At 56.6% G+C, this 411,518-nt stretch carries 372 protein-coding genes, 6 tRNA genes, 1 other RNA gene, 2 pseudogenes, 1 riboswitch and 1 other annotated feature (1 of these 383 running past the window's edge); of the genes and pseudogenes, 216 read left to right on the top strand and 165 right to left on the bottom strand.

Features of this window, described 5'->3' with window-relative positions; translation table 11 throughout:
* Positions 1-152 precede the first annotated feature (152 nt).
* The gene (gene smrB / locus B4M48_RS12665; RefSeq protein WP_039379153.1) at positions 153-701 is read right to left on the bottom strand and encodes an endonuclease SmrB; all 549 of its coding nucleotides are present in this window, start codon (positions 699-701) and stop codon (positions 153-155) included.
* Between the two features lie 154 nt (positions 702-855).
* Here smrB and prmB point away from each other — a divergent pair, with 154 nt between their 5' ends.
* From prmB to B4M48_RS12635, 6 genes are all read left to right on the top strand, one after another.
* On the top strand, positions 856-1,788 hold the full coding sequence (gene prmB, locus B4M48_RS12660; RefSeq protein ID WP_039379152.1) for a 50S ribosomal protein L3 N(5)-glutamine methyltransferase: 933 nt from the start codon (positions 856-858) through the stop codon (positions 1,786-1,788).
* Between the two features lie 46 nt (positions 1,789-1,834).
* Entirely contained in the window at positions 1,835-2,920 is a 1,086-nt protein-coding gene (aroC, locus tag B4M48_RS12655) for a chorismate synthase (protein WP_039379151.1), read from the top strand.
* An 8-nt stretch (positions 2,921-2,928) separates the two neighbouring features.
* Positions 2,929-3,753: a penicillin-insensitive murein endopeptidase gene (mepA, locus tag B4M48_RS12650; protein WP_250341232.1), complete on the top strand. Its 825-nt coding sequence runs from the start codon at positions 2,929-2,931 to the stop codon at positions 3,751-3,753.
* A 70-nt stretch (positions 3,754-3,823) separates the two neighbouring features.
* Positions 3,824-4,621 (top strand): sulfite exporter TauE/SafE family protein, encoded by a 798-nt coding sequence (locus B4M48_RS12645; protein ID WP_039379149.1) that lies wholly within the window; start codon positions 3,824-3,826, stop codon positions 4,619-4,621.
* 64 nt (positions 4,622-4,685) lie between these two features.
* Entirely contained in the window at positions 4,686-5,231 is a 546-nt protein-coding gene (locus B4M48_RS12640) for an elongation factor P hydroxylase (protein WP_071668096.1), read from the top strand.
* Between the two features lie 30 nt (positions 5,232-5,261).
* Entirely contained in the window at positions 5,262-5,543 is a 282-nt protein-coding gene (locus B4M48_RS12635; protein WP_039379145.1) for a YfcL family protein, read from the top strand.
* Between the two features lie 28 nt (positions 5,544-5,571).
* On the opposite strand, the gene mnmC is transcribed toward B4M48_RS12635, so the two are convergent.
* Positions 5,572-7,584 (bottom strand): bifunctional tRNA (5-methylaminomethyl-2-thiouridine)(34)-methyltransferase MnmD/FAD-dependent 5-carboxymethylaminomethyl-2-thiouridine(34) oxidoreductase MnmC, encoded by a 2,013-nt coding sequence (gene mnmC / locus B4M48_RS12630; protein WP_250341176.1) that lies wholly within the window; start codon positions 7,582-7,584, stop codon positions 5,572-5,574.
* A 156-nt stretch (positions 7,585-7,740) separates the two neighbouring features.
* Between mnmC and fabB the strand changes: the two genes are divergently transcribed.
* Together fabB and B4M48_RS12620 are read left to right on the top strand one after the other, a co-directional pair.
* On the top strand, positions 7,741-8,961 hold the full coding sequence (gene fabB / locus B4M48_RS12625; protein WP_071668065.1) for a beta-ketoacyl-ACP synthase I: 1,221 nt from the start codon (positions 7,741-7,743) through the stop codon (positions 8,959-8,961).
* Between the two features lie 175 nt (positions 8,962-9,136).
* Positions 9,137-10,309, top strand: a complete 1,173-nt coding sequence (locus tag B4M48_RS12620; RefSeq protein ID WP_039379142.1) for an arabinose transporter — start codon at positions 9,137-9,139, stop codon at positions 10,307-10,309.
* On the opposite strand, the gene B4M48_RS12615 is transcribed toward B4M48_RS12620, so the two are convergent.
* Entirely contained in the window at positions 10,272-11,708 is a 1,437-nt protein-coding gene (locus B4M48_RS12615) for a PLP-dependent aminotransferase family protein (RefSeq protein ID WP_288656843.1), read from the bottom strand. The two genes, B4M48_RS12620 and B4M48_RS12615, sit on opposite strands and share 38 nt — an antisense overlap.
* A gap of 86 nt (positions 11,709-11,794) precedes the next feature.
* Here B4M48_RS12615 and B4M48_RS12610 point away from each other — a divergent pair, with 86 nt between their 5' ends.
* Complete coding sequence (locus tag B4M48_RS12610; RefSeq protein WP_039379137.1) at positions 11,795-12,238, top strand: rhodanese-like domain-containing protein; 444 nt, start codon at positions 11,795-11,797, stop codon at positions 12,236-12,238.
* 1 nt (position 12,239) lies between these two features.
* On the opposite strand, the gene flk is transcribed toward B4M48_RS12610, so the two are convergent.
* From flk to B4M48_RS12590, 4 genes are all read right to left on the bottom strand, one after another.
* Positions 12,240-13,271, bottom strand: coding sequence for a flagella biosynthesis regulator Flk (gene flk, locus B4M48_RS12605; protein WP_108569494.1), 1,032 nt, complete (start codon positions 13,269-13,271; stop codon positions 12,240-12,242).
* Between the two features lie 119 nt (positions 13,272-13,390).
* Positions 13,391-14,899 carry a tripartite tricarboxylate transporter permease gene (locus B4M48_RS12600; protein ID WP_039379132.1) on the bottom strand — a complete coding sequence of 503 codons (1,509 nt, stop codon included), beginning with the start codon at positions 14,897-14,899 and terminating at the stop codon, positions 13,391-13,393.
* A 12-nt stretch (positions 14,900-14,911) separates the two neighbouring features.
* Entirely contained in the window at positions 14,912-15,343 is a 432-nt protein-coding gene (locus B4M48_RS12595) for a tripartite tricarboxylate transporter TctB family protein (protein ID WP_039379131.1), read from the bottom strand.
* A gap of 11 nt (positions 15,344-15,354) precedes the next feature.
* Positions 15,355-16,332 (bottom strand): Bug family tripartite tricarboxylate transporter substrate binding protein, encoded by a 978-nt coding sequence (locus B4M48_RS12590; protein ID WP_039379130.1) that lies wholly within the window; start codon positions 16,330-16,332, stop codon positions 15,355-15,357.
* A gap of 120 nt (positions 16,333-16,452) precedes the next feature.
* Between B4M48_RS12590 and tctD the strand changes: the two genes are divergently transcribed.
* Together tctD and B4M48_RS12580 are read left to right on the top strand one after the other, a co-directional pair.
* Complete coding sequence (gene tctD, locus B4M48_RS12585; protein ID WP_039379127.1) at positions 16,453-17,124, top strand: transcriptional regulator TctD; 672 nt, start codon at positions 16,453-16,455, stop codon at positions 17,122-17,124.
* The gene (locus tag B4M48_RS12580) at positions 17,115-18,491 is read left to right on the top strand and encodes a sensor histidine kinase (RefSeq protein WP_039379125.1); all 1,377 of its coding nucleotides are present in this window, start codon (positions 17,115-17,117) and stop codon (positions 18,489-18,491) included. Before tctD ends, B4M48_RS12580 begins: the two co-directional genes overlap by 10 nt.
* Here B4M48_RS12580 and B4M48_RS12575 read toward each other — a convergent pair.
* Positions 18,478-19,368: a DMT family transporter gene (locus B4M48_RS12575; protein ID WP_039379123.1), complete on the bottom strand. Its 891-nt coding sequence runs from the start codon at positions 19,366-19,368 to the stop codon at positions 18,478-18,480. The genes B4M48_RS12580 and B4M48_RS12575 overlap by 14 nt on opposite strands.
* 93 nt (positions 19,369-19,461) lie before the next feature.
* Here B4M48_RS12575 and B4M48_RS12570 point away from each other — a divergent pair, with 93 nt between their 5' ends.
* From B4M48_RS12570 to hisP, 15 genes are all read left to right on the top strand, one after another.
* The gene (locus B4M48_RS12570) at positions 19,462-20,235 is read left to right on the top strand and encodes an AraC family transcriptional regulator (RefSeq protein ID WP_039379122.1); all 774 of its coding nucleotides are present in this window, start codon (positions 19,462-19,464) and stop codon (positions 20,233-20,235) included.
* 57 nt (positions 20,236-20,292) lie between these two features.
* Positions 20,293-21,444 (top strand): 4-phosphoerythronate dehydrogenase PdxB, encoded by a 1,152-nt coding sequence (gene pdxB / locus B4M48_RS12565; RefSeq protein WP_039379120.1) that lies wholly within the window; start codon positions 20,293-20,295, stop codon positions 21,442-21,444.
* Between the two features lie 92 nt (positions 21,445-21,536).
* The gene (locus B4M48_RS12560; RefSeq protein ID WP_065648816.1) at positions 21,537-22,547 is read left to right on the top strand and encodes an aspartate-semialdehyde dehydrogenase; all 1,011 of its coding nucleotides are present in this window, start codon (positions 21,537-21,539) and stop codon (positions 22,545-22,547) included.
* On the top strand, positions 22,547-23,353 hold the full coding sequence (gene truA, locus B4M48_RS12555) for a tRNA pseudouridine(38-40) synthase TruA (protein WP_039379116.1): 807 nt from the start codon (positions 22,547-22,549) through the stop codon (positions 23,351-23,353). The genes B4M48_RS12560 and truA overlap by 1 nt, the downstream gene beginning before the upstream one ends.
* Positions 23,354-23,387: 34 nt before the next feature.
* On the top strand, positions 23,388-24,050 hold the full coding sequence (locus B4M48_RS12550) for a DedA family protein (protein ID WP_039379114.1): 663 nt from the start codon (positions 23,388-23,390) through the stop codon (positions 24,048-24,050).
* A 132-nt stretch (positions 24,051-24,182) separates the two neighbouring features.
* Positions 24,183-25,091 (top strand): acetyl-CoA carboxylase, carboxyltransferase subunit beta, encoded by a 909-nt coding sequence (accD, locus tag B4M48_RS12545; RefSeq protein ID WP_039379111.1) that lies wholly within the window; start codon positions 24,183-24,185, stop codon positions 25,089-25,091.
* A gap of 171 nt (positions 25,092-25,262) precedes the next feature.
* A complete protein-coding gene (gene folC, locus B4M48_RS12540; RefSeq protein WP_039379108.1) occupies positions 25,263-26,531 on the top strand; it encodes a bifunctional tetrahydrofolate synthase/dihydrofolate synthase in 1,269 nt (422 codons plus the stop codon).
* Positions 26,521-27,282 carry a cell division protein DedD gene (gene dedD / locus B4M48_RS12535; protein ID WP_039379106.1) on the top strand — a complete coding sequence of 254 codons (762 nt, stop codon included), beginning with the start codon at positions 26,521-26,523 and terminating at the stop codon, positions 27,280-27,282. The genes folC and dedD overlap by 11 nt, the downstream gene beginning before the upstream one ends.
* Positions 27,283-27,531: 249 nt before the next feature.
* Positions 27,532-28,017, top strand: coding sequence for a colicin V production protein (cvpA, locus tag B4M48_RS12530; protein WP_039379104.1), 486 nt, complete (start codon positions 27,532-27,534; stop codon positions 28,015-28,017).
* A gap of 36 nt (positions 28,018-28,053) precedes the next feature.
* Entirely contained in the window at positions 28,054-29,571 is a 1,518-nt protein-coding gene (purF, locus tag B4M48_RS12525; RefSeq protein ID WP_039379102.1) for an amidophosphoribosyltransferase, read from the top strand.
* Positions 29,572-29,707: 136 nt separating this feature from the next.
* The gene (locus tag B4M48_RS12520) at positions 29,708-30,277 is read left to right on the top strand and encodes a UbiX family flavin prenyltransferase (RefSeq protein ID WP_039379099.1); all 570 of its coding nucleotides are present in this window, start codon (positions 29,708-29,710) and stop codon (positions 30,275-30,277) included.
* Between the two features lie 274 nt (positions 30,278-30,551).
* Positions 30,552-31,334 (top strand): lysine/arginine/ornithine ABC transporter substrate-binding protein ArgT, encoded by a 783-nt coding sequence (gene argT, locus B4M48_RS12515; RefSeq protein WP_039379096.1) that lies wholly within the window; start codon positions 30,552-30,554, stop codon positions 31,332-31,334.
* Between the two features lie 196 nt (positions 31,335-31,530).
* Positions 31,531-32,217: a histidine ABC transporter permease HisQ gene (locus B4M48_RS12510; protein ID WP_039379095.1), complete on the top strand. Its 687-nt coding sequence runs from the start codon at positions 31,531-31,533 to the stop codon at positions 32,215-32,217.
* Positions 32,214-32,930, top strand: coding sequence for an ABC transporter permease (locus B4M48_RS12505; RefSeq protein ID WP_039379094.1), 717 nt, complete (start codon positions 32,214-32,216; stop codon positions 32,928-32,930). The genes B4M48_RS12510 and B4M48_RS12505 overlap by 4 nt, the downstream gene beginning before the upstream one ends.
* An 8-nt stretch (positions 32,931-32,938) precedes the next feature.
* On the top strand, positions 32,939-33,712 hold the full coding sequence (hisP, locus tag B4M48_RS12500; RefSeq protein ID WP_039379092.1) for a histidine ABC transporter ATP-binding protein HisP: 774 nt from the start codon (positions 32,939-32,941) through the stop codon (positions 33,710-33,712).
* Between the two features lie 103 nt (positions 33,713-33,815).
* Here hisP and B4M48_RS12495 read toward each other — a convergent pair whose 3' ends face one another.
* Entirely contained in the window at positions 33,816-34,763 is a 948-nt protein-coding gene (locus B4M48_RS12495; RefSeq protein ID WP_039379090.1) for a sugar-binding transcriptional regulator, read from the bottom strand.
* Positions 34,764-34,959: 196 nt separating this feature from the next.
* Here B4M48_RS12495 and dalD point away from each other — a divergent pair, with 196 nt between their 5' ends.
* The 4 genes and pseudogenes from dalD to B4M48_RS12475 all read left to right on the top strand — a co-directional run.
* Positions 34,960-36,354: a D-arabinitol 4-dehydrogenase gene (gene dalD, locus B4M48_RS12490; protein ID WP_039385574.1), complete on the top strand. Its 1,395-nt coding sequence runs from the start codon at positions 34,960-34,962 to the stop codon at positions 36,352-36,354.
* A 10-nt stretch (positions 36,355-36,364) separates the two neighbouring features.
* Positions 36,365-37,834: a xylulokinase gene (gene xylB / locus B4M48_RS12485; protein WP_071668061.1), complete on the top strand. Its 1,470-nt coding sequence runs from the start codon at positions 36,365-36,367 to the stop codon at positions 37,832-37,834.
* Positions 37,835-37,861: 27 nt separating this feature from the next.
* Complete coding sequence (locus B4M48_RS12480) at positions 37,862-39,142, top strand: MFS transporter (protein WP_288656835.1); 1,281 nt, start codon at positions 37,862-37,864, stop codon at positions 39,140-39,142.
* Between the two features lie 235 nt (positions 39,143-39,377).
* Positions 39,378-39,611: pseudogene (locus tag B4M48_RS12475) on the top strand (SDR family oxidoreductase); the annotation flags it as partial.
* 13 nt (positions 39,612-39,624) lie between these two features.
* On the opposite strand, the gene B4M48_RS12470 reads toward B4M48_RS12475, so the two are convergent.
* Positions 39,625-40,536 carry a TIGR01777 family oxidoreductase gene (locus tag B4M48_RS12470; protein WP_039379083.1) on the bottom strand — a complete coding sequence of 304 codons (912 nt, stop codon included), beginning with the start codon at positions 40,534-40,536 and terminating at the stop codon, positions 39,625-39,627.
* 328 nt (positions 40,537-40,864) lie between these two features.
* On the opposite strand from B4M48_RS12470, the gene yfcD reads away from it, so the two are divergent.
* Positions 40,865-41,410, top strand: coding sequence for an NUDIX hydrolase YfcD (gene yfcD, locus B4M48_RS12465; protein WP_039379079.1), 546 nt, complete (start codon positions 40,865-40,867; stop codon positions 41,408-41,410).
* Positions 41,411-41,488: 78 nt separating this feature from the next.
* Here the strand turns inward: yfcD and pta are convergent, their stop codons facing one another.
* Both pta and ackA read right to left on the bottom strand, forming a co-directional pair.
* A complete protein-coding gene (gene pta / locus B4M48_RS12460; RefSeq protein ID WP_288656832.1) occupies positions 41,489-43,633 on the bottom strand; it encodes a phosphate acetyltransferase in 2,145 nt (714 codons plus the stop codon).
* Positions 43,634-43,704: 71 nt separating this feature from the next.
* Complete coding sequence (gene ackA, locus B4M48_RS12455) at positions 43,705-44,907, bottom strand: acetate kinase (protein ID WP_039379064.1); 1,203 nt, start codon at positions 44,905-44,907, stop codon at positions 43,705-43,707.
* Between the two features lie 79 nt (positions 44,908-44,986).
* Here ackA and B4M48_RS12450 point away from each other — a divergent pair, with 79 nt between their 5' ends.
* Genes B4M48_RS12450 through B4M48_RS12440 form a run of 3 tightly spaced genes read left to right on the top strand, consistent with a single transcriptional unit; the run spans position 44,987 to position 46,386 of the window.
* On the top strand, positions 44,987-45,256 hold the full coding sequence (locus B4M48_RS12450; RefSeq protein ID WP_139239657.1) for a hypothetical protein: 270 nt from the start codon (positions 44,987-44,989) through the stop codon (positions 45,254-45,256).
* On the top strand, positions 45,246-45,698 hold the full coding sequence (gene yfbV, locus B4M48_RS12445) for a terminus macrodomain insulation protein YfbV (protein WP_039379043.1): 453 nt from the start codon (positions 45,246-45,248) through the stop codon (positions 45,696-45,698). Before B4M48_RS12450 ends, yfbV begins: the two co-directional genes overlap by 11 nt.
* A 28-nt stretch (positions 45,699-45,726) precedes the next feature.
* Positions 45,727-46,386 carry a sugar phosphatase gene (locus tag B4M48_RS12440; RefSeq protein WP_071668057.1) on the top strand — a complete coding sequence of 220 codons (660 nt, stop codon included), beginning with the start codon at positions 45,727-45,729 and terminating at the stop codon, positions 46,384-46,386.
* 15 nt (positions 46,387-46,401) lie between these two features.
* Here B4M48_RS12440 and yfbR read toward each other — a convergent pair whose 3' ends face one another.
* Positions 46,402-47,001 (bottom strand): 5'-deoxynucleotidase, encoded by a 600-nt coding sequence (yfbR, locus tag B4M48_RS12435; protein WP_288656827.1) that lies wholly within the window; start codon positions 46,999-47,001, stop codon positions 46,402-46,404.
* A 120-nt stretch (positions 47,002-47,121) separates the two neighbouring features.
* Entirely contained in the window at positions 47,122-48,339 is a 1,218-nt protein-coding gene (locus tag B4M48_RS12430; protein WP_039379037.1) for a pyridoxal phosphate-dependent aminotransferase, read from the bottom strand.
* Positions 48,340-49,299: 960 nt separating this feature from the next.
* Here B4M48_RS12430 and lrhA point away from each other — a divergent pair.
* From lrhA to B4M48_RS12355, 15 genes are all read left to right on the top strand, one after another.
* Positions 49,300-50,223, top strand: a complete 924-nt coding sequence (gene lrhA / locus B4M48_RS12425; protein ID WP_039379035.1) for a transcriptional regulator LrhA — start codon at positions 49,300-49,302, stop codon at positions 50,221-50,223.
* Positions 50,224-50,870: 647 nt separating this feature from the next.
* A complete protein-coding gene (locus tag B4M48_RS12420; RefSeq protein ID WP_039379033.1) occupies positions 50,871-51,314 on the top strand; it encodes an NADH-quinone oxidoreductase subunit A in 444 nt (147 codons plus the stop codon).
* A gap of 15 nt (positions 51,315-51,329) precedes the next feature.
* Positions 51,330-52,007, top strand: coding sequence for a NuoB/complex I 20 kDa subunit family protein (locus B4M48_RS12415; protein ID WP_039379030.1), 678 nt, complete (start codon positions 51,330-51,332; stop codon positions 52,005-52,007).
* Positions 52,008-52,123: 116 nt separating this feature from the next.
* Entirely contained in the window at positions 52,124-53,923 is a 1,800-nt protein-coding gene (gene nuoC / locus B4M48_RS12410) for an NADH-quinone oxidoreductase subunit C/D (RefSeq protein WP_039379028.1), read from the top strand.
* Between the two features lie 2 nt (positions 53,924-53,925).
* Positions 53,926-54,441, top strand: coding sequence for an NADH-quinone oxidoreductase subunit NuoE (gene nuoE, locus B4M48_RS12405; RefSeq protein WP_039379025.1), 516 nt, complete (start codon positions 53,926-53,928; stop codon positions 54,439-54,441).
* The gene (nuoF, locus tag B4M48_RS12400) at positions 54,441-55,781 is read left to right on the top strand and encodes an NADH-quinone oxidoreductase subunit NuoF (protein WP_039385572.1); all 1,341 of its coding nucleotides are present in this window, start codon (positions 54,441-54,443) and stop codon (positions 55,779-55,781) included. The genes nuoE and nuoF overlap by 1 nt, the downstream gene beginning before the upstream one ends.
* A 112-nt stretch (positions 55,782-55,893) precedes the next feature.
* Positions 55,894-58,617: an NADH-quinone oxidoreductase subunit NuoG gene (gene nuoG / locus B4M48_RS12395; protein WP_071668056.1), complete on the top strand. Its 2,724-nt coding sequence runs from the start codon at positions 55,894-55,896 to the stop codon at positions 58,615-58,617.
* A complete protein-coding gene (nuoH, locus tag B4M48_RS12390) occupies positions 58,614-59,591 on the top strand; it encodes an NADH-quinone oxidoreductase subunit NuoH (protein WP_039385568.1) in 978 nt (325 codons plus the stop codon). The genes nuoG and nuoH overlap by 4 nt, the downstream gene beginning before the upstream one ends.
* Positions 59,592-59,602: 11 nt before the next feature.
* Positions 59,603-60,145 (top strand): NADH-quinone oxidoreductase subunit NuoI, encoded by a 543-nt coding sequence (gene nuoI, locus B4M48_RS12385; protein WP_039385566.1) that lies wholly within the window; start codon positions 59,603-59,605, stop codon positions 60,143-60,145.
* 10 nt (positions 60,146-60,155) lie between these two features.
* Positions 60,156-60,707 (top strand): NADH-quinone oxidoreductase subunit J, encoded by a 552-nt coding sequence (nuoJ, locus tag B4M48_RS12380; protein ID WP_039385563.1) that lies wholly within the window; start codon positions 60,156-60,158, stop codon positions 60,705-60,707.
* Positions 60,704-61,006 carry an NADH-quinone oxidoreductase subunit NuoK gene (gene nuoK / locus B4M48_RS12375; RefSeq protein WP_013509877.1) on the top strand — a complete coding sequence of 101 codons (303 nt, stop codon included), beginning with the start codon at positions 60,704-60,706 and terminating at the stop codon, positions 61,004-61,006. Before nuoJ ends, nuoK begins: the two co-directional genes overlap by 4 nt.
* Positions 61,003-62,838 (top strand): NADH-quinone oxidoreductase subunit L, encoded by a 1,836-nt coding sequence (gene nuoL, locus B4M48_RS12370; RefSeq protein WP_039385555.1) that lies wholly within the window; start codon positions 61,003-61,005, stop codon positions 62,836-62,838. The genes nuoK and nuoL overlap by 4 nt, the downstream gene beginning before the upstream one ends.
* Before the next feature lie 224 nt (positions 62,839-63,062).
* A complete protein-coding gene (nuoM, locus tag B4M48_RS12365; RefSeq protein ID WP_039385553.1) occupies positions 63,063-64,583 on the top strand; it encodes an NADH-quinone oxidoreductase subunit M in 1,521 nt (506 codons plus the stop codon).
* Positions 64,584-64,589: 6 nt separating this feature from the next.
* Positions 64,590-66,047 (top strand): NADH-quinone oxidoreductase subunit NuoN, encoded by a 1,458-nt coding sequence (nuoN, locus tag B4M48_RS12360; protein WP_288656823.1) that lies wholly within the window; start codon positions 64,590-64,592, stop codon positions 66,045-66,047.
* Between the two features lie 135 nt (positions 66,048-66,182).
* On the top strand, positions 66,183-66,635 hold the full coding sequence (locus tag B4M48_RS12355; RefSeq protein WP_039385547.1) for a GNAT family N-acetyltransferase: 453 nt from the start codon (positions 66,183-66,185) through the stop codon (positions 66,633-66,635).
* Positions 66,636-66,664: 29 nt separating this feature from the next.
* Here the strand turns inward: B4M48_RS12355 and B4M48_RS12350 are convergent, their stop codons facing one another.
* Positions 66,665-68,323 (bottom strand): glucan biosynthesis protein D, encoded by a 1,659-nt coding sequence (locus tag B4M48_RS12350; RefSeq protein ID WP_039385544.1) that lies wholly within the window; start codon positions 68,321-68,323, stop codon positions 66,665-66,667.
* A 288-nt stretch (positions 68,324-68,611) separates the two neighbouring features.
* Between B4M48_RS12350 and elaB the strand changes: the two genes are divergently transcribed.
* Positions 68,612-68,932, top strand: a complete 321-nt coding sequence (gene elaB, locus B4M48_RS12345; protein ID WP_039385541.1) for a stress response protein ElaB — start codon at positions 68,612-68,614, stop codon at positions 68,930-68,932.
* Between the two features lie 153 nt (positions 68,933-69,085).
* A complete protein-coding gene (locus B4M48_RS12340) occupies positions 69,086-70,282 on the top strand; it encodes a nicotinamide mononucleotide deamidase-related protein YfaY (protein WP_039385538.1) in 1,197 nt (398 codons plus the stop codon).
* A 395-nt stretch (positions 70,283-70,677) separates the two neighbouring features.
* Here B4M48_RS12340 and yfaE read toward each other — a convergent pair whose 3' ends face one another.
* From yfaE to ubiG, 4 genes are all read right to left on the bottom strand, one after another.
* Positions 70,678-70,938, bottom strand: coding sequence for a class I ribonucleotide reductase maintenance protein YfaE (gene yfaE / locus B4M48_RS12335; RefSeq protein WP_039385536.1), 261 nt, complete (start codon positions 70,936-70,938; stop codon positions 70,678-70,680).
* A 2-nt stretch (positions 70,939-70,940) separates the two neighbouring features.
* Positions 70,941-72,071: a class Ia ribonucleoside-diphosphate reductase subunit beta gene (gene nrdB / locus B4M48_RS12330; RefSeq protein WP_039385534.1), complete on the bottom strand. Its 1,131-nt coding sequence runs from the start codon at positions 72,069-72,071 to the stop codon at positions 70,941-70,943.
* A gap of 63 nt (positions 72,072-72,134) precedes the next feature.
* A complete protein-coding gene (gene nrdA, locus B4M48_RS12325) occupies positions 72,135-74,420 on the bottom strand; it encodes a class 1a ribonucleoside-diphosphate reductase subunit alpha (RefSeq protein ID WP_039385532.1) in 2,286 nt (761 codons plus the stop codon).
* A gap of 405 nt (positions 74,421-74,825) precedes the next feature.
* Positions 74,826-75,572 carry a bifunctional 2-polyprenyl-6-hydroxyphenol methylase/3-demethylubiquinol 3-O-methyltransferase UbiG gene (gene ubiG / locus B4M48_RS12320; protein WP_039385530.1) on the bottom strand — a complete coding sequence of 249 codons (747 nt, stop codon included), beginning with the start codon at positions 75,570-75,572 and terminating at the stop codon, positions 74,826-74,828.
* A 176-nt stretch (positions 75,573-75,748) separates the two neighbouring features.
* On the opposite strand from ubiG, the gene gyrA reads away from it, so the two are divergent.
* Positions 75,749-78,388 carry a DNA topoisomerase (ATP-hydrolyzing) subunit A gene (gene gyrA / locus B4M48_RS12315; protein WP_039385529.1) on the top strand — a complete coding sequence of 880 codons (2,640 nt, stop codon included), beginning with the start codon at positions 75,749-75,751 and terminating at the stop codon, positions 78,386-78,388.
* A 166-nt stretch (positions 78,389-78,554) separates the two neighbouring features.
* The gene (gene rcsC / locus B4M48_RS12310; RefSeq protein ID WP_283340992.1) at positions 78,555-81,407 is read left to right on the top strand and encodes a two-component system sensor histidine kinase RcsC; all 2,853 of its coding nucleotides are present in this window, start codon (positions 78,555-78,557) and stop codon (positions 81,405-81,407) included.
* 46 nt (positions 81,408-81,453) lie between these two features.
* Here the strand turns inward: rcsC and rcsB are convergent, their stop codons facing one another.
* The 3 genes from rcsB to B4M48_RS12295 are packed head-to-tail and all read right to left on the bottom strand — an operon-like array spanning position 81,454 to position 85,937.
* Positions 81,454-82,104 carry a response regulator transcription factor RcsB gene (gene rcsB, locus B4M48_RS12305; RefSeq protein WP_033750421.1) on the bottom strand — a complete coding sequence of 217 codons (651 nt, stop codon included), beginning with the start codon at positions 82,102-82,104 and terminating at the stop codon, positions 81,454-81,456.
* Between the two features lies 1 nt (position 82,105).
* Positions 82,106-84,760 carry a phosphotransferase RcsD gene (gene rcsD / locus B4M48_RS12300; protein ID WP_094111128.1) on the bottom strand — a complete coding sequence of 885 codons (2,655 nt, stop codon included), beginning with the start codon at positions 84,758-84,760 and terminating at the stop codon, positions 82,106-82,108.
* A 22-nt stretch (positions 84,761-84,782) separates the two neighbouring features.
* A complete protein-coding gene (locus B4M48_RS12295; RefSeq protein ID WP_039385523.1) occupies positions 84,783-85,937 on the bottom strand; it encodes an MFS transporter in 1,155 nt (384 codons plus the stop codon).
* A gap of 561 nt (positions 85,938-86,498) precedes the next feature.
* On the opposite strand from B4M48_RS12295, the gene B4M48_RS12290 reads away from it, so the two are divergent.
* The 4 genes from B4M48_RS12290 to ompC all read left to right on the top strand — a co-directional run bounded on the left by B4M48_RS12290 (position 86,499) and on the right by ompC (position 93,143).
* Complete coding sequence (locus B4M48_RS12290) at positions 86,499-88,274, top strand: Ig-like domain-containing protein (protein ID WP_250341192.1); 1,776 nt, start codon at positions 86,499-86,501, stop codon at positions 88,272-88,274.
* A 52-nt stretch (positions 88,275-88,326) separates the two neighbouring features.
* Positions 88,327-90,459: a type I secretion system permease/ATPase gene (locus B4M48_RS12285; RefSeq protein WP_108569514.1), complete on the top strand. Its 2,133-nt coding sequence runs from the start codon at positions 88,327-88,329 to the stop codon at positions 90,457-90,459.
* Positions 90,446-91,591 (top strand): HlyD family efflux transporter periplasmic adaptor subunit, encoded by a 1,146-nt coding sequence (locus B4M48_RS12280; RefSeq protein WP_071668050.1) that lies wholly within the window; start codon positions 90,446-90,448, stop codon positions 91,589-91,591. Before B4M48_RS12285 ends, B4M48_RS12280 begins: the two co-directional genes overlap by 14 nt.
* Before the next feature lie 448 nt (positions 91,592-92,039).
* Positions 92,040-93,143 carry a porin OmpC gene (ompC, locus tag B4M48_RS12275; RefSeq protein ID WP_039385507.1) on the top strand — a complete coding sequence of 368 codons (1,104 nt, stop codon included), beginning with the start codon at positions 92,040-92,042 and terminating at the stop codon, positions 93,141-93,143.
* 91 nt (positions 93,144-93,234) lie between these two features.
* Here ompC and B4M48_RS12270 read toward each other — a convergent pair whose 3' ends face one another.
* Entirely contained in the window at positions 93,235-93,396 is a 162-nt protein-coding gene (locus B4M48_RS12270) for a hypothetical protein (RefSeq protein WP_166714014.1), read from the bottom strand.
* 399 nt (positions 93,397-93,795) lie between these two features.
* On the opposite strand from B4M48_RS12270, the gene apbE reads away from it, so the two are divergent.
* The 3 genes from apbE (at position 93,796) to B4M48_RS12250 (ending at position 97,220) form a co-directional block, all read left to right on the top strand.
* The gene (gene apbE / locus B4M48_RS12260) at positions 93,796-94,827 is read left to right on the top strand and encodes an FAD:protein FMN transferase ApbE (RefSeq protein ID WP_288656817.1); all 1,032 of its coding nucleotides are present in this window, start codon (positions 93,796-93,798) and stop codon (positions 94,825-94,827) included.
* Between the two features lie 12 nt (positions 94,828-94,839).
* Complete coding sequence (gene alkB, locus B4M48_RS12255; RefSeq protein WP_286877136.1) at positions 94,840-95,481, top strand: DNA oxidative demethylase AlkB; 642 nt, start codon at positions 94,840-94,842, stop codon at positions 95,479-95,481.
* Positions 95,482-95,567: 86 nt separating this feature from the next.
* Entirely contained in the window at positions 95,568-97,220 is a 1,653-nt protein-coding gene (locus B4M48_RS12250) for a multidrug ABC transporter permease/ATP-binding protein (protein ID WP_288656815.1), read from the top strand.
* A 70-nt stretch (positions 97,221-97,290) separates the two neighbouring features.
* On the opposite strand, the gene B4M48_RS12245 is transcribed toward B4M48_RS12250, so the two are convergent.
* The 4 genes from B4M48_RS12245 to B4M48_RS12230 form a co-directional block, all read right to left on the bottom strand.
* Positions 97,291-97,494 carry a hypothetical protein gene (locus B4M48_RS12245; protein ID WP_039385513.1) on the bottom strand — a complete coding sequence of 68 codons (204 nt, stop codon included), beginning with the start codon at positions 97,492-97,494 and terminating at the stop codon, positions 97,291-97,293.
* Positions 97,495-97,742: 248 nt separating this feature from the next.
* A tRNA-Pro gene (locus tag B4M48_RS12240) sits at positions 97,743-97,819 on the bottom strand.
* A gap of 72 nt (positions 97,820-97,891) precedes the next feature.
* Complete coding sequence (gene yejM / locus B4M48_RS12235) at positions 97,892-99,643, bottom strand: LPS biosynthesis-modulating metalloenzyme YejM (protein WP_071668047.1); 1,752 nt, start codon at positions 99,641-99,643, stop codon at positions 97,892-97,894.
* 22 nt (positions 99,644-99,665) lie between these two features.
* Positions 99,666-99,893 carry a YejL family protein gene (locus B4M48_RS12230; protein WP_039385503.1) on the bottom strand — a complete coding sequence of 76 codons (228 nt, stop codon included), beginning with the start codon at positions 99,891-99,893 and terminating at the stop codon, positions 99,666-99,668.
* Between the two features lie 158 nt (positions 99,894-100,051).
* Here B4M48_RS12230 and yejK point away from each other — a divergent pair, with 158 nt between their 5' ends.
* Positions 100,052-101,056 (top strand): nucleoid-associated protein YejK, encoded by a 1,005-nt coding sequence (gene yejK, locus B4M48_RS12225; RefSeq protein WP_039385500.1) that lies wholly within the window; start codon positions 100,052-100,054, stop codon positions 101,054-101,056.
* 56 nt (positions 101,057-101,112) lie between these two features.
* On the opposite strand, the gene rplY is transcribed toward yejK, so the two are convergent.
* Positions 101,113-101,397, bottom strand: coding sequence for a 50S ribosomal protein L25 (gene rplY / locus B4M48_RS12220; RefSeq protein WP_039386023.1), 285 nt, complete (start codon positions 101,395-101,397; stop codon positions 101,113-101,115).
* Between the two features lie 130 nt (positions 101,398-101,527).
* Positions 101,528-103,282, bottom strand: a complete 1,755-nt coding sequence (locus tag B4M48_RS12215) for a DEAD/DEAH box helicase (protein WP_108569606.1) — start codon at positions 103,280-103,282, stop codon at positions 101,528-101,530.
* Positions 103,283-103,474: 192 nt separating this feature from the next.
* On the opposite strand from B4M48_RS12215, the gene rsuA reads away from it, so the two are divergent.
* The 3 genes from rsuA to B4M48_RS12200 all read left to right on the top strand — a co-directional run bounded on the left by rsuA (position 103,475) and on the right by B4M48_RS12200 (position 106,151).
* Positions 103,475-104,197 (top strand): 16S rRNA pseudouridine(516) synthase RsuA, encoded by a 723-nt coding sequence (gene rsuA / locus B4M48_RS12210; protein WP_039385498.1) that lies wholly within the window; start codon positions 103,475-103,477, stop codon positions 104,195-104,197.
* Positions 104,198-104,208: 11 nt separating this feature from the next.
* Positions 104,209-105,402, top strand: a complete 1,194-nt coding sequence (locus B4M48_RS12205) for a Bcr/CflA family multidrug efflux MFS transporter (protein WP_039385496.1) — start codon at positions 104,209-104,211, stop codon at positions 105,400-105,402.
* 422 nt (positions 105,403-105,824) lie between these two features.
* Positions 105,825-106,151, top strand: a complete 327-nt coding sequence (locus B4M48_RS12200) for a hypothetical protein (RefSeq protein WP_071668046.1) — start codon at positions 105,825-105,827, stop codon at positions 106,149-106,151.
* Between the two features lie 10 nt (positions 106,152-106,161).
* Here the strand turns inward: B4M48_RS12200 and yejF are convergent, their stop codons facing one another.
* The 9 genes from yejF to yeiP form a co-directional block, all read right to left on the bottom strand.
* Positions 106,162-107,742 carry a microcin C ABC transporter ATP-binding protein YejF gene (yejF, locus tag B4M48_RS12195; protein WP_104085216.1) on the bottom strand — a complete coding sequence of 527 codons (1,581 nt, stop codon included), beginning with the start codon at positions 107,740-107,742 and terminating at the stop codon, positions 106,162-106,164.
* Entirely contained in the window at positions 107,743-108,765 is a 1,023-nt protein-coding gene (locus tag B4M48_RS12190; RefSeq protein ID WP_250341199.1) for an ABC transporter permease, read from the bottom strand.
* Positions 108,765-109,850 carry a microcin C ABC transporter permease YejB gene (locus B4M48_RS12185; RefSeq protein WP_071668043.1) on the bottom strand — a complete coding sequence of 362 codons (1,086 nt, stop codon included), beginning with the start codon at positions 109,848-109,850 and terminating at the stop codon, positions 108,765-108,767. The genes B4M48_RS12190 and B4M48_RS12185 overlap by 1 nt, the downstream gene beginning before the upstream one ends.
* Before the next feature lie 10 nt (positions 109,851-109,860).
* Positions 109,861-111,663 carry an extracellular solute-binding protein gene (locus B4M48_RS12180; protein ID WP_071668042.1) on the bottom strand — a complete coding sequence of 601 codons (1,803 nt, stop codon included), beginning with the start codon at positions 111,661-111,663 and terminating at the stop codon, positions 109,861-109,863.
* Between the two features lie 62 nt (positions 111,664-111,725).
* The gene (locus B4M48_RS12175; protein WP_071668041.1) at positions 111,726-113,291 is read right to left on the bottom strand and encodes a cyclic di-GMP phosphodiesterase; all 1,566 of its coding nucleotides are present in this window, start codon (positions 113,289-113,291) and stop codon (positions 111,726-111,728) included.
* A 208-nt stretch (positions 113,292-113,499) separates the two neighbouring features.
* Positions 113,500-114,075, bottom strand: coding sequence for a bifunctional murein DD-endopeptidase/murein LD-carboxypeptidase (gene mepS, locus B4M48_RS12170; protein WP_071668040.1), 576 nt, complete (start codon positions 114,073-114,075; stop codon positions 113,500-113,502).
* 515 nt (positions 114,076-114,590) lie between these two features.
* On the bottom strand, positions 114,591-115,298 hold the full coding sequence (locus B4M48_RS12165; RefSeq protein WP_071668039.1) for a phosphatase PAP2 family protein: 708 nt from the start codon (positions 115,296-115,298) through the stop codon (positions 114,591-114,593).
* Between the two features lie 46 nt (positions 115,299-115,344).
* Positions 115,345-116,319 (bottom strand): CobW family GTP-binding protein, encoded by a 975-nt coding sequence (locus B4M48_RS12160; protein WP_071668038.1) that lies wholly within the window; start codon positions 116,317-116,319, stop codon positions 115,345-115,347.
* Positions 116,320-116,440: 121 nt separating this feature from the next.
* Positions 116,441-117,013, bottom strand: coding sequence for an elongation factor P-like protein YeiP (yeiP, locus tag B4M48_RS12155; RefSeq protein WP_065648868.1), 573 nt, complete (start codon positions 117,011-117,013; stop codon positions 116,441-116,443).
* Positions 117,014-117,163: 150 nt separating this feature from the next.
* Here yeiP and B4M48_RS12150 point away from each other — a divergent pair, with 150 nt between their 5' ends.
* From B4M48_RS12150 to fruA, 4 genes are all read left to right on the top strand, one after another.
* The gene (locus tag B4M48_RS12150) at positions 117,164-117,418 is read left to right on the top strand and encodes a YkgJ family cysteine cluster protein (protein ID WP_071668037.1); all 255 of its coding nucleotides are present in this window, start codon (positions 117,164-117,166) and stop codon (positions 117,416-117,418) included.
* Between the two features lie 274 nt (positions 117,419-117,692).
* A complete protein-coding gene (gene fruB, locus B4M48_RS12145; protein WP_094111138.1) occupies positions 117,693-118,823 on the top strand; it encodes a fused PTS fructose transporter subunit IIA/HPr protein in 1,131 nt (376 codons plus the stop codon).
* Entirely contained in the window at positions 118,820-119,758 is a 939-nt protein-coding gene (fruK, locus tag B4M48_RS12140; RefSeq protein ID WP_039385473.1) for a 1-phosphofructokinase, read from the top strand. The genes fruB and fruK overlap by 4 nt, the downstream gene beginning before the upstream one ends.
* 19 nt (positions 119,759-119,777) lie before the next feature.
* Positions 119,778-121,481 carry a PTS fructose transporter subunit IIBC gene (gene fruA, locus B4M48_RS12135; RefSeq protein ID WP_071668035.1) on the top strand — a complete coding sequence of 568 codons (1,704 nt, stop codon included), beginning with the start codon at positions 119,778-119,780 and terminating at the stop codon, positions 121,479-121,481.
* Between the two features lie 49 nt (positions 121,482-121,530).
* On the opposite strand, the gene nfo is transcribed toward fruA, so the two are convergent.
* Both nfo and B4M48_RS12125 read right to left on the bottom strand, forming a co-directional pair.
* Complete coding sequence (gene nfo / locus B4M48_RS12130; RefSeq protein WP_071668034.1) at positions 121,531-122,379, bottom strand: deoxyribonuclease IV; 849 nt, start codon at positions 122,377-122,379, stop codon at positions 121,531-121,533.
* Between the two features lie 56 nt (positions 122,380-122,435).
* On the bottom strand, positions 122,436-123,476 hold the full coding sequence (locus tag B4M48_RS12125) for a YeiH family putative sulfate export transporter (protein ID WP_071668033.1): 1,041 nt from the start codon (positions 123,474-123,476) through the stop codon (positions 122,436-122,438).
* Between the two features lie 103 nt (positions 123,477-123,579).
* On the opposite strand from B4M48_RS12125, the gene B4M48_RS12120 reads away from it, so the two are divergent.
* The 5 genes from B4M48_RS12120 to B4M48_RS12100 all read left to right on the top strand — a co-directional run bounded on the left by B4M48_RS12120 (position 123,580) and on the right by B4M48_RS12100 (position 128,621).
* Entirely contained in the window at positions 123,580-123,957 is a 378-nt protein-coding gene (locus tag B4M48_RS12120) for a YkvA family protein (RefSeq protein ID WP_039385465.1), read from the top strand.
* A gap of 9 nt (positions 123,958-123,966) precedes the next feature.
* The gene (yieE, locus tag B4M48_RS12115) at positions 123,967-124,833 is read left to right on the top strand and encodes a DNA-binding transcriptional regulator YeiE (protein WP_071668032.1); all 867 of its coding nucleotides are present in this window, start codon (positions 123,967-123,969) and stop codon (positions 124,831-124,833) included.
* A gap of 132 nt (positions 124,834-124,965) precedes the next feature.
* Positions 124,966-126,432, top strand: coding sequence for an amino acid permease (locus B4M48_RS12110; protein ID WP_071668031.1), 1,467 nt, complete (start codon positions 124,966-124,968; stop codon positions 126,430-126,432).
* 321 nt (positions 126,433-126,753) lie between these two features.
* Positions 126,754-127,833, top strand: coding sequence for a FecCD family ABC transporter permease (locus B4M48_RS12105; protein ID WP_039385458.1), 1,080 nt, complete (start codon positions 126,754-126,756; stop codon positions 127,831-127,833).
* Entirely contained in the window at positions 127,833-128,621 is a 789-nt protein-coding gene (locus tag B4M48_RS12100; RefSeq protein WP_039385456.1) for an ABC transporter ATP-binding protein, read from the top strand. Before B4M48_RS12105 ends, B4M48_RS12100 begins: the two co-directional genes overlap by 1 nt.
* A gap of 237 nt (positions 128,622-128,858) precedes the next feature.
* On the opposite strand, the gene B4M48_RS12095 is transcribed toward B4M48_RS12100, so the two are convergent.
* Positions 128,859-129,329, bottom strand: a complete 471-nt coding sequence (locus B4M48_RS12095) for a hypothetical protein (RefSeq protein WP_039385454.1) — start codon at positions 129,327-129,329, stop codon at positions 128,859-128,861.
* A 95-nt stretch (positions 129,330-129,424) separates the two neighbouring features.
* Between B4M48_RS12095 and B4M48_RS12090 the strand changes: the two genes are divergently transcribed.
* The 5 genes from B4M48_RS12090 (at position 129,425) to B4M48_RS12070 (ending at position 135,844) form a co-directional block, all read left to right on the top strand.
* On the top strand, positions 129,425-130,270 hold the full coding sequence (locus B4M48_RS12090; RefSeq protein ID WP_039385452.1) for a hypothetical protein: 846 nt from the start codon (positions 129,425-129,427) through the stop codon (positions 130,268-130,270).
* Positions 130,271-131,025: 755 nt separating this feature from the next.
* The gene (locus B4M48_RS12085) at positions 131,026-131,547 is read left to right on the top strand and encodes a fimbrial protein (protein ID WP_039385450.1); all 522 of its coding nucleotides are present in this window, start codon (positions 131,026-131,028) and stop codon (positions 131,545-131,547) included.
* Positions 131,548-131,590: 43 nt separating this feature from the next.
* Positions 131,591-132,259 (top strand): fimbrial biogenesis chaperone, encoded by a 669-nt coding sequence (locus B4M48_RS12080; RefSeq protein WP_039385448.1) that lies wholly within the window; start codon positions 131,591-131,593, stop codon positions 132,257-132,259.
* A 92-nt stretch (positions 132,260-132,351) separates the two neighbouring features.
* On the top strand, positions 132,352-134,826 hold the full coding sequence (locus B4M48_RS12075; RefSeq protein ID WP_288656811.1) for a fimbria/pilus outer membrane usher protein: 2,475 nt from the start codon (positions 132,352-132,354) through the stop codon (positions 134,824-134,826).
* 10 nt (positions 134,827-134,836) lie between these two features.
* Positions 134,837-135,844 carry a fimbrial protein gene (locus B4M48_RS12070; protein WP_039385445.1) on the top strand — a complete coding sequence of 336 codons (1,008 nt, stop codon included), beginning with the start codon at positions 134,837-134,839 and terminating at the stop codon, positions 135,842-135,844.
* 108 nt (positions 135,845-135,952) lie between these two features.
* Here B4M48_RS12070 and fghA read toward each other — a convergent pair whose 3' ends face one another.
* From fghA to ptrR, 3 genes are read right to left on the bottom strand one after another with little or no spacing between them, the layout of a single operon-like run.
* Positions 135,953-136,795, bottom strand: a complete 843-nt coding sequence (gene fghA, locus B4M48_RS12065) for an S-formylglutathione hydrolase (RefSeq protein ID WP_104085208.1) — start codon at positions 136,793-136,795, stop codon at positions 135,953-135,955.
* An 11-nt stretch (positions 136,796-136,806) separates the two neighbouring features.
* On the bottom strand, positions 136,807-137,931 hold the full coding sequence (locus B4M48_RS12060) for an S-(hydroxymethyl)glutathione dehydrogenase/class III alcohol dehydrogenase (protein ID WP_039385441.1): 1,125 nt from the start codon (positions 137,929-137,931) through the stop codon (positions 136,807-136,809).
* A gap of 49 nt (positions 137,932-137,980) precedes the next feature.
* Positions 137,981-138,907, bottom strand: coding sequence for a putrescine utilization regulator PtrR (gene ptrR / locus B4M48_RS12055; protein ID WP_039385440.1), 927 nt, complete (start codon positions 138,905-138,907; stop codon positions 137,981-137,983).
* 305 nt (positions 138,908-139,212) lie between these two features.
* Between ptrR and folE the strand changes: the two genes are divergently transcribed.
* The 6 genes from folE (at position 139,213) to mglC (ending at position 146,190) form a co-directional block, all read left to right on the top strand.
* Complete coding sequence (gene folE / locus B4M48_RS12050; protein ID WP_039385439.1) at positions 139,213-139,878, top strand: GTP cyclohydrolase I FolE; 666 nt, start codon at positions 139,213-139,215, stop codon at positions 139,876-139,878.
* Between the two features lie 47 nt (positions 139,879-139,925).
* Positions 139,926-141,086, top strand: coding sequence for a DUF418 domain-containing protein YeiB (gene yeiB / locus B4M48_RS12045; RefSeq protein ID WP_071668026.1), 1,161 nt, complete (start codon positions 139,926-139,928; stop codon positions 141,084-141,086).
* A 141-nt stretch (positions 141,087-141,227) separates the two neighbouring features.
* The gene (gene galS, locus B4M48_RS12040; RefSeq protein ID WP_039385437.1) at positions 141,228-142,268 is read left to right on the top strand and encodes an HTH-type transcriptional regulator GalS; all 1,041 of its coding nucleotides are present in this window, start codon (positions 141,228-141,230) and stop codon (positions 142,266-142,268) included.
* 307 nt (positions 142,269-142,575) lie between these two features.
* Positions 142,576-143,571: a galactose/glucose ABC transporter substrate-binding protein MglB gene (gene mglB, locus B4M48_RS12035; protein WP_071668025.1), complete on the top strand. Its 996-nt coding sequence runs from the start codon at positions 142,576-142,578 to the stop codon at positions 143,569-143,571.
* A 69-nt stretch (positions 143,572-143,640) separates the two neighbouring features.
* Positions 143,641-145,161 (top strand): galactose/methyl galactoside ABC transporter ATP-binding protein MglA, encoded by a 1,521-nt coding sequence (gene mglA, locus B4M48_RS12030; RefSeq protein WP_071668024.1) that lies wholly within the window; start codon positions 143,641-143,643, stop codon positions 145,159-145,161.
* Between the two features lie 18 nt (positions 145,162-145,179).
* Positions 145,180-146,190: a galactose/methyl galactoside ABC transporter permease MglC gene (gene mglC, locus B4M48_RS12025; RefSeq protein ID WP_039385433.1), complete on the top strand. Its 1,011-nt coding sequence runs from the start codon at positions 145,180-145,182 to the stop codon at positions 146,188-146,190.
* A gap of 67 nt (positions 146,191-146,257) precedes the next feature.
* On the opposite strand, the gene sanA is transcribed toward mglC, so the two are convergent.
* From sanA to metG, 7 genes are all read right to left on the bottom strand, one after another.
* On the bottom strand, positions 146,258-146,977 hold the full coding sequence (sanA, locus tag B4M48_RS12020) for an outer membrane permeability protein SanA (RefSeq protein WP_094111868.1): 720 nt from the start codon (positions 146,975-146,977) through the stop codon (positions 146,258-146,260).
* Positions 146,978-147,108: 131 nt separating this feature from the next.
* Entirely contained in the window at positions 147,109-148,806 is a 1,698-nt protein-coding gene (locus tag B4M48_RS12015; RefSeq protein WP_039385428.1) for an NAD-dependent malic enzyme, read from the bottom strand.
* Between the two features lie 157 nt (positions 148,807-148,963).
* Positions 148,964-149,860 carry a cytidine deaminase gene (gene cdd / locus B4M48_RS12010; protein ID WP_039386013.1) on the bottom strand — a complete coding sequence of 299 codons (897 nt, stop codon included), beginning with the start codon at positions 149,858-149,860 and terminating at the stop codon, positions 148,964-148,966.
* A 124-nt stretch (positions 149,861-149,984) separates the two neighbouring features.
* A complete protein-coding gene (locus B4M48_RS12005; protein ID WP_039385427.1) occupies positions 149,985-150,677 on the bottom strand; it encodes a CidB/LrgB family autolysis modulator in 693 nt (230 codons plus the stop codon).
* Positions 150,670-151,056, bottom strand: coding sequence for a CidA/LrgA family protein (locus B4M48_RS12000; RefSeq protein ID WP_250341203.1), 387 nt, complete (start codon positions 151,054-151,056; stop codon positions 150,670-150,672). The genes B4M48_RS12005 and B4M48_RS12000 overlap by 8 nt, the downstream gene beginning before the upstream one ends.
* 142 nt (positions 151,057-151,198) lie before the next feature.
* Complete coding sequence (locus B4M48_RS11995; RefSeq protein ID WP_250341204.1) at positions 151,199-154,300, bottom strand: autotransporter outer membrane beta-barrel domain-containing protein; 3,102 nt, start codon at positions 154,298-154,300, stop codon at positions 151,199-151,201.
* Positions 154,301-154,776: 476 nt separating this feature from the next.
* Positions 154,777-156,810, bottom strand: coding sequence for a methionine--tRNA ligase (metG, locus tag B4M48_RS11990; protein WP_071668020.1), 2,034 nt, complete (start codon positions 156,808-156,810; stop codon positions 154,777-154,779).
* Positions 156,811-156,972: 162 nt separating this feature from the next.
* Here metG and apbC point away from each other — a divergent pair, with 162 nt between their 5' ends.
* On the top strand, positions 156,973-158,085 hold the full coding sequence (apbC, locus tag B4M48_RS11985) for an iron-sulfur cluster carrier protein ApbC (RefSeq protein ID WP_071668019.1): 1,113 nt from the start codon (positions 156,973-156,975) through the stop codon (positions 158,083-158,085).
* Between the two features lies 1 nt (position 158,086).
* On the opposite strand, the gene B4M48_RS11980 is transcribed toward apbC, so the two are convergent.
* Positions 158,087-158,533 (bottom strand): GNAT family N-acetyltransferase, encoded by a 447-nt coding sequence (locus tag B4M48_RS11980; RefSeq protein ID WP_039386010.1) that lies wholly within the window; start codon positions 158,531-158,533, stop codon positions 158,087-158,089.
* 261 nt (positions 158,534-158,794) lie between these two features.
* On the opposite strand from B4M48_RS11980, the gene ahpC reads away from it, so the two are divergent.
* Both ahpC and ahpF read left to right on the top strand, forming a co-directional pair.
* The gene (gene ahpC / locus B4M48_RS11975) at positions 158,795-159,358 is read left to right on the top strand and encodes an alkyl hydroperoxide reductase subunit C (protein WP_039385421.1); all 564 of its coding nucleotides are present in this window, start codon (positions 158,795-158,797) and stop codon (positions 159,356-159,358) included.
* Between the two features lie 71 nt (positions 159,359-159,429).
* The gene (ahpF, locus tag B4M48_RS11970; RefSeq protein WP_071668018.1) at positions 159,430-160,998 is read left to right on the top strand and encodes an alkyl hydroperoxide reductase subunit F; all 1,569 of its coding nucleotides are present in this window, start codon (positions 159,430-159,432) and stop codon (positions 160,996-160,998) included.
* A 57-nt stretch (positions 160,999-161,055) separates the two neighbouring features.
* Here the strand turns inward: ahpF and B4M48_RS11965 are convergent, their stop codons facing one another.
* Positions 161,056-161,259: a hypothetical protein gene (locus B4M48_RS11965; RefSeq protein WP_104085202.1), complete on the bottom strand. Its 204-nt coding sequence runs from the start codon at positions 161,257-161,259 to the stop codon at positions 161,056-161,058.
* Positions 161,260-161,449: 190 nt separating this feature from the next.
* A riboswitch (TPP riboswitch) is annotated at positions 161,450-161,546 on the top strand.
* Between the two features lie 69 nt (positions 161,547-161,615).
* Here B4M48_RS11965 and thiD point away from each other — a divergent pair.
* The gene (gene thiD, locus B4M48_RS11960) at positions 161,616-162,416 is read left to right on the top strand and encodes a bifunctional hydroxymethylpyrimidine kinase/phosphomethylpyrimidine kinase (RefSeq protein ID WP_039386007.1); all 801 of its coding nucleotides are present in this window, start codon (positions 161,616-161,618) and stop codon (positions 162,414-162,416) included.
* Between the two features lie 58 nt (positions 162,417-162,474).
* Here the strand turns inward: thiD and B4M48_RS11955 are convergent.
* Positions 162,475-162,550 (bottom strand) — tRNA-Asn (locus B4M48_RS11955).
* A gap of 264 nt (positions 162,551-162,814) precedes the next feature.
* Between B4M48_RS11955 and B4M48_RS11950 the strand changes: the two genes are divergently transcribed.
* Positions 162,815-163,936 (top strand): Gfo/Idh/MocA family protein, encoded by a 1,122-nt coding sequence (locus tag B4M48_RS11950; protein ID WP_039385417.1) that lies wholly within the window; start codon positions 162,815-162,817, stop codon positions 163,934-163,936.
* Positions 163,937-164,009: 73 nt separating this feature from the next.
* Here B4M48_RS11950 and yegS read toward each other — a convergent pair whose 3' ends face one another.
* The 8 genes from yegS to B4M48_RS11910 all read right to left on the bottom strand — a co-directional run bounded on the left by yegS (position 164,010) and on the right by B4M48_RS11910 (position 177,676).
* Positions 164,010-164,909, bottom strand: coding sequence for a lipid kinase YegS (yegS, locus tag B4M48_RS11945; protein ID WP_039385416.1), 900 nt, complete (start codon positions 164,907-164,909; stop codon positions 164,010-164,012).
* Between the two features lie 228 nt (positions 164,910-165,137).
* On the bottom strand, positions 165,138-166,508 hold the full coding sequence (gene yegQ / locus B4M48_RS11940) for a tRNA 5-hydroxyuridine modification protein YegQ (RefSeq protein ID WP_039385414.1): 1,371 nt from the start codon (positions 166,506-166,508) through the stop codon (positions 165,138-165,140).
* Between the two features lie 136 nt (positions 166,509-166,644).
* Complete coding sequence (gene baeR / locus B4M48_RS11935; protein WP_039385412.1) at positions 166,645-167,352, bottom strand: two-component system response regulator BaeR; 708 nt, start codon at positions 167,350-167,352, stop codon at positions 166,645-166,647.
* A 9-nt stretch (positions 167,353-167,361) separates the two neighbouring features.
* Complete coding sequence (gene baeS, locus B4M48_RS11930; RefSeq protein WP_039385410.1) at positions 167,362-168,744, bottom strand: two-component system sensor histidine kinase BaeS; 1,383 nt, start codon at positions 168,742-168,744, stop codon at positions 167,362-167,364.
* Positions 168,744-170,141, bottom strand: coding sequence for a multidrug transporter subunit MdtD (mdtD, locus tag B4M48_RS11925; RefSeq protein ID WP_288656803.1), 1,398 nt, complete (start codon positions 170,139-170,141; stop codon positions 168,744-168,746). The genes baeS and mdtD overlap by 1 nt, the downstream gene beginning before the upstream one ends.
* Positions 170,142-170,274: 133 nt before the next feature.
* Positions 170,275-173,352: a multidrug efflux RND transporter permease subunit MdtC gene (gene mdtC, locus B4M48_RS11920; RefSeq protein WP_039385407.1), complete on the bottom strand. Its 3,078-nt coding sequence runs from the start codon at positions 173,350-173,352 to the stop codon at positions 170,275-170,277.
* Positions 173,349-176,471 (bottom strand): MdtB/MuxB family multidrug efflux RND transporter permease subunit, encoded by a 3,123-nt coding sequence (locus B4M48_RS11915; RefSeq protein ID WP_250341207.1) that lies wholly within the window; start codon positions 176,469-176,471, stop codon positions 173,349-173,351. The genes mdtC and B4M48_RS11915 overlap by 4 nt, the downstream gene beginning before the upstream one ends.
* Positions 176,471-177,676 carry an MdtA/MuxA family multidrug efflux RND transporter periplasmic adaptor subunit gene (locus tag B4M48_RS11910; RefSeq protein WP_288656800.1) on the bottom strand — a complete coding sequence of 402 codons (1,206 nt, stop codon included), beginning with the start codon at positions 177,674-177,676 and terminating at the stop codon, positions 176,471-176,473. Before B4M48_RS11910 ends, B4M48_RS11915 begins: the two co-directional genes overlap by 1 nt.
* Before the next feature lie 245 nt (positions 177,677-177,921).
* On the opposite strand from B4M48_RS11910, the gene B4M48_RS11905 reads away from it, so the two are divergent.
* Complete coding sequence (locus B4M48_RS11905; protein ID WP_039385402.1) at positions 177,922-178,884, top strand: aldo/keto reductase; 963 nt, start codon at positions 177,922-177,924, stop codon at positions 178,882-178,884.
* Between the two features lie 213 nt (positions 178,885-179,097).
* Complete coding sequence (locus B4M48_RS11900; RefSeq protein WP_071668012.1) at positions 179,098-180,432, top strand: carbohydrate porin; 1,335 nt, start codon at positions 179,098-179,100, stop codon at positions 180,430-180,432.
* A gap of 43 nt (positions 180,433-180,475) precedes the next feature.
* On the opposite strand, the gene yegD is transcribed toward B4M48_RS11900, so the two are convergent.
* From yegD to B4M48_RS11885, 3 genes are all read right to left on the bottom strand, one after another.
* On the bottom strand, positions 180,476-181,828 hold the full coding sequence (gene yegD, locus B4M48_RS11895; RefSeq protein WP_071668011.1) for a molecular chaperone: 1,353 nt from the start codon (positions 181,826-181,828) through the stop codon (positions 180,476-180,478).
* A 71-nt stretch (positions 181,829-181,899) separates the two neighbouring features.
* Positions 181,900-184,464, bottom strand: coding sequence for a diguanylate cyclase (locus tag B4M48_RS11890; RefSeq protein WP_288656796.1), 2,565 nt, complete (start codon positions 184,462-184,464; stop codon positions 181,900-181,902).
* 118 nt (positions 184,465-184,582) lie between these two features.
* A complete protein-coding gene (locus B4M48_RS11885; protein ID WP_039385398.1) occupies positions 184,583-185,194 on the bottom strand; it encodes a phosphatase PAP2 family protein in 612 nt (203 codons plus the stop codon).
* Between the two features lie 233 nt (positions 185,195-185,427).
* Between B4M48_RS11885 and udk the strand changes: the two genes are divergently transcribed.
* The 3 genes from udk to asmA all read left to right on the top strand — a co-directional run bounded on the left by udk (position 185,428) and on the right by asmA (position 188,590).
* Complete coding sequence (gene udk, locus B4M48_RS11880) at positions 185,428-186,066, top strand: uridine kinase (RefSeq protein WP_039385396.1); 639 nt, start codon at positions 185,428-185,430, stop codon at positions 186,064-186,066.
* An 86-nt stretch (positions 186,067-186,152) separates the two neighbouring features.
* Positions 186,153-186,734 carry a dCTP deaminase gene (gene dcd / locus B4M48_RS11875; protein ID WP_039385394.1) on the top strand — a complete coding sequence of 194 codons (582 nt, stop codon included), beginning with the start codon at positions 186,153-186,155 and terminating at the stop codon, positions 186,732-186,734.
* 59 nt (positions 186,735-186,793) lie between these two features.
* Positions 186,794-188,590: an outer membrane assembly protein AsmA gene (gene asmA, locus B4M48_RS11870; protein WP_039385392.1), complete on the top strand. Its 1,797-nt coding sequence runs from the start codon at positions 186,794-186,796 to the stop codon at positions 188,588-188,590.
* Positions 188,591-188,693: 103 nt separating this feature from the next.
* On the opposite strand, the gene B4M48_RS11865 is transcribed toward asmA, so the two are convergent.
* Complete coding sequence (locus tag B4M48_RS11865) at positions 188,694-190,262, bottom strand: TerC family protein (RefSeq protein ID WP_288656794.1); 1,569 nt, start codon at positions 190,260-190,262, stop codon at positions 188,694-188,696.
* Positions 190,263-191,045: 783 nt separating this feature from the next.
* Here B4M48_RS11865 and wbaP point away from each other — a divergent pair.
* The 28 genes from wbaP (at position 191,046) to wzzB (ending at position 223,747) form a co-directional block, all read left to right on the top strand.
* A complete protein-coding gene (gene wbaP / locus B4M48_RS11860) occupies positions 191,046-192,479 on the top strand; it encodes an undecaprenyl-phosphate galactose phosphotransferase WbaP (protein ID WP_039385388.1) in 1,434 nt (477 codons plus the stop codon).
* A 299-nt stretch (positions 192,480-192,778) separates the two neighbouring features.
* Positions 192,779-193,909, top strand: a complete 1,131-nt coding sequence (locus B4M48_RS11855) for a polysaccharide export protein (protein ID WP_175540437.1) — start codon at positions 192,779-192,781, stop codon at positions 193,907-193,909.
* A gap of 9 nt (positions 193,910-193,918) precedes the next feature.
* A complete protein-coding gene (locus B4M48_RS11850; RefSeq protein WP_039385385.1) occupies positions 193,919-194,353 on the top strand; it encodes a protein-tyrosine-phosphatase in 435 nt (144 codons plus the stop codon).
* Between the two features lie 12 nt (positions 194,354-194,365).
* Positions 194,366-196,543 (top strand): tyrosine-protein kinase Wzc, encoded by a 2,178-nt coding sequence (gene wzc / locus B4M48_RS11845; protein ID WP_039385383.1) that lies wholly within the window; start codon positions 194,366-194,368, stop codon positions 196,541-196,543.
* Positions 196,544-196,819: 276 nt separating this feature from the next.
* Positions 196,820-197,737: a glycosyltransferase family 2 protein gene (locus B4M48_RS11840; protein WP_039385381.1), complete on the top strand. Its 918-nt coding sequence runs from the start codon at positions 196,820-196,822 to the stop codon at positions 197,735-197,737.
* Positions 197,738-197,802: 65 nt separating this feature from the next.
* A complete protein-coding gene (locus B4M48_RS11835; RefSeq protein WP_283340838.1) occupies positions 197,803-198,555 on the top strand; it encodes a glycosyltransferase family 2 protein in 753 nt (250 codons plus the stop codon).
* A gap of 75 nt (positions 198,556-198,630) precedes the next feature.
* On the top strand, positions 198,631-199,665 hold the full coding sequence (locus B4M48_RS11830; RefSeq protein WP_250341212.1) for a glycosyltransferase: 1,035 nt from the start codon (positions 198,631-198,633) through the stop codon (positions 199,663-199,665).
* Between the two features lie 58 nt (positions 199,666-199,723).
* Positions 199,724-201,934, top strand: a complete 2,211-nt coding sequence (locus tag B4M48_RS11825; RefSeq protein WP_039385376.1) for a phage tailspike protein — start codon at positions 199,724-199,726, stop codon at positions 201,932-201,934.
* A 188-nt stretch (positions 201,935-202,122) separates the two neighbouring features.
* Complete coding sequence (locus B4M48_RS11820; protein ID WP_288656982.1) at positions 202,123-202,407, top strand: hypothetical protein; 285 nt, start codon at positions 202,123-202,125, stop codon at positions 202,405-202,407.
* A 3-nt stretch (positions 202,408-202,410) separates the two neighbouring features.
* Positions 202,411-203,634 carry a glycosyltransferase gene (locus B4M48_RS11815; RefSeq protein WP_071668004.1) on the top strand — a complete coding sequence of 408 codons (1,224 nt, stop codon included), beginning with the start codon at positions 202,411-202,413 and terminating at the stop codon, positions 203,632-203,634.
* 380 nt (positions 203,635-204,014) lie between these two features.
* A complete protein-coding gene (gene galF / locus B4M48_RS11810; protein WP_071668003.1) occupies positions 204,015-204,911 on the top strand; it encodes a UTP--glucose-1-phosphate uridylyltransferase GalF in 897 nt (298 codons plus the stop codon).
* A gap of 44 nt (positions 204,912-204,955) precedes the next feature.
* On the top strand, positions 204,956-205,972 hold the full coding sequence (galE, locus tag B4M48_RS11805) for a UDP-glucose 4-epimerase GalE (protein ID WP_283340836.1): 1,017 nt from the start codon (positions 204,956-204,958) through the stop codon (positions 205,970-205,972).
* Positions 205,973-206,411: 439 nt separating this feature from the next.
* A complete protein-coding gene (locus B4M48_RS11800; protein WP_288656788.1) occupies positions 206,412-207,647 on the top strand; it encodes a lipopolysaccharide biosynthesis protein in 1,236 nt (411 codons plus the stop codon).
* Positions 207,648-207,708: 61 nt separating this feature from the next.
* Entirely contained in the window at positions 207,709-208,869 is a 1,161-nt protein-coding gene (gene pseC / locus B4M48_RS11795; RefSeq protein WP_288656785.1) for a UDP-4-amino-4,6-dideoxy-N-acetyl-beta-L-altrosamine transaminase, read from the top strand.
* A complete protein-coding gene (gene pseF / locus B4M48_RS11790; RefSeq protein WP_283340833.1) occupies positions 208,866-209,552 on the top strand; it encodes a pseudaminic acid cytidylyltransferase in 687 nt (228 codons plus the stop codon). The genes pseC and pseF overlap by 4 nt, the downstream gene beginning before the upstream one ends.
* 4 nt (positions 209,553-209,556) lie before the next feature.
* Entirely contained in the window at positions 209,557-210,654 is a 1,098-nt protein-coding gene (gene pseG / locus B4M48_RS11785) for a UDP-2,4-diacetamido-2,4,6-trideoxy-beta-L-altropyranose hydrolase (RefSeq protein WP_283340832.1), read from the top strand.
* The gene (gene pseH, locus B4M48_RS11780) at positions 210,651-211,175 is read left to right on the top strand and encodes a UDP-4-amino-4,6-dideoxy-N-acetyl-beta-L-altrosamine N-acetyltransferase (RefSeq protein ID WP_283340831.1); all 525 of its coding nucleotides are present in this window, start codon (positions 210,651-210,653) and stop codon (positions 211,173-211,175) included. Before pseG ends, pseH begins: the two co-directional genes overlap by 4 nt.
* Before the next feature lies 1 nt (position 211,176).
* Positions 211,177-212,241 carry a pseudaminic acid synthase gene (gene pseI, locus B4M48_RS11775; RefSeq protein ID WP_283340830.1) on the top strand — a complete coding sequence of 355 codons (1,065 nt, stop codon included), beginning with the start codon at positions 211,177-211,179 and terminating at the stop codon, positions 212,239-212,241.
* On the top strand, positions 212,238-213,704 hold the full coding sequence (locus B4M48_RS11770) for a hypothetical protein (protein WP_288656780.1): 1,467 nt from the start codon (positions 212,238-212,240) through the stop codon (positions 213,702-213,704). The genes pseI and B4M48_RS11770 overlap by 4 nt, the downstream gene beginning before the upstream one ends.
* A complete protein-coding gene (locus tag B4M48_RS11765) occupies positions 213,695-215,044 on the top strand; it encodes a hypothetical protein (protein ID WP_288656778.1) in 1,350 nt (449 codons plus the stop codon). Before B4M48_RS11770 ends, B4M48_RS11765 begins: the two co-directional genes overlap by 10 nt.
* Positions 215,031-216,158 carry a glycosyltransferase gene (locus tag B4M48_RS11760; RefSeq protein WP_288656776.1) on the top strand — a complete coding sequence of 376 codons (1,128 nt, stop codon included), beginning with the start codon at positions 215,031-215,033 and terminating at the stop codon, positions 216,156-216,158. Before B4M48_RS11765 ends, B4M48_RS11760 begins: the two co-directional genes overlap by 14 nt.
* Before the next feature lie 13 nt (positions 216,159-216,171).
* Positions 216,172-217,215: a polysaccharide biosynthesis protein gene (locus B4M48_RS11755; protein ID WP_283340826.1), complete on the top strand. Its 1,044-nt coding sequence runs from the start codon at positions 216,172-216,174 to the stop codon at positions 217,213-217,215.
* A 3-nt stretch (positions 217,216-217,218) separates the two neighbouring features.
* The gene (wbjC, locus tag B4M48_RS11750) at positions 217,219-218,346 is read left to right on the top strand and encodes a UDP-2-acetamido-2,6-beta-L-arabino-hexul-4-ose reductase (RefSeq protein ID WP_288656773.1); all 1,128 of its coding nucleotides are present in this window, start codon (positions 217,219-217,221) and stop codon (positions 218,344-218,346) included.
* 8 nt (positions 218,347-218,354) lie between these two features.
* The gene (gene wecB / locus B4M48_RS11745) at positions 218,355-219,485 is read left to right on the top strand and encodes a non-hydrolyzing UDP-N-acetylglucosamine 2-epimerase (protein WP_283340824.1); all 1,131 of its coding nucleotides are present in this window, start codon (positions 218,355-218,357) and stop codon (positions 219,483-219,485) included.
* The gene (locus tag B4M48_RS11740; RefSeq protein WP_288656771.1) at positions 219,485-220,699 is read left to right on the top strand and encodes a glycosyltransferase family 4 protein; all 1,215 of its coding nucleotides are present in this window, start codon (positions 219,485-219,487) and stop codon (positions 220,697-220,699) included. The genes wecB and B4M48_RS11740 overlap by 1 nt, the downstream gene beginning before the upstream one ends.
* The gene (locus B4M48_RS11735) at positions 220,686-221,099 is read left to right on the top strand and encodes a WbuC family cupin fold metalloprotein (protein WP_283340822.1); all 414 of its coding nucleotides are present in this window, start codon (positions 220,686-220,688) and stop codon (positions 221,097-221,099) included. The genes B4M48_RS11740 and B4M48_RS11735 overlap by 14 nt, the downstream gene beginning before the upstream one ends.
* Before the next feature lie 162 nt (positions 221,100-221,261).
* Positions 221,262-222,671 carry an NADP-dependent phosphogluconate dehydrogenase gene (gene gndA, locus B4M48_RS11730; RefSeq protein ID WP_039385340.1) on the top strand — a complete coding sequence of 470 codons (1,410 nt, stop codon included), beginning with the start codon at positions 221,262-221,264 and terminating at the stop codon, positions 222,669-222,671.
* Positions 222,672-222,739: 68 nt separating this feature from the next.
* Positions 222,740-223,747: an LPS O-antigen chain length determinant protein WzzB gene (wzzB, locus tag B4M48_RS11725; RefSeq protein ID WP_283340821.1), complete on the top strand. Its 1,008-nt coding sequence runs from the start codon at positions 222,740-222,742 to the stop codon at positions 223,745-223,747.
* Between the two features lie 39 nt (positions 223,748-223,786).
* Here the strand turns inward: wzzB and B4M48_RS11720 are convergent, their stop codons facing one another.
* From B4M48_RS11720 to hisL, 14 genes are all read right to left on the bottom strand, one after another.
* The gene (locus B4M48_RS11720) at positions 223,787-224,902 is read right to left on the bottom strand and encodes a succinylglutamate desuccinylase/aspartoacylase family protein (protein WP_039385336.1); all 1,116 of its coding nucleotides are present in this window, start codon (positions 224,900-224,902) and stop codon (positions 223,787-223,789) included.
* Positions 224,903-225,013: 111 nt separating this feature from the next.
* A complete protein-coding gene (locus tag B4M48_RS11715) occupies positions 225,014-225,811 on the bottom strand; it encodes an ABC transporter substrate-binding protein (protein WP_039385333.1) in 798 nt (265 codons plus the stop codon).
* Between the two features lie 64 nt (positions 225,812-225,875).
* Positions 225,876-226,352, bottom strand: coding sequence for a YbaK/prolyl-tRNA synthetase associated domain-containing protein (locus B4M48_RS11710; protein ID WP_288656766.1), 477 nt, complete (start codon positions 226,350-226,352; stop codon positions 225,876-225,878).
* Entirely contained in the window at positions 226,339-226,674 is a 336-nt protein-coding gene (locus B4M48_RS11705) for a helix-turn-helix domain-containing protein (protein WP_039385326.1), read from the bottom strand. The genes B4M48_RS11710 and B4M48_RS11705 overlap by 14 nt, the downstream gene beginning before the upstream one ends.
* Positions 226,671-227,987, bottom strand: coding sequence for a type II toxin-antitoxin system HipA family toxin (locus B4M48_RS11700; protein ID WP_039385322.1), 1,317 nt, complete (start codon positions 227,985-227,987; stop codon positions 226,671-226,673). Before B4M48_RS11700 ends, B4M48_RS11705 begins: the two co-directional genes overlap by 4 nt.
* Positions 227,988-228,105: 118 nt before the next feature.
* Positions 228,106-228,717, bottom strand: coding sequence for a bifunctional phosphoribosyl-AMP cyclohydrolase/phosphoribosyl-ATP diphosphatase HisIE (gene hisIE, locus B4M48_RS11695; protein ID WP_071667989.1), 612 nt, complete (start codon positions 228,715-228,717; stop codon positions 228,106-228,108).
* Complete coding sequence (gene hisF, locus B4M48_RS11690) at positions 228,711-229,487, bottom strand: imidazole glycerol phosphate synthase subunit HisF (RefSeq protein ID WP_039385316.1); 777 nt, start codon at positions 229,485-229,487, stop codon at positions 228,711-228,713. Before hisF ends, hisIE begins: the two co-directional genes overlap by 7 nt.
* Positions 229,469-230,206 carry a 1-(5-phosphoribosyl)-5-[(5-phosphoribosylamino)methylideneamino]imidazole-4-carboxamide isomerase gene (gene hisA / locus B4M48_RS11685; RefSeq protein WP_039385314.1) on the bottom strand — a complete coding sequence of 246 codons (738 nt, stop codon included), beginning with the start codon at positions 230,204-230,206 and terminating at the stop codon, positions 229,469-229,471. Before hisA ends, hisF begins: the two co-directional genes overlap by 19 nt.
* Positions 230,206-230,796, bottom strand: coding sequence for an imidazole glycerol phosphate synthase subunit HisH (gene hisH / locus B4M48_RS11680; RefSeq protein ID WP_039385312.1), 591 nt, complete (start codon positions 230,794-230,796; stop codon positions 230,206-230,208). Before hisH ends, hisA begins: the two co-directional genes overlap by 1 nt.
* A complete protein-coding gene (gene hisB / locus B4M48_RS11675) occupies positions 230,796-231,863 on the bottom strand; it encodes a bifunctional histidinol-phosphatase/imidazoleglycerol-phosphate dehydratase HisB (protein WP_039385309.1) in 1,068 nt (355 codons plus the stop codon). Before hisB ends, hisH begins: the two co-directional genes overlap by 1 nt.
* Positions 231,860-232,936 (bottom strand): histidinol-phosphate transaminase, encoded by a 1,077-nt coding sequence (gene hisC, locus B4M48_RS11670; protein ID WP_288656762.1) that lies wholly within the window; start codon positions 232,934-232,936, stop codon positions 231,860-231,862. Before hisC ends, hisB begins: the two co-directional genes overlap by 4 nt.
* The gene (gene hisD, locus B4M48_RS11665) at positions 232,933-234,240 is read right to left on the bottom strand and encodes a histidinol dehydrogenase (RefSeq protein WP_288656760.1); all 1,308 of its coding nucleotides are present in this window, start codon (positions 234,238-234,240) and stop codon (positions 232,933-232,935) included. Before hisD ends, hisC begins: the two co-directional genes overlap by 4 nt.
* A 3-nt stretch (positions 234,241-234,243) precedes the next feature.
* On the bottom strand, positions 234,244-235,143 hold the full coding sequence (gene hisG / locus B4M48_RS11660) for an ATP phosphoribosyltransferase (protein WP_039385304.1): 900 nt from the start codon (positions 235,141-235,143) through the stop codon (positions 234,244-234,246).
* Positions 235,144-235,197: 54 nt separating this feature from the next.
* Positions 235,198-235,319, bottom strand: a sequence feature (His leader region).
* Entirely contained in the window at positions 235,295-235,342 is a 48-nt protein-coding gene (gene hisL, locus B4M48_RS11655; protein ID WP_100396937.1) for a his operon leader peptide, read from the bottom strand. Its footprint overlaps the feature before it by 25 nt.
* 181 nt (positions 235,343-235,523) lie before the next feature.
* Between hisL and B4M48_RS11650 the strand changes: the two genes are divergently transcribed.
* The gene (locus B4M48_RS11650; protein ID WP_039385302.1) at positions 235,524-236,351 is read left to right on the top strand and encodes an SDR family oxidoreductase; all 828 of its coding nucleotides are present in this window, start codon (positions 235,524-235,526) and stop codon (positions 236,349-236,351) included.
* A 33-nt stretch (positions 236,352-236,384) separates the two neighbouring features.
* Here B4M48_RS11650 and B4M48_RS11645 read toward each other — a convergent pair whose 3' ends face one another.
* The gene (locus B4M48_RS11645) at positions 236,385-237,662 is read right to left on the bottom strand and encodes an NAD(P)/FAD-dependent oxidoreductase (protein WP_039385296.1); all 1,278 of its coding nucleotides are present in this window, start codon (positions 237,660-237,662) and stop codon (positions 236,385-236,387) included.
* Between the two features lie 10 nt (positions 237,663-237,672).
* Positions 237,673-238,434: a gamma-glutamyl-gamma-aminobutyrate hydrolase gene (gene puuD / locus B4M48_RS11640; protein ID WP_071668093.1), complete on the bottom strand. Its 762-nt coding sequence runs from the start codon at positions 238,432-238,434 to the stop codon at positions 237,673-237,675.
* A 209-nt stretch (positions 238,435-238,643) separates the two neighbouring features.
* On the opposite strand from puuD, the gene B4M48_RS11635 reads away from it, so the two are divergent.
* Positions 238,644-240,059, top strand: a complete 1,416-nt coding sequence (locus B4M48_RS11635; protein ID WP_039385294.1) for a glutamine synthetase family protein — start codon at positions 238,644-238,646, stop codon at positions 240,057-240,059.
* A gap of 370 nt (positions 240,060-240,429) precedes the next feature.
* On the top strand, positions 240,430-241,788 hold the full coding sequence (locus tag B4M48_RS11630; RefSeq protein ID WP_039385292.1) for an APC family permease: 1,359 nt from the start codon (positions 240,430-240,432) through the stop codon (positions 241,786-241,788).
* Positions 241,789-241,834: 46 nt separating this feature from the next.
* On the opposite strand, the gene ygbI is transcribed toward B4M48_RS11630, so the two are convergent.
* The gene (ygbI, locus tag B4M48_RS11625; RefSeq protein WP_288656756.1) at positions 241,835-242,602 is read right to left on the bottom strand and encodes a DNA-binding transcriptional repressor YgbI; all 768 of its coding nucleotides are present in this window, start codon (positions 242,600-242,602) and stop codon (positions 241,835-241,837) included.
* A gap of 224 nt (positions 242,603-242,826) precedes the next feature.
* Here ygbI and ltnD point away from each other — a divergent pair, with 224 nt between their 5' ends.
* Genes ltnD through B4M48_RS11600 form a run of 5 tightly spaced genes read left to right on the top strand, consistent with a single transcriptional unit; the run spans position 242,827 to position 247,812 of the window.
* Positions 242,827-243,738, top strand: coding sequence for an L-threonate dehydrogenase (ltnD, locus tag B4M48_RS11620; RefSeq protein ID WP_288656755.1), 912 nt, complete (start codon positions 242,827-242,829; stop codon positions 243,736-243,738).
* On the top strand, positions 243,738-245,000 hold the full coding sequence (otnK, locus tag B4M48_RS11615; protein ID WP_288656752.1) for a 3-oxo-tetronate kinase: 1,263 nt from the start codon (positions 243,738-243,740) through the stop codon (positions 244,998-245,000). Before ltnD ends, otnK begins: the two co-directional genes overlap by 1 nt.
* On the top strand, positions 244,993-245,619 hold the full coding sequence (locus B4M48_RS11610) for an aldolase (RefSeq protein WP_071667980.1): 627 nt from the start codon (positions 244,993-244,995) through the stop codon (positions 245,617-245,619). Before otnK ends, B4M48_RS11610 begins: the two co-directional genes overlap by 8 nt.
* On the top strand, positions 245,619-246,401 hold the full coding sequence (gene otnI, locus B4M48_RS11605; RefSeq protein ID WP_071667979.1) for a 2-oxo-tetronate isomerase: 783 nt from the start codon (positions 245,619-245,621) through the stop codon (positions 246,399-246,401). Before B4M48_RS11610 ends, otnI begins: the two co-directional genes overlap by 1 nt.
* Before the next feature lie 58 nt (positions 246,402-246,459).
* Positions 246,460-247,812, top strand: a complete 1,353-nt coding sequence (locus B4M48_RS11600; protein WP_071667978.1) for a GntP family transporter — start codon at positions 246,460-246,462, stop codon at positions 247,810-247,812.
* 46 nt (positions 247,813-247,858) lie between these two features.
* On the opposite strand, the gene sbcB is transcribed toward B4M48_RS11600, so the two are convergent.
* Positions 247,859-249,280 carry an exodeoxyribonuclease I gene (sbcB, locus tag B4M48_RS11595; protein WP_288656748.1) on the bottom strand — a complete coding sequence of 474 codons (1,422 nt, stop codon included), beginning with the start codon at positions 249,278-249,280 and terminating at the stop codon, positions 247,859-247,861.
* 195 nt (positions 249,281-249,475) lie between these two features.
* Between sbcB and dacD the strand changes: the two genes are divergently transcribed.
* The 3 genes from dacD to B4M48_RS11580 all read left to right on the top strand — a co-directional run bounded on the left by dacD (position 249,476) and on the right by B4M48_RS11580 (position 252,370).
* The gene (gene dacD / locus B4M48_RS11590; RefSeq protein WP_071667977.1) at positions 249,476-250,645 is read left to right on the top strand and encodes a serine-type D-Ala-D-Ala carboxypeptidase DacD; all 1,170 of its coding nucleotides are present in this window, start codon (positions 249,476-249,478) and stop codon (positions 250,643-250,645) included.
* Between the two features lie 174 nt (positions 250,646-250,819).
* Positions 250,820-251,878, top strand: a complete 1,059-nt coding sequence (locus B4M48_RS11585) for an FUSC family protein (protein ID WP_039385281.1) — start codon at positions 250,820-250,822, stop codon at positions 251,876-251,878.
* A gap of 171 nt (positions 251,879-252,049) precedes the next feature.
* Positions 252,050-252,370: a DUF496 family protein gene (locus B4M48_RS11580; RefSeq protein ID WP_039385998.1), complete on the top strand. Its 321-nt coding sequence runs from the start codon at positions 252,050-252,052 to the stop codon at positions 252,368-252,370.
* Between the two features lie 36 nt (positions 252,371-252,406).
* Here B4M48_RS11580 and B4M48_RS11575 read toward each other — a convergent pair whose 3' ends face one another.
* Positions 252,407-253,474, bottom strand: coding sequence for a LacI family DNA-binding transcriptional regulator (locus B4M48_RS11575; RefSeq protein WP_039385279.1), 1,068 nt, complete (start codon positions 253,472-253,474; stop codon positions 252,407-252,409).
* Positions 253,475-253,542: 68 nt separating this feature from the next.
* Positions 253,543-254,328, bottom strand: a complete 786-nt coding sequence (locus B4M48_RS11570) for a phosphate/phosphite/phosphonate ABC transporter substrate-binding protein (protein ID WP_039385276.1) — start codon at positions 254,326-254,328, stop codon at positions 253,543-253,545.
* Between the two features lie 216 nt (positions 254,329-254,544).
* Here B4M48_RS11570 and B4M48_RS11565 point away from each other — a divergent pair, with 216 nt between their 5' ends.
* Positions 254,545-255,567: an LLM class flavin-dependent oxidoreductase gene (locus B4M48_RS11565; RefSeq protein ID WP_039385272.1), complete on the top strand. Its 1,023-nt coding sequence runs from the start codon at positions 254,545-254,547 to the stop codon at positions 255,565-255,567.
* A gap of 90 nt (positions 255,568-255,657) precedes the next feature.
* Here the strand turns inward: B4M48_RS11565 and B4M48_RS11560 are convergent, their stop codons facing one another.
* The 3 genes from B4M48_RS11560 to B4M48_RS11550 are packed head-to-tail and all read right to left on the bottom strand — an operon-like array spanning position 255,658 to position 258,608.
* Positions 255,658-256,485, bottom strand: coding sequence for a glycosyltransferase family 8 protein (locus tag B4M48_RS11560; protein ID WP_039385271.1), 828 nt, complete (start codon positions 256,483-256,485; stop codon positions 255,658-255,660).
* Between the two features lie 20 nt (positions 256,486-256,505).
* Positions 256,506-257,888, bottom strand: coding sequence for a D-arabinono-1,4-lactone oxidase (locus B4M48_RS11555; protein ID WP_094112142.1), 1,383 nt, complete (start codon positions 257,886-257,888; stop codon positions 256,506-256,508).
* A gap of 60 nt (positions 257,889-257,948) precedes the next feature.
* On the bottom strand, positions 257,949-258,608 hold the full coding sequence (locus tag B4M48_RS11550) for a TetR family transcriptional regulator (protein WP_113655213.1): 660 nt from the start codon (positions 258,606-258,608) through the stop codon (positions 257,949-257,951).
* A gap of 182 nt (positions 258,609-258,790) precedes the next feature.
* Between B4M48_RS11550 and B4M48_RS11545 the strand changes: the two genes are divergently transcribed.
* Positions 258,791-259,666, top strand: a complete 876-nt coding sequence (locus B4M48_RS11545; protein WP_071667974.1) for a hypothetical protein — start codon at positions 258,791-258,793, stop codon at positions 259,664-259,666.
* Positions 259,667-259,790: 124 nt separating this feature from the next.
* Here the strand turns inward: B4M48_RS11545 and B4M48_RS11540 are convergent.
* Positions 259,791-259,866, bottom strand: a tRNA-Asn gene (locus B4M48_RS11540).
* A gap of 518 nt (positions 259,867-260,384) precedes the next feature.
* On the opposite strand from B4M48_RS11540, the gene B4M48_RS11535 reads away from it, so the two are divergent.
* The 7 genes from B4M48_RS11535 (at position 260,385) to B4M48_RS11505 (ending at position 268,994) form a co-directional block, all read left to right on the top strand.
* A complete protein-coding gene (locus B4M48_RS11535; RefSeq protein WP_039385265.1) occupies positions 260,385-261,308 on the top strand; it encodes a sugar ABC transporter substrate-binding protein in 924 nt (307 codons plus the stop codon).
* Between the two features lie 33 nt (positions 261,309-261,341).
* On the top strand, positions 261,342-262,826 hold the full coding sequence (locus B4M48_RS11530) for a sugar ABC transporter ATP-binding protein (RefSeq protein WP_039385263.1): 1,485 nt from the start codon (positions 261,342-261,344) through the stop codon (positions 262,824-262,826).
* Between the two features lie 14 nt (positions 262,827-262,840).
* Entirely contained in the window at positions 262,841-263,872 is a 1,032-nt protein-coding gene (locus tag B4M48_RS11525) for an ABC transporter permease (protein ID WP_288656744.1), read from the top strand.
* A gap of 341 nt (positions 263,873-264,213) precedes the next feature.
* The gene (nac, locus tag B4M48_RS11520; RefSeq protein ID WP_039385258.1) at positions 264,214-265,131 is read left to right on the top strand and encodes a nitrogen assimilation transcriptional regulator NAC; all 918 of its coding nucleotides are present in this window, start codon (positions 264,214-264,216) and stop codon (positions 265,129-265,131) included.
* Between the two features lie 123 nt (positions 265,132-265,254).
* Positions 265,255-266,214 carry an HTH-type transcriptional regulator Cbl gene (gene cbl, locus B4M48_RS11515; RefSeq protein WP_039385255.1) on the top strand — a complete coding sequence of 320 codons (960 nt, stop codon included), beginning with the start codon at positions 265,255-265,257 and terminating at the stop codon, positions 266,212-266,214.
* A gap of 60 nt (positions 266,215-266,274) precedes the next feature.
* Positions 266,275-267,108, top strand: a complete 834-nt coding sequence (locus tag B4M48_RS11510; RefSeq protein WP_071667973.1) for a GNAT family N-acetyltransferase — start codon at positions 266,275-266,277, stop codon at positions 267,106-267,108.
* A gap of 104 nt (positions 267,109-267,212) precedes the next feature.
* Entirely contained in the window at positions 267,213-268,994 is a 1,782-nt protein-coding gene (locus tag B4M48_RS11505) for a thiamine pyrophosphate-requiring protein (RefSeq protein WP_039385251.1), read from the top strand.
* A gap of 131 nt (positions 268,995-269,125) precedes the next feature.
* On the opposite strand, the gene B4M48_RS11500 is transcribed toward B4M48_RS11505, so the two are convergent.
* Positions 269,126-271,279, bottom strand: a complete 2,154-nt coding sequence (locus tag B4M48_RS11500; protein WP_414692677.1) for a putative bifunctional diguanylate cyclase/phosphodiesterase — start codon at positions 271,277-271,279, stop codon at positions 269,126-269,128.
* Positions 271,280-271,561: 282 nt separating this feature from the next.
* Between B4M48_RS11500 and B4M48_RS11495 the strand changes: the two genes are divergently transcribed.
* Entirely contained in the window at positions 271,562-272,134 is a 573-nt protein-coding gene (locus tag B4M48_RS11495; RefSeq protein ID WP_039385249.1) for a phosphonate C-P lyase system protein PhnH, read from the top strand.
* A 10-nt stretch (positions 272,135-272,144) separates the two neighbouring features.
* Here B4M48_RS11495 and B4M48_RS11490 read toward each other — a convergent pair whose 3' ends face one another.
* The gene (locus tag B4M48_RS11490; RefSeq protein ID WP_288656737.1) at positions 272,145-274,727 is read right to left on the bottom strand and encodes an ATP-binding protein; all 2,583 of its coding nucleotides are present in this window, start codon (positions 274,725-274,727) and stop codon (positions 272,145-272,147) included.
* 145 nt (positions 274,728-274,872) lie between these two features.
* Here B4M48_RS11490 and B4M48_RS11485 point away from each other — a divergent pair, with 145 nt between their 5' ends.
* From B4M48_RS11485 to B4M48_RS11465, 5 genes are all read left to right on the top strand, one after another.
* Positions 274,873-276,375 carry a sugar ABC transporter ATP-binding protein gene (locus B4M48_RS11485; RefSeq protein ID WP_039385247.1) on the top strand — a complete coding sequence of 501 codons (1,503 nt, stop codon included), beginning with the start codon at positions 274,873-274,875 and terminating at the stop codon, positions 276,373-276,375.
* A 10-nt stretch (positions 276,376-276,385) separates the two neighbouring features.
* Positions 276,386-277,369, top strand: a complete 984-nt coding sequence (locus B4M48_RS11480; RefSeq protein WP_039385246.1) for an ABC transporter permease subunit — start codon at positions 276,386-276,388, stop codon at positions 277,367-277,369.
* A 72-nt stretch (positions 277,370-277,441) separates the two neighbouring features.
* Positions 277,442-278,380, top strand: a complete 939-nt coding sequence (locus B4M48_RS11475; protein ID WP_288656735.1) for an ABC transporter substrate-binding protein — start codon at positions 277,442-277,444, stop codon at positions 278,378-278,380.
* Positions 278,381-278,495: 115 nt separating this feature from the next.
* On the top strand, positions 278,496-279,356 hold the full coding sequence (locus B4M48_RS11470; RefSeq protein ID WP_039385243.1) for a ketose 1,6-bisphosphate aldolase: 861 nt from the start codon (positions 278,496-278,498) through the stop codon (positions 279,354-279,356).
* Between the two features lies 1 nt (position 279,357).
* Positions 279,358-280,404 carry a carbohydrate kinase family protein gene (locus B4M48_RS11465; protein ID WP_288656733.1) on the top strand — a complete coding sequence of 349 codons (1,047 nt, stop codon included), beginning with the start codon at positions 279,358-279,360 and terminating at the stop codon, positions 280,402-280,404.
* Here the strand turns inward: B4M48_RS11465 and B4M48_RS11460 are convergent.
* Positions 280,347-281,087 (bottom strand): winged helix-turn-helix domain-containing protein, encoded by a 741-nt coding sequence (locus B4M48_RS11460; RefSeq protein WP_288656730.1) that lies wholly within the window; start codon positions 281,085-281,087, stop codon positions 280,347-280,349. The genes B4M48_RS11465 and B4M48_RS11460 overlap by 58 nt on opposite strands.
* 405 nt (positions 281,088-281,492) lie before the next feature.
* Here B4M48_RS11460 and B4M48_RS11455 point away from each other — a divergent pair, with 405 nt between their 5' ends.
* Positions 281,493-282,791: an NCS2 family permease gene (locus B4M48_RS11455; protein ID WP_224144707.1), complete on the top strand. Its 1,299-nt coding sequence runs from the start codon at positions 281,493-281,495 to the stop codon at positions 282,789-282,791.
* Between the two features lie 54 nt (positions 282,792-282,845).
* Here B4M48_RS11455 and B4M48_RS11450 read toward each other — a convergent pair whose 3' ends face one another.
* Positions 282,846-284,300, bottom strand: coding sequence for an AMP nucleosidase (locus B4M48_RS11450; protein ID WP_039385239.1), 1,455 nt, complete (start codon positions 284,298-284,300; stop codon positions 282,846-282,848).
* 272 nt (positions 284,301-284,572) lie between these two features.
* On the opposite strand from B4M48_RS11450, the gene B4M48_RS11445 reads away from it, so the two are divergent.
* Positions 284,573-285,994, top strand: coding sequence for an EmmdR/YeeO family multidrug/toxin efflux MATE transporter (locus B4M48_RS11445; RefSeq protein WP_039385236.1), 1,422 nt, complete (start codon positions 284,573-284,575; stop codon positions 285,992-285,994).
* Here the strand turns inward: B4M48_RS11445 and B4M48_RS11440 are convergent.
* The 9 genes from B4M48_RS11440 to glyA all read right to left on the bottom strand — a co-directional run bounded on the left by B4M48_RS11440 (position 285,983) and on the right by glyA (position 298,054).
* Positions 285,983-286,741 carry a 3'-5' exonuclease gene (locus B4M48_RS11440; protein ID WP_039385234.1) on the bottom strand — a complete coding sequence of 253 codons (759 nt, stop codon included), beginning with the start codon at positions 286,739-286,741 and terminating at the stop codon, positions 285,983-285,985. The two genes, B4M48_RS11445 and B4M48_RS11440, sit on opposite strands and share 12 nt — an antisense overlap.
* Positions 286,742-286,748: 7 nt before the next feature.
* On the bottom strand, positions 286,749-288,626 hold the full coding sequence (locus B4M48_RS11435; RefSeq protein WP_039385232.1) for a DUF294 nucleotidyltransferase-like domain-containing protein: 1,878 nt from the start codon (positions 288,624-288,626) through the stop codon (positions 286,749-286,751).
* Between the two features lie 64 nt (positions 288,627-288,690).
* Positions 288,691-290,349 (bottom strand): BCCT family transporter, encoded by a 1,659-nt coding sequence (locus B4M48_RS11430; RefSeq protein WP_039385230.1) that lies wholly within the window; start codon positions 290,347-290,349, stop codon positions 288,691-288,693.
* Positions 290,350-290,530: 181 nt separating this feature from the next.
* A complete protein-coding gene (gene purU, locus B4M48_RS11425; protein ID WP_039385228.1) occupies positions 290,531-291,391 on the bottom strand; it encodes a formyltetrahydrofolate deformylase in 861 nt (286 codons plus the stop codon).
* Between the two features lie 62 nt (positions 291,392-291,453).
* Positions 291,454-292,125 carry a sarcosine oxidase subunit gamma gene (locus tag B4M48_RS11420; RefSeq protein WP_082032665.1) on the bottom strand — a complete coding sequence of 224 codons (672 nt, stop codon included), beginning with the start codon at positions 292,123-292,125 and terminating at the stop codon, positions 291,454-291,456.
* Complete coding sequence (locus B4M48_RS11415; protein ID WP_288656726.1) at positions 292,118-295,138, bottom strand: sarcosine oxidase subunit alpha; 3,021 nt, start codon at positions 295,136-295,138, stop codon at positions 292,118-292,120. Before B4M48_RS11415 ends, B4M48_RS11420 begins: the two co-directional genes overlap by 8 nt.
* A gap of 12 nt (positions 295,139-295,150) precedes the next feature.
* Positions 295,151-295,438: a sarcosine oxidase subunit delta gene (locus B4M48_RS11410; protein ID WP_071667969.1), complete on the bottom strand. Its 288-nt coding sequence runs from the start codon at positions 295,436-295,438 to the stop codon at positions 295,151-295,153.
* Between the two features lie 11 nt (positions 295,439-295,449).
* Entirely contained in the window at positions 295,450-296,703 is a 1,254-nt protein-coding gene (locus B4M48_RS11405) for a sarcosine oxidase subunit beta family protein (protein ID WP_039385222.1), read from the bottom strand.
* Between the two features lie 85 nt (positions 296,704-296,788).
* Positions 296,789-298,054, bottom strand: coding sequence for a serine hydroxymethyltransferase (glyA, locus tag B4M48_RS11400; RefSeq protein WP_288656723.1), 1,266 nt, complete (start codon positions 298,052-298,054; stop codon positions 296,789-296,791).
* Between the two features lie 308 nt (positions 298,055-298,362).
* Between glyA and B4M48_RS11395 the strand changes: the two genes are divergently transcribed.
* The 8 genes from B4M48_RS11395 (at position 298,363) to B4M48_RS11360 (ending at position 309,200) form a co-directional block, all read left to right on the top strand.
* Positions 298,363-299,739 (top strand): L-serine ammonia-lyase, encoded by a 1,377-nt coding sequence (locus B4M48_RS11395; protein ID WP_039385216.1) that lies wholly within the window; start codon positions 298,363-298,365, stop codon positions 299,737-299,739.
* A 335-nt stretch (positions 299,740-300,074) separates the two neighbouring features.
* A complete protein-coding gene (locus tag B4M48_RS11390; protein ID WP_039385214.1) occupies positions 300,075-301,223 on the top strand; it encodes a GlxA family transcriptional regulator in 1,149 nt (382 codons plus the stop codon).
* A gap of 214 nt (positions 301,224-301,437) precedes the next feature.
* Positions 301,438-302,415 (top strand): dipeptidase, encoded by a 978-nt coding sequence (locus B4M48_RS11385; RefSeq protein WP_039385212.1) that lies wholly within the window; start codon positions 301,438-301,440, stop codon positions 302,413-302,415.
* Between the two features lie 37 nt (positions 302,416-302,452).
* The gene (locus B4M48_RS11380) at positions 302,453-302,980 is read left to right on the top strand and encodes a DUF5943 domain-containing protein (RefSeq protein ID WP_039385210.1); all 528 of its coding nucleotides are present in this window, start codon (positions 302,453-302,455) and stop codon (positions 302,978-302,980) included.
* A 91-nt stretch (positions 302,981-303,071) separates the two neighbouring features.
* Complete coding sequence (gene dgcA, locus B4M48_RS11375; RefSeq protein ID WP_071667967.1) at positions 303,072-305,135, top strand: dimethylglycine demethylation protein DgcA; 2,064 nt, start codon at positions 303,072-303,074, stop codon at positions 305,133-305,135.
* An 87-nt stretch (positions 305,136-305,222) separates the two neighbouring features.
* Positions 305,223-307,181, top strand: coding sequence for a (Fe-S)-binding protein (locus B4M48_RS11370; RefSeq protein WP_039385205.1), 1,959 nt, complete (start codon positions 305,223-305,225; stop codon positions 307,179-307,181).
* Entirely contained in the window at positions 307,181-308,419 is a 1,239-nt protein-coding gene (locus B4M48_RS11365; protein ID WP_039385201.1) for an electron transfer flavoprotein subunit alpha/FixB family protein, read from the top strand. The genes B4M48_RS11370 and B4M48_RS11365 overlap by 1 nt, the downstream gene beginning before the upstream one ends.
* Positions 308,409-309,200 (top strand): electron transfer flavoprotein subunit beta, encoded by a 792-nt coding sequence (locus B4M48_RS11360; RefSeq protein WP_039385198.1) that lies wholly within the window; start codon positions 308,409-308,411, stop codon positions 309,198-309,200. Before B4M48_RS11365 ends, B4M48_RS11360 begins: the two co-directional genes overlap by 11 nt.
* Positions 309,201-309,268: 68 nt before the next feature.
* Here the strand turns inward: B4M48_RS11360 and B4M48_RS11355 are convergent, their stop codons facing one another.
* The gene (locus B4M48_RS11355) at positions 309,269-310,534 is read right to left on the bottom strand and encodes an aromatic ring-hydroxylating oxygenase subunit alpha (protein ID WP_039385196.1); all 1,266 of its coding nucleotides are present in this window, start codon (positions 310,532-310,534) and stop codon (positions 309,269-309,271) included.
* Positions 310,535-310,893: 359 nt separating this feature from the next.
* Here B4M48_RS11355 and B4M48_RS11350 point away from each other — a divergent pair, with 359 nt between their 5' ends.
* On the top strand, positions 310,894-312,021 hold the full coding sequence (locus B4M48_RS11350) for a hybrid-cluster NAD(P)-dependent oxidoreductase (RefSeq protein ID WP_276524728.1): 1,128 nt from the start codon (positions 310,894-310,896) through the stop codon (positions 312,019-312,021).
* Positions 312,022-312,083: 62 nt separating this feature from the next.
* Here the strand turns inward: B4M48_RS11350 and B4M48_RS11345 are convergent.
* A tRNA-Asn gene (locus tag B4M48_RS11345) sits at positions 312,084-312,159 on the bottom strand.
* 274 nt (positions 312,160-312,433) lie between these two features.
* On the opposite strand from B4M48_RS11345, the gene B4M48_RS11340 reads away from it, so the two are divergent.
* Positions 312,434-313,291 carry a glucose 1-dehydrogenase gene (locus B4M48_RS11340; RefSeq protein WP_071667965.1) on the top strand — a complete coding sequence of 286 codons (858 nt, stop codon included), beginning with the start codon at positions 312,434-312,436 and terminating at the stop codon, positions 313,289-313,291.
* A 58-nt stretch (positions 313,292-313,349) separates the two neighbouring features.
* Here B4M48_RS11340 and B4M48_RS11335 read toward each other — a convergent pair.
* From B4M48_RS11335 to B4M48_RS11325, 3 genes are all read right to left on the bottom strand, one after another.
* Positions 313,350-313,425, bottom strand: a tRNA-Asn gene (locus B4M48_RS11335).
* A 103-nt stretch (positions 313,426-313,528) separates the two neighbouring features.
* Positions 313,529-314,305, bottom strand: coding sequence for a DgsA anti-repressor MtfA (mtfA, locus tag B4M48_RS11330; RefSeq protein WP_039385190.1), 777 nt, complete (start codon positions 314,303-314,305; stop codon positions 313,529-313,531).
* A gap of 184 nt (positions 314,306-314,489) precedes the next feature.
* Positions 314,490-315,179 (bottom strand): hypothetical protein, encoded by a 690-nt coding sequence (locus tag B4M48_RS11325; protein WP_071667964.1) that lies wholly within the window; start codon positions 315,177-315,179, stop codon positions 314,490-314,492.
* 584 nt (positions 315,180-315,763) lie between these two features.
* On the opposite strand from B4M48_RS11325, the gene B4M48_RS11320 reads away from it, so the two are divergent.
* Together B4M48_RS11320 and B4M48_RS11315 are read left to right on the top strand one after the other, a co-directional pair.
* Entirely contained in the window at positions 315,764-316,468 is a 705-nt protein-coding gene (locus tag B4M48_RS11320; protein ID WP_039385186.1) for a phosphohydrolase, read from the top strand.
* Between the two features lie 72 nt (positions 316,469-316,540).
* Positions 316,541-316,795 carry a hypothetical protein gene (locus tag B4M48_RS11315; RefSeq protein ID WP_039385185.1) on the top strand — a complete coding sequence of 85 codons (255 nt, stop codon included), beginning with the start codon at positions 316,541-316,543 and terminating at the stop codon, positions 316,793-316,795.
* Positions 316,796-316,841: 46 nt separating this feature from the next.
* On the opposite strand, the gene dcm is transcribed toward B4M48_RS11315, so the two are convergent.
* Positions 316,842-318,254: a DNA (cytosine-5-)-methyltransferase gene (gene dcm, locus B4M48_RS11310; RefSeq protein ID WP_286876741.1), complete on the bottom strand. Its 1,413-nt coding sequence runs from the start codon at positions 318,252-318,254 to the stop codon at positions 316,842-316,844.
* 165 nt (positions 318,255-318,419) lie between these two features.
* Between dcm and B4M48_RS11305 the strand changes: the two genes are divergently transcribed.
* The 5 genes from B4M48_RS11305 (at position 318,420) to B4M48_RS11285 (ending at position 320,748) form a co-directional block, all read left to right on the top strand.
* Complete coding sequence (locus tag B4M48_RS11305) at positions 318,420-318,896, top strand: very short patch repair endonuclease (RefSeq protein WP_039385180.1); 477 nt, start codon at positions 318,420-318,422, stop codon at positions 318,894-318,896.
* A gap of 70 nt (positions 318,897-318,966) precedes the next feature.
* Positions 318,967-319,233 carry a hypothetical protein gene (locus B4M48_RS11300; RefSeq protein ID WP_039385177.1) on the top strand — a complete coding sequence of 89 codons (267 nt, stop codon included), beginning with the start codon at positions 318,967-318,969 and terminating at the stop codon, positions 319,231-319,233.
* 20 nt (positions 319,234-319,253) lie between these two features.
* Positions 319,254-320,165 carry a DUF808 domain-containing protein gene (locus tag B4M48_RS11295; RefSeq protein ID WP_039385175.1) on the top strand — a complete coding sequence of 304 codons (912 nt, stop codon included), beginning with the start codon at positions 319,254-319,256 and terminating at the stop codon, positions 320,163-320,165.
* Between the two features lie 91 nt (positions 320,166-320,256).
* The gene (locus B4M48_RS11290; protein WP_255402073.1) at positions 320,257-320,391 is read left to right on the top strand and encodes a hypothetical protein; all 135 of its coding nucleotides are present in this window, start codon (positions 320,257-320,259) and stop codon (positions 320,389-320,391) included.
* 177 nt (positions 320,392-320,568) lie between these two features.
* A complete protein-coding gene (locus B4M48_RS11285; RefSeq protein ID WP_039385173.1) occupies positions 320,569-320,748 on the top strand; it encodes a YodC family protein in 180 nt (59 codons plus the stop codon).
* A 35-nt stretch (positions 320,749-320,783) separates the two neighbouring features.
* On the opposite strand, the gene B4M48_RS11280 is transcribed toward B4M48_RS11285, so the two are convergent.
* From B4M48_RS11280 to B4M48_RS11270, 3 genes are all read right to left on the bottom strand, one after another.
* Complete coding sequence (locus tag B4M48_RS11280; protein WP_039385170.1) at positions 320,784-322,004, bottom strand: glycosyl transferase; 1,221 nt, start codon at positions 322,002-322,004, stop codon at positions 320,784-320,786.
* A gap of 15 nt (positions 322,005-322,019) precedes the next feature.
* Positions 322,020-322,820, bottom strand: coding sequence for a mannosyl-3-phosphoglycerate phosphatase-related protein (locus tag B4M48_RS11275; protein ID WP_039385168.1), 801 nt, complete (start codon positions 322,818-322,820; stop codon positions 322,020-322,022).
* Positions 322,821-323,172: 352 nt separating this feature from the next.
* Entirely contained in the window at positions 323,173-323,349 is a 177-nt protein-coding gene (locus tag B4M48_RS11270; protein ID WP_158086433.1) for a hypothetical protein, read from the bottom strand.
* 310 nt (positions 323,350-323,659) lie between these two features.
* On the opposite strand from B4M48_RS11270, the gene B4M48_RS11265 reads away from it, so the two are divergent.
* Together B4M48_RS11265 and dsrB are read left to right on the top strand one after the other, a co-directional pair.
* On the top strand, positions 323,660-323,818 hold the full coding sequence (locus tag B4M48_RS11265) for a YqaE/Pmp3 family membrane protein (RefSeq protein WP_039385165.1): 159 nt from the start codon (positions 323,660-323,662) through the stop codon (positions 323,816-323,818).
* Positions 323,819-323,883: 65 nt separating this feature from the next.
* A complete protein-coding gene (dsrB, locus tag B4M48_RS11260; RefSeq protein ID WP_039385162.1) occupies positions 323,884-324,078 on the top strand; it encodes a protein DsrB in 195 nt (64 codons plus the stop codon).
* Positions 324,079-324,127: 49 nt separating this feature from the next.
* Here dsrB and B4M48_RS11255 read toward each other — a convergent pair whose 3' ends face one another.
* The 15 genes from B4M48_RS11255 to fliF all read right to left on the bottom strand — a co-directional run bounded on the left by B4M48_RS11255 (position 324,128) and on the right by fliF (position 338,007).
* Positions 324,128-325,834 carry a methyl-accepting chemotaxis protein gene (locus B4M48_RS11255; RefSeq protein ID WP_288656712.1) on the bottom strand — a complete coding sequence of 569 codons (1,707 nt, stop codon included), beginning with the start codon at positions 325,832-325,834 and terminating at the stop codon, positions 324,128-324,130.
* A 161-nt stretch (positions 325,835-325,995) separates the two neighbouring features.
* Complete coding sequence (gene rcsA / locus B4M48_RS11250; protein ID WP_039385157.1) at positions 325,996-326,631, bottom strand: transcriptional regulator RcsA; 636 nt, start codon at positions 326,629-326,631, stop codon at positions 325,996-325,998.
* Positions 326,632-327,259: 628 nt separating this feature from the next.
* The gene (gene fliR, locus B4M48_RS11245) at positions 327,260-328,048 is read right to left on the bottom strand and encodes a flagellar biosynthetic protein FliR (protein WP_071667960.1); all 789 of its coding nucleotides are present in this window, start codon (positions 328,046-328,048) and stop codon (positions 327,260-327,262) included.
* Positions 328,048-328,317, bottom strand: coding sequence for a flagellar biosynthesis protein FliQ (fliQ, locus tag B4M48_RS11240; RefSeq protein ID WP_039385151.1), 270 nt, complete (start codon positions 328,315-328,317; stop codon positions 328,048-328,050). Before fliQ ends, fliR begins: the two co-directional genes overlap by 1 nt.
* Before the next feature lie 34 nt (positions 328,318-328,351).
* Positions 328,352-329,086 carry a flagellar type III secretion system pore protein FliP gene (gene fliP, locus B4M48_RS11235; RefSeq protein WP_039385989.1) on the bottom strand — a complete coding sequence of 245 codons (735 nt, stop codon included), beginning with the start codon at positions 329,084-329,086 and terminating at the stop codon, positions 328,352-328,354.
* A 2-nt stretch (positions 329,087-329,088) separates the two neighbouring features.
* On the bottom strand, positions 329,089-329,481 hold the full coding sequence (gene fliO / locus B4M48_RS11230) for a flagellar biosynthetic protein FliO (RefSeq protein WP_039385149.1): 393 nt from the start codon (positions 329,479-329,481) through the stop codon (positions 329,089-329,091).
* Positions 329,482-329,483: 2 nt separating this feature from the next.
* Complete coding sequence (gene fliN / locus B4M48_RS11225) at positions 329,484-329,894, bottom strand: flagellar motor switch protein FliN (protein ID WP_039385146.1); 411 nt, start codon at positions 329,892-329,894, stop codon at positions 329,484-329,486.
* Positions 329,887-330,894: a flagellar motor switch protein FliM gene (gene fliM / locus B4M48_RS11220; RefSeq protein WP_039385143.1), complete on the bottom strand. Its 1,008-nt coding sequence runs from the start codon at positions 330,892-330,894 to the stop codon at positions 329,887-329,889. Before fliM ends, fliN begins: the two co-directional genes overlap by 8 nt.
* Positions 330,895-330,898: 4 nt before the next feature.
* Entirely contained in the window at positions 330,899-331,384 is a 486-nt protein-coding gene (gene fliL, locus B4M48_RS11215) for a flagellar basal body-associated protein FliL (RefSeq protein WP_039385141.1), read from the bottom strand.
* A gap of 129 nt (positions 331,385-331,513) precedes the next feature.
* Positions 331,514-332,788 carry a flagellar hook-length control protein FliK gene (locus B4M48_RS11210; protein ID WP_288656711.1) on the bottom strand — a complete coding sequence of 425 codons (1,275 nt, stop codon included), beginning with the start codon at positions 332,786-332,788 and terminating at the stop codon, positions 331,514-331,516.
* The gene (gene fliJ / locus B4M48_RS11205) at positions 332,785-333,228 is read right to left on the bottom strand and encodes a flagellar export protein FliJ (protein WP_039385135.1); all 444 of its coding nucleotides are present in this window, start codon (positions 333,226-333,228) and stop codon (positions 332,785-332,787) included. Before fliJ ends, B4M48_RS11210 begins: the two co-directional genes overlap by 4 nt.
* A gap of 25 nt (positions 333,229-333,253) precedes the next feature.
* On the bottom strand, positions 333,254-334,609 hold the full coding sequence (gene fliI, locus B4M48_RS11200) for a flagellar protein export ATPase FliI (protein ID WP_039385131.1): 1,356 nt from the start codon (positions 334,607-334,609) through the stop codon (positions 333,254-333,256).
* Positions 334,609-335,313 carry a flagellar assembly protein FliH gene (gene fliH, locus B4M48_RS11195; protein ID WP_039385128.1) on the bottom strand — a complete coding sequence of 235 codons (705 nt, stop codon included), beginning with the start codon at positions 335,311-335,313 and terminating at the stop codon, positions 334,609-334,611. The genes fliI and fliH overlap by 1 nt, the downstream gene beginning before the upstream one ends.
* Positions 335,306-336,298, bottom strand: coding sequence for a flagellar motor switch protein FliG (gene fliG / locus B4M48_RS11190; RefSeq protein ID WP_039385125.1), 993 nt, complete (start codon positions 336,296-336,298; stop codon positions 335,306-335,308). The genes fliH and fliG overlap by 8 nt, the downstream gene beginning before the upstream one ends.
* A complete protein-coding gene (fliF, locus tag B4M48_RS11185) occupies positions 336,295-338,007 on the bottom strand; it encodes a flagellar basal-body MS-ring/collar protein FliF (protein WP_283340801.1) in 1,713 nt (570 codons plus the stop codon). The genes fliG and fliF overlap by 4 nt, the downstream gene beginning before the upstream one ends.
* Before the next feature lie 338 nt (positions 338,008-338,345).
* Here fliF and fliE point away from each other — a divergent pair, with 338 nt between their 5' ends.
* Positions 338,346-338,657, top strand: coding sequence for a flagellar hook-basal body complex protein FliE (gene fliE, locus B4M48_RS11180; RefSeq protein ID WP_039385118.1), 312 nt, complete (start codon positions 338,346-338,348; stop codon positions 338,655-338,657).
* A gap of 577 nt (positions 338,658-339,234) precedes the next feature.
* Here fliE and B4M48_RS11175 read toward each other — a convergent pair.
* Entirely contained in the window at positions 339,235-339,561 is a 327-nt protein-coding gene (locus B4M48_RS11175; protein ID WP_039385116.1) for a four-helix bundle copper-binding protein, read from the bottom strand.
* A gap of 283 nt (positions 339,562-339,844) precedes the next feature.
* On the opposite strand from B4M48_RS11175, the gene umuD reads away from it, so the two are divergent.
* Together umuD and umuC are read left to right on the top strand one after the other, a co-directional pair.
* On the top strand, positions 339,845-340,267 hold the full coding sequence (gene umuD, locus B4M48_RS11170; protein WP_071668089.1) for a translesion error-prone DNA polymerase V autoproteolytic subunit: 423 nt from the start codon (positions 339,845-339,847) through the stop codon (positions 340,265-340,267).
* Positions 340,268-341,530 carry a translesion error-prone DNA polymerase V subunit UmuC gene (umuC, locus tag B4M48_RS11165; protein ID WP_288656707.1) on the top strand — a complete coding sequence of 421 codons (1,263 nt, stop codon included), beginning with the start codon at positions 340,268-340,270 and terminating at the stop codon, positions 341,528-341,530. It abuts the gene before it with no gap.
* Positions 341,531-341,560: 30 nt separating this feature from the next.
* On the opposite strand, the gene B4M48_RS11160 is transcribed toward umuC, so the two are convergent.
* Positions 341,561-341,818: a biofilm development regulator YmgB/AriR family protein gene (locus B4M48_RS11160; protein WP_065649031.1), complete on the bottom strand. Its 258-nt coding sequence runs from the start codon at positions 341,816-341,818 to the stop codon at positions 341,561-341,563.
* A 394-nt stretch (positions 341,819-342,212) separates the two neighbouring features.
* Here B4M48_RS11160 and B4M48_RS11155 point away from each other — a divergent pair, with 394 nt between their 5' ends.
* On the top strand, positions 342,213-342,524 hold the full coding sequence (locus B4M48_RS11155; protein WP_039385086.1) for a hypothetical protein: 312 nt from the start codon (positions 342,213-342,215) through the stop codon (positions 342,522-342,524).
* Positions 342,525-342,572: 48 nt separating this feature from the next.
* Here the strand turns inward: B4M48_RS11155 and B4M48_RS11150 are convergent, their stop codons facing one another.
* The 3 genes from B4M48_RS11150 to B4M48_RS11140 all read right to left on the bottom strand — a co-directional run bounded on the left by B4M48_RS11150 (position 342,573) and on the right by B4M48_RS11140 (position 343,611).
* A complete protein-coding gene (locus B4M48_RS11150; protein ID WP_039385083.1) occupies positions 342,573-342,965 on the bottom strand; it encodes a YgiW/YdeI family stress tolerance OB fold protein in 393 nt (130 codons plus the stop codon).
* Between the two features lie 211 nt (positions 342,966-343,176).
* Complete coding sequence (locus B4M48_RS11145; RefSeq protein ID WP_158448521.1) at positions 343,177-343,350, bottom strand: hypothetical protein; 174 nt, start codon at positions 343,348-343,350, stop codon at positions 343,177-343,179.
* Between the two features lie 84 nt (positions 343,351-343,434).
* Positions 343,435-343,611, bottom strand: coding sequence for a hypothetical protein (locus B4M48_RS11140; RefSeq protein WP_158086436.1), 177 nt, complete (start codon positions 343,609-343,611; stop codon positions 343,435-343,437).
* A 978-nt stretch (positions 343,612-344,589) separates the two neighbouring features.
* Between B4M48_RS11140 and B4M48_RS11135 the strand changes: the two genes are divergently transcribed.
* Positions 344,590-344,778 (top strand): hypothetical protein, encoded by a 189-nt coding sequence (locus B4M48_RS11135; protein ID WP_039385080.1) that lies wholly within the window; start codon positions 344,590-344,592, stop codon positions 344,776-344,778.
* A 31-nt stretch (positions 344,779-344,809) separates the two neighbouring features.
* On the opposite strand, the gene B4M48_RS11130 is transcribed toward B4M48_RS11135, so the two are convergent.
* Complete coding sequence (locus B4M48_RS11130; protein WP_250340890.1) at positions 344,810-346,021, bottom strand: diguanylate phosphodiesterase; 1,212 nt, start codon at positions 346,019-346,021, stop codon at positions 344,810-344,812.
* Positions 346,022-346,263: 242 nt separating this feature from the next.
* Here B4M48_RS11130 and B4M48_RS11125 point away from each other — a divergent pair, with 242 nt between their 5' ends.
* Entirely contained in the window at positions 346,264-346,509 is a 246-nt protein-coding gene (locus B4M48_RS11125; protein WP_288656704.1) for a hypothetical protein, read from the top strand.
* Positions 346,510-346,527: 18 nt separating this feature from the next.
* Here the strand turns inward: B4M48_RS11125 and B4M48_RS11120 are convergent, their stop codons facing one another.
* Entirely contained in the window at positions 346,528-347,190 is a 663-nt protein-coding gene (locus B4M48_RS11120) for a helix-turn-helix domain-containing protein (RefSeq protein ID WP_288656701.1), read from the bottom strand.
* Between the two features lie 140 nt (positions 347,191-347,330).
* Here B4M48_RS11120 and B4M48_RS11115 point away from each other — a divergent pair, with 140 nt between their 5' ends.
* From B4M48_RS11115 to B4M48_RS11100, 4 genes are all read left to right on the top strand, one after another.
* Positions 347,331-347,720, top strand: coding sequence for a hypothetical protein (locus tag B4M48_RS11115; RefSeq protein ID WP_039385067.1), 390 nt, complete (start codon positions 347,331-347,333; stop codon positions 347,718-347,720).
* Positions 347,701-347,991 carry a hypothetical protein gene (locus tag B4M48_RS11110; protein ID WP_052246503.1) on the top strand — a complete coding sequence of 97 codons (291 nt, stop codon included), beginning with the start codon at positions 347,701-347,703 and terminating at the stop codon, positions 347,989-347,991. Before B4M48_RS11115 ends, B4M48_RS11110 begins: the two co-directional genes overlap by 20 nt.
* Before the next feature lie 88 nt (positions 347,992-348,079).
* The gene (locus tag B4M48_RS11105) at positions 348,080-348,484 is read left to right on the top strand and encodes a hypothetical protein (protein WP_288656699.1); all 405 of its coding nucleotides are present in this window, start codon (positions 348,080-348,082) and stop codon (positions 348,482-348,484) included.
* Between the two features lie 145 nt (positions 348,485-348,629).
* Positions 348,630-348,896, top strand: a complete 267-nt coding sequence (locus B4M48_RS11100) for a hypothetical protein (protein ID WP_039385065.1) — start codon at positions 348,630-348,632, stop codon at positions 348,894-348,896.
* A gap of 19 nt (positions 348,897-348,915) precedes the next feature.
* On the opposite strand, the gene B4M48_RS11095 is transcribed toward B4M48_RS11100, so the two are convergent.
* Together B4M48_RS11095 and B4M48_RS11090 are read right to left on the bottom strand one after the other, a co-directional pair.
* Positions 348,916-349,155, bottom strand: coding sequence for a DinI-like family protein (locus tag B4M48_RS11095; RefSeq protein WP_039385064.1), 240 nt, complete (start codon positions 349,153-349,155; stop codon positions 348,916-348,918).
* A gap of 306 nt (positions 349,156-349,461) precedes the next feature.
* On the bottom strand, positions 349,462-349,785 hold the full coding sequence (locus tag B4M48_RS11090; protein WP_039385062.1) for a DUF6388 family protein: 324 nt from the start codon (positions 349,783-349,785) through the stop codon (positions 349,462-349,464).
* 147 nt (positions 349,786-349,932) lie between these two features.
* On the opposite strand from B4M48_RS11090, the gene yedD reads away from it, so the two are divergent.
* A complete protein-coding gene (gene yedD, locus B4M48_RS11085; RefSeq protein WP_283340798.1) occupies positions 349,933-350,400 on the top strand; it encodes a lipoprotein YedD in 468 nt (155 codons plus the stop codon).
* A gap of 40 nt (positions 350,401-350,440) precedes the next feature.
* Here yedD and fliT read toward each other — a convergent pair whose 3' ends face one another.
* From fliT to fliD, 3 genes are read right to left on the bottom strand one after another with little or no spacing between them, the layout of a single operon-like run.
* Positions 350,441-350,794 carry a flagella biosynthesis regulatory protein FliT gene (gene fliT / locus B4M48_RS11080; RefSeq protein ID WP_071667947.1) on the bottom strand — a complete coding sequence of 118 codons (354 nt, stop codon included), beginning with the start codon at positions 350,792-350,794 and terminating at the stop codon, positions 350,441-350,443.
* 24 nt (positions 350,795-350,818) lie between these two features.
* A complete protein-coding gene (fliS, locus tag B4M48_RS11075) occupies positions 350,819-351,199 on the bottom strand; it encodes a flagellar export chaperone FliS (protein ID WP_283340797.1) in 381 nt (126 codons plus the stop codon).
* A gap of 9 nt (positions 351,200-351,208) precedes the next feature.
* Complete coding sequence (gene fliD / locus B4M48_RS11070) at positions 351,209-352,630, bottom strand: flagellar filament capping protein FliD (protein WP_283340796.1); 1,422 nt, start codon at positions 352,628-352,630, stop codon at positions 351,209-351,211.
* 336 nt (positions 352,631-352,966) lie between these two features.
* Here fliD and B4M48_RS11065 point away from each other — a divergent pair, with 336 nt between their 5' ends.
* From B4M48_RS11065 to B4M48_RS11025, 9 genes are all read left to right on the top strand, one after another.
* On the top strand, positions 352,967-354,226 hold the full coding sequence (locus B4M48_RS11065) for a FliC/FljB family flagellin (protein ID WP_288656695.1): 1,260 nt from the start codon (positions 352,967-352,969) through the stop codon (positions 354,224-354,226).
* 152 nt (positions 354,227-354,378) lie between these two features.
* Positions 354,379-355,350, top strand: a complete 972-nt coding sequence (locus B4M48_RS11060) for an HNH endonuclease signature motif containing protein (protein ID WP_288656693.1) — start codon at positions 354,379-354,381, stop codon at positions 355,348-355,350.
* Positions 355,351-355,490: 140 nt separating this feature from the next.
* Entirely contained in the window at positions 355,491-356,213 is a 723-nt protein-coding gene (locus B4M48_RS11055; protein ID WP_039385048.1) for an RNA polymerase sigma factor FliA, read from the top strand.
* A 48-nt stretch (positions 356,214-356,261) separates the two neighbouring features.
* The gene (fliZ, locus tag B4M48_RS11050; RefSeq protein WP_039385047.1) at positions 356,262-356,765 is read left to right on the top strand and encodes a flagella biosynthesis regulatory protein FliZ; all 504 of its coding nucleotides are present in this window, start codon (positions 356,262-356,264) and stop codon (positions 356,763-356,765) included.
* 129 nt (positions 356,766-356,894) lie between these two features.
* Entirely contained in the window at positions 356,895-357,881 is a 987-nt protein-coding gene (locus B4M48_RS11045; protein WP_288656691.1) for a D-cysteine desulfhydrase, read from the top strand.
* A gap of 164 nt (positions 357,882-358,045) precedes the next feature.
* Positions 358,046-358,846 (top strand): cystine ABC transporter substrate-binding protein, encoded by an 801-nt coding sequence (gene tcyJ / locus B4M48_RS11040; protein WP_288656688.1) that lies wholly within the window; start codon positions 358,046-358,048, stop codon positions 358,844-358,846.
* On the top strand, positions 358,846-359,514 hold the full coding sequence (gene tcyL / locus B4M48_RS11035; RefSeq protein ID WP_288656685.1) for a cystine ABC transporter permease: 669 nt from the start codon (positions 358,846-358,848) through the stop codon (positions 359,512-359,514). Before tcyJ ends, tcyL begins: the two co-directional genes overlap by 1 nt.
* The gene (gene tcyN / locus B4M48_RS11030; protein ID WP_071667940.1) at positions 359,511-360,263 is read left to right on the top strand and encodes an L-cystine ABC transporter ATP-binding protein TcyN; all 753 of its coding nucleotides are present in this window, start codon (positions 359,511-359,513) and stop codon (positions 360,261-360,263) included. Before tcyL ends, tcyN begins: the two co-directional genes overlap by 4 nt.
* A gap of 399 nt (positions 360,264-360,662) precedes the next feature.
* Positions 360,663-361,742, top strand: coding sequence for an acyltransferase family protein (locus tag B4M48_RS11025; protein ID WP_071667939.1), 1,080 nt, complete (start codon positions 360,663-360,665; stop codon positions 361,740-361,742).
* 227 nt (positions 361,743-361,969) lie between these two features.
* On the opposite strand, the gene putA is transcribed toward B4M48_RS11025, so the two are convergent.
* The gene (gene putA / locus B4M48_RS11020) at positions 361,970-365,914 is read right to left on the bottom strand and encodes a trifunctional transcriptional regulator/proline dehydrogenase/L-glutamate gamma-semialdehyde dehydrogenase (RefSeq protein ID WP_288656683.1); all 3,945 of its coding nucleotides are present in this window, start codon (positions 365,912-365,914) and stop codon (positions 361,970-361,972) included.
* A gap of 527 nt (positions 365,915-366,441) precedes the next feature.
* Here putA and putP point away from each other — a divergent pair.
* The 6 genes from putP to iraP all read left to right on the top strand — a co-directional run bounded on the left by putP (position 366,442) and on the right by iraP (position 373,287).
* The gene (gene putP, locus B4M48_RS11015) at positions 366,442-367,926 is read left to right on the top strand and encodes a sodium/proline symporter PutP (RefSeq protein WP_039385031.1); all 1,485 of its coding nucleotides are present in this window, start codon (positions 366,442-366,444) and stop codon (positions 367,924-367,926) included.
* Positions 367,927-368,182: 256 nt separating this feature from the next.
* Positions 368,183-369,016, top strand: a complete 834-nt coding sequence (gene efeU, locus B4M48_RS11010; protein WP_288656680.1) for an iron uptake transporter permease EfeU — start codon at positions 368,183-368,185, stop codon at positions 369,014-369,016.
* A 41-nt stretch (positions 369,017-369,057) separates the two neighbouring features.
* Entirely contained in the window at positions 369,058-370,173 is a 1,116-nt protein-coding gene (efeO, locus tag B4M48_RS11005; protein ID WP_250340900.1) for an iron uptake system protein EfeO, read from the top strand.
* Positions 370,174-370,175: 2 nt separating this feature from the next.
* The gene (efeB, locus tag B4M48_RS11000) at positions 370,176-371,456 is read left to right on the top strand and encodes an iron uptake transporter deferrochelatase/peroxidase subunit (protein WP_288656677.1); all 1,281 of its coding nucleotides are present in this window, start codon (positions 370,176-370,178) and stop codon (positions 371,454-371,456) included.
* 528 nt (positions 371,457-371,984) lie between these two features.
* The gene (phoH, locus tag B4M48_RS10995; protein WP_039385023.1) at positions 371,985-372,773 is read left to right on the top strand and encodes a phosphate starvation-inducible protein PhoH; all 789 of its coding nucleotides are present in this window, start codon (positions 371,985-371,987) and stop codon (positions 372,771-372,773) included.
* Positions 372,774-372,924: 151 nt separating this feature from the next.
* The gene (gene iraP, locus B4M48_RS10990) at positions 372,925-373,287 is read left to right on the top strand and encodes an anti-adapter protein IraP (protein WP_071667935.1); all 363 of its coding nucleotides are present in this window, start codon (positions 372,925-372,927) and stop codon (positions 373,285-373,287) included.
* A 79-nt stretch (positions 373,288-373,366) separates the two neighbouring features.
* Here the strand turns inward: iraP and B4M48_RS10985 are convergent, their stop codons facing one another.
* Both B4M48_RS10985 and B4M48_RS10980 read right to left on the bottom strand, forming a co-directional pair.
* A complete protein-coding gene (locus tag B4M48_RS10985; protein WP_039385019.1) occupies positions 373,367-373,579 on the bottom strand; it encodes a hypothetical protein in 213 nt (70 codons plus the stop codon).
* 460 nt (positions 373,580-374,039) lie between these two features.
* Positions 374,040-374,729: an XRE family transcriptional regulator gene (locus B4M48_RS10980; protein WP_283340789.1), complete on the bottom strand. Its 690-nt coding sequence runs from the start codon at positions 374,727-374,729 to the stop codon at positions 374,040-374,042.
* Between the two features lie 147 nt (positions 374,730-374,876).
* On the opposite strand from B4M48_RS10980, the pseudogene B4M48_RS10975 reads away from it, so the two are divergent.
* From B4M48_RS10975 to B4M48_RS10930, 10 genes and pseudogenes are all read left to right on the top strand, one after another.
* A pseudogene (locus B4M48_RS10975) lies at positions 374,877-375,188 on the top strand (replication protein); the annotation flags it as partial.
* A 264-nt stretch (positions 375,189-375,452) separates the two neighbouring features.
* Positions 375,453-375,746 carry a hypothetical protein gene (locus B4M48_RS10970; protein ID WP_223811756.1) on the top strand — a complete coding sequence of 98 codons (294 nt, stop codon included), beginning with the start codon at positions 375,453-375,455 and terminating at the stop codon, positions 375,744-375,746.
* Positions 375,743-376,444 carry a replication protein P gene (locus B4M48_RS10965; RefSeq protein WP_039385013.1) on the top strand — a complete coding sequence of 234 codons (702 nt, stop codon included), beginning with the start codon at positions 375,743-375,745 and terminating at the stop codon, positions 376,442-376,444. The genes B4M48_RS10970 and B4M48_RS10965 overlap by 4 nt, the downstream gene beginning before the upstream one ends.
* 94 nt (positions 376,445-376,538) lie before the next feature.
* Positions 376,539-377,306, top strand: a complete 768-nt coding sequence (locus tag B4M48_RS10960; protein ID WP_288656674.1) for an antitermination protein — start codon at positions 376,539-376,541, stop codon at positions 377,304-377,306.
* A gap of 220 nt (positions 377,307-377,526) precedes the next feature.
* Positions 377,527-377,895, top strand: coding sequence for a hypothetical protein (locus B4M48_RS10955; protein WP_288656671.1), 369 nt, complete (start codon positions 377,527-377,529; stop codon positions 377,893-377,895).
* A gap of 172 nt (positions 377,896-378,067) precedes the next feature.
* The gene (locus tag B4M48_RS10950) at positions 378,068-378,298 is read left to right on the top strand and encodes a class II holin family protein (protein ID WP_039385006.1); all 231 of its coding nucleotides are present in this window, start codon (positions 378,068-378,070) and stop codon (positions 378,296-378,298) included.
* 1 nt (position 378,299) lies between these two features.
* Positions 378,300-378,812 (top strand): lysozyme, encoded by a 513-nt coding sequence (locus tag B4M48_RS10945; RefSeq protein ID WP_039385005.1) that lies wholly within the window; start codon positions 378,300-378,302, stop codon positions 378,810-378,812.
* Positions 378,813-379,012: 200 nt separating this feature from the next.
* Positions 379,013-379,327, top strand: a complete 315-nt coding sequence (lysC, locus tag B4M48_RS10940) for an Rz1-like lysis system protein LysC (protein ID WP_071667929.1) — start codon at positions 379,013-379,015, stop codon at positions 379,325-379,327.
* A 110-nt stretch (positions 379,328-379,437) separates the two neighbouring features.
* The gene (locus B4M48_RS10935) at positions 379,438-381,258 is read left to right on the top strand and encodes an amylovoran biosynthesis protein AmsF (protein ID WP_039385003.1); all 1,821 of its coding nucleotides are present in this window, start codon (positions 379,438-379,440) and stop codon (positions 381,256-381,258) included.
* A gap of 608 nt (positions 381,259-381,866) precedes the next feature.
* Positions 381,867-382,067, top strand: coding sequence for a hypothetical protein (locus B4M48_RS10930; protein WP_071667927.1), 201 nt, complete (start codon positions 381,867-381,869; stop codon positions 382,065-382,067).
* A 592-nt stretch (positions 382,068-382,659) separates the two neighbouring features.
* On the opposite strand, the gene B4M48_RS10925 is transcribed toward B4M48_RS10930, so the two are convergent.
* A complete protein-coding gene (locus B4M48_RS10925; protein ID WP_283341427.1) occupies positions 382,660-382,806 on the bottom strand; it encodes a DUF333 domain-containing protein in 147 nt (48 codons plus the stop codon).
* A 41-nt stretch (positions 382,807-382,847) separates the two neighbouring features.
* Here B4M48_RS10925 and B4M48_RS10920 point away from each other — a divergent pair, with 41 nt between their 5' ends.
* Positions 382,848-383,042 carry a hypothetical protein gene (locus B4M48_RS10920; RefSeq protein WP_052246500.1) on the top strand — a complete coding sequence of 65 codons (195 nt, stop codon included), beginning with the start codon at positions 382,848-382,850 and terminating at the stop codon, positions 383,040-383,042.
* Between the two features lie 73 nt (positions 383,043-383,115).
* Here the strand turns inward: B4M48_RS10920 and B4M48_RS10915 are convergent, their stop codons facing one another.
* From B4M48_RS10915 to B4M48_RS10905, 3 genes are all read right to left on the bottom strand, one after another.
* The gene (locus tag B4M48_RS10915) at positions 383,116-383,349 is read right to left on the bottom strand and encodes a hypothetical protein (RefSeq protein ID WP_039384996.1); all 234 of its coding nucleotides are present in this window, start codon (positions 383,347-383,349) and stop codon (positions 383,116-383,118) included.
* 505 nt (positions 383,350-383,854) lie between these two features.
* A non-coding RNA gene (locus tag B4M48_RS10910) (RtT sRNA) lies at positions 383,855-383,983 on the bottom strand.
* Positions 383,984-384,029: 46 nt separating this feature from the next.
* Positions 384,030-384,117, bottom strand: a tRNA-Ser gene (locus tag B4M48_RS10905).
* A 246-nt stretch (positions 384,118-384,363) separates the two neighbouring features.
* Here B4M48_RS10905 and phoA point away from each other — a divergent pair.
* Positions 384,364-385,770: an alkaline phosphatase gene (gene phoA, locus B4M48_RS10900; RefSeq protein WP_039384994.1), complete on the top strand. Its 1,407-nt coding sequence runs from the start codon at positions 384,364-384,366 to the stop codon at positions 385,768-385,770.
* A 62-nt stretch (positions 385,771-385,832) separates the two neighbouring features.
* Here phoA and B4M48_RS10895 read toward each other — a convergent pair whose 3' ends face one another.
* The 9 genes from B4M48_RS10895 to pth all read right to left on the bottom strand — a co-directional run bounded on the left by B4M48_RS10895 (position 385,833) and on the right by pth (position 394,344).
* On the bottom strand, positions 385,833-386,558 hold the full coding sequence (locus tag B4M48_RS10895; protein ID WP_094111097.1) for an amino acid ABC transporter ATP-binding protein: 726 nt from the start codon (positions 386,556-386,558) through the stop codon (positions 385,833-385,835).
* Positions 386,545-387,309 carry an amino acid ABC transporter permease gene (locus B4M48_RS10890; protein ID WP_039384993.1) on the bottom strand — a complete coding sequence of 255 codons (765 nt, stop codon included), beginning with the start codon at positions 387,307-387,309 and terminating at the stop codon, positions 386,545-386,547. The genes B4M48_RS10895 and B4M48_RS10890 overlap by 14 nt, the downstream gene beginning before the upstream one ends.
* Positions 387,310-387,354: 45 nt before the next feature.
* A complete protein-coding gene (locus B4M48_RS10885; protein ID WP_071668910.1) occupies positions 387,355-388,116 on the bottom strand; it encodes a basic amino acid ABC transporter substrate-binding protein in 762 nt (253 codons plus the stop codon).
* 190 nt (positions 388,117-388,306) lie between these two features.
* Positions 388,307-389,533 carry an MDR family MFS transporter gene (locus B4M48_RS10880; RefSeq protein WP_071668909.1) on the bottom strand — a complete coding sequence of 409 codons (1,227 nt, stop codon included), beginning with the start codon at positions 389,531-389,533 and terminating at the stop codon, positions 388,307-388,309.
* A gap of 11 nt (positions 389,534-389,544) precedes the next feature.
* Positions 389,545-390,306 carry an ABC transporter ATP-binding protein gene (locus tag B4M48_RS10875; protein WP_039384982.1) on the bottom strand — a complete coding sequence of 254 codons (762 nt, stop codon included), beginning with the start codon at positions 390,304-390,306 and terminating at the stop codon, positions 389,545-389,547.
* Complete coding sequence (locus tag B4M48_RS10870) at positions 390,303-391,307, bottom strand: FecCD family ABC transporter permease (protein ID WP_369826786.1); 1,005 nt, start codon at positions 391,305-391,307, stop codon at positions 390,303-390,305. Before B4M48_RS10870 ends, B4M48_RS10875 begins: the two co-directional genes overlap by 4 nt.
* A gap of 35 nt (positions 391,308-391,342) precedes the next feature.
* A complete protein-coding gene (locus B4M48_RS10865; protein ID WP_039384973.1) occupies positions 391,343-392,341 on the bottom strand; it encodes an ABC transporter substrate-binding protein in 999 nt (332 codons plus the stop codon).
* 214 nt (positions 392,342-392,555) lie between these two features.
* Positions 392,556-393,647 (bottom strand): redox-regulated ATPase YchF, encoded by a 1,092-nt coding sequence (gene ychF / locus B4M48_RS10860; RefSeq protein WP_039384969.1) that lies wholly within the window; start codon positions 393,645-393,647, stop codon positions 392,556-392,558.
* Positions 393,648-393,756: 109 nt separating this feature from the next.
* Positions 393,757-394,344, bottom strand: a complete 588-nt coding sequence (gene pth / locus B4M48_RS10855; protein ID WP_039384967.1) for an aminoacyl-tRNA hydrolase — start codon at positions 394,342-394,344, stop codon at positions 393,757-393,759.
* Between the two features lie 262 nt (positions 394,345-394,606).
* On the opposite strand from pth, the gene ychH reads away from it, so the two are divergent.
* Entirely contained in the window at positions 394,607-394,882 is a 276-nt protein-coding gene (ychH, locus tag B4M48_RS10850; protein ID WP_071668907.1) for a stress-induced protein YchH, read from the top strand.
* Here the strand turns inward: ychH and B4M48_RS10845 are convergent.
* From B4M48_RS10845 to lolB, 4 genes are all read right to left on the bottom strand, one after another.
* Positions 394,879-396,051 carry a GGDEF domain-containing protein gene (locus B4M48_RS10845; protein WP_288656668.1) on the bottom strand — a complete coding sequence of 391 codons (1,173 nt, stop codon included), beginning with the start codon at positions 396,049-396,051 and terminating at the stop codon, positions 394,879-394,881. The two genes, ychH and B4M48_RS10845, sit on opposite strands and share 4 nt — an antisense overlap.
* Positions 396,052-396,276: 225 nt before the next feature.
* Positions 396,277-397,224 (bottom strand): ribose-phosphate diphosphokinase, encoded by a 948-nt coding sequence (prs, locus tag B4M48_RS10840; protein WP_104085358.1) that lies wholly within the window; start codon positions 397,222-397,224, stop codon positions 396,277-396,279.
* 136 nt (positions 397,225-397,360) lie between these two features.
* A complete protein-coding gene (gene ispE / locus B4M48_RS10835; protein WP_039384952.1) occupies positions 397,361-398,218 on the bottom strand; it encodes a 4-(cytidine 5'-diphospho)-2-C-methyl-D-erythritol kinase in 858 nt (285 codons plus the stop codon).
* Positions 398,215-398,841 (bottom strand): lipoprotein insertase outer membrane protein LolB, encoded by a 627-nt coding sequence (gene lolB / locus B4M48_RS10830; protein WP_039384950.1) that lies wholly within the window; start codon positions 398,839-398,841, stop codon positions 398,215-398,217. The genes ispE and lolB overlap by 4 nt, the downstream gene beginning before the upstream one ends.
* 215 nt (positions 398,842-399,056) lie before the next feature.
* Between lolB and hemA the strand changes: the two genes are divergently transcribed.
* Genes hemA through kdsA form a run of 6 tightly spaced genes read left to right on the top strand, consistent with a single transcriptional unit; the run spans position 399,057 to position 404,362 of the window.
* Entirely contained in the window at positions 399,057-400,313 is a 1,257-nt protein-coding gene (hemA, locus tag B4M48_RS10825; RefSeq protein WP_071668905.1) for a glutamyl-tRNA reductase, read from the top strand.
* A 41-nt stretch (positions 400,314-400,354) separates the two neighbouring features.
* Positions 400,355-401,437: a peptide chain release factor 1 gene (gene prfA, locus B4M48_RS10820; RefSeq protein ID WP_071668904.1), complete on the top strand. Its 1,083-nt coding sequence runs from the start codon at positions 400,355-400,357 to the stop codon at positions 401,435-401,437.
* Positions 401,437-402,267 carry a peptide chain release factor N(5)-glutamine methyltransferase gene (gene prmC, locus B4M48_RS10815; RefSeq protein WP_288656664.1) on the top strand — a complete coding sequence of 277 codons (831 nt, stop codon included), beginning with the start codon at positions 401,437-401,439 and terminating at the stop codon, positions 402,265-402,267. The genes prfA and prmC overlap by 1 nt, the downstream gene beginning before the upstream one ends.
* Before the next feature lie 11 nt (positions 402,268-402,278).
* On the top strand, positions 402,279-402,677 hold the full coding sequence (locus tag B4M48_RS10810; RefSeq protein ID WP_039384943.1) for a SirB2 family protein: 399 nt from the start codon (positions 402,279-402,281) through the stop codon (positions 402,675-402,677).
* Complete coding sequence (sirB1, locus tag B4M48_RS10805) at positions 402,674-403,483, top strand: invasion regulator SirB1 (protein ID WP_039384942.1); 810 nt, start codon at positions 402,674-402,676, stop codon at positions 403,481-403,483. Before B4M48_RS10810 ends, sirB1 begins: the two co-directional genes overlap by 4 nt.
* A gap of 24 nt (positions 403,484-403,507) precedes the next feature.
* Positions 403,508-404,362, top strand: coding sequence for a 3-deoxy-8-phosphooctulonate synthase (gene kdsA / locus B4M48_RS10800; RefSeq protein WP_039384940.1), 855 nt, complete (start codon positions 403,508-403,510; stop codon positions 404,360-404,362).
* A gap of 63 nt (positions 404,363-404,425) precedes the next feature.
* On the opposite strand, the gene chaA is transcribed toward kdsA, so the two are convergent.
* Complete coding sequence (chaA, locus tag B4M48_RS10795) at positions 404,426-405,511, bottom strand: sodium-potassium/proton antiporter ChaA (RefSeq protein ID WP_039384935.1); 1,086 nt, start codon at positions 405,509-405,511, stop codon at positions 404,426-404,428.
* Positions 405,512-405,877: 366 nt separating this feature from the next.
* Here chaA and chaB point away from each other — a divergent pair, with 366 nt between their 5' ends.
* Positions 405,878-406,108, top strand: a complete 231-nt coding sequence (chaB, locus tag B4M48_RS10790; protein ID WP_039384929.1) for a putative cation transport regulator ChaB — start codon at positions 405,878-405,880, stop codon at positions 406,106-406,108.
* 231 nt (positions 406,109-406,339) lie between these two features.
* A complete protein-coding gene (locus B4M48_RS10785) occupies positions 406,340-407,014 on the top strand; it encodes a gamma-glutamylcyclotransferase (protein WP_166713929.1) in 675 nt (224 codons plus the stop codon).
* On the opposite strand, the gene B4M48_RS10780 is transcribed toward B4M48_RS10785, so the two are convergent.
* The 5 genes from B4M48_RS10780 to tagF all read right to left on the bottom strand — a co-directional run.
* On the bottom strand, positions 407,011-408,426 hold the full coding sequence (locus tag B4M48_RS10780) for a serine/threonine protein kinase (protein WP_108569399.1): 1,416 nt from the start codon (positions 408,424-408,426) through the stop codon (positions 407,011-407,013). The two genes, B4M48_RS10785 and B4M48_RS10780, sit on opposite strands and share 4 nt — an antisense overlap.
* A gap of 64 nt (positions 408,427-408,490) precedes the next feature.
* The gene (locus B4M48_RS10775; protein ID WP_071668903.1) at positions 408,491-409,441 is read right to left on the bottom strand and encodes a hypothetical protein; all 951 of its coding nucleotides are present in this window, start codon (positions 409,439-409,441) and stop codon (positions 408,491-408,493) included.
* Between the two features lie 15 nt (positions 409,442-409,456).
* The gene (locus tag B4M48_RS10770; RefSeq protein ID WP_071668902.1) at positions 409,457-410,233 is read right to left on the bottom strand and encodes a PP2C family protein-serine/threonine phosphatase; all 777 of its coding nucleotides are present in this window, start codon (positions 410,231-410,233) and stop codon (positions 409,457-409,459) included.
* Positions 410,230-411,360 carry a type VI secretion system-associated FHA domain protein TagH gene (gene tagH, locus B4M48_RS10765; RefSeq protein ID WP_039384924.1) on the bottom strand — a complete coding sequence of 377 codons (1,131 nt, stop codon included), beginning with the start codon at positions 411,358-411,360 and terminating at the stop codon, positions 410,230-410,232. The genes B4M48_RS10770 and tagH overlap by 4 nt, the downstream gene beginning before the upstream one ends.
* Positions 411,361-411,393: 33 nt before the next feature.
* Positions 411,394-411,518, bottom strand: the final stretch of a protein-coding gene (gene tagF, locus B4M48_RS10760) for a type VI secretion system-associated protein TagF (protein WP_071668900.1). It continues 574 nt past the right edge of the window; 125 of the gene's 699 nt are visible here — the last part of the coding sequence; its start codon lies beyond the right edge, outside the window; the stop codon is at positions 411,394-411,396.

Raw genomic sequence — 411,518 nt, 5'->3', positions numbered from 1 at the left:
TGCCGCCTTGCTGCAACCTGAATTATTTCGGGGAATACGCGCGTACAGGCTGCAGCTGCACTGGCTGCGCGCCTTCACCCCGGTCACTTACTGATGTAAGCTCCCGGGGATTCATTTGCTTGCCGCCTTGCTGCAACCTGCCACCTCATCTGCTAAGGCAGTTCGGGCGGTTGCCACTCTTCTACCTCAATCAGCACCAGCAGTGCGGCGTCGCCGCCGAACATTTTAGGTGCCTGGTGAAACGCCATCACATGCGGGTGCTGCGCCAGCCATAGCGGCGTCTGCTGTTTAAGAATATGTTTTCCGTGGCCGGTCATGACGCTGGCGCAAAAAATATGTTCGCGGCGGCAGGCGGCGATGAGCGCGCCCAGCTCCTGCTTCGCCTGCATCTGCGTCAGCCCGTGCAGGTCGAGAAAAATTTCCGGCGTGTAGTCACCGCGACGCAGCTTCTTCAGTTCATAGTGGCTGACGTCAGCACGGACATAGCGCACCGGCCCGTCGCTGGAGAGCAGCGGCTGAAACTCATCGGAAAAATAGTGGCTGTTGTCAGCCTGTTCGGAAAGCAGACGTTTCAGCGGGACTTCCCGGGTTTTAACCGCAGGTTTATGTACGATAGTGTCCTGTTTCAGCTTACGCGTCCCGATCATTAACTGACGAAACAGCGCCTGATCGTCGTCGTTCAGCGGCGTCTTTTTACTCATGGCGGGAAAATTCTTTCAACGTTGCAGTTTACCGGGCTGTTACCTTACCGCTAAGCGCTGACAAATGTCAGCTTTTTCGCCTCGCTGCGCTGAATTCTGGCCCGCTTCATGGCAAACTATCGGCCGATTGATTTTATGGCCTGCGGAGGGCTACGTGGACAAGATTTTCGTCGATGAGGCAGTAAACGAACTGCACACTATTCAGGATATGTTGCGCTGGGCCGTCAGCCGTTTTTCAGCGGCTGGCATCTGGTACGGTCACGGCACGGATAATCCCTGGGACGAAGCGGTCCAGCTGGTTCTGCCCACTCTGTGGCTGCCGCTCGATATTCCTGAAGATATGCGCAATGCGCGCCTGACCGCCAGTGAACGGCACCGTATCGTTGAGCGGGTGATCCGCCGCGTGAATGAACGTATTCCGGTCGCTTACCTGACCAACAAAGCCTGGTTCTGCGGACATGAGTTCTACGTAGACGAACGGGTGCTGGTTCCGCGCTCACCCATTGGCGAGCTGATTGAAAACCGCTTTGCGGGTCTGATCCCCGGCCAGCCACAGCATATTCTGGATATGTGTACCGGCAGCGGCTGCATCGCTATCGCCTGCGCCTATGCCTTTCCTGAAGCGGAAGTGGATGCGGTCGATATCTCCCACGACGCGCTGGCGGTGGCGGAACAAAACATTGAAGAGCATGGCCTGCTGCATCACGTCACGCCGATTCGCGCCGATCTGTTCCGCAACCTGCCACCGGTAAAATATGACCTGATCGTCACCAACCCGCCGTACGTGGATGCGGAAGATATGGGCGATCTGCCTGGCGAATATCATCATGAACCGGAACTTGGCCTGGCGGCTGGCAGCGATGGCCTGAAGCTGGTACGCCGCATTCTCGCCTGTGCGCCTGACTATCTCAGCGAGCAGGGCGTGCTGATTTGCGAAGTCGGCAACAGCATGGTGCATATGATTGAGCAATATCCTGACGTGCCTTTCACCTGGCTGGAGTTTGATAACGGCGGCGACGGCGTCTTTATGCTGACGCGCGATCAGATCGTGGCGGCGCAGCACCATTTCTCCTTTTTTAAAGATTAATTTGCGGCGCGCCTGAGCGCCCGCACTATGGCAACAAGGAGCCATCATGGCCGGAAACAGCATTGGACAACTTTTTCGCGTTACTACGTTTGGCGAGTCGCACGGTCTTGCGCTGGGCTGCATCGTTGACGGCGTGCCGCCCGGTATTCCGCTGACTGAAGCCGATATCCAGCACGATCTCGATCGCCGCCGTCCCGGCACCTCGCGCTATACCACCCAGCGTCGCGAGCCGGATCAGGTGAAAATTTTGTCTGGTGTGTTTGAAGGGGTCACTACCGGCACCTCTATCGGCCTGTTAATCGAGAACACCGATCAGCGTTCGCAGGATTACGGCGCGATTAAAGATCTGTTCCGGCCCGGCCACGCAGATTACACCTATGAGCAGAAGTATGGTTTGCGCGATTATCGCGGAGGCGGACGCTCCTCAGCACGCGAAACCGCTATGCGCGTGGCCGCCGGTGCCATCGCCAAAAAATATCTGCAGCAGCAGCACGGTATCGTAGTGCGTGGCTATCTGGCGCAGATTGGCGACGTCGCCTGTGAGCTGAAAGACTGGAGCATCGTTGAAGAGAATCCGTTTTTCTGTCCGGACGCCAGCAAGCTGGAGGCGCTGGATACGCTGATGCGCGCCCTGAAGAAAGAGGGCGATTCTATCGGCGCGAAAGTGACCGTGATGGCGGAAAACGTGCCACCGGGCCTCGGTGAGCCGGTGTTCGATCGCCTCGATGCCGATCTGGCGCATGCGCTGATGAGCATCAACGCCGTTAAAGGCGTAGAGATTGGCGATGGCTTTGCCGTCGTTAACCAGCGCGGCAGCGAGCATCGCGACGAAATCCGCGCCAGCGGCTTTCAGAGCAATCACGCCGGCGGCATCCTCGGCGGCATCAGCAGCGGGCAGACCATCAGCGCCAACCTGGCGATGAAACCGACCTCCAGCATTACCGTACCGGGTAACACCATTACCCGCACGGGGGAGGAGGTGGAGATGATCACCAAAGGGCGTCACGATCCCTGCGTCGGCATTCGCGCCGTGCCCATTGCCGAAGCGATGATGGCGATTGTGCTGATGGATCACCTGTTACGCCAGCGCGGGCAAAACGCTGACGTTAACAGCAGCGTACCGCGCTGGTGAGCCTGATGATGCGCCGCGCTCTGCTCACTTTCGCCGCGCTGCTGGGTAGCGCGGCCGCCGTTGCCGCCACGCCGTGGCAGCAGATCCAGCACCCGGTTTCCGGGGCGCCGCAGTCGATTGGCGGCTTCGCCAATGGCTGTATCATTGGCGCACAGGCGCTGCCGCTTGATGCACCGGCCTATCAGGTCATGCGTCAGGACCAGCGCCGCTACTATGGTCATCCCGATCTGATCGCCTTTATTGAGCGCCTCAGCACCCGCACCCGTCAGCTTCATCTGGGGCAGGTGCTGATTGGCGATATGGGAATGGCGGCGGGTGGACGTTTCAGCAGCGGCCACGCCAGTCATCAGACCGGACTGGATGTGGATATCTGGCTGCAGCTGCCAAAAACCCGCTGGAGCGCACAGCAGTTGCTGAAGCCGCAGCCGCTGGATCTGGTGGCGCCGGATGATAAACAGGTGATCGCCCGTCACTGGCAGCCGCAGATTGATAGCCTGATCAAGCTGGCCGCGAAAGACAGCGACGTCGCGCGAATTTTTGTGAATCCGGCGATCAAAAAACAGCTTTGCGCCGATGCCGGCAGCGATCGCGAGTGGCTGCATAAAGTTCGCCCGTGGTTTGCGCATCGGGCGCATATGCATGTGCGCCTGCGCTGTCCGGCCGGCAGCCTGGAGTGTGAAGATCAGGCGCCACCGCCGCCGGGCGACGGCTGCGGTGCAGAGCTTGAGAGCTGGTTCCTGCCGAAAAAGCCCGGCAGCACGCCGCCGGTAAAAAAAGCCCCGCCGCCGCTGCCGCCATCCTGCCAGGCGCTGCTGGATAACCACCGGCTCTGAGTACCTCTCCCGGCGCGCAACGGCTATTGCCCCGCGCCGGGCTTGTCTGCTACCTGCTGCGAGAAGTGAAATGGACCTTTTTATCGTCAGCCCGCTTATCCTTGGCGTACTGTTTTTTGTTGCCATACTGGCCGCTTTTATCGACTCCATTGCCGGCGGCGGTGGACTGCTGACCGTTCCTTCGCTGCTGGCGGCCGGGCTGTCACCGGCACAGGCGCTGGCGACCAACAAGCTGCAGTCGGTTGGCGGCTCTTTCTCCGCCAGCCTCTATTTTGTCCGCCGTGGCGCCGTAAACCTGCGTGACCAGCGGCTGAACATCGCGATGACGTTTCTCGGCGCGGTCGGCGGCACGCTGCTGATCCAGCATATTCAGGCGGATATTCTGCGTCAGATCCTGCCGCTGCTGCTTATCGCCATCGGACTCTGGTTCCTGCTGATGCCGCGTCTGGGAGAGGTGGATCGCGAGCATCGTCTGCAGGGCGTGGCGTTTGCGCTGGTGGGCGGCGGCTGTGTGGGCTTCTATGATGGCTTCTTCGGTCCGGGAGCCGGCTCCTTCTATGCGCTCGCCTTTGTCACGCTTTGCGGTTTCAATCTCGCCAAAGCGACGGCGCATGCTAAGGTGCTGAATTTCACCTCCAACTTCGCCAGCCTGCTGTTCTTTATGTTTGGCGGCAAACTGGTGTGGGGAACCGGCGTAGTGATGCTGCTCGGCGCATTTATCGGGGCGCGGCTGGGTGCGCGGCTGGTGCTGAGCCGTGGCCAGCGGCTGATCCGCCCGATGGTTGTGACCGTTTCTGCGGTCATGAGCGCCAAACTGCTGTGGGACAGCCACGGGGCTGAGCTACTGGCCTGGTTTGCCGCAGGATAAACCGACTCGTCAAATCGTGCCGCCGGTGCGACAATGGCGCCAGATGATTAACTGACAGATGACTATGCCGACAGAACACCACTATCAGCAGCTGATCGACATCTTCGACGGCTGCTTTGCTGAGACTTTTAAGACACGTCTAATTAAAGGCGATGATGAACCGATTTATCTTCCGGCAGATGCGGAATCACCCTGGCACCGCGTAGTTTTTGCCCATGGATTTTACGCCAGCGCGCTGCATGAAATTTCGCACTGGTGTATTGCGGGCGACGCGCGTCGGCAGCAGGTTGATTTTGGCTACTGGTACTGCCCCGACGGGCGTGATGCGCAGACGCAGAGCCAGTTTGAAGCGGTTGAAGTAAAACCGCAGGCGCTGGAGTGGCTATTCTGCGTTGCGGCGGACTTCCCCTTTAATGTCAGCTGTGACAATCTCGAAGGCGATTGTGAACCCGATCGCATTGCGTTTCAGCGCCGGGTCCATGCCCAGGTGATGCACTATCTGGAGCAGGGGATCCCGGCTCGCCCGGCACAGTTTATTGCGGCGCTGAACCGCTATTATGGTACGCCAGCGCTCACTGCAGCGCAGTTTCCGTGGCCGGAAATGCTTTAATTCGCCTGCTTAAAATGAAAGGAATGAGAGATGATCGTAGAATTTGAGTCCCGCATTCTGGCGCTGATTGACGATATGGTCGATCACGCCAGTGATGATGAGCTGTTTGCCAGCGGTTATCTGCGCGGCCATCTGACGCTGGCGGTTGCGGAAATTGAGCAGAGCGGCGAACACACGCCGGAAGCGCTGCAGATTGTCGTCTCCCGGAGCCTGCAGAATGCTATCGCCGCCGGTGAACTCTCGCCACGCGATCAGGCGCTGGTGGTCGGCATGTGGGATAACCTGTTTAGTCAGGCACGTCAGACCGCCTGATGCGCGGGGCGACTTTTCGCCCCGGCTCTCAGCGCCCCGCCTTTTTTCCCTTCAGCAATTTACGCACCCAGTAGCGGTTCGGATTCAGCGCCGCCAGCGTTGCGGCATCGAGCGGCTGCGGCTCACCGCTCATTTGTGCCGCCAGCACTTCAGCTGCCAGCGGCGCGCTGCAGAGCCCGCGCGATCCCAGCGCCCCCAGCACGAACAGCCCGTGATAGTGCGGGGCTTCAGCAATCTTCTCCCCGCGGGCGCGCTGTCCCGGCAGGTCAGCATACTGCGCCAGCGTGGCAGCGTAGTCTGGCAGGCCGCCGCTCATGGGCAGATGATCGCGCGTGGCGCAGCGCACGCCAGTCCGCGCCTCGTTATCACTGAGATCAACCTGCTGCGGCCAGGCGGCCTGCGGCAGGCACGCCATCAGACGCTGACGGTTGCTCTGCTGATCATCGGCACGAAAAGCGGTCGCGGTGTCACCGCGATGATAGCTGGCGCCGATGCAGTGGGTGCCAAACGTCGGGCTGACGGGTGTCAGATAACCATCGTAACAGAGCACGCTCTGCAGGTTTGCCAGCGCGGCTGATGAGGGCGCATGGCTTACCTGGCCTGCGACCGGGTAGACCGGCAGATCCTGGCTCTGTTCCAGCGTCCGCAGCGCATGCCCGTTGGCCAGTACGACATTCTGATGCTGCACATCAGCCCGGTCGGAAAAGTGCAGCGTCCAGCCGTTTTCATGCGGCGTCAGCTGCGTAACCCGGTGCAGCCAGTGCTGGTGCAGACCCTGCGTCTGCGCCTGATCCAGCAGGTTGCTGGTAAGCTGGGAAGGGGAGATCCATCCGCCACGCGGATAGCAGATGCCGCCCATACCCAGCGCAACGCCCGCCAGCTGCTCCGCCTCGGCCGGTGAGACGCCGTAAGCGATCTCCGCCGGCAGCGCCAGGGCCAGCATCTGCGCAATCTTATCGGCGCTTTTTTCATCCCACGCCAGCTGCAGCACTCCGCACCAGCTCTGTTCAGCACGCTCCGGCAGGCTATCGTAAAGACGACGCGCGAAGCTGAAAGCGGCGGGGAAAAACTGCGCCAGCGCGGGATCGTGCTGGTTCAGTAAGGGGTAGAGCGCTGCCTGACGGTTGCCGGATGCACCCAGTGCCGGGGCCTCATCGGCGCAGTAGAGCGTCACGCGCCAGCCGCGGCGCAGTAATGCCAGCGCCAGCAGCGCACTGGCGACGCCGCCGCCAATGATGGCGACATCCTGGCCCGCTGCTGCAGGCCGCGCATACCACGGCTGCACGGCTGGCAGCGGCACCGCATGCGCCAGCGTGCCGGTCAGCATTTCGCGCTTATGCGCAAAGCCTTTACGTTTACTGATGGTAAATCCCGCTTCCTGCAGGCCACGCCTGACAAAACCCGCAGCGGTAAAGGTCGCCAGCGTTCCTCCGGCACGTGCCAGCCGTGCCAGAGCGCTGAACAGCGCCGGGGTCCACATATCCGGATTTTTAGACGGCGCAAAGCCGTCCAGGAACCAGGCGTCAACCTGACCCTGCAGGCTCTCATCAAACTCTGATATCAGCGTATTAATGTCGCCAAACCAGAGATCAAGCGTAACCCGTCCACCGTCAAACAGCAGCCGCTGACAGCCGGGCAGCGCCGATGGCCACTGCTGCTGCAGCTGCGTTGCCCACGGCGCCAGCTCCGGCCAGCGCGCCTGCGCGGCAGCGAGATCGGCCTGCGTTAGCGGATACTTTTCACAGCTGATAAAGTGCAGCCGCTGCAGCGCCGCAGCAGGCTGCTGCGCGCGAAACTGATCGAACGCCTGCCATAACGTGAGAAAGTTCAGACCGGTGCCAAAGCCGCTCTCCGCCACAATAAACAGATCGCGCGTATGCGTGCTGAAACGCTGCGGCAGCTGATTACCGCCGAGAAACACATAGCGGGTCTCTTCCAGTCCATTATCGTTAGAGAAGTAGACATCATCGAACGCTCGGGAAACAGGTGTACCCTGATCGTTCCAGGTTAATTGCGCGTGTTCAACCGGGGATAATTTCACGGGAAAGGCTCATTTTTCAGGCAGTGGCGCGATTTTAGCGAGTGGCGTCACATGACGCAAATTTACAAAAGGAAATGGCTGATCGGACTTGTTCGGCGTACAACTGTACGCTAGAGTGCACGTCAATCCAAAAAGATGTGGAATGAGGACTATTGAATGAAACGTGCAGTGATTACTGGCCTGGGTATCGTTTCCAGCATTGGTAATAACCAGCAGGAAGTGCTGGCTTCTCTGCGTGAAGGCCGTTCCGGTATCACTTTCTCTGAAGAGATGAAAGAAGCCGGTATGCGCAGCCACGTGTGGGGCAACGTCAAACTGGATACCAACGGGCTCATCGATCGCAAAATCGTGCGTTTCATGAGTGATGCCTCTATTTACGCCTATCTTTCTATGGCGGAAGCGGTCAAAGATTCAGGCCTGACTGACGAGCAGTATCAGAACAATCCGCGCGTGGGGCTGATCGCCGGTTCCGGCGGTGGTTCACCGCGCTATCAGGTGTTCGGTGCTGACGCTATGCGCGGTCCGCGCGGCCTGAAAGGCGTGGGTCCTTATGTAGTGACCAAAGCCATGGCCTCAGGTGTATCTGCCTGCCTCGCGACCCCGTTTAAAATTCATGGCGTGAACTACTCCATCAGCTCCGCCTGTGCCACCTCAGCACACTGCATCGGCAACGCCGTTGAGCAGATTCAGCTGGGCAAACAGGATGTGGTCTTTGCCGGTGGCGGTGAAGAGCTGACCTGGGAAATGTCCTGCGAGTTTGACGCGATGGGCGCACTTTCGACCAAATATAACGATGCGCCTGAGAAAGCCTCGCGCACCTATGATGCTAACCGTGACGGTTTTGTTATCGCCGGCGGCGGTGGCATGGTTGTGGTTGAAGAGCTGGAGCATGCGCTGGCACGTGGTGCGCATATCTATGCTGAGATTGTTGGCTATGGCGCAACGTCTGATGGCGCTGACATGGTTGCACCGTCAGGTGAAGGCGCGGTGCGCTGCATGAAGATGGCGATGCAGGGCCTCGATGCACCGATCGACTATCTGAACACGCATGGCACCTCCACGCCGGTTGGCGATGTGAAAGAGCTGGGCGCAATCCGTGAAGTGTTTGGTGACAACACCCCGTACATTTCAGCGACCAAAGCCATGACCGGTCACTCCCTGGGTGCAGCGGGCGTGCAGGAAGCGATCTACACCCTGCTGATGCTGGAGCACAGCTTTATCGCGCCGAGCATCAACATCGACGATCTGGACGAGGCCGCAGCAGGGATGAACATCGTGACGCAGCCAACGGAAAAAGCGCTGACCACGGTCATGTCCAACAGCTTCGGCTTTGGCGGCACCAACGCCACGCTGACCATGCGTAAATATCAGGGCTAAATCTGCCCGCGTCCCGTCGCCCCCTGACGGGATATCACAGGCTGTCGCTATGGCAGCCTTGCTTTCTCTGCTCAGCCTGAGCCGTTTTGACAACCCCGCTTTGACCTGCATACACTCCTGTTTTACCTTCCCGTAATTTCCCTGCGCTATCGTCGCTGACAAGGAGTGCGCAAACATGACCGCTCACGCTAACGCGTCCGTATTGCCGCTCGCCTGTACCTCGTTTGCCGTGTTTCTCAGCTATCTGACCGCCGGACTGGCACTGCCGGTGATCCCGCTGTATGTGCATCAGGAACTGGGCATGAGTAACCTGATGGTGGGCATTGCAACCGGCAGTCAGTTTATTGCCACCCTGCTGACGCGCGGTTTTGCCGGCCGGCGTGCGGATCAGCAGGGAGCACGCGCTACTACCCGCTACGGTATGCTGACGATTGCGCTGACAGGGGCTGCCTATGCCGCCGCCGTGCTGCTGCCGGTCGCACCCGGCGTGCGCTTTATGCTGCTGATAGTGGCGCGTCTGCTGCTGGGGGTAGGGGAAAGCCTGCTGCTGACCGGTAACCTGACCTGGGGGCTGGGGCTGGCGGGGGCCAGGCGCTCTGGTCTGGTCATGTCCTGGAACGGAATGGCGATTTATGGCGCGCTGGCGGCAGGCGCTCCGCTGGGAGTGCTGATGTATCAGCATGGCGGGCTGCTGGCTATCAGCGGTGCGGCGCTGCTGCTGCCGCTGCTGGCTCTGCTGGTTAACGGCTGGATCCGTGCGGTGCCGGTTGCCGGCGGTACGCGGCCGTCGCTGTGGAGCGTTATCAGCGCCATTTTTTCACCGGGGCTGGTGCTGGCGCTGCAGGGCGCCGGTTTCGCCGTAATCGGCACCTTTACCTCGCTCTATTTTGCTGCTCAGGCGTGGGGACACGCCGGCTTTGCGCTCACCGCCTTTGGCTGCGCTTTTACCGGGGTGCGGATCCTCTTTGGTCATCTGCCGGATCGCTATGGCGGGAGCCGGGTCGCGCTGGTGTCACTGCTGGTGGAAGCGCTGGGTCTGCTGCTGCTTGCCGTTGCCACCTCAGGCTGGCTGGCGCTGGCGGGGGCGGCCCTCACTGGCTGTGGCTGCTCGCTGATCTTTCCGGCGCTGGGGGTTGAAGTGGTGCGTCGCGTCGCGCCGCAGATACGCGGTACTGCCCTGGGCGCTTTCTCTGCCTTTCAGGATATCGCCTATGGGATCAGCGGCCCGCTAACCGGACTGCTGGCGACGGCGTCTGGCTATGGCGCCGTCTATCTGGCGGGCGCGCTCTGTGCCGTGGCCGGTTCCGTTATCACCTGGTGCTGCGTGCTTCGCGCGCCAGCAGCATAACCAGCTTATCGCAGGCGCTGGCGATCTCAGCCGGCGTCAGCGCTGCAAAGCCGAGCAGCCAGCCGGGCTGCGGTGCAGCTGTATGGCAGAGCGGTGAGAGAGGCGGCAGCAGCAGACCCGCTGCCGCTGCCCGCTGTGTCAGCGCTTCCTCATTGCCCTGCAGCAGCGAGACGGCCAGTTGCAGACCACCGTTTGCCGGAAGCGGGCGCAGCCACGGCTGCATACGGCTATGAATCTCTTCCAGAAGCCGGTCGCGCCGGTAGTGATAGAGCTGCCGCATCAGCCGCAAATGGCTGGCAAAATGGCCCTGCTGCAGAAATTCAGCGGTGATAGCCTGCGGCAGCAGCGCGCTATGCCCATCCAGCACGCTGCGCGCCCGGCCCAGCGGCTCAGTCAGCTGCGGCGGTACCACCATCCACGCCAGGCGCAGGGAGGGAAACAGGGTTTTGGAAAAGGTCCCCAGCGAGATGACCCTGCTGTCGTGCGTCATGCCCTGCAGCGCCGGAGCAGGCCGATCACCGTAATGAAATTCGCTGTCGTAATCGTCCTCAATCAGCCAGCTGTTATGCTGCTGCGCCCACGCCAGCCACTGCAGCCGCCGTGCCAGACTCATCGCTATACCGGTTGGATAGTGATGCCCGGGCGTCAGGTAAACCAGCCGGGCGCGACCGGAGAGCGGGATCGCGCCGTTTTCATCCAGCGGCATCGCCCGGCAGTGCGCGCCTGCGGCAAGAAAGGCGTTACGTGCCCCCGGATAGCCAGGATCCTCCAGCCAGACTTCATCGTCCGGATCCAGCAGCAGCAGCGCCAGCAGCTGCAGCGCCTGCTGCGAGCTGGTCAGGATGATGACCTGTTCCGGACGACAGCGCATACCGCGCGACAGGCTCAGATACTCCGAGACCGCCTCGCGCAGCGGCAGGTAGCCGAGCGGATCGCCGTAGCCCATTACGCGGCTGCCGAGCCGGCGCTGCACGTTGCTGCTGATGCGCCGCCACTGCGTATGCGGGAAAGCCCGTAAATCGGGCGATCCGGCGGCAAACGCGGCGGGGAAGGGCGGATCCTGACAGCCGCCGGTCGCCAGCAGCTGCAGGCCACGCTGCGAGAAGTGCGGTGCCCGGCGGGTTGACGGCGTATCTGGCGGCGGAGCCAGCGTAATCGCGACAAAAGTACCGCGTCCGGTGTGGCGCTGCAGATAACCTTCGCTTTCCAGCTGCGCGTAGGCCGCTTCCGCGGTTACGCGCGCGACTGACAGCTCTGCGGCCAGCTGACGGCTGGAGGGAAGCTTCTCACCGTGGCGCAGCTGGCCGCTGACGATTGCCTGCCGCAGGGCGCGGCAGAGGCGCTCGCGTCGTCCACCCTGCGCCTGCTGCTGAAAAAGCGTAGCCAGTTCCTGATACATAATGGTCTTATTACTCTGACAGAAAGGGTCTCATTGCGGAGACCAATTTGCCGTAAAGTGGGTGCACATCGCAACAGGAGAAGAGTATGTCCGCTGTCTTACACTATCCCGCCGCCCGTGCGGAAGAGAGTTACGCCTATCTGCAGCAGAAGCTGAGTTATTACACCGATGCCTGGGATCTGGCAGAGGATCTGGCACGCGGCGAGGCTGCCATTGTTGTTTTTGATGCCCGCAGCCCTGAACACTATGCTGCAGGACATATCTGCGGCGCGCATTCGTTTCCTCACCGTACCATCAGCGCACACAGCACGGCGGCGCTCGATCGCAGCAAGGTCTATATCACCTACTGTGACGGCATTGGCTGCAATGGCTCAACCAAAGCGGCACTAAAACTGGCAGCGCTGGGATTTCAGGTTAAGGAGCTTATTGGCGGGCTGGATTTCTGGAAGCGCGACGGGCATCCGCTGACGTGGGGAACCGACGCGGGAGAGTGGCCACAGCACGGTGCTGCGGCCGGGTGCGGCTGCTGACTCAGGCCAGCAGCCAGAGCAGAAACAGCACCACCGCTACTGCGATTATCAGCGACAGCGCCGGGCGCTGCGCCAGCGGGCGCGGCAGGATCTCTGTAAACGGTGCCCAGATAGGTTGTGGCTGGCGCACGCTGTCCGTCAGCGGCAGCGTTTCACCGCGCTCAGCCCGGCGGCTGAAAAGCTGATTCAGCAGATCCTGACACTGCGCGGCGGTCAGCACGGTTTGCGGCGTCGCCTGAAAACGCTGCTGGCTATAATCCTGCAGCAGCTGCTGTTCATCACGATTCAGCGGCTGCTTCAGCGAGCTTTCCAGCAGCTGCAGCGTGGGTGCGCTGTGCTGCCCCAGCGTCTGGCGCACCTGCAGATACTGCGTCAGCAGCGGGAAGTGCCGCGACGGCACCGGATCGCCGCTTTTAAGATTCACCAGCTTCAGCGCGTCGGTCAGCAGTTTTACCGGCGATTCGCCGGTCGTGGCCGCCAGCCGCGTCACCTGCTGGTTCAGCGCCTGCTGCTCTGCCGGCAGCAGCGTGCGATCGGTACTGCGGCTCTGCTGCGGCTGCGGGATCGCCATCTGGCCGTTCTGCAGCATGGTCAGCACCTGACGCAGCTGATCCTGGCTCAGCGCACTCAGCACCGTCTGGTTAAACTGCTGGCGGATAAAGTCGCTTACCGCCTGACGGTTATTGCCCTGCGGCAGCTTATCCTGCAGCTGCTGAAGCAGCTGGCGCGTGGCGTGACTGTCCTGCACCTGACTCAGGCGACGATTAAGGTGCTGCTCGGCAGCCGGAAAATGGCGCGACTGAAAGTCAGCATCGCTCTTCACGCCCACTTCATGGCGTACGCCCGCCCACAGCTCAGGCGCTTTCAGAGTGCTGAGAGACATAATGCGTACAATGAGCCGTTCCAGCGTGGTGCGCTGCGCCGGAGAGAGAGGCTGTTCGCCAGCCGGACCGCCGGGGCGGGCCGGGCCGGAAACACCGGTAAGCGCAGAACGATCGCCCGCGGGCACACCGGGACCGCTGAGAGGTTGCATGGCGGAATCCTTGAAAAACGAGTCAGATCCGGGTGCGCCGGAAAAAGAGGGGCATATGATAGCAAAAGCCCCCGGGAAATCCACGGGGGCTGGTATCAGAAAAGCGAGAAGATGCGGATTTATTCCGCCTCTGCCGCTCTGAAGCGGCTGCGACGCCAGCGTTTCCAGACGAATGGCACCACCAGGACTGCGACCGCCAGCACCAGCAGCACTTTGCAGATGAGACTCTCCCACAGAATAGGCAGGTTGCCGTTACTGATTGAGAGCGCACGGCGCAGGTTCTGCTCCAGCATTTCCCCCAGCACAAAGCCGAGGATCAGCGGCGACATCGGGAAATCCATCTTGCGCAGGATATAGCCAAAGATGCCTAATCCCACCATCAGCAGCAGGTCGAAGGTTGTGCTGTGCACCGCATACACGCCGACGGCGGAAATGGCGGCGATCGCAGGTACCAGGAACCAGAGCGGGATGGTCAGCATACGGGCAAAGATATTGATCATCGGGATATTCATGATCAGCAGCATCACGTTGCCGATCAGCAGTGCGGCAATCAGGCCCCAGACAATGTCAGGCTGTTCGATAAACATCGCCGGACCCGGCGTAATGTTATAAAGCGTCAGCGCGCCTACCATCACCGCCGTGGTACCGGAACCCGGAATGCCCAGCGTCAGCATCGGAATAAATGAGCCACACGCCGAGGCATTATTTGCTGCTTCCGGTGCTGCCACGCCGCGAATATCCCCCTTGCCGAACTGGTTACTGCCGCTAATCTTCTTCTCCGTCATATAGGCGATAGCGCTGGCGATAGTGGCACCCGCACCCGGCAGCACGCCAACGAAAAAGCCCAGAAAGGAGGAGCGCAGCGTGGCGCCGGTTGCCTGGGCCGCTTCTTTCATATTGAACATCATGCGGCCGCTGGCGCGTGCGACTTTCTTGCCCCCGCTGGTGGACTCCAGCATCAGCAAAATTTCGCTGACCGAGAACAGGCCAATCACCACCACCACAAACTGAATGCCGTCGGAAAGGTGAATGCTGTCGAAGGTAAAACGATAAACACCGGTATTCGCATCGACGCCCACGGTAGCCATGCTCAGACCGATCAGGGCGGCCAGGAACGATTTCAGCGGGTTGTGGCTCATCATGCTGCCGAGGCAGGCGATGGCAAACACCATCAGGGCAAAATATTCCGCCGGACCAAATGCCAGCGACCAGTTCGCCAGAATCGGGGCAAACAGAATGATGCCGATGATGGCGATGGTGGAGCCAACAAACGAGCTAACGGCGGAGATAGAGAGCGCTACGCCCGCTTTACCCTGCTGCGCCATCGGATAGCCATCCAGTGCGGTCATGATAGCACCTGCGTCACCCGGCACATTCAGCAGAATTGAAGAGATACGTCCGCCATATTCACAGCCGATATAGACAGTAGCCAGCAGGATCAGCGCTGATTCAGCCGGCAGGTGCAGAGCAAACGCCAGTGGCATCAGGATCGCCACGCCGTTAATCGGGCCCAGCCCCGGCAGTAAGCCGACAATGGTGCCGATAAAGCAGCCGATCAGGGCGATCATCAGGTTCTCCGGCGTCATAGCGACGGCGAAGCCCTGCATCAGAAAAGACCAGGTATCCATTATTGACTCCTGTTAACTCAGCCAGCTGCCCATCGGCAGCGTTACGTCAAGCAGCCGGTCGAAGGCGTAAAACAGCGCCACGCCCATCACCACGCCAGAGATCGCCGCCGCCCACCAGCGCGCACCAAACAGCAGGCCGATACCAAAGGTCAGCAGGGTCGTGCAGAGCGGAAAGCCCAGATGTTCGAACTGCCAGCCATACGCCATCAGCAGAATGCACAGGACAATCAGTTTTTTAAACGTGGTGGCTGAGGGCCACTGTATGACATCAGGCTTGCGCAGCAGCATCATGACGGCGCAGATCGCCATCAGCCCGAGCAGCAGCAGCGGGAAAGGGCGCGGACCGACCGGCTCATAGCTATATTCACTCTGGATCTGCCAGCCGATAAACAGGCCGGCAATACAGAGCGCCAGCCAGATGGCGGCAAAAATACGATCGCTCATTATCGCCTCCGCTATTTCGCCAGCCCGAACGATTTCGCTTTTTCACGATAGTCAGCGACCTGTTTTTTCACGTAAGCATCCAGCTCGCTGCCAAACATGTTGAATTCAAACAGGCCGCGCGCGTCGCGCTGCTGCTGAAACTCTTTGGTGGCAACCAGTTTTTTAAACGAATCTTCCCACCACTGGTACTCCGCATCGCTGACTTTAGGACCCAGGTAATAACCCCGGATCACCGGCCATTCAACGTTAAAGCCCTGCTCTTTAGCGGTGGGGATATCGGCCAGATTTCCCGGCAGACGTTTGTCGCTCATCACCGCCAGCACGCGCATTTTGCCGCCCTGCAGGTGTGGCACCATTTCACTCATATCACCGGATACCACCTGAATATGGTTGCCAAGCAGCGCGGTCACCGGCTCGCCGCCACCTTCAAAGGCGACATAGCGCATTTTGCGCGGATCGATACCGGCTTCACGCGCCAGCAGCGCGGTTTTCATCCAGTCCTGACTGCCGATGGAGGCGCCGGCGCCTACGACGACTTTATTAGGATCGTTTTTCATCGCCTCCATCAGCTCGCCCAGCGTTTTCCACGGCGCGTCGGCGCGTACCGCCACCATGCCGTAGTCAGTGCCGACGGCGGCCAGCCACTTCACGTCGTCCACGGAATAGCGGCCAAATTTGCCCTGTGACAGATTAAGCAGCGACCCGCCGGAGAAGGCTACCAGCGTACCCGCTTCGGCCGGGCGCTGCGCAATGATGGCGTTATAGGCCACTGCGCCGACGCCGCCTGGCATGTAGGTTACGCGCATGGGCGAGGTGAGCTGGCCGGTCTCCTGCATGGAGACCTGGATCAGCTTACAGGTCAGGTCAAAACCGCCGCCGGGTTTGGCCGGGGCGATACACTCGGTGCGCTGTGGTACCTCTGCCAGCGCAGAGGTTACTGAAAAAGCCAGCAGGGATGAGGCGAGGACGAGAAGGCCTGTTTTTTTCATGGTTCGCTCCAGTCATTCTTCCAGATTGTGATTGCTACCGAACATTTTCGGTTGCTGAATTGTTAAAGGAGCAACCTTTCATTTACCTTTCAGCTATCAGCAAAAATGACAGGATGTGATATGCGTCTCTTACTGGTGGAAGACACCACTGAACTGGCCTCATGGCTGCAAAAGGCGCTCACGCAAAAAGGATTTGCCGTCGACTGGGTCGCCGACGGGCTGGCCGCCGATCATATATTGCAGAGTGAGGACTACGCGCTGGTGGTGCTTGATGTATCGCTGCCGCGGCTGGATGGCCTGACGGTACTGGCGCGGCTGCGCAAACGCGGACAGAACGTGCCGGTGCTGCTGCTGACGGCGCAAAGTACCCTGGCGCAGCGGGTGCAGGGCTTAAACGGCGGCGCCGATGACTATCTGACCAAGCCGTTTGAGCTGGATGAGCTGGATGCGCGACTGCGCGCGCTGCTGCGCCGCAGCCACGGCCAGACGGCGCAGACCCAGCGGCTCGGACAGCTGGAGCGCGACAGCGAAGGCTATTTCCTGCTGAATCATAAGCCGCTGTCGCTGACGCCGCGCGAATCGAGCGTGCTCTCCACGCTGATGCAGCGGCCGGGACGACCGGTATCGCGCCAGCATCTTTATGAGCAGACGTTTACGCTGGCCGACGACGCCAGTCCGGAGAGCATTGAGCTCTATGTGCATCGGGTGCGTAAAAAGCTCTCCGGCAGCGATGTGGCGATTGTGACGCTGCGCGGGCTCGGCTACAGCCTGGAGCAGCAGCCGTGCGGCTGATGCACTCGCTGCGTGGTGAGCTGCTGCTGTGGCTGGGCGCACCGCTGCTGCTGCTGTGGGCGCTGTCGGTTTATACCCATTATCAGAGCGCGCTGCAGGCAGCGAATCAGGCTTATGACCGCTCACTGCTGGCGTCAGCGCGCACCGTGGCGGAAAGGCTGGTGGTACGCCAGCGCCATCTGGAAGTGGATGTGCCCTGGGTAGTGCTGGACAGTTTTGAGCGTAATATGAACGACCAGCTCTTCTATCAGGTTATTTCCCCGCAGGGAAATACGCTCTCCGGCTATCCCGATCTGCCGCTGCTGCCGCGTAACGCGCCGCTCTCTGAGGCTTACCCGGCGCTGGTGCACTTTTATGACGCGCACTACCGCAGGCAGCCGATTCGCGTGGCGGCGCTATGGCAGCCGGTGAATGAAGAGGGGGTAGAAGGCATGGCGCTGGTGCTGGTGGCGGAAACGCTGAACTCCCGGCACGCCTTTGCCGACAGCCTGCTGCGTACGGCGCTGATCAGCCAGAGTTTCCTGGTGCTGATCACGCTGCTGCTGGCGGGGATGCTGCTGCGCCGGGTGCTGCGGCCGCTGCGCCGGCTGTCGCGGATTATGCTGCGCCGTGCGCCAGGAGAGCTGACGCCCTTGCCGTCGCTGGTACCCTGGTCAGAACTGCAGCCGCTGATTGTGGCATTTAACCGGCATCTGGAGCGGCTGCGCGGGCTGCTGGCGCGGCAGGAGCGCTTCAGCGCCGATGTGTCGCACCAGCTGCGTACGCCGCTGACCATTTTGAAAACCCAGGTCAGCGTGGCGCTCAGCAGTGACGATCCGCAGCAGTGGCGTGAGAGCCTGCAGGGCATGCGCCACACGCTGAACGATACCGTAGAGCTGACTGACCGGCTGCTGCAGCTGGCGCAGATCAAGGCGCGCCACGGCGAAGATAAACCCTTTACCCGCGTTGATCTCAGTCAGATTGTGCAGCAGGCGTGCCTGAGCGGCTATACCGCCGCGCGGCACAAGCAGATTGATTTAGGTTTCGAGGGCGAAGAGGCGTGTCGCGTACAGGGAGACGCGCTGCTGCTGGCTGAACTGTGCGCCAACCTGCTGGATAATGCGATTAAATATACGCCGGCGCAGGGAACGGTAACGGCACGGCTGCAGGGGCATCAGCTGGAGATTGAAGACAGCGGCCCCGGTATAGACGCTGCGCAGCAGCAGCAGGCGCTCCAGCCGTTTGCACGTCTCGATCCCAGCGGGCAGCCTGGTGCGGGTATCGGGCTGGCGCTGGTGAAAGATATCTGCGCCTGGCACGGCGCGCGGCTGCGTCTCGATCGCAGCCCGCAGCTGGGCGGACTGCGGGTCACCGTCAGCTTTCCCTGATGGCCGGCTGGCGCAGCGGCGTCTTCAGCCGCTGCGCCAGGATCACGCCGGTAAGCGTAATACCGCCGCCAATCCAGTGATAGCTGTGCAGCTGCTCATGCAGAAACAGCACCGCAATAAGCGCTGTAAATACCGGCACCACGTTCATAAAGATACTGGTGGTGCTGGCACCCAGCCGCTGCACGCCAAGGATCCACAAAAAGGGCGCCACGATCGAGGCAAACAGCCCGGCAAACAGCACCAGCGGCAGGTTCTGCTGCGTCAGCGCGACCTCCGGCGCGAGCAGAAAGCCCGGCAGCAGCAGCACAACACCGAAGAAAATCTGCACATAGAGGCTCTGCCAGGTGGGGAGCGGGATCGCCCAGCGTTTGGTCAGCACGCCATAGAGCGCATAAGAGGTGGAGGCCGCCAGCATCATCACTTCGCCATTGCCGGGACGCTGCGCCAGCAGCTGAGCCGGGTTGCCGCCGCTGACCAGCCAGACCAGACCGATAAACGAGAGAATACCGCCCAGCAGAATACCGCGCGTGGGAGCCAGACGCAGCACCAGCAGGCTGAGCAGAATCGTCAGCAGCGGAATGGTGGCGCCCAGTATGCCCATCATCACCGCCGACACGCTATGCGCCGCATAGTAGGCAAGGCTCTGATAGAGCACCATGCCAAGCAGCCCCAGCAGCAGCAGCTGGCCGAGGTGGCCTTTTATGGTGCGCCGGTGCCGCCATACGCCGGGCAGGCAGAACGGTGTCAGCACCAGCAGCGCCAGCAGCCAGCGATAAAATGAGATAGCGGCGGGATCGATAGCGTCAGCCGAAAGTTTGCTGACGATGGTGTTGACTGACCAGATCAGCACCGCAATGAGCGGGAACAGCAGATTCATAACAGGCTCCGTAAAAAAGTGCCGCCAGCATACGTTTGACCGGTTTAAAACAGATAGTTAAAATCGGACAATATTTGTTAATGACCGGACAGAATGACTATTCAGGTTGCCTATTGCCCGCCCGCTGACGCACCGCGCATTTTTATGCGTTACGAACAGACGCATGCGCGCACCGAATATCTGCCGCATCAGCATGCGTGGGGCCAGGCGATTTTTGTTACCCGCCACGTGCTGGAGCTGGACATTGAAGGCGAGCGCCTGCTGGCCCCGGCTGAGATGCCGGTATGGATCCCTCCCGGCCAGCGACACAGCAGCTATAACCACTGTCAGGCACAGTTTCGTACCCTGAATCTGGCAGCCGAACTGTGTCACGGCCTGCCGGCGCGCGCCTGCCTGCTGACGGCGGATGCGATAACGCATGCGATTATGAATGAGTTCGCGCAGCGCGCGCTGGCGCAGCCGCAGAGCGAGGCGGAGTGGCGCCTGTGTGATGTGCTGCTGGATCGCCTGCGCCAGGCACCCGCGCATACCAGCTATCTGCCCGCCTCAGATGATAAGTTTCTTGCGCCGGTACTGCGTGCGCTGGAGGCCAATCCCGGCGATAACACCACGCTGGCGCAGTGGGCGCAGCGCGTGTTTACTACAGAACGTACGCTGGCGCGGCGCTGCCAGCAGCAGCTGAAAATGTCCTTTAGCGAGTGGCGGCAGCGGCTGCGTTTTCTGCGCACGCTTGCGCTGCTGGAGCAGGGCAAGAGCGTGCAGGCTATCGCTCATGAACTCGGCTATAGCTCCGCCTCGGCGCTGATTGTCATGTTTCAGCAGCAGGCGGGCACCTCCCCGGAACGCTATCGCAGCCGGTTAGGCTAACAGCCGCCTTTGTGGCACACTAGCCGGCGTTCATTTCCCGCAGACAGGACCACCGCCGTGAAAATTCTCGTTGATGAAAACATGCCCTATGCCCGTGAACTCTTCAGCCGCACCGGTGAGGTGGTTGCCGTACCGGGCCGTCCGCTGCCTGAAGCGGAGCTGCGCGATGCCAGCGCGCTGATGGTGCGCTCGGTCACCCCGGTCAATGCGGCGCTGCTGGCGGACACGCCGGTAAAATTTGTCGGCACTGCCACCGCGGGCACCGATCACGTGGATCAGGCCTCGCTACAGGCAGCCGGCATCGGCTTCTCTGCCGCACCAGGCTGCAACGCTATCGCCGTGGTGGAATATGTCTTCTCTGCGCTGCTGCTGCTGGCTGAACGTGACGGCTTTGCGCTGCGCGATCGCACCGTGGGCATCGTGGGCGTGGGTAACGTCGGCAGCCGTCTGCAGGCGCGACTGGAAGCCTGGGGCGTTAAAACGCTGCTGTGCGATCCGCCCCGTGCCGATCGTGGCGATACCGGACCGTTTCATACGCTGGAAACGCTGGTGGCACAGGCGGATATCCTGACTTTTCATACGCCGCTCAACAAAGAGGGGCGCTATAAAAGCTGGCACCTGGCGGATGCGGCGCTGCTGATGGCGCTGCGGCCCGATACCATTCTGATTAACGCCTGCCGCGGTCCGGTGGTTGACAACGCTGCGCTGCTGGAAGTGCTGAAAATGCGTGGCGATCTGCGCGTGGTACTGGATGTATGGGAGCCGGAACCCGATCTCAGTCTCGATTTGCTGGCGCGCGTGGATATCGCTACCGCCCATATCGCAGGCTACACGCTGGAGGGTAAAGCGCGTGGCACGACGCAGGTCTTTGAAGCCTGGAGCGCGTTTATCGGCCAGCCGCAGCAGGTGGCGCTGGAGAGTCTGCTGCCGCCGCCGGAGTTCAGCAGCATCACGCTGCACGGTGAACTCGATCAGGCAACGCTGAAACGACTGGCACACCTAGTGTATGATGTGCGCCGCGACGACGCGCCGCTGCGTAAAGCAGCAGACCAGCCGGGCGAGTTTGACCGGCTGCGCCGGCAGTACGAAGAGCGCCGTGAGTGGTCTTCGCTGCAGGTGATCTGCGACAACGCTGCCAGCGCCAGCATGCTGAAGCAGCTGGGCTTTCGCGTCAGCCTGCAGGGGCAGCCATCCTCTCTCCCGGAATGATGCGCCACGGCGCACAGCGGGAACGAATCTGAATTATGAGGCGGTATCATTACCGCCTTCTGTTTTTATGTCATTGTCTGGAGTAAACCAACATGTCTGACGGCTGGAATATTGCGCTACTGGGCGCAACAGGCGCCACAGGAAACGCTGTACTGGAACTGCTGGCTGAACGCCAGTTCCCGGTTGGTGAGATCCATCTGCTGGCAAGCGAAAACAGCGCGGGTGAAACACTGCGTTTTGCCGGCCGTTCGGTGCGCGTACAGGATGCGGCTGAGTTCGACTGGACCCAGGCGCAGCTGGCGTTTTTCACTGCCGGTCGCGAGGCGTCAGCCCGCTACGCAGAAGAGGCGGCGAGCCAGGGATGCCTGGTGATCGACAGCAGCGATCTGTTCGCGCTGGAGCCGGATGTGCCGCTGGTGGTACCGGATGTGAACCCGCAGGTACTGGCGGACTACCGTAACCGTAATATCATCAGCGTGGCAGATGCGCTGGTAAGCCAGCTGTTATGCGCCATCAAGCCACTGGTTGAAACCGCCGGGCTGAGCCGCATTCAGGTAACAAACCTGCTGTCAGTATCCAGCCAGGGCAAAGCTGCCGTGGATGGACTGGCAGGCGAGAGTGCGCGCCTGCTGAATGGCATTCCGCCTGACGAACACTATTTTGGCCGTCAGCTGGCATTTAACCTGCTGCCGCAGCAGGCAGACAGCAGCGGCAGCGTGGCAAGTGAACGTCGCGTCGTGGAGCAGGTGCGTAAAGTGCTGCAGGATGAGGGACTGCCGATTGCCGTCAGCAGCGTGCAGGCGCCGGTGTTTTACGGTAATGCGCAAATCGTTTATCTGGAAAATCTGCGTCCGCTCTCTGCCGAAGAGGCACGTGATGAACTGGCGCGTGCGGAAGATATCAGCCTGAGCGAAGAGGGGGATTACCCGACGCAGGTTGGTGATGCCTCCGGTAATGAAGTGCTGAGCATTGGCAGCCTGCGCAACGACTACGGCATTCCGGAGCTGCTGCAGTTCTGGTCGGTGGCGGATAACGTACGCTTTGGCGGCGCGCTGATGGCAGTGAAAACAGCGGAGAAGCTGGTGCAGGAGTATTTCTACTGATGCAGGCGGAGGCGACAACCCTGAAGCTGGCGCTGGGCATTGAGTATGACGGCAGCCGCTACTATGGCTGGCAGCGGCAAAATGAAGTACGCAGCGTGCAGGAGAAGCTGGAGAAAGCGCTGGCGAAAGTAGCGAACCATGACGTCAGCGTGTTTTGCGCCGGGCGGACAGACGCAGGCGTACACGGCACCGGTCAGGTAGTGCATTTTGAAACCACTTCCCGGCGCGCTGACAGCGCCTGGACGCTGGGGGTCAATGCCAATCTGCCGGATGATATCGCCGTACGCTGGGTAAAAGCGGTGCCGGAGAGCTTTCACGCGCGCTTCAGCGCGACCGCGCGACGCTACCGCTATGTGATTTATAATCAGCGGCTGCGCCCGGCTATTCTCGGCAACGGGCTGACGCACTACTACCATCCGCTGGACGCAGAGAAAATGCAGCGTGCCGGTCAGCATCTGCTGGGTGAAAATGACTTCACCTCGTTTCGTGCCGTTCAGTGCCAGTCGCGTACGCCATGGCGTAACGTGATCCATCTGAACGTCATACGGCAGGGGGCATTTGTCATTGTCGATATCAAAGCGAACGCCTTCGTGCACCATATGGTGCGTAACATCGTCGGCAGCCTGATAGAGGTTGGCAATGGCAATCAGCCGGAGAGCTGGATAGCGGATCTGCTGGCGGCAAAAGATCGCACGCTGGCAGCGGCAACCGCGAAAGCGGAAGGGTTATACCTGGTGGCGGTGGATTACCCGTCCCATTTTGCGTTACCACAGCCTGCGCCGGGACCACTGTTCCTCGCAGATTAATTTTTAACCGTAGGGTGTCAGGGAGTTAGCTGGTATGGAGTTTATCCATTTTGTTGTCGATTTTATTCTGCACATTGATGTGCACCTGGCCGAACTGGTGGCGCAGTATGGCATCTGGATCTACGCCATCCTGTTCCTGATCCTGTTTTGCGAGACCGGTCTGGTGGTGACGCCATTCCTGCCGGGTGATTCGCTGCTGTTTGTGGCAGGCGCGCTTGCTGCCTTACCGGGCAACGACTTAAACGTGCACCTGATGGTCACGCTGCTGGTTATCGCTGCTATTCTCGGCGATGCGGTGAACTACACCATTGGCCGCCTGTTTGGTGAGAAGCTATTCAGTAATCCGCAGTCTAAAATCTTCCGCCGCAGCTATCTCGATAAAACCCATGCGTTCTACGATCGCCACGGCGGTAAAACCATTATACTTGCGCGCTTTGTGCCAATCGTGCGAACCTTTGCCCCCTTCGTGGCGGGTATGGGACATATGTCCTATCGCCACTTTGCGCTCTTCAACGTTACGGGCGCGCTGTTGTGGGTACTGCTGTTCTCCTATGCCGGCTATCTGTTTGGCGATCTGCCGGTGGTGCAGGAGAACCTCAAGCTGCTGATTGTCGGCATTATCGTGGTATCGATACTGCCGGGCGTGATTGAAGTATGGCGTCATCGCCGTCAGGCGCGTCAGCAGAAATCGCAGTAAGCCCGTCACCAGATTTTTATCCACAGCGTGAACAGGTTGTGGTTTAATGAGCGACATTTACGGCCTGCTGAAGGTGATTTCAGCAGTAACGAAAAGACTGGACCAGGTCAGCATTAAACAGAAAGGTCATCAATGAGCTGGATTGAACGCATACTGAATAAAAGCACCACGACGCCTACGCGCAAAGCCAGCATCCCGGAAGGGGTGTGGACCAAGTGCGACAGCTGTGGTCAGGTGCTCTACCGCGCCGAGCTGGAGCGCAACCTTGAGGTCTGCCCGAAGTGCGACCACCACATGCGTATGCACGCGCGCGAGCGTCTGCATAGCCTGATGGATGAAGGGTCGATGGTTGAGCTGGGAAGCGAGCTGGAGCCAAAAGATCTGCTCAAGTTCCGCGACTCCAAAAAGTATAAGGATCGTCTGGTAGCGGCCCAGAAAGACACCGGCGAAAAAGATGCGCTGATCGTCATGAAAGGCCAGCTGCACGGCATGCCGGTTGTGGCGGCGGCGTTTGAGTTTGCCTTTATGGGCGGCTCGATGGGCTCAGTCGTGGGCGCGCGCTTTGTGCGTGCCGTAGAGCAGGCGCTGGAAGATAACTGCCCGCTGATCTGCTTCTCGGCCAGCGGCGGTGCACGTATGCAGGAAGCGCTGCAGTCGCTGATGCAGATGGCAAAAACCAGTGCGGCCCTGGCGAAAATGCAGGAGCGCGGTCTGCCTTATATCTCCGTGCTGACTGACCCCACCATGGGTGGCGTTTCTGCCAGCTTTGCGATGCTGGGCGATCTCAACGTGGCGGAGCCAAAAGCGCTGATCGGTTTTGCCGGTCCACGCGTGATTGAGCAGACGGTACGTGAAAAGCTGCCGCCGGGCTTCCAGCGCAGTGAGTTCCTGATTGAAAAAGGCGCGATCGACATGATCATCCGTCGTCCGGAAATGCGCTTTAAGCTGGCCAGCCTGCTGGCAAAAATGATGAACCTGCCGGCTCCGCAGCTGGATGGCGAGCCACCGGTGGTGGTGGAACCAGAAAGCAACGACGCCTGACAGGCAACCGAAAGGCGCAGCGATGCGCCTTTTTACTTTCATTCCGTACATCCCATTATTCAGTGAGCAGCCGTGCCGGTTCCTGCCTGTTGATAGCCATCAGCCGCGCGCAGGCCTCTCTTTCCGCCGCTGCGCTGAACGATGAGCTGTACTACGCAACAGACGGGACTCATGAACACGCATCAGCCTCCTCAGGGCACGTCGCCGCTGGCCACGTGGCTTCACTATCTTGAGCATCTTCACTCACAGGCGATTGAACTGGGTCTGGATCGTATTCAGCGCGTTGCCGCGCAGCTTGACCTGCTGAAACCCGCTCCCTTTATCTTTACCGTCGCCGGCACCAACGGCAAAGGCACCACCTGCCGCACGCTGGAAACGCTACTGATGGCAGCAGGCTACCGTACGGGCGTCTACAGTTCGCCGCATCTGGTGCGCTACACCGAGCGCGTACGCGTGCAGGGTGCGGAGCTGCCGGAGGCGCAGCACAGCGCCAGCTTTGCTGAAATCGAGGCGGGGCGTGGTGATACCTCGCTCACCTATTTTGAATTTGGCACGCTCTCTGCGCTTAATCTGTTCCGCCAGGCGAATCTTGACGTGGTGATCCTCGAAGTCGGACTGGGTGGCCGTCTTGATGCCACCAATATTGTTGCCAGTGATGTGGCGGTGATCACCAGTATCGCACTCGATCACACGGACTGGCTTGGCCCCGACCGCGAGAGTATCGGGCGGGAAAAAGCGGGTATTTTCCGCGCCGGTAAACCTGCCGTAGTGGGCGAAGCGGAGATGCCGGCAAGCATCGCTGCGGTGGCAGCAGAGACCGGTGCCGTGCTGCATCAGGTCAATCGCGACTGGCAGTGGCAGGGCGGTAGTGATAGCTGGATGCTGCAGGATGCGCAGGGTGAGCTGCGCGATCTGCCGCTGCCGCAGGTGCCGCTGCCTAATGCGGCCACGGCGCTGGCTGCGTTACGCGCGTCGGGTCTGCAGGTGCCTGACGCCATTATCCGCGCGCATCTGCCGCAGGCGGTACTGGCAGGGCGTTTCCAGACCATAAGCCATGCGCCGCAGGTGATTCTGGACGTCGCGCACAACCCGCACGCGGCTGCCTGGCTGGCGTCGCGTCTGGCAGCGCTGCCCGCGGGCGGAACGGTTCATGCGGTAGCGGGTATGCTGCACGACAAAGATATTGCCGGTACGCTCGCTGCGCTGGCGCCGCAGGTGACGCACTGGTACTGCGCGCCGCTGGCGGGTCCGCGTGGCGCATCGGCAGAGGAGCTGCTTGCGCATCTGGAGAGCGGTACGGCGTATACCAGCGTTGATGCGGCGTGGCGGGCGGCGCGTGCGCAGGCCAGCCGGCAGGATGTGATTCTGGTGTGTGGGTCATTTCACACCGTAGCACAGGTTATGGAATCGATGGCAGCGGAGAACGGCAGTGGCGAGTAAGTTTCAAAATCGGTTAGTGGGCACGGTGATCCTGGTGGCGATTGGTGTCATTGTGCTGCCGGGCCTGCTGGACGGTAAGAAAAAGCATTATAAGGAAGAGTTTGCAGCGATTCCGCTGGTGCCAAAACCTGACGATCAGCAGGATAGCGAAATGGTGCCGCCGGTCACGCAGCCGCTGCCGTCGCAGCCGCCGGAAGGTGCCGGTGCTGCGCAGCAGTCAGCGACCACTCAGGCCACGCAAAATCCGGCCGTCAGCGGCAGCGCGCAGCCGGTGCAGAACAGCCAGCCGAGCGTAGTCACGCCACCGGCGGTGCATCAGCAGACGCAGCCCAGAACCCAGCAGAAACCGGCTGAGCAGACGAAACCTAAAACCACCGAGCAGAGCAGGCCGAAGCCGGCAGAGCAACCGAAGCCGAAGCCGGTGGAGACGCCAAAACCCGCAGAGCAGCCAAAAGCAGCGGAGCAGAGCAAGCCGGCAGAAACGCAGAAGCCAGCCAGCGCCCCGGCCGGGCAGGCGTATGTGGTACAGCTTGGCGCACTGAAGAACGCTGCGAAAGTGGACGAGATTGTGGCGAAGCTGCGGCTCTCTGGCTACCGCGCCTTTACTGTGCCGTCATCGCCGGTGCAGGGGCAAATCACCCGTATCTACGTCGGACCTGACGCCTCTAAAGCGAAGCTGCAAAGTTCGCTGAGCGAGCTGCAGAGCGTTTCCGGACTGGGCGGCGTGGTGAAACCCTATAGCGTGCGCTGACAGGCTGATAAGCCACGCCGATAGCAGTAACAGGCGTGGCTTATAGCGCGTAAATGCCGGGTTAAAGCAGGTAATTAATTTTAAAATCAGCTAGTTAAATATTGCTGATAGTAACGGGCGAAGGAATTATTTTTCCTCGCCCTTTTTCATCACCGCGAACGGGAAAAGGCTACGCAAACGTTTTCTTTTTCTGTTAGAATGCGCCCCGAACTGGATGCAGGGGTGCGAAGCACTGTACTGGAAGCGTTCATGATCTGGATTGATTACGTCATTATTGCGGTAGTTGGTTTTTCGGCTCTGGTCAGCCTGATTCGCGGGTTTGTCCGGGAAGCCTTATCTCTTGTTACCTGGGGATGCGCGTTTTTTGTCGCCAGTCATTACTACGCCTACCTGGCAGTCTGGTTTACAGGTTTTAACGACGAACTGGTTCGCAACGGCATCGCAATTGCGGTGTTATTCGTTGCCACCCTGATTGTGGGTGCCATCGTGAACTATGTGATCGGCTCGCTGGTTGAGAAAACCGGCTTGTCGGGAACCGACAGGGTGTTGGGGGTCTGTTTCGGGGCGTTGCGTGGCGTGCTGATTGTTTCCGCCATTCTTTTCTTCCTTGATACATTCACCGGCTTTTCAAAAAGCCCGGACTGGCAACAGTCTCAGCTCATTCCCCAGTTCAGTTATATCATCAGGTGGTTTTTTGATTACCTGAAAAGCACGTCAAGTTTTTTACCCCGGTGACACCATCGGGAGTGCGGCTAATGAGGAAATGACAATATGTGCGGTATTGTTGGTATCACCGGTTTTATGCCAGTAAACCAGTCGATCTATGACGCGTTAACGGTGCTGCAGCACCGCGGACAGGATGCCGCCGGCATTTGTACTATTGATGCGCTGAACTGCTTCCGTCTGCGCAAAGCAAATGGTCTGGTCAGCGACGTGTTTGAAGCGCGCCACATGCAGCGTTTGCAGGGCAATATCGGTATCGGCCACGTGCGTTACCCTACCGCCGGCAGCTCCAGCGCCTCTGAAGCGCAGCCATTTTACGTTAACTCTCCTTACGGTATTACGCTGGCGCATAACGGCAATCTCACCAATGCGCATGAGCTGCGCAAACAGCTGTTTGAGACCGGTCGCCGTCACGTTAATACCACCTCCGATTCAGAGATCCTGCTCAACATTTTTGCGCAGGAGCTGGATCGCTTTCAGCACTATCCGCTCGATGCGGAAACCATTTTTGCCGCGGTAGCGGCAGTGCATCAGCAGGTGCGTGGCGCTTATGCCGTGGTGGCGATGATTATCGGACACGGTATGGTGGCGTTTCGCGATCCGAACGGGATTCGTCCACTGGTGCTCGGCAAGCGCGACATGCAGGATGGCCGCACAGAGTATATGGTTGCCTCGGAGAGCGTGGCGCTGGATACGCTGGGATTTGAGTTCATTCGTGACGTTGCGCCGGGTGAAGCGGTCTATATCACTGAACAGGGCCAGCTTTCGACCCGCCAGTGTGCAGAGGACCCGAAAAGTAATCCCTGCCTGTTTGAATATGTCTATTTTGCCCGCCCGGACTCTTTCCTGGATAAGATTTCCGTCTATAGCGCGCGCGTGCGCATGGGCACCAAGCTCGGGGAAAAAATTGCCCGGGAGTGGGAAGATCTCGATATCGACGTGGTGATTCCGATTCCGGAAACCTCGACCGATACCGCGCTGGAGATTGCGCGCATCCTGAACAAGCCCTACCGTCAGGGATTTGTGAAAAACCGCTATGTGGGCCGCACCTTTATCATGCCGGGCCAGCATCTGCGCCGCAGCGCCGTTCGCCGTAAGCTCAACGCCAACCGTGCAGAGTTCCGCGATAAAAATGTGCTGCTGGTGGATGACTCTATCGTGCGCGGTACGACCTCTGAACAGATTATCGAGATGGCGCGCGAGGCGGGTGCTAAACGGGTTTATCTCGCGTCGGCTGCACCGGAGATCCGCTTTCCAAACGTCTATGGCATCGACATGCCAAGCGCTACCGAGCTGATTGCCCATGGCCGTGAGGTGGAGGAGATCCGCAAGCTGATTAAGGCGGATGCGCTGATCTTCCAGGATCTGAACGATCTGATCGAAGCGGTACGCGAAGAGAATCCGGACATTGAGCAGTTTGAGTGCTCCGTCTTCAACGGCGTTTACGTCACTAAGGATGTGGATCAGCAATACCTCGAGTATCTGCAGTCGCTGCGTAACGACGACGCCAAAGCGCTGCAGCGTCAGAACGAAGTGGAAGGGCTGGAGATCCATAACGAAGGCTGATTGAGCTTTTATCCGGCACTCCCGCGGGGCAGGCGAAAGTCTGCCCCGTCTGTTTTGCGCTTTTTCACCGGGCGCCAGCGCATTTTTGCCTGTGGCAGGCTATCATTGCCGATTCTGAACAGAGTAAGGCAGAGTTATGAAACGTCTCATCGTGGGTCTTTCCGGCGCCAGCGGCGCAATTTACGGCGTGCGGCTGCTGCAGGTGCTGCAATCGGTGCCGGAAGTGGAAACCCATCTGGTGATGAGCCCGGCAGCGCGCCAGACGCTGGCGCTGGAAACTGACTACAGCGTGCGGGATGTGCAGGCGCTTGCCAGCGTGGTGCATGACGTGCGGGATATCGGGGCAAGCATCTCTTCCGGCTCATTTAAAACGCTGGGTATGGTGATCCTGCCGTGCTCAATGAAAACGCTCTCCGGCATTGTACACAGCTACAGCGACAGCCTGCTGACGCGCGCCGCTGACGTCGTGCTGAAAGAGCAGCGCCGCCTGGTGCTCTGCGTACGCGAAACCCCGCTGCACGTCGGTCATCTGCGTATGATGACCACGGCGGCTGAACTGGGCGCGATGATCATGCCGCCGGTGCCGGCTTTCTATCACCGGCCGCAGCGTATTGAGGATTTGGTCGACCAGACGGTTAATCGCGTGGTGGATCAGTTTGATATCACGCTACCGGAAGATCTGTTCATGCGCTGGAATGGCGCATAAACGTTGCGCGCTGCACAATGGATGTGCAAATTCGCGGTGTCGATCACTCTTCGTGCATAATCTGCACTAAAAGTTAGCAAACTCGCTTTTTCTTCTGCATCCCGCTGTTATATTCCCTTCATAACGAACTCTCTGCGTCCCGTTACGACGCTCTCGTTAGCGCGCCTGCATGCTGCATCGCCAGCTCTGAGACCTGGCATGAAAACTGCAATCCATTCAGCGCAAAACACACATCACACCACATAACAATAAGCACGTCACTTGAGGGTAAACTATGAAAAAGCGAGTTCTGGCTCTCTCCCTGCTGCTGGCAATGACCGGCACCGCCAGCGTTTTTGCCGCAGTACCGCAGTCGCTGCGTATCGGGACCGATCCAACTTACCCGCCGTTTGAGTCAAAAAATGCCCAGGGCCAGCTGGTGGGGTTTGATATCGACCTTGCCAATGAGATTTGCAAACGCATTCAGGCCAAATGTACCTATGTGGAAAGTGATTTCGATGCGCTTATTCCGTCGCTGAAAGCGAAAAAAATTGATGCCATTATTTCGTCGCTCTCTATCACCGAAAAGCGTCAGGAGGAGATTGGCTTCTCGGAAAAACTCTATGCGGCTAACGCCCGTCTGGTGGCGGCAAAAGGCTCTCCGCTGCAGCCAACGATTGAATCGCTGAAGGGCAAAAATATCGGTCTGCTGCAGGGTACCACGCAGGAAACCTATGCGAATCAATACTGGCGGCCGAAGGGCGTTACCGTGACGCCTTATGCAAATCAGGATCTGGTCTATCAGGACCTGAACGCCGGACGCATTGATGCCGCTTTCCAGGATGAAGTGCAGGCGAGCGAAGGCTTTCTGAAGCAGCCGGTAGGCAAAAACTATGCGTTTGCTGGCCCGGCGGTGAAAGATGACAAAATCTTTGGTGTAGGCACCGGCATGGGCCTGCGCAAAGATGACAGCGATCTTAAAGCCGCCATCGATAAGGCGTTTAATGAGATGCGCAAAGATGGCACCTACGACAAGATTGCGAAAAAATATTTCGATTTCAACGTCTACGGTGACTGATCGACCTGTTTCCTGATACTGCGGGTTGAGTGACAGGAACCGGGGCCATAACTATTCACTCCGGGCGCTTACTTATGTAAACTCCCGGGGTTCATACGCTTGCCGCTATCCTTCCGTGATTCATATCCCTGGTCAGGACTGTCCGCTATTTCCCGGGCAGCGTGTGTTATTTTCCTCTCACGACAGGATCGAAATCATGTTGTACGGCTATTCTGAAGTCATTCTCAAAGGCACGCTGGTGACGCTGGAGCTGGCGCTGAGCGCCGTGCTGCTGGCGGTTATCCTCGGCCTGCTCGGGGCGGGTGCCAAACTGTCGCGCAGCCGGCCGCTGGCCATCATTGCGGAGGGGTACACCACCCTGATCCGCGGCGTGCCCGATCTGGTGCTGATGCTGCTGATCTTTTACGGGCTGCAGATTGCGCTCAACGCGGTAACTGACGCGCTGGGCCTGGCGCAGTTTGATATCGACCCGATGGTGGCCGGTATCATTACCCTCGGGTTTATCTACGGCGCCTATTTTACTGAAACCTTTCGCGGCGCGTTTCTGGCGGTGCCGAAGGGACAGATTGAAGCCGCTACCGCCTTTGGTTTTACCGGCTCGCAGACGTTCCGGCGCATTCTGTTTCCGGCCATGATGCGTTTTGCGCTGCCCGGCATCGGAAACAACTGGCAGGTGATCCTCAAGGCTACCGCACTGGTGTCGCTGCTGGGGCTGGAGGATGTGGTCAAAGCGACGCAGCTGGCGGGCAAGAGTACCTGGCAGCCGTTCTACTTTGCCATTGTGGCAGGGGTGATCTATCTGGTGTTTACCACGCTTTCTAATGGCGTGCTGTGGTGGCTTGAGCGCCGCTACTCGGTCGGGGTAAAAAGGGCAGAATTATGATTGAGATTATTCAGGAGTACTGGAAACAACTGCTCTGGACCGATGGCTATCGCTTCACCGGCGTGGCGATCACGCTGTGGCTGCTTATTCTTTCTGTTGTGCTCGGCGGCTGTCTGGCTGTGATCCTGGCCATCGCCCGCGTATCACCCAACCGGTTTATCTCAACCCCGGTCTGGCTGTTTACCTATGTGTTTCGCGGCACGCCGCTCTACGTCCAGCTGCTGGTGTTCTACTCCGGCATGTATACGCTGGAAGTGGTGAAAGGATCTGAGCTGCTGAACGCCTTTTTTCGCAGCGGTCTGAACTGTACGCTGCTGGCATTTACGCTGAATACCTGCGCCTACACCACTGAAATCTTTGCGGGCGCCATCCGCGCCGTGCCACATGGCGAAATTGAAGCGGCGCGCGCCTACGGTTTTTCAACCGTAAAGCTTTACCGCTGCATCATTTTGCCCTCCGCGCTGCGTACCGCGCTGCCCGCATACAGCAATGAAGTGATCCTGATGCTGCACTCCACCGCGCTGGCGTTTACTGCGACCGTGCCGGATCTGCTGAAAATCGCGCGTGATATTAACTCGGCCACCTATCAGCCGTTTACCGCGTTTGGGCTCGCTGCCGTGCTCTATCTGATTATCTCTTATGTGCTGATTAGCCTGTTCCGCCTTGCGGAGCGCCGCTTTCTGGCACATGTGAAACCCTCTTCGTCGCACTGAGTATCACTATGGCTGAAAATAAATTACAGGTTGCCGAACTGCACAAACGTTACGGTGAACATGAAGTTCTGAAAGGCGTCTCACTGCGCGCCAATGCCGGCGATGTGATTAGCATCATTGGCTCTTCCGGCTCCGGGAAAAGTACGTTTTTACGCTGCATTAACTTCCTCGAAAAGCCGAGCGAAGGGGCTATCGCCGTTAATAACGAACAGATTGCGCTGGTGCGCGATACCGACGGCCAGCTGAAAGTGGCGAACAAGGAGCAGCTGCGCTCGCTGCGCACGCGCCTCACCATGGTGTTTCAGCACTTCAACCTCTGGAGTCATATGACGGTGCTGGATAACGTGACGGAAGCACCCATTCAGGTGCTCGGTCTGAGCAAGGCGGAAGCGCGCGAACGGGCGATCAAATATCTGGATAAAGTCGGGATTGATGCGCGCGCGCGGGCAAAATATCCGGTACATCTCTCTGGCGGCCAGCAGCAGCGCGTCTCCATTGCCCGTGCGCTGGCAATGGAACCGGAAGTGCTGCTGTTTGATGAACCGACCTCAGCGCTCGATCCCGAGCTGGTAGGCGAAGTCCTGCGTATTATGCAGAAGCTGGCGGAAGAGGGAAAAACCATGGTCGTGGTCACGCACGAGATGGAATTTGCCCGCCACGTCTCAAACCATGTGATTTTCCTGCATCAGGGAAAAATTGAGGAAGAGGGGACGCCCGATGAGCTGTTTGGCAATCCAAAGAGTCCGCGCCTGCAGCAGTTCCTGAAAGGCTCGTTAAAATAGGCTGCTGAGCCGTAGCGGCGCAATTCATGGCGCGCTTGTTTGCCATTTTGCGATTAACCCGGCGCGATAAATCGCGCCGCTACGTATTGCAGAAGCGTTTTAATCACTCGCCAAGCAACTTCAGCGCCGTGTCTTCGTCGGTCACTAGCCCGGAGATCCACCCACCCAATAGCGCGGCGCGAATGGCCGGATATTTCCGTGCGCTGCCGGCAAAGCCGATAATCTTCCGCTGCGTCTGGCTCTCCAGCAGCACGCTGGTGAGCAGCGCATCGGTTTCGCCCCACACCCGCTCGCCCTGCTGATTAAAGAAATGGCCAAGCATCTCACCCACCACGCCACGCGTGTTAAGCTCTCTGACCTGCACATCGGTAATAAAGCCTTCGGCATTTAGCGGACAGCCCGGCTGCACTTCACCAATGCCAACAAACGCAACGTCTGCCTGCAGGGCGCGCTGCGTCACGCGCTGATAGACCTGATGCTGCACCCACATGGTTTTGTCTTCTGGCGTGTCGGCATAGAGCGGCGCGGGGATAAAAAAATATTTGCCCTGCATTTTCTCAGCCATCTTTAGCGGCACGTCGTAACGCGTACCGGAATCATCGCGCGCAATCGCACCAATCATCGACACGCACTGATGCTGTGGTCGTTCAATCCACGGCAGCGCGTCGATCATCGAACGCAGCGTTTTGCCGGATCCAATGCCGAACACCTGCGGCTGCTCCTCGCTGATAAACTGGCTCATCACTGAGGCCCCTTCAACGGCCAGCATCTGCTGAATAGCGTCATCCTCCAGACGGGCAGAAGGCACCACCCGACACAGCTCAAGACCAAATTTCGTCTGCACCTCGTGCGCCAGTTGCAGACAGTGGGTAACCGGATGATCGATTTTGACGCTGACCATGCCCATTTCCCGTGCGCTGGACACCAGCCGCTGCGCCACCTGACGCGATAAGCCGAGCGCGCGCGCAATCTCCTGCTGTGTTACGCCAGCGACGTAATACATCCATGCCGCTCGCGCCGCCAGCTCCTGTTTTTTCTCTTCTCTGCTCATCACGCGCTTCCGTCGAAAACTGAAGCGTCAGTTTATCGCGGAATCAGACGCAAGCGCTAATCGGGCAAAAGCCCTAAATGAGAGCAAATGTATTAATTGTGATGCATCTCGCAGAACCAAATGTTAGCCGCCGACTATGCTACGTCGCATCGGGCAAATGCCCTTCGCAGTGGCAAAAGTTTACTTTGAGGCGATTATGACAACGAATTTGGTATGGATGCACATCGGTGCAGGCTCCTTCCACCGTGCCCATCAGGCGTGGTATCTGCACAAGCTACGTGAGCAGGGTGATGAGAGCTGGAGCATTGCGCTGGGCAACATCCGCAATGATGCAGCAGCACTGCTTAATCAGCTGCAGGCGCAGAACGGTGAATATGTGCTGGAGACCGTCACGCCAGAGGGCGAACGCGCGTATGAAACCATCACCTCGCTGCGCAAAATCCTGCCGTGGGACAGTGACATCAGTGCGCTGGTCGCCCAGGGCGCAGAGGCGCATACCCGCGTGATCAGCTTCACCGTGACCGAAGCCGGTTACTACCTGACGCCAGAGCATGAGCTAGACCTGGCGCAGCCGGACGTACAGGCCGATATTCACGGTGAAATCCGCACGCTGTACGGCGCGCTAACGCGGATTCTGCAGCAGCGTATGGCCAGCGGCGGCGCGGCGGTTACGCTGCTGAGCTGCGATAACCTGCGCCACAACGGAGAGCGTTTCCGCCACGGCTTTCTCTCGTTCCTGGCGGCGAAAGGCGATATGGCGCTGGCGGCCTGGGTGCGTGATAACACCACGTCGCCTGACACCATGGTAGACCGCATCACACCGCGCCCGACATCCGATGTGGCGGAACGCGTCAGGGCCGCTACCGGTAAGGAGGATGGCGCGGCCGTGATGGCTGAATCCTTCATTCAATGGGTAATCGAAGACAATTTCATCGCCGGTCGCCCGGCGCTGGAGAGAGTGGGCGTTGAGCTGGTGGACACGGTGTTACCGTGGGAAGAGGCGAAAATACGCATTCTCAACGCCACGCACGCGGCGATTGCCTGGGCGGGCACGCTTACCGGACTGAACTACATTGACGACAGCACGCGCCAGCCGGCGATTTATCAGCTGGCGCACGACTACATCACTCAGGATGTTATTCCGTCGCTCACGCCGAGCCCGCTCGATCTCGCCGATTACCGCGATGTGGTACTGGCGCGCTTCAGTAATCCGTACATTAAAGACACCAACCAGCGCGTCGGCGCGGATGGCCTGTCAAAAATCCCTGGCATGGTAACGCCGACGCTGCGTGAGACCTGGCAGCGCGGCGTGGAGCCCGCCGCCACGGCGGTATTGCCGGCGCTGTTCTTCCTGTTTCTGCAGCGCTGGGCCGCTGACGATCTGCCTTATACCTATCAGGATGGCGCGTTGCAGGCAGAGGCATTGCATCAGCAATTTGCGGCCGCCGATGCGCTGGACGTGTTTATCCGCGACAAAGCGCTGTTTGCTGAACTGGCGGATGATGCGGCATTTCACACGCTAATGCACCGTACGGTGGCGGATCTGCAGCGCTGGCTGAAACAGCCTGAACAGATGCTGGCAGCGGTATAAGGAGCGTGTGATGTATCTCGGCATTGATATTGGCACCTCCGAACTCAAAGCGCTGATCGTCAACGCGCAGGGCGACATTGTGGCTTCCAGCCATGCCACTCTTAGCGTGCAGCGTCCACATTCGCACTGGGCTGAGCAGGATCCGGAAAGCTGGTGGCAGGCGTGCGAACAGGTGCTGGCCGCACTGCGACAACAGGTGCCGGATGCCTGGCACGCCATCCGCGCCATTGGTCTCTCCGGCCAGATGCACGGCGCAGTGCTGCTGGATGCCGACGGCCAGGTATTGCGCCCGTGCATACTGTGGAACGACACGCGCAGCGCCGCCGAGTGCGAGACGCTGCGCACCCGACATCCGCAGATGATGCACATCAGCGGCAACATGATCATGCCGGGCTTTACCGCCCCCAAACTGCACTGGGTGGCTGAGCATGAACCCGCGATCTTCCGGCGCATCGCGAAAGTGCTGCTGCCGAAAGATTATCTGCGCTGGCGGCTCACCGGAGCATTCGTCAGCGAGCCGTCCGATGCGGCGGGCACGCTGTGGCTGGATGTGGCACAGCGCGACTGGTCAGATGAACTGCTGGCGATAAGCGGACTGACGCGCGCGCAACTGCCCACGCTGGTGGAGGGAAGTGCAGTCAGCGGCACGCTGCGTGAAGATGTTGCCCGCGCCTGGGGCTTGTCCGCCACGGTGAGCGTGGCAGGCGGCGGCGGTGATAACGCGGCCTCTGCGGTAGGCGTTGGCGCGGTTAATCCCGGCGATGCGTTTATCTCACTCGGCACATCCGGCGTGATCTTCGTGGTTAACGACCGTCTGCAGGCCGATCCACAATCTGGCGTGCACGCTTTTTGCCACGCGCTGCCGGGGCGCTGGCATCAGATGAGCGTGATGCTAAGTGCTGCCAGCTGTCTGCGCTGGCTGTGCCAGCTGTTATCGGTGAGCGAGAACCAGCTAATGGCAGAGATGGCAGAACTGAGCGCGGAGCAGTGCCGCCGCGCACCGCTGTTTTTGCCCTATCTCTCGGGTGAACGCACACCGCACAACGATCCTGATGCCTCAGGCGCCTTCTTCAATCTGCGCCACGAAACGCCGCGTGCGCTGCTGGGCTATGCGGTGATTGAAGGCGTAGCGTTTGGCCTGGCGGACGGACTGGCGGTGCTGGGCGATGCGCAGCGACAAATTACCCAGTGCAGCCTGACCGGCGGCGGCGCGCGCAGCACGCTGTGGGCACAGCTGATTGCGGATGTGCTGCAGCTGCCGATCGTCACTCATCCAGCCAGCGCCTCGGGCGCTCTTGGGGCCGCGCGTCTGGCCTGGCTCAGTGCCGGCGGCAACGAGCAGCAGGTATGCCTGAAACCGCCGGTTCAGGCGCGTTACCAGCCCGATGCGGCGCGCGGTGCGGTGCTGCAGCAGCGCCTGCGCCTGTTCCGCGAACTCTACGCTCAACAACAGCAGGCACGCGCGCTGCTGCCTGCCTGACGGCTTACTGAACAGAGGAAGATGGTGATGCAAGCGAACGATTACTGGTTTGGCTTACCGAAAAAAATGTTCCGGGGCTTCCTCGCGATTGCCATCTTTATGGCGGGCGACGGCTTCGAAATGGCGTTTCTCTCCCGCCATATTACTGACATGGGCTTCACGCCGGGCCAGTCGGCGCTGGTGTTTACCTTTTACGGACTGGCGGCGGCGCTGGCGGCCTGGGCTTCCGGCGTGGTTGCGGAGTTGATTACCCCGCAACGTGCAATGCTGATTGGCTTTGTGCTGTGGATAGTGATGCACACGCTGTTTATATCGCTCGGTCTTGGCCTGCGCAATTATCCGCTGATGGTGCTGTTTTACGGCATTCGCGGGCTGGCTTATCCGCTGTTCATCTACTCCTTCATGATGATGCTGGTGCAGGTACTGCCGCGCGAGAAACTGGCTGCCGCCACCGGATGGTTCTGGGCGATGTATTCGGTCGGCATTGGCGTGGTTGGCAGCTATCTGCCCAGCCTGACTATCCCGATGCTGGGTGAAACCGGCACGCTGTGGCTGGCGATTGGCTGGGTAGCGGCGGGCGGCGTACTGGCCTTTTTCAGCCTGCGCAATGTGCCGGTGGACCGTTCGCGCGTGAATCTGCCGCTGCGTGACAAAATGACCGAAATGTCACGCGCAGTGACCATTCTGTTCACCAACCAGCACGTGTTTTACGCCTGTCTGATTCGCATCATCAATACGCTATCGTTGTTTGGTTTTGCGATTATCATGCCGCTGCTGTTTGTTGATCGTCTCGGCTTTACCATCTCTGAATGGTTGCAGATTTGGGCAGTGTTCTTTTTTGTCACCATTTTCACCAACATCTTCTGGGGCATCATCGGCGAGAAAATTGGCTGGATCCGCCAGGTGCGCTGGTATGGCTGCCTCGGTATGGCGATCTCCAGCCTGGCGTTTTACTACCTGCCGCTGTATGCCGGCCACAATTTCTGGGTCGCGCTGATTCCGGCGGTGATGCTGGGGATTTTTGTCGCGGCATTTGTGCCAATGACCGCCGTGTTCCCGACGCTTGAACCGCATCATAAAGGCGCAGCCGTTTCGATTTACAATCTGTCGGCAGGCCTCAGCAACTTTGTGGCACCGGCGATTGCTTCAGTTATGTTGCCGTTCTTCGATATCGTCGGCGTGGTATGGGCGTATACCGGGCTGTATGTGTTTGCCGGCGTGCTGACGTTTATTATTCGCGTGCCGCAACCGGGACACACCCGGGAAGCATCCGCAGTGAAATCGCGTATCGCGCAGCAGCGCAGTTGAGCCTGTACGAAAAAGTGCACTATTTGAATATCCGCAGGTTATTGCCTCAGCTAAGCGGCACGTTAAATCTGCAGGCTTCGCTTGAACTCAGCGTACTGGCTGTCAGGCTTAGCCGTGTCAACCGCGAAATAACCCGGAGGAAAGATGTCGCGCTTTGCAGAGTAAGTGGTGGTGATCACCGGAGCCGGCATGGGTGCCGCAGCGGCAATATGGGCGCGTCGATATGCTGGTTAACAACGCCGTTTGCCCTGGCTTTGCTCTCACCGATCTTACCGAAGAGATAAAAAGAGATGAGGCGCTGCATTAACGCTTCTATGATCGCATTCTGCAGCGCCGCGCCGGTGAGCCGTAAGATACCGCTAGCGCAACTGCTTTTATCGCCAGCGATGACGCGCGTTATATCACCGGCGTTAACCTGCCGGTCGACGGAGGTCTGACGGCGTCGAATAGCCAGCCGAAGCAGGCCTGAGCCGCTTCGATGGTTATGGACGGGGCGGTGATCCCGCCACATCCTGCAGCGCCTGCTGTAAATCGTACCAGCGAAAGGTAAAGCCGGACGCCTCCAGCCGTTTGGGCAGCACATGCTGACCGCCCAGCACCAGCACTGCTGATTCACCCATCATCAGTTTGATGGCGGCCGCCGGCGTGCGCATAAAAGCGGGCCGGTGCATGACCTGTCCCAGCGTCGCGGCAAACTGTTCGTTACGCACCGGATAGGGGGCAACCATGTTGAACGGACCGCGCAGCGACGGGTGATCCATCAGCCAGATGATGGCATCGATCATGTCATCAATATGGATCCACGGCAGATACTGTTTGCCGCTGCCAATCGGCCCGCCCACGCCAAGACGAAAAGGCAGTTTCATCTTTTCCAGCGCACCGCCCTCACGCGCCAGCACAACGCCGGTACGCAGCAGGCAGACCCGGGTTTGCTCGCTCTCGGCCTTGAGCGCCAGCTGTTCCCAGCGCGCGCACAGCGTATGGGTAAATTCATCCTGACCGGGATCCTCTTCGGTCACAATGACCTCGCCGCTGTCGCCATAGAAGCCAGTGGCTGAACCGGAGATTAGAAACGCGGGAGGAGTACTGCTGGCGTGGATCAGTGAAACCAGCTGTTCAGTGATTTGCCAGCGGCTTTCGCACAGCTGCTGCTTCTGGCTGGCGCTCCAGCGCTTATCAGCGATAGGTTCGCCAGCCAGATTTATAATGCCCTCTATGCCATTAAGGTCGGACTGCTGATCGAGTCCGGACCAGAGCCTGACGCGCTCATCGAGTTTTTCCCGCGCGGCTGCCACGTCACGCGTCACTACATTCACCTGATGCCCGAGCTGCAGCAGTCGCGGGATCAGGTGGCGGCCAATCAACCCGGTGCCGCCGGTAATCAGTAATTGCATCGTGAGCCTCCCTGTAAATTATTATCTGCTCAGCATTGAGCATAGAAGAGAAGCGGAGAGTGAGTGTGACAGCGCCTGCAGCGTGAGGGAAAAAGCGGCCCTGAGGCTGCCGGAGAGGCAAAGATCCGACCAGCAGATTATTGCCTTAGGTGAAAAAAGCCGGTAAAGATGTGGCACCCCGGCTGCTTATGCTGAGGCTGGCGGGATCGGGCAAAGCACGCTAAGCGCTTGCGACAGTGATAAGAACGCTTTACCTTACGCGCATTCTGATAAAGCAATAAAAAAACCGACGCGTGCCGCGCACGCTGAAACGTCAAAAGGGTTACGGATGGTGGATCAAACGGCAGATGACGCTATTGAGTGGGTGGATATCGTCAGCGAAGAGAACGAAGTGATTGCGCAGGCCAGCCGGGCACAGATGCGGGCACAGTGTCTGCGCCATCGCGCCACCTATATCGTGGTTCATGATGGTATGGGCAAGATCCTGGTACAGCGTCGCACAGAAACCAAAGATTTCATGCCCGGTATGCTGGATGCCACCGCGGGTGGCGTGGTGCAGAGCGGTGAAGAGATGCTCGAATCTGCACGGCGCGAAGCGGAAGAGGAGCTGGGGATCGCGGCAGTACCCTTCGCTGAACACGGCAAATTCTACTTTGAAGATCAGCACTGCCGCGTCTGGGGCGGGCTGTTCAGCTGTGTTTCTCACGGTCCGTTTGCGATGCAGGAGAGTGAAGTTGATGAGATTTTCTGGATGACGCCAGAAGAGATCACGGCGCGCTGCGATGAGTTTACCGACGATTCACTGAAAGCGCTCTCGCTGTGGCTGAGCCGTAATAGCGATGCAGCACGCAGCAAGCAGAACAGCGAAAGCTGACCGCTGCATCTGCACGACGCGAAAAAAAAGCATGCGCCTGGCGCATGCTTTTTTTATACCTGAGCAGGGGAGGAGAGCTTATCCTTCCGCCTGCTGCGACTGAATGGCCGTCAGGGCGATGGTGTAGACGATATCATCGACCAGCGCGCCGCGTGACAGGTCATTGACCGGTTTACGCATGCCCTGCAGCATCGGGCCGATAGAGATCAGATCGGCAGAGCGCTGCACCGCTTTGTACGTAGTGTTACCGGTATTGAGATCCGGGAAGATAAAGACCGTGGCGCGTCCGGCAACCGCCGAATCAGGCGCTTTGGACCTGGCAACATCTTCCATAATGGCCGCGTCATATTGCAGCGGACCATCAATAACCAGATCGGGGCGCTTCTCCTGCGCAATGCGGGTGGCTTCGCGCACTTTCTCAACGTCGCTGCCCGCACCGGAGTTGCCGGTTGAGTAAGAGATCATCGCTACGCGCGGATCGATACCAAAGGCGCTGGCGGAATCTGCAGACTGAATCGCGATTTCAGCCAGCTGCTCCGGGTTAGGATCGGGGTTGATGGCGCAGTCGCCGTAAACCAGTACCTGTTCCGGCAGCAGCATAAAGAACACGGATGAAACCAGCGAGCTGCCGGGCGCAGTTTTGATCAGCTGCAGCGGCGGACGAATGGTATTGGCAGTGGTGTGCACCGCGCCAGAGACCAGGCCATCCACTTCTCCGCTCTCCAGCATCATGGTACCCAGCACCACATTGTCTTCCAGCTGCTCCTCCGCCACGACTTCCGTCATGCCTTTGCTTTTGCGCAGCTCAACCAGGCGCGGCACATAGTTTCCGCGCACAACTTTCGGATCGACAATCTCAATGCCGGTGCCCAGCTCCACGCCCTGAGCCGCCGCCACGCGCTGGATCTCATCCGAATCCCCCAGCAGGACGCAGGTGGCAATGCCGCGTTCGGCGCAGATTGCCGCCGCTTTAACCGTGCGCGGTTCGTCGCCTTCCGGCAGGACAATGCGTTTGCCCGCTTTACGTGCAAGTTCGGTCAACTGATAGCGGAAAGCAGGAGGCGACAGGCGACGACTGCGTTCGGAAGTGGCGGTCAGCGACTCAATCCAGTCGGCGTTGATAAAGCCGGCAACATACTCCTGCACTTTTTCAATACGCTGCGTATCGTCAGCCGGTACTTCCAGGTTGAAGCTCTGCAGGCTCAGCGACGTCTGCCAGGTGTTGGTTTTCACCATAAACACCGGCAGGCCGGTCTGGAAAGCGCGCTCGCACAGACGGGCAATAGGCGCTTCGATCTGATAGCCGCCGGTCAGCAGAATGGCACCAATTTCAATACCGTTCATCGCTGCCAGACAGGCAGCAACCAGTACGTCAGGGCGATCGGCCGAGGTCACCAGCAGTGAGCCGGGACGGAAATGCTCCAGCATGTGCGGGATGCTGCGTGCGCAGAAGGTCACAGATTTAACGCGGCGCGTCTCGATTTCACCTTCGTTGATGATTTCCGCGTTGAGGTGGCGGCACATATCGATAGCGCGCGTGGCGATCAGGTCAAAGCTCCATGGCACACAGCCCAGCACCGGCAACGGGCTGTTAGCAAACAGCTGTTTCGGATCGATGTTGGCTACGCTGGCTTTAGAGGAGTCATCAAAAATCTCTGACAGATCGGGACGGGTACGACCCTGCTCATCAACCGGGGCATTCAGCTTGTTGATGATAACGCCTGTGATGTTTTTGTTTTTACTGCCGCCAAAGCTGCTCTGGCTTAGCTCAATACGCTCTTTTAACTGAGCCGGCGAGTCATTGCCCAGCGCCATCACAAAAACAATCTCTGCGTTCAGCGTTTTGGCGATCTCGTAGTTGAGCGCCGAAGCGAACTGATGCTTACGTGTCGGCACCAGACCTTCGACCAGCACCACCTCTGCTTCTCTGGCCGTAGCGTGGTAGTTGGCAATGATCTCTTCCATCAGTACATCCTGCTGGTTTGAACCCAGCAGTGACTCAACGCGTGACATCTGCAGCGGTTCAGCGGCAGGAATAGCGGAGTTCTTACGAATAATGGTGGTCGTCTGGTCCGGTCGGTCACCACCGGCGCGCGGCTGAGCAATGGGCTTGAAAACACTCAGGCGCACGCCTTTGCGTTCCATTGCGCGGATCACGCCAAGGCTGACGCTGGTCAGGCCGACGCTGGTGCCGGTGGGGATAAGCATAATTGTACGTGACACGTTAAAAACCTCGCGGTGTTACAGGGTGTCAAAATCGCTCCGTCAGCCTGAGCTGACGGAGAAGAAAGGGATCAGGCCGTCAGACGCGCGGCATCCTGCGCAATCACCAGCTCTTCATTGGTCGGGATGACGAGTGCAGGGCGGGTACCCTCTTTATTGATAAAACCGGATTTGCCAAAGCGGGCAGCCAGATTGCGCTCGTGATCAAGGTCAAAGCCCAGCAGACCCAGTTTGCCCAGGGCCAGTTCGCGTACCAGAGCCGCATTTTCGCCAATACCGCCGGTAAAGATGACTGCATCCAGGCGACCATCCATCAGCGCCGTATAGCTGCCGATATATTTGGCCAGCCGGTGGCAGAAAACATCCATCGCACGCTTTGCATCATCTTTAGTCGCATAGTTATCTTCAACGTAGCGGCAGTCGCTGGTTACTTCCGTCAGGCCCAGCAGCCCTGACTCTTTGGTCAGCAGCTTGTTGATCGCATCAACGCTCATACCCAGTGCATCGTGCAGGAAGAAAACAATGGCCGGATCGATGTCACCGCTGCGGGTGCCCATGACTAAACCTTCAAGTGGCGTCAGGCCCATTGAGGTATCAACGCACTGGCCGTTACGAATAGCAGACACGGAGCCGCCGTTACCAAGGTGACAGGTGATAATGTTCAGCTCGCTGACTGGCTTGTTCAGCATTTTTGCCGCTTCCTGCGTCACATAATAGTGGCTGGTGCCGTGAGCGCCGTAGCGGCGTACGCCATGCTCGCGATAGAGATGATAAGGCAGGGCGTAGAGATACGATTCTTCAGGCATCGTCTGATGGAAAGCCGTATCAAAAACCGCCACATTCTTATCAGAGAGATGCGGGAAATTTTTCATCGCCTCATCAATGCCGATTAAATGCGCCGGATTGTGCAGCGGTGCAAAAGAAGAGGCATCTTTAATGCCCTGAATGACCGCCTCATCAATGATGACGGACTGGGTCAGTCGCTCACCGCCATGTACGATACGGTGGCCGATTGCAGCGATTTGTGCCGAAAGCTCTGGTTTTTGTGCCAGAATAGATTTAACGATGAAGTTCAGCGCTTCGCTGTGGGCTGCGCCTGCACCCAATGGTGCTTCCTGCTTGCTGCCTTCCAGCTTCCATTTAATCCGCGCTTCCGGCAGGTGGAAACATTCAGCCAGTCCCGACAGGTACTCATCGCCGGTAGCTGGATTGAGGATAGCAAATTTAAGAGAAGAACTGCCGCAGTTCAGAACCAGTACTAACTTCGTCGACATGGAAGTACCTATTTGTTAAATAGTGGCTAAAAATAACGCAATCAGACTAACAGCGTAGCCCATGAGAGCGGGGCGATTTATGATTAACATCATGCGCCAGCTAAAAAGAAAACGACACGCAAAAAAATTCGGTAATTTTACGCAAATTTTTGAAAGCGCTGTAGCAATACCTGGCTCTGGCTGTGCTTTAATCAGGCGGCAGCTTCCGGTAATGTTACTGAAAACGGCGTCAGAATACCCACTGTCACCTGCAAAAACAAAATGTTTTGAAGGATGTCACGTAAAGTTGTGTAGTTACAAATTTATTTTAAATAATGCAGTATTAGTTGAGGTGCATAATGGCGAATGACGCAGGTAATCCGGGCTGGTTTGGCTTATTTCAGCGCGGACAACACTACATGAAAACCTGGCCTGCGGATAAACGTCTGGCGCCAGTGTTTCCGGAAAACCGGGTCGTTACGGCGACCCGCTTTGCCATCCGTTTTATGCCGCCGCTGGCCGTATTTACCCTGACGTGGCAGATAGCGCTGGGCGGGCAGCTGGGGCCAGCCATCGCCACCGCGCTGTTTGCCTGCAGCCTGCCGATGCAGGGATTGTGGTGGCTGGGTAAACGAGCCGGTACGCCGCTGCCGCCTGCGCTGCTGCAGTGGTTTAACGAAGTCCGCAGCAAACTGGAAGAGGCGGGGCAGGCGATTGCACCGGTAGAGGGAAAGCCCACCTATCAGGCGCTGGCTGATGTACTTAAACGGGCGTTCAGACAGCTGGATCGCACCTTTCTGGACGATCTTTAATTCTGCACAATCGGATAAGGAGCAGCAGGTGAATTTTAAAGGATTTCTGTTTGACCTGGATGGCACGCTGGTGGATTCACTGCCGGCAGTAAACCGCTGCTGGACGCAGTGGGGCGAGCGTCATGCGCTCAGCGCTGAGGTGGTACTCGATTATATTCACGGCAAACCCGCTATCGATTCACTGCGCCATTTCATGCGCGGCGAGAGTGAGGCCGCCATCCAGGCGGAATTTCACTGGCTGGAGCAGCAGGAAGCCCGGGATACGCAGGGCATACGGGAGATAGCCGGCGCGCGCGCGCTGCTGACGCAGCTTAATGAGCAGAACATCCCCTGGGCGATTGTCACCTCCGGTTCGGTGCCGGTAGCCCACGCCAGGCATCGCGCAGCTGAGCTCCCTTTGCCAGCGGTGTTTATTACGGCTAACGATATCCGGCGCGGCAAGCCCGATCCGGAACCCTATTTACTGGGTGCTGAGCGTCTGGGCCTGCATCCGTCTGAATGTGTGGTGGTAGAAGATGCGCCCGCAGGTATTGCGGCAGGCCTTGCGGCCGGCAGCGCAGTGATCGCCATCGATCCAGCGGCAGATACGCCTGGTCTGAACCAGGTTCTGTTTAATCTGCCCGATCTGAGCACGCTGAAAATTACGCAGAACGACACCGGCGCCTTTTCGCTGAGCCTGCGCGCCTGAATGATACCCGCTCGCTCAGAGCGGGGTCTCCTGTGAAATCTCATCAAGCGACAGAGTAAAGCTCGGGACGAACACCTCCACAAAATAATCCATTTCAGGTGAACGCCGCTCGGTCAGGGTCTTCTCCAGCCGTGTTTTAGCCAGTGAAAATTCATGGTTGCCGGCAGAGAGCTCCTCAAGGCATTTCAGATAGGCGCAGAGAGCGTCAGCCTGTTTCACCACAGCCTGTTCGGCCGCGCTATAGTGGTGTTCATCAATCAGCGGCCGATACGCTTCCTGCAATTCGGGCGGCAGCATTTCAATCAGCTTTTGCTGGGCAATTTTCTCAATCTTTTTGTATTCATGCGCAATTTGCGCGTTGTAATACTTAACCGGCGTTGGCAGATCGCCGGTCAGCACTTCACTGGCATCATGATAGAGCGCCAGCATTGCAATACGATCGGGATTGAGTTCACCTGCAAATTTCAGATTTTTGATCACTGCCAGCGCATGCGCCACCATCGCGACCTGCAGGCTGTGTTCAGAGACATTTTCTGTACGCACATTGCGCATCAGCGGCCAGCGATTGATGAGTTTCAGGCGGGAGAGGTGAGCGAAAAAGTGGCTTTGAGTCATTACAGCATCCTGTCAGCACAGCGGGGAGGAAACCCCTCCCCGGAATGCATACAGTATATACCTGACTGCAGCCAGGTACATGACAGGTTAAGCGCCTGGCTGGCTGCAGCAGAAGGTGACTTACTGCCGGTAACCCTGCAGAAAACGTCCAAACTTGCCGATCGCCATCTCCAGATCGTCTACCCGCGGCAGAGTAACAATGCGCACGTGATCCGGATGTGGCCAGTTAAAGGCGGAGCCCTGTACCAGCAGCACTTTTTCCTGCAGCAGGAAGTCGAGCACCATCTTCTGATCGTCATAAATATTAAATTTTTTCGGATCGATACGCGGGAACATGTAAAGCGCGCCCTGCGGTTTAACGCAGCTTACGCCGGGAATATCGTTAATCAGCTCCCAGGCGCGCTGGCGCTGCTCGTAGAGCCGTCCGCCAGGGGCGATAAACTCGCTGATGCTCTGGTAGCCTCCCAGCGCGGTCTGAATCGCATGCTGAGCGGGCACGTTGGCACACAGGCGCATAGAGGCGAGCATTTCCAGGCCTTCAATATAGCCTTTGGCGTGCTTTTTCGGCCCGTTTAGCACCATCCAGCCCTGACGAAAACCGGCCACGCGATAGGTTTTAGACAAACCGTTAAAGGTCACCGTCAGAAGATCGGGTGCCAGCGCCGCAATGGAGTGATGCTGCGCATCGTCGTAGAGGATTTTGTCATAGATTTCATCAGCAAAGATGATCAGGTTATGCTGACGCGCTATTTCTACCACCTCCAGCAGCAGCTCTTTACTGTAAACCGCGCCGGTCGGGTTATTGGGGTTGATAATCACAATTCCACGCGTGCGCGGTGTGATTTTGCTACGGATATCATCCAGATCCGGAAACCAGCCGGCTGACTCATCGCATCGGTAATGGACAGCTTTGCCGCTGGAGAGTGAAACGGCTGCCGTCCACAGTGGGTAATCCGGTGCCGGCACCAGCATCTCATCGCCGCTATTGAGCAGCGCCTGCATCGCCTGCACGATCAGCTCTGATACCCCATTGCCGATATAGATATCTTCAACGGTAACGTCGCGCATATCACGCGCCTGATAGTGCTGCATAATGGCTTTACGAGCAGAGTAGAGCCCCTTGGAGTCGCAGTATCCCTGCGCACCAGGCAGATTACGTATAACGTCGACCAGAATTTCATCAGGTGCTTCAAAACCAAACGGCGCTGGGTTGCCAATATTGAGCTTGAGAACCTTGTTGCCTTCTTCTTCAAGTCGCTTTGCTTCTTTTAGTACCGGTCCGCGAATGTCGTAACAGACATTTTCCAGCTTACCGGATTTATCAATTTGGAAATTCATCGTTGCCGCCTTTTCGGGCAGAGTCCTTTAACCCGCCACCCAGTTAAAACCTGCCCAATTTACTCCTCTCCCGATAACAAAAGAAGGGTGGCAGCGGCTTTTGGCGTGATTGAGACAGATTCCCGGTGTGGGTAGCGTAATTATGGTGATATGCCGGTTAAATTGGTTTTTATGACTGCCTGTGGTTAATTTACAAGACTATTATTTTGGTAAATAGCGATGCGATTTGCCTGTAACGGCTACGCCAGCTGCCCCTCTGTCATAAGAAAACCGGGTTATGCTTTCCATACTAATGATTAGCTGCGCAATGAAATAGTTAAGCGTACCTTGCTAAATGATGCTGTTTTATTCAGCTGACGTTAACTCATGCATGGCGCAGCGGCAATATCTGCATTCTTATGCGCAGTCTCAGCATAGAAATTGCGCGAATAGCAACGGGTACGATCGCAATACTGGCGGGCAATGAGCGTTTTTCTGTAACTTTATCGCTCCAAATAAGTTTACAAACCAAGTGGTCAGAATTTAACCCTGGCGTTGCCGGAGGGGCTAAACGGGCTTATTAAGCAAAAAATTTGATGTTTTGCACGAAAACATTTCCCTTTAAAGCGTAAAAATGATTAAGTATAATTTATTATTTGAAGCACTTTATGGCTTCGTTTCGACATAACAACGTGTTATCTCTTTTTTTGCTCTGCAACCTTTTATGCAGGCAACCAGGCAACTACACAGCTTCCAGCACCGGTACGACTCTTGTCTTTGGCCCTGAAGTTGTTCTGTCTCTAATGACGCCGCCTCTCTGCTGCCAGAGAACGTACGCTCGTCATTACCCGCCTGAACTCGGTTTTAAGACGATCTCCTCTGGAGATTGTCAGTAAGCACCATTGCCACTTATCTCTTTGATTTTGTGGCAATACACCAGGGTAGTAGTTCTAAAAATCTTATAAAGTGAAGAAAAAAATCATGACTAATGCAAATCGTCCGATACTGAATCTCGACCTCGATCTGCTGCGTACATTTGTTGCTGTTGCAGACCTGAATACGTTTGCAGCGGCGGCGGCGGCCGTGTGCAGAACCCAGTCAGCGGTAAGCCAGCAGATGCAACGTCTGGAGCAACTGGTAGGTAAAGAGCTGTTTGCCCGACATGGACGTAACAAACTTCTGACGGAGCACGGTATCCAGCTGCTTGGCTATGCCAGGAAAATCCTGCGTTTTAACGACGAAGCCTGCACCTCACTCATGTACAGCAATATTCAGGGCGTTCTGACTATCGGAGCCTCTGATGACACGTCAGATACCATTCTGCCTTTCCTGCTGAACCGGGTGACGTCAGTCTATCCAAAGCTCGCCATCGATGTACGTGTAAAACGTAACCCGTTTATGATGGAGATGCTGAACCAGGGAGAAGTCGATCTGGTTGTGACCACGTCCAGCCCGGGTAACTTCACGCATCAGGTACTGCGTACTTCACCAACGCTCTGGTACTGTGCCGCTGACTATATTTTCCAGCGCGGCGAAGCGATTCCTCTGGTACTGCTGGATGAACCAAGCCCGTATCGCGATATGGCGATAGACCATCTGAACGAAGCGGGTATTCCATGGCGTATCTCTTACGTGGCATCAACGCTGGCAGCAGTGCGCGCGGCCGTTAAAGCCGGTCTGGGCGTAACGGCACGTCCGGTTGAAATGATGAGTCCTGAGTTGCGCGTAATGGGCGCAGCCGAAGGTTTGCCAGTGTTACCGGATACGCAATACCTGCTGTGCCGTAACGCTGACAGCGATAATGAACTGGCGCTGGCCATTTTCAACGCCATGCAATCGACGAACGATCCTTACAATCTCAGTGCAAATCCGGATAGCTCACTGCTGCTGGATGATGAAGAGTAAGCCGTAGCGACACTGCAGTAATACGCGCGTTACGCGCTGTATAATTGCTATAAAAAAGCCTTAGTCGGTGTAACTGCGACTAAGGCTTTTTTTTGCCTGTTATCCGGGGCCAGATACGCATTTTTATGGCCGATAATTATCAGGCTTTCCGAAAAACGAGCAGTTGTTTCAATTCCCGTCATTTTAGAAATTTTTTATCAAAAAATGCCTTCTTTGCACTAACCGATCCTGCCATATGCGCTGCTTTTTAGAGCTAAAAGCGCAGAAGTGTGTTCTGGATCAAAAAAATAACCCTGTCAGGGAGAGGGAAATCTGCGGAAGACCTGTCAAAATGTGAGTGTTAAACGCACGATCCATGCATGTAAAACCCCGCTACACTGAAATTAACCGCACAAACTGAAGCGATTTAGCTGGCGCTGATGAGGGTATATGTTAATAATATGATGCGGGTGTAAAATAATGTTTGGATACTTTTGTCAAAGTTGACAAAAGGTTATAGAAAGGAGTAAAAAACCCCATAAAATTGCTGCCTAATCAGGAAAGACAGCAACGTTTATAAGGTTTTTATCCTTCCCTTGAATCGATGTGGTGTGTTTGCTGCAACAGTGCAGGATGCCATCGCCACTTTTGATGAGTAAGCAAAGCGTATGTCAACAACCACCGAAGTCATCGCTCATCACTGGGCGTTTATTGTATTTATTGTGATCGCATTTGGCCTTTGTGCCTTTATGTTAACCGGCGGCTGGCTGCTTGGTGGACGTGCTAAAGCGCGTTACAAAAACACCCCGTTTGAGTCTGGTATTGAATCGGTTGGCGATACCCACATCCGCCTCTCTGCAAAATTCTATCTGGTTGCCATGTTTTTCGTTATTTTCGACGTGGAAGCCCTCTATTTATACGCCTGGTCGACCTCCATTCGCGAAAGCGGCTGGGTCGGCTTTGTCGAAGCCGCAATTTTCATTTTGGTGCTCCTGGCAGGCCTGGTTTATCTGGTTCGCATCGGCGCGCTGGATTGGGCTCCTGCGCGTCGTCGCGTAGTGGTCAAATCAAGCCCGGTCAGCCACAGTCACACCAACCCTCATAAGCAGTAAAAGCGAGGCAATAAGATGGACTACACGCTGACACGCGTAGACCCGAACGGCGGGGATGGCGATCGCTATCCTCTGCAGAAACAGGAGATTGTTACCGATCCTCTGGAACAGCACGTTCACCGTAGCGTTTATATGGGCAAGCTGGAACACGCTCTGCATGACATGGTGAACTGGGGTCGTAAGAACTCTCTCTGGCCCTATAACTTTGGCCTCTCCTGCTGCTACGTAGAAATGACCACGTCATTTACTGCGGTGCATGACGTGGCACGCTTTGGCGCTGAAGTTATGCGCGCCTCGCCGCGCCAGGCTGACTTTATGGTTATTGCCGGTACGCCTTTTACCAAAATGGCACCCGTTATTCAGCGTTTGTACGATCAGATGCTGGAACCTAAATGGGTGATCTCTATGGGTGCCTGCGCTAACTCAGGCGGGATGTATGACATCTATTCTGTCGTACAGGGTGTGGATAAATTTCTGCCGGTGGATGTTTACATTCCGGGCTGCCCGCCGCGTCCGGAAGCCTATATGCAGGCGCTGCTGCTGCTGCGTGAGTCGATCGGTAAAGAGCGCCGTCCACTCTCATGGGTAGTCGGTGACCAGGGTGTATATCGCGCCAACATGCAGTCTGAACGTGAAAGGAAACGTGGCGAGCGCATTGCCGTCACTAACCTGAGAACCCCGGACGAAGTGTAAGTATCCCGTACACGGATGGAGTAACGGCCACAGCAGAAAATGACAACGTAGTGTGTGCCGCCATCCTGACGCCTTCTTTTGAGTGCCTGATAACAGGCCGGAATGGTGAGTAACGTATGACAGATTTGACCACGCAAGATCTCGCTCAGCCAGCATGGCAAACCCGTGAGCACCTGGATGACCCGGTGATCGGCGAGCTGCGTAATCGTTTTGGGCCGGACGCCTTTACTGTTCAGGCAACCCGCACCGGCATTCCTGTAGTCTGGGTAAAGCGCGAACAGCTGCTGGAAATTGTAACGTTTCTGCGCAAGCTGCCTAAGCCCTATGTCATGCTGTATGACCTGCATGGCTTTGATGAGCGTTTACGTACCCACCGCGCAGGCCTGCCTGCTGCGGATTTTTCCGTTTTCTATCATCTGCTTTCTATTGAACGTAACCGCGACATTATGCTCAAGGTGGCGTTATCTGAAAACGATCTGAATGTGCCAACCATCACCACTATCTTCGCCAACGCCAACTGGTATGAGCGCGAGACCTGGGAGATGTTTGGCATTACGTTCCAGGGGCATCCTCATCTGACGCGCATTATGATGCCGCAGACCTGGGAAGGGCACCCGCTGCGTAAAGATTATCCGGCGCGCGCGACTGAGTTCGATCCCTTTACGCTGACTAAGCAGAAAGAAGATCTGGAAATGGAGTCGCTGACGTTCAAACCAGAAGAGTGGGGCATGAAACGCAGCACGGCCAATGAGGACTTTATGTTCCTTAACCTTGGCCCGAACCACCCCTCTGCGCACGGTGCTTTCCGTATCATCCTGCAGCTCGACGGTGAAGAGATTGTCGACTGCGTACCTGACGTTGGCTATCACCATCGCGGTGCCGAGAAGATGGGCGAGCGGCAGTCCTGGCACAGCTATATCCCCTATACCGATCGTATCGAGTATCTGGGCGGCTGTGTTAATGAAATGCCTTACGTACTCGCCGTAGAGAAACTGGCCGGGATCACGGTACCAGACCGCGTTAACGTCATTCGCGTGATGCTCTCTGAGCTGTTCCGTATCAACAGCCACCTGCTCTACATCTCAACCTTTATTCAGGACGTTGGCGCAATGACGCCGGTGTTCTTTGCGTTTACCGATCGTCAGAAAATTTATGATGTCGTGGAAGCGATTACCGGTTTCCGCATGCATCCCGCCTGGTTCCGTATCGGTGGTGTGGCGCACGATCTGCCGAAAGGCTGGGAGCGTCTGCTGCGTGAGTTCCTCGACTGGATGCCAAAACGCCTGAAAGAGTATGACAAAGCGGCACTGCGCAACACCGTGCTGATGGGACGCTCACAGGGCGTAGCCGCTTACAATATGGATGAAGCGCTGGCGTGGGGCACAACCGGTGCGGGTCTGCGTGCAACCGGTCTCGACTTTGACGTGCGTAAGTGGCGTCCTTATTCAGGCTACGAAAACTTCGATTTTGAAATTCCGGTTGGCGCAGGCATCAGCGATGCTTACACCCGCGTACAGCTGAAAATGGAAGAGATGTGGCAGTCGCTGCGTATTCTGGAGCAGTGCCTGAACAACATGCCGGAAGGACCGTTCAAAGCGGACCATCCGCTGACCACGCCGCCGCCGAAAGAGCGTACGCTGCAGCACATTGAAACCCTGATCACCCACTTCCTGCAGGTCTCCTGGGGACCGGTGATGCCCGCCAATGAATCGTTCCAGATGATTGAGGCGACGAAAGGGATCAACAGCTACTACCTGACCAGCGACGGCAGCACCATGAGCTACCGCACCCGCGTGCGCACGCCAAGCTTCCCGCACCTGCAGCAGATCCCGTCAGTGATCCGCGGCAGCCTGGTATCCGATCTCATCGTCTACCTCGGTAGTATCGATTTTGTTATGTCAGACGTGGACCGCTAATTATGCACGATCAAAAAATTGCCATTCAAACCATCGACCCGAATGAGGTCTTTGTGCTGAGCGAGGCCGAGCACCACGCTATTGAGCATGAAAAACATCACTACGAGGATGCGCGCGCAGCCTCAATTGAAGCGCTGAAGATCGTGCAAAAACAGCGGGGCTGGGTGCCGGATGGCGCTATTCACGCAATTGCTAATGTGCTGGGTATTCCGGCCAGCGATGTCGAAGGCGTGGCAACGTTCTACAGCCAGATTTACCGTACGCCGGTTGGCCGTCACGTGATCCGCTACTGCGACAGCGTGGTGTGCCACATTACCGGTTATCAGGGCATTCAGGCAGCACTGGAACAGAATCTTCATATTAAACCCGGCCAGACAACGGCAGACGGCCGCTTTACGCTGCTGCCTACCTGCTGCCTCGGCAACTGCGATAAGGGGCCGACCATGATGGTGAATGACGATACGCACGTTCACCTGACGCCGGAAGGTATCGCCTCGCTACTGGAGCAGTATCAATGATGAAACCCATTATTCGTGCTGCGGAAACGCATCCGCTGACCTGGCGTCTGCGCGACGACAAACAGCCGGTCTGGCTGGAAGAGTACCGCAGCAAAAATGGCTACGCTGGCGCCGAAAAAGCGCTGAACGGCATGAGCCAGGATGAAATCGTTACGGCGGTCAAAGACTCTGGCCTGAAAGGGCGCGGCGGTGCGGGCTTCAGCACCGGCCTGAAGTGGAGTCTGATGCCAAAAGATGAGTCCATGAATATCCGTTATCTGCTGTGTAACGCGGATGAGATGGAGCCAGGCACCTATAAAGACCGCCTGCTGATGGAGCAGCTGCCACATCAGCTGGTGGAAGGCATGCTGATCAGTGCTTTCGCGCTAAAAGCTTATCGCGGCTACATCTTCCTGCGCGGTGAATATGTTGAAGCAGCAGAGAACCTGCGTCGCGCCATCGCCGAAGCTACAGAAGCGGGCTATCTCGGTAAAAATATTCTCGGCACCGGTTTTGATTTTGAACTGTTTGTTCACACCGGCGCGGGCCGCTATATCTGCGGTGAAGAGACGGCGCTGATCAACTCGCTGGAAGGGCGTCGTGCTAACCCGCGCTCAAAGCCACCGTTCCCGGCCAGCGCCGGCGTCTGGGGCAAGCCAACCTGCGTTAACAACGTTGAGACCCTCTCCAACGTGCCAGCTATCTTCCTGAACGGCGTGGAGTGGTACAAAGGGCTGTCTAAAAGTGAAGATGCCGGCACCAAAATGATGGGCTTCTCCGGCCGCGTTAAAAACCCTGGCGTCTGGGAACTGCCGTTTGGCATCACCGCCCGCGAGATTCTGGAAGATTATGCCGGCGGTATGCGCGATGGCCTGAAGTTTAAGGCGTGGCAGCCAGGCGGTGCCGGAACCGATTTTCTGACCGACCAGCATCTCGATCTGCCAATGGAGTTTGCCAGCATCGGTAAAGCGGGCAGCCGTCTGGGTACGGCGCTGGCGATGGCGGTAGATCACGAGATCAATATGGTGTCGCTGGTGCGTAACCTGGAAGAGTTTTTTGCCCGTGAGTCGTGCGGATGGTGTACGCCGTGCCGCGACGGCCTGCCGTGGAGCGTCAAGATCCTGCGCGCGCTGGAGCAGAAGCAGGGGCAGCCGGGTGATATCGAAACGCTGCTGCAGCTTTGCCGTCAGCTGGGCCCGGGTAAAACCTTCTGTGCGCATGCACCAGGCGCGGTTGAGCCTCTGCAGAGCGCAATTAAATATTTCCGTGAAGAGTTTGAAGCCGGCATTGCGCCGCAGGTGTTTGGCAATACCCGTTCTATCGGCGGTATTCAGCCTAACCTGCTGAAAACGCGCTGGTAAGCAGACCACCGTAGACGGAAGGCGCCAGACGCCAGTCCGGCTGAAAAGCGGGATAACAGAATTTGATGTTTAACGCTCGTCCCCGGACGAGCCTTACGGAAGCATGTTCACTATGGCTACAATCCATGTAGACGGTAAAGAATATGATGTGAACGGAGCGGACAACCTGCTACAGGCGTGTCTCTCTCTGGGCCTTGATATTCCCTATTTTTGCTGGCATCCGGCGCTCGGCAGCGTAGGCGCCTGCCGCCAGTGTGCGGTGAAGCAATTCCAGAATGCCGAAGATACCCGCGGCCGCCTCGTTATGTCCTGCATGACACCGGCATCGGATGGCACTTTTATCTCTATTGATGATGGCGAAGCGAAAGAGTTTCGTGAAAGCGTCGTAGAGTGGCTGATGACGAACCATCCGCACGACTGCCCGGTCTGCGAAGAGGGCGGTAACTGTCATCTGCAGGATATGACGGTAATGACGGGCCACAGCTTCCGTCGTTATCGCTTTACCAAGCGCACGCACCAGAATCAGGATCTTGGTCCGTTTATCTCCCATGAGATGAACCGCTGTATCGCCTGCTATCGCTGCGTTCGCTATTACAAAGATTATGCTGACGGCAAAGATCTGGGCGTCTATGGCGCACACGATAACGTCTACTTTGGTCGTCCGGAAGATGGCACGCTGGAGAGCGAATTTTCAGGTAACCTGGTTGAGATCTGCCCGACTGGCGTGTTTACCGATAAAACGCACTCTGAGCGCTATAACCGTAAATGGGATATGCAGTTTGCGCCCAGCATCTGCCAGCAGTGCAGCGTCGGCTGTAACACCAGTCCCGGCGAGCGCTATGGCGAGCTGCGTCGTATTGAAAACCGTTATAACGGTACGGTAAACCACTACTTCCTCTGCGATCGCGGTCGTTTTGGCTATGGCTATGTCAACCGCAAAGATCGCCCGCGTCACCCGCATCAACTGCGCGGCAGCGATACGATTACGCTGAACGCAGAGCAGGCGGTTAACGCTGCGGCTGACATGCTGCGCCAGGCGAAACGCGTGATCGGTATCGGCTCACCCCGCGCCAGCATCGAGAGCAACTTTGCCCTGCGTGAGCTGGTGGGTGCCGGCAACTTCTCAACCGGCATGCCAGCAGGAGAGCAGGCGCGCGTTGAACTGATGCTGAACGTGCTGCAGAACAGCGGTATCTATACGCCTTCACTGCGCGAAATGGAAAGTTACGATGCCGTGCTGGTGCTGGGCGAAGATCTGACGCAGGTGGGCGCGCGCGTCGCGCTGTCAGTGCGCCAGGCCGTAAAAGGCAAAGCACGCGAGATGGCAGCCGCGCAGAAAGTTGCAGACTGGCAGATCGCCGCCATCCTGAATATCGGTCAGCATGCGAAACATCCGCTGTTTGTCACTAACGTCGATGAAACCCGTCTGGATGATATCGCGGCGTGGAGCTATCGCGCCCCGGTAGAAGATCAGGCGCGCCTCGGGTTTGCCATCGCCAGCGCGCTGGATGAGAGCGCACCCGCGGTGAGTGATATCGACAAGTCACTCAGCAGCAAAATTGATGTGGTAGTGCAGGCGCTGGCAGGGGCGAAAAAGCCGCTGATTATCTCCGGCACCCACTCCGGCACGACCGCGATGATTGAGGCGGCTGCAAACGTGGCGAAAGCGCTGAAAGCCCGCGGTGCCGACGTAGGGATCACCCTGCTGGCCGGCGCGGCTAATAGCATGGGCCTGGGCATGATGGGCGGTCACTCGCTGGATGCGGCGCTGGATCAGCTGACAAACGGCGAAGCGGATGCGCTGGTAGTGCTGGAGAACGATCTCTATCGCCACGCGCCGAAAGCCCGCGTCGACGCTGCGCTACAGAAGGCGTCAGGCGTGATTGTGGTTGACCACCAGCGGACCGCCACGCTGGAGAAAGCCGGTATGGTGCTCTCCGCGGCCAGCTTCGCTGAAAGTGATGGCACCTCAATCAACCATGAAGGTCGCGCGCAGCGCTTCTTCCAGGTTTACGATCCCGCTTACTATGACAACAGCATTGTGATGCTGGAAAGCTGGCGCTGGCTGCATTCGCTGCACAGCGCGCTGGAGAGCCGTCATATCGACTGGACGCAGCTGGATCACGTGATTGATGCGGCGATTATTGCGCTGCCACAGCTGAAAGGCATCAAAGATGCGGCACCGGATGCCAGCTTCCGCATTCGCGGTCAGAAGCTGGCGCGTTCACCGCATCGCGCCAGCGGTCGTACTGCCGCCCGCGCCAATATCAGCGTACATGAGCCACGTCAGCCGCAGGATAAAGACACTATGTTTGCCTTCTCAATGGAAGGGAACAACCAGCCTGAAGCACCGCGCTCGCAGATCCCCTTTGCCTGGGCGCCGGGCTGGAACTCACCGCAGGCGTGGAACAAATTCCAGGATGAAGTTGGCGGCAAACTGCGGAATGGCGATCCGGGTGTCCGGCTGTTTGAAGCGGGCGAAGGCTCACTGCCGTGGTTTAGCAACGTGCCGGAGCGGTTTGCCAGCGGCAGCCATTTCCGCGTTGCGCCTTACTACCGGCTGTTTGGCAGTGAAGAGATGACGCAGCGCTCTCCGACGTTCCAGAAGCGTATGGTGCCGGCTGAGCTGGTGATTAACCCAACGGATGCAGAGAAGCTTGGCGTCAATCACGGCGCTGCCGCAGAGCTGGTTTGCGCCGGCGAAACACTGCGCCTGCCGGTACGCTTCTCCGCTTTCCTGCAGCCGGGTCAGATTGGTCTGCCGCTCGGCATGCCGGGTGTGCCGCCGTTCCTTGCGCATGCGCAAATTGATCAACTGCAGGAGGCTGCGCAATGAGCTGGCTGACATCGGACGTTATCGACATCATTCTGCAGGTGGTTAAGGCGATTGTAATTTTGCTGGTCGTGGTAGCCTGCGGGGCGTTCATGAGCTTTGCCGAGCGTCGTTTGCTCGGCTTATGGCAGAACCGCTACGGACCTAACCGTGTCGGCTGGGGCGGTTCACTCCAGCTGGCGGCGGATATGATCAAAATGTTCTTTAAAGAGGACTGGGTACCGCCGTTTACCGACCGCTTCATCTTTACTCTGGCACCGGTTATTGCTTTTGTATCGCTGCTGCTGGCCTTTGCGATTGTACCCGTTTCACCCACCTGGATGGTCACGGATCTGAACATCGGTCTGCTGTTCTTCCTGATGATGGCGGGTCTGGCCGTCTACGCCGTGCTGTTTGCCGGCTGGTCGAGTAACAACAAATACTCGCTGCTGGGTGCGATGCGTGCCTCTGCGCAGACGCTGAGCTATGAGGTGTTTCTTGGCCTGTCGCTGATGGGCGTAGTGGCGCAGGCGGGATCGTTTAACCTGAATGCGATTGTTGAAAACCAGACGCACCTCTGGAACATCATTCCGCAGTTCTTTGGCTTTGTGACCTTCTGTATTGCCGGGGTAGCAGTGTGTCACCGTCATCCGTTTGACCAGCCGGAAGCGGAACAGGAGCTGGCTGACGGTTACCATATTGAATATGCCGGTATGAAGTTCGGTCTGTTCTTTGTGGGTGAATATGTCGCCATTACCACGGTTTCCGCGCTGATTGTCACGCTGTTCTTTGGCGGCTGGCATGGACCTTTCCTGCCGCCATTCATCTGGTTCGCCCTGAAAACGGCGTTCTTCATGGTGATGTTTATCCTGATCCGTGCTGCGCTGCCGCGTCCACGCTATGACCAGGTGCTGTCGTTCGGCTGGAAAGTTTGTCTGCCGTTGACGCTGTTGAACCTGCTGGCGACCGCCGCAGTGATTCTGTACAACGCGCAGTAAGGGGTATTGAGATGACATTAAAAGATATTGTCGTTGGCTTCGGCACGACAGTGCGCAGTATCTGGATGATCGGCATGCACGCCTTTGCCAAACGCGAAACGCAGATGTATCCGGAAGAGCCGGTCTATCTGCCGCCGCGCTATCGTGGTCGCATTGTGCTGACGCGCGATCCTGACGGTGAAGAGCGCTGCGTTGCCTGTAACCTCTGCGCAGTAGCCTGCCCGGTCGGCTGTATCTCGCTGCAGAAAGCAGAGACGCAGGATGGCCGCTGGTATCCGGAATTCTTTCGCATCAACTTTTCACGCTGCATTTTTTGTGGCCTGTGTGAAGAAGCCTGTCCGACCACTGCGATTCAGCTGACCCCTGATTTTGAGCTGGGTGAGTTTAAGCGTCAGGACCTGGTGTATGAGAAGCAGGATCTACTGATCTCGGGACCCGGCAAATACCCGGAATACAACTTCTATCGTATGGCGGGTATGGCGATCGACGGAAAAGAGAAGGGCGACGCGGAAAACGAAGCCAAACCGATCGACGTCAAAGGGTTACTACCTTAAGGAGCCAGGTATGGAATTTGCGTTTTATCTTTGCGGACTGGTAGCGGTGCTGACGACGCTGCGCGTTATCACGCATACGAACCCGGTACACGCGCTGCTGTACCTGATTGTTTCGCTGCTGTCGATTGCCGGCGCGTTTTTTGCCATGGGTGCCTACTTTGCAGGCGCGCTGGAAATTATCGTATACGCCGGTGCCATTATGGTGCTGTTTGTGTTTGTGGTGATGATGCTTAATCTCGGCAAGCAGCAGCAGGAGCAGGAACGCGAGTGGCTTAAGCCCTCGCTCTGGGTGGGACCCGGCATCGTTTCAGCGCTGCTGCTGGTGGTGATGGTTTACGCTATTCTCACCGCCACCGATCAGGGTATTGATGGCACGGTTATCGATGCAAAAGCGGTCGGTATCAGCCTGTTTGGCCCGTATGTTCTGGCAGTTGAGCTGGCTTCAATGCTGCTGCTGGCAGGCCTGGTGGTGGCCTTCCATATCGGTCGCGACGATCGTCACGCTGAAGTGATGAGCCATCGCGTCACGGATGCGGCATCCAATAAGGAGGGACAGGCATGATCCCATTACAACATGGCCTGATTCTGGCTGCGGTGCTCTTTGTTCTCGGCCTGACCTCGCTGGTGCTGCGCCGTAATCTGCTCTTTATGCTGATTGGTCTGGAGATCATGATCAACGCCGCAGCGCTGGCGCTGGTGGTAGCGGGCAGCTATTGGGGACAGGCAGATGGTCAGGTGATGTATATCCTGGCAATCAGCCTTGCGGCAGCGGAAGCGAGTATTGGCCTGGCTCTGCTGCTGCAGCTCTATCGTCGTCGTCAGACGCTGAACATTGACACAGTGAGCGAGATGCGCGGATGAATCTTCTCTATTTAACTGTACTGTTTCCGCTAATTGGCTTTTTGCTGTTAGCGTTTTCCCGGGGCCGCTGGTCGGAGAACCTGTCAGCCGCTGTCGGAATGGGGTCGGTCGGTCTTTCAGCCCTGACCACGCTCTATGCGGGCGTGGAGTTTTTCAGTCAGGGGCAACAGCCGTTTACGCAGGCATTGTGGACCTGGATGCAGGTTGGCAACTTTGACATTAAAGTGAACCTGGTGCTGGATGGCCTGTCGCTGACCATGCTCTCTGTCGTCACCGGCGTCGGCTTCTTTATCCATATGTTCGCCTCCTGGTATATGCGTGGTGAAGAGGGCTATTCGCGCTTCTTCGCCTATACCAACCTGTTTATCGCCAGCATGGTAGTACTGGTTCTGGCTGATAACCTGATGCTGATGTACCTCGGCTGGGAAGGGGTAGGGCTCTGCTCCTATCTGCTGATCGGCTTCTACTACAGCAATCCGGACAACGGCAAAGCGGCCATGAAAGCCTTTATCATCACCCGCGTGGGCGATGTGTTCCTGGCCTTTGCGCTGTTTATTCTCTACAACGAACTCGGCACGCTGAACTTCCGCGAGCTGATGGCGCTGGCACCGGCACACTTTGCCGCCGACAACAGCATGCTGCAGTGGGCGACCCTGATGCTGCTGGGTGGCGCGGTAGGTAAATCGGCTCAGCTGCCGCTGCAGACCTGGCTGGCGGATGCGATGGCGGGTCCGACGCCGGTTTCAGCGCTGATCCATGCGGCAACCATGGTAACGGCGGGCGTCTATCTGATCGCCCGTACCCACGGCCTGTTCCTGCTGACGCCTGACGTTCTGCACCTGGTGGGCATTGTCGGGGCTATCACGCTGGTACTGGCGGGCTTTGCTGCGCTGGTTCAGACCGATATCAAGCGCGTCCTGGCTTACTCAACCATGAGTCAGATTGGCTACATGTTTCTGGCGCTGGGCGTGCAGGCGTGGGATGCGGCGATTTTCCATCTGATGACGCACGCATTCTTTAAAGCGCTGCTGTTCCTCTCGTCTGGCTCCGTTATTCTGGCGTGCCATCATGAGCAGAACATCTTCAAAATGGGTGGCCTGCGCAAGAGCATTCCGCTGGTTTATGCCTGCTTCCTGGTGGGCGGTGCCGCGCTGGCTGCGCTGCCGCTTATTACCGCAGGCTTCTACAGTAAAGATGAGATCCTGTTTGGTGCGCTGGCTAATGGTCACATCAATCTGATGGTTGCCGGTCTGGTCGGGGCATTCCTTACCTCTATCTATACCTTCCGCATGATCTTTATCGTGTTCCACGGCGAAGAGAAGATCCACGCGCATGCCGGTAAAGGCATTACCCATCATCTGCCGCTGATTGTGCTGCTGATTCTCTCCACCTTCATTGGCGCGCTGATAACGCCTCCGCTGGCAGGCGTACTACCGGAAAATGAATTTGGTGAAAACGGCAAAATGGCACTGGAGATCGCCTCAGGCTTGGTCGCTGTCAGCGGTATTCTGATTGCTGCTGCACTCTGGCTGGGCAAGCGTCAGCTGGTGACCCGCGTAGCCAACAGCGCACCGGGCCGCTTCTTCGGCACCTGGTGGTTTGCCGCGTGGGGCTTTGACTGGCTGTATGACAAAGTCTTTGTCAAACCCTATCTCGGTATCGCCTGGCTGCTGCAGCGCGATCCGCTGAACTCACTGATGAACCTGCCTGCGCTGCTGTCGCGTATTGGTAATAAAGGTCTGGTTGTCAGCGAGAACGGGTATCTGCGCTGGTATGTTGCCTCCATGAGTGTGGGTGCCGTTGTGGTGCTTGCCCTGATGCTGGTGATGTAAAGATTGATGGGCTTGGAAGAGAAGATGACAGAAACTGCTTCTCTTCCTGATAGCGAATGTGAAAATTGCCTGAATGACGAAGCGTAATCGGCGCAGCCCGTTTCGTTATCGCCAGCGCACAGCAACCGGAGCGTACTGATGTACGTAAGGATTGCAGGCACTGCCGGAAACGAAACGGGCAAGCAGGATAGCTCGAAACCAGGTTAAAAAAAGGGAAGTATGCCGTGCTATTACCTTGGCTAATAATAATACCTTTCGTCGGGGGCCTGCTCTGCTGGCTGGCTGAACGGCTTGGCGCAAAAGTACCACGCTGGATCGCCCTGATCACCATGGGGCTCACGCTGGCGCTTGGCCTGCAGCTGTGGCTGCAGGGGGGCTATTCGCTGACGCAGGCCAGCGGTCTGCCGCAGTGGCAATCAAGCTTTGATGTTGCGTGGATCCCGCGCTTTGGTATTCGCTTCCACCTGGCAATTGATGGTTTGTCACTGCTGATGGTGGTACTGACCGGTCTGCTGGGCCTGATGGCAGTCCTCTGCTCATGGAACGAGATTGAGAAGTATCAGGGCTTTTTCCACCTCAACCTGATGTGGATCCTGGGCGGCGTTATCGGCGTATTCCTTGCCATCGACATGTTCCTGTTCTTCTTCTTCTGGGAGATGATGCTGGTGCCGATGTATTTCCTCATCGCGCTCTGGGGACATAAAGCGTCGGATGGTAAAACCCGTATCACGGCGGCGACCAAGTTCTTTATTTACACCCAGGCGTCTGGTCTGGTGATGCTGATTGCGATTCTGGCGCTGGTGTTTGTGCACTACAATGCGACCGGCGTCTGGACCTTCAGCTATGAAGAACTGCTGAAAACGCCGATGTCACGCAATGTCGAATGGCTGCTGATGCTGGGCTTCTTCATCGCCTTTGCGGTGAAAATGCCGGTGGTGCCGCTTCATGGCTGGCTGCCCGATGCACACAGTCAGGCGCCGACTGCCGGCTCCGTCGATCTGGCCGGTATTCTGCTGAAAACAGCAGCCTATGGTCTGCTGCGCTTTAGCCTGCCGCTGTTTCCGAACGCTTCAGCTGAATTTGCACCGATTGCGATGTGGCTTGGCATTATCGGCATCTTCTATGGTGCCTGGATGGCGTTCTCGCAGACCGATATTAAACGTCTGATCGCCTATACCTCGATTTCGCACATGGGCTTTGTGCTGATCGCGATCTATACCGGCAGCCAGCTGGCCTTCCAGGGCGCGGTTATCCAGATGATTGCTCACGGTCTTTCAGCCGCGGCACTGTTTATTCTGTGCGGCCAGCTGTATGAACGTCTGCATACCCGCGATATGCGTCAGATGGGCGGTCTGTGGTCGCGAATCAAATGGATCCCGGGTCTGTCACTCTTTTTTGCGGTAGCGAATCTCGGCATGCCGGGGACCGGCAACTTTGTGGGCGAATTCATGATCCTGACCGGCAGCTTCCAGGTCGTGCCTGTGATTATCGTGATTGCCACCTTTGGGCTGGTGTTCGCCTCGGTCTACTCGCTGATCATGATGCAGCGTGCTTACTATGGCGAAGCGAAATCGAAAGAGCCGCTGCCGGGCATGTCAGTACGCGAATTTGCCACCATCGGCGTGCTGGTCGTGCTGCTGGTGCTGCTGGGTGTCTACCCGCAGCCGATTCTCGATACGTCCCATGCTGCGATGAGTAATATTCAGCAGTGGTTTACCGCTTCAATTTCAACTACAAGGCCGTAATTCGCCATGACAATAACTCCTCAACAATTGATCGCGCTACTGCCGCTGTTGATCGTCGGACTGACGGTGGTGGTGGTGATGCTGTCCATTGCGTGGCGACGCAACCACTTCGTTAATGCCACGCTGACCGTTATTGGCCTGAACCTTGCGCTGGTGTCGCTGTGGTTTGTTGGTCAGGCGGGCGCAATGGATGTCACGCCGCTGCTGCGCGTTGACGGCTACTCCATGTTTTATACCGCGCTGGTGATGCTGGCGAGTCTGGCGACCTGTACGTTCGCCTATCCCTGGCTGGCGGGCTTCCCGGATAACAAGGATGAGTTTTACCTGCTGGTGCTGATTGCCGCGCTGGGTGGCGTGGTGCTGGCAAGTGCCAACCATCTCGCCGCGCTGTTTATCGGTATTGAGCTGCTCTCCCTGCCGCTGTTTGGCCTGATTGGCTACGCCTTCCGGCAGAAACGTTCGCTGGAAGCGGCGCTGAAATACACCATTCTTTCTGCGGCCGCCTCGTCGTTTCTGCTGTTTGGTATTGCGCTGGTCTACGCCGATTCCGGCAGCCTGAGCTTTGTTCAGCTGGGTAACAGCCTGACCGACAGCATGATCCAGCAGCCGCTGCTGCTGGTGGGACTGGGAATGATGATTATCGGCCTGGGCTTTAAGCTGTCGCTGGTGCCGTTTCACCTCTGGACGCCGGACGTTTACCAGGGCGCGCCTGCACCGGTATCGACCTTCCTGGCAACCGCCAGCAAGATCGCTATCTTTGGTGTCATTATGCGCCTGTTTATGTACGCGCCGCTGACCGACAGCGAAGCGGTACGCAACGTGCTGGGGATTATCGCCTTTGTCTCTATCCTGGTGGGTAACCTGATGGCGATTTCGCAGAGCAACATTAAGCGTCTGCTCGGCTACTCCTCTATCGCTCATCTCGGCTATCTGCTGGTCGCGCTGATTGCGGTGAAAACGCATCAGCTGTCGCTGGAAACGGCTGGCGTCTACCTGGCGGGTTATCTGTTCAGCAGCCTGGGTGCGTTTGGCGTGGTCAGCCTGATGTCCAGCCCGTATCGCGGTCCGGATGCTGACTCGCTCTATTCCTATCGCGGCCTGTTCTGGCATCGTCCGGTACTCTCAGCGGTCATGACGGTGATGATGCTGTCGCTGGCGGGTATTCCGATGACGCTGGGCTTTATCGGTAAGTTTTACGTTATCGCATCCGGTGTGAATGCGCATCTCTGGTGGCTGACTGCTGCAGTCGTTGCCGGCAGCGCCATCGGCCTGTACTACTATCTGCGCGTAACGGTGAGCCTCTATCTCACCCCGCCAGAGCTGCATACGCGTGATACGCCTGCTAACTGGGCGTTTACCGCGGGTGGTGTGGTTGTCCTGATCTCCGCCATTCTGGTGCTGCTGCTGGGTGTTTATCCGCAGCCGCTCATCAGGCTGGTGCAGATGGCGCAACCGCTGATGTAACGATGCATTCTGCTGACGAAAATCAGGCCTCCGGGCCTGATTTTTTTTATCTGTATCGATGGCCGCTACCATCATGGTGTTACTTCGGCCGGCGTAGTAGTCTCAGAATATTGTCATTTGAAGAGGAGGATATCTGTGGAAATAGCATGGCTTGATTGCCACCACCAGGAACTGACGGCACAGCAACTCTATACGCTGCTGGCGCTGCGTAACCGGGTTTTTATTGTGGAGCAGCAGTGCCCCTATCAGGATCTGGATGGCCAGGATCTGGCTGCAGAAAACCGTCATATCCTCGGTTTTCTTGAAGGGAAGCTGCTGGCCTGCGCGCGCATACTGACACCCGCGCAGCCGGATAAGGCAGTCGTTGTGGGGCGGGTGATTGTCTCTGAAGAGGCGCGCGGGCTGAAGCTGGGCTACCGGCTGATGGAACAGGTGCTGAACAGCTGTGAAACGCACTGGCCCGGGCAGGCAATTTATCTGTCGGCGCAGGCGCACCTTGAGGGGTTTTATGGCCGGCTCGGTTTTCAGGCGGTCACTGCTGTTTACCTTGAAGATGAGATTCCGCATATCGGCATGCAGAAAATATAACGGCGAGGGAAGCCTCGCCGTTATCGTTATCAGCCCGGCGTCATCTGCCGGTCATCGGTATATTTACGCTGATCGGGCGGTGGCGGAAAATACTGGTAGAGCCAGGTTTCGCTCAGCGTCTCATCTTTGGTGCGCAGGAACAGGCGCATCTCCACAGGCGTGGTCGCATCGCTGTTCGGATACCAGTCAAACAGAATGCGATAACCGTTAATCGGTTCAACGTAGAGGATCTCTACCTGTTTGAACGTGCCTGATGAAACGGTAATGACCGGCTCAATGCCCCTGGCAGCGGCTGCTTTCAGGTCGCCATCAATGAAATCTACGGCAAAGCGGCGGCACCAGGTCTCCGGGAAATGTTCACCCGGCGCCCAGCCTTCGGGAAAACCGCCAATGCCGGTACGGGTCGCATCCACGCGCGCCAGATCGCTGCGCACCGGCGGCAGCTGGCTCCAGTAGAGCTTATAGCCAAAGTTCAGCTCGCTGCCCGCCTGAATCGGCTCCTCTGGCTGCCAGAAGCAGACCACGTTATCCAGCGTTTCCCCGGTGGTAGGGATCTCCATCAGATTAATCGCGCCTTTACCCCATTTGCCGGTTGGCTCGACCCACAGGCTCGGGCGTTTGTCGTACCAGCCAATCACATCCTGATAATTTTTAAAGTCGTGATCCAGCTGCAGCAGACCAAAGCCGCGCGGGTTTTCATCTTTATAGGCGTTGAACTGCAGGCGCTGCGGGTTATTAAGCGGACGGGCGATCCATTCACCGCTGCCGCTCCACATCGCCAGGCGATCGGAGTCATGGATCTGCGGATGGTAGGTGTTGCACATGCGGCGTTCGTTGGTACCGCAGCTGAACATACTGGTCATCGGCGCAATGCCGAGCTGACGAATCGCTTTACGTGTATAGAGGTGGTTTTCCACTTCCATCACCACGCGTTTCTCTTCACAGTGAATGGTGAATTTGTAGGCACCGGTCAGGCTGGCACCATCCAGCAGGGCATACACGACAAAGGTAGTGTCGTCTGCTTTTGGCGTTTCAAACCAGAACGCGGTGAAATCAGGAAACTCCTCCTGACCGTTGCTGAACGTGTTAACAGCAACGCCGCGGGCGGAGAGGCCATACTGATAGGTTTCATCCACGGCGCGGAAGTAGCTGGCCCCGAGGAAAGAGACGATATCACGCCGCGCCAGCTCCGGCTTTTTAAACGCGCGGAAACCGGCAAAGCCGAGATCGTTTTTACCCGCCAGCTGCTGCGTGTCGACGCCGGCGTCATGATACTTAAACAGCTCCGGGCGAAAGTGGATTTCCCGTGCTTCGCGGCTGGCCGCATCAACAGAGAACATGCGGATACGCCGTTTAAATCCCATGCCGACGTGGAAAAACTGCACGTCCAGCTCGCGATCGGCGACGTTGTTCCACAGCGAGTGCTGAGCGTCATACTGAATTTCGTTGTACGCTTGCGGCGTAAGGGTCGCCAGCGTGTCAGGCAGCGCACCGGGCGCACCGCCCCAGGGCTTTTTCGCCAGCGCGGCGGCCTTCTGTTTCAATACATCAAAATCGAAGCGCACGGCTTTGCCGTCGGCGATGCCGTCATCGGCCCATGCAGATTGCGCAAACAGCGAGGAGAGCCCGGTCATGCCACTCAGGGCTGACAGAGCGACGGACGCTTTCACAAATTTTCTACGATTCATGCCGGAATTCTAATCCTTAGCTGCTCGGGTGTATTGTGTCTGTTTCCAGACGGTTAGCGTCGGGCTACAGGGGGTTACGACAGTGGCGCAATCAAAAAATTCACTCGCCGGAAAATTTATCAGATTAATCAAATAAACGAAGCAGATTCTCTGTCGCTCAGGGGGATCCGGCCTGTTTTTACAAAGCCGTCACGTTTTTACGGAGCGCACAGACGCAATTTCGGCCAGCAAAGTTATGATTTATGGCTATAGTTAATCGACACGTTATGAACACGGAGGAACCGCATAATGTCATCTTCAGACCAATTTGATAACCGTTATGAATCAGGTATTGACGACGATCTGGCGCTGTTAACTGAAACGCTTGAAGAAGTGCTGCGCGCGTCCGGCGATCCGGCCGATCAGAAGTATATTGAACTCAAACAAAAAGCTGAGCAGGCGCTGGAAGATGTGAAGAGCCGCGTCAGTCAGGCTTCGGACAGCTACTACTATCGTGCCAAACAGGCGGCCTATCGTGCCGATGATTACGTGCATGAAAAACCGTGGCAGGGCGTGGGTATTGGCGCCGCTGCAGGCCTGTTTGTAGGTTTACTGCTGGCCCGTCGTTAATACGCTGCCGGGCGCGCGCAACGCTGCGCCCGGCTTCGCCTGCCATACTTTCTTCGCTATTTACGATCTCTTTCCCGATTTCCCTTCCTGATGATTGTGTTTACCTCGCCTGCTTTCTACAGTAAAGCGTAACCAGGACAAGGAGAATGCAACGTGATACGTGTTGAGATGCTCGCCACGGGCGATGAAGTGCTGCATGGACAAATTGTGGATACCAACGCCGCCTGGCTGGCGGACGTGCTGTTTCAGCATGGCCTGCCGATGACCAGCCGCATGACCGTGGGTGATGCGCTGCCGTCGCTGATTGATGCATTACAGAGCCGTAGCCAGGTGGCAGATGTGCTGATTGTTAACGGGGGACTGGGGCCGACCTCTGATGATTTGAGCGCGCAGGCCGCCGCGGCCGCCAGCGGTTGCGAGCTGGTGCTGCAGACAGAATGGCTGGCAAAAATGGAAGCCTGGTTTGCCAGTCGCGGTCGCGTGATGGCCGCCAGCAATCGCAAACAGGCTGAAATCCCGGCTAACGCCACGCTTATCGATAACCCTGTGGGTACCGCCTGTGGTTTCGCACTCCAGCTCAACCGCTGCTTAATTTTCTTTACGCCGGGCGTGCCGTCAGAATTCAAAGTGATGGTGGAGCAAGAGATTATTCCGCGCCTGAAAGCACGTTTTACCCTGCCTGAACCCCCGCTCTGCCTGCGCCTGACGACCTTTGGTCGCGGCGAGAGTGATATTGCGGCTGAGCTGGAGCCGCTGGCGCTGCCCGAAGGGGTCGTAATGGGTTACCGCTCTTCAATGCCGATTATCGAAATCAAGCTTACCGGGCCTGCCAGTGCGCGCGTGGCGATGGAGCAGGTCTGGCAGCAGGTAAAGCTGCTGCTGGCCGAATGTACGATTTTCGAAGGCACCGAAGGGCTGCCCGCGCTGCTGGCGCGTGAGCTGCAGCAGCGTAAGTTTTACCTCGCCACCAGTGAGCAGTATACCGCGGGCTTTCTGCACTGGCAGCTGGCCGCTGCGGACGTGCCGCTAAGCGCTGGCGAGATCCTGGCGCCGCAGGCAGAAACACTTGAAGCACAGGTTGAGCGGACACGCATGCTGGCGGCAGAGCAGGGCAGCGCTCTGGCGCTCTCTGTCAGTGAACTGGCCGAAGGAGAAATTGCGATTGCGCTGCAGACGCCTGAAGCGGGCTGGGGCCAGCGGGTGAAGTTTTCACACGGCCGCCATAATCAGGAAACCCGGCAGAAAGTGGTGGCGATGATGGCAATGAACATGCTGCGTCGCTGGCTGCACGGCAGCGAAGTTTCAACCGGACACGGCTGGATCGACATCCTGGAAACGGTAAAGCACTGATTGCGTCTGTGGGCATACCGGATACGTCAGTGCGTAACCGGTATCGATTGCAAAGAGAGCCTGGTTGCGGAAGTGACGGTGATTTGCCGCACCGGCATAAACCCCTCCCTGGGGCCTGACGCCGCGCCATCCATGGCGCGGAGGCTGCTGCAAATCACCGTCGCTTCCGCGCCCTGTGACTTCTGCATAGCTGTCAGATAACTCGCTCTTACAGCCGCACAGAAGCACAGGGGAAGAGGGGGCGTTGAATTGAGCCGGACGTCACGCGGCAGGGACGCCGCGTGCCGAGGCCCGCAGGGAGCGGGTGTTGCCGTTCCGGGCGTGTTCAGCGCCCCCTCTGACCAGAGTGGCTTTCTTGTCGCATGAACGATGTGAAAGAAAACAGACGGGGGTGGTTACAGCTCAATCTCAATCTCGCCGCGCGCTTTACAGCAGCAGGGCAAGATTTCACCCTGCTGAATAAAAGCCAGCGGGGTTTCAGCGTAATCGACTTCGCCCCGTACCAGGCGCATACGGCAGGAGCCGCAGTAGCCTTCACGGCACTGAAACTCCACGCAGAGATTATGTGCCTCAAGCGTGGTCAGCAGATTAGGATGTTCATCTGCGCACTCCAGGCGGGAGCCTGAACTGCGCAGGATAACAACAGCGCGGCTCATGCTCAGAGCTGGAAATCGTTGAAGTCGTCTTCGCCTACTTCGGAGTCGATCTGACCCACCAGATAGGAGCTAACTTCTACTTCCTGCGGTGCTACCTGCACGTTATCAGACACCAGCCAGGAGTTGATCCATGGAATCGGGTTGGAGCGGGTCTGGAAGGGCAGATCGAGACCCACCGCCTGCATACGGATATTAGTGATGTACTCAATGTACTGGCACAGAATATCTTTGTTCAGACCAATCATTGAGCCGCCGCTGAACAGATACTCTGCCCACTCTTTCTCCTGCAGTGCCGCCTTCTTAAACAGCTCGAAGCACTCTTCACGGCACTCGGCAGCAATCTCTTTCATCTCCGGATCGTCTTCACCGCTGCGCAGCAGGTTCAGCATATGCTGGGTGCCGGTCAGGTGCAGCGCTTCATCGCGCGCAATCAGCTTGATGATTTTGGCGTTGCCTTCCATCAGTTCACGTTCGGCAAAAGCGAATGAGCAGGCGAAGCTGACGTAAAAGCGAATCGCTTCCAGCGCGTTAACGCTCATCAGACAGATATAGAGCTGCTTTTTCAGCGCACGCAGGCTGACGGTGACTGATTTACCGGCAACCTGATGCGTGCCTTCGCCCAGCAGATGCCAGTAGTTGGTCATCTCAATCAGATCGTCGTAGTACTTTGAGATATCCTGCGCGCGCGCCAGAATCTGCTCGTTGGTGACGATATCATCAAACACCAGCGACGGATCGTTGACGATGTTGCGGATAATATGGGTGTAAGAGCGTGAGTGAATGGTCTCAGAAAACGCCCAGGTTTCAATCCAGGTTTCCAGCTCCGGGATAGAGATCAGCGGCAGCAGCGCGACGTTCGGGCTGCGGCCCTGGATAGAGTCGAGCAGCGTCTGATACTTCAGGTTGCTGATGAAGATATGCTTTTCGTGATCCGGCAGCGCCTGGTAGTCGATACGATCGCGTGAGACGTCGACCTCTTCCGGACGCCAGAAGAAAGAGAGCTGCTTCTCAATCAGCTTTTCAAAAATGTCATATTTCTGCTGATCGAAACGCGCCACGTTCACGGACTGGCCGAAGAACATCGGCTCTTTCAGCTGATCGTTTTTATTCTGTGAAAAAGTAGTATAAGCCATGACTAAGTCCAAAAAGTGAAGCGGGCTGGCAGCGCCAGCCCTGACATAAGTACGCGTCGCCGGTCAGATTTTGCAGGCGCCGCTTTCGCAGCCATCGTCCTGAATTGACGGGGCCAGATCGTCCTGTGCATCTTCTGCGCCATCGCGGGTGTTTTGATAGTAGAGCGTCTTCACACCAAACTTATAGGCGGTAAGCAGATCTTTCAGCAGCTGTTTCATCGGTACTTTACCGTTGGCAAAGCGGCCCGGATCGTAGTTCGTGTTTGAGGAGATCGCCTGATCGATAAACTTCTGCATCACGCCGACCAGCTGCAGATAACCATCATTAGAAGGCATTTCCCACAGCAGCTCATACTGATCTTTCAGACGCTCATACTCCGGTACCACCTGACGCAGGATGCCATCTTTAGACGCTTTAATACTGATGTGGCCGCGCGGCGGTTCAATACCGTTAGTGGCGTTAGAGATCTGCGAAGAGGTCTCTGACGGCATCAGGGCAGAGAGCGTGGAGTTACGCAGGCCGTGCGTGGTGATCGATTCACGCAGCGCTTCCCAGTCGAGATGCAGCGGCTCATTGCAGACGGCGTCCAGATCCTTTTTATAGGTATCAATCGGCAGAATACCCTGTGAATAGGTCGTCTCTTTAAACCACGGGCAGGCGCCTTGCTCTTTTGCCAGCTCATTTGATGCTTTCAGCAGATAGTACTGAATAGCCTCAAAGGTTTTGTGCGTCAGATTGTTGGCGCTGCCGTCAGAGTAGCGTACGCCGTGCTTCGCCAGGTAGTAAGCGTAGTTAATGACGCCAATACCCAGCGTACGGCGACCCATGGCACCACGCTGTGCTGCCGGAATCGGATAGTCCTGATAATCAAGCAGCGCATCGAGCGCGCGAACCGCCAGCACCGCCAGCTCTTCGAGGTCGTCGAGGCTGTTGATGGCACCGAGGTTGAAGGCGGAAAGCGTACAGAGCGCAATTTCGCCGTTCTCATCATTCACATCCTCAAGCGGCTTGGTTGGCAGCGCAATCTCAAGGCAGAGGTTAGACTGACGCACTGGCGCAATCGCCGGGTCAAACGGGCTGTGGGTATTGCAGTGATCGACGTTCTGGATGTAGATACGACCGGTTGAGGCGCGCTCCTGCATCATCAGCGAGAAGAGATCGACCGCTTTTACGCGCTGCTTACGGATGCTCTCATCTTTCTCATATTTGGTGTAGAGACGTTCAAACTCCTCCTGATCGGCGAAGAACGCATCATACAGACCCGGGACATCTGACGGGCTGAACAGGGTGATATCTTCGCCTTTCAGCAGGCGGGTATACATCAGCTTGTTGATCTGAACGCCGTAGTCCATGTGGCGCACGCGGTTACCTTCCACGCCACGGTTATTTTTCAGCACCAGCAGGCTTTCCACTTCCAGATGCCACATCGGGTAGAACAGCGTCGCTGCACCGCCGCGCACGCCGCCCTGAGAGCACGATTTCACCGCCGTCTGGAAATGCTTATAGAACGGGATACAGCCGGTATGAAACGCTTCGCCGCCGCGGATCGGGCTGCCCAGCGCACGAATACGGCCTGCGTTAATACCGATGCCGGCGCGCTGTGACACATATTTCACGATAGCGCTGGAGGTGGCGTTGATAGAGTCCAGGCTGTCGCCGCACTCAATCAGGACGCAGGAGCTGAACTGACGGGTCGGGGTGCGCACGCCAGACATGATTGGCGTTGGCAGCGAGATCTTGAAGGTGGAGATCGCGTCATAAAAGCGCTTGATGTAGCTCATGCGCGTATCGCGTGGATAGTTTGAGAACAGGCAGGCTGCGACCAGGATATACAGGAACTGCGCGCTCTCATAGATCTCACCGCTGACGCGGTTCTGCACCAGATATTTTCCTTCCAGCTGCTTAACCGCAGCGTAAGAGAAGTTCATATCGCGCCAGTGATCGATGTAGCTGTCCATCAGCTCAAACTCTTCGGTGCTGTAATCTTCCAGCAGGTGGCGGTCATATTTGCCCAGCTCCACCATTTTCACGACCTGATCGTAAAGCTTCGGTGGCTCAAACTGGCCATAGGCTTTTTTACGCAGATGGAAGATAGCCAGACGTGCTGCCAGATACTGGTAATCTGGCGCATCGCGCGAAATCAGATCGGCTGCGGCTTTGATGATGGTTTCATGGATATCAGAGGTTCTGATGCCATCATAAAACTGAATGTGGGAGCGCAGTTCAACCTGAGAAACTGAAACATTGTTCAGTCCTTCAGCCGCCCAGTCGAGTACACGGTGAATTTTATCGAGATCAATGCGTTCCTGACGGCCATCGCGTTTGGTGACGAGCAGACTTTGGTTCATGTCGCGTGTTTACCTGTCCATGAAATAGGAAATTATCCCCTAACTATTCACAAGGTCTATGCACAAGCCGCTCGCTGTGAGTAAGCCTGTGGATAAACACTATATATAGGGGGTTCGGGAAGTTTTACTAACTATATGGTGAGTATTTTAGTCAGCATTCTTTGCTTAACAAGAGTTGATTTTTGGCAAAGAATCAGTCCTGGTAGCCGGGAAAAATCCTGGATCCGCGTGGCATAAGGCCTGGGTTAGCTGTCAACGGCTTCATACTTTTTTTTAATAGTATGACTGAGCGCGTAAATCTCAATCAAAGGCGCGGAACCCGTCATTAAGGCAGAGACGAAACGGAGAAGATCGGCTAGCGGGGATGAAGAAGAGAGGCGCGCTCCGCAGAGCGGGCCTCTGTTATCAGCGTGTTTCGCCTGCGGCATCAGCCTGAGCGTGGGTATGAATCATATAGTTCACGTCCACACCCGGTCCGAGACGGAACTTGTTGGTCAGCGGATTATAGTGCAGGCCAATCATGTGGCGTTCGCGCAGTGTGGTTTCGTCTACCCAGTCCAGTAATTCAGCCGGGCGGATAAACTTTTTGGCGTCATGCGTACCGCGCGGCAGCATGCGCAGCACATATTCGGCGCCGAAGATTGCCAGCAGCCAGGCTTTAGGATTGCGGTTTATCGTGGAGAAAAAGACCTCACCACCTGGTTTTACCAGACGGGCGCAGGCCATAACAACCGAGCGCGGATCGGGTACGTGCTCCAGCATCTCCATGCAGGTCACTACGTCATACTGGCCAGCATGGCTGTTCGCATGATCCTCTACCGTCTGCTGAATATAATCGACGCTGACGCCGTTCTCTTCAGCATGCAGACGCGCGACTGCCAGCGGTTCCGCGCCCATATCCAGCCCGGTTACGTCTGCGCCTTCACGCGCCATGCTCTCTGCCAGAATGCCGCCGCCGCAGCCGACATCGAGCACTTTTTTACCAAACAGGCCGTTGCTGTGCTGCGCAATCCAGCCCAGACGCAGCGGGTTAATACGGTGCAGCGGCTTAAATTCACCCTCCAGATCCCACCAGCGCGAAGCGACCGCTTCAAACTTGGCAATCTCGCTGTGATCGACGTTCTGACGGCTTTCCTGCGGTTGTTCACTCATTGAATAACGACTCCTGGCAAAATATCTTCTGAGTATAAACGCTTAAACGTCAGGTGGCATCTCTCAGCGTGAACGAAAAGCGCCAGAAAACCCCGCTTTACGTTCACCGTACGTAAGCAATGTGATATACTTTCGCACCTTTAAAATCCGGGATTAAGTAGAGGGATAGCGGCTCCATGAGCGACCTTGCGAGAGAAATTACACCGGTCAATATCGAAGAAGAGCTGAAAAACTCCTACCTCGATTACGCCATGTCGGTCATTGTTGGCCGAGCCTTACCCGATGTCCGTGATGGCCTGAAGCCGGTGCATCGCCGCGTGCTTTACGCCATGAGCGAACTGGGTAACGACTGGAATAAAGCCTATAAGAAATCTGCCCGTGTGGTAGGTGACGTTATCGGTAAGTATCACCCGCACGGTGACTCTGCTGTATACGAAAGTATTGTCCGTATGGCCCAGCCGTTCTCCCTGCGCTATATGTTGGTTGACGGTCAGGGTAACTTCGGTTCCGTTGATGGCGACTCCGCCGCAGCGATGCGTTATACCGAAGTCCGTATGGCGAAGATCTCCTCTGAGCTTCTGGCCGATCTGGAAAAAGAGACGGTCGACTTTGTGCCAAACTACGACGGCACCGAGCAGATCCCGGAAGTGCTGCCAACCAAAATTCCTAACCTGCTGGTAAACGGCTCCTCCGGTATCGCCGTGGGAATGGCAACTAACATTCCGCCGCATAACCTGACTGAAGTGATCAACGGCTGCCTCGCCTTTATCGATGATGAAAACATCAGCGTAGAAGGGCTGATGGAGCACATCACCGGTCCGGACTTCCCGACCGCAGCCTTTATCAATGGCCGTCGTGGTATTGAAGAGGCCTATCGTACCGGGCGCGGTAAAATCTACATTCGCGCGCGTGGCGAAATCGAAACCGATGCCAAAACCGGTCGCGAAACCATTATTGTCAATGAGATCCCGTATCAGGTTAACAAAGCGCGCCTGATTGAAAAAATTGCCGAGCTGGTTAAAGAGAAGCGCGTTGAAGGGATCAGCGGGCTGCGCGATGAGTCTGATAAAGACGGTATGCGCATTGTCATTGAAGTCAAACGCGACGCCGTGGGTGAAGTGGTTCTGAACAACCTCTATTCGCTGACGCAGCTGCAGGTCTCTTTCGGCATCAACATGGTGGCTCTGCATCAGGGTCAGCCGAAGATCATGCCGCTGAAAGATATCATCGAAGCCTTTGTGCGCCACCGTCGCGAAGTGGTGACGCGTCGCACCATCTTCGAACTGCGCAAAGCGCGCGATCGTGCCCATATCCTTGAAGGTCTGGCGATTGCGCTGGCGAATATCGATCCGATTATCGAGCAGATCCGTCGCGCGCCGACGCCAGCAGAAGCGAAGGGCGCTCTGCTGGCACAGGCGTGGGATCTCGGCAATGTTGCCGCCATGCTTGAGCGTGCCGGCGATGACGCTGCGCGGCCGGAGTGGCTGGAGCCTGAATTTGGTATTCGCGATGGCCGCTACTATCTTACCGAGCAGCAGGCTCAGGCGATTCTGGATCTGCGTCTGCAGAAACTGACCGGCCTTGAGCATGAGAAACTGCTTGATGAGTACAAAGAGCTGCTGGAGCAGATTGCCGGGCTGATTCACATTCTGCAGAGTGCTGACCGCCTGATGGAAGTGATCCGCGAAGAGCTGGAAGCGATGCGCGATCAGTTTGGCGATGCGCGCCGTACTGAGATCACCGCCAACAGCGCGGATATCAATATCGAAGATCTGATCAACCAGGAAGATGTGGTCGTCACCCTGTCGCATCAGGGCTACGTTAAGTATCAGCCGCTGTCAGATTATGAAGCGCAGCGCCGCGGCGGCAAGGGTAAATCAGCCGCACGTATCAAAGAAGAGGACTTCATTGATCGCCTGCTGGTGGCTAATACCCACGACACGATTCTCTGCTTCTCCAGCCGGGGTCGTCTCTACTGGATGAAGGTTTATCAGCTGCCGGAAGCGAGCCGTGGCGCACGCGGGCGTCCTATCGTCAACCTGCTGCCGTTGGAAGCTAACGAGCGCATTACCGCTATTCTGCCGGTGCGTGAGTATACCGAAGGCTTCAATATTTTTATGGCGACGGCCAGCGGCACGGTGAAGAAAACCGCGCTGCAGGAGTTCAGTCGTCCGCGCAGCGCCGGCATTATCGCCATCAACCTGCGTGAAGATGATGAGCTGATTGGCGTAGCGCTGACCAACGGCAATGATGAAGCGATGCTCTTCTCCGCTGGCGGTAAAGTCGTGCGCTTTGCTGAGAGTGCAGTGCGTGCCATGGGGCGTTCAGCCTCAGGCGTGCGCGGTATCAGGCTGGCAGAGAACGATAAAGTGGTGTCGCTGATTGTGCCGCGCGAAGAGGGCGCGATCCTCACCGTTACGCAGAATGGTTACGGTAAGCGTACGGCTAACAGCGAGTATCCGACGAAATCACGTGCCACTCAGGGCGTTATCTCGATCAAAGTTACCGAGCGTAACGGACCGGTTATCGGTGCGGTACAGGTGGTAGATGGCGATCAGATTATGATGATCACCGATGCCGGCACGCTGGTACGCACCCGCGTATCGGAAGTCAGCGTGGTCGGCCGTAACACGCAGGGCGTGATCCTGATCCGCACCGCGGAAGATGAGAACGTGGTTGGCCTGCAGCGCGTGGCGGAGCCGGTTGAAGAAGAGGAGCTGGATGCCATCGACGGCAGCGTGGCGGAAGGCGAAGAGGATATCGCGCCGGAAGTCGACAGCGATGACGAGGCACCGGACGCAGAAGACGACGCATAATCGTCTGATGCACCTTATCAGCGGCAGGTCAGGGCAACCGACCTGCCGTTTTATTATCTGAGTTTTCGCCCCGCACCTCTGCACCAACTGGCTTTTTCGCAGCGATAAAGCTAGTGTATGTGCACCTTTTTGGGTCCTGTTAACCGTTACCGCCAGTGAGCCTCTCTTGAAATATCTCGTCTCCTTTCGCACCACGCTTCGTATCTCGCGCTATCTTTTCCGGGCGCTGGCGCTGCTGCTCTGGTCGCTGGGTGCATTGTTGACCACCTTCTACATCATCAATGTGCTGCATGAAAAAGAGAACGGAATACGCCAGGAGTTTGCGACGAACTATGGTAAAGCAGAGTGGTACGTCCGGCACTCGGCTGACGTCATGCGGGAACTGAAGTACATCACGGAAAATCGTCTTAGCAGCAGCGCTAACGGGCTGGACATGCTCAACGCCATGCCCGCCGGTAAAAGCACGCTGCCGCAGTTTACGCCGCTCTTTTCCGACGGTGACTGCACCTCAATGAGCAACACCTGGCGCAACTCGCTCGACTCGCTCAGCTACTATATCAACTACTGGAAAAGCAATTTTGCTGCGGCCTATGAGCTGAATCGCGTGTTTTTTATCGGCGGTGAGAGTCAGTGCCTGGCTGATTTTACCATCGGCAGCAGCAATCCGTTAGACCGGGAACGCAGCATGAAGGCGCTGCGCGAACATGTGCTGCACTATCGCAACAGCAATGAGGAAGATCGGCGCAATCCGATGTACTGGATCACCGACAGCACGCAGCCCGGAAGCGGCAACTTCTATATGGTCGTCCCGGTTTACGTCGCCAACAAACTTCAGGCGCTGCTGGGCGTTGAGCAGAATATCCGGCTGGATGAATTTGTTCAGCCCGGCGGACTGCCGCTGGTGGCGACCATTACCGATGAAAATTACCGCCCGCTGCTGAGCAGCCGCCGCAGCGGACCCGGTTACGCGCTGGACGATCTGCCCGATGAAAGCACCTGGTTTGGCTACCTCGACAACTACCGCCAGCTGGTGCTGAAAAAGCCGCTGCCGCCGTCAGATCTGAATATCATCTGGTCTCTGCCCACGTCGGTAATGGTGGATCAGCTGCGGCTGCTGCTGCTTAACGCGCTGCTGCTTAACATCTTCAGTGCGATTGTGCTTTTTACTCTGGCGTGGATATTTGAGCGCCGCATGTTCCTGCCGGCGGAAGATAACGCGCACCGGCTGGAGGAGCATGAGCAGTTCAACCGGAAAATTGTCGCGTCGGCACCGGTAGGGATTTGCATTCTGCGCACCAGCGATGGCACCAATATTCTGAGCAACGAACTGGCGCACAACTATCTTACGCTGCTGACGCAGGAGGATCGCCAGCGGCTTAATGAAATTATCAGCGGCCAGCAGGTGAATTTTGTTGATGTGCTGACCGGCAGCAATACCAACCTGCAGATCAGCTTTGTGCATTCGCGCTACCGCAATGAAAATGTGGCCATCTGCGTGCTGGTTGATGTCTCATCCCGCGTACGTATGGAGCAGTCGCTGCAGGAGATGGCGCACGCCGCTGAACAGGCGAGCCAGTCGAAATCGATGTTCCTCGCAACCGTCAGTCATGAACTGCGCACGCCACTTTACGGCATCATCGGTAACCTCGATCTGCTGCAGACCAAAAGCCTGCCCAAAGGGGTGGAATCGCTGGTTACCGCCATGAACAACTCCTCCAGCCTGCTGCTGAAAATTATCAGCGATATTCTCGACTTCTCGAAGATAGAGTCAGAGCAGCTGAAAATTGAGCCGCGTCCTTTCTCACCGCGCGAAGTGATTAACCATATCACCAGCAACTATTTATCGCTGGTGGTGCGCAAGCGTCTTACGCTCTATGTCTTTATGGAAAACAACGTGCCGCTGGCGCTGGATGGCGATCCGCTGCGGCTGCAGCAGGTGATCTCCAACCTGCTTAATAACGCCATCAAATTTACCCATACCGGCTGCATTATTCTGCACGCCTACGTTAAAGAGGGCTATCTTGCCTTCCGCGTGCGCGATACCGGGGTCGGCATTCCTGCCAGAGAGGTGACGCGGCTGTTCGATCCTTTCTTCCAGGTTGGCTCCGGCGTGCAGCGCAACTTTCAGGGCACCGGGCTGGGACTCGCAATCTGCGAAAAACTGATCAACATGATGGATGGCGATATTGAGGTTGATTCTGAACCGGGAATGGGCAGCCAGTTTATCGTGCGTATTCCGATCTACGCCGGGCAGCAGCCGGCGCCGCCGCTGCTGGATGGCCTGCAGGAGAAAGCGATCTGGCTTGACCTGCGCAACGACTATCTCGCTGCGTTTCTGCTGCGCCTGCTGCAGCAGCAGGGACTGAAAGCGGCAGCCTGGCAGGGACAGGCAGAAAGCGATGATGTGGTGATAAGCGATCACGACGATTCACTGGCGCAGGCGGTGCGCGCGCGCATTCTGATCTGCGGTGAGCATATCGATATGCCGCAGGAGCGCTCGCCGGGCGTCTGGGTGCAGAGCAGCGCAACGCTGCACGACCTGCCGCTGCTGCTGGGTCGTATCTATCGCATCACGATTGACAGCGATACCACCACGCCGCTGCCGCCGCCTGCAGCAGAGAATGCGAGCAGCAATGAAGATATTATGATTCTGATTGTGGATGATCATCCCATCAACCGTATGCTGCTGTCGGAGCAGCTCGGTACGCTGGGCTATCAGACCAAAACGGCGCAGGATGGCGTTGATGCGCTTAACGTGCTGAGTCGCAATCATATCGACATCGTACTGAGCGACGTAAACATGCCGAATATGGATGGTTATCGCCTGACGCAGCGGCTGCGCCAGCTGGGGCACGTGTTCCCGGTGATTGGCGTAACGGCGAACGCGCTGGCGGAAGAGAAGCAGCGCTGTATGGATGCCGGTATGGATAACTGCCTGTCGAAACCGGTGACGCTGGATGAGCTGAAAGTCACTCTGGCGCGCTACGCTGCCCGCGTGCGTACCGGTCGTCAGGCGTAGGGCAGGGGATTAAACGAACGGGCGGCCTGCGGGCCGCCTGCAAAGATTAATCTTTGTCGATCTGCGTGGCGCTGACCGAGGAGAGGTAGTTCAGCAGTGCGATATCGTTATCCACACCCAGCTTCATCATGGCTGATTTCTTCTGGCTGCTGATGGTTTTGATACTGCGGTTCAGCTTCTTGGCAATCTCAGTGACGAGGAAACCTTCAGCAAAGAGACGCAGTACTTCACTCTCTTTCGGCGACAGACGCTTGTCACCGTAACCACCTGCGCTGATCTTCTCCAGCAGTTTGGCAACGCTTTCCGGCGTATATTTTTTGCCTTTCTGCAGTGCGGCCAGCGCTTTTGGCAGATCGGTCGGAGCGCCCTGTTTCAGCACAATCCCTTCAATATCGAGATCCAGAACGGCACTCAGGATCGCCGGATTGTTATTCATGGTCAGAACAATGATCGAAAGATCGGGATAGTGACGCTTGATGTATTTGATCAGGGTAATGCCGTCGCCATACTTCTCGCCAGGCATTGAGAGATCGGTGATCAGAACATTCGCGTCCAGCTTGGAGAGGCTGTTGATCAGTGCTGTGGAGTCTTCAAACTCACCTACTACGTTAACCCATTCAATCTGTTCCAGAGACTTACGGATACCAAACAGAACAATGGGATGGTCGTCGGCAATAATTACGTTCAGGTTATTCATCTTATTGGTTACCTTGCTGCAGCAGTTGATTGACATAGGCGTCAATTTCACTGGTGGTATTTTTAATGGTTAAATCGTCGCACATTTTAATGTGCTGTTCTAACGCTTCACAAAGCTGTTTACCCGGCAGCAAATTGAGCATGGCAAAAACGCCTTTCAGGCGATGCGCTGTCTGAGCAAGAGAAGGATAGTCGCTATCCGACGCTTCAGTATACAGTCTCCTGACATCAGGCGGTACTGTCTCGGTAAACAGCTGGAAATAGCCGCCGCTTAACAGCGGTGTGCCAGCCTCATTTTCTTCACTCTCCTCCATCAAATCACTGGCCAGCTGCTTTTCAATCAGGGCCAGCAGTGCGTCAAGCAGGGCGTTGCTGAGGTTATAATTCACGCGATACTGTCTGTCGTTCAGGGCGTGATGCCCCAGCTCATCGCCCGCCAGCAGTAATGCCCAGCCGCTGAGACGTTCAGGGTCGTCCGTGATCAGGACGTCATGCTCCTGACCCGAGAGCCGTTCATCTGAGGTCAGGCACTTAGCGCCCCAGTTCTCCAGATGACGACAGACGATTTTCTGTACATCCTCCACTGCTATATCGACCAGAGCGGTCACGCCCTCCAGTAATTTTTCTTCCTGCTCCTCCAGCAGCAGCTGCAGCGTCAGCGGCAGCTGGATGTTATAGCGCGTGCCGATATCAGGTTTAGCGATAATGTCTAACTGGCCGCCCATCTGCTTGCAGAGCTGTTTACAGAGGAAAAAGGCCATTCCGGAGGCCTGACCAAAACGATCCTGCGACGTCTCACCAAGATAGGGGAAATCGGCGTTGGTCAGTTCATCCGCCGTTAGCCCGGAACCGGTATCGACCAGCTGCAGCTGCAGCACATCAGGCTTGTTCGCTGGCGTTTTCACTTCCAGCGTGATTTTTCCCCATTGCGTGGTGGTGAGCGCATAATGCATCAGGGTGGTCAGCACCTTACGCAGCGCGCGGCGATCGCCGCTGCGCATTTCATCATTCGCCAGCTGGTTGTTCACCACCAGCGTCAGGCCCTTGCGTCGCAGCAGCGGCAGGCTCTCCAGCGCAATCTCATCCAGCAGATCCTGCAGATTAAACGGGCTGGTTTCCGGCGACCAGTCATGCGCTTCCAGCCGGTTCAGCAGCACGATATCATCGACCAGGCGGGCCAGCCGCTGGCTCTCATCCAGCAGATCCAGCACGCTCTCATCGTCACTGCGCTGGCTGAGCTGCACCAGCCGCGTCACCATATCCTGCAGCGGGCGGTTCAGCGCATGGCCAAGCTGCTGCATCAGCTGCTGGCGCATCTGGTGATTGCGGTCCAGTACCTGCTGTGCTTTCTGCAGCTTCTTATTAACCAGCAGTTCGCGATCCTGATCGCGCATCATAAACAGCTGCGTGTGCGGCGACAGCACGCTGCGTGCGTGACGGATCTCATAGACTTCGTTATTGATAGTCGCCTGCAGCACGCCCTGATGCTGATCGGACATATTGATAATCTTCTGCAGGTTCAGGTGCGGCAGCAGGTGATCGGCAATCTTATTACTTAGCAGGGTGCGGTTAGTGGCGAAGTCATACACCAGCAGCCCGACCGGCAGGCTGGCGACGATCTCTTCGTTCAGCATACGCAGCGAATCGAGCTCTGCGCTCTGATTCTCATTCGGGCGCAGCGCCTGCTGACGCAGCAGGGTCACGCCGGCAATCGACAGCAGGAAGAGCAACAGGTTGATAAGCAGCGGCCACATCAGGTTATGCAGCATATCAAGCGCAAGGCTAACCAGCGGTACGCGATAAACCAGCTGCAGCGGCGTGCTGGGCAGCGAGGCAGCGATCTCCAGATCCGGGTTAACCAGCGTAACGCTGGTCGTGCCGTCGCTGCCGTCATCAGTGCTGCTGCCCGGGGTCGCATCCTGACGCAGCTGGAAATTCTCCAGCGGCAGGTTCTGCGGCACCAGATCGTTAACCGGCAGATCGAAAGCCACCACCGTTGCCAGATGACCCGGCTGGTTAAAGGTGGTGCGCAGCGTAAAGTAGTGATCGTTCTGCCAGGTAAAATGACGCAGTGGAGAGAAGCTCTCGCGCTCATCCAGGGCGTTAGCCTGCTGCAGCATCTCAGCCCGGCGGCTGTCGACCAGCGTATTTAGCGCGCTCTCTTTGTAGCGCGTTGCCATATCTTTCAGCGGCAGGGTAGAGATCATGATCAGGCTATTATCCTGACCGTTCAGAAAATACATCGACCACGCCGGGTTTTCCGCACCCCATAAAGTATCGAGATAGCCGGACATACGCATAGTCATATCCAGCGTGCTGCCGTCGTGCGAACCGAAAATCAGCGCTTCCGTTTTGCGGCGCGTTTTTTCCAGATAGTAAACATCCGGGCGCAGCCGGGTCTCCTGCAGCGTGCTGTTTGGCGCAGAGCCGGCCGCACTGGTGGCGAGATTTTCGTAAATCTGCCAGGTGGCGAAGCGGTAAGCGTCGATGCGTTTTTGCATATCACGCGCCAGGTCAGCCATGGCATAACGCTTTTCGGCAATCCAGGCGCTGACGCTATTGTGCACCACGGCGCCCAGCGCCAGCAGCAGCACCAGGTTAAACACGACAACAAAACGCGTAACGTTACCGGAAGTCAGTGGAAATTTATAAAGCATAGTGAGTCTCAGGATCCTGCAATCAACGCGTAACCCGGCGTGCGCTGGCGGCGACAGCCAGCAGCATCAGAGCAATCAGCAGGAATGCACCGCTTAGTGTGAGCCACTGGGAAATAAAGCCGATTAACGCCGGGCCTGAGAGAATACCCGCATAGCCTAACGTTGTCATGGCCGATATCGCCAGGTTGACAGGCATGGCCTGCTGGTTACCGGCGGCATTAAACAGCATCGGCACTGTATTCGCCAGCCCGAATCCGACCAGCAGAAACGCCAGCAGTGCGGTTTGCGGCCAGGGGACCAGCACGGCCAGCGTCATACCTGCACTGGCTGCCAGCGCGCCGGTAAGCATGACGTGATAGCGGCCAAAGCGCTGAATGATTTTGTCGCCGGTCAGCCGGCCAATCGTCATGGCAACCGAAAACACCGCATAGCCCAGTCCGGCATAGGCTACGCTGAGGCCCGGGCTCTGCAGCAGGAGCAGGGCGCTCCAGTCGAGCACGGCACCCTCGGCGAGGAACAGAATAAAGCAGAGGCAGCCGAGAAAAGCGACCCAGCCACGCGGGATCACCAGCCAGGGTTCATCAGCCTGACGCAGCCGCTCGCTCATCAGGGTTGGCAGACTGCAGCAGAGCAGCACGGCGATCAGCACCATCATAATCGCGATGGCCTGCAGCGGCGTCAGCCCGGCACCCAGCAGCAGACTCACCGCACCGGCGCCGATAATGCCGCCGAGGCTGAAGAAGCCGTGAAAGCCTGACATCATCGGCTTGCCCGCCGCTTTTTCCACGTGAACCGCCTGCACGTTCATCGCCACATCCAGCATGCCGAGTCCGGCGCCGAATAGCATCAGCGTAAACGCCATCGCCCAGAGATGATCCAGCGTGGCAAGCAGCGGCAACACCGCCAGAATCAGCAGCGCAGAGCAGGTCATAATCCGGCGGCAGCCAAAACGACCAATCAGCGCCCCCGTCACCGGCATAGCGGCCAGCGAACCGATGCCCAGACATAGTAAAAGCCCGCCGAGGGAGGCTCCGCTCAGCTGCAGACGCTGGCTGGCGTAAGGCACAAGCGGCGCCCAGGCAGACATACTCAACCCGGCGATAAGGAAAACAGTGCGCGTGCCGAAATTAACACGCTGATGCAGTTTGGCTGGCTGTGCGGCGTCCAGTGCAGTCATAGTCGTTATTTTGATCCGCTGTTAAAGCGTCGAAGTTTAGCATCAAAGCAGGCGGTGCAGCGGAATTAACGCGCAATTTGCGTTGCCTGCTGCTGCACAGGAATCGGACATCTTACCGATATTTGCCCGGGCCAGAATTTTTTCCAGATATTTCCTGGTACTGCCTGACAGATATTAAGTGACATAACGCAAATTAAGTCAGGTGATTGATGACATATACTGATGCAATCAGCGAAAGATCACTGGCTGACTATGGTTTTCGCTGGTTGCGCGTTTTACAGCCATTTTCCGGATTTTTGCCACCAGACAGCAGCCGGTAAAGCGCGCTAAGATAAAGCAGGCCACCGCTGAAGGGGCCGCTTATAGCAAGATCGCCACGCACGCCAGCCCGGCCGGGAGCGCGCATTTAACGTCATACCTTTAACCTTGTTACCTGCGGGTAACCCGTTTTCATCAGGTGAAACGGGCCATGCTGTTATGGCCTGTATGGCGCACCGATCTGCCTGAAACATTAATACAGGTAATCACTGGTGCAATGCATACTCCGTAACGAGGTTACCTATGTTTTCAGGCCAATCCACTTCATCGTTTGCGTCGTTATTTACCTCTGGCGCTGAACGTGTCAGCCCGATTATGACCAGCCGGCAGCACCGCGATACCACGCCACCGGCCGCGCTACATCCCTATGAACCGCTGGCGCAGGATGGCGTGATCGCCGCCTGGGAGAGCAATCGCGCCATTCACCTGCGCGGACGCGCGGAGCAGGAGCCAGGCGCAACGGTCACGCTCAGCTTTAATGGCGAAAGCTGGCACAGCACGGTCAACCACTGGGGCTACTGGCATGCAACCATGCCGCCTTCGATATTACAGGGTCTTGCGGATGGCAACTACAGCCTGACGCTGACCATCAGCGATAAAGCGGGTAACAGCACCGCCACCGAAGTCGGGTTTGGCGTCTATGTGGATAAAACGCTCCGTCCGGAGATCAGCGTGGCGCCCGTGAGTGGTGATAACGCGATTAGCGTAGCGGAGGGCATTTACGGCGTGGAGGTGAGCGGACTGGCGACGCATATGCCGCTTAACAGCCATGTCACGCTGACGCTGGGAAACAGAAGCACCACTGCTCTCGTTGATGAGCACGGCGCATGGCAGGCAACGTTTACGCCGGAGGATCTGCACGCGCTGCCGGATGGCGTTTATCAGCTGCAGGTCAGCGCCCGCGATCCGAATGGCAAAACCAGCACGGTACAGCATGAGCTGACGCTGGTAACCCATCCGGAGAGCCTGCCGCATATCAGCTTTGACAGCGTTACCGCTGACAACGTCATTAACTTTGCTGAGAGCCAGCAGGATCTGATGCTGAGCGGTACGCTCTCGGCGCTGACTCCGGGCCAGAAGCTGGAGCTCTGCGTCGGGGATAACGTTTATCACGCCGCGATTGATGCACAGGGTCACTGGCAGGCGATCGTTCCTGCCGGCGAGGTCAGCAGCTTTATTTCGCTCGGTGAAGTCCGCGTTTACGCGCTCGACGCCGCCGGCAACAGCACCGACACCACGCTGGAGCTGAATGTCGTGACGACGTTGCCGGACATCTACTGTGAAATGAATATTGGCGGCGATACCTTCCTTAACGCACAGGAAGCGCAGCAGCCGCTGAGCTTTTATCTTGAGGGTGTCAACCAGCTTACGCTCAACGGTAAGGCCTATACGCCAGTCAATGGCATGGTAACGCTCAGCGTGGCCGACCTGCAGGCGCTGCCGGATGGACCGGTCAGCGCTATGGCCGAACGCTGGGACAGCTACGGTAATCACGACAGCCAGACGCTCAGCGATCTGTTCACCGTGGCGGTTCACCAGCTGCCATCGCTGACCCTGCAGCAGCCGTTTGGCGATGGCGTCATCGCGCCCGGCGACATGGATCACTGGCACCTTATTCAGGGTAGCTCTGACCATCTGACGCAGGGAAGCCTGGTCACCGTCACGCTGGGCGATCGGCACTACAGCGCCGCAGTGGATGAGAGCGGAGAGTGGTCGCTGACCATTCTGGCGGGTCAGCTGGCGACGCTGGAGCCGGGCAGCTATCAGATGAGCGTCAGCGCGCAGGATAAAGCGGGCAATCTGGCCAGCGCTGTCCGGACGGTAACGGTAGAGGACGCCGGCAGCACAGATTTCAGCGCGACCACTATCGATTCTCTGCTGGCGCACTACGGTGCCGGAGAGGCCATACCGGATGCCGCAGCGGCGGGGAGTGAGCCTGACCACCACTACGGCAGCAGCGATGCTGCCTGGACGCTGGCCGATCATCTGCAGCAGCAGCCGGTAGCGGCACTGATATAAATTATCTGCGCCACACGCAGGACATCACTCTTTTCTAAAAGGCGACCCAGGGATGCGTTCACCCTTGCATACGCGCGACGAAGCGATTGCCGCGCTAAACCGGGCTGCGGCCGCGCTGGGGATCGCCACCGATCGCCGTCGCCTGCAGCTTCAGTGGCTGGCCGCGGCGTCACCGCAGGCGCAGCTGACAGATCTGGCGCAGCATATGGGGCTGACGCTGCAGTTTGTCAGCGCCCGCAGGCTGCGCTGGCGGCAGGCCGTAATGCCGCTGCTGCTGCGCCTTAACGACGGCACGCTGGCGCTTGCAGAAGCGGCAGATGATGAGGGGAGGGTGCATTACTGGCTGAGCGCAGGCGGTGACGGCCTGCGCTCAGCTCCGCTGAGTGACCTGCTGGCACAGGCGCAGCCGGAAGTAGGCGTGATTACGCTGGCGACCCGCGCACGGGATGCGCGCATGGATGAGTTTGTTCGTCCCTGGCAGCCACACTGGTTATGGCAGCATTTTCGGCCAATGAAGCGACGCCTGGTGGAAATCAGTCTCGCCTCGCTGGTCAGCAATATGCTGGCGCTGGCGGGGATCCTGTTCTCAATGCAGGTGTACGATCGGGTGATACCAGCCCGGTCACAACCCACGCTATGGGTGCTGTTTGGCGGAGTGATGCTGGCGGCGCTGATGGAATATCTGATCCGGCTGGCGCGTACCCGGGTTGCTGACGGCATGGGAAAGCGGATCGATCTGGCTCTCTCTGCGCAACTCTTTGCCCGCGCACTGCGCATCCGCAATGAGGCGCGGCCGCGCTCCACCGGGGCTTTTATTGCTCAGCTGCGTGAGGTTGAGCAGGTACGTGAATTACTGACCTCTACGACGGTAAGTGCCGCAGCGGATATCCCTTTTGTGGTGCTGTTTCTGGTGATTTTATCCGCGATTGGCGGCTGGCTGGTGCTGGTGCCGCTGCTGGCGATCCCGCTGATCGTGATCCCGGGGCTGCTGGTACAGATCCCGATGGCGCGGCTGGCTAAAGAGGGCCAGCGCGAAAGTGCTCTGCGGCAGGCGCTGCTGGTGGAGACGCTGGAAGGGGTAGAGGATATCAAGGCGCTGCAGGCTGAGGCCGGGTTTCAGCGGCAGTGGGAACAGACCCACGAAGTCAGCGCCACGCTCGCCAGCCAGCAGCGGCTGTGGGGCGCGCGTCTTACCGGCTGGGCGGGCAGCGTGCAGCAGCTGACCTACGCGGGGATGCTGGTCGCCGGGGTCTATCTGATCCTGAACAATCAGATCACGACCGGTACGCTGGTGGCCAGCAGCCTGCTCTCCGCGCGTACGCTCGCTCCCCTGATGCAGCTGACGCTGGTATTTTCGCGCTGGCAGCATGCGCGCAGCGCCATGACCGGACTTAATGAACTGCTTAAAAAGCCGGTTGATCAGCCGCAGAGCGGCGTGCCGGCTTATGCGGCGGTGCTCCGCGGACACTATGAGCTGCAGCAGGTGCGCTATCACTATGATGAAAGCAGCCTGCGTGCGGTTGCTATCGGGAGCCTGACAATCCGTCCCGGTGAGCGCATCGCGATTGTCGGCGGAGCGGGAGCCGGTAAATCGACCCTGCTGAAAATCCTGGCCGGGCAGGCGCTGCCCGACAGCGGGCGCATCATAATCGATGGCGTCAGCATGCAGCAGCTCGATCCGGCAGATTTGCGGCGGCAGCTCGGCTGGCTGTCGCAGGATTCGCGCCTGTTTTTCGGTACGCTGCGGCAGAACCTGCTGCTGGGCAATCCGCACGCCACTGAACAGGAGATGCTGCAGGCGCTGCGCATAAGCGGTGCGTTATCGCTGCTGCAGCAGGATGCTGCCGCGCTTGACCGCCTCATTCATGAAGGAGGGCGCGGGCTGTCTGGCGGCCAGCGACAGATGATTCTGCTCAGCAGAATGGTGCTGCGTCAGCCACAGATCGTGCTGCTGGATGAGCCGACGGCGGCGCTTGATGAACCGCTGGAGGCGCAGGTGATCCGTCAGCTGGCGCAGTGGCTGCCGGGGCGTACCCTGGTGCTGGTCACGCATCGTCCGGCGCTGCTGGGGCTGGTCGATCGCATCATTGTGATGAAGAACGGCGAGATTGTGGCTGATGGCCCGCGCGATGCCATTCTGCAGCGCAGCGCTTCACGGACGGAGGTAGCAGATGAACAGAGATAACGAGGCGGCGTCGTCGCGCATTATCTGGCTCTGCGCGCTCACGCTATTGCTGCTGCTGATCTGGGCGCACGTTGCCGTGCTGGATGAGGTGACAACAGGCAGCGGCAAGGTCACGCCCTCCAGCCGGGCGCAGATTATCGATAATCTGGATGGCGGGATCCTCAAACAGCTCAGCGTGCGCGAAGGCGATATTGTCCGTAAGGGGGAGCTGCTGGCCACGCTCGATCCCGCCCGCTACCAGTCCAGCTACGGGGAAGCGAGCGCCAGGGTGCGGACACTGCGGGCGACAGCAGAGCGGCTGGATGCTGAGCTCAGCGATCGTCCCCTGCAGTTCAGCGCGGATATTCGCCGTTACCCGCAGCTGGTCGCCCGTGAAACTCAGCTCTATGAGTCGCGCCGGCAAAACCTGACGACAACGCTGCAAAACCTTCAGCAGTCGCTAAAGCTCGTACAGGCGGAACTCAATCTGACTGAACCGCTGGTGGCGCGCGGTGCGGCAGGTAAAGTTGAAGCGCTGCGGCTGCGGCGCCAGGTCAGCGATCTGCAGGGAAAAATCGACGAGGTGCATAATGACTACGCTGTGCGAACGCATGAGGAGCAGGTCAAAAACAGCGCAGAGCTGGATGCGCAGCTGCAGGTTGCGGCAGGCAGAGAAGATCAGCTGACGCGCACCGCGCTGCTGTCACCGGTGTATGGCATCGTCAAAGCTATCGCTATTACCACGCCGGGCGGTGTGGTAGAGCCGGGCGGTAAACTGATGGAGATTGTCCCGCTGGAGGATCGGCTGCTGATCGAGACACGCGTTGCGCCACGCGATATCGCCTGGATCCGGGCCGGGTTGCCCGCAACGGTCAAAATTACCGCGTACGATACCGCGATTTATGGCGATCTGCCGGGCATCGTCGAGAGCGTTTCTCCGGATACGCTGCAGGATAGCGACCTGCGCGAGCCACCCTATTTTCGGGTCTATGTGCGGACACAGACGGCAACGCTTACCAGCCGGCGCGGTCAGCGCTTTCCTGTGCTGCCGGGTATGCTGGCAGATGTGGAGATAAAAACCGGACAAAAATCGGTGCTGGATTATCTGCTCAAGCCGCTGAATAAAGCGGCCGAAGCGCTGCGCGAGCGCTGAATGCATTATTATATTGGCGGGGAAATAGCGCAGATAAAAAAATGCCGGACAAATATGTCCGGCGGGAATCAGGGTAAAACACTCATTCGGGATGAATGAAGATAATAATAAAATAAATGATGATAGCGTGGATAATTGTAGAGGCTGGCAGCAACAAAGTTTTATCATTCAGTGCGGCATTAAATTAATTTAGCTATTTGAATGTAAAGGAATTTAATCCGGTTTGTTTATTCGTGCTTTATTTTTTGTCAATATGTGCTGATTATTAGTTCCGCGATATTTACATCTGGCAATAAATTTGTAATCAAATGAAACACTTTCGGAAATTTAGTATCATTTTCGTGATAGATTATTGCCTGCTATAAAACAACAATGAATTGCCGGCTGAATTTTTAACATTCAGTTTGCAGTGGCATAACTATAAAGGCACATAACCGAGGGTAAATAAATGAATCGTCGCGTTCTCTCCCTGATGATCCCGGCGCTGCTGGTGGCGGGTTCAGCAAGCGCAGCCGAAATCTATAATAAAGATGGCAACAAACTCGACCTCTACGGCAAAGTAGATGGTCTGCACTACTTCTCTGACAACGACGGCTCAGACGGTGACCAGTCTTACCTGCGCTTTGGTTTTAAAGGTGAAACTCAGGTGACCGATCAGCTGACGGGTTACGGTCAGTGGGAATACCAGGCCGCGCTGAACACGGCTGAAAGCGAAGGCACTAAAGACAGCTATACCCGCGTCGGCTTTGCCGGTCTGCGTTTTGGTGACGCTGGCTCTTTCGATTACGGTCGCAACTACGGCATTGCGTATGATATTGGCGCATGGACTGACGTTCTGCCGGAGTTTGGTGGCGATACCTATGGCGCGGACAACTTTATGTTCCAGCGCGGTAACGGTATGGCAACCTACCGCAATAATAATTTCTTTGGTCTGGTGGATGGCTGGAACGTGGCCGTTCAGTACCAGGGCAAAAATGATAACCCGACTGAATCCACCTCTGGCCGTGATGTGCTGGGCGAAAACGGCGACGGCTGGGGTCTGAGCACCACCTATGATCTGGGTAATGGTCTGGCACTGGGCGGTGCTATGTTCCAGTCCGATCGCACCAATAACCAGAATGCCGCAGGCGTACTGGGCCAGGGCGATAAAGCGGAAGCCTATACCGGCGGCCTGAAATATGACGCAAACAATATCTATCTGGCTGCGATGTATACCCGCTCTTACAACGCGACGCGTTTTGGCTCAGTTGATTCTGACGCTTTCGGTTATGCGAACAAAGCGGACAACTGGGAAGTGGTTGCGCAGTATCAGTTTGACTTCGGTCTGCGTCCGTCGCTGGCTTACGTCAATTCACGCGGTAAAGATATTGAAGGTTATGGCAGCCAGAACCTGAAAAAATATATCGACGTGGGCGCGACCTATTACTTCAATAAAAACATGTCGACCTATGTGGATTACCAGATCAATCTGCTGGATGACAACAACTTTACCAACAATGCCGGTATCAACACCGATGACATTGTGGCGCTGGGCCTGGTTTACCAGTTCTGAGCCTCTGGCGCGCGGCCCGGCGGGCTGCGCGCCACCTTTCCTGCCCGCTTCTTATCTGCAGCACCCGCCTCAGGCAGGCACAGCATCTGAACTACTGCACACTGCGCCAGCGCCGGGCTTTTGCCGCCGGACGCGGTTCAGCCTGCACTGCCGCAGCCGGCTGGCTGCCCTCCAGCGCAATACCTGCCAGGGTGAAAGCAGAAAAGCTCAGCCACCGCTGCCACTTTTCACTCTGCGTTTTTGACATCGCCATGCTGCACCTCGCTGAGAATAAACCTGCTCTCAACAATGCAGCATTTATGCCATGCTGCCGCTCTCAGCGTCACATGCTTCAGGCGGGGTTTGTTACACTGCGTCAGCCCTGAAGCAGTGCAGAGTGGGTAATAATGGTGCAGTACTTAACGTCGACGTGCGCTATAGCTCTCCAGTGAACGCTGACGCGCGTGCTGCCAGCTGCGATAACTGCCGTACAGGAACAGCGCGGCGGAGAGGGCGGCGATTAATACATACATCATCTGTGCTCCTTAAAGGTGGTATGCCTGGGGGTAAAGCCTGCAGCATGACCGGCGTTAATTCAATGAGATTTAGCGTAAATTACCCGCAGTTTATGCTTTGTAATACGCTGTATTTCCGTGTAACAGATGAGGAACCGATGCATTTCCGGAATATTTTGTTGACTGCTCTGATCGTGACCGGGCTGACAGCCTGCGACCGCGCACCGCAACGTGAACCCCTGGTCCTGCAGGGAAAAACCATGGGCACCGTATGGCGGGTTACGCTCGCCGGCGTTGATCCGCAGCGTAAAGAGGCGCTGCAGCAGGCGATTCAGCAGCAGCTCGATCGCGACGACGGTGAAATCTCTACCTGGAAAACCACCTCAGTGCTGTCGCGCTTCAACCAGTATCAGGGGACAGAGCCGCAGCCCGTTAGCGCGGATATGGCGGATATTGTGACTCTCTCACTGCGCATTGGTGCCAAAACCGCAGGTGCCATGGATATCACGGCAGGCAGACTGGTGAACTTATGGGGGTTCGGACCCGTCGGGCAGCCGGCGCATCAGCCTGATGTGGCAGCGATCGCGGCGGCCAGAGCTGAAACCGGCCTCTCGCATCTGCGGGTGATCCAGAACGTAAGCGGGCAGTGGCTGCAGAAAGATCTGCCGGGGCTGTATGTGGATCTCTCAACCGTGGGCGAGGGCTACGCCACCGATCATCTGGCGCGGCTGATGGAGCAGCAGGGAATAACCAACTATCTGGTGTCGGTCGGCGGAGCCGTGCTCAGCCGCGGTCGCAATGCCGGCCAGCAGCCGTGGCGGGTGGCGGTTCAGAAACCCACCGATCGCGAAAACGCGGTCGAGGCGCGCGTTGACCTGCAGGGGCACGGTATCAGCACCTCCGGCAGCTATCGCAACTATTATGAACTGGACGGGAAACGCATTTCACACGTCATCGATCCCGCAACCGGACGGCCCGTTCAGCATAAGCTGGTTTCTGCTACGGTGATTGCCACCACGGCGCTGGAAGCGGATGGCTGGGATACCGGCCTGATGGTGCTGGGCACCGAGCGCGCAAAAGCGCTGGCGCTGAAAGAGCATCTGGCCGTTTATCTGATCACCAAAGAGGGCGACGGCTTCAGCCACTGGATGTCGCCCGGCTTTAAAACATTTCTTATCGATAAATCGTAACCGGAGGTCGTCATGCTGGATCTGTTTAGCGATGAAGCACCGTGGCAGGAACCACTGGCAGAAGGCGCGGTCATTCTGCGCCGCCGCGCCCGCGATGATGCACCTGCGCTGCTGGCAGCGATTGAAACCGTTGCGGCGCAGCATCCGTTTACGCACCGCATCACGCCGGGAGGCTATCGTATGTCCGTGGCGATGACCAACTGCGGCGATGTTGGCTGGTTCAGCGACGCGCGCGGCTATCGCTACAGCGAACAGGATGTCAGCAACGGCCAGCGCTGGCCCGCAATGCCGCCGCTGTTTCGTCAGCTGGCGCAGCAGTGCGCGCAGGAAGCGGGGTTTAGCCACTTTACGCCAGACGCCTGCCTGATCAACCGCTATACGCCCGGGGCAAAAATGTCGCTGCATCAGGACAAAGATGAGCGCGATCTGCATCAGCCGATCGTCTCCGTTTCGCTGGGGCTGCCGGCGGTATTCCAGTTTGGTGGTTTTGCGCGCGGTGATGCCACCCGGCGCGTGCTGCTGGAGCACGGCGATATCGTGGTGTGGGGCGGGCCGTCGCGGCTGCGCTATCACGGTATTTTGCCGCTTAAACCAGGCGTGCACCCTGCGGCGGGGGCCGTCCGCTACAATCTCACCTTCCGCCGGGCAAACTGACGTAACAGGGAATGAGAATTATTCTTGCTATCATCTGACGGGTCATTAAACTGCAGGCAGCATTTTTTGACCTTTGGAACAGATTGATGGCATTGCTTCAGGTGGTTTTTCGTCAGTATTGCTGGCCGTTTACCGGCGTTCTTTTTCTTACCCTGCTGAGTGCCGCACTCGGTATCGGCCTGATCGCTTATATCAATAATGAGCTGATTGTGGCGATCAATAGCGATGTAACGGTGCTGCCGGTGTTTCTCGGTCAGCTGTTTCTGCTGATGGCGGTCACGCTCGCTTCGCAGCTGGCGCTGACGCAGCTGGGGCACCATTTTGTCTGGCGGCTGCGGGGCGAGTTCATCAAGCGTATCCTCGATACTAACGTTGAGCGCATCGAACAGCTGGGCAGCGCTCAGCTGCTGGCCGGACTGACCAGCGACGTGCGGGCCATCACCATCGCTTTTGTCCGGCTGCCGGAGCTGATTCAGGGCATTATCATCACGCTGGGATCGGCGATTTACCTTGCCTGGCTCTCGCCGGAAATGCTGCTGGTCACTATGCTGTGGCTGGTGATCACGCTGGTGGGCGGCTGGCTGCTGGTTTCGCGCGTCTACCAGCATATGGCAAAGCTGCGCGATATCGAAGATGATCTCTATCGCGATTTCCAGACCATTATTGAGGGGCGCAAAGAGCTGCAGCTTAACCGCGATCGGGCGCGTCTGATCTACGATACGGTTTATCAGACGAATGCGGGTCGCTATCGCCATCATATTGTGCGCGCCGACACCTTCCATCTCAGCGCCGTTAACTGGTCTAACATCATGATGCTGGGCGGCATCGGTATCGTGTTCTTTATGGCAAACGGTCTCGGCTGGGCCAACACGGCCGTAGCGGCCACCTATTCGCTGACGCTGCTGTTCCTGCGCACGCCGCTGATCTCAGCCGTCGGCGCGCTGCCCACGCTGCTCAGCGCCCAGGTCGCGTTTCGCAAACTCAACCGCTTCGATCTGGCGCCTTATGAGCCTGCCTTCAGCGCCCCGGCACCGGCCAGCGCATGGCAGACGCTGGAGCTGCGCGACGTCTGCTTTCACTATGGCGAACAGGGCTTTGCGGTGGGGCCGATCAATCTGACGCTGCGACGCGGCGAACTGCTGTTCCTTATTGGCGGCAACGGCAGCGGGAAATCCACGCTGGCGATGCTGCTGACCGGCCTCTATCAGCCGCACGCCGGCAGCCTGCTGCTGGATGGTAAAGAGATAAGCAGTCAGCAATCCGATCTGTGGCGGCAGCACTTTTCAGCGGTATTTACCGACGTGCACCTGTTTGACCGCCTGATTGGCCGCGGCGGCGAACCGGCCGATCCGGCACTGGTTCAGCGCTGGCTGGAGCGGCTGAAAATGAGCGAGAAACTGCAGCTGGATGGCAACCGGGTGCTGAATCTGCAGCTGTCGAAAGGGCAGAGCAAGCGCCTGGCGCTGCTGCTGGCGGCCGCGGAAGAGCGGGATATTTTGCTGCTGGATGAATGGGCCGCCGACCAGGACCCTCATTTCCGCCGGATTTTCTACCGCGAGCTGCTGCCCTGGCTGCAGGCGTCAGGCAAAACGGTGTTTGCTATCAGCCATGACGATCACTACTTTACCCATGCCGACAGGCTGCTGGAGATGCGCAACGGACAGCTGGTGGAACTCAGCGGCCGCGAGCGCGATCTGGCCACGCTCGATGCGGTGGAGCGAACGGATACCGGTCGTTAACGTCAGCGGGTAACACTCATCATAACCGGCCATCAGGCCGGTCATGGCACACAGGCGGCATGCGGCAGCGTCAGTGATTGGGCGGGATGGCAAAGCTTTTCAGCTGAACAACAAAGTGCTGATGGCCGCGGGTGATGCGGGCGCCACGATCGCACCAGTGAGTCGCCAGACGAAAGAAGTCGTCGCTGCCGATATCATAGGCCAGCTCTACTTTGCTGATGCCTGAATGCAGAAGCTCCTCTGCATCCTGCAGGCTTTTTGCTTTGATGACCATAATCGATTTCCCATCAAATAAATGAGAGCATCAGAGTAGAGGATCTTCATGACACTTTTGTTGCGCTTTGATGAAAGCCTGTTCCGGAAGAGGCAAAGTGTGATCGCGATCGGGTGCAGCAGCAACGCGCTGAAAGCCTGAGAATTTCCGGAATAACGGTATCGGCCGGTACTGTGCGATAAGCAGGCATGCCAGCTCTGACAGGCATAAAAAAAGCAGCCATAAAGGCTGCTTTTTTCGGGATTATTTGGTCGGCACGAGAGGATTTGAACCTCCGACCCCTGACACCCCATGACAGTGCGCTACCAGGCTGCGCTACGTGCCGAACGTGGAAAACCATACTACTGATTCCCCAGCCGATTGCAAGATGCGTCAGCGTTAACTGCCTCATATTTAATCAGTTTGCCGTGAAGCGCTTCTCTTCCGTCAGCACCTGCAGCAGCAGCGCCAGCTGCGGCTTATGATCCTTCAGCTCACGACCGCTGGCGTCCCACGCGGTATAACTGCCGCTGTTATTCAGCACCAGCGTCACCGATGGCGTGGTGATCACCAGTTTGCCATCTTCACTGCTGGCTACCCAGTTATGGCTGCGCTGGGCGGCGAACAGATCTTCACCCTGCGAATAGCTGACCGGGCTGGTGCGCACGTGCAGCAGACGCTGCATGAGCGTTGTCATCACATCCTGTTGATCGGTCAGGCGATCGATAGTCTGCGCTGGCGTATTAGGCCAGTGCACCACCAGCGGGATCTGCAGCATCGCGCGGTTGCCCGGGTTATCGCTGTTATTAAAGGTCACCGCACGCTGAGCAGTGATCACCACCACCGTATTTTTCAGCAGGTCGCGCTGCTGCAGCGTGGTCAGTACCGCAGCGATCTGCTCATCCACGCTGCCCGCCTGGCGCAGATAGCTGCGCTGACGCGCCTTCGTGCTGTCGCCGCTGGCGCTTATCCCGTTCAGCGCGACCCAGGAGAACCACGGAGAGCGGCTGTTTTTCTGACCATTGAGCCAGTTCTGCCACTGCGTGACGGTCTGGCTGTTAGGCTGCGAGGTCGCTTCCGGCAGCGTATAGTCCGCCAGCAGCGCCTGCCGGTAGAGCGGCTGATTAAACCCATCAGAGGAGAACAGGCCAAACTGGTAGCCCTGCGCGTTCAGCGCGTTCAGCAGCGCCGACGGCGTGCGCGATGCCAGCACGCCATCCATATAGCTGGAAGAGATGCCGTAAAACAGGCCAAACACCCCTTTTTCAGGCTGCACCCCGGCGCTGTAGTGCCGGGTAAAGCGCACGTTCTCAGCGGCAAACTGCTTCAGCGACGGCAGTGCGCTGTCCAGCGTGGCGTTATTTACGCCATCGACCGTCAGCACCAGCAGGTTATGACCTGTTCCGCCGTCACGGAAGGTGATATCGCTTAACGGATACTGGACCGACAGCGCTTCAGGATCGCCCTGCTGCACCAGACGGCGCTGATACTCCTGCGCATCCAGCAGCCCGTGACGCTCCAGGAAGCGGCGCGCGGTCATCGGATAGGAGAGCGGCAGATTGGCGCGCTGCATGGTGACAGGACGATAGAAATTGGCATCGGCCCAGATATAGAGCAGATGACTGGCAAAAAAGGCGCTGATAAACAGCGCGGCGAGCGGCTTGCCAAATGAGCGTCGGTTAAGACTGCGCAGCTTCTGCCAGCTCCAGGTGGCAAACAGCATCTCCACCAGAAAAATGCCCGGCACGCTGATAAACATCAGCTGCCAGTCACGCGCCATCTCGCTTTGATCGGGGTTAACCACCAGCTCCCAGACCACCGGATTAAGGTGCAGGTGGAAGCGGTTAAACACGGCGCCATCCACCATAATGAGCGTCAGCCCGGCGGTGGCAACAATCGCGGAGAGTACCCGCAGCAGACGCTGCGACATCACCACAAAGGTAAGCGGGAAAATAATCAGCAGATAGGCGGCAAAAACGATAAAGCTGAAATGGCCAATCCAGCTGGTAAAGGCGTAAATCCGGCCCGCCAGTGAGGAGGGCCAGTCAGCGACCAACAGGTAGCGGCTGCCGAGAGCCAGCGCAAACAGAATATTAAACAGCGCGAACCAGTGCCCCCAGCTAATCATCTGGGAGACTTTTTCACGGTAGCGCTGCCGGTTGGTTACCATATATAGGAGTCAGATCTGCAAATTAATGAGCGTTATCATCGCGCACGGAAGACTGCAACGCTTCCGCGAATGACCGGGCCAGGCTACGGCGCTGGGCTGGTGCGATGTCTGTGTTAATCAAATTGGTGACCATGTTTCCCAGAACCATCAGGGAAAGATCGAGAGGCGCTTTATCTTTTTCAAGAATCTGCGCCAGCTGTGCGAGAAGCTGCTCAACGCGCTCGTCGCTATAACGGGATGATTGTGGCATATCGTCGACTAATCAAGTGTGAAAAGGCGGTATAGTACCGTAACCATGCGATTTTTTCCGCACTTTTATCGCAAGCAAAGCGATCGGTTTGCGTACGCAGTTGAAAGCGACGGCGGGCAGTGATTGAATACGCGCCTGAGTTTAAAGGAGAGTCTATCATGAGTCTGGATATTGACCAGATTGCCCTGCATCAGTTAATCAAACGCGACGAGAATCAGCTGGAGCTGGTACTGCGGGATACGCTGCTGCCGGTAACGCAGGCGGTAAGCAGTATGGCCGAAGAGCTGCATCGCGTGTACAGCGCCAAAAGCAAAGCCTATGGCCTGTTCAATGAAGATAGCGAGCTGGCCGACGCGCTGCGCAACTGTCGTCGCGGGCAGGATGACTTCCTGGCGTTCAGCCGGGCTGCCACCGGACGCCTGCGCGATGAGCTGAGCAAATATCCGTTTGCTGACGGTGGCGTGGTGCTGTTTATGCACTACCGCTATCTGGCGGTAGAGTATCTGCTGGTTGCGGTGCTGAACAGCCAGTCGAGCATGCGCGTTAACGAACAGCTGGATATCAGCAGTACGCACTATCTCGATATCAATCACGCTGATATCGTCGCGCGTATCGATCTAACCGAGTGGGAAACCAGCCCGGAGTCAACGCGCTATCTGACTTTTCTGCGGGGTCGCGTCGGACGTAAAGTCGCTGACTTTTTCATGGATTTCCTCGGGGCCAGCGTCGGTCTCGACACCAAAGCGCAGAACCGCGGCCTGCTGCAGGCGGTCGATGATTACTGTGCTGAGTCAAATCTCGATAAGAACGAACGGCAGAACTACCGTCAGCAGGTCTACAGCTACTGTAACGAACAGCTGCAGGCGGGAGAGGAGATTGCGCTGGACGATCTCTCGCAGGAGCTGCCTCCGCTGGGGGAGAAAAGCTTTCAGGCGTTTACGCAGGAGCAGGGCTATGAGCTGGAGGAGCACTTTCCGGCCGACCGCAGCACGCTGCGCCAGCTGACAAAATTCTCCGGCAGCGGTGGCGGATTAACGCTTAATTTTGACGCACTGCTGCTTGGCGAGCGTATCTTCTGGGATCCGGCAACCGATACCCTGACCATCAAAGGCACGCCGCCTAACCTGCGCGATCAGCTACAGCGCCGCACCGGCGGGAAGTAAATTGCAGGCATAAAAAAACGCCGCAGAGGCGGCGTTTTTTCCGATTTCGTCTGCGATTACGCGCGAACGAAGTCGATGTGGTGCAGTTTTGGCTTGAACGGGTGACGCTGAACAGCCTGAACTTTAACTTTCGTTTCTTTACCGTCAACAACCAGCGTCAGCACATCGGTGTAGAACTCAGGCTTAACCTGCATGTTCATCACGGCGTCGTGATCCAGTTCGATAGAAACTGCAGCTTCATTTCCGCCATAGATGATAGCCGGGAACTTGTTAGCTGTGCGCAGGCGGCGGCTCGCACCCTTACCCTGCTCTTTACGTACTTCTGCGTTGATAGTGAACATCATTATTTCTCTTCAATAATTCCTGCTACAGGCGACCCAGCAACAGGACGGTTATTCAAACGCTTGTGCGGATGCAAAAGCGGGCGGGATTATAGCCGGATCGGGGCAGGGGGGCAAATGATTCTGCCATCTAGCGCAGCTCATTGGCGCGGCGGAAGCGCCCCTGGTAATCAAACACTTTCTCCCGCACCTGCCAGAACTGTCCCCGGGCACGCGCCACCACAAAGTCAGGATGCCGCAGCAGCGGCTGCAGCGCGACCACGTCGGCCGCCTGCTGCCAGCCCAGCTCTACGCCAGGCGCGCGCTGGTGCGGGCGCATAAACAGCTGCTCAAATGCTTTTCGCTGCGCGGGCGTCTGCAGCCGGAAGCGTTCGCTGACGTCGCTGCCATCTTCATCGTAATAGGTCGCTTTCAGCCATTCGCCCTTGTCATCACGGCCATGCGCGAGCGTCATGCCGCTGCAGCGCAGCACCCGCGCATCTTTCAGCTTCAGCGCCGCTTTCAGCATATCATCGGGGTCGACCAGAATTTTGTCGCACTGCTGGCAGCGCCGTGCGGCGATATCATTTTCAGCGCCGCAGTCAGGGCAGCTTTTAAAGCGAAAGCGGAAATCGCACTGCTCACGACCGCCCTCATCATCCTCCAGGATACCCTGACAGCGACGACCAAAGTGCTCAATCACATGCCCGTCTTCGGTGGCTTTTCCCCAGAAGGTATTCGCAAAGCCGCAGGCAGGGCAGAACACCTGCACCGGCTGGTTATCACTGGCGCCTTTTGGCGCACCCACTTCCGGCGTAAAGAGATCGTGCGGGTTACCGGCGTAGTCGAGGATCAGGCAGTCGCGTTTATCCGGAGCCAGGCGCAGTCCGCGTCCGACTATCTGCTGATAGAGGCTGACGGATTCAGTCGGGCGCAGAATCGCGATTAAATCCACGTGCGGTGCGTCGAAGCCGGTGGTCAGTACCGCCACGTTAACCAGAAACTTCAGCTGCTGCGCTTTGAACTGCTGAATTAGCCGGTCACGCTCTTTCACCGCGGTTTCTGCCGATACCAGCGCGCTGTTCTCCGGCAGCAGCGACAGAATTTCGCGCGCATGTTCAACCGTGGCGGCGAAGATCATTACGCCGCGCCGATCGTCGGCAAACTCAACGATCTGGCGGATAATCTGCGGCGTGACGCGCTGCTGCTGTTTCAGCTCACGGTTGAGATCCGCTTCGCTGAAGAGGCCGCTGTTCTGCGGCACCAGCCGGCTGAAGTCATACTGTACCACCGGCATATCAAGACGTTCCGGTGGCACCAGAAAACCGTGTTTAATCATGTAGCGTAGCGGCAGCTCATAGATGCAGTCGCGAAACAGCGCTTTTTCATCGCCGCGTACCATGCCGTGGTAGTGGAATTGATAGATCCAGCCTTTGCCCAGCCGGAACGGCGTGGCGGTCAGCCCCAGCAGGCGCAGCTGTGGATTATGCTGGCGCAGGTGGCTGAAAAGCTGCTGATACTGGCTCTCCTCATTGTCGCTGATGCGATGACACTCATCGACAATCACCAGTGAAAAGGCGCTGTCGAAGCGGTCAAGGTTGCGCGCCACGGACTGTACGCTGCCAAATACCACTTTGCCTTCGCTCTGCCTGCGCTGCAGCCCGGCCGCAAAAATATCCGCTTCCAGCCCGTAAGCCTGATACTTGCTGTGGTTCTGCTCGACCAGCTCTTTGACGTGCGCCAGCACCAGCACCCGGCCACGCGCCAGCCGTGCCAGTTCAGCAATGACCAGGCTCTTACCGGCACCGGTGGGCAGCACAATCATCGCCGGCGTGGTATGGCGCCGGAAGTGGGCAACGGTTGCATCAACCGCTTCCTGTTGATAGGGACGAAGTGTAAAGGCCATCAGCATAAACTTTTTTCTGGATCAGAGGCGTATTATGCCATGTAAGCGGATGAAACGCAGGATCGGCACTATTAGCAGGCAAAGCTTCAGGCTATACTGCCCGCACTTTTTTAACGGTTATCCTGGCGGACGTATTCTGCGCACTGGCACCGTTTCAGTTTTTCCCCCGCAGTAACAGGCAAAAGCGAATTCATGCGACTCGACAAATTCATATCTCAGCAACTGGAAGTTAGCCGTGCTATCGCTGGCCGCGAAATTCGCGCCAGAAAGATCACCATCAATGGCGAAATTGTGCGCGATACCGCGTACAAAGTGATGCCGGAAGATGATATTGCCTACGATGGCAACCCGCTGGTGGTACAGCAGGGGCCACGCTACTTTATGCTGAACAAGCCGCAGGGCTATGTCTGCTCCACAGACGATCCCGATCATCCCACTATCCTCTATTTTATTGAGGAGCCGTCAGCCTATAAGCTGCACGCCGCCGGCCGACTCGATATCGATACTACCGGTCTGGTGCTGCTGACGGATGATGGCCAGTGGTCGCATCGCATCACTTCACCCCGTCATCATTTAGAAAAAACCTATCTGGTTGAGGTGGAAGCGCCGCTCGATCCGGCACTGGTGGAGACGTTTGCTGCCGGTATCCAGCTGCACAATGAGAAGACGCTGACCAGGCCAGCCCGACTGGAGATCCTCGATGAAAAAGCGGCGCGACTGACAATCGGCGAAGGGCGCTATCATCAGGTTAAGCGCATGTTTGCCGCGATGGGGAACCATGTGGTTGCGCTCCATCGTGAAAGTATCGGCTCGATTGTGCTGGATGAGGCGCTGGAAGAGGGGGAATATCGCGAACTGACCCCCGAAGAGGTTGACAGCATCGGTCTGCCAGACGAACTGAAACAGCACAAATAACGGAGTACAAGGTGCGCAAGGAGAAAAACTCCCCGGCAGGATTAGTGGTGATTCTGGGATTGCTGGCGATGCTGATGCCGCTCTCCATTGATATGTATCTGCCCGCTATGCCGCAGATTGCCCGCGAATTTGCCGTCTCCGCAGGCAGCGTGCAGATGACGCTGAACCTCTACATCCTGGGCTTCGCTATCGGGCAGCTGGTGTATGGTCCGCTGGCGGACAGCTATGGCCGCAAGCCGGTCATCGTGCTGGGTACGCTAATTTTCGCCTGTGCCGCCGCCGCCTGCGCACTCTCCGGCTCTATCGATCAGCTGATCCTGATGCGCTTTTTGCACGGTCTCTCTGCCGCTGCCGCCAGCGTGGTGATCAACGCCCTGATGCGCGACAGTTATTCAAAAGAGGACTTCTCGCGCATGATGTCCTTTGTGCTACTGATCACCACAATCGCGCCGCTGGTGGCCCCGGTGCTGGGCGGCTGGCTGCTGCTTATCTGGAGCTGGCACGCTATTTTCTGGGCGCTGGCGATTGCGGCACTGATCACGACCGTGCTGGTGGTGACACAGGTGCGTGAGACCCTGAAGCCGGAGCAGCGTCAGCGCTTTCATCTGCGTACGATGCTGGGCAATTTTGTGGCGCTGGTACGGCATAAGCGGGTGTTCGGCTATATGCTGGCCAGCGGCTTCTCGTTTGCCGGCTTATTTGCGTTTCTCAACGCTGGTCCCTTTGTTTATATCGAGGTCAACCACGTATCGCCGCAGGATTTTGGCTACTACTTCGGCCTGAATATCATCTTTCTTTTTGTGATGACGCTGATTAACAGCCGCGCGGTGCGCCGTTTTGGTCCGCTGAAGATGTTTCGCCTGGGGCTGACCATTCAGTTTGCTATGGGCATCTGGCTGCTGATTGTCAGCGCGCTGCAGCTCGGCTTTCTGCCGCTGGTGCTGGGCGTGGCGATGTTTATCGGCTGCGTTTCTATTGTCTCCTCTAACGCCATGGCAATTGTACTCGATGAGTTTCCGCACATGGCGGGGACCGCCTCGTCGCTGGCAGGCACGCTGCGCTTTGGCGTCGGTGGTCTGGTGGGCGCGCTGCTGTCGCTGGTCAGTATGAACAGCGCATGGCCAATGGTAGCAACCATCGCGCTGTGCGCCACCCTTTCCATTATCCTGTTCAGCTACGCTGCCCGCCCGCGTAAAACCACCTGATTCCCGCAGGAGCCGCAAAAATTCGGCCCCTGCGTATATGCGGTGCTCCATTCCCTGCAGGGGCCGCATTCATGCGGCCCTGGCGTATTCATGCGCGCCCGGCATATTTCCCCTCTCAGGCAAAAAAAGAGAACCATGCTCGCTAAACGCCAGCCATTCGTTATGCTTAATGTTTCCGTGATGTGAAAATTTTTAGACAAAAAAGTAACGCTAATGCGTATAAACTGGTTGTCTGCATCTGGCGATCGCGGTACACATAAGCTTAACTGCGAGAATGCTCGCAAATAACGTATTTTTTCTATGATTTTGTATTTAAAACGCGAATGTCATCACTGACATCCGTTTTTTGATTTGAGGTGGGATTTCCGGCTGCGGGCACAGGGTTCAGGCCGGAAACAGGATTAACATCTTTGGGGAACACCATGCTGCAGCTCTCTGTTGTGCATCGTCTGCCACAGCTTTATCGCTGGTCTGCAGATCAGTTAGGCGAAATTGAACTTCTGGAAACCACCAGCGGCATTAACGATGAAGATCTGGTTGCGTTGAGATTACTGAGCCATGAAGGCACGCTGGCGCTGGATATTCTGCAGCAGCTGCGCGAAACGCTGGCGCAGATTCAGGTGGAGTGCAAAATTGCCCGTTGTGAAGGGCACCCCTGCCTGTTGATCCAGCGAATTAACGAAAGTGCTGCAAGCTGCTGCCTGAAAAATCAGGGCGTGGCCATTGCAGAAGATTTTAACGGACGCTGATCCCCGCCCCTCATTTGCTCATTTGCGCCGAGGCCAGCAGCTGGCGTGTATAAGCTGCCGCTGGCGCAGTGAACAGCACCGCGCTTTTTCCCTGTTCAACCACCTCTCCCTGCCGCAGAACCACCAGCTGATGACAGAGCGCGCGCACTACCTGCATATCATGGCTGATAAAAATATAGGTCAGCTGACGATCCGCCTGCAGGCGTCGCAGCAGCGTCAGGATCTGCTGCTGAACCGGACGATCCAGTGAGGAGGTCGGCTCATCAAGTATCAGCAGCTGTGGCTCAAGGATCAGCGCACGTGCAATCGCAATACGCTGCCGCTGCCCGCCGGAAAATGCTGCCGGATAGCGGCTGCGGCTGTCGGGATCGAGCCCGGTTTCCTGCATAACGGCAATAACGCGGGCATCCTGCTGCGCTGCGCTAAGCTCCGGCCGGTGTACCGCCAGACCTTCAGCAATAATCTGCTGCACCGTCATGCGCGGATTGAGCGAGGAGTGGGGATCCTGAAAAACGACCTGAATGCGCTGGCGCAGCGGCAGCAGCTCTCTGGCCGTCAGCTGATGCAGCGGCTGGCCGGCAAACCAGATCTCACCGCGTGCGGCGATAAGACGCAGCAGGGCCAGCCCCGTGCTGCTTTTGCCGGAGCCTGATTCACCTACCAGACCCAGGCTCTCGCCCTGATGCAGCGAAAAACTCAGCTGCTTAAGTATCTGCTTCTCCTCTGTTTTGCGCCTGAACCAGCCGCGTCGCAGCGGAAAACTTACCTGCAGATTGCGGACCTGAAGCAGCAGCGGTGTCGCTTTCAGCGGTACCGGTTCACCGGTGGGTTCAGCGGCAAGCAGTTCGCGCGTATAGGGGTGCCGGGGCTGCCGGAACAGCGCGGCGCAGCGATTCTGCTCCATCACGCGTCCGGCACGCATCACGGTAACGCTGTGTGCCAGCTGACGCACGATAGCGAGGTTATGGGTAATAAACAGCATGCCCATATTCAGCTCGCGCTGCAGTTCGCGCAGCAGCTGTAAAATCTGCTGCTGCACGGTCACATCCAGTGCCGTGGTGGGCTCATCGGCAATCAGCAGCTGCGGCTGCGTCAGCAGCGCCATGGCGATCATGACGCGCTGGCGCTCGCCTCCGGAGAGCTGATGAGGAAAATCGCGCAGGCGGCTCACCGGCTGCCGGATACCGACGCGATCGAGGCAGGCAACGATCTCGCCGCGTGCCGCTTCACGCCGCATGCCCCGGTGCAGCGCCAGCACTTCGTTCAGCTGTTTTTCAATCGTATGCAGCGGATTGAGCGACACCATCGGCTCCTGAAAAATCATCGCCATACGGTTGCCACGCAGGCCGCGCAGCGTGCGTTCGCTGGCTTGCAGCAGATCCTGACCCTGAAACAGAATTTCGCCCTGCGGATAACTTACCGCGGGCTGCGGCAGCAGGCGCATCACCGACTGAGCGGTCACGCTTTTCCCGCAGCCCGACTCTCCGACCAGCGCCAGCGTCTCGCCCGCCGCAAGGCGCAGTGAAACATCATGTACGACCCGCTGTTGCTGAAAAGCCACCGCAAGATGATTAATGGTTAACAGATCCACTCAGCCTCCCCGCGCCGGATCAAATGCATCGCGTACCGCCTCGCCGATAAAAATCAGCAGCGACAGCAGCAGCGCCAGCGCAATAAAACCGGACAGCCCGAGCCACGGTGCCTGCAGATTATTTTTGCCCTGCAGCAGCAGCTCGCCCAGTGAAGGCGCACCCACCGGCAAACCGAAACCGAGAAAATCGAGCGAGGTCAGGGTGGTAATGGCGCCGCACAAAATAAAGGGCAGCCAGGTCAGGGTCGCTACCAGCGCATTGGGCAGAATGTGGCGCAGCATAATACGGCTGTCGCTGACGCCAAGCGCACGGGCGGCACGCACATAATCGAAATTACGCGTGCGCAGAAACTCGGCCCGCACCACGCCGGCCAGACTCATCCAGCCAAACAGCACCGCCAGCAGCAGCAGCCACCAGAAGCCAGGCTGGATCACGCTGGAAAGCAGGATCAGCATAAACAGCGTTGGCATGCCAGACCAGACTTCAATCAGCCGCTGGCCGGCTAAGTCGATGCGGCCGCCAAAATAGCCCTGCAGCGCCCCGGTAATAATACCGATAACGCTGGAGAAGAGCGTCAGCAGCAGGCCAAATAGCAGAGAGACGCGGGTGCCATAGAGCAGGCGCGCCAGCACATCGCCCCCGCTGGCATCGGTGCCCAGCCAGTTTTGCGCCGACGGAGGCGAAGGGAAGGGCGAACGGGTCGCAAAGTTGATTGTGCTGTCGCTAAAGCGAATCGGGGCCCAGAGTGCCCAGCCCTGCTGCGCAATCCGCTGCTGCAGCCACGGATCCTGATAGTCGGCGGCGGTAGCAAATACGCCGCCGTAATCCTGTTCACTGTAATCAACCAGCAGCGGCACATACCAGCGCTGCTGGTAGCGCACCAGCAGCGGTTTTTCATTCGCCAGCAGCTCAGCGGCCAGTGACAACAGGAAAATTAGCAGAAAAAGCCACAGCGACCAGTAACCCCGGCGGTTGTGACAGAAACGCTGCCAGCGCTGGCGATGCACCGCAGAGAGAGCCATCAGCGCGCCTCAAAATCGATGCGTGGATCGACCAGCGTGTAGGTTAAATCGCTCACAATATTCATCAGCAGGCCAATCAGCGTAAAGATGTAGAGCGTGCCAAACATCACCGGATAGTCACGCTGGATAGTGGCATCATAGCCCAGCAGCCCGAGGCCATTCAGAGAAAACATAACTTCGATTAGCACCGAACTGGTAAAAAACAGGCTGATGAACGTGGCCGGAAAGCCGGCGATCACCAGCAGCATGGCGTTACGAAACACGTGACCATAAAGGATACGTTTTTCATCCAGGCCTTTGGCGCGCGCGGTCATGACATACTGCTTGCGGATTTCATCCAGAAACGCATTTTTTGTCAGCATGGTAAGCGTGGCAAATCCGCCGATAACCGTGGCCAGCACCGGCAGCGCAATGTGCCAGAAGTAGTCGAGGGCTTTGCCATACCACGGCAGCGAGGCAAACTGCGGAGAGGTAAGACCGCGCAGCGGAAACCAGTCGAAATAGCTGCCGCCGGCAAACAGCACGATCAACATGATGGCAAAAATAAAGGCCGGAATAGCGTAGCCAATAATAATCAGCAGGCTGCTCAGGCCGTCGAAACGGCTGCCGTGATGCACCGCTTTCCGGATCCCGAGCGGAATGGAGACCAGATAGATAATCAGGGTGCTCCAGAGTCCCAGGCTGACAGAAACCGGCAGGCTCTCTTTGATCAGCTGCAGCACCGGGGCGCTGCGAAACAGGCTATCGCCAAAGTCAAAGCGCAGATAGTTCCACAGCATCTCGCCATAGCGCTGCAGCAGCGGCTTATCAAAGCCGTATCGCCGGGTGATCTCAGCAATCACTTCCGGATCGAGGCCGCGTGCACCGCGATACTGATTGTCACCCGGATTGTCGCGCAGCGACGCACCGCGCGCGCTGCTGTCGCTGCTGCCCGGCAGCCCGGTGGTATAGCCAAACTGAATAGTGGCCAGCGCCTGATCGACCGGGCCGCCAGGTGCTAACTGCACAATAAAAAAATTCAGCGTGATAATCGCCCAGAGGGTCGGGATCACCAGCAATACTCTGCGCAGCAGATAAGCACCCAAGCCAGCCTCCCTAACGTCGATCGGCCGGCAGCCGCCCGGCTTTATTGACATCGTACCACCAGTTTTCCAGCCCGGTTGCGAAAGCGGGCCGGACGGCGGGATAAGCATATTTATTCCAGTAAGCCAGGCGCTGCTCAGCGCTAAACCACATCGGTATCATATACGCCTGCCAGAGCAGAATGCGATCCAGCGCCTGACCCAGCGGCAGCAGCGCCTGCTCATCGCCCTGGTGCGCCACAATCTCTTTGATAAAGTGATCGACCACGGGATCTTTAACGCGCGCGCTGTTCCACGATGAGTCGATATACTCTGACTGCCAGTTCACGCGCAGGCTGGCAGCAGGCCACGGCGCAGCCGGATAGAGCGTCTGAATCATATCGTAGTCGCCTTCGCGCAGCCGGCGCAGAAACTGTGAGTTGTCGACCTGGCGCAGGGTGGCCGTGATGCCCAGCCGGGCCAGACTGTGCTGCCAGGGCAGCGCCCACTCATTCTGCGCGCCGCTGCGCAGCAGGATCTCAAACCGGAACGGTTCACCGCTCTGGCGATTGACCAGCTTCCGGTTGCGGATCTCCCAGCCCGCCTCTTCCAGCAGCTGCATCGCCCGCAGCAAATTAGCCCGGTTATAGCCGCTGCCATCCGAGCGCGGTGGCGTATAGATTTCACTGAAGAGGGCAGGCGGCAGCTGCGCTTTCCACGGCGCCAGCAGCTGCAGCTGTGCCGCGTCGGGATAGCCGGCAGCCGCATATTCTGTGTTCTGAAAATAGCTGCCGGGGCGGCGCCACGCGTGGTAAAACAACGCCTTATTCATCCACTCAAAATCAAAGGCCAGCGTTAACGCCGCGCGTACCCGGCGATCGGCAAACAGCGTTTTTTGATTATTAAAGGCGAGCCAGCGGGTATCCGTAGCGGCGTCCTGAGGCGTGGTCAGTTTTACGATTGTCTGTTCTGCAAATGGCCCGCCCTTATACTGCGTCGCCCACTTTTTTCCCGACAGCTCTTCGCGCAAATCGTAAGCGCCCGCCCTGAAAGCTTCAAAAGCGACGTTGTCATCGAGATAGTAGTCGTAGCGCAGCGTATCCAGATTAAAGCGTCCGCGATTGACCGGCAGATCGGCGGCCCAGTAATCCTTTACCCGACTGTACTGCACAAACTGGCCCGCCTTATAGGCAGAGATCCGGTAGGGGCCGCTGGAGAGCGGCGGGTAGCCAAGCGGCTCATTAAATTTGCGGCTCTGCCAGAACGCTTGCGGCAGCACGGGCAGCGTCAGCCAGCTCAGGATGCGATCTTTATCCGGTCGCGGTGGCGTGATGCGCACCGTAAGGCGATTGAGTGCGGTGACTTCCGTGCCGCGGAACGCGACGCGAAACTGCGGAACGCCTTCGCGCATCAGCTTCTGAAAAGTAAAGGCCACATCGCGGGCGGTGATAGGCGTGCCATCCTGAAAGCGGGCGTGTGGATTGAGGGTAACCTCCATCCAGCGGTAATCCTGAGGATAGCGTGCCACTTCAGCAATCAGCGGATAGTAGCTGGCGGGCTCATCATCTGAGGTGGTAAACAGCGAATCGTAGAGTGTCTCTGTGCCGGCGGCCGGATTTCCGCGTGAAGCAAAGCGGTTGAAGTTATCAAACGTACCGACCACCGCCAGCGTCATGCTGCCGCCTTTCGGGGCAGCGGGATCGGCATAAGCGTAGTGGGTAAAGTTGACCGCGTAGCGCGGCACCCCCAGCTTTGCAAACGCATAGCCTTCACGTACCGGCTCAGCGCGCAGCGGCGTCAGCACGCAGCAGAGCAGCAGAGTTATCAGACGCAGCATAAGTGAAATACTCTCCCGAATAGTCTGTGCTTCAGATCGGCCGGTAAGCGTGTTAAGCCACCTTACCCGAAACGCGGAAAGTTTTGATAGTAGCTGATCAACTTTTCCGGCCGCAGCGGCCGGCTGAACAGGTAGCCCTGCAAATGCGTCACGCCGCGGCTGACCAGCCAGCTGGCCTGTTCGTGCGTCTCCACGCCCTCCGCCACCGTTTTGAGATTGAGCTTCTTAGCCAGCAGCAGCACGGCGTCCAGCACCGGCGAGGTCAGCGTCTCGGTGCCGATACTCTGAACAAATCCCCGATCTATCTTCAGATAATCAAACGGATACTTTTCCAGATAGATCAGCGCGCTGTGTCCGGTGCCAAAATCATCGATGGCAATGCTGAACTGGTTAGCGCGCAGCCAGGCAAACACCTCTCCGGCGTTGGCTTCTTTCACCATGGTGCGCTCGGTGATCTCAAACACATAGCTGAAGTGGTCCGCAGGCATTGCGGCAATCCACGTCTGAACGTCGTGACGAAAGCTGTCGGCGGCAAGGTGCAGCGGGGAGAGGTTCAGGCTCAGACGCGTACCGCGCGGCAGCTGCTGGCTCAGGCTATGCGCATCGCGCGCGACCAGGCAAAACAGATGCCGGGTGAGCGGAATAATCAGGTTCTGCGCTTCGGCATAGCTGATGAACACATCGGGCGGGATCGTGCCCTCTATGGGATGCGCCCAGCGCAGCAGCGCTTCTACGCCGTAGGGTTGACCGTTATGCGCCATGATTAACGGCTGATATTCAACGTAGAACTGCCCGCGCCGGATTGCCAGCATGATCTCGCGCGCCGGGCGCTGGTGGCGGTTAAGCAGCACGCCGGTCAGACAGCCGATCATCAGCGCAAACAGGACGCCGGTCAGCAGCGTCATTTGATAGTCGCGCGTTGCCAGCGTGCTGCCATAGAGAACAAAGCGGATATCACTCTGCGGCAGCGTAAGGGCGGTCAGTCCGGCTGGCAGGTCGCGGCGCGGAATAGCGTGGCTGACGTCGCTCTTCAGCGCATTGTTGCCAATAACCAGCGCCATGCCGGTGATTTCAGGGTGATAAGAGGCGAGCAGCTGGTAGGGCGCAAGAGAGAGATTTACCGTTGTCAGGATGCCGCTCTCTGCGCCGCCGGGATACTTGAGCCACAGCGCCAGCGCCGGACGCGACGGCAGCAGCGGGGTGCCCGGCAGCAGCCGTATATCGCGATCGCTCTCCAGCTCGGTGGCGGGTGAAATCTCACTAACAGGCAGCCTGAAGGCGCCGGTGGCCGATGAGCACCAGGCGAGGCCGTCCCGCACCAGCAGAATCGCGCGGATATTATCTGCAAAGGCGGCACGCGAGGTGAGTTCACGGCTGACGCTGTTGCAATCCAGCATCGTATACTGCTGCAGCGGACGCAGCGTGTCGGTCAGCGTTGCGAGCATCTGCTGCAGGTCGTCCGCGCTGTGCTGCAGCAGCAGTTCATGCTGCTGCTGGCGTTTATGCCAGGTCAGCGTAAGCAGTATAGTGATAAAAAGAGTAAACGAAACCATGCCTGCCAGCGCACTCTTCCGGAACAGACGGCGCATGTGCGTAGCGTGCGGTTTCAGCGTCCGCGACAGTGGCATGGTGTCAATGTTCCTGATATTGCCATGTGAGTAAACCGTCTGAGGCTGCACCGGAGAGGCTGTGAGAATATAACGAGGATGCCAGGAAAGTCTTGTTATATTTCTGATTACCAACCGGATTTCAGCGGAGTAGATATCCGCAATAAAAAAACGCTGCCGGGGCAGCGTTTCTGTTTTCTCTGGCTGAGAGAATCATCGGAGAGAGGGGTTAGCTTTGATTTTTAGCCAGAACCCGTCGTGCTTCGCGGTAGCGCGTCTTCCAGTAGCTGTCATTGAGATTTGAAATCATGACGCCGCTGCTGGTAGAAGCGTGGACAAAGTTATCATTGCCCAGATAAATGCCGACGTGTCGCCCGGTTGAGCCGGCGCGGAACAGCACTAAATCACCCGGACGCAGTTTACCGCGTGAAATGCCTTTGCCCGTATCCTGCTGCTCATAGGTTGAGCGGGGCAGTTCCAGACCAAACTGGTCGCGAAAGGTGCGCTGAACAAAAGCAGAACAGTCGATGCCACGTTTGGTGTCACCGCCTAAGCGATAGCGAACACCTTTCCAGTCGCTGTACTGTTCCATGATGCGGGACTTGATGTCCACATTCTGCACCATTTGTTCAAATTCGTCCTGAGACGCCTGAAGTAAAAAACCATTGTGGTTGTTAACTTCATGATTCTCGTTTTTCGCATTCTGGCCGTTATGGCTGCTGCTACATGCTGATAAAAGTGTTGCTAATGCTACCGCGGGAATGATCCGCCTGAGGTATCTCAGAATTGGTTGAGACTTGACCATTATACGTGTGTTCCTTCGATGTCCTTACGACAGAATGTCGCCAGCCAGATGACAAAACGGGTTGAGATTAATAAGTACAGCGGTCTAAGACAAATCCTTAATTACTAAAATGTGTTAATGCACACATTTTTCGCTCAGTTTGCCACCACATTTTATGCTGCACCAGGGTAATCGAGCTTGAGGTTAACTGATTACAGACCCCGTGGCGAGTGGTTTTATATAAATTTCTATAGGTTTTTTTGATGTAAATTAAAACATTCACTGAACGGCTACTTTATCACCAATCGGGCGTAATTAATGCGCAAATAAGCGGCGGCTTAAGCAGGTAATTCCGGCGTTAGCGCTGATTTTCAGCGGGTTCTGACTGGACAGGGGATAATAAGAGAAAATGTTAAGGCTTGTTTGCCATCATGTTTTCTTTTGATGGCAAACTGTTAGGTTGCTAATAGTTTTTTTAAACATTCGATAAGCGCAGGCGGGTCACTTTTTGCTCTCCGGTTACCTGCGCTAAACAATTACCCGCGTGGCTTATATTTGCCAGGCAGCGTGCGATATAGCCACGCCACCAGTTTGTCGCTGGCCGGCGTTAATAACCACCAGCTCAGTCCAACTAATATTACCGACAGCGAACCCACGGCAATATCGGTAAACCAGTGGGCGCCGGCCATTATGCGCGGCAGGGCAAACAGCACCACAATCAGCACGCCGGTTAAAAATGCCCGGAAGCCGAAATAGCGCCACATAAAGCAGGCAAAAATAATCAGCATCATGCCGTGGTCGCCAGGAAAACTGTCGCGCGAGGCATCCTTTGCCGGAATACCGGTGAGTTCACTGACGCGATGGACGTTATCAAAAAACAGCGTCGGGCTGGCGTGTTTCACCGGCAGCAGATGTCCCAGCTGGTTAAGTAAAACTGCCGTCAGCAGCATAGTTATCCCGATAGCCAGCATACGACGACGGCCTTCAGGCGTTTCGCGTCGCCAGAAGGCGAGGTAGAGCAGCCCCATCGCCAGCAGTGAAACCGCATCAAAACCGCGATAGTTGGTAATCGCCACCAGGACGGCAAATGCGTGGTGATCGACCATCAGATCGTTGAAGCTGAAAAAGATCCCTTTATCGATAGTGAACCAGAAACCGTGATTGGCTGGCAGATACCACGAGAGAAATAGCATCACACCCAGCGCATTAAGCAGCAGGATGGTGACAAGACGTGTTGCGCGCATAAAAAGTAACACCCAAAAAGTGAAATAACGGGCAAACCTATCGCAATTAATTTAAACGAATCTTCAACAGCGAGGTCTGCAGAGCATTCCAGTCGGCTGGCTGATGATGGATCAGTTCAATACGGCTGTCGGGAGGCGCGACCGGACGGGTTTCAATAAACAGATCGTCCCCCTGTCGGTTAACGTTCACCAGGCCATCTGGCGTACGCAGCACGCCTTTTACCCGATCGACCGGCGCACGTCGCGCCCATTCCAGCAGTGGAATGGTATCAAACTGCGTCTCTTCATCGAAAATCCAGCCACACGAAGCATAGCCCTGACCTTCATTTAACGCACGCCGCCAGCGCGCCTGACCCTCCAGTTTCAGCGCCGCCAGTCCCTGCGGGCGGGTGCTGTGAGCGTGGTGGAGTGCGTCCGGAACCGGGCGATCGTGTTGTGCAGGGTGTGTCAGCAGCGCCGGGTCTATTTTCCCCCAGGCTGTCTCTGTCAGCAGGCGATCGCCCAGATTGTCCCGCTGCCAGTCCGCCAGACGCTGGCGATCTTCCGGCTGCCAGCGATCGCTTTTACTGGCGACGATAATGTCAGCGGCAGTGAGCTGATCGCGAAAATTTTCGTTTGCGGCCACGCGCGCATCAGCAAGCTGACGCGGATCGAGCAGCGTCAGCGTCGCATCCACCGTTATCCATGGCTGATAGACGGCGGCGCGCAGCATATTAAGTAACTGTTTGGGATGGCCAAGGCCGGTGGGTTCGATAATCAGACGATCGGGCCTCGCCTGTTTCAGCAGCATATTAAGCCCGACCTGCAGCGGCAGACCGTTAACGCAGCACATGCAGCCGCCGGGGATCTCTTTTAGTTCAGCGCCGCGGTTGGCCAGCAGGGCGCCGTCTATACCGACTTCGCCAAACTCATTGACCAGAATAGCCCATTTTTCATCGGCCGGTTTATGCGCAAGCAGATGCAGCAGCGTGGTGGTTTTACCGCTGCCGAGAAAGCCGGTAATGAGGTTGACGCGCGTCATAGTTTCTCCCTGTGGCCTGCTGCTGTCTGGCAGGCAGTGAACTGAGCGCGCGGCCGGTAACGCGGGCCGCGCCGGATGTTGTTATAGTATAACAACCTGCCGGGCGCGGACAACGCAGCGATCAGTCAGCGCGGCTCATATAGCGTCGTTCAGCTACGTGAATGCGAATACGGTCGCCGTTGCTGAGGTATTCAGGCACCTGCACCGAGAGGCCGGTACTCATCACCGCGGGTTTGGTGCGCGCGCTGGCAGAGGCGCCTTTGATGCCGGGCGTGGTATCAGCAATCACCATATCCACCGTCTGCGGCAGCTCCAGCGCCAGTACCTGGCCCTCCATCGTCAGCACCTGCATACCGGGAATACCGCCCTCCGGGATAAACAGCAGCTCTTCGGCAATCTGCTCCTGCTTAAAGTTGTAGGGCGTGTAATCTTCATCATCCATAAAGACATATTCGTCGCCGTCGATATAAGAGAAGGTCACCGGGCGACGGCTCAGCTGAATGGCATCGATAATATCGTCGCCTTTAAACCGCTCTTCGACCTTGAGGCCGGTACGCACATCGGTAAACCGCATTTTATAGAGCGTGGCTGCACCGCGTGCGCTGGGACTCTGCACATCAATATCCTTCACCAGCAACAGCTTGCCGTTCCAGGTCACGGCCATTCCTTTTTTAATTTCGTTTGCCTTAGGCATGATGTTATTTACTCAGAAAAGAGAGGTGCGCGTCACGTTACGCGCGCGACCGGAAACAGGCAAGTAAGGCCCTGTAAAATTGTTATCTGCACATAGCTTTCAGCAGGCGGGGCTGCTATTGTCGCCGCGAAATCTCTGCCGGAGCGCTTCATGTTATGCCGCGACCAGTGCGGTGCCTGCTGCACCGCGCCCTCAATTTCTTCGCCTATTCCGGGTATGCCTCATGGCAAGCCCGCCAATACGCCCTGCGTTCAGCTGGATGCGCAGCAGCGCTGCCAGCTGTTTGGTTCGCCGCTGCGTCCGGCCGTCTGTGCTGGCCTGCAGCCTGGACCGGAAATGTGTGGCAGCAGCCGGGATGACGCAATGATTTATCTGCTGCAGCTTGAGGCAGAGACGGCACCCTGAAAAGCTGTAAGCCTGCTGAAAATCTGCCCCACCCGCCGCCTTTACTTTCAGCAAACTCATCAGCTGAGGCGTGCGAAAAATCTTAATTTCCCGATGAAGTGTGCGTAGCGTCAAAGATCTGTTCTTTGGTTTACGCATTTTCTTGCCTCGAAGAGCCGCCTGTACCATATTCCCTGAAACGTTTCAGCGTTGTAGTTGCGGCTAAGTGGCTGTGATGCAGCGTGTTTTTTCGCCATTAAGCTGAAACGATTCAATTCAGCAAGCGAGGAGAGATATGTTCCAGCTCGAAGTTCAGGCCATCCATACCGGCGCCACGGCACAGACAAAAGAAGACGCTATTCGTCAGGTTGCCGCCGCGCTGACCGCAGCAGGCAACGTTGCTGAAGGCTATGTCAGCGGCATGCTGGCTCGCGAACAGCAGACCAGCACCTTTCTCGGCAACGGCATCGCTATTCCACACGGCACCACCGACACCCGTGACCTGGTGCTGAAAACCGGCGTACAGGTTTTTCAGTTTCCCCAGGGCGTAGAGTGGGGCGAAGGGCAGATTGCCTATGTGGCTATCGGCATCGCCGCTAAATCAGATGAGCATCTGGCGCTGCTGCGTCAGCTGACGCATGTGTTAAGCGATGACAGCGTGGCAGAGCAGCTAAAAACGGCCTCTGCTGAGGATCTGCGTGCGCTGCTGATGGGTGAGAAGCAGGGAGCTGAATTTACCTTTGATACCTCGCTGATTGCGGTGGATGTCGCGGCGAGCGATCTGATCACGCTGCAGGCGCTGAATGCCGGTCGTCTGCAGGCGGCAGGCGCGGTTGACGCCGCATTTATCACCGACGTTATCTCCCGCACGCCGCTGAGTCTGGGGCAGGGGATCTGGCTGAACGACAGCGCGCAGGGTAACCTGGGCAGCGCTGTCGCGGTAAGCCGCCCGGCGGTGCCGTTTGACCGGCAGGGCGAGCGCGTGGCGCTGCTGCTGACGGTTGCCGCAGTGGATGAGCGTCCGCTGGAGGTGCTGGGCTACCTGAGTAACCTGCTGCAGAACAATAAAGCTGAACGTCTGCTGAAAGCGGATGCAGCCGGCGTACTGGCGCTGCTCACCAGCGAAGTGGATGAAGCCGCTGAAGTGCTGACCGCAGAATTTACCATTCGCAATGAGCATGGCCTGCATGCGCGTCCGGGAACGGCGCTGGTCAGCGTTATCAAGCAGTTTAACAGTGATGTCACGGTTACCAACCTTGACGGCAGCGGTAAGCCCGCTAACGGCCGCAGCCTGATGAAAGTGGTGGCGCTGGGCGTGAAGAAAGGCCATCGCCTGCGCTTTACCGCCAGCGGTGATGATGCGCCGCAGGCGATGCAGGCTATCGAAGAGGCCATTAATTCCGGTCTGGGCGAGGGGGCAGCATGAGCCGTCGCGTCGCCACCATTACGCTGAACCCGGCGTATGACCTGGTTGGCTTTACGCCGGAGATAGAGCGCGGTGAAGTCAATCTGGTCAAAACCACCGGCCTGCATGCAGCAGGCAAAGGGATCAACGTTGCCAAAGTACTCAAAGATCTCGGCATCGACGTCACCGTCGGCGGCTTTCTTGGCCGGGAAAATCAGGATGGCTTCCAGCAGCTGTTCAGCGAGCTGGGAATAGCCAATCGCTTTCAGGTCGTGCAGGGGCGTACCCGCATCAACGTAAAGCTTACAGAGAAAGATGGCGAGGTAACCGACCTCAACTTCTCCGGCTTTGAAGTAACCGCGCAGGACTGGGAGCGCTTTACCGCAGATTCACTCACCTGGCTCGGCCAGTTCGATATGGTCTGCGTCAGCGGCAGCCTGCCGGGCGGCGTGACGCCAGAGGCGTTTACCCGCTGGATGAGCGATCTGCGTACGCTCTGTCCGTGCATCATTTTTGACAGTAGCCGTGATGCGCTGGTTGCGGGTCTGAAAGCCGCCCCGTGGCTGGTTAAACCAAACCGGCGCGAGCTGGAGATCTGGGCTAACCGCAAGCTGCCTGAATTGCAGGATGTGATTAACGCGGCGCATGAACTGCGCGAGCAGGGCATTGCTCACGTGGTGATCTCGCTCGGCGCAGAAGGTGCACTCTGGGTCAACGCATCTGGCGAATGGCTGGCAAAACCGCCGGTCTGTGAGGTTGTCAGCACGGTCGGTGCCGGTGACTCCATGGTCGGCGGCCTGATTTATGGCCTGCTGATGCGTGAATCCAGCGAACATACGCTGCGACTGGCTACCGCCGTGGCGGCAATGGCTGTCAGCCAGAGCAACGTCGGCGTAGCCGATCGTACCCGGTTGGCCGCGATGATGGCGCGCGTCGACTTACAACCCGTTAACTAACAGCAGGAGAGCGATGATAATGAAAACGCTGCTGATAAAAGATTCTTCACTGGGACTGGCCTCCGCACATCTGGCTATCGAACGTCTGCGTGCTGCAGCAGCACAGGCCGGACTGGAGCTGGTCAGCGCTGCCGCTGAAGCCGAACTGATTCTGGTTGCCGGCGACAATATTCCGGAAGATACGCAGCTGACGGGCAAATCCGTAGCGCGCGTTGATGTGCAGCAGGCGCTGCGCGATCCTCAGGCGGCGATAGCACAGGCGCAGGCAAACGCGCAGCGCTGGCAGCCCGCAACCGCACCGGCAGCCGGGGCTGCCGCAGCACCGGTTACGGCCAGCGCGCAAAAGCGCATTGTCGCCGTGACCGCCTGTCCGACCGGCGTCGCACACACCTTTATGGCGGCAGAAGCGATTGACGCGGAAGCGAAAAAACGCGGCTGGTGGGTAAAAGTCGAAACCCGTGGTTCCGTTGGCGCGGGCAACCCGATCACTCCGGAAGAGGTGGCCGCCGCCGATCTGGTGATCGTGGCAGCGGATATCGATGTGGACCTGGCGAAATTTGCCGGCAAGCCGATGTACCGCACCTCCACCGGCCTGGCGCTGAAGAAAACGGCGCAGGAGCTGGATAAAGCGCAGGCGGAGGCGAAAGTTTATCAGCCCTCCGGCAGCCAGAGCGCCAGCGCACAGGGCGACAGCAAAGAGAAAGCGGGCGCCTACCGTCACCTGCTGACCGGTGTCTCCTACATGCTGCCGATGGTGGTTGCAGGCGGCCTGAGCATTGCGCTGTCGTTTGCGTTCGGGATCACCGCGTTTAAAGAGCCGGGCACGCTGGCAGCAGCGCTGATGCAGATCGGCGGCGGCAGCGCATTTGCGCTGATGGTGCCGGTACTGGCAGGCTTTATTGCATTCTCCATCGCCGATCGTCCTGGCCTGACGCCTGGCCTGATTGGCGGCATGATTGCCACCAGCATCAATGCCGGTTTCCTGGGTGGTATTATCGCCGGCTTTATCGCCGGTTATGCGGCGAAGTTCCTGAGCAGCAAAGTGAAGCTGCCACAGAGTATGGAAGCCCTGAAGCCCATTCTCATTATTCCGCTGGTTGCGAGCCTGATCACCGGCCTGCTGATGATCTACGTGGTGGGTAAACCGGTTGCCGGTATCATGAGCGGCCTGACCAGCTGGCTGGCCAACATGGGCACCGCAAACGCCGTGCTGCTGGGCGCCATTCTTGGCGGTATGATGTGTACCGATATGGGCGGTCCGGTCAACAAAGTGGCCTACGCGTTTGGCGTCGGGCTGCTGAGTTCGCAAACCTATGCGCCGATGGCCGCGATTATGGCTGCGGGCATGGTGCCACCGCTGGCGATGGGTCTGGCGACGCTGGTTGCACGCCGCAAGTTCAATAAAGGGCAGCAGGAGGGCGGCAAAGCGGCGCTGGTGCTGGGTCTCTGCTTTATCTCTGAAGGGGCCATTCCGTTTGCGGCGCGCGATCCGATGCGCGTGCTGCCGTGCTGCATCATTGGCGGAGCCGTGACCGGCGCCATCTCAATGGCGATTGGCGCGAAGCTGATGGCACCTCACGGCGGTCTGTTTGTGCTGCTGATCCCGGGTGCGATTACGCCGGTGCTGGGCTATCTGCTGGCGATTATCATCGGTACCGCGATTGCCGGTCTCGGTTACGCCGTGCTGAAGCGTCCGGAAGAGGAGCTGGCGAAAGCTGCATAATCCGACGGACATAAAAAAAGGGAGCTAAGGCTCCCTTTTTTATTGTCCGCTATCCGGCGTGCTGCTCAGCTTTAAGCCAGGCGATCTCATCTTTCCAGATATCGGGATTGATGGTTTCCAGGATCAGCGGAATGTTATCGAAGCGCGCATCTTTCATCAGCCAGCTGAACACGGTTTTGCCGATGTTGCCTTCACCCAGACTGTGATGGCGATCGACGCGGCTGCCAAGGGCACTTTTAGCATCGTTCAGATGCATACCGCGCAGATAGTTAAAGCCCACCACGCGCTCAAATTCGGCAAAGGTAGCGACACAGTCAGCTTCGGTGCGCAGATCGTATCCGCCGGCGAAGGTGTGACAGGTATCAAGACAGACCCCCACGCGCGATTTATCCTCGACGTGCGCAATAATGGTCGCAAGATGCTCAAAGCGATAGCCGAGGTTACTGCCCTGGCCGGCGGTATTTTCAATCACCGCGACGACATTTTGCGTTTTATCCAGCGTGATGTTGATCGATTCGGCGATGCGCTTCAGGCACGTCTCTTCATCAAGCTGCTGCAGATGGCTGCCGGGGTGGAAGTTCAGCAGCGTCAGGCCAAGCTGGTCAGCGCGCTGCATCTCATCCAGAAACGCGGCGCGTGATTTCTCCAGCGCTTCGGCCTCCGGGTGACCCAGGTTGATCAAAAAGCTATCGTGCGGCAGGATTTGCGCGGAAGAGTAGTTATACCGCGCGCAGGCGCTTTTGAACGCGTCAATGGTCTGCGCAGAGAGCGGTGCGGCTTTCCACTGACGCTGATTTTTTGTAAAGAGCGCAAAGGCGGTGGCCTCCAGCTCATGGGCGCGGATCACTGCCTGATCCACGCCGCCGGATGCGCTGACGTGTGCACCGATATATTTCATGCCGCTCTCCTGTATGGGCGTTAACTAAAGCAAGGCGCACATAATAGCGGAAGCGGCTATGCCATGAAATGTTGCACCAGCAAATTCAGCGCGCCGCCGCCGACGATGAGCCAGCAGAACATCATCAGCCCCAGCAGCAGCGGTTTTGCGCCCGCCTGTTTCAGCGCGGAGAAGCGCGTGGTCAGACCCAGCGCTGCCATCGCCATCGCCAGCAGCAGGTTGGCCAGCTGGTTCAGCGCGCTAACCACTCCGGCTGGCAGCAGCTGCAGTGAATTCACCAGCGCGACCGCGATAAACAGCAGTGCAAACCACGGAAAACTGCGTGCAGACGTTGCCGTGCGCGGGCCGCGCTGCCGGAGCCAGCTGCCCAGCAGCAGCAGGAAAGGGGCCAGCATCATGACGCGCAGCATCTTGGTGATCACCGCCATATTCTCTGCTTCAGCGCCTATGGCGTGCCCGGCGGCTACTACCTGCGCCACCTCATGCAGCGTGGAGCCGGTAAAGATGCCAAACTGCGCGGCACTGACAGCGGGCAGCAGTGCAAACAGCGCGGGATAAAGCAGGATGCCGGCGGTACCAAACAGCACCACGGTTGCCACCGCCACCGCCACTTTCGAGGCGTCAGCTTTGACCACGGGTTCCGTCGCCAGCACCGCCGCCGCACCGCAGATGCTGCTGCCGGCACCAATCAGCCACACCGTCTCGCGATCCATCTTTAGCAGCCGGATGCCAGCCAGGCAGGTAAGCAGGAACGTTGTGCCGATAATCAGCGTATCGATAATCACGCCGCGCAGGCCGACGCCGGCTATCTGCTGAACGGTGATGCGAAAACCAAAAAGAATAATGCCAAGGCGCAGCAGGCGCTGTTTTGCCAGCAGCACACCGCTGTCGCAGTGGCTGGCGATACGCGGGTAAAAAGTATTGCCGGCAATAATGCCGCCAACGATCGCCAGCGTCAGCGCGCCCAGACCGACGTGAGACAGCCACGGCAGCGAGGTAAGCCAGGCGGCGCAGCCTGCCAGCGCCGCCGTTAGTGCCAGACCCGCCACCACCCGGCAGGGCGGGAGCACCGGTTTTATTATGCTAAATTCAGCCATTAACCACCTCCTGAGTATGGCAATAGCCTGCGCCTCTCTGATATAAAAGTGAAATTGATAATATCTTTATAATCGACCGGAATAAGTGATAAGGAGAAAGGCTATGTTTGTGCGTCTGCGCCGCTGGGCAAAGCTGATTAAGCGGGATGTCCTGACGCTGTGGTTTGCCTGTCGCGACCCGCGTACGGCATGGTGGTTCAAACTGATGGCGTTTGGGCTGGTAGCCTATGCGCTCAGCCCGATTGACCTTATTCCGGACTTCATCCCGATTATTGGTCTGCTGGATGATGCCATCATTGTACCGCTTGGCGTGATTATTCTGCTGCGCCTGCTGCCGCGCGATATTCGTATCAGCAGCGCTGAACGCGCGGAAGTACAGCGCGCGCGCGGAGTAAAAATTGTCAGTCGCGCCGGATTTGGCCTGATCCTGCTGATCTGGATCGGCATTATCGTCTGGCTGATACAGCGCTATATGGCCTGAGGAGCAAGCATGCATATTACGCTACGCCAGATTGAAGTGTTTACTGAGGTGCTGAAGAGCGGTTCCACCACCCAGGCCTCGCAGGTGCTGTCACTGTCGCAGTCGGCGGTGAGCGCGGCGCTGGCGGATCTCGAAAACCAGCTGGGAGTACAGCTGTTCGATCGCGTAGGCAAGCGGCTGGTGCTGAATGAGCATGGGCGGCTGCTCTATCCGCGCGCCGTCGGGCTACTGGAGCAGGCGGGTGAAATTGAGCAGCTCTTCCGGGAAGATAGCGGGGCGATCCGGCTGTTTGCCAGCAGTACCATCGGTAACTATTTGCTGCCGGGCATGATTGCCGCCTACCGGCGCGATTTTCCCGCACTTCCGCTGGAGCTGAGCGTCGGCAACAGTCAGGATGCGATTCAGGCCGTTGCAGATTTTCGCGTGGATATCGGCCTGATCGAGGGACCGTGTCACGAGCCGGATATCATCAGCACGCCGTGGCTGGAAGATGAGCTGGTGGTGTTTGCAGCACCCGACTCGGCGCTGCTGCAGCAGCCGGTGACGCTGGTAAGCCTGGCGGCGGCACCGTGGATCCTGCGTGAACGCGGCTCCGGTACGCGTGAAATTGTTGATTACCAGCTGCTGTCGCATCTGCCGCAGTTTCAGCTGGGTATGGAACTGGGTAACTCCGAAGCGATCAAACATGCGGTACGGCACGGCATGGGCATCAGCTGCCTGTCGCGCCGGGTCATTGCCGACCTGCTGGAAGCGGGCACGCTGGCAGAAGTGGCGGTTCCGCTGCCGCGCCTGACGCGCACGCTCTACCGCATTCACCACCGGCAAAAACATCTCTCAAACGCGCTCAACCGCTTTCTTGCCTACTGCTGTGAATAGCCGGCGGCGGCGGGTGCTGCTAATAATCGCCCGCCGATCATGAAGGTAACTAATAACCCGAGGTGAATGCTATACAGCGCAGGGTTAGCTGCTACAATCGCGCCTTATTTTTATCCGGCATAGCGTTTACACATGCATAATGACTCAAAAACAACACAACAACCTGGGCTGCGCCGTGAATTAAAAGCGCGCCACCTCACTATGATCGCCATCGGCGGCTCCATTGGTACCGGCCTGTTTGTCGCTTCCGGCGCCACCATTTCACAGGCCGGACCCGGCGGCGCGCTGCTCTCCTATGCCCTGATTGGGCTGATGGTCTACTTTCTGATGACCAGCCTCGGCGAACTGGCTGCCTTTATGCCGGTTTCCGGCTCCTTTGCCACCTATGGCGCAAAATATGTTGAAGAGGGCTTTGGCTTCGCGCTGGGCTGGAACTACTGGTACAACTGGGCGGTGACCATTGCTGTTGATCTGGTCGCCTCGCAGCTGGTGATGAACTACTGGTTCCCCGATACGCCAGGCTGGATCTGGAGCGCCACTTTTCTCTGCCTGATGTTCCTGATTAACTTTATCTCGGTTAAAGGTTTTGGCGAAACAGAGTACTGGTTCTCGCTGATTAAAGTCGCCACCGTCGTTATTTTTATCGTGGTGGGGATTCTGATGATCACCGGTATTATGCGCGGTGCAGAACATGCAGGCTGGCACAACTGGACCGTGGGCGATGCGCCTTTTGCCGGCGGGTTTTCTGCAATGATCGGCGTGGCGATGATTGTCGGTTTCTCCTTTCAGGGCACCGAGCTTATCGGCATCGCCGCCGGTGAATCTGAAGATCCGGCCAAAAATATTCCGCGCGCGGTGCGGCAGGTTTTCTGGCGTATTCTGCTGTTTTATGTGTTTGCGATTCTGATCATCAGCCTGATCCTGCCCTATACCGATCCGCAGTTGCTGCATAATGACGTGACCGATATCAGCGTCAGCCCGTTTACGCTGGTGTTCCAGAATGCCGGTCTGCTCTCAGCGGCGGCGATCATGAACGCAGTCATCCTGACGTCGGTGCTTTCAGCGGGTAACTCCGGTATGTACGCCTCAACGCGCATGCTGTTTAATCTCGCCCGTGAGGGCAAAGCGCCGCGCATCTTTGCAAAACTCTCCAGAGGCGGCGTGCCGCGCAATGCGCTGATTGCGACGACCGTAGTAGCTGGTCTCTGCTTCCTGACGTCAAAGTTTGGTAATCAGGAAGTTTACCTGTGGCTGCTTAATACCTCAGGTATGACCGGTTTTATCGCCTGGCTGGGCATTGCCATCAGCCACTATCGTTTCCGTCGCGGCTATGAAGCGCAGGGGCGCGATCTGGCCGATTTACCTTACCGCTCCGGCTTTTTCCCACTGGGTCCTGTCTTCGCCTTTGTGCTCTGCCTGATTATTACGCTGGGGCAGAACTATCAGGCGTTCCTCGCCGACACCATCGACTGGTACGGCGTGGCGGCAACTTATATTGGTATCCCGCTATTTCTGATTATCTGGATGGGCTACCGGCTGACACGCGGCAGCCGCGTAGTGAAATATAGCGAGATGGAGTTCCCGGTTTTTAAACAGTAAAACCTGGCGTGGCGGCATTCCAATCCAGACGTAGGGGGCGCATTTTTGCGCCTTTGGTTTCAGGCGATTCACCCAACCCAGGGCGGCATTAATGCCGCCCCTGTGATTGCACGATACGCAGGGGACGCATTCATGCGTCCCGGATTTCAAACGATACACCCGGACCAGGGCGGCATCAATGCCGCCCCTACGCATTTATGCGTCCCTGGCATATTGATGCATCCCTGCCGGTTTGAGCTTTGTTACAGAGATATAATTGATAATTATTATCACCTGCTCTATTGTGTCAGCCGTTATGATTACGGCTATACAGGTAGACTCATGCGTACGACGGATTCCGTGCTGATAGCGGAACACCCCCCTGAAGCTGACACCCTGACACGTTATCGTCAGGTGCTGCGTCAGCGACTGCTGCTGACTGGCGTACTGGTTGTTGCTATTCTCGCCTCGGTTATTCTCGATTTCACCCTTGGCCCGGCCGGGCTTACGCTGGAAACGCTCGGGCAGACCTTGCTGCATCCGGCCGCGATGGATGCCGGTACCCGCGTCATCGTCTGGGATATCCGTCTGCCCTATGCGCTGATGGCCGTGGTTGTCGGGCTGGCGCTGGGACTGGCGGGTGCCGAGATGCAAACCATTCTGAACAACCCGCTGGCGAGTCCCTTTACGCTGGGCGTCTCTTCCGCTGCAGCCTTTGGTGCCGCGCTGGCAATTATCCTCGGCGTCGGTTTTCCCGGCCTCTCCGATCAGTGGTTTATCTCCGCTAACGCCTTTGTGTTTGCGCTGTTTGCCGCGCTGATGCTGGATGGCATTACGCGCTGGAGCAAAGTCTCGACCTCCGGCGTGGTGCTGTTTGGTATTGCGCTGGTATTTACCTTCAACGCCCTGGTTTCCATGATGCAGTTTATCGCCAGCGAAGATACGCTGCAGGGACTGGTGTTCTGGACCATGGGTAGCCTGGCGCGCGCATCGTGGGAGAAGCTGGGCGTGCTGAGCGCTGCGTTTGCGCTGCTGGTACCGTTTTCCATGCTCAGCAGCTGGAAGCTGACCGCACTGCGGCTGGGGGAAGATCGCGCCATTAGTTTTGGTATCGACGTGCGCCGTCTGCGACTGGCAACGCTGTTACGCATCAGCATTCTCTCGGCGCTGGCAGTAGCCTTTGTCGGCCCGATTGGCTTTATCGGCCTCGTCGCCCCGCATATCGCCCGCATGATGTTTGGCGAAGATCATCGTTACTATCTGCCCGCCAGCGCGCTGGTGGGCGCATTGGTGCTGTCGCTGGCCTCAGTTGCGTCGAAAAACCTGATCCCGGGCGTGATTATTCCGGTGGGGATCGTGACCTCGCTGGTCGGCGTTCCCTTCTTTCTGAGTATTATTCTGCGTCACCGGGGGAGCGTGTAATGGATTCAGGCTTACGTATTGAGCAGTTCAGCGCCGGTTACCCTAAGCGTCAGGTGATCGACAATCTGGACGTTGCCACGCTGCCGCGCGGCAAAATCACCGTGCTGCTTGGCCCGAACGGCTGCGGTAAATCCACGCTGCTGCGCGCGCTGGCGGGCCTGGGTAAAGGCGAGGGCGCACTCTGGCTGAACGGCGTTGATTTAATGGCGCAGCCCTTCACGCAGCGAGCAAAGCGGGTGGTCTACCTGCCGCAGACGCTGCCGGCCGGGGTTCATCTGCACGTACTGGAATCGATTATCGTGGCGCAGCGCGCCTCGGGCGGCCTCCATAGTGCGGACAGTGAAGCAGAAATTATGGCGCTGCTTGAGCAGCTGGGTATCGCTCATCTGGCGATGCGCTACCTCGATCAGCTCTCAGGCGGGCAGAAACAGCTGGTAGGTCTGGCGCAGTCGCTGATCCGCCGGCCGGAGCTGCTGCTGCTGGATGAACCGCTGAGCGCGCTGGATCTCAACTATCAGTTTCACGTGATGGATCTGGTACGACGCGAAACCCGGCTGCGCAATATGGTCACGGTGGTGGTGGTGCACGATATCAATATTGCGCTGCGGCATGCTGACCACGCGCTAATGCTGAAGCAGGGCCGGCGTCTGGCGGATGGCATACCCGCAGAGGTGATTACGCCGCAGACGCTGGCGCAGGTGTATGGCGTGCGCGGCCGGATTGAGCACTGCTCGCATGGCATGCCGCAGGTAATGATTGACGGGCTGGTGGCAGAGTCGCTGATGTAGCTATATCTGCAATGCCAAATCTATAGTGTGATGGCTTGCCTGCCCACTGCTCGATCGGCCAGCCTGTCTCCTTCACCGGTATCAACACCTGTCAGGCCCCTTCGCCCTTTTAGCCCTGCAGTTAAGCGACAGGTTCACCATGAATGGCTATGAGGCCATGCAGGGGGCATGACCTCTTAAGGCCAGAGATATGCCAGCATGGCGTGAGAGGGACTTAACCTGCACGATTTTTTCATTTCAAAATATCGATGAGAGCTTATCAATATTAAGCTTTTTAAGCGCTGAATGTCGCTGAGAATAAAACGTTTTAATGCTGCAGCTCCAGTCAAGCTTCCTGGTTTTCGTTAGCAGCGTTGTCTTTAATGCTTCAAATTCCCTTGGCGTAATGATTTTTTTATTGCTGCTGCATTTATACAAATTGCCCATAGCGGCAGAGTAAATATTACCATTGTCAAATATAATGATTTTGCTGGAGCGGTAAGCCAGGCTGATAGCTAAAGGCATCATATCTCTGGACACCAGCAGTAAGATGATTTCATCAGCCCGCTCATTCTCTTCGCAAAAGCAGATGAAATCTTTTAGTGATGCTTTGTTAAGCAGGAAAACCGATGCTTTACTAAAATGAAAAAGAAAGCGCTCTTGCAGATAAAGTTCGCTAAATCCCCTCTCCAGAAAGTAGTTTTCTTTTTGAATTAAATTAACATCCATATTACATCCCGTTAACAGTATGGTTGATTTTATTTCCATTCTTTTGCTTTTAGCCGTAGCATATAATTCCCAAGGCCATAGGATCGGGAATTCTTATGAAAACAGGTGTAAAAGCAACTACAGTCAGAGATATCGAAAATTGCTATAGCAAAATAATGCAAAGCGAGAATTTTCATGCGGCTTTGATGACGCATGCAAATATGATCTGTAAAGAGTTCGCATCCAATAAGATGTTCTATAAATACATTTTCAAAAATAACAGGTTTCTTGCATCCGTGATTATCACATGTGTCTTCTTTAAAAAAGAGAAGCCTTGTCTGAATGATATAAAGTATCAGTGCATCAGAACCAATATGATCAGTCCTAATACTGTCTCTTCTCTGCTATTACTGTTAAAAACGGGTAGCTATATATCCACCAGAAAAGACACTATTGATAAGAGAAAAACGCATTTTTCAATTACTGACCGGGGATTGAAGTCAGCGATGTCGTTAACAAAGACGGTGGCTATTCCATTAGATGAAATGGGTATAACGGATTTCAAAGTCAATAACTTCTCAGTAGAGAATATGCAAAGCTTCTTTAAAAGATACTATGACATATTTCATCACGATATCCATCTTATTAATATTGCTGACAAAGCTGATATTTTTATCAACAAAGACTCCGGTCATATGATTATGACTCATCTATATCTTCACGGAACTACCGCACAAGACTGCGGTGAGGCATTAACCATCATCAGCCTGGCGAAGCGCTGCGGCGTATCACGCTCGCATCTTCGTAACATCATATTAGAAGCGAAAGAAAATTCCCTGGTGGACTACGATCCGAAATCAGGCCGCATACACATTCTGGAGTCTTATAATGCGATGTATCATAAATACATGGCGTATTATTTTTCTTTTGTCCTTTATGCCGCTGAGAATTTCAAAGATTAGTTGCTCTTCCTTTCTGCATTGCGGTAACACTGGTAATGCAGAAAGAGTAAGTAATCCTCCTGGCTTTGTAAATGTTAATGATTAGACCCAAAAAAAAACACCTGATCTGGACAGGTGACTTCCCCTGAACGCAAAGAGCTGAATGAAAGATCGCATTTAGCAAGCATTCTTTCTTAGCAAGCAAGGCACGATACTAAAAGCGTTGCATTTCGGCGATAATGCCGAACTATGATTGTAACTAATTGTTTTTGATCAATAATATGCAATGATAGTTGTCATGATAGACCCATCTGCTTTTGTGATTCAAATTTTTAATTCATAATAGCTAATGTAAATGATCAACGGTGATTATTATTACACAGGTAAACCGATCATTGTTTCTTAACTGAATCATTAAAGAAAACGTATTTTGCTATCCTGGTTAGCTGTTTATTCGAAATGCGAGTTAGGATTTTTCTCAATACCGGTCAGTATGCCTGGATACATATAGGAATATAATAAAATAGGATGATTTAAATAATCTTATTACCTGGTTTTTAATTTTACATAAACGTGCTCTGAACGGGCTGAAGCAGATATAAATTCTGTCTCTGCCGTTATGTCATTTTTTTATTTCAATTTATTCCGCTGCTTTTTTTTCAGGTTTACCGGGTTAGCTCGTAACTCTACTCTCTGGCTTCCCTGGTCAGGGATTGATAGTTAGGGCGATAGCTGTTTTTCGGCAGCATTCGGTTATCTTGAGACGAGGTATAATTATGAAAAAAACGACACTTATTGCTGTGCTGGCGGCTGCCGGCATGTGCCCGGCCGTATTTGCTGCCGATGGCACAATAAATTTCACCGGGAGTATCCGCGATACAGCCTGCACCGTTAATACCAGCTCTGCTACGCAGACCGTCAATCTGGGCACTGTAGCCGCCAGCTCTTTTGGCGCAGCCGGTACGCAGGCCTCGGCAACGCGTTTTACCATTAACCTTACCAGCTGTCCGACAGCGGTGACGTCAGCCAGCATCCGCTTTGACGGTCCGCTGGCGAGCGGCAACTCCAGCCTGCTCGGCCTGACGTCCGGAACCGGCGTGGCTACCGGCGTTGGTATCGGTATCTATGAACAGAACAGCACCACGCTGATTCCTGTCGGGCAGGCATCTGCGCCTGTCACGCTCTCTTCTACCGGCACCAATGCCCTTAATTTCATCGCCAAATATGTGTCAACTGCTGCCACCGTTGGCGCAGGTACGGCGAATGCGGCTGCCACGTTTACCGTTGCCTATAACTGATAATGCGAGCCGCTTGCGGCTCCTTCTCTTCAGGGAAGACTTCATGATTCGTTTTTGTATTCTATTGATAGTGCTGATCAATCCACTGATGAGCCTGGCAGGGGTTGAGATAGGGGGTTCACGGCTCATTTATGAGGGGAATGCGCGGCAGGCTGCGCTGAGCATCAGTAATCCGGATGATTATCCCTACCTGATTCAGGCATGGGTAGATAAAGATCCTACACAACGTCACAGTGACAACACGTTTATTGCCACGCCGCCCCTGTTCCGGCTGGAGCCGCATACGCAAAATTCTGTCCGCATTGTCTATACCGGCGCGGCGCTGCCTGCCGATCGGGAATCTCTGTACTGGCTGAGCATTAAGTCCGTGCCGGGCACGCCGAAAGAGGAGACCAATCGCCTGTTAATCACCGTAAAAAGCGTCTTCAAACTCTTTTACCGGCCGGCAGGGTTACCAGGCGATGCGGCGACAGCGTTTGAAAAAATCACTTTTCGTCGTCAGGGCGACCGTATTTACGCTTCTAATCCCACACCGTTTTATATCTCCTTTTATGAACTGAAAATGGGCAACGCTAAGCTGAAATCGCTGCCTGTGCTCAGTCCATTATCAGAGCAGGCTATCGATTTTCCGCCGGGAACCGCAGGCACGCTATCCTGGCGGGCGATTAATGATTACGGCGGTATTACCGACGTCAGAACTGCAAAAATCTGATTAAGGCCTGACCATCAATGCGGACGACGCTTTTTACCCGCCAGTCAGGCCGGTCGGCGTCAGCGATGACAGGCTTCATGCTGGCAGCGCTGATGAGCCCTCCCGGATCTGCAACAGATTATTTTGATCCTGCCGCGCTCGAGCTGCGCGGGCAGGTGAGTGCTATCGACCTCTCGGCACTGGAACAGCCCGGCGGTCAGATCCCCGGACGATATCGGACGGAAATCTATCTGAACAGCCGCTATATGGCTGAAAGAATACTAAATTTCACGCTGGGTGAGCGTGGACTTATCCCGGAGATCACTAAAGAAGATCTGCTTTCCTGGGGCGTGCGCAGCCAGGCGACACCGGCATTTTCAGCGATGAGCAAGGGATCACTCCGCCAGCCGATCGATCGCGTCCTGCCCGACGGCCAGCTTAGCTATGACTTTGCTCAGCGGCGTCTGGATATCAGCATTCCTCAGGCGTTTATGCAGCAGAGTGTGCAGGGAGCGGTCTCCCCTGAAGAGTGGGATGACGGGCTGCCTGCTGCCTTTGTGAATTACGCCTACAGCGGTGCCAGCAGCCGCAGCGACGCTCGTCAGGGAACGGTTCAGAATAATTATCTGAATCTGCGCAGTGGCGTAAACCTGGGAGCATGGCGTCTCAGAAACTATTCATCCTGGTCTGATAACGGGCGCTCGCGCCAGTGGAACAGCATCAATACTTACCTGCAGCATGACGTTAAATCACTTAACGCGCAGTTTGTGGCGGGCGACAGCTATAGCCCGGCAGGCGTGTTCGATAGCGTCGCTTTTCGCGGCGTGCAGCTCTACTCTGATGACAATATGCTGCCGGAAAGCCGGCGTGGATTTGCCCCGGTCATTCGCGGCATCGCGCAGAGTAATGCGCGCGTTACCATTCGCCAGGATGGAAACATCATCTATCAGGCTTATGTTCCACCAGGACCTTTTGCAATTACCGATCTCTATCCTGTCTCCTCAGGCGGCGATCTCAGCGTCTCAATTCGCGAAGCAGATGGCACAGTGCGTCAGTTTGTTCAGGCATTCTCAGCAGTGCCGCTGATGCTGCGTGAAGGTCAGGCTAAATATGCACTGACGGCGGGTAAGTATCGGGTGGTTGCCGCTGATAATGCCGCCCGGTATGAACCACTCTTTTTGCAGACAACCGGGAGCTATGGTCTGACGAATGCCAGCACGCTCTACGGCGGAATAATTCTGTCCGGCGATTATATGAGCAGTAGTCTGGGATCGGCTAAAGGGCTGGGTTATCTGGGTTCGGTCTCGATAGACGGAACCTGGGCGCATGCGCAGTCAGGTGAGATCGAAAAACAGGGGGCATCGTTCCGTTTTCAGTATGCCAAAGATTTTACCGCCAGCGGAACCACGTTTAATCTGGCCGGCTATCGCTACTCAACATCCGGCTATATGAATTTTAATGAGGCAAATGGCTATTACAATACGCCCCCGCTTAATGCCAGCAATGATGAGCTGATTGGTTCAAAGCAGGCGCAACGCGTCTGGACGGAGTGGCGCAATCGCCACAATAAACGCAGCCGGGCCGAGCTAAACATCAATCAGAGGCTGGGCGATTTTGGCAGTCTCTATCTGTCTGCTTATCAGCAACAATACTGGGGCATAAGCGGCCGGGAAAATACGTTTAATCTCGGCTACAGCATCAGCCACAATGCGGTGAGCTATACGCTTAACTACATGCGTTCGTCCTCGCCCTGGCTAAGCCAGCAGAATAACGTGTTTTCGCTGGCCGTTCAGATTCCGTTTGAACGCTTTATGCCGAAAAGCTGGCTTAACGTCTCAGCCAGCCAGACAAACAGTAGTGGATTGATGGCATCAGCCGGTATTGCGGGCGTGGCGCTGGCGGATAACACGCTTAGCTATAACATTCAGCAGGGTTATGCCAGCCGGGGAACCGGCGGGTCGGGCAGCACAACCCTCGACTATAAAGGTTCTTCCGGTGAATATCTGGCGGGCTATAACGTAACCCGCCAGACGCGACAGCTTAATTATGGCGTCATGGGGGGGATCCTGGTTCACCCCTGGGGCCTTACTCTATCGCAGCCCTTAGGCGATACGATGGCGCTGGTAAGGGCAGACAAAGCGGCAAATGTGAAGGTAGAAAATAGCACTGGTGTTTATACCGATAGCCGGGGTTATGCCGTGGTGCCCTATCTCTCTCCCTACCAGCGAAACATCATCAAACTAGATTCCGGCACGCTGGCCGACGACATCGATCTTACTGCAGATACCCGTCGTGTTGTGCCAGGACAGGGCGCGCTGGTTCTGGCAGATTTCCCGACAGCGGCGGGGCAGAAAATAATGCTGACGCTGAATTCAGAAAAAACTATTCCTTATGGCGCGTCGGCCACGGTAACCAGCGGCAGCCAGACATCATCAGGTATCGTAGACGATCGTCATCAGGTTTATCTGAGCGGCGTGCCGTCGCGCGGCACGGTAAAGGTGGTCTGGCAGCACGACGGATGTCAGGCCGATTACGTCCTTCCCGGCGACAAGCCGGTTATACAACTTATTAGCCTGCAATGCCGGTAAAGGATTAACCATGCGAAAAATTCTGCTGCTTATTATTCTGGCTCTGCCCGGTGCCTTTACGGTGCAAACGGCTTACGCCTGGAACTGTTCCGTTGCGACAGCGACAAGCGTTATCACGCCGCCAACGCTGGTGGTACAGAGAGATCTACCGGTTGGCGCCATGATCGGAAGCGTGCTGACCTCAGATATGGCGGGAAGATTTAGCTGTTCAGATACGCCTGCGCCGGCGCTGACCTATCAGGAGTTTGGCATCAAGAGTCATGGCAAAAATGTCACGATTATTGACGGACGCAATATCTACAGTACCGGTATTGCAGGCATTGGCTACGCATTCGGCGGGCTGTCCGGGAATAACTGTGCCGGCACGTCAGGGTGGGTGGATAGTGTCTGGGGACCGAACGTTCAGCAGCTCTGCAAAAGCAGTGGCCTGCTGGCCAGTCAGCCGATGACGGGGCAGGCGCTGGTGCAGTTCTATAAGACGGCGCAAACCACCGGCAGCGGTAGCGTCGGCGCGCAGCTGATTGGCTCATTTATCCTGCGCAACAATCAGTCAGCCTGGATGTGGCCGGAGGCATATATCAACCTCGGTGCATTGACGGTAACGACGGTGGCCTGTTCGGTAACCAATAGCGCGCTTTCGGTCACAATGGGTACGGTGCAGAAGCGGGCCTTCAGGGGCGCGGGCACCGGACCGGGCGACAGTTTTACCCGCACGCTGACCATTCCGCTGAACTGCAATGCAGGTACGCGGGTAAACGTGCAGATCGATGGCAGCGTTCAGGATGCGGCAAATGGCGTACTCAATCTGACCGGCGGAACTGGCAGTGCAACAGGAGTGGGCATTCAGCTGCTCTACAACAATGTACCGTTAACGCTGCAAAAGCCAATTAACACCGGCAGTGCGGACACAGCCGGAACGTTCAGTATCCCGCTGCAGGCGCGCTATTATCAGACCGGAAGTGATATTACGCCCGGTACAGCAAATGCCACCGCCACCTTTACAATTACCTATCAGTAATGGTGCGACGCCTGCCGGGAAGGTCTAATCGCAGTGAACCGGTCAGAGATAAGCGGAAGGGGCAGCTGATAGCCAGCGCGGGCTGAGAAGCCCGCGGCTGGCAAAGGACTATACCAGCAGATGTTTCGCGTGAAAGCGCAGGTGATCTTCCACAAAAGTGGCGATAAAGAAGTAGCTGTGGTCGTAACCCGGCTGAATGCGCAGCTCCAGCGGGAATCCCTGTTCGCGCGCAATCGCCTCAAGGCGCTCCGGACGCAGCTGGTCCGCGAGAAACTGATCGCCGTCGCCCTGATCGATCAGCAGCGGCAGACGCTGCTCCGCCTCCTGCATCAGCAGGCAACTGTCCCATTCCCGCCACGCCTGGCGGTCGTCGCCGAGATAGGCAGTAAACGCCTTTTGCCCCCAGGGGACGTCGCAGGGATTCACAATCGGTGCAAAGGCTGAAGCGGAAGCAAAGCGTCCGCCGAGGCGCAGTGCCAGTACCAGCGCACCGTGTCCTCCCATTGAGTGGCCCATAATCGACTGCCGATCGCTCAGCTTGAAGTTATCCGCCAGCAGCGCCGGCAGCTCCTCGCTGAGGTAGTCAAACATACGATAGTGCGCCGCCCACGGCTGCTGCGTTGCGTTGAGATAGAAGCCGGCGCCCTGGCCGAGATCGTAACTCTCATCGTTAGCCACCGCGTCCCCGCGCGGGCTGGTGTCCGGCATAATCAGCACCAGACCCAGCTCTGCGGCCACACGCTGCGCGCCCGCTTTGGTGGTGAAATTTTCGTCGCTGCAGGTCAGTCCGGCGAGAAACCAGACCGCAGGCGGCGGCGTATCAGCTTTGGGCGGCGGTAAAAAAATGCTGAACGTCATCGGGCAGTTCAGCACCGATGACTGATGTCGCCAGCGTTGTTGCCAGCCGCCAAAGATGCGGTGTTCTTCCAGCAGTTCCAGCGTGGATGCCATAACGCCTCCGGTTATTTGTTGAAGTGCACCACAGAGCGAATCGATTTCCCTTCGTGCATCAGATCAAAGGCGTCGTTGATCTCATCCAGCGCCATGGTATGGGTGATGAAATCGTTCAGCGCAAACTTGCCATCCAGATAATCCTGCACGATACCCGGCAGCTGGCTGCGGCCTTTCACGCCGCCAAACGCGGAACCCCGCCAGACGCGGCCCGTGACCAGCTGGAACGGGCGGGTGGAGATCTCTTCACCGGCACCGGCCACGCCGATGATGACCGACTCACCCCAGCCTTTATGACAGCACTCCAGCGCCGAACGCATGACGTTGACGTTACCGATACACTCAAATGAGAAATCGACGCCGCCATCGGTCAGCTCAACGATGACATCCTGAATAGGCTTATCGTAATCTTTCGGGTTGATCAGGTCGGTGGCACCCAGCTTGCGGGCCAAATCAAATTTGCTGGTATTGATATCGATAGCGATAATGCGGCCCGCTTTTGCCATCTGCGCACCGATGATCGCCGAGAGGCCAATACCGCCGAGACCAAAAATTGCCACGGTGTCGCCCGCTTTAACTTTAGCGGTATTCATCACCGCGCCCATGCCGGTGGTCACGCCGCAGCCCAGCAGGCACACCTCTTCCAGCGGAGCTTCTTTACTGATTTTCGCCAGCGAGATTTCCGGTACAACGGTGTACTCGGAAAAAGTAGAGGTGCCCATATAGTGGAAAATAGGCTGGCCATCTTTAAAGAAGCGCGTAGTGCCATCCGGCATCAGTCCCTTGCCCTGGGTGGCGCGGATCGCCTGGCAGAGGTTGGTTTTGCCGGAGAGACAGAACTTACATTTGCCGCACTCCGGAGTGTAGAGCGGGATAACGTGATCGCCCACGGCGACGCTGGTAACGCCTTCGCCCACCGCTTCCACCACGCCGCCACCTTCATGACCGAGAATGGCCGGGAAAACGCCTTCCGGATCTTTGCCGGAGAGCGTATAGGCGTCGGTATGGCAAACGCCGGTAGCAACGATGCGTACTAACACTTCGCCTTTCTGCGGCGGCATCAAATCCACTTCTTCGATTTTCAGCGGCTCGCCAGGTGCCCAGGCAACGGCGGCACGGGTTTTAATCATGTTCATGCAATCCCTCTTGCGGTAGATGCGGGCCAGTGGCCCTGGTGGTCATTACTTATTTCAGCAGCGTCTGCTCGCTGTCCGGCAGCGGATGCAGCAGGCCGTCGTGCTGTGGCCGGTCATCAAACATATCAATAATCAGGTATTTCAGCGCCTCGACGTTTGGCGTAAACGCATCGCGTCGCCACATCAGCCAGGTAGCGGTATCGCGATAGAGCGGCGGCAGCGCGTGCTCCTGTACCCGCTCGCGCGCCGGCATCTGCGCCAGCACGGAGGCGGGCAGCATTGCCACGCCGCCGCCGCCCGCCACGCAGGCAACCATCGCGTGATAGGACTGGATCTCCATGACGTTGCGCGGTGCGCTCTGGCTGTCGCGGTACCAGCTCTCCAGCCGGGTGCGGTAGGAGCAGCTGTTGCCAAAGGCAAACAGCGTATCCTGCTGGGTATCGCGTGCGCTGAGGATCGGCGGATGTTCAGGGCTGGAGATCAGCACCATCTCTTCGCTGAAGGCGATACAGCCGTTCAGGTCATCATAGGGAGCCGGACCATCAACCAGCGCCGCCGCCAGCGTGCCGGCGCGCACTTTGTCGATGATATCGCCCGATGTGCCGGTCACCAGGGAGAGCGCCACCGCCGGGTAGCGCTGATGATAGGCGGCCAGCAGCGCCGGCAGGCGGGTAGCTGCCGTGCTCTCCATTGAACCAAAAGCAAAATTGCCGCCTGGCTCACCGGCGCGGGCGATATTCAGCGCTTCATCGCTCAGCGCCAGAATACGGCGGGCGTAGTTGAGAAAATTATGCCCCATCGGTGACAGACGCATGCGCTGCTTCTCGCGGATAAACAGGTCAACCCCGATCTCCTCTTCCAGCTGGCGCAGGCGCGTAGTGAGATTAGAGGGCACGCGATGCAGCTGTTCAGCGGCACGCGCCAGAGAACCGGTATCGGCTACACAACAGAACATTCGCAGCTGAACTAAATCCATCTTCTCATCCCGTAAACAACAAGTGCAATGTTATTCATATTTTGTGAGTCTAAACTGCCCGCCGGCGGCTGGCAAGTGCGTTATTGCCGCTTTTGCAGTTTAGCCAGGCGCGCTGCTGATAAGTGTAGTGATAGCGACAGCAACAGCCGCTTTTTTGCGCTTTTTGGTGCCGCGCACGCGCACGTGCTGATTGCCAATCAGATTGATTACTGGATTAAGCCTGCGTTGTGTTTCACAATACGCGCTCAGAATTTCCCCCGCGGGCTATGTTCCGCGGGCGCATCACCTGCCGGAGAATGAGAACGATGAGCACCTTAAGTCAGGAAGCCGCCCTGGTTCATGAAGCGCTGCTGGCGCGCGGTCTGGAAACGCCGTTACGCGCCCCGGTGCGCGAAATGGATAGCGAAACGCGCAAGCGTGAAATTGCCGGTCACATGACGCAAATCATGCAGCTGCTGAATCTGGACCTGGAAGATGACAGCCTGATGGAGACGCCGCATCGCATCGCAAAAATGTATGTGGATGAGATTTTCTCAGGTCTCGATTACGCCAACTTCCCGAAAATCACCGTTATCGAAAACAAAATGAAAGTGGACGAGATGGTGACGGTGCGTGACATCACGCTGACCAGCACCTGCGAACACCATTTTGTGATCATCGATGGCAAGGCGACGGTGGCCTACATTCCCAAAGACAAAGTGATTGGCCTGTCGAAAATCAACCGCATCGTGCAGTTTTTCGCCCAGCGCCCGCAGGTGCAGGAGCGGCTGACGCAGCAGGTGCTGGTCGCGCTGCAGACGCTGCTTGGGACGACTAACGTGGCGGTGTCGATTGATGCAGTTCATTACTGCGTAAAAGCGCGCGGCGTGAAAGATGCGACCAGCGCAACCACGACCACGTCGCTGGGCGGGCTGTTTAAATCGAGCCAGAATACGCGTCAGGAGTTCCTGCGCGCGGTACGTCATATCTGATCCCCAGGCGGCCCCGGTGCCGCCTTTTTTGATGGCTGAGGGCCGCAATGCAACGCTACCAGGCGCTGGATTTTATTCGCGGATGCGCGGTTCTGGGCATTTTGCTGCTCAATATTACCGGCTTTGGCCTGCCGTCAGCCGCCTATCTTAATCCCGCCTGGCAGGGCAGCGTTACGCCGCAGGATGCCTGGACCTGGGCGATACTGGACGGGCTGGCGCAGCTGAAATTCCTCACGCTGTTTGCACTGCTGTTTGGCGCCGGACTGGCGCTGCAGATCCCCCGCGGTAAGCGCTGGATCAGCACGCGCCTGACGCTGCTGGTGCTGCTCGGGTTTATCCACGGCGTCTTCTTCTGGGAAGGGGATATTCTCCTCGACTATGGGCTTATCGGCCTGATTATCTGGCGTCTGCTGCGTGAAGTGCCCTCTGAGCGTGCGCTGTTTCAGACCGGCGTGCTGCTCTATCTGGTCGGCTGTGCGGTGCTGCTTATCTTCGGAGCGATCTCCGGCAATCAGAGCAGCAGCGGCTGGCAGCCGGGTGCCGCTGTGCTGGAGTATGAAAGTTACTGGAAGCTGGTGGGCGGCTGGGAAGCGGTACGCAACCGGCTCGATCTGCTCGCATCGGGCCTGATGGCGCTGGCATCCCAGTATGGCTGGCAGCTGGCGGGGCTGATGCTGATGGGTGCCGCGCTGCTGCGCTGCGGCTGGCTGACCGGTGAGTTCAGCCTGCAGCACTACCGGCGCGCCGCACTGCTGCTGCTGACGACCGGCTGGCTAATCGCGGTGCCGGGTATCGTTGCGCAGTGGCAGCTGCAGTGGGCGCAGCGCTGGACCAGCTTTTATCTGCAGGTGCCGCGCGATCTCGCCTCGCCTTTTATCAGCCTCGGCTATGCGGCGCTCTGTCTCGGCTTCTGGCCTGCGCTCGCGCGTAACCGGCTATGCAACCTGATTCAGGGAGTGGGGCGCATGGCGCTGAGCAACTATCTGTTACAGACGCTAATCTGTACCACGCTTTTCTACCGGTTTGATCTCTTCCTGCACTTTAACCGGTTACAGCTGCTGGCGCTGGTGCCCGTTATCTGGGTAGTCAATCTTCTCTTCTCAGCGCTCTGGCTGCGCTATTTTCGTCAGGGGCCGCTGGAGTGGCTGTGGCGCTGGCTGACGCAGCGTCTCTCTGCAACCGGCACCGCAGTGCCGCCTGTCAGATAATGACCTGCATCACAAAGATCGCATAAAGCAATGTAACCGTTTTCATTGATGTGAGCTGTTTCACGTAGCTGAAGTCTGCGGCCTGACACTATAGCGCTATTACGCGCCCGTCGCGTCTTTCAGCCTTTGTGGAACCGCTGCATGATAACGATTCGTGATGTCGCCCGACTGGCGGGAGTTTCTGTTGCCACCGTGTCGCGCGTGCTCAATAACAGCAGTGCCGTCACCTCTGATACCCGCGACGCCGTGCTGCAGGCGGTGGAATCGCTGGGCTATCGTCCGAACGCCAACGCACAGGCGCTCGCCACCCAGGTCAGCGACACGATTGGTGTCGTTGTCATGGATGTCTCCGATCCCTTTTTTGGCGCGCTGGTGAAAGCGGTGGATACCGTGGCGCAGCGGGTGCATAAGCATGTTCTCATCAGTAATTCCTGGCATCAGGAAGATAAAGAGCGGCACGCCATTGAGGTGCTGATCCGTCAGCGCTGCAATGCGCTGGTGGTACATGCGAAAACGCTTTCAGACGCTGAACTCACGCAGTTTATGGATCAGGTGCCGGGCATGGTGCTGGTTAACCGGGTGATCCGCGGCTACGAGCATCGCTGCGTCTGTCTCGACAATGTAACCGGTGCGCAGGTTGCCACCCGCATGCTGCTGCAGCAGGGGCATCAGCGTATCGGCTATCTCAGCTCCAGCCACCCGATTGAAGATGTGGCTCAGCGCCGCGATGGCTGGCTGCAGGCGCTGTCAGAGCAGGGTATCCAGCCGGCAGAGGCGTGGATCGCCCATGCTGAACCCGATATGCAGGGCGGTGAAGCCGCGATGGTGGAGCTGCTCGGGCGCAATTTGCATCTGACCGCCGTGTTTTCCTATAACGATGGCATGGCGGCTGGCGCCCTGACGGCGCTGAAAGATAACGGCATTCAGGTGCCGCAGCATTTTTCTGTCATCGGTTTTGATGACATTCCTATTTCCCGTTACACCGATCCCCAGCTGACAACCGTACGCTATCCCATTGTTTCTATGGCAAAACTGGCAACAGAGCTGGCGCTGAAAGGCGCAGCCGGTGAGCTGGATCCTCAGGCATCGCACTGCTTCATGCCTACGCTGGTGCGGCGTCACTCAGTGGCCCAGCGACAAATTGTGGAGTCGATCACTAATCCAGGCGATAGCGCCATGTAACCGTTTCCAATATGTGATTACATTCACAGTTAATTACCAGACCGCTCACTATGATGGCAGCGTCTTACCGGACTGAAACATCATGAAACGCCGGGTCACGCCTCTCCGGACAGGTTTCAGTAGCCGATTGAAATGGTTCACAACACTCTTCAGGAAGCGGTTACGTACAGGGAAGTCAGGATAGGGAGAGCGGTCCGGCCAATGCCTGCGCCTGCTCCAGAATGATAGCGTTTCAACCGACTGCGTTCGCTGCCCGCAGGCAGCAGGGCGCAATGAAATACCCTGCATAATTAAAACCGGAGATACCATGAATAAGAAGGTTTTCACGCTCACAGCACTGGTTGCCAGCATGATGTTTGGTGCAACTGCACACGCCGCCGATACCCGCATTGGCGTGACCATTTACAAATATGATGACAACTTCATGTCAATGGTGCGTAAGGATATCGAGAAAGAGGCGAAAACGCTGGGCGGCATTCAGCTGCTGATGAATGACTCGCAGAATGACCAGTCCAAACAGAACGATCAGATTGACGTGCTGATGGCCAAGGGCGTGAAAGCGCTGGCAATTAACCTGGTAGATCCGGCAGCGGCAGCGGTAGTCATCGACAAAGCAAAAGCCAATGACGTACCAATTGTGTTCTTCAACAAAGAGCCGAACGCCAAAGTGCTGGCCAGCTATCCGAAAGCCTATTATGTCGGTACAGACTCAAAAGAGTCAGGTATCAAACAGGGCGAGCTGATTGAGAAGCACTGGAAATCGACGCCAGCCTGGGATCTGAACAAAGATGGACAGATTCAGTTTGTCCTGCTGAAAGGCGAGCCAGGCCACCCGGATGCTGAAGCGCGTACCAAATATGTTATCGACACCCTGAACAAAGATGGCATCAAGACGCAGCAGCTGGCGATGGATACCGCAATGTGGGATACCGCTCAGGCGAAAGATAAAGTCGATGCGTGGCTCTCCGGTCCGAACGCTAACAAAATTGAAGTGATCATTGCCAACAATGATGCAATGGCAATGGGCGCGGTTGAAGCGCTGAAAGCACACAACAAATCAAGCATTCCGGTGTTTGGTGTTGATGCGCTGCCAGAAGCGCTGGCGCTGGTGAAATCGGGTGCGATGGCGGGTACCGTGCTGAACGATGCGGAAAACCAGGCGAAAGCCACGCTGGATATCGCGAAGAACCTGGCAGATGGCAAAGAGCCAACCGCGGGCACTAACTTCAAGATGGAAGATAAAGTGGTTCGCGTGCCTTATGTCGCCGTAGATAAAGAGAACCTCTCTCAGTTTGCGAAGTAATCTATTCCGGGCGCGGCAATTTGCCGCGCCTTATTGCATCTGCATACGCTTTTTTTAGCCAGGTAAATTATGGCCAGTGAGAATCCGACCACACAGCGTGAATATCTGCTGGAGATGACGAATGTCTCGAAATCATTTCCAGGGGTGAAAGCCTTAGATAATGTGAATTTGAAAGTGCGGCCGCACTCCGTCCATGCCTTAATGGGTGAAAACGGCGCCGGAAAATCGACATTGTTAAAGTGCTTATTTGGCATCTATAAAAAAGATACGGGGAGTATTCTTTTTCAGGGCCAGGAGATTGACTATAAAAGCTCCAAAGAAGCGCTGGAAAATGGCGTCTCAATGGTGCATCAGGAATTAAACCTCGTGCTGCAGCGCAGCGTGATGGATAATATGTGGCTGGGTCGCTACCCGCGTAAAGGGCCATTTGTCGATCAGGACAAAATGTATCGCGATACCAAAGCGATCTTTGATGAACTCGATATTGATATCGATCCGCGCGATAAAGTGGCAAATCTTTCTGTATCGCAGATGCAGATGATTGAAATTGCCAAAGCGTTCTCCTATGATGCCAAAATTGTCATTATGGATGAACCGACCTCTTCGCTGACGGAAAAAGAAGTTAACCACCTGTTTACTATTATTCGTAAACTAAAAGATCGCGGCTGCGGTATTGTCTATATCTCGCATAAGATGGAAGAGATCTTTCAGCTGTGCGACGAGATCACCATTCTGCGCGACGGACAGTGGATCGCCACTCAGTCGCTGGAAGGGCTGGATATGGATAAGATCATCGCCATGATGGTGGGCCGTTCGCTTAATCAGCGCTTTCCGGATAAGAGCAACGTGCCGGGCGAGGTGATTCTGGAGGTCCGCAACCTCACTTCACTGCGTCAGCCCTCGATTCGCGATATCTCATTTGACCTGCATAAAGGGGAGATCCTCGGTATCGCCGGGCTGGTGGGTGCCAAGCGTACCGATATCGTTGAGACGCTGTTTGGCATTCGCGAGAAGTCGGGCGGAACTATCCGGCTGCACGGCAAAGCGATCAACAACCACAGTGCAAACGAAGCGATTAACCACGGTTTTGCGCTGGTGACAGAAGAGCGTCGCTCCACCGGGATCTACGCCTATCTCGATATCGGCTTTAACTCGCTTATCTCCAATATTAAAAAATATAAATCCAGTATCGGCCTGCTTGATAATAAGCGTATGAAGAGCGATACCCAGTGGGTTATTGACTCGATGCGGGTAAAAACGCCAGGTCACCATACGCAGATTGGCTCGCTTTCAGGCGGTAACCAGCAGAAGGTCATTATTGGCCGCTGGCTGCTGACCCAGCCGGAAATATTAATGCTTGATGAACCTACGCGCGGTATTGACGTAGGGGCTAAATTTGAAATTTATCAGCTGATTTCAGAACTGGCCAAAAAAGAGAAGGGCATTATTATTATCTCCTCAGAAATGCCAGAGCTGCTGGGTATAACCGATCGTATTCTGGTAATGAGTAACGGTCAGGTAGCCGGTATTGTCGATACAAAAACGACCTCGCAGAATGAAATCCTGCGTTTAGCGTCATTACACCTTTAATGAAGCAAGGGCTTTAAAATGAAAGCGACTACTAAAAAGAATGCGCTAACCTGGTTAAAAGAGGGCGGTATTTACGTCGTCCTGTTTGTTCTGCTGGCGATTATTATTTTCCAGGATCCGACGTTTTTAAGTTTAATGAACCTGAGTAACATCCTGACGCAATCGTCGGTGCGTATTATTATCGCGCTGGGCGTGGCCGGGCTGATTGTGACTCAGGGTACTGACCTCTCCGCCGGGCGGCAGGTTGGCCTGGCGGCGGTAGTGGCGGCGACGCTGCTGCAGTCGATGGATAACGCGAACAAGGTTTTCCCGCATCTGGAAACCATGCCGATTCCGCTGGTTATTCTGGTAGTGTGCATTATCGGCGGCGTGATTGGCCTGGTAAACGGCGTGATCATCGCATACCTCAAGGTAACGCCGTTTATTACCACGCTGGGTACGATGATCATCGTGTATGGTATTAACTCCCTCTACTACGATTTTGTCGGTGCCTCGCCGATCGCCGGCTTTGACGCGGGCTTCTCCACCTTTACCCAGGGTTTCCTGCGCTTTGGTGACTTTAAGCTCTCGTTTATCACCTTTTACGCCATTATCGCTATCGTGTTTGTCTGGATCCTGTGGAATAAAACCCGCTTCGGTAAAAACATTTTTGCGATTGGCGGTAACCCGGAAGCGGCAAAAGTTTCAGGCGTTAACGTGCCGTTCAACCTGATTCTGGTCTATGCCCTGTCAGGTGTGTTCTATGCGTTTGGCGGTCTGCTGGAAGCGGGCCGTATTGGTAGCGCCACCAACAACCTCGGCTTTATGTATGAGCTGGATGCGATTGCCGCCTGCGTGGTGGGCGGCGTCTCCTTCGCCGGCGGTGTGGGTACGGTCGCAGGCGTCGTGACCGGGGTAATTATCTTTACCGTAATCAACTACGGCCTGACTTACATCGGCGTGAACCCTTACTGGCAATACATCATCAAGGGCGGCATCATTATCTTCGCCGTGGCGCTGGATTCACTGAAATACTCGCGCAAGAAATAAGCGTGAAGTAACGGAAAAAGGCTGCGCTGGCGCAGCCTTTTTTTATGGCTGCCGGCCGCAGCAAAGGCTACTTACGCAGCTTCTCTTCCAGCTCCAGCAGCTGTTCAGGCGTGACCGCCGGATAGCTCTGCGCATCTTCCGGCACCGTATGCACTGCCGGAATCGGCACCAGCGGTCCGAGAAAACGCGGCTCGCGCTTCATCAGATAGAGATCGGCCATCGCGCCCAGCCGGGCACCGACTTCGCGCGCGCGCACCGACAGCATATTTTTCGGCGAGGGTACGGCATAGCACTGTGCCTGAATGCCAAGGTGCAGCGCAATGTAGAGCGCCCGCTCGCAGTGAAAGCGCTGAGTGATAATAATGAAGTCGTTGGTGTCAAACACCTTGCGCGTGCGCACAATGGAGTCGAGCGTGCGAAAACCGGCATAATCCAGCACGATATCGGCTGGATCGACGCCAGCTTTAATCAGATCGCGTCGCATGGTGGCGGGCTCGTTATAGCTCTGCTGGGCGTTGTCGCCGCTCAACAGCAGGTAGTTAACTTTGCCGCTGTTATAAGCGTTGAGCGCGCCCTGCATGCGATAGAGGTAATACTGATTAATGACGCCGGCACGATAATATTTCGCGGTGCCCAGTACCACGCCAACCTGACGATGCGGCAGCGAGGCGACATCTTCATAGATAAACGGCGCGGTTTTCCAGCTGATCCAGCGATCAAGGCCGAGCGCGGTCGCCACCATCGCTAAGATGATGATGATCAGAGCAAAGAAAACGCGTTTCAGCATGCGCGCGGCAACTCAACAGGCAGGATCCAGGGTGCTTCAAGGCTACTTGAGCCGGGGCGGCTAAGCAAGCTCACCCCGGCTGGCTGATGTTTTTTTCGGCAGTGCCGGATCGAAATCCGGCGCTGAGGCGATCAGATAGAGGTACGGCGGTAGTGGCGATACTGCGGCAGCCAGAAGTTGTTGTGAACCGCTTTAGAGAGCACATCCTCCGACGTTACCACGGCAACGCCAGCCAGCTGTGCCGCTTTGCCCACTTCCATCGCAATCAGTTTAGAGACGCCCTGAATATCTTTGATCTCCGGCAGGACCGGACCTTCACCGTCGTTAACCAGCGGCGAGCAGTCAGCCAGCGCGCGGCTGGCGGTCATCAGCATGGAATCGGTCACGCGCGTTGCGCCCGCGGCAATCACGCCGAGTCCGATGCCCGGGAAGATATAGGAGTTGTTGCACTGGGCAATCGGATAGGTTTTGCCTTTCCAGGTCACCGGTGAGAACGGGCTGCCGGTGGCAACCAGCGCGGCACCGTCGGTCCAGGCGATGATATCCGCCGGCGTCGCTTCCACGCGTGACGTCGGGTTAGAGAGCGGCATCACGATAGGGCGTTTGCAGTGCTTATGCATCTCGCGAATGATCTCTTCGGTAAACAGGCCTGGCTGGCCCGATACGCCGATCAGAATATCGGGCTGCGCGTTGCGCACCACATCCAGCAGCGAAATCGTGTCGCTGGTGACGTCCCAGGCTTTCAGATTGTCACTTTTCTGCACCAGCCTGCTCTGGAAGTCGAGCAGGTTTGGCAGCTTGTCGGTGAGCAGACCAAAGCGGTCAACCATCATGACGCGCGAACGCGCTTCATCATCGCTCAGTCCTTCAGATTTCATCTGCGCAACGATCTGTTCAGCGATACCACAGCCTGCAGAACCGGCGCCGAGGAAGACCACTTTCTGCTCGCACAGGCGGCTGCCTGCGGCGCGGCTGGCGGCAATCAGGGTACCAACGGTAACGGCTGCGGTGCCCTGAATATCGTCGTTGAAGCAGCAGATTTCATCGCGATAGCGCTGCAGCAGCGGCATAGCGTTTTTCTGTGCAAAATCTTCGAACTGCAGCAGGACGTTTGGCCAGCGACGTTTCACCGCCTGAATAAATTCATTCACAAACGACTCATACTCTTCGCCGCTAATGCGCGGATGACGCCAGCCCATATAGAGCGGGTCGTTGAGCAGCTGCGGGTTATTGGTTCCGACATCCAGCACCACCGGCAGGGTATAAGCCGGACTGATGCCGCCGCAGGCGGTATAGAGCGACAGTTTACCAATCGGAATACCCATGCCGCCGATGCCGAGGTCGCCCAGGCCCAGAATGCGCTCGCCATCCGTGACCACAATAACCTTCACATTCTGCTTGGTGGCGTTCTGCAGCATGTCTTCGATGCGATCGCGATTGTTGTAGGAGATAAATACGCCGCGCGCGCGACGGTAAATTTCGGAGAAGTGCTCGCATGCCGCGCCCACGGTCGGGGTGTAGATAATCGGCATCATCTCTTCCAGATGATTATCCAGCAGGCGGTAGAACAGGGTTTCGTTGGTATCCTGGATATTGCGCAGATAGACGTGCTTGTCGTTGTTGTTTTTGAAATCCAGGAACTGACGCCAGGCGCGTTCCGCCTGCTCTTCAATAGTCTCAACCGCATCCGGCAGCAGGCCATTAAGATTAAATTCGTTTCGCTCTTCCAGAGAGAAGGCGCTGCCTTTATTCAGCAGCGGAAATTCCAGCAGAATCGGACCCGCATAGGGGATATAGAGCGGGCGTTTACTTTCGTACTCGAGTTCCATGCAATGTTTGCTCCGGTTGCAGTGTTTGCTGACGTATCGCTACGAAAAGGTCACGCCAGATCTGATTATTGTGAAGGTCTGGCGCCCGATCCTATGAAAATTCCGGCAGATGTACAGCTTTTGTTAACAGCAGGTCACAAAAGCGGTAAAAGGATCACTAAACGGATGTTTTTGAAACTAAAGTAATCGTCAGCTCACGGCAGCCGAGCGCGGCCAGCGTCGCCCGCGTGGCGTCCGCCTGCGTCAGCGTACCCTCTGCAGACTCGGCCAGCGCCGCGCGGCGAATAGTTTCCAGCGGTTCATGATGCATATTCATCAGGATCAGCGCGGCCTGCAGCGGCGGCAGGCTCGGGTTGAAGGCGGCATTCTCCGCATAGCGGCCGCTGTAAATGGCGCCGCTGTGGCTCTCCAGTGCCACGCCGCTGTAGCTGAAGCTATAAGGCGCGTGGCTCTGGCTGGCAGCCCGGATTGCCGCCTGCTGCAGCGCATCGCCGGCAGGAGCAAAGGCATGGTCAACCGGCGTCATCAGCCGTTCGGTAATATTGAGGTCGGCAGGACCAAATGCATCGGGCAGGTAGTGGGCCAGCGTGTTCACGTCACGGCCCGGCAGACTGATACGGATCGCCGTACCGCTGTTCAGCTCATTCATAAACTGACGGCAGTGGCCACACGGCGTGTAGTTTACGGTGATGGCCGCCAGCGCCGTTTCACCGCGCAGCCAGGCGTGGGTAATCGCGCTCTGCTCAGCGTGTACCGTCTGCTGCATCGTGGCGCCGCGAAACTCCATATTTGCCCCAAAATACCAGTGGCCGCTGACGCCACGCGCGATAGCGCCAACGTTAAAGCGCGAGAGCGGCGCAACCGCACAGCAGGCGGCGAGCGGCAGGAGCGCCAGCGCCAGCGCATCCTCTTCCAGTCCGGTGACCTGCTGCAGCTGTATCAACTCGTCAGGGCGGAGCACGCCGTGAAAATCGGGCGCGTCCAGCAGCGGCTGCAGCGCCTGCTGCAGGGCAGCCGGCAGGTCGGAGAAAGCGGAAGAGAATCGTGGGTGCATGGTGTCAGGCCTCATTAACTCATCAGCGGCGGGGCGCCGCCTGCTGAGTTATATGTGATCCATGTCGCTATGACAATGCAAGCTCATTGAGTTGTTTCAACTTTGCGAGATCTCTCGCAAACTTTCAGCCAAACCACGCCAGCAGCAGCGGAAAGATAAACGGTGCCAGTAAAGAGGTAATGATGCCGCAGATCACCAGCGCCAGTGAACTGAACGCCCCTTCCTGATAGTCGATTTCCGCCGCGCGCGCCGTGCCCAGCGCATGTGACGCGTTGCCAATCGCCAGGCCGCGCGATGCTTTGCTGCGAATGCGCAGGAGGTTCAGCAGCATGTGCCCGAATACGGCACCAAATACGCCCGCGATCAGCACGCAGATAGCGCTGATGGCCGGAATACCGTGCAGTGAGGCAGAGACCGCCATCGCAATCGGGGTGGTGACTGACTTGGGCAGGAGCGTCGCGGCGATCTCCGGTGTGGCGCCCAGCCACAGCGCCATCGCCGTGCCGGATACCATGGCGGTCAGGCTGCCAATAAAGCAGACGCTGATGATGGTTTTCCAGCGTGCGCGGATCTGATGCATCTGCTCATAAAGCGGCAGCGCTAAGGCCACGACCGCCGGTTGCAGCAGCTGATTCAGCAGTGCGCTGCCGGCAAAATAGCGCGTATAGGGGGTATGCGTGAGCAGCAGCAGCGGGATAATGATGGCCATAGCTACCAGCAGCGGATTAATCAGCGAGATTTTGAGCTTTGCCGCCAGTCGGCGCGCCACAAAATAAGCAGCCAGCGTCAGCGGCAGGGACCACCAGGCGTCACTCATGCGGCTGCTCCGGTTTCGGGCGCTGCAGGCGTTCAGCGCTAAAACCTACCACCACCAGCACCATCAGCGTACTGGTGAGGCAGGAGACCACGATCGGCCCAAACTGCGCGGAAAGTACATCGGTATAGCTGATGACGCCGACGCTTATCGGTACAAACAGCAGCGCCATATAGCGGATCAGCAGATGGCAGCCGGGCTTTACCCAGCGGACCGGCAGAATTTGCAGCCCCAGTAGTAAAAACAGCAGCAGCATACCGATAATACTGCCGGGAATAGTAAAGGGAAGCAGGGCGGCGAGCGCGATACCGGCATAGAGCGCGGCATAGATAATCATAAAGGCGCGCAGATAGCGCCAGCAGGCAGTTAACACGTCAGACATCTCCGGCTTCGGTCATCTGTTTTACATCATACGCATTACGCGCTTAGCGTGCCAGACGTCACAAAAGCCGGCGCTGAACCAGAAACTCATAAAAAGGGCGCCCGGGTCCTCTGCGGTTTGCAGACGATGCCCGGAGCCGCAGTCAGAAGCGATAGCTGACGCTGATGGCCGCCTGAGTATCAGACCAGCCGTTATCACCCACCTGCTGACCAATAGTGCCTTTCAGGCCGAGACCACCGCCCAGCGCACCGTCCACGCCCACGCGCGCTTCGGCAATATTGCGACTGCCCTGTTGTGAGACCACTACATCATCCATGCGCACCGCGTATTCACGACTGTTGTGGATCCAGTTGGCTTCGGTGAACAGGCTGAAGCGGCGGTCGTTGCGATCGTCCTGCGCAGCATGGCTCTTCATAAAGGCTTTAACCCCCAGGCTGCTGCTGACGTTATCCTGACCGCTGCCTTGCACCAGTGTGCCGTTGCGCTCGGTATGGTCATCAGCCTTAATACCGGACCAGCCGATGCGCGCCTGCGGCTGCAGATAGAAAGCACGACGCTCGCTCTGCGCCAGCGGAATGACATAGCCGGAAGAGAGCGAGGCATTAAGCCCTTTTGAGCGATAAGATTCACCCGCTTCATCCTCACCCTCTACCTGATTGTTAAACCAGCTGTACTGCAGTGTGCTGTCTGCCCACAGGCCTTTTTCATCGGTCCCTTTGGCAAACCAGGTACCATATATACCAGTGGTATAGCCATTGATCTGGCCGCGGGCGCGGTAGCCTGTGATCCCGGATGCAGTACTGCTTTTGCTGTTGCCATAGCCCGCCATCAGGCCGACGCGGGCAGTGTCAGTAGCGGCAATATCGCCGCCGAGCAGGGTCACTACGCTGTTGGCTCGGGTACGTAGCTGGCCGTCACCGGCGTGCTGACGATTATGATCGCCGGAGACGTGCAGCCAGAGTGACGTGTACTGCTGTTCGCCGGTCAGCGGATCAAGGTACCAGGTGCCCTGACGATCGCTCATACGGGTATCGAACAGCGTGGATGCAGTGGCGAGGTTAGCAGCATAAGCGCCGCCTTCCGGGCGCAGTACTGCCACGCTTTCCCCGCCGCCGTTATTACCGCTACTGCCGTTATCACCGCCGCCGCCGTTATCACCGCCGCTGCCGTTATCACCGCCGCTGCCGTTATCACCGCCGCTGCCGTTGTCACCGCCGTCACCGCCACCGCCGCCGATAATCGGCAGGCCCGTTTCCAGATTAACGCGATTGGTCAGATACCAGTTTTTATTACCGCGCAGCAGGCGGTATTCATAGGCGCCCGCTACAATGCGTCCCTGCTGACGGAACGCGCTGCTGTCGGCGCTGCCCTGCACTTCAATCAGCTCAATGCCGTTATAGGTTTGCGCGCCGCGTCCGCCAAGGTTATTCACGACGATATTGGTGGTACCGCTGGCATCGCCGGTGACCACCAGCCGATCGGTACGGGCATTGTCATCATCAAGCTCGGTGCCGAATATCAGAGTGCCGTCGTTACCGGTGTAGTTGCCATCGACAGTAAGGACATTACCGGCAGCGGCGCCGGCAAGCCGGATAGTACCGGCATTGGTGGTGTCGCCCAGCGTCTGACGGTAGCCGTTCAGATCCATTTCACCGTTGCTGCCAATATTCCAGGTGGAGGCTGTGCTAAAGGTATTGTCTGCACCTGCCCGCAGAGTCCCCCCCGTTACGGTAGTGCTCCCTGAGTAGCTATTGAGGCCAGAGAGTGTCGTTACCCCGGATGTCACCACGACATCCCCTGCACCGGTTACAGGCGAAGCAAAATTATAATTCGCATTGGTGTGGTTAAAATTCACCAGCGCGCGCGAGGTGGGTGAGGAGGCGAGCGTAATCTCCCTGGCATTGACGCGCCCGGCGCTATCAGCAACATAACCATTAATGTTGCCGACAGAGAGCATTGAGGGCGCAGTGGTGCTATTACCGCTTATCAAAAGGCTATCAGCTGCCAGCGTAGCCCCGCTCTGTACCAGTACTATGCCGGTACTCGCCAGCTGTCTGGCCACCGTTAGCGTGGTGCCATTGCCGTTCAGTAACAGGTTACCGCTATTACTTACGCTGCCTGTCAACGCGGTTGCGTCGTTCAGAATTTGTAATGTTCGAAGGTTAGTAAGCTGATTAGTGACCCGCAGAGCAGTATTATTACCACTGACGCTAAACACCGGGCCATTATTATATACCGTACCAGCTGTAACACTGGCACCGTCGGTAAACCGAATCTGACCGTTATTATTACTGAGCGTATCAGCACTGAGCGTTGCGCCTGACGCAACGGCCACCGTTCCCCGGTTAACCAGCCCGTTTAACACATTCAGTGTGACACCACGCCCGGTAACGGTCAGTGCGCCGCGGCCATCATAGCCATTCGCGATATTAACCCGGGTGCCGGCAGTCGCACCCTGAACAATAACCTTACCGCCATTATTCGTTATTGATCCAATCTGCTGGCTGTAACCATTGGTATCCAGCGTGCCTTTAGAGCGAATTTCAAATGTGGCATTCTGACCCAGTGCATTCGGCGCGCCAGCAAGCAGCGTCGCATAGTTTTGTGTCCAGCCATTATCGATCAGGTAGGAGCCTGAGAAGTTACCGCTCTTTGCCAGCGTAGTGGTACCTTCTCTGACATAAATTTCTCCCTCTCCTGCTGTATTACTGAGAAGGCTGGCTTTAAAAATATAGTTATTACTGTTGTGTACAAAGAAGATATCTGATCTATCCGCCAGCGTCAGAGATGAAGCAGAGACTGCCCCGGGCGCGATAGCATTTCCAGTGACATTACTATTGCCAATCACCAGAGTGGACGCCGGGCGCAGTAAAACGCTGTTTGCACTTAGCGCTGCACCGTCGCTGACGCCAATCGACGCATTGGTATCTGTTGTCAGCGTGCCGAGCGTTGCGCGCGTACCGGCTCCGGACAGTACCAGATCTCCTTCACCTGCAAACCTCAGACTGTTAGCCGTAAGCTGGCTGCCGCTGGTGATAAACATACCGCCAACGCCAGGCAATGTTTCAGTTGCAGTTATGTCGTTGCGGGCATCAATCCAGTCAGCACCGTTAGCGGGCGGGGATGACGTAGTGCCCGTAACGTTACCCTGATAGGTAATGGTGGCAAATACGGTGCCTGAGCCAGATAATGCTCCGGCTATAGCGAGCGCCAGCGCAGAGGGGTTAAACAGTTTGTGGCTCATGATTCCGGGTCCTGTAATGTTGGTACATTATGAGTTGCGGCCTGAGCCGGTGTGTCTTGCTACGAGAATTAACGCTGCTGGTGGGAAAGCTAAAAGTATAGCAGGCAATAAATTAGCTAAAGCGCTGCATCATTTTAAAATAAAAACAGCATTTTGAGATGGGATTATTATTTTTTGCACATACAGCTAAGTTTTTTGTATAAAGGATGCTTGGTTTTCGGTACGACAGATATATATTTACTCTGCTTTTAAGGCAGATAATTAGTATGTCATAATAAAACAGAATAGTTATATGATTTGATCTCCAGAAATAATCTTGTATTTGCAAGGCAGTTCACAGGTTTATGCTATAACTGGCGTTAGCGCTAAAAGGGTGTTCTGAGGTTGCGTTGCAAAAATCGATTATCTGGCTGTATCGCGTTGTCTGAATAATGGCACTAAAAAAAGCCCTCTCAAAGGAGAGGGCTGAAAGGCGATTACTTAACCGGCATGCCGGGCTGTGCGCCGCTGTCCACCGAGAGCACAAACAGATCGCTGCCGCCAGAGCCGGCTGAGAGCACCATCCCTTCCGATACGCCAAAGCGCATCTTACGCGGTGCCAGGTTGGCCACGATAATGGTCATCTTGCCCACCAGTACCGAAGGATCGGGGTAGGCAGCACGAATGCCGGAGAAGATCTGACGCTTCTCACCGCCGAGATCGAGCTGCAGGCGCAGCAGCTTGTCTGAACCCTCAACCAGTTCCGCCTGCTCAATCAGCGCCACGCGCATATCGACTTTGGCGAAATCATCAATGGTGATGGTGTCGCCAATCGGCGCGTCAGCGAGCGGGCCGCTTACGGCAGGCTGACTGGCTGCCGCCGCATCCTCTTTCGATGCCTCAATCAGCGCCTCCACTTTTGCCATCTCAATGCGGCCATAGAGCGCTTTGAACGGTGCCACGCTGTGATTCAGCAGCGGCTGCGCGATGCCATCCCAGCTCAGTTCGCTCTGCAGAAACGCCTCAGCACGCTCGCTCAGCGACGGCAGTACCGGCTTCAGCCAGGTCATCAGCACGCGGAACAGGTTGATGCCCATTGAGCAGATCGCCTGCAGATCAGCGTCGCGGCCTTCCTGTTTCGCCACCACCCACGGTGCCTGCTCATCAACATAGCGGTTCGCCAGATCGGCCAGCGTCATGATCTCACGGATAGCGCGGTTATATTCACGGTTCGCCCACGCCTCGCCAATCTTCTCTGATGCGGCCACAAAGGTCTGATACAGCGCCGGATCGGCGAGTTCAGCGGCCAGCTCGCCGTTAAAGCGTTTGGTGATAAAACCAGCGTTGCGCGAAGCCAGGTTAACGACTTTGTTCACTACGTCAGCGTTAACGCGCTGCACGAAATCTTCCAGATTCAGGTCGATATCATCAATGCGCGAAGAGAGCTTGGCCGCGTAGTAGTAGCGCAGGCTGTCGGCATCAAGATGCTTCAGCCAGGTGCTGGCTTTGATAAAGGTGCCGCGCGATTTTGACATCTTCGCGCCGTTTACCGTGACATAGCCATGCACAAACAGGTTGGTCGGCTTGCGGAAACCGCTGCCTTCCAGCATTGCCGGCCAGAACAGGCTGTGGAAATAGACGATATCTTTACCGATAAAGTGATAAAGCTCGGTCGCGGAATCTTTCTGCCAGAATTCGCTGAAGTCGATATCGCCGCGCTTGTCGCACAGGTTCCTGAACGAGCCCATGTAGCCGATTGGCGCATCCAGCCAGACGTAGAAATATTTGCCCGGCGCGTCCGGGATCTCAAAGCCAAAGTAGGGCGCATCGCGGGAGATATCCCACTGCTGCAGTCCCGACTCAAACCACTCCTGCATCTTATTGGCGACCTGCTCCTGCAGCGCGCCGGAACGCGTCCACGCCTGCAGCATCTCGCTGAACGCCGGCAGATCAAAGAAGAAGTGCTCGGAGTCACGCAGTACCGGCGTAGCACCGGATACCACCGACTTTGGCTCAATCAGCTCGGTCGGGCTGTAGGTGGCGCTGCACACTTCGCAGTTATCGCCATACTGATCGGCCGCTTTACATTTCGGGCAGGTGCCTTTCACAAAGCGATCGGGCAGGAACATCCCTTTTTCCGGATCGTAGAGCTGCGAAATGGTGCGCTTCTTAATAAAGCCATTTTCATTCAGGCGCGTGTAGATCACCTCAGCCAGCTGACGATTCTCATCGGCATGCGTTGAGTGATAGTTGTCATAGCTGATATTAAAGCCGGCGAAGTCAGTTTCATGCTCCTGCTTCATATCGGCGATCATCTGCTCCGGCGTAACGCCCAGCTGCTGTGCTTTCAGCATAATCGGCGTGCCGTGCGCATCGTCTGCGCAGATGAAGTAAACCTGGTTGCCACGCATTCGCTGGTAACGGACCCATACATCAGCCTGGATGTGTTCCAGCATGTGACCAAGATGGATAGAGCCGTTTGCGTACGGCAGGGCGCACGTTACCAGTAATTTTTTAGCGACTTGAGTCATGATTTGCGTAGCTTTCCGTTAATGAAAAATCGGGGTTAGATGTTAACCGAAGCACCCTCTGGCGTAAACACAGGAGGCGCGTCGCGCTCTTTTTCGCGCTGCTCTGATATGATTGACCTTATACCGCTACATTCTGGCGTCATGATGAAATAAGGAGAGGGGATGAGCACACAATCCCGGGATTATCATTCACCTGAAGCGTTGCGTGCCGTGGTCAGCGGCGTGCTGAGCGCATTTACGCACCCCACGCTGCAGCAGAATCTCACTACGCTGAAAGCGCTGCGGCACGTGGCGCTGCTGGATGAAAAACTGCATATCGAGCTGGTTATGCCGTTTATCTGGCGCAGCGCGTTTGAGGATCTCAAAGCGCAGGTCAGCGCGGAGCTGCTGCGGCTGACGCAGGCGCGCGCCATCGACTGGCGTCTGCGTCACGATATCGCCACCCTGAAGCGGGTAAAAAATCAGCCGGGCGTGAACGGCGTGAAAAATATCATTGCGGTCAGCTCCGGCAAAGGCGGCGTCGGCAAGTCGAGTACGGCGGTTAACATGGCGCTGGCGCTGGCCGCCGAAGGGGCGCGCGTGGGGCTGCTGGATGCGGATATTTACGGTCCCTCCATTCCGAATATGCTGGGAACGGAAGCGGAGCGTCCGACATCGCCTGACGGCACGCACATGGCACCGATTATGGCGCACGGGCTCGCGACCAACTCAATTGGCTATCTGGTTACGGACGATAATGCGATGGTGTGGCGCGGACCGATGGCGAGCAAGGCGCTGCTGCAGCTGCTCAACGAGACGCTGTGGCCCGACCTCGACTATCTGGTTCTCGATATGCCGCCCGGCACCGGCGATATCCAGCTGACGCTGGCGCAGAGCGTACCCGTCACCGGCGCCGTGGTGGTGACCACCCCGCAGGATATCGCGCTGCTGGACGCGCGCAAAGGCATCGTGATGTTTGAAAAAGTAGCGGTGCCGGTGCTGGGAGTGGTGGAGAACATGAGCATGCATATCTGCAGTGAGTGTGGCCATCATGAGCCTGTTTTCGGCACCGGCGGGGCTGAGCGGCTGGTGCAGGATTACCACACCCGCCTGCTGGCACAGCTGCCGCTGCATATTCACCTGCGGGAGGATCTGGATGACGGGACGCCTACGGTGATCCGCCGGCCAGAGAGCGACTTTACCGCCCTCTATCGCCAGCTGGCGGGGCGCGTAGCCGCTCAGCTTTACTGGCAGGGTGAGGTGATCCCGGGCGATATCGCCTTCCGGGCGATGTAGCTCACGCCGTTTCGCTGGCGCGTCCCGCCAGCGGATAGTGCATCAGCACATAGGTACCCTGTTCGCCTTCGCCGCTGGCGACGCGCTGCCAGCCGTGATGCTGGTAGAACGCCAGCGCGGCCCGGTTCGCAGCCAGACATTTCAGCGCGCCGGTTGAGGTAAAGCGTGCTGTAACCTGCTGCAGCAGCGCGCTGCCCACACCCTGACCCTGATACGCCGGGTCAACATAGAGGCTGTGCAGAAAATTGTCGTTATCGAGAATGCCGGCAAAACCCGCGCGTTCGCCGCCGATCTCCGCTACCAGCACCGTTTCACCCAGGATCACCGCATCAAAATCCTCCAGCTGCCACGCATCACCGTTAAGCCACGTCCAGCTGTGCCGGCGCGCGGCGAGAAACAGCGTGCGCAGAAACGGGCGATCGCTCTCCTGAAAAGGTCGGATATTCACGTGCGGGGTCTCCTGAATCGCAAGCATCGCTTATGGCACGCGGTCATGCGTGCCAGCCTGTAAAAAAAATAGCAGTTTAGCCGCATTCTGAGAAAGCCTGTTATCGCCGCCGCTTTTCTGTGTAGAATGCCGCGGCAAGCCGCACCGGATCTGGTCTCGCTGCATTGATAGCTTTTGTTTATCTGATTGATAACGTCTGCGTATTAGCACCTGGCCTGAAAAAACTGTAGCCTGCATCACATCTTTTTAACGGAGGTCACTATGTCAATCATTAACACCAAAATTAAACCGTTCAAAAACGCAGCGTTCAAAAACGGCGAATTCATCGACGTAACCGAGAAAGACGTTGAAGGTAAATGGAGTGTTTTCTTCTTCTACCCGGCTGACTTCACCTTCGTATGCCCGACCGAACTGGGTGACGTTGCAGACCACTACGAAGAGTTCCAGAAACTGGGCGTAGATATCTACTCCGTTTCTACTGACACGCACTTTACCCACAAAGCCTGGCACGGTTCTTCCGAGACCATCGGTAAGATTCAGTATGCCATGATCGGCGATCCAACCGGCGCGCTGACCCGCAACTTTGAAATTATGCGTGAGGCAGAAGGTCTGGCCGATCGCGGTACGTTCATCGTTGACCCGGAAGGCATCATCCAGGCGATCGAAATCACTGCTGAAGGTATTGGCCGCGATGCCTCTGACCTGCTGCGTAAAGTGAAAGCTGCACAGTACGTGGCTTCTCACCCAGGCGAAGTTTGCCCGGCTAAATGGAAAGAGGGCGACGCCACGCTGGCTCCGTCACTGGACCTGGTCGGTAAAATCTAAGTTACCTGACGCCATTCGGTCTCTTTTTTATCGGGTGCTGCGGCACCCGATTTTCTTCACAGGAACTCACTATGCTCGACACCAATTTAAAAACCCAGCTTAAGGCTTACCTTGAGAAACTAACGAAACCGGTTGAGTTGATTGCTACCCTGGATGAGGGCACCAAATCTGCTGAGATCCGTACGCTGTTAGCAGATATTGCCGCGCTCTCTGACAAAGTCAGCTTCCGTGAAGAGAACGATCGTCCGGTACGCAAACCGTCGTTTCTGATCACCAACCCAGGCAGCCAGAGCGGTCCGCGCTTTGCCGGCTCGCCGATGGGTCATGAATTTACGTCACTGGTGCTGGCGCTACTCCAGACCGGTGGACACCCCTCTAAAGAGGCGCAGAGTCTGCTGGATCAGGTGATGTCACTTGATACCGATCTGCACTTTGAAACCTACTACTCGCTCTCCTGCCATAACTGCCCGGATGTGGTGCAGGCGCTGAACCTGATGGCGGTACTGAATCCGCGTATCAGCCACACCGCCATTGATGGTGGCGTGTTCCAGAATGAAATTACCGAGCGCAACGTCATGGGCGTGCCGGCCGTCTATCTGAACGGCAAAGAGTTTGGACAGGGCCGCATGAGCCTGGCCGAAATCGTCGGAAAAGTTGATACCAACGCTGACAAGCGTGCGGCAGAAGAGCTGAATAAGCGTGATGCTTATGAAGTCCTGATTATCGGCAGCGGTCCGGCAGGCGCCGCAGCGGCTATCTACTCCGCGCGTAAAGGTATTCGCACCGGCCTGATGGGCGAGCGTTTTGGTGGTCAGGTACTGGATACGGTAGATATTGAAAACTACATCTCTGTACCAAAAACAGAAGGGGCGAAGCTGGCGGGTTCACTGCGCGCGCACGTCGATGATTACGCGGTAGATGTGATTGACACACAGAGCGCTATTAAACTGATTCCCGCCGCGCAGGAAGGGGGATTGCACGCCATTGAAACCGCTTCCGGCGCGGTGCTGAAATCACGCAGCATCATCATCGCCACCGGCGCGCGCTGGCGCAACATGGGCGTACCGGGCGAAGATCAGTATCGCACCAAAGGCGTGACCTATTGCCCGCACTGCGACGGCCCGCTGTTTAAAGGCAAGCGTACCGCGGTTATCGGCGGCGGTAACTCCGGCGTGGAAGCGGCCATCGATCTGGCCGGTATTGTTGAGCACGTTACGCTGCTGGAGTTTGCCGGCGAAATGCGCGCTGACAAAGTGCTGCAGGATAAACTGCGCAGCCTGAAAAACGTCGACGTGATCCTTAACGCCCAGACCACCGAAGTTAAAGGCGACGGCAGCAAAGTCACCGGGCTGGCGTATCTGGATCGCACCACCCAGACCACGCACGAGCTGGCGCTGAGCGGCATCTTTGTTCAGATTGGTCTGCTGCCTAATACCGGCTTCCTTGAAGGCGCAGTAGAGCGCAACCGCATGGGTGAAGTGATTATCGATGCGAAGTGCGAAACCAGCCTGAAAGGCGTATTTGCCGCCGGCGACTGCACCACGGTGCCGTATAAGCAGATTATCATCGCCAGCGGCGAGGGCGCTAAAGCGTCACTCAGCGCCTTTGATTATCTGATCCGCACCCAGCCAGCACAGTAAATCTCGCTGTCCGGCCCGCGCCCCGCACCTTGCTGCGGGGCTTTTTTTTGCGCTAAATCAGCCGAGCCAGCGGCGCGCTTCGCTATCGCTGAGGTCGCGGTAGTAGAGCTTATGCAGCTGCACACCACAGCTGCGACAGCGCGCGGTGATAAAGGTAGCCTGACAGTAACGTCCGGCAGGATTCAGGACGCCGTGGCGGCTGATGGTAATCTGATGCCAGCGGTGAGCGTGCGGAATAAGATGGCGCAGCAGGTTAAGCATGGTGATATCCGGCAGGGTGATCCGGCAGCAGATTAAGCATGCTGCCGCGTTGTCGCGGCTTGCGCTGTATCAATAAACCGGTCACTCCAGCGGTCTGTCTGCTTCTGCTACCGCGCAGATCAAGCTTTCTGCTCTCTGCGGCTTGCTTCGTGCGATCGCTTCCCCTAAGCTGCCGGTGTGTCGTAACAGACACCATGACTCGGGGTGCCCTTCTTTGTGAAGGCTGAGAAATACCCGTATTACCTGATCTGGATAATGCCAGCGTAGGGAAGTCAGATGCCTGCGCGCATTCGCCTTCCTGTACGCCTGACAGGAGCGCTATGATGACCCACCCTTCCTCTGTTTTACCGCGCGGCTTGCCCCGTATAAATGCCCTGACCATTGCCGGCACCGATCCCAGCGGCGGCGCGGGCATTCAGGCCGATCTCAAAACCTTTTCTGCGCTCAGCGCCTACGGCACCAGCGTTATTACCGCGCTGGTGGCGCAAAACACCTGTGGCGTACAGTCGGTCTGTTACATTTCACCGGCGTTTGTCGCCGCCCAGCTGGATTCGGTGCTGAGCGATATCCGTATCGATACGGCAAAAATCGGCATGCTGGCAGAGAGCGCTATTGTGGCGGTGGTGGCAGAGAAACTGGCGCGTGCGCGGCTGCCGTTTGTGGTGCTGGATACGGTAATGATTGCCAAAAGCGGCGATGCGCTGCTGGCGCCAGAGGCGGTGGCGGCGATGCGTGAGCGACTGCTGCCGCAGGTTTCGCTGATCACGCCTAATCTGCCGGAAGCCGCGGCGCTGCTGGAAACAACACCTGCCCGCGATGAGCGCACCATGCAGCAGCAGGGGGAGGGGCTGCTCGATCTCGGCTGTGCCGCGGTGCTGATGAAAGGGGGACATCTGGAGGATGCGGAAAGCCCGGACTGGCTGATTACCCGCAGCGGACGTTTCCGCTTTACGGCCCCGCGCGTAGCGACGCGCCATACTCACGGCACCGGCTGTACCCTCTCGGCGGCGCTGGCAGCGCTGCGGCCGCGTCATGAGAGCTGGGCTGATACGGTGACGGCGGCAAAAGGCTGGCTGCAGCAGGCGCTACTGCAGGCCGATTCGCTGGAGGCAGGAAAGGGCATCGGGCCGGTGCACCACTTTCATCACTGGTGGTAGGGCGGATAACACGCAGGCATAAAAAAAGCAGCCTTACAGGCTGCTTTTTTTAAGAATCTGGCTCCTCTGACTGGACTCGAACCAGTGACATACGGATTAACAGTCCGCCGTTCTACCGACTGAACTACAGAGGAATTGTGTGGAACGGGGCGCATAATATCGGGCAGCCTGCTGCGTGTCAAAGCCCTTTTGCAAAATTTTTACTGACTGCTGAATAAACCGCCACTGCCTGACTTAATGTGAGGAATATCACCAAAGTACTGCAAAATTACAGCGGGATTTGTTGATTTTGTCGTGTGCTCCACATCAATGATCACAGATATTTCATTTCGCCATTGTGGCGCTAAAAAATGAAACATATATTCCGCGAAACCTCCTCCACTTTTCACGGGTGCAGCATGAACAGAGTCAGAATCGGAATGATCGGCAGCGGATATATCGGGCGGTGTCACGCTATCGCCTATGCGCAGGCGCCCACGGTGTTTGCCCTGAAAGGTGAGATCGTGCGGGAGATGCTGGCTGAAGTCGATCCGGCACTGGCGGCAAAGCAGGCGGCCACGTTTGGCTTCGCCCGCTCCACCGGCGACTGGCGCGAGCTGGTCAGCGATCCGCAGATCGACGTTGTCGATATCTGCGCGCCCAACTTCCTGCATAAAGAGATGGCGCTGGAGGCGATCCGCCACGGCAAACATGTCTACTCGGAAAAGCCGCTGTCGCTGAGCGTGGCGGATGCAGAGGAGATGGTGCAGGCGGCAGAGCGGGCGGGTGTAAAAACGCTGGTGGGTTTTAATTACATGAAAAATCCGACCAGCCAGCTGGCGCGGGAGATCATAGCGCGCGGCGAGATTGGTGAAGTGGTGCACTTTTACGGCACGCATAATGAAGATTACCTCGCCAGCCCGCAGACGCCGCTGGACTGGCACTGTCAGAAAAAACTGGCAGGGCTGGGCGCACTCGGCGATCTGGCCGCGCACATCGTCAATATGGCGCACTATCTGGTGGGCGACATTGAGGAGGTCAGTGGCGACATGATGACGGTAATCGCGCAGCGCCCCGACCCTAAAAATCCTGCGCGTCTGCTGCCGGTAGAGAATGAGGATCAGGCCAGCGCGCTGCTGCGCTTCAGCAATGGCGCGCACGGCGTGATTGAGACTTCACGTATTGCCTGTGGCAGCAAGATGGGGCTGACCTATGTGGTCACCGGCACCCGGGGTACGCTGCGCTATACCCAGGAGCGTATGGCCGAGCTGGCGCTCTATATCCACGACGAACCAGCCGGACGGCAGGGCTTTAAAACACTGCTCACCGGACCGGCGCATCCCGACTACGCCAGCTTCTGCGTCTCCGCCGGGCACGGTATCGGGTTTAACGATCAGAAAACCGTGGAGATCCGCGATCTGATCAACGGCATTGCGGCAGGCGATCGCATGTGGCCAGACTTTGCCGAAGGGTTACAGGTACAGAAAGTGCTGGAAGCCATCGCAGTTTCGGCGGCTGAGCGGCGCTGGATGAAGGTGTAACGCGGGAGGTTAAGCCGTTTGCCGGGCAAACCACCGGGTGCGTATCAAAGCGCACCCGGCGATGCCTGCGCCGTCAGGCCAGCAGCGCGCACTGGGGCGGCAGGCGACAGCTGAGCGCGCCTGGCAGCACGTCGATAGTAAACTCGCTGCCGCTCAGCGGCTCACCGTCCAGATTAAACGTCATCTCATGCGGCGAACGAATAGTCAGCGAGTTGAGCTGAGCCGACACAATATTGGGGTTCTCATCATCGCGCGTCAGCGAATGCAGCAGCGTTGGCAGTAGCTCCTGCGCGGTAACGATGCTGAGGTTAAGCTGACCATCGTTGATCAGCGCATCGGGGCAGAGGCGCTGTCCGCCACCCGCCTGGCGACCGTTACCGATACCGATTACCAGCGCATCACCCTGCCAGCTGAAGCCAGGCCCGCTGATTTCACAGCTGTCAGGTTTCAGCGCATCCACGCGCATCAGGCCGTGAATAAAGTAGGAGACGCCACCCAGCGCGGATTTCAGTTTCTCCGGCGTTTCGGTGGTAATACGCGTACCAAAGCCGCCGGTCGCCATATTGATAAAGTAGCGGTCGCCATTCACCCGCGCCAGATCGATAGCGGTGGCTTTGCCCACCACGGCAAGGCGCAGCGCCGGCTCCATCTCCGCCGGAATGCCCACGCTGGTGGCAAAATCGTTGGCGGTGCCGAGCGGCAGAATGCCGAGTACCGGACGTGAGGCCTCGGGTATAGCGGCCAGCGCGGTGGCAATCTCATTTATGGTGCCGTCGCCGCCGCCTGCAACAACGGTTTCCGCCTGCAGAGCAACCGCTTCCTGTACATAGCGATCGCCATCACCTTTTTCCCAGGTGACGCGCACGGCCAGATTAAAGCCCTCTTCGCGCAGCCTATTAACGGCCGCGCGCAGATCTTCATTGCCGGCGCCTTTTCCATTCAGGATCAGCAGCGTGAGCGGTGTAGTGTGCATCTTCAGTTCCTTGAAACGTGAGACAGGGATGTGGTTATAGCATAGCTGCGGCGGGAACTTTATCGGCAGGCGCTGAAAAAAGAAAACCCGCGCGGGGGAGCCGGGCGGGTAAATGAGGTGGTTCCTGGTCGTGCACGCTGGATATTGTTACTCATTAGCAGCAGGCGGGATTCTAAAGCGCGGCGCTGTAACCGTCTGTGATCCTGTTCTAACTTCGCCGCCTTTTTTTCATTTTGTGCGATTTTTGCCGTGCGGATCGCTGGTAGTATTGCCTTCAGTGAGGTTGCGCAGCAGCAGCGCAAAGCGGAGATCCACCTCTGCCGGCACCGGGATCCAGACCCGATGACCGTCGCCAGGAGCGACGGTGACCGCCTCGCCGCGATCGTTTTCCATCGCCTCCAGCGTGCAGGTCAGGTTGCCCTGCGGCGTCATGATCTCTGCCACATCGCCCTGCAGGAATTTGTTTTTCACCGCAATCTGCGCCCGGTCGCCGCGCCGCTCGCCGGTAAATTCGCCCACAAACTGCTGACGTTCAGAAACGGAAAAGCCCTGCTCATAGTTCTGGTAGCTGTCGTGGGTGTGACGCCGCAGGAAACCCTCGGTATAGCCACGATGCGCCAGACCTTCCAGCGTGGCGAGCAGTGAGGTATCAAAAGGTTTACCCGCTGCGGCGTCGTCAATCGCACGGCGATAGACCTGTGCGGTGCGCGCGCAGTAGTAGAACGATTTGGTACGCCCTTCAATTTTCAGCGAATGAATGCCCATTGCGCTCAGCCGTTCCACATGCGCCACCGCACGCAAATCTTTTGAGTTCATGATGTAGGTACCGTGCTCATCTTCAAACGCGCTCATCACCTCGCCCGGTTTCATCTTCTCTTCCAGCAGAAACAACCGGTCGGTTGGCGCGTTGTGGCCGGGCACGGGAGCCTGCTGCTCTGCCGGTTCATGGATACCGGTAATATTGCCGACCTCATCCTGCTGGCCTTCTGAGACCTTATACGACCAGCGGCAGGCGTTGGTACAGGTGCCCTGGTTTGGATCGCGCTTGTTGAGATAGCCGGAGAGCAGGCAGCGACCAGAGTAGGCCATGCAGAGCGCGCCGTGGACAAAAATCTCCAGCTCCATCTCCGGCACCTGCGTGCGGATCTCCGCAATCTCCTCCAGCGACAGCTCGCGTGACAGAATGACGCGCGTCAGCCCCATCTGCTGCCAGAATTTCACCGTGGCCCAGTTGACGGCGTTGGCCTGCACGGAAAGGTGGATCGGCATCGCCGGAAACGCCTCGCGCACCAGCATAATCAGTCCCGGATCGGACATGATCAGCGCGTCGGGCTGCATCGCCACCACCGGTGTAAGGTCGCGAATAAAGGTTTTCAGTTTGGCGTTATGCGGCGCGATATTGACCACCACATAGAACTTTTTACCCAGCGCGTGCGCTTCGGCGATCCCCTGTGCCAGATTGTCATGCGTAAATTCATTATTGCGGACGCGCAGACTATAGCGCGGCTGGCCGGCATAAACGGCGTCAGCGCCGTAGGCAAAGGCGTAGCGCATATTTTTCAGCGTTCCCGCCGGGGAGAGCAGTTCAGGTTTAAACATGGAAGACTCACTGATGTCAGGTCAGCTGACCATCGCGGATGGCCATAGCAGAAGCCGCGGCGTGCGGCTCTGCAAAAGAGGCGGAAATTGTAGGCAGGGTGCGGAGTGAAGTAAATTGATCGGGATCAATAACAGGCTATGCCAGCCGGCACATATCCGCTTCCCAGCGATAGCCAATGCCATATACCGCACGAATAAACGGCTGATCGGCATCCAGCGCCTCAAGCTTGCGGCGCAGATTCTTGATATGGCTGTCTATGGTACGGTCAGTTACCACGCGGTAATCATCATAAAGCTGATTGAGCAGCTGCTCGCGGGAAAAGACTTTGCCTGGCTCCAGCGACAATGTTTTCAGCAGGCGGAACTCCGCCGGCGTCAGCTCCAGCGGCGCAGTACGCCAGCTGGCCTGAAAGCGGCCCTCATCAATCAGCAGCAGCGACGCCTGCTGCGTCTCTTCCGGCGATTTACGCGCGCGGCGCAGAATGGTTTTCACCCGCGCCACCACTTCGCGCGGGCTGAATGGCTTACAGATATAGTCATCCGCGCCGGTTTCCAGCCCCAGCAGGCGATCAATCTCTTCGGTACGGGCGGTGACCATAATAATCGGCAGATCGGAGTGGCGGCGTATCTCGCGGCACAGCGTCATGCCGTCGCAGCCTGGCAGCATCAGATCGAGCAGCATCAGCGCTGGCGTAGTGTGCTGCAGCCAGGCCTGTACCTCGCCGCCATTGGCAATATGGTGCGTGCGGTAGTTTGACGCCTGCAGATAATCGATCATCAGCTGCGCCAGTTTGGGTTCATCTTCAACAACAAGAATTAGTGGATCGCTATTTTCCGGGCTCATACGGGCTTTCTACTGGGGAACATAGGGCAAGTTTAGCCTGATTTGCACGCCACCTAAATCAGAGTGCTCCGCAGAAATCGTGCCGCCGTGCGCCTCGACGATATTTTTACAGATAGCCAGTCCCAGGCCGGACCCTCCGCTGGCACGATTGCGGGAGTTTTCCGCACGGAAAAAACGCTCAAACAGCTGCGCCCGCTGCGCCGCCGCTACGCCGGGCGCGCTGTCATCAATACAGAGCAGCCACTGATTCTCCTGCTGCCGCATGGTGATGCGGACTTCGCCGCCGGGATGGGTATAGCGCAGGCTGTTTTCCAGCAGATTCGTAAACAGCTGCATCAGGCGGTCAGGATCGCCAAAGCTGCTGGCTTCAGCAGGCAGCTGCAGCTGCAGCGTCAGCTGGTGCGTGCGATAGCGTCCGGCAAAGCTGCCGGCGATCACCTCCAGCAGGTTAACCAGATCCAGCGGCTGTTTGCGGTAGGCGAGGGCGCCCGCATCGGAGAGCGAAAGCTGATGCAGGTCATCCACCAGCTTGGTCAGTACCACCACTTCACTCTGCAGCGAACTTATCGCCTCGGGCGTGACCTGCCGGACGCCATCCTGAATCGCTTCCAGCTCACCACGCAGGATCGCCAGCGGCGTGCGCAGCTCATGGGAGATATCCGCCATGAACGCGCGGCGATTACTCTCATTTTTCTCCAGCGACTGCGCCAGCTGATTAAAGTCGCGCGCCAGCTGACCGATTTCATCACCGCTATCCACCTCAACCCGGGTAGCAAATTTTCCCGCAGCCAGCTGATGGGTGCCCTCTACCAGCCGTTTAACCGGCGCCAGCAGGCCGCGTGCCAGCAGCCAGGTGACCAGCGCCGCCAGCAGAGTGGAGAGTGTGACGATCATCCAGTTGGTCTGGCGCTGCTGCCGGTCAAAATTGATGTCGGTGCTGCGCGTCAGGTTTTCCGCCGGAGAGGCAATTACCCAGCCGACAATTTTACCGCTGCTGGTGGTGATGTTACGCCGCGGTCCTTTTGGCGGAATCGGCGCGCGCGGGCCTGACAGCACCTTATATTGCTGATCGATGATCCAGAACTGCGTGCGCCAGCCGTGCGGCGGCAGCGGATTGTGGCTGCCTGGGTTCTGCTCCAGCGAGCGCAGAATGGTGAAGATCAGCCGATCGTTCTGGCGCAGAAAATCCCAGCTGCCGTGCTGCTCATACTGATCTGCCAGCGCATCACTCAGCAGTGTCAGCCGCTGTTCGTTGCCTTTTTTGATGTAGTCAACAAAGCCATGCTCAAAGCTGAGCCGTACGCCCCAGTGCATCGTGATGATGACCAGCATGCAGGTACCAAAAATCGCCATAAAGAGTTTGGCGCCAATGCCGGGCCGGAAACGCGCCATCACTTTTTACTCCTGGTTCTGAGATCAACATTTTTACTGAGTGCTTCCGGTACCCGCCAGAACACCAGCGCCGGCAGGGCGATGACGACCACCATACAGAGCCAGGTCCAGGCAAACGCCTGCTGCGCCATGTCGCTGCCCGCGGCAGCCTGCTGGCCAAAAGCGCCGAGCAGCAGACCCGCCAGCGTGACGCCGATACTCATCGACAATTGCATAATCATCGACAGTAAGCTGTTGCCGCCGGAGGCGAGATCGTCCGGCAGATCTTTCAGCGTCAGGGTATTCATAGCGGAAAAGCGCAGGGCATTGACCATGCCGAGCAGCAGTAATACCAGCGGCAGGAGCCAGATCCAGCCAGCCAGCGCGACCACGGCAAACAGCGCCACCACCAGCGCCAGCGCGAGCGTGCTTCCCACCAGTACGCGGCGATAGCCAAACAGGTTAACAATGCGCACCACCACCCGCTTGATGCCCATATTTCCCAGCACCATCGGGATCATCATTAACCCGGCGTGAAACGGCGTAAAACCCAGACCTACCTGCAGAAATACCGGCGTCATAAACGGCAGCATGCCGCTGCCGATGCGCCCGGTAAAGCTGCCCAGCAGACCAATCGAATAGAGGCGGTTATCAAACAGTCGCAGGCTGAACAGCGCGTTGTCATTGTGGCGGCCGTGCATCAGATAAAACAGCAGCGACAGCACGCCCGCCAGAATCAGGAAGCCGGGCAGCAGCGCGCCATTGCCGCCGCCATCCAGCGCCAGCGTCAGCGCCGCCATGCCGGCCGCCAGCAGCAGAAAACCGGCAAAATCAAACCGGCGCGTCTGCATGGTGTAGTTCGGCATCAGCATCAGCGTGGCGACAGCGCCAATAATGCCGACCGGAATATTGATAAGGAAAATCCAGTGCCAGCTGGCGTACTCAACCAGCACGCCGCCGAGGGCCGGACCGAGCAGCGGGCCAATCTGGCCCGGCAGGGTAACAAAGGTCATGGCGGACATATATTGCTCACGCGGCACAATTTTCATGACCGTTAAGCGGCCCACCGGCACCATCATTGCACCACCGATACCCTGAACCACGCGCGCCACAACCAGCTGATTAAGCGTGGCAGCCAGCGCGCAGAACAGCGATCCGACGCTGAACAGCACAATCGCGCTGAAAAAGATGTTACGCACGCCAAAACGGTCAGCCAGCCAGCCGCTCAGCGGCAGCATCACCGCAACCGTCAGAACGTAAGAGACGATAACGGAATGCATATGCAGCGGGCTGACGCCAAGATCGCGCGCCATGGAAGGCAGCGCGGTATTGACAATGGTGGTATCCAGCGTTTGCATAAAAAAGCCAAACGCCACAATCCACAGCTGCCAGCGTACCGTGGTGGCAGGTTTGTTCATCTTCTCTCCTCCAGCATAAGGCGCGTTTGTTTACCCCGGGGTGCATTAATGCAGCAATCGTCCCCGCAGGGGCGCCATTAATGGTGCCCTGGTTTCGTACGTGTTGATTGCCCGGGGCGCATTAATGCGCCCCCTACGAAATTCGGGTGGTTGCTGGCTCTGTGACGGCTTTGCGGCGGCGTAATTTATCCATCAGCAGATAGACCACCGGCGTGGTGTAGAGCGTCAGCAGCTGGCTTACCACCAGGCCGCCGGCGATGGTGATGCCCAGCGGCTGCCGCAGTTCAGCACCGTCGCCGCTGGTCAGCACCAGTGGCAGGGCGCCAAACAGCGCGGCCAGCGTGGTCATCAGAATCGGGCGAAAACGCAGCTGACACGCCTGGAAAATCGCCTCGCGCGGGCTCAGCTGCTGCTGTCGTTCCGCCTCCAGCGCAAAGTCGACCATCATGATGGCGTTCTTTTTCACAATCCCTATCAGCAGCAAAATGCCAATCAGCGCAATCAGGCTGAACGGCGTATCAAACAATTTAAGCGCCAGCAGCGCGCCGGTTCCGGCCGACGGCAGCGTCGACAGAATCGTGAGCGGATGCACATAGCTCTCATACAGAATGCCCAGCACGATATAGACCGCTGCGATGGCTGCCAGCATCAGCCAGAGCTGGCTGGACTGCGACTGCTGAAACACCTGCGCGGTACCGGCAAAGCTGCCGCGCACGCTGGAGGGCACCCCCAGCACCGTCATGGCGCGATCGATCGCCGCGGAGGCCTGCGACAGAGAGACGCCTTCCGGCAAATTAAACGAAATGGTTGTCGCTGCAGAAAGCCCCTCATGGTTGACGGAGAGCGGTGCGTTAGCGGGCTGCCAGTGGGCAAAACCGCTCAGCGGAATCGCTTTGCCGTCGCTGCTGACCACAAACATCTGGTCGAGCGCGCTGATATCCTGGGTATAGCGCGGATCCACCTCCATCACCACTTTGTACTGATTCAGCGGCTGATAAATGGTTGAGATCTGACGCTGGCCAAAGGCGTTGTTCAGCAGATCGTTGGCGGCTGAAACGTCTATGCCGAGGCGCGCCATGCTTTCACGATCGTATGTAATAGCCATTTCGCTGCCTTTATCCTGCTGGTCGGAGTTAACGTCAGTGAGCTGCGGCAGGGCAGAGAAGGCCTTACGGATTTTGGGTTCCCACTCACGCAGATCGGCAAGGTTATCCGACAGCAGGCTGTACTGATAGCTGGCGTTCGACTCCCGTCCGCCGACGCGAATATCCTGTACGGCGTTGAGATAGAGGCTGGCCCCCGGCTCCTTAGCCAGTTTGGTGCGCAGGCGGGCGATCACCTGCTGGGCGCTTTCGCTGCGCTCAGAGAGAGGCTTCAGCGCCACAAACATCAGGCCGCTGTTGGTGCCGAGGCCGCCGGTAAAGCCGGTGACATTATCCACCGCCGGATCCATTTTGATGATATTCATAAAATCTTCCAGCTTGCCGCGCATCGCCTGAAACGAGATGCTCTGATCGGCAGACAGAAAACCGCTCAGGCGACCGGTATCCTGTTCCGGCATAAAGGTTTTGGGTATCGTAATAAACAGCCAGACGGTCATCGCTACCGTGCCGCCCAGCAGCAGCAGTACCCAGATGGCGTGGCGTAACACCCAGCGCAGCGAGCGGGCATAGCCATCCTGCGTCCGCTGCAGCAGCCGGCTGAACAGCCCGGGCGCGGCAGGCTGTGCCGGTTGCGGCTTCAGCAGATACGCGCACATCATCGGCGTCAGCGTGACGGAGATAAACAGCGAGATCAGAATCGCCACCGACAGCGTAATGGCAAATTCCGAAAAGAAGCGTCCGATAATGCCGCCAATCATCAGCAGCGGCAGAAACACCGCAATCAGCGACAGGCTCATCGACAGCACGGTAAAGCCCACTTCGCGGACGCCGGTCAGCGCCGCCTGCAGCGGCTTCATGCCAGCCTCAACGTGGCGGGCGATATTCTCCAGCACCACAATCGCATCATCCACCACAAACCCGGTGGCGATGGTTAGCGCCATCAGCGACAGGTTGTTAAGACTGAAGCCGCACAGATACATGGCAGCAAAGGTGCCAATCAGTGAGACCGGCACCGCCGCAGCAGGAATGAGCGTGGCCCGGCCGTCGCGCAGGAACAGAAACACCACCAGAATCACCAGCACCACGGCAATCACCAGCGACTGCTCGACTTCATGCAGCGAAGCGCGGATAGTCGGTGAGCGATCCTGGGCAATCTGCAGATCGATCGCCGCCGGAATGAAATCGTGCAGCACCGGCAGCTCAGCGCGAATGCGATCCACGGTATCGATAATATTGGCGTCCGGCGACTTACGGATCACCAGCAGCACCGCCGGCTTGCCGTTGGTCATCCCGGCGTTACGCACATCCTGCACCGAATCCTGCACGCTGGCGACATCGCTCAGGCGAACCGCCGCACCGTTGTTATAGTGCACCACCAGCGGCTGATAGGCGCTGGCGCTCTGCAGTTCATCATTGGTACGCAGCTGCCAGCGCTGCTGGCGATCGTCGATTGCGCCCTGCGGTCGCCGCTGGTTAGCGTTGCTGATGGCGCTGCGTACCGCATCCAGCGACACGCCCTGATTAAACAGCGCCTGCGGATTGAGATCGACGCGCACGGCGGGCAGCGAACTGCCGCCTACCGTGACGTCGCCGACGCCCTCAATCTGCGACAGTTTTTGCGCCAGCTGCGTCGAAGCGTAATCATAGAGTTGACCCGGATTATAGTCGTCCGAGGTCACCGTAAGGATCATAATCGGCGCATCCGAGGGGTTCGCTTTTCGATAAGAAGGCCGGCTCGGCATGCCCGACGGCAGCAGGCTCTGCGCCGCATTAATCGCGGCCTGCACATCGCGCGCGGCACCGTTAATATCGCGGTCAAAATCAAACACCAGAATGATGCGCGTGCTGCCCAGTGAGTTCGTCGAGGTCATTTCACTGACGCCGGCAATGCGCCCCAGCGAGCGCTCCAGCGGCGTGGCCACCGAGGCGGCCATGGTTTCCGGTGAGGCACCCGGCAGCGAGGCCGAAATCATAATCACCGGAAAGTCGAGCTGCGGTAGCGGGGCGACCGGCAGCAGACGAAAACCAAGCATCCCCGCCAGCGCAATCGCCAGCGTCAGCAGGATGGTGGCGACCGGGCGGTGAATGAAGAGGGCAAAAAACTTCACGACTGCGCCTCCGGACGACCGAAGCGCCTGCGGGTAGCGTGCGCCAGGCGATCAAACAGCAGATAGATGACCGGCGTGGTAAACAGCGTCAGGATCTGGCTGAGGATCAGGCCGCCCACCATGGCGATGCCGAGCGGATGGCGCAGCTCAGCGCCGACGCCGGTGCTGAGCATCAGCGGCAGCGCGCCCAGCAGCGCCGCCAGCGTGGTCATCAGGATCGGGCGAAAGCGCAGCAGGCAGGCCTGATAGATAGCGTCACGCGGCGCCATGCCCTGTTCACGCTCCGCCGCCAGCGCAAAGTCAATCATCATAATGGCGTTTTTCTTTACAATACCGATCAGCAGAATGATGCCGATAATGGCGATGATATCGAGTTCGTTACCGCTCAGCATCAGCGCCAGCAGCGCGCCGACGCCCGCGGTGGGCAGGGTAGAGAGAATGGTAATCGGATGAATAAAACTCTCATACAGCACGCCAAGAACGATATACATTGCGACCACGGCCGCCACAATCAGCCAGACGGTGCTGCTCAGCGCGGCTTCAAACGCCAGCGTACTGCCCTGGAACTGCGTGACGATATCCGCCGGCATACCCAGCGCCCCTTCTGCGGCGGTAATGGCCTGCAGCGCTTCCTCAAGTGAATAGCCATCGGCCACGTCAAAAGAGAAGGTTGCGGACGGGAACTGATCGAGATGATTAATACTGAGAGCGGTATGCCGCTCCTCTGTGCTGGCGATAGCGCTGAGCGGTACGCTGCCGCCGTCGCTGCTTTTAAGCCGGATCCCCTCCAGGCTCGCCAGTCCCGGCGTCTGCGCATTATGCTGCTCCAGCACCACGCGATACTGGTTTGCCTGCGTGTAAATCGTTGAGATCAGCCGCTGACCAAACGCGTTATACAGCGCATTATCGACGTCAGCCATGGTGATCCCGAGCCGGCTGGCGCTGTCGCGGTCGACGCGCACATACGCTTCCAGCCCCTGATCCTGCCAGTCGCTGCTGACGTTGCGCAGCTGCGGTGCCTTTTCCAGCTGGCCGATCAGCGCCGGGACCCAGCTGCTCAGGGCGTCAAGCGAGCCAGACTGCAGCGTAAACTGATAGGGGGTACGGCTGCTCTGCGTCTCAATGGTGAGATCCTGCACCGGCTGCAGCCAGAGCGAGACGCCCGGGATCTGCGCCACCGCCTGCTGCAGCCGCGCCTGCACCACCGGAATGCGGTCGTCGCGCTCATCCAGCGGCTTGAGGTTGATCTGCAGCCGGGCGCTGTTAAGCGCAGGATTGGTGCCATCCACCCCGACAAAAGAGGTCAGACTTTCAACCGCCGGATCCTTCATCACCACGGAGGCGACATCGCGCGTGCGCTGCGCCATGCTGGCGTAAGAGACCGACTGCGGCGCCTGCAGGGTGCCCTGAATAATGCCGTTATCCTGCTGCGGAAAGAAGCCTTTCGGGATCATCACCCACAGCAGCACCGTCATCAGCAGCGTGCCGAGCGCCACGCTGAGCGTCAGCCACGGATGCTGCAGCACGCGCGTCAGTCCACGCCCGTAACCGGCAATGACCCGCTCAAACAGCGCCTCGCTGGCGCGTGAGAAGCGGTTCTGCCGGCGCAGTGACTCTGCGCTCAGCATGCGTGCGCACATCATCGGCGTCAGCGTCAGCGACACCACGGCTGAGATCAGAATGGCGATAGCCAGCGTGACGGCGAACTCACGAAACAGCCGGCCAATCACATCGCCCATAAACAGCAGCGGGATCAGCACCGCAATCAGCGAAAAGGTGAGCGAGATAATGGTAAAACCGATCTCTCCCGCCCCTTTCAGCGCGGCGGTGAGCGGCTTCTCGCCTTTCTCGATATAGCGTGAAATATTCTCGATCACCACAATGGCGTCATCCACCACAAAGCCGGTGGCGATAGTCAGCGCCATCAGCGTGAGGTTGTTGATCGAGAAGCCCATAAAATAGATGGCGGCAAACGTACCAATCAGCGAAAGCGGTACCGCCACGGCAGGAATGATCGTAGCCGGTACGTTGCGCAGAAACAGGTAGATGATCATGACCACGAGCGCCATGGCCAGCATCAGCTCATGCTGCGTATCAGATACCGAGGCGCGAATATTGGTCGTGCGATCGGTCAGCAGTTTCATGTCGACCGATTTGGGCAGCGTGGCGGTAAGCGATGGCAGCAGCGCCCGGATATTATCAGCGGTGTCGATAATATTGGCGCCGGGCTGACGCTGGACGTTCAGCACAATCGCCTGCTGGCGGTTAGCCCAGGCGCCCAGCCAGCTGTTCTCTGCGCCCGATTCAACGGTCGCAACGTCGCCCAGTCGCACCGGCGCGCCGTTGCTGTAGCTGATAATCAGGCGACGGTAATCCTCAGCCGATGTCATCTGATCGTTTGCTGACAGCGTGATAGATCGCGCCGGGCCATCAAGGCTGCCTTTCGCTGAGTTGACGTTGGCGTTGCTGATAGCCGTGCGCACATCTTCGCTGGTCAGTCCTAACGCTGCCAGCGCCTGCGCATTCATTTTGACCCGCACCGCCGGACGCTGTCCACCGGAAAGGGTAACCAGGCCTACGCCGGAGACCTGCGCAATCTTCTGCGCCACGCGCGTTTCCACCATATCCTGCACCTGCGTCAGCGGCAGGCTGGTCGTGGTGACCGCCAGCGTCATGATAGGCGGATCGGCCGGGTTGACTTTGCTGTAGGCGGGCGGATTGGGCAGATCGCCAGGCAGCAGGTTAGTGGCGGAGTTAATCGCCGCCTGAACCTCCTGCTCCGCCACATCCAGCGCCAGCGACAGCTGAAACTGCAGCGTGATCACCGAGGCGCCGCCGGAACTTTGCGACGCCATCTGTTTCAGCCCGGACATCTGGCCAAACTGGCGTTCCAGCGGTGCGGTAATCGACGAGGTGACCACATCCGGACTGGCTCCGGGATAGAGCGTGACAACCTGAATAGTGGGGTAGTCCACTTCCGGCAGGGCGGAGACCGGCAGAAAGCGGTAGCCAAGCAGGCCCGCCAGCAGAATCGCAATCATCAGCAGCGTGGTGGCGACCGGGCGTAAAATGAACTGACGTGACGGACCGCCGCCAGCGTCAGGAGGCAGCACCTGCATTATTGACGCTCTCCCCGGGCTGGCTGCGCGGCACGCGTGGTCTCTGTTGCCGTACTCTGCGGCGCCACGACGTCAACCGTTGCGCCGTCAGTGAGGCGATCGATGCCGTCGGTAATGACCCGCTCGCCCGCCTCCAGTCCGGCCCTGATCACCACTTTCTGGCTATCCTGCAGGCCGGCGGTGACGCGTTTCTTGCTGACCTTATTCTCGCTGTTAACCACCCAGACAAAGTGGCCCTCATTGCTCATCTGCAGCGCGGCGGTGGGAATAGTCACGGCGTTCTGCAGCGTATCCGCTTTCAGCCGTGCGTTAACAAACTGGTTGGGAAACAGGGTGTCATCTTCATTGCTGAAGCGTGCTTTCAGCTTAATGGTGCCGGTAGTGGTATCGATCTGGTTGTCCAGACTCAGCAGCGTGCCCTGCGTCAGCAGCGTGGTGTTGCTGCGATCCCAGGCCTCTACCACCAGCGGCTGACCGCTTTTCTGCGCTTTCAGGATCTGGCTGATATAGCTCTCCGCCACGCTGAATACCACATCAATCGGATGCGTCTGGGTGATCACGACCAGGCCATCGGTGTCGCCGGTGGTAATGTAGTTGCCGATGTCGACCTTGCGTAACCCGATACGTCCGGCAATCGGCGCGGTGATGCGGCTGTAGGTCAGATTCAGCTGCGCGCTCGCGACGTTGCCCTCATCCGCTTTAATGGTGCCCAGCGTTTCGCTCACCAGCGCGCGCTGGGTGTCGAGATCCTGCTGCGATACCAGGGACGTTTTCGACAGCTTCTCATAGCGGCTGAGATCGCGGCGGGCATTCGCCAGCGTGGCCTGATCCCGGGCCAGCTGGCCCTGCGCCTGCGTGAGAGCAACCTGATACGGGCGCGGATCGATCTCAGCCAGCAGCGTGCCGGCAGCCACCTGCTCGCCTTCTGTAAAGTGCAGCGCCATCAGCTGCCCCTCAACACGGCTGCGCACCGTAACCGTATTTGCAGCGGTGACGGTGCCGAGGCCGTTCAGATAGTAGGGCACGCTTTGCAGTTCAGCCGTTGCCGCCTGTACCGGCGCGGCTGGCCGGTTTGCTCCACCGCGCTTCTCTTTAGCCTGCGCCGGCTGTGCTGGCGTGGCGCGCGAGTGCCAGGCGTAATAACCGCCAGCCGCTACCGCCAGCGCGATAAGAATTAACAGACCTGTTTTGGTTCGACTCTTCATTACTCTGCGTGCTCTCCAGCCATGTCGCTTTCCTGATACGCTTGCCCGACATCCGGACAGCGCAAACGAAAATAAGTGTAGCCGCCTGCGCCAGGCGAAAATTGAAGGAATTAAGAATATCTGCTCAGCGCGGCGTAAAGGATTTCCCGGTTCTGACACTATTCTGGCATGAATAGACCCCGGTGCGACTTTTTCATTTGCTACGCTTAAAGACAAACCTATCTCGTTTAACCAGGGAGAGCGCAATGAAACAACCTGCAACCCGTCAGCTGGGCGACAGCGGTATTACCGTTCCGCGCCTGACTTTTGGTGGTAACGTTTTTGGCTGGACAGTCGATGAGAAGACCTCCTTTTCACTGCTGGATGCGCTGGTCGAAAATGGCCTGTTTTTTATCGATACCGCGGATGTCTATTCCCGCTGGGTGCCGGGCAATCAGGGAGGTGAATCGGAAGCGATCATCGGCAAATGGTTAAAGCAGAGCGGCAAACGCGATCGCATCGTGCTGGCGACTAAAGTCGGCATGGAGCTGTCGCCGGAAAAAACCGGGCTGAAGCCTGCGTATATCCGCCAGGCGATAGAGGATTCCCTGCGCCGGCTGCAGACGGATGTGATCGATCTCTATCAGGCGCATCGCGATGATGAGCAGACGCCGCTGGCAGATACCCTGAAAGCGTTTGATTCCCTGATCAAAGAGGGCAAGGTACGCGCTATCGGCGCCTCAAATTACTCCGCAGCGCGTCTGCAGGAGGCGCTGGATGTCAGCAGCAAAGAGGGGCTGGCGCGCTATGAAACGCTGCAGCCGGAATATAACCTTTACGATCGCGAAGGGTATGAGAACGGCCTGGAGCAGGTGGCGGTGAAAAACGGTCTTGGCGTGATCAACTACTACTCGCTGGCGAGCGGCTTTCTCAGCGGCAAATATAAAAAGCCGCAGGATGCGGGTAAAAGCCCGCGCGGTCAGGCGATAGTGGAAAAATATCTCAATGAGCGCGGCAGCCGCATTATTGAGGCGCTGGAGGATATCGCTGCCTCACACGATGCGTCAGCCACGCAGGTGGCGCTGGCGTGGCAGATTGCGCGTCCCAGCATTACCGCGCCGATTGTCAGCGCAACATCGCTGGCGCAGCTGGATGAGCTGGTAAAAGCCACCCAGCTGGAGCTGAGCAAACAGGAAATTGAGGAGCTGGCGCGCGCCAGTCACCTCTGATCCCGCCCGGGGTGCTGCGGCACCCCGTATATTGATACAGAGCAATCAATAGTCACTGTCACACTTTGAATGTTTAAATCTTAGATATTCATCACAAATGCGCTAATCCACTGACTGAGCAGGCGTAAATCCACACGAAATTGCAAAACCCTGCTGCTGCCCGGCACTATCCTCTGCGCGGTTTTCCTTATAACTTTGCAGAAGATAACAACGATGAAAAAAATTTTTGCTTTGCACCCGCTGCCGCAACTGGCTGCGGGCACGCTGATGCTGGCTATGTTCAGTTCTGCCGCCGTCGCGGCAGATGCATTCAGCTACGATTCGCCCTGGATGCTGGGTGACTGGAACGGCAGCCGCACGCAGCTGGAGAGTGCCGGCGTGAAGTTTGACGTAAATTACACCATGGAGAGCGCCGCTAATCTCGGCGGCGGAGCAGACAGCCACACCTCAATGCGCTATAGCGATCAGTGGGCGTTTGGTGCGAATTTCGATCTGCAAAAGCTGCTCGACTGGCAGGATGCGCAGTTCCAGGTCACCGTCACTAATCGCGACGGGCGCAACATCTCCGATCAGGTAGCCGATCGCCGCACCGGCATGCTCTCCTCCGTGCAGGAGGTCTATGGCCGCGGCCAGACGTGGCGTCTGACACAGTTCTGGCTGAGCAAGGGGCTGTTTGACAACCGGGTTAATCTCAAGGCCGGACGGGTCACCGTGGGTGAAGATTTTGACAGCCTCGACAGCAGGTTTCAGAACCTTGCCTTTGGCAGCGGTCAGGCAGGCAACTGGCGCGGCGACCGCTGGTTTAACTGGCCGGTTTCACAGTGGGGCGGACGCCTGAAAGCGAATATCACGCCCGAACTCTTCTTCCAGGTCGGCTTTTACAACCAGAATCGCGCCAACTACGATCGCGGCGACGGTTTCCGCCTGGATACCCGTCATTCAGAAGGCAATCTGGTGCCGGTCGAGCTGGGCTGGAAACCGACCCTGGGCGCAGCGGGGCTGCCGGGCAACTATCGACTCGGCTATTACTACTCATCCGTAAACGGGGATAATTACGGCAGCTGGCGGGATGGGGGCTATCAGCGTCAGGATCACGCTTATGGCGGCTACCTGCTGCTGCAGCAGCAGCTGACCGCGCAGGGCGGAGACGCCAGCCGCGGACTGGGGGTAACGGTGCAGGCGGTCATGAACGATCGTAAGACGTCGAAAACCGATAATTATCAGTCCATCAGTTTTACCTGGAAGGGGCCGCTTGATGCGCGTCCGCAGGATGAAATCGGTATTGGTGCCGCGCGTATTCACGTTAACAGCGCCTACAGCCGCGCCCTGCGCCAGCAGAACGCAGCCAGTGGTGAAACGCGCTTTGACAGCCCGGCTTATCTGCCGCTGCAGGCGGGATCGGAATACAACTATGAGATTTACTACAATGCGCAGCTGGCGAAGTGGCTGCAGCTGCGGCCTAACCTGCAGTATGTCGTGGCGCCGGGCGCGGTCGGAGAGGTGAAAGATGCCTTTGTCGGCGGCATCTCAGCCAATATCAACTTCTGACGGGCAGGGAGGAGGCGCAGGCTGCGCCTCCTGTTACGATCCGCTAGCGGAACATCACCTCTGCCCAGCGCGCCAGTCCGGCGGTCACCGAACCAAAGTCGTCGCCGCCGGCAATCGGGGTATCGGGCAGCGCCTGCTGCAGCGCCGCACGCAGCAGCGGCGAGCGTGCGCTGCCGCCAGTAAGATAGATCACGTCCGGTCGGGTCTCGCTGGTGGTCAGCGCCAGCTGTACCTGCTCCAGCATCCGCTCCAGCGGCTGGCTGATCGCCTCTTCCAGCTGCGCCGCGCTGATCTTCGCCTGCAGCGACTGCGCAATAAACGCCAGCGACGCATCCGTTTCCGCCTGCGCTGAGAGCGCAATTTTGCTCTCTTCAGCCGCGCGCACCAGCCGGTAGCTTAGCTTCTGCTGCCATACTTTGAGCAGATGTGCCACGCGGTTTCCCTCTTCTGCATCGCGCACCAGATCCTGCAGCAGCTTGCCGCAGGCGGCGGAGTAGAACTCGCTCTGTGCCGGAACGTCGTTAATTGCGACGGCGTTCCACCACGGCAGGGCGGGGAGCGCCGTGCCCTTGCGGGTGCTGCCGCCCAGACCCAGCAGCGGCATCAGCGTTTTAAACGCCAGCATGATATCGAGATCGTTACCGCCGACGCGGCAGCCGCTGTGCCCCAGCAGGCTGGCGTGGCGGTCAGCTTTCTGGCGCCACTCCGGCCCCATCAGCAGCATGGAGCAGTCGGTGGTGCCGCCGCCGATATCGACCACCAGCACGCGCGTCTCTTTGTCCAGCGTGGCTTCAAAGTCCAGCCCGGCGGCCACCGGCTCAAACTGAAACTCAACGTCACGAAAGCCGGCGCGCTGTGCCGCACGCAGCAGGATCCCCTGCGCCTGCTGGTTGGCATCGTCACCGCCCAGCCCCTGAAAGTTGACCGGGCGACCGATAACCGCCTGGTTGATCTGCTGCCCGAGCTGCGCTTCACCCTGCTGTCGGATATGCAGCATCATGGCGCACACCAGATCTTCAAAAAATGCGATCTGCTGCGGCTTCAGGCCAGAGGCGCCCAAAAAGGATTTCGGTGATTTGACGAACCAGACATCTTCCGGCTCTGTCATATATTGCTGCAGCGCGGTCAGGCCAAACTGCACGCTGCCAGGGGTTATCTCGATATCTTCTTCGCGGTTGTAGCGCAGCGCGCGCTGCAGCAGGGCGGTGTTTTCGCTCGCGGGCGTGGGCACCTGATGGTGGCGATGCAGCCATTCGCTGATCGCCTCGCGCACCGGGGCGCAGATCATCGAGGGCAGCAGCGGCTGGTCATTTTCCAGCGCCAGCATCCGCGGCGTGCCGTTATCGCTTACTGCAATAGCGCAGTTCGCTGTGCCGTAGTCAAAACCGATATACATCTTATGCCCCATGCCAGAAAAAAAGGGGGCGACTTTAGCGCAGGCTGGTCATGCTGGCAATATGCAGTGCTTTATCTCTCTGCATCCTGATAAACCTGATACTGACCGCGCCCGGCATGTTTGGCGCTGTAGCAGGCGACATCGGCCTGCGACATCACCACATTGCTGAGGCAGTTGCGCGCATCAATCTGCGTGATGCCGGCGCTGGCACCCACCTGGTAAGGGTGCGCTTTCCAGTAAAATGTATAGCCATTGACGACATCCACGATGTCCTGCACCAGATCGCGGATCTGATCGACCTCGCAGTGCGGCAGCAGGATGCCAAACTCATCGCCGCCGAGGCGCGCCAGCATATCGCTGCTGCGCAGCTGCTGCTGCATCAGCACCGCCAGCTCGCGCAGCAGCGCGTCCCCCGCCGCATGGCCGGCGGTATCGTTGACCGCTTTAAATTTATCCAGGTCGATAAACACCAGCACATGCGGCGTGCCGGTGACGGCCGCATCATTCACCAGCCGTTTCAGCCGATCTTCAAAGCTGGGCCGGTTAGGCAGCTGCGTCAGCATGTCGTGTGACGCGCTATAGCTCAGACGCTTCATGATCTGGCGCGATTCGCTGACATCCTGAATGACCATCACCACCCCAATGGTGCTGCCGGCCAGGGTTTTCAGCGGCGTAATACTGTAGTGGATCTCTATCTGCGCGCCTGCCAGCGTATGCAGCACCAGCCCCTCATCCAGCGCCGGAGAGATTTTTTCATCCGGCAGCGTACAGAGCAGCAGATTGTCGATGCGCGGGCCGTCAGCGCCGCGCGTGATATTCAGCAGCTCGCCAAGGGGCGTGCCGGCCGCCTGCTCCTGCGGCCAGCCGCTCAGGCTTTCAGCAACCGGGTTCATAAAGGTCACGCACATCTCATCGTCGGTGCTGATCACCGCTTCGCCAATCGAATCCAGGGTGATCGCCATACGCTCTTTTTCCTGGAACAGCGCGTCATTAAGGGTACGCAGTGAGGTGATATCCTGGCAGATCCCGAGTATGCGCTCGATCTGTCCATCCTGGCTCAGGATACGATTCGCTTCTGAGCGAATAAACTGTACGCCGTGCGGCAGGTTGAGACGATACTCAAGATGAAAGGCCGAGCGGCGCTCAATCGCCTGCTGCACAATCAGCGCCAGGCTTTCGCGCTCGGCAGGATCGACCAGATGCAGCCAGAGGTCATACGTGGGTTTCTGCTGCGGATCCAGTGCAAACAGCTCATACATGCGCTTGTCCCAGAGCATCTCCCCGGTTTTCAGGTTCCACTCCCAGACGCCGATGCCGCCCGCTTCATTGGCCAGCGTAATGCGCTCCATCAGCTGGCGGTTGCGCTGCTCGCTCTGCCGCAGCTCGGAGATATCGACAATCTGCGCGATAAAATAGAGCGGCTGCTGCTGCGCGTCGCGCACCATAGAGACGGTCAGACGCGACCAGACGATCTCGCCATCTTTGCGAAAATAGCGCTTTTCAAAGGTATAGGACATCAGGTCGCCCGCCAGCAGACGCTCCATCAGCTGCAGATCGCTGTGCAGATCGTCCGGATGGGTGATCTCCTGGAAAGTCAGCTGCGTCAGTTCATAGGCGCGATAACCCAGCGTACGGCAAAGTGACTGGTTCACCTGCTGCCACTTTCCGTTGGTGCCGACCAGCGCCATACCGATAGCAGAGTACTCCATCGCATTGCGGAAGCGCGCTTCACTCTCGGTGATATGGTTTTTCTCGCGCCGGAAGGCGTCCATGATCAGCGCCATGACATGGCTGGGCAGCAGCACCAGCAGAAAGGGCAGCCAGGCAGAGACCAGACCGGGCGAAGCGCCACTCTGTACCGGGTTGACCCAGTCCAGCGCCAGCAGCAGCGAAATGAAACTGGCATTAATAAAGCAGAGCAGGAACGCTTCAAATTTTGGCAGCCGGACCGCACACCAGAACAGGATCACCACGATAAAGGTAAACGGCCACGGCAGAAAGCGCAGGGAGAGATAGCTGGCGAGCAGGGTAACCAGCAGCGTCAGCAGGGTCTCCAGCTGGCGGCCCGGCGCGATCAGTTCACGCAGCGGCTTAGCGGGCCACAGCAGTACCACCGGACCAAACGCCAGCACGCCGATCACTTCCGAAATCACCCAGGTGGAGAAGAAGGGGAGCAGCGCCTGCTTATCCACCTGCAGCAGCCAGAGCGCAATCAGCCCGCCCAGCAGGGGAGCCAGCAGGCCGGCGCAGAGCGCAAAGCGGATCCAGTCGGGCAGGGCGTTCAGCGGCGCGCGGCGGTTCAGCAGCAGACGCAGCATGCCGCCGGCCAGCAGCGCCTGTATCAGATTCAGAAGGGCAAATTTAGCATTGCTGAGCGCGGGACCAATAACCAGCAGATTTGCCAGCGCGGTGCCCGCGACGCAGCCCGCCAGCAGCAGCGGAATATGTTTTAGCGGCGCGCGGAAAACGACGCCGGTCATCAGCGCCGTTGAGTACCACAGCGGCGAAATACGACCGCTGACCACAATCAGCTCCAGACAAAACAGCGTAAGCAGAAAAGCCAGTATGCTCAGCGTAACGGCAGCCAGCCAGCGGCCTGGCGATTTATCCTGCGCGGTGACTATCTCAACAATCATGTACCAGTCCAGCAGCGCGCAACCCGGTATGGGGAAAATACGCCAGTCAGTTTCTGCCCTGCATGCTAGCACATTCAGACAGGATCTTTACGCTGAATTGGCTTAAGTCATGGCGCTGTCAGCGAAAAAGGTCGGCACGCTTAAACGGTTTTTCCAGTCCGGCGAGCTTGACCGACAGACGCTCCAGGAACTGCTGCGTGGTGGCGACGCGCCCGTGACCCATCAGCAGCAGCGGCACCAGGAAGGCGACGCCAACCTGCAGGGCGCTAAAGCCTTTCAATACCGTGCGGCGCTGGCTGATGAGAAACGCGCTGCTCAGGGTAAAACCGAGCAGCAGGCCCGCCAGCACTTCACTGACGGAGTGCGCATGAATAACCAGGCGGGAGAAACCCACCATCAGCGGGATCGCATACCCGATGGCGATCGTCACGGCGCGCCAGAAAGTGGACCAGCGCCCGGAGATCAGCCACATCATTACCGGCCAGAGCGTGGAGGACATCGCGCTGTGGCCGCTGAAGCCGGTGAAGTTAAAGCGTGCGCTGCCGATGCCAAAGCCAAGAAACATAATTTTAGACAGGCTGACCAGCAGCCCGGCGAGACCAAACGCCAGCAGCCAGTACCAGACGGTACGCTGACTGCTGCTTTTCCACGGCAGCACCAGGGCGATGATCACCGCGGTGGGGATCAGCAGCATGCTGTCGCCAAAATAGGTCAGTGTTCTCCAGCTCATATTTTTCCTTGCAGGGCTAACGGGCGACCCGCACAAACCGGGCGCGGGCAGCCCGACAGTCTATCGGTTCAGCGGCTGCCTGCCAAAAGGAGATTTTCTGAAAAAGGGCGCCGCCGCATTTACTCTGGCGTCAAACCGGCGAAATACCTATAATTGCCGCCACCAAACCCTCTCATTTGGCCCGTTGCTGCTTCGGCAGAGGCGTGCTCCCAGTTATCAGGTCTCAAAAAAGTATGACTGACAAGTCCCATCAGTGCGTGATCGTTGGCATCGCAGGTGCATCTGCATCCGGAAAAAGCCTTATTGCCAGCACGCTCTTTCGTGAAATCCGTGACCAGGTCGGTGACGAGCATATCGGTGTGATCCCCGAAGATGCCTACTATAAAGATCAAAGCCACCTCACCATGGAAGAGAGGGTAAAAACCAACTATGACCATCCGAGCGCGATGGATCACGATCTGCTGCTGCAGCATCTGCGTGCGATCAAGTCAGGACAGGATATCGATCTGCCGGTTTACAGCTACGTTGAACATACCCGCACCAGCGAAAGCATTCATCTGAAGCCAAAAAAAGTGATTATCCTTGAGGGCATTCTGCTGCTCACTGACGCGCGCCTGCGTCAGGAGATGAACTTCTCTATTTTTGTCGACACCCCGCTGGATATCTGTCTGATGCGCCGCATGAAGCGCGACGTGAATGAACGCGGTCGCTCTATGGATTCCGTCATGAATCAGTATCAGAAAACGGTCCGTCCGATGTTCCTGCAGTTTATCGAGCCTTCCAAACAGTACGCCGACATTATTGTGCCGCGCGGCGGTAAGAACCGTATCGCTATCGATATTCTCAAAGCGAAAATTAATCAGTATCTTTAATACGCTGTTTCGGCATGGATCGAATGCGTCAGGGCTGTCACCGTGCTGGCGGCCTTTCGCTACACTTTAATTAGGGAGTTACTGCGATGAGATTATGCGATCGCGATATTGAAGCCTGGCTTGACAGCGGCAAGCTGGCCATTGAGCCGCGTCCGCCGGTGGAACGCATTAACGGCGCCACGGTAGATGTGCGGCTGGGTAACGGGTTTCGTACCTTCAGCGGCCATACTGCCGCCTTTATCGATCTGAGCGGACCCAAGCAGGCGGTAAGCGCCGCGCTGGATCGGGTGATGAGTGACGAGATTGTATTACCGGATGGCGAAGCGTTTTTCCTGCATCCGGGTGAGCTGGCGCTGGCGGTGACGCTGGAGTCGGTGACCATTCCGGACGATCTGGTTGGCTGGCTGGATGGACGTTCTTCCCTGGCACGACTAGGGTTAATGGTTCACGTTACGGCACACCGCATCGATCCGGGCTGGCAGGGGCGTATCGTGCTGGAGTTTTACAACTCCGGCAAGCTGCCGCTGGCGCTGCGTCCCGGTATGCTGATTGGAGCGCTGAGCTTTGAACCGCTGTCGGGCCCGGCCGCACGTCCCTATAACCGGCGTGAAGATGCAAAATATCGCGGTCAGCAGGGTGCTGACGCCAGCCGTATCGATAAAGATTAATCGCTGTACCCGCGCCCGGGCAGGGCTGACGAGGCGCGGATCATCACATTGAGGATGCAATGAGAAGATTGATAACCACGCTGGCCATCCTGTTAGTGGTAGTGGTGGCAGGGATGGCCGCACTGGTACTACTGGTTAACCCCAATGACTTTCGCGCCTACATGGTAAAACAGGTAGAGCAGCGCAGTGGTTATCAGCTGGTCACGGGCAGCGATTTGCGCTGGCACGTCTGGCCTCAGCTCAGCATTCTTTCCGGACGTATGAGCCTCACCGCACCCGGTGCCAGCCAGCCGCTGGTGACCGCCGAAAATATGCGGCTGGACGTCGACCTCTGGCCGCTGCTCACGCATCAGCTCAGCGTCAGTCAGGTAATGCTGAAAAACGCGATTATCCGCGCCACGCCGGAGAGCGCGCCGCAGAAGCCTGGCGGCGCCCCCATCGGCCCTGGCGACAGCGAGCCGGCATTAGCCGCCTCACAGAGCTGGAGCCTGGCAATTGCGAAACTGCGCGTGGCTGACAGCCTGCTTATCTGGCAGCAGCCGGGCGGGGAAGAGTACAACTTCCGCAATCTTAATCTGAGCCTGGATCAGGACAGCCGCAAACAGAACCACATTGAGCTGAGCACGCGCCTGTCGCGTAACCAGCGCAATCTCAGCGTTAATCTGCAGGGCGAGATGGATGTCTCACGCTATCCGCATCAGGTCAGCGGCGAGCTGGCGCAGCTTGATTATGCGCTGGATGGCGCGAACCTGCCGGTACAGGGCATTAAAGGCGCGCTGAGCGGAAAAGCGATATGGAACGCCGATAAACAGCAGTTCTCGCTGGCCGATTTGCAGCTTACCGCCAATGACAGTACGCTGCAGGGCAGCGCGGAAGGACGCATTGCGATGCCGCAGCAGCTGCGCCTGGCGCTGCATGCAACCTCGCTGAACATCGATAACCTCGCCGTCAGTACCCCGGTCAGCAGCGGCAGCGGGACCGTGCAGGCCGCGCCGGTGCAGCCGCCGGTCATTGCGGAACCGGTACTGCGCAATAACGCCGATTCACCGCTCAATACGCTCAATCTGCAGCTTGCCCTGAAGGCGGACCAGAGCCAGTGGCGCGGGCTGACGCTCAGTAACCTGCAGATCGACGCCAGCAATCAGCAGGGTCTGATGACGCTTAGCCGGTTACAGGGCCGGCTGGGTGACGGTCATTTCTCGCTGCCGGGTCAGATTGATATCCGGCAACCGGTTACCCGGGCTGCGTTTCAGCCTGAACTGGAGAATATTGCGATTGCCCCTCTGCTGAAAGCGCTGGCGCTGCCCGCTGCGCTTGAGGGGACGCTATCGCTGCAGGGTAAGGTGAGTGGAGCCGGGCTGAGTGTAGAAGAGGCGAAGCAGAACTGGCAGGGCAGTGCCGATCTGGAGGCCACCAATCTGCAGCTTACGCAGCTTAATCTGCAACAGATGGTACGCCGCGCCGTCGCGCGCGCCAGTAGTGAGGTCACCAACGATCAGCCTGATAGCCAGGGCATACAGCAGCTGGCGGGCCATATCAGCCTGCAGCAGGGAAAAGTAGCGTTTACCGATCTGCAGGGCGGCAGCAGCCAGCTGGCACTTCAGACGCGCGGAACCGTTGACGTTGTGCAACAGCAGCTGGATGTCACCATCAATATGATGCTGCGCGGCTGGAAAGGGGACGAGCGTCTGGCAAAAGTCCTGAATCAGCAGCCCATTCCGCTCCGTATGTATGGTCGCTGGGACAAACTGCAATATTCGCTGCCGATAGATGATGTTGTGCGCCAGCAGCTGCAGAGCGAAGCGAAATCGCGTCTTAATCAGTGGCTTGACCGCCATCCGTCAGGAGCGCATTAACACGACAGGGGCGCATAAATATGGCAGGGGCGCATTAATGCGCCCCCTGCGGTTTACAGGGGTGCCGTTTACGGTGCCCGGATGCCGCACCGCTGGGGCGTCGCTACGGTGCTTCTGATAAAGGATGCGGCATAATTTCCACTTTCTGTACCCGATGATTCTCCACCTGCAGCGCGCGCAGCAGGTAATCTCCTATCCGCAGCTCTTCACCCTCTTCGGGGACATGCTGCAGCGTGTCCATCAGCAGGCCGGCCAGCGTGTGATAATCGCGTTTATCATTTACCGGCAGCGCGACATAGAGCGCCAGATCGTCCAATGGCATATGCCCGTTTGCGATCCAGCCTCCCTGCGGGCCGGGTTCAATATCGTAGCGCGCATCCAGCTCCTCTCCTTCATTAGGCAGATTACCGGCGATAGTCTCCATCACGTCGCTCAGCGTCACCACGCCTTCGACGGAGCCAAACTCATCGACAATAAAGGCAAAATGCGTGCGCGCCTGGCGAAACTGCTCCAGCGCCTGCAGCAGCGTTACCCGTTCCGGAAACACCAGCGGCTGACGGATCAGCGCGCGCAGATCAAGGGAATCACTGTGCAGCGACTGATGCAGCAGATCGATAACGTGCACCACCCCCAGCGGATCGCAGCCATTTTCCGTCACCAGAATACGCGTGTGCTGATTGCGATCGAGCTTCGCCATAATCTCTTCAGGCGCTTCACTTAAATCAACCGATTCCACATCGTGCCGGGAGGTCATAATGGTGTTGATCTGCCGCTGCGCCAGCCCCAGCACCCGGGCGATCATCAGCCGCTCCTGACGATTAAACAGAGCGCCTTCATCGCTATGGCTCAGCAGCGAGGCCGTATCCGCATCCAGTTCAGCACGCTGCGCCTCTCCGCGCAGAATGCGCAGGACCGCTTCGGCCGTGCGCTGGCGTAGCGGACGGCCGGCTGACAAAAAGCGGCGGCGATTAAAGCTCGCCAGCTGATTGAGCATTTCAATCAGAATAGAGAAACCGATAGCGGCGTAGAGATACCCTTTGGGAATAACAAAGCCAAACCCCTCTGCAACCAGGCTGAAGCCAATCATCAGCAGAAAGCTCAGGCAGAGGATCACAATCGTGGGATGACTATTCACAAAACGCGTCAGCGGCTTGCTGGCGAGCAGCATAAGCAGAATAGCGATGGTGACCGCAGCCATCATTACCGGCAGCTCATTGACCATGCCCACTGCTGTGATGACAGCGTCGAGGGAGAAAATAGCATCCAGCACCACGATCTGCGCCACCACCGGCCAGAATTTAGCGCCGTTCTTATTTTGACCACACTCATCGTCACCCCCTTCGAGTCGCGCATTTAGCTCAGTGGTCGCTTTATAGAGCAGGAAAATACCGCCCAGCAGCAGCAGCAGATCGCGTGCGCTGAAGCTATGCTGCCAGAGGGTGAGCAGAGGCTGTGTCAGCGTGACCAGCCATGAAAGCGAGGCCAGCAGCCCGAGGCGGGTCAGCAGCGCCAGCATCAGGCCAATCACGCGCGCCCGGTCGCGCAGCAGCGGCGGCAGCTTTTCGACCAGAATGGCAATAAACACCAGGTTATCAATGCCCAGCACCAGCTCCAGAATGATTAGCGTTACTAATCCCGCCCAGAGCGACGGATCAACGATCCACTCCCACATACTCATGTCACCGTAATGTCTCAAAATGGGTTTAATCTGATGATAGTGAATGGCCGGAAACAGGGCAAAACCCTGCCGACCCTGCTGGTATAAGGTTATACGTGTCAATCGGGAAAATGTTCAGAGTGCAGCAGGCAAAATAAGCAAAATGTATGGATTAAGAATGCAGGAGGAGGGGCGTCGCGAACAATTAATTGTTATGCCAGGTGGTGAGGTTTGCCGCGTACATTTTACCAATCGTATATCCGAATAATTCTGAATTTTCACCGCTGATTGCGCGGCAGATGTGGCGTCATTACTAATGGCTGGTAGTCTTTTTCCTAAAATAGCACAGGGGGCACGGGCCCTACTTGTAAACAAGCCAGTAATAACTAGTATAGCAACGTGTCAGTAAATGTCTGCGCCAATCTGGTTAATAGCGCAGGGTAATGCATTTTAAAGTTGTGAATTGTGAACCTGCACGATCCTGCCAGGAGTTATCCTGGAAAAATGGTTAAAAAAGCGCAAAACAGGATGAGCAGGCGGTATTGGCAGCGACAGCCAGGGGCGGTAGCGTGCCTGAACCGGCTTAAACAGGAAATGAACTGTCTGGTGTAGCGGCAATGGAACTCAGACTAATCCGTTGGTATTTATCACAATTTTCTGGCGAAAAGCAATAGAGAATTGACCTAAATACCGGGGAGTTCGCCGCAGTTTGCTCAACAGGCTCCGACTGAGTATCGCTCATTTATTACACAGGCCTGTAGCGTTAGGGATTAGGGAAATAAAATAAAAGAGTTAAATATGCGCGATAACGAATTTACATATAAAAGTCTTCTGACCAAATTTTTACTGGCGTGCTCAGATTTAATTTGTTTTAACGCGGCGTTGTTTATTGCACTCGCCCTGATTAATTCATTATCTGACTCGCCACTGGCTGATATCTCTGAAAAAGATCTCAATTTAAAAATTGCTACTCACATCTGTCTGTCAATTATCTGTACGGGCTGGTTCTGGGTTCGTCTGCGCCATTACACTTACCGCAAACCTTTCTGGTTTGAGCTGAAAGAGATATTTCGTACCGTGTTTATTTTCTCGGTTATCGATTTGTCTATTTCTGCATTATCGCAGTGGCAGATGTCGCGTTTTGTCTGGGTACTCACCTGGATTCTGGCGCTGATCCTGATCCCGGTGGCGCGTGCCGTTTCCAAACGGGTACTGAACCATTTTGGTATGTGGAAAAAGCAGACCATCATCATTGGCAGCAGCCGTAACGCACAGGAAGCCTGGCAGGCGCTGCAGAGTGAAGAGGTGATGGGCTTTGACGTTATCGCCTTCTTTGATGTCGACGGCAGCTGTCCGCAGGCCAGCATTTCCGGCGTACCTGTGCTGCATAACGAAGCTGAGCTCTGGCAGTTAACCAACAGCGAAACGCAGTTTATCGTTGCGGTTGAGTCTGAGCAGAGTCAGCATCGCGATCTGTGGCTGAAAAACCTGGCTATGCACAATTGCCGTTCAGTCTCCGTTATTCCGACGCTGCGTGGTGTACCGCTCTATGGTACGGATATGGCCTATATCTTCAGCCACGAAGTGATGATTCTGCGTGTAAACAATAACCTGGCGAAGCGTACCTCGCGCTTCCTCAAGCGCGCGTTCGATATCGTTGGTGCGCTCGGTATTATCGTGGCGCTGTCGCCGGCGCTGCTGGTCCTCGGCTTTATGGTTGGCCGCGATGGCGGACCGCCGATTTACGGTCACGAACGCGTCGGTATGAACGGACGTAAGTTTAAATGCCTGAAGTTCCGCTCAATGGTGATTAACTCCAAAGAAGTGCTGGAGGAGGTGCTGCGCACCGATCCGGTTGCGCGAGCGGAGTGGGATAAAGATTTCAAACTGAAAAACGACCCGCGTATTACCAAAGTCGGCCATTTCATCCGTAAAACCAGTCTGGATGAGCTGCCGCAGCTGTGGAACGTGGTGCGTGGTGACATGAGCCTTGTCGGGCCGCGTCCGGTGATTGAAGATGAACTCTGCCGTTATGCCGGGGATGTAGATTACTACCTGATGGCGAAGCCAGGCATGACGGGATTGTGGCAGGTCAGCGGTCGTAACGACGTTGACTACGAAACACGCGTCTATTTCGACTCGTGGTATGTCAAAAACTGGTCGCTGTGGAATGACATCGCGATTCTGTTTAAGACAGTCGGCGTAGTGCTTAAGCGCGACGGCGCATATTGATAGACAGCGAAGGCGGGGGAGGGTATCTCTCTCGCTGAATAACTGCCGGTGCTGGGAGTCTTGTTATCTGAACACTGCCATTATCGAGCCTGATTAAAGCGGAGAGGTTGTTGAGCTGCACTGTTCCGCTTTAATTGATGTCGTCCGGGGGCACGGTGACAACATAAAAACCAAGGGAGCAATGATAATGACCCACAGTTTCAGTGTTTAACCCGTTAAATTAAATTTTTGTAAGACGCTTACACAGCGGCGTTTTCGCCTCTATCAATCATTAACTGATAGCGAATAACCAGATGATAATGAAAACTAAATTGATACCTTTACTGGTATCCGCAACTTTTCTCTCCGGGTGCACCATTGAACCAGGTTCGCACCTTACGACCAGCGGAAAAGATGTCATTGAGCAACAGGATAGCAACTTTGACATCGATAAATACGTAAACGTCTTCCCGATGACTCCTCGTCTGGTTGAACAGATGCGTCCTAAGCCACTGGTTGCACAGGCTAACCCACAGCTGCAGAACGAGATTCAGAGCTACGAATACCGCATCGGCGTGGGCGACGTGCTGAATGTCACCGTCTGGGATCACCCGGAGCTGACGACCCCGGCCGGCCAGTATCGCAGCGCCAGCGACACCGGCAACTGGGTACAGGCTGACGGCACGATTTTCTATCCGTACATCGGCAAGGTACGCGTTGCGGGTCGCACCGTAACGGAAGTGCGTGCGGAGATTGCGCGTCGTCTGGCGCAGTACATTGAAAGCCCGCAGGTAGATGTCAACCTGGCGGCTTTCCGCTCGCAGAAAGCGTATATCACCGGGTCGGTGACCACATCTGGTCAGCAGCCGATTACCAACGTGCCGCTTACCGTTCTGGATGCGGTCAACGCCGCGGGCGGCCTGGCCGCTGATGCTGACTGGCGCAACGTCGTGCTGACGCACAACGGCCGCGAGCAGCGTATTTCGCTGCAGGCGCTGATGCAAAATGGCGACCTCAGCCAGAACCATCTGCTCTATCCGGGCGACATTCTTTACGTTCCGCGTAATGACGACCTGAAAGTCTTTGTGATGGGTGAAGTGCGTCAGCAGGCTACGCTGAAGATGGATCGCAGCGGCATGACGCTGGCAGAAGCACTGGGCAACGCGCAGGGTATGGATCAGACCACCTCTGATGCAACCGGCGTGTTCGTTATCCGTCCGATTCGCGGCGCGAACCGCACCAAAATCGCCAACATCTATCAGTTGAATACCAAGGATGCGGCGTCAATGGTGATGGGTACGGAGTTCCAGCTGGAACCGTATGACATCGTCTACGTCACCGCGACACCGATTACCCGCTGGAACCGCGTTATCTCCGGACTGCTGCCGACCATCGTAGGTATCGACGATGCAAGCTCGTCAGCGCTGCGCTTCCGCAACTGGTCGAACTAAGGTTTTACCATGATTAAGTCAGTGTTAGTGGTCTGTGTGGGTAACATCTGCCGTTCGCCAACCGCCGAGCGGCTGCTGAAGCGTGCACTGCCGCAAACGCGCGTGGCCTCGGCGGGCCTGGGTGCCCTGGAAGGGTACCCGGCCGATAAGATGGCCAGTGAGGTTGCCGCTGAACATGGCCTCTCGCTCGACGGACATCAGGCGCAGCAGTTAACGGCAGAGATGTGCCGTGACTTCGACCTGATTCTGGTGATGGAGAAGCGCCACATTGAGCAGGTCAACCGCATCGATCCCGCCGCGCGCGGAAAAACGATGCTGCTGGGGCACTGGCTTAATCAACAGGAAATTGCGGACCCGTACCGAAAGAGCCGTGAGGCCTTCGACGCTGTGTACGGGTTACTGGACAACGCAACCCAGAAATGGGTCAACGTATTAAGCCGATAGTTGGGATTATCCATGAATATTAAAAACAAGGTCATGACCGCGCCAAAAGAAGATTCGAATGGATGGGATCTGGCGCATCTTGTGGGACAGCTGGTTGATCACCGCTGGATCATTGTTGCCGTTACCGCCTTCTTTATGCTGGTGGCAACGCTCTACACACTGTTTGCGACGCCAATCTATAGCGCAGACGCTATGGTTCAGGTTGAGCAGAAGAACACCGCTTCGGTGCTGAACGACCTGACCGACGTTCTGCCAGCCATGCCGGCATCCGATACCGAGATTCAGATCCTTGAATCCCGTATGGTTATCGGTAAAACCGTTCAGGACCTGGGCCTAGACAGCGTGGTGCAGCAGCACTACTTCCCGGTTATCGGTAAAGGCCTGTCGCGCCTGATGGGTAACAAGCCGGGTCAGATCGCTATCTCACGCCTGGAAATCCCGCGCAGCATCGATAAGCGTACCGTTGAGCTGGAAGTAACCGGTGCAGATACCTATACCGTAAGCAGCGACGGCGACGAGCTGTTCAAGGGCCGCGTGGGTCAGCTGGAGCAGCATGGCGAAGTCACTATGCTGGTCAGCGGTATTCAGGCGGATGAAGGCACGACCTTCAGCGTCACGAAACTGACCGACCTGCAGGCGATTAAAACCGTTCTGGGCGCGCTGACCGTAGCCGATAAAGGCAAAAGCACCGGCGTACTGGGCCTTGAGTATCGTGATGAAGATCCGGAGCAGGCGAGTCGTGTCCTGAACCAGATCGTCAACAACTACCTGCTGCAGAACGTTGAGCGTAAATCTGAACAGGCGGAAAAGAGCCTGCAGTTCCTGCGCAATCAGCTGCCTCAGGTGCGCGCCAAGCTGGATGATGCGGAAGATAAGCTGAACACCTTCCGTCGTCAGAACGCGTCAGTGGATATGTCGCTGGAAGCCAAATCCGCTCTGGATACCTCTGTCAGCGTGCAGAGCCAGCTGAACGAGCTGACCTTCCGTGAAGCGGAAGTATCGCAGCTGTTCACCAAAGATCACCCGACCTACCGCGCGCTGCTGGATAAACGCAAAACGCTGGAAGCGGAGCAGGCTCAGCTGAACAAGCGCATCTCCTCGATGCCGCAGACGCAGCAGGAGATCCTGCGACTGACGCGTGACGTACAGTCCGGTCAGGAGATCTACATGCAGCTGCTGAACCGTCAGCAGGAGCTGGGGATCAGCAAGGCGAGCACCGTAGGTGATGTGCGTATCATCGATAACGCTGAAACGGCCGGTAGCCCGGTTGCACCGAAGAAAACGCTGATTGTACTGGCTGGTCTGATTCTCGGTCTGGTGCTCTCGGTTGGTCTGGTGCTGCTGAAAGCGCTGTTCCATCACGGTATCGACAATCCTGAGCAGCTGGAAGAGCTGGGCATGAACGTCTACGCCAGCGTCCCGCTCTCTGAGTGGCAGCGCAAGAAAGATACCGAAGCCCTGGCGCGTCGTGGTCACAAAGAGAAGAGCGATCCGCACAATACGCTGCTGGCGCTGGGTAACCCGACTGACCTCTCCATCGAAGCGATTCGCAGCCTGCGTACCAGCCTGCACTTTGCGATGATGGAAGCGAAGAACAACATCCTGATGATCACCGGCGCCAGCCCGGGCATTGGTAAAACCTTTGTCTGTGCCAACCTGGCAACCCTGGTTGCCAAAGCGGGTCAGCGCGTACTGTTTATCGATGGTGATATGCGTCGCGGCTATACCCATGAGCTGCTGGGTGCGGATAACAAGCAGGGCCTCTCTAACGTCCTTTCCGGCAAGACTGAGTTCTCTCCGGCGATGATTCAGCGCGGCGTCTACGGCTTTGATTTCCTGCCACGCGGTCAGGTGCCACCTAACCCGTCTGAACTGCTGATGCATCGTCGTATGGGTGAGCTGCTGGAGTGGGCGAGCAAGAACTATGATCTGGTGCTGATCGATACCCCACCAATTCTGGCGGTTACCGATGCATCTATCATCGGTAAGCTGGCTGGAACGTCGCTGATGGTTGCGCGCTTTGAGACTAACACCACCAAAGAACTGGATGTCAGCTACAAGCGCTTTGCGCAGAACGGCATCGAGATCAAGGGTGTGATCCTCAACGCCGTGGTACGTAAAGCGTCAAACGCCTACGGTTATGGCTACGACTACTACAACTACGAGTACGGCAAAGAAGCCAAAAGCTAAATAACACCTTCACGGGGCGGTTTATCCGCCCCGTTTTTATGGTGAAGAATAGCGGCTTACCGCAGGGCAGGGGCTTTTCAGCCTCACCCTCTTTTTGGTGCGTTTTGCACCGCAAAACAGACACACAGCACAATCTTTGGTATTTCCGTAATGGTACGCGGCATCCTCAGAAGAAAGAGTAATAACGGTATGATTTTTCGGAATAAAACCGATTTCTTTCCATGGCCTGCTCGCGCTACCGTTGGATCTGGAACAGCTGTTTAAGAGGTGCTGGCAATGCAGGACATTCGCTTCTCAATCGTTATTCCGGCGTATAACGCGTCGAAATCGATTATCACCACGCTCGACTGCGTTAAAGCGCAAAGCTATCGTAATTTTGAAGTCATCATTGTGGATGACAAATCAGCTGATGCGGCCGAGCTGGCGCAGGTGGTGCAGGGTGAGCGCTATCAGGAGCTGACAATTAAGCTGGAGCTCTCTGAGGTCAAACTCAACGGCGCCGGCGCCCGTAACAAAGGTATTGAACTGGCTGAAGGCGACTTTATCAGCTTCCTCGATGCGGATGATGAGTGGCACCCGAATAAACTTGCAGAGGTACGCGACACCATTGCGCGTCTGGAAGCGCAGGGGCGGTCACGCTACGTCATTTTCAGCCAGGTCAATATCCACCAGGATGGCCACTTTCTGAAAGTGATGCCGATGCAGGCGCCGGGCAAAAATGAGACCGTCGCTGAATATCTGTTTGGCTGCTACGGCTTTATCCAGACCAGTACCATCGTGCTGAAGCGCGAGGATGCGCTGAAAATCCAGTTCGATACGCGCTACATCCGCCATCAGGATTACGATTTCTGTATCCGCGCCGATCGCATGGGCTATGAGTTTGTGATGATTGCCAGACCGCTGGCGACCTATCACCTGGTGACCAAATTTGGCTCCAAGCATAAAGGGGAGTCGGTGAAATATTCCTACTTCTGGCTGGATAGCATGAAGCCTCATCTGACCACGCGAGACGTCCACACCTATAAGGCATTCAAACTGCCGCTGCGCTACAAGATGGACGGTAAGTCGCTGCAGGCGAGCCTGAGCTTTGCCCGCTACTTTTTCCTGACCAACCGCGACAACCGCGCCTACTTTATGAATCGCCTGAAAGATAAGGTGAAATCGCGGTTTGGCGGCAGAAAAGCGGTCTCCTGACACATATTCACTTGCTCCCTGCGCGGGAGCAATTTTTTTGGTTCCTGACACTCCGGGCAATAAAAATGACAAATCATGTTGGCACCATCGGTATTGTGATGCCGATGTATAACGCACGTAAAACGGTACTGCGCGCGGTAGAGTCGATTGTTAAACAGACCTACAGCGACTGGCATCTCTATCTGGTTAACGACACCTCCACGGATGACTCTCTGGCCCTGGTGCGTGAGCACTGCCAGGATCCGCGCATTACTATCCTCAGCAATGAGGTTAATCAGGGCGCAGCAGAAACGCGCAACGTCGGACTGCGTGCTGCCAGCGAAGAGATCATCGCCTTTCTCGACAGCGATGATGAGTGGCACACTGAGAAACTGGCTGAGCAGGCTGCCGCCATTGCCGCCGGTGATGACTTCGTTATCACCCACTACCACTATAAAACGCAGAGCGCCGAACACGACATCACCTGGGGCAAACCTTACCTGCAGCAGGATAATTTCGTGAAGAAGCAGTATCGCGTCTGCTTTTCATCCGTCTGTTTCCGTCGTCCGCCGCAGGGGATCTTCTTCCAGCGTAAAGGGCACGAAGACTTCCTGTTCCTGTACGAACTCTTCTCCCGCTACAAACAGGCGCGGGTGATCCGCAAAACGCTGGTGAACTATTACGAGCTGGGAGATTCGCTGTCGCGCAACAAAAACAAGGCGGCGAAATGGCATCTGGAATTATTAAGAATTATCTACAAAAACAACCCATTAAAAGTCTATTACTATTACACCTGGTATATGGTGAATGGCGTCCTTTTCGCCCTGAAGCATCGCTGAAATCCGCATGTTTGCGTGCAGTCATGCAGCCAGTAGGGGTTTTACGTTCACTATTTTTGAGGTGGAAAGCGTTAAATGAAAAAAGTCGTTTTGGTGATCAAAGATGCCTACTCCTATGCGGGCACCGAGAACATCTGTAACTTCATGTCAGAGTGCCTCGGTGAAGAGCACGCCGTCACTGTTTATTCCCTTGAGGGCCATGGCGAAACCTTTTACCCCTTTACGCAGGTAAAAGAGATCGTCAGTTTTGAAGGCCACAGCAACCCGATCAAAAGTGCCGTAACACGCATCCACCAGGAAGGTTTCGACAGCGTTTTTCTCATCAGTATGGGCCGTCTGAGCGTCATGTTTGCGTTCTGGAACCTGATGATGCTGAAGAAAAAAACCTTTAAGGCCTACGCCTGCGAGCATATCGCTATCAACTCCTTCAGCAAGCCGATCAAACTCATGAAGTGGCTGCTGCTGCGCTACTACGATCGCGTGATTGTCCTGACGGATAAAGATCAGCAGGTCTTCAGCCGCTGGCATATCCGCAGCCAGCAGATCCCCAATCCGGTGGTGTACAAAGGCTTTGAACGGCGTCAGCGCAGCCGCCAGGCGCTGGCAGTCGGGCGGCTTGATCACCAGAAAGGGTTCGATCTGCTGCTGGATATCTGGGCAGATTTCAGTAAGAAGCATCCGGAGTGGACGCTGGCGATTGCCGGCGATGGCGAGCTGCGCCAGCAGCTGCATGAGCAGGCGGCCGCACTCGGCATTACCAATAGCGTCAACTTTGTCGGCAAGGTCAGCAACATCAATGACTACTACCGCGACAGCGATATGGCGCTGATGACGTCCCGCTATGAAGGGCTGCCGCTGGTGCTGCTGGAGGCGAAATCCTGGTCCCTGCCGGTGGTGGCCTATGACTGCCCGACCGGCCCGCAGGAGATCATCAACCACGGCGCAGATGGTTTCCTGGTGCCGATGAACGATAAAGCCGCTTTTCTGGCGCGGATGGAGCAGCTTGCCAGCGATGACGCCCTGTTCTTTGCCATGAGCGATAAGACAAAAGAGACCGCACTCAAGTTTGACGGTAATCAGATCAAACAGAGCTGGCTGGCGCTGGTATAAGCGTCACGCCTTTTTATGCCTGCCGGGACACACTGACTTTGACCACGGGATTATCAGCATGAAAAGAAGAGAAGTGTTGCAGGCAGCCGCCTCCTCCATTGTCACCGCGCTTTCCGTAAGCGCGTTTTCCAGCTATGCGGCGAAAAGCGGCCAGCCCGCGCTGAAGCCGGTCGATCCGGCCAGCGTGCCGCAGGGCGATGTGCCCATCCTTACGCCGGAAAATGTCTACACCATGCCGCCGCAGTTCTGGCAGAACTTTGAAGGCAGGCTGTGGATCGGTAAAGCGGGCAGCGACGCCAGCCAGAAAGGCAATCAGATACCGGTGTACCTGCGCGACGCCAGCGGTAAAGTCGCGCAAATCACTCAGCCAATCGCGCTGAACAAAGGCAATTTTGCGCAGTTTATTCATGATAACGCTGCGCTGATTGCCAGTCCGGCGCACTCCATGGCGGTGGAAGACAGCGAAGGAAACACGCTCTTCTCCATCACCGATGTCTCACGCCCCGGCCAGAATAATTTCAGCCAGCGTCTGGCCCAGCCAAACGGCTATCAGCTGATTGGCGAGATCCCCTCCGTTGAGGAGCTGCGTAAAACCCGCCCGCTGTTTGCCGGCGCCAAGATCAAGCTCAAGAGCTGGCATGAAGGGCTGGAAGTGGGTGGCGGTGAATTTGTCGGGACGTACGGCGACGCGCGCGATGATGATGGCGTCATCTTCAGCGGCAGCGGTTTTTACTGGCGGCGTGTGGTGGAAGATTTTAACCGCCTGACGCTGTTTGAATTCGGCGCTATCGCCGACGGCAAAACGGATGCGGCGCCGGCCATCAAAGCGATGTATCAGTGGTCGCTCGATAACAGTCAGCCAATCTGCGTGCAGTTTCCGGCCGGTAAGTTCTTTGTCACCGGCTGTGACTTCGGCGAGGAGGAGCAACGCTTTTTCCGCATCTCCGGCGCGATGGTTAACTTCGGCTATTTTCCGGCGACCACGCTGGTCTCTGATGGACGCTCCGACTTTGTGTTTAAAGTCAAAGCGCGCTGGACTGAGATCTCCAACCTCAACTTCAACGGCCAGAATGACAAGCGGCCCAACCGGCAGGGACTGTTCAGCAACACCTGCCCGGGCGGTCAGTTCTTTCGCGGTGCCTGCCTGCGCTTTAACCGCGTGGGCGGCACCTCAATCAGCCTGCTTGATACGCTCGACTGCAAAATTGACCAGTGGTATGCCGATACCTGTACCGGTGATGTGATCAAAGCGGGCTGGTCAGGTCAGAAAGCGGGCGCCTGGGATCACAGCACGGCGATAGAGCTCTCTAACTTTAACGCCCAGCGCTGTACCGGCGGGATGGTGCTGAACCTGCCGCGCTGCAGTCAGTCGATTATTCATAATGGCTGGATTGAGCACAGCGAGCATCCTGGCGATATCTCTAACGGACAGTGGATTATCGACGCGCTGAGCCTGGAAGATTGCAAAAACCCGCTTAATGCGCGCAACTCACGCCTCAATATGCGCCAGACCAATCTGCAGTCAGGCAGCTGGATCGACAACTCGCTGCAGGGTGAGCGCTGGCTGAGCATCTGGGAGATGGGCTCTACCCGCGTGGAGTCTTATGGCGTCGCCATCGACGGCAGCCTTAAATATAACTACATCACCTCGCGCTTCCGCCTGAGTAATAACACCAACCAGGCGACGTGGTTTGAGCTGGGCAATTTCTACTCGCCGGACGTGGGCGATAGCTGGGAAATTGAGCTGTTTGGCCAGTCACAGTTCAGCCCCGGCACCGATAATGCGCCGATGATGGAGGTGACCGGCGGCAAGCAGACTGGCGGACGGGCGGTGATCCAGCTGCAGCGCAAAACGCAGAAAGCGGAGGCGAGCTGGTCAGCCGAAGGCAGCTCCCCGGTGCTGGAGGTGCGGCTGGTGGCACGCTCTGACACCGATACCAAAGTCTGGGTCAGGCTGGCAGGCTGGACGCCGGCCACCGTGGTGCTGATAAAAAGCACCGCCAAAGATCGCTTTATGACCGGACGCTGTGCGCGCGTTGACGCCACGATGGTCAAAGGTACGCCAGGCAACGGCAGCCAGCAGGCGCCGCAGCGCTTTAGTCTGCATAACGGTAAAGCGGGCATCGGTGGCAATGAGCAGGGCGATCTGCTGATGGCGTCACGCGAGCTGAAACCGGAGCAGGTGGATACGCGTCAGCCAAAAGGGTTTGTGTCGGTAGTGATCAACGGCGAGCAGGTTGCGATGCCCTATTTTGCGCTTAAGGGATAAATAAACGCTGCAGGGGGCACATTGATGCGCCCCTGAAATCACGTAAAAAGCTTTAGGTTAGATAACAGGCAGTTGGCATCACTTTTCGGGCGTTGTCCCATTGCAGTTTTTTTTGCCAGAGTTCACTTTGCTGCTCAGGACAGGAGCGGCGGCTTGTAAGAATTACAAAAAATACATCTGGAGTTTGTATGAGGATTTTATTGGCGGGTAATCATACCTGCGGGAATGGCGGTGATGGCGCAATTTTGCACGGGATGACTGACTTACTGCAGGCAGCGTACGCAGAGCAGGATAGCGATCCGGCCCGCTGTTATCAGCAGCAGAAAACGCCCCGGAGCCTGATGGCTCGCGTAAAGCGTAAGAGCGTGCTGGCTGACGACGGCACTGTAAAACTGAACGTAAATATCGCGGTCGCGCAGGCGCGTGAAACAGGCAACCGCATCACCGAAGAACTTCTGACTGTACTGGGGTAAGTGATGAAGTTAACCTTTTTCACCATGCGTTTTCCGGTTGCCTCTGAGACGTTTGTCCTCAACCAGGTAACTCACTTTATTGATGCCGGCTATGACGTTGAAATCATCTCGGTGTTTCCGGGTGACATGATCAACCGTCACGCCGCGTTCGACGACTATAACCTGGCGGCAAAAACACACTATCTGCTGCCGGAAGAGAAGGTATCGAACCTCGACAAGCTCACGCAGCGTATCGGCCTGATGCTGCCGAAGATTGCCAGACCGGCGCTGATCAAATCGCTCAACGTGGGCCGCTACGGCGCACAGGCGAAGAAGCTGCTGCTGCCGGCGATTGTCGCTAACGCGAAACAGACCTTTACCGCCGATGTCTTTCTGGTGCATTTCGGCTACGCCGGCGCGCTGGCTAACAAGCTGCGCGAACTGGGCGTGCTGAAAGGCAAGCAGGCAACCGTATTCCACGGTGCAGATATCTCACGTCGCCATATTCTGGAAGAGCACAAGCAGGATTACGTCAATCTGTTTAAGCAGAGCGAGCTGATGCTGCCTATCAGTCACCTGTGGGAGAACAAGCTGATTGAGATGGGCTGTCCGCGCGAAAAAGTGCATGTAACGCGGATGGGCATCGAACCGGAGAAATTCAACTTCCGGCCGCGCGAAGCGTTTCACCAGCCGCTGCGCATCGTCTCTGTGGCGCGCCTGACCGAGAAAAAAGGGCTGGACGTTGCCGTCAAAGCCAGTGAAATTCTGCGCGACAAAGGCGGCCAGTTTGAATTCACCATTATCGGCAATGGCGAGCAGGAAGGGATGATGCGCGAACATATCGCCCGTGCCGGCCTGAAAGAGATGGTCAGCATGCCGGGCTTTAAGCCGCAGGAGGAGATCCGCCAGGCGCTCAACGACGCTGACATTTTTCTCCTGCCCTCAAAAACGGCCGCCGACGGCGATATGGAAGGGATCCCCGTGGCGCTGATGGAAGCCATGGCGGTAGGGCTGCCGGTGGTATCCACCTACCACAGCGGCATCCCGGAGCTGATCCAGAACAACGTCAGCGGCTGGCTGGTCTCTGAGAACGATGCTGATGAGCTGGCTGCCACGCTGCTGCGTCTGTCACGCGGGGACATCGATGTGGCACCGGTCGTCGCGGCCGCGCGTCATAAAGTGGAAACAGAGTTTAACCAGCACATTGCCTACGGGGAACTGGCGAAAATCCTGGAGCAGATGGTGTAAGCAGAACAGAAGCCCGGGCAGGCTATCGGCAGGATCATATGGGTGACGATGCCAGGCACCTGCGCGCTGGCTCAGAATCCAACCGGCAGGGGCGCTCTTCACGACGCCCCTGTTTATTGTCTGACCATACTCTGCACGTCGTATCATTCTGAAAAACGCCGGTCTCAACCCCATGCCCGAATGTTATTTACGTCACGCTTTTGACCGGCTTTAGCGCTTGAATTTGCCCGAAAAATTACCGCTGCTCACCGCCTGAAATAACTAATTTTTGATGCTGTGACAGAGAGTTAGTGTCGGCTTTTCAGATAAAGATTATACTTGCCCGAGCGGCCATTCCTGCATAATCGATGCATGTCTACACTTCATAAAATGGAACAAATATGACCAAGCTTAAAGCAGTAATCCCGGTTGCGGGCCTCGGTATGCATATGCTCCCTGCGACTAAAGCCATTCCAAAAGAGATGCTGCCTATCGTCGACAAACCAATGATCCAGTATATCGTTGACGAGTGCGTGGCGGCAGGCATCAAGGAGATTGTGCTGGTCACCCATGCTTCCAAAAATGCGGTGGAAAACCACTTCGATACAACCTACGAACTGGAAGCTCTGCTGGAAGCGCGCGTTAAGCGCCAGCTGCTGAGCGAAGTGCAGTCCATCTGCCCGCCGGGCGTCACCATCATGAACGTCCGTCAGGCCGATCCGCTGGGTCTGGGTCACTCCGTACTTTGTGCGCGTCCGATGATTGGCGACAACCCGTTTGTAGTTGTGCTGCCAGACGTACTGCTGGATGACTCTACTGCCGATCACCTGCGCTACAACCTGGCCGCCATGGTCGCGCGTTTTGAAGAGACCGGCCGCAGCCAGGTGCTGGCAAAACATATGCCGAATGAAGATCTCTCTGAGTATGGCGTGCTGACCACTGAGCAGCCTATCGACAACCCGGGCGATATCAGTACGATCACCAGCATCGTTGAAAAGCCGGAGCATGCCGCTGAGCTGAACTCTGATCTGACGGCAGTGGGTCGCTATGTTCTTTCTGCGGACATCTGGGCTGAGCTTGAGAAAACCGAGCCAGGCGCATGGGGTCGTATTCAGCTGACTGACGCCATCGCGTCGCTGAGCAAGAGCAAACCGGTTGATGCGCAGCTGCTGACCGGTACCAGCTTCGACTGCGGCCGTAAACTCGGCTACATGCAGGCGTTTGTCTCTTACGGTCTGCGCAACAACGCTCAGGGCCGCGACTTCCGCGAAGCGATTCACAAGATTCTGGATAAGTAAGCATTTCCATACCGCGCAGCCTGCGCGGTTTCCAAGGAGTAGACATGGCTATTTTGGTAACGGGCGGGGCAGGGTATATCGGATCCCATACGGTACTGGCGCTGCTGGAGCGCGGTGACGATGTGGTGGTTCTGGATAACCTTTGCAATGCATCACGCGAAGCGATTAACCGCGTTGAAAAACTGGCCGGTAAAAAAGCAGTGTTCGTCGAAGGCGATATTCGCGACCGCGCCTGCCTGCGCGATCTGTTTGCCAGCCACAGCATCTCTGCGGTGATCCACTTCGCTGCGCTGAAAGCCGTCGGGGAATCCACGCGCAAGCCGCTGGAATACTATGAAAACAACGTAGCCGGCACCGTGGTTCTGCTGGAAGAGATGCGTGACGCGGGCGTCTGGAACTTTATCTTCAGTTCATCAGCCACCGTATATGGCGCTGACGCCCCGGTTCCTTATGTGGAAACCACGCCGATTGGCGGCACCACCAGTCCTTATGGCACTTCCAAGCTGATGACCGAATTCGTGATGCGCGATTTCGCTAAAGCGGAACCCAAATTTAAAGCCATCGCGCTGCGCTACTTTAATCCGGTAGGCGCGCATGAGTCTGGCGAGATTGGCGAAGACCCGACCGGCATCCCGAACAACCTGCTGCCCTACATTGCGCAGGTGGCGATTGGCCGCCTCGACAAGCTCGGCGTGTTTGGTAACGACTACGAAACGCCAGATGGCACTGCACAGCGCGACTATATTCATGTTGTCGATCTGGCAGAAGGGCACCTGAAAGCGCTGGATCACCTCAGCAAGGTTGAAGGCTATAAAGCCTATAACCTCGGCGGCGGCGTCGGCTTCTCCGTGCTGGAGATGATCAAAGCGTTTGAAGCGGCTTCCGGTAAAGCGATCCCGTTTGAGTTCAAACCGCGCCGCGACGGCGACCTGCCCGCCTTCTGGGCCGATGCAACGCTGGCGAACAATGAACTCGACTGGCGCGTCACGCGCGGTATCGACGCGATGATGCGGGATACGTGGAACTGGCAGTCGAAGAATCCGAATGGTTATAATCTGTGAAGCCTTAACTATTATCTTGAGCAACTTATGTGCTAATGTTGCTGAGCATTAAAACAGCGCGAAAGAAAAAATTGGCTTCTGGAAACAGAAGCCTTTTTTTCTTATTGGAATTAGTTAAACTTAACTATTAGCCTCGGAAACTGATTATAGAAGAGTGCTGCAACACCTGCACGAGAATTGGTTGTTATATAAACAAGCAGCGATTACCCCATAACAGCTGTGTTAACCTGTTGATAATGGGCATGGTTAATTATTGTGCGGTGGTCGGGCAAGGTACGAAAATTTGAACTCTTTGGCATGTGGTTGCCGTAAGCCAGGGGCGGTAGCATGGCAACGAGTCTCCACTACCAGAAGTATATCCAGATCATGCCTCATTTTGCTTGTCAAGCAATACCGAAAAAATTGCACACCTTAAATTGAGTGCAGGAAAGAAGTTATAATGAATAAAAGAATATTGAATATCTCGTTACGAGGAGTAACATTAGCAAGCAGATTTTTGTTTATATTTTTTCTGGCGAAGTATCTTGCTCCGAAAGATCTTGGCTTATATGGTATATTCACAGCAACTGTAGGCTATGCTCTATATTTCGTTGGCCTCGATTTCTATGTTTATACCACAAGGGAAATACTCAAAAGCGAAAAATCGCAATGGGGTGCTTTTCTTAAAAATCAGGCGTTTGTTTCATTTTTACTCTATATATTGCTATTAATATTTCTGTTTTTTACTACTGTGGCCGAAAAAATAACGCCTGCTCAGGCTTCCTGGTTTCTGTTGATTCTTATATTAGAGCATCTCAATCAGGAAATATCACGTTTACTGGTCGCTATAAGTAAGCAGACCACTGCGAGCTTACTACTTTTTATAAGGCAAGGGTTATGGGCAATAGTAGTAGTTATACTCATGGCTACTAAAGTTGTTCCCGGAACACTTAACGAAATATTTATTTTCTGGTCCGTTTCTGGTTTGTTATCTTTAGTTTTAGGGTTTTCTTCATTAAAGAAAGCTAATATGGGTGGCTGGGGAAATAAAATAGATTATCCATGGATAATCAAAGGAATTAAAATAAGCGGCTTATTCCTTATAGCTACTCTCGCCTTAAGAGGACTACAAACAGTCGATCGTTACTGGATGCAATATTTAAACGATCTGGAAGTAGTGGGTGCTTATGTGTTATTTATAGGGATGGCCAGCACACTAATGACTTTTCTTGATGCAGGAGTATTTTCGTTTAGCTATCCAGCACTCATAAAGTTAAAAAACGATGGGAACAAAATTGCATTTGATAATCACTTAAAAAAAATGTCCGTAATAACAGTTGTTGTTACTTTCGCATTTGTGATTATTAGTATTTTATTAATGCCATTCCTCCTTAAATGGACCGGAAAGCCTATATTTGAAAAGTATATATTCGTTTATCATATTTTATTAGTGGCTACAGTGCTGAATGCTTTTGGAATGATATTCCATTATGCTCTTTATGCGATTGGAAAAGATAAAGCCATAATTGTAAGTCACATAACTTCATTATTGGTGTTTTTTATAACAGTTATTATTCTACAAGATCATTATAAAATTATTGCTGTGCCAGCAGGTATAACTGCTGCCTTCGCTTTTATTCTTGTGTTTAAATCAGTGGCTTTTTATTGCTCAAAGAAAGTATTGAAAGACAGCTAAATATGCAACAATATTGTATAAACAATATTGAGTGTTCAAATTTTTATGAATCGGGCTCATCATGATTAGATATGGTCAACAAGATATTACGCAGGCTGACATTGACGCAGTAGTTGAGGTGTTAAATTCTGTTAATTTAACACAAGGTCCTGCGATTACTCGCTTTGAAAATGCAGTTGCACATCATTGTAATGTTAAGCATGCACTTGCGGTAAATAGCGCTACTTCAGCATTACATATTGCGTGTTTGGCATTAGGGTTGGGTAAAGATGACTGGTTATGGACAACGCCAAATACGTTTGTTGCTTCAGCTAACTGCGCGCTCTATTGTGGAGCGCGAGTAGACTTTGTTGATATTGATCCTAAAACATATAATCTTTGCCCGATTAAGCTTGAACAAAAACTCATTGCGGCAGAGAAAAAAGGTTGTCTTCCAAAAATTGTTATCCCGGTTCACCTTTGCGGTCAGCCTTGTGATATGGAAGCAATTTACAAGCTATCTCAAGAGTTTGGTTTCAAAGTTATAGAAGATGCTTCACATGCAATTGGAGGCAAATATAGAAATGAGCCGATCGGAAATTGCAAATTTAGCGATATTACAGTCTTTAGTTTCCATCCGGTGAAAATTATCACTACTGCTGAAGGTGGTATGGCAGTAACTAATAGCGATGAATTAGCTACCAGCATGGGACTTTTGAGAAGTCATGGTATCACTCGTGAACCAGATTTGATGACCAAAACTATGGATGGCCCGTGGTACTATCAGCAAGTGGCGCTAGGCTTTAACTATAGAATGACAGATATTCAGGCTGCTTTAGGCGCTAGCCAGATGGAAAGACTGGAACAATACGTCGCCAGGAGACATGAAATTGCAGAAAGATACAATGAACTGCTCTCAGAACTTCCTCTGACACTTCCATGGCAGCATCCTGATAGTTATTCAGGATTACACTTATATGTAATCAGACTTCAGCTTGATAAAATAAAAGCTACGCATCTGGATGTTTTTAATTATCTCAGAAGCAAAGATATTATCGTAAATCTGCATTATATACCTGTACATACACAGCCATACTATAAGGAAATGGGATTTAAAGCTGGAGATTTTCCGGAAGCAGAAAAATATTATACTGAAGCCATCAGTATACCTATGTTTCCTACCCTTACCACTGAACAACAAGATGAAGTCGTTCAGTGTTTGAAAGAAGCACTGCAGCAATGAATATTGCCATTATTCCGGCGCGTGGCGGTAGCAAACGAATTCCCAGAAAGAATATACGTGAATTCGCTGGCCAGCCTATGATCGCGCATTCAATACAGACAGCGCTGAAAAGTAATATTTTTGATCGCATCATTGTCTCAACTGACGATGATGAAATTGCGCAGGTAGCCCTAAATACTGGTGCGCAGGTTCCTTTCAAAAGGCCAGCACACCTTTCAGATGACTTCACCGGAACAGTACCGGTGATCGCGCATGCAGTGGCATGGATGACTGAGAATATAGCGCCTGTAACAAACGCCTGCTGCATTTATGCAACTGCACCTTTTGTTATTCCGGAAGACTTAATTATTGGTCATCAGTTACTGGTAGACCATAATGCAGACTATGCTTTTTCCGTTACTGAATACGCTTTTCCTATTCAGAGGGCCTTAAAGAAAAAAGCGGATGGCAAACTAGAGATGTTCTTTCCAGAATTCTATAATACGCGGTCGCAGGATCTGGAAGAAGGACTACATGATGCCGGTCAATTCTACTGGGGCAGCGCAGAGGCCTGGCTGAGCCAGAAGCCTATATTTTCCAGTGACTCTATCCCTGTGATGTTGCCCCGGACGCGCGTTCAGGATATTGATACATATAGTGACTGGGAAAGAGCTGAGCAGCTTTATTATCTGTTAAAAAGGTAGTGCAATGCTTACAGGAAAAAAAATTCTTATTCGTGCAGATGCATCGCTGCTTATAGGCACGGGTCATGTAATGCGTTGTCTTACTCTGGCCGATCAACTAAAAAAGCGAGGAGCAGAATGCTATTTTGCAACCCGCCTGCATGATGGTCATCTTCAGGACAAAATCCTTGAGCGCGGTCACTTATGCCTTCCGCTTAAAAAGCCGCATGATAGAAAAGCAAAAACCGCCAGTTACGCAGACTGGCTTGGTTGTACACAGTTGCAGGATGCACATGAAGTTCTCAGCCTGCTGAATGATCTGAATATTGATTTATGCGTAGTAGATCATTATGGTCTGGCTTCAGACTGGGAAAGCTATCTTAAAGAAAAAGTAGGAAAAATTATCGTCATTGATGATCTGGCAAATCGTATACATCAATGTGATATCCTGATAGATCAAAATGCTGGCAGAACCATTGAAGATTACAAGGCATTGGCACCTGAATCATGCCGGTTTTTGCTGGGTGCAGAATATGCTTTATTGCGCGATGAATTTTCTGCATTAAGAGACTCAAGCCTTAATCGTAAAAAAAATAATGAATTAAAATCAATCACGATTTCCATGGGCGGGATAGACGCAGCTAATGCTACGGAAGATGTTTTGAAAGCACTGAGAAAGAGTAAACTTCCAGACTCTTGTTGTATCAATGTCGTTGTCGGCAGTAATTTCCCCTGGATGGACGAAATAAATAAAAGCATTGAAAATTATCCCTGGAAAACAACTTTGTTAATTGATACCCGCGAAATGGGGAAAATATTGAGTGAAACTGACCTTGCGATTGGCGCGGCTGGGTCTTCAGCCTGGGAACGCTGTGCTCTCGGTGTACCTTCTGTCATGATAGTTGTTGCAGAAAACCAGAAGGTTATAGCTGAAAGTCTTGAGAAATTAAACGCAGCATGGATAATAAATTCTCAACAAGATATTTTGGCGCTATTACCTGAGTATATCAGCAATTTCGTGAATGATGCTGAGCTTTTAAGCACAATGTCATCCAACAGTTCGTTAGTTACTGATGGACAAGGTGCAGCGCGTATAGCTTACCTGATGGAGAATCTTATATGATCGATGCTGATCTAAAGATAAACAATTCGATTAGGTTGCTGCGTGAAGACGATCTGGATCTCATACTAAAATGGCGTAATCATGATTCAATCCGCTCATTTATGTTTAACAAAGAAATAATAAAAAAAGTCGATCATGTACGGTGGTTTGAGTCCTTAGCAACGAGGAAGGACAGGTTTGCTTTTATTTTTTCAGTTAATGAAGAAGTAAAAGGATTTGCGCAGATAAGCGTGATAGAGAGTGGAGTTGCAGAATGGGGGTTTTATGTAGATCCTTATGCTCAACCTGGTCTGGGGAAATACCTCGCATATAATATAATTGAGTATTTATTTGATGAGATGAATGTCAGGAAAATAGCTGGACGTGTTATTGACTTCAATAAGCGTTCTATTTCGTTGCATGAGAAATTTGGCTTTACAACTGAAGGTGTTCTGCGACAAGAGCACTTTAATGATAACAAATATCATGATGTTATTTGTTTCGGGCTTTTGAAAAATGAGTGGACAGGAAAAGGTAAATAAGATGAATAAATATATCACCATTGCTGGACGCCAGATTGGTCAGGATTTCCCGCCCTACGTCATTGCTGAACTCTCTGCCAATCATAATGGTAAAATTGAGAACGCTCTTAAGCTAATTGAAGAAGCGAAAATCGCAGGTGCTGATGCAATTAAACTGCAAACTTATACTGCTGATACTATTACTCTTAACTCAGATAGCGAAGACTTTCAGATTAAAGGCGGATTGTGGGATGGCAAAACGCTCTATAACCTCTATAAAGAAGCAGCAATGCCATGGGAGTGGCATAAAACGTTATTTGAAAAAGCTGCTGAAGTAGGTATCACGATTTTTAGTTCACCTTTTGATTCTACAGCAGTTGACCTGCTTGAAGAGCTTAATGCACCTGCTTATAAGATTGCTTCTTTTGAAGCTATTGATCTCCCTTTGATTCGCTATGTCGCCAGCACTGGTAAACCCATGATTATTTCTACCGGAATGGCAGATGCTGAAGAGATTCAGGAAGCTATCAGTGCAGCCCGATCTGCTGGTTGTAAAGAGCTGGCCATTTTACATTGTGTGAGTGGCTATCCTGCACCTGCAGAGGATTATAATCTGCGAACTATCAGTGATATGATTCAGCAGCATAATCTTGTAACCGGTTTATCGGATCATACGCTCGATAATACTACCGCTATTACAAGTATCGCTTTGGGCGCGGCCGTAGTAGAAAAACACTTTACGCTTAACCGTTCTGGCGGTGGACCAGATGATAGCTTTTCACTTGAGCCCGCCGAAATGCAGCAGCTTTGCCGTGGAGTGAAGACTGCGTGGTCTGCTTTAGGAAATGTTGATTATGGCCGCAAATCTAGCGAACAGGGTAATGTACAGTTCCGTCGTTCACTCTATTTCGTCAAGGATTTGAAAAAAGGCGATGTAATTACTGCTGATGCAGTACGCAGCGTTCGCCCAGGCTTTGGATTACCACCGAAGTTTTTAGAAGAGATCATTGGGCAGAAACTAAGCCAGGATGCAAAAATGAACACTCCGGTTACTGTAAATTCGATAGTTGGATTCAACAAGCAATGAACGTATTAATTTTATCTAATGGCGCGCCTAACTATCATCACTTCTTCAATCATTTAGGTAGATTACTACAGCAAGATGGTGCTGTTGTATCGTTTGCTGTAGACAGTGAACTATCCAAAGACAATAATAATTTGGAAGCAACAAAATGTAAGGTTTTTGAGTTTTCTTCATACTTTCGTGAGCATGAATTAAATCCTTCGTTATTAGAAAAATATAACAATTATAATTTGAATGCCATGCTGCTTTCAGACTTTGAAAGGGCAGAAATATACCAAGTATGGGGTAAGAAAGATAAAAATTATTTGCCCAGGCTTTTGAGTGCACTTATATCGTTTTATGAGTTTATATTCCAAGAGCAAAAAACTGATTATGTGCTTTATGAAAATGTTTCTAACACTTTTTCTCATGTTGCCTGGGCTGTTGCAAAAGAAAACAACATTCAATATATAGGGGTAGGTGGATCAAGGATTCCTGGACGTTTTTCATTAAGCTCAGATCCTTTAAACGACAATAGGCCCAAACACTTTTTCAAGCGAATAAGAAATAAATCTATTGCTGTACCAGACGAAGTTTCGCAGTGGGCGATTAACTATTTGGATAATATAGAAAATGTCGTGCCTGATTATATGAAAATAAACGGGTTAGACAAGGTTGATATTTCCAAAAGATATCTTAAAAAAGATAAGTATGAAACCCTTAGACGAGTGCTCGCTCATATAAATGATGATGAATACCACAGTTTCCAGTCTGGAAATCCTGTAAAAACCTACCTTAATCTTTTTATAAGAAATGTCAGGCGCAAAATTAAAACGATTAGGTTGCGCGATTATTATGATAAAAGTAATGTCCAGGATGATAGGTTCTTACTTTATCCAATGCATTTCCATCCGGAATCTTCCACATCAATTTTGTCTGGCACATATTTAAACGAGTATGAGGTCATTAAAAATATAGCTTTCAACCTTCCTCAGGGATGCAAGTTATATGTGAAAGATCATGTAAGTGCCTGGGGTTATCCATCGCTAAAATTTTATAACGACTTAAAAAAGCTGCCAAATGTCAACGTTTTGGGCCCCAATGAGAATACTAAACAGCTCATTAAATATTCTGCTGGTGTTATCACACTAACCAGCACTGTCGGTTATGAAGCACTGCTGTTAGGGAAAAAGGTTTTTTTATTCGGTCGCGTATTTTACGAAGATCATAAAAATGTGATAAAAATTAATTCCGCGCATAAGTTGTTTGATATTTTAAACGCCGCACCTGTTAATGAGCCCATAGATAAACAGTATAATCTTGAATTTGTCGCTGCATGTTATCTGGCAACCTATCCAGGTTCACTTAATCTTATGCTTAGCGGACAAGCTGCAATGGCTAAAGCGGAAGAAATATATAATCGCGTGCTTAAGCAGATCCTTTTCTCTTACATAGATGCTGTAGATAACGAAAATATATGGCTATAAGACGATCTGATCTTTGTTTTACATTCTTGCTGCCAGTAGTGTTTTTTATTCTTGGTTATGCCGAGTATCTTAACAGTGAAAGAAATACACAGTTATTAGAATATCTGGTAGTCCCAATCTCATTAATTGCTATTGTTTACTATTACTACAAGTATTATCCTGCATTTTTGTTTACCAGCGCTATGCCATTTTATTATTATATCGGAATGTGCATAAGTTTGCTGCTGGTTAATAATGGCGTGCATATGATTGAAGTAGACCAGTATGGATCGCCTAATGGTTCTGTTTTAATAATGCTAGCTTATTTTTTTTATTCAATTGGTATTTCCAATACGGTTTTTTCAACTGTAATAAAAAAAGGTTCACGTACTACTCTACCCAAAATATCAATAAAATTAGCTGAAAATTTTATCGTATTAATTATCTCTTCTGTAATTATGCTAGGTTTTGCGATTATGCTTTTTTATTCAGGCCCTGTATTGAAAGGCATGAATCGGGTCTTATTTTGGCAGAATATGGAACCAAGCGGTTTATCATTTTACCCTACCTTGTTGCTTCAGTCTTTTTATTTTGCAGGGTACTTATATTTATCTAGGTGTTATGATAGAAACCGTAGCATACTTGCTAACTTAATGCTTTTAAGTTATATATTTTTGGCCATATTTGTTCTGGGTGAAAAATTTAGCGCTTTTATAATTTACTTTACTATTTTTTGTTTTTTGCTGCCTAGCTTTACAAAAAACTTAAGAATAAAAAAGAAAACATTCTTTTTGCTTTTTTTGTGCTTCTTATCATTGATGCTAATTATTGTATTATCCTATCTTGCGCAAGGTTATGATAGTGAATTCATTTTCGCTCGCGTTGCTTTGCAAGGACAGGTGTTGTGGAGTGTGATTAATTTTGACTTTCCTCTTTTAGTTACTGATAATTCATGCCTATTTAATTGCGCGGGATATAATGGCATAAGCGACTATATCTCTTTCAAGTATTTGCCAATTAATACATACTTACACTACAGTGCAACTAGTACTAAGTTATCTGGCTTTGCACCCGCGGCCCAATTTTTGACCATGGGCTTATTACCAACACTTATTCTGCAAACTTTAGTATTTGCACTGCTTGGCTATTTACAGGCAAAAACGGTAATATATAATAGAGAGAGGAATTTTTTTGTTGGGTTTCTCCTTTTCAAAATATCGTTCTCACTCTTCCTTATCTGGCATGCCGTTATGTTTACCGCCATTAAAGGAATGCTGTTCACTGCAGGTATTCTTCTTATTTATGCATTAGTAGCTAAAGCAAACAAAAGCTATAAAGAGAGGAACTGTGAACCCAAATAAAGTGCTTCTCAACGCCAGTAATCTTCACGTTGGTGGGGGCGTGCAGGTTGCGACTTCAGTAATCGGTGAGCTAACTCTGATGGACGGCTTACCTGATCAACTTGCAATTTGGGCTTCTGATGAAGTTGACCAGAATCTTAGATCGTTGGGTTATGATCTTACTGTTCTGCCTCATTATAGTGTAGTTAATAGCTATGGCCTAAAGGCTTTAAATAATGAGTTTCAGAAAAAGTTAAATTCGTTTAGCAAAATATTTACGATATTCGGTCCGTTATATACTTTTTCTAAAAAATTTGTAAATATTACAGGATTTGCTCAACCCTGGATTATTTATCCGAACAATAAAATTTATGCTGACATGCATTTCATACATAAAATTAAGACCAGGGCTAAGTTTTCTCTTCAACAATTCTTTTTTCAGCGCGCCGATAATCTGGTTGTTGAGCTTGAACACGTTGCACGTCGATTAGTCGATAAAAAAATATCTGCTCCGCAAAATGTTTCTGTGGTAAATAATTGTCTCAGTTCGGTATTTTTACAGGCTGAACGCTGGAAAGAAGTTAACTATAACTTCTCAAAGGATAAAATAAAAATTGGATTTGTGGGTAGAAATTATCCGCATAAAAACACAAAAATATTTCCTCAGATTCGAGATGTTTTAAAATCTGAATATAATATTGATTCTGATTTTTATGTAACTTTTAGTCCGGAGGAGTGGGGTGCGTGTGATCAAAAATTTAAATCTGATATCTGTAATGTAGGTGTCTTAAAAGTAGATCAATGCCCAGCTTTTTACCGGAATATGGATGCAGTTATTTTCCCCAGCCTGCTCGAATGTTTTTCAGCAACGCCATTAGAAGCCATGGTTATGGAAAGGCCCTTATTTGCATCGGATATGCCTTTTAATCATGACATATGCAATGAACATGCAATTTATTTTGATCCGCTTAACCCTTGCGATGCAGCTGGTAAAATCGCGAGCTACTTTCAAAACAGTGAGAGTGATGCAAAATCTGCTTTTATGCTTGTTAGTGCCAGGAAGAGAGCACTAGAATTCAGTCATGCTAATAAGCGTGCTTCAATATATTTGCAATCTTTAATTTCGAAGATTTAATCAGGAGATAATAATGTTTAAAGATAAAACCCTTCTTATTACCGGCGGTACAGGTTCATTCGGAAATGCAGTATTAAAGCGTTTTCTTGATACTGATATCGGCGAAATTCGCATTTTTAGTCGCGATGAAAAGAAGCAAGATGATATGCGCAAAAAATATAACAGCGCTAAGCTCAAGTTTTATCTTGGAGATGTACGCGATGAAAACAGCATTGCCGCTGCAATGCGTGGGGTTGATTACGTATTCCACGCCGCGGCGTTAAAACAGGTACCTTCCTGTGAGTTTCATCCTATGCAGGCAGTGCGCACCAACGTTCTTGGTACTGAAAATGTACTGAACTGTGCTATCGCCGCAGGCGTAAAACGTGTCGTTTGCCTCAGCACAGATAAAGCAGTTTACCCAATCAACGCGATGGGCATCAGTAAAGCGATGATGGAAAAGGTTATGGTTGCGGCCAGTCGTAATCTCGAAGGTACTGGCACCGTTATCTGTGGCACCCGCTATGGTAACGTAATGGCATCACGCGGTTCTGTTATTCCGCTATTTGTTCAGCAGGTACAGCAGGGCAAAACCATTACTATTACTGAGCCCAGCATGACGCGTTTTATGATGACCCTTGCGGATGCGGTTGATCTTGTGCTGTATGCATTCGAACATGGTAATAACGGTGATATTTTCGTCCAGAAAGCGCCGGCAGCTACTGTTGACACCCTCACCCAGGCAATCCTGAAAGTGATGAATAAGCCTGAGCATCAGATCAGCGTCATCGGTTCCCGTCACGGTGAAAAGCTGTATGAATCTCTGCTCAGCAAAGAAGAACGTGCCTGCGCTGAAGATATGGGGGATTACTTCCGCGTTCCCGCTGATACACGCGATTTGAATTATGCAAAATTTGTTGAAGAGGGCGAAAAGAAATTAACTGATGCGCTGTGTGGAGAGGAGTATAACTCACATAATACTGAGCGTCTTGATGTTGAAGGTATGATACGCCTGCTGATGAAACTTGAATTTATGCATAAAATCGCTAAAGGCGAGCATGCGGATCCGGAGGAATAAGCAGTGAATGTCCTGATTACAGGTTCTGAAGGTTTTATCGGCAAAAATCTCAATTTATATCTTAAGCGATTCCCTGATATAACCGTTCATACGTTCAACCGCAAGCAAGATGAGCATGAGCTATCAGCCCTGTTACAGGATATGGATTTTGTGTTTCATCTGGCGGGCGTTAATCGTCCGCAAAATCCTGCTGATTTCACTACTGATAACATCGGTCTTACCGAAGTTATTTATCAGGCAATTGCTGAAGTCATAAAAAAAACGGGTCGTAAAATTCCGGTTTTGTTTAGTTCATCTATCCATGCTCAGGCAGAAACTGACTATGGCCGCTCTAAGCGTGCCGCAGAAGATCGACTTGCTTCTTTGTTCGATGAATTTAACAATCCGGTTTATATTTGCAGATTGCCCGGAGTGTTTGGAAAGTGGGCCAGGCCAAATTATAATTCTGTCGTAGCAACATTTTGCCACAATATTGCTAATGAAAAGCCAGTGCAGGTAGATGACCCGGAAAAAGCGATCAGGCTGGTTTATATCGATGATGTTATGGCATCTTTTGTCAGGGTTATGGATGGTAACATTAATGACGCAAGCAGCTCTGTTTTCCTGGAAGTAAAACCTGAATTTAACATCAGGTTAGGTGATATTATCAGCGCATTGGAAAATTTTAAACATAGCCGGCAAAGCCTGGTCAACGAACGGGTAGGTACTGGTTTTACCAGAGCATTGTACTCTACCTATATTAGCTATCTGCCGGTCAATCAGTTTTCCTACCCCATAAAGTCACATTCTGACAGCCGCGGAACATTTGTTGAAGCATTCAAAAGTCATGATTCTGGACAGGTTTCTTACTTTACTGCTCACCCGGGCATTACGCGCGGCGGTCACTATCATCACACCAAAACTGAAAAGTTTCTGGTGCTAAGCGGTAAAGCCCGATTTAAGTTCCGGCACATGATAACTGATGAATATCATGAAGTGATTACCAGTGATGCTGAGCCGGTCATCATTGAGACTATCCCCGGCTGGGCACATGACGTCACAAATATTGGCAGCGAAATCCTGATCGCCATGGTCTGGGCTAATGAAATCTTTGATCCTGAACAGCCTGATACTTTCTCATCGCCTTTATAAAGATCATTATGAAAAAACTTAAAATTGTTTCAGTTGTAGGAACGCGTCCGGAAATTATCCGCCTGTCGCGCGTGCTGGATAAACTTGACCAGTATTGTGAGCATATTCTGGTTCACACCGGTCAGAACTACGATTATGAGCTTAACGAAGTCTTTTTTAACGACCTCAATGTACGTAAGCCGGACTTCTTTCTGGATGCTGCAGGAAAAAATGCGGCAGAAACGATTGGTCAGGTGATTATCAAGATTGACCAGGTATTTGCCGAAGTACAGCCGGAAGCGATGCTGGTTTTAGGAGATACCAACTCCTGCATCTCTGCTATCGCGGCTAAACGTCGTAAAATCCCTATTTTCCATATGGAAGCGGGCAACCGCTGCTTTGATCAGCGGGTACCTGAAGAAACCAACCGCCGCATCGTTGACCATACCGCAGATGTCAATCTCACCTACAGTGATATTGCGCGTGAGTATCTGCTGGCTGAAGGCCTGCCGGCAGATCGGGTGATCAAAACCGGTAGTCCGATGTATGAAGTTTTAACGCACTATATGCCGCAGATTGATGGCTCTGATGTGCTTGAGCGTCTGCAGCTTCAGGCTAATCAGTTCTTTGTCATCAGTGCGCACCGGGAAGAGAACGTCGATTCGCCGAAGCAGCTGGCTAAGCTGGCGGATATTCTGAATACCATTGCTGAGAAGTATCAGCTGCCGGTTATCGTCTCTACGCACCCGCGTACCCGTAACCGTATAGAAGCCAACGGCATTGTGTTCCACGAAAAAATCCAGCTGCTGAAACCTCTCGGATTCCACGATTATAACCACCTGCAGAAACATGCCCGTGCCGTGCTTTCTGACAGCGGAACCATCACTGAAGAGTCCTCAATCATGAACTTCCCGGCGCTGAATATTCGCGAAGCGCATGAACGTCCGGAAGGGTTTGAAGAAGCTTCGGTCATGATGACAGGTCTGGAGCGCGATCGTGTGCTGCAGGCGCTTGCCGTGCTTGAGACTCAGCCGCGCGGCGAAGAGCGTTTGCTGCGTCAGGTCTATGACTACAGCATGCCAAACGTTTCAGACAAAGTAGTCCGGATTATTCATTCCTACACTGACTACATCAAACGGGTTGTCTGGAAAGAGTACTGATGAAATTTGCTTTTATAATTGACGATTACCTTCCGCACAGTACCCGCGTCGGTGCAAAGATGTTTCATGAGCTGGCGCAGGAGTTCATTCAGCGTGGTCATAGCGTTACGGTTATTACCCCGGATGCAAATCTGCAGCACGCGTTGCAGGAGGATATGTTAGAGGGCGTTACCGTCTGGCGTTTCAGAACGGGTCCAATCAAAGATGTCAGTCATATTCAGCGGGCTATTAACGAAAGCCTGCTGTCAGTGCGTGCGTGGAGAGCGGTACGTCATAAGATAAAAGCAAACTCATTTGATGGCATTGTTTATTATTCGCCCTCTGTCTTTTGGGGGCATTTAGTCAGAAAGATCAAACAGCGTTGTGCATGCAAATCCTACCTGATTCTGCGTGACTTTTTTCCACAGTGGGCGATTGATGCGGGCATGATTAAGCAGGGCTCGCTGACCGAAAAGTATTTTCGCTATTTTGAGAAAAGCCTTTACGATGAAGCCAGCGATATAGGCCTGATGTCGGAAAACAACCTCAGGCTGTTTATGCAGCGTAATCCGCAAAGAAGGGCCGGAGTGCTACGCAACTGGGCCAGTATTGAACCCGCTTATGCTGGGGGCAGTGACTATGCTTCAATTGTCAAAGCGTCCGGCCTGCAGGACAAAACGGTGTTTTTCTACGGCGGTAACATTGGTCATGCGCAGGATATGGCGAACCTGATGCGGCTGGTCAAGAGCATGCAGGCTTTTCCACAGGCGCATTTTCTGTTTGTCGGGCAGGGTGATGAAGTCACTCTGATTAACAAACTCGCTCAGGAATGGGCGTTGACAAACTTCACCTATTTGCCGTCGGTGGATCAGAAAACGTTTAAACATCTGCTGACCGAAGTTGATGTCGGTCTGTTTTCTCTGGCAGCAAACCATACCTCACATAATTTCCCGGGAAAACTGCTGGGTTACATGGTGCAAAGTATCCCTATCCTCGGTAGCGTCAACAAAGGTAACGATCTGGCCGATATCGTTAATGCTAACAAAGCCGGAACGATTTTCATCAACGGTGAAGATGAGCGTCTGCTGCAGGCGGCAATAAACTTTACGCAGGATGAGACATTGAGAAAAGAGATGGGCGCGGCTGCTTATCAGCTGCTGCTGGATCAATTTTCAGTGGACGCTGCCGCAGGTCAGATTGAAAACGCGTTTGGGGTGAATAATGAGGGTTATTGATAAGGCCGTTACCGAGCAGCTCTATCGGGATGCAGAGCTGTCAGTGCGCAAACGCGCGCATCTTCTTATGCATGCTTCCCACGATGACAAAGTTCAGCGTCTGCTGATTGGTTTAGTCAGCGGAAGCTTCGTTGAGCCTCACTACCACGAGCTTTCGCATCAGTGGGAGCTGTTCACGGTGCTGGAAGGGGAGCTGGATATCCGGCTTTATGATGCACAGGGTGCTGTGGTACGTCAGTTTGTTGCAGGGCCGCGCTCGGGTATCACGCTGGTTGAATTCAATCCTGGTGATATTCATAGCGTGGAATGCCTTTCAGAACGCGCCCTGATGCTTGAGGTCAAAGAAGGACCGTTTGACCCTGCGTTTGCGAAAGCCTCTCCGGCATGGGCAGATAACTAAGCCATTCATTTTTTGGGTTATCTGATTTCATGCCTGACATTTACGCAAATGAGCCGGGTGAAGCATCTTAGGCTATCTAAATCTGAGATGAGTGAGTTAACATCGAAGTACTTTTGTGCTGCTAATCACATCAGCAGTAAATACATCTGACAGGAGTATGTAATGTCTAAGCAACAGATCGGCGTAGTAGGGATGGCAGTAATGGGCCGTAACCTGGCTCTCAACATCGAAAGCCGTGGTTACACCGTTTCTATCTTCAACCGCTCACGCGAAAAGACCGATGAAGTCATTGCTGAGAATCCGGGTAAAAAACTTGCTCCGTTTTACACCGTAGAAGAGTTTGTTGAGTCACTGGAAAAACCGCGCCGTATTCTGCTGATGGTGCAGGCGGGTGAAGCGACAGATAAAACCATTGCATCGCTGACGCCGCATCTGGATAAAGGCGACATTCTGATTGATGGCGGTAACACCTTCTATAAAGACACAATCCGTCGTAATCAGGAGCTCAGCGAGCAGGGCTTTAACTTCATCGGTACCGGCGTCTCCGGCGGTGAAGAGGGCGCGCTGAAAGGTCCTTCTATCATGCCTGGCGGTCAGAAAGAAGCGTATGAGCTGGTTGCCCCTATCTTCGATAAGATTGCTGCCCGTGCAGAAGATGGCGACGCCTGCGTGGCGTACATCGGCCCGAACGGCGCGGGTCACTATGTGAAGATGGTTCATAACGGTATCGAATATGGCGATATGCAGCTGATTGCTGAAGCCTATGCGCTGCTGAAAGGTGCGCTGGGTCTGAGCAATGAAGAGCTGGCTGAAACCTTCACCGACTGGAACAACGGCGAGCTGAGCAGCTACCTGATCGACATCACCAAAGATATCTTCACCAAGAAAGATGAAGAGGGTAACTACCTGGTTGATGTGATCCTGGATGAAGCGGCAAACAAAGGCACCGGTAAGTGGACCAGTCAGAGCTCGCTGGATCTGGGTGAGCCGCTGTCGCTGATCACTGAATCTGTATTTGCCCGCTACCTCTCTTCACTGAAAACGCAGCGCGTTGCTGCCTCTAAAGTCCTGAGCGGTCCACAGGCGCAGGCAGTAAGCGGTGATAAAGCGGAGTTCGTTGAGAAAGTGCGTCGCGCACTCTACCTGGGCAAAATTGTCTCCTATGCGCAGGGCTTCTCACAGCTGCGTGCGGCATCAGAGCAGTACAGCTGGGATCTGCAGTATGGTGAAATCGCGAAAATTTTCCGTGCCGGCTGCATCATTCGTGCACAGTTCCTGCAGAAAATTACTGACGCCTATGCTGCCGATGCCAATATCGCCAACCTGCTGTTAGCGCCATACTTCAAAGATATCGCTGACCAGTATCAGCAGGCGCTGCGCGATGTGGTGGCTTATGCAGTACAGAACGGCATCCCGACCCCGACCTTCTCCGCAGCTATCGCGTACTATGACAGCTACCGTTCAGCGGTGCTGCCTGCTAACCTGATTCAGGCGCAGCGCGACTACTTTGGTGCGCATACCTACAAGCGTACCGATAAAGAAGGTGTATTCCACACCGAGTGGTTAGAGTAACTGTCCTTAACACCTCCCGTCCGGGAGGTGTTTTTTTATGCTGATAATGATTGGCGAGTAATGAATTTATGAATGCAAACAATAAGCCCGGACTGAATAACGATCCGGGCGTTCTGGCTTCAAACAATAATGATGAAATAGATTTGCTCGACATAATTGTCCAGCTGTGGAAAGGCAAATGGATAATTATTGTGACGATGGTAGTGACGATGTTGTTAAGCATTGTCTATTTAAGCGTGGCGAAGGAAAAATGGACGTCTGAGGCCATTGTTACGCAGCCTTCAGCGGGACAGGTTGCCAGCTATAACGCCACGCTGAGCGTGCTTTATGCGCAAAACATCCAGGAAAAACCGTCAGTTACCGATCTGCAAAACCAGCTGTTTGGCCGCTTTAGCGCCTCAATGAATGCGCTCGCTGGCGCCCTGGCAAATCAGGAACAGCCTGAAACATTAAAAATCAGTCAGGTGAATAAAGGCAGTAATGATGCGCTGACTATCTCTTTTGTCGCGCAGAGCGCAAAAGAAGCGCAGGCGCAGCTGAAAAAGTATCTTACGACTGTCAATAATGAAGTCGTCAGCGATTATGGTCAGGATCTAAAACATAGCCTGGGCGTAAAAGCCAAAGAGCTGAAAGAAATTCTGGATGCGCACAAGCAGATCGCCATTAACAAAAAACAGCATCGTCTTGATGTGATTAATCAGGCGCTGAAGGTGGCGGAAGCGGCCGGCCTCGCAAAATCACAGCTGAGTCAGGCAGAGTATCTCTCTGATGACACGCTCTATCTGCTGGGCAGTGAACCGTTACGGGCGATGGTAACCAATGAAGCGACCAAGCCGCTCGATTTTGATGATGACTATTACAGTGCCGAGCGCGCGCTGCTCTCTATTACGCACGTCACCATCAAGGCAGACAACCTGCAGTCGTTCCGCTATATCGCTGAAGCTGACCTGCCGATTCGCCGCGACAGTCCGAAAAAGACCCTTACCGTATTGTTAGCCCTGATCCTGGGCGGCGTACTGGGTTCGGCTATCGTGATTGGCCGCAGCATCGTCAGCAACTACCGCAGTCGTCACTAAAATAAAAAAACCGGCCCCTGAGCCGGTTTTTTTATGCCGTCACATCACCAGCAGCTCACCGCTGCGTCCCGCACTTTCCCCCGCCAGCCGCACCGCCAGCATTCCGGACGTGACAAATTTGGTCAGGTTTCTGGCGTAGAGCACGCCGCCATACTCAGCAACCAGCGGCGTAATGTGGTCGCTGACCGGATCAATCACTTCTGCCACCACTTCCCCCGGTTTAATCCACTCACCCAGCTTACGCCGGTTCAGCAGCAGGCCGGAGTAGGGCGCATGAATATATTCACAGCCCGCCAGCGGCGTGGGCGGATGGCGCAGGGCAGGAGAGACGCCCGGATCGCCGCTGATATAGCCGCTTTCGGTGAGCGCATTAATGATTGCATCGGCATCTTTTTCCGCCTGTTCCGCAGAGACATCGGCGACGCCGCGCAGCTCCAGCGTCACCGGCAGCAGACCGCGCGGCATCGGGTAGTCATCGCCAAAGCGTTTTGCCAGCGTCAGCCAGGGTTCGCAGCACGCTTCGTCGAACGGCTCACCGCCGGAAATCTGCGCCAGCAGCTGCACCTCACTGCCGAGCCAGCGCGCCAGCGGTTCCACTTCAGACCAGGCGTGAGGCGTTGTATAGAGATGCGGCAGCGCATCCCAGTCGCAGTGCAGATCAATCATCAGATCGGCCTGACTTGCCATACGCATCAGGGTATAGCGCTGCGACTCCAGCTCGGTTCTGGCTATCTGATCGCGGTAGTAAAGGTCGATGGCATCGCGGATCAGGCGTCTGTTTTCATATTCACTCTGCGTCAAAGACCCCGCCAGTTCAGCGGCCAGCTTCTCACCCAGCGCCGGAAAGCGCCGGTTAAAATCCTGGCCAGAGAGAGTATGAAAACGCCCCAGATGCGTGCCGTGCCAGTGCTGACCCAGCGCCAGCGGATTGGCTACCGGGACCAGCGTGATTTTCGCTTTCAGCTTGCCGGCGGACTCCAGCGCCAGCAGCTTCTGTTTAAGATACCAGGCAACCGCCATACCCGGCAGCTCATCGCCATGCAGGGCGGCCTGAATATAGACGCGCTTTTGCGAGTCGGTACCGAAATGAAAGCTGACTATCTCTCGCTGGGTGCCCAGCGAGGCGCTCAGTAATGGATGATGTTGTTGTTGCATAGGGCGGCCGGTGTCCTGTTTCTGAGGCTGCAGTAGCGCGCATGCCTGTTAAGGTGACTGAACAGAGTATAGTTCCGTTAAAAAAGCGGCGGCAAACGCGCCGCCGGAGATTCACGGCTGGACAGAGATATCTGTCGCGAAGTAGCGCTTCTGGATAGTGTCAAATGTGCCGTTTTTCTTCAGCTCATCAAACGCGCCGTTGAGCGCCGCTTTGAGTTCAGTGTCGCCTTTACGCAGGCCGATAGCGGTGCCAGGGCCAATCAGCGGGTCCTGCACAATCGGGCCGGCCAGCGCAAAATCTTTCCCCTGTGGATGTTTCAGAAAACCGATAGCCGCCTGCGCAGCGTCGGTAAACACCGCGTCCAGACGGCCGGAGATGAGGTCGCTTTCTACCTGTGCCTGGTCGCCATACGGCACCACATTGACGCCGTGCGGCTGCCATTTAGCGCGCGCATAACGCTCCTGCACCGTACCCTGTTCCACGCCCACGCTTTTGCCCTTCAGCGACTCTGCGGTCGGCAGCAGGCCGGAGCCTTTACGCGCTATCAGCTGCACGTGCGTGTCATACATCGGTTCGGTAAAGTCGATCTGCTTCAGGCGCTCTTCGGTCACGCCCATATCGGAGAGGATAGCGTCAAACTTGCGCGCCTTCAGCGCCGGGATCATGCCGTCAAACTGGCTTTCCACCCAGACGCATTTGGCCTGCATCTGCGCGCACAGCGCGTTGCCCAGATCGATATCAAAACCCACCAGCTTGCCCTGCGGGGTTTTGGACTCAAACGGCGGATAGGTCGGATCAACCGCGAAACGCACCTGATCAATCTTTGCCTGCGCGCCAAAAGCGCAGCCAGCCAGCAGCGCCAGCGCTGCGGTATTGCGCAGACGCGCGGTAAAACGGGAGTGTGCCATAAACGGGTTCTTCTGTTGTAAAAGCGGGTATTCCGAGAGTACCCCCCGCGGTGGCGGATGGCAATTAGAGGATTATTTTCATCACGTTACCATTATGCAGCCGCTGGTAATCGTTAATATTCATCACTACGGATCTCTCCAGCACTCTGGCATTAAACGCGATTTCGCCATAGCGTTCAAACAACAGCGGATCGACTACCAGCCGTAAATCTTCATGAAAGCTAAACGGTGGAATCGCCCCAAATACACAGGCGGTCAGGGCATCCACTTCTGCCGGGGAGGCCAGCGAGGCACGACGTCCACCCACCGCAGCCGCCACTTTACTCAGGTCCGCCTGCCGATCGGCCGGCAGCACCGCCAGTACATATTGCTTGATACCGTTACCTTTGACATGGCACACCAGCGCTTTCGCACCCTGGCCCACCTCTGTACCTCGCAAAGCCGCCACTGCTTCACACTTCCCGTTCGCTGCATGCTCCAGCAGGCGATATTGAGCGCCGTGCTGGTCGAGCAGGGCGATAAGTTTTTCATGGGTGGTCATGGGATGCGCCCTGTTGAGCCAGCAGCGCAATCAGCGTTTGCCGCATGTGAGATTGTTGTGGCAACAAACCCATTTCCAGCCCCAGCGGCCTGAAAGCGCGATTCAGCACATTCAGGGTTACGCTCTCTTTATCCTGTTCGATATCTGACAGGGTACGCCGGCTGATGCCAGCCAGCGCCGCATAGCGATCCTGTGAAAATCCCAGCACCTGTTTGCGGAGTTGCATAAGTAACTTGCCGTGGCTGGCTTTTTCTTCAATCGACTGACGTAATAACGCCAGGAATAACGCTTCACGTTCAAACGGCGTCATGGTTTTCATCATAATTTCCACCCTGCGATGCGCTCATCCAGAAAATTGAAGCCAACGCCGGGCATTTCGAGAATTGACGCAGGCACACCGCGTTGCGCCAGGCGCACCTTAAGACCAGTCAGCTTTTTCGCTAGTATACGTAGCGCCTCCAGTAACCTTTTCTCAGAGACCAGATAGTTCAGACGTTGTGCAATCAGATGCCAGTTGTAATGACCGCCTTCTTCATACGGTGAGCCCCATTGTGTAGTACGAACCACACCTTCAGGATCGGCTTTCATGGGCGCAAAGTCGTAAACGGGGGCAAGCCACATACCGCTGGGTTTTTTCAAAATAGCACTGTTACGGCCATGATTATCGGAGTTGCCAAAGGCAATGTTCAGCATGTCGCGTTTAACCCATTCAATAACCAGTAATTCGCGTTCTGCCTCTGCCAAATTCAACTTTTCTATCAGACAGTGAATGATGTCGAAATGGTTGAGATAGCTTCCCGGCGCTTTTTGCATCAGTGAGTAAACGGATTCCAGTCCATACAGGACTTTTCTGTTTTCAACGAACGCTATATCAAATCGTGGTAGCCATAGCGATGGGTAACGTGTGCCTTCGCACAACAGCATTTGCCTGGTATCAATAGTGTCTATGCCCAGTGCCTGAAGTTCATGATAGAAGTGATACTCGGCGCGCAGAATATCGCAATCAATCGGGCTGCGAGCACCACGCGGATATTTAACGAGATAAGAGGTATCCTGATTCAAAGGATCGTCTTGCCAGGTATCTATCCACACTTCCTGTTGTGCATTCCGGCGTAACAATAATTTTGGCGCTTCCCCGCCTGCACCCGTTGCACCGCCGCTGGCCGCGCCCATCTGCTGTGCGTATTCAAGAAAATCACTGTCGCGCTCAATAGCCCATTCTGCGGAAAAACGCCGGGTTGGCAGAGTGCTATTCACAGGAAGCTGTGGCAGAGACTCTTTAATACGCAGATTACCCACGGGGGCGATGGTACCCGCTTTCAGTAATGCGTAATCCTGTTCACCTGCGGATTTGCCCTGCAGTCCCAGTTGGCTGATCCAATAACGACGGCTGGCACCGGCCGGAATAATATCATCCAGAAACCCAAACCAGGGCTGCGCAAAATGGCTACCGATTAGCATGACAGGATAATTCAGGCTACAACTGGCAATATCATTGCGCTCCAGGTGTTCTGCTGCATAGGTAAAGTCATAAGCCAGTAATGCTTCGCTGCCACGACCAAGCTGGGGGGCTTTAACATTGAGCATGGCAGCATCATGCCAGACTCCGTCAAGGCAAAGTTGTAAGGTCAGCATAACCAGCCCTCTTTGAGCAATATATTGCTCAATATTAGCTGGATTTGCTTTTTTTGAGAAGAATGCTGCTCAAAATAATTCCTGGTTACTAATTTTGAGCAGCATGTTGCACAATTGGTTACTTATGACGGACGCGCAAATTGTTAACGATCGCGCTTAAATCCAGATCCTGGTCCTGCAACAGTACCATCAGGTGATAGAGCAGGTCGGAGGCTTCGTTGGTCAGTTCATGACGATCGTTCACCGTGGCCGCCAGCGCGGTCTCCACGCCCTCTTCGCCAACCTTCTGCGCAATACGCTTGGTGCCGCTGGCGTAGAGGCTGGCGGTATAGGAGCTGGCGGGATCGGCATCTTTCCGCGACGCCAGCAGCTGCTCCAGTTGATAGAGGAACGTCCACTCCGGGGCGGCAGGCGAGAAGCAGCTGGAGGTGCCAAGATGGCACGTCGGTCCGATGGGGTTCGCCAGCACCAGCAGCGTATCGTTATCACAGTCTGGCGTAATGCTCACCACTTGCAGAAAGTGGCCGGAGGATTCGCCTTTGGTCCAGAGCCGCTCTTTGGTGCGCGAGAAAAAAGTGACGTTGCCTTCCGCCAGCGTTTTTTCCAGCGCCGCCTCATTCATATAACCGTGCATCAGCACTTCGCCGGAGACGTTATGCTGCACGATAACGGGCATCATGCCCGCAGTTTTGACCCAGTCCAGGCGGGCCAGTTGGTCTGCTGTTAACACGCGCGAATCTCCACACCGTTGTCGATCAGAAAGTTTTTCAGCTCACTGATATTAATAATCTGCTTATGAAACACCGACGCCGCCAGGGCACCATCAACGTTTGCCTGCGTAAAGGCGTCAAGGAAGTGCGGCATGGTGCCGGCACCGCCGGACGCGATTAGCGGCACGCTGCACACTTCGCGGACCTTCTGCAGCTGAACCAGATCGTAGCCGTTACGTACGCCATCCTGATTCATCATATTCAGCACGATCTCGCCCGCGCCGAGCTTCTGCACTTCCCGCACCCAGTCAAGGGTTTCCCACTGCGTTACCCGGGTACGCGCTTCATCACCGGTATACTGGTTAACGTGATATTTACCGCTCGCCTCATCAAACCAGGTATCGATACCCACTACTATGCACTGCACGCCAAAACGGTCGGCGAGACGGGTGATCAGCGTCGGATCGGCCAGCGCCGGGGAGTTGACAGATATTTTGTCAGCGCCAAACTGCAGAATGCGCGCGGCATCCTCCTCGCTTCTGATGCCGCCCGCGACGCAGAACGGAATGTCGATCACTTCCGCTACGCGTGAAACCCAGCTTTTGTCGACCACGCGGCCATCAGATGAGGCGGTGATGTCATAAAACACCAGCTCGTCGGCCCCTTCCTGCGCGTAGCGCTGCGCCAGCGGCACAATGTCGCCGATGATTTCGTGATTGCGGAACTGCACGCCTTTTACAACCTGTCCGTCACGCACGTCCAGACAGGGGATTATCCGTTTTGCCAGCATGAAATCGCCTCCGCTACCGTAAATTTATCTTCCAGCAGGGCACGACCGACGATCACACCCTGCGCACCGCTGCCGCGCAGCGCGGCGATATCCGCCAGCGAGCCGATGCCGCCGGAACTCTGAAAGGCGATGTCCGGAAAAGCAGCAGACACCTCTTTATAGAGCGCTACGTTAGAGCCGCTCAGCGTGCCGTCGCGTGAAATGTCAGTGCAGAGCACATGCTTCAGGCCCACCGGCTGATACCAGCTAATCACCTCTTCCAGCGTAACGCCCGCCGCTTCCTGCCAGCCGCTGATCGCCACTTCTTTACGGTTAGCCGCGTCGATGCGCACATCCAGCGCCAGCACGATGGCGTCGGCACCGAATTCGCTGAACCAGCTTTTCACTTCTTCTGGCTGTTTGACTGCCGTTGAGCCGACCACCACGCGCGTGGCCCCGGCGGCAAGCAGGGCGGCCACATCATCACGCTGGCGAATGCCGCCGCCAACCTGCACCGGTACGCTGACGCCGCGCAGCAGCGTGGTCAGCAGCGGGATCTGGCGCTTAGCCGGATCTTTTGCACCGGTCAAATCCACCAGGTGCAGCACACCGGCGCCCTGGCGTTCATACTCCTGCAGGCGCGGCAGCGGATCGCTGCCGTAGTCGCGCTGCTGACCGTAGTCACCCTGATGCAGGCGCACCACCTTGCCATCAATCAAATCTAACGCGGGGATAATCATTACATCTCCAGAAAGTTTTTCAGCAGCTGCGCGCCCGCTTTGCCGGAGCGCTCGGGGTGAAACTGCACGCCAAAGAAGTTATCTTTCTGCAGTGCGGCGGTAAAAGGCAGGCCGTAGTCACACTGCGCAATCGTGGCGGCGTTAACCGGCATCGCGTAGCTGTGCACAAAGTAGAAGTAGCTGCCATCCGGAATATCGCGGAACAGATGGTGTCCCGCTTTGGCGGTGATCTGATTCCAGCCCATGTGCGGCAGCGGCAGGCCCTGCGTATCCATCAGCGCCACCGGCTCATCAACGATACCCAGCGTGCTGATGCCGCCATTCTCATCGCTGCCGCGTCCCAGCAACTGCATACCGAGGCAGATCCCCAGCACCGGCTGCGTACAGGCTTTGATCAGATCAATCAGCTCGCGCTCTGCCAGCTGGTTCATCGCCGCCTGTGCGGTGCCGACGCCCGGCAGCAGCAGTTTATCGGCGCGCAGTACCACATCGGCATCGCGGCTCACTTCAGGCGTATAGCCGAGGCGCTCAATCGCCCATCTGACCGACGAGAGGTTGGCGCAGCCGGTGTCGAGAATGACCACGTTCATCACAGCACTCCTTTTGAGCTCGGCAGGGTATTCCCCTCGACGCGGATCGCCTGGCGCAGCGTGCGGCCAAAGGCTTTGAACAAACTCTCCACGCGGTGGTGATCGTTACGGCCTTTGGTTTTCAGGTGCAGCGTGCTCATCATGGCGTAGGAGAGCGAGCGGAAGAAGTGCTCGACCATCTCAGTGCTGAGATCGCCTACGCGCTGGTAGCTGAACTCCGCTTTGTATTCAAGATGCGGCCGGCCGGAGATATCGAGCGCGCAGCGCGCCAGACACTCATCCATCGGCAGCACAAAGCCGAAACGGCCAATGCCGCGCTTGTCGCCCAGCGCCCTGAGCAGCGCTTCGCCCAGCGCCAGGCCGGTATCCTCCACCGTGTGGTGATCGTCAATATAGAGGTCGCCTTTGACGTCGATATTCATGCGAAAGCCGCCGTGTACCGCGATCTGGTCCAGCATGTGGTCAAAAAAGCCGACGCCGGTGTTGATTTTGCTGCCGCCTTCACGGTCGAGCCACACTTCCACTTTGATCTGCGTCTCTTTGGTGTTGCGGTTGACCAGCGCATAGCGGTCGCGTTTGGTGAGCTGCGCCTGAATGGAGGCCCAGCTCTCGCCTTCGGCGCCGTAGCGCAGGCCCTGAATGCCCATGTTTTCCGCCAGCTGCAGATCGGTCTGACGGTCGCCAATCACATAGCTGCTGGTTTTATCCAGCGCGCCCTCTGCCAGCCACGCCTCAACCAGCCGGGTTTTGGGTTTACGGCAGTCGCAGTTATCGGCGGGCAGGTGAGGGCAGATCAGCACATCGCTGAAGTTGATTCCCTGCGAGGTAAAGATCTGCATCATCAGCGTATGCGGCGCATCGAAATCGGCCTGCGGGAAGCTTTCGGTACCCAGACCATCCTGATTGGTGATCATCACCAGCTGGTAGCCCGCTTCCTGCAGCGCCAGCAGCGCGGGGATCACATCTTTCTCCAGCGCCAGCTTATCCAGGCGATCTACCTGAAAGTCAGACGGCGGCTCGGCAATCAGCGTGCCGTCACGGTCAATAAAAAGGATCTTCTGGCTCATGCTTGCTCCACGGAAAAGGCTTGCAGCGCGGCGATCAGGCGCTCGCACTCGGTTCGGGTACCAATTGAGATGCGCAGGCATCCGGTAAGACCGGGATTTTTGTTCTGGTCACGCAGAATAATGCCCCGATCCCACAGCGATTTAAACACGGCTGGCGAGTCGGTGAAGCGCGCGAGAATGTAGTTGGTCTCGCTCGGAAACACCTGCTCCACCACGGGCAGCTGCGGAAGCTGTTCATACAGCCATGCGCGGTTCGCGTTGAGTTCAGCGACATGCTGACGCATCAGCGCAATGCCCGCCTCGCTCAGCGCCTGCGCCGCAACGTCAGCGACCGGCGTGGCAAGCGGATAAGGTGCGATCACCTTCATCAGCAGATCGATAACCGGCTTGTTAGCCAGGGTGAAACCGCAGCGCAGACCCGCCAGCGCGAACGCCTTTGAGAGCGTGCGCAGGATCACCAGATGCGGATACGCCTGCAGCCACGCCGCAAGCGTTGCGGCCGGGCAGAACTCAATATACGCCTCGTCTGCTACCACCAGCGCTTTACCGGCGGTCATGTCCAGCAGCGCCCGGATATCATCCTGATTGATCAGGTTACCGGTCGGATTGTTCGGGCTGCAGAGGTAAACCACTTTTACGCCATCGAGCTTACCGGCAATGGCCGGCAGGTTAAGCTGCCAGTTGTCCAGCGCCGGCACGGTACGGTACTCAATACCGATGGTTTCGGCGCTGACGCTGTACATACCATATGTCGGCGGACAGAACAGAATGGCATCTTTGCCCGGCTCGCAGAACGCGCGCATCAGCAACTCGATGCCCTCATCAGCGCCGCGGCTGACCAGAACCTGCTCCGGGGTTAAACCGGCGTAGGCGGCATAGCGCTCAATCACCAGCCGCGGCTGGCACTCCGGATAGCGATTCAGCGTCTGCTGTGACAGCTCAAACGGCACCGGCAGCGGAAATTCGTTAGCGTTCAGCCAGACATCCCCGTTGCCACCCAGGCGACGCGCTGACTGGTAGGGCGTCAGGGCGCGGACGTTAGCACGCGCTAACGCTTCAATTTCAGTGCTCATGCTTGCTCCTTCAGGGCGGCAACGCGCAGGGTAACGGCGTTTTTGTGCGCATCAAGCTGCTCGGCGGCGGCCAGGGTTTCAATGGTGGCGGCCAGGTTCATAAAGCCCTGCGGTGTCAGTTCCTGCACCGTCATCCGCTTCTGGAAATCTGCCAGTCCGAGGCTGGAACTGGTGGCGGTATAGCCATAGGTTGGCAGGACGTGGTTAGTGCCCGAGGCGTAGTCACCGGCAGATTCCGGTGACCAGTCGCCGAGAAATACCGAACCGGCACTGGTGATAGCATCGACCAGATCGCGCGGCTGGCGCGTCTGAATGATCAGGTGCTCCGGACCATACTGGTTTGAAATCGCCACGCACTGCGCCAGATCCTGCGCCACGATCAGGCGGCTGCTCGCCAGCGCCTGACGCGCGGTGGCGGCGCGCGGCAGTGCGGCCAGCTGCGCCTCAACGGCCTGTGCCACCTCTTCGGCCAGCCTCTGCGACGGCGTCAGCAGGATCACCTGAGAGTCAGGACCGTGTTCCGCCTGCGACAGCAGGTCAGAGGCGACAAATGCGGGCGTCGCCTCTTCATCTGCGATCACCAGCACTTCAGAGGGGCCGGCAGGCATATCGATAGCCGCGCCGTCGAGCCGCTGGCTGACCTGACGCTTCGCCTCCGTCACCCAGGCGTTGCCCGGGCCAAAGATTTTGTCCACTTTCGGCACCGATTCGGTGCCGAAAGCCAGTGCAGCAATCGCCTGCGCGCCGCCGACCTGAAACACCTCCTGCACGCCGCACAGCTGTGCGGCATAGAGAATTTCATCGGCAACCGGTGGCGGCGAGCAGAGCACTACGCGGCCGCAGCCAGCAATGCGCGCCGGCGTTGCCAGCATCAGCACGGTGGAAAAGAGAGGCGCAGAGCCGCCCGGAATATAGAGGCCTACCGACTGCACCGGCCGCGTAATCTGCTGACAGCGCACGCCGGGCTGCGTTTCGACATCCACCGCGGCCAGAATCTGGGCGTTGTGGAAGGTCTCAATATTGCGCACGGCAACCGCCATCGCCTGTTTAAGCTCGTCGCTCAGGCGTGCGCTGGCGGCCTGCATCTCTGCCGCAGAGACGCGCAGCTGGCTGACCTGCGCCTTATCAAACTGCGCGCTGAAGTCGCGCAGTGCCGCGTCGCCGCGCGATTTCACTTCCGCCAGCACGTTCTGCACGGTGGCGCTGACGGTGGCAGAAGCGGCAATGGCCGGACGCTGCAGCAGCGCCTGCTGCTGTGCGGCGTCGCACTGCTGCCAGCTGATTGGGGTCATCAGGGTGCTCATCGGTTACTCCAGCATTTTTTCAATCGGCAGCACCAGGATCGAGCTGGCGCCCAGCGCTTTCAGTTTTTCCATGGTTTCCCAGAACAGCGTCTCGCTGCTGACCATGTGCATCGCCACGCGGCTCACTTCGCCCGCCAGCGGCAGCACGGTAGGGCGCTCGGCGCCAGGCAGCAGGGCGATAACCTCTTCCAGCCGCTCGCTCGGCGCGTGCAGCATGATATATTTTGATTCGCGCGCTTTGATCACGCCCTGGATGCGCGTCATCATGGTGTCGACCAGCGCCTGCTTGGCAGCCGGCAGCTCGCCGTCGCGCTGGATCAGTACCGCTTTGGAGCGGTAGATCACCTCGACCTCACGCAGGCCGTTGGCCTCCAGCGTGGCGCCGGTAGAGACCAGATCGCAGATCGCATCAGCCAGGCCTGCGCGCGGCGCGACTTCTACTGAACCATTCAGCAGGCAGGATTTAAACGGGATACCCTGTTTGTCGAGATACTGTTTCAGCAGATGTGGATAGGAGGTGGCGATACGGGCGTTGTTCAGGCACTGCGGACCGGTATAGTCGGCATCTACCGGCATCGCCAGCGACAGGCGGCAGCCGCCGAAATCCAGACGACGCAGCGTAAAGTAGCGCGGATCCTCACCCTGCGAGCGGCGGGTCAGCAGCTCCTCTTCCAGCACGTTCTCACCGACAATGCCGAGATCGACCACGCCATCCATCACCAGACCGGGAATATCGTCATCGCGCACGCGCAGGATATCGATAGGCATGTTCTCCGCAAACGCAATCAGACGCTGCTGCTGAAGGTTGATTTTGATGCCGCAGCGCGCCAGCAGTTCGCGTGATTCATCACTTAAACGGCCAGATTTCTGCATAGCTATGCGTAAACGGGTGTTATCTAACATGGTTCCTGTCCTCTTATTTGATCCTGTCTGAACGTGTTGCGTTTGCGTTCGCCCATAAAAAAACCCCCGGAAGATGATCTTCCGGGGGCTCTCTTTGCGCTCGCACCACTGGAAGATCCTGAACGTCTCCCAGCACACATCGCCTGAAAGACTAGTCAGGGTGATGGTGGTGATGATGGTTGAACTGAACGCGTGTCATAATAAATTCCGTTGCTGAATGAGTATTCATTTGCGTGCTGATTAACCTAGCGAAGATGGCGCGGCTTGGCAACCCTTTTTTAACGTCAGTTTACGGAACCTTCCGCAACACTTTGCGCTGGTTTGCCGGGCGGCGCCGCTCTAAGATGAGATAACGATGGCGCGCAACAGCAGGAGCAGAGATGAAACGAGTCGCGATTACGGGTCTGGGCTGGCTGGGGATGCCGCTGGCAATGGCGCTGACGGCGCGGGGCTGGGAAGTGACCGGCACAAAAACCACGCCGGATGGCGTTGAAGCCGCGCGGCGCTGCGGCATTGAGGCGTATCAGCTGAAACTGACGCCGGAAATTGAGTGTGATGCTGACGAACTTGAGGCGCTGATGCAGGTGGATGCGCTGGTGGTTACGCTGCCGGCCAGCCGCACCGTGCAGGGGGCTGACGCCTATATGCAGGCGGTACAAAACGTGGTGGACACGGCGCTGGCAAGCCGGGTGCCGCGCATTATTTTCACCAGCTCCACCTCGGTCTACGGCGCAGGTGAGGGGATCATGAAAGAGCAGAGCGCGCTCCAGCCGGAGACAGTGGCCGGCAAAACACTGGTCGAGCTGGAGCACTGGCTGCACGGCCTGCCGGGCACCAGCGTGGATATTCTGCGGCTCGCCGGTCTGGTGGGGCCGGATCGCCATCCTGGTCGCTTTCTGGCCGGGAAAACCGGGCTGGAACAGGGCAGTCACGGCGTGAACCTGGTGCATCTGGATGATGTGGTAGAGGCGATTATGCTGCTGCTGCAGCGGCCAAAAGGCGGGCACACCTACAACCTCTGCGCGCCGCATCATCCGTCGCGGGATACGTTTTACCCTGACGTGACAAAGAAGCTGGGCCTGGTGCCGCCCACGTTCAGTGCGCAGTCCGGCCGCCCGACCGGCAAACTGATTGATGGCACAAAAATCTGCGATGAGCTCGGCTTTGAGTATCGCTACCCCGATCCGGCACGCATGCCGCTGGCATAAACCCGGCGGGAGATCTGCGTCTCCCGCTGCGGCTCAGACGCCCAGCCGATCGCGCAGCGCATACCATACGGCGCCCATTGCCGTCAGAGGAACTTTAAACCGGCGTCCGCCAGGGAATGGCAGATGCGGCAGCCGGGCAAAGGCATCAAACCGCTCCGCCTGACCGCGCAGCACCTCGGCAATCAGCCTGCCGGCGAGATGCGTGCAGGTTACGCCATGGCCGCTGTCGCCCTGCATAAAATAGGCGTTCCGCTCCAGCTGACCAAACTGCGGCATCCGCGACAGCGTCAGCAGAAAATTACCGCTCCAGCGGTGGCTGATTTTGATATTGCGCAGCTGCGGAAATGTGCGCTGCAGCTTGGGCAGGATCAGAGCGTCAATGTCAGCTGGTTCGCGCGCGCCATATACCACGCCTCCGCCATACAGCAGACGGTTATCCGCGGTAAGACGAAAGTAATCGAGCAGATAGTTACAATCTTCCACGCAGTAGTTGTTAGGCAGCAGCCCGAGCGCCTGGTCGCGGCTCAGCGGTTCAGTGGTCACAATCTGCGAGCCGCACGGCATGCTTTTGCGGCTCAGGCGCGGCTCCAGCTGCGCCGGCAGATAGGCGTTGCCGGCAAAGATCACAAAGGTAGCATGCACCTCCCCGTGCGCGGTGGTAATGCGGTGCGGTGCGCCGTAGTGCACGGCGAGGGCGGCGGAGTGTTCATAAATACGCCCGCCGTGGCGGCGGATCGCCTCCGCTTCTCCCAGCGCCAGGTTCAGCGGATGCAGATGCGCACCGCGCTTATCCAGCAGACCGCCGACATAGCGATCGGTAGCGATTTCCCGCCGGATGCCGCGCTCATCCAGCAGCTCCAGGCTCTGATTGCCGTAGCGCGCCCAGCTCGCCTGCTGACGATGCAGGTGGCCCATCTGCCGCGGGTTGAGGGCAGCGAAAATACCGCCCGGCCGGTAGTCGCAGCTGATGGCGTAGCGATCGATACGGTCGCGGATAATATCGGCACCCTCAAACATCATGCTGCCGAGCATCGCGGCGGTTTCTTTACCGTAGCGCTGCTCGATCACATCCACGTCGCGGCTATAGGAATTAACCACCTGACCGCCGTTACGTCCGCTGGCACCAAAGCCGATGGTGGCCGCCTCCAGCACGACCACGTCGTAGCCCGCTTCGGTCAGAAACAGCGCCGAGGAGAGACCGGTAAAGCCGCCGCCGATAATACAGACGTCGCACTGAATACTCTCCTGCAGCGCAGGCCAGGGGGCGTGCGGATTAGCGCTGGCTGCGTAATAGCTCTCCACATGGTGCATCACATTCTCCTCAGGGTCGTGCCCGGTGATAATCGCTGGCGGCCTGAATAAAAGCAGCAAACAGCTGGCGTGAAACCGGGTTCTGCTCAGACTGCCACTCCGGATGCCACTGTACCGCCAGCGCAAAAGGGTGATGACGCAGGCTCACCGCCTCAATCACGCCATCTGCGGCGCGTGCTTCTATGCGCAGCTGCGGACCCGGCGTGCGTACGCCCTGCGCATGCAGTGAGTTAACGGCGAAGGGGGCCTGGCAGTCAGGCAGCTGACTCAGCAGCCCGCCCGGTTCCGGCGTGACCAGATGCGCCGCAGCGTACTGTTGCGACAGCGGCCGGGCGGGGTCTTCACGGTGATCCTGAAACCCGTCAACCTGATGCAGCTGACGATAGAGCGCGCCGCCATTGGCGACCACCAGCTCCTGCAGGCCACGACAGATACCCAGCAGCGGCATCTGCCGGCTGGTGGCCCAGGTAATGGCCGCAAAGGCCAGACGATCGCGCCCCGGATCGCTGTGCGCTTCACTGCCCGCTTCGCCATAGTGCCAGGGTTCAATATTGCTGGGGCTGCCGGGCAGCAGCAGGCCGTCCAGCAGCGCCATGCTTTGCGCCAGCAGCTTTGGTGCCTGCAGCAGCTGATGCGGCAGCGGCAGTGGTACGCCACCGGCCGCGACCACCGCATCCGGATATTTATTGTGCAGCGTCTGAGCGGGGTGGGGACCGGCCATGTTCTGGCACATCACTATTCCGATCAGCGGTTTTACAGCATCTGTCATCATCGGGTTACCACGCTGAGAGTGCTGACGCTCTGCCGGCAAATTCAGGCAGGCGTTTAAGCGAGCCTGTTATTCTCAATCTAATCTGCCCGCGCCGAACTGCAAACCAGATTGTTACATTTGCACACTATTTGTGTTGGCGCTATGTTAGAGCTGTAGTTCGGAATTAAAGCATCGCGCAAACCTCATTAACGGTAACTGGCGGGTGGTATATGACGAATATCGTGGAAGTAGAAGATTTCACGCGGCACAGTGAAGAGAAGCGAACAAGCGCGTTCCAGCTGGAGGTGAAAACCTGGCTGGAACGCCATCCCGAAACGCAGTATGTCGATATCCTGTTAAATGATTTAAATGGTGTTTTTCGCGGTAAGCGCATTCCGGTTGCCGCGCTGCCAAAGCTGGAAAAAGGGTGTTACTTTCCCGCCTCTGTTTTTGCCATGGATATTCTCGGCAACACCGTTGAGGAAGCCGGTCTCGGACAGGCACTTGGCGAACCCGACAACCTCTGTATTCCTGTTCCTGGCACGCTTATCCCTTCTGCTTCCGATCCCCAACGCATTGCCCAGCTGCTGCTGACGATGTGCAACCAAGATGGCACTCCCTTTGACGTTGAACCCCGAAACGTGCTGAACCGGCTGTGGCAGCAGCTGCGCAATCGCGGGCTGTTTCCGGTGGTAGCGGTAGAGCTGGAGTTCTATCTGGTTGATAAGCAGCGCGATGCCGGCGGCTTTATTCAGCCACCGTGTTCGCCGGGCAGCGCAGAGCGCAACATGCACTGTCAGGTTTACTCCGTGGACAATCTCGACCATTTTGCTGACGTGCTGCGCGATATCGACGCGCTGGCGCAGCGGCAGGGTATCCCGGCAGATGGCGCCCTGGCAGAAGCCTCACCGGGCCAGTTTGAGATCAACCTGCATCACACGCAGGACATCCTTAAAGCGTGCGACGACGCGGTGCTGCTGAAGCGACTGGTGCGGCAGGTAGCGGAAAATCACGGTATGACCGCCACGTTTATGGCGAAGCCCTATGAAGAGTATGCCGGCAGCGGTATGCACGTACATATCAGCATGCTTGACGCGGCGGATCATAACGCTTTCTCTCTCGATGATGGCAGCAACTCGCCGCTGCTGAAGCGCGCGCTGGCGGGCATGATTGACCTGATGCCGGCGTCAATGGCGCTGCTGGCGCCCAACGTCAATGCTTACCGGCGCTTCTCGCCAGAGTCGTTTGTGCCGCTGCAGGCGTCGTGGGGACATAACAATCGCACCGTGGCGCTGCGCATTCCGTGCGGCGACAAAGAGAACCATCGCGTGGAGTATCGCGTAGCGGGTGCGGATGCAAATCCCTATCTGGTCGTGTCAACAATTCTTGCCGGTATTTTGCACGGTCTGGATAATCAGCTACCTTTACCCCATGCGGTGACCGGAAACGGACATGCGGCGGAAGGGCTGGCACTGCCGATTCGCCAGAGCGACGCACTCTATGAGTTTGAGAGCAGCTACCCGCTGCAGAAGCTGCTGGGAGAGCGTTTCAGCCGCGTGTGGCATAGCTGCAAGCAGTGTGAGCTGCGCGAGTTTGAGCGATTGATCACCGCTACAGAGATTGACTGGATGCTAAAGAACGCGTGACGCACAGAAGAATTGCGTTAACGTCTTGTGTCGATGGTATAAGTTGGGGCAAAATATGCCCCCTGCAAAAGACAGAACATAGCCGACGCATTGAGCGTCGGTTATTTTTTTGCATAATGTTTTTAATACATACATAACCGAGGCCGGACACGTATCCGGATAGATAGACACCGAAACACGCTTCTGCGTGAGATTTGAGGAACAAAGATGGGACTGTTTACAATTGCACCAGCACTGGCTGGTTCTCGCTTTCGTGATGATTACGGCGCGGCGACAATCGCAAACACTAATATCACTTCTCACTGCAGCACGTTGCGCAGTATCCCTGTGGTACAACTGACATCAGTTGCTGCTGTAGGGGGTCTGAACAATGGCGCTTAATACCTCTGCCGCACCTCAGCGTGCACATCTGAAAAAAACTCTGACCCTGCTTCCGGTCGTCATGATGGGCCTGGCGTATATGCAGCCAATGACCCTGTTTGATACCTTCGGCATTGTGTCAGGTTTAACCGACGGCCACGTCGCCACCGCCTATGCTTTCGCCCTGATTGCGATTCTGTTTACGGCTGTGAGTTACGGTAAGCTGGTACGCCGCTTCCCATCTGCGGGCTCCGCTTATACCTACGCTCAGAAAGCCATCAGTCCGCACGTCGGCTTTATGGTGGGCTGGTCATCGCTGCTGGACTATCTGTTCATGCCGATGATCAACATCCTGCTGGCAAAAAGCTACTTTGAGTCGCTGGTGCCGGGCATTCCGTCGTGGATTTTCGTTGTGCTGCTGGTGGCCTTTATGACCATCTCCAACCTGCGTGGTATCAAAACCGTGGCCAACTTTAACAGCGTCATCGTGGTGCTGCAGGTTGTAGTCATGGCCGTGATCACCGGTATGGTGGTTTACGGTGTGGCGCACGGTATTGGCTCCGGTACGCTGGTGAGCACGAAGCCGTTCTGGTCTGAGCATGCTCAGGTGGTGCCGATGATCACCGGTGCGACGATTCTCTGCTTCTCGTTCCTCGGCTTTGACGGCATCAGCTCGCTGTCGGAAGAGACCAAAGATGCTGAACGCACCATTCCGCGCGCCATTTTCCTGACGGCGCTGATTGGTGGTGTGATCTTTATCGCGGTCTCCTATTTCCTGCAGCTCTACTTCCCGGATATCTCGCGTTTCCAGAATCCGGACTCGTCACAGCCTGAAATCATGCTGTTTGTGGCCGGTAAAGCGCTGCAGATCGGGATCCTGATCTTCTCCGTGGTGACCGTGCTGGCGTCAGGCATGGCAGCACACGCAGGCGTTTCACGTCTGATGTACGTGATGGGCCGCGATGGCGTCTTCCCGCAGCGTATCTTTGGCTTCGTGCATCCAAAATATCGCACGCCGTCACTGAACGTACTGCTGGTCGGCGCGGTGGCACTGCTGGCTATCAACTTTGATCTGGTGACCGCTACGGCGCTGATCAACTTTGGTGCGCTGGTCGCGTTTACCTTTGTTAACCTCTCTGTGATCGCGCAGTTCTGGATCCGTGAGAAGCGTAACAAGACGCTGAAAGACCATCTCAACTATCTGGTGCTGCCTGTGATGGGCGCGCTGACGGTGGGTGCACTCTGGATCAATCTCGAAGAGACTTCCATGGTGCTGGGTCTGGTATGGGGCGCAATTGGTATCATCTACCTGGCGTTCGTGACCCGTACTTTCCGTAATCCGGTCCCGCAGTTCAGCGAAGAAGTGTGATGTTCGTGACCGGGTGCGCAGCGATGCGCACCCGGTCTGCTATTAACTATTCCTGTCCCGCCAGTATCAGCTCCCAGCTACCCGCACTCAACGTTTCCCGGCCAGTTTTATTCAGTTGCCTGTCGGTAATCACCTGATCGAAGCGCGTCAGCGGCAATGCAAGCCAGGTGGCAATCTTGTTATATTTAGAGCTGTCGCTAAGCAGAATGCGCTTGCTGCTGACGTCACAGGCGGCCTGCTTAACCGGCACCTTGTGCTCATCCGGCGTATAAAGACCACGCGGCCCCCAGCATGAGGCCGAAATAAAGGCGATATCGATCGCCAGCGTGCGCAGCGTGCGCGCCGCCGCATCACCCACGCTGGAGCGGTTCTCGCGACAGACGCTGCCACCGGTATGGATCAGGCGGCAGTCACTCCCCTCCATCAGCAGGCGGGCAATAACAAAATCGTTGGTGACAACAAGCAGATCGTCACGCGCCAGCAGTTCACGCGCCAGCGCCAGCGTTGTCGTTCCGGCATCAAGATAGATACAGCTGTCAGACGGAATATGCTGCGCCGCGCGTTGGCCAATGGCCATCTTCTCCTCGCTATACATGCTGGTTTTTGCCAGATGTGATGGCTCTGTCGCCAGACGCTCCGCAGTACGCACGCCACCCGATACTGAAATCACCGCTCCCTGTTCCTCCAGCTTTTGCACGTCCCGCCGGATAGTCATATGCGAAACGCCCAGACGTTCGGTTAGCTCAGCAATACTCATCACACCGCGTTCTGCGACCAGCGCCATTATCTGTTGATGACGTTCAGTAGGGATCATTTCACACTTCCCGAATTACCATTTTTTCACATTGTAAGATATCTGCGATCGGCCTGCAGCAGAAATAAACCGCGCCCGAGCTCCTTTATCAGGTGTGAAAAGTTGTTATACCAGAGTCTTTTTAGTTAATTTTTGTGAGGTTGAGCACTTTCCGCTCATAACATCTGCGGCACAATTAACAGCATTGAACAAAATATCACTTAATTTAACATGAGAGGTGCGCTGTGGCTGCAACCGTAAGTAACGTAGGAGTGATTGGTCTGGGATCGATGGGCATGGGCGCCGCGCAATCCTGTATTCGTGCTGGTCTCAACACGTGGGGCGTTGATCTCAACCCGCAGGCTCTGGAGACGCTGCGCCAGGCGGGCGCGCAGGATGCACAGACCACCGCAGCGGGCTTTGCTTCTCAGCTGGAGGCGGTGCTACTGCTGGTGGTTAATGCCGCACAGGTAAATGCCATTCTGTTTGGGGAAGCAGGTCTGGCCACACAGCTGAAGCCTGGTACCGTCGTGATGGTCTCATCAACTATTTCTGCGCAGGATGCGCAGGCCATTGCACAACGTCTGGCGCAGCATCAGCTGCTGATGCTGGACGCGCCGGTTTCCGGCGGCGCGGTAAAAGCGGCGGCGGGTGAGATGACGGTCATGGCGTCCGGCAGCGATGACGCTTTTGCGCGCCTGCAGCCGGTACTCCAGGCGGTGGCGGCAAAAGTGTATCGCGTTGGCAGCGAAATTGGTCAGGGCTCCACGGTAAAAATTATTCATCAGCTGCTGGCCGGCGTACATATTGCGGTGGGGGCTGAAGCGATGGCGCTGGCAGCGCGCGCCGGTATTCCGCTGGAAACCATGTATGACGTGGTGACCAACGCCGCAGGCAACTCCTGGATGTTTGAAAATCGCATGCGTCATGTGGTGGAGGGCGACTACTCGCCTAAGTCCGCTGTAGACATCTTTGTTAAAGATCTTGGCCTGGTGGCAGATACCGCGAAATCGCTGCACTTTCCGCTGCCGCTCGCCTCAACCGCACTGAATATGTTCACCGAGGCGAGTAACGCCGGCTACGGGCGGGAAGATGACAGCGCAGTAATTAAAATTTTCAGCGGCATTGTGCTGCCACAGGCCGGGGAGAAAGCGTAATGCGTTTGGGTGTTATTGCAGATGACTTCACCGGTGCCACCGATATCGCCAGCTTTCTGGCGCAAAACGGACTGCCGGTTATTCAGTTCAGCGGCGTGCCGCAGCTGGATACTGACGCCACGGCGCAGGCGCTGGTTATCAGTCTGAAGTCGCGATCCTGCCCGCCGGAACAGGCGATAGCGCAGTCGCTGGCGGCGCTGGCGTGGCTGCAGCAGCAGGGGTGCGATCGTTTCTATTTCAAATATTGCTCCACCTTCGACAGCACCGCGCAGGGCAATATCGGCCCGGTAACGGACGCGCTGCTGACGGCGCTGGGCGAAACGCAGACGGCGATCTCTCCGGCATTGCCGGTCAATGGCCGTACCGTCTATCAGGGCCACCTGTTTGTCGGCGACCAGCTGCTGAACGAGTCAGGTATGCGCCACCATCCGGTCACGCCCATGGAAGATAGCAGCCTCGTGCGTCTGATGATGCGTCAGGCGCAGGGGCGCGCGGCAGTGATTCCGGTGGCACGGATTGAGCAGGGTGCGGCGGCAGTACAGGCAGAGCTGGCCGCGCTAAAGGCGCAGGGCGTGAGCTATGTGGTACTGGACGCTATCAGCGAGCAACATCTGCTGACGCAGGGCGCGGCGCTGCGTGATATGCGGCTGGTGACCGGGGGATCGGGCCTCGCCATTGGCCTCGCCCGAGCCTGGGCCAGCACGCAGGCTGCCGGCGAAGCGGAGGCGGCGGGGCGTCCACAGGGGGGGCGCGCGGTGGTCATCGCCGGCTCCTGCTCGCAAATGACCAACCAGCAGGTTGCTGCCTATCGCCAGCAGGCGCCCGCCATGGCGGTCAGCGTTGAGCGCTGTATCACGGAAGGCGCTGCCTATGCCCGTGAACTGTGCGACTGGATCAGCACGCACGCTGACAGGCCGCTGGCGCCCATGCTTTATGCTACCGCTGATGCGCAGCAGCTGCAGGCTGTGCAGTTACGCTATGGTGCGGCGCGCAGCAGTGAAGCGGTAGAGCAGCTATTCGCGGCGGTAGCGCGTGAGCTGAAAGCGCGCGGCTGGCAGCGTTTTATTGTGGCGGGCGGCGAGACCTCAGGGGTGGTGGCGCAGAGTCTCGATGTCACGGCGTTTCATATCGGACCCTCAATTTCTCCGGGTGTGCCCTGGGTACGTGATACGCAGCAGGCGCTCTCGCTGGCACTGAAATCCGGCAATTTTGGTGATGAACAATTTTTCGCCCGCGCGCAAACGGAGTTTACTTATGACTGAACAACAGGCCCGTAACGAGATGGTACAGCTTGGCGCCTCTTTTTTTCAGCGCGGCTACGCCACGGGCTCAGCGGGCAACCTCTCGCTGCTGTTGCCCGACGGTCATCTGCTTGCCACGCCGACCGGCTCCTGCCTGGGTGAGTTGCAGGCGGAGCAGCTGTCAAAAGTTACGCTGCAGGGGGAGTGGATCGGCGGTGACAAACCCTCCAAAGAGGTCGCGTTTCATCGCGCACTCTATCTTAATAACCCGGCGTGCAAAGCGGTGGTACATCTGCACAGCCACTACCTGACCGCGCTCTCCTGCCTGAGCGATCTCGATCGGCAGAATTGCATTCGTCCCTTTACGCCTTATGTCGTGATGCGGGTAGGAGATGTGCCGGTGGTGCCTTACTACAAACCAGGTGACGTCCGGCTGGCTGAAGATCTTGCCCGGCTGGCACCGCGCTACAGCGCATTTCTGCTGGCAAACCACGGTCCGGTCGTCACCGGTAGTTCCCTGCGTGAGGCAGCAAATAATACGGAAGAGCTTGAGGAGACAGCACGCCTGATGTTTACCCTGGGTAATCGTGAAATCCGCTACCTCAGTGCGGATGAAGTTGCTGAGCTGAGGAGCCGCTAATGCCAAAGTTTGCCGCTAATTTATCAACGCAGTTCACGGAATACCCTTTCCTGGCACGCTTCGCTGCCGCCGCGCAGGCGGGATTTCGCGGGGTAGAGTTCCTTTTCCCCTATGACTATCCGGCGGAAGTGATTCAGGCTGAGCTGACGCGCCATCAGCTGCAGATGGTGTTATTTAACACCGCAGCCGGTAACACCGCTGCCGGCGAGTGGGGCGTGTCCGCCATTCCTGGCCGTGAGGCTGAAGCGCGCCGGGATATCGATCGCGCGCTGGAGTATGCCCTGGCGCTTAACTGTCCGCAGGTCCACATCATGGCCGCCACGCTGCCGGCCGGTGCTGAGCGCGCCGCCTGGGAAGAGACGTTTGTGCGTAACATGCATTACGCCGCCGCGCAATTTGCTCCGCACGGTATCCGCCTGCTGCTGGAGGCGCTTAATCCTGTCACTAAGCCAGGTTACCTCTATGCCAGCCAGTATCAGACGCTGGAGATGATGGCGCGTATCGATCGGCCAAACGTGTTTACCCAGCTCGATCTGTTCCATGCCCAGCTGGTCGACGGCAACCTCAGTCATCTGATCCGCACTTTTGCCGGACGCTACCGGCATGTGCAGATCGCCTCCGCACCGGATCGCCATGAGCCTGACGAGGGTGAAATTAACTATCCGTGGCTGTTTGCCCTGCTGGATGAAGTGGGCTACGACGGCTGGATAGGCTGTGAATATTTTCCGCGCGGTAACACGGCGGCGGGCCTTGGCTGGCTGCAACCCTGGCTGGAGCCCTGAGCTCCGGCGTCAACACCAGAAACCTGCTGATAACAATAATACTTCTCTGAGGTAAGACATGACGACCCCTCTGTTACTCCTGATCGCGGCGGTCAGCGTGCTGCTGCTCCTGCTGCTGGTGATCAAAGCTAAGGTACACCCGTTTATTGCGCTGCTGGTCGCCAGCCTGTTTGTTGCGCTCACGACCGGTATCCCGGGTGATAAAATCATGACGGTGATTCTGGGCGGGATGGGCAGTCTGCTGGGTAATATCGCCGCGATTATTGTTCTGGGCGCGATTCTTGGTGCGGTAATTGAAGCGTCAGGCGGCGCGGATGCGCTTGCCAGGCGGTTTACCGCACTGCTCGGACCGCAGCGCATGGTGGCCGGATTGACCGCTGTCGCCTTTGTACTGGGACTACCCGTGTTTTTTGACGTGGGCTTTATTATCGTGGTGCCACTGATTTACGGCTTCGCCAAAGTGCTGCGCCTTTCGCCGCTGAAATTTGGCCTCTCTATGGCCGGTGTGATGCTGATGGTACACGTGGCGGTGCCAACGCATCCTGGCCCGGCGGCCGCTGCCGCACTGCTGAATGCGGATATTGGCTGGCTGATGATGACGGGTATTGGTATTTCAGTGCCGGCAGGCGTACTGGGATATCTGGTGGCAAAGTGGCTTAACCGCAAAAACTATCAGCTGTCGGTCAGCGTGCTGGAGCAGGTGCAGCTGACAAAGCAGCCGGCTCCGGCGCAGCAGGTGGCTGCGCCCCCGGCAGCCGGTCTGGTCGCCGGCCTGATTGTGCTGCCGATTGCGCTGATTATGCTGGGCACGCTACTGCCACCGCACCTCACCCCCGGCAGCACGGCACACGGCCTGCTGACGCTGGCTGGCGCACCAGCCATGGCGCTGCTGATTACGCTGGCGCTGGCGTGCTGGCAGCTCGGCATCCGGCGCGGCTGGGGCAAAGAGAAGCTGGAGACGCTGTCAGAAAGCGCCATCGCCAACGCCGCTGGCGTGATCCTGGTATCCGGCGCCGGCGGGGCATTTGGTAAAGTGCTGGTGGAGTCAGGCGTGGGTAAAGCGCTGGCGGAGTCGCTCACCACGATTCATCTGCCGCTGATCCCGGCTGCCTTTATCCTTTCACTGGCGCTGCGCGCGTCTCAGGGTTCAGCCACGGTCGCGATTGTCACCACCTGCGGCCTGCTGACTACGGCGGTTACCGGGTTGGGTGAAATGCAGCTGGTGCTGGTGGCGCTCTCCGCCTGCTTTGGCGCGCTGGGGTTATCGCACGTTAACGACTCTGGCTTCTGGGTCGTCACGCGCTATCTTGGATTGTCAGTCGCGGATGGGCTAAAAACCTGGACCGTACTCACCACGGCAATCGGGCTGGCAGGCTTTGCGCTGATCTGGCTTATCTGGTCACTGCTATAACATATGCGCTGCGGCGTATAACACCCTGCCGCCGCAGCGCCTCTCCTCAGGAGACCAGCGCCTGAGCGTAGTGATAGAGCGCTTTCAGCTGCGCCATCTTATCCGCATCCTCTTCGTGCAGGCTGGCGAGCGACTCCAGCTCCAGCAGAAACGCCTGTACCCGCTCTGGATTTAACGCTTCGCGGCGATGCTGCAGCCAGCGCTGCTGCTCGCGATCGTCGAGGGTGCCGGGGAAATTACGCGCCCGGTAGCGGAACAGCAGCGGATTGACGCGCGCGTCGTTAAACGTAAGATCCAGCGCGGGCAGGTTCTGCGGCGCCGTCTGACGCAGAATATTCATGCCGGCGCGATCGGCATCGCTGAAGAAGCCGTCATAGAGCTGCGCATCAACATCCTCCGACGGCGTAAACGGCTCCGCTTCAGCAAACAGCGTCACCACTTTTTCACGTACGGCGACGTGCTGGCGCAGCAGGGCGAGGTTCGCCAGACAGTGCTGGCGATCGATCCCAAGCCGCTCCGCATCCTCCGGGCGCAGCGTACTGGCCGGGGCCAGCACCGGGCACTTATTGATGTGCACCAGCTTAATCGGCACCGGAGCTGCCTCGCCCAGCTCGCTCTGCCGCGTATAGAGGCGCTCGCGCAGCGCGTCCGGCTCCAGTTCCAGCAGCGGCGTCATATCGCCCGCCAGGTCCGCCACAATCAGCGCATTTTTATTATCAGGATGCCACGCCAGCGGCACGATCCAGCTGGTATTTCCCCGCGCGGCGCCAAACATACCGGAGACGTGAACCAGCGGCTTCATCTGCGGAATATCAATCAGGGTCATCAGCTTCTGCTTATTGCGATGCGCAAACAGAAACGCATACAGCTTTGGCTGCTTCTCTTTGACCAGTTTTGCCATCGCCAGCGTCGCCCATACATCCGACATCGCATCGTGCGCCTGTTCGTGCGCCACGCCGTTGGCTTGCGTGAGATGCTCCAGCTTAAAGCTGGGAAAGCCCTCATCATTTTCCGGCCAGACAATCCCTTCCGGGCGCAGCGCATAGCAGGCGCGCATCACATCCAGCAGATCCCAGCGCGAATTGCCGTTCTGCCAGCTCCAGCCGTAGGGATCAAAAAAGTTGCGGTAGAAGATGTTGCGCGTGACTTCGTCGTCAAAGCGCACGTTGTTATAGCCGATCACGCAGGTATTGGGCTGGGTAAACAGCGCGTGGATACGTGCAGCAAACTCCGCTTCCGTAACGCCGCGCGCGCGCGCAACCTGCGGCGTAATGCCAGTGATCATCACCGCTTCCGGCTGCGGCAGATAGTCATCTGCAGGCTGACAGTAGAACACCTGCGGTTCACCCACCGGGTTAAAGTCGGCATCGGTGCGCAGGCCGGCAAACTGGGCCGGACGATCCAGCGACGGGCTCTTCCCGAAGGTTTCATAATCATGGAACAGAAAGGTGAACTCAGAGGCGGGCACGGCGTTATCCTGGATTGAAAAATCAACCCACAGAATAGTCGGGCGTTTCAGTCAGTACAACCCTCATCCGCTGTACTGCGGGCGGACCTGAGTTTTTTCTGTACGGGACATACTTTTTTTCAATTTATTCAGATATCAAAGCGCTATTTGCCGTACAACGTGCGGCGGTAAATTCATTTTTAAACTGAGGACGATGTGTTGAAAAGGCGTGTGTGGGTAACTCTTTCTGGATTAGTGTTTGTGGCATCAATAGCGCAGGCGGATGACAGCCTGGCGTTTCCCGTGACGGCGCCGGGTATTGATGCCGCATCATGGGTATTAATGGACGCTACCACCGGGCAGATCCTCACTGCCGGCAATCCGGATGCGGAGCGTAATCCCGCCAGCCTGACTAAACTGATGACCGGCTATGTGGTTGATCGCGCCGTCGATCAGGGAAAAATTACCCGGGATGATGTTGTGACCGTAGGCAAAGATGCCTGGGCGGCCGGAAACCCGGTGTTTAAAGGCTCTTCGCTGATGTTCCTCAAGCCAGGCGATAAAGTCACGGTACGCGATCTGATGCGCGGGGTCATTATCGACTCCGGCAACGACGCCTGCGTGGCGCTGGCAGACTATGTCGCCGGCAGCCAGGAAAGTTTCGTCACCATGATGAACCACTATGTACAGAAGCTCGGTCTGACGCATACCCATTTTGAAACCGTGCACGGCCTCGATGCGCCGGGTCAGCACACCACGGCGCGCGATCTGGCGGTGCTGTCGCGCGCCATTATTAATGGCGAGCAGGACTTTTACGCCATGTACAGCGAAAAGACCCTGAGCTACAACGGCATTACGCAGAACAACCGTAACGGCCTGCTGTGGGATCAGCATCTGCATGTCGACGGCATGAAAACCGGGCATACCGAGAGCGCCGGGTTCAATATCGTCGCCTCCAGTGTTGAAGGGCGTCACCGGCTGATTGCGGTGATCATGGGCGGCAAAAGTTCCAAAGGACGCGAAGAGCAGGCGCGCAAGCTGCTGACGTGGGGGCAGAGCAACTTCGATACCGTGCAGCTGTTCCATGCCGGTAAGAAGATCGGCAACGAAAACGTCTGGTACGGCAATCCGCATAAAGTCGAGGTAGGCACCACGCAGGATATCTATCTGTCTCTGCCGCGCAGCGAAGTGGCTAACGTGATGGCGAAATATGTTATCGATCGCAAAGATCTTACCGCGCCGCTGAAAGCGGGCGAGCAGATTGGTGAGATTCAGGTACTGGATAAAGACAAACAGCTGGCGAGCTATCCGCTCTATGCGCTTCAGACGGTTGAAGAGGCGGGCATTCTTACCCGTATCAGCGACTACGTGAAGCGTAAACTCTGACAGGTTTAACCGTGGCGTTATCGCTGCGTTTCTTTATTGAAAGCAGAATGTAACGCCACGGTTACCTGATGCGTATGGACAGAAAAAAAGCGGGAAAAAGCGGCGGCGGGGGCTGAAGCCAGCTGCCATGCCAGGGTAACATAGCGCGCAAATTTTTCCCGTTTCCGGATCACCATGTTACGCGCTGACAAGCCTGTCTCGTCGATTGAATTCTGGTTCTACCGCCACTACCGCGCCGTACACGGCGTGCGTATTGCTATCGCCTTTGTGCTCTGCTTTCTGTTTGTCAGGCTGACAAATATTCCCGAAGGGACCTGGCCACTGATTACGCTGGTGGTGGTAATGGGACCTATCTCAACCTGGGGAAACGTGCTGCCGCGCGTGATTCAGCGCATCAGCGGAACCTTTGCCGGGCTGATTTCCGGACTGATTGCGCTGAAGCTGGAGCTGATCTCGCTGCCGCTGATGCTGGTCTGGTGCTTTGCGGTAATGATTGTCTGTGGCTATCTGACGCTGGGCAAACATCCCTACATGGCGCTGCTGATTGGCATCACGCTCGGCGTGGTAGTAGGGGCGCCAGCCGGTGATTTCACCGTGGCGCTGTGGCGCGGCGGCGATGTGATTTTAGGCTCGCTGATGGCGCTGCTGTTCAGTGCCATCTGGGCGCAGCGCGCCTATATCCACTGGCGTATACAGCTTTCAGATGCGTTTGTCAGCATGGCAAAGATCCATCACGCCGGCTTTTCCCCTAATCTGGTCGAGAAGCCGCGTCTCAATACGCGCTTTCAGAAGCTGCTCAGCAGCGTGATCAGAATGCGCGCGCTGCTTGAGCCCGCCAGTAAAGAGACGCGTATTCCAAAATCGGTGTTTGAAGCGATCCAGACCATCAACCGTAACATGGTCAATACCATGCAGATGCAGATTGAAGCCTGGTGGGCCTCACGCGAGAGTCATCTGCTGCTGCTCAGTGCACCTGCGTTGCGGCGTACCCAGCAGATGACTGAAGAGACGCTGAACGCGCTGGCGCTGCTGCTGCAAAAAGGCGAGACGGAACAGGTTATCGCAAACAGCCACGCCCTGGAGGAGATAGTGCAGGAGCTGGAGGCGCTGATCGCCAGCGGCAGCGCGCAGCTTGAAACCACGGCGATTTACGGCTACGTCTGGCTGAGCCTGGAGCAGGCGCGGCAGCTGGAGCGCATGACCGATCTGGTCCGGCTGGCGCTGCGTAAATAGTTTTCTCCGGCAACCACTTAGTGCGAATCGCCCTTTCTTTGCGCTAAGATAAGAGCCAGTCTGAAATTTGCTGTGAGAATTGCTAACCCGGCTCAACAGCCGCTAAGCTACAACTCTTGACGTTATATGACTATTCCGCCTGCTGCTGCAGGCCTTAAGAAAGGTGCCAACATGGAAAATGCCAAGCAATCATTTCAGGACGTGCTGGAGTTTGTGCGTATGTTTCGTCGTAAAAACAAACTGCAGCGCGAAATTCACGATAACGAAAAGAAAATCCGTGATAACCAGAAACGTGTGTTGCTGCTGGATAACCTGAGTGAATATATCAAACCCGGCATGAGCGTGGAGGCGATCCAGGAGATTATCGCCTCTATGCGCGTGGACTATGAAGATCGCGTGGATGAGTACATCATTAAAAACGCCGATCTGTCGAAAGAGCGTCGCGACCTGTCGAAAAAACTGAAAAGCATGGGTGAGCCGAAAGGACACTAAGTGCGGCAGTAAGGTTTCACTGTGACGAGGTCGCCATTATGGCGACCTTTTTAATGCCTGCGCCAGGACCTGCAGCTGGCGGGCAATTTCGCTGTTATCCAGGCCATCCTGCTGCGGAGCGGCCGTGGTTTCGCGCAGAATCAGCCCGGTCTCGAGCAACGGCGCAGGCAGCGTCTCTCCGGCCAGCTGCGCCAGGATCCGGTCCACGCTGATACGCCCAAGCTGCTGCAGATCCTGCCGGATAGTGGTCAGCGGTGGCTGATACCAGGCGCTCTCTGCGGTGTCATCGTAACCAATCAGCGAGATATCCGCCGGGATCGCCACGCCGTGTTGGTGTAGCGCGCGCATCGCACCCAGCGCCATCTGATCGTTAGCCACCAACAGCGCCTGCGGCAGCCGATCCGGCAGCAGGGTGAGCAGTGCCTGATAGCCGGACGCCGCGCTCCAGTCACCCTCCAGAACACAATAAGGCTGCAGCTGATGCTGTGCCAGCGCCCGCTGCCAGTCCGCAAAACGTGCGCGGGCAGAGGCTGAGCGCGCCGGACCGTTCAGCACGCCAATTTCACGATGCCCCAGCGCCACCAGATGATCCACAGCCTGCCGCGCCCCGCAGCTACTCTGATACTGACACTGCGGCACCGGCGCGCAGGTTTCGACATCAAGAAACAGGGCGGGTTTACTGCCGCACTGCTGCTGAATCTGCGCCGCCTGTGCGGCATCCAGCGGCAGGTTAATCAGCAGGGCATCAACGCGCTGCGCCAGCAGCTCATTGACCGTATCGGATGCGGCGCTCTGCGCGTTAGCCATGGCGATCACCAGGTGATACCCCGCCGCCGCGGCCCGCTGCTGAATCGCAGAGGCGATCTGCGCCGGCGCCATCAGCGCCAGATCGCTGGTGGCCAGTCCCAGCGTGCGCGTTGCCTTTCCCGCCAGCTGCTGCGCCACCCGGTTGGGTACGTAGCTGAGTTCTGCCATCGCCGCCTCTACCCGGGCGCGCGTGCGTGCCGAGACCTGCGACGAATGGTTCAGTACCCGGGAAACCGTTTGATAAGAGACGCCGGCCAGGCGGGCGACATCATCCAGCGTTACAGAGCGCGCGGTCATTACATTCTCCTGAATTGACTGCGGCGAGTGTAACAAATTTTCCCGTTAGTCACCTGTTCCCGCGTTGTTCAGAGCCGGGTAACGCCCATGGCTGCCGCCTGCTGCTCCCACGCGAGCACCTCATCATAGTAGCTGCGGCGGGGCACGGAGAAACCGGCCAGCAGGTTAGCCTGCATCAGCGGTTTAAAATCCTCAACGTTGGCCAGTTCAAATAAGGCGCTGCGCAGTTTTTCCAGCAGCAGGCTATCGGTGCGGGAAGAGGTAATAAGCGGCAGGGCCGGGCAGAGCGGCGTCTCGCCAATAATTGTCACATCGGCCAGCGCCTGCGGCTGATACTTCTGCAGCAGCGCCCAGGTAATGCAGTCAATGGCGGCGATATCCGCTTCATTGCGGCGCAGCGCCGCCAGCGACTGCTGATGGCTGCCGCTGAAGTGCGTTTCGGCAAAAAATTTACCGTTCTCTGCAAGCGGTGCGATCGCATAGCGCAGGGCGTTGTAACCGGAGTGTGAGTCAGCGCTGTTGCATACGGCACGGCGTCCGCGAAAATCTTCCAGCATGCGGGCGTTCTCCGCCTGGCGCACCACCAGCCAGCTGCGATAACGCAGATCCTGGCAGCCCGCTGCGCACGACTGCATCGTACCAACCAGCTGTACCTCCGGCAGCTGACTGACCAGCGCATAGCCGCAGGTCTGGCTCAGCAGCAGATTGTCGTCGCGCCAGTGGGTAAGCAGATCGTCCGGGGCGACCACCTCTGCTGTCACATCGCGTTTTGCCAGCAGTTTCAGCAGCGCGCTGGTTGTCGCCGCCGTCGTCGCGCTGTCGATGTCATACATAGGTAAAGAGATAAGGTGCATAGGGCATCCCTGAGTGCATCAGCCTGTTCGGCAAATCAGTGTTTAAGGATAGCTGAGATTGATAAGCGAGAGGGTGGCTGCGGTTGTACAAAAAAGTTGAAGATGCGCACGAAAACTATTGGCTATCACTGCCTGCCGCGCTGGCGTACCCTCTGTTTATCGATTTATGCACACGTAACGCCAGGCGGTCCTGTCGCCGGCGGGGAGCACTGAAACATGAAAAAAATTGGCTTTCTCTCATTTGGTCACTGGACGCCGTCACCCCATTCTGCCACCCGTTCGGCGCAGGATGTGCTGCTGCAGTCTATCGACCTTGCGGTGGCGGCAGAAGAGCTGGGGGCCGACGGCGCCTACTTCCGCGTCCACCATTTTGCCCGTCAGCTGAGTTCGCCGTTTCCGCTGCTGGCGGCGGTGGGGGCGAAAACCCGCCGCATTGAAATCGGGACTGGCGTTATCGATATGCGTTATGAAAATCCGCTCTATATGGCAGAAGATGCGGGCGCAGCCGATCTGATCTCTAACGGCCGTCTGCAGCTCGGACTGAGCCGCGGTTCACCGGAGCAGGTGATTGAGGGTTATCGCTACTTTGGCTTTGATCCCCGCGCCGGCGAGAGCGATGCAGATATGGGACGCCGGCATACCGAGGCGCTGCTGGACGTGCTGCGCGGTGAGGGGTTTGCAAAGCCAAATCCGCAGCCGATGTTCCCGAACCCGCCAGGGCTGCTGCGCCTGGAGCCGTTCTCTGAAGGGCTGCGCGAGCGTATCTGGTGGGGCTCCGGCTCAAACGCCACTGCCGTCTGGGCCGCAGAGCAGGGGATGAACCTGCAGAGTTCTACCCTGAAAGATGATGAAACCGGCGAACCCTTCCATGTGCAGCAGGCGCAGCAGATCCGTGCCTACCGTGCAGCCTGGGCTGCCGCAGGCCATCAGCGCACGCCGCGCGTGTCGGTGAGCCGCAGTATTTTTGCGCTGATGAATGATACCGATCGCGCCTATTTTGGCCGCGGTGGTCAGGATCAGGATTCAGTAGGTTTTCTGGATGAGAAGACGCGCGCCATCTTCGGCCGCAGCTATGCAGCCGAGCCGGATCGCCTGATAAAGATGCTGGCAGAAGATGAAGGCATCGCAGAGGCAGATACGCTGCTGCTGACAATTCCAAATCAGCTCGGCGTTGATTACTGCGCGCACGTTATCGACAGCATCCTCACCCACGTCGCCCCGGCGCTCGGCTGGCGTTAACCGGCCGTTTGAAACCAGGGCCGCATAAATGCGGCCCCTACGTTGCATTATCATTCATGGCGCCCTGGCCGCCGATGAAAACCGGCGCCGCTATGCGGTACCGCGCTCCCACCACAGCTTGTCCAGCGCATAATAGCGGTCGCGCTCTTCTTCTGGCTGATTGAGATCGCGCTTCCACGGCTTGGCGAGGATATAGTGCAGGTTTTTAACTTTATCCTGCTGCCACATAGCGCTGTGCTGAAATGGCAGCGTCTTCAGCGCGTTATAGATATAAGAGAGCGGCAGCCAGCGTCCGGCAAACACCTCATTCAGCAGATCCTGCTCGGAGAAGGGATAGCGCTTAAGATCGTCAATCTCCTGCACTTTCTGCTGCAGCCAGCTGAACACAGCGTTATCCGGTTTCAGCACCAGGAAACCGCCATTGAGATAAGCATCAAGCGTGGCGGGCGCCGTTTCACCCCGGTCATGCCAGGTATAGTGACAGTTTTCCGGATGCCAGCTGGCCGGATAGCTCGCAATCTGGTTTGGATTACAGCGGCAGGCGTGGCAGGCGGCCAGCGCATACTTACCCATATCCAGCGTAAACAGCTCATCCATATTCTGCAGGACCAGCATATCGGCATCCAGAAAGACCACGCGCTCATAGTCGGTCAGCTCCCACGCGCGTAGTTTACTCCACACCTCGCCAAACTGTGCCGAGGCGTAGTGCTGCTCCAGCGCGCTGTCAGGCATCAGCGGTGCGACCGGATGGATCACGCAGCCCGCAGCCTGCAGCGCAGCGCGCGTGTCAGCATCGATTGCATCCGTTACCATCACAACCAGCGGCCAGCGGGTTTCACTGCGCTGAAGCGAACGGTGCAGCGCTTTCACGCCAATAACATAATCGGGCTGCGTCAGCAGCGTTACCCAGGCGAACATACTCTCTCCCTGTACAAACATCAGTCAAAAAGCGCGGTGGTATAGTCGTTACTGAAACGACGGGCAGGATCCAGCGTCTCACGCACCGCGCGGAACGCATCCCACTGTGGATAGATATCGCGCCACTGATAGCGCTGCGGATCGTAATATTTCCCCCAGTGCGGACGTCCGCCTTCGGCAGCCAGCAGCTTCTCCACCTCCGTCAGAAAATGCAGGCCCTCCTGCGACAGCGAGCCATCATCCGCGTAGTAGACCACAAAGCCAAAGAAGCAGGAGGGCTGCTGATGTGACGGGCTCAGCCAGCCCTCCGAGGCGCCGGTGCAGCGCAGGATAATCGGGTAGTGCATATGCGGCTGATGCTCAGCGTACCAGGCTTTGATTTTGCTGATAACCTGCGGCGTTCTATCGAGCGGCACGGCAATTTCTACGTTGATCTGCGGCACCGCAATACCGCGACAAAAAAGCTGATAAATATCGCCGCTGACATCGGTGAAATCGCGGAACCGGGTGACGGTGCGGAACTGTTTACCGCCTTTACCGTGGATTTGCGTATCGCGGTGCATTTGCGCCAGCGTCTGATCGATCGTATGGTTCAGGCTGCTGTCGGCGTTATCGCCATGCTCAATCACCTGACGTCCGTTGGCGTGCCAGGCCTGCGTATCCTCATCGCTCGCCTGTTCAGCGTTCCAGACGTGCATCAGGTTGTCATCGACAAACCACCAGGCTTTGCTCAGCTCATAGTCGCTATTCCACTTCAGCAGATCCTGCTCCAGTCCATCGGCACTGACGGCAAACTTGTAGCAGGTAAATAAGCGAAACGGCTGGGTGCGCAGCGTAACCGCCGTCACGACGCCAAGCGAACCCAGTGCAACCTGCGCTGCCGGAAACTCGGGCTCACCGCGCGTAAACTCGCGTACGCTGCCATCAGCCAGCACCATACGGATGCGCAGCGCTTCATCGGCCAGTGAACTCTGCTGTAAACCCTGACCGTGAGTGCCGGTCGCCAGCGCGCCGGCCAGCGTCTGAACGGCAATCACGCCCGGCGAAGAAGCGAGCATGCGATCGCGTGCGGTTAAGGTGTCGTAAACTTCCTGCAGCAGCGTACCGGCTGCAAAAGTGATGGAATTGTCATCTTCAGCCACCACGCCGGTAAAGGCGCTCAGGTCGAGCAGCAGGTCATCAGGCTGCACGCAGAGCATCCGGCCTGGCGACAGCCGGCTGCCGACCAGACGCACTTTTCCGCGCGTATCGCGCAGCAGCTGCTGTAGCTCAGCTTCCGTTTGCGGCTGATGCAGCTGCTGACGCTGGCCCACGACAGAGTTCTGCGCCCAGTTCCACAGGGCCGTATCATGTTCAGTATCCTGGGTGTTGCGTAACGGATAGAGAAGGGCATCTTTGTTCACTTCAGTGTTCCTTAGTCTCAGGTCTGTGACGGTCCCGTTAATGAGATCAAGCGTAGACCATCACAGCGAACCCGCAGACGACGGGGCCTGGCGAATGTAACGCAGCGTTGCCGCCACAGCCAGCTGGCGGTTGCGGCGGATGGTTTCCGTTTCGCTGTCGTCAGGCGTGAACAGCGTATGAAAGGTGTAGCGGTTCGACACATGATGCACGCAGATACTGCTGATCAGGCGGTGCACATCCACGCTGTTAAGGTCGCGGTAAAACAGCCCCTGCTGCTGGCCACGCGTCAGTATTGCTTCAAGCAGATCGAGCGCGCTGCGGTTAAGCGTTTTGATCCGCTCAGACTGCATGATATAACGCCCGCGCAGCAGGTTCTCGCTGCAGACCAGCCGCATAAAGTCCGGGTGCGCCACATGATAATCAAAGCTCGCCTCAACCAGTTTGATCATCGCCTGTTCCGGTTCGAGTGTGGCAAGCTGCAGGCTGGTTTCATGCTCGCGCATGGCGCGATACACCTGCTCCAGCACCTCAATGTAGAGCGCTTCTTTGCTGGTGAAGTGATAAACCACCATGCGTTTCGTGGTCTGCGCCAGCGCTGCAATCTGCTCCATGCGCGCGCCCGGCAGGCCATATTCGGCGAAAACAGAGAGCGCAGCCGCAATGATACGGCGCTTTAATCCTTCCGGATCGTTTTTGCGTTTACCGGGGGTCTCAGACATGGTTCTCACAGCGTTGATTAAAAACCCCATGATAACACAGGCATACTCCAGCCCGGACAGCAGTACGTGTGGCGCGAAGCCAGCGGTGAATTTCAGGCCGTAAGGAGCGAATTTAGAGAGCACGCAGAGAGGAGATCATTTTTACTATAGGGCTGTTTTTTAGACGCAGTTCAGGAGAAATTATGTCAGTTCCCTCTTTAATCAGTACCAAAGAAGCTTCCCGGCTTAGCGCCTATGCGATGGGCATCGGCAGTGAATTGAATATGAAAGATGTTACCCGGCCAAAAAGTATGCTGGAGCGTGTTGTTGATATTTTTACATTTGGCGGAGTCAGAAGAGAAAAGGAGGAAGTCTATAAGTCAGTGATAGCTCAACTCAGAACCGAACTTCGTGATAGAAAAGTTACGCCAGATTCACTGCAAAATATGGAAAAAATAGAGCTACATCTCAATAAAATGGATATTACGTTAAGGCCTGATAGCCGGTATAACGCAATGCAGATTATCGTATCCAGAGGAAGCGAAAAGGCAGAGGGTTTTGTACCTGACAGCAATTTTACTGCTCTCTGTTCATCGATCATGCTCAGAGAAAAATTAGGGCTCAGCAGGGATAATGATCTTCTTATGCCATCAGGAGAAATTAATCTTACAGATATTCATGAAGCTAATTTGAATGCGAAGGATATTTTTTCGATTCTTAGTAATGTGCCTCCTCAGATAAAATTAATTACAACTGAAGAGAATACAGATAGGTTAAAACGTGAATATGATGAATTATCAGGAATGAATAATAATACTAAACCTTCTGTTAGCAATGAACCAGAACCAAAGATAAATACCTTAGAAAAAAGCATAACAAGCAATGATATAGTTTCTTTTATCGAATTTCGAAAAAATTCTGAGTCTGATCTCGGTCCTGCTACAGGATATTCTTCGAGTATATATTCAGACAGCGACACGTTGAGTCAATATTCCACGCTTGAAGGAGATACCGAAAGCAATACAACTCTTTATCACAATATGCGAAACCGCAAAGACATGTCGATTAAAGTGAGTTAACTCTTCCATTGCTACCAAAGCCTGACCCTTCTGGCCAGCCTGATACATCACCAGCCAGTACCACATCAAAACGCAACACAGCAAAAAGCCCGCTCAGGTTTCCCTGAGCGGGCTTTTCTAATTCTGGCTCCTCTGACTGGACTCGAACCAGTGACATACGGATTAACAGTCCGCCGTTCTACCGACTGAACTACAGAGGAATCGTGTGAACGAGGCGAATAGTAGCGAGCCCGATCCCGCTTGTCAAAGCCGTACTGCACACTTTTGGTTTAAGTGCGCGCAAAAGCACCATTCTGCTGCTTTTCTGCCTGATATGGTGGCAAAGCAAACTGCCAACAGGATCTCACTTCAGAGGCATTTCCGCTGAGATGTTAGAGGCGTGTCAAATTTTTGCGGTTTGCTGATTTTAAAACAACTGTTTCAGTGCTTTTATGATGAAAATTTCATATGAAGCAAGTATGAAACAAATGAACTGCTTATCATCACGCCGGAAACTATTTTTTACCCGGCGGCGGTGACAGCAAAATTAACCTGTTGATAAGGAGCGCGTTCTTCAGAACAACACCAGCTGGCTTCAGCGCGAAAAGTGCAACTATCCAAAATCTGTACCCATAAATAACGCCAGCCGCGGTGCGCAAAGGCAAAAAATTTTTTTCATTTACCTGATGCATCATGCTGTGCGTGCGTTAACCAACAATAAGAAGGTAGAAGGTGCCCTATGAAATTTAAAAAAGCGTTAGTCACTTCCCTGTTGGCCTGCATGTTGCCCGCTGCGGTTATGGCGAAAGATCTGCAGGTTGGCGTCTCAATGGCGCTGTTTGACGACAATTTCCTGACCATTCTGCGCACGGCCATGCAGAAAGAGATGCAGAAAGATAACGTAAAAGGCCAGCTGGAAGATGCCAAAGGGGATGTGTCACAGCAGCTGCAGCAGGTACAGAACTTTATCGGACAGGGCGTGGACGCCATCATCGTCAACCCGGTGGATACCAACGCCGTGAAACCGATTATGGACGCGGCGAAAAAAGCCAACATTCCGCTGATCTTCGTTAACCGTAAACCTGCCGGTGAACTCACGGACAAGATGGCGTATGTCGGCTCAGACTCCGAGCTGGCGGGTCGCCTGCAGATGGAAGCGCTGGCTAAAGCGATGAACGGCAAAGGCAACGTGGCGATCCTGATGGGCGATTTAGCGAACGAATCAACGCGCGACCGCACCAAAGGGGTGGAAGCGGTGGTCGCGAAATATCCCGATATCAAAGTGGTGCAGAAACAGACCGCAAAATTCACCCGTAACGACGCGGTGGATGTGGTCAGCAACTGGATGACCGCCGGCGATGACATCCAGGCTATCGCCTCTAACAACGATGAAATGGCGATTGGCGCACTGCAGGCGCTGGGTAAAAACCCGAACCATATCCTGATCGCCGGCGTGGATGGCACCCCGGATGCGCTGCAGATGCTGAAAAACGGCAAAATGGTCGCCACGGTTTTCCAGGATGCCAGCGGGCAGGGTGCAGGCGCAGTGCGGGCTGCGGTGAGCCTCGCAAAAGGGGAGAAAGTTGAGAAAGTGATCAACATCCCTTACCAGCTGATCACCAAAGAGAACATGGCGCAGTTTGAGAATCGCAACCAGAAATAACCGCTCTCCCCTTAAGCCGTATGGAGGTGATGTATGACCGCTTTTGCGCTTGAAGCCGAAGGCATCAGCAAGTTCTTCCCCGGAGTGAAGGCGCTCGATAACGTCTCACTGCGAATCAGGCCGGGGTCGGTACATGCCCTGATGGGCGAGAATGGCGCAGGCAAATCCACGCTGATGAAATGCCTTATCGGGATTTACCGTCCCGATAAGGGCACTATTCGCATCAAAGGGGAACCCGTGCAGTTTCAGGACACCATGGACGCGCTGCGTTCCGGCATCTCGATGATCCATCAGGAGCTGAACCTGGTGCCGCATATGACCGTGGCGGAGAACATCTGGCTCGGGCGTGAACCGATGAAGTTTGGCTTCGTCGATCACGCCCTGCTAAACCGCCAGACGCAGGAGTTGCTCAACAAACTCAATATTCGCCTCAAAGCGGATCGCATGGTGGGCGAGCTGAGCATTGCGGCGCAGCAGATGGTGGAGATTGCCAAAGCGGTATCGTGGAACTCTGACGTGGTGATCATGGATGAACCCACCTCCGCGCTGACCGAAACTGAAGTGGCGCACCTGTTCACTATCATTCGCGACCTGCGGGCGCAGGGCAAGGCGATTATCTATATCAGCCATAAGATGGATGAGATTTTTACCATTACCGATGAGATCAGCATCTTCCGCGACGGCACCTGGGTCGGCAGCAACGATACCAGCGCGTTTACGCGGCAGTCGCTGATCACCCAGATGGTAGGGCGTGAGCTGACCCAGCTGTTCCCTAAATTCAACGGCACCATCGGCGACGATGTGCTGACGGTGCGCGGCCTGAGCAGCAAAGAGCGCTTTAGCGATATCAGCTTCAGCGTGCGCAGGGGAGAAATTCTGGGCGTGGCCGGGCTGGTGGGCGCAGGGCGCAGTGAGGTGATGGAGAGCCTGTTTGGCATGGAGAGCTACGACAGCGGTGAAGTGCTGATTGACGGCGTGCCGGTCAGCATCGATTCGCCCTCCACGGCCATTGAGAAAGGCATGGCGTTTCTGACTGAGGATCGCAAGAAGTCAGGGCTGTTTCTGGTTCTCTCAGTAATGGAGAACATGAGCATCGTTAACATGCCCGGTTACACCGGCAAAAGCGGCTTTGTCAGCCATGTGAAAATGGCGCAGGACTGTATGGAGCAGATCCGCAAGCTCAATATCAAAACCCCGACCATGGATCAGATCATCAATAACCTCAGCGGCGGTAACCAGCAGAAAGTGCTGATTGCGCGCTGGCTGCTGGCACAGCCGAAGATCCTGATTCTGGACGAACCGACCCGCGGCATCGATGTGGGAGCCAAAGCAGAGATCTACCGCCTGATCAGCGAACTCGCTAATCGCGGCGTCGCTATCATCATGGTCTCCTCTGAGCTGCCGGAAATTCTCGGCATGAGTGACCGCATCATGGTGATGCACGGCGGGCGCATAACCGGCATCCTCAGTAAAGAAGAGGCCGATCAGGAAACCATTTTGTCGCTGGCATCTGAGTGAGGCTTGAGATCCCTATGAATAATGTAAAAGCTACGGCCCCGCAGGCCACTGAACAAAGCTCCTTCTTCAGTAATCTGCGCCACAAGCTGCCGAAAGATACCGGCATTTTTGTGGTGATGTTAGGCATTGCGCTGATCTTTGAAATTGCCGGCTGGTACGTACGCGACCAGTCTTTTCTGCTCAACACCAACCGTTTAGTTCTGATTGTGCTGCAGGTCGCCATCATCGGTATTATCGCGGTCGGCGTTACGCAGGTCATTATCACCACCGGTATCGATCTCTCCTCCGGCTCCGTTATCGCCCTGACGGCGGTGGTGGCGGCAAGCCTGGCGCAAACCTCAGAAAGCCTGTCGCCGATGTTTCCCTCGCTGGTTAACCTGCCTGCGGCTATCCCTGTCGGCGCCGGTATTGGCGTCGGGCTGCTGTGCGGCGTCATCAACGGCGTGCTGATCACCCGCACCGGTATTCCGCCCTTTATCGCCACGCTGGGGATGATGGTGTCCGCGCGCGGTCTGGCGCAGTACTATACGCAGGGTAATCCGATCAGCTTTCTGTCAGACGGCTTTACCTCGATTGGTCAGGGCGCCATGCCGGTTATCATCTTCCTGGTGGTGGCGTTCCTGTTCCACATCGCGCTGAAACATACCCGCTACGGCAAATATGTCTATGCGATTGGCGGCAACATGACGTCAGCTAAAGTGTCCGGCATCAACGTTAACAAGTATCTGATCATTGTCTACACCATCGCCGGCGCGCTCTCGGGCCTGGCAGGCGTCGTACTGGCAGCACGCGTCAGCAGCGGCCAGTCAAGCATGGGGATGGCGTATGAGCTGGATGCTATCGCCGCAGCGGTTATCGGCGGCAGCAGCCTGATGGGTGGCGTGGGGCGTATCACCGGCACGCTGATCGGCGCCGTGATCCTGGGACTTATCAAAAGCGGCTTTACCTTCGTGGGCGTGGACGCCTATGTACAGGACATCATCAAAGGCATGATCATTGTGGCTGCGGTTTCCATTGATATGCATCGCAACCGCAAAAAACGCTGAGTCACCTCGCTCTGCGACACGGCTGACCCCGGCATAACCGGGGTCAGGCCGGAGGCGGCACGGGACGCTACCACCTCTCCGTCATCACTTTTTTGCACGTCTGCCTTGCAGGTTTTGCACCAGCAGAGTGCATGCCATCCTCCGCTTTACCCGCCCGCTGCGGCATCAGCACGCTCTGTTACCTTTCAGGTAATCACAAAAGCTTATTTTCCAGTCTCTTAATTACCACTGCCCGCCGTTTTTTTCCGCGATGAAATAACTGGCCTGCTTATTGCAAAACTCTGTTTATCGGCCAGCAGGCTACGCGCCCTTCAGGGGTTAACCGGATTGACGGAGGCAACATGAACTTAAGACGGCTGAAATATTTTGTGAACATCGTCGATATCGGCAGCCTGACCCGCGCCGCCGAAGTGCTGCACATTGCGCAACCGGCGCTCAGTCAGCAGGTGGCGACGCTGGAGAGCGAGCTGGATCAGCAGCTGCTGATCCGCACCAAGCGCGGCGTAACGCCCACCGACGCGGGTAAAATCCTCTATGCGCACGCCCGCACTATATTGCGCCAGTGTGAACAGGCTCAGGCCGCCGTCAGCAAAGCGGGCCAGACGCTGAGCGGACAGGTTTCTATTGGTCTCGCACCCGGCACGGCCGCCTCTTCTCTGACCATGCCGCTGCTGCAGACCGTGCGCGAGCAATATCCGGACGTGCTGGTGTATCTGCATGAAAACAGCGGCAGTTCGCTAAATGATAAAGTGCTGAACGGTCAGCTCGATATGGCCGTGCTCTACGATCGCTCGCCGGCGGCGGGTGTAACCAGTCTGCCGCTGCTGAAAGAGGAGCTCTATCTGGTCGGCGCCACCGCCTGTCCGGGATCGGCTGTGGATCTGGCCGATGTGGCGCAGATGAACCTGTTCCTGCCGCGCGACTACAGCGCGGTGCGCAAGCGGGTAGACGAAGCGTTTTCGCTGCGCCGCCTGAGCGCGCGCATCATCGGCGAAATTGAATCGATCGCCACCCTGACCGCCGCGGTCTCCAGCGGGCTGGGCGTGACCGTGCTGCCTGAATCCGCGGCCCGGGCGCTGGTCAGCTCAACGCACGCCTGGATGGCGCGCATTACCTCACCGTCGCTGACGCTGCCGCTGTCGCTGAATATGTCTGCGCAGCTGCCGCTCTCACCTGCGGCGCAGGCGGTCAAAACCATCCTGCTGTCGCTGCTGAATAAGCCAGCGGTTACCGATCGCGAGCTGATGCTGGTGGGCTGAAAACCACGGGATCTCAGCAACGCTCCTTATTACTAAACCGCATAACAGGCGGTTTTTTATTATTTGTTGTATTGGCGCCTGCTCCCTACCATGGCGAAAACCGTGCCAGAAGGGAGAGAGGGTGTGAATTTCCAGCAGCTTAAAATTATACGGGAAGCCGCCCGCTGCGACTTCAATCTGACTGAAGTCGCCAACACGCTGTTTACCTCGCAGTCCGGGGTCAGCCGGCATATCCGCGATCTGGAAGATGAGCTGGGCGTGGAGATATTTATCCGGCGCGGAAAACGTCTGCTGGGCATGACGGAGCCGGGTAAAGCGCTGCTGACCATAGCCGAACGCATTCTCGATGAGGCGGGCAAGGTGCGGCGTCTGGCCGATGTGTTTACCAACGAGACCAGCGGCGTGCTGACAATTGCCACCACCCATACGCAGGCGCGTTACAGCCTGCCGCGCGTCATCAAAGCGTTCCGTCAGCTCTATCCCAACGTGCGGCTGGAGCTGAATCAGGGCTCGCCGCAGGAGATTGTCGCCATGCTGCTGGCCGGGGAAGCGGATGTCGGTATCGCCTCCGAACAGCTGGTTAACCACGCCAGCCTGGCGGCTTTCCCCTGGTTCAGCTGGCATCACTCGCTGCTGGTGCCGCCCGGGCATGAACTGCTGCTGCAGCAGCCGGTGTCGCTTGAAAACCTGAGCGCCTGGCCGTTAATCACCTACCGACAGGGGATCACCGGTCGTTCACGCGTGGATCGGGCGTTTCAGGCGGCCAGCCTGCGGCCCGATATTGTGCTGAGCGCGCAGGATTCTGATGTGGTGAAAACCTATGTTGAGCTGGGGCTGGGTGTTGGCGTACTCGCCGATCAGGCGTGTGATATCTATCAGGGCGAAAACCTGGTCAAGATTGATGCCCGTCACCTGTTTGAAGCTAACACCGTCTGGCTTGGTCTGAAGCGCGGACAGCTGCAGCGCAACTATGTCTGGCAGTTTCTGGAGCTCTGCAACGCTAATTTGTCGCTGGAGGAGATCAAGCGACAGGCGCTCTCCTATGAGAGTGAAGAAGAGCCGGCGCTCGATTTTCAGATCTGAGGCTGTCAGGCTCGGCAGCGGTGTGGCACTCTTCTTCTGCATTCACTAAGGGAGAACCGCATGAGCATGACGTTGCGTGATATTACGGCGGCCGACGCCGCAGCGGGCCATGCCCTGACGCAGCAGGCGGGCTGGCCACACCGTCCTGAGGACTGGCAGCAGCTGATTGCGCTGGGTGAAGGCGTGGTGATGGAGGAGGCGGGACGACTCTCCGGCTGCGCGCTTGGCTGGCGCTGGGGAAGCAGCGCAGCCACCATCGGCCTGGTGGTGGTGGATCAGCAGGCGCGCGGACGCGGTATCGGCCGCAAGTTAATGCAGGCGCTGATTACGCGCTTCGCCGGCTGCACGCTGCGCCTGCATGCAACGGAAATGGGTAAAGGGCTTTATGCACAGCTGGGATTCAGGGAATGCGGTCAGGTATGGCAGTACCAGACGGCGGCATTAGCCGCGCCTCCCGCTATAGCGCTGCCGCCAGCGCTAAGCCTGGAGCCGGCATGCAGCGCAGCCTGTGCGGAACTCTGCACGCCCGACTGGCAGGCGACCGGCCTGCAGCGTGCGCGTCTGCTGCAGCAGTTGCTGCCCGGCAGCGTGCTGGCACGCGATGCGCAGGGAGTACAGGGCTTTGCCAGCCTGCGTCGCTTTGGCCGCGGCTGGACCATCGGCCCGGTTAACGCCCGTGACGGCACCGTGGCGCAGGCGCTCGTTGCCGCGCTGCTGCAGACGCTGACCGGTCAGTTTGTCCGGCTGGACACGCCAGACGCCGGGCTGGCAGAGTGGCTGGCAACGCTGGGTCTGCAGCAGGTCGATGCGCCGCACATTATGGTGCACGGCACCCCCTGGCGCCCGACAGAGGAGATGCACTGTTTTGCGCTGGTCTCCCCGGCGCTGGGTTAGGCAGCCAGCGGGCGCAGTCAGGCCATAATCCGGCAGATCCTCTGCACGCCCGTTTCTGTCAGCTACCCTTAAAAGCTGACAACAGCCTTTAAGGGAGCAGCGGGATGAGTAAAAAAACCAGCGATTTTTTTGTCGAGCGCCTGCAGGCGTGGGGCGTCACGCGCATTTATGGCTATCCGGGCGATGGCATCAACGGCGTGCTGGGCGCTATCCAGCGCGCCAATAAAGCGGGTGCCGGCATTGAGTTTATCCAGGTGCGGCATGAAGAGATGGCAGCATTTATGGCTGCCGGCCACGCCAAATTTACCGGTGAGCTTGGCGTCTGCCTCTCCACCGGCGGGCCGGGCGCTACCCACCTGCTGACTGGTCTTTACGATGCGAAAATGGATCATGCACCGGTGCTGGCGATCGCCGGACAGGCTGAAGTGACCGCGCGCGGCGCCAGCTATCAGCAGGAGATGAACCTCGATCGTGTGTTTGCTGATGTCGCTAATTTTGTTCAGGAAGCGGCCGCACCGGCGCAGATCCAGCATCTGGTCGATCGCGGCGTGCGCATTGCGAAAGCGCAGAACGGCGTAGCGGTGCTGATCCTGCCGAAAGATATTCAGGATGAAACCTGGCAGCCACCGCAGCACGCGCACGGTTTTACCCACTCCGGTCCTGGCTATCAGCGTCCGAAAATCGTGCCGTATGAAGCAGATCTGCAGCGTGCGGCAGAGGTTCTCAATGCCGGCAGCAAGGTGGCGATCCTGATCGGTGCAGGTGCGCGCGGCGCGGCAGTGGAAGTGGTGCAGGTTGCGAATCTGCTCGGCGCGGGCGTCGCCAAAGCGCTGCTGGGTAAAGATGTGCTGCCGGACGATGCGCCGTTTGTCACCGGATCAATCGGCCTGCTCGGCACTAAACCGTCGTGGGATCTGATGCAGGAGTGCGACACGCTGCTGATGATCGGCACCGGCTTCCCGTGGACCGAGTTTTTACCTGCCGAGGGCAAAGTGCGGGCGGTACAGATTGATATCGATCCGGCGATGCTGGGCCTGCGCTACCCCTGTGAAGTCAACCTGCACGGGGATAGCGCCGAAACGCTGCGGGCGCTGATCCCGCTGCTGCAGCACAAAAGCGATCGCCACTGGCAGGAGCAGATTGCGCTGCAGGTGCGCGACTGGTGGCAGCTGATGGAGGAGCGGGCGCTGGCGCCGGCTAATCCGGTTAATCCACAGCGGGTAGTGTGGGAGATGTCGCCGCAGCTGCCGGATAACGCTATTGTCACCTCAGATTCCGGCTCCTGTGCCAACTGGTTTGCGCGCGACTATCGCGTGAAGCAGGGGCAGCGCGCCACGCTCTCCGGCGGTCTTGCCTGTATGGGTGCCGCCGTACCGTTCGCTATCGCCGCTAAATTTGCTTATCCCGATAAACCGGTTGTGGCGCTGGTCGGAGACGGGGCGATGCAGATGAATAATATGGCTGAGCTGATCACTATTCAGAAATACTGGCAGCAGTGGGACGATCCACGGCTGATCGTCTGCGTGTTTAACAATCAGGATCTTAATCAGGTGACCTGGGAGCAGCGCGTGATGGAAGGCAATCCGCGCTTCGAGGCGTCACAGCAGCTGCCCGATGTGCCCTACGCGCGTTTTGCCGAGAGTCTTGGCCTGCAGGGGATCGTGGTGGATAATCCGGATGAGTTAGCCGCCGCCTGGCAGCAGGCGCTGAGCGCAAACCGCCCGGTGGTGCTGGAGGTGAAAACCGATCCGGAAGTCGCACCGCTGCCGCCGCATATCACCTTTAAGCAGGCGAAATCCTTTATGGCCTCCATGGTTAAAGGCGATCGCGGCGTGGCACAGATTATCGGTGACACCGCCAGTCAGCTTATCCGCCCCAAACGCTGATTCCGTCGTAGGGGACGCATTCATGCGTCCCTGGCGTCATTTATGCGTCCCTGACGTCGTTAATGTACCGTGTCCAATTGTTGCCAGGGCGCCATAAATGGCGCCCCTACGGGGTTTTATCCTGTCGTTTCCTATACCATTTTTTCAATCTCGGTCAGCGGGACGGCGTGGCTGAACAGATAGCCCTGCAGCTGGTTACAGCCGGCGTTGGCGAGGGCGTGCATCTGTCCTTCGGTTTCTACGCCTTCGGCGGTGACGGTCAGGCCCATGGCGTGCCCCAGCCGAACGACGGATTCAATAATCGCGGTTGAGTTATCTGCCACGCCGAGCGACTGGGTAAAAGAACGGTCGATTTTTATCTTATCGACCGGGAAACTGCTCAGATAGTTAAGGCTGGAGTAGCCGGTGCCAAAATCATCCAGCGCGATACGGAAGCCCGCTTCACGCAGCGCAATGATAGAGCTGCGGGCCGCATGCTCATCCTCAATCAGCACGCCTTCGGTGATCTCCAGCTCCAGGCGCTGCGGATCGGCGCCTTCGCTCGCAACAATCTCCAGCAGCCGGGAGACAAAGCCGCTGCTGCGAAACTGCACCGGTGAAACGTTCACCGCCACCACCACCTGCGGCAGCTTCAGCGACGTCTTACACGCTTCGCGCAGCACCCACTCGCCCAGCGGCAGGATCAGCCCGGTCTCTTCGGCGATAGCGATAAAGTCAGCCGGTGAGATATCGCCACGGGTCGGATGGTGCCAGCGCAGCAGCGCCTCAACGCCGACAACGCGCTCACCGTTAATCTCCATCAGCGGCTGATACCAGACGGCCAGCCCGGTAAAATTAACCAGCGCCTGACGCAGCTCTGCCGCCAGCTCCTGCCGGGTACGCAGCGACTCATCCATCGCTTTCTCAAACTGGCGAAACTGACCGCGCCCGTGATTTTTGGCGTCATACAGCGCGATATCCGCCTTACGCATCAGCTCCAGCCGGTCCACGCCATCTTTCGGTGCCAGCGCCAGGCCGATACTGACGCCAACCCACAGCTCATTGCCCAGCAGATGGTAAGGAGCGCTGAGCGCGCTGATAATGCGCTGCGCCAGCGTATGCACCTGGCCGATAGTCTCCGTATCCGGCATCACGATAATAAACTCATCGCCGCCGATGCGTCCCACGGTATCGCTGGTGCGCACAATCTCGCTCAGGCGCTGCGCCACTTCGCGGATCAGTTCATCGCCGGCGTGATGGCCCCAGGTGTCATTGATATTTTTAAACCGATCAAGATCGAGCAGCAGCAGCGCCACGCGGCGATCGTGCCGCAGCGCCGCGGCCAGCGCCTGGGTCAGGCGATCTTCCACCAGCGCGCGGTTGGGCAGGCCGGTCAGCACGTCATGAAACGCAAGGTGCTGCGCCTGCGCCTCGCTGGCACCCAGCCGGACCAGCGACTGCGACAGGCTGAGCGAGGAGGTCCAGATGCGCCGTACCATAAACAGGCAGAGCAGGGTGATAATCAGCACCGACAGCAGCGTTGAGGGCACGATCGTGCGCAGCATCTGCGCGCCGGGCTTATCGGGTTGCCAGCTCAGATAGCCTACCCGCTGGCCGCTCTGCGATGAGAGGGGCCAGAAAGCCATCTCCTTATCAGTGGGTGGCGCGTTGCTAAAGTGCAGCTGCGCCAGCTGGCTGCGATCGGAAAGGTGACGCAGATAGCCGTCGTCAAGAAACGCGACGCTCACCAGGCTAAACCGGTTTGTCGTGTCAGGCGTGCTAATTTCACCCACGGCCAGCGCGGCAGCGCGACCGGCGATGCGCACAAAATCGGCCCGATCTTCTGCGCCCGCCGCGCTGGCTACCAGCGGCGTGGCGAGCAGATCGCGCAGCCACGGGCCGACTGCCTGCAGGCTGACCGGCTCACCATTGCGCCAGGCGGCAACCGGCTGCTGCCTGCTGTCCAGCAGCAGAATCAGCTGATGGGCAAACATCTCATAAAGCCAGCTGCCGACGTTCTGATCCAGCCACGCCCGGTCGGCGTCACGCAGCGTCAGGTGGCTGGCGAGCGGCGACCAGCGCGTCAGGCTGCGCAGCTGGCGCAAATGCTCGCTGAGGCTCTGGTCGAATGAGGCGGCAATCATCCGCTGCTGCTGCTCACGCGCTTCACTGTTGGTCACGGATGTCCCCCAGTAAAGTCCGCTACCGGCCCCGGCAAACGACAGCACCAGAATTGCGATCAGCGGCGCGACCACCTGACGCAAAAAACTGTGCCGGAATTGACGGGATGTTCTGATTGAATTCATTATTTTTTCTTCATATAAACAGGCGGCCGTATTGAATAAGTTAGCAGAAAGACGGGTTTGTGCCTGGCGGAGAGCGGCGCGGCGCGAGATGCACTTATTAATCATCCTGATGCGTTAGCTGCTCATTGGCCGCGGCTGATTCATCGCGCCGTCACGCCATCGTCACCGCACTGTCATCTGCTGCGCGCATCCTGAGCGTTCATTAAAACGGGCGGGGCAGCCGGACACGGCGCTGAAAGCGCCCGGCTATTTATTGTTTATTCCGGTATCCGGAGAGGACCCATGACTTTACTGGCCAGTTTTCATTATTCCGTCGCGGATGCTCAGCAGGCGTCCCGTCGCGTACACAAAGCTATAAGCGAGCCAGGCGTTATCGTGTCGCTGCCGCTGATGCCAGGCCAGCGCGAACTCTCCTCTGCTGCCAGCGCGCTGCTGCTGACGCGGGAAGAGGGGGCAGATACGCTGTGGCTCGATCCGCAGATTGACAGTGCGGCGCTGCGCAGCACGCTGCATTTTTGTACCGGCATGCCGCTTGTCTCCGCCTGCAACGCCTCGCTGGCCCTGAGTCACGCCCGTGCGAATCCTGATCCCGCTACTTTGATGGCCCGGCAGGCTGCCGCCGGGCATAACCGCACGCTGATTATTGAGCTGCCAGGTCTGAACGGCGGCCTGACGCTGCGTCTCAGCGGCGACGGGCTGCGTGAAACGCGCGCGGTTGCACCGCAGCTGCCGCCGGCGGTGCTCGCTTATCTGCGTGAGCATCCGCATCCCGGCCGGCAGCGGTCAGATCTCATTTTTACCTGCGGTGAAACGCTCATGGCGCTGCCGCATACTGTCCGGGTGGCGGTGTGCTGAGCGCAGGCTATCAGCGGGAAAGCGGTGTGGCAGCAGCCTGCCGCGTGCGGTTAAGCCGTGCGCTGCGCTGCCAGGCCCGCTCCAGCGCCTGAACCAGCTGCGCCTGCTGCCACGGCTTCGCCAGCCGTTCACACAGCGGTAACGTCACCTGCGACCGGCGCAGATCCTGCCCGCTGACCAGCAGCGTGGCGAGCTGCGGCCACTGCTGCTGCGCCTGGCGTATCACATCGGCGCCGTTGAGCGCACCGGGCAGCATCAGATCGCTGATCAGCAGATCGATATCGGGTGTCTGCTGCAGCAGCGCCAGCGCGCTGGCACCGTCGGCGCACTCCAGCGTCAGATAGCCAAGCTGATGCAGATGGTCACACAGCGTCTGCCGTACGGCGGGTTCATCATCCAGCACCAGCACCAGCCGATCGCGGCTCGCACCGGGCTGCGCGGGTGGAGGAGCCGCCACCGGCTGTACCGCCTCCGCCGCGCGCGGCAGCAGCAGGCGTACCGTGGTACCCTGGCCCGGTGCGGTCTCCAGCGCAATTTCACCGCCCGACTGCCGCACAAAGCCATACACCATCGATAGCCCCAGACCGCTGCCGCTGCCGGTGGGCTTGGTGGTGAAGAAGGGTTCAAACACCTGCTGACGCACCTCCGCTGACATGCCGCAGCCGCGATCGATCACCTCCACCACGACCCACTCGCGTTTACCCGCCGCGGACGCTTTGCGCTGGTTCCAGACGCGCAGCACTATCTCACCGGGCTGCTGCTGCAGCGCGTCGCGCGCGTTAACCACCAGGTTCATCAGCGCATTTTCAAGCTGACCGGCATCGATCCATGCCGGCCAGCCCGGGCGTGCTGCTTCTGTTACCAGCTGCTGACCGGGCAGCAGGGCGTGCTGCAGCAGCGAATGCAGATCCTCTACCAGATCCACGACCGCGACCGCCCGTGGATAGAGCGCCTGTTTACGGGAAAACGCGAGCAGTCGCTGGGTGAGCTGCGCGGCGCGGTCCGCCGCTTGGCGGGCGCGTTCGATACGGGTTGCCAGCGTGCCAGCCGGCAGCTGATCGGCGGTGAGCGCCAGGCTGCCGATGATCACCGCCAGCAGATTATTAAAATCGTGCGCCAGTCCGCCGGTCAGCTGGCCCACCGCTTTCATTTTCTGGCTGTGCAGCAGCGCCTCCTCCAGCGCTTTTCGCGAGGTGCGCTCCAGCACGGTGTTGACCATGCCGCGACGCGGCACCGGACTGAAGCGCAGCTCCAGCGTCCGCCCGTCCGGCAGCCGCACTTCCTGCGCATCCTGCAGGCTGAGCAGCTGCAGATTCAGCCGTGCCAGCAGCTGCTGATAGTGCAGGCCACGCTGCAGCTCATGCGGCGCAATACCGAGCAGCTGCGCATACTGCGCGTTCCAGACCACCAGCTGACCGCTGTTATCAAACAGCGCAAAGCCGTCGCGCATGGCGAGAAAGGTTGACTCCAGCTGGGTGCTTTTCTCTTTCAGCAGTGAAGAGGTGTGCGCCAGAGAGGCGGTGTTGCGGGCAAAAACGTTAAACGCCCGCGCCAGATCGCCCAGTTCGTCGCGCCGCGTCTGGCCGGGTACGCTGACGCCTTTCTCCCCCTGCGCCAGCTGCGTCATCGCGCGGGCGATAGCGGTAAGGCCGGAGCCAAGATTGCGGTAGATGTAGTAGCCGGCGTAACCGGTGATCAGCAGCGCCAGCAGCATAAACAGCGCGATAAAACCGATGACCGAGTTGAGTTCACGGTGGGTGCTGGCGCTGCGCGCATCGCTCTGCTGCGCCACCTGCTGTACATAGCGGGTGATATCCTCATTGAGCATCGCCACCAGCGCCTTGATACGGTAGGTCGCGTAGGCGATGCCGGTATCGCTCTCCTCAAGCCCGGCGGCGACCGGCTCCAGCGCACGGAGGGCATGGACAAAGCGCGCCCGCTGCAGCGCCAGCACGCCTTCCAGCGGCAGGGCTGACCAGACCGGAAGAATGGATGAGAGCTGCTGCACCGCAGCCTGCGGCGCGGCAGAGCGGATCGCTACCGCCAGCAGGCTCTCGCTCTGCTGGCGCAGCGGCAGAAAAGCGGCGTCGCTCGCAAGCGCTGAGATCCGGTTCAGCAGCAGCTGCGCCTGCCACAGCCCGCTTAGCATGGTGTTGCGCTGCAGGTGGCGCTGATGCCCCCGCTGCAGCAGCAGCGTGATGCTCTGCTCCAGCATCTGGCTGCGCTCACGAATACGGCTGAGCAGGGCGGGCTGCTGCCTGGCCACGGGGGCCGCCGCCAGCTGCGTCAGCGCCTGCTGCAGCGCCTGCTGCGTCTGCTGCAGGCGGGCCGACTCACTCTGATACTCCAGCGCACCCACCACCTGCGACAGGCGTACCGCCGCCGTCGCCACGTTGGCCGTATCACGCGCCAGCGCCAGGCTGCCATTCATATCGGCCAGCGTCTGCGCCTGCGCCTGTTCCTGAATCGTGCCGGCGTGGCGGAATCCGGTAATCGCCACCAGGCTGACCGCCAGCGTCACGCCGACCACCAGCAGATTAAACAGCAGCAGGCGTCCACGGGCACCGGCATACCACGGCAGAGTCTGACTCATGCGCCACCCCTCGCAATGCGGAACGTCAGCCGAGTATAAAAGTGGCGCGCAGAGGCAATATGACAAATATGAACGGGCGCTGACATTTTCCATTTATGTTGCGCGGCGACACTGCTCAGCACTATCCGGCAGCAGGAGCGCGGCAATGACAGCACCGATACTGGAGATGCGCGGTATTACCCGGCGCTTCGGCAGCTTTTACGCCCTGAAGGGCGTGGATCTCACTATCTGGCCGGGCGAAGTACACGCGCTGATGGGCGAAAACGGGGCCGGTAAGAGCACCCTGATGAAAATCCTGGCCGGTGCCTACAGCGCCAGCAGCGGGGAGATCCTGATTGAGGGCAAGCCGTACGCCATCCGCGGCCCTAAAGAGGCGCTGGCGGCGGGCATTACGCTGATCTATCAGGAGATCAATCTGGCACCCAACCTCACGGTGGCAGAGAACATTTTTCTCGGCAGTGAGATTGCGCGCGGCGGGCTGGTGAAACGCCGGCAGATGGCGGAAGAGGCGCAGCAGGTGATTGCGCGGCTTGGCGCGCGCTTCAGCGCCACCGATCTGGTCGGCCGTCTGAGCATCGCTGAACAGCAGCAGGTGGAGATCGCCCGCGCGCTGCACCGCAACAGCCGCATTCTGGTGATGGATGAACCTACCGCCGCGCTCTCCAGCCGGGAAACAGAGCAGCTGTTTGCGCTGATCAAGCGGCTGCGCAGCGAAGGCATGGCGATTATCTACATCAGTCACCGCATGGCTGAAGTGTATGAGCTGTCAGATCGCGTCAGCGTGCTGCGCGACGGTGAGTATGTCGGCAGCCTGACGCGTGAGCAGCTCAACGCCAGCGAACTGGTGCGCATGATGGTCGGGCGTCCGCTCAGCGATCTGTTTAACAAAGCGCGCGACATTCCGTTTGGTGCTATCCGCCTGGCGGTCAATCACCTGACTGACCGCAACAAGGTCCACCCCAGCAGCCTGGCGGTACGCGCGGGCGAAATTGTCGGCCTCGCCGGCCTGGTGGGCGCCGGACGCAGCGAGCTGGCGCAGCTGATATTTGGCGTGCAGCAGCCCGCCGGCGGCGAAATCTGGATTGACGGAGAAAAAGTGCACATCCGCTCCCCGCGCGAGGCGATCGCGCGCGGCATCGGCTTTCTCACTGAAAACCGCAAAGAGCAGGGGCTGTTTCTGGAACTGGCCGCCCGGGAAAACATTGTGATGGCGACGCTGGAGCGCGACGCCAGCTACGGCCTGCTGAACCGGCGTAAGGGGCAGAAGATCGCCACTGACGCTATCGCCTCGCTCAATATTCGCGTGCCGCATGCGCAGGTTCGCGCGGGCGGGCTATCGGGCGGCAACCAGCAGAAGCTGCTGATCTCCCGCTGGGTATCTATTGCGCCGCGCATTCTGATTCTGGACGAACCGACGCGCGGTGTGGACGTCGGTGCGAAGAGTGAAATTTACCGCATGATGAATCAGCTGGCGCAGCAGGGCGTGGCGATTCTGATGATCTCCAGCGAACTGCCGGAGGTGGTGGGCATGAGCGATCGCGTCTACGTCATGCGTGAAGGCACCATTGCCGGCGAGCTGAGCGGTGACGCCATCAGCCAGGAAAATATCATGACACTGGCCACCGGCGCTCAGCCGGTTACAGCCTGAGGAGAAAGGAATGACCAGCGAAACCGCACGCGTAACCAGCCCGACGCTGAAACGGGCGTTAATGAGCGATCTGCTGCAGACGATCGGGATCCTGCCGATTCTGATCCTGATTGTGGCGGTGTTTGGCTTTATCGCACCTAACTTCTTCACCGAGGCGAACCTGCTGAACATTACCCGGCAGGCCTCTATCAATATCGTGCTGGCAGCGGGGATGACGTTTGTCATTCTGACCGGCGGTATCGATCTGTCTGTGGGCTCCATGCTCGGCACCACGGCAGTGGTCGCGATGGTGGTGTCGCTCGATCCCGCCTTTGCCGACCTGACGATCCCTGCTGCACTGGGTGCCGGGCTGATCATGGGACTGTTCAACGGCATCCTGGTCGCCTGGGCCGGGCTGCCACCGTTTATCGTCACGCTTGGCACCTATACCGCCCTGCGCGGGGCCGCCTATCTGCTGGCTGACGGCACAACGGTCATTAACTCCAGCATCAATTTTGAGTGGATAGGCAACGGCTATCTCGGGCCGGTGCCGTGGCTGATCATCATCGCCTTTGCGGTTATCGCGCTCTGCTGGTTCATTCTGCGCCGTACCACTTTAGGCATCCATATCTATGCGGTGGGCGGCAATATGCAGGCGGCCCGTCTGACCGGGATCAAAGTCGGCGCGGTGCTGATTTTTGTCTACGCGATGAGCGGCCTGCTCTCCGGGCTGGGGGGGCTGATGAGCGCCTCACGACTCTACAGCGCCAACGGCAACCTTGGCGTGGGCTATGAGCTGGATGCGATTGCTGCGGTGATCCTCGGCGGCACCAGCTTTGTCGGCGGTATCGGCACCATCACCGGCACGCTGATTGGCGCACTGATTATCGCCACGCTCAACAACGGCATGACGCTGATGGGCGTCTCCTACTTCTGGCAACTGGTGATCAAAGGCGGCGTGATCATCGTCGCCGTGTTAATCGATAAATACCGTACCCGTCATCACGTCAGCTGAAGGCCGGCAGAACATTTCCAGGTGGCGATCCCGCGGACCGCTGACAATAAAAAAAGCAGGAGAACATCAACTATGCGTTTTAATCCGATTGTAACCGGACTGCTGGCCGCCACGCTGCTGAGCGCGCCGCTGGTACAGGCAAAAGAGCTGAAATCGATAGGGGTGACCGTAGGCGATCTGGCCAACCCGTTCTTTGTGCAGATCACCAAAGGTGCCGAGCTGAAAGCCCGCGAGCTGGCAGGTGACAGGGTCAACGTGACGCTGGTCTCCAGCGGCTACGATCTCGGTCAGCAGGTGGGACAGATCGATAACTTTATCGCCGCCAAAGTCGATATGATCATTCTCAACGCCGCCGACTCCAAAGGCATTGCGCCAGCGGTGAAGCGGGCGCGCGACGCCGGCATCGTCGTGGTGGCGGTGGACGTGGCCGCAGATGGCGCTAACGCCACCATTACCTCGGATAACACCCAGGCAGGCGCGATGGCGTGTAAATATATCTCTGACCGGCTGAAGGCGAAGGGCAACGTGGTGATCATCAACGGACCGCCGGTTTCGGCGGTGCAGAACCGTGTCGAAGGCTGCATGAGCGAGCTGAAGACGCACCCCGATATTAAGCTGCTCTCTTACAACCAGAACGCTAAAGGCAGCCGCGAAGGCGGGCTGGAGGTGATGACCGGTCTGCTCTCCGCTAATCCGAAAATCGACGCCGTGTTTGCTATCAACGATCCGACCGCAATCGGCGCTGACCTGGCGGCCAAACAGGCGCAGCGCAGCGAATTCTTTATTGTAGGGGTCGATGGTTCACCGGACGGGGAAGAGGCGCTGAAGCGTAAAGGCTCGCTGTTTGTGGCGACCCCGGCGCAGGACCCGCAGGTGATGGCGGAGAAAGCGGTGGAAATTGGTTACAACATACTGCAAGGCAAGTCTGCTCCCGACAAACCGGTGCTGATCCCGGTGACGATGATCGATCGCGACAACGTGAGCAGTTACAAAGGCTGGACAGTGAAATAACGCGGCAGATTTTCCGGTCGTCATCCCTTTCCTGCCTGCAGGAGAGGGCTGCGGCGGCAGGTATGTTGCCTGGCCGCCGCAGCCTCCATTACCCCTCACGTGACGGGAGCACTTCATGGCACTGATATCTCTGGCGCAGGGGCTGGCCCATGCGCAGCAGCACGGCTACGCGCTGGGCGCATTTAACGTCCTCGATACCCACTTTCTGCGCGCGCTGTTTCAGGCAGCGGAGCAGCAGCGTTCACCCTTTATCATCAACCTTGCAGAGGTGCACTTTAAGTATGTCAGCCTCGATCACCTGGTCGCGGCGATTCGCTGCGAGGCGGCGCGGCACGCGATTCCGGTGGTGCTCAATCTCGATCACGGTCTGCATTTCGAGGCGGTGGTGCAGGCGGTGCGCCTGGGCTTTACCTCGGTGATGTTTGACGGCTCCGGGCTGAGCTATGACGAGAATGTGCGTCAGACGCAGGAGGTCGTAAAACTCTGTCATGCGGTGGGCGTCTCGGTCGAAGCGGAGCTAGGCGCGGTGGGAGGCGACGAGGGCGGGGCGCTGACCGGTGAAGCGGACAGCGCAAAATTTACCGATCCGGCGCTGGCGGCTGACTTTGTGCAGAGTACCGGCATCGACTGCCTGGCGGTGGCGATCGGTAACGCACACGGTAAATATAAAGGCGAACCGCGCCTCGATTTTGACCGGCTGGCAGCGATCCGCAGCGCGGCAGATATTCCGCTGGTGCTGCACGGCGGCTCAGGGATTAGCGACGCCGATTTCCGCCGCGCCATTACGCTCGGCATTCATAAAATCAACTTCTACACCGGCATGTCCCAGGCGGCGCTGGACGCAATAGAAACGCAGATGGATCAGCGCGACGCCCGCTATGACAGCTTTGCTGAGCTGCTTATGGCGGTGGAGCGCAATATCAGCCGCGTGGTCGCGCAGCAGATGCAGATTTTCGGCAGCAGCGGACGCGCCTGAGATGACGGCACGCAGCGGCATTCTGGCCGCCGGTACTCTGCTGGTCGATCATGTCCAGCGCATTACGCACTGGCCGGATCAGGGCTGGCTGACCGAAATCGTGGCGCGCGAGCGCTGCAGCGGCGGCGCGGTGCCGAATGTGCTCCTGACGCTGGCGCGCATGCAGTCAGGTTTACCGCTGGCGGCTGCCGGTATCACGGGCGAGGATGCGGACGGTGACTATCTGCTGCAGCGACTGCGCGAGGAGGGGGTGGATTGCCGCGGCGTAACGCGCACCCGCGCGGCGGCCACTGCCATGACGCAGGTAATGACCGCGCCGGATGGTCAGCGCACCTTTTTTCACGCGCGCGGCGCCAGCGCGCTGCTTGATGTGGCGCATTTCCGCGACCTTACTACTCCGCACCGCATTTTTCACCTCGGCTATCTGCTGCTGCTCGACCAGCTTGACCGGCCCGACGCGCAGTTCGGCACGCGCAGCGCGCGGCTGCTGGCGCAGATGCAGCAGCACGGCTATCTGACCTCGCTCGATCTGGTCTCGCGCGCCGGCGATCACCGCAGCCTGGTGCTGCCGGCGCTGCGCTGGCTCGACTATTTAATCATTAATGAGCTGGAGGCGGCGGCGCTGACCGGTATCCCGCTGCGGCACGGCGCCGGGCTGGCATCGCCGGAGACGTTTGCTGCCGCGGGCGCGTGGCTGCTGCAGCAGGGGGTGCGTCAGCGCGTGGTGATCCACGCGCCGGAAGGGGCGTGGGGGACAGAAAGGGGCGGTGAGGCGTGCTGGCAGCCGGCGTGGCGGCTGAATGCCAGCGACATTGTCGGCAGCGTGGGAGCGGGTGACGCTTTCTGCGCCGGCGTGCTGTACGCCAGCCACGAGGGCTTTACGCTGTCAGCCACGCTGCAGCTGGCGCACACCTGCGCCTGCTTTAACCTGCGCGCGGCGAACGCGCTGGATGGGATCCGGCCGCTGCCGGAGATGCAGCGCTGGATGGATCAGGCGATCTGCGATACGCGCGCTGCCGGACGCACCACGTCAGCTGAAAATACATAGCCGAGGCCGCGAATGGTGCGGATAAGGTTTGGCTGATGCGGGTTAGCTTCGATTTTGCGCCGCAGCCGCATGATCAGCACGTCGATAGTACGGTCAAAGACATCCAGCGTTTCGCTGTGCGTCAGCTCCAGCAGCTGGTCGCGGGTTAACACTTTGCGGGCGTGTGCGACCAGCGCGCGCAGCAGCGTATATTCCCCCTGCGTCAGCGGCACGCTTTCACGCTGCGGATTCAGCAGCTGGCAGCACACCTCATCCAGCTGCCAGCCGTTGAACTGCCAGCCCGCAGGGATAACAGCGTCTGGTTCATCCTGCCTGCCGCTGCGGCGCAGTGCGGCGCGCGCCCGCGCCACGACCACGCGCGGATTAAAGGGTTTAGCGATATAGTCATCGGCACCCATTTCCAGGCCCACCACCATCTCCGCTTCCGAGCCCATTCCGGTCAGCATGATCACCAGCACATCCGGCCGCTCACGCTGGATCTGCTGCAGAACCAGCAGCCCGTTCGTATCCGGCAGCATCATATCGAGCATCACCAGCGAAATATCCGGATGCTGCGTCAGCAGCGCCTGAACATCGCGCCCGAGGTGGCAGCGATACACGGCGGAAACGTGCTCACTTAAGACATCGTGCAGCAGTTCGCAGATGGCACGATCATCGTCAACGATCAGTATCGCGGGCTTCATGGCGCGGCCTCGTTATCATGCAGAGAGTAAAGGCACTATAACCTGCTGTTTTTAGCCTGCTGAATCGTGCAGCAGAAACGTGAGCGATATCGCCAGGCAGAACGCGAAAGCGTGCGGCACCGCAAAATTATCGCGCTTTATAGGGCAGCAAGGAAAACGATTGCGCAGCAGCGGGGCAATGCACCATAATCGCGCCTCTTTCTGGTTCAGACTTTTCTTAACCGGATGCGCAACGGAAAACGTAAACGATTGCGCAGGAGATGGCACAGCAATTGCTATCAGGACAGGGGAAAGCGGAGGGGGCACCTCACGTCCGGCAGGCTCGCTTTCAGCAACAACGATCAGCTGTTAACCACTTTGGCCAGTGAGAACGCGCAGCCGCTGCGTCTCCGCTCATGAGAGAAAATGATGTTAGAGAAACTGTTTAAGCTTAAAGCGCACAACACCACCGTGCGCACGGAGATCGTGGCGGGGATCACCACTTTCCTCGCCATGGCCTATATCCTGTTTGTTAACCCCTCTATTCTGGGCGCGACCGGCATGGATAAAGGGGCGGTGTTTGTGGCGACCTGCCTGGCGGCGGCGATCGGCTCAATTCTGATGGGACTGATTGCTAACTATCCGATTGCGCTGGCACCCGGCATGGGGCTGAACGCGTTCTTTACCTACACCGTGGTGCTGCATATGGGCTACACCTGGCAGATTGCGCTGGGCGCGGTGTTTCTGTCGGCGGTGATCTTCTTTGCGCTCTCGATCTTTAAAATCCGCGAGTGGATTATTGCCAGCATCCCGCTGCCGCTGCGCGCCGGCATCGCCGCCGGTATCGGCCTGTTCCTGGCGCTGATTGCGCTGGAAGGGGCCGGCATTGTGGTGGATAACCCGGCGACGCTGGTCGGGCTGGGCGATCTGACCAAACCAGGGCCGCTGCTGGCGCTGCTCGGCTTTTTTATCATCGTGGTACTGGAAGCGCGCCGCGTGACCGGCGCGGTGCTGATTGGCATTCTGGTGGTGACCTTTATCTCTATGGGCATCGGCCTGACGCCGTTTGGCGGCGTCTTCTCCGCGCCGCCTTCAATCGCGCCTACCTTTATGCAGCTCGATATTGCCGGCGCCTTTAATGTGGGGCTGGTAAGCGTTATTTTTGCCTTTCTGTTTGTTGATGTGTTTGATAATACCGGCACCCTGCTGGGCGTAACCAAACGCGCAGGTCTGGCGGATGAGCAGGGCAACGTGCCAAAAATGGGGCGCGCACTGATTGCTGACAGCGCGGCTGCGCTGTTTGGCTCACTGCTCGGTACCTCAACCACCACCAGCTATGTGGAATCTGCGGCTGGCGTCAGCGCCGGCGGACGCACCGGCCTGACGGCCATTGTGGTGGCCGTGCTGTTTCTGCTGAGCCTGTTCTTCTCGCCGCTGGCGGGTAGCGTACCGGTCTGGGCCACCGCCCCGGCGCTGCTGTTCGTCGCCGTGCTGATGGCATCGGGCCTGGCGGAAATCGACTGGAAAGATGTGACGACGGCGGCACCGGTAACGGTAACGGCGCTGACCATGCCGCTGACCTACTCAATTGCGAACGGCATCGCCTTTGGTTTCATTACCTGGACCGTTGTTAAGCTGCTGAGCGGCCGCGCCCGTGAAGTGAATAGCGCACTGGTGATCCTCTCGCTGCTGTTTGTCATCAAGCTGGGCTGGCTCAGCGCCTGATGAAAAAAGGGAAGCCCGGACGGGCTTCCCTGCTGATAATGGCTGGCCGGTGCGTTAGCGGAACGGCGGCTCATTAAAGGTGCGCAGCTTGCGGGAGTGCAGCTTATCGCCCTCGGCGCGCAGCAGCTCTACCGCACAGATGCCAATCTGCAGATGCTCAGAGATGGCCCCTTCATAAAAGCGATTCGCCTGACCCGGCAGCTTGATCTCACCGTGCAGCGGTTTATCCGATACGCACAGCAGCGTGCCGTAAGGCACGCGGAAGCGGTAGCCCTGCGCCGCGATGGTCGCGCTCTCCATATCCACCGCCACGGCGCGGCTCAGGTTGAAACGCAGCGCGGAAGCGGCGTAGCGCAGCTCCCAGTTACGATCGTCTGTGGTCACCACCGTACCGGTACGCAGCCGCTGTTTAACCTCTTCACCCGGCATGCCGCTCACTGACTTGGTTGCGTCATAGAGCGCACGCTGCACTTCGGCGATGCTGGGTACCGGAATATCCGGCGGCAGCACGCTGTCGAGCACATGGTCATCACGCAGGTAGGCGTGCGCCAGCACATAGTCGCCAATGTTCTGACTTTCGCGCAGGCCGCCGCAGTGGCCAATCATCAGCCAGGCGTGCGGACGCGTTACCGCCAGGTGATCGCAGATCGTTTTGGCATTCGAAGGGCCCACACCAATATTGACCAGCGTAATCCCGCGCCGGTTAGGCGAGGTAAGATGCCAGGCGGGCATCTGGTGCTTTTTCCACGCCAGATCGGACATCATCGCCGCAGGATCGGCCGTTTCCGCCGTGATCACGACATCACCGGCGCAGGCGAGGCTGTCATACGGCGTGGCGGGATCCTGCACCTGTTCTATCGCCCAGCGCACAAACTCATCGACGTACCGGGTGTAGTTGGTAAACAGCACGAAAGGCTGGAAGTGTTCCACTGCCGTACCGGTGTAGTGGCGCAGACGCGCCAGCGAGAAGTCGGTGCGCAGCGCGTCAAAGTGGGAGAGCGGGAAGCGGGCATCGGCGTTGAACAGGCCATCAGCGGTTTCATCGCCAATCTGCGACAGCTCGGTGGTCGGAAAGTGGCGGGCAATACTGGCGCTCATTGAGCGGTCCAGCGACAGATCCGAGCCGTCAATCACGTAAGGGTAGGGGATCTCCTGCTGCGACGGCCCCACTTCAATCAGCACCTCATACTCTTTCTCAATCATCTGCAGCTGCTCGCTGAGATAGTGGCGCAGCAGCGCAGGACGGGTGATGGTGGTGCTGTAGCGGCCGGTATGGGTAAAGCGGCCCCAGGCGCGGGTGCGGTTCTGCTGCGGACCCTCTCCCTGCCAGGTCAGGCGCAGCTCCGGATAGACAAACAGCCCCTGCTGCCGCTGCTCTGCGTCGGGCAGCGTACCCTGTTCAGTGAAGTCGCGGATAGCGTTGCGCAGCGCCTCAACCGCCGCATCGTAGCAGCGCTCCAGTTCATCCAGTGCCTGATGGGCAGTCAATCCGTTCCGTTGTGTTTGCATAGATTCTCCTTCAGGAAAATGGATCAGGTTGAGCAGAGCATAGCGGATAAACCGGCTGATATAATTAAGAATCTGTGACGCTATGCCAGCGTAATTATTGCGTACAGAAATTAACGTGGCTGCGCAAAGCGGGCAGAAATAAAAAGTTTGTAATAATGATTAAATGGCCGCTGCAAAGACTTTGCATAATCGCCGGGCGCCTATCATCATTACCTCTCCTCTCTCATCCAAAGTGATTTGGTACTCTCTTGCAAAATCCCGGTGTGGCAGTAATGCGGGCGGTGCGTAACACGGCGTGGTATCCGCGGCGCCGGATGTACCGCACGCTGTTGTGGCGTGAGATCGCGCCGCTGGCGATCCCTATCTTTATTGAAAACCTCTGCGTGATGCTGATGGGCGTGCTGAGCACGTTTCTGGTCAGCTGGCTGGGCAAAGAGGCGATGGCGGGTGTCGGGCTGGCAGACAGCTTCAACATGGTGATCATCTCCTTTTTTGCCGCTATCGATCTCGGCACCACGGTGGTGGTGGCGTTTAGCCTGGCGCGCCGTAACGGTAAACGCGCCCGCGCCGCCACCCGGCAGTCGCTGGGGCTGATGACCGTGCTGGCACTGGTGCTGGCGCTGGCGATAGAGTTCTGGGGACACCTGATTATCGACGTTATCGCCGGCAGCGCCGATCCGCAGGTCAAACAGCTGGCGCTGAGCTACCTGCAGACCTCCGCCTGGAGCTACCCGGCGGCGGCGATTGCGCTGATCGGCAGCGGCGCCCTGCGCGGGGCGGGCAACACCAAAATCCCGATGCTGATCAACGGCGGCATGAATATCCTGAACATCATGATCAGTAGCGTGCTGATTTATGGCGCGCTGGGCTGGGAAGGGATGGGCTTCGTCGGGGCGGGCCTCGGGCTGACGATTTCGCGCTATATCGGGGCGCTGGCGGTGCTCTATGCGCTCTGGCGCGGTATCAGCCCGGCGCTAAAGCTTACGCTCAGCAGCTACTTCCGCCGCTGGGATCGCGCCATTCTGATGGAGGTGCTGGGCATCGGGGTGCCGGCGAGTATTGAGTCCGTGCTGTTTAACGGCGGTAAGCTGCTGACGCAGATCTTTGTCGCCGGTATGGGCACCAATGAAATCGCCGGCAACTTTATCGCCTTTTCTATCGCCACGCTGATTAACCTGCCGGGCAACGCGCTGGGTTCGGCCTCTACCATTATTACCGGCAAGCGTCTGGGCCGGAATCAGGTGATGCAGGCGGAGCGGCAGATCAGGCATGTGTTCTGGCTGGCGATGATCGGGCTTTGTACGCTGGCGCTGATCACCGTGCCGCTGGCGGGTACGCTGGCGCGCTTCTATACCCGCGACCCGGAAGTGATTGAAGTCACGAAACATCTGATCTGGCTCAACGCCGCGTTTATGCCGATCTGGACCGCCTCCTGGGTGCTGCCTGCCGGACTGAAAGGCGCCCGCGATGCGCGCTATACCATGTTTGTATCAATGTTCAGCATGTGGGGCGCTCGCGTGGTGGCAGGCTACCTGCTGGGCATCGAACTGGGCATGGGGGTGATCGGCGTGTGGCTTGGCATGTTCCTGGACTGGACGGTGCGCGGTCTCTGCTTCTGGTGGCGGCTCAATAGCGGCAAGTGGCTGCATAACTACCGGCGTATGGTGGCAAAAGCGGCTGGCTCAGCACCATAACTCACGCAAAGGCGTCTGCGGCGGAAAATGGTGGGCACACTGCGCCTGCAGCAGCTCGGCACAGCCCAGCGCATCCGTCAGCGCGTTATGGGCCGGGTAGTGCGGCAGATGATAGCGCGCCCGGCTCTCCGGCAGGCAGAGCGAGGGGCGTGACCTGCCGCGCCAGAGTCTCTTCAGCCGGCTGAGCGGCGCGTGCTGACAGAGCAGCCCCTCCAGCGCCAGCGTGTCGATACAGGGGAAAATAATGCCCTCTCCGATGCGCCGCTGCAGCGCCGCGTTCAGAAAATGCTGCTCAATGCCGCGATGGTGCACCACCATGACGCGACCCGCCATCATCGTCAGCAGCTTCAGCAGCCGCTCGCTCAGGTCGGGCGCCTGCGCGACCGTCGCGTGGGTGATGCCGTGGATCACCACTGATTCATGGCGCAAGTCGGCCCGCGGGTTGAGGATCCAGTGTGCGCTTTCACTCAGCCGGATACGCGTCAGGCTGAAAGGGATAAGGCCGATACTGACAATATCGTCGCGCCGGGTATTCAGCCCGGTGGTTTCAAAATCCATTGCCAGCAGCGGCACCTCGCCGATCGGCGTCGCCGCGTCCGGTACGCCCGCCCGGTAGTAGTGCTGCAGCGCCGGATGGCGTGCCGTCGCGGCCTGCTGCGCCAGCAGCGCGGGCCACGCGGGCGCGACTCCCGCATGCGGCGCGGGCGCGGGGGCGGAACGCAGCAGCTGTTTACTGATGTGCAGCATGTTTACCTCACACTTTCCGGCCTGGCTGATAGCGGTATTTGAGAAATTTTTGTGCGTTGCTCAGGATCTGAAACGCATCTTTGAGATTTTTGCGTTCGAACTCAGAAAGATTAAGCGGTTCAATGCGGTTATCCGGCTCCTGACCGCTCTCCACGTCCTGCGCCTGATGGCGGATACGCACCATCGAGATAAACTCCAGCGCATCGCGCAGATCCTGACCGCGTCCGTGCGGCAGCAGGTCGGTTTGCATAATATCCTGCAGCCGATCAAACGAGTTGCGAGCGGCTGAACCGGCCGCCAGCGCGTGCACGCGGATCAGATCCGCCAGCGGCGCGGTGCCGCGCCGTTTCATATCGATAGACTGCGTATGCTGACCGGAAGGCTCCATGACAAAATTTTTAAAGAACCCCAGCGGCGGTTTGCGCAGCAGCGCGTTGCGCGCCATGCAGGCGAGAAAGCGCGAGTTGTGCCGGACTTTATGCGTAATGCGTTTATTCAGCTGCTCGCCCCACGCCAGCTGGCCCCAGACGGCATCAAGATCGAAGAAGATTGCGCTGTCGAGCAATGTCTGCGGGGAAGGGGTGTCGATCCACTCATCAAAGTATCCTTCCCAGACGGCCAGCGGCTGCCGCCAGCGGCCGTTAGTGGCCATGATGTTGCCGCTGCAGTAGTGATAGCCGCACGCCGCCAGGCCGTCACAGACGCGGCGCGCCAGCGCCATAAAATAGGCTTCATGGCGGGATGCATCATACCGGTTGTCGAGGATCAGTGCGTTATCCTGGTCGGTGACCAGCAGCTGCTCCTGGCGCGCCATCGACCCCAGCGTGATAAAGCAGTAGGGCACCGGCGGCGGCCCCAGCTCCGCTTCAGCCAGCGCCAGCAGCCGCTGCGTAAAACTGCGTCCAATCACCGCCATGGCGCGGCCCGTCATCTGCGAATTGGCGTCTTCACGCACGATGCGGCTAAAGCAGGCGCGTACCTCATTTTTCAGCGTGCTCAGCTCACTGATGCTGTTGCAGTGAAAAATGCGGCTGACGAGAAACAGGCTGTTTTGTGACTCATAGCGGATAATATCTGACTGGGAAATCACTCCTACCGGCAGATCCTGCTTCAGCACCGGCAGATGATGTATGTTGTGCTGCATCATGATGAGCATCGCTTCAAACACCAGCTGGTGGTGACTGACGTGGGTCAGCTGCCCGGTCATAATTGTCGCGACTGGCGTATCGAAGCTCAGGCCGCGGGCAATTACCCGGTCGCGCAGATCTTTATCCGTGACGATCCCAGCCAGCGTTTGGGAACGCTCCCCATCCGCCTCCGGGGTCACAATCAGCAGGGATGAGACGCCCTCTTTACTCATTTTCTGTGCGGCTTCACACACCGTGGCGCGGCTGTCGATGGTCACCGGTGGCCGGCTGATTAGCGCCTCGATGCGCGACGTCATCAGGCCGCTCGCCTCTTCGGTACGCGCCACGGTCTGCCGCAGCCGGGTGCGATCTTCCACCTCTACCAGGTCGGCAAACTCTTCATATTTGCTGAACAGCTCATTAAAAATCGGGGCGGGAATCAGATAGGTCAGCGTATCTTCCAGGGCGGTAACCGGAAAGCGCACGCTGTTCTCGCGCAATAAGCCGAACTCACCAAAATAGCCGCCGGCGCTGAGGCGATTATAGAGGTCGCCGTTGCGGCGATAGATCTCCACTGCGCCGCTGCGGATGAGATACCAGGCGTCAACCTGCTGACCAAAGGTGAGGATCGGCGTGCCGGCTTTGTAATAGCTCACCTCAAGGGTGGCTGCGATCCGCGCCAGCGCCGTCAGCGGCAGGGTGTTAAACGGCGGGTAGCGCTGAATAAAATCGATGATTTCCTGATGTCCGGCCTGCATAGCGATCTCCCTTCCTGCACCTGCAGCGGCGGATAGCCTGGCCGGCTATCCGCCTGCGTGCGTGCTATTGATTGCGCACAGCGGGAGCCGGGCGCGTCGGGCGTGGCTCAGAGAGCAATCCCTTTACAACGGCGACCGATGCGACCAGCAGCACCAGTGCAAAAGGCAATCCGGTGGAGACCACCATTGCCTGCAGGGCATCCAGCCCGCCGCCGAGGATCAGTACGATGGCGACCAGCGCTTCAAACACGCACCAGAATACGCGTTGCGCAGTCGGGGATTCAATTTTACCGCCGGAGGCGATGATATCGATCACCAGCGTGCCGGAGTCAGCTGAGGTGACAAAGAACACCACCACCAGAATGATGGCGACCACGCAGGTGATTTTTGCCAGCGGTAGCGTGTCGAGCATGGTAAAGAGCTGCAGCGGCAGAATGGCATCAGCAATACTCTGATATCCCTCAGTAAAATATTGATGGATAGTGGTGCCGCCCAGTACCGTCATCCACAGTACACACGCCAGTGACGGGACCAGCAGCACGGAGATGATAAACTCCCGTACCGTGCGACCACGTGAAATACGCGCGATAAACATGCCGACAAACGGTGACCAGGAGATCCACCACGCCCAGTAGAAGGAGGTCCAGCCGGCGGCAAAATTGCTGTCTGGACGGGAGACCGGATTGGAGAGCGCGGGCAGGAACTCAATATAGGAGACGAGGTTAGAGAAAAAGCCGCTAAACAGCAGCATGGTCGGGCCGACCACGATAATAAACAGCAGCAGCAGACCGGCGAGGATCATGTTCGCTTCTGATAAGCGCCGCACCCCGGCGTCCAGCCCGGCGACCACAGAAAAGGTGGCAATAGCGGTAATCGCGATCACCAGTACAATCTGCGTGGTTTGTCCCAGCGGTACATCAAACAGGAAATTCAGTCCGGACGCCGCCTGCGAGGCACCCAGCCCGAGCGAGGTAGCGAGGCCAAACAGCGTGGCCAGCACGGCAAGGATATCGATCAGATGACCGGGCCAGCCCCATACGGCGTCACCCAGCAGCGGATAAAAGAGCGAGCGGATAGTCAGCGGCAGGCCTTTGTTAAAGGTGAAGAGGGCCAGTCCCAGGGCAAGAACCGCATAGATCGCCCACGGATGGAGCGCCCAGTGGAAAATCGTAGCCGCCATGGCCAGCCGCGTAGCCTCTTCTGCTGATCCACTCGCACCGCCCAGCGGCGCCCAGTCGGTACGCACGCCATTTTCAGTGGCCGTGCCGCCTATCGCGCTGGAGAAATGCGACAGCGGCTCAGAGACGCCGTAAAACATCAGGCCGATACCCATGCCGGCGGCAAACAGCATCGAGAACCAGGTGACGTAGTTGTAATCGGGACGGGCGAGGGTGCCGCCGAGCCGCACCTTGCCCAGCGGTGAGAAAACCAGTCCCAGACAGATGATGACAAAAATATTGCCTGCGCCAATGAAAAACCAGTCGAGTTTAGTGGTAAGCCAGCTCAGCATGCCTTTGAACAGCGGGGCAACATCACTCTGAAACGCCAGAGTTAATATAACGAATAGAATTACGGCGATGCCGGATATCGCAAATACCCGGTTGTGAATATCCAGACCAAATGGCCCGACGTTCACGATAATATTATCCTGGCCTACCTGATAGTCAGTATCATAGGGCGATACTTCGCCATCAGGCGTCATCGGATCTCTGGAATCCGCCATAGTGATTTCCTCGCGACTTACGTGTTGTTGTTAAAAACCGGCGCTGCTATCAGGCCAGGTTCTGTTTTATTTAACGCTGAAGGTCGTGATCAATCCCTGATTACCCTGTTTTCCGCAAAAAGATAAAAGCGTGCAGCCTGCGGGTGCATTGGCTGCACATTTATATTCAACACTGCACCGGCTAACTAAATACCACCGTGCGCTTGCCGCTTAAAAATACGCGTTTTTCAACGTGATAACGTACTGCATTAAATAGCGTGACGCGTTCAATATCCTGGCCGCGGCTGATAAGATCGTCGGGATAGAGCGCGTGATCCACGCTCTGAATACCCTGCGTAATAATGGGTCCCTCATCCAGATCATTATTAACGTAGTGCGCCGTGGCACCGACCATTTTGACCCCTTTCTCCCACGCCTGATGATAAGGACGCGCGCCTTTAAATCCCGGCAGCAGAGAGTGATGAATATTAATGGCTTTACCGTCGAGCTTTTCACACATCCGCGGTGAAAGAACTTGCATGTAACGTGCCAGAACCACCAGGTCGATATTATATTGTTCCAGCAGAGCGAGAATCTGCGCTTCCTGTTCTGCGCGATTCGCATTATTTACCGGCAGGTGGTACCAGGGGATGCCGTGCCATTCCGCCAGGGAGCAGAGATCGGGATGGTTGGAAATAATCAGCGGCACATCAATAGATAATTGTCCGGTGCGATGCCGGAATAACAGATCGTTCAGGCAGTGATCAAATTTAGAGACCAGAATAGCCACGCGTTCACGATGCTGCGGCGGGGTAAGCTGCCACTGCATCTCAAACGGAGTGACGCGCGGCGTAAAATTATCGCGAAATATATCGGTACTGAAGTGCGCAGCGGGTGAGAAAGCGACGCGGATAAAAAAGTGGTGGCTGACGCGGTCGTCGAACGAATGGATCTCATTAATATAGTGACCCGATTCCGCCATAAACCGGGTCACGACATCCACCGTGCCTAATTTACTCGGGCAGCTGGCGGTAAAAATCCATGAATCGGGCAGCACGCTCATGGGCGACTCCTGATAATAAGGGAAAGGCGTGCCGGTGGAGAGAGAGCCGGCACGGCCGGATATTACGCGGTGATCTTCAGCCCATATTCGCGGCTGGCATCCCGCAGCCAGAGCCAGATGTACTCTGCAAAGCTGCGGCGGATCACCAGCTCCCAGCTTTCCGGACCGGTGCGGCGGATCAGCGCGCTGCTCTTCGCAAACACCGATCCGGCAACTTTGCCGACGGGAAACTGTGACGGATGCAGGTCAAGCACCGTGCTCTTTTTCAGTACATCGACCGCGTGTTTACCGGAGAGCGCCAGAATGGTCTGTCCGCCGCTGACGTTCACCACCGAAAAGTGACCAGTAATTTCAGCGCGCAGCGCTTTCTCCACCGGGAACAGCTGATCCATCGGCAGTACCACCAGCCACTCATCGGGGCTCAGCCAGCGCACGGAGATATCGCCATCTTCGGCGGAGGTCAGCGGCGCGGTGGGCAGCGGCAGGCCTAATACCGTCAGGCAGCCCTGCATAAAGCTCGCGCTGTTTTGCGAACCGCGCAGCACCAGATGCCCGCGCAGCGCCAGCTCACGCAGTTCAACGCCCGCCTGCTGCGACTGGCTGGCAGTGACGTTACCGCGATCGGCATGGTGCAGCGGCGATTCAGCGCGTACCTGCGGCGCACTCTGGTTCATGACCGCGACCTGTCTGACGGCCTCTGCGGGTTTGGTTTCAGGTAAGAGGGTTTCAGACATGTTGACGTTCTCCTTTCGGATCGATAAAGACCGGGCTGCAGATTTCCGCTTCCACCACGCGGCCATCTGCCAGCGGATAAAACACGGTTTCGCCCATACGCTGCAGTCCGCCTTTGATAAAGCCCATTGCGATACTGCGGTTCAGGTTGGCGCTCCAGTAGCTGGAGCTGACGTGGCCCAGCAGATCCATCGGCACCGGCTGCTGCGGATTAGCGACCGCCTGCGCGCCTTCCGGCAGGACCACCAGCGGATCGCGCGTTTTCAGGCCGACCAGCTGTTTACGCTGCTCGCGCATGCAGTCTGCCCGCGCCATACCGCGCTTGCCGATATAGCTGAACGGCTTTGAATCGGCGACGCACCAGCCCATATTGAGATCGTGCGGCGTCACCGAGCCATCCGTATCCTGACCGGCAATAATAAAACCTTTCTCCGCCCGCAGAATGTGCATGGTCTCCGTGCCGTACGGCGTCAGATCATATTTCGCGCCGTGCTCAAACAGCTTCTCCCAGACCGCAAGGCCGTAGTTTGCCTGCACGTTGATCTCAAACGAGAGCTCACCGGTAAACGAGATGCGGAAGATACGCGCCGGTACGCCAGCGACCGTGCCTTCCTGCCAGTCCATGAACTTAAAGGTCTCTTTATCCAGCGACACATCGCTGCAGAGTTCCGCCAGCAGGTTGCGGCTCTCCGGACCGGAAATGGTCATGGTCGCCCAGTGATCGGTTACGCTGGTGAAGAACACCTCCAGCTCCGGCCACTCGGTCTGGTGGTAGAGTTCCAGCCACTCCATAACGTGCGCCGCGCCGCCGGTGGTGGTGGTCATCAGAAAGTGGTTCTCTGCGAGACAGGAGGTTACGCCGTCATCAAACACCATGCCGCTTTCACCGCACATCAGGCCGTAGCGGCACTTGCCGACGCCGAGTTTAGCCCAGGCGTTGGTATAGACGCGGCTGATGAATTCGCGCGCATCTTTGCCCTGAATATCAATTTTGCCGAGGGTAGAGGCATCGAGGATGCCGACGCCGCTGCGCACCGCGCGGCATTCGCGATCCAGCGACTGCTGCATGGTTTCACCCGGACGCGGGTAGTACCACGGACGCTTCCACTGGCCAACATCTTCAAATTTCGCCCCCTGCTGCACGTGCCACTTATGCATCGCGGTAAAGCGTTTGGGATCGAACAGCTCGCCGCAGTTACGCCCCGCGATAGCGCCAAAAGCGATCGGGGTATAGTTCGGACGGAACACCGTGGTCCCGGTCTCGGGAATGGTTTTGCCCGTTACTTTGGCGGCAATCGCCATACCGTTGATGTTGCCGAGCTTTCCCTGATCGGTACCAAACCCCATCGCCGTATAGCGCTTGATATGCTCAATCGCCTCAAATCCTTCGCGCGTTGCCAGCGCAATGCCGGCCGCTGTGACATCATTCTGATAGTCAACAAACTGCTTTGGCGCGCGGCTGATCGGTTTGGTGTGCGGAATATGAAACAGCGCGGCGGGCGGATGCTCAATCCACTTTTTCACTTCGGGCAGGGCGACCTCAACCGGCGTCAGGCCGAGTTGCAGTACGGCATCCTGACCCGCTTTGATCCCTTCCTGCAGCACATTGTCGAGCGCGTAGCGGCCGTTGATGCCGCCCGCCGTCAGCTGCTGCTGCGCGGTCGGGCCGGGCAGAAAGCCAATCACTTCATTGTTCCAGACCGGACGGCTGCCGGTATGTCCGGCGAGGTGGATCACCGGGCTCCAGCCACCGGAGCTGGCGACGGTATCGCAGGAGAGGGTAAAGGGCTTACCGGCGAGGGCGTCGCCTTTTTTATCGATGGCGGCAATAGTGACGCCGCTGACGCGCTTTTTACCCTGCACGTCGATCACCGCGCTGCCGCTAATTACCCGAATGCCGCGGCGGCGTACGGCGGCGGCCAGCTCGCCTTTGGTGGCGGCGCGGGTATCCACTACGGCCACCACTTCGCGCCCGGCATCGGCCCAGTCCAGCGCGGTCTGATAGGCGCTGTCGTTCGTGGTCATCAGCACCAGCTGATTGCCGGGCACCACGCCGTAGCGGTTGATATAGACGGAGATGGCGGAGGGGATCATGCAGCCGGGCACATCGTTATGGCTGAAGACCAGCGGGCGCTCCTGCGCGCCGGTGGCAAGCACCACCCAGTGCGCCCGCACGCGGTGCATGCGCTGGCGTACCTGTCCGGCCGCCGCGCGGTCGCCGTGGTAATCGGTGCGGTTCTCATTAATGGTGAGGAAATTATGATCGTGATAGCCGTTCACCGTCGCGCGCATCAGCAGCGTCACTTCCGGCATGGTGGCCAGCTCAGCCACCACCTCAGCCACCCAGTCAGCGGCCGGCTTGCCCTCGATCAGTTCGCGGCTGGCGAGCAGATGCCCGCCCGGTTCGCTCTGCTCATCCGCGAGGATCACGCGTGCGCCGCTGCGGCCGGCGGTCAGCGCCGCCATCAGGCCCGCCGGACCGGCACCGACGATCATCACATCGCAGTGCTGATTCATGGCGTCGTAGATATCAGGATCTTTTTCGCGCGGCGCGCGGCCCAGACCGGCGGCCTTGCGGATAAATTTCTCGTAGGTGGGCCACATTGACTGCGGATACATAAAGGTCTTGTAGTAAAAGCCGGGCGGCATCACTTTACCGCCAAGATTTCCCACCAGCCCCATCAGATCGGACTCCACGCTGGGCCAGCCGTTGGTGGCGGAGCAGACCAGGCCCTCATAGAGCGTCTGCTGCGTGGCGCGCACGTTCGGCACCTGCGTCGCCTCTGAGGCGCCCAGCTGCAGCACCGCATTAGGCTCTTCCGCGCCCGCGGCAACGATGCCGCGCGGGCGGCTGTATTTAAAACTGCGTCCGACAATATCGATACCGTTGGCGAGCAGGGCAGAGGCGACGGTATCGCCTTCGTAGCCCTGATACTGACGGCCGTTCCAGGTAAAGTTCAGCGTGGTGGAACGGTTGATTCTGCCGCCGGACGGCAGGCGATTTTTCTGGCTCATGCTCTGCGCTCCTTACCCTTGCTCGCCGGTTTCAGGCTGTTCATCGAGGGTGTATACCCGTTTGATCTCATACGTCTGCGTGTCGCGCGTCAGGTTGAAAAACTTGCGGCAACCGGCGCTGTGCACCCAGAGTTCGTTATGCATGCCGCGCGGGTTTTTACGAAAGTAGAGAAAGGTTCCCCACTCCTCGTCGCTGCAGGCATCCGGACTGGCGGGCCGGGCGATATGCGCCTGACCGCGCGGATGAAACTCTTCTTCTTCGCGATACTCACCGCAGTGAGGACAGTAAATGTGCAGCATGCTAAAAGTCCTTAGTGGGCCACGCCCGCAGCGCCATGTTCATCAACCAGAGCCCCGGTATAAAAGCGGGAGAGGGCAAAAGGTTCAGCTATCGGATGCGGCGTGCCGTGCGCCAGCTGGTGGGCAAACAGGTTGCCGGAGCCGGGCGTGCCTTTAAAACCACCGGTGCCCCAGCCGCAGTTGAAAAACAGATTGCGTACCGGGGTCGCTGAAAGAATGGGGCTGGCGTCAGGACAGGTATCGACAATGCCGCCCCACTGACGGTTCATGCGTACGCGGCTGGTGCAGGGGAAGAGCTCAACAATCGCCTGGATCGTGTGCTCAATCACGCTGTAGGATCCGCGCTGGCCATAGCCGACCCAGCCGTCGATGCCGGCGCCAATCACCAGATCGCCTTTATCAGACTGGCTCATATAGCCGTGTACGTGGTTGGACATCACGACCGTATCGAGAAAGGGTTTAATCGGCTCGGAGACCAGCGCCTGCAGCGGATGCGACTCCACCGGCAGTTCAAAGCCCGCCATTTTCGCCATCACGCCGGAGTTGCCGGCGGTCACGCAGCCCACGCGGTCGGCTTTGATTACGCCATGGTTGCGGGTTTTCACGCCGGTGATCTTGCCGTCGCTGATCTCCATATCGATCACTTCACAGTTCTGGATCAGATCCACACCCAGACTGTCGGCTGCGCGGGCATACCCCCAGGCCACCGCATCATGACGGGCGTTGCCGCCGCGCCGCTGCACCGAGGCGCCCAGCACCGGATAACGCGCATCTTTACTGCAGTCGAGCGCCGGGATCTCACGCTGCAGCTGGTCGCCATAGACCATTTCGTTGTCGACGCCCTGCAGGCGGTTGGCGTTAGCCAGCCGCTCATTGGTGCGCAGATCCTGCAGCGTATGGCAGGTGTGATAGACACCACGCTGCGAAAACATCTGGTTGTAGTTCAGCTCCTGCGACAGGCCTTCCCACAGCTTCATGGAGTGCTCATAGAGCGCGGCGGACTCATCCCACAGGTAGTTGGAGCGGACGATGGTGGTGTTGCGGCAGATATTGCCGCCGCCGAGATGGCCCTTTTCCAGCACCGCCACATTGGTGATGCCGTGCTCCTTCGCCAGATAGTAAGCGGTAGCCAGACCGTGACCGCCGCCGCCGATGATAATCACGTCATAGCGTTTCTGCGGTGTCGGGTTGCGCCAGACCTTCTGCCAGTTCTCATGAAAGCTCAGACTGTGTCTGAGCAGGCCAAATCCTGAATAGCGTTGCATGTTTATCTACTCCCGTAACGATACCGCGTGTGCGAATGGACAGAGGGTAAGACGGCGCCCCGCGGCAGGCCGGGGGCGTTCTGGCTTAGCGGTAAACCGGGAAATCTGCACACAGCGACAGCACCTGCTGCTTCACCTGCGCAATTTTCACTTCCAGCTGCTCCTCGTTGTGCATGACGTCGAGGATGTCTGCGATCCAGCCTGCCAGCGTGCGGCAGTTCTCCTCACTGAAGCCGCGCGTGGTGATCACCGGTGCACCGATGCGCAGGCCGGAGGTCACAAACGGCGACTGCGGATCGCCCGGTACAGCATTTTTATTGACGGTGATATTGGCGCGCCCCAGCGCGGCGTCCGCCGCTTTGCCGGTCAGGCCCTGTTTGATCAGGCTCAGCAGAAACAGGTGGTTATCGGTACCGCCCGAGACCACATCGTACTGACGCGCAATAAAGACCTCCGCCATCGCCTGCGCATTTTTCACTACCTGGCGCTGATAGTTTGCGTAGTCAGGCTGCATCGCCTCTTTAAAGGCTACCGCTTTGGCGGCGATAACATGCATCAGCGGACCGCCCTGGCCGCCGGGGAATACGGCGGCATTCAGTTTCTTCTCCAGCTCCGGATTGGCTTTCGCCAGGATCAGACCGCCGCGCGGACCGCGCAGGGTTTTATGCGTGGTGGTGGTGACCACGTCAGCGAACGGCAGCGGATTAGGATAGATACCGGCGGCGACGAGGCCTGCGACGTGTGCCATATCAACAAACAGCCATGCGCCCGTTTTATCGGCGATAGCGCGAAAGCGCGCCCAGTCAACCACGCGTGAATAGGCGGAGAAGCCAGCCACAATCATTTTCGGCTTATGCTCCAGCGCCAGCGCTTCCACCTGGCCGTAGTCGATCTCGCCCGTTGCTTCGTTCAGGCCATACTGCACGGCGTGATAGATCTTGCCGGAGAAGTTGACGTGTGCGCCGTGCGTCAGATGGCCGCCGTGCGCCAGACTCATGCCCAGCACAGTGTCACCCGGCTGGCACAGTGCCATATAGACCGCCGCGTTAGCCTGCGAGCCGGAGTGCGGCTGCACGTTGGCGTAATCGGCCCCGAACAGCGTACAGGCGCGTTCAATGGCCAGTTTCTCCACGATGTCGACATATTCACAGCCGCCGTAGTAGCGTTTGGCCGGATAGCCCTCCGCATATTTATTGGTCAGTACCGTGCCCTGCGCCTGCATAACGCGCGGGCTGGTGTAGTTCTCTGAAGCGATAAGCTCAATGTGCTCTTCCTGACGCACTGCTTCCTGCTCTATCGCCTGCCACAGTTCACTGTCAAAGCTCTGAATGGTGTCGCTTTTCGCAAACATGCTCTCTCCTTGCCCGGATAATCGCGCGGCGCCTGCTCCGGAACTGAGCCATTCAGGGCAGCGATGAATTGAGTGTGAGTTGATAATACCCAGCGCCACTGCGGCCAGGATGTTTGGTAACGCCGGGGCTATGTCAATTTGCGACATAGGGCGCTGCCCGCCACCGTGCGGCAGGGTAAGGCGGCTACGCCGGGCGGAAAATGGCGAGTTCACGGTGAAATGCGTCGTTCTCCGGCATCCATCGATTTTTTACGCCATCGATAATGCGGCAGGTAAACACTACATGGCCGTGAGCCCGGGAGAGCAGAATGAGTATTAGCGTCTTCGATTTATTTAAGGTCGGAATTGGCCCCTCCAGTTCGCACACCGTCGGGCCCATGCGCGCGGCGCAGCGCTTTGTTGAGCAGCTGAGCCAGAGTGCCAGGCGGCAGGCGCTCTGCCGCATTAAAATTGAACTGTTTGGCTCGCTGAGCGCAACCGGACGCGGCCACAGCACCGACAAAGCGGTGCTGCTCGGGCTGATGGGCGCTTCACCGGATACCATCGATCCGCACATCATTGACGCCACGGTGCAGGCGATCTGCGAAACCGGTTCGGTGACGCTGCCGTGGGGGGAAAACATTGAATTTGACTGGCATCAGGATCTGCTGTTTGTGGATGACGTGCTCGCTTATCACCCGAACGCCATGCGGCTGAACGCCTATTTCCGCACCGGCGACAGCCTCTCGGTGGTCTATTACTCCATCGGCGGCGGCTTTGTGCTGGATGAAGAGGAGGCCACGGCCACTGCACATCTGGTGCCGCAGTGCACGCTGCCCTATGACTTTAACAGCGGAGCGGAGCTGCTGGCCCACTGCCGCGAAAAGGGGCTGCGTATCAGCGCGCTGATGCTGGAAAATGAAAAGGTATGGCGTGACGAAGCGGCGATCCGCAGCGGGCTGGCGCAGATCTGGCAGGTGATGCAGCAGTGCATCGCTAACGGGCTGGCCCAGGAGGGCATCCTGCCGGGTGGCCTGCAGGTGCGCCGCCGTGCGCCAGCGCTCTATCAGTCTCTGCGCCGCGCCTCAGCGGAGAATGTCATCAGCTCGACGCTCTCCGCCATGGACTGGATCAATCTCTATGCGCTGGCGGTCAACGAAGAGAACGCCGCGGGCGGGCGGATGGTGACGGCACCGACCAACGGCGCCGCCGGCATTGTCCCGGCCGTGCTGATGTACTACATGCAGTTTGAACCCCGCGCGCGCGAAGAGGATGTGGTGGACTTTCTGCTGGCGGCGGCCGCGGTCGGGGCGCTGTGCAAAAAGAATGCGTCTATATCCGGCGCTGAGGTGGGCTGTCAGGGCGAGGTCGGCTCCGCCTGTGCCATGGCGGCGGCTGGCCTCACAGACGTGCTGGGCGGCACGCCGGAACAGGTTGAGAACGCGGCGGAAATTGCGCTGGAACACAATCTTGGCCTGACCTGCGATCCGGTGGGCGGGCTGGTGCAGGTGCCCTGTATTGAACGCAACGCGATTGCGGCAATGAAAGCGATTAATGCCGCGCAGATGGCGCTGCGCGGCGATGGTCAGCACTTTATTTCGCTGGATAAAGTGATCCGTACCATGCGCGATACCGGCCGCGATATGCAGGATAAATATAAAGAGACGTCGAAAGGGGGTCTGGCAGTCAACGCGATTGAATGTTAATTCTGTGTAACTAATTGGTTACGACAGCTTATGCGGATCGCCATACGGGCAGGCAGTGGACAGTGATGTAAAAGAGTGCAAAATGCGCTGACTTAACCAAAACGGGTCAGCGTCTGCACTGTTTTGAGGCTAAAGGGAGCAGTTCGTGCAGCAATGATCAAATCTGTGAAGCTGAACAAACATTTGTTTCGCTTATGTTAACTGTGTGTCATTTTCCGCAGGGCCATCCTGGTGACGAATGGCATGTCTGTTGCTTACTCTATAGGTGATGGAAAGCGATTGGGGGAGATGCCCCCGGGTAATGTTTCTGTTTAGCCTAATAGAGGTCAGCGCACATGTTCGACACAGACGCAATTTTGAAAAGTCCCTCTACTGATATTAAAAAGCGCAGCGTAGGCTTTTTACTGGTCAATAATTTCACCATGATGGCTCTGGCAACCGCAGTTGAACCTTTACGCATGGCGAACCAGCTAAGCGGCAAGGAACTGTATAGCTGGTGTACCGTCAGTGAAGAGGGTGCGCCCGTTGTGGCAAGTGATGGTATTTCAATTACGCCCGATCATTCGATGGCTAACGTGGCAGCACTGGATGTGCTGATCGTGGTCGGGGGTGTCAACATTACCCGCAGTTATACCAGCCGTCAGGTGAGCTGGCTGCAGAGCATGGCGCGCCGCAAAATCCTGATTGGCGGCATCTGTACCGGACCCTATCTGCTGGCGGAAGCCGGGCTGCTGGATGGGTATCACTGCAGCGCGCACTGGGAGTGCATTGCGTCCATGCAGGAGGCGTACCCCAAAGTCATCTGTACCAACCAGCTGTTTGTGATTGAGCACGATCGCATGACCAGCAGCGGCGGCACCGTGCCGATGGATATGATGCTGACCATGATCCAGCGCCACTTTGGCCACCAGCTCACCGCCGGCATTTCAGAGATGTTTATCTGCGACCGCGTACGCAATGAATCAGACTATCAGCGTATCCCGCTGCGTCACGTGCTCGGCACGGCGCAGCCAAGCCTGGTGGAGGCAGTATCGCTGATGGAGGCCAACATTGAGGAGGCGATCGATCTGGATGAGCTGGCAGGTTACGTCGGCCTGTCGCGCCGTCAGCTGGAGCGGCTGTTTCAGAAATACCTGCGCTGCTCGCCCTCACGTTACTATCTGAAGCTGCGGCTGTTCCGCGCCCGCCAGCTGCTGAAGCAGACCTCCATGTCGATTATTGAAATCGCCCTGGCGTGCGGCTTTGTCTCTACGCCGCACTTCAGCAAATGCTATCGCGAACATCTTGGCGTGCCGCCGCGCGAAGAGCGGCGGGGCGTACACAGTCAGGGAGGCGGCAAGACGCTGACGCAGTTCTTTATGGCGGAAATGCCCGGCCTGACAAACTGGCAGCAGGAGAGCACGGTATCCGCCTCTCTGCGCATCCTGAATGAGGCGCGCTTTGAGCCAACTTTTGGCTCAGTGGCACTGTCAACGGATCTCTGACGCCACCCGCCACCTGTGATGCGTGCCGGCTGAAAACGCTGCCTTCAGGGCAGCTTTTTTATGTCCGCTCATCGGTTTAAACCATCCGTTCACTTTCCGGGGCTGCGCCAGCTGTCAGGCAAGTGACGTTTTCAGAACAATTCATCCGCAGCGTAAACCCTATTCTGTTTTCATTCGGCCGCACCCGGTTATGAATCAAACCAGAGAGGAAGATATGAACGCTACTGAATTGCACGATTCTGCGATTGTCATCGATGGGCTGGTAATTGCGAAATGGGACAGAGAGCTGTTTGAGGATATGCGCCGCGGCGGGCTGACGGCTGCCAACTGCACGGTCTCCGTCTGGGAAGGGTTTCAGGGCACGGTTAATAATATCGTGGAAATGAATAACCTGATTGCGCAGAACGCCGATCTGGTCACCAAAGTAACCAACACCCGCGATATCCGGCGCGCCAAAGATGAAGGCAAAACCGGCATCCTGATGGGCTTCCAGAACGCGCACGCGTTTGAAGATCAGCTGGGCTACATTCAGGTGTTCAAAGAGCTGGGCGTGGGCGTGGTGCAGATGGCCTATAACACGCAGAATCTGGTCGGCACCGGCTGCTATGAGCGTGATGGCGGCCTCTCCGGTTATGGTCATGAAGTCGTGGCGGAGATGAACCGCGTCGGCATGCTGTGCGACCTTTCGCACGTGGGCGCGCAGACCTCAAAAGAGGTGATCCTCGCGTCGAAAAAACCGGTCTGTTACTCCCACTGCCTTCCCTCTGGCCTGAAAGATCACCCGCGTAATAAATCTGATGAAGAGCTGAAATTTATTGCGGACCACGGCGGATTTGTGGGCGTCACCATGTTTACCCCGTTCCTGAAAAATGGCATTCACTCCACGATTGAAGATTACGTGGAAGCGATCGACTACATCTTCAACCTGGTGGGTGAAGATCAGATCGGCATCGGCACCGACTTCACGCAGGGCCACGGTCAGGCATTTTTCGAGTGGCTGACGCACGACAAGGGCTACGCCCGCCAGCTCACCGACTTCGGCAAAATCATCAACCCGGAAGGCATTCGCACGCTGGGTGAATTCCCGAACTTAACGGCTGCGCTGCTGCGCCACGGCTTTACCGAGAAGCAGGTGCGCAAATTTATGGGCGAGAACTGGCTCAACCTGCTGGCAAATGTCTGGCATGAGTGATCGTCTGGCCTGTTCACACCACTAAGCGAGGTAAACCATGGCACATGCGCCTGAAATGCCAATCAGCGTCGATGATGAAACCGGCGTCTGGACCACCGATGCGTTACCGATGTTGTACGTGCCCCGGCACTTCTTCGTGAACAACCATATGGGCATTGAAGAGGAGATTGGCGCTGAACGCTACGCCGCCATCCTCTACAAAGCGGGCTATAAATCGGCCTGGCACTGGTGCGAAAAAGAGGCTGCGCTGCACGGCCTCTCCGGTGACGCCGTATTTGAGCACTACATGAAACGTCTTTCTCAGCGCGGCTGGGGCTTCTTTTCCACCGAAGCGCTCGATCTGAAACAGGGCACGGCGCGGATCCGACTCGATCACTCTGCGTTTGTCTATCAGTACGGCAAGGTCAACCGCAAGGTGGACTACATGTTTACCGGCTGGTTTGCCGGCGCGATGGATCAGATTGCGCAGAGCCTCGGCTACAGCGTGAAAACCCGGGCGGTGCAGACGCAGAGCGCGGCCGAAGAGGGATGTGAGTACGGCATTTTTACCGTTTCGCCAGTATAAAACCGGGTACGCAGCGCCGGCTGCGTACCCTGCACAACAACTGAACCGCAGGCTGGCGGGCCGGATATCAGAACGGAATTAAGGTGAAGCTATGTCACAGTTTGATCTGCTGTTTGAGCCATTGAAGATAAATAAACTGACTATCCGCAACCGTATTGTCAGCACCGCCCACGCCGAGGTGTATGCCACTGACGGCGGGATGACCACCGATCGCTATGTGCGCTATTACGAAGAGAAAGCCAAAGGCGGCTGCGGGCTCTGTATCTGCGGCGGCTCAAGCGTGGTCTCGATCGACAGCCCCCAGAGCTGGTGGAGTTCGGTTAACCTGAGTACCGACCGGATTATTCCCCACTTTCAGAATCTCGCCGATGCCGTGCACCAGCACGGCGGCAAAATCATGATCCAGATCTCCCACATGGGGCGGCGCTCGCGCTGGGATGGCGAGAACTGGCCTAACCTGATGTCACCCTCCGGCATCCGTGAGCCGGTGCACCGCGCCACCTGCAAAACCATTGAGGAAGAGGAGATCTGGCGCGTTATCGGCGACTTCGCTAAAGCGGCGCAGCGCGCCAAAGCGGGTGGTCTCGACGGCGTGGAGCTCTCCGCCGTGCATCAGCATATGATCGACCAGTTCTGGTCACCGCGCGTTAATAAGCGTACCGATGAGTGGGGCGGCAGTTTTGAAAAGCGGATGCGCTTTGGCATTGAGGTGCTGAAAGCGGTGCGTGACGCGGTCGGCCCCGATTTTGTCGTCGGCATGCGCATTACCGGTGATGAGTTTCATCCCGACGGCCTCAGCCATGAAGATATGCGGCAGATCGCCGCGTACTACGATAAAACCGGCATGGTCGATTATTTTGGCGTGGTCGGCTCCGGCTGCGACACCCATAACACGCTGGCGAACGTTATTCCGAATATGAGCTATCCGCCCGAGCCGTTTCTGCATCTGGCGGCGGGTATCAAAGAGGTGGTCACGGTGCCGGTGATCCACGCGCAGAATATTAAAGATCCCAATCAGGCGCAGCGTATCCTCGAAGCGGGCTACGTCGATTTTGTCGGGATGACGCGGGCGCATATCGCCGATCCGCACCTGATAGCCAAGATCAAAATGAATCAGGTCGATCAGATCCGCCAGTGCGTCGGCGCCAACTACTGCATAGACCGGCAATATATGGGGCTGGATGTGCTGTGCATTCAGAACGCGGCCACCTCGCGCGAATATATGGGGCTGCCGCATATCATCACCAAAACCGAAGGGCCGGTGCGCAACGTCGTAGTGATTGGCGGCGGACCGGGCGGGCTGGAGGCAGCGCGCGTGGCGGCAGAGCGCGGGCATAAGGTCACGCTGATTGAGCGCGCCAGCGAGCTGGGCGGGCAGGTTACGATTGCGGCAAAAGCGCCGCAGCGCGATCAGATGGCCGGTATCACGCGCTGGCTGGCGATGGAAACTGAGCGTCTCGGCGTGAAGGTGCTGACTAATACCACGGCGGATATGGCGATGATCCGCGATCTCACCCCCGACGTCTGCATCCTTGCTACCGGCGGAGAGCCCTTCCTGGAGCAGAACCCGGAGTGGGGAGCGGCGGAAGGGCTGGTGGTCTCCAGCTGGGATGTGCTGAACGGCGTGGTGGAGCCCGGCAAAAACGTACTGGTGTATGACGCTATCTGTGAGTTCTCCGGTATGTCCGTCTCCGATTTCCTCGCCGCGCGCGGTGCGCTGGTGGAGCTGGTAACCGGCGATATCAAACCCGGCGTGGGCATTGGCGGCACCACCTTCCCGACCTACTATCGCAGCCTGTATGAAAAAGCGGTGGTGATGACCTCCGATCTGGCGCTGGAGAAGGTCTATCGCGAAGGCGAGAAGCTGGTGGCGGTGCTGGAAAATGAATACACCGGGCAGAAAGAGGAGCGGGTGGTGGATCAGATTGTGGTGGAAAACGGCACCCGTCCTAATGAGGAACTCTACTACGCGCTGAAAGCGGAATCGCGCAACAAGGGGCAGATTGACGTGGAAGCGCTGTTTGATATCCGTCCGCAGCCGGTGCTGGCGCAGGCGGGCAGCGGCATGATCCTGTGGCGGCTCGGCGACTGCGTCTCGCAGCGTAACGTTCACGCCGCGATCTACGACGCGCTGCGTCTCTGCAAGGATCTGTAGCTTCGCCGTCGCTGACGTAAAGCGTGCGGTATCCGGAAGCGGTACCGCACGCCGCATCTAACAGAAATTGTCTGGAAAGGGCACATCATGGTACTTGATCGGATACTCCCCTGGTTACTTCTTGGCGCGGTGATTCTAGCCATCGTGGGTATGGTCAGGCGCGTCCTGCTCTGGCGGCGCGGACAACCGGAACAGGTTGCGCTGCTGAGCGGCCTGATGGCGATGCCTCGCCGCTATCTGGTTGACCTGCATCACGTGGTGGCGCGTGATAAATATATGTCGCGCAGCCATGTGGCCACCGCCGGCGGCTTTGTGCTGTCGATGCTGCTGATCCTCGTGGTTCATCTGGCGGGCGTCAGCGGCACGCTGGTGGATGGCGTGCTGGCGGGCGCGCTGCTGGTGATGTTCAGCGGCGCGCTGTTTATCTGGTATCGCCGTCGCAATCCGCCAGCCCGTCTTTCACGCGGGCCGTGGATGCGGTTGCCAAAGAGCCTGCTGGTGTTTGCGGCAACGTTCTTTATCACCACGCTGCCGGTCTCCGATCTGTTTGGCGAGGCGGGGCGCTGGGTGATGGCGGTCCTGCTGCTGGCAGGGATCTGCTGGGGTCTGGGCGAGATGGTGTTTGGCATGGCGTGGGGCGGGCCGATGAAACACGCATTCGCCGGTGCGCTGCATCTTGCCTTTCATCGTCGTCCCGCCCGCTTTGGCGGCGGCCGATCCGTGGGCCTGAAGCCGGTGGATCTGGCTGCCCCAACGCTCGGCGTTGAAAAACCGGCCGATTTCAAATGGAACCAGCTGCTGGGCTTTGACGCCTGCGTGCAGTGCGGCAAGTGTGAAGCGATGTGCCCGGCGTTTGCGGCGGGTCAGCCGCTCAATCCCAAAAAGCTGATTCAGGATATGGTTATCGGGATGGCGGGCGGCAGCGACGCGCGCTTTGCCGGCAGCCCCTATCCGGGCGTGCCGGTGGGCGAAGCGTGCGGAGCGCCGCATCAGCCGATTGTCGGAGGGCTGATCAAAGAAGAGACGCTCTGGTCCTGCACCACCTGCCGCGCCTGCGTGGAGGAGTGTCCGATGATGATTGAGCATGTCGATGCCATTGTGGACATGCGCCGCTTTATGACGCTGGAGAAGGGGCAAACGCCCGGCAAAGGCGCGGAGGTGCTGGATAACCTCAGCCAGACAGATAATCCTGGCGGCTTTAACCCGCGCAGCCGCACGCACTGGTCAGCCGATCAGAACCTGCCGCTGATGCGGGATGTCGGGCAGGCCGACGTGCTGTTCTGGGTCTCCGACGGGGCGTTTGATATGCGCAGCCAGCGTATTCTGCGCGCGTTTGTCAAAGTGCTCAGGGCCGCCGGCGTAAACTTTGCGGTGCTGGGCGATGAGGAGCTCGATAGCGGAGACGTGGCGCGACGCCTGGGTGATGACGCCACGTTTCAGCGGCTGGCGCGCAGCAATATCGCCACGCTGCAAAAATATCGTTTTAACCGCATCGTGACCACCGATCCGCACGCCTTTCACTGCCTGAAAAATGAGTATCCCGATTTCTACCCGGCAGACACGCAGCCTGACTATGAGGTGCTGCATCACACCACCTTTATTAATGAGCTGGTTAAGGCGCAGCTGCTGGATCTGAAAGATTACAAAGGCGGCAGCGTGACCTGGCACGATCCCTGCTACCTCGGCCGCTACAACGGTGAATATGCATCACCGCGTGAACTGCTGGCGGAGCTGGGGATCAAACTCAGCGAAATGGACCGCTCCGGTTTCCGCTCACGCTGCTGCGGCGGCGGTGGCGGTGCGCCGATTACGGATATTCCGGGGGAGCGGCGCATCGCTGACATGCGGATGGAGGATGCAAAACAGACCGGCGCAGAGCTGATTGCCGTTGGCTGCCAGCAGTGTACCGCGATGCTGGAAGGTGTCGTCGGGCCGCGTCCGGAGGTCAAAGATATCGCTGAACTGGTGGCGGAAGCCCTCAGCGAACCGAAAAAACCGCTGCCGGCGAAGCTGCGCGAGCGCCAAATTGCTGTGGAGGTGATCTGATGGAAACCACTGTACGCCGCGATCCGCGTCTTGAGTGGATTGCCCGCAACCGGCTGCATCCGCAGCATGCAGAGCTGATGCAGCCGGTGCAGGAGAGCCGCGGCCCGTCCGGGCTGCTGCGTAAAAATCCGCACGCCGTCGGCTTTACCGGACCCAACGGACTGAAGCGCATCGATCGCGAGAACGTTAACGCGTTTTCCCAGCTCTCCGGCCGGCGCAGCGCCGGCACGCCGCACGTCGCTGAGCTGCCGCTGCACCGCGTGGCGCAGCCGGATTACTGCGTGGCGGCGGTGCTGGATATGACCGGCGGCCGCCTGACCAGCCACGATCGCGACGTGCTGGGGCAGGCGCATCAGCTGGTGCGTGATGCTGGCGGTGCTGGCGTGGTCGTGGCCGTGGTATTTGGTGAGCATCGTGAAGAGAACTTTGCCACCGCGGGCGCTGACCGGCTGCTCCACTTCAGCGGCGAACGCTATGAGGGTTACAGCCCGGAGCAGCGCATCCATGCGCTGATGGCGGCAGAAAACGAACTGGCACCGCGCTTCTGGCTGTTTCCGGACAGTGTTGCCGGAGGCTTTGAGCTGGGCTGTCGCTTTGCCGCACGCTGCGGGGAGCGACCCGCCACGCAGGTGTGGCGCATAGAGGGCGACAGCTGTATCAGCCGGGCGGCGGGCGGCAGCGCCGATATTACGCGTCCGGTTGCGCGCGTCATGCTGCTGACCGCAGAGTGCGCCGATCCGGTGGATGAGACCCGCCATGAAGCGCTGCCGGTGAGCGTCGGGCTGCGAAGCATTGGCGCTGCGCGCATTACCGACTGCGGACTGATGCCGGTCGATCCGGCAGCGGTGCCGCTGGGCGAGGCGGAGTTTATTTTGTCTGCCGGTAACGGCGTCAGCGACTGGGCGCAGTTTCACGCTACCGCAGAGAGTCTGGGAGCGACCGAAGGCGCCAGCCGCGTGGCCGTGGATAATGGCCATATGCCGCGTTTCCGGCAGGTGGGTGCTACCGGCACCTGGGTGACGGCGCGGGTCTATCTGGCGGTGGGCATCTCCGGCGCGGTGCAGCATCTGCAGGGGATTGCGCAGTGCGACCGGGTGATCGCCATTAATACCGATCCCGGCTGCGATATGGTCAGCCGCGCGTCGCTGAGCGTGATTGGCGACAGCGATGCGATCCTGGCTGAACTGGCGCGTCTGGCGCGCGCCTGGCGTAATAAGGAGCTTAACCATGCAGCATAAAGCACACCACAGCGGCTGCCGCATTACGGCGCTGATATCCGTCGGACTCCATCCCGAGTCGGGCAGGGCACGCCGCGCCGGGCAGGATGCGCGTGCGGTAGAGATGGGGCTGGCGCTGGCTTCCGGCGATCTGGAGCTTCTTCACGCCGGCGATCCGCACAACGCGGCGCTGCGCAGCTATGCGGGCATGGGCGTTGAGACGCTGCGCGTGCTGCCGATGACGGAGCAGGGCGATGCGGTGGCGGTGCTGAGTCACTATCTTAAGCAGGATCACCCGGATGTGATCCTCACCGGCGGCCGGGCGGAGCGCGGCGAGTCATCCGGTATGCTGCCTTTTCTGCTGGCAGAAGCGCTGGAGATCCCGGTTGTGGTCGGCGTGGCGGAGATTGTCAGCCTGAACGGCACCGATGCTGAAGTGCTGCAGGCGCTGCCGCGCGGTCAGCGGCGTCTGCTGCGTGTGGCGCTGCCGTTTATCGCCAGCGTGGACATGGCCGCCGCCGCGCCGCGCCAGAGCGCGTTTGGCCCGGCAAACCGGGCAGAGATCACCACCGCTGCGGGCGTGGACGTGCCGGATACAGCGATGGCAGCCTGGGAGATAGCGCCGGCGCGTAAGCGGCCGAAGCGCCTGAAAAAAGTAAAAGCGAAAACGGCGGCGGATCGCTTTAAAGCGGCCACGGCGAAGTCACAGAATGAAGGTGGCAAAGTGGTGCAGAATAAACCGGTGAATGAGATGGCGCAGGCGGTCTTTGATCTGCTGCTGGAGGAGGGCGTGATCCGCTAGCTGTGTGCCTGAACGATAAAAAACCCGGCTGGCGGTTAACGACGCCAGCCGGGTTTTCTGTTATCAGGTCAGCCTTTTACGTTTTTAAGCACGGTTTCACTGTACCAGTCGATAAAATTAATCACGCCAAACTCATAGGTTTCTGAATAGGGGCCTGGCTGATAGCCAATGGAGTTGATGCCGCGCTGATTCTCTTCGCCCAGAACGCGATCCTGCTCGTTGGTGGCGTCCCAGACGGTGCGCAGACGCTCCGGATCGTAATCGATACCGGCCACCGCGTCTTTATGCACAAACCATTTTGTCGTTACCATCGTCTCCTGCGCGGAGATTGGCAGCACGCGGAACACGATAAAGTGATCGCTTTGCATATGGTTCCACGAGTTGGGCAGGTGCAGAATACGCATCGATCCCTGATAGTGGCTGGTAAAACGGCCCAGCAGCCGGGTGCAGCCCTCACGACCATCAATGGTCATGACTTTGGTGCCCTCTTTCAGCGGCATACGCACAATCCGGTTGCGCAGACCAAAGCTCTGATGGCGATGCGGAATACCCTGCTCATCCCACAGCGCCGCCTGCTTGTTGTAGTAGTCATGGAAACTCTGCGGCGCGCGCGGATCGTTGGTGTCGTCCCACTCCAGCAGGCTGTTCAGCAGTTCCGGATGGCTGCCGGCGCAGTGGTAGCACTCGCGGTTATTCTCCAGCACCAGCTTCCAGTTGGCTTTTTCATACATATGGGACTCTGCCGCCAGCTTGGTGTTGTCCACATCATAGGGTTCCATATACTCCGCCAGCGTGGCCAGAAACTCATCGAAGTCAGACTGCGGCGGCGTCTCTGCGAGGCAGATAAAGATAAACCCGCCGGCGGTTTTACAGTGCGCTTTTTTCAGGCCGTGCTGCTTCATGTCAAATGACTGATTCATCTCTGAACCGGCGAAGAGCAGGTTGCCCTTTAAATCGTACGTCCACTGGTGGTAGGGACAGACCAGATTGGCCACCTTGCCGCGCTCCTTTGAGCAGAGGCGCGAGCCGCGATGGCGACAGGTGTTATGAAACGCGTTGATGTTGCCCTCTGCATCGCGCAGAACCAGCACCGGGTTCTGTCCGACCTCAAGCGTGAAGTAGTCACCCTTTTTCGGGATTTCGCTGCTCATGCCGGCAAACAGCCACTCTTTCTGAAACACCTCCTCCATATCAATGCGAAACAGAGTCGGGTCATTATAGAGCGCCTGCGGCAGCGAATAGTTGGGCTGGCGTTTTTCGAGCAGATCCTGCATGCGGTCGCTCGCATCGACAAGGCTTGTACAGGTGATATTCAGCAGATCGTTGTGGCTCATAATGTTGCTCTTCTCGCGCGGTTGAAAAGGGAGTGGTTCGCGCCCGACAGGCGCAGCCGGATATCAACAAAACCGGACTTCCGCGTTACCGGAAGCCTATAAGATCGCTACGGATTACGGATATGCTGCACCGGTCCGGCGCCCGTCAATGTTCTGCCAGCGACATAAATCCCCTCTATTAAAGACGCGCGTGCAGAATTTCCTGCGGATGTGGTTTTTTCAGGCATTTCCGTGTCGCGCATAACTAAATGCTGTGGCGGGGTTACACGGAGAATCGCAGTTTCTGGCTCAAAAGCCTGTGGTTATCCATGCGTCGATACAGGCAATTGATCACTCCAATCCTGACGGGAATGAAATGTATGACAGAGAGAAATATCACGGTACTGAATACCAATGCTTTTGAGCCTGTCACCACGCAGACCTGGACCAATGGCCGTCATGCGGTGCGGTGCGTTAAGGTCATACAGGAAACCTGGGACGTGAAAACCTTCTGCTTTATGGCGGAGCAGCCGGTGATGTTCTTCTTTAAGCCGGGGCAGTTTGTCACGCTGGAGCTGATGATTGAGGAGCAGACCGTGTTTCGCTCCTACACCATCTCCAGCTCTCCCTCGGTGCCGTATAGCTTTTCGATCACGGTAAAACAGGTGCCGGGCGGCGTGGTATCTAACTGGCTGCACGCGAATATGCGCGAAGGCATGGATCTGGCGGTGCACGGCCCGGTAGGGCAGTTTAACTGCATCGATTATCCCGGCGATAAGGCGCTGTTTCTCTCCGGCGGCGTTGGCATTACGCCGATGATGTCGATGGCGCGCTGGTATTTTGACACTAACGCTGATGTAGACATGGTGTTTGTGCACAGCGCCCGCACGCCGGAAGATATTATTTTCCGCCGCGATCTGGAGAATATGACGGCGCGTATTCCTAACTTCAAACTGAGCATCATCTGCGAACGCTATGAATCAGGACAATACTGGGCAGGCTTTCGCGGCTTTCTGAACCACGCCATGCTGCAGATGATCGCGCCTGATTTTATGGAGCGGGAGATCTTCTGCTGCGGACCGACGCCCTATATGCGCGCGGTAAAAGCGATTCTGGAAAACGTCGGCTACGATATGGCGCACTACCATGAAGAGTCGTTTGGTGCCACGCCGGAGGTGGTACAGGAGCAGGTGGTGCAGGAGGCGGAAGAGGCGGCCGAACTGGCCGACGCACTCTGCAGTTCCGAGCTGCTGACCGTGGCGTTTACGCAGAGTGATAAGAGCGTGAAAATTGCGCCGGGTGAAACCGTTCACGCCGCCGCTGCCAAGCTGGGCCTGCATATCCCGAAAGCGTGCGGCATGGGGATCTGCGGCACCTGCAAGGTGAAGTGCCTGGAAGGTGAGGTTGAGATGAACCACAACGGCGGCATTACCGACGAGGATGCCGAAGAGGGCTATATCCTCTCCTGCTGCAGCGTGCCGAAAGGCAATGTGGTCGTGGAATTCTGACCCGCCGCGCATCGCCGGAAAGCAAAAAGCCAGATGTCAGCTGACATCTGGCTTTTTTAATCTGGCTCCTCTGACTGGACTCGAACCAGTGACATACGGATTAACAGTCCGCCGTTCTACCGACTGAACTACAGAGGAATTGTGTTTCGGCGCGCATAATAATCAACTCTCCGGCGGCTGTCAAAACGTGATTTAGCGCCCGCCGGTTGTTTGCTGCTTCCTGCAGCAACCTGCTGATTTTGTCAGCATCTGCCGCTGCCTGACACCCTGCGAAAAGGCCGTTTTTTGCAGAAATAGACTTATCTCTCAAGCCGTTACGCTTATCACTCCGCCTTGCATTCTGGTTATGGCTGCTACACTTGATGCTGTTCACCTGAGCCAGATTACCCCTTCGCTGAAAAAGGAGCGCGTTATGACCGATCGTCCAGAAAATCCGCAGCAGGCGCAGCAGCAGCAGTGGCCCGGCAGCTTTCGCGAGATGCAGCCGGTGCCCGATCACGGCGAAACCAGCTATCAGGGCAGCGGCCGGCTGAAAGGCAAAACCGCGATTATCACCGGCGGCGACTCCGGTATTGGCCGTGCAGTGGCCATCGCTTACGCCCGTGAAGGCGCCGACGTGGTCATCTCCTACCTGGATGAACACGAAGATGCAAAAGATACCGCGCAGCTGGTGGAAGCCGCCGGGCAGCAGGCTCTGCTGATCGCGGGCGATATTATGCAGGCGGAACACTGCCGCAGCATCGTGGCGCAGACGGCGGACCGTTTTGGCAAAATTGATATTGTAGTCAACAACGCCGCTTTCCAGATGACGCGCGACTCGCTGGATGAGATTGATGATGATGAGTTTGACCGCACGATGAAAACCAATCTCTATGCGATGTTCTACATCTGTAAAGCCGCGGTACCGCATATGCCAGCCGGCAGCTCCATTATTAACACCGCGTCAGTCAACGCCGATCAGCCAAAACCAAAACTGATTGCCTACTCGGCCACCAAAGCCGCCATCATTAACTTTTCCGGCAGCCTTGCCGCGCTGCTGGCGGATAAGGGCATTCGTGCCAACGCGGTCGCACCGGGACCTATCTGGACGCCGCTGATCCCGGCCACTATGCCGCCGCAGCAGGTCGAAAGTTTTGGCAGCCAGGTGCCGCTGCAGCGTATGGGGCAGCCCGCTGAGCTGGCCTCTTCTTATGTCATGCTGGCCAGCGACGAAGCCAGCTATATCTCAGGGGCAACCATTGCCGTAACCGGCGGGGTAGCGGTGATTTAACGCCAGCGCAGACAGCAAAAAGCCCGCTCAGGTTTCCCTGAGCGGGCTTTTCTAATTCTGGCTCCTCTGACTGGACTCGAACCAGTGACATACGGATTAACAGTCCGCCGTTCTACCGACTGAACTACAGAGGAATCGTGTGAACGAGGCGAATAGTAGTGGCCCCGCACGAGCCTGTCAACAGCTTAAAACACAATTGCATTCAACTGGCTAGCAAAGATACAGCCCGCGCAGGGATCAGGCAGATTCCGCCGCCAGCGTCGCAAGCCGGGCAGCAGGATCCTGACGGTAAAACAGCTGCAGGTGTCGATACATCGCCGGAAAGCGCTGAAGGAGCAGGTCGGGCGCAGTGAAGAAATACTCTGACAGCACAGCAAAACATTCGGCCGGATCGCTGGCTGCGTAGGGATCAAAGGTCGCGGCCTCTTCACCCGCGAGTGCCACTTCATCGTCAATTTCCTGCATCACCTGCAGCAAATCTTTCTCCCAGCCAGCGACCTCGCGCAGCGGAATAGCGGGGATGCCGCTGGTGTAGCCGCTACCGCGCGCGTCCAGCTTATGCGCCACTTCATGGATCACCAGGTTATAGCCTGAGAGATCGAACGCGTCGGAAATATCCAGCGCGTTGAGCACCACCGGCCCCTGCGTCCAGCTCTGCCCGGCGTGTACAGCGGGCGCCTGATGCACCAGCCCGCTCTCATCTTCCCAGCGATCATCAACCGCAAAGGGTTCAGGATAGATAAGCACGTCGTGAAAGCCATCCAGCCACTCCACGCCCAGCTTCAGCACCGGCAGGCAAAACAGCAGCGCCAGACGGGCGCTGTGCAGCGCATCCAGTTCAGTGCCCTGCAGCAGGACAAATTTTTTCTGCTGCAGAAAGCGCTGCGCCATGCCGATCAGAACGGCGTGCTCGTCATGATTAAGCAGAGAAAACACTGGCTGCCGCAGCGCCTGCGTCCAGGGCAGTTCAGCGACAGCATCGGATTTATGCGCGTTCCGGGACCATTTAAACATCGCAGCGCCTGTAGAAGGAGAGAAGGAGTGCCGACGGGACAGAATGTGCCAGACGTCAAACCCGTTATTCAACCTGTTAGCCGGGACGGTGTCTGTGATTGCGCTTGCAAAGTGAAAAGCAAAAATAAGCGGGGTGGGGCGTAAGCGCCTCTTCCGGTGGGCAGAAGAGGCGCAGGGCGCACGCTCAGGGCGATCGGCTTTCGCGCAGAACGCGCTCAAATTCAATGACCCAGACCCAGGGGTTAACCTCCCAGCTGGTCGCGCCATACTGTTTTTGCCACGCTTTGCGATACGCCTCTTTGGGCGACTCTGAATTCATATTCATGGTAAAGAAGTTGTTCAGGAAGTGCGAGTCCGTCTGAACGCCCTCTGCCATGATGTCATCCTCGCTGATATCCTGGATTTTTTCAGCCCGGATCGCGGTGATGGTCAGATCGATGCGGCTTGCCCAGCGCGGCATGTGAATGGCCGTCTGCCAGCCAAACTGCTCCGCGTCCTGCAGATCGTCCTCCAGCTGACCAAACTCGTTGCTGTCAGCACGATACTGGCAGAAGTCGGGATGGCGAAATAGCTGGGGATCGCGATCGTACTCTGCCAGCTGCGCTTCCGGCACAATCGGGCCGCGCCAGGTTTCGCGCACCCACAGGCGATCGCCAACCTGCCCGAAGGGACAGTGCGCGCTGATATCGGACATCGACATCAGTTTGTAGCCGTGAAGATGATTCGCACTGACATCAAACGCATGAACGCCTTCATGGTGGTCCTGTCCTGGACCAAATGCCTGCGTTTTCATAATGCGTCGGGTCTGTGTTTGCTGGCCAACCAGCAGGGCGCGAACCCGCTGTTCGGAAAAAAGAATCGGCCGTTCTTTCATTTTTTACCTCTTGTTATATCACGAACCCGGAAAGCGTTGACGTTACATCCTGTACAGGACGAGACCCTTAGCATAAAGGTTTCAAACAAATTTGCTTAATAATTTGTCACCTGATAATCAGGCGTTCCCTTCCTGTTCCGGTATTAAAAAAACATCCAGGCAAAAAGTGGGGTGCAGATCGCTTAACGTACCGGCGAAATGCGGAAATTTCCCCTATACAGTACGTTATAACGGCCAAAATAGAAATATTTTCAGACTATTTCACCTTTTTCTCCGCTAATAACTGGCTATCTGTCAGCGAGGAGTGACCGCTTAAATTCCCCGCGCACTGGCATCGCGGTTAAGCGCGACACATAAACTATGTTAACTAAATCTGACGATAGTGAAACGTCATAAGGAAAAGCTGAAAACAAAAAGGCTACTGGGCAAGCGGGCTTAACAACGCTATAACATGATCAGGATCGCAGATTTTTCCCTCTCACCCCAAAAATGCTGTAAGAAAAGTGTCATGACCTGCCCGCTAAGATAGGGCTGAGTCTGAAGAGCTCCCGCCGCGCACCACATGTCATAACAGGAGAAGCATCATGTCCATTACACACTGGCAACAACGTTATGAACACTGGCTGCGGCTGAACTGGCAGCATGACGATAAGGCGCACGACACAGGGCATCTGCGTCGGGTCTGGATGAGCGCGGCGCGTATCATGCAGGAGACGCCTGCCGATGCCATGGTGGTACTGACCGCCAGCTACTTTCACGACGTGGTGAATCTGCCGAAGAACCATCCGCAGCGTCATCTTGCCTCTACGTTTGCCGCTGAAGAGACGCGCCGTATTCTGCAGCAGGATTTTCCCGATTTTCCCGCTGAACTTATAGATAGCGTGGCGCACGCGGTGCAGGCGCACAGTTTTAGTGCTGCCATTACGCCGCTGACCGCAGAAGCAAAAATTGTGCAGGATGCCGATCGTCTGGAGTCGCTGGGGGCTATCGGACTGGCACGCGTATTCTACACGGCTGGCGCACTGGGCCGGCCGCTGTTTGACAGTGACGATCCGCTGGGGCGCGATCGCGAGCTCGACGATGTGAAGTGGACACTGGATCACTTTCAGAAAAAGCTGCTGCGCCTGCCTGAAACCATGCAAACGGCAGCGGGACGTCGTCTGGCTGAATATAACGCCGATTTTCTGGTGCACTATATGGCCAAACTCTGTGCGGAGCTGCAGGGGAACCTGGCGGGGGTTGATGAATCCGTGCTGCGCGACTTCTGCTGCACGTTACAGGAATATTAAATTTTTATGACAGACTGTTAACTGGCCTCATCTTCCGCTACGTTTGTGAAAAAAATAGCAGGGAGTGTGGAAATGACTGAAACCGTGAACATTACGATTAAAATTGATCCGGCACTGAAAGAGGAGATTAAGCAGCTGGCTGCTGACAATCAGCTTTCAATGAGTCAGGAGATTGTTAACCGGCTGCAGGCGAGCCTGCAGAGTGCCCTGCAGCAGGAGACGGCGGTAGATAATCTGCACTCCGATGAGACGCCGGACGACCGGTTAAGCGCTACGGAACTGCGCCAGATCCGTGCGCTACTGAAAAAGAGCAAGAAGAAGAAGTAATCTCTGCCACCCGCCGCCCGGCGGGTGAGCTATTTCTTATGCGCGATCAGCTATTAGCCTGCTCTGGCGCGTTCAGCCTGTAGTATTCAATCAGCGGCAGCAGTAATTTCGCTACCGCAGCAAATACCGGCACCACCACGGAATTGCCAAACTGACGATAGGCCTGGGTATCGGAGACCGGGATGCGGAACCGCGCTTCACCCGGCGCTTCAAACCCCATCAGGCGCGCGCACTCGCGCGGGCTCAGCCGGCGCGGTCGCCGCGCCATGTTCTCAGCAGCGGTAAAGTTCTGTTCACCCAGCGCGCGATCCCAGCCGCGATCGATCAGGATCTCCGAGCCATCTTTGTAGTAGCGCGCTGAAAGCGTGCGCACGCAGCAGTGCGGATTCTGCGGATCGTTCAGGCCAAAGCCAAAGCCGTTGCCCTTCGCCTTGTGCTTTTGCGCATAGCGATAGAGGTAGTGCCAGAGCGTTGGCGACAGGGTATATTTTTCACCCGGATCTGCGTCCAGCAAACTCTGCAGTGGCGGCACCTGCGGCGGATAGAGCGCCGGCAACGCGCGCAGTGAAAAGGGCTGCTTAACGCCGCTATCGCGCCGGATGCCCACCAGCACAATGCGCTCACGGTGCTGCGGCAGAAAATAGCGCGCGTCGATCACTTTGGCGTCCGGTGTGCCTTTATCATCCGCATCCGCCACGTCATAACCCAGCTCATCCAGCGTTGCCATAATAATGGCGAAGGTGCGGCCCTTATCGTGGCTCTTCAGATTCTTGACATTTTCCAGCACAAAAAACGCGGGCTTTTTAGCCGCGAGAATGCGCGCCACGTCAAAAAACAGCGTGCCCTGCGCCTCACACTCAAAGCCGTGCGCCCGGCCGAGCGCGTTCTTTTTACTGACGCCCGCCAGTGAAAAAGGCTGACAGGGAAAGCCGGCCAGCAGCACCTGGTGATCGGGGATAGCGCGATCGATATGCTGATAGATAGCCACCTCCTCAGTGAGGCCGGCTGGCTGCGTGACGAGACGAATATCGGTATTGAACCGGTGGCGCAGCGGATCGCAGTAGTGGTTCGCTTTATAGGTGCGGACCGCCTCTTTATTCCATTCGCTGGTAAAAACGCACTCGCCGCCGGCCTGCTCAAAGCCGCGCCGGATGCCGCCGATACCGGCAAAGAGATCGATAAACTGAAAGGCGGGCCTCTCATAGTGGGCCGGTCGCGATGGCAGCAGGGCGCGCAGGCTGGCGATCTCAGACGGCAGAAGCATTGCCGACGCGGCTTTGCCACTGCGCAGACGGTTCAGCTTCGCCACGCTCCAGTGGCCTGTGCCGGCGGCGTTGAGGGTCTGCATCACATCGCGCGCCGCGTAGATATCCAGTACCTGCAGTAACAGCGCTAAATCATCCTGCGCAGCGGTTAATGAAGAGGGGGTAGCCGGTGCGGCGGGATCGGGAGCGAGCATGCGTTTTTCCTTAACAGTTGAGCGGCTATGCTACCACTCATCTGTCAGGGTTGAAATTAGCGCGTCGTGTGGCGCTGCGCGCCGTGCCGCACTCTTTTACGCCGCCGCTTTCGCTTTTGCCGTAAAACGCTAAAGTTGAATAGGCCCGCAGGAAAAGGAAACGGCATGGCTGACGTTCACTCACAAGAGATCCGCAGTAAAAATATGCGCGCGATCCGCAATCAGGATACGGCGATTGAACAGCGCGTGGCCGCGATATTGAAAGATCGCGGCTTCAGCTTTCGCGTGCAGGATAAAGCGCTGCCGGGGCGGCCCGATTTCGTGCTGCCTGAGCAGCAGGCCATTATCTTTGTGCACGGCTGTTTCTGGCATCGTCATCACTGCTATCTGTTTAAAATGCCCGCCACGCGCACCAGTTTCTGGAACGGCAAAATCAACAGTAACGTTGAGCGTGACCGGCGCTATGTGCAGCAGCTGCAGGAGACCGGCTGGAAGGTTCTGATTGTCTGGGAGTGCGCGCTGCGCGGTAAGCTGCGGCTGAATGACAATCAGCTGATTGAGCGCCTTGAGGAGTGGCTACTGGCCGCCGGGCAGAGCGCGGAGCTGGATCATCAGGGATTGCATCATTACCATCCGCTCTAGCCGGCGATGATTGCTTTTCGCGGCAATAATCGTTTAGATCACGTTTTTCTCTGGGACGCGGAGCACTACCATGAGCAGTATTAAACTGACGGTCAGACGGCTCTATCAGCTGCGTGACGAGCGGCTGGTGGCGACACAGGCCACGGCACGCATCTGGCTCGACGATCGGCTGATTGCCACAGAGGAGATCAGCGGCATGACCGAAAGTCCGGTGAGTAAATATCTGCACGCAGCGGATACGCAGGGAAAAACGTTACGCGTTGAATGGGACTGTGAGGGCATCGCCGACATGTCGGTGACGTGGGTTGAGCGCTGCCCCTGTTGTCAGGAACACTAACCGGAATAAGGATTACCATTTTGGCAGGAACCAGTTTACTTACGCTTCTGGATGATATTGCAACGCTGCTGGATGACATTTCAGTCATGGGCAAGGTTGCGGCAAAAAAAACCGCTGGCGTGCTGGGCGACGATTTGTCGCTTAATGCGCAGCAGGTCACGGGCGTCAAAGCCAATCGCGAATTGCCGGTGGTCTGGGGCGTTGCGAAAGGCTCATTTCTGAATAAGCTGATCCTGGTGCCGCTGGCGCTGGTGATTTCAGCGTTTGCTCCCTGGCTTATCACGCCGTTGCTGATGCTGGGAGGCGCCTACCTCTGCTATGAAGGGGTGGAAAAGGTGTTACACAGCCTGCAGCACGATAAAGAGGAAAAGAGCCCGGAAGCGCGTCAGCAGCGGCTCGACAGCCTGGCACAGCAGGATCCGCGCGCGTATGAAAAGAGCAAGGTCAAAGGTGCGGTACGCACTGACTTTATTCTTTCGGCGGAGATCGTGGCGATTACGCTGGGCATCGTTTCAGAGGCGCCGCTGCTTAACCAGGTGCTGATCCTCGCCGGTATCGCCATTCTGGTGACCATCGGTGTTTATGGCATTGTGGCGATGATTGTAAAGATCGATGACCTCGGCTACTGGCTGCGGGAAAAGTCCTCTTCACTGGCGCAGGCGGTGGGCGGTTTTCTGCTGGCGATGGCGCCGTGGCTGATGAAAATTCTTACCGTCGTCGGCACGCTGGCGATGTTTCTGGTGGGCGGTGGCATTATTGTGCATGGTATCACGCCGCTGCATCACGCTATCAGCGAGTACAGCAGCGGCTTTAACGGTCTGGTTTCCGGCCTGCTGAGCAACGGGGCCAATCTGGTGCTTGGGTTTATCGTCGGCGCGATTGTGCTGCTGGTGGTTAACCTGATCGCCAAAGTTCGCGGTAAGTCGGCATAACAGGCCAGCGCGGCGAGCGGCGCACAAGCCGCTTACCGCTTATCTCTGGCAATGCGATATAACGCGCGGCACACTAATTTTCAGGAGAGTGATGATGAACGACGATATGTTTGAATTTGATATCGATGCCCAGCTGGAACAGGCTGAAGCGAAAGCGGCGGAAAAAGCCAGCGAAGTGCCGGCTGAACTCAGTGATGATGCTGAGTGCGAAGGCTGCAAAATCTGACGGTCGCAGCTAAAAATTTCAAAGCCGGTAATAAACATTACCGGCTTTGTTTATGAACCAGATTTTGCACTGCTTATTCCTCTTTTATCACACTAATAACATTATCCTATAGGCAAATTGTCTGTCCGGCTGCTATACCTTTAAGCGTTCAATCAACGGTAAAAGGGAGGGCGCGGTATGACCTTTGCAGTGAGTGATGAAGTTCAGCACAAACAGGGCGGACCCACGATGGTGGTAACCGGCTATGCCAGCGGAATGGTTGAGTGTCGTTGGTATGATGGCTATAGCGTGCGCCGCGAGGCATTCCATAGTGATGAACTGAGTCACATGACTACGGAATCCCGGCTCGCCAGCTGAATCTGATCGGGACGGTTTCGCCGTCCCGTATCCCGTTACACTTTTCCCTCGTTATCTTCTTCCACCGCCTGATAAATCCGCTGCAGAATATCCGGAAACGCCGACTGAACGCGACTCCAGCTCGGAATAAAGGGCTTATCGTTGGGGCGTTCAATAAACGACTGACCGGCGTCGAGAATGGCCTGGGTAAACATCTCCACCGCCGCTTCCTCTTTGTGCTGATCGAACGACAGGCCGTTCATGGTTGCTTCATGCCGGTAGATCTCCATCATATCCAGCGCGTTACGGTAATAAGTCGCCTTCAGCACGCGAAACGAATCGCTGGTCAGCGGCACGCCCATGGTCGCCAGCTTGCGCAGCAGCGACTGGACAATATCGCTGCTCATGCGCTTCAGCCCCCCGGTACCATCCTCTTCGGCCAGCGGCTGATGCTTGTGGTCATAGTGATCGGCGATCTCGACCTGACAGCTCTGTCGGGTCGTATAGTTGCGATAGATCTCAGACAGCACGCCGATCTCCAGCCCCCAGTCGCCAGGGATCTTAATGCCGTTAAGCACATGGGTGCGCATGGCAAACTCGCCGGAGAGGGGATAGCGAAAGCTGCTGAGGTAGTCGAGATACTCGGAGTGGCCATACACCTGCTGCAGCGAACGCAGCATCGGTCCGACCAGCAGACGGCCGACGCGGCCATTGAGCTTGCCATCCGCGACGCGCGCATAAAACCCTTTGCAAAACTCATACTGAAACGCCGGGTTGGCCAGCGGATAGAGCAGACGCGCCAGCATGCCGCGCTCATAGGTCACAATGTCGCAGTCGTGCAGCGCCACGCACTGGGTGCGATCGGACGCCAGGGTGTAACCGGTACAGAACCAGACGTTGCGTCCTTTGCCCGGCTGGCTGGGTGAGAGACCCTCTTTATCCAGCTCTGCATCAATCGCTTTCAGGCGCGGCCCGTCATTCCACAGAATGCGGTGCCGCTGGGGCAGGCGTGAGAAGAAGTCGCGGGCAAACAGAAACTGATCGCGATCGGCTCGATCGAGACCAATCACAATCTCTTCCAGATAGGGCACCTGCGCCAGTTCATTAACAATATTATCCAGCGCCGGGCCCTCCAGTTCGGAGAACAGCGAGGGCAGGATCAGGCCCATCTTGCGCCGGCGGGCAAACTGCACCATCTCTTTTTCCAGCGACTCCACGCGGCGATGGGTGAGGTTATGGAAATTCGTAATCACGCCATTCTGATAAAAATCACTCATCGTCTCATCCTCTGATTACGGCTTATGGGGGGCCAGAAAGTGTTCTATGCCTTCGCTCCAGCCTTCCGGTCCGGTTTGCGCTGTGCGATAGATATGGTCGCTATCGGTACGGCTGAGTGTAACCGGCGACTTGCTGAAACCTTTGATAATGACCGCGTAGTCCGCCTGCTCCAGCATCGGGATATCATTGGGGCCGTCACCCAGACCCAGCGTTATCCGGCTTACGCCATCCTGCTGCATCAGCTGCTGCTGCAGCTGCGTCAGCGCGATACCTTTGCCGCAGTTTTCCGGCATCACGTGCCAGAAGCGGCCGCCCTGCGTCAGCGCAAGCTGATGCCGGGCCAGCGCGGCGCGAAATGCCTCCAGCTTATCGCTCTCGTCGCGCCACAAAATCACCTCCGAGGCGTCCCGCAGGCGGCTTAGCCGGGCGTCACTCAGCGCCAGACCGGTAAAGCTCGCCACGTCGCTGTCACTGAGATCGTGAAAACCGGTAAAGCGAAATTCCGTTTTCAGCGCGGCCAGCATGTCGCACAGCGCCAGATAGTCAGCGCCTGGCTCATCATTAACCGTAACGTCGTCGCCAAAGCTGATGCGGGCACCATTTTCAGCGATAAACGGCGCTCCGCCTAAACCCAGGCGCTTCTGCAGCGGGATAATCTCTGCAGCGGTTTTACTGGAGCAGAGCACTACCGGGATCTGGCGTGCGGCAAAATAGTCCAGCCACGGGCGGGCAGCTTCCCAGTTGTAATCGTGGTGATCCAGCAGCGAGCCGTCCAGGTCGGTTACCACCAGCAGGGGGGAATCGGGATCAATCATCGTCATACTCCTTACACCACAGAGGTGAGTAAAGCAGAGAGTAATCAGTATAATAGCGTTATGACGATTGCACGTTTTTCCGGCGTACCGAACGCGACAACCAGGAATAATCTTAAAAGGCAGCGCGACGCCGGCTACCGGTGCATGAAGTGTGCAGGGTGAAGCGCAGACGGCGCGGCTCTCTGGCCGGTTTAACGCCAGAAGATATGCATATTTCTGCACTTTATATGCACAAATGCCGGTTGCCTTCATACACAGTGAGCGTAATCTGAAACGGCATTACCGTTTCCTGGTGTAACGAATCCATTGATAAATTTAACCCGGCCTGAGCCGGGTTTTTTTTAAATCACTCTCAGCGATTCGCTTCGCAAAAGCTGCAATCGTGAATATCCACTTCGCACTGTTCAGAAAGGCAGCGCGCCTGATCCACGGTTTTACCCGATGAATCAAACCACTCCGGGTCGCGCTCTTTTTCCTGTTCCGGATTGCCTGCCGGAAGGGAGCGAGGGCGGGTTTCTTCTGCACGCATACGGGGACTCCGTAAAGCCAGGGTGAGTCTTGAGTATAGTGCGGCACGCGCATACGCGCGCAGCGCGACAGGCAAAAAAAAAGCCCGCGCTGCGCGGGCAAAAATCCTTGTTACTTTTAGGTTGGCTGCTTCTTTGGGGTTGATGCAGCGAAATGATGATAGGCGTTTTCTCCGTCAGGGTTCTCGCTGCAAAACGTTAAGAGAGTGAAAAAGCGGCTTTTGACAGTTCTTTACCTGACGTCGCTCCTGTTTTTACCAGAAGCAGCTATGCTTAACGCTGTTTGATTATTATTGATAACAAGGAGTTAGTATGGATTTGCTGCGCATTATTATCGCTATTTTGCTGCCACCGCTGGGCGTATTCATGCAGGTAGGTTTTGGCGGAGCGTTCTGGCTGAACATTCTGCTGACGCTGTGTGGCTATATTCCCGGCATCGTCCACGCTGTCTGGGTTATCGCCCGTCGCTGATCGCGATCACTATTTCGCCGCCTGTTTACGGTACACTGGCGCAAAACAGTCGCTGAGAGGTCGCAATGCAGGCAGGTGAACGCGTAACGGTGAAAACAGACGGCGGCCCGCGCCGCGCAGGTAAACTGCTGGCGGTGGAGCCGTTTAACGAAGGGACCATGTATCTGGTGGCGCTGGAGGACTATCCGCTGGGCATCTGGTTTTTTAACGAAAGCGACCACGCCGAAGGCGTATTTGTTGAGCCTGAAAGCACCGGCTGAGCAAACCAAACCGCGCGCCCCATCTGACGCTTCAGCGGGGCGCGTGCTGTCAGAAGGTCTCCCAGTTATCGCTGCCTGATACCGCCAGTGCCGGACGCATCGTGCGCTGAGTCGCTGGCGCCGCGTGGACCGGCGCCGCAACTTTCGTTGTGGCGTAAGCGCTGTCGCTGAGGCGGAATGCCGCCACCGCCTGCGTCAGTTTACCCGCCTGATCTTCCAGCGAGGCCGCTGCAGAAGAGGCTTCTTCAACCAGCGAGGCGTTTTGCTGCGTCACGTTATCCATTTCCGTCACCGCCAGGCTGACCTGCTGGATACCGCGGCTCTGCTCATCTGAGGCTGCGGCGATCTCTGCCATAATATCGGTAACGCGCCGTACGGCTTCAACGATGTCACTCATGGTGGTTCCCGCTTCGCCCACCTGATGCGATCCGTCACCAATCAGCGCGACCGACTCGGCAATCAGCGTTTCGATCTCTTTCGCCGCCTGAGCGCTGCGCTGCGCCAGGCTGCGTACTTCGCTGGCGACAACGGCGAAACCGCGGCCCTGTTCACCTGCCCGGGCAGCTTCTACCGCAGCGTTAAGCGCCAGAATATTTGTCTGAAAAGCGATGCTGTTAATCACGTTGGTGATTTCAGCAATTTTTTTCGAGCTGCCGGAGATGTTGTTCATGGTTTTCACTACGCCGCTGACCAGATCGCCACCGTTGCGCGCTTTGTCAGAGGCGTCAGCTGCCAGCTGACTGGCGTGATGGGCATTTTCCGCATTCTGCTTCACCGTTGCGGTGAGCTGTTCCATACTGGCCGCGGTCTGTTCCAGTGCTGATGCCTGCTGCTCGGTGCGGGAAGAGAGGTCGGTGTTCCCGGCGGAGATTTCGCTGGTTCCCTGATAAATAGCCTCCGCCCCTTCGCGCACGCTGCCCACGGTGCGTACCAGCGCGGCCTGCATCAGCTGCAGATTATGCAACAGCATGCCGATTTCGTTACGCCCGCACGGCACATCGGCGGCGGTCAAATCACCCCGGGCAATTCGCTCAATGCGGACCACCGACTGGCGCAGAGGATTAATAATGATCCGCCGCAGAAAAATAAAGGTCAGCCCGACCAGCACTAATGCAGCCGCAAACGCCGCTGCCATGGCGATAAAGCCGAGGCGCGCCTGGTGAGCTGCCCCGGCGTTAATCGCCTCGGCCCGCTCGGTACGGATTTTAATGGCCTTCAGCAGCAGCGCGTTATAGGCGTCATCCAGTTTACGGGTGACATCGGTCTCCTGTGCCACAATGCCTTCGAAGCTACCCTGACGCGCTGACTCAATCATCGGCTTCACGCCTTTATCGATATATTGATTGAAGCTGGCGGTCAGCGGCGCATCCAGGGCCAGATCGGCGGGCGTTTTAACATCGCGCGCCATATAAAGCGTAAATCCTTCACGCGCCTGTTTAATGCGCGTTTCTGTCCGCGCCAGATCGGCGCGATAGCTATCCATCTCGCCAATACGCGTTGCCGCGCCCGCCTGCAGTATATTAAGGCGGGCAGTGCGCAGATGGTTAGAGCTGTTGGAAATGCCCATGCGCACCTGAATCTCTTCGGTGGCATCGTTCAGCGAATTATTACTCTGAATGAGAAAATAGCTGGCGAGACCAATACACAGGGCAAAAAGCAGCAGAATGCCGCCGAATATCACGCTGAATAGCGGCATCAGGCGCAGGTTTTGCCAGAGGCTGAGCTTATTATCTACATCGATCGATGCTGTTTTCATTTCCTTGCTCTCATAGTGGTAAGGGTTCTGAAAGCAAACATCGGCAGGGCAGGGGAAAGGCTTAGGTGAGAATATGGGATCGCGATCGCAAAAGCGTTAAAAAACAACAGGGCTGGTCATCAGACCAGCCCTGTGGCAGCATAAATTATGTAGCAGACAGCTTATCGCACGTTAACATAAATGCCGGAGGTTACATTATCTGTCAGACGTACTACATGATAGATAACCTGTTTATTATGCGTTTTGATTTTACGCTTAATATTGCCTTTATGTGACGAAACGGTTTTAGCCTTAATCTGCATTTTGTCTGAAATCTGAATGGTGTCATGGCCTGACATCCACATTTTCAGCATATTTGATTCGGTCTGGCTCAGCGTCAGTGGATGAATGTCCATCCCGGCGGAAATACGCGGTGACGCATTGAGTTTCTTTTGCAGGTAAGTACCCAGCAGTGAATCCAGAGTCGATGTCTTGATCGATTTTGATGTAATAATCAGGTTCTTACGAACGTAGAGATATTCCTCAAAATGGATATTTGAGATCGCCATAAAGATAAAGAAAAGAGTATCCGGGTGCTGTGTGATAATAGCACGAATGCGATCGCTGGAATCGGCTTCGTGAATAAAGCAATCTTCGTTAATAAATACTACGCCAGGTTTTAATTGCTCGCATTTTTGTTGTAGCTGTTCGATATCCGTGGCTGCAGTAATGTTTTTCTTTTTAACTCCTTTTGCCGACATATAGTCCGACAGTCCCAGGCGTGTGTAGTTACATGAATCCATAATAATCGTTGGCATTATAGCGACCCTCACCAATTTGTTATCCGTTTAAATCAACGATGAATACGCGTTTGCGGTACGAGAGAAATTTTCAAAGACACTTTTTTATTCTGCTTTGCAGTCTGGCAAATTATATCCCTGTGCCATCATGACTCTTCCCTGACCCGTTCTGCGAAGTTTTTTGTGTTCCATCCACGTCATTCTTTCCCCGGCGATAGCGGGAATCACCAGGAATTTGCTTTAAGTATACCTTCCGCCCTGTTTTTGAGAGCTGTGTCACTATCGCGCATGTTACAGGCAATTCTGATAGGACAAATCTTAAAAACATTTGTTTCGCGAAAGTGTGACGCTTCAGCGAGTGTTGACAATGCCGGAAAAAGGGAAATTAGACAAGAAAAATCGCTTTTAAATTTTTTTTGTTTAAAAACATACCCTTGAGCATTTTGCCAACCGATTCGTCAGGGAAACCACCTTAAGAATCGTCTGACTAAAATACTCCACGGACCGTTTAATAAGAATGTTTTTCACGATAAATATCGATTTATCAGATTTTCCTCAGTTGATTTCTGAAAAAAATGGTTTGAAAAGTATACGGAATGATTTTGACTGCTTAACTATCACTTCAGAATGGTAACAGTATCGTTAACTAACGTGCAGGGGAAAGTTCTGAGACAAATCGGGCGAGTAAATCAAAGACTTCGCTGAACAGATGTTCGCAGAATGGGGCAAGAAGCGGCATCAGCATACCCATAGAGAGGATACCGACCGTTAAGGTCACAGGAAAGCCGATAGCGAAAACCGACAGTTGAGGTGAAACACGGTTTAACAAACCCAGTGCCAGGTTTAGCGTGAGGAGCAAAATGATTAAGGGCAGCGCTAACATCATGCCATTAAGGAAAATTAGCCCGGCACCTTTGACCAGTCCCATAAAGGCATCAGCACTCAGCGGCTCTGCACTGACGGGCAAGGTCTGAAAACTGTCTGCCAGCAGTGAGATCAGCCACAGATGTCCGTTAAAGGTCAGAAACAGCAGCATCGCCAGCATATCGAGAAAACGCGCCAGCAGCGGCATGTTAACCCGCGTGTTCGGGTCCAGCAGCGTAGCGAAAGATAATCCCATCTGTAAACCAATGATTTCACCCGCCAGCTTTACGGCTGAAAACGCCAGTTGCATGGTCAGACCGATACCGGCACCAATCAGCAGCTGCTGGATCAGCATCCAGAAACCGGCAGGTGAGAACAGGGTAACGTCGACCGGTGGCAACAGCGGCAGCAAAATCCAGGTGATCACAAACGCAAGCGCCACCTTTACCCGCTTGGGTATATTGCGCTCGTTCAGCACCGGCGCGCTGGCAAACAGCGCCAGCAGGCGCGCCATCGGCCAGAAAAACTGCGCCACCCAGTGGATAAGCTGACTGCTGTCGAGGGTAACCATCAGCCAATGATATAAGGCAGGTTGCTGAACAGAGTGCGAATGTAATCCAGCATCAGATTCAGCATCCACGGTCCTGCGATTACGCCGGTAGCCGCCACCGCCAGAATCTTGGGAATAAAAGAGAGCGTCTGTTCGTTAATCTGCGTTGCCGCCTGCAGAATACTGATGATAAGCCCGCTTACCATCGCGACCAGCAGTAGCGGAGCCGCCATCATCAGCGCGACGCGCATCGCCTCCTGGCCCATTACCATTACCGATTCCGGGGTCATACTGTGCTCCTGTCAGGGAAAGATTAATGAAGGGTCAGGAATAAAAGCTTTGGGCCAGCGACCCCACCAGCAGCTGCCAGCCGTCGACCAGCACAAACAGCATCAGCTTAAACGGCAGCGCAATCGTCGCCGGCGGTACCATCATCATACCTAATGCCATCAGTACACTGGCGACCACCAGGTCGATAATCAGAAAAGGGATAAAGACCGTAAAGCCAATCTGGAATGCGGTTTTCAGCTCGCTGGTCACGTACGCCGGCAGCAGAATACGCATCGGTACCGCTTCCGGGCCGTCGATAGGCGCGGTATTGGCCAGGCGGGCAAACAGGGCCAGATCGGCTTCGCGCGTCTGGCGCAGCATAAACTCACGCAGCGGCTGGGCACCTTTATCCAGCGCCACTTCCATACTGATTTTGTCCTGACTGAAGGGCAGGTAGGCATCCGCGTAGATTTTATCGAACGTGGGCGCCATGATGAAAAAGGTCAGGAACAGCGCCAGGCCGAGCATCACCTGATTAGGCGGGGCCGAAGGGGTACCCAGCGCGTTACGCAGCAGGCCAAATACAATAATGATGCGTGTAAAGCTGGTCATCATCAGCAGTACGGCCGGGATAAAGGTCAGCGAGGTGATAAACACCAGCGTCTGTACCGGCAGCGACCAGCTCTGCCCGCCATTAGCCAGCGGCTGGCTGACCAGACCAGGCAACTGCGCGTGCGCAGCCGGTGCCAGCAGCATCAGCAGCGGCAGCAGAGAGAGTAATCGACGCATCATTAAGGTTTTCCGGGACGTTTAACCAGGTTGTGGAGGATCTGACGAAAATCCTGCGGTACAGGCTGAGCCTGCGGGTGTTCTTCAGGCGGCAGCGGCGGCAGCGAGTGCAGATGGGTGATCTGCTGCGCTGTTACCCCCAGCACCAGGCGCGCATCGGCGGTTTCAACGATCACCACCCGCTCCTGACGCCCGACCTGTACGCTGGCGCTGACTTTCAGCGCCTGTGCATTAACCGTTTTTGGCGCAAAGCCCATGCGCTTCGCCAGCCAGCCGCAGGCCAGAATCAGCAGAACAATCACCGCCAGCATAGTGCCGACCTGACTCACTACGGAGCCGGTGGAGACCACCGGCTGCGCGTGCGCTGGCTGCAGGGTTTGTGCGCTGTTTTGCATGATCAGCGGCTCAGACGACGCATGCGTTCAGAAGGCGTAATGATATCGGTGATACGCACGCCATATTTATCATTCACGACCACGACTTCACCCTGCGCAATCAGATAGCCGTTGATCAGAATATCCAGCGGTTCACCGGCGAGACCATCCAGCGACACCACAGAACCCTGCGTCAGACGCAGCAGCTCTTTGATCGTCATTTTGGTACGGCCCAGTTCAACGGTGAGTTTGACCGGGATATCCATGATCAGATCGATATCCTGCATGGCACCGCTGGCGCCAGCACTCTCAAACGCTTTAAACACGTTTTCACTGGCGGCCGGTGCGCTGCCGCTGCTGGTCTGCTCGTTCATTGCTTCAGCCCACAGATCGTCCGCGGAGATATCGTCGGACGGGTTTTTGCTGTCACTCATTGGGCTGTTCCTCATTCAGCGAATTCAAAATCGGGTTAATCAGATGTTCAACGCGCAGCGCATACTGGCCATTCAGCATGCCGTACTGGCTGGTCAGCACCGGAACGCCATCCACATGGGCAATGATGCGATCCGGCTTTTCAATTGGCAGTACATCGCCGGGTTTAAGCTGCAAAATGCGCGACAGGCGCATTGAGGTTTCGGCAAAATGTGCAATCAGCTCCAGCTCAGAGTGCTGCACCTGCTTCACCAGATTATCGCGCCAGTGCGTATCCTCCTGGCGGGAGTTCTCCAGCGGTGGATTGACCAGCAGCTCGCGCAGCGGCTCAATCATGGAAAACGGAATACAGATGTTAAACTCACCGACCAGGTTGCCAATCTCCACCTGAAAAGGGGTGTTAACGACAATATCGTTAGGTGAGGTGGTGATGTTGGTAAACTTCACCTGCATCTCTGAACGGACATACTCCACTTCCAGCGGGTAGATCGCTTTCCACGCGTCGCTGTAGCCATCCAGCGCCAGCTTCAGCATGCGGCGGATCACGCGCTGTTCAGTATGGGTAAACTCGCGCCCCTCAACTTTGGTCGGAAAGCGCCCGTCGCCACCAAACAGGTTATCCACGGCGATAAACACCAGGCTTGGCGAGAACACGACCAGCGCCGTGCCGCGCAGCGGCTGCAGATGGATCAGGTTCAGGTTGGTTGGCACCGGCAGATTGCGGGCAAACTCGTGGTAGGGCTGAATTTTTATCGCCCCTACGCTGATATCCGGGCTGCGGCGCAGCAGGTTAAACAGCGCCATACGAAAATGGCGCGCAAAACGTTCATTGATGATCTCCAGCGCCTGCAGCCGCTCACGTACCACACGACGCTGGGTATTGGGGTCGTAAGGGCGAATGTCGCCATCGCTCCCGGTGGAAATTTTCTCTACTTCCGCGCTGTCACTGTCGCCGTTAAGCAGCGCGTCAATTTCAGCCTGGGAGAGAATGCTATCGCCCATTAAATCACCTCAAAATGAAGGCGGTAAACAGCACATCACTGACCACCTGTGCAGGTTGTCCGGTTACCAGCGGCGGCGCCATCACCTGTTTAATCTGTCCGACCAGGGCCTGTTTGCCCTGTTCGGTTGCCAGCTGCGCCGCGTTCTGACGCGACAGCAGCAGCAGCAGACGGCTGCGCACTTCCGGCAGGTAATCGTTCAACCGGCGACGGGTATCCTCATCCGGCAGACGCAGGGTAAAGCCTACGTACAGCACGCGATCGGGATCGTTGTCAGGATTGACCAGGTTAACCGTAAACGTATCCATTGCAAAAAAGACGGGGGCGGGCGGTGGCTCAACTTTCGCGGCTTCCGGTTTGTCACCCTCGTGTTTATTCATCATTCGCCAGACTGCATAGCCTGCTACGCTGCAAGCGGCCAGCGTTACAATCAGTAACACCGGAATCAGTAATGAACGTTTGCGGCCTTTTGCTTTCGCGTTATCAGACATGTTTGCAGTACTTCCTGTGAATTATGGGCAAGCCTCTCGGCTTGCCTGAACAGATTATCCCGCGTCTTAAGTCAAACAATGGGAAGAAAAGACGCGGGTTTTACGCTTACCTTCAGCGTTTAGCTGCTGTCAGGCAAAAATATCGACGCCACCGCTGCCGGCGGCGCGCGCCTGCAGGGCCGCCGGAACGGCTACAGGCGTTATCTCACTGTCACTCTCCAGCGCCTGAGTAAAGCGGCCATACTGACCATCGCGCTGATTCTCCTGTTGTCCGGCGTGCTGCTGCTGGCTCTGGGCAAATGCGTCGCTGCTCACCTGGCTCTGGCCCAGGTTGATGCCGCTCTCCGCCAGGGCACTGCGCAGCTGCGGCAGGGCAGCTTCCAGCGCCGCCCTGACATGGCTGTGGCCTGAGACCAGCGTCAGCTGCGCCTGGTCCTTATCCATGGTGAGGCTGATCTGCAGCGCGCCTAAATCCTCCGGATGCAGCCGCAGTTCAGCGTTCTGCTGCCCGTTGCGGCTGAACATCACAATCTGCTGCCCCAGCGCCTGCTGCCACTCCTGACTGCCAAGCTGCGCATTCAGCATCGGCGTTGACGGGGTGCCCTGCAGGCTGGCGCTGGCGGTATTAACCGGCGCGCTGCTGCTGAACATAGCGCTGAGATGGGCTGCTGGCTGTTCCTGCCCGGCTGACAGCGCCTGCCGCTCATCGCTTTTACTGAGTCCCCCCAGCATCTGCCGGAAACTCTCATCCAGCGTCAGTGCAGCGCTGCTGGCGGGCGCCGTGCTGCCGTGGCTGCCGGCGGCCAGGCCATCAGCGCGCGCGGTAAGCGCTGACGTATCCTGACTGCGGGTGTGTGGTGTCGCCGCCTCTGCCTGCTCAGTTGCCGGTGCGCTGCCCGTCAGCAGCGCACCGCTCAGCGCCGCGTTCAGCGGCGTGCCTGCGGCTGCATCAGTTGCTGCCTGTGGCGGCGTGCCCGAAGCCAGCGGCGGCCGGTTTTCCACCATCGCCGGCAGCATGGCAAACAGCGCCTGCACATTCTGTAAGTCGCTGGCGCTTAACGGCGTTACGGCATGTTCATCACTATCATCGGCGGATTTAAGCCCGGCTTTAGATCCCGCCGGCTGGAAAAGTGCATTTAAAGCGTCTGGTTTGTCCAGTGCCTGCAGCAGGTTACTCAGTGACGCTTTATCGTCATTACCGGCAACGTCGCCTGCGTCACGGGTTTCACCCGGCTGCAGTTTTCCCTGCTGTTTAGCCAGCGCCAGCAGCTGATTTCCCAGCTCGGTGATAAAGTGGGACGGCAGGCCGTCACCCATTGCCTGGCTCTCTGGCGCTGCATCAGTTGCGGCAGCTATTTTAGCGACTTTTGCAGTATGCGTAAGCAGGGCTTGCAGCGTAGTCATTCGCTTTTCCTCAGTGCGGCCCGTTGGGCAAATTCATCCATTCGTTTCTGATCGAGACGGTTTTCCTGACGCAATGCACTCTCCTCAGCGCGGGTAATCAGCATCTGATAGGCATTGAGTTTCTTGTGCTTTTCCCGCCAGCTGCCCAGCGCCTGTTCAGTACGCTGATCCCACTGGCTCAGCTGCTGGCGATGCTGGTCAATCGCTTTTTCCAGCGTCTGGATAAACTGGTGATAGTTACTCCAGCGCATGCTGGTAATACCGCCGGACATATCCTGATTGAGCTTGTTGCGATACTCATCCAGATAGTCCAGCAGCATGCTGAGCTGCTCATTGGCCTGCTGCTGGCCGCGCCGCATGTTGCCCAGATGGAGCACAGCGTCATCCAGATCCTGTTCTGCCAGGTCGCGCAGGGTGTCAATTGCACTGGCGGTTTTCATCGGCTAGCCTCGTCTGATAACCACGTTAACCAAACAGCGTCTGCAGGTGCAGGCAGGCGTCATCGTATTCACTGCGTTCAAAAATTCCCTGATGCAGAAACGCTTCCATCTGCGGATAGAGCGTAATGGCCCGATCCAGCATTGGATCGCTGCCGGCGGCATAGGCGCCGACGCTCACCAGATCGCGGTTACGCTGATAGCTTGACAGCAGCTGCTTAAACTGCCGCACCCGGGCGTAATGCGTTTCATCAATCAGCGACGTCATTACGCGACTGATTGACGCTTCGATATCGATTGCCGGGTAGTGGCCCGCTTCCGCCAGCCGGCGCGACAGAACGATGTGGCCGTCCAGAATGGCGCGCGCGGAGTCAGCGATCGGATCCTGCTGGTCGTCACCTTCGGTCAGCACGGTATAAAACGCCGTGATTGAACCGCCGCCGTCGATGCCGTTACCCGCCCGTTCCACCAGCGCCGGCAGCTTGGCGAATACGGAAGGGGGATAGCCTTTGGTTGCCGGTGGCTCACCAATGGCCAGCGCAATTTCACGCTGCGCCATCGCATAGCGCGTCAGCGAGTCCATGATCAGCAGCACGTGCTGACCGCGATCGCGGAAATCTTCCGCAATGCGCGTGGCGTAGGCGGCACCCTGCATGCGCAGCAGCGGAGAGACATCGGCCGGCGCGGCGATCACCACCGAGCGGGCGCGGCCTTCGGCACCCAGAATGTTTTCGATAAACTCTTTAACTTCGCGGCCGCGCTCGCCAATCAGGCCAACCACAATGACATCGGCTTTGGTATAGCGCGCCATCATGCCGAGCAGCACCGATTTGCCCACGCCGGAACCGGCAAACAGGCCCATACGCTGACCGCGTCCCACCGTCAGCAGGGCGTTAATGGCACGTACCCCGGTGTCGAGCACGTCATGAATAGGCGTGCGCTGCAGCGGGTTAAAGTGCGGGGTGATCAGCGGTGCGCGATAGCCGGTTTCCGGTGCGGGCAGTCCATCCAGCGGCTTGCCGCTGCCGTCCAGCACGCGACCCAGCAGCTCCGGTCCCAGCAGCAGCTGTTTGCCGCTGTGATCGCCGTTCATTCGCGCATAGACGCGAGCGCCGGGTAAAATGCCGTCAACTTCTTCCAGCGGCATCAGAAACAGCTTTTGTCCGTTAAAACCCACCACTTCACTCTCTACTTCAGTGATATGGCCGTTATCATGGCGTTCGATAATGCAGGTTGCGCCCAGCGGCAGCTGCAGCCCGGTCGCTTCCAGCACCAGGCCGGTGGCCCGCGTCAGGCGCCCATAGCGCCGTACGGACTGCACCTGGCTGATACGCTGTTCAAAAGAGTCGAGTGCGCCAAGCCAGCGCGACAGGCGAGACGTCATCAGAGTGCTCCCGGTGCCGCCAGGCGGCACAGCTCCTGCCAGCGGGTGGCCACGCTGGCGTCGAGATCGCCATCCTCAGCGCTGAGCTTGCAGCCGCCGGGGTGCAGCGTGCTGTCAGCCAGCAGCCGCCAGCCATGCAGATCCAGCGTGGGACCGAGCGTCTGCTCCACGCGCTGCAGATCGTCCGGATGCACGCGCAGCTGCGGTTTGCCGCTGAACATCGGCTCCTGCTGGATCAGCTGCTGGATTTGCCGCAGCAGGGCGCTGCCATCCACCTGCGTCGCCTGACCGATAACGGTACGGGCGGCCTCCAGCGCCAGCTGCATCAGCCGTGAGGCGATGACGCTATCCAGCGCTTCCAGCGTATGGTGGAACTCCGTCACCAGCTGCTGCATGCGCGCCTGCAGCGGCGCCTGCTGCTGCTGTGCGTCAGCCAGACCCTGCTGAAAGCCGGCGTCGTAGCCATTCTGCTGCGCTTCCGCAAATCCTTTCTGATAGCCTTCGCTGTAGCCCTGCGTCTGCGCATCTTTGCGCATCTGCTGCTGCATCCGCTCCAGCTGCTGCCGCTGCTCATCCTCTTCGCTGAACGCCACGGCGTCAGCGTCATGTTCAGCAGGCGGCAGGTCGGGCACGCTGCTCAGCGGCGCAGCCAGATCGTCAGGCAGCCAGCGCTGCCACGGGCGAGCAGAAAATGCATCAGACATAGGTTTCCTCGCCGGCACCGATGACCATTTCGCCCGCTTCTGCCAGACGGCGCACTACCAGCAGAATCGCTTTCTGTTCGTTCTCTACCGCAGACATACGTACCGGACCGCGGTTGGCCAGGTCGTCGCGCAGAATATCGGCTGCACGCGCAGACATGTTCTTGAGGAACTTCTCGCGCAGCGGCTGCTCGGAACCTTTCAGCGCAATCAGCAGCTGCTCGGACTCCACTTCCTGCAGCAGACGCTGGATGCTGCGGTCGTCCACTTCCACCAGGTTCTCGAACAGGAACATCTCGTCGATGATTTTCTGCGCCAGCTCGCCGTCGAAGTCGCGTACGGCTTCGATGACCGCCTCTTCCTGCTGCGTTTTCATCAGGTTGATAATCTCGGCCGCGGTTCTCACGCCGCCCATCTTCGCGCGCTTGAGGTTGGTGCCATCCAGCAGGCTGTTCAGCACTTCGGTCAGCTCCGCCAGCGCCGCTGGCTGAACGCCGCCAAAGGTGGCGATGCGCAGCATCACATCGTGACGCAGGCGTTCATCAAACAGCGCCAGAATATCGGCCGCCTGACCACGCTTCAGGTGCACCAGGATAGTGGCGATAATCTGCGGATGTTCGTCGCGGATAAGATCGGCGGCCGCCTGCGGCTCCATAAAGTTGAGCGTCTCCATACCGCTGGTGGTTTCGCGCGTTTCCAGAATATCTTCCAGCAGGCTGGAGGCACGCTCCTCGCCCAGCGCTTTGACCAGTACCGAGCGCAGGTAATCGTTGGAGTTCAGGCTCAGCGCCGCAAACTGCTCAGCGTCGGCCTCGAATTCGCGCAGGACTTCCGTCAGCTGCTTGTGCGATATCTGCTTCATATTGGCCATCGCCGCGCTGAGGTGCTGCACTTCGCGCTGGTTCAGGTGTTTGAACACTTCAGCTGCGCGCTCTTCACCGATAGTCATCATCAGGATGGCGCTTTTTTCTGTACCGGTCAGACTCATAGTTCGTTACTCATCCATTCACGGATAACCAGCGCCACGACGCGCGGATCGTTTTCAGACATATCGCGGATGCGCTGGCTCATCACTTCGGCACTCATGCGGTTAGAAGACTTCCGCTCCTGATCCAGCTCATCTTTATTAATCTGCACGCTGTAAGCGGCTTGCTCTTCCTGCGCAGCGGCGCGGGCGGCAACGGCTTCTGCAGCGGCCTGTTCCGCTTCGCGTTTGCGCAGCAGCTGCGGACGCACCAGCTTGCGGTAGAGGATAAATGCGACCAGCGCCACCAGCAGCCAGCGACCGGCACTCATTAGCTGATCGAAGAACGACTGCTGCTGCCAGAACGGCAGATCGCCACCCGCAGGCTCGGTGGTATTGAAGACCGAGTTCACCACATTGATGCTGTCGCCGCGCGTCTGTGAATAGCCCATCGCTTCGCGGGTTAAATCTTCAATCTGTTTGATCTGCTGATCGTTCAGCGCGACCGCTTTGCCTTTACCGTCATCGCGGTAGTTCACGACCACGGCGACCGACAGACGCTGCACGTCGCCAACGTTGAGTTTGGTGTGGCGGATTGAGCGATCGAGCTCATAGTTCACCGTATCATTACGGCTGGAGCTGCTCGGGCCACTGCTCTGGCCAGCGCTGCTGGTAGTGGTACCGGCATTCTGCGCCGCATTGTTCTGGGCATTAGCCGCATTCTGCTGCGGTGGATTCGTCACCGGTGCGTTGTTAGCGGGCGCCGGCTGATTAGAGAGCGCACCAGGCACGCCACCCGGATAGGCGCTGCCGTTCTGATCGCTGGTGCTGGTCTGACGCGAGCGCACCGCCGAGTTGTTCGGATTGGCGTTTGGCTGATACTTCTCATCCGTCTGTTCGCTGCGGTCGAAGTTAATCTGCGCGGTAACCTGTGCATGCACGTTACCCTGGCCAACAATCGGGTTCAGGATCGCTTCAATACGCTGCTGATAACGCGCTTCAACTTCAGCGGCATATTTCAGCTGGGCGTCGTTGAGATCGCGTCCTTCGCTGTCGGAGCGGGTCAGCAGGCGACCGGTCTGATCGACCACGGTGACGTTGCCTGGCGGCAGGCCCGCCACGCTGCTGGAGACCATATGCTGAATCGCCTGGATCTGACCTTCATCAAGTGCCCGGCCAGGCTGCAGCGTCAGCGTCACTGAAGCCGACGGCGCTTTCTGTTCGCGGACGAAGAGGGTAGGTTTCGGCATCGCCAGATGCACGCGCACGCCCTTGACCGGACCCAGCGTTTCGATAGTGCGTGCCAGCTCACCTTCCAGCGCACGCTGGTAGTTGATCTGCTCGCTGAACTGGCTGATACCGAACTTCTCTTTATCCATCAGCTCAAAGCCTACCGAGCCGCCTTTCGGCAGACCCTGCTGCGCGAGGCGCAGGCGCAGTTCATGCACTTTATCAGCCGGCACCATCAGGGCACCGCCGTTTTCGGCGAACTGGTAGGGGATGTTCATCTGCGTCAGCTGGGTGACAATGGCGCCACCATCTTCATCAGAGAGGTTGTTATAGAGCACGCGGTAGTCGGGCGCTTTGGCCCAGAGCACCAGCGCCAGCACAACCGCAATGGCTGCGGCCGCGGCGATGATTAAGGGAATTCGCGGATTAGCGCGCAGGCGGGCGAAAAGGTCTGACATGCCTTTCTTTGCTGATTCCTGTGTAGCGGCTGCACTCGCATTCATGACCGATTCCTGCCTGACATAATTGACCGGGTAAGTTGTGGTAACAAAACAGACTCCCTGATACGTCTACCCGGTATTTGCGCTGCTGGCCTGCAGAGTGCCGGCGGTAGCTGACGGAGTGAGCTCCCCGCACGGGCGTTCCCCTTCGGACCGCAGCGCAAAAACTTTAGGGTAAAAATGAAATTCCAATCTTATGGCAGGCATTATTGATGAATCGCATCACTTCGATGGCTGAATAAGCCGGGGTTTTAGGGGCTATTTAGCGCCTTTGTCCTATTGACACTGTGCTAACTTTGCAGGCGTAAAAAATTCACTCCCTTTTTCTGCGAGGTATAAAGATGTCAATTCAGGCAATAGATGGCGTGCTGCAGCAGCTGCAGATGACCTCACTGCAGGCGGCCGGCAAGGATACTCACTCTTCCAGCCAGCTCGATTTTGGTGCCACCATGAAAGCGGCGCTCGATAAGATCAGTGAAACCCAGACTACCGCCCGCGCGCAGGCGCAGGATTTTGAGCTCGGTAAACCTGGCGTGCAGCTCAACGACGTCATGGTTGATCTGCAGAAGTCCTCTATCTCTATGCAGATGGGCATCCAGGTACGCAACAAGCTGGTGAGTGCGTACAGCGATATTATGAATATGCAGGTTTAGTCAGGTTAACTATATAATTTAAATGTGGTTATTTGTTGCATGGTTCTAAGGTAGGACAAGGATGGGACATACCCGGGCTTCAGCTTTCTACCGAGTTGCAGCTTATGCTCCTGAATATATCAGGCGTGATTAAAAATTGAATAGGATAGCAAATTACGTCAGATCTACAGGGGGCAATAAAGAGCGGCGCAGTGAAGCGAGAAAATGTTATTCACACTGTCAGTCTGGGACAGAAAGATGACGAGGATGATTATATTAACGTTTTAATGTCCTGCACGGCTGTCCTGCACGGCACGCGGTTAAGAGCAGATAACTGATTCAGTTTTACCGAAGATGCCAAATACAAAAAAGCCCGGTTAAATATCTGCAATATTTGCCGGCTAAAAGCTCTTTCATCAAAAATGAACGAATCTACATTAGAGAATCACTTATAAAGGGTAGCGCACAGAATACCGGCCATCAGTCAGCAAAGGCCGCTGCTGACTAACTTGTCTGATAGCGTGAGAGTTGCTGAATAATGTTGTTGTGGTGAGGCGCGCCCAAAACCCGCCGGTAAGCGGGTTTTCAGGCTTTGCGATTACGCGGCCATCTGACGGCACAGCTCTGCACAGTGATGACACGCTTTTGCGCATGCCTGGCAGTGATCGTGCTGATGCTGGCCGCACTCATCGCCGCATTTCTGGCAGATCTCTGCACAAAGCTGGCAGAGCGCGGGTGCAAATTCGCTCTTCAGCGTCATAAATTGTGCCGCGAGACGACAGATATTCGCGCACTGCATATCCATGCGGATGCACTCGCGCATCATCTCCAGATTTTCCTCTTCAAGGCATGAAGCGGCACAGTTATCACAGGCGGCTGCACACAGGTAGCAGGCTTCGATGCACTGTTTGTATTGATCCGGCATATCTTCTCCTTAGTCATCAGGGTTACCTGTTAAGCCTGGAAAAAATATTCGATTATGCAAATTGTGAATACGTTAATAATTTTTTCAGCACTACGCTTATTTTATGATTCTGCTCGCGCGCCAGATAGCCAGCTGCGTGAACATTCATCGATTAACGCCTGTAATTCACTCAATTTGTCTTATCCGCTCAGGCTTTACAAAAACATCAGGCGTATTTGCTTGATCGTATACGGGATCTGCTATTACTGTATTTATATACAGTAATCATTTTGAGACCATGGATATGGAGCTTTTACACCCGGCGGACATCCGCGCCATCCTTGAATTACCGCTTTACGTCAGCCGCGTTCCGTGCGGTTTTCCTTCACCGGCTCAGGATTACGTTGAGCAGCGAATCGACCTGAACCGGCTGCTGGTGCAGCATCCCAGCGCGACATATTTCATTAAGGTCAGCGGTGACTCAATGATTGAAGGGGGCATCAACGACGGCGATATGCTGGTAGTAGACAGCTCAATCAAAGCCGGACACGGTGATGTGGTAGTCGCTTCGGTCTGTGGTGAATTTACGGTTAAGCAGCTTATGCTGCGCCCATTCCTGCATCTCAGGCCCATGAATGCGGCGCACGCGATCATTGTGATTGAGGACGCCGATCAGTTTGAGATTTTTGGTGTGGTCAGACACGCCATCAAGACGATAGGCCCGTAAATGTTTGCGCTGGTGGACGTTAACGCGTTCTATGCGTCGTGTGAAAAGATATTCCGGCCAGATTTGAAAGGCGAGCCGGTTGTGGTGCTGAGTAACAACGATGGTTGCGTGATCGCCCGGTCGGCTGAGGCCAGAAAGCTGGGCATCAAAATGGGCGCGCCCTATTTTAAAATGAAAGATGAACTGACGCGGCACAATGTGCGGGTGTTCAGCTCGAACTATGCGCTCTATGCCGATATGAGTGACCGGGTCATGACCACGCTTGAGGAGATGGCAACCGCTGTTGAAATCTACTCAATTGATGAAGCGTTCATGGACCTGACCGGTTTTGGACGTTATAAGCCGCTGGAAGCGTATGGCAGAGAGATCCAGCAGCGGATATACCGGGAAATGCATCTGCTGACCGGGGTGGGTATTGCTCAGACTAAAACGCTGGCAAAACTGGCTAACTATGCGGCCAAAAAGTGGACCAAAACCGGCGGGGTGGTGGATCTTTCAGATGCAGAGCGACAGCGCAAGCTTATGGCGCTGGTGCCGGTAGAGGAGGTGTGGGGCGTAGGCGGCCGGCTCAGTAAAAAGCTGAACGCCATGGGCGTGATGACGGCTAAAGATCTGGCTGACCAGAGTCCCTGGGTTATCCGCAGGCACTTCAGCGTGGTGCTGGAGCGCACGGTCAGGGAGCTGCGCGGTGAATCTTGTCTGGAGCTGGAAGCGTTAGCGCCTGGCAAACAGCAAATAGTGTGCTCGCGCTCTTTCGGCTCACGCATCACTGATTATCGCGATATGCGCGAGGCTGTCTGCAACTTTGCGGTGCGGGCCGCAGAGAAGCTGAGAACAGAGCGCCAGTACTGCCGGCAAATAGCGGTGTTTATCCGTACCAGTCCGCACGCCAGCGATGAGATATTTTACGGCAATCAGGCGCTCGGCAGGCTGGCGATCCCGACCAGCGACAGCCGGGATATTATCCGTGTCGCGACAGACGCCCTGGATCGTATCTGGCTGGATGGCCGGAGATATATGAAAGCGGGCGTGATGCTGGGCGATTTTTTCAGTCAGGGCGTGGCGCAGCTCAACCTGTTTGATGAGTTTCAGCCGCGTGCAAATAGCGCAGCCCTGATGCAGGTGATGGATAAGGTAAACCAGGAAGGCAGGGGGCAGCTGTGGTTTGCAGGGCAGGGGATCGCGAAACCCTGGGCGATGAAGCGGGAAATGCTGTCTCCGTTTTACACGACGCGCTATGGCGATCTGCCGGTCGCGAAATAACGTCCCTGTTCATCTATCCTGCGCTGGCTTTCAGTTGCCCATATCTTCGGGCGTACGCTGGATCACAATCTCCAGCGCGTTGCGGTAGATATCCTGCTTCACAATATCCTGTTCCGCCTCAAGCCGCATGATCAGTGCCAGAATGATATCTTTGTTAGTCACGCGGATTTTGCGCGTGGTCAGCTCAAGTCGGATTTCAGAGATGATGACGCGTTCACTCAGATACTGTTCACCGGTAGTTTTAAAATAGTCGCTGAGCTGAGACTCCGGGGTAGCAAGCTGTTTCATATTAAGCCTCACAAAAAAGGGGAAATCGCCTGTGTTATTGTCTGACAGTGGCAGCCATGCATGACCGCCGCGTTGCAATAAAGTTATACAAGATTTCTGTAGTTGTACAACTATCTCGCCGCTCTTTTGTGTGGTCGTACGTGTAGATGATATGCATCAAAACAGTTGCGCTATTTTTTAGAACGATCATTTCCTTTATAAGCAGCAGGTTAGCCGGGGGCGAAGCAAAACGCGCAGCCTTCACGCGAGCCGGGCTGAAAGAAAAATTTTACGAGCTGGTCACCAGGCAGGAGCAGGCAACGATTATGCGCCCATTTTATTTTGCTAAACGCAGCGCGAAATCTGCAAGTCAGGCTACTTTTAATGCTCAGACCAATAATCAACAGAGGTGCGCATGCACTCACAACAGGTCAGTATCAACGTGTACGCTTTGGCAATCCGTAAACTTGCTGCCGCTCACCAGACAGGGGAAGATCTTAGCGACGTAAAACATCAGGTCGATGCAGTTATTCAGGCGATGAAAGAGGAGATGGCCGTTGATAAAATGGTGCAAATCGAAATGTGGGGTGAGCTGCTGACGATCCTCGATAGCTGCAGCCGCAATACGGCTCATCCTTCGTGGATCACGGTTATCAACCACGCGCGTTACCGGGTCAAGAGCAGAAAAAACACCGCAGTACAGTATTACCGGCAAATCAGCGCCTGATAAAACACTGCCGATCGCGACGATCGGCAGTTATTTTTCAGCCTGGTATCAGGGTTCATCAATGCGGGCGACTTTCAGGTGCGCGCTCTCGCCTTTGCCATAAACTTTACCGCTGACGCGGATTTTGTCCGTGGCGTCATAGGTTTTACCTTTGAAGGTTTCAGCAGGAGCATCGATACGTACGGTGCCTGAGCTGTCGCGGAACTGATAGCTGTGATCGCCCACTTTTTTGATAATGTAACCTTCAAGCGTTACATACCCGCCCTGACGGAAATCGCGGATCAGCGACACGCGCGTCTGACCGGTATCTTCCGATCCTTTATAGCCTGCATCTTCTTTATGCTGCGGCGGTGGCGTTTCACCCGCTTCAAATCCCCCTTTTTCAGCGTAAGCGCCAAAGCTCAGACACAGCATTACAGCAGCCCATGTAGTTTTGTTCATGTCACTCTCCTTGAAGTCAATCGACCCGTTAAGCCTGGCACAGGTTTCGCCAGGGAGCAGGGGCGCAGTGAAATTAATAGAGCAGCAGAACAAAAGGTATACAGCAGAGGGGGAAGCGTTATAGGGCTGCTTTTGCGCGGCCATAAAAAAGCCAGACCGGGTGCTGGCTTTTTTATGGCGCTGAGCAGCCGTCTGGTTATGCTCAGAGCGTTCAGGTCAGCGAGAGCCGGTTACTGATAACCCGATAACCTGAACTGGTAAATGCATCAGCATCGAGCGGCTCATTTTTGCCTGGCCCAAACCATTGCCGTTTATGCTCTCCCGCGTAATACCACACTTCCGGTTCCGTTGTGGCTGACTCCACCCAGTAATAGCCTTCCTGCATCGTCTTATCCTCCTGCGAGGAATATAGTCCAGCTGCGCTGCGCTTAACAGCATTGCGCGCCGTTCTGCACAGAAAAATGTGCCGTCAGCGCTCTTCAGGAGGCGTCAGTTTCTCGCTGAGAAGAACAAAGCCCGCGGATTTAAAGCGCGCCAGAGAGAGAGGTATCGGCTCCATCGGCCGGTAAAAGCCGCGCCCCGCATCCCAGAACCATACTTCTGGCTCAGTTGTTCTGCTACCCACCCAGTAAAAACCCGTTTCCATTAGTGCTCTCCAGAAATGAATGAAGGCACGCCTTCTTAAATTTCCGCAAAATGATGTATCAGGTAAAGTCGATAATCAATCTTGTTTACCGCTTCGCTTATTTTACAACTTACCTTTTGAGGCGCCGAATATCCTCTGCCTCTGCGCAACATACGTATCTGCATTAATCGAAACCGGGCTCCTGTTCATTATGAATCTGAATTTCATTTATCAGGCACGGCACAGCAGAAACCTGTCATCCGGCTTTTATGGCCACTTGCATAGGCTGCCCGATTAACGGCAACGCAGCACCAGAACAGCGCGAACGTTATCTGGCAGACCTGAATTTAGCGGCCGAAATCGATTTCACACTTTACACAAAGTCAGGCTAAGTTGTACAGTTTTTCAAAGTTGTACAGGTTTGCACTGGCTGTATAGAAGCGTCTGGCATCCTGCTTCTCTCAGCAAAAATGTATTGCCTTTCGTCTTATTTTTATACAAAAGAGAATGCTCTGCGCAGAGTAAGCTCATGACAGGCAGAACAAATTCGGGCTTTTTGAAAACAGATGGGTTTAAAATAAAAATACAGGATCTCATCCGACCACATGAAATGTCAAAATATAACTTATACATATATAAGATGACTGTATAAGTTAGAGGGTCAGGCGTGACGCTATCTCAGACGCCTTGTTATCGTGCGGGCTCAGCCTGAGCAGGGCGCTGAACCAGTAAATAAGCGATGAAGATAAATAATTAACAGCGTAATAATTTACGAAGAACTGCAGGAATAAAACGTTGCAGGGTTGAAGGTAATTTATAACAGCCTATTACCGCAGCAGATTATCCTCTGCGCTTTAAAATTAAATCTATTTTGCAGATAGCTGGCAGGACGACGAGCAGAGTATCAATATATCCCGTCCGGAGTGACAGCTGCTACACTTAACGATGTCGCGAACGGCGGCAGTGAATGTCAGTTCTGCAACAGAGGCGAGCAGGCTTATGAAAGATGGATATTACTGGGTGAAAGATGGTGAGCGCTATCCGGAGGTATGGTTCTATCAGCGGCAGTTTGGCTGGTTTCGTCCCTGCAGCGCGGTGCCGATGACGCAGCGCACCTTTGAAATGATGAAATATGTCATTCTGAGCGAGCCGCTTGATGCGCCTGCAAAGCAGCTGCAGGCGCAGTGAATTGTTGCCAGAGATGCACTTCAGACTGAGGCTATCTGATTTCAGGCCACGCAATTGACGGGAATCCATTCAGCGCCGGTCGCGCAAACAGGTAGCCCTGGAACTGATTAATGCCGGCTGCCTCAAGCCACATCCACTCTTCCGCTTTTTCCACGCCCTCGGCAACCACGGCAATTTCCAGTGAGGCGCAGCATTTAATAATCGCGTGGACGATTGCCTGTTTTGGTCCGCTTTTATGGACGTCGCAGATAATTTCACGATCGATTTTTATTTTATCAGGCTGAAACTTTGCCAGCAGGGAGAGGCCGGCAAAGCCGGCACCGAAATCATCCAGCGCCAGACTGATACCGGCAGCTTTTAACTTCCGCACTTCTGCCGTGAACGCATCAGCGCGCGAAATAATTTCATTCTCCGTGACTTCAACCACGATCTGTTCAGGAATAAGGCCGCTGGCGTGGATCTCTGCGAGCAGAAAATCCACGGCATCCGGCACGGTGACCAGGGACATCGGCAGCAGATTGATGGTGAGCGTATGCTGCCCCAGGCCGAGTTTGCTGGCGAGATTGAAGGCCAGGCTTTTTGACTGAATATCTGCCTGGTAAATAGCATCACCGCCGAAAGCAGCAAAATACTCTTCCGGCGCACCGCCGGTGGGCGTGCGGATCAACGCTTCATAGGCAGCAATACGGCGTGAAAAGGGATCAACAATAGGCTGGAAAGCAAAGCGGCAATCCTGAATCGAGTGCTGAAAATCGTCCAGCTCACACAACGTCGACTCATCCGCGACAAACTCCCACGTGTTCGCCGGCGGGATTTCAAAATAGTTCTCTTTTTCACGTGCCTCAACAAAGGTGCGTAAAAACTGCAGCGCACGATCGTCGTAAGTCAGCTGGTGACGCGAGGTGCCTTTATCGAGTACGGCCTGCAGCACGCGGCCTCTCTCATGCTGGCGCAGATCAAACAGCTCCATACCGGTATTACCAAAGCGGCGCGCCGGCGCGAAATCATGCATCAGCTCGACCAGATTATGATGACGGGCATCCTGGCGAATACGATCATAGATATGTCTGACAGCGCAATCGGGTCCTTCCAGAAGCTGAAAGAAATGCCGGCCGTCAAATAACAGAATGCCGGTGATGTCCGACAGCGCATTTTTGGTGTTTGCGCGGGCCACGATATCTTCAAGAACTCTGACGGGAACGTGTTCATCAAGATGGCTGCGGTAAAGAATAGTGGTCAGCATGCAATTGTCCTGCCGGAACGTTATTTAAGCTCATACATTAACCGTCGAACCGGCCGGGATGTCCAGCGCACAACAGCTAAATCAGCATAATATTTACCGATTTATCTGATAAGCGTAGCGGAAAAACAGGGGTCAATTCAATTTATCTATCGGTCGAAATGAATCTGCATCAACGATAAATATTTTCGATTGAATGGATTAACAAAAAGCGTATCTTAAGCCGCCTTAGCCGGAGGAATAAAATGTTACGTGATTACCTGAAACTGGAAGCAGAAGATCGTCTTATTGAGCAGGACAAACAGATATCCCAGGACGATCGGGAAGCCATTACCCGCTGGCAGATCACAGACAGCCAGGGCAGGGCAAAAGGGAGCGTCGTGCTGAGCGACAAATTCAACACCCGCCGCTCATGGAACGTGAACTACCGTATTACCCAGACGGATGCATCCGGCCGCATTGTTATCGATCGCCTGACCGATACGCTGTAGCGGGCCGGTGCGGGTTTTTTACTGGCCGCCAGCGTGATAATGCCGGCGCATTTCAGCCAGTACGCCGATAATCTGCACCTCATGTTTGTCCGTGTTAAGTACGGGATAATCTTCATTCACCGGGCGCAATAAAAAATGCTCTTCATTCTGTGAAAGGGAACGCACGCGCAGCGTTCTGACCAGCGCCTGCCCGGCATACAGCGCCAGCACCACCTCACCGGGCGCTGCAGAGCGCCGGGGTTCAAATATCAGCAGATCGCCGGGCAGAAAAGCTGGCTGCATGGAACGATCGTCCAGCTGAACGGCGACGGCGACGGCGCTGTCGCTTACCGCACTGTCACAGTAGAGAAAGCGATCGGCTTCCCGCTGCAGCTGCAGGCGGGTTTCATCCAGCCAGCCGGTAACCTGCTGCAGTGTCAGCAGCGGCACAGCCCGCACGCTGCTGTGGCTGCTGACAACCGCAAAGGGTTCCCCCTCACCATCAAACAGCCATGCCGCCGGGCACTGCAGCAGCTCTGCCAGCCGGAGCAGATGCTCGCCACGCGGCAGCGTCTCATTTTTTTCCCATTGTGAAATAGCCACGTGCGAGACGCCGACGTCTGCCGCCAGCTGCTGCTGGGTCAGTTTCAGCATTTTACGGCGTTCGCGAATGCGCTGGCCTAGCGTTTCCTGATTTTTCATCTTGACAACTCCTGAAAGGTTTACTTAAGTATACTTAAATTAAATGATTAAAGTAAACTTAAAATACACTGATCGTATGACTGGCAAGGGGAGGTCAGTGTATTCCGGGCGGAGCCCTTGCCAGTACTGAGAGGTAAGGCATGGAGAGTAGTCTCATCACCAGCGTTGGCGCACTGCTTCTCGGCGGTGGTGCAGCAGCGGTGTTCTGGAAACCATTACTGGCCGGGATTGCAACCATCGTAACCAGCAATCGTGCAGGCGGGGAGATTATCACCAGTTACAAAGAGCAGGTGATGTTACTGAAAGAGAGTCATGCGCTGATGCGGCAGGAGAATGATGAGTTGCGCATTCGCCACGATCGCAATTTGCGCCGCATCTCTTCGCTGGAGACCGATCTGCGCCTGATAAAAAATGCGCTGGGCATTTTGCTGGCAACGACTGAGACCGATCACAGCGATAAATTTCGCAGTCAGATCAATCAACTGATTACCACGCTTGAGGAGAACCGTGATGGTGCAGATAAACAGTGAATTCACGATCAGAAATCACCGGCGTCAGCTGCTGCTGGGGGGAATGATGCTGCTGTTATCGCTGATATGCATTGCCATGACCGCGATGTTTATCTACGTCAGCAATGAAGCCAACCAGCGCGTCGAAAATATCCGGGAAGAGTACCGGCAAATCTCTGACCGCCGCGAAGCGCGGGTGGCCGAATTGACAGAACAGCTGGCAGACCTGCAGCTAAAAATTGACGGAATAGTGGTGCGTGAAAAGGCCAGACCGGCTAAACGCAGCAGCTAGCGGCAGGGAGGCAGTGATGAGTATTACCCGTCAGATCGCGGTATGGCTACGGCAGCGGCGATCGTTAACCCGAAAGAAGGAGAGTACCATGAGCGAACAACAGAGCGTTAACCCGGCAGCAGCAGCGGATCCACACGATGTTTCTCCGCTGGAGAACTTTGCTAACGAGACGGCACCGGCCAGCCCGGCGGTAACGGAAGAGGTGGCGACAAGCGCAGAGGCCACCGCGACACCAGAGGAGAGCGTAGCGGCTGATGCAACACCACAGCCTGTGGCAGACGATCCCCTGACAACGGCATCCGCCAGCGCTGATGCTGCGCCGGCAGAGGTGGCAGCACCTGCTCAGACAGCGGGTGCGTCACCGGCCGCGGCGGCGCTGGATGCCGGGGTGAAAGATTTTGTCCAGGCGTTTACGTTTGTTGAACATGGCGTGAGCCAGCTGGGGGAGGCAGCCAAAGCGGAACTGATGACGCTGGCGCGCAAATACCTCTGATGCGCAGCCATCTGTACTGACAGGGATGTCAGCCCCGGCCTGAAACCCACTTCCGACTATTCTTAATGCGGCTTCGCTATTATCGACTATCTTTAATCACTCAGACGTTATTTTAACGGGCAAAACAAGCAAAAAGGAAAATAGCATGAGCGATTCAGAAGCGATTAAAACCAAACCTGAGTACCTGCGCGATGTTACCTCACAGCTTAAAGAGATGCGTCACTACGCGCAGACCAACACTGAAACGCTCTCTGCACACTGGCTGGCGTTTGATGCCGGCGAGTACAAAGATAAAGAGTATGCAGGGCGATTTGAGCAGCTGATCAATGAGCAGAGTAAACTGCTGGAGAATATTGACCAGACTATTCAGGATTTAGAGATTGCGGTTAACCATATTGAGCAGGAGAGCTAACCGCACACGGCAGGGTGGCCTAGTCGGCCACCAGCCACATATCCGCCTCATCAAACATCTCTTCGACAATGCGCGCAACGGTCGCTTTATCGTTTTTGCTTAAATCGGTGTCGATTCCGTTGCGCTCCATCGGTTTTACCCGCACTTCAGCCTCCGGAAACACGCGCTGTACCCGCTTTTCGAGCTCAGCCTGAATCATCTCGCGCGCGCCGGGCAGGCCAGCGACGTTACGCTTGTCATAAATCAGCTCTACAAACATCAGAACCATCCATCAAATAAGGTCAGGGCATCATATTACTGTAAATAAAAACAGTAGCAAGGGGTGCGGGCGGTGCAGGCGGAAAAAAGTGTACGCATCAGCGGAGTGAGGAAAAGCGCCGGAAAAAGCCGGGGAAAAAATGAACCTCTGGAAGTGGAAAACCAGCACCACTTCCAGAGGTGGCGCAAACGCACCATTCGTTAAGGGACAATCCCTGACGGTTGTCATGGTGCGTAACTTATACAAAATTACGGATTTGTACAACTTTATTTTCTGTTGTACAACTTTGCGGGCTATAGCGCAGCGCTACAGCTCATTCTTTATACAAAACTCTTCCCACGTCATACCCAGCGCCTCAGCGTGCGTCTTCAGGTAGGCTTCAATCGCTTCTGCGGCCACTGCCTTATCCGGCTCGGCGAGCTGAATAGAGAACAGGATGCCATCCAGCTTTTTCTGCCGGATAAAGGCCGCGTAGATCCGTTCGGCATGCCAGTCGCGCAGTTCACGCAGTGACATATTCGCCGCGCGGGCGTCGCTTTCGCTCAGCTCATCCAGCGCGGCCTGAAAGGTGGGGTGGGCGGTGAAAAACAGGCTGCGCGCCAGGCTATAGTACTCTTCAGGGGTTTTCATGCTCGGTTCCGGGTCGTTAACTCGGCGCATAGTGTAACTGCAACCTGCCGCGTTGTCAGGCGCGCCGGGTTTTGCTGCAGACTGCTTGCCTTACGCCTGAGAAAAATTATACCGTAGCCGCCATTAACGCGAGGACAGGGAATCAAAATGAAAAAGTGGATCGTGCTGGCCGCCGTCGCACTCAGCGGGTGTGCGCAGATTAACAGCTACAGTGATGCGGTAAAAACCCCGGCGCCGGCCGCGCTGCAGGGCAACTGGCAGACCGTGGGGCCGCAGAGCAAGCTGATCAGCGGCCAGGCGCTGGGCAGTCTGATTATCACCGCCGACGGCGACACGCTCGATTGCCGCCAGTGGCAGCGCGTCATTGCCAAACCGGGCAAGCTGACCCGCCTGAGCGACCGCTGGGTCAACGTCAACCGTCAGTCGCGCGTGATGCCGCTGATGCTGGAAAACGGTGAGCTGCAGTATGATGGCCTGCGCTTACGCAAAGTGGAACAGCCGACCGTGGAGTGCCAGCAGGCGCTGGAGGAAATGGCGCAGCGGCCCGATGAGGCGGTGATTCAGGATATTGAGCCAGAGCTGATGAAACCGGTTGCGGCGCATACCGCACAGTAATGCAGTAAGAGACCCTCTCCCGGCGGGAGAGGGCAGGTATTCAGGCCTGCGGCAGCCAGACGTCACCCTGCTGACCGTAAGCGCGCATCACCGACTTCTGTACTGAGGACTGGCTGACCAGCCGCGTCAGCTCATCCATGCGCGCCTGCAGCAGGCGTTTAACTTCGCTCTCATTATCCAGAATATGACGCAATACCGGACGCAGCTGCTCCTGCAGCTGGCCTGACGGCGGCGTGGTTTCCGTACTCTGCGCCAGACGCTCCACCGCACTGACGTAATCCATTTCGTGAGTAATTAAATCGTCCCACTCGCCGCGGCTGGCGTGGCGCAGCATGCCGTGGCTGAGGGTGAGGATCTGCTGATAAGCCAGCATCAGGTGCGGTGCAGTATTCATAACATAGCGTCCTAAGAATTAAGATTAAGCGACTTCTTTCCAGGCATCAGCGATATTGCGCAGCAGCGTTTCAACCTCTTCCAGCGCTGCCACGTCATTACGGATGTTTGCCTCAACCAGACGGCGGACCATATAGGAGTAAAGGCCGATAAGGTTCAGCGTCAGCTCATCGCCTGAGGCTTCATCCAGACCCTGTTTCAGGCCCGCTTCGATAATATTGATCGCTTTCGAGATAGCGCTGCCTTTGCCCGCGATGTTGCCATCCTGCATAAACAGACGTGCGCGCACCACGGCGCTGATAGCGCCATCAAACAGCAGCGTCAGCAGCTGCGGCTGCGTGGCGCTCATTACGGCGCTCTCAACGCCAATTTTTGCATAGGCCTGCGTGCCATTTGCCCCGTACATGGTCACTCCTTATTTGTTCGAGCTGCTGGTCATGTTGTCAAACTGCTGCGTCAGGTAGTCGCTGGTGCTGTTGAGCTTGCTGACGGCGAGATCCAGCTGGGTAAACTGGGTTTTGTAGCGCGCTACTAAATCGTCAATACGTGTGTTCATGTCGTTATATTTCTGCGTCAGCTCATTCAGCGTTTTGCTGACGCCATCTTTGGCGCTCTGGATTGGCCCTTTACTTGAGAGCCAGGTCGTGAGATTACCGGCCAGGCGCGTGGTAATGCCGGTTTTTTTCCCATCGCCAACGATCATCTCTTTGATACCGTCCGGATCTTTCGCCAGCTCAGTTTTCAGCTTGCTGTCATCCAGCGTCAGCTTGCCGGAGGTGGGATCGGAGGTAATACCAATCTGCGCCAGCGTTTTATAGGCGGAGGAGCTGGCGGAGTTAGTCAGCAGTCCCTTAATCTGCGTCTGAATGCTGCGCAGGGTGCTGTCGCCGACCAGCGCGCCGTTGCTGGCGTCCTGCGCGTCAGCGCCTTTCTCCACCGCGGTATATTTGGTCAGGGTACTGAACTGATCGAGCAGCGTGTTATAGGCGTTAACAAAGTTGGTCACTGCAGTGGTGGCTTTGGACGTGTCCTGCGCCACGGTGAGCGTCTGGCTGCCGCTGGTGGTCGCGGTCAGATTCAGCGAGATCCCCTCCAGCGCGTCGCTGATGCTGTTGCTGCTGCTGGTGATCGGAATATTGTTCACGGTGAGCTGCGCATTCTGCGCCGCGACGCTGACGCTGAGCTTGTTATTCGCTGCGATATCATTGTGATCAAAGCCGACAATTGCCTGCAGCGTGTCGTCGCCGCTGACGCTGACCGCCGACACGGCGTTTGCCTCACCGGTTTTGGTCGCGGTCAGCGACAGGCGGTATTCGCCCTCGTTGCTCTTAATAATGCTGGCAGAGACGCCGGCGTTCGCTTTATTAATCGCATCGCGCATGCCGGTGAGCGAGGTCTGGTCGCTGGTGAGCGCAATACCTTTGCTGCTGCCGTCGGCAAGTTTGATGGTCAGGGTGCGGCTGGCGGCGCTGTCGCCGAGCGCGCTGCTGTTGCTGCTCTGCGCCGATGACGTCAGCGTCTGCGCCTGCGCCAGCTGCGTCACGTTGATACTGTATTTACCCGCCACTACGCTGCCGGAGGTGGTGGCGCTGAACGCCGTGCTGCTGCTGGTTGCGGTGGTGGCGCTGAAGACATCGGCGCTGTTGAGCGCGCTGTTAGCGGTCTGGAACGCGGTCAGCGCGCTTGAGAGCGTGCCGTAGGCGCTGAGCTTCGCGGTATAGGCGCTCTGCTGGGTGCTAATCGGCTTTAAGCTCGCTTTTTCTGCAGTGGTTAAGCTATCGAGAATATCGCTAAGCTTTAGGCCTGAGCCGACGCCGAGAGAAGAGATGCTGGCCATATAGTTTCCTTTTCCTGTCGCTGCAAAGAGTGAATAGCGCAATTATCGGCGTCAACGCGGCAAAGTTTAGAATTAATAACCGATGAGTGATAAATGGAATAGAGGGGCGTAACGGAGGTAATTCGGACGGTAAAAAAAAGTTAAGCGGGGCTAAAGAAGCGCAAGCGGGTGGCGATAACCAGAAGCATGGCAGGTGAAGCGAAAAAAATTCATCCGGTCCTAAAAAAAATCTAAAGGTTGTTCAGGGGCAGACGATAACAACTTTGACGGCGATGAAGCCGACGGGTTGAAGCCCACACCTTAACCGAAAGACTTGATTAAACAGGAAACTTTATCATGGCCCAGGTCATTAACACTAACAGCCTCTCGCTGATCACTCAGAACAACATCAACAAAAACCAGTCTGCTCTCTCTTCTTCTATGGAGCGTCTGTCATCGGGTCTGCGTATCAACAGCGCGAAAGATGACGCAGCAGGCCAGGCTATCGCTAACCGTTTTCAGTCCAACATCAAAGGTCTGACGCAGGCAGCCCGTAACGCCAACGACGGTATCTCAGCTGCGCAGACCACTGAAGGCGCGCTGTCTGAAATCAACAACAACTTACAGCGTATCCGTGAGCTGACCGTGCAGGCGCAGAACGGCACCAACTCCGATTCTGATAAATCATCTATCCAGGACGAAATCAAATCGCGTCTGGATGAAATTGACCGCGTATCGCAGCAGACCCAGTTCAACGGCGTAAACGTGCTGGCTAAAGACGGCAACATGAAAATTCAGGTGGGCGCTAACGATGGCCAGACTATCTCAATCGACCTGAAGAAAATTGATTCAAACACGCTGAAATTAGATAACTTCAACGTGACCAACATGGCAACTACCGTTAAGAATGGTTCCACCGGAAATGTACAGATCGCGGTTGCAAGTGCCACAGCTAACGATTCGAATGGTACTCCAGAAACTGTAACCAGTTTGGCAAAAAATTCTAACGGTGATTATTTCGCAACTACCAGCTCAGGTACTTACGCAGCAACCGTAGATAATAAAACCGGTACTATCAGCTTCGATTCAACTGGCACTAAATTAACTCCAACCGGTACTACTGCGGTTACCACTGTTGGTAAAGATCTGACCCTTGATACTTCTGCTGTTGATGCTGCCAATAAATCATTGGTTACTTATAAAGATGAAGCAGGTAATGACAATTATCTGGTCCAGACCACTGATGCTAATGGAGATTCAACGTACGAAGCAGCAACAATTAATGCAACTACAGGCGCAGTAACTGCTGGCTTATCTGTTGCTACACCTGCTAATTTTAATGCTAACCCACTGGCTAAACTGGACTCTGCAATTGCTGATATTGACAAGTTCCGTTCTTCACTGGGTGCGGTACAGAACCGTCTGAACTCAGCGGTGACCAACCTGAGCAACACCACCACTAACCTGACGGCTGCTCAGTCCCGTATTCAGGATGCGGACTACGCCACTGAAGTGTCAAACATGTCTAAAGCGCAGATCGTTCAGCAGGCGGGTAACTCCGTACTGGCGAAAGCGAACCAGGTTCCACAGCAGGTTCTCTCTCTGCTGCAGGGCTAATCGCTCACTGCATAAGCATCAAAACCCCGCTCCGGCGGGGTTTTTTTTACGTATAAAACCGCAGCCGTCCGCTACAGCCTGCCGCCGCGCGGCCGATAATCTGTTACAGAACCATTCCGCTATAGGTCACGTTTTCCACTCAGGGAGGGGCGATGCGCTTCAACTACGATCTGTTACCGGGTGAGCTGCTCTCGTTTGATGAGATCGCGCTGCGTTATGCGCAGCAGCATCCCGGCGAGAAGGCGCTCACCGCACGCGGCCTGCTGAGCCCCTCGGCGAGCTATCGCCATCTGGTGATCCGCGCGCTGTTTGCGCAGCAGGAGCTGAACAGCCCGCTCGAGGAGCTGCTGTTTATCAGCGATGACAACGAGCGCAAAAACTACCTGCGCCGCTTTGAGCACTACCTGAAAACGCAGCAGGCGTTTCTCTATTTTCGCCGCAGCGACGACGCCAGCCAGGCGGGACGCTGGAAAGTGATGGGCGAGAGCCGGGTCTATGCGATGCTCGATCCGCACTCGGCGGCGGCGCAGAACCTGCTCACCAGCCGGGGCTACCGGCTGGTGCTGATGCGTCAGCAGGAGGAGGAGGCGTACTGGCAGCTGTTTGACGCGCAGGCGCACCCCTGTTTTCCGCTGTCGCGTGCGGTGCAGTTTATCGTGGTGCTGAGCACGCCGCAGCAGCCGGCACCCGCCGCCGTGATGCCCGGCACCGAAGTCGGGCGGCGGGTGAAAACCCGCGTGCTGCAGCACGCCAGCCAGGCGGCGTTTCTGGCGGCGGTGAAAGCGCGCTACGGCGCCTGCGTCATCACCGGCACGCCGCTTACAGAACCACACGGCTGGCCGTGGGTGGAGGCGTGCCATATCAACACCGACGAGAGCGAGGCGGGGCTGCTGGCGGATAACAGCGTCGATAACGGCCTGTTTTTACGCAGCGATCTGCAGCGCCTGTTCCGCAATAAACTGATTAGCATTGATGGTGAAACCGGGCAGGTGATGCTCAGCGCGGCGCTGGAGAGTGAAGCGGCGGACGGTTTCGCTTATCAGCCGCTGGCGGGCAAAATCTGCGCGCTGTGGCCCGCGGTGCCGCCTGCCACAAGGCAGCGGTTGCAGCAGCGCAACAGATAGCGTCCGCAACGGCGGTGCCCGCCACCGCCATCCATCACTAATTTGAAATAACCTCGCTTTTGCCCGCCTATTCTGCCAATCGAAACCGCTACAGAATTGGATAATCATGCCGATAACTTAATTAACGCAGGGTAGTCAACGTGAACGATCTCTATACCGCCGGCGGCGTGATGGATAAACATTCGCTCTGGCAGCGCTACGTTCCCCTCGTGCGGCATGAAGCGCTGCGTCTGCAGGTGCGCCTGCCGGCCAGCGTGGAGCTTGACGATCTGCTGCAGGCTGGGGGCATCGGACTGCTGAATGCCGTGGAGCGCTACGACGCGCTGCAGGGCACCGCCTTTACCACCTACGCCGTGCAGCGTATTCGCGGCGCCATGCTGGACGAACTGCGCAGCCGCGACTGGGCACCGCGCAGCGTGCGGCGCAACGCGCGCGAGGTAGCCGGTGCCATGCACCAGGTGGAGCAGGCGCTCGGCCGCTCAGCCTCGGAGCAGGAGGTGGCGCAGCAGCTGAACGTGTCGCTGGAGGAGTACCGGCAGATCCTGCTGGATACCAACAATAGCCAGCTCTTCTCCTATGACGAGTATCGGGAAGAGCACGGTGACAGCGCAGAGCTGGTGACAGAGGGCCATGAAGAGGCGAATCCGCTGCATCAGCTGATGGAAGGGAATCTGCGTGAACGCGTGATTGACGCAATCGAGGCGCTGCCCGAACGCGAAAAGCTCGTGCTCACACTGTACTACCAGGAAGAACTGAACCTGAAAGAGATTGGCGCGGTGCTGGAGGTGGGAGAATCCCGCGTCAGTCAGCTGCACAGTCAGGCGATTAAACGCCTGCGTGCCCGGTTAGCGGGAGCGCGCTGACAGACTCAGTCCTGGGGAAACAAAAATAAAAAAACCGGGGACTCAGCGATGGGAGCCAAAATTAAAGTCAGGCCATTAAGTCGTTATCTTAAAGACTATAAACATAGCCAAAGCAACTGTTCACACTGTGGCAAAGTATTAGATCGTATGGCGCTGGTGTTTCGTGGCCAGATCATCAATAAAGAGGCGATAGCCCGCATGGACCAGATGATTGACGATCAGGTCTGGACGAAGCTGCAGCCCGAACTGACAGCGCTATGCCGTTTCTGCAGCGATATTTTTTGTAATACCCATCCGAACTACTTCGACATCATGGCGTTTAAACAGTATCTGTTTGAACAGACCGAGATGAACCACAGTACGATTCGGGAGTATGTGGTGCGCCTGCGTCGACTTGATGACATGCTGAAAGCGAGAAATTTCCCGGCAGAAAATCTATCCGGCAACAGCTGGCATGAGTGTCTGCAGCACGATTTGCCCGATGCCGGTAATAACAACTACCGTATTGCGCTGCGTAAATACGATCAGTTCCTCGGCTGGCAGCGCGGCTGATCAATGATCCATGTCCGCTGCGGCGATCTGTGCCGCAGCGGGCTGCTGCTACCCCGCAATTCCGGATGCGCCTCAGCGCATCTTCTGCAACACTACAGGGATATCTTCACACTGCCCTGGAGGCCTGCATTGTCCCTACATCTTCTGCACCAGTTTCCGCGTCTTGAGCTGCTTGGCGCACCTACGCCGCTGGAGCATCTGCCGCGTCTGTCCGATTACCTTGGCCGCGATATTTTTATTAAACGCGATGACGTTACGCCGGTCGCGCTGGGCGGCAACAAGCTGCGCAAGCTGGAGTTTCTGGCCGCGGACGCGCTCCGCCAGGGCGCGGATGTGCTGCTGACCGCCGGTGCGATCCAGTCCAATCATGTACGCCAGACGGCCGCAGTGGCGGCGCGGCTTGGCCTGAAGTGCGTGGCGCTGCTGGAAAACCCGATTGGCACCACGGCAGAAAATTATCTCTCTAACGGCAACCGCCTGCTGCTGGATCTGATGGACGCTGAGACGGAGATGGTGGCGGCGCTGGATAATCCGCCACAGCAGCTCAGCGACTACGCAGAGCGCCTCGAAGCGCAGGGATATCGCCCCTATATCGTGCCGGTCGGTGGCTCAAATGCGCTGGGCGCGCTGGGGTACGTAGAGTGCGCCCAGGAGATCGCCCATCAGAGCGAGGGCGTGGTGGATTTCGCGGCGGTGGTGGTGGCATCCGGCAGCGCCGGTACGCATGCCGGTCTGGCGGTAGGACTGGAGCAGCTGCTGCCGGAAAGCGAGCTGGTTGGTGTGACAGTGTCACGCAGCGTAGCCGCGCAGCTGCCGGTGGTAGAGCGACTGCGCAGCGCGCTGGCAGAGCAGCTGGAGCTGAAGCCGCAGGCGGCAATCACGCTCTGGGATGAGTACTACGCACCGCGCTATGGCGAACCCAGTGAAGAGGGCATGGAGGCAGTGCGCCTGCTGGCACGGCTGGAAGGTATCATGCTGGATCCGGTCTATACCGGTAAAGCGATGGCCGGTCTGATTGACGGTATCAGCCAGAAGCGCTTCCGGCGCGAAGGGCCGCTGCTGTTTGTGCATACCGGCGGTGCACCGGCGTTATTTGCTTATCATCCTTCGGTATGAGACAGGCTGACGAAACGCTTTATAATCGCTGCCACAGACAGGCGTAACGTCACTACGGAGATGCAATTTCTGTGGCGTTCATAATAAGACTACGCTATCTGTTACAGGGTGCGTCACGCGACGCACCTGCACTGACACACACAACGGATAATAACGGGGTAAACATGGCTTTCTCTCTGATTCGTCGCCCGCTGGCGATGGGAATGATGGCGGTGGCGCTGCTCGCAGGCATCAACGCAAAAACCTTTGCCGCTGAAGATTTGCTGGCACAGATTAAAAATAAAGGCGAGCTGCGCGTGGGCCTTGAAGGCACCTATCCGCCGTTCAGTTTCCAGGATGAGCGCGGCAAACTGACCGGCTTTGAGGTGGAGTTTGCGCAGGAGCTGGCGCAGCATCTCGGCGTCAAAGCAGCGCTGAAGCCGACCAAATGGGACGGTATGCTGGCGTCACTGGATTCAAAACGTATTGATGTGGTGATAAACCAGGTCACTATCTCCGACGAGCGTAAAAAGAAGTATGACTTCTCCACGCCGTACACCATCTCGGGCGTGCAGGCGCTGACGCTGAAGAAAAACGCCGGCACCATCACCAAACCTGAGGACCTGGCAGGGAAAAAAGTCGGCGTAGGCCTCGGCTCCAACTATGAGCAGTGGCTGCGCGATAACGTTAAAGGCGTCGATATCCGCACCTATGATGATGACCCGACAAAATATCAGGATCTGCGCTCCGGCCGCCTGAACGCCATTCTGGTCGATCGCCTGGCCGCGCTCGATCTGGTGAAGAAAACCGGTGACACCATGGCCGTAGCGGGTCCGGCGTTCTCGCGTCTGGAGGCTGGCGTGGCGGTACGTAAAGGTAACGACGATCTGCTGAAAGCGATCGATCAGGCGATTGCAGAGATGCAGAAAGATGGCTCGCTGAAAAAACTCTCTGATAAATGGTTTGGCACGGACGTGACGAAATAATGCTGGAGAGCGTACATCTGGTGCTGGATTCAGCACCTTTTTTACTTAAAGGGGCACTGTTTACGCTGCAGCTCAGCATCGGCGGAATGTTCTTTGGCCTGCTGCTGGGCTTTATTCTTGCCCTGATGCGTCTGTCCCGCTTCTGGCCGGTGAACTGGCTGGCGCGCATCTATGTCTCGATTTTCCGCGGCACGCCGCTGATCGCCCAGCTGTTTATGATCTACTACGGCCTGCCGCAGTTTGGCATTGAACTCGATCCCATTCCCTCCGCGATGATTGGCCTGTCGCTGAACACGGCGGCCTATGCGTCAGAGTCGCTGCGCGGTGCTATCGCCTCTATCGAGCGCGGGCAGTGGGAAGCGGCGGCCAGCATTGGTATGACCCCGTGGCAGACGCTGCGCCGGGTGATCCTGCCGCAGGCGGCGCGGACTGCGCTGCCGCCGCTCGGTAACAGCTTTATCAGCCTGGTCAAGGATACCTCGCTGGCGGCCACTATCCAGGTGCCGGAGCTGTTTCGTCAGGCGCAGTTAATCACCTCACGCACGCTTGAGGTGTTTACCATGTATCTGGCCGCCTCGCTGATCTACTGGATCATGGCGACCGTGCTCTCCGCGCTGCAGAACCGTCTTGAAGCGCACGTTAATCGTCAGGATCGGGAGGATAAATGAGTGCAATTGAAGTCCGCCAGCTGGTGAAAAAATTTCACGGGCAGACAGTGCTGCACGGCATCGATCTCGACGTGGCTGCCGGAGAGGTAGTGGCGATTATCGGCCCCAGCGGCTCGGGAAAAACCACGCTGCTGCGCAGTATCAATCTGCTGGAGGTGCCGGATCAGGGTAGCGTGACGGTAGGCGGCATCACCATTGACGCCAGCCTGAGTCTTAACAAACAGAAAGAGAAGGTGCGTCAGCTGCGCCAGCAGGTCGGGTTTGTGTTTCAGAACTTCAATCTGTTCCCGCATCGTTCGGTGCTGGAAAACATTATTGAAGGGCCGGTGATCGTTAAAGGTGAGCCGAAAGCAGAAGCGCAGGCGCGGGCACGTCAGCTGCTGGAGAAGGTCGGGCTGACGGGTAAAGAGGCGAGCTTTCCGCGCCGGCTTTCCGGCGGGCAGCAGCAGCGGGTGGCAATTGCCCGCGCGCTGGCAATGCGCCCGGAGGTGATTCTGTTTGATGAGCCGACGTCCGCGCTTGACCCGGAGCTGGTCGGCGAGGTGCTGAACACCATTCGCGCCCTGGCGCAGGAGAAACGGACGATGGTGATCGTCACGCATGAGATGAGTTTTGCGCGTGATGTGGCTGACCGCGCTATCTTCATGGACCAGGGGCGCATTGTGGAGCAGGGGGAGGCCAGAACCCTGTTCAGTAATCCGCAGCAGGCTCGTACCCGACAATTCCTGGATAAATTTCTTAATCAGTAATATTCAGGGCCGGTTCGCTGGCCCTTATTTATTTCGCTGCTATCATATCCCTTCGCGTTTCTCTTATCCTTTTGGTGCATAGTCATATAATTGTCTTATTGCTAAATTATTAACTGGCTTCTCTGTTTGCAGATTGCTCTTAATTAAACAGCAGCTTTTCTTACTGATTATTTTTCCTGAATCACAGTTTATAACTCTCTGTGCCGCTTCAGGCAGATGTAAATGCATTTTGATTAACGTAAAGTATTGTTACATCAGGGCCAGCAAAGACAATTTAGGACTTTCGCCAGATACACTCCCCGCAGTGCTGTTGAATAATCGTTTAATAACCATAACTCACGAACTGATTATTAATGCGTTTACCTCTTACAGACCTACACAGCTTTAGGAGTCAACCTGATGAAAGATAACGGGAAAAATGATATAGGCTGGATAAATACACTGAAAGGTGCCTGTATTTTGCTGGTGGTGCTCTATCACACCGTATTACCGGGATTTGAAACAACGATAAAATATTTGAGTGCCGGATGGTTTCCGGCGGAAATATGGGTACAGTTTAATACGGTACTGTCGCCATTACGTATGCCGGCATTCTTTTTTGTTTCCGGCCTGCTGGCGACCAATGGCATTTTGAATCGTTCATGGAAACAGGTATTTACCAGCCGTATTACCAATCTGTTCTATCTCTATATTTTGTGGGGCTTTATTCAGTGGTGGTCAATTGTCGGGATTTCCACAGAAATCACCGGGCAACGCATTTCGCAAAATCTTAATGCGGCCTATGCCGGTTCACTGCTGGAGTTTCTCAAGCTGACGTTTATGGCGATGAGTACCTCCTGGTATCTGTATGGTCTGGCGATCTACTTCCTGTGTGCAAAAATTTTCCATCAGCAGAAAATCGCGCTGCTGGTTGTGGCGGTGGTACTGAATTATCTGGCGGTGGAAAAAATCATTCCCTACTGGGGGCCGCAGAGCGTCGCGCAATATTTCCTGTTCTTCCTGCTGGGCGCATTCTGGAGCCCGGTGATGCTGCGCCTGAGCGAGCTGCGCCGTGAAAACCTGCTGCCGTGGGCGGCACTGGCCGCGCTGACGGGACTTCACGTGATTATGGGCCTGGATAAAAGCCTGTTTATGTGCGTCATCGCCGTGCTGGTGAGCGTAGCGGCCTGCCGCTGGCTTAACCAGCATTTCAGTATGCGTTTTTTCAACTGGGTAGGGCGCAATACGCTGCAAATCTACGTTATTCACCGCATCTTTATTGAGTTTTTCGGGATGTCGGCGATTCTGTTTGCCCAGCGCCATCACCTGTTTGAGCAGGCGTGGTTCTCCGTGCTGTGGGCCTGTTTCTATCCGCTGGCAATCGTCGGGATCTGTTCGCTCTGTTCAGTAGCGGTCTGGTCACTGACCAACCGCGGCCTGGGCCAGTCGCTGTTCCTGTTCCCGACGCTGATCGGCATGAAGCGTCGCAAAGCAGCGTAGGTAAATCCAGAGGCAACAATGCCAACCCCAGGGGACGCATTTATGCGTCCCTGATGCGTTTATGCTTCCCTGGCGTATTTATGCGCCCGTGCTGGTTTCCGGGCGCCATTAATGGCGCCCCTACGGGGATAACAATGCCAAACGTAGGGGACGCATTAATGCGTCCCTGGCAAACCCGCAATAAAAAAGGGCCCGCAGGGGGCCCTTTACTGTGATGAACCGGGGGTTTAACCGATGGTCATCAGACTAGCGTTGCCGCCCGCTGCTGCGGTGTTGACGCTCAGCGAGCGTTCAATCAGCAACCGCTCCAGCAGCAGATTGGTTTCTCCGCGGGCAAAGCCCTGGACGGAAACAATTGCGCCCTCGCGTGCCGCGATATCTGCACACAGCGTACGCAGCTGATCGGCATCACCGTGGTAGATCACCGCATCAAACTCACCGGACAGGGCATCTATGGCCAGCCGGATACGCTGCTGTACGGCCGGCGGCAGCGCTTTCAGCAGGGCGCGATGCAGCTCATCATCCTGCCACAGCGCCTGACTGCCGACGCTGGTTACCGCGGCCAGCTGGATCAGCGCATCCTGCTCATTATCGGCCAGGCAGAGCACGCGTTCGCGCGGCAGCAGGCTGAAGGTGTTGCGTTCGCCCGTCGGACCCGGCAGCAGACGCACCGTGCCCGCCTGCGACAGCTCATCATAGCGCTGGCACAGCGCCTGCAATGCTGGCTTATCCTGCGCCCAGTTCTGCAGCGCCTGGTGTGCGCCCATCAGCGTTGTACGCACGCTGCTGTCAACCGGCTGCTCAGCATCCTGACGATCGAAGGTCAGACGCAGCGCGCCATCCGGACGATGTGCCAGCAGGCGGTAGAGATAGAGCGGGCCACCCGCTTTCGGGCCGGTACCGGAGAGGCCTTCGCCGCCAAACGGCTGCACGCCAACTACGGCACCGACCATATTACGGTTCACATAGAGGTTGCCGACGTGCGCGTTTGCAGTAACCTGAGCGATGGTTTCATCAATACGCGTATGTACGCCAAGCGTCAGGCCATAGCCGGTGGCATTGATCTGCTCAATCAGCTGCGGCAGGCTGCTGCGTGAGAAGCGCACCACGTGCAGCACCGGTCCGAAGATCTCTTTATCGAGATCGCTGACCTGATCCAGCTCAATCAGCGTGGGTTTGATAAAGGTGCCGCTCTCCCACTCTTTACGGTCCTGCGCATTCTCCTGCACCGCCTGATAAACGGTAAAGCCTTTGTTGCGCATCGCCTGGATATGGCGCTCGATACCTTCTTTCGCTTCCTGGTCAATAACCGGACCAATATCAGTTGAAAGACGCTCCGGGTTGCCCATGCGGCACTCCGCCATCGCGCCGCGCAGCATCTTAATGGTGTGATCGGCGGCGTCTTCCTGAATACAGAGCAGACGCAGCGCCGAGCAGCGCTGGCCGGCGCTGTCAAACGCCGAGGCAACGATATCCACCACTACCTGTTCGGTGAGGGCAGAGGAGTCAACGATCATGGCATTCATGCCGCCGGTTTCGGCGATCAGCGGTGTCGGGCGCCCCTGCGGATCGAGACGACCGGCAAGATTACGCTGCAGCAGGGTCGCCACGGCGGTGGAACCGGTGAACATCACGCCGCGCACGCGCTCATCGCCGGTAAGCTGTGCGCCCACGGTTTCACCCTGGCCAGGCAGCAGCTGCAGCACGCCGGCGGGAACGCCTGCATCCAGCAGGATCTGCACCGCCTGCGCCGCGATAAGTGGCGTCTGCTCGGCCGGTTTTGCCAGCACGCTATTGCCGGCAGCCAGCGCGGCGGCAATCTGGCCGGTAAAGATCGCCAGCGGGAAGTTCCACGGGCTGATACAGACTACCGGACCCAGCGGACGATGCGTTTCGTTGTCAAAATCATCGCGTACCATGCCGGCGTAGTAGTAGAGGAAGTCTACCGCTTCGCGCACTTCGGCGATGGCATTGTTGTACGTTTTGCCCGCTTCGCGCACCAGCAGACCAATCAGCTGCTGCATCTGCGCTTCCATCGCCTGACCGGCACGCTCGAGGATCGCCGCGCGCTCGGCTGGCGGAGTGGCAAACCAGATCGGTCCGGCGCCGACCGCCGCATCCAGCGCGGCAGAGACTTCGGTTTCGGTGGCTTCGCGCACGCTGCCGACCACGTCAGCCGGCGCCGCCGGGTTCAGTACCGGCTGGCTGACACCCGTTTCCAGGGTGCCCTCGATCATCGGCTGGGCCACCCATGGCTGGCTGGCGCTGTTCAGCAGGGCGCTGGAGAGTGAGGCGAGGCGATGTTCATTTGCGAGGTCGAGACCCGCGGAGTTCGGGCGCTTGTCGCCATAGAGATCGCGCGGCAGCGGGATCTTCGGATGTGGCAGACCCACGGCGCCTTCGGCTGCGCCCATTTTTTCTACCGCTACCACCGGGTCAGCAACCAGCTCATCTATCGGCAGGCTCTTATCGGCGATCCGGTTAACAAAGGAGGTGTTGGCGCCGTTTTCCAGCAGACGACGTACCAGGTAAGCCAGCAGCGTTTCGTGCGTGCCCACCGGCGCGTAAATACGGCAGGGGCGGCTGAGTTTGCCATCGGCCACTTTGCCCACCACCTGTTCATAGAGCGGCTCGCCCATGCCGTGCAGGCACTGGAACTCATACTGGCCCGGATAGTAGTTATTACCCGCCAGATTATAGATAGCGGCCAGCGTGTGGGCGTTATGCGTGGCAAACTGCGGGTAGATCTGGCTCGGTACCGCCAGCAGTTTGCGGGCGCAGGCGAGATAGGAGATATCGGTATATACCTTGCGGGTATAGACCGGATAGCCTTCAAGGCCTTCCATCTGCGCGCGCTTGATTTCGCTGTCCCAGTAGGCGCCTTTCACCAGACGGATCATCAGGCGGCGACGGCTGCGCTGTGCCAGATCGACCAGCGAGTCGATCAGCATCGGGCAGCGTTTCTGGTAAGCCTGAATTACGAAGCCAATCCCGTTCCAGCCTTCCAGCTCAGGTTCAAAGCAGAGTTTTTCCAGCAGGTCCAGCGACAGTTCAAGGCGATCGGCCTCTTCGGCATCGATATTGATGCCGATGTCATATGAACGCGCCAGCAGCGTCAGCGATTTCAGGATCGGATAGAGCTCTTCCATAACGCGATCGTACTGGGCGCGGCTGTAGCGCGGATGCAGCGCAGAGAGTTTGATCGAGATGCCCGGGCCTTCATAAATGCCGCGGCCGTTGGAGGCTTTACCAATCGCATGGATCGCCTGCTGATAAGAGAGCAGATAGGCTTTCGCATCGGCGGCGGTCAGGGCCGCTTCACCGAGCATATCGTAGGAGTAGCGGAAGCCTTTCTCTTCCAGTTTGCGGGCGTTGGCCAGCGCCTCAGCGATGGTCTCGCCGGTAACGAACTGCTCGCCCATCAGGCGCATGGCCATATCCACGCCTTTGCGCACCAGCGGCTCGCCGCTTTTACCGATAATACGGTTCAGCGAGCGGGACATGCTCGCTTCGTTATGGGTTGAGACCAGGCGTCCGGTAAACAGCAGGCCCCAGGTCGCGGCGTTAACAAACATGGATGAGCTGCGGCCCAGGTGCGACTGCCAGTTGCCGTTGCTGATTTTGTCGCGGATCAGCGCGTCGCGGGTGGGTTTATCCGGAATACGCAGCAGCGCTTCTGCCAGGCACATCAGCGCCACGCCCTCCTGCGAGGAGAGGGAGAACTCCTGCAGCAGGCTTTGCACCATTCCGGCGCGTCCGGTTGCACCTTTCTGGTGCCGCAGCTTGTCGGCAAGGCTATAGGCCAGCTGATGGGTTTTCTCTGCCAGCGGAGCGGGCAGGCGCGCCTGCTCCAGCAGCATCGGCACCGCTTCCGTCTCGGGCCGGCGCCATGCGGCGGTAATTGCGGAGCGGGTAACCGACTGCGGCAGAATGTGTTCAGCAAAGTCGAGGAACGGCTGCAGGCTCTCTTCGGGCAGGTTCTCTTCTGCCGTGGTTTCACTGGCCTGCAGGGGAATTTCCGGCAGGGTCTCGCCCGCTTCAAGCTGGGTTAAGTAATTGAAAATAGCCTGCTTAATCAGCCAGTGAGATGTGCGGTCGACCTTCTGTGCTGCCAGCTTAATGCGCTCGCGGGTGGCTTCATCCAGCTTCACCCCCATGGTAGTTGTTCCCATGAATTCCTCGTCTTGAAAAATAAATCAACATCAGCGTGGGCTGCACTATCACTCATGTTGCAACTTTGTGCAACCATGTTAAATGTGACCCAGGTTGCATGCCTGAAAGCCGTTTGTTTGTTAACTGTAAAGAAACGGCACGTTTCTTGCTGCAAGAATCTCGCCAGAGTTGCAACCGGGTTCACTAAACCGCAAAAAGCTGCGTTTCTGGTGCAACCAAAAGTTTGAACGGGCGCAACCTTTGAGCAAAGAAATGAGAAAGAGAGGTGAAACCCAGGTAACAGCTGTGTTAAATCCATTGTGCGCATCGCACCTTTGCGGCAGGATACCGCGCCTTAAGAGAAATTCGCTTCTCTGGCGGCGGTAACGCGCAGTGGCCACCCCGTTCCGGTGCTGCCGCGCTGATTCGACTGCCGTGACAAAGAGGGTAAGTGATACGTCGCGCCAGGGAGACGCCCGGCTAATGCTGCTGAGGCAGGGCGGGCAAAGAATTTCTCTTAAGCAATTACATAATAAGTGGAGAGAGTATGAGTATAAGTACACCAATGCTGGTGACCTTTATTATCTATATCCTTGGGATGGTGTTGATAGGGTTTATCGCTTACCGGTCAACAAAAAACTTTGATGATTATATTCTGGGCGGCCGCAGCCTGGGCAGTTTTGTTACGGCGCTCTCAGCCGGTGCCTCCGACATGAGCGGCTGGCTGCTGATGGGTCTGCCCGGTGCCATCTTCCTGTCCGGCATCTCTGAAAGCTGGATCGCTATCGGCCTGACAATTGGCGCCTGGCTGAACTGGAAAATTGTGGCGGGTCGTCTGCGCGTGCAGACCGAGCATCACGATAATGCGCTGACGCTGCCTGACTTCTTTACCAGCCGCTTCGAAGACAAAAGCAAGCTGCTGCGCGTGATCTCCGCGGTGGTTATCCTGATTTTCTTCACCATTTACTGCGCTTCAGGCGTGGTGGCCGGTGCGCGCCTGTTTGAAAGCACCTTTGGTATGGATTACCAGACCGCTATCTGGGCGGGCGCAGCGGCCACCATACTCTATACGCTGGTGGGCGGCTTCCTGGCCGTGAGCTGGACCGATACGGTGCAGGCGACGCTGATGATTTTTGCGCTGATCCTGACGCCGGTGATTGTCATTATCGCCGTAGGCGGCTTTGATGATTCACTGACGGTGATCCGCGAGAAGAGCATCGAGAACCTCGATATGCTCAAGGGGCTCAATTTTGTCGCGGTCATCTCGCTGCTGGGCTGGGGGCTGGGCTACTTCGGGCAGCCGCATATCCTGGCACGCTTTATGGCGGCAGACTCCCATCGCTCCATCCGTACTGCGCGTCGCATCGGCATGGCATGGATGATTTTCTGCCTGGCGGGCGCGGTTGCCGTAGGCTTCTTTGGTATCGCCTACTTCCAGAATAACCCGGCGCAGGCCGCGGGCGTCACGCAGAATGGAGAACGTATCTTTATTGAGCTGACGCGTATTCTGTTTAACCCGTGGATCGCCGGTATTCTGCTTTCGGCCATTCTTGCTGCGGTCATGTCCACTCTGAGCTGCCAGCTGCTGGTCTGTTCAAGTGCGCTGACGGAAGATCTCTATAAGGGCTTCCTGCGTAAAAATGCCAGCCAGCAGGAGCTGGTATGGGTCGGACGTGCCATGGTGCTGCTGATTGCACTGATTGCTATTGCCCTGGCATCCAATCCGGATAACCGGGTGCTGGGCCTGGTGAGCTATGCATGGGCTGGCTTTGGCGCGGCGTTTGGTCCGGTGGTGCTGTTTGGTGTCTGCTGGAAGCGCATGACGCGTAACGGCGCGCTGGCGGGAATGGTCATTGGGGCCGCGACGGTGCTGCTGTGGAAACAGTACGGTTACGCTGAGCTGTATGAAATCATTCCAGGCTTCATCTTTGCCAGCATCGCGATTGTGGTCTTCAGCCTGACGGGCAAAGCACCTTCCGCCGCCGCGCAGCAGCGTTTTGCCGCTGCGGAAGCGGAATACCAGGCAGATTAAGGTATTCGCGCGGTGCGTTGCGGCACCGCCATCAAAAAGGAGGCACAGTAATGTGCCTCCTTTTTACGTTGAGGCGTCAGGCAACGCAATCCTGCCGACCTTTCTGAACAGTCATCCCCTGACTTCTCCCCCTGTGCAGCAAAATAATTTCCCGCAGTGACTTGTTTTTTCTGCAGCGATAATGATAATCGATATCGTTCGCACTTTACGTTTTTTTACGACAGATTTACCCTGCTAAACACTTAAGAGGCAAACGATGTTTGTTCCGTTTCTCATTATGCTCCGTGAAGGTCTGGAAGCGGCGCTGATTGTCAGCCTGATCGCCAGCTATCTGAAGCGCACCGGACGCACCCGGTGGTTCCCGGCGATGTGGGGCGGGGTGATAGCGGCCATTGTGCTCTGCGCGGGACTGGGTATCGCCATCAATGCCACTACCGGTGAGTTTCCGCAGAAGCAGCAGGAGCTGTTTGAAGGCGTGGTAGCGCTGATTGCGGTCGTGATGCTGACCACCATGGTGTGCTGGATGCGCAAAGTTGCGCGCAGCATGCGCCTGACGCTGGAGAAGTCAGTGGATCAGGCGCTGGCAAAGCGGGGCGGCAGCGGCCTGCCGCTGGTGATTATGGTGTTTCTCGCCGTAGCGCGCGAAGGGCTGGAGTCGGTGTTCTTTCTGCTGGCGGCCTTTACGCAGGATGTGGGCTATGCCCCACCTGCGGGCGCGCTGCTCGGCCTGCTGACCGCAGCGCTGCTCGGTACGCTGATCTACTACGGCGGCATCCGGCTTAATCTGGCCCATTTTTTCCGCTGGAGCAGCCTGTTCATTCTGTTTGTAGCCGCCGGGCTTGCGGCCGGCGCAATCCGCGCTTTCCATGAGGCGGGATTGTGGAACCACTTCCAGGCAACGGCGTTTGATATAAGCAGCGTGCTCTCTGTGCACTCTCTGGCCGGTACGCTGCTTGAAGGCCTGCTCGGCTATCAGGAAGCGCCCAGCGTCAGTGAGGTTGCAGCCTGGCTGCTCTATCTGGTGCCGGCGCTGCTGCTGTTTTTTTTCCCGGCGCCTTCTGCTCCGGCTGCCGCACGCAGCCTGCGCTAATCCCGATTGTTTTAACCTGACTCTTTAACACGGATACCATCATGAATACCACGTTACGCGCTACCGCCTCTGTCGTCGCGCTGCTGCTTTCCGGGGCTGCAGCCGCTGCAGAGATCCCGCAGTTCACCGTCACCGTTACGGATAAACAGTGTGAGCCCATGACGATGAACGTGCCGGCGGGTAAAAGCCAGTTCATTATCAAAAACCATAGCCAGAAAGCGCTGGAGTGGGAGATCCTGAAAGGGGTCATGGTGGTCGAGGAGCGGGAAAATATCGCGCCGGGCTTTACGCAGAAGCTGACGGCAAATCTGGATGCGGGTGAGTATGAGATGACCTGCGGCCTGCTGAGTAATCCGAAAGGCAAACTGACGGTGGCCGGATCGGGGCAGTCATCAACGCCAGAGCAGAAAGAGCTGCTGCAGCTGGCTCAGCCTATCGCCGACTACAAAGCGTACGTCCTGAATGAAGTTAACGCGCTGGTAAGCAGCACCAAAGCGTTTACGGCAGCGATTAATGCAGGCGACGGTGACAAGGCGAGAGCGCTCTATGCGCCGACCCGCGCCCACTATGAGCGTATTGAGCCTGTTGCTGAACTCTTCTCCGATCTGGATGGCAGTATCGACGCACGCGAAGATGATTTTGAGCAGAAAGCGGCGGATCCTAAATTCACCGGTTTCCACCGCCTGGAGAAGCTGCTGTTTGCCGATCGCACAACGACCGGTGCCGCGCCTTTCGCCAGTCAGCTCAATGACGATGTTAAAGCGCTGCAGGCGCGCATCAGCGCGCTGGCATTTGCGCCGGTTAAAGTCGTGGGCGGCGCAGCGGGTCTGATCGAAGAGGTGGCTTCGAGCAAAATCTCCGGAGAGGAGGATCGTTACAGCCGCACTGACCTGTCTGATTTCCGGGCAAACGTCGACGGCGCGCAGAAAATTGTGTCGCTGCTGCGCCCGCTGTTGCAGCAGCGGAATCCGCAGCTTCTGGCAAAAATCGATACTAACTTCAGCAAAGTTGACGCAATACTGGATAAATACCGTACGGCTGAGGGTTACGCATCCTATGAGAAGCTGACCGCGGCCGATCGCAATGCGTTAAAAGCACCGATTACCGTGCTGGCTGAAGATCTCTCGCTGCTGCGCGGCACGCTGGGCCTCGATTAACCATGGCTAAACAGCATGATGCCATGCAGCCGGCACGTCGCCGGTTACTGCAGGGGCTGGGTGTGCTGGGCGGTGCGGCTGCGCTCGGGGGCAGCTGTCCGTTCCACGCTGGCGCAGCAGCAGAGCATTTTTCTCCTGGCACGGTTGCACCTGATGCGCGTCAGCAGGTGCAACCATTTTACGGGACGCACCAGGCAGGTATCCTGACGCCGCAGCAGGCCGCCATGATGCTGGTGGCCTTTGACGTGCTGGCCGACGGTAAAGCGGAGCTGACGCGTCTGTTGCAACTGCTGACGGAGAGGTTCGCATTTCTGACGCAGGGCGGACCCGCACCAGCGGTGACAAATGCGCAGCTGCCGCCGGCTGACTCCGGCATTCTCGGTGCCACTATTGCACCGGATAACCTGACGCTGACGCTCTCCGTGGGCAGTTCGCTGTTTGACGAACGCTTTGGGCTGGGCGCGCACAAGCCTGCACAGCTGCAGGCCATGACGCGCTTTCCCAATGATTCGCTTGACGCCAGCCAGTGCCACGGGGATTTACTGATTCAGATCTGCGCCAATAGTCAGGACACCGTGATCCACGCGCTGCGCGATATCATCAAACACGCTCCCGATCTGCTGGCGATACGCTGGCGGCGCGAAGGGTTTATTCCTGAGCACGCAGCGCGCAGTCACGGGCAGGAAACCCCGATTAATCTGCTGGGTTTTAAAGACGGTACGGCGAATCCGGATGCGCAAAACGGCGCGCTGATGGATAAAATGCTGTGGGTCACGGCCGATCAGCAGGAGCCCGCCTGGACATACGGCGGCAGCTATCAGGCGGTGCGGATTATTCGTTTCCGCGTTGAGCAGTGGGATCGCACGCCGCTGGGTGAGCAGCAGACTATTTTTGGCCGGGAAAAGCTCAGCGGAGCGCCGCTTGGCGGGCATCATGAGCATGATGAGCCGGATTATGCCAGCGATCCGGATGGGGATGTGATAGCGCTGGATGCCCATATCCGGCTCGCTAACCCGCGTACGCCTGAGACGGCGGACAGCCTGATACTGCGGCGCGGCTACAGCTACTCCGCCGGGATCACCGGGGCAGGGCAGCTTGATATGGGGCTGCTGTTTATCTGCTATCAGCACGATCTCACTAAAGGTTTTATCGCAGTGCAGCAGCGGCTTAACGGCGAGGCGCTGGAAGAGTATGTCCGACCCACCGGCGGCGGCTACTTTTTTGCGCTGCCGGGCGTCGCCGATGCCACGCGCTATCTTGGTCAATCGCTGATTGAGGCCTGAACCCTGCTTCCGGCAATGCGTGTTGCGGCAGATTAGCGTTATGCTCTGCAAAAGGATCCGCAAAGGATCCTTTTAACATTTTATATAACGCATTATTTTAATTGAATTTTTTATGGGAAGCGCCTGATGCCATCGCCACAACAAATCTTAATTTGCATCTAAAAGTAAAAATAGTGTTGCAAATTTTCGGCGCTATGTTTCACTTTACTCATAAGCGTTGTCAGTTTTGTGGCATCAGCCACTGGAGTTCGCGCATGAGGCGTTCCATTCCGGAACCAGCAGGTGTAACACAGCAAGCGCAGTTCTCTGCGGGAGAGAGCCTCCTGTCAACGTTTTACTCATCTTTCATCCACTATCTTCATCATCCCGTTTGTTTTTATCCGGTGCGCTGCGGCGTTTCGGCGCTGTTGTACACCCCGTTTTGTGTATCAGTACGGCTAAAAGGAAGCCAACGTAACCTCTAAAGCGTTCAAGTCATCGCCGCGGGTGATCCGTCGCGATTCATGAAACCAACTGTAAGGTGCCACTATGGGAAGACAGAAAGCAGTGATCAAAGCGCGTCGTGAAGCTCGTCGTGTGCTTCGTAGTGACTCCCGGAGTCATCGTCAGCGCGAAGAAGAATCGGTCACTTCGCTGGTGCAGATGGGCGGGTTAGATGCTATTGGCATGGCGCGCGATGTGCGCGACCGGGCACCAATTGCAGCCCGGAATGAAGCTCAGGCGCACTATCTTAACGCCATAGAAACGAAACAGCTGATATTTGCAACCGGTGAAGCTGGCTGCGGTAAAACCTGGATTAGCGCTGCAAAAGCAGCTGAGGCCCTGATCAATAAGGATATCGAAAGGATTATCGTGACGCGCCCGGTACTGCAGGCGGATGAAGATCTCGGTTTCCTGCCCGGAGACATTTCCGAGAAATTCGCCCCCTATTTCCGTCCGGTTTATGACGTTCTGGTTAAACGTCTCGGCGCTTCCTTTATGCAGTACTGCCTGCGGCCTGAAATCGCCAAGGTAGAGATTGCGCCCTTCGCCTATATGCGTGGACGTACTTTTGAGAACGCAGTGGTTATCCTCGACGAGGCACAAAACGTTACCGCTGCACAGATGAAGATGTTTCTGACCCGCCTGGGGGAAAACGTCACGGTTATCGTTAACGGTGATATTACTCAGTGCGATCTGCCCGCCAGCGTCCAGTCCGGTCTTGCCGATGCGCTGGCGCGCTTTGAAGAGGATGAGATGGTGGGCGTGGTGCGCTTTGCGAAAGAGGACTGCGTTCGCTCAGCACTCTGCCAGCGCACGCTGCACGCCTACGGCTGATAGCATCCCATCCCGTTGATAAACCCGGCCCCGGCCGGGTTTTTTTCTGTCCCTAATTTCACCGGCAAAGCATGACGACCTTTCAGAGTGATGAGAGTTGCAGCGGTTCGCTAACGCGGTAAGATTGATCTTTTTTCAGGGAGCACAACCAATGAAAAACGTCGTCCTGAGTATGCTGGCAAAAATATCGCACATCGATGCGGACATGAAACAGCTGACCGCCCGGGTTGAAGCACAGTCGCTGCTGATTAGCGCGCTGGTACTGGCCGTCAGCAGGCAGGGTGGAGTGACGGAGATGATCGATGCGGCTAATAAAGCGATCAATACGGTTATCGACTCCGCTGAAAGCGATGAGGTGCTGAGGTCCGATGCCGCTATTCTGCTAAGCGAATTGCAGAATCTGCTGACTATCTCTCAGGCCGTGGATAAAGCCGATGGTGAAATTAACCATGCAGGACTGAGCGAGCTGACCGGCGTTGCGGCTGCTGAACCCGCTTTACCCGCTAAAAAGTAAGCTGGCCAGACACAGCAGATAATCAAGCCTGAACGCGTGTTCAGGCTTTTTTCAGGCATAAATTCATGCCGCGGCTGGCTTATTCGCCGTTAATACGCTGTTTCATTTCGCGCTGGTGCTTGTGATAGTCCTCTCCGCACTCTGCAGAGCAAAATGCAGTATCGGCGACAACGCGTTCATCTCTGCACCAGATACAGTTGCCCGTTGCGCTCACCAGACGTGGTTTACGCGCAAACAGGGCGCTCTCCAGATGAGCGGCTTCTCGTTCCTGTGCCAGATCTACATCATCCATAACTTTTTCCTTAATAAAACATATGTTTCTTCAGGCCCCACGGCCCTGACCACGTTGATGACAATCCAGGAGGTGTCTGCAACATGGCGTCTCCTTCAGCAGGTTTGAGCGAAAGAGGTAGCTGATACCCGCATCCGGTTTATGCCTGCTGAATGTTGCTGCCGGGTCAGTTTAGCAGAGGTGGAGCAGAGCTGCGGTCTGAGTTTGCTGATGATGGCGCATTGCGGTCAGGAGTGGGCACCTGAATCCGATAATATGCATTGCACAAATTGGCAGGGGACGCAACCTTACAGGGGCGCCATTTATTGCGCCCTGGCATTATGCGTAAAACGCATAGCATGGCACAAAACAGCTTCAGGTAAACCAAACCAGGCTAATATTTTCACATTAGATTTTATGAAAATAATGCGGCAGGTACAAAAAAGCCCGCATAACGCGGGCCTGGTTGAAAAGAGGGCGGTTATCCGTGACGTCGGAACTGCTGGGACTGACTGAGCATTACCCTGCCAGCAACATGGAGCATAGAGAGTTCTTCTTCTGAGATAGACCATTCACGATAACGGGGATTGTCAGAGATAACGATAATTTCGCGCTTAACTTTTTGCAGGCGCTTAACAAACATATCGCCGTTGAAGTCAAAGACGTAAATTCCATCCCCATCAAACGTACTGACAGCTACGTCTACAAAGATGAGATCACCGGGCTCAATGGTTCCCTCCATGCTGTCACCGCGGACGTTGATCAGCTTAACAGAGGTTTCCGGCCGGTTGCCGAATATCACGCGCGCCTGATCCGGAACATATTCAATAGACCTTATGACTTCAACCACATCTTTAGACGGCGACCCGTCTCCGGCACTTGCAGCAACGTCAAGAACATCAATCCTGTACACATCTTTTCTCCCCTTTTTTATAATGGAACTTACACTGTATGAATCTACAGTATCATTAGCCTCATTAGAAGAGAATAGCTCAGAAACAGGAACTGACAGGGCTGCTGCAATTTTGTGTAGCAGACCATCACTGTATCCCTGTATGCCGCGTTCCAGGCGTGACAGATTGCCCACATCGCTATCTGTACGCAGGGCAAGTTCACTCAGGGTCATCTTATTCGCTTTGCGAATCTGTCTGATTTTATCGCCTATTTTCATAGCGGATAGTTAACCTTTTTTATGCGTTACACGCAAAGCGCCTTGCGCATATTTAATTATACTCATAATATGCGTGATACGCATTATTTAAATGCATTGCCACAATGCCATCGCGGAAAGTGCGTGTATAGAAAAAAGTGAAAATTTATGACGCTAATCAGGCCCGGACTGCGGGCCGTGGAGACAAGTATGGCAGATACCGAAGAGGGATTTACACGTCTGGCAAACGCGCTGTATGAGGAGCTGATAGGGGCCAGCCTGACGCGAAATCAGGCCAAAGTCGCACACGCCGTTTGCCGGAAAACCTGCGGCTTTAATAAAAGCATGGACCGTATTGCTGACAGCCAGATAAGCCAGTTAACCGGGCTGCCAAGACAGAAGGTTAACAAGGCAAAAAATGAGCTGATTCAGATGGGTGTGCTTATCCGGGAAGGGACGATGATCGGCCCAAATAAACACCTTTCACAGTGGCAAATACCGGGGTGTCACCGGGAGGGTATCACTGTCACCAAATCCGCGACAGCGCTGTCACCAAAACAGAGGCATACAAAAGACACTGTGACAAAAGACAATAATTCTGCGTCAGAGAATCCTGGTGAATCCCCTGACACATCCTCTGCAACGCTTTCTGCATCGCGTCCTGAAGCCGCGGTCCGGACTCCCAGGGGGGACAAGTGGGGAACCGAAGAGGATCTCAAAACAGCCAGGTGGATGTTCAGCAGGGTGCAGATTGTCGCTCCGCATGCCCGGCAGCCCGCCTGGCCCGCCTGGTCAAACGACATCAGACTGCTGCGCTCGGCCCTGCAGGTTACGCACCGCGATATCTGTGAGGTATTTCTCTGGGCCAGCCGCGATCGCTTCTGGCAGTCAAACGTGCTCAGCCCTGCGAAGCTGCGGGAAAAGTGGGACACACTGAAAATTCAGATGAACCAGCCAGACCGTAACCGGGCGGCACCAGCGGGGCAGCAGCCTGCCGTCCACTGGAACAGCCAGGAAGCATGGGAGAACTTCATATGAGAGATCTCGTCACGGCAGTTAATCATCGTGACAGCAGCGCGCTGGCGCGCATGGCCGGTGACGTCCCGCAGCCGGCGGATCGACGCCTGCATCAGGCGATCGAAAAAGTGATAGATGAGTTCTTCAGCGGGCTGAAGCAGGTTTTCCCCGCCTCAGTCAGCACGGTCTGGCGGGATCCGGCAGACGAAGCCGCCGCTAAACGTCAGTGGATAGCCGCCTTAGCGGAGAACGGCGTGACCAGCAAACAGCAGCTTTCAGCCGGCATGCGCCAGGCGCGCGCCAGCGGCTCGCCGTTTCTTCCATCACCGGGCCAGTTCATCAGCTGGTGTAAACAGGACGCTTTCGCCGCTGCGGGCCTGCCGGATGAAGAGACGCTCTATAGCAGGGTGATGACCTACTGCGCGCAGCGTGGCGACTATGCCTCTCCGGAGCACTATCCGTGGAAGAGCAACGCCGATTACTGGATGGTTACCAGCCTCTGCAGCCTGATGCGCGCTAACAACCTGAGCGAGTCTGAGCTGCGCATTAAATGCCGCTCAGAGCTGCGCAAAATGTCTGCGCGGATCGAGGCCGGTGAAACAATTCCTGAGCCGCGCAGGCAGCTGCTGAAGGCTGCAATGCCCTCCACCCCGGAAAAGGCGAGGGAGGGCGTGGCCCTGCTGCGCGCTACGCTGAAAGCAAAACGCACTACAGCATGATGCAAAGGATTCAGCACGACATCGATATCCCGCTGTGGCGGCAGATGTACCGCCGGGATAAAACAGGCGAACTGATTAAGCAAAGAGAGGCAGTATGAGCTTAGAAGCAACGGTTAAGTATCATTTTCCGAAGGGGCAGAACTTTAGCGGAACAGCACCGCAGACGTCGCCTGATACGCTTACCGGCATCGACTATATCGCCGCCATAGGTATGACGCAGAGCCGCGTTCAGCTCGGTTACAGCGCTTTCATGGGGAAGATGGGCGCCAGTGAAATCGACGCAGCACGGGCCGTCTCCCTGCTAACTGATTTTGCACTGGAGAGCTGCGATAAGGTTGCCGCCTTTCGCAAGCTTGATGCCGGTGTCAGAACGGCAGTTATGCAAACGCTCGCCGCTTATGCCTGGCTCGATTACTGCCGCAGCGCCGCCAGCGTGAAGCCGTGCGAATGCTGTCAGGCCACCGGATTCATCGAGGCAGAGGTGTTTTCAATGAAATCGCCTCTGCACGGCGGCCTCACCAGAAACGTCAAAGAGGCCGTACGCGTGCTCTGCAGGGCGTGCAAAGGCAAGGGCGTCGTATCAACTGCATGCCGCGACTGTAACGGACGCGGACAGGCAGTGCTAAAAGCGGCAACGGAAAAGCAGGGGGTGCCGGTGAAGGGTGAGTGCAGGCGCTGCTGCGGGCGCGGCTACGAGCGCATACCCTCAACCGGGGCGTATAAGGCAATTTCAGAATTCACCGGCGCTATCAGCCTGGACACATGGAAGAAGAGCGGTAAGCCATTTTACGATCGGCTTATTACTAAGCTGGAAGCTGAGGAAACCCGCGCAGATGCCGCGCTGAAAAGCGCCACTGCATAGCGACCTAAAAAATAGTGTATTAAATTATCGCAGGCTATTTACTTTTCCCGAACCCGGGGGTATACTTTTCAACAGTTGAAGTTGCGTGATGATGTTCAGCCCGCAAACTAAATCAGCTTTCATCACTCTGTGATAATAAAAGAGCCCTGCAGATTCACACGCTGCGAGGGCTTTTTTTATGGGCATCTGAAATATATGATGCCGATTTCAGGGAGAAATAATGAGAATTCTGTGCGCCCTTTTAATCGTGCTGTGTGCGCCATCTTTTGCTGTGATATCGGATGCGCAACGCGCAGCTAACGATCTGTGCGAAATGGAATGGCGTATAACTGACCGATCAATGTCGACCCATCTCAGCACCAGGCAAATAGTGTCAGAAGAAGTTCAGGCGTTTGAAGCGGATGGGCACGCTCTTTCCGACTACGCTATTGAAAAAGATGACTTCATAAGCGTCTCTGTAAAAGGCGCAGAAACCTACAGAAAGATGACTAAGGGTGTCAGCTATCCCTATGCAGATACAAGAGATTTTTTGAGGGGAAGAATGATGCCGCTGTGTATCAAAAACGTTCTGGAAACGCTTAAAAAATAATCCTGAATAGTTTATTTCCTTTTCTAAAGGCACTGCTTCGGCGGTGCCTTTTTCGTTTCCGCCCCCGCCACTCAATGCGACATCAATGCTATCCGTTGTGGCGGAGGGCCTCTTTTCTTCTGTTGATCAACAGCACCTGTCCGATCGGACGGCGTCTGCGAGCACTCAAACTATGAGCAAACTTGTTACTGGTGTTGCCCTGGGCACGTCCGGGGGCACCATTCTTAACGGTGTACTCACCAGCCTGAGTCCTGATGAGTGGTCTGCCATCGGCGTACTGGCAGGTATTGCCGGCATCATCATTACAGGGCTCATCAACTGGTACTTCAAACGCAAGGTCGCCAACGCTCAGGTAAAAGCACTTGAGAAATATGGTCCGGCCGTAAAAGTGGAGGAGGATTGATATGACTATGTCCGGCAGCGTGCGCAGAAAACTGATCGCCGCCGCAGGTGGCGGCTCCATGCTGATTGCCACCCTGTTTCTTGGCGGAAAGGAGGGAGCGGAAGGGCGTACTTATAAAGCTTATCAGGATGTGGCCGGCGTCCGGACCGTCTGTGACGGGCATACCGGCAGCGATATCATCAGTGGCAGGCAGTATAGCGATAGCGACTGCGATCGGCTGCTGCAAAACGATCTCCGGTCCGTTAAAAAGGTGGTCGATGGCGTAGTAAAGGTTCCCCTGAGTGAATACCAGCGCGCATCGCTATACAGCTTTGCCTATAACATCGGCCCGTCTGCTTTCACCCGCTCCACTCTGCTCAAAAAACTCAACGCTGGCGATCGGGCTCAGGCCTGCGAAGAGCTGCGCCGCTGGGTCTATGCCGGTGGCATAAAATGGCGCGGGCTGATGCATCGTCGCGACATGGAACGCGCTTTGTGCCTGGCGGAGAGTAGTGATGATTTGGCTGATAAATAACGGGCATCTGGTACTCAGGCTCTTCCTTATGGCGACGGTTGTGATATCTGCCGCCGTTGCCAGTCACTACCACTCGCGAATGTTGCAGGCGCAGGAGGAGATCTCCCGGGCAGTCCAGGCCCGGAAAAAGGCGGAGTCAGTAACCAGCAACCTCATTACCGCAGTAATGCTCTTTAACGATATCGCAAAGGCTGCTCATCATGATCGATATCAAAACGACGCTGAAAGCGAGAGGCGCGTTGTCTACATCAGGCAGGCGGTTAAAGAGGATGCGTGTTCCGCTCACTCTGTTCCTGCTGATGTGGCTGACAGCCTGCGCAGACACAGAGAAAGAATACGTTCAGCTTCCGGCAATGCCCGTTCCGGCAGAGCTGCTGGCTGACTGCGAAATCCCTCCCGTACCCGATCCTATGACCTGGGGCGACAGCCTCGAACTTAACGAAAGGCTTATGACGTCGGTTGAAAACTGCAACCGGGATAAGCGCGCCATAAGAAAAATTGAATCGCTCCGGTAACTCATCAGGCGATTTTCTCACTATCTGCATTTTGCAGGTTATTTACCTTAACCGAAAAATAAAGCTTCTCCACGAGCAAACAGGCTCAATAAACCCTAAAAGGAAATATCATGATCGAAGTAAATTCATTTGCTGAACTCCGCACCACCAAACCTTCTGCATCAGGTGAAATTGCATTTCTTAAGCGCTATTACGACAGGGACTCAACCTTTAATGGTGGTGGCCGCTTTGTAGGCTTTGTCGACACAAAGGGTAAAGCCCCTGCGGATGACAGTGGCACCGTTGCGGTCTCTTCTGCCGGCGATTATTACTGGCAGCGTATTATTGATGATGTATCCGCTATTAATATTTTCCATTTTGGCGGCAAGCGCTTACGCGGCTCGGTTTCATTTGATGCCGATAACGGCGCAGTTAACCACGATGCCTGTATCAACATGTACCGCTGGGCCAGAGGCTTTGTATCACCGGTTGATGATCCGAACAAAAACCCTATCCGCGATATCGGAATACGTTTTCCTGCCGGTAAGTTTATTATTAATCCTGTCGATTTAACCGGTGAAGGCGAGCTGCCATTCTTCAATCTCTATGGCGACGACTGCGAATATGGTGTTGCACCCAGAACGATTATTACCTCGGATAAGTCAGCTAACACCGTTTTCAAAATTAAAGCGCGCCGGACGGCTATTCGCGGTATTTTCTGGGATGGTCAGGCGACCGCCGATACCACGGCAAACACCGGCGCGATTACCACTGCAATGGTAAGTAACCAGCAGCCATTTTTTGAAAATATTACCATTGAAGGCCAGTACATCAACGTCACCTGTTTTCGTGTGGAAAACAATGGTAACTCGGTGTTCAGGTTTATCGATACGCTTGATACGCGACTGGATCAGATTTACTCCAGCAATACCTATGGTCGGGTATTTGACATTACCTGGTCCGATTCACCCCAGGGTAACTGGGACCACTCAACGGCCGTGGAGCTAACCAACTCCAATTTCCAGCACGGTTATGGTGATGCCACGCTGTTTATGCCGCGCGTGGGGCAGGGCCTGATCCGTAATGTATGGATTGAACATACGCGCTTCCCTGGCGATCTGAGTAATGGTCAGTGGATCATTGATGCGCTGAGCATCGAATCCTCCATTAACCCGCTGAAGCTTAACTACTCACGTGTTCTGATGCGCCAGCTAAGCCTGCAGTCCGGTTCCAGCATTGATACCGAGCGCACCGGCTTTGCGCTGCTTTCAAACTATGAACAGGGCTGGCGCCGTGATGAGAACTTTGGCACCCAGATGACGGGTTCGATGAAGGCGGGCTGGTACTCGGGATATCGCGTCTCCAATACCAGCACGGAAGATAAGTGGTTCCGCCTTGGCAAGTTCTTTTTCCCTCGTGCTAATCAGCACTGGAACATCGACATGTTGGGCAAAGCGCTGCGTGATACTCAGACACAGCCAGCTACCGCACCACTGCTTACCAACGTCTGCGGTAAAACATTGCTCAATATTTATCGCGGAGAAAGTTCGGTCGGCGGCAATCTGCATTATGAAGGTGATTCCGGTGTCATCGACTGCATTGTTCGCACCACTGATGATAAAGGAAAATATGCTGAAGTCTGGATCAAGCTTAAAGCACAGTGTGGTGATGTAGTCATCAACCTTACTACTGATGGCCCGTCGCGGTTCGATGGCGGTGAATGTTCACTGTTTAATCCTGATTTGTCTGAAGTGACCAATCTGAATACGGATAACCGCGTTAACCTGTCAACGGTGATGAACTATCACAACGGCACCGCCGGCGTGGGTTATGACGGCAAAGTGGTTACGCTGACGTCCGATCCGGCATCGGCACCGGCCGCATCAGCCACGGCGGCGGGTTACATTACCGTCAGGATTAACGGCGTTAACCGCAAGCTCGCCTATTTTTAACTGCCTGAGAGAGTATTGCGGCAGGTAAAAAAGAGCCTGAACGAGAGTTCAGGCTCTTTTCACTCTCTGTTTTGATCTCAGGTCTCGACAGGTGCCCATCGTATCAGCGTGGGCAGCACGGCGGCGTTCTTGTGCGTTTATAGTTATTCTCCTGTCAGTTAGCTTTGATTGAGCGTTGCCGCGCACCAAAGCTTACTGCTTTGTATGTTTGCACTTTTTCAGCGCCTGATGTTAAGGAGCGGCGGGACTCAGTTCCGTGCCCCTGCGTTGCTTCAGCGTGCTGGTGATGAGATTAAATGAAATGCATCTGTTATGTGATTTTATTTTTTTTCAGACGTAAAAAAACCCGCGTTACACGGGCGTAAATTCGTTCAATAAGGGCAAATCATTTGTCAGCGTTAGCTGACGACAGTAAGGATATGCGTTCAGTGTTACTTAAGGAAACAACCATTCGACAAATTACTCTGCGTGGCACGCATTGCATAAAAAAGCCCGCTTAGCGCCGGCTTTAAGAGGAAGCATAGTAGCTCAATAGAAGAAAAAGCCCGATAAACCGACATCCCGACCCCGCAAGTGTTAATGTGGTTAGCAGTTACAGATGGGGGATTATGGAAAATGACAATGACAGAGTGGAATTGATAGCTAATGCCATTTTGAAAGCAGCACTCGAACTCGCTGACACCGGGGCTGAAACCACAATCGAAGAGTTGCTGGGCAGGCTTGAGGCCTACCGGCGAGCAACCAATGATGTCTTCATGGCAGATGTATACCGCGATGCCATAGTGATCATTAAGAACGGCAAGTTATAAGCATAAAAAGCCCGCTCAGTGGCAGGCTTATGGGTGAGGGAGCATGAAAAACCAGGATGCGATCCGGATATTTTTTACAGTTCAGGCTTCATTTTCCCAAATACTTTCTCAATATCAGCTTCATATTCTTCTTTGTTATCACTCATGGCCGCCACGCCCGGGAGCTTAACGATGTGCTGCCTGAAAGATTTGACGCCGATTTCGGAAAGAAACAAGTGTAAATTATTGATCGCTAAGCTGTATCGATGTAAATGCCTTAGCGTGTGCAATGCCGCATTTCTGCGGCCTTATCTTATCTAAACGCTCTTTCCGGCTACTAACCCGTAGTAAACGCTATCACGACATTCACAAAGCCAGCAGCTAACAGAACAAAGCCCGGAACGAGGTAATTTTTGTCCCGCTTATTGCGCGCCAAATAGAACATTGCGAACGCAATGCAAAACATCGGAATTGATATCTTCGCAAAAACTGACATGCCATCTCCTTAGCTAAAATTTTCTTCCTGCTATCAAACAGTAAACCAGACGCATTTTCGTACCGATCGCCAGGCCCGGCACCTTACATTTTAGTTACCGTTAACCGGCACCACAGCTTATTGGTTATCTTGGCGGTACAGTGCCCACTCCTCGATACGCTCCCCACCCGGAAGGGTGCAGTAACCTGAATCACCATCAGGACCTTTAACTATGTCCGGTTTACCCCCCATTTTTTCACAATAAACTGAGGCAGGGTTAGACATGCCTGTTTGCTGAGGCTTGTCTGTCATTCATCAGCTTCATCATGCGCGAGCCATCAGGCCGCAGCACCGTTGCCACTTCTGACTTCGTAGAGGAGCTGGAGCGCGTTAACTGGCACTTTACGCTCAAGGCAGCCAATGACTGGATCCGGAGCCATACAACCACCTTCCGCGACGCTTCAACGCAGGAGGGCGAGAACATGACGTGGTTCCGGTTCAACCTTAACGGTGGCCTCTGAGGGGTTCCCTTCACCGGCGCAGGACTACACAGAGCCGCGGCTTAACTTTGCCAGGCTATCGATAACCGCGAGGCTATAACCTTCCGTTAACGCGCTGGTTATCTCTCAGAACATCAATAGCGGTCTGCATTGCTATTTTATTATCGCGTAACTTCTGTTTGTTTTGCTGTATCTGGAGGTATTCAAGAAGTGTGCGTGTATTGACTGGCCGTCCGGTTCTGCCGACTTCGATCACAGCATCACCGAGTATGGTTTTTACAGGAGGAAGCTGGGCAGGGTACCAGTCCAGCGTGTCTTCAGATTTCATATCAAATTTCTCAGGGACGGGCAGTATATCACATGACAGGGGATATAGCGCCCGACTATAAAAACAACCATTCCTGTTATGGTTCCTTCTCATCATTATTGTTAGAAACCTGTGAGGCAATCTTAACCAGCGCGACACTACCTGCGCCGGCGAATGCAATCATTAGAATGATAGCGATCCAGCATGGAAAATTCATTTTGTACTGTCGCTTATGGCCTCCTGTATGAAGGCGCCATTAAGCCTGACATTGCCTGAGCAAATAGTAATCACATCAATTAGCCGTACCATGTGTTAGCGCAGGCAGTCACGAAGCATGAAGATATAGGGAAAATGATCACGGAAGGGCTGAGTTGGTCGCTTGCGCCATCTCAAAAGCTGTATGTGAGCTCATGTCTGAAGGTCATGATGTCACTGTCGAACCCGGTCGGAGGTTCTCATACCCCTCTCCCTGTGCAATATGCAAAAAAAAAGCCTGAACGTGAGTTCAGGCTCTTCTTCAAATTTGTGGCGGTGAGAGGGGGATTGATTCGCTTCGCTCACCCTGCGGGCAGCGTCGCAGGCTCCGCTGTCCGGTGAACAGAGTTCACCGTCGAACCCGGTCGGAGGTTCTCATACCCCTCTCACTGTGCAATATGCAAAAAAAAAGCCTGAACGTGAGTTCAGGCTCTTCTTCAAATTTGTGGCGGTGAGAGGGGGATTCGAACCCCCGATACGTTGCCGTATACACACTTTCCAGGCGTGCTCCTTCAGCCACTCGGACACCTCACCACATATTTTTTTGCTAACCGCACTGGGTCAACGGGGCGCTACTATAGGGAGTTAGCTGAAAAGGGTCAAGCGCTATTTTCTCCTTTTTTTCTATCTGCTTAAGCTCTGCGCAGATTGTATTAACCCTGTTCGCTTCGCGGCGATTGTCATAGAAACGTTGCGCGTCTGACACAAAAATGTCATCCCGCTGACGCAGACTTGGCAGCGAAAATAACCGGGTTGTCTCACTGATAAGGATGCTGAAGAATGAAACACTTACCTCTGCTGACGGTTTCACTGCTGGCTTCGCTGATTGCCACCTCCGCGGTGGCAGATGTTACAACATACAATAGAGCAGCAACTGGCGATTTGACGCAGCATGGTGGCGCGCGTCGGCTGAGCAGCGATCAGACTGAGGCGCTGAAAGCCTCGCTGAGTAATCAGACGGCGAAAAATGTCATTTTACTGATCGGCGACGGCATGGGTGACTCTGAGATCACCGCGGCACGTAACCTTGCAGTGGGAGCGGGCGGCTTTTTTGCCGGTATTGATGCGCTTCCGCTTACCGGGCAGTACACGCACTATTCGCTGGATAAAAAAACGCATAAACCCTCTTACGTCACTGACTCTGCCGCGTCCGCCACCGCGTGGGCTACAGGCACCAAATCCTATAACGGGGCGATTGGCGTCGACGTCAATGGCAAGGATCAAATCACGCTGCTTGAGCTGGCTAAAGCGGCCGGCAAAGCAACGGGTAATGTCTCTACTGCCGAACTGCAGGATGCTACGCCAGCGGCACTGATGGCGCATGTTACCTCACGCAAATGCTACGGCCCGGAGAAAACCAGCGAACTCTGCCCGGGCAACGCCTTAGAGCAGGGCGGCCGCGGCTCAATTACCGAGCAAATGCTGCTGACCCGGCCGGATGTGGTCCTGGGCGGCGGTGCAAAGAGCTTTAACGAGGTGGCTAAAGCAGGCGACTATAAAGGCAAAACGCTGTATGAGCAGGCGCAGGCGCGCGGCTATCAGCTGGTAGAAAACCTGGACGCAATGAACGCGGTACAGCAGGCCACCCAGCAGCAGCCTCTGCTGGGGCTGTTTGCGCCGGGCAATATGCCGGTGCGCTGGCAGGGTCCCAAAGCCAGTTATCATGGCAACATCGATAAACCGGTGGTGACCTGTAAGGTTAATCAGGATCGTCCGGCATCGGTGCCGACGCTGGCGCAGATGACAACAAAAGCGATCGACCTGCTGAGCAAAAATGAGAAAGGGTTCTTCCTGCAGGTCGAGGGCGCTTCAATCGATAAACAGGATCACGCGGCTAATCCGTGCGGCCAGATTGGCGAAACGGTCGATCTCGACGAAGCGGTCCAGGTGGCGCTGGCCTATGCCCGCGAACATGGCGATACGCTGGTGGTGGTCACCGCCGACCACGCGCACAGCAGTCAGATTGTTGAGAACGGCACCAAAGCCCCGGGCCTGACCCAGGCGCTGAACACGAAAGATGGTGCGGTAATGACCATCAGCTACGGCAACTCGGAAGAGGATTCGCAGGAGCATACCGGTGCTCAGCTGCGCATTGCTGCTTACGGACCGCACGCGGCAAACGTGGTGGGGCTGACCGATCAGACCGATCTGTTCTTCACACTAAAAAATGCGCTGGCGCTTAAATAAGCGGATAGCAGACAGAAAAAATCCACGCTGCGGCGTGGATTTTTGTTATTACCGGAGCAGTATCACCCCAGCACTTTGCTGAGAAACGCCTGAGTACGCGGATTTTGCGGCCGGGTGAACAGCACATCCGGCGTGTCCAGCTCCTGAATGATCCCCTGATCCATAAACATCACGCGATCTGCCACTTCGCGCGCAAACCCCATTTCATGCGTGACAATCACCATAGTCATGCCTTCCTGCGCCAGCATTTTCATGACGCTCAGCACCTCGCCGACCAGCTCAGGGTCGAGCGCGGAGGTCGGCTCATCGAACAGCATGATCTCCGGCTCCATCGCCAGCGCCCGTGCAATAGCAACGCGCTGCTGCTGGCCGCCGGATAAGCTGTTTGGCCAGGCGTGCATCTTATCGGTTAAGCCCACCTTCTCCAGCAGCGCTTTAGCCTGCTCTGTGGCCTGCTGGCGCGACAGTTTGCGCACATCCATCGGCGCCATAATCAGGTTTTCCAGCACCGTCATGTGCGGGAACAGATTGAAGCGCTGAAACACCATACCCACGTGTTGGCGCAGCGTATTGATGCGGGTTTTGGGATCCTGTACCTCAAATCCGTTCACCACCACGCGACCGCCGTCAATGCTTTCAAGCCCGTTCAGGCAGCGCAGGAAGGTGCTTTTACCGGAGCCGGACGGACCGATAACGCACAATACTTCCTGCGCCGGAATGTCACAGCTGATGCCGTTCAGCACCTGGTTTTCACCAAAGTTTTTCTGCAAGTTTTCAACGTGGATCACTTTTGCCAAACCTCTTTTCCATGTAACGAACCAGCAGCGACAGCAGGAAGGTGAATACCCAGTACACCAGCGAAATCACCAGATAGGGCTCCCAGTAAGTCGCATAGGCGCCTGAAACCGTACGGGCAGCATACGCCAGATCGGCGAGGCCGATCGCTGACGCCAGCGATGAATCCTTAACAATAGCGATCGCGTTGTTGCCGAGCGGCGGCAGCATGCGGCGAAACGCCTGCGGCAGGATCACTCTGCGCATAGTGCGACCATATGGCATGCCGAGCGATCGCGACGCTTCCATCTGGCCGCGATCGATCGACTGGATCCCGGCGCGAAAAATCTCTGATACGTAAGCGCCTGCATTAAGAGTGATGGCCACAACGCAGGAAAGAAAAGCGCCGTAGTTGGCGCGCAGCTCGCGGGCAAACTCTGCCGGCATAATGCCGTTCGCCACCAGCACGCCGTCGCGCGGATTGATAAATAGCGGGATCAGCGCAAAGTGCACGACCATAATCTGCACGAACAGCGGCGTGCCGCGAAAAGCGCTGATATAGATGCGCACCGGCCACTGAATGCCGTAATGCAGTATATATTTCCACGGGCCGTGCGGCGCCGACGCCAGGCGGCCTAAGCCGAGCGTCAGGCCCCACAGGGTGCCCGTGATCACACAGATAAGCGTGCATTTGAGGGTCATCATCGCGCCGTCGATAAACAGCGGCATATATTCCCCGATGATTTCCCAGCGGAAGCCAGTCATAAAAACGTCCTTATTGTGCCGCGCGAGCGCGCGGCGACGGGAAAATTACTGCGCGGGAAGAGCAGGAACGTTGCTGTCGAACCAGGTCGCGTAAATTTTCGCATAGGTGCCGTCGGCAATGATTTTTTGCAGGCCGGCGTTGATCTTGCTGCGTAATTCATCGTTGCCTTTTGCTACCGCGATGCCGAAATACTGGCGCTCAAACTTGTTATCAGAAACCAGTTTGAACTGCTTTTCCGGATGCGTTTTTATGTAGTATTTCACCACGCCAACATCCCCCACGGCCGCGCCAATACCATCTTCATACAGCTCCTGCAGCATCAGCGGCGTATTATCAAAACGTTTAATCGCCGTGCTGTTTTTGCCCAGCACATCGGAGACCACGATATCGCCGGTACTGGAGTTCACCACGCCTACGTTCAGGTTCTTCAGCGACGCCAGTGACGATACGCTGGCGGTTTCCGGTACCACAATAGCCTGTTCAGCCGGGAAGTAGGGCGCGGAGAAATCCACCATCTGTTTGCGCTTATCGGTGATGGTAATGCCGGAGATAATGATGTCGCGATCGCCCGAATTGAGTGTGGCAAAGATGCCTTCCCACGGGGTATTGACCAGCTTAATATCAAAATTTTCCGCTTTGGCGACGGCCTTGATAATGTCGATATCAAACCCTTCCAGCTGCTTCTGCGCGTTTTCAAATTCGAACGGACGGTAAGTGCCGCCAGAGCCGACAACATAGGTAACGGCCTGCGCCGCCGTGGCTGACAGTGCCAGCACTAAGCCCAGCAGGGCTGAACGGGTAAACATAGTGATTCTCCTGGAGAAGGGACAAGATGCGTAATTTATGCAAATTTAATGCATAAAAATACACATTGCTGCATGCTCTGGCAAGCGGAATAGTCAGCGCTGAGGACAATATTCATCAAAGCGTGAAGGGGGGCATCCGCCCGTTGTGGCACAGTGCGGAACGCAGGAGAGCAGCGCGTCCGGCCGCAGGTCACGCTTTGCGCAATGGCGCACAGATAATGCGCATGGCAATCGCGCTGGCGAGAGGAAACAGCGCCAGCAGTAGCCACGGCAGCCGTGCCGCCTCTGAGGGTTCGCGCGCCTGTTCCAGCACGCCTCCCAGCAGGACGTTACCCAGCAACACCGCCACGCCACCGGCAGTGGCCAGGGCGCCATAGTGCGCGCCTAGCGATGACGGCTCCGCAAACCACGGCACCAGGTCTTTTGCCGCCGGCACCAGCAGCATCTGTCCCAGCGTCAGCAGCGTGACAAAAGCTGCTGCGGGCAGCAGGCGTAGCCAGCCCGCGGCGGGAGTAGCATCAGCACACAGCGCCACGCTGAGAAATGCCACGGTAATCAGCGCAAAGCCCCACGGCACAACCCGCGCCGCGCCGGTGTGGCGGGCGAGACGCGCCAGCGGCAGCTGCAGCGTAATGATCAGCAGCGAGGCCAGCATAAACAGCGGCGCCAGATCGCTCTCCTGACCGCCGGCGCGCTGGATCTCCACCGGCAAGGCCAGATAGAGCTGGTTATAGCTCAGCAGCCAACTGCTGTAAGCGATAATAAATGCTACAAAGCGCGGCTGGTGAAAGGTGCGCCACCACGGCACGATCTGCAGCGAAGCGCGGCGTACTGGCGCGGCGGGCAGGGTGAAAAAGAGCACAATCATCGCCAGCACAAATACCGCCGCGCCGGCATAGGCGATCTGGCGAAAACCGTAGCCGGTCAGCAGCGCGCCCGCGGCCGGACCGATAACGGCACCCAGTTCACCGCAGACGGCAAACAGGGCGAACCACTCTGCCCGGCTGCGTTTACCTTCAGCTTCACTCTGCGTACCCGCTTTCGCCAGCAGCGCTTCAATAGAGGGCGAAAACAGCGCGCCGCCAATACCGGTCAGACAGGCACCCATGATAACCGGCGTTAAAGATTCACTGCCTGCCAGCAGCAGATAGCCGCTGATACGCACCATGCAGCCTGCCAGCACCACACGCCGGGCACCAAAGCGATCGGAGAGCGCGCCGCCGAGCAGAAACATACCCTGCTGACAGAAGGTGCGCAGTCCCAGTATCAGCCCGACAAGCGTGCCGGAGAGCGCCAGATCGTCGCGCAAAAAAATGGCCAGGAAAGGCACCACGGCGTAAAAGCCAAGGTTGAAAATAAACTGGCAGCCCGGCAGCAGAGGCAGCCAGAGCCGCGTGGCGGGCCGGGGCACAGACATGAAGGTTTCCGTCAGGCGATATAGTGAATGTGTTTACCGCTGTGGTAAGGGGAGTTTTCAATTTTTGCCCGCACGCGGAAAACATCCCACAGCAGATCCTCATTCAGAATCGCCTGCGGCGTGCCGGTGGCAACAATCTCTCCCTGCTGCATCACAATCAGCGTATCGCAAAACATCGAGGCGTGATTGAGATCGTGTATTGCGACGATGCTGGTCACCGGCAGTTCGCTGATCAGTTTCATTAACTGCATCTGGTGATGAATATCGAGGTGGTTGGTCGGCTCGTCCAGCAGAATTTCGCTCGGCATCTGCGCCAGCGCCCGCGCAATATGCACCCGCTGCCGTTCACCCCCGGAGAGGCTCTGCCAGCCCTGTTCACTTTTCTCTACCATATCCACGCGCTGCAGCGCCGCCAGCACCGCGGCGTCATCCTGCGCACTCCAGCTGGAGAAAGGGGAGTGATGTGGAATACGTCCCAGTTTCACCACGTCGCGCACGCGCATATTGGCCTCCGTCATCCCGTGCTGCTCAACAAAGGCCACCCGGCGCGCCAGCGCTTTTTTGGCGATAAAGCGGATATCGTTGCCATCCAGCGTGACCTGTCCTGCATGCGGACGCCGCAGGCCCGCCAGCACGCGCAGCAGCGACGATTTACCGGAGCCGTTTGGCCCCAGCAGGCCCACGGTCTCTCCGCGCGCTACGTTCAGCGAGACATCATTAACAATGACTTTCCTGCCCACTTTCCACGTAATATTTTCAGCGCAAATACTCATGGTTTATTTCCTGAGCGGTAAATGATGATGGCGAAGAAAGGAACGCCGACCAGCGCAGTAACCACGCCTACCGGCAGGCTTTGCGGCGCAATCAGCAGGCGCGAGGCGATATCCGCCAGCACCATCAGAATCGCTCCCGCCAGCGCGCACGCGAGCAGCAGGGTGCGATGCAGCGGGCCGAAGAAAAAGCGCATCACGTGCGGCACAACCAGGCCGACAAAGCCGATCGAGCCGGCCATGCTGACAATGGTGGCGGTGATCAGTGCGGTAGTGGTAAACAGGATCAGGCGCACCCGCGGTACGGCGATACCCAGCGACGCGGCGGCATCATCACCAAAGGTAAACGCATCCAGTGCGCGCGCGTACCAGAGACAGATCGCCAGCCCCAGCAGCACCACAATCAGCACCAGCTGAAATTCCGGCCAGCGCACGCCGCTAAAACTGCCCAGTAACCAGAACATCACGTCACGCGCCTGCTGGGCGCTGGCTGACGTGCTGATGGTGTAGGCGGTCACGGCATTAAACAGCTGAGAGGCCGCGACGCCGGCGAGGATGGTGCGTTCATTGCCGCTGCGCGCGCCCTTAGTGAGAAAAGCGACAAACGCAAACGCGGCAAAGGCGCCGGCAAACGCCCCCGCCGAGAGCGAAACAGCGCCGGTGCCGAGACCCAGAATAACAATGGCCACCGCGCCGGTAGAGGCGCCCGCCGATACGCCCAGCACGTAAGGCTCCGCCAGCGCGTTTTTCAGCAGGCTCTGCAGCACTGCGCCGCAGATGGCGAGACCCGCGCCGCAGCAGGCGGCAACCAGCGCCCGGCTAAGCCGGAAGTCCCAGATCACGCTCTCATAAATTCGATTGAGCGGCTCTGCCGTCAGGCCCAGACGGTTGCTGAACGCGTAAAACACGCTTCTGAGCGGCACCGGGAGTTCGCCCACGCTGATCCCCAGCGCAATGACCAGGGTCAGAAGCAGCAGCGCCGCTGCTGTGGTCACGCTGAGCATCAGCGTCTGCCGCACGGCGGTAACAGCGGAGGGCATTAATTCAGCCCCAGCTTACGCAGCTGCTCTGCCACCTGCTCCGCGCCGTAGATGGTGCGGATAGTCGGGTTCATCGCCTGGCCATCCATGACCACGATATGCCCTTTTTTCACCGCATCCAGCTGGCTTACCGCCGGGTCGCTCTTAAGGAATTTAATCTTCTCTTCGGCGCTGTCCAGCGTCCAGCGGTTACGATCGAGGCTGGAGACAACAATCACATCCGGGTTGGCAGCAATAATGCTCTCCCAGCCCACGGTAGGCCACTCGGTCTCGGTAGTAATGGCGTTATGCCCGCCCAGCACGCTGGCAATGAAACCGGAAGCGCTGTTTTTGCCGCCCACATAGGCGTCTGCCGCAGGGGAGGAGCTGGAGAACCAGAAGACAAAAGAGAGGTTACGCTTGTTTTTACTGAAGGTTTCACGCAGTGCGGCTTCACGCTGTCTGAAATCCGCAATCAGCGCCTGACCGCGATCTTCCACATTGAAGATACGTGAGAAATCGTCAATCTCTTGATACAGATAAGTCATGTCCCACAATTTCTGACGACTGCCGTACATATCACCCGCGCCTTTTTTGGTGGCGCACATGCCGGGCGACATATAGCTGTTCAGCCCCAGCGTGGCAAAATCTTCACGCTTTGCGACCTTGCTTTCCGGACCGAGCAGCAGCGGCGCCTGCGCCGGTACAAAGTCCGGGTTCTGCGCCAGAATCGATTCCAGCGTCGGGATCTCCACGGTCAGCGTTTTGATTCCGGCGTTCTGCTTCGCCAGCTGCGGCAGCACTTTTGTCGGCCAGAAAGCGCTGGCAACAATCTTATCCTGCAGCCCGAGCAGCAGCAGGATCTCCGTGGTGTTCTGTCCCAGCGCAACCACGCGCTCCGGCGCCTTGGTAAACGTCTCTTTATAGCCACAGTTTTCGATGGTCAGCGGGTAGGGGGCAGCAGCGACTTGACTGGCGGCAGTAAACAGTAAAGCAAATGCACAAATGACGTTTTTCATCTAACCCTTTCTCGTTTAAAAACGCTGATCCGTAAAGTTTATGCCCGCGATAATAATGATAATGAATTACATTATCAATGGTTGGCTATCGCCGGTGACTGCCTGACGGTAATGGCATAAGCCGCCATAAAAAAATCCACGCCGGAGCGTGGATTTGAAAGCAGTTGCTTAGCTTCGCGAGATTAACGGTGATCCCGCGAACCAGCCGGGGTCATCAGACGTTGAACAGGAAGTTCATCACATCGCCATCTTTAACGATGTACTCTTTGCCTTCGGAACGCATTTTGCCCGCTTCTTTGGCACCCTGCTCACCTTTATAGGTGATGAAGTCATCAAAGGCGATGGTTTGCGCACGGATAAAACCTTTTTCAAAATCGGTGTGAATTTTACCGGCGGCCTGTGGGGCAGTGGCGCCTACCGGGATGGTCCAGGCGCGCACTTCTTTAACGCCAGCGGTGAAGTAAGTCTGCAGGTTCAGCAGCGCGTAACCGGCGCGGATCACGCGGTTCAGACCTGGCTCTTCCAGACCCAGCTCAGCCATAAACTCATCGCGCTCTTCATCATCCAGCTCAGCGATGTCAGATTCAACGGCAGCACACACCGGCACCACTACCGAGCCTTCTGCTTCAGCAATAGCGCGTACCTGGTCAAGGTACGGGTTGTTCTCAAAGCCATCTTCATTGACGTTGGCGATGTACATGGTGGGCTTCAGCGTCAGGAAGCTCAGGTAGCGAATAGCGGCTTTTTCATCAGCGTCCAGCTTCAGGGCACGCAGCATACCGGCGTTTTCCAGGTGTGGCAGGCACTTCTCCAGCGCAGCCAGCTCCGCTTTCGCGTCTTTATCACCGCCTTTGGCTTTTTTCTGGCAGCGCTGGATGGCGCGCTCACAGGTATCAAGGTCAGAAAGCGCCAGCTCAGTATTGATGATATCAATATCCTCCGCCGGGTTAACTTTGCCTGAGACGTGAATAATGTTCTCATTCTCAAAGCAGCGCACTACGTGACCAATCGCTTCAGTTTCACGGATGTTGGTCAGGAACTGGTTGCCGAGGCCTTCGCCTTTCGATGCGCCTTTTACCAGTCCGGCAATATCCACGAACTCCATGGTGGTAGGCACCACGCGCTGGGGTTTAACAATCTCGCTCAGCTGATCGAGGCGCAGATCGGGCATCGGTACTACGCCAGTGTTTGGCTCGATGGTGCAGAACGGAAAGTTCGCTGCTTCGATACCCGCTTTGGTCAGCGCGTTAAACAGGGTAGATTTACCAACGTTTGGCAGGCCCACGATACCGCATTTAAATCCCATGATCTGATTACCTTTCTCACTGAGGGTGGCACACCGCCGGGCGGTACGCCTGATTCAAAAAATTTCGCGCATTATACACAGAATTGCCCGGCGCGGCGCGGGAATTGCCTTAGCCCGCTTTGAAAGCGTGCAGACGATTCATCGCTTTAATCTTATCCTCTTTCAGCCATAGCTCCGTGCAGCGCACCGCTTCATCAACCGCGTCATCAATCAGCTTCTGCTCGCTGGCCGGCGGTTTCCCCAGCACAAATCCGGTCACCTTGTTGCGATCGCCAGGATGACCAATACCTACGCGTAAACGGTGAAAATTATTGTTGTTACCCAGCTTGCTGATAATGTCTTTCAGGCCGTTATGCCCGCCGTGCCCGCCGCCCTGTTTAAATTTGGCAACGCCCGGCGGCAGATCCATCTCATCATGCGCCACCAGAATCTCTTCAGGCGTAATGCGGTAAAACGTGGCCATTGCCGCCACCGCTTTACCACTGAGATTCATATAGGTGGTCGGCACCAGCAGCCGCACATCATTCCCGGCCAGAGCCAGGCGCGCCGTATAGCCAAAGAATTTAGGCTCCTCTTTTAGCGCCTGATTATGGCGGCTGGCCAGCAGATCCAGATACCACGCGCCGGCGTTATGACGCGTCGCCGCATATTCGGCACCGGGATTTGCCAGTCCCACAATCAGTTTAATGCTGCTCACAATAGTTATCCTGTTCTCCTGCAGAAAGGTGGCTAGTTTACTGTCTGCTAAGAGGGATGACAAAGATTGTCAGGCAAAAGTAGTGTCAGAGTGTGATTAGTCAATTTCTATATAAAACAAGGTGCTGCAGGTAAATTTTTGTCATTTGCACATTGTGTAGTGTGATCCTGGGCGCAAAATGTCCCGCTATCATTGCCTAAACTTATGACAGGTTAACGTTATGTGCGGTTTTTTACTTTGCTCATAAGGATGGAGGTGATTCATGAAACGTCATCAATGCCGCGTTATAGGCAATAGCCTGATGTGTCTGGGACTGCTGACCATGGTTGCAGGCGTCGCCTCATCCGTGATCAATCAGCTGCCGTCAGTGAATATGCCGCCTCTGCTGGCCAGTGGAGCCATGTTTGGCATCTTTATCGGGGCGCTGTTGTGGCTGGCGGGCGCCCGCGTCAGTGGCCGGGAGAAGATTGAAGATCGCTATTACTGGCATCGTCACCATGGTGACGTCCGCTGTCGCCGTAACCATACGCCACATTAAATCGCCACTTCAGTAACCGGCTGTGGCCGGGCAATGTAGCACTCTGTCCGGTTGCGGCCGTGGGCTTTGGCGCGATAGAGCGCTTCATCAGCCAGCGCCAGCAGTGCCGGAAACTGGCTGACAGCCGGATCGGCCGGGGCATAGCCAATGCTGACGGTATAACCAATGCCGGCCGGCTGCGACCGCTGCGTTGCCACGCGAATAGCTTCGCACACGCGCTGCACCTGTGCACTGTCGCCTGTCACCAGCGCGGCAAACTCCTCGCCGCCAAGTCGGGCGAAATAGCTCTCTGCCGGCATTTGCGCCTCAGCTATCTGACAAAAGTCGATTAACACCCGGTCACCCTGCAGGTGGCCGTAGCGGTCGTTAATACTCTTAAAATGGTCAAGATCGAACAGCACCGCGCTAAACCCGGCGGCAGAGGAGATTCTGACCCGCCGCCGCAGCACATTATCCGCCTGCTCAAACAGCGCGCGCCGGTTCCATGTGCCGGTCAGCGGATCGCGCAGTGACGCCAGCCTGTGCGCCACCTGCGACCGTTCATTAACCATGGCCAGCAGGGTAAAGGTCAGGCCAATCACAAACAGAATCGACTCAAGGATCACGTAAATCGAGAAACCCGAGCCGCCAATGGCGCCCGGCAGGCGGCTGGCCACGGCGTCATCGAGAAAAATTCGCGCAAGATGAAAGCCGAGATGGATCCACAGCAGCGTCTGCGCAGGCCAGAACGTCACTTTCAGCATGCTGCGCGCGCGCCACAGCAGAGTGATAAACGCTGCAGTGTAGAGTATGCAGAGCAGGCAGAGCACCAGCACCCGCAGTGGCTGACTGTGATAGAAATCGGGCAGCAGGCAAAGCAGCGCCCAGAGCAGCGCGCCACCGGGCCACAGCAGGCCAGCGGGTCGTTTACAGAAAGTACGAAATGCGCACAGCAGCGTACCATAAGCCAGCATAACTATGACATTGCCCAGCGCAATCGGAAGAAACTGCAGGCCGGCACTGCGCAGGCTGCTGAGAAACACCGCGCACAGCGTCAGGATCAGGGTCAGCGTGGTAAAGCCCAGCACGCGATCGTACTGAGCGCCGACCCAGGCAAATATCATAATGATGCTCAGAAACCCCAGCACATAAAGCTCGCAAACAAACAGCGTATAAATATCGAGCATCATGGCAGTGGGCGTTCCCGGAAAAAAGTGGCGCTGAAAATAGCACTATTTCCGGGGCTGCTGAAGTGCCGGACAGCGCGAAAGTGAAAAAGAGCAGAAGGCAGGGGAAATAGTGCACAGACTAAAAATTTATAGGGCGAAGCGCGCGGGAAAAAGCAGCTTCAGCAAGGCAGGAGGAAGCGGATAAGCATAAAAAACCGGGCGCGAGGCCCGGTTAAGCGTGAACAATTAATGTTCAAACATAGCAGAGATAGATTCTTCGTTACTGATACGACGAATAGCTTCAGCCAGCATGCCGGAAAGCGTCAGCGTGCGCACGTTTGGCAGCGCTTTCATCTCTTCCGAGAGCGGGATGGTATCGCAAACAATTACTTCATCAATCACGGACTTGCGCAGATTTTCAACCGCGTTGCCTGAGAAGATAGGGTGGGTGGCATACGCGAATACGCGCTTGGCACCACGCTCTTTCAGTGCTTCAGCCGCTTTGCACAGCGTACCGCCGGTGTCGATCATATCGTCGACCAGCACGCAGTCACGGCCTGCGACATCACCAATAATATGCATAACCTGAGAAACATTCGCGCGCGGGCGACGTTTGTCGATGATAGCCATATCCGTGTCATTAAGCAGTTTGGCAATTGCGCGGGCGCGCACCACACCACCAATATCCGGGGAAACCACGATAGGGTTTTCCAGGCCAAGCTGCAGCATATCTTCCAGCAGAATCGGGCTGCCGAAGACGTTGTCTACCGGCACATCAAAGAAGCCCTGGATCTGTTCGGCATGCAGATCAACGGTCAGCACGCGATCCACGCCGACGCTGGAGAGGAAGTCAGCCACCACTTTAGCGGTGATCGGTACACGCGCTGAGCGCACGCGGCGATCCTGACGGGCATAACCGAAATAGGGGATAACAGCGGTAATTCGACCAGCAGAAGCCCGACGCAGCGCGTCGACCATCACAACCAGCTCCATCAGATTATCGTTGGTGGGGGCACAGGTGGACTGGATGATGAAAATATCGCCACCGCGTACATTTTCGTTAATCTGTACACTTACTTCGCCGTCGCTGAAACGACCGACAGCGGCGTCTCCGAGGCTGGTGTAAAGGCGGTTGGCAATACGTTGTGCTAGTTCCGGGGTGGCGTTACCAGCAAATAGCTTCATATCAGGCACGAGAAGAACCTCAGGCTTGGACGTCCAGAGAATGAACCGCTCAAACATAACCGGCGAATATGTTTGAGCCTGTTCATACGGTGTGTTAATGCGCAACGTGCCATATCTGGAACGGGTAATACGGTCACGTAAACGCTTAAAGCCCGGAAAGGATTTGCTGCAACGGCGAGAGGTTAAGCCCGCGCGCCACAAATCCGCGAATCCATTTCGGGGCAAGCTCCAGCACCTGACGAGCGTCGGACTCGGTGTCAAATTCAGCAAACACGCAAGCGCCGGTCCCGGTCAGGCGCGACGGCGCGTATTCTAGCAGCCAGGAAAGCAGCGCATCAACCTCACGAAAACGTTTTCTTGCCACAGCTTCACAATCATTGTGAAAAGGCAGGCTTAACAGTTCATCTAATGTGCGTATCGGTGAATTGCGCGTCAGATCGGGATCGCGGAAGATATCGGGCGTAGCGATACTTACGCCCGGATGCGCCACCAGATACCACTTTTCTGGCGGCGAGGCGGGCTGCAGCAGCTCCCCGACGCCTTCGGCAAACGCAGCGTGGCCGCGCACAAACACCGGCACATCGGCACCCAGCGTGACGCCAAGCGCAGCCAGTTCATCTGTGCTCAGCCTGCACTGCCACAGGTGGTTCAGCGCCACCAGCACCGTGGCGGCATCCGAGGAGCCGCCGCCCAGCCCGCCGCCCATCGGCAGTTTTTTTTCCAGCGCAATCTGCGCGCCCGCGCGATCGTCAAGCGTGCCTTTTGCCACCGCCGCCTGCTTCAGCGCCAGCGCCGCGCGTACAATCAGATTGTCAGCGTCCGCCACGCCGGCCAGCGGCGTCAGCAGGCTGATGCGCCCGCTGCGGTCCGGCGTCATCTCCAGCGTATCGCCGGCATCAAGAAACTGAAACAGCGTTTGCAGATTGTGGTAGCCGTCAGCGCGCTGGCCGGTAATGTAGAGAAACAGATTAAGTTTTGCCGGAGCGGGCCAGGTGGTCATCATTGCAGGGTCCAGCTATCCATACGCAGTTTGATACGCTGGTCACCTTCGGTCAGCTCCAGATTAGCGGGCAGAGAGGGCGTGACTTTCGTGTCGTAGTCGCCGATAGCGACGTGCCACTGCTGGCCGTTGCGGCTGTAGCTCAGGCTTTTCAGCTGGTAGCTATTATTGAGCTGATAATCGGTGGCATCGCCCGGCAGACCCATCATCCACTGCCGCAGGTTGGCCAGCGGAATATCCATGCCGGTGAGCTGCGAAATCATTTTCTCAGCATCGTTGCTGGTGTAGCGCTTGCCCTTGTTGTCAACAATCTGCACCACGGAGCCCTGCGCATCCAGCTGCAGTTCGGTGCTGCCCAGCGGGTTGGTCAGCAGCAGACGATAGCGGTCAGGGGCGGTCTGCTGCCAGTTGAAGCGGGCGTAGACCTTCTGTTTATCGGACAGATAAGCAAAGGCGCCGCGCGTCTGATAATGGCTGATACCGGCTACCTGCTGCTGGTGCTGTTGCCACTGCGGTGCGGTGGTAGCGGGCCCTGCGCCCTGCTGCGGTTTGTTGATGCTGCAGGCCGCCAGCAGAACGCTGGCAAGGGGTAAAAGGCGCAACAGTTTGCGCGTGGGCAATGGCATCACGTGGTCATCTCCTCAGACACGTTTTTAATTCGTAACCGATAACGCTAACTGCCCGCCTGAGAACCGTCAATGCCGGCCAGCGGAAAATTGCGCACGATCAGTTTAATCTTATCACTGTCATAGTCTTTGTATGGCTTTCCATGATCTGCCGCATCTTGTAGAATGCGCTTCACAAAACCAGACAATCAATGGGACTTCCCAGCCGCAATCACATGACGCTCCTGGCACTCGGAATCAATCACAAAACTGCTCCTGTCGCTCTGCGTGAACGCGTGTCGTTTACGCCGGACACGCTTGACCAGGCGCTGAACAGCCTGCTGTCGCAGCCAATGGTACAGAGCGGGGTGGTACTCTCGACCTGTAACCGCACCGAACTCTACCTCAGTGTAGAGCAGCAGGCGGATTTGCAGGAGAAGCTGGTGCGCTGGCTATGTGATTATCATAATTTGCCGGAAGCGGACGTACGCAACAGCCTTTACTGGCACCAGGATAACGCTGCGGTCAGCCATCTGATGCGCGTAGCCAGCGGCCTCGATTCGCTGGTACTGGGTGAGCCGCAAATCCTCGGTCAGGTGAAAAAGGCGCATGCCGACTCCTCACGCGACCGGGCGCTGACCAGCGAGCTGGAGCGTATGTTCCAGAAAACCTTCTCCGTGGCCAAGCGCGTGCGGACCGAAACCGAAATCGGCGCCAGCGCGGTCTCTGTTGCGTTTGCCGCCTGCTCGCTGGCGCGGCAGATATTTGAGTCGCTCAGCACCGTTAATGTGCTGCTGGTCGGGGCGGGCGAAACCATTGAGCTGGTCGCACGCCATTTGCGCGAGCACAGCGTAAAAAAACTGATGATCGCGAACCGCACCCGCGAACGTGCTCAGCTGCTGGCTGACGAGGTGGGTGCCGAGGTGATCAACCTCGCTGAGATTGAAACCCGTCTTTCTGAAGCTGATATCATTATCTCCTCTACCGCCAGCCAGCTGCCAATTATTGGTAAAGGCATGGTGGAGCGTGCGCTGAAAGCGCGACGTAATCAGCCGATGCTGCTGGTGGATATCGCCGTACCGCGCGACGTTGAGCCTGAAGTGGGCAAGCTGCCCAACGCCTACCTCTACAGCGTCGACGATCTGCAGGCGATCATTGAGCAGAATATGGCGCAGCGTAAAGCGGCAGCCCTGCAGGCGGAAAGCATTGTCGTGCAGGAGAGCGGAGAGTTTATGGCGTGGCTGCGCGCGCAAAGCGCCGGCGAATCGATCCGTGAATACCGCATGCAGGCAGAGCAGGTGCGCGCTGAACTGCAGGAGCGCGCGCTGGCTGCGCTGCGGCAGGGAGCAGACGCAGAAAAAGTGCTGCAGGAGCTGGCACATAAACTCACCAACCGCCTGATCCATGCGCCAACCAAATCACTTCAGCAGGCCGCCCGCGATGGCGATGGCGAACGCCTGCAGATCTTACGCGACAGCCTCGGTTTAGAGTAATCTCCGCTGTCACGACCTATCACCGGGATACCTACAATTAGATGAAAAGCTCGATTATTGCCAAGCTGGAAGCGTTACAGGAACGCCATGAAGAAGTGGAAGCGTTACTGGGCGATGCCGGCGTGATTGGCAATCAGGAACGTTTCCGCGCGCTGTCACGCGAATATGCCCAGCTGAGCGATGTGACCCGCTGCTTCCGCGACTGGCAGCAGGTGCAGGATGATGTGGATACCGCTGAAATGCTGCTTGAGGACCCGGAAATGCGCGAAATGGCGCAGGACGAACTCAGAGTGGCGCGCGACAAACGCGAGGTGCTTGAGCAGCAGCTGCAGGTGCTGCTGCTGCCGAAAGATCCGGATGACGAACGCCCCTGCTTTATTGAAGTGCGTGCCGGAACCGGCGGCGACGAAGCGGCGATTTTTGCCGGCGATCTGTTCCGGATGTACAGCCGTTACGCTGAAGGGCGGCGCTGGCAGGTAGAGATCATGAGCGCCAATGAAGGCGAGCATGGCGGCTATAAAGAGGTGATCGCGCGGGTGACGGGCGAGGGCGCTTACGGGCGGATGAAGTTTGAGTCGGGTGGTCATCGCGTTCAGCGCGTGCCGGAAACTGAATCGCAGGGGCGTATCCACACCTCGGCCTGTACCGTAGCCGTTATGCCGGAGCTGCCGGAAGCGGAACTGCCGGACATTAATCCGTCCGATCTGAAAATCGATACCTTCCGCTCCTCAGGCGCGGGCGGACAGCACGTCAACACCACCGACTCGGCTATCCGCATCACCCACCTGCCTACCGGCATTGTGGTTGAGTGTCAGGATGAGCGTTCACAGCATAAAAACAAAGCCAAAGCGCTGGCGGTGCTGGGTGCGCGTATTCACGCGGCTGAGATGGCAAAACGCCATGCGGCTGAGGCATCAACCCGGCGCAACCTGCTTGGCAGCGGCGATCGCTCCGACCGTATCCGCACCTATAATTTCCCGCAGGGACGCGTGACCGATCACCGCATTAACCTCACGCTTTACCGGCTGGATGAAACCATGGAAGGCAAGCTGGATACGCTGATCGAGCCGATCGTTCAGGAGTATCAGGCCGATCAGCTCGCCGCGCTGGCCGGACAGGATTGATGGAGATCCGCCGCTGGCGTCAGCTGGCTATGACGGCGCTGAGCGGAGGCGAAAGTCCGAAGCGGGACGCCGAGATCCTGCTCAGCTTTGTGACCGGCAAAACGCGCAGCTGGCTGCTGGCCTTTGATGAGCACCCGCTGAGCGACGCACAGCTGGCACAGCTGGAGCAGCTGCAGGCGCGCCGTCAGCGGGGTGAACCGATCGCTCATCTGACGGGCGAGCGGGAGTTCTGGTCGCTGCCGCTGCGCGTCAGTGACGCCACGCTGATCCCGCGTCCGGATACTGAAGTGCTGGTAGAACAGGCGCTGCTGCGTCTGCCTGCGGGACCCTGTCACGTGCTTGATCTGGGCACCGGCACCGGTGCTATTGCGCTGGCGCTCGCCAGTGAACGACCTGACGCGCAGATCACCGGCTGCGATCGCATTCCCGCTGCCGTTGCGCTGGCGCAGGAGAATGCGGCACGGCTGGGTCTCACCAACGCCCGCTTTCAGCTCAGCCACTGGTTTGACAGCCTGCCTGCGACCCGTTATCACCTCATCGCCAGCAACCCACCTTATATCGACATGGACGATGCGCATCTGCTGCAGGGCGACGTGCGTTTTGAGCCGCGCAGCGCGCTGGTAGCCGATGACGCCGGACTGGCTGATATTCGTTTTATCATTCACAGCGCCCCGGCGTGGCTGCAGCCGCAGGGCTGGCTGCTGCTGGAACACGGCTGGCAGCAGGATGCCGCCGTGCGCACCCTGATGCTTGAGCAGGGCTATCAGCAGGTTACCACTCTCAACGACTACGGCGGCAATCCGCGCGTGACGCTTGGGCAATATGCATAAAGGGGCACTGGATGGCCAGCTGGTATCCGCAGATTAAGCAGTTTCATATTTTTATCGTGATAGTCAGCGTCAGCCTGTTTCTGCTGCGCTTTTACTGGCTGACGACCGCTTCAGGCTTGCTGCAGCAGCGCTGGGTGCGGATTGTGCCGCACCTGTGCGACACGTTTTTACTGCTGAGCGGCGCGCTGCTGGTGATAATTACTCACTTTTATCCTTTCACACCACAAGGAAGCTGGCTGACGGAGAAGCTGTTAGCGGTTATTATCTACGTCGCCTTGGGTTTTGTGGCACTGAGTCGTCGTCCGCGGAAGCTGAGCACGCGCTGGATCGCCTGCCTGCTTGCGCTGGTTGCTCTGCTGTTTGCAGGCAAACTGGCGATGACCAAAATGCCGATTTTGGGGATAGTATGACCTCATCAGTAGAATTTGATTTTAATGAATCACCGTTAAGTGAAGCGGTCATCGGCGCAACCTGCGCTATCCGCGACGATTTTTCCGCGCCTTCGGTTCAGCAGCAGCTGTCAAAACTGGTGGAAGAAGCGCGCGATTATATCAGCAGCGCCACAGATGCCGATCTGCGGCTGGAAAAGCTGCTGGAGCTGTTCTATCGCGAATGGGGCTTTGGCGGCGCCAGCGGTGTCTACAACCTGTCAGATGCACTCTGGATTGATAAAGTGCTGAAAAGCCGTCAGGGCACGGCGGTGTCGCTCGGCGTGATACTGCTGCATATCGCCGAGCAGCTGGAGCTGCCGCTGATGCCGGTGATTTTTCCGACTCAGCTGATTCTGCGCGCAGACTGGCTGGATGGCGAAATGTGGCTGATCAATCCGTTTAACGGTGAAACGCTCGATACCCATACGCTTGAGGTCTGGCTGAAGGGCAATATCAGCCCCACGGCCAAACTCTATACCGACGATCTGGATGAAGCCAAAACGCTCAGCGTAATGCGGAAAATGCTCGACACGCTGAAAGCGGCGCTGATGGAAGAGAAGCAGATGGAGCTGGCGCTGAATGTCAGTAAAGTACTGCTGGAGATCGATCCTGACGACCCCTATGAAATCCGCGATCGCGGTCTCATCTACGCCCAGCTGGAGTGCGAGCATATTGCGCTCACTGACTTAACCTATTTTGTTGAGCAGTGCCCGGAAGATCCGGTGAGTGAAATGATTAAAGTACAGATCCACGCAATCGAACAGAAACAGGTCACGCTACACTAAGCGTTGCCGGCATAAGGAAAGGTCATGACAGAGAAAGTAGTTAAAATTGGCGATATCGATGTCGCAAACGATCTGCCGTTTGTGCTGTTTGGCGGCATGAACGTACTGGAATCACGCGAGCTGGCGATGCGCATCTGTGAGCACTACGTGACGGTTACTGACAAGCTGGGTATCCCTTACGTTTTCAAAGCCTCTTTTGACAAGGCAAACCGCTCCTCGATTAAATCGTATCGCGGTCCGGGTCTGGACGAGGGGATGAAGATTTTTCAGGAGCTGAAGCAGACGTTCGGCGTGAAAATCATCACCGACGTCCATGAATCCTGGCAGGCGCAGCCGGTTGCCGATGTGGTTGATGTTATTCAGCTGCCAGCGTTTCTGGCACGCCAGACGGACCTGGTAGAGGCGATGGCAAAAACCGGCGCGGTAATTAACGTTAAAAAACCGCAGTTTGTCAGCCCGGGCCAGATGGGTAATATCGTGGATAAGTTTGCGGAAGGCGGTAACGATAAAGTTATCCTGTGCGATCGCGGCAGCAACTTCGGTTATGACAACCTGGTTGTGGATATGCTGGGCTTTAACGTGATGAAGAAAGTCACTAACAACAGCCCGGTCATTTTCGACGTGACGCATGCGCTGCAGACGCGCGATCCGTTTGGTGCCGCATCGGGCGGTCGCCGTGCTCAGGTTGCCGAGCTGGCGCGTGCCGGTATGGCCGTGGGTATTGCCGGCCTCTTCATCGAAGCGCATCCGGAGCCAAACAGTGCAAAATGCGACGGTCCTTCCGCGCTGCCGCTGGATAAACTGGAGCCGTTCCTGGCGCAGATGAAAGCGATTGACGATCTGGTCAAGAGCTTCCCGGCGCTGGACACCAGCAGCTGACAGCCTCTGGCAAATAAAAAGGCACCCGTAAGGGTGCCTTTTTTGTTTTCGCGGTGTATCCGGTCAGAGCATTATTGTCAGCAGATAACCGGCGAACAGCGCCAGATGTGCCGCACCGTTAAGCACATTCGTTCGGCCGGTTGAAAACGAAATATGGCACAGGATCAGAACGGCGATGAGCATGACCATATGCGGTGGCTCCAGGCCAAAAATCAGCGTCTGACCCGTCAGCGTGGCGATGATACTGACCGCGGGCACGGTAAGTGAGATTGTCGCCAGCACGGAGCCGAAAAACAGGTTCATGGCGCGCTGCACCTGGTTGGTCAGTACCGCCCGGATGGCACCCAGCCCTTCCGGTGAAAGGATCAGCAGCGCGACGAGGAAGCCGGTAAACTGTTCCGGAGCGTTAAGCTCTGTGAGCAGCAGCTCAAGCGGGTTAGCGTTCATTTTAGTCACGCTGATAACCGCAATCAGATGGACGATCAGCCAGATTGTATGCCACAGCGAGCTGTGTGCTGAAGGCTTACCGTGATGCGGATCGTCCCCCTCATCCTCATGCTCATAGACAAACAGGCTCTGGTGCGTTTTGGTTTGAATCAGCAGGAAAACGCCATACATCGCCGCAGAGATAGCCGCGATAATCAGCGCCTGTGCGGTGGTGAAATTGCCGCCCGGCAGGGCGTTCGGGAATACCAGTACCAGAATGGCAAGCGGGAAGATGGCAATCATATACTGTTTGACGCCGGCCAGATTGACGTACTGAGTAGCGAATTTTCTGCCTCCCAGCAGCAGCGCGCAGCCTACCAGCCCGGATGTGACGATCATAATGATGGAATAGAGTGTGTCGCGCATCAGTGCCGGTGCGGCGTCGCCCGTTGCCATCAGCGCAGAGATCAGGCTGACCTCCAGAATCACCACGGAGAGGCTGAGGATCAGCGAGCCGTAAGGTTCGCCCAGCCGGTGAGCCAGCACGTCAGCATGGCGCACAACGCTGAAAGCGCTGCTCAGAATAGCCACCAGTGCCAGCAGGTTGATACCGATAACCGGCAGAAGCGCTGTCTGATCGCCAAAAAAGGTCAGCACCGTCAGCGCAGCAACGGGAAGAATCAGCGAAAACTCGCTGTGTCGTGTTTTCTCATGTCCAGGCATTCACCATCCCCATTAGCAAAATGTTTAAAAACTGGCGTCATTGCCTGTTAACTATACGCATTAATTACACTGTCGCAGTGTAGCTTTTCATCACTCGCTGAACAGTTTTTTTACGCGACTTTACTTTTTGCACTTTATTGCTCCTGGTGGCTTAAACAGGAAGTTATTGTCATATTTATATTTCAATTCAGCTAAATATAAACTGCGGTTAAGCAGACAGAGCACAGAAAATGTTGTTTAACGGCTGCAATGACAGGCTTTTTTTTGCCTTATGCAGGCCACTTCAGCTATGAGCGGCAAAAGACAGCATTTGCATTTTAGCTAAGCTGTTCCAGACTTTAAGTGATACCTGATACCGGAGGAGCTATGCCTTATTCATCAACCAGCGAACTGCCGGACAGCGTGCGTCATGTGCTGCCGGCTCATGCACAAACCATTTACCAGAACGCGTTTAACAGCGCCTGGGATCAGTACAAGGATAAAGAGGATCGGCGGGGCGACGCATCACGGGAAGAGGTCGCACACAAGGTCGCCTGGGCGGCAGTAAAGCATGACTACGTGAAAGGTGACGACGACAAGTGGCATCCGAAAAAGTAGTTGCTGCTGCGGGCCTGAAGAGCCCGCATCATCCCCGGTTTTAATCCTCTCATTATTTTTTCCCGCCCGCCGATACTCTGAAACAGTTCTTTATGTGAAAAGCGTCAGGACAATCTTGAAACCGCAGCAATGAATGCATTACTGTTTCTGACTGTGCCGACGCGCGTCGTTTTCGGGATACCGGTTCGGGATCCAGGCGTGCGGGATGCCAGGGCAGTAGAGGAGATCGCAGTGTTAACCCGGGAATTCTTACTTAAAGCCGATTGCAAAACATCCTTTGGTGATATCGATGAAGCACTGCTGTGGAGCTGTGAAAAGCGCGCCGCTTCGCTTTCTGCCACGCTCGCCTGTCGGCCCGATCAAAGTCCGGTGTGGATCTTTGGTTATGGTTCGCTGATGTGGAACCCGGTGTTTGACGCGGAGGAGGTGGCTTCGGGGCGCCTGGAAGGGTGGCATCGTGCGTTCTGCCTGCGGCTCACCGCCGGACGGGGCACCGAGGCCGCACCCGGACGCATGCTGGCGCTGAAAGAGGGCGGCAGCACCAGCGGCCTGGCCTTTCGTCTGCCGGAGGCGCGCCTGCATGAAGAACTGGAGCTGCTCTGGAAGCGCGAGATGATCACCGGCTGCTATCTGCCCACCTGGTGTGAGCTGCAGCTGGAGGATGGACGCTGCGTTACCGCGCTGGTGTTCATCATGGATCCGCGTCATCCGCTATATGAGGATGACTCCTGCCGCAGTACCATTGCACCCCTGATTGCGCAGGCGAGCGGGCCGCTCGGAACCAATGCGCAGTATCTTTTCTCGCTTGAGCAGGAGCTGGTCAGACGCGGCATGCAGGAAGCCGCGCTGACGCGTCTTGCCGCTGAGGTAAGAGCGCTGCAGCAGCGCAGCGCACCTCAGGCTTAATTACCGGGGTTAATGAGCCAGGTACCAGGCTGCTTAATCGTCAGGGCCTGGCTGCGCACCTGGTCGCCATGCCGCACCTCAAGACGATAGCTGCCGGCAGCGAGATTGAGTGACGCAAAACCGCTGCTGGCGGCTTTCACATCCTGCACTTCACCATTCAGCACGACGCTTTCGCCTGACTGCAGCTGCAGATAGATGGTGGCAATGGCAGGCGTACTGGCCGCCGCCGCCGGTACCTTGGTTGCTGCCGGCGCAGCGGCTTCCGGCGCGGCTGCGACCGGCGGCGTCTCACTGTGACGCACCGTCTGCCACACGACCAGACCCACAGCCAGCAGCGCCACAGCAGCCAGCGCCACTATACCCGGCGAGACGCGCCGGCCTGCTGCACTGCCAGCGATCGGCTCAGCGGCGGCGGCGGGATTCACCGCCACCAGCGGAGGTTCCGGTTCAGCGGCGGTCTCCGGCAGCCCGGCGGGCAGGGCAACAACCGGCAGCGGCGTGCTGAGCGCTTCGGCATCGCTCACCGGCAGATCGATAAGTTGCGCAAAGGCGTCGATGGTCTGCGGACGATCCTGAGGCTTCATCGCCAGCGCACAGTCGATGGCGTGCAGCAGCGGCAGGGAATAGCCTTCAGGCCGGGTGACGGCAAGCGGCTGGTAATTATCCTCAATGCAGCGCACTACGCTGACCGGCGGCGCATGGCCGGTAATCAGCGTGTGTAATACCGCCCCCAGCGCGTAGATATCGGTCCACGGACCCTGTTCAACCTCACCCTCTTCGCTATATTGCTCGATCGGCGCAAAGCCCGGCTTCAGCATGATTTCAGTTTCATCTGACAGATTGCCGATCTCTTTACGCGCTGAACCAAAATCGAGCAGTACCGGCAGCTGGTTATCCTGAATCTGAATATTATCCAGCGAGATGTCGCGATGCAGATAGCCGGCAGTATGAATGGTGTTGATGGCACCAAACAGCGGCGGAAGCAGGCGACGGATCCAGGCTTCATCAACGGCGTCAGACTGGCTCGCCTGCCACGCTTTCAGCGTCATACCGCTATAGAACAGCGTGCCCATATAGGCGGTGCCGTTCTCTTCCCAGAAGCGCAGCACGTGCAGCAGCCCCGGATGATTAAAGCGTGCCAGCAGGCGTGCTTCCTGAATAAAGCTGTTGCGGCCCGCGTTGAACAGTTTCTGAAAGCGCTCACCACGCAGTTCAAGCGACATGTCGGCAGCGCGCACGGCCAGCGACTGCGGCATATACTCCTTGATGGCGATAAACCGTTCCAGCTGGTGATCCCAGGCGCGGTAGACGATGCCAAAGCCGCCCCCGCCCACGACGTCCCTGATTTCAAACTCGTTAAACCGGTAGCCCGCAGGCAGGGCATTAGGGATATGATTTTCGTTTGCCGACATAGTGAGTTCTCTGAACACATCCTGTAGTGCCTGTTGCCGCGGGGCAGCAGGCAGCGATCGCTGATTAATTAATGTTACGCCAGGCACCGATAGCCGGATCGGCGAGATCCGCATGCAGGGTGTCAATCAGTAACACTGTCACTTTTTGCTGTGGCATAAACTGCGGCGACCAGATGCCGCGTAAACGATCGACCTGCGCTTTCACCGTGCTGCTGTCACTGCCAGCTTTTTTATCCATCTGAATCAGCAGGGTACCGCCAAAGCGCCAGACATGCTCCCGCGCATCAAACGGCAACACCAGCCAGCTCCCGGCAGCGTCCGGCCGGGTCACAATCATTCGCTGTTTATTGACCGCGACAATCTCCAGCGGTTTGCTGCCGGTCGCGAGGCTGGCGACCGGATACCCCTGATAAAAGGTCACCGGCAGCGTTGCAGGTTCACCTTTACTCAGCAGCGTTATGCTGGCTGCGCCTTCCAGCCAGCCTTCCGTTGAGCAGCGCTGCGCCGGCGCATCAGGAATAAACAGCGAAGCACCTTTGTCGTCCCACCAGGTGCGGAAATGACAGCCGCCCGGCAGCGCAAAGTGCTGCAGCGGCGTGTTGTCCGCCGGACGGGAGAGATCCAGCGGTGCGGCGGTGGTGGCGCTGGCGCTGGCGGTTGCATCATTCAGGATAATCGGGCGCCAGTTCTGCAGTTTTGCTGCGCTGCCGTTAGCCAGCACGCTGCCTTCTTTGGTCATCATCTGCCACGGCAGCTCGTCAAGGCTGCCGCACTGGTTCGCCAGCAGCGTGCCTACCCGGGGCAGGAAGCTGGTGAGAATGCGCGTGTCGCTGCTTTTACCGGAGACAATACGTAACGGCAGCGTCTCTTTGCACCAGTCGTCGGGCGCTTTACTGGCAACGTTGTCGATCCAGACCTCGAGCGCCAGGCTGGGCGAATAGACCACACGATAATCTTCTGCCTGTGCATTCTGGGCCAGCAGCAGGGCGGCAATGCCCGACAACCACACTTTCATAGGGATCCTTGCAAATCAATAGTGAGGCGGCACAAAGCGCGCCGCATCAGCCTGAGAATAGAGCAGCGTGGCATCCTGCGGTTCGCCAATCCAGATTGCCAGCGCGCTCAGGTTGTCCCGCTTGTCGCTGCGATTGACCGCCTGTTCCATCAGCGTCAGCCACTCTTCACAGGCGTTAACCATGCGTAACGCCTGTTCCATCTCCTGCGTGGTCAGGTTGAGCCAGAAGCCATCCGTGCAGACCAGAAACGCATCGCCGTCCTGGAGGTCAATCGCGCTGCTGAAGGTCACCGGGCGTACCGGCTCAGTGCCGAGGGCATTATAAAGTAAATTACTGTTAATGCCGGAATTTTCATAGCCTGCCTCTTGCAGATGTTGGGCCAGACTATGGTCCCGGGTTACCTCACATAGCGTACCATGACGAAAGTGATAAACCCGGCTATCACCGGCGTGCGCCCACCATGCACGCTGTTTTTCACGGTCAATAAACAGAGCCGCGAGCGTGGTGCTCATGCGGGAAAATTTCGGATTCTTCCCCTGCTCAGCCGCCAGCGTTTGCTGACAAAGAGTGATAGCCGCCTGGGTAGTGGCAGGCGTAAAGCTGCGGCTGTTTTGCACCGCGCTGAGGAGCGTATCGCGCACCAGCTGCGCTGCATAGTCGCCACCGGGTAATCCGGCTACGCCATCACACACCAGAAAGCAGGCGCGCTCGTCGTCGAGTTGCGCACCAGTGCGATCCTGATTTTCGTCACGCCGGCCCTGCTGACAGCGGCTGGCAAACATCATTTTCATGTCTCATCCGTCCGCGTCTGTGAATCTTTATACTGATTAACTTCCATGTCATACGCGTTGAGAAACGCTTCGCCAAACAGCGTATGGAAGTCATCTTCAATCTCGCCGGCAGTGCGCTGATAGTGTCGCGTAAAGGCGTCCCACAGGGCGGCCTTGCGCCCGCTGCTGAAGGCGATTTTAGGCAGAGCGCCATCCTCGCGCGCGCGATCTTCCAGCCGCTGCGGATTAAACGATTGCAACATGGCAGCAATGATCGCCCGGATACCGGCAATCATGCCCAGCTGATGCGCCTGCAAATCTACCAGCGCATCGCGCACTGCGGCTTCAGGCGGCATAAAACCCGGCATCTGGCTCTGATACATCTGCATCAGCACGGTTTTGCCGGAAGGCAGGATCTTAAACGGATTATTGGCTTCGTTCAGAATCATGGTCATATCCGCTTTCACGCCGCGCTTAAGAATTGAACGCGAGGAGAGCAGGGCAACGGTTCCCTGAGAAAACAGGCTGAGCATACGACCGGTAACGCGCATCTGCTCTTCACCGAGCGATGTCTGATGACCATTATTGAGTCCCATTCCCTCCAGCAGAGCGGCGATAAGCTTCTCCTCGCCGGCTTCTGCAGGCAGGCGGGTTTGCGGTGCGCTGTCTCGGGCGGGATCGATGGCCAGCCGCGGATCGGGCCGCCGCTCCTGACGTACCGGGGCAGGGGGTTCCGGCATCAGCTCAGCACTCAGGACGGCCTCCTGCTGCATGCCAAGTGGATCGCTGGCGTCCTCGCTAAAAAACGACAGCGGATCGTCCTGTAGCGCAGGCTGATGCGCAGGATCGGTAATTTCCAGCATATATTGACCAATCTGCAGCCGATCGCCATGCTGCAGCAGGGCCTGGGCACCCCGCTGCACCACCTGACCATTGAGCTCAATCGCCGTCACGCTGCCCTGTGCGGTCAGACGGCATTCCCCTTCGGCAGAGAGATGGACAAGCGCCTGCAGGCGTGAGATGGCGCGCGTCTCATCAGGCAGGATCAGATCGTTATCCTGACTGCGGCCAATGGTGCCGCCAGGCGGCATAAAGGTGACGCTTCTGGCGGGCACATCCGTATCGCACTGCACAAAGGTAAATTGCATGAGTCATCCCGTTAACAAGGCAAACGTGCCGGCTTATTCAAACATGGGTGGATAGAGGCCATTACGTCCCGGCTGCGCACCCGCCGCCGGGTTAAATAACAGTGAAAAAAGCTCTGCGGTCAGCGGGCCGCTGTGTTTATGGGTGGCGTGGGCAAAGC

It is taken from the genome of Pantoea sp. UBA6567, from assembly GCF_002434165.1.
GTDB lineage: Bacteria > Pseudomonadota > Gammaproteobacteria > Enterobacterales > Enterobacteriaceae > Pantoea > Pantoea eucrina.
The sequence above is the reverse complement of the archived record's forward strand: the minus strand, read 5'-3'. Positions and strand labels throughout refer to the sequence as shown.

Coding starts and splice junctions, on each gene's coding strand:
- smrB (WP_039379153.1), bottom strand. CDS start 701: ATGAGTAAAAAGACGCCGCTGAACGACGACGATCAGGCGCTGTTTCGT.
- aroC (WP_039379151.1), top strand. CDS start 1,835: ATGGCCGGAAACAGCATTGGACAACTTTTTCGCGTTACTACGTTTGGC.
- mepA (WP_250341232.1), top strand. CDS start 2,929: ATGCGCCGCGCTCTGCTCACTTTCGCCGCGCTGCTGGGTAGCGCGGCC.
- B4M48_RS12645 (WP_039379149.1), top strand. CDS start 3,824: ATGGACCTTTTTATCGTCAGCCCGCTTATCCTTGGCGTACTGTTTTTT.
- B4M48_RS12640 (WP_071668096.1), top strand. CDS start 4,686: ATGCCGACAGAACACCACTATCAGCAGCTGATCGACATCTTCGACGGC.
- B4M48_RS12635 (WP_039379145.1), top strand. CDS start 5,262: ATGATCGTAGAATTTGAGTCCCGCATTCTGGCGCTGATTGACGATATG.
- fabB (WP_071668065.1), top strand. CDS start 7,741: ATGAAACGTGCAGTGATTACTGGCCTGGGTATCGTTTCCAGCATTGGT.
- B4M48_RS12620 (WP_039379142.1), top strand. CDS start 9,137: ATGACCGCTCACGCTAACGCGTCCGTATTGCCGCTCGCCTGTACCTCG.
- B4M48_RS12615 (WP_288656843.1), bottom strand. CDS start 11,708: ATGTATCAGGAACTGGCTACGCTTTTTCAGCAGCAGGCGCAGGGTGGA.
- B4M48_RS12610 (WP_039379137.1), top strand. CDS start 11,795: ATGTCCGCTGTCTTACACTATCCCGCCGCCCGTGCGGAAGAGAGTTAC.
- flk (WP_108569494.1), bottom strand. CDS start 13,271: ATGCAACCTCTCAGCGGTCCCGGTGTGCCCGCGGGCGATCGTTCTGCG.
- B4M48_RS12600 (WP_039379132.1), bottom strand. CDS start 14,899: ATGGATACCTGGTCTTTTCTGATGCAGGGCTTCGCCGTCGCTATGACG.
- B4M48_RS12595 (WP_039379131.1), bottom strand. CDS start 15,343: ATGAGCGATCGTATTTTTGCCGCCATCTGGCTGGCGCTCTGTATTGCC.
- B4M48_RS12590 (WP_039379130.1), bottom strand. CDS start 16,332: ATGAAAAAAACAGGCCTTCTCGTCCTCGCCTCATCCCTGCTGGCTTTT.
- tctD (WP_039379127.1), top strand. CDS start 16,453: ATGCGTCTCTTACTGGTGGAAGACACCACTGAACTGGCCTCATGGCTG.
- B4M48_RS12575 (WP_039379123.1), bottom strand. CDS start 19,368: ATGAATCTGCTGTTCCCGCTCATTGCGGTGCTGATCTGGTCAGTCAAC.
- B4M48_RS12570 (WP_039379122.1), top strand. CDS start 19,462: ATGACTATTCAGGTTGCCTATTGCCCGCCCGCTGACGCACCGCGCATT.
- B4M48_RS12560 (WP_065648816.1), top strand. CDS start 21,537: ATGTCTGACGGCTGGAATATTGCGCTACTGGGCGCAACAGGCGCCACA.
- truA (WP_039379116.1), top strand. CDS start 22,547: ATGCAGGCGGAGGCGACAACCCTGAAGCTGGCGCTGGGCATTGAGTAT.
- B4M48_RS12550 (WP_039379114.1), top strand. CDS start 23,388: ATGGAGTTTATCCATTTTGTTGTCGATTTTATTCTGCACATTGATGTG.
- accD (WP_039379111.1), top strand. CDS start 24,183: ATGAGCTGGATTGAACGCATACTGAATAAAAGCACCACGACGCCTACG.
- folC (WP_039379108.1), top strand. CDS start 25,263: ATGAACACGCATCAGCCTCCTCAGGGCACGTCGCCGCTGGCCACGTGG.
- cvpA (WP_039379104.1), top strand. CDS start 27,532: ATGATCTGGATTGATTACGTCATTATTGCGGTAGTTGGTTTTTCGGCT.
- purF (WP_039379102.1), top strand. CDS start 28,054: ATGTGCGGTATTGTTGGTATCACCGGTTTTATGCCAGTAAACCAGTCG.
- B4M48_RS12520 (WP_039379099.1), top strand. CDS start 29,708: ATGAAACGTCTCATCGTGGGTCTTTCCGGCGCCAGCGGCGCAATTTAC.
- argT (WP_039379096.1), top strand. CDS start 30,552: ATGAAAAAGCGAGTTCTGGCTCTCTCCCTGCTGCTGGCAATGACCGGC.
- B4M48_RS12510 (WP_039379095.1), top strand. CDS start 31,531: ATGTTGTACGGCTATTCTGAAGTCATTCTCAAAGGCACGCTGGTGACG.
- B4M48_RS12505 (WP_039379094.1), top strand. CDS start 32,214: ATGATTGAGATTATTCAGGAGTACTGGAAACAACTGCTCTGGACCGAT.
- hisP (WP_039379092.1), top strand. CDS start 32,939: ATGGCTGAAAATAAATTACAGGTTGCCGAACTGCACAAACGTTACGGT.
- B4M48_RS12495 (WP_039379090.1), bottom strand. CDS start 34,763: ATGAGCAGAGAAGAGAAAAAACAGGAGCTGGCGGCGCGAGCGGCATGG.
- dalD (WP_039385574.1), top strand. CDS start 34,960: ATGACAACGAATTTGGTATGGATGCACATCGGTGCAGGCTCCTTCCAC.
- xylB (WP_071668061.1), top strand. CDS start 36,365: ATGTATCTCGGCATTGATATTGGCACCTCCGAACTCAAAGCGCTGATC.
- B4M48_RS12480 (WP_288656835.1), top strand. CDS start 37,862: ATGCAAGCGAACGATTACTGGTTTGGCTTACCGAAAAAAATGTTCCGG.
- B4M48_RS12470 (WP_039379083.1), bottom strand. CDS start 40,536: ATGCAATTACTGATTACCGGCGGCACCGGGTTGATTGGCCGCCACCTG.
- yfcD (WP_039379079.1), top strand. CDS start 40,865: ATGGTGGATCAAACGGCAGATGACGCTATTGAGTGGGTGGATATCGTC.
- ackA (WP_039379064.1), bottom strand. CDS start 44,907: ATGTCGACGAAGTTAGTACTGGTTCTGAACTGCGGCAGTTCTTCTCTT.
- B4M48_RS12450 (WP_139239657.1), top strand. CDS start 44,987: ATGATTAACATCATGCGCCAGCTAAAAAGAAAACGACACGCAAAAAAA.
- yfbV (WP_039379043.1), top strand. CDS start 45,246: ATGGCGAATGACGCAGGTAATCCGGGCTGGTTTGGCTTATTTCAGCGC.
- yfbR (WP_288656827.1), bottom strand. CDS start 47,001: ATGACTCAAAGCCACTTTTTCGCTCACCTCTCCCGCCTGAAACTCATC.
- B4M48_RS12430 (WP_039379037.1), bottom strand. CDS start 48,339: ATGAATTTCCAAATTGATAAATCCGGTAAGCTGGAAAATGTCTGTTAC.
- lrhA (WP_039379035.1), top strand. CDS start 49,300: ATGACTAATGCAAATCGTCCGATACTGAATCTCGACCTCGATCTGCTG.
- B4M48_RS12420 (WP_039379033.1), top strand. CDS start 50,871: ATGTCAACAACCACCGAAGTCATCGCTCATCACTGGGCGTTTATTGTA.
- B4M48_RS12415 (WP_039379030.1), top strand. CDS start 51,330: ATGGACTACACGCTGACACGCGTAGACCCGAACGGCGGGGATGGCGAT.
- nuoC (WP_039379028.1), top strand. CDS start 52,124: ATGACAGATTTGACCACGCAAGATCTCGCTCAGCCAGCATGGCAAACC.
- nuoE (WP_039379025.1), top strand. CDS start 53,926: ATGCACGATCAAAAAATTGCCATTCAAACCATCGACCCGAATGAGGTC.
- nuoF (WP_039385572.1), top strand. CDS start 54,441: ATGAAACCCATTATTCGTGCTGCGGAAACGCATCCGCTGACCTGGCGT.
- nuoG (WP_071668056.1), top strand. CDS start 55,894: ATGGCTACAATCCATGTAGACGGTAAAGAATATGATGTGAACGGAGCG.
- nuoH (WP_039385568.1), top strand. CDS start 58,614: ATGAGCTGGCTGACATCGGACGTTATCGACATCATTCTGCAGGTGGTT.
- nuoI (WP_039385566.1), top strand. CDS start 59,603: ATGACATTAAAAGATATTGTCGTTGGCTTCGGCACGACAGTGCGCAGT.
- nuoJ (WP_039385563.1), top strand. CDS start 60,156: ATGGAATTTGCGTTTTATCTTTGCGGACTGGTAGCGGTGCTGACGACG.
- nuoK (WP_013509877.1), top strand. CDS start 60,704: ATGATCCCATTACAACATGGCCTGATTCTGGCTGCGGTGCTCTTTGTT.
- nuoL (WP_039385555.1), top strand. CDS start 61,003: ATGAATCTTCTCTATTTAACTGTACTGTTTCCGCTAATTGGCTTTTTG.
- nuoN (WP_288656823.1), top strand. CDS start 64,590: ATGACAATAACTCCTCAACAATTGATCGCGCTACTGCCGCTGTTGATC.
- B4M48_RS12350 (WP_039385544.1), bottom strand. CDS start 68,323: ATGAATCGTAGAAAATTTGTGAAAGCGTCCGTCGCTCTGTCAGCCCTG.
- elaB (WP_039385541.1), top strand. CDS start 68,612: ATGTCATCTTCAGACCAATTTGATAACCGTTATGAATCAGGTATTGAC.
- yfaE (WP_039385536.1), bottom strand. CDS start 70,938: ATGAGCCGCGCTGTTGTTATCCTGCGCAGTTCAGGCTCCCGCCTGGAG.
- nrdB (WP_039385534.1), bottom strand. CDS start 72,071: ATGGCTTATACTACTTTTTCACAGAATAAAAACGATCAGCTGAAAGAG.
- nrdA (WP_039385532.1), bottom strand. CDS start 74,420: ATGAACCAAAGTCTGCTCGTCACCAAACGCGATGGCCGTCAGGAACGC.
- ubiG (WP_039385530.1), bottom strand. CDS start 75,572: ATGAGTGAACAACCGCAGGAAAGCCGTCAGAACGTCGATCACAGCGAG.
- gyrA (WP_039385529.1), top strand. CDS start 75,749: ATGAGCGACCTTGCGAGAGAAATTACACCGGTCAATATCGAAGAAGAG.
- rcsB (WP_033750421.1), bottom strand. CDS start 82,104: ATGAATAACCTGAACGTAATTATTGCCGACGACCATCCCATTGTTCTG.
- rcsD (WP_094111128.1), bottom strand. CDS start 84,760: ATGCTTTATAAATTTCCACTGACTTCCGGTAACGTTACGCGTTTTGTT.
- B4M48_RS12295 (WP_039385523.1), bottom strand. CDS start 85,937: ATGACTGCACTGGACGCCGCACAGCCAGCCAAACTGCATCAGCGTGTT.
- B4M48_RS12290 (WP_250341192.1), top strand. CDS start 86,499: ATGTTTTCAGGCCAATCCACTTCATCGTTTGCGTCGTTATTTACCTCT.
- B4M48_RS12285 (WP_108569514.1), top strand. CDS start 88,327: ATGCGTTCACCCTTGCATACGCGCGACGAAGCGATTGCCGCGCTAAAC.
- B4M48_RS12280 (WP_071668050.1), top strand. CDS start 90,446: ATGAACAGAGATAACGAGGCGGCGTCGTCGCGCATTATCTGGCTCTGC.
- ompC (WP_039385507.1), top strand. CDS start 92,040: ATGAATCGTCGCGTTCTCTCCCTGATGATCCCGGCGCTGCTGGTGGCG.
- B4M48_RS12270 (WP_166714014.1), bottom strand. CDS start 93,396: ATGGCGATGTCAAAAACGCAGAGTGAAAAGTGGCAGCGGTGGCTGAGC.
- apbE (WP_288656817.1), top strand. CDS start 93,796: ATGCATTTCCGGAATATTTTGTTGACTGCTCTGATCGTGACCGGGCTG.
- alkB (WP_286877136.1), top strand. CDS start 94,840: ATGCTGGATCTGTTTAGCGATGAAGCACCGTGGCAGGAACCACTGGCA.
- B4M48_RS12250 (WP_288656815.1), top strand. CDS start 95,568: ATGGCATTGCTTCAGGTGGTTTTTCGTCAGTATTGCTGGCCGTTTACC.
- B4M48_RS12245 (WP_039385513.1), bottom strand. CDS start 97,494: ATGGTCATCAAAGCAAAAAGCCTGCAGGATGCAGAGGAGCTTCTGCAT.
- yejM (WP_071668047.1), bottom strand. CDS start 99,643: ATGGTAACCAACCGGCAGCGCTACCGTGAAAAAGTCTCCCAGATGATT.
- B4M48_RS12230 (WP_039385503.1), bottom strand. CDS start 99,893: ATGCCACAATCATCCCGTTATAGCGACGAGCGCGTTGAGCAGCTTCTC.
- yejK (WP_039385500.1), top strand. CDS start 100,052: ATGAGTCTGGATATTGACCAGATTGCCCTGCATCAGTTAATCAAACGC.
- rplY (WP_039386023.1), bottom strand. CDS start 101,397: ATGTTCACTATCAACGCAGAAGTACGTAAAGAGCAGGGTAAGGGTGCG.
- B4M48_RS12215 (WP_108569606.1), bottom strand. CDS start 103,282: ATGGCCTTTACACTTCGTCCCTATCAACAGGAAGCGGTTGATGCAACC.
- rsuA (WP_039385498.1), top strand. CDS start 103,475: ATGCGACTCGACAAATTCATATCTCAGCAACTGGAAGTTAGCCGTGCT.
- B4M48_RS12200 (WP_071668046.1), top strand. CDS start 105,825: ATGCTGCAGCTCTCTGTTGTGCATCGTCTGCCACAGCTTTATCGCTGG.
- B4M48_RS12190 (WP_250341199.1), bottom strand. CDS start 108,765: ATGGCTCTCTCTGCGGTGCATCGCCAGCGCTGGCAGCGTTTCTGTCAC.
- B4M48_RS12180 (WP_071668042.1), bottom strand. CDS start 111,663: ATGCTGCGTCTGATAACTCTGCTGCTCTGCTGCGTGCTGACGCCGCTG.
- B4M48_RS12175 (WP_071668041.1), bottom strand. CDS start 113,291: ATGCCACTGTCGCGGACGCTGAAACCGCACGCTACGCACATGCGCCGT.
- mepS (WP_071668040.1), bottom strand. CDS start 114,075: ATGGTCAAGTCTCAACCAATTCTGAGATACCTCAGGCGGATCATTCCC.
- B4M48_RS12165 (WP_071668039.1), bottom strand. CDS start 115,298: ATGCGCGCAACACGTCTTGTCACCATCCTGCTGCTTAATGCGCTGGGT.
- B4M48_RS12160 (WP_071668038.1), bottom strand. CDS start 116,319: ATGACGCGCGTCAACCTCATTACCGGCTTTCTCGGCAGCGGTAAAACC.
- yeiP (WP_065648868.1), bottom strand. CDS start 117,013: ATGCCTAAGGCAAACGAAATTAAAAAAGGAATGGCCGTGACCTGGAAC.
- B4M48_RS12150 (WP_071668037.1), top strand. CDS start 117,164: ATGTTATGCCGCGACCAGTGCGGTGCCTGCTGCACCGCGCCCTCAATT.
- fruB (WP_094111138.1), top strand. CDS start 117,693: ATGTTCCAGCTCGAAGTTCAGGCCATCCATACCGGCGCCACGGCACAG.
- fruK (WP_039385473.1), top strand. CDS start 118,820: ATGAGCCGTCGCGTCGCCACCATTACGCTGAACCCGGCGTATGACCTG.
- fruA (WP_071668035.1), top strand. CDS start 119,778: ATGAAAACGCTGCTGATAAAAGATTCTTCACTGGGACTGGCCTCCGCA.
- nfo (WP_071668034.1), bottom strand. CDS start 122,379: ATGAAATATATCGGTGCACACGTCAGCGCATCCGGCGGCGTGGATCAG.
- B4M48_RS12125 (WP_071668033.1), bottom strand. CDS start 123,476: ATGGCTGAATTTAGCATAATAAAACCGGTGCTCCCGCCCTGCCGGGTG.
- B4M48_RS12120 (WP_039385465.1), top strand. CDS start 123,580: ATGTTTGTGCGTCTGCGCCGCTGGGCAAAGCTGATTAAGCGGGATGTC.
- yieE (WP_071668032.1), top strand. CDS start 123,967: ATGCATATTACGCTACGCCAGATTGAAGTGTTTACTGAGGTGCTGAAG.
- B4M48_RS12110 (WP_071668031.1), top strand. CDS start 124,966: ATGCATAATGACTCAAAAACAACACAACAACCTGGGCTGCGCCGTGAA.
- B4M48_RS12105 (WP_039385458.1), top strand. CDS start 126,754: ATGCGTACGACGGATTCCGTGCTGATAGCGGAACACCCCCCTGAAGCT.
- B4M48_RS12100 (WP_039385456.1), top strand. CDS start 127,833: ATGGATTCAGGCTTACGTATTGAGCAGTTCAGCGCCGGTTACCCTAAG.
- B4M48_RS12095 (WP_039385454.1), bottom strand. CDS start 129,329: ATGGATGTTAATTTAATTCAAAAAGAAAACTACTTTCTGGAGAGGGGA.
- B4M48_RS12090 (WP_039385452.1), top strand. CDS start 129,425: ATGAAAACAGGTGTAAAAGCAACTACAGTCAGAGATATCGAAAATTGC.
- B4M48_RS12085 (WP_039385450.1), top strand. CDS start 131,026: ATGAAAAAAACGACACTTATTGCTGTGCTGGCGGCTGCCGGCATGTGC.
- B4M48_RS12080 (WP_039385448.1), top strand. CDS start 131,591: ATGATTCGTTTTTGTATTCTATTGATAGTGCTGATCAATCCACTGATG.
- B4M48_RS12075 (WP_288656811.1), top strand. CDS start 132,352: ATGAGCCCTCCCGGATCTGCAACAGATTATTTTGATCCTGCCGCGCTC.
- B4M48_RS12070 (WP_039385445.1), top strand. CDS start 134,837: ATGCGAAAAATTCTGCTGCTTATTATTCTGGCTCTGCCCGGTGCCTTT.
- fghA (WP_104085208.1), bottom strand. CDS start 136,795: ATGGCATCCACGCTGGAACTGCTGGAAGAACACCGCATCTTTGGCGGC.
- B4M48_RS12060 (WP_039385441.1), bottom strand. CDS start 137,931: ATGAACATGATTAAAACCCGTGCCGCCGTTGCCTGGGCACCTGGCGAG.
- ptrR (WP_039385440.1), bottom strand. CDS start 138,907: ATGGATTTAGTTCAGCTGCGAATGTTCTGTTGTGTAGCCGATACCGGT.
- folE (WP_039385439.1), top strand. CDS start 139,213: ATGAGCACCTTAAGTCAGGAAGCCGCCCTGGTTCATGAAGCGCTGCTG.
- yeiB (WP_071668026.1), top strand. CDS start 139,926: ATGCAACGCTACCAGGCGCTGGATTTTATTCGCGGATGCGCGGTTCTG.
- galS (WP_039385437.1), top strand. CDS start 141,228: ATGATAACGATTCGTGATGTCGCCCGACTGGCGGGAGTTTCTGTTGCC.
- mglB (WP_071668025.1), top strand. CDS start 142,576: ATGAATAAGAAGGTTTTCACGCTCACAGCACTGGTTGCCAGCATGATG.
- mglA (WP_071668024.1), top strand. CDS start 143,641: ATGGCCAGTGAGAATCCGACCACACAGCGTGAATATCTGCTGGAGATG.
- mglC (WP_039385433.1), top strand. CDS start 145,180: ATGAAAGCGACTACTAAAAAGAATGCGCTAACCTGGTTAAAAGAGGGC.
- sanA (WP_094111868.1), bottom strand. CDS start 146,977: ATGCTGAAACGCGTTTTCTTTGCTCTGATCATCATCATCTTAGCGATG.
- B4M48_RS12015 (WP_039385428.1), bottom strand. CDS start 148,806: ATGGAACTCGAGTACGAAAGTAAACGCCCGCTCTATATCCCCTATGCG.
- cdd (WP_039386013.1), bottom strand. CDS start 149,860: ATGCACCCACGATTCTCTTCCGCTTTCTCCGACCTGCCGGCTGCCCTG.
- B4M48_RS12005 (WP_039385427.1), bottom strand. CDS start 150,677: ATGAGTGACGCCTGGTGGTCCCTGCCGCTGACGCTGGCTGCTTATTTT.
- B4M48_RS12000 (WP_250341203.1), bottom strand. CDS start 151,056: ATGTCTGACGTGTTAACTGCCTGCTGGCGCTATCTGCGCGCCTTTATG.
- B4M48_RS11995 (WP_250341204.1), bottom strand. CDS start 154,300: ATGAGCCACAAACTGTTTAACCCCTCTGCGCTGGCGCTCGCTATAGCC.
- metG (WP_071668020.1), bottom strand. CDS start 156,810: ATGACTCAAGTCGCTAAAAAATTACTGGTAACGTGCGCCCTGCCGTAC.
- apbC (WP_071668019.1), top strand. CDS start 156,973: ATGAGCACACAATCCCGGGATTATCATTCACCTGAAGCGTTGCGTGCC.
- ahpC (WP_039385421.1), top strand. CDS start 158,795: ATGTCAATCATTAACACCAAAATTAAACCGTTCAAAAACGCAGCGTTC.
- ahpF (WP_071668018.1), top strand. CDS start 159,430: ATGCTCGACACCAATTTAAAAACCCAGCTTAAGGCTTACCTTGAGAAA.
- B4M48_RS11965 (WP_104085202.1), bottom strand. CDS start 161,259: ATGCTTAACCTGCTGCGCCATCTTATTCCGCACGCTCACCGCTGGCAT.
- B4M48_RS11950 (WP_039385417.1), top strand. CDS start 162,815: ATGAACAGAGTCAGAATCGGAATGATCGGCAGCGGATATATCGGGCGG.
- yegS (WP_039385416.1), bottom strand. CDS start 164,909: ATGCACACTACACCGCTCACGCTGCTGATCCTGAATGGAAAAGGCGCC.
- yegQ (WP_039385414.1), bottom strand. CDS start 166,508: ATGTTTAAACCTGAACTGCTCTCCCCGGCGGGAACGCTGAAAAATATG.
- baeR (WP_039385412.1), bottom strand. CDS start 167,352: ATGAGCCCGGAAAATAGCGATCCACTAATTCTTGTTGTTGAAGATGAA.
- baeS (WP_039385410.1), bottom strand. CDS start 168,744: ATGGCGCGTTTCCGGCCCGGCATTGGCGCCAAACTCTTTATGGCGATT.
- mdtD (WP_288656803.1), bottom strand. CDS start 170,141: ATGAACAAACCTGCCACCACGGTACGCTGGCAGCTGTGGATTGTGGCG.
- B4M48_RS11915 (WP_250341207.1), bottom strand. CDS start 176,471: ATGCAGGTGCTGCCTCCTGACGCTGGCGGCGGTCCGTCACGTCAGTTC.
- B4M48_RS11910 (WP_288656800.1), bottom strand. CDS start 177,676: ATGAAGAGTCGAACCAAAACAGGTCTGTTAATTCTTATCGCGCTGGCG.
- B4M48_RS11905 (WP_039385402.1), top strand. CDS start 177,922: ATGAAACAACCTGCAACCCGTCAGCTGGGCGACAGCGGTATTACCGTT.
- B4M48_RS11900 (WP_071668012.1), top strand. CDS start 179,098: ATGAAAAAAATTTTTGCTTTGCACCCGCTGCCGCAACTGGCTGCGGGC.
- yegD (WP_071668011.1), bottom strand. CDS start 181,828: ATGTATATCGGTTTTGACTACGGCACAGCGAACTGCGCTATTGCAGTA.
- B4M48_RS11890 (WP_288656796.1), bottom strand. CDS start 184,464: ATGATTGTTGAGATAGTCACCGCGCAGGATAAATCGCCAGGCCGCTGG.
- B4M48_RS11885 (WP_039385398.1), bottom strand. CDS start 185,194: ATGAGCTGGAGAACACTGACCTATTTTGGCGACAGCATGCTGCTGATC.
- udk (WP_039385396.1), top strand. CDS start 185,428: ATGACTGACAAGTCCCATCAGTGCGTGATCGTTGGCATCGCAGGTGCA.
- dcd (WP_039385394.1), top strand. CDS start 186,153: ATGAGATTATGCGATCGCGATATTGAAGCCTGGCTTGACAGCGGCAAG.
- asmA (WP_039385392.1), top strand. CDS start 186,794: ATGAGAAGATTGATAACCACGCTGGCCATCCTGTTAGTGGTAGTGGTG.
- B4M48_RS11865 (WP_288656794.1), bottom strand. CDS start 190,262: ATGTGGGAGTGGATCGTTGATCCGTCGCTCTGGGCGGGATTAGTAACG.
- wbaP (WP_039385388.1), top strand. CDS start 191,046: ATGCGCGATAACGAATTTACATATAAAAGTCTTCTGACCAAATTTTTA.
- B4M48_RS11855 (WP_175540437.1), top strand. CDS start 192,779: ATGAAAACTAAATTGATACCTTTACTGGTATCCGCAACTTTTCTCTCC.
- B4M48_RS11850 (WP_039385385.1), top strand. CDS start 193,919: ATGATTAAGTCAGTGTTAGTGGTCTGTGTGGGTAACATCTGCCGTTCG.
- wzc (WP_039385383.1), top strand. CDS start 194,366: ATGAATATTAAAAACAAGGTCATGACCGCGCCAAAAGAAGATTCGAAT.
- B4M48_RS11840 (WP_039385381.1), top strand. CDS start 196,820: ATGCAGGACATTCGCTTCTCAATCGTTATTCCGGCGTATAACGCGTCG.
- B4M48_RS11835 (WP_283340838.1), top strand. CDS start 197,803: ATGACAAATCATGTTGGCACCATCGGTATTGTGATGCCGATGTATAAC.
- B4M48_RS11830 (WP_250341212.1), top strand. CDS start 198,631: ATGAAAAAAGTCGTTTTGGTGATCAAAGATGCCTACTCCTATGCGGGC.
- B4M48_RS11825 (WP_039385376.1), top strand. CDS start 199,724: ATGAAAAGAAGAGAAGTGTTGCAGGCAGCCGCCTCCTCCATTGTCACC.
- B4M48_RS11820 (WP_288656982.1), top strand. CDS start 202,123: ATGAGGATTTTATTGGCGGGTAATCATACCTGCGGGAATGGCGGTGAT.
- B4M48_RS11815 (WP_071668004.1), top strand. CDS start 202,411: ATGAAGTTAACCTTTTTCACCATGCGTTTTCCGGTTGCCTCTGAGACG.
- galF (WP_071668003.1), top strand. CDS start 204,015: ATGACCAAGCTTAAAGCAGTAATCCCGGTTGCGGGCCTCGGTATGCAT.
- galE (WP_283340836.1), top strand. CDS start 204,956: ATGGCTATTTTGGTAACGGGCGGGGCAGGGTATATCGGATCCCATACG.
- B4M48_RS11800 (WP_288656788.1), top strand. CDS start 206,412: ATGAATAAAAGAATATTGAATATCTCGTTACGAGGAGTAACATTAGCA.
- pseC (WP_288656785.1), top strand. CDS start 207,709: ATGATTAGATATGGTCAACAAGATATTACGCAGGCTGACATTGACGCA.
- pseF (WP_283340833.1), top strand. CDS start 208,866: ATGAATATTGCCATTATTCCGGCGCGTGGCGGTAGCAAACGAATTCCC.
- pseG (WP_283340832.1), top strand. CDS start 209,557: ATGCTTACAGGAAAAAAAATTCTTATTCGTGCAGATGCATCGCTGCTT.
- pseH (WP_283340831.1), top strand. CDS start 210,651: ATGATCGATGCTGATCTAAAGATAAACAATTCGATTAGGTTGCTGCGT.
- pseI (WP_283340830.1), top strand. CDS start 211,177: ATGAATAAATATATCACCATTGCTGGACGCCAGATTGGTCAGGATTTC.
- B4M48_RS11770 (WP_288656780.1), top strand. CDS start 212,238: ATGAACGTATTAATTTTATCTAATGGCGCGCCTAACTATCATCACTTC.
- B4M48_RS11765 (WP_288656778.1), top strand. CDS start 213,695: ATGGCTATAAGACGATCTGATCTTTGTTTTACATTCTTGCTGCCAGTA.
- B4M48_RS11755 (WP_283340826.1), top strand. CDS start 216,172: ATGTTTAAAGATAAAACCCTTCTTATTACCGGCGGTACAGGTTCATTC.
- wecB (WP_283340824.1), top strand. CDS start 218,355: ATGAAAAAACTTAAAATTGTTTCAGTTGTAGGAACGCGTCCGGAAATT.
- B4M48_RS11740 (WP_288656771.1), top strand. CDS start 219,485: ATGAAATTTGCTTTTATAATTGACGATTACCTTCCGCACAGTACCCGC.
- B4M48_RS11735 (WP_283340822.1), top strand. CDS start 220,686: ATGAGGGTTATTGATAAGGCCGTTACCGAGCAGCTCTATCGGGATGCA.
- gndA (WP_039385340.1), top strand. CDS start 221,262: ATGTCTAAGCAACAGATCGGCGTAGTAGGGATGGCAGTAATGGGCCGT.
- wzzB (WP_283340821.1), top strand. CDS start 222,740: ATGAATGCAAACAATAAGCCCGGACTGAATAACGATCCGGGCGTTCTG.
- B4M48_RS11720 (WP_039385336.1), bottom strand. CDS start 224,902: ATGCAACAACAACATCATCCATTACTGAGCGCCTCGCTGGGCACCCAG.
- B4M48_RS11715 (WP_039385333.1), bottom strand. CDS start 225,811: ATGGCACACTCCCGTTTTACCGCGCGTCTGCGCAATACCGCAGCGCTG.
- B4M48_RS11710 (WP_288656766.1), bottom strand. CDS start 226,352: ATGACCACCCATGAAAAACTTATCGCCCTGCTCGACCAGCACGGCGCT.
- B4M48_RS11705 (WP_039385326.1), bottom strand. CDS start 226,674: ATGATGAAAACCATGACGCCGTTTGAACGTGAAGCGTTATTCCTGGCG.
- B4M48_RS11700 (WP_039385322.1), bottom strand. CDS start 227,987: ATGCTGACCTTACAACTTTGCCTTGACGGAGTCTGGCATGATGCTGCC.
- hisF (WP_039385316.1), bottom strand. CDS start 229,487: ATGCTGGCAAAACGGATAATCCCCTGTCTGGACGTGCGTGACGGACAG.
- hisA (WP_039385314.1), bottom strand. CDS start 230,206: ATGATTATCCCCGCGTTAGATTTGATTGATGGCAAGGTGGTGCGCCTG.
- hisH (WP_039385312.1), bottom strand. CDS start 230,796: ATGAACGTGGTCATTCTCGACACCGGCTGCGCCAACCTCTCGTCGGTC.
- hisB (WP_039385309.1), bottom strand. CDS start 231,863: ATGAGCCAGAAGATCCTTTTTATTGACCGTGACGGCACGCTGATTGCC.
- hisC (WP_288656762.1), bottom strand. CDS start 232,936: ATGAGCACTGAAATTGAAGCGTTAGCGCGTGCTAACGTCCGCGCCCTG.
- hisD (WP_288656760.1), bottom strand. CDS start 234,240: ATGAGCACCCTGATGACCCCAATCAGCTGGCAGCAGTGCGACGCCGCA.
- hisG (WP_039385304.1), bottom strand. CDS start 235,143: ATGTTAGATAACACCCGTTTACGCATAGCTATGCAGAAATCTGGCCGT.
- B4M48_RS11650 (WP_039385302.1), top strand. CDS start 235,524: ATGAAACGAGTCGCGATTACGGGTCTGGGCTGGCTGGGGATGCCGCTG.
- B4M48_RS11645 (WP_039385296.1), bottom strand. CDS start 237,662: ATGCACCATGTGGAGAGCTATTACGCAGCCAGCGCTAATCCGCACGCC.
- puuD (WP_071668093.1), bottom strand. CDS start 238,434: ATGATGACAGATGCTGTAAAACCGCTGATCGGAATAGTGATGTGCCAG.
- B4M48_RS11635 (WP_039385294.1), top strand. CDS start 238,644: ATGACGAATATCGTGGAAGTAGAAGATTTCACGCGGCACAGTGAAGAG.
- B4M48_RS11630 (WP_039385292.1), top strand. CDS start 240,430: ATGGCGCTTAATACCTCTGCCGCACCTCAGCGTGCACATCTGAAAAAA.
- ygbI (WP_288656756.1), bottom strand. CDS start 242,602: ATGATCCCTACTGAACGTCATCAACAGATAATGGCGCTGGTCGCAGAA.
- otnK (WP_288656752.1), top strand. CDS start 243,738: ATGCGTTTGGGTGTTATTGCAGATGACTTCACCGGTGCCACCGATATC.
- B4M48_RS11610 (WP_071667980.1), top strand. CDS start 244,993: ATGACTGAACAACAGGCCCGTAACGAGATGGTACAGCTTGGCGCCTCT.
- otnI (WP_071667979.1), top strand. CDS start 245,619: ATGCCAAAGTTTGCCGCTAATTTATCAACGCAGTTCACGGAATACCCT.
- B4M48_RS11600 (WP_071667978.1), top strand. CDS start 246,460: ATGACGACCCCTCTGTTACTCCTGATCGCGGCGGTCAGCGTGCTGCTG.
- B4M48_RS11585 (WP_039385281.1), top strand. CDS start 250,820: ATGTTACGCGCTGACAAGCCTGTCTCGTCGATTGAATTCTGGTTCTAC.
- B4M48_RS11580 (WP_039385998.1), top strand. CDS start 252,050: ATGGAAAATGCCAAGCAATCATTTCAGGACGTGCTGGAGTTTGTGCGT.
- B4M48_RS11575 (WP_039385279.1), bottom strand. CDS start 253,474: ATGACCGCGCGCTCTGTAACGCTGGATGATGTCGCCCGCCTGGCCGGC.
- B4M48_RS11570 (WP_039385276.1), bottom strand. CDS start 254,328: ATGCACCTTATCTCTTTACCTATGTATGACATCGACAGCGCGACGACG.
- B4M48_RS11565 (WP_039385272.1), top strand. CDS start 254,545: ATGAAAAAAATTGGCTTTCTCTCATTTGGTCACTGGACGCCGTCACCC.
- B4M48_RS11560 (WP_039385271.1), bottom strand. CDS start 256,485: ATGTTCGCCTGGGTAACGCTGCTGACGCAGCCCGATTATGTTATTGGC.
- B4M48_RS11550 (WP_113655213.1), bottom strand. CDS start 258,608: ATGTCTGAGACCCCCGGTAAACGCAAAAACGATCCGGAAGGATTAAAG.
- B4M48_RS11545 (WP_071667974.1), top strand. CDS start 258,791: ATGTCAGTTCCCTCTTTAATCAGTACCAAAGAAGCTTCCCGGCTTAGC.
- B4M48_RS11535 (WP_039385265.1), top strand. CDS start 260,385: ATGAAATTTAAAAAAGCGTTAGTCACTTCCCTGTTGGCCTGCATGTTG.
- B4M48_RS11530 (WP_039385263.1), top strand. CDS start 261,342: ATGACCGCTTTTGCGCTTGAAGCCGAAGGCATCAGCAAGTTCTTCCCC.
- B4M48_RS11525 (WP_288656744.1), top strand. CDS start 262,841: ATGAATAATGTAAAAGCTACGGCCCCGCAGGCCACTGAACAAAGCTCC.
- nac (WP_039385258.1), top strand. CDS start 264,214: ATGAACTTAAGACGGCTGAAATATTTTGTGAACATCGTCGATATCGGC.
- B4M48_RS11510 (WP_071667973.1), top strand. CDS start 266,275: ATGAGCATGACGTTGCGTGATATTACGGCGGCCGACGCCGCAGCGGGC.
- B4M48_RS11505 (WP_039385251.1), top strand. CDS start 267,213: ATGAGTAAAAAAACCAGCGATTTTTTTGTCGAGCGCCTGCAGGCGTGG.
- B4M48_RS11500 (WP_414692677.1), bottom strand. CDS start 271,279: ATGAATTCAATCAGAACATCCCGTCAATTCCGGCACAGTTTTTTGCGT.
- B4M48_RS11495 (WP_039385249.1), top strand. CDS start 271,562: ATGACTTTACTGGCCAGTTTTCATTATTCCGTCGCGGATGCTCAGCAG.
- B4M48_RS11490 (WP_288656737.1), bottom strand. CDS start 274,727: ATGAGTCAGACTCTGCCGTGGTATGCCGGTGCCCGTGGACGCCTGCTG.
- B4M48_RS11485 (WP_039385247.1), top strand. CDS start 274,873: ATGACAGCACCGATACTGGAGATGCGCGGTATTACCCGGCGCTTCGGC.
- B4M48_RS11480 (WP_039385246.1), top strand. CDS start 276,386: ATGACCAGCGAAACCGCACGCGTAACCAGCCCGACGCTGAAACGGGCG.
- B4M48_RS11475 (WP_288656735.1), top strand. CDS start 277,442: ATGCGTTTTAATCCGATTGTAACCGGACTGCTGGCCGCCACGCTGCTG.
- B4M48_RS11470 (WP_039385243.1), top strand. CDS start 278,496: ATGGCACTGATATCTCTGGCGCAGGGGCTGGCCCATGCGCAGCAGCAC.
- B4M48_RS11465 (WP_288656733.1), top strand. CDS start 279,358: ATGACGGCACGCAGCGGCATTCTGGCCGCCGGTACTCTGCTGGTCGAT.
- B4M48_RS11460 (WP_288656730.1), bottom strand. CDS start 281,087: ATGAAGCCCGCGATACTGATCGTTGACGATGATCGTGCCATCTGCGAA.
- B4M48_RS11455 (WP_224144707.1), top strand. CDS start 281,493: ATGATGTTAGAGAAACTGTTTAAGCTTAAAGCGCACAACACCACCGTG.
- B4M48_RS11450 (WP_039385239.1), bottom strand. CDS start 284,300: ATGCAAACACAACGGAACGGATTGACTGCCCATCAGGCACTGGATGAA.
- B4M48_RS11445 (WP_039385236.1), top strand. CDS start 284,573: ATGCGGGCGGTGCGTAACACGGCGTGGTATCCGCGGCGCCGGATGTAC.
- B4M48_RS11440 (WP_039385234.1), bottom strand. CDS start 286,741: ATGCTGCACATCAGTAAACAGCTGCTGCGTTCCGCCCCCGCGCCCGCG.
- B4M48_RS11435 (WP_039385232.1), bottom strand. CDS start 288,626: ATGCAGGCCGGACATCAGGAAATCATCGATTTTATTCAGCGCTACCCG.
- B4M48_RS11430 (WP_039385230.1), bottom strand. CDS start 290,349: ATGGCGGATTCCAGAGATCCGATGACGCCTGATGGCGAAGTATCGCCC.
- purU (WP_039385228.1), bottom strand. CDS start 291,391: ATGAGCGTGCTGCCCGATTCATGGATTTTTACCGCCAGCTGCCCGAGT.
- B4M48_RS11420 (WP_082032665.1), bottom strand. CDS start 292,125: ATGTCTGAAACCCTCTTACCTGAAACCAAACCCGCAGAGGCCGTCAGA.
- B4M48_RS11415 (WP_288656726.1), bottom strand. CDS start 295,138: ATGAGCCAGAAAAATCGCCTGCCGTCCGGCGGCAGAATCAACCGTTCC.
- B4M48_RS11410 (WP_071667969.1), bottom strand. CDS start 295,438: ATGCTGCACATTTACTGTCCTCACTGCGGTGAGTATCGCGAAGAAGAA.
- B4M48_RS11405 (WP_039385222.1), bottom strand. CDS start 296,703: ATGCAACGCTATTCAGGATTTGGCCTGCTCAGACACAGTCTGAGCTTT.
- glyA (WP_288656723.1), bottom strand. CDS start 298,054: ATGTTTGCGAAAAGCGACACCATTCAGAGCTTTGACAGTGAACTGTGG.
- B4M48_RS11395 (WP_039385216.1), top strand. CDS start 298,363: ATGAGTATTAGCGTCTTCGATTTATTTAAGGTCGGAATTGGCCCCTCC.
- B4M48_RS11390 (WP_039385214.1), top strand. CDS start 300,075: ATGTTCGACACAGACGCAATTTTGAAAAGTCCCTCTACTGATATTAAA.
- B4M48_RS11385 (WP_039385212.1), top strand. CDS start 301,438: ATGAACGCTACTGAATTGCACGATTCTGCGATTGTCATCGATGGGCTG.
- B4M48_RS11380 (WP_039385210.1), top strand. CDS start 302,453: ATGGCACATGCGCCTGAAATGCCAATCAGCGTCGATGATGAAACCGGC.
- dgcA (WP_071667967.1), top strand. CDS start 303,072: ATGTCACAGTTTGATCTGCTGTTTGAGCCATTGAAGATAAATAAACTG.
- B4M48_RS11370 (WP_039385205.1), top strand. CDS start 305,223: ATGGTACTTGATCGGATACTCCCCTGGTTACTTCTTGGCGCGGTGATT.
- B4M48_RS11365 (WP_039385201.1), top strand. CDS start 307,181: ATGGAAACCACTGTACGCCGCGATCCGCGTCTTGAGTGGATTGCCCGC.
- B4M48_RS11360 (WP_039385198.1), top strand. CDS start 308,409: ATGCAGCATAAAGCACACCACAGCGGCTGCCGCATTACGGCGCTGATA.
- B4M48_RS11355 (WP_039385196.1), bottom strand. CDS start 310,534: ATGAGCCACAACGATCTGCTGAATATCACCTGTACAAGCCTTGTCGAT.
- B4M48_RS11350 (WP_276524728.1), top strand. CDS start 310,894: ATGACAGAGAGAAATATCACGGTACTGAATACCAATGCTTTTGAGCCT.
- B4M48_RS11340 (WP_071667965.1), top strand. CDS start 312,434: ATGACCGATCGTCCAGAAAATCCGCAGCAGGCGCAGCAGCAGCAGTGG.
- mtfA (WP_039385190.1), bottom strand. CDS start 314,305: ATGTTTAAATGGTCCCGGAACGCGCATAAATCCGATGCTGTCGCTGAA.
- B4M48_RS11325 (WP_071667964.1), bottom strand. CDS start 315,179: ATGAAAGAACGGCCGATTCTTTTTTCCGAACAGCGGGTTCGCGCCCTG.
- B4M48_RS11320 (WP_039385186.1), top strand. CDS start 315,764: ATGTCCATTACACACTGGCAACAACGTTATGAACACTGGCTGCGGCTG.
- B4M48_RS11315 (WP_039385185.1), top strand. CDS start 316,541: ATGACTGAAACCGTGAACATTACGATTAAAATTGATCCGGCACTGAAA.
- dcm (WP_286876741.1), bottom strand. CDS start 318,254: ATGCTCGCTCCCGATCCCGCCGCACCGGCTACCCCCTCTTCATTAACC.
- B4M48_RS11305 (WP_039385180.1), top strand. CDS start 318,420: ATGGCTGACGTTCACTCACAAGAGATCCGCAGTAAAAATATGCGCGCG.
- B4M48_RS11300 (WP_039385177.1), top strand. CDS start 318,967: ATGAGCAGTATTAAACTGACGGTCAGACGGCTCTATCAGCTGCGTGAC.
- B4M48_RS11290 (WP_255402073.1), top strand. CDS start 320,257: ATGATGAACGACGATATGTTTGAATTTGATATCGATGCCCAGCTGGAA.
- B4M48_RS11285 (WP_039385173.1), top strand. CDS start 320,569: ATGACCTTTGCAGTGAGTGATGAAGTTCAGCACAAACAGGGCGGACCC.
- B4M48_RS11280 (WP_039385170.1), bottom strand. CDS start 322,004: ATGAGTGATTTTTATCAGAATGGCGTGATTACGAATTTCCATAACCTC.
- B4M48_RS11275 (WP_039385168.1), bottom strand. CDS start 322,820: ATGATTGATCCCGATTCCCCCCTGCTGGTGGTAACCGACCTGGACGGC.
- B4M48_RS11270 (WP_158086433.1), bottom strand. CDS start 323,349: ATGCGTGCAGAAGAAACCCGCCCTCGCTCCCTTCCGGCAGGCAATCCG.
- B4M48_RS11265 (WP_039385165.1), top strand. CDS start 323,660: ATGGATTTGCTGCGCATTATTATCGCTATTTTGCTGCCACCGCTGGGC.
- dsrB (WP_039385162.1), top strand. CDS start 323,884: ATGCAGGCAGGTGAACGCGTAACGGTGAAAACAGACGGCGGCCCGCGC.
- B4M48_RS11255 (WP_288656712.1), bottom strand. CDS start 325,834: ATGAAAACAGCATCGATCGATGTAGATAATAAGCTCAGCCTCTGGCAA.
- rcsA (WP_039385157.1), bottom strand. CDS start 326,631: ATGCCAACGATTATTATGGATTCATGTAACTACACACGCCTGGGACTG.
- fliR (WP_071667960.1), bottom strand. CDS start 328,048: ATGGTTACCCTCGACAGCAGTCAGCTTATCCACTGGGTGGCGCAGTTT.
- fliQ (WP_039385151.1), bottom strand. CDS start 328,317: ATGACCCCGGAATCGGTAATGGTAATGGGCCAGGAGGCGATGCGCGTC.
- fliP (WP_039385989.1), bottom strand. CDS start 329,086: ATGCGTCGATTACTCTCTCTGCTGCCGCTGCTGATGCTGCTGGCACCG.
- fliO (WP_039385149.1), bottom strand. CDS start 329,481: ATGCAAAACAGCGCACAAACCCTGCAGCCAGCGCACGCGCAGCCGGTG.
- fliN (WP_039385146.1), bottom strand. CDS start 329,894: ATGAGTGACAGCAAAAACCCGTCCGACGATATCTCCGCGGACGATCTG.
- fliM (WP_039385143.1), bottom strand. CDS start 330,894: ATGGGCGATAGCATTCTCTCCCAGGCTGAAATTGACGCGCTGCTTAAC.
- fliL (WP_039385141.1), bottom strand. CDS start 331,384: ATGTCTGATAACGCGAAAGCAAAAGGCCGCAAACGTTCATTACTGATT.
- B4M48_RS11210 (WP_288656711.1), bottom strand. CDS start 332,788: ATGACTACGCTGCAAGCCCTGCTTACGCATACTGCAAAAGTCGCTAAA.
- fliJ (WP_039385135.1), bottom strand. CDS start 333,228: ATGAAAACCGCCAGTGCAATTGACACCCTGCGCGACCTGGCAGAACAG.
- fliI (WP_039385131.1), bottom strand. CDS start 334,609: ATGACGTCTCGCCTGTCGCGCTGGCTTGGCGCACTCGACTCTTTTGAA.
- fliH (WP_039385128.1), bottom strand. CDS start 335,313: ATGTCTGATGCATTTTCTGCTCGCCCGTGGCAGCGCTGGCTGCCTGAC.
- fliG (WP_039385125.1), bottom strand. CDS start 336,298: ATGAGTCTGACCGGTACAGAAAAAAGCGCCATCCTGATGATGACTATC.
- fliF (WP_283340801.1), bottom strand. CDS start 338,007: ATGAATGCGAGTGCAGCCGCTACACAGGAATCAGCAAAGAAAGGCATG.
- fliE (WP_039385118.1), top strand. CDS start 338,346: ATGTCAATTCAGGCAATAGATGGCGTGCTGCAGCAGCTGCAGATGACC.
- B4M48_RS11175 (WP_039385116.1), bottom strand. CDS start 339,561: ATGCCGGATCAATACAAACAGTGCATCGAAGCCTGCTACCTGTGTGCA.
- umuD (WP_071668089.1), top strand. CDS start 339,845: ATGGAGCTTTTACACCCGGCGGACATCCGCGCCATCCTTGAATTACCG.
- umuC (WP_288656707.1), top strand. CDS start 340,268: ATGTTTGCGCTGGTGGACGTTAACGCGTTCTATGCGTCGTGTGAAAAG.
- B4M48_RS11160 (WP_065649031.1), bottom strand. CDS start 341,818: ATGAAACAGCTTGCTACCCCGGAGTCTCAGCTCAGCGACTATTTTAAA.
- B4M48_RS11155 (WP_039385086.1), top strand. CDS start 342,213: ATGCACTCACAACAGGTCAGTATCAACGTGTACGCTTTGGCAATCCGT.
- B4M48_RS11150 (WP_039385083.1), bottom strand. CDS start 342,965: ATGAACAAAACTACATGGGCTGCTGTAATGCTGTGTCTGAGCTTTGGC.
- B4M48_RS11145 (WP_158448521.1), bottom strand. CDS start 343,350: ATGCAGGAAGGCTATTACTGGGTGGAGTCAGCCACAACGGAACCGGAA.
- B4M48_RS11140 (WP_158086436.1), bottom strand. CDS start 343,611: ATGGAAACGGGTTTTTACTGGGTGGGTAGCAGAACAACTGAGCCAGAA.
- B4M48_RS11135 (WP_039385080.1), top strand. CDS start 344,590: ATGAAAGATGGATATTACTGGGTGAAAGATGGTGAGCGCTATCCGGAG.
- B4M48_RS11130 (WP_250340890.1), bottom strand. CDS start 346,021: ATGCTGACCACTATTCTTTACCGCAGCCATCTTGATGAACACGTTCCC.
- B4M48_RS11125 (WP_288656704.1), top strand. CDS start 346,264: ATGTTACGTGATTACCTGAAACTGGAAGCAGAAGATCGTCTTATTGAG.
- B4M48_RS11120 (WP_288656701.1), bottom strand. CDS start 347,190: ATGAAAAATCAGGAAACGCTAGGCCAGCGCATTCGCGAACGCCGTAAA.
- B4M48_RS11115 (WP_039385067.1), top strand. CDS start 347,331: ATGGAGAGTAGTCTCATCACCAGCGTTGGCGCACTGCTTCTCGGCGGT.
- B4M48_RS11110 (WP_052246503.1), top strand. CDS start 347,701: ATGGTGCAGATAAACAGTGAATTCACGATCAGAAATCACCGGCGTCAG.
- B4M48_RS11105 (WP_288656699.1), top strand. CDS start 348,080: ATGAGCGAACAACAGAGCGTTAACCCGGCAGCAGCAGCGGATCCACAC.
- B4M48_RS11100 (WP_039385065.1), top strand. CDS start 348,630: ATGAGCGATTCAGAAGCGATTAAAACCAAACCTGAGTACCTGCGCGAT.
- B4M48_RS11095 (WP_039385064.1), bottom strand. CDS start 349,155: ATGTTTGTAGAGCTGATTTATGACAAGCGTAACGTCGCTGGCCTGCCC.
- B4M48_RS11090 (WP_039385062.1), bottom strand. CDS start 349,785: ATGAAAACCCCTGAAGAGTACTATAGCCTGGCGCGCAGCCTGTTTTTC.
- yedD (WP_283340798.1), top strand. CDS start 349,933: ATGAAAAAGTGGATCGTGCTGGCCGCCGTCGCACTCAGCGGGTGTGCG.
- fliT (WP_071667947.1), bottom strand. CDS start 350,794: ATGAATACTGCACCGCACCTGATGCTGGCTTATCAGCAGATCCTCACC.
- fliS (WP_283340797.1), bottom strand. CDS start 351,199: ATGTACGGGGCAAATGGCACGCAGGCCTATGCAAAAATTGGCGTTGAG.
- fliD (WP_283340796.1), bottom strand. CDS start 352,630: ATGGCCAGCATCTCTTCTCTCGGCGTCGGCTCAGGCCTAAAGCTTAGC.
- B4M48_RS11065 (WP_288656695.1), top strand. CDS start 352,967: ATGGCCCAGGTCATTAACACTAACAGCCTCTCGCTGATCACTCAGAAC.
- B4M48_RS11060 (WP_288656693.1), top strand. CDS start 354,379: ATGCGCTTCAACTACGATCTGTTACCGGGTGAGCTGCTCTCGTTTGAT.
- fliZ (WP_039385047.1), top strand. CDS start 356,262: ATGGGAGCCAAAATTAAAGTCAGGCCATTAAGTCGTTATCTTAAAGAC.
- tcyJ (WP_288656688.1), top strand. CDS start 358,046: ATGGCTTTCTCTCTGATTCGTCGCCCGCTGGCGATGGGAATGATGGCG.
- tcyL (WP_288656685.1), top strand. CDS start 358,846: ATGCTGGAGAGCGTACATCTGGTGCTGGATTCAGCACCTTTTTTACTT.
- tcyN (WP_071667940.1), top strand. CDS start 359,511: ATGAGTGCAATTGAAGTCCGCCAGCTGGTGAAAAAATTTCACGGGCAG.
- B4M48_RS11025 (WP_071667939.1), top strand. CDS start 360,663: ATGAAAGATAACGGGAAAAATGATATAGGCTGGATAAATACACTGAAA.
- putA (WP_288656683.1), bottom strand. CDS start 365,914: ATGGGAACAACTACCATGGGGGTGAAGCTGGATGAAGCCACCCGCGAG.
- putP (WP_039385031.1), top strand. CDS start 366,442: ATGAGTATAAGTACACCAATGCTGGTGACCTTTATTATCTATATCCTT.
- efeU (WP_288656680.1), top strand. CDS start 368,183: ATGTTTGTTCCGTTTCTCATTATGCTCCGTGAAGGTCTGGAAGCGGCG.
- efeO (WP_250340900.1), top strand. CDS start 369,058: ATGAATACCACGTTACGCGCTACCGCCTCTGTCGTCGCGCTGCTGCTT.
- efeB (WP_288656677.1), top strand. CDS start 370,176: ATGGCTAAACAGCATGATGCCATGCAGCCGGCACGTCGCCGGTTACTG.
- phoH (WP_039385023.1), top strand. CDS start 371,985: ATGGGAAGACAGAAAGCAGTGATCAAAGCGCGTCGTGAAGCTCGTCGT.
- iraP (WP_071667935.1), top strand. CDS start 372,925: ATGAAAAACGTCGTCCTGAGTATGCTGGCAAAAATATCGCACATCGAT.
- B4M48_RS10985 (WP_039385019.1), bottom strand. CDS start 373,579: ATGGATGATGTAGATCTGGCACAGGAACGAGAAGCCGCTCATCTGGAG.
- B4M48_RS10980 (WP_283340789.1), bottom strand. CDS start 374,729: ATGAAAATAGGCGATAAAATCAGACAGATTCGCAAAGCGAATAAGATG.
- B4M48_RS10965 (WP_039385013.1), top strand. CDS start 375,743: ATGAGAGATCTCGTCACGGCAGTTAATCATCGTGACAGCAGCGCGCTG.
- B4M48_RS10960 (WP_288656674.1), top strand. CDS start 376,539: ATGAGCTTAGAAGCAACGGTTAAGTATCATTTTCCGAAGGGGCAGAAC.
- B4M48_RS10955 (WP_288656671.1), top strand. CDS start 377,527: ATGAGAATTCTGTGCGCCCTTTTAATCGTGCTGTGTGCGCCATCTTTT.
- B4M48_RS10950 (WP_039385006.1), top strand. CDS start 378,068: ATGAGCAAACTTGTTACTGGTGTTGCCCTGGGCACGTCCGGGGGCACC.
- B4M48_RS10945 (WP_039385005.1), top strand. CDS start 378,300: ATGACTATGTCCGGCAGCGTGCGCAGAAAACTGATCGCCGCCGCAGGT.
- lysC (WP_071667929.1), top strand. CDS start 379,013: ATGATCGATATCAAAACGACGCTGAAAGCGAGAGGCGCGTTGTCTACA.
- B4M48_RS10935 (WP_039385003.1), top strand. CDS start 379,438: ATGATCGAAGTAAATTCATTTGCTGAACTCCGCACCACCAAACCTTCT.
- B4M48_RS10930 (WP_071667927.1), top strand. CDS start 381,867: ATGGAAAATGACAATGACAGAGTGGAATTGATAGCTAATGCCATTTTG.
- B4M48_RS10925 (WP_283341427.1), bottom strand. CDS start 382,806: ATGTCTAACCCTGCCTCAGTTTATTGTGAAAAAATGGGGGGTAAACCG.
- B4M48_RS10920 (WP_052246500.1), top strand. CDS start 382,848: ATGCGCGAGCCATCAGGCCGCAGCACCGTTGCCACTTCTGACTTCGTA.
- B4M48_RS10915 (WP_039384996.1), bottom strand. CDS start 383,349: ATGAAATCTGAAGACACGCTGGACTGGTACCCTGCCCAGCTTCCTCCT.
- phoA (WP_039384994.1), top strand. CDS start 384,364: ATGAAACACTTACCTCTGCTGACGGTTTCACTGCTGGCTTCGCTGATT.
- B4M48_RS10890 (WP_039384993.1), bottom strand. CDS start 387,309: ATGACTGGCTTCCGCTGGGAAATCATCGGGGAATATATGCCGCTGTTT.
- B4M48_RS10885 (WP_071668910.1), bottom strand. CDS start 388,116: ATGTTTACCCGTTCAGCCCTGCTGGGCTTAGTGCTGGCACTGTCAGCC.
- B4M48_RS10880 (WP_071668909.1), bottom strand. CDS start 389,533: ATGTCTGTGCCCCGGCCCGCCACGCGGCTCTGGCTGCCTCTGCTGCCG.
- B4M48_RS10875 (WP_039384982.1), bottom strand. CDS start 390,306: ATGAGTATTTGCGCTGAAAATATTACGTGGAAAGTGGGCAGGAAAGTC.
- B4M48_RS10870 (WP_369826786.1), bottom strand. CDS start 391,307: ATGCTCAGCGTGACCACAGCAGCGGCGCTGCTGCTTCTGACCCTGGTC.
- B4M48_RS10865 (WP_039384973.1), bottom strand. CDS start 392,341: ATGAAAAACGTCATTTGTGCATTTGCTTTACTGTTTACTGCCGCCAGT.
- ychF (WP_039384969.1), bottom strand. CDS start 393,647: ATGGGATTTAAATGCGGTATCGTGGGCCTGCCAAACGTTGGTAAATCT.
- ychH (WP_071668907.1), top strand. CDS start 394,607: ATGAAACGTCATCAATGCCGCGTTATAGGCAATAGCCTGATGTGTCTG.
- B4M48_RS10845 (WP_288656668.1), bottom strand. CDS start 396,051: ATGATGCTCGATATTTATACGCTGTTTGTTTGCGAGCTTTATGTGCTG.
- ispE (WP_039384952.1), bottom strand. CDS start 398,218: ATGATGACCACCTGGCCCGCTCCGGCAAAACTTAATCTGTTTCTCTAC.
- lolB (WP_039384950.1), bottom strand. CDS start 398,841: ATGCCATTGCCCACGCGCAAACTGTTGCGCCTTTTACCCCTTGCCAGC.
- hemA (WP_071668905.1), top strand. CDS start 399,057: ATGACGCTCCTGGCACTCGGAATCAATCACAAAACTGCTCCTGTCGCT.
- prfA (WP_071668904.1), top strand. CDS start 400,355: ATGAAAAGCTCGATTATTGCCAAGCTGGAAGCGTTACAGGAACGCCAT.
- prmC (WP_288656664.1), top strand. CDS start 401,437: ATGGAGATCCGCCGCTGGCGTCAGCTGGCTATGACGGCGCTGAGCGGA.
- B4M48_RS10810 (WP_039384943.1), top strand. CDS start 402,279: ATGGCCAGCTGGTATCCGCAGATTAAGCAGTTTCATATTTTTATCGTG.
- sirB1 (WP_039384942.1), top strand. CDS start 402,674: ATGACCTCATCAGTAGAATTTGATTTTAATGAATCACCGTTAAGTGAA.
- kdsA (WP_039384940.1), top strand. CDS start 403,508: ATGACAGAGAAAGTAGTTAAAATTGGCGATATCGATGTCGCAAACGAT.
- chaA (WP_039384935.1), bottom strand. CDS start 405,511: ATGCCTGGACATGAGAAAACACGACACAGCGAGTTTTCGCTGATTCTT.
- chaB (WP_039384929.1), top strand. CDS start 405,878: ATGCCTTATTCATCAACCAGCGAACTGCCGGACAGCGTGCGTCATGTG.
- B4M48_RS10780 (WP_108569399.1), bottom strand. CDS start 408,426: ATGTCGGCAAACGAAAATCATATCCCTAATGCCCTGCCTGCGGGCTAC.
- B4M48_RS10775 (WP_071668903.1), bottom strand. CDS start 409,441: ATGAAAGTGTGGTTGTCGGGCATTGCCGCCCTGCTGCTGGCCCAGAAT.
- B4M48_RS10770 (WP_071668902.1), bottom strand. CDS start 410,233: ATGAAAATGATGTTTGCCAGCCGCTGTCAGCAGGGCCGGCGTGACGAA.
- tagH (WP_039384924.1), bottom strand. CDS start 411,360: ATGCAATTTACCTTTGTGCAGTGCGATACGGATGTGCCCGCCAGAAGC.